This window comes from Nesterenkonia lutea, from assembly GCF_014873955.1.
GTDB classification, from domain to species: Bacteria; Actinomycetota; Actinomycetes; order Actinomycetales; family Micrococcaceae; genus Nesterenkonia; species Nesterenkonia lutea.
On the sequence record NZ_JADBED010000001.1, the window covers coordinates 800563 to 1261935 of the forward strand.

Genomic DNA, 461373 nt, shown 5'->3' on the forward strand with positions numbered 1-461373 from the left:
GCGGGTATCGGTGACTCGCACGCCGGTGCCGGCCACTGCCGCGACATGGTCACTGGTCAGCGTGGCCACCCCGGAGAGTCGCTGGATCAGGTTCAGTGCCACGCGTTCGGCGCCGAGGATCGCCCGGGCGGGGCCCTGCACGCGGGCCAGGACATCTCCGGAACGGAATCGGGCGCCGTCGTCGGTCTGGAGCCTGACGACGACGTCGGCATCCAGTGCCGCGAAGGTGCGGGCGAAGATCTCGCCCCCGGCCAGGACTCCGGGCTCTCGGGCCACCAGCTGAGCCTGAGCCGTGGCCTGGGCCGGCACGAAGGCCAGGCTGGTCAGGTCGCCGAAGGGGATGTCCTCGGCGAGCGCCAAGGTGATGACCGCGTCGATCTCGCGGGAGGAGAGTTGTGCGTCCACAGGGTCCTCTCAGGCTTTCGGCTTGGCGGCGAGCATCCGGTCCAGGGCGATCTTGGCGTGCTCGGCGACGCCGGATTCCACGCTGATCTGGTTGTTCACGCGGCCCTGGACCAGCTCTTCCAGCACCCAGGCGAGATAGCCCGGGTGGACGCGGTACATGGTGGAGCAGGGGCAGATCACCGGGTCCAGGCAGAAGATGGTCCGGTCCGGGTGCTGCGCGGCGAGCCGGTTGACCATGTTGATCTCGGTCCCGATCCCGATGGTGTCGCCCGGGGAGGAGGCGGCGATGAACTTCTGGATCGCATCAGTGGAGCCGGCCGCGTCGGCGGCGTCCACGACCTCCATCGGGCATTCGGGGTGCACGATGATCTTCACCTCCGGGTTCTTCGCACGGGCCTGGGTGATCTGGTCCACGGTGAAACGCTTGTGCACGGAGCAGAAGCCGTGCCAGAGCAGGACCTTGGCGTCGCGAAGCTGTTCGGCGGTGCTCCCGCCCAGTGCCTGGCGGGGGTTCCAGAGCGGCATCTGTTCCAGGGGCACCCCCATCGCCTTGGCCGTGTTGCGCCCCAGGTGCTGGTCGGGGAAGAACAGCACGCGGTGGGCGCGCTCGAAGGCCCATTCCAGCACGGTGGAGGCGTTCGAGGAGGTGCAGACGATCCCGCCGTGGCGTCCGCAGAAGGCCTTCAGTGCGGCGGAGGAGTTCATGTAGGTCACCGGAATGATGGGCAGCCTGCCCTCGGTATCTTCGGTGACGTTCTCCGGGTCCACGCCATAGGTCTCGCAGATCTCCTCCCAGGCGGTCTCCACCGAGGACTCGTCCGCCATGTCCGCCATGGAGCAGCCGGCGGCGAGGTTGGGCAGGATGACGGCCTGTTCCGGGGTGGAGAGGATGTCCGCGGTCTCCGCCATGAAATGGACGCCGCAGAACACGATGGTCTTCGCCTCCGGTCTGCTCAGTGCCGCCTTGGCCAGCTGGAAGGAATCACCGACGAAGTCCGCGTACTGCACCACCTCGTCGCGCTGGTAGAAGTGGCCCAGGATGACCAGTTCCTCGCCGAGTGTCGCCTTGGCCGCGACGATCCGCTCGTGCAGCTCGGTGTCACTCATCAGCTGATAGCGCTCGGGAAGCTGGCCCGGCCGGGAGACCGGGTCCGGGACTCGATCTGTCTGGGAGGAGCCGGGACCGTAGCCGGGGGCCGTGTCGAAGTCCCAGGGACCGGCGGCCAGCTCGGTGTTGCAGGAATCCTTGGGGGTCAGCGTGATCAGGTCATGGACCGAGGCCGTCATGGCGTCTCCTGGATGGTGAGGGTGTAACGGGTGCGGTGCGGATTGGAGCGGTAGAGCCGCGGGGGGCGGTGTGCGGTCCCGGTCATGCGCTCGCCGGTGTCCTCGACCGTGCCCTGGGCGAGGATCTGGCGACGGAAGTTCGAGGGGTCCAGCGCCCGGTTCAGGATGGCCTCATAGACCCGGCGCAGCTCCGCCAGCGGGAACTGCTCGGGGAGGAAGGCGTGGGCGATGGGGGAGTAGGTGACCTTCGCGCGCAGCCGGTCCAGGGCGTAGGCCAGAATCACACCGTGATCGAAGGCGAGGACCCCGGCCTCCTCGGTGATGTCATCGGCGGGAAACCACTCGAGGTTCTCCCCCTCCACGGCGGCGGCATCCTCATCGGCGCGGACCAGCGCCCAGTAGATGATGGAGACGACCCGGGTGCTGGCCGGGGAGCGGTCCACGTCTCCGAAGGCGTAGAGCTGCTCCAGGTGGCGCGGGGCGAGGCCCGTGGTGTCCAACAGTGTGGCGCGGGCGGAGCTGACCAGGTCCTGTTCGGGTTCCAGCGGGCCGCCGGGCAGGGCCCACTGACCGAGGAAGGGTTCCCGGATGCGGCGCACCAGGGGCAGCCAGAGGGTGAGCTCGCCCGACTCGGGGTGGGGGCGCAGCGCGAACACGACGGTGCTGACGGCGAGCTCGATCTGCAGGTTCGACGGCGCGGTCATGGGTCAGACTCCTTAAGGTGACAGTGACACTATGGTGCAGCGCATAAGGTCACGTCAACCTGAAGGTGTGGGGATTGCTCCCCCAGGCTTCGCCTCATCGTTCGAAAAGCCCGGGTCCGGCCCTAACGCTTGGTGACGTAGACGTTCGAAGAGACCTGCACGGCCTCGCTCGGAGGCGCGTGGTCATCCGGGCGCACGTGGTAATCCCAGGCACCGCCCCGATTCAGGCTCAACACCGCGCCGTCGGTGCAGCCGACGACCCAACGCTCGGGATCCGGGTACAGCAGAAGGCACACCCCTCGGCTGTCCGCGGCAGTGCCCAGCCACAGCTCGCTGCCCTCATGCTCACCGATCCAGCGGATGGATTCGGCATCGAAATTCCCCCGCGCGGAGTCAGGGATCGCGTCGGGAACGCTCTTCTCGCCGTCCGCCGCCTGAGTCAGGTCTGAGTAACTCTCAGCCTGCCCGGTGCATCCCGACATGCCGAGGAGAGCGGTCACAGCAATCGCCAGCGCCGGCACCCGGTATTGAATATCCATCGTTCAACTATCACATATATGAAAGGTGATTCGTCAGGTCGCTAGCCACTCGATGCATCCCGATCTTCTCGGTGGTTGACCCGCCCGCGCCGGTTCTTGCGGATATGGCAAGACGGTCTGCTGATAGCGCTCATGAGTTCTACGGTAGGTCTATGGATCACCACACTCACGCCCAGCCTGCCGATCATGACCTTCCCCGTGTCCTGGACCTGGATGCCGAAGTCTTCGGCGCGGGACTGGCCTCGGCGCTGGACCTCTCCGGCCTGATTTCCGCACGCGTCGTCGTCGACCTGGGGGCCGGTACCGGCACCGGGAGCAGGCTGCTGCGCGACAGGTTCCCCGAGGCCACCATCACCGCCGTCGACAATGACCCACGGATGCTTCAGCGGCTGCGGGACGAGGGCTTCACCGCCGTGGCGGCCGACCTCGATGAGGGTTTCCCCGAGCTGAGTTCGGGCCGGATCGACCTGGTCTGGGCCTCCTCGTCCCTGCACCATGTCGCCGACCCGGGTCAGCTCCTCTCAGATGCACGAAAGGCGCTGGCGACGGGCGGGACCCTCGTCGTCGTCGAACTTGCGAGTCTTCCGAGCTTCCTGAGCGAGCCGAGACAGGCGCTGCTTGAGCAGCGGTGCCACGCGGCCGCGGACGCCGAGGGGTGGAATCGGCACCGCGACTGGACCACGACCCTCGAGGACGCGGGGTTCGTCGTCACGAAGACCCAGCTGAGGACCACCGCCCCGGTGACCCTCGCCGCTTGGGAGAATGCGCGGCAGTGGCTCAGGCGTTTTCAGCATCTGGAGACCCTGGCGGGAGTAGATCGCGCCGCCCTGGAAGACCTGGTGACTGCACCAGCTGCGGACCTGGAGCTGGAACCCCAGGCCCACCGCACAGTCTGGGTGTGCACTGCGAGCCGTTGAGCGGCACACAGCCTCAGTTGTGGTGGCGACCTATGGGCAGCATCAGCGGTTTGTGTGAGATCGGATCGATGATGATCTGGCTCTCCAGCTTGAACACCTCGCGCACCATCTCCGTGGTGAGCACATCCTCGGGCGTGCCCAGCGCGTAGAGGTTCTTCTCCACCAGCGCGGCGATGTGGTCCGCGTAGCGAGCGGCCAGATTGAGATCATGCAGCACCATGACGATGGTGGTTCCCCGCGTCCGATTCAGATCTGTGAGCAGATCGAGCACCTCGATCTGATGGCTGACATCGAGGAACGTCGTCGGCTCGTCGAGGAGCAGCACATCCGTCTGCTGGGCCAGCGCCATGGCGATCCAGACGCGTTGACGCTGTCCGCCGGAGAGCTCGTCCACGGAGCGTTCGGCCAGGTCTGCGGTCTGTGTGGCGTTCAGTGCCTCCGCGACGGCTGCGTCGTCCTCCTGGGACCAGCGAGAGAAGAAGCCCTGGTGCGGGTGGCGTCCACGACCGACAAGGTCAGCGACAGTGATGCCGTCCGGCGCGATGGGGGACTGGGGCAGCAGCCCCATCGTGCGGGCAAGTTCCCGGGCGGGCGTATGGTGCACCTGCTTGCCGTCAAGAAGAACCTGCCCGGCCGTGGGGCGGAGCAGCCTTGCGACGGAGCGCAGCAGCGTGGATTTGCCGCAGGCATTGGCGCCCACCACGGCCGTGATCCTGCCGGGCAGGACACTCAGGTCGAGATCCTCGATGACTGTGTGATCCCCGTACCCCAGCGTGAGGGAGTGCACTGAGAGGGTATGGGCGGCGGTCATATGGAGCCTCCGGAGCGATTTGCGCGAACGATGAGATAGACCAGATAGGGCGCGCCGAGCACTCCGGTGACGACGCCGACCGGGTAGCGGGTGCCGAAGAGGTACTGGCCGGTGAAATCGGCCACGAGGACCAGCAGCGTGCCCACCAGGGCGGAGGGCAGCAGCAGGGACCCGTTGGGTCCGATCAGCCGGGCAGCGATGGGACCCGAGAGGAAGGCGACGAAGGCGATCGGGCCCGCTGCGGCGGTGGCGAAGGCGATCAGCCCCACGGCGCAGAGGATGAGTGAGAGCCGAGTCCGCTCCACCCTCACGCCCAAGGCGGAGGCGGTGTCATCACCGAGCTGGAGCGCTCCGATGTTCTTGGCCTGGCCGAGCAGGATCGGCCCGAGCACCAGCAGCGCCAGGGCGACGGGGATGGTCGCCTCCCAGCTCGCGCCGTTGAGACTTCCGGCGAGCCATCGCATCGCCGCCTGCAGGTCCCATTCCGCGGCCTGGGACAGCGCGTAGGCGATGAGGCTCTCCAGCATCGCGGTGATGCCGATGCCGATCAGGATCAGACGTGTCCCCGAGACCCCGTCGCGGTAGGCCAGAAGGTAGATGAGCAGCGCGACGGCCAGGCCTGCGCTGATGGCGACCAGGGAGACCGTGGCTCCGCTGGCGGAGAAGAAGATGATGGCGATCGCGGCTGCGGCGCTGGCCCCTGAGCTGATGCCGATGATGTCGGGGCTCGCCAGCGGGTTGCGCAGCATCGTCTGGAAGGTGACTCCGGCCAGACCGAAGCAGAACCCGACGAGGACCGCCAGTGTGGCCCGCGGCAGGCGGATCGTGCCGATGGTGAAGTTCGCGCCCTCGACGTCGGCACCCAGCGCCACCTGGATCACGTCAGTCAGCGGGTAGAAGGTGCGGCCCACTGTGAGGGAGAGCAGATACACCGTCAGGGCCAGGAGGCTGAGCACGAGGATCACCGTCAGGCGGCGCCGGGAGCGCACGCGCCTCGACGCGGCGATGGCCCGCGCACTGGTGGTCTGTGCACTAATGGTCTGTGCACTGGCGTGCGCAGCGCCGAGGCGCGCGGAGCTGAGGTCTGCAGGGAGGTGGTTCACAGCTCGCGGACCCTGTGCTTTCGGACGATGTAGATGAAGAACGGACCGCCGATCAGCGCGGTGATGATCCCGACGTCGATCTCGGCAGGGCGGGCGGCGACCCGCCCGAGGATGTCTGCGGCACTGAGCAGCGCTGCACCGCCCAGCGCGGAGAACGGCATCATCCAGCGGTGATCCACGCCGACCATCAGTCGGACGACGTGCGGTATGACCAGCCCGACGAATCCGATGGGCCCCGCCATCGCGGTGGCGGCACCGCAGAGGATGACCGCCCCGGCCGAGGCCGCCGCGCGCGTGAGGATGACGTGTTCGCCCAGTCCGGCTGCGAGGTCGTCCCCCAGAGCCAGCGAGTTGAGTCCACGGGCCGAGGCCCAGCACAGGACAGTTCCCGCCAGGAAGAAGGGCAGGAACGTGAGCACGTTGTCCGTCGTCGCGCCGGAGACGTTGCCGATCTGCCAGGAGCGGACCCCGTCGGCGATGTCGTTGCGGGGCAGCACGACAGCGCTGATGAATGAGGAAAACGCGACAGTGGTCGCCGCGCCGGCGAGCGCCAGCTTCAACGGCGTGGCACCGCCGCGGCCGAGGGAGCCGACCACGTAGACGAACACCGCGGCCATGCCGGCCCCGAGGATCCCCACCCAGACGAAGCTCCCGGGTCGGTACATGCCGAACCAGGCGATGCCGATCACCACGGCCAGCGCCGCTCCCATGTTCACCCCGAGAATGCCGGGGTCGGCCAGAGGGTTGCGGGTGACACCCTGCATCACGGTCCCCGCAACCCCCAGCGCCGCACCGAGCAGGATCGCCAGCACGGTCCTGACGATCCGCTTGTCGATGACCGCCTGCTCCAGGTCCTCTGCCGATCCCTGGATTCCTGCGAGCACCTCGTTCAGCGGGATGGTCCTGACGCCGACTGCGATCGACGCTGTGGCAAGCACCAGAAGCAGTCCAGTGATCGCAAGAAGATAGGAGATCCGCTTGCGACGGGCGTGCTCGTAGGTGGTGCGGCGAGTGCCGACCGCGGTCAGTGCGCTCACTCGGAGTGCGCTGCTGCTTCGTCCAGCAGGTCGAGGTAATCATCGAGCACCCAGGAGATGGCCAGCGGGGTGGGGTTTGACGCCGTGCCGATGGGACCGTCACTGGGCAGGGGAACGATCGCCCCGTTGGCCACCGCCGGCATCTGCGAGAGAAGCTCGTCGGATTCGAGGATGTCGACGAGCTCCTCGTCCCCGTAGGTGACGATGATGTCCACGTCGGAGAACGTGTCGACCTCTTCAGCGCTGACGGTTCCGGAGAACTGACCGGTCTCGGCCGAGGCTTCCTCGATGCTCGCCGGCATCGTCATGCCGAGGTCCTCGAAGAACGCCGTCCGGGTGTCATGGGAGGTGTAGAAGTTGACCTCGCTGAGGTTGGTGGTGTCCACGTGGGTCAGGAACATGGTCGACTTGCCCTCGAGGTTGGGGTGTTCGGCGACGGCCTCGTCGATCTCGGTCTCCAGATCTGCGATCAGCTCCTCACCGGCTGCGGACATGCCCAGCCCCTGGGCGCCCAGGGAGATGACGTCGCGCCATTCGGTGGCCCAGGCCGATTCGGGGAAGGCCACCACGGGCGCGATCTCGGAGAGGGTGTCGTAGTCCTCCTGGGTCAGACCGGAATACGGGGCAAGGATCACATCCGGGTCCGTGTCTGCCACTGCTTCAAAGTCAATGCCATCGGTCTCATCGAAGAGCACCGGAGTCTCGGCGTCGAGCTCGTCCAGCCGCTCCTCCACCCAGGGCAGAACGCCATCACCGTTGTCGTCGCCGAAGTTCGCCTCGGCCATGCCGACCGGAACGATGCCCAGGGCCAGCGGAACCTCGTGGTTGGCCCAGGCGACGGTCGCCACGCGTTCCGGGGCCTCGGTGATCTCGGTCTCGCCGAAGGCATGCTCCACGGTGATCGGGAACTCGTCCGTGGCCTCGGAGGCGGCCGGCTCGGCCTCCGACTGGGCGGCCGTGGAATCCCCGCCGCACCCGGTGAGGACGAGGGCACTCGTCGCGGACAGTGCCAGAAGCCGAGTGAAACCTGAGGTGCGCACGAACGATCTCCTTCAGAAGTGGGTCACGAGGGCTGTACCCCGGCGCAGGAAGAGCCCCGGGTCACCATCTCGAGCAAGGGTGTCCTTGCAGAAATAACCTATACAAACGTCACCTAAATACCTAATGTGTCCTCGGGACGCGTCCGGACTGCGGCACGAGCTGAGCTGGGATGTCTCTGAAGATGCGGTCCATCACACGCAAGAGGGCGGCACCCCACGCACTGTGGAATGCCGCCCTCGGTGAACCGCTCTAGAAGGTGATGATCGGCTTCAGCGTGGTTCCTGCGGCGGAATCCGCGAAGGCCCTGTTGATCTCAGCGAAGGGATAGGTCTTCGTGAGCCTGTCGAAGGGGAATCTCCCATCCTGATGCAGCGCGATCAGACGCGGGATGAACTCCTTGGGCACTGCGTCTCCTTCGATCACCAGCGTGATGGTGATGCCGGAGACCAGCAGGGTGCCGATGTCGAAGGGTGCCTCGGTGCCGAGCTTCGCTGCGCCGACCAGGGCCCCATGTCCCCGCACCCCCAGTGACTTCGTCATCTGCGAGAAGACCTGGGGGACGCCGGTGGTGTCCAGGGCGTACTCGGCGCCTCCTCCGGTGATCTCCTTGACCGCCTCGACCGGGTCGGTCTCTTTGGAGTTGACGGTGTGGGTCGCGCCCAGCTCTCTGGCGAACTCAAGACGCTCGGGGACGATGTCGACCATGATGATGGTGGACGCGCCGGCGGCCTTGGCGGCCAGCATTCCGGCCATGCCCACGGCGCCGGTGCCGAAGATGATGATCGACGAGCCCGGCTTGGGCTTGAGCACGTTCAACACGGCGCCCGAGCCGGTCATGATGCCGCAGCCCAGCGGGCCGAGAAGCTCCAGGGGGGCGTCCTCTGGAACCTTGACGGCGCCATGCGCGGGAACGTTGGTGTACTCGGCGAAGGAGGACTGGCCGAAGAAGTGTGACCCCACGGACTCTCCGTCTTCTGTGCTGAAGGCCGTTGAGCCGTCGCCGCGCTGCACGCCGAAGTTCCGCTCGTAGAAGATCTCGCAGTACATCGGGTGACCCGAGAGGCACTGTTTGCATGCGCTGCAGAATGACGGTCCGATCACGACCTTGTCGCCCACCTCGAATCCGGAGACTGCAGAGCCGACCTCCTGCACGATGCCTGCGCCCTCGTGGCCGAGGACCACCGGCTGCGGCACCGGGTACCACTGGTCGCGGATGATGGCGTCGGTGTGACACACCCCCGAGGCGATCATCTTCACGCGGAGCTCATCTGGACGCGGCTCGTCGAGATTCAGCTCTTGGATCTCGAGATCGGTCTCCGGTGCGACGGCGACAGCTGCTCTGGTCTTCATGGTGCGTCCTTTCGAGGTGGGGTCAGAACGGTGACTGTTGATCGAAAGTTCTGGGTCCTGTCACCGGCTGTGGGGACGGGACCGTGTTCCACCTTCCACGCTACCGCCCCTGCCGGTCGCTCACCGTCCTGATGTCGTGTCCCTGGGCCCGCCCCGTGGTTGTCTGCGTCCAGGGGCGCCGGACATGGTGGGAGACATGCCACCGAGCGCGAGCTGAGGGCCTCCCCGCATTCAGGCGCCCGCCCTGGCCTTGGGGGCGTCCTCCGGATCCCGCGGATCCTTCACGAGCAGACCGGCCACCAGGACAGCGAGCGGAATGACGCTCAGGACCATGATCGGCAGCACGAAGCCGCCGGCCAGCTCCGCGCCGAACGCCAGCGCGTAGGGGCCGAATGCGGAGGCCGCAAGACTCAGGGACACGGACAGTCCACGGATGGAACCGATGTGCAGCACTCCGAAGTAGCGCACCATGGAAGCGGCCTCCATGCCGCGCTGGGACCCCTGGGCACAGCCCAGCAGCAGTCCGTAGAGGATCGCCATCACTCCCGGAGCGGCCAGGGGTATGAACAGCATCGACGCCGCCAGGAACGCCATCGAGGCGACGAGCCAGATCCGCGGATTGGTGCGGTCGATCAGCGCCCCAACCAGCAGCGTGCTCAGCAGCGCCGTGACGGTCTGCGGCAGGAAGTTCGCCGCGGCCTCCAGGGGCGAGAGGCCCTGATCACCCAGGACGGCGATCTGGTGGAAGACCAGGGCGGTGCTCAGCATCGAGGTGGAAGATGTGGCCGCGCAGATCACCCAGAACATGCCGGTGCGGCGCGCCTGGGCCCTAGTCCACCCCGTCGCGGCCACGGGCACGGTTCCGGGCGCTTCGCGCCGGTGGGCAGACTTCACCAGCATTGCGGCGGGCAGCACCAGCAGAAGCACCGCCAGGGCCTCCCATCGCCAGGCCGCGTGGACGCCAACCGCAGAGATGAGCCGCTCCAGGACGATGGGCGCCAGCGAGATGCCTGCCGAGCCGATGGCTGCGGAGATCCCCAGAGCGAGGCCCCGGCGCTCGGTCACGGCTCGGGCCACGGCGGTGGTGGCCGCCAGGCTCAGCGCTCCCTGGCCCGCCATGCGGACACCTATGAACCCGACGGTCAGGCCCAGGGTCTCGGTGACGAAGCTGATCAGGAAGAGGATCAGAGCGAACCCGGCGCCGATGCACATGATCACCGCGCGCGCATCCCAGCGATCCAGCGCCCGGCCGACCAGCGGCTGCGCCGAGGCGCCGATCAGGGTGCCCACGAGGTAGCTCAGCGAGATCGCTGTCCGGTCGATGTCCAGTTCGGCGATCAGCGGGTCGGTGAAGACCGAGAGTCCGGCGGTCTGACCAGGAAACGTCATCGCGGAGAGCAGCCCGGCCGCCAGCACCGCCGACCACCACAGGAGCGAGCGTTTCATCGGGATGCGGCGGGAACTGATGGCTGGCTCCTGGAACGGTGGTCGACGAGACGGTGGTCTGTGACGGTGCCCTCACAGCACGCCGCGGATTCAACTCTCCCCCTGCGTCAGCGTAGAGTCTGAGGTGTGATGGAAGCAGACACCAAGCAGATCTTAGAGGAGGCCTTGTCTCGCCGCACCATCGCGGTGATCTCGCATCCCGATGCGGGCAAGTCCACGTTGAGTGAGGCCCTGCTGCTGCACTCGGACGCGATCACCGAGGCCGGTGCCGTCCACGGCAAAGCAGGACGCCGGGGCACCGTCTCGGACTGGATGGACATGGAGAAGGCCCGCGGGATCTCCGTGAGCTCGGCCGTCCTGCAGTTCAAGGTGGGCGAGGCCGTCGTGAATCTGGTGGACACCCCTGGTCACGCCGACTTCTCCGAAGACACCTTCCGCGTGCTGGCCGCCGTGGACGCCGTGATCATGCTGATCGATGCCGCCAAGGGCATGGAGGCGCAGACCATGAAGCTCTTCGAGGTCTGCCGCGCCCGGTCCCTGCCGGTCATCACCGTGATCAACAAATGGGACCGCCCGGGACAGACCGCTCTGGAGCTGGTGGATGAGATCCTCACCCGCACCGGCATGCGGTCGATGCCGCGCAACTGGCCCGTCGGCGACTCCGGACACATGCTCGGGCTGCTCCACCCCGACGCGATGAGCATGAACCGCTACGTCCGCGCCCCCGGCGGCGCCAAGAAGGTCCTCGCCGAGCCGCTCTCCGCCGAGATCGCCGAGACCGAGTACCCCGTGGAATGGCAGACCGCCGTGGAGGAGTCCTCGCTGCTGGAGGTCGACGGCAGCTTCTATGACCGAGATGCGTTCCTCTCTCAGGAGGCCACTCCGCTGTTCTTCGCCTCTGCGGTGCAGAACATCGGCGTCGAGGAGCTGCTGCGCTTCCTCATGGAGGAGGGCCCGCACCCCCAGGACCGTCCCGACGAGGAAGGGTCGCCGCACCCGATCACCTCCGACTTCAGCGGCTATGTCTTCAAGGTCCAGACGGGGATGGACAAGGCCCACCGCGACCGCATCGCGTTCATGCGCATCTGCTCCGGGGTCTTCGAGCGTGGGATGGTCGCCACTCACGCCCAGTCCGAGAAGCCCTTCCCCACCAAGTACTCCCAGCAGGTCTTCGGCCGCGACCGCACCACGGTGGACACCGCCTGGCCCGGCGACGTCGTCGGTCTGGTCAACGCGTCCTCGCTGCGGCCCGGGGACACTCTCTACGCGGGCCAGCGCGTGATGTTCCCGCCGTTCAAGCCCTTCGCCCCGGAGCACTTCCGGGTGGGCAAGACCGGCGACGCCAGCAAGCACAAGCAGTTCCGCAAGGGCATCGAACAGCTGGATCGCGAAGGCGTCATCCAGGTCTTCTTCTCTGAGCGGCGAGGCCAGCAGCGGCCGGTGCTGGGCGCCGTGGGTCCGATGCAGTTCGAAGTCGTCTCGGCCCGGATGGAATCAGACTTCGGGGCCTCGGTGTCCTTCGAGCCGCTGGAGTACTCCGTGGCACGAGACATCGACGAGCAGGCCGCCGAGATCCTGCGTGAACGGCAGGACTGTGAAGTGCTCTATCGCAGCGACGGGACCCCCGTGGCGCTGTTCAGAGACCCGTGGAGGCTGCGCACCGTTCAGCGCGACCATCCGCATCTTCTCCCGGACCCCCCGGGCAGCAGAACAAGCGGTTCGGCCACAGCACGGATGTGACCGATCGCCGAGGGCTGCGGGAACCCCATGCAGAACCCTCTTGGAAGGAACACCATGCACGTTGTCACACGAGTTGAACTCGTCGAAGCGGTCAGGACCGCATTCGACCACACCGCCACACCCACACTCCCGAAGGACCTGGTGATCGCCGCCAACGCTGCGGGCGCACGCCCAGCGCTGGTCCAGGAGCTGGAGCAGCTTCAGGACGATCTCCCGTTCCGGAAGATGCGCGACCTCTGGGAACACTTCCCGAACATGCCGGTTGACGGGTCCTCGCCGACCCGCTGAGCGCCGACCGAGGAGTGCCCGGACCCGCTGAGCGCCAGCGCAGCAGGTCCTGCTCCAGGGGTGCTGACCCTGTCCGACGCCGATCCCGCGGCGTAGGCTCGAGGGATGGTGAGGAAACACAGCACCGCCGCGATTGAGCGCGCGACCAGACGGTCCTGGGCGCAGTGGGTGCAGATCCTCGACGACGCCGGGGCGCGCGCGCTGCCGCACCGCGAGATCGTCGGGATCGTCTATGACCAGATGCACTCCGGCATCGACAATCCCGGCTGGTGGGCCCAGAGCGTGGCGGTGGCCTATGAGCAGCATCGTGGGCTGCGCCGGCCCGGGGAGTCCCGCACCGGGGAGTTCCAGGCGTCGCTCTCCAAGATCTGTCCGGGAGACATGGATGCGGTCCTGGATGCCTGGGTCCAGCTGGTGGCCGGCCGGGACGCCTTCGGCGGCGTACCGGTCCAGGGGGAGCCCGTCACCTCCTCGACCCCGCGCTGGCGGTACTGGCGAGCCGCGCTGGCCGACGGCTCCCGAGTGGCGGTGACCATCTCGGAGAAGCCCGGCGGACGATCCTCCGTGGCGGTGGGGCACACGAAGCTCGGCTCCCCCGAAGAGGTGGACCGTTGGAAGATGGTCTGGCGGGAGATGCTCAGCGCCCTGGCATCGCAGACGGACCCACCCGGTCGCATCTAGACAGGACTCTCTGGCCAGCCCCAGCAGACGTCGGCCGCAGCGCCAGTTGAACCGCTAAACCGTGGACCCTGCCTGGTAGCGGCCCAGCACGGCGTCGCGGAACTCATAGAAGCGGCCCTGTTCGATGCTGGCCCTGATGTCATCGACGAGCTTGATCGTGTAGTGCTCGTTGTGAATGGTGCACAGGGTGTTGTAGAGCATCTCCTTGGCCTTGAAGAGGTGATGCAGGTACGCACGCGTGTAATTGATGCACGTGTAGCAGCTGCACTCCTCATCGATGGGGGAGAAGTCCTTCTTGAACCGCGCCTGCGGAATGTTGAACCTTCCGTCGGGGTGGTATACCCGACCGGTGCGCGCCACCCGGGAGGGGGAGACGCAGTCAAAGGTGTCCGCACCGTTCTCGATCGCGGTGAACATGTCCTCCGGCTCGGAGATGCCCAGAAGGTGCCGCGGCTTGTTCTCCGGCAGCTCCTCAGACATCCAGCCCACGATGACCCCGAGGTTCTCCTTGTCCAGCGCGCCGCCGATGCCGAACCCGTCGAAGCTCTGCCCTTCGATCTCCATCGAGCCCAGGTCTTGGGCCGCCTTGCGGCGCAGGTCCTCATACTGTGCTCCCTGCAGGACGCCGAAGAGCGCCTGATAGGGGCGGTGGCTGCGCTCCTCGGTGAGGCCGCGGTGGGCGGCCAGGCAGCGTTCGGCCCAGAGTCGAGTCCGCTCCAGAGAGGTCTCCTGGTAGTCGCGGGTGTTGAACAACGTGGTCAGCTCGTCGAACGCGAAGATGATGTCGGCGCCGATCTCGTGCTGCAGCTTCATCGAGATCTCCGGGGTGAACCGGTGGGTGGTGCCGTCGATATGGGACTTGAAGGTGACGCCGTCGTCGTCGACCAGAGCCAGCCGCTCCTTGTTCGGGGCGACTGCGGCGTCGTCGGGAACCACCGAGGCGTCCATGGTGATGACCTTCTTGAATCCCGCGCCCAGGCTCATCACCTGAAACCCGCCGGAGTCGGTGAACGTGGGCCTGGGCCAGTTCATGAACCTGCCGAGTCCGCCCGCGGCATCCAGCACATCCGTGCCCGGCTGCAGGTTCAGGTGATACGCGTTCGCCAGTGTCGCCTGGGCGCCGACCTCGAGGATCTCCTCCGGCCGGACCGATTTGATGGTGGCCTTGGTGGCAACGGGGATGAACGCCGGAGTGCGGATATCTCCGTGGGGTGTGCGGATCGTGCCGGTGCGTCCCAGCGCCCCGTCGATCCGGGCCTCCACGCTGAACCCGAAGGATTCCCGATTCGCCAGCGGGTGCGGGGAGGATTCCTGTGCGGCGGGGGACAGAGGGCGATCGTTCGGGTGATTCGGCACCCGATCAGTGTAGGGCAGGCGGGTCCTATGCTTGTCCGGTGCCCTCTCTGCAGACCCTGACCGCGACCCTCCTCTCGAGGCTGGCCCGACTCTGGCGCCGCACGGCCGAGATCCTCCCGGGCGCCGCCCTCGCGCTGATCATCGCCATCGCCGCACACCGGATCATCGCCGAGCTCACCCCGGTCGTCTCGGGACTGCTGGTGGCCGTGATCGCCGGCATTGCGCTGCGCAGCCTGGGATGGGTTCCCTGGTGGGCTGAGGACGGCTTCGGCTGGGCGGGGAAGAAGCTGCTGCGGGCCGGGATCGTGCTGCTCGGACTTCAGCTGGCGCTGGGGGACCTGTGGGGGCTGGGCTGGGAGGTGCTGGTCATCGTGGTGATCACGGTGGCGGTGACCTTCTTCGGCATGCTCGGGATGGGCCGGCTGTTCGGGGCTTCGCGCGGGACCACCATGCTCCTGGCCACCGGCACGGCGATCTGCGGAGCCTCCGCAGTGGCGGCTGCGGCAGCCGCGATCGATCGAGGCGACGGCAGGGACGACGACGGCGCCCCGGTGCAGTCCGCGGCCGCGGCCGCCGTCGCAGTGGTCACCCTCTACGGCACAGCGGCGATGCTGGCCCTGCCCGCCCTGGGCGGTCTGCTCGGTCTCGGTCAGCAGCAGATGGGCGTCTGGATCGGCGCCAGTGTCCACGAGGTGGGCCAGGTCGTGGCCGCCGGGGGAGTGGTCGGCGCGGTGGCATTGGCGACGGCGACGCTCGTCAAGCTTGCCCGGGTGGTGCTGCTGGCCCCGGTGGTCGCAGGGATCAGTCTCGCCGGAAGGCGCCGCCGCACGGCCGAGCCTGCCGGTGTTCGGAAGTCACCGCCGCTGATTCCGCTGTTCGTGCTCGGGTTCCTGGCGATGATGATCCTGCGCTCGGTCACGGACGTCTCGGAATCCACCGTGGACTTCACCGCAGATGTGACCACGATGCTGCTGACCACCGCCATGGTGGGTGTGGGTGCGGCCGTGGACCTGCGCCGTCTGTTGCGCCAGGGCGGGCCCGCGCTTCTGCTGGGCGCGGCCGGCACTGTGCTGGCGATCGGAACGGGGCTGTTGGGCGTGCTGCTCCTGGGCTGAGACGGAGCCCGGCCCCGGGCGCAGGAACACCTCGGCGCGCCAGCCTCGACACTCATTCGAAACTATGTTCGAATAGCCGCATGAGATGGCAGGGACAGGCAGTGCAGGAGAGCGACGGCGCAGCGCTCATTCCGCTCAAGGGGCTGATGCGCTCCGTGCGCACCCCCGAGTTCGAGGGCGTGACCTTCCACGAGGTGGCGGCGAAGACCGCGCTGAACAAGGTGCCAGGCCAGTCCAATATGCCCTTCTCCTGGACGGTGAACCCTACCCGTGGGTGCCTCCACCAGTGTGTGTACTGCCTGAGTCCTGACACGCTGATCCTGATGGGCGATGGCAGGCAGAGGCTGCTGCGAGACGTGACCGTGGGCGATCGGGTCGTTGGAACCGAATTCGACGGCAAGTACCGCCGTTTCGTGGAGTCTGAGGTTCAGGCGAAGTGGGGAACCGAGAAGCCTGCCTTCCGGGTGACTCTGCGCGACGGCACCGAGATCGTGGCGAGCGGGGACCACCGCTTCCTGACCGAGCGCGGGTGGAAGTACGTGTGGAAGCCTGACGGAGGTGGGCAGCGCCCTTGTCTGACGGAGAACAACAGGCTGATGGGGTTCGGCCTCGGAATGGCTCCCGAGGACTACGAGGCGCCGCGTGAGACGGAACAATACCGCGGCCGGGCCGCTCATGGGCGCACTTTTCATAGCGTGGCCCCGAGCATCGACCGCACGCTGAATATTCTCGGTCGCGCTCTGAAGACCTCGAATGATCTGCGAATTGCGAGCATCCAACCGCTCGGCGGCATGAAGAAGCTGATCGACATCACGACCAGTACCGGCGACTTCATCGCCAATGGTGTGGTGAGTCATAACTGCTTCGCGCGCAAGACCCACGAGTATCTGGACCTGGACTCCGGTCGGGACTTCGACACCCAGATCATCGTGAAGACCAATGTGGCCGAGGTGCTCCGGGCCGAGCTGAACCGCCCCTCGTGGAAGCGGGAGCACGTGGCGCTGGGGACCAACACGGATCCGTACCAGCGTGCTGAAGGCCGGTACCAGCTGATGCCCGGGATCATCCGGGCGCTCGCGGATTCCGGAACCCCGTTCTCGATCCTCACCAAGGGGCCCCTGCTGAAGCGGGACCTGCCGCTGCTCCAGGAGGCGGCCCGGCAGGTGCCGGTCTCCGTCGCGGTCTCCCTGGCCGTGATGGACCCGGAGCTGCAGCAGAAGGTCGAGCCCGGGACACCGGATCCGCGTGCTCGGCTGAACCTGATCCGGTCGATCACGGACGCCGGACTGGAGTGCTCGGTGCTGGCGATGCCGATCCTGCCCTGGCTCACCGATGGCGACGAGCGGATCGACACCCTCCACGCCGCACTGGCCGAGGCGGGAGCGAGCTATGTCACCACCGGTGCCCTGCATCTGCGCCCCGGCGCTCGCGAATGGTTCATGCAGTGGCTGGCACGCGAGTACCCGGGGCTGGTGGGCAAGTACCGGCGCATCTACGACGGTGGCTCGTACGCGTCCAAGGAGTACCGGCAGTGGCTGGCTGCATCGGCGAGGGCCGCGCGTCGTCGCCACGGGTTCGACAAGCCCGCAGATCTGATGTGGCGCGAGCGCAATGATCCGAACTCACCACTGAGCTCGCAGGGAACGATGGCCGCAGCCTCAGCCCCTGCGCAGCCGGCGCTCTTCTGATCAGGGCCACGGACCCCCCGAGGTTTGAGATGATGTGTCCATGAGCATCATCAAGATCAACGCCATCACTGTCCCTGAGAACTCCGGTGACGAGCTCGGGAAGCGCTTCGCCGCGCGCCGCGACTCCATGGAGGGCACCTCAGGCTTCGAAGGGTTCGAGCTGCTGAAGCCCACTGACGAGCGGACCACCTGGCTGGTCATCACGCGCTGGGCGACGGAGGCGGACTTCGAGAACTGGCGCACCTCCCAGGACTTCCAGAAGTCTCATGGCACCGGTGATTCCGCCTCCGAGGAACAGCCGAAGAAGCCGGTCGGCATGTCCGCGGAGCTCTGGAGTTACACAGTCTCAGTGACTGGCTAGGTGGCTGGCTAGGTGGAACAGGCGCCGTGCTGGTAATCTGAATCGGTCAGTTGCTCGAGGAACCTGGTTCCTTGAATTGCACAGCTGGCGGGCCTCCGTAGCTCAGGGGATAGAGCGTTGGTTTCCGGTACCAAAAGTCGTGGGTTCGATTCCCGCCGGGGGCACAGAAAGAGAAAAGGCCCGCATGCCTATAGGGATGCGGGCCTTTTCCGTGCCTGATGGCAGAGCCCTCAGAACTACTTCCTATTCTGGGGCTGTTTCGCCAGCCGTTTCATATAATCGGACCTGAAGCGCGATCAATGAACGATAAGTTCAGCGGGACTCGTCGGGCACCGGCTCCCCGCACCTGAGCCGGGTCTACGTTCGCCAGACGTCCTCGAAGGCGTCACCCCTCCGTCTCATCCACGGGCGGCTCGAAGGACTCCTCCTCGGGGCTGACGTCCGGAACAGTCTGCGTCGGCTCCGGCGTCTCTGGCGGGGCCGTGGTCTGCTCCGTGGCGTCCTCCTGACTGTCAACGACGGCCGAAAACTGAACACTCAGCGACGGGTAAAAACTGAACGCCGTGTTTTCCTTACGGGGTTCTAGAGGTAGTGGTCTCGATGAGCTCGCGGCGGCTCCGTGTGCGGTAGGACTCTCCATCGAGGGTGAGGACCTCCGCGTGATGGACCAGCCGATCGATCATCGCCGCCGCGACGGTGTCATCGCTGAAGATCTCACCCCACCTGCCGAAGGAGAGGTTGCTCGTGATCAGCAAAGACCCCTGTTCATAGCGGGCAGCGACCAGTTGGAAGAACAGATTCGCCGCATCAGCATCGAAGGGCAGATAGCCGAGCTCATCAATGATCAACAGCCGGTACCTGCGAAGCCTTTTGAGCTCCTGATCCAGACCACCGTGGCGCTGATGCGCGTCGCTGAGCCGGTTGACCCACCCCGCAGCAGTGTCGAAGAGCGCCGGGTACCCGGCCTGGCAGGCCTTGATTCCTAGCCCGATGCCCAGATGAGTCTTACCCACCCCTGGGGGTCCCAGCAGGATGACGTTCTCTGCCTTGGGCACGAAGCTCGTGTTCTGCAGATGAGCCAGCACGTCACGGCGCAGGCCGGGCTGATAGTCGGTGTTGAAGTCCTCGAGGGTCTTGATCGCGGGGAACTTCGCGGTCTGGATCCGCAGAGCGGTGCCGTTGGCCTCTCGATCAGCGACTTGGCGCTCCAAGACAGCAGCGAGGTATTCCTCGTGGGACCAGCCCTGCTCCCGGGCAATCTCGGCGAGGTCTTCCCAGACCCTGCCGATCGTGGGAGTCTTCATCACCTTCACCAGATGCGCCAGGGTCGAGCCGATCTTCTCACCACTGGTGGCACTCATGCGGCACTCCTGTGATCATCAGCCGGCACCGTGGTGTGGGTGAGTCCGAAAAGCTCGTCATAGACGCTCAGCGGCCGGTAGGCCACCTCAGTGTCCTTGGTCCCGCGCACCTGGTGGCGCACGGTGTCGTTGTAATGAGCCCGCATGGCCTTCGCGGTGCCCACATGAGCCGGGTCTGTGATCACCTGGGCTCGGGCCCAGCACCGCCGGTGATCAGCAGCGATCTCACCGTCACACACGGCCACCACCCGGTCCAAGGTCGCGGTGACCTGGACCAACCGACCGATGAACCGCGGATCCACCGAGTAGTCATTCGCATCGATCCGCAGATAGTAGTCCCGGGCCAGACGCACCTGGTGCGAGAAACCTGTCGAAGGTGGGGAGGGCGGTAGCGCGGTCATCGCCGCCAGATCTCGGCCCAGGACGTTGACCGGTCTGTCCCCGAGGCTGCGGATCATGCGCTGATTGGCCCGGCCAGTGATCCACGTGCTGATCTGGGTGTTGAAATCTTGCGGTGAAGCGAAGGATCGGCCGGGCAGGAAGCTGGTCTCGAAGTACCCGTTGTTGCGCTCGGTCATGCCCTTGAACTCCGGGTCCCTGGGTGGAGCGATCACCATCTTCGTCGCGGTGGTCCCCGCGAAGGCCTGCAACGGCGGCAGCGGTCTGCCCTTGGGGGCGATCGCAGCTTCACGGTCCCAGATCAAGGACTTCGAGACCGCTCCGACTCCGCTGATCAGCTGCCACATCCCGGCCAGCAGGTCGCCGGACTGCCGCGAGGGCAGCATCGTGGCGGTCAGGAATCTCGAGAACGTCAGGGTCATCACCAGCACCGGCAAGGTGCGGGTCTGTCCGAAACCGACCGGGATCTGAGGTTCGGGGAACCATAGATCAAACTGAGCGGCTTCCCCAGGGCGGTGGACCAATCGGTCAGCCGGATCGACCCCGGTGTAGAGGGGGCGCAGTTCCCGGACCTTGTCTTTGAGCACCGTCATCGAGTGTTCCCACCCGATCCGTTCAGCGATCACCGTCGCTGGCATCCGGGGAGTGTCTTTGAGCAGCTTGTGGATCTCTGGGACGTACTCGTCGGCGATCGAGCCCTTAGGTTCGCGCTGGTACTTCGGAGGTCCACTGGATTCCAAGGCCTTATAGACAGTGGTTCGGGAGACCCCGAGCTTCTCAGCGATCTGCTTCTTCGGCATGGACTCGGCAAAATGTAGCCGACGGATTTCAGCCCAATCTTCCACAGTGATCATGTCTCCTAGCATGGTCCGGGTGTCCAGAATTCACCCGTCGCTAAGTGACCAGTATTCACGCGTCGTCGACACTGACCATCCGTCGTATCGTCGCTGCCCTCGCACCCAGTGAGCACCAACAGCGCCGCCAGGCCGGCTCCTGTGATGGTGGTTATTCTCATGACGCCCTCCGTAGGTATGCGTGGTGCTCCTAGTGTGTCGCCTGCTGGTGTTGAGCATAGATGTTGACCACCTCTGGGAGCACGCCCATTTCGGCAGCCACGCGGCGCCTCCGGAATCAGTCTTGGGGGACGACCACGGTCAGTTCATGGTCGTTGCGCAGCGTCTCGACAAAATCGGGCATGCTCTGAGCAAGGACGTCTTCATCCACGTCAGAAGCGTTGTAGACGAAGTTCACCTGGGAGGCGTCATTGACGATCGCGGAGCGAACAAGCCCCGACTTTTCCTGCTGAAACCTCAGCGTGAAGACCTCCCCGTTCGACATGGCCTCGCGCAGTGCGCCTTCCAGCGCTGCAACCGTCGTGGCGACCAACGTCGCGAAGACGCCTTCCCCTGTGCCGATCTCGACTGAGCCCATCTCTGCTGTCTTTTCCAAGACTTCCTCCTCGGTAGGTGTGCCATGGCACACTCTCACCCTATCGGGAACGTGCAGAACCCCGGGGGTCATCTGATGCGGAGAAACGTCATCCCGCCGAGGGCACAGAACGAGAAAAGGCCCGCATTCCTGTCGTCACAGGGATGCGGGCCTTTTCGTGTCCAACCGGGCCTCTGGCTGAGAGTCACATCCGAGCCCAGTGCTGTGATGGCATGCCGTTTCCGACCGTCAGTGCAGGGGCCGGACGTTGAGGCACTGGCCGACAGGTCTTCAGGTAAGTCAGTACGCCACGGCGAAGCGTGCATTCCGGTGCTGCGGCTCCTCCACCTCATCCACGAATGCGATCCCGAGGTCCGCTCCGGAGAGATCAGACTTGCCGTCGTCGTCGCTGATCAGGATGTCCCCACCAGTCCGATAGGTACCTTTGCGCTCCCCGGGGTTGTATCCGCCGAAGCCCGCTGCGGGGCTGATGTAGAACCATTGAAGCGAGTCCTCGGCAGCACGAAGGTCCTCCAGGACCTCGATCATCTCGGTGGACTCGGGCTTGAACTCCGCAGGGAAGGCGTCTGTGTCGATCAGCCGCGGTCCGTCTTCGGAGACCTTCAGCGACCCGGCCCCGCCGAGCACTCCGAGTCGCACGCCGTGCTGGGCGGCGAGCGGGATCAGCTTCCGGGCCACCTGGACCACCTTGCCGAGCATGTCCCCGCGCGGAGCGAGCGTGAAGATGACCACTTCGGTCTTGGACACGAGGTCCGCCAGGAAGTCCTGGTTCGTGGCATCTCCGGTCACGCAGCTGACTCCATCGAGCTGGTTCTCCGGGGCGCGGCGGGCCACCACGACCACGTCATGACCCCGGGAAACCGCCTCGGCAGCGATGTGACGGCCTGCATAACCAGTTCCACCCAGGATGGTGATGTGCGACATGTGACGCTCCTTCGATCAGTCTTCCGTGGCGCCGGGCATCCTGCCCGTGCCTCCGATCACTGACAACACCGAGCGTCTCGCATCACTTCCCGGTGGACATGACGTCCATCCGCTGGGAGGTGCCGGACAGATAGGTGCATCCCTCAGGTGCGCGGGGAGGCGGTCAACACCTCCTCCAGCCTCGCGTAGCTGGTCTCCATGCCCTCGGTCATTCCGGTGCCCAGGACGATGTCGCGCACCTCGGCGCTGGGGTAGGTGATCACCAGGGTGAGCAGCGTGCCGCCGGCGACCGGTGTCAGCGTCTGTTCGTTGAGGGTGGGTTCCCCGGGAATGCCCTCCATGGACTCAGTGGTGACCTCCCGGTAGGGCTCGTCCAGCTCCTTGAGCTCGCCGTAGAGCGCGAATCCCTCCGAACCGTCCTCCTCCTTCTCCCAGGCGAAGCGGTAGGGATCACCGACCTGTTGCGCCACCTGGCACTCAGACATCCGCCAACCTTCCGGACCCAGGAGCCATCGTCGCAGCAGGTCCGGATCGCGGTGGGCCTGTCGCACCTGCTCGGGGGTGCCTCGGATGACGCGCGTGATGCGTACCTGAACGTCGCTCAGCACCTGAGTCTGGACCCCCTTGCCCGCCGCGAACGAGGAGAGGTCCTCCAGCACGGCGTCGATCTGTCCCATGGCCGCGGCCATGCCTTCTTCCATGCCCATCTCGATCAGCTGGTGGTAATCGGCAGTGGAGTTGAACCAGGTGGTGGTGGTCAGCCGTGAGCCTTCGGCTGTCTCGTCGAATTCCAGTCGCATGCGCATGCTCGGCATCTCTGGGCTTGGACTCCAGTGCTCATCCGCGAATCCGTCAGTGACCTCGAAAGAGCGGCCTGGGTCCACCGCGAGAAACTCCCAATACCCGGCCGAGCGCGTGCCGTCCGGGCCGGTCATCCAATAGTGGGACCGTCCTCCGGGAAACAGGTCGTGCCGGGTGAACGTGGCGGGCCACTCCGGGGGGCCCCAGAACTGCTCGAGCTGGCGCGGGTCCGCGTAGGCCTCCCACAGCCGCTCGACTGTGGCGTGAAATTCGGCGACCACGGTCATGGTCAGCGCATCGGCGTCCTTGGTGACTGAGGTGATGGGCATGTCTCGCCTTCTTCGTATCGGTGCTGCTCAATGCTGGGGATCACCTGGGCTCCTCCTCCAAGAGGGTGTCCAGGCGGGAGATGCGGCCCTGCCAGATGAGCTCGAAGTCATCCAGCAGCGTCTGGGCTGCTCGAATGGTGTCGGGGTTTCCGCGGACCAGTCGTTCGCGCCCCTGTTGGCGCTTGGTGATCAGATCTGCGGCTTCAAGGACGCTGACGTGTTTCTGCACGGCGGCGAAGGACATCTCATAGAGCGCGGCGAGGGCGGAGACAGTTGCTTCTTCTCCCAGCGTGCGCCTGACGATGTCCCTTCGAGTGGCGTCGGCAAGGGCTCGGAAGATCCGGTCCACCTGGTCGTCACTGAAGGTCGGCGACTTCTCGAAATGTGTAACCATGTGGTTGTACATTAAGTCCGCGCTTGCTGCGGGTCAAGGGTTGGTGATCGCCAGACCCGGCTGACCGCCAGACCCGGCTGACCGCCAGGTCCGGCTGATCCGCCAGGTCCGGCTGATCCGATCTATTCCGCCGGTTCCGCGGATTCAGCACGGAGGATCTCCAGGGCTGCGGCCACCAGCGGGTCTGCCGCGCGATCCTGCTTCACATGTGCCACTATCCGACGCCGCACTGTGGGGTTGCGCAGCGGGCGCAGCACGGTGCCGGGAGGGAGGCTGCGCAGCGCCAGATGTGGAAGCACCGTGACCCCCAGGCCCGCGGCCACCAGCGCCAGCGCCGCATTGTGGTCATCCAGCCGAGCTGCGAACTGGGGCACGAATCCAGCAGCCTGGCAGGCGGTGTGGATCATCCGAGAGTTGGGACTGTCCTTGATGTCGGGATCCACCCACATCTGGTCAGCGAGCTGGTGAACCTCGACGACGTCGGCTTCGGCCAGATCGTGCCCGGCGGGAAGGACGACGGCGAAGTCCTCGTCCCGGAGCCGCTGGCGCAGGTAGCCCGTGAAATGCTCCTCGGGCTCCAGCGGGGATTCATTGCGGATGTCGATGTCCACCGCGGTGCCGGCCTTCTCCGCGTATGGCTCGTTCAAGCTGATCTGAACCGTCAGCTCCGGCTCCGTGGCCCGAAGCGTCGCGACCACGCGGGGCAGCCACTCCTTGGCGGCGGAGGTGAAGCTGGCGATCACGAGGTGTCGCGACCGCCCGTGACGCATGCTCTCCACGAGGCGGTCCAGCTCGTCGAGTCCCTGCAGCGCTGCTGTGCTGCCCTGTGCCAGCGACAGTCCAGCCTGGGTCGGAAGGAGTCCCCGGCCGCTGCGTTCGAAGAGCGTCAGTCCGGTCTCCTGGCTGAGGGTGTTCATGTGCTGACTCACGGTGGCGGGGGAGTAGTGCAGACTCCGGGCGGCGCCCTGGATCGAGCCGGTGGCAATGACCGACTGGAGCACGCGAAGACGATGCGGATTCAACATGTGACCAGTATGGCCTCAGTTCGGCAAAACCGAACAGAGGTCAATGTTTATCTGCTTGTCCTGATCTTTCCACGCCCTCAGGATGGATGGGTGACACTCTCCAGCTACCTCGGTCTGCTCGCCGTCTCCGCCATCCTTGCGATCACGCCCGGCCAGGACACCATGCTCGCGCTGCGCAACGCGCTGCTCTCTCGCCGAGCGGGCCTCGGGGCGGCCACCGGATCCTCCGTGGCGGCTCTGATCTGGGCCGCTCTCGCGGCCACCGGTCTGGCGGCACTGTTCCAGGCCTCCCCGGTGGCCTATGAGCTGCTGAGCCTGGTCGGCGGGCTCTATGTCATCTTCCTCGGAGTCCGGGCCATGCGCAGCGCCCGGATCATGCTGAGATCACCTTCGCGGACCGCCGTCGTCCCCGCTCTCGTCGGTGCCCCGCATGACGCGCAGGCTCCTGAGACCGCCCGGGACACTTCAGATTTCACTGCGGATGAATCCTCCGCCGGGGGAGCACGTCCCCGGCGTGGTGCAACGACGTTCCGCGCCACCTTCGTCGTCGGGCTAGCGAGCTGCATGACCAACCCGAAGGTGGGCCTGTTCTTCCTGGCGCTCTTCCCGCAGTTCACGCCGGTGGGCGCCTCCCCGGTCTTCGCCATCGGGGTGCTGGGTGGGACTGTGGCCGCAAGCATGTGGCTCTACCTGATCGGCGTCGTCCTGCTGGTCGATGCGGCGAACACCTGGCTCTCGAACCCGCGGGTCACCGGACGCATCGAGATGGGCAGCGGACTGACCCTGGCTGGACTGGGGATCTATCTCAGCGTCACCGGAGTGCTGGGGCTGCTCGGCTGAGTTCCTCCATCTGTTGGGCGCGATACGTCGCTATCGAGGCCCTGGGCGGCCGTTATACCACCGCATCTCGCCCGACAGATGTCCGGCGGCGGGCGCGAACGGAGAATGAGGCTGATGGACGTACCCCGTAGACTGTTCCGGTGACTCCTGAAGAACTCTCCGCCGTTGTCAAGAGCGTGCTCGCCCAAGCTGTCGAAGCCGGTGAGCTGACCGTCGAGCTCCCCGAGACCGTCGTCGTCGAGCGCCCCAAGAATCGTGAGCATGGTGATTGGTCCACTGCGATCGCCCTGCAGCTGGCCAAGAAGGCCGGCATGGCCCCGCGCCAGTTCGCCGAGATCCTCGGCGACCGACTTCAGCAGGTGCCCGGGGTGGAGCGCATCGAGATCGCCGGCCCCGGGTTCATCAACATCACGGTGGAGGCCGCCGCCGCCGGGCTTCTGGCGCGGACCATCGTGGAGGCCGGGGACACCTTCGGGCACAACGAGGCGCTGGCCGGGCGCACGGTCAACGTCGAATTCGTCTCCGCGAACCCGACCGGTCCGCTGCACATCGGACATACCCGCTGGGCCGCGCTGGGCGACGCCATCGGCCGGCTGCTGCGCGCCTCCGGAGCCGAGGTCGCCAACGAGTACTACGTCAACGACGCCGGAAACCAGATGAACGTCTTCGGCCACTCGGTGCTCTCCCGCATCCACGGTGAGGACGTCCCGTCCGGCGGCTATCCGGGCGCCTACGTGATCGAGCTCGCCGAGGAGATCCTCACCGCCCGCCCGGACGTGAAGGACATGCCCCGGGACGAGGCGCTGCCGATCGTGCGCGAGCTGGGATACCAGGCGCAGATGGGCCAGATCAAGGACACTCTGGAGGCCTTCGGCGTCCACTTCGACGTCTTCTTCTCCGAACAGGCCCTGCACTCCGAGGGCAAGGTCGCGGCCGCGATCGAGACCCTGCGCGAGCAGGGCCACGTCGAGGATCGTGACGGCGCCGTCTGGCTGCGCACCACCGACTTCGGTGATGACAAGGACCGGGTGCTGTTCAAGGCCGACGGCGAACCCACCTACTTCGCCGCAGACGCCGCCTACTACCTCTCCAAGCGCGAGCGTGGCTTCACCGAGAAGATCTACCTGCTCGGCGCCGACCACCACGGTTACGTCTCGCGGCTGCGGGCCATCGCCGCCTGCGCCGGTGACGACCCGCAGCACAACATCGAGGTGCTGATCGGGCAGCTGATGTCCATCAAGGGCGCCAAGCTCTCCAAGCGCGCGGGCAACATCATCGAGCTCAAGGACCTGATCGAGTGGCTGGGCACCGATGCGCTGCGCTATACGCTGGCCCGCTTCCCGGCAGACTCGCCCATCGACGTGGACCCGGAGCTGCTGCAGTCCAGGACCAACGACAATCCGGTGTTCTACGTCCAGTACGCACACGCCCGCTCCCGCAACGCCGCCCGCAACGCCGAGGCCGCCGGAGTGCACCGCGAGTCCTTCGAAGCGGGACTGCTCACCCACGAGACCGAGGAGGAGCTGCTCTCCCAGCTGGGACGCTTCACCTCGGTGGTGGCCTCGGCCGCGGAGCTGCGCGAACCCCATCGGGTGGCGCGCTATCTCGAGTCCCTGGCCAGCGCCTACCACGGCTGGTACGCCGTATGCCGGGTCGCCCCCAGCATCAGCCCCGACGGCGTGCAGGACCCGGTGACCGATCTGAACCGCACCCGGCTCTGGCTCAACGATGCCACGGCACAGGTGCTGCGCAACGGGCTGGCACTGCTGGGCGTCACCGCGCCCGAAAGGATGTGAGCCGCCATCACTGCTGATCAGAGCGCGACTGCCGACCCCAGTCCCGCAACGCCCCCCGCCACACCGTCTGGCACGTCCACCGGCACGTCCACCGCCACACCCTCCCCAGCGCACCCGCTGGCCCCGGCCTGGCTCACCCCGCCCCGCGACACCGACGACCTCGAGGCAGCGCTGCTCCCCGCCGACGCACACCGCGACGACGTCGGCCGCCTGGTCCTCGGAGGTGTGGACGTCGAGACCCTCGCCGAAGAGTACGGGACTCCGCTCTATGTGCTCTCCGAGGCTGACTTCCGCGCCCGGGCGCGGAGCTTCCGGGAAGCCTTCACGGCAGCCTTCGCCCCCGAGGCCGACGTGGACGTGTTCTATGCCGGCAAGGCCTTCCTGAGCACCCATGTCGCCCGCTGGGCCGCCGAGGAGGGGCTGGGTGTGGACACGGCCTCCGGGGGCGAGCTCGCGCTCGCGCTGGCCGGCGGCGTGCCGGCCGAGCGCATCGGACTGCACGGGAACAACAAGTCCGACGCCGAGATCCAGCGCGCACTCGATGCCGGGATCGGACGGATCATCGCCGACTCTCTCGACGAGCTCGAGCGCATCTCCGTCCTGGCTGTGGCAGCCGGCACCCGCGCACCGGTGATGCTGCGGCTGACCCCCGGGGTGCATGCCTCCACCCACGAGTACATCGCCACCGCACATGAGGACCAGAAGTTCGGCCTCTCGCTCACCCCGGCCACCGCGATGCCCGGCGGAGCCGAGGCCGCAGCGGAGGTGCCCGGCGGAGCCGAGGCCGCGGCACAGGTCTCAGCGGAGGCCGACGCGTCCGGTGCGGTGACAGAGACCAACCCCTACCTGGGCTCCCCGGCATGGACCGCCGCGTCCCGAGCACTCGAGCTGCCCGGCATCGAACTCCGCGGCCTGCATGCCCACATCGGCTCGCAGATCTTCGAACCGACCGGATTCGAGCTCGCGGCAACCAAGCTCATCAGCTTCCTGGCCAGCCTGCGCGCTGCCCACGGCGTCGAACTGGCCGAGCTGGACCTGGGCGGGGGCCACGGCATCGCCTATACCGAGGCAGATGCGCCGCGACATCCCGAAGCCATCGCCCAGACTCTGGCCGCCACGGTGAAACAGGCCTGCGCCGCGCACCGACTGCGCGTCCCGCGGATCTCGATCGAGCCTGGCCGGGCGATCGTCGGACCCGCCGGAGTGACCCTCTACCGGGTCGGCGTGCAGAAGAACGTGCAGGTCGAGGCCCCCGACGGCTCGACCACCTCGCGCCGCTATGTGGCAGTGGACGGCGGCATGAGCGACAACGCCCGCGGGGTGCTCTACGACGCCGAGTACTCCGCCGTGCTGGCCTCGCGCCGGATCACCGGGGAGCATGCCCTGTCTCGCATCGTGGGCAAACACTGCGAGTCCGGCGACATCGTCGTGCGAAACGTATACTTGCCGACGGCGACGGCCCGGGATGATCTCCTTGCCGTTCCCGCCACCGGAGCGTACTGCCACTCGCTGTCGAGCAACTACAACTACCTGACTCGCCCAGCGGTGGTCGCCGTCAAAGACGGCGTCTCCCAGGTGCTCATCCGCCGGGAGACCGAGCAGGGCATGCTCGGACGCGACACCGGCTTCGCCGCGGACTGAGACACAGCACGCGCACATCGCCGGGAACCGTGCAGGTACAAGAGATTGAGGTCAGGATGTCCAACGCGACGGCCAGCGGCGAGCCGCTGAAGATCGGTCTGCTCGGCGCAGGCAATGTCGGTGCGCAGGTTGCTCGCACCTTGGTCGAAGAGCGTGAGCTCATCTCCTCCCGTGTGGGCGCCCCGATCAAGCTGATCGGCATCGCCGTCCGCGACGTGCAGGCCCCGCGGGACTGGAAGATCCCCGGCGAGCTGCTGACCACCGACGCCGAGGCTCTGGTGGACCAGGCAGATCTCATCATCGAGCTCATGGGCGGCCTCGAGCCCGCCGGGGCCCTGATCGAACGCGCCCTGCGCTCGGGCACCGCGGTGGTCACCGGCAACAAGGCGCTGCTCGCGGTCCGCGGGGGAGAGCTGAGCAGCTTCGCCGCCGAATCCGGAGCGCTGCTGCGCTTCGAGGCCTCCGTCGGCGGAGCCATCCCCATCCTGCGTCCGATCCAGGAGTCGCTCTCCGGCGATCGCATCACCAAGGTGATGGGCATCGTCAACGGCACGACCAACTACATCCTGGATCAGATGGACTCCACCGGCGCCGCCTTCGACGACGCCCTGGCCGAGGCCCAGCGCCTGGGCTATGCCGAGTCAGATCCGACGGCCGACGTCGAGGGCCATGACGCCGCGGCCAAGGCCGCCATCCTCGGGGCACTGGCCTTCCACGCGCCCTTCAGCATCGACGACGTCTACTGCGAGGGGATCACCGCCGTCTCGGCAGCCGATATCGAGGCCGCCGCCGCCTCCGGCTATGTGATCAAGCTGCTCGCCATCGTGGAGAAGAACGACGACGGCGCGATCCTGCGCGTGCATCCCACCCTGCTGCCGCGCACTCATCCGCTGGCGAGCGTCCGAGGGGCCTTCAACGCGGTCTTCGTGGTCGCCGAGAACGCCGGAGAGCTCATGTTCTACGGTCAGGGCGCCGGTGGGCTGCCCACCTCCTCGGCGATCCTGGGCGATGTGGTCTCCGTGGCCCGCCGGCTGCACGGCGATTCCGCGCATCCAGTATCCGCCGACACCAATGGCAAGTGGGAGAGCGTGCGGGCGCTGCCGGTGGATGAGGCCCGCACGCAGTACTACATCGATATGGAGGTCGCGGATCGGGAAGGCGTGATCGCAGAGGTGGCACAGGTCCTGGCGGACCATCACGTCTCCATCGAATCCATGCGCCAGCCCGGCAGCGTCTCGATCGACGGCGAGGTTGACACCGAGGCCGCGCGCGTTCGTGGCGCCGTCGTCCAGATCGTCACGCACCTGGCTCGCGAGAAGGACCTGCACGACACCGTGGTCACGCTCAAGGGACTCGACGTGGTCCGCGCCGTGAACTCGGTGCTTCGCGTCGAGGTCGAACAGTAGTCCAGCCCGTCCCAGACCAGGTCTTCCTCAGCCCTGGCGCGCACAGAGCACCTGATCCGACACGAGCAGCATGAAGACGAAGGAGCATCCCACGTGGCGCACCAATGGCGCGGAGTCATCCGCGAGTATGCAGACCGACTCCCAGTGGATGACTCCACGCAGGTCATCACCCTGGGGGAGGGCGGCACACCGCTGGTCCACGCACCGGCGCTGTCTGAACTGGTCTCCGGAACGGTCTACCTCAAGGTCGAGGGGATGAATCCCACCGGGTCCTTCAAGGATCGCGGGATGACCATGGCGATGACCGCAGCGGTGGCCGAGGGCGCCAAGGCTGTGGTCTGCGCATCGACCGGAAACACCTCGGCCTCGGCGGCCGCCTATGCCACCCAGGCAGGACTGACCTGCGCGGTGCTCGTGCCGGCCGGGAAGATCGCCATGGGCAAACTCTCCCAGGCGGTGGCCCACGGTGCGGAGCTGATCCAGGTGGACGGCAACTTTGACGGCTGCCTCGACATCGCCCGCAAACTCTCTGAGAACTACCCGGTGTTCCTGGTCAACTCGGTGAATCCCGCCCGCATCGAAGGGCAGAAGACCGGTGCCTTCGAGGTGGTGGATGCGCTCGGCGACGCTCCCGACTATCACCTGCTCCCGGTGGGCAACGCCGGCAACATCACCGCGTACTGGAAGGGCTACCAGGAGTACTCCCGGCCCTGGACCAATCCCTATGACGGAGGGTCCGGCGAGGAGCTGGCCCCGGTCTCCAGCCGCACGCCGATCATGTGGGGCTTCCAGGCCGCGGGTGCAGCTCCGATCGTCAACGGACACCCCATCACGGAGCCGGAGACGGTCGCCACGGCTATCCGCATCGGGAACCCCGCGTCCTGGGAGAAGGCCGAGGCGGCACGTGACGAGTCCAGCGGCGTCATCGAGGCGGTCACCGATGAGGAGATCCTCGACGCACACCGCTGGCTCTCCTCCAAGGAGGGCGTCTTCGTGGAGCCGGCCTCCGCCGCGGGGGTCGCCGGGCTGATCAAGAAGCACTCCGCCGGCGAGGTCCCCGCCGAGAAGACCATCGTGATCACCGTGACCGGCCATGGGCTCAAGGATCCCGACTGGGCGCTGAAGAACGCCGACGGATCCGATGTCACCCCGACCATGGTCCCGCAGGACGTGGAGACCGTGGCCCGGCAGCTGGGGCTCTGATCCGGTGAGCGGACAGGATCCCATGACCGGCGCGGGCTCGACGACGGGCCCTGGCTCGGGGACCGGCCGGCAGAGCCTGGACAGGCTCGGTCAGGGGCTGGCGCCGGAGGAGGCCCTGATCGGCGAGGAAGCTGAGGAGTCGGAGCGGCGAGCGAGCCAGGGCGGGCTCCTGGATCCGCTGTCTGCGCCGGTGATGTTTCACCTGCGCGTGCCCGCCACCTCCGCGAATCTCGGCCCCGGCTACGACACCATGGGCCTGGCGCTGGGCCTGTACGACGAGATCACCGTCGAGGCCTCGCCGCGCCGCGCGGCCGAGGCGAACATCGAGATCAGCGTCGAGGGAGAAGGGGCGGCGACCCTGCCCCGTGATGCTTCGCACCTGGTGGTGACCCTGGTCGAGAAGATCCTCACCGCCAAGGGCTACAGCCTGCCAGATCTTCGGGTCAGGGCGCAGAACAACATCCCGCACAGCCGAGGGCTCGGATCCTCGGCCTCGGCCGTGGCATCCGCGGTGATGACCGCCGATGCGCTGCTGCCCGAGGGGCTGACCGAGGACGAGAAGCTGCAGATCGGCTCGCGGATCGAAGGCCACCCGGACAACTATGTGCCGGCTCTGCGCGGCGGGGTCGCGATCTCCTGGCAGCAGATGCCGGGTGTGTTGAGCGCGGGAGGCGAGGGTGACGCCGCAGGGGCCTCGGCAGGAGATGCCCGCGCCGCACCCGCTCCCGGGGTCTTCAAGACGGCCCGCCTCGCCCCGCATCCTCTGCTGCGCACTGTGGTCGCGGTCCCAAACTTCGAACAGTCCACCCAGGTGGCCCGTGATCTGCTGCCGGCCCAGGTGGAGCATGCCCTCGCCGCCCGCAACTCTGCCCGCGCGGCGCTGCTCGTGCATGCCCTGACCAGCGCTCCGGAGCTGCTGCTGGAGGCCACCGAGGACTCCCTTCACCAGGAACAGCGCCGACCGGCGTTCCCCGGATCGATGGCGCTGGTGGACTCTCTGCGCGCCGCCGGGTTCCCGGCGGTGATCTCTGGAGCTGGACCTTCGGTCCTGGTGCTGGCCGCCGGCGACGAACAGGCCCGGGCCGCAGCTGAGCACATCGCTGTGCTCGGTGGACCCGACTCGCGGGGCCACGTGTTCACCCCCACGATCCTGCCGATCGCAGAGTCAGGTGCTACAGTGGAGGCACATCAGCGATGAGGTGTGCTTCGCATACTGTCCTATAGGACCACCATGATGGCTCCGCAGGAATCACCGCGATGTTCTTTCGCGCGAGTTGCGCTTTTTCCTGAGCGCGCTGGCCGCTGCCTTCTCACCGAGAGGGATCCACCGGCCCCGCGATGATCTCACTCCCCGACGGGGACGAGGACCATGCAAGAAAACTCCCCAACTGTTGTATGCGTGAAAGAAACAGACATCATCCAACGGACTTCTGACGCTCCGTTGACGACACCGCAGGACGGCGCATCCGCCGGGCCTGCCTGACGAGGGGGAAGGAACCTTCGTGACAGAAACCACCGCTGAGACCACTCAGACTCAGGACGCCGAGAAGGCCGAGTCTGCTGCACCCGAGGCCAAGAGCTCCGGGCTTGCCGGTCTGAAGCTCGCCCAGCTGCAGGCACTCGCCTCCCAGCTGGGCATCACCGGAAGCTCCCGGATGCGCAAATCTGCTCTGGTGGAGGCCATCTCCTCCCACCAGCGCGGTGGCGCCGTCGCCGAGCGCGACAAGAAGCAGGACCAGTCGGCCGCAGAGGGCCGTGACGGCCAGTCCACCAAGGGTGGAAAGCCCGAAGAGCAGGGCGGGGCCGAACAGCCCGCCGCGCCGAAGCGCAACCGGCGCCGGTCCAAGGCCGAGCCCGCTGCGCAGGACGCCCAGCCGAGCGAACCTGTCCAGAACGGCACCAGCGTCGACAACGCTGAGAAGGCCGAAGACGCTGGGAACGCCCAGAACACGCCAGACTCCCAGAACCCGCGCTCCGAGAACGGGCGAGCCCAGAACGGCCGCGGTGACGATGTCGCCGAGAATCGCAGTGCCGATCAGCAGGGTGGCGACAGCAACGGAGCCGAGGATTCCAGCGAGGGTCAGCCCCGCGGACGCAATCGCAACCGGCGCAATCGCAATCGCGAAGACAACGCCGCACAGCAGCAGGCACAGCAGCAGAACGCCCAGCAGCCCGACGCCCAGCAGTCCAGCAGCACGGACCAGGACAACGACGGCGAGGGCCGCGGCCGCCGCAGCCGCAATGACGGCAGCAACCGGAACAGCCGCAACGACGACGGCGGACGTGACAACAGCCGCAGCGACGACGGCGGGCGTGACAACAGCCGCAACGACGAAGGCGGACGTGACAACAACCGCAACGACGGCGGCGGTCGCAACAACCGCAACGACGACGGCGGGCGTGACAACAACCGCAACGACGGCGGCGGTCGCAACAACCGCAACGACGACGGCGGGCGGAACAACCGCGGTGACGATGGCGGGCGCAACCGCGCTGACGGCGGCCGGGATGAAGAACGCCGCAACCGCCGCAACCGGAACCGCAACGATCGCAATGACCGGGGCGATCGCAATGACCGCAACGATCGCAACGACCGCAATGATCGCAGCGACCGCAACAGCCGTCGGCGCGGACGCGATCCCGAGATCGACGACACCGAGGTCACCGAGGACGACGTCCTGGTGCCGGTGGCAGGCATCCTGGACGTGCTGGACAACTACGCATTCGTGCGCACCTCGGGCTACCTGCCGGGGCCGAACGACGTCTATGTCTCGCTGGCCCAGGTCAAGCGGCACAACCTGCGCAAGGGCGACGCGGTCCACGGCCACATCCGGGCCCCGCGCGAGGGTGAGAACCCGAACAAGCGTCCCAAGTTCAACGCGCTGGTGAAGCTGGATGCAGTCAACGGACGTCCCTCAGAGGCCAACGAAGACCGCGTCGAGTTCAGCAAGCTCGTCCCGCTCTATCCTCAGGACCGTCTGCGTCTGGAAGGGGACCCGAAGAACATCGCGCCCCGCGTGATCGATCTGGTCGCCCCCATCGGCAAGGGTCAGCGCGGTCTGATCGTCTCCCCGCCCAAGGCGGGCAAGACGATCATCCTGCAGGCCCTGGCCAGCTCGATCAAGATCAACAATCCTGAGGTTCACCTCATGATGGTCCTGGTCGACGAGCGCCCTGAAGAGGTCACCGACATGCAGCGCACGGTCGACGGCGAAGTCATCGCCTCGACCTTCGACCGCCCCGCTGACGACCACACCACAGTGGCCGAGCTGGCCATCGAACGCGCGAAGCGTCTGGTCGAGCTGGGCAAGGACGTCGTCGTGCTGCTGGATTCGATGACGCGTCTGGGTCGTGCCTACAACACCGCGGCTCCGGCCTCAGGCCGAATCCTCTCCGGCGGTGTGGATGCCAACGCGCTCTACCCGCCGAAGCGATTCTTCGGTGCGGCCCGCAACATCGAGAACGGCGGCTCGCTGACCATTCTCGCGACCGCGCTCGTGGAGACCGGGTCCAAGATGGACGAGGTCATCTTCGAGGAGTTCAAGGGCACCGGCAACATGGAGCTGCGTCTGTCCCGCCGTCTGGCGGACAAGCGCATCTTCCCGGCGGTCAACGTCAACGAGTCCTCCACCCGTCGCGAGGAGAATCTCCTCTCGACGGAGGAGGTCAAGATCATGTGGAAGCTGCGCCGCGTCCTCTCCGGACTCGAGCAGGAGCAGGGTCTTGAGCTGCTGATCAACAAGCTCAAGGAGACCCAGTCAAATGCTGAGTTCCTGATGCTCGCGTCCAAGACCGCGCTCGGAGACAAGGGCAACTAGCCGCCTGAACAGCTGAAGCCCGGGGAGAGCGTGAGCTCGCCCCGGGCTTCGCCTGTACCGTCCCGGTCCGCAACCGCCCGCGTCGTCGCGGCGTCACGGAAGTAGAGAGAACCCGCCATGAGCGCAGAGATCAACGCCCGGATGTTCGACTCCGTCTCCACGCTGCTCGCCGAGCATGCGGAGCTCCAGGAGAAGCTCGCTGACCCCGAGGTGCACGCCGATCAGTCCCTGGCGCGCCGTCTGGGCCGAAGGTATGCCCAGCTCAACGGGGTTGCCGAGGCTCATCGGAACTGGAAGCGGCTCAGCGAGGACCTGGCGACCACTCAGGAGCTCGCCGAGGAGGACTCTGATTTCGCCGCAGAGATCCCGGCCCTGACCCAGCAGCTGGAGGCCGCTGCGGCCAAGCTGCTGCGCATGCTGATACCCCGCGATGAGAACGACGTCCGCAATGTCATCATCGAGGTCAAGGGTGGCGCTGGAGGCGACGAGGCGGCGCTCTTCGCAGGAGACCTGCTCAGGATGTACACCCGCTATGCCGAATCCAAGGGGTGGAAGACCGAGATCCTCTCCTCCACCACATCGGACGCCGGCGGGTACAAGGATGTGCAGATGGCGATCAAGTCCTCCACCAATGATCCGGCCCAGGGCGTCTACGCCCACCTGAAGTTCGAAGGCGGGGTGCACCGGGTCCAGCGCGTTCCCGAGACGGAGTCTCAGGGACGCATCCACACCTCGGCCGCCGGCGTGCTGGTGCTGCCGGAGGTGGACGAGCCCGAGGAGATCGAACTCGCACAGAACGATCTCAAGATCGACGTCTACCGCTCCTCCGGGCCCGGCGGACAGAGCGTGAACACCACCGACTCCGCCGTGCGCATCACCCACCTTCCGACCGGGATCGTGGTGGCCATGCAGAATGAGAAGTCGCAGCTGCAGAACAAGGAGGCGGCGATGCGTGTGCTGCGCTCCCGCATCCTCGCTCATCAGCAGGAGCAGATCGACGCGGACAATGCCCAGGTGCGCAAGTCTCAGGTCCGCACCATGGACCGCTCGGAGCGGATCCGCACCTATAACTACCCGGAGAACCGGATCGCCGATCATCGCACCGGTTATAAGGCCTACAACCTCGACACCGTGATCAACGGGGACCTCGAAGCCGTGATCCAGTCCTGCGTCGAGCTCGACGAGCAGGAGCGGCTCGCCGCGCTGAACAACACCGAGGATTGAGCGAGATGGTCCAGCAGGAGTCCGGAGCTCATTCCTCTCCAGAGATCAAGCACCGCCCGGGAGGGCAGCACGCCGACGTGCTGCTGAAGACGGGTGCCGATCGCCTCACCGAGGCGGGAGTGCCCAGTCCGCGGACGGATGCCGAGATCCTCGCCGCCCACGTGCTGGGCGTGCCGCGGGGAAGACTCGCGGCGATGGCCATCGCCGGCAGCGACGTCTCGTCCGGGGATGCCTCTCGCTACCTCGACCTGGTGGAGGAGCGCGCCAGCCGCGTTCCGCTGCAGCACCTGACCGGACTGGCTCCGTTCCGTCATCTGGAGCTCCGCGTGGGACCGGGGGTCTTCATACCCCGCCCAGAGACCGAGCAGGTCGCCCAGGCGGCTCTCGATCAGCTGGCCCGGGTGGCGCAGAGCCGCCCTGCACAGTGGCGGCCGCGCGTGATCGACCTCGGCACCGGTTCCGGTGCGCTCGCCGCGGCCATCGCCTCGGAGCATCCGGGCGCTGAGGTCCACGCAGTGGAGCTCTCGGCGCAGGCCGCGGCCTGGGCCGAGATGAATCTGCGCCCGCTGGGAGTGACCTTGCATCAGCGTGACCTGCGTGAGGTGCCCGCAGACTGGGAGTCGAGCTTCGACGTCGTCGTGTCCAATCCCCCCTACATTCCCGCCGGCATGGTCCCGCGGGAGGAGGAGGTGCGCGTCCACGACCCCGAACTGGCGCTCTACGGCGGCGGAGCGGACGGGCTGAGCATGCCCCACGCCGTGATCGCCGCCGCCAAGCGGCTGCTCGTGCCGGGAGGCTGGTTCATCCTGGAGCATGCCGAGGTGCAGGCGCCTGTGCTCGCGGAGCACTGCCGCGCGGACGCAGCGCTGGAGCGGGTCGCCACCCACCAGGACCTCGCCGGGAGGGACCGGGCGACAAGCGCGCACCTTGGCGAGGAACCGGCACCGAGCGTGGAAGAATGGCGCGCGTGAGCCGAACAGTCGACTGCATGGACCCCGCATCCCGCGCACAGGGAATCGCCCAGGCCCAGGACGCGCTCTCCCGCGGGGAGGTCGTGGTCCTGCCCACCGACACCGTGTACGGCATCGGCGCCGATGCGTTCTCCCCACAGGCGGTGGCGGTGCTGCTCGCGGCCAAGGGACGCAGCCGCACGATGCCGCCGCCGGTGCTGATCGGACGTGCCGAGGTCATGGACGCGCTGGCCATCGACGTGCCGGATCATGCGCGCAGGCTCGCCGAAGCGTTCTGGCCCGGCGCGATGACACTCATCCTGCAGGCTCAGCCGTCTCTGCACTGGGACCTGGGGGAGACCCACGGGACCGTCGCGCTGCGCATGCCCGCGGATGAGCTGGCCCTGGACCTGCTCAACGCCACCGGACCACTGGCGGTGTCCTCGGCGAACCGCACCGGCATGGACGCCGCGACCACCATCCACCAGGCTCAGCAGATGCTGGCCGAGTCGGTCTCTGTCTACCTCGACGACGGCGAACGAAGCGCCAGCGCCGCATCGACGATCATCGACGCCACGGTGACTCCGCCCCGTGTGGTGCGCGCGGGTGCGCTCCCGCTGGCTGAGATCCAGGCCATCGAGCCCAGCGTCCTCTCCGACGCAGAGGCGTCCGACTCACCCTCATGATCTATTTCCTGGCCGTCCTCGCCGTCTCCATGGTGGTCACCTATCTGCTGACCCCGCTGGTCCGCACGGTCGCCATGAAGCTGGGCATCTACACGCAGATCCGCGACCGTGATGTGCACAGTCAGATCAAGCCACGCTGGGGCGGTGTGGCGATGTTCCTCGGCATGGTGGTGGGACTCGCGGCCGCCTCCACCATTCCCTATCTCGGGGGCATCTTCGCCGATCTGACCCCGGTGCGCGGCATCCTGGCGGCGATGGTGCTGATCCTCGTGGTCGGCATGGCCGACGACGCCTGGGACATCCCCTGGATGGTCAAGCTCGCCGGGCAGGTGGGCTCGGCAGTGATCCTGGTGCTGCATGGGATCCAGCTCGAGGTCATGCCGGTGGGCTGGCTGGGCGTCGGGGGACCCTGGGTGCAGGCCTTCCTCACCGTGTTCGTGGTGGTGCTGACCATCAATGCCTTCAACTTCATCGACGGCCTGGACGGCCTGGCCGCAGGCGTCGCCGCCCTGGGCGGTGCCGCGTTCTTCATCTACAGCTATCTGCTCACGCTTTCGATCAATGCCTTCGACGCCTCCAACCTGGTGACCCTGCTGATGGCCGTGCTCCTCGGGTCATGCCTGGGCTTCCTGCCGCATAATTTCTACCCCTCGAAGATCATCATGGGCGACACCGGGGCGATGCTGCTGGGACTGGTCATGGCGGCCGGGGCCCTCGCGGTGACGGCCGACGTCGGGCAGCTGGGTGAGGGCTTCCGCTTCCGCAACGTCCCCGCGTACATGCCGATCCTGCTGCCGCTGGCGGTGACCCTGCTGCCGCTGCTGGACCTGGCCCTGGCCGTGGCCCGCCGGACCGCACGCGGCGCCTCGCCCTTCAGCCCCGACCGCGGACATCTGCACCACAAGCTGGTCGACGGCGGCTACTCCCACCCGCAGGCAGTGCTGCTGCTCTATCTCTGGTCCGGTCTCTTCGCCTTCGGCGCGGTCTCCTTCAACTTCATCGACTGGTGGATCGTCACGCTGGGCATGGTGCTCAGCCTCGGCGCCGCGGTGGTGCTGACCCTGGGTCCATGGCTGCGCCGGCGAGCCCTGCGAGTCAATCGGGCGGCGGCCCAGCAGGTCCTGCGCGAGCGGGTCACACGTTCTGCCTCACGGCGTCGAGACTAGATCCGCGACTGTTGCGCCGGGGTCCCGTGCGCGGTGACGGACCCCGTAATTCTGATAGGCTCTTGGGGACTTACCACCGAGTTCTGTGTCCTTTGACACCTGCGGTGGAAAGTTGCCTGTGAACGGTCGTTCGGGAGTCTCTCGATAGGCTGGCGGTTCACTTCAAGGCGAGACGGAGTTGATCCGGCTCCCGATGCCCGGGGCACCAGCCCACTGACGGACACCGCAGAGAGGACCAGCGTTGCATTCGCTTGCGCTCATGGCCACCAATGAAGGTGGCTTCCAGCCGCCCACGATCTCCGAGACGCACCTCCCAGAGATCTTCCCCTGGATGGCGGAGTGGGGGACCGGCTTCGGCAAGAACATGCTGATGGTCATTCTTTCGGTCATCGTCATCTCCTGGTTCTTCATGTGGGCGATCCGGAAGCAGTCCATCGTCCCCTCACGCGCACAGTACATCGCAGAAGCCGGATACGGGTTCGTGCGGCACACACTCGGTCGCGACATCCTCGGCGAGAAGCACTTCCGCCAGTGGATTCCTCTGCTCTTCGCCGTCTTCTTCTTCGTGCTGGTGAACAACATCTTCGGAGCCGTCCCGGGGCTCCAGCTGCCCACGTTCTCGCACGCCGGTCCGGCCTATGCGCTGGCCGTCATCATCTGGGCGACCTGGATCGTGCTCGGGTTCAAGACCCACGGCCCGAAGTTCATCAAGCTCATGACGGTGCCCTCGGGCGTGCCGAAGTGGCTGCTCCCGCTGCTCGTGGTCCTGGAGTTCCTCTCGAACTTCATCATCCGGCCGCTCACGCACTCGCTGCGTCTGATGGCCGTGATGCTCGCCGGGCACATCATCGTGATGCTCGCCGGCAGCGGAGTGGAGTTCCTGGTCGCCCAGCAGGGCGGTCTGGCTGACTACGGGCTCGGCGGGCTGATCCTGATCGGCTCCATCCCGCTGTACTTCCTGGAGCTCGTGATGATGGTCCTGCAGGCCTTCGTCTTCGCCCTGCTGACCGCGATCTACATCCAGGGCTCGATCGAGGCAGACGCCCACTGATCAGATTTCCTCAAGGCGGCTCGATGTCTCCCCGGAGATCTCGAGCGGCAGCGGCGGACCGGCACATGCCGGAAAGCCTGACACTGAACCGTCCGCGTGACACGCACGCCGGACTCAGACAGAAAGTGAGCAACACATATGGACGGCACACTGAACATGGTCGGCATGGGTCTCGCAGGCTTCGGCGCTGCACTGGCCATCGGCATGATCTTCTCGGCCTACCTCAACGGTGTGGCACGGCAGCCAGAGGCGCAGCGCGTCCTGCAGCCGATCGCGATCCTCGGCTTCGCACTCGCAGAGGCGGTCTTCATCCTTGCCATCGTCTTCGCCTTCGTGCTCTGACGCTGGTCCGATTCTTCTGGGACGGGCTCGGTGCTCCGAGCTCTCTGAGATCGTCTGACTACTGAAAAAAGGGTGAACACATGATCAGTGCATCTCTGATCCAGGCAGCAGAAGGCGACGCCAACCCATTGCTTCCCAATCCCTGGGAAGCACTGGTCGTGGGACTGGGCTTCCTGGTGCTGCTGGGCGTCGTCAAGAAATGGATTGCGCCCGCGTTCGAGAAGGCTTATCAGGCCCGCATCCACGCCATCGAAGGTGGCTTGAACGAGGCAGAGAAGGCCAAGGCTGAGGCCGAGGCCATGAAGGCCGAGTACGAGAAGAACCTGGGCGAGGCACGTGCCGAGGCGAGCCGCCTCCGCGAGGAGGCCCGCGCCGAAGGTGCCGAGATCGTCGCCGAGCACAAGGAGAAGGCAGCCGCCGAGGCGGCCCGCATCACCGAGCAGGCTCAGCAGCAGATCGCCGCCGAGCGCGCCTCGGCCGCGAACTCGCTCAAGGCTGAGGTCGGCACGCTGGCCACGCAGCTGGCGAGCCGGATCGTGGGCGAGGCACTCGAGGACGACAACCGCTCCCAGCGCGTGGTGGATCGCTTCCTGGCCGATCTCGATGCTGATCAGTCAGCACAGGCCGGCCAGACAGGAGCAGCACAGTAATGGCAGCGGTGACCACCGAATCCCTCGCAGCAGTGCAGCGGGAGCTCGCGGAGTCAGTGGCTCAGGCCGATCTCGAGGTCGCCGAGGAGCTCTTCGCCGCATTGGACGTTCTCGACTCCTCGGCGGGGCTGCGTCGCAGCCTCACCGATCCGTCGCGCAGGCCGGAAGACCGGGCCGCCATGGTCCGCCGTCTCTTCGGCAGCCAGGTCAAGAGCACGACGGCGTCGGTCCTTGAGGCGCTCGTGACTCGGCGCTGGAGCCGCGAACGGGACCTGGGAGACGCCGTCGAGATCATGGCGGTGATCGTGGTGGCGGGCCAGGCCGAGCGCGAGGGACTCCGCGGACTGGAGGATCTCGAGTCTGCACTTCTGGACTTCCGTCGGACCGTGGCCTCCTCGCACGAGGTGCAGCGCGCCCTGACCGATTCCCAGGCCGGTGCAGACTCGAAGCAGCAGCTCGCTGCACGACTCACTCCCGGAGTCAGCGCACAGGCTCGGCTGCTCATCGATCGTGCTGTGACGAAACCGCGCGGGCTCCGTCCCACGCAGCTCGTCGAGCGGTTCACCGAACAGATCGCAGAACGCCAGCAGCGCTGGATCGCGCAGGTCACCGTCGCCAAAGAGCTCGACCCGGCCTATGTGCAGCGACTCGGGGCCAGCCTCGACCGTTACTTCGGCCGGGAGCTGAAACTCGACGTCGTCGTCGACCCTGCTGTGGTCGGCGGAATCCGCGTACAGGTGGGCGACGAGGTGGTCGACAGCACTGTCGCCGCCAAGCTCAATGATCTGCACCGGAAGCTGGCCAGCTAGTCTTCACAGAAGACCTAGCTCACATATACGTGAATCTTTGAACCACCCGGCCGCACACCGCGGCCATGACTGAGGAGAGCAGGGACTGCAGATGGCCGACTTGACCATCAACGCCGACGACGTCCGCAACGCCTTGAACGAGTTCGCCGCGTCCTACGACCCCGGAAGCGCCGAGCGCGTCGAGGTCGGACGTGTGATCTCCGCGGCTGACGGCATCGCTCGAGTCGAGGGACTTCCCTCGACCATGGCTAACGAACTTCTTCGCTTTGAAGACGGCACCCTGGGCCTGGCCCAGAACCTCGACACCCGAGAGATCGGCGTCGTGATCCTCGGTGAGTTCTCCGGCATCGAAGAGGGCCAGGAAGTCACGGGCACCGGCGAGGTGCTCTCCGTGCCCGTGGGTGACGAATTCCTGGGTCGCGTGGTCGACCCGCTGGGCAAGCCCATCGACGACAAGGGCGAGATCACTCCGGAGGGGCGCCGTCCGATGGAGCTTCAGGCTCCCTCAGTGGTGCAGCGCAAGTCTGTGCATGAGCCGCTGCAGACCGGCATCAAGGCGATCGACGCCATGATCCCGATCGGCCGCGGTCAGCGTCAGCTGATCATCGGGGACCGCCAGACCGGCAAGACCGCCATCGCGATCGACGCCATCCTGAACCAGAAGGCGAACTGGGAGTCCGGCGACGTCGCCAAGCAGGTCCGCTGCGTCTACGTGGCAGTGGGCCAGAAGGCGTCCACCATCGCCGCGGTGCGGCAGACCCTCGAAGAGCGCGGCGCGCTGGAGTACACCACGATCGTGGCCTCCCCGGCGTCTGATCCCGCCGGCTACAAGTACTTGGCACCGTTCGCCGGTTCGGCCATCGGCCAGCACTGGATGTACGGCGGCAAGCACGTGCTGATCGTCTTTGATGATCTCTCCAAGCAGGCCGAGGCCTACCGCGCGGTCTCGCTGCTGCTGCGTCGGCCACCGGGACGCGAAGCGTTCCCCGGCGACGTGTTCTACCTCCACTCCCGTCTGCTCGAGCGCTGTGCCAAGCTCTCCGATGAGCTCGGCGCGGGATCGATGACCGGGCTCCCGCTCATCGAGACCAAGGCGAACGACGTCTCGGCGTACATTCCGACCAACGTCATCTCCATCACCGACGGGCAGATCTTCCTGCAGTCGGACCTCTTCAACGCCAACCAGCGTCCGGCAGTCGACGTGGGCATCTCGGTGTCCCGCGTGGGTGGCGCGGCGCAGGTCAAGGCCATGAAGAAGGTCTCCGGCACGCTGAAGCTGGACCTCGCGCAGTACCGCGACATGCAGGCCTTCGCGATGTTCGCCTCGGACCTGGATCCCGCCACCCGCCAGCAGCTGGTGCGCGGCGAGCGGCAGACCGAGCTGCTCAAGCAGGCCCAGTACACGCCGTACCCGATCGAGGATCAGGTCGCCTCGATCTGGACCGGCTCCCAGGGCCACCTGGACGATGTCGAGACCGCAGACATCAAGCGCTTCGAGACGGACTGGTTGGACTACCTGCGACGCAAGACCAACGTGCTGACCAACATCGCCGCCTCGGGCAAGCTCGAGGACGACACGGTCAGCGCACTGAAGGAGGCGATGGCGGCTTTCAAGAAGGAGTTCCACGCCGAAGGTGCAGAGTCCCTCGTGGGCAGCGAGCAGACCGAAGCGATGTCCGCCGACGAGATCAGCCAGGAAGAGATTCCTGCACGAAGCTGAGGTCACCTCAGCTGAGCGGAATCACTTGCTGGACGACATCAGGGAAGGACAAGCATGGGAGCCCAGATCCGGGTCTACCGTCAGAAGATCGCATCGACTTCGTCGATGAAGAAGATCTTCAAGGCGATGGAGCTGATCGCGACCTCGCGCATCGGCAAGGCACGCAGCCGTGCGCGTGCGGCCTCGCCATACGCGGACGCCATCACTCGCGCGGTCTCCGCCGTGGCCTCGCAGAACGACATCGATCATGTGCTGACCACGAAGGTGGAGAACCCCACCCGCGCGGCAGTGCTGATCCTCACCAGCGACCGCGGTCTTGCCGGCGCCTACTCCACGAACGTGCTCAAGCGGGGCGAAGCCCTGACCAAGCGTCTGCGTGAAGATGGCAAGGAAGTCCGTCCCTACCTCTATGGACGCAAGGCTCAGGCGTTCTACGACTTCCGCGAGCGGGAGTATGACCAGGTATGGACAGGGAACACGGACGCCCCCGAGGTGGAACGAGCGCAGGAGATCGGCCGCACGCTGGTTGATCGCTTCCTGCAGCCCACTGAGGAGGACGGCGTGGATGAGCTCTACCTCGTCTACACCGAGTTCCAGTCCATGGTGAAGCAGGAGCCCGTGGCGCGACGTCTGCTGCCACTGGCCTTCGTGGAGCAGGACGATGAGGCGGCACATGAGCCCACTGCGCTCTACGACTTCGAGCCGAACCCCGAGGAGGTGCTCGATGCGCTGCTCCCGCGGTACATCGAGTCCAAGATCTTCGCGGCGATGCTCGAAGCCTCGGCCTCCGAGCTCGCGGCACGTCAGCGGGCGATGAAGTCTGCGGCCGACAACGCCGACGACCTCATCAAGAAGTACACCCTGTTGCGCAACAACGCTCGCCAGGCAGAGATCACCCAGGAGCTCAGTGAGCTCATCGCGGGTGCCGATGCCTTGGCGGCGAGCTAGCCCACGGGTGTACTCCCGCAGGCCAATAGACGTTTTGACATCATCCAAGATCAAGTGAAGTGAGAGAGATGACTGCCACTACCACAGAGCAGAGCTCCGGAGGAACCGGTCAGCCGGGTGCGACTGGTCGCATCGCCCGGGTGATCGGTCCGGTCGTGGACATCGAGTTCCCCGCCGACTCCATCCCATCGATGTACAACGCGCTCACCACCGAGGTCACCCTCGGCGGTCAGACGCGCAAGATCACGTTCGAGACCGCCGCACACCTGGGCGACAACCTCATCCGTGCGATCTCCCTGCAGGCCACTGACGGCCTGGTGCGCGGGACCCCGGTCCAGGACACCGGCTCCGCGATCTCGGTGCCCGTGGGTGAGTCCGTGAAGGGCCACATCTTCAACGTCCTGGGCGAGACCCTGGACATGCCGATCTCCGAGCTCGAGGTCAAGGATCGCTGGCCGATCCACCGTCCGGCTCCGAACTTCGCGACCCTGGAGGGCTCCACCGAGATGTTGGAGACCGGGATCAAGGTCATCGACCTGCTGACCCCGTACATCTCCGGCGGAAAGATCGGGCTCTTCGGCGGTGCCGGCGTGGGCAAGACCGTGCTCATCCAGGAGATGATCACCCGTGTGGCGCGCAACTTCGGCGGCACCTCGGTCTTCGCCGGTGTCGGTGAGCGCACCCGTGAGGGCAACGACCTCTGGGTGGAGATGGAAGAGGCAGGAGTCCTCAAGGACACCGCGCTCGTGTTCGGCCAGATGGATGAGCCGCCGGGCACGCGTCTGCGCGTGGCGCTGAGCGCGCTGACCATGGCGGAGTACTTCCGCGATGTGCAGAATCAGGACGTGCTGCTGTTCATCGACAACATCTTCCGCTTCTCCCAGGCAGGCTCCGAGGTGTCCACGCTGCTGGGCCGCATGCCCTCGGCCGTGGGCTACCAGCCGAACCTCGCCGATGAGATGGGTGTGCTCCAGGAGCGCATCACCTCGACTCGCGGTCACTCGATCACCTCGATGCAGGCTGTCTACGTTCCTGCCGATGACTACACGGACCCGGCGCCGGCGAACGTGTTCGCCCACCTGGACGCGACCACGGAGCTCTCCCGTGCGATCGCTTCGCGTGGTCTGTACCCGGCCGTGGATCCGCTGACCTCGACCTCGCGCATCCTTGACCCGCAGTATGTGGGCCAGGAGCACTATGACACGGCGACGCGAGTCAAGCAGATCCTGCAGAAGAACAAGGAGCTCCAGGACATCATCGCGATCCTCGGCATCGATGAGCTCGGCGAAGAGGACAAGATCGTCGTCTCCCGTGCCCGTCGCATCGAGCAGTTCCTGTCCCAGAACACCTACACGGCCAAGCAGTTCACCGGTGTGGACGGCTCCACCGTGGGGATCAAGGACACGATCGAGGGCTTCAACGCCATCGCCAACGGCGATCTCGACCACGTCCCCGAGCAGGCGTTCTACAACGTCGGCGGACTGGATGATGTCGAGCGCCTCTACGCCGAGATCCAGAAGAGGTCCTGATCATGGCTGAACTCGACGTCCAGGTGGTCGCCAGCGACCACGCGGTCTGGTCCGGCGCCGCCAAGTCAGTGCGCGGGCGCACGGTGGAGGGCGACATGGGAATCCTTCCAGGTCACACTCCGGTGCTCTCGCTGCTGGCGGAGGGGGAGCTGCTCATCGATCCCGTCGAGGGCGCTCCCATCAGGGCCAGGGTCAACGGCGGGTTCTTCTCCGTGGACTCGGACCGGGTGACGATCGTCGCCGATGATGCCGAGCTCGTCGAGGACTGAGCCGAGGCTCTGACGAGCTGACGACACATGCGAGCGGGCCCCGATCTCCATCATGGAGGGCGGGGCCCGCTCGTGTCTGCAACAGGCGACGGTGTCGGGTTCTGGGGCTCTCTAGAAGAGCCGGGAGTCGGCGTCGTCGACGCCGCGCATCGCGTCATAGTCCAGAACCAGGCAGCGAATGCCACGGTCCTCCGCGAGGGTGCGCGCCTGCGGCTTGATCTGCTGGGCGGCGAACACTCCCTGCACCGGTGTCAGCAGGGGGTCACGGTTCAGCAGCTCCAGATAGCGGGTGAGCTGCTCCACGCCATCGATGTCGCCACGGCGCTTGAGCTCCACGGCGACATGGCCCTGGGGCCCGCGCGCGAGAAGGTCCACCGGGCCGATGGGAGTGGGATGCTCTCGGCGGATGAGTCGGTGGCCGGCGCCGAGAAGCTCGATCTGCTCCGCGAGGAGGCGCTGCAGATCGGATTCCACGCCGTCCTTGACGAGCCCGGGATCCACGCCGAGGTCGTGGGAGACCTCTTCATGGACCTCGCTGATCAGGATGCTCAGCGTGTCATCGGTCTTGGTGGCGGAGACTGTCCAGACCTCGATGATGCCGGCTTCGCGCTGCTCGGGATCCGGGTCGGTCACGCGCAGGGTGGCCGGCGGGGACATCCAGTTCAGCGGTTTATAGGACCCGCCGTCTGAGTGGATGAGCACGCCGCCGTCGGCCTTGACCATCAGCAGGCGCGTCGCCTGGGCCAGATGGGCGTTGAGCCGGCCGGAATATGACACTGAACAGGTCGCAATCACCAATCGCACGGTGCCTGATCCTACCCGTTCCATGGACTGGGGAGCGCATCGTGCCCGCGTCGGCGGCGATCACCTGGAACAATGGACCCATGGCGAAGTCAGCGAAGGGGCCCGGCAGGCGCGGGTCGAAGTGGCAGCGCGAGCACAGGCCGCTCTCCGCAGGGGTCTTCGGTCCGGGTGCCTTCGCCACGGGGACTGTGCGCCGCAGAGACGGGGAGTACCACGTCCGGCACATCTCCGCCTCGGCCGCACAGAAGCAGTACACCTGTCCGGGGTGTCACCTGCCCGTCTCCGCCGGCACCGCGCATGTGGTGGCCTGGCGGGCCGACTCCATCTTCGGCGATGAGCACGCCGCCGCCGAGCGCCGCCACTGGCACAGCCACTGCTGGCGGATAGGCTGAACTCATGTCTGCTGACCGCTTTGAGTACACCGAAGTCCAGGATGAAGAGCTCGGGCCCAAGTCCGTGCTGCCCGCCCGGCGTGAGGAGATCACGCTGGAGACCGAGGACGGACTCAGCCTCCTCGGCGAGCTGGCGCTGCCCCTGCATGTCAGACCCGAGGCCACTCTGGTGACGTTTCACCCGCTGCCCACCCATGGCGGCTTCATGGATTCGCACCTCTACAAGAAGGCCGCCTACCGGCTCCCCGCCCTGGCGGACATCGCCGTGCTGCGCTTCAACACCCGCGGCACCAGCTCACCGCGCGGAACCTCGGAGGGCGAGTTCTCCGACGGGATCGATGAGCGTCATGACGTCGCCGCAGCGGTGCGCTTCGCCGTTGAGCGCGAGCTGCCCAACCGCTGGATGCTGGGGTGGTCCTTCGGCACCGAACTGGTGCTCAGACACGGCACCGAAGAGCCGGCGCGCTCGGGCACCCAGGGCGGCATCCTGCTCTCCCCGCCGCTGCACCGCGCTTCGGAGGAGGACCTGCGGGCCTGGAACGAGGATGGCCGGCCGCTGCGGGTGCTCGTGCCGGAGCACGACGACTTTCTCAAGCCTGACGAGGCCCGGCAGCGGTTCGCGCCGGTGTCCCAGGCGCAGCTGCGAGCAGTCGAAGGTGCCAAGCACCTCTGGGTGGGGGAGCGCTACTCCAGACTTGTGCTGGAGGACATCGCCTCCACGGTGCTCGGGGTCACTGCGGACCTGCCCACCACGTGGACAGGGCCGATGGCCTCGGAGTGACCGAGGACTCGCGGCCGGGACTGCGGGCCGCCGTCGGCATCACGGCCCGCGGCCGGGACTGCGGGCCGAACCGGCTGGGACCGGGCTAGCGCGCGTCCTGGCGTCGAATGAGGACCTCTCGGGTCAGCAGCATCACTGCGGCGGCGGTGGGTATCGCCATGAGGGCGCCCAGCACGCCCAGCAGAGTGCCCCCAGCGATCACCGAGATCACCACGACGGCGGCCGGGATCCGGACGGCACGAGCCATGATGCGCGGCGAGACCAGGTAGGCCTCCACCTGCAGGTAGACGAAGTAGATCGCGGCGAAGGTCGCGGCCGTCTGCCAGTCCACGGTCAGTCCCACGAGGGTCACCAGCGTGCCGCCGGTGACCGGACCCACCAGCGGGATGAACGCCAGCACGCCAGCCACCACGGCGAAGAGCACGCCGAAGGGCACGCCGGCGATGCTGATGGCGATGAAGGCCACGATGCCGTTGAGCACGGCGACGAAGGCCTGGCCCATCACGTAGTGGCCCACCCCGTCCAGGATGCGGTCGCCCAGGTGCTGGACCCGCTCACGGCTGGAGCGGGGGACCAGCCGGTAGCCCCAGGCTGTCATGACGGGCAGCGAGGCCAGGAAGTAGATCGCCAGCACGAAGACCACCAGGGCGCCGAGTCCGGTGGTCAGGATCGCGGTTCCCACGCCGTACAGTCCGCCCAAGGCGTTGGTGAGGTTCCCCGGATCCGAGAGGAAGCGGTTGACCTCAGTGTTGATGATCTCCTGGACCTCGAAGTCGTCCTCGACGCGTTCGAACCACTCAGACCCCAGGATGTCGTCGACCAGGCCGGGCAGCGAGCCCAGGAAGGTGCTGGTCTGCTCAGCCACCATGGGCGCGAGATCGGCGATCACCGTCGCGACGAGACCGAGGAAGACCGTGAGCGTGATCAGGACCCCGGCGGGGCGCGGGACGCCGGCGCGTTCGAGGCTGCGCACCACAGGATCCAGCCCGATGGCGATGAACAGTGCCGCTGCGATCCACACCAGCAGCTGCGCATTCGCCTGCGCCACATAGAAGACGAGCAGCGCCAGCCCGACTCCCAGTGCCAGCATGAAGCCCGTGTAGATCGGACGGGAGGCATAGGAGGCGGCCTTCTCCATGGTTCCGGTCGCGACAGGTGGAAGTCCGTACTGATCCAGCTCAGGGGCGGGGCGGCGTGGAGCGCGGCGTGCGGGTCGCCCGGAGGTGCGGCCCAGACGCGGCAGCCGGTAGCGGCGCACCAGACCCCGAAGACGTGCTCTCGGCTGAGGGTCCTGCTCGGAGTCTCTCACGCTGTCAGCCTATCCATCCCTGTCCCATCCCGGTGTCTGGGAACGCGCACACGACGGTCCTCGCCGTTCAGCGGACGCCCAGACTGTGATCTTATCGTTATCTTCGGTATTCTAGACTGCTGAACCCTCGCCTCCTCGATCAAGGACTTCTCACCCGTGCGTTTTCCCGCTTCCATCATCGCCTTCATCCTCGGTCTGCTCCTCGCAGGCCTCGGTGTCGGCCTGCTCACCGTCTGGTCCTCCGACGAGGTCCCCACCGCGCAGAGCCAGGAGGTGGACGAGGCGCCGCTGACTGTGATCAGCGACGATCTGATCGACGTCGAGGCGGGGCGTGAAGAGTTCACCGTCGACGCAGAGGGTGAGTTCACCATCGCCCTTGCCCGCACCCAGGACATCGAGGCCTGGGTCGGGGACGCCGCACATGTGCGGATCGGCCAGGTCCAGGAGGGCCAGGACGATGCTGAGGCCACCATCGAGACGGAGTTCATCGAGGGAGAGGCCACTGTGCCGGACCCCGCCGATTCGGACCTGTGGGTCGCGAGTGAGACCACGGAGGGGGACCTCCGCTACGGCTGGAGTGCTCCGGATGACAGCGGCGACTGGAGCCTGCTGATGTTCCGGGACGGCGAGGAGCCTGCACCGAGCAGCGTCAGCGTCGAGCTCGAGGAGGACCCCGATACTGTGCTGGGAACTGTGCTGATCGTCCTCGGTGCGCTGATCATCCTTCTGGGCGTCTTCCTGCTGCTCCGCTCGCGGAAGACCGCTCGTCATGAGCAGGCCGAGCCGACCAGGCGGAGGGCCGCAGCACCCGTCTCCTCAGCAGCCGCATCGGCGACCGCGTCCGCCGGAACCGTCGGCGCCGCGCAGGATTCCAGCGAGCATCGCGCCCAGGAGCGGGGGGCCGCCGGTCACAACAGGCCTGAGCATGGTGCCACCGTGGTGAACAGCACCGACGCGGACTTGACCCACGGTCAGGACGCGCATTCCCAGGCAGACCTCACGGAGGACGAGATGACCGCGGATCAGCGTTCCGAAGACCCGGCCGATGACGAGCTGACCGGAGTCCTGGGCTCGATCTCGAGCACCGAGAGCACCTACACCCCGGAGGCGCTCGAGGACGAAGACCCCGAGTCCACCGGCACCATCGAGCCGGTCGATCCCGAGGCGTCCGACACTTCCGAGACCCCTGACTCAGACGACACCGGAGATGCCGACGGGCAGCAGCGCAGCTGGCGCAGCCGCTCGGTGGCCACCGCCGCGGCCCTCGCTGTGGCGTTGAGCCCTGCCGTGGTCCTCGCCGACGCGCAGGAGGAGCCCGACGCTGAGGAGAGCTCGCAGTCGGATCCGGCTGAGGGTGACGCGGCAGAAGGAGATGACGCCGCAGGCGATGAGACTGAGGGTGACGAGGTGGAGGCAGAGGAGGTCGACCCGGAAGAGGGCGCCGATTCCGGATATTCGGTGCTGCTGGAGTCCCAGCTGCAGAGCATCATCGATGACATCGCAGAGCGGACGGAGGAAGCTGACGCCGAGTTCGACGCCGAGCTTCTCGCTCCCCGCGTCTCCGGCAACGCCGAGACGGTCCGCGAGCTGACCTACCGCAACCACGAGCTCGATGAGGACGTCATGCCCGACCCCATCGGGACGGAGATCCTCAGCGCGGCGGTCACCTCGGGGACCGAGTTCCCTCGCCAGGCCGTGGTCATCACCCAGGAGGCCGAGGCGGAGATTCCTCAGGTGCTGGTCATCGAGCAGGCGTCGGCCCGCGAGAACTATGAGCTCACCCAGGCCGTGCTGATGGTCCCCGGCACCGAGTTCCCCGCCATCTCGGCGGAGGACGGCGGCGTCGAGTCGATCGAGCCCACTGATGATGAGGCGCTCTTCGCGGCGAACCACGCCATGGAGCGCGTGGCGGTCTTCCTGAACAACAGCGAGTACTACTTCGGCATGCATGTGGAGGAGAACGCGTATATCGAGGACCTTCAGTCCTATCAGGACGAGCTGCGCGAGAGCGCGGAGGACCTGGAGATCTCCTACACCCGCCCGCTCATCGGTGAGGGTTCCACCGCGATGCGGCTTCCCGACGGCTCGGTGCTGGCCGTGGGCAGCTTCGACTCGACCACTCAGCTGCGTCCGGAGGACGGGGCCTCGATCAACCTCTCCGGGGTCAGTGCTGAGCTGGCAGAGACCGAGTCCACCACGGCCGACACTGACATCATCAACCGTGAATCGATGATCCTGCACATCCCCGCCGAGGAGGGTGAGCAGGTCGTGGTGCTCGGAGTCCACGATATTGTGAACGAGGTCAACATCCTCGACTGATCCCCGTTGTGGGAGATCGGTCCCGAGGACCGCAACGAAGGACGCCGACGCGCAAGGAGAGAGCTGCAGTGACAGATTCCGCCCAGGAGCCCCAGTCTCGACGAGTCGACACCAGGGGAGCGGTTGATCTCTCTGCCCTCGCCTCCAACCCCGCCTCGGGACAGGCTCAGTCCGGGCAGACCTCGCAGGCGGCGCCCGCCGGCGGGAACGCAGCCGACAGCTGGGCCGTGGCCGTGCAGCCACAGCAGCTCCAGCAGGTCGTGGAGCTGTCCGCGCAGGCACCTGTGATCGTGCTGATCTTCGGCGCCGACGCGGCCTCCGCCACGATGAAGACCACCCTGGAAGACCTCGTCGATGCCCAGCAGGGACGCGTCCTGCTGGCCGAGATCGATTCCTCCGCACACCCTGAGCTCGCACAGAGCGCGGATCAGGTGCCAGTGGCCACCGCCTTCATCGGCGGACGTCCGGTCGGTGAGTTCGACTCCTCGGTGCCCACGGAGCAGCTCGGACAGCTGGTGACCCAGATGGTGCAGATGGCCACGCAGAACGGGATGACGCAGAAGCTGCCCGCGCAGTCCTCCCGCGCAGCACGGGATGGCGCGACGGCCGAGGCCCCCGCAGAGCCGGAGCTTCCCCCGCTGCACCAGGAGGCTCAGGACGCGCTCGAGACCGGCGACTACGAACGCGCCGCCGGAGCATATGAGCGCGCGATCAAGGAGAAGCCCGACGACGAGGAGGCCAAGCTGGGTCTCGCTCAGGTCAAGCTGCTGCAGCGCACCTCAGGGGTCGACGTGGCACACGTTCGCCAGGCGGCGGCTGACCATCCCGATGACGTCTCGGCACAGATCGCTGTCGCGGACGTGGACATCCTCGGTGGTCACGTCGAGGACGGCCTGTCCAGGCTGGTCCGCTTCATCCAGACCCACTTCGGCGATGACCGGGAGACGGCCCGCGCCCACCTCGTGGAGCTCTACTCGATCGTCGGTGACAGCGATCCCCGCGTCTCGACCTCACGCAGACAGCTGGCCCGCGCCCTGTTCTGAGCCCGCGGTCTTCGGTCCCGGAGCGGAAGTACGCCTCTGGGCTGACGTGGGGCGTTGATGCCGCTGTGTAGGCTCAGCTGCATGGATTCAACAAGCTCGGACGTCCCGGCCCTGCGGCTGCGGGGGCTGGCGAAACGATTCGGCCAGACCCCGGCCGTCGAGAACCTCCATCTTGACGTGCCGCGGGGCTCCTTCTACGGCTTCGTCGGTCCCAATGGAGCTGGCAAGACCACCACGTTGTCCATGGCCACCGGGCTGATGCGCCCCGACGCGGGCATCGCCGAGGTGGTCGGCGTCGACGTCTGGGCGCACCCGCGCGAAGCCAAACGCCGGATGGGCGTGCTCGCCGACGGGGTCATGCTGTTCCACAAGCTCACCGGGGCCCAGCTGGTCAGCTACGCAGGACTGCTGCGCGGCATGGACCGCGAGACCGTCCAGACACGCACCGCCGATCTCCTGCGAGTTCTGGGCCTGGAGGAGGCCGCGGGAAAGCTCGTGCAGGACTACTCGGCGGGCATGACCAAGAAGATCGCCCTGGCCTCGGCCATGGTGCATGCGCCCGAGCTGCTGGTGCTGGATGAACCCTTCGAGGCCGTCGACCCGGTCTCCGCGCGCACGATCCGGGGTCTGTTGGAGTCCTATGTCGCCTCCGGCGGGACGGTGATCCTCTCCAGCCACGTGATGGATCTGGTCCAGCGCATGTGCTCTCACGTCGGCATCATCTCGGAGGGCCGCCTGCTGGATTCGGGCACGCTGCGCGAGGTGCAGGGCGAGGTGGACCTGGAGACGAGGTTCGTGGAGCTTGTCGGACTTGACGGTGGAGACCAGGAGCTCTCGTGGTTGCATCTCTGATCCGGCTCAAGAAGGACCTCACGCTCAACGCGTTCAACCAGTCGGCCTGGCACATCCTCGGCACCATCTTCGCGGGACTCTATGGCCTGGGCATCGTCGGGATGCTCTTTGTGCTCCAGGTCACCGAGGGTGCCGCCGAGAGCGCCGATCCGGAGACGGTCAGGATCGCCAGCGTGCTGATGGGCACCGCCGTGTTCCTGCTGTGGCTGATCTTCCCGCTCTTCATCTCGGGCAGCGACTCCGCGATGAACCCGCGCCAGTTCATCACCTACGGGATCCCGCGGTCTGCGCTGATCCTGGGCACGGCACTGACCGGACTGATCTCCATCGGAGCCGTGCTCACGCTGGTCTGGCTGATCGGTCAGGTCGTGCATTGGCGCTGGGACCCTGCCGCGGCGGTCACGGCCGCGCTCACGCTTCCGCTGCTGCTGATCACCTTCAGCCTGGTCTCGCAGGCGGTGACGACCTCGATCAGCGCGTGGCTGAGCGGACGGAGGGCTCGTGACTTCCTCGCCGTGCTGGCGCTGACCGTGATGGTGCTGGTCTATCCCATCGTGATCGGAATCGAGAACGCCTTCTCCTCCCTGGCGGAGGCCCTTCCCACCGTCGTCGACATCCTCGCCCTGACCCCGCTCGGGGCCGGAGCGGCGCTGCCGGCAGATGTGGCAGCGGGGGACTGGGGCGCGTTCGGACTGCGTCTGGTCATTCTCGCGGCCACCGTGGGGGCGGCGGTGCTCATCATCCGCGCGGGGCTGGTGAGGATCACCGAGCGGCCCGGCGCGCAGCGCTCGAGCGGAGCTCGTCCGGCCCAGGGGCTGGGTCTGTTCGACCGCTTCCCGGCCACGCCGTGGGGCGCCGTCGCAGCAAGAGCCAGCATCTACTGGTTCAAGGACACCCGGTACGGGGGCACACTGGTGATCCTTCCCGCTCTGGTGGTCCTGGCGATCGTCATGTACTCCCAGTTCGACCACCCCTGGGTCCTGCTGGCGCTGGGACCCTTCTTCGGCTTCACCCTGGGCTTCGCGATCTCGGCGGACATCTCCTACGACAACTCAGCCTTCGCGCTGCATGTGACCACCGGTGTCAGCGGCGTGGCAGATCGACTGGGACGCCTCGCGGGTCTGATGACCTTCGCGCTGCCGGCCACGGCGCTCACCGCTCTGGTGCCGGCTGTGATGTTCACCGGACCGGCCACGACCGCCGTGCTGGTCGGTGTGAGCCTGGGCATGCTCTTCAGCGCCGCCGGACTCTCCTGTCTCATCTCTGCGCGATTCACCTATCCGGTCCCCAAGCCGGGAGACGGTCCGCTGAGTCAGCCCTCCGGGTCCAGCGGACGACTCATGATGGTGCAGCTGGGCACCATGGTCGCCTCGCTGCTGCTGATGCTGCCTGAGATCGTCCTGGTCGCGATCTGGCTCTTGGCGGAGCTGTCCTGGCTGGCCTGGGTGCCGGCGGTGATCTCTGTGATCAAGGGGCTGGTGCTGTGCTGGCTCGGGGTCGTCCTGGGCGGGCGGGTCTATGAGCGCTCCCAGCCGGAGCTCTTCCAGCAGGTCACGCAGTACTGACCCCGCCGGGCCGAGTGCGCTGACCTCGCCGGCCGGGCCGAGTGCGTGCGGTGGATGATGTGCTCGCTCAGGCTCGCTAGAATGGAGACCATGATGGCCAATGACGACGGATTCCAGCCCGCTGATTCTCGCTTCGACGCGCATGACCCCCGCCAGGGTCGGACCTTCGGCATGCACACCGCCGATCCGTCCTCAGCCCCTGCACCCGGCGGCGCGGCCACCATCGAGCGCGAGCACCAGGAACAGCTCTCCGAGCCCGGGGACCACGAGCGCTTCGCCCACTACGTGAACAAGAACCGGATCATGGAGTCAGCCCTGGAGGGAGGCGCCGTGGTCGCATTGTGCGGCAAGGTCTGGACCCCCTCGCGTGATCCCAAGAAGTTCCCCGTCTGCCCCGAGTGCAAAGAGATCTACGAAGAGATGCAGGGCGGCGGCGACGGTGACGGCGACGGCAAGTCCGGGGGAGACTCCGGCGGCAAGCGTGGCTTCTTCGGCTTCGGCCGCAGCTGATCTCTGCCGACCTTCAATACTGTGGAGCAGTCTGAGACGCTTTTCGACGTCGGCACCGATGTCGGCAGATCCCTACCCCCGGTCTATCCGCACCGTGCAGCCCACGGCACCGCCGGGACGCTGCGCCATTGGCAGCAGGAGGCCCTGGACCTCTATATCCAGAAGCGGCCGAAGGATTTCCTCGCCGTGGCCACCCCGGGCGCCGGCAAGACGACCTTCGCCCTGCGCGTGGCCAAGCTGCTCGTCGAGTCCGGCGAGGTCAACCGGATCTACGTGGTCGCCCCCACTGAGCATCTGAAGCGGCAGTGGGCCGACGCTGCAGGCCGCGTGGGCCTGGCCCTGGATCCCAACTTCAAGAACTCCGACGGTCGTCACGGGCGCCAGTACATCGGTGTGGTGGTGACCTACGCCCAGGTGGCGAACAAGCCTGCGCTGCACCGGAACAAGACCGAGGCCGCCCGCACGCTGGTGATCTTCGACGAGATCCACCATGCCGGCGACGCACTGTCCTGGGGCGATGGCGTGCGTGAAGCCTTCGATCCCGCCGTGCGTCGACTGGCGCTGACCGGCACCCCGTTCCGCTCCGACACTTCTCCGATTCCCTTTGTGGAGTACGTGGAGGATGGTGCCGGGGTGCGCCGGTCCAAGGCGGACTACGCCTACAACTACGGTCCGGCGCTGAAGGACCGGGTGGTCCGCCCGGTGGTCTTCATGGCCTATTCCGGGAACATGCGCTGGCGCACCTCCAGCGGCGAGGAGATGGAGGCCCAGCTTGGAGCCGCCGCCACCAAGGACATCACCAACCACGCCTGGCGCACCGCGCTGAACCCGGAAGGCGAGTGGATCCCCTCGGTGCTCAAGGCTGCGCACCAGCGCCTGCTCAAGGTTCGGGACAAGATCGACGACGCCGGCGGGCTGGTCATCGCCACCGATCACGAGGCTGCACGCGCCTATGCCGCCCAGCTCGATGAGCTCACCGGGCAGAAGACCACTGTGGTGCTCTCCGATGACAAGGGAGCCTCGAATCAGATCGAGAAGTTCTCCGACGATCCCTCGAAGCTGTGGATGGTCGCTGTCAGGATGGTCTCCGAGGGGGTCGACGTGCCGCGGCTCTGTGTGGGCGTCTATGCGACCTCCACCTCGACCCCGCTGTTCTTCGCCCAGGCGGTGGGCCGCTTCGTGCGGCTTCGCAAGAAGGCGGAGGTGGCCTCGGTCTTCCTCCCCTCGGTGCCGGTGCTCACCGACCTGGCCAATGAGATGGAGCAGGAACGTGATCACGCGCTCGAAGTTCCCCGCTCAGCGGCCGAGGACGCGGAGGAGAACCTCGACGATGATCTGCTCGAGGAGGCGAACCGGGAGGAGCGCGGCTCCGAGGCGATGGACCGCGGCGAGTTCGCGGCGCTGCACTCGAATGCCGCCTTCGACAAGGTGCTCTTCGACGGCAGCGAGTTCGGCCTGGGTGGAGCGATGGGCTCCGAGGAGGAGATGGACTTCCTCGGCATTCCGGGTCTGCTCGAACCTGAGCAGGTCTCCACGCTGCTGCGCCAGCACCAGGCGGACCAGCTGCGCCGCAGGCCCCAGGACAGCACACCTGCCGAGCCGGTGGTGGACCACCGTCAGCTCAAGACCCTGCGCGCGACGCTGAACAAGTCCGTCTCGGCCTATGCGGCGAAGACGGGCACGCATCAGGGGAGCATCCACACCCGGCTGCGCGAGGTCTGTGGCGGACCTGCGGTGGGGCAGGCCACGCAGGCCCAGCTCGAGGAGCGGCTGAAGAAGATCCAGATGTGGTTCGTGGGACGCAGATAGTCCCCTGACTCAGCGGCGAAGAGAGGTCACAGGTCCTCGAGGCTGAGGACCTCCACGTCTGCGGCGTCGAACTCGCGGTAGGCCTCCGTCACGGAGTCCTCACTGACTCCCACTGTGAGTTCACGGATGACCCGAACGCGGTAGTCGTTCTCCACCGCATCCATGATGGTGGCGCGCACACAGTGATCGGTGGCGATGCCCACGATGGTCACCGCGTCGATGTCCCTGGCATCGAGCCAGGCATGCAGGTCCAGCGAGGTCTCTGACACGGCTGCCGCCGGTTCCACCTTCGTCCCGTTCTCACCTTCGAGGCTGCCGACCTTCTCCGGGGTGCCCTGGAGGCCCTCGAACCCTGAATAGCCGTCGGAGTAGAGGCCCTTGAGGAAGTGCGCATCCACGTGCTCGGTGTCCAGATTCGGATGGAGCTCCGCACCGGGCGTGCCGGCCACACAGTGCACCGGCCAGCTGGTGGAGAAGTCGGGGGTCTCCGAGAAATGCCCGCCGGGCTCGATGTGCCAGTCCTGCGTGGTGAGGACCGCGTCATACTCCGGGTAGCTGTCCTCGAGGAACTCGCTGATCTCACTTGCCACGCGGGCACCGCCCTCCACTGCCAGGGCGCCGCCCTCGCAGAAGTCCTGCTGCACATCGACGATGATCAGTGCCTGGGCCACTATGTCCTCCTGATCGGGCGGTTCGCGGTCTGCCTGCGCGGCTCACGAGGCTCGCTGCCGCACAGGCTCCAGGCTACTTGTTCTGCCCCGCCACAGCGAGATCGAAGTCCTCGCTGACCAGGGTCGCGTTCGCGGCGGCGCCGGCGAAGCTTCCCATGCTCATGGAGGTCGGCACGGTTGCCATGGGGCTCGCGACATTGCCGGCAGCCCAGATGCGTTCATGTGAGGTCTGGCCGGTGGCATCGACCTTCAAGAAGCTCCCCACCGGAGTGTCCTCGCGGTCCAGGCCCAGACTCGCGAGATAGTGATCGCGCGGCAGCAGCCGGCCGGCGGCGAAGATGGCGTCCACCGACACGCGACGGCCGTCCTCCAGCACCAGTGCCTGGACAGCGCCCCCGTCTCCGGTGACCTCCACCACCGGAGTGGGCTCGACGACGACGTCGCGGGCCCGCAGGCGTTCGATGGTCTCCTGCGAGAGCTCCCCGGCACCGGCGCTGAAGAACGTGAGACGATCGCTCCACTGGCGGAGCAGCTGTGCCTGGTGAACCTGCATGGGCGTGCTCGCGAGCACTGCCAGGCACTGTCCGCGAAACTCCCAGCCGTGGCAGTAGGGGCAGTGCAGCACGCTGCTTCCCCAGCGTTGCGCCAGTCCGGGCACCTCCGGCAGCTCGTCGGTCAGCCCGGAGGCGGCGATGACGCTGCGGGCGAAGAGCTGGACCCCGGAGTCCAGGGTGACCACGAGCTCCCTGGGCCCGGAGTCGCGTGTTGACTCGCTGACCCGGTGCACGCCCGCCTCCGCGCGCTCCACCCCGTATCGGGCGGCCTCCTTGAGTCCTGCGTCGAGGAGTTCGCGGGGGGCGACGCCGTCGTGACCGAGTACGTTGTGCATCTGTGCGGCGAAGCGATTGCGCGGCGCCCCGGTGTCGAGGATGAGGGTTCGGCGCAGTGCGCGTCCCAGAGACTGGGCGGCGCTGAGGCCGGCGGCACCGGAACCGATGATGATCGCGTCATAGACTTCTGCTTCTGCTGTGCTGTTCATGGTTCCAGCATGCGCGTCTCCGGGGGGTGCTGAAAGATCGTTTGCTGAAATGGCAAGAACTTGTCAGACTGTGCCCATGGAAGAACTCGCCCAGCTGGGTCTGCGTCTGCGAGCCGCGCGCAGCGCCCGGGGCTGGACCCTGGACCGTCTGGCGCGCAGCGCTGGAATATCGCCGAGCACGCTGTCCCGCCTGGAATCGGGGAAGCGGCAGGCGAGCCTGGAGCTGCTGCTGCCGCTGACCCGCAGCCTCGGGATCACTGTGGATGAGCTGCTGGTCAGCGCCAGTCCCGATCCGCGAGTCCAGCGCGACGCCTGGGAGCACAACGGCATGCTCGTCCAGCCGCTGTCCCCCGAGTCCTCTCCGGTGCACACATACAAGGTCAGCTACGTCCCGCGTCCGGCGATCACCGAGCTCGGCAGCCACGACGGCTATGAGTGGCTCTACGTGCTCTCCGGACGGCTCAGGCTCCAGCTCGGCGAGGAGGAGATCCACCTCGGCGCCGATGAGGCGGCCGAGTTCGACACGCTGACCCCGCACGGGCTCAGCGCGCTGGGGCCGGAGAACGCGGTGGTGATCTGCATCCTCAACGAGGCCGCCGTGCACCGGCACACTGAGGAGCACGGCACCGGCCACACCGGCAGGGCGGCTGCGGAACTCAGCTGAAGATCGTGGGGAGCACCGGCTCGCCCTCCTGCAGCCGCTTCGCCGCAGCGGGCAGCTCCGCCAGCGAGGCGGCATGTCGGCGTCGGGCCCGCACGACTCCTTCTTCACCGATGTGCTGCGCCTGGACCTCACCGCCGAGGACCAGCGGCACCATGAGCTCTCGGGTGGGCGCTCCCTCGGTCTCGGGCGCCGAACCGACCCCGATGAGCTCGGCCTCAGCGCGTGCATCCTCACCGAAGCTGCGCAGCGGATGCTTGACCCCGCCGACGCTCTTCTTCCCTGCGGCATTCTTCGCCACGGCGACCGGGGCGCCGTCGTCGTCGGTGCGCTCGACGAGCTTATAGACCATCGCTGCAGTGGGAGAGCCGGCGCCGGTGACCACCTTGGTGCCCACGCCGTAGGAATCCACCGGAGCAGCCTGCAGCCGGGCGATGGCATGCTCATCCAGGTCCGAGGACACGATGATCTTCGTGCCGGTGTTGCCCAGCGAGTCGAGCAGGGCCCGGACCTCCCCGGCCTGCTCGACGAGGTCCCCGGAGTCCAGCCGCACGGCACCCAGCTCGGGCCCGGCGATCTCTGCGGCGCGGCGCACCGCGGTGAAGACGTCGTAGGTGTCCACCAGCAGCGTGGTCCCGGGCCCGAAGGCCTTCACCTGGGCCTCGAACGCCTCCTGCTCCGAGTCATGGAGCAGCGTGAAGGAGTGGGCCGCGGTGCCGATCGTGGGCAGGCCCCAGCGCCGTCCCGCCTCCAGGTTGGACGTCGCGGTGAACCCGGCGACGGCGGCCGCCCGGGCAGAGGCCACGGCGCTGAACTCCTGCGTGCGGCGAGAGCCCATCTCCACGCAGGGCCGGTCCCCGGCGGCGACGGTCATCCGGGAGGCCGCGGAGGCGATGGCGGAATCGTGGTTGAGCACCGAGAGCACATAGGTCTCGAGCAGGCAGGCCTCGGCGAAGCTCGCCTCCACGCGCAGCACCGGGGAGTGGGGCATGAACACCTCTCCTTCGGCATAGCCGTGGATGTCCCCGGAGAAGCGGTAGTCGGCGAGGAACTCGAGCGTGGGCCCGTCGACGATGCCGCGATCATCGAGCCAGTCGATCTCGGCGGGCCCGAACCTGAACTCGGTGAGTCCCTCGAGCATCCGTCCGGTCCCGGCCACCACGCCGTAGCGTCGTCCCGGCGGCAGATGGCGGGTGAAGACCTCGAAGACGCAGCGGCGGTGCGCGGCCCCGGACGCGAGGGCGGCCTCCACCATGGTCAGCTCGTACTGATCAGTGAGCAGAGCGGTGGACTGGGCAGGTGCAGGTTCACGGGTCACGGTCCCAGCGTAGAATACGCAGCATGAGTTCAGCGCAAGGATCCACGCTCAGCCGCGAGGAGACTGACCTCGATTCCGAGTTCTCCCAGCTCCTCTCCGCCCAGCGCCCCTATCAGGTGGTGGTCTGGAATGACCCGGTGAACCTGATGACCTATGTCAGCTGGGTCTTCCGCAGCTACTTCGGCCACTCCAAGGCCCGGGCCGAGGAGCTCATGCTCCAGGTCCACCATGAAGGTCGCGCCGTCGTCTCACACGGCCCTCGCGAGAAGGCCGAGCAGGATGTGACCGCCATGCATCAGTACGGCCTTCAGGCCACCCTGGAAGAGGCCGAGTAGTCCGTGGCCACTGCGTTTCGAGCCACGACCAGGGGATACCGGGCAGATCTGGAGCAGCACGAGCGTCGGCTGCTCAGCTCGCTGTGCGCGGATGTGATCGCCCTGCTTCAGACTCGTCAGGAGGAGTCCGCCGCGGATGCCGCGCCGATCGACGATGATCCCGCCCTGACCCATTTCCGCGCCGAGCTCGCCGGACTGGGCGGGGATGAGCCGCTCGCCGCTCCGGAGGACGCCGTGCTGCGCCGGCTGCTCCCCGATGCCTTCGCCGACGAGGAGGAGGCCGGGCACTTCCGCCGCCTGAGCGAGAACTCCCTGCGCGGTGCCAAGATCGCGGATCTCCGCACTGCACGGATGCTGCTGGAGAGTTCACCGATCAACATGGAGGAGGAGCTCGCCCCCGTGTTCGGACGCGCGCTCAATGATCTGCGCCTGACCCTGGCGTCTCGGCTGGACCTGGAGACCGAGGAGGACGCCCAGCGCGTGCATGAACTGGCCGTCGCCTCGGGCACCAAGGACTCCGAGTCCTTCATGGCGGAGATCTACACCTTCATCACCTGGCTCCAGGAGTCGCTGTTCAGCGCCATGATGGAGTTCCTCCCCGAGGAGGGCGAGGGTGACCGCGACGGCGCGAGCCCCGGCTCCGCATGAATGCCTCCGCTCCGGTGGGCATCTTCGATTCCGGAGTCGGCGGGCTGACCGTCGCGCGTGCAGTCCTCGACCAGCTGCCGGGGGAGTCCATCACCTATCTCGGGGACACCGCCCACGGTCCCTACGGTCCGCTTCCCATCGCGACGGTCCGCGCCCACGCGCTCAGGGTCATGGACGAGCTTGTCGACGCGGGAGTCAAGGCCCTGGTCATCGCCTGCAACTCGGCCTCGGCGGCGGTGCTGCGCGATGCGCGCGAGCGCTACACCGACCGGCACGGGATTCCGGTGATCGAAGTCATCCAGCCGGCCGTGCGGCGTGCCGTCGCCGCCACCCGCAACGGCCGCATCGGCGTGATCGGCACATCGGCGACGGTCAGCTCGGGCGCCTACGCGGACACCTTCGCCGCGGCGCCGCAGCTCCAGGTCACCACGGTCGCCTGTCCGCGGTTCGTGGAGTTCGTGGAGCGCGGCGTCACCGCCGGGGCCGAGCTGCTCGAGGCCGCCGAGGAGTACCTCGCCCCGCTGAAGGCCGCTGGAGTCGACACGCTGGTGCTGGGATGCACGCATTACCCGCTGCTCACCGGGGCCATCTCCTACGTCATGGGGGAGGAGGTCACGCTGGTCTCCTCAGCGGAGGAGACCGCCAAGGATCTCTACCGTGCACTCATCCGGCACGGACTCCAGCGGGAGGGTGACCTGCAGGGCGGGTCCGGGGCCGTCTCGGCGCACACGTTCCTCTCCACCGGAGATGCGACGGCGTTCCAGCTGCTGGCGAGGCGATTCCTCGGCCCTGAGGTGCTGGCGGTGCACCAGGTCGACCACGTGCGCGAGGCCCCTGCGACCGGTGTGATTCCCCGGATCACTCCCGCTATGCTGGCCGGAGCGCAGGATGACTGAACGGGAGCCACGCACCATATGAAACTCACCATCATCGGGTGCAGCGGGTCGTTCCCGGGCCCGGAGTCCCCGGCCTCGTGCTACCTGCTCACCGCCGACTATCAGGGCCGCACCTGGCGGGTGGTCGTGGATCTCGGCAACGGAGCACTGGGCAAGCTGCAGCAGCACCTGGCGCTGGAAGACATCGACGCCGTCTGTCTGTCCCACCTGCACCCGGATCACTACATGGACCTCTGTGGACTCCATGTCGCCATCCGCTGGCGTCCCGGCGGCTGGCCGGGCAAGCACGTGCCGGTCTACGGACCCTCCACCACGGACCAGCGGATCGCCAGCGCCTACGGGATGGATCCGAACCCCGGGATGCACCCGGACTTCGACTTCCGCACCTGGCAGCCCCGGCAGGCGGAGACAGTCGGTCCCTTCACCATCACTCCGGTCCCTGTGCGCCACCCCATCGATGAGGCCTATGCGCTGCGCATCGACGTGGCGCCGGAGGCTTCAGCAGACGGCCGGCCGCACACCCTGACCTACTCGGGTGACACCGACGCGTGTGATGGTCTGGTGGAGGCGGCCCGCGGAGCCGATGTCTTCCTCTGCGAGGCCGCCTTCGAGGACGGACGCGACGATCACATCGAGGGAGTCCACCTCAATGGTCATCGCGCCGGCGTGAGCGCACGCGAAGCCGCCGTCGGACGTCTGCTGCTGACCCACATCCCCGTCTGGACCTCCCAGCGCGTGCTTCTGGCGCGCGCCAGGGAACAGTACAGCGGCGACCTCGCCGTCGCCGTCGCAGGTGTCACCTATGAGATCGGTGGCATCAGGAACAAACCCCACGAAGAGAGTGAGCAGTGACCATCACTAATCTGCGGACCGACGGACGGGCAGCCGACGAGCTGCGTCCGGTCACCATCACCCGCCATTGGAGCGCCCATGCCGAGGGCTCGGCACTGATCGAGTTCGGCGGCACCCGGGTGCTGTGCACGGCCTCCTTCGAATCGAACGTGCCGCGCTGGCTCAGGGGCCAGGGCGCAGGCTGGGTCACGGCCGAGTACTCGATGCTGCCGCGCGCGACGAACACCCGCTCCGCCCGTGAAGCGGTCAAGGGCAAGATCGGTGGACGCACCCATGAGATCTCTCGCCTGATCGGACGCTCGCTGCGCGCCGTGGTCGACACCAAGGCGCTGGGGGAGAACATGATCACGCTGGACTGCGACGTGCTCCAGGCCGACGGCGGGACCCGCACCGCCGCCATCACCGGTGCCTTCGTGGCCCTGGCCGACGCCGTGGAGTGGGCACGCACCGAGGGACATGTGTCCAAGCGGGCCGAGGTCCTCAAAGACTCCGTCTCGGCCATCTCCGTGGGTGTGCTGCCCGGCGGCGCGGCCGTGCTGGACCTGCCCTACGCCGAGGACTCCACTGCTGACACGGACATGAACGTGGTGGTCACCGGCTCCGGAGACTTCGTCGAGGTCCAGGGCACCGCCGAGGGATCGCCCTTCAACCGCGCCGAGCTGGACAGTCTGCTGGACCTCGCGCTGACCGGCACCCGGAGCCTGGCCGCGCTGCAGCGGGAGGCGCTCGCGCAGTGAACGCACGGATCGTCCTGGCCACCCGCAACGCCGGCAAGCTCCGGGAGTTCCGGGCGCTGCTCGCCTCCAGCCCTGGACTCTCAGGAGTCGATCTCGAAGGCGCAGTCATCGATGCGGGCTCGGCCGGGTGCGCGGAGATCCCCGAGACCGGCCTCAGCTTCGAGGAGAACTCGCTGATCAAGGCCCGGGCGGTCGCGGAGCAGACAGGTCTTCCCGCAGTGGCGGATGACTCGGGGCTCTCCGTGGACGTCCTCGGCGGCGCCCCCGGGATCTTCTCCGCCCGCTGGGCCGGGGCGAGTGCCTCCGACGAGAGCAATCTCCGGCTCCTTCTGGAACAGCTCGCCGACATCGCCCCTGAACACCGCGGAGCCGCCTTCGTCTGTGTGGCCTCGCTGGTGGTCCCTGACGCCCACGGGGGTCCGGCACAGGAGTTCACCACCACCGGACGTCTGGAGGGGCGGCTGCTGCTTCAGCCCCAGGGTCTCGGCGGATTCGGCTACGACCCGATCCTGCAGCCCAGCGGCGAGACGCGCAGCACCGCCGAACTCTCCATGGAGGAGAAGAACGCCATCTCACATCGCGGCCAGGCCTTCGCAGCCCTGCGGGAGCACGTGGTGGAGGCGCTGACCCCGTGAAGGGCCTCGACTTCACCGCGGTGGACTTCGAGACCGCCAACGGCTTCCGCGGATCTCCCTGCGCGATCGGCATGGTCAGGATCCGCGACGGCCGGGAGGTCGACACCTTCTATTCCACAATGCGTCCGCCGGAGGGCTTTGACCGCTTCGACCCGCACAACGTGGCCATCCATGGCATCACCGCCGACCAGGTGGCCCACGCACCTCGCTTCGGGGAGCTCTTCGAGGCCATCAACGCCTTCATCGACGGCGATGTCCTGGTGGCGCACAATGCGGCGTTCGACATCGAGGTCTTCGAATCGGCGCTCGAGGTCAGCGGACTGGACTCGCCGGGGCTGAGCTGTCTCTGCTCGGTGCGACTCTCCCGAGCGAACTACCAGCTTCCCTCCCATGCCCTGCCCAAGGCCGCCGCGGAGGCCGGCTACGAGCTCACGGCCCATCACTATGCGCTGGAAGACGCACGCGCCTCGGCGGCGGTGGTCTGCGACATCGCTGAGCGACGAGCCGTGGGACAGACCCACCGTCTCTTTCGCGACTCCGGCGTGCAGCTGCGCTCGATGGAGTCCTGGCGGGCTCCGCGGAGCCGGGAGTCCCGGGCGACCCGTCAGGTGCGCACGATGGCCCACCTCTTCGACGCGAGAGTGCCCGCACCCGAGCCCCGGCATATGCCTGACCTCATGCGCTGGCAGGACGAGGGCAGGAACCTGCCTCCCTCCACTCTCGCCGATCCCGCGCACGCCTTGTTCGGTGCGCAGCTGACCTTCACCGGGAATCTGTCCATCCCGCGCGCTGAGGCCAAAGAGATCGTGGCGCGGCTGGGAGCAGGCACGTCCTCGCGGGTCACCGCGGGCACGTCCCTGCTGGTCGTCGGCGACGGGTTCGAGCCCTGGGAGCTGGCCGCACCGGACGAGTCCTTCCCGCTGCGCAGCAGCAAGGCCCGCGATGCGCTGCGTCGGCAGGCCGAGGGCCAGGCCATCCGAGTGCTCTGCGAGGAGGAGTTCCGTGAGGCGCTGGGCGATGCCTGGCCGATTCCAGGGCTGGCCGAGGGCACAGGGGTGGTCCGGTGAGGGCCGCCAGCGGAGCCCAAGGCGCGCCACGGGTCACCGGGGTCGGGTGACCTCCTCCCACTGCTGGGCGAGGAGATCGATCACCTCGGCGAGGCGGTGACCGCCGGAGCTCTCCGGTGCGGGCTGTCCGGGGTCCGTCGCGGCGTCGAGCTGCCGCTGAAGGATCTCGCGGATCTCAGCATCATCGACCCACTCGAGGATGTCGCGCCGGGACTGGGCCGTGCGGTCGGCGAGCGAGGTGGTCTCTTCGGCGCTGGCCAGCTCATGGACGAGCATCGCCAGCTCCTCCGCTCGACGCAGCAGCTCAGGGTGGCCGTGGGTGAGCGCCACGGTCTGGCGCGCCCACGCACGTCGCATGGGCTCGTCGATATAGGGCACAAGCCCGACGGGAACGGCGCGCAGCAGTGCCCGCGCGTCCGCTGACTCCGGCTGTGCGGGGGCGCTGGGATAGGCCATCTCTCCCGCGGAGAGCCCCGCCAGGCCGCCGCTGGCTGAGTCGGACCGCAGCGGCAGCTTCTCCTCCCGGCGCATCCGGAGCAGCTCTTCGTCGACCACGCGGGTCGGCGGCTGCGGGGCGCTTGCGGGGCAGGAGCCGGTGATCACGCGGTACCAGCGCAGCGAGCCCAGCCACATGCAGGCCAGCGGATCGGCGCCGAGGCCCTGGCGGGTCCAGTCCAGCAGCTCCAGGAGACCGTCGGCGGTGCACAGCTGATGCAGCAGTTCCGCATGCTCAGCGGGCGCGTCGTCCCGAGACGACGCCGGGGAGGCTCCTGCGCGCAGCACCGGACGGAAGCGGCTGATCAGTTTCTCGGCGGAGTCCACGCCCCCAGAATAGTCTGCCCCGGGGTGGTGCTCCGGCCATGTCCGTGCCAGCCGATAGCGTGGGGCCATGCGCTGGCTACACACCTCCGACTGGCACCTGGGCCGAGGCTTCCACGGACACTCCCTGCGCGAGGAGCAGGAACAGATGCTCGAGACCATCAGCTCCGCCGTGACCGAGCATGCGGTGGACGTGGTGCTGATCGCCGGGGATGTCTACGACCGGGCGCTGCCACCGGAATGGGCGGTGGCGTCCCTGGAGGCCTGCCTGCAAAGGCTGGTCGACGCCGGCACGCAGGTCATCATCACCCCGGGCAATCACGATTCCGCCGCCCGACTGGGCTTCGGGCGCGGGCTCATGCGCAGCTCCGGCGTGCACATCCGGAGTTCGCTCGAGGATGCCTGGACTCCGGTTCAGGTGTCCGAGTCCGACGGCGGCAGCACCCTGGTCTATGGGGTGCCGTATCTGGAGCCGCAGCTGTTCGCGCCCGCACTGGGCCTGGACCGAGCCCACCACACCGGTGTCGCCGCCGAAGTCATCAGGCGCATCTGGGAGGATGTCCAGCGGCGCCGCAGCCACAACGGATCCGCCGGCGAGGACTCCCCGGTGAAGGTGATCCTCATGGCGCACCTGTTCGCCGCGCAGGGAGCCGCCTCGGATTCAGAGCGGAACATCGGTCTCGACGTCGCCGCGGGAGAGAGGCCCACGCATCATGAGGACACCATCGGTGGACTCACCGTGGTGCCGCTGGAGCTCTTCGAGGGCTTCGACTACGTCGCGCTGGGACATCTCCACGGTCGCCAGCGACTCTCCGAGACTGTGCGCTACAGCGGATCTCCGCTGCGGTACTCTTTCTCGGAGACGCAGCAGGCCAAGGGTGCCTGGCTCTGGGACTCCCGCTCTCCAGACCCTGCCCAGGCGCTGAACTGGGACATCGGGCGACCGTTGGCTCAGCTGGAAGGGACGCTGGCGGAGCTGCTCAGCCCCGAGAGCGTGGCTGCGCACCAGGACTCCTATGTCCAGGTGAAGCTCACCGACCCGATCCGGCCAGAACGCGCGTTCCACCGAGTGCAGGAGGCCTATCCGCATCTGGCCACCTTCACTCATGCGGGGCGACTCGACGTGCTGCGGCGGAGCTACTCCGCCAAAGTGGAGCAGGCGCGGACCGACACCGAGGTCATCGAGGGCTTCCTCGAGCATGTCCGCGGCGGTCGCGGGCCCAGTGCCGAGGAGCAGCACCTTATCGATCAGGGTCTGGAGGCGGTGCGTCCATGAAGCTGCACCAGCTGACCCTACATGCCTTCGGTCCGTTCGGCGGCACCGAGCAGATCGATTTCGACCGGCTCGGGGCCGATGGACTCTTCCTCCTGCGCGGACGCACCGGAGCCGGAAAGACCTCCATCCTCGACGCGGTGACCTTCGCGCTCTACGGCGATGTGCCGGGCCAGCGTGAGAAGACGCGATTGAAGAGCAGCCATGCCTCGCCCGAGAGTGAGCCATTCGTCGAGCTGGAGTTCACCCAGGCCGGCCGGCGCTGCCGGATCTGGCGGTCCCCGCATCATGGACGTCCGCAGAAGCGTGACCCCAGCAGGATCCGCGAGGTGGGCCAGCGGGTGGTCCTGCATACTCAGCATGCGGGGGAATGGCAGCCCTATACGTCGGGAATCCAGGCCGCCAATGATGAGATCACGCGCATGCTCGGTCTGGACCTGCACCAGTTCACCAAGGTGATCCTGCTGCCTCAGGGATCCTTCGCCGAGTTCCTCCACGCCAGCAGCAGGGACAAGCAGGAGCTGCTGGAACGTCTCTTCGACACCGAGCGGTTCACGCTGCTCGAACGGCACCTGCGCGAACTCGCACGGGACTCCGAGCAGCAGCTCCGGGAGACCAGCGCACGAATCCAGATGCATGCCGAGAGTCTCCGCCACGCCGCGCAGGCCATGCTCCCTGAAGTCGAGGAGACCATCGAGACCGAGGCGGAGGGACAGGTCGAAGCGGAGGGTCAGACTGAGGGGCTGGGACTGGTTGGGGCGCAGGGTCAGGCTGAGGCGCTGGCGCAGGTCGATGAGGCTGACCTGGTGGACCGCGTGGATGGGCTCGTCGGGGACCGCCGCCGCCAGCTGCAGGGCGTCGCTGAATCTGCGGCGGCCGCCGCCCGGCAGGCGCGCGAGCAGCGTGAAGAGCTCCTGCAGCGCGACGTCGCGCTGCGTCGTCATGCCGAACATGCTGAGCGGGCCTCAGCACACCAGGCCCAGTCGGCGGAGGTCGCGGCCAAGCGCGACGCCCTGCGCCGGCATGAGTCGGCGGAGCTGGTGGGGGAATGGTTTGCGGCGGCGCAGAAGGCGGCGGACCAGCATGTCCAGGCAGCAGAGGCAGCAGCCACGGAAGCTCGACGTGCAGCAGCCGAACTGGGTCGGTTCGCGGCGCTGCAGCCGGAGGAGATCACCGCGCGCGACCTCGTCGATGCTCACGGGGCGCCGAGTCTGGAGCAGGTGCAGGCGGCCGCAGAAGAGCTGATCAGCCTGCGCGCCCGGCTCACCGGTGCCGAGGCTGCAGAGCACGAGCGCCGCCATCGGCTGCTGCTCGAGCAGTGCGTCCAGGCTGAGCGTGCCGCCGAACAGGCCCAGGTGGAGGCTGATCGCTGCGCCGAAGAGCTTGAACGTCTCAGCAGGGCCTGTGAAGATGCCAGGGCGCGGCTTGTCGATCCTGAGTCCCTGGAGGCCGCCCGCGACGAGGCGAGGACCGCCGCTGAGGCGCTTCTCGCGCGCATCGAGGTCCAGCGCAGCAGGGACCGGCTTCAGGCACAGTCTGACCGCTGGAGCGCGATGGTCGCCGAACGTGAGAACACCTGCGAGCAGCTGCAGGAGCGGCATCGGCAGCGGCTGCAGAGCTATCTGCAGAACGTGGCCGCGCAGCTCGCCGGGGAGCTGGAGGAGGGACAGCCCTGTCTCGTGTGTGGCTCGGCCGAACATCCTCTCCCCGCGGCGGACGCGGGGGTCGTGGTCACTCGGGACGAGGTCGAGGCCATCAAAGAGGAGGTTCAGACCGCCAGAGATGCACTCAGCGAGGCGCGGGTCGAGCACCGAAGCGTCCTGGAACAGCGGGACGAGATCATGGCGGGACTGGGTGAGCACGCCGAGGCCCTCGTGGCGCAGACCGAGGCCGATCTCGAGCGGGCCCGGGGCGAGCTCCAGCATGTCGAGGAGCAGCGCGCCGGTCAGCGAGACCTTCGCGAACAGCTGGCGCAGGACACCGAGCGCGAGCAGCGGCTCGTACAACAGCACACGCAGGCGGTGCACAGCGCCGAGCGTCGCCGCGAAGCGGCTGGCCAGCAGGCTGCCGAGATGGCTGAGCTGGAGGCGGCCCTGGACGCGCTGCGCGGCAGCTATGAGTCGCTTCCGCGCCGTCTCGAAGAGCTTCATCGAGTGCAGACGAGCCTGAGGAGCGCCCGGCGCCAGATCGAGGATGCACAGCTTCAGCATTCCCATCTGGAACGTGCCCGGCGCACCGCCGAGGATCAGCTGCGCGCCTCGACCTTCAGCGATGCGCAGGACATGACCTCGGCCCGGCTGACGCTGGAGACGGCCCAGGAGCACAGCGTGGCCGTGGACGCGTGGGAGGAGCTGCGTCGGCAGCTTGACTACGAGGGCGCACAGGAGATCATCCAGGCTGGCGAGGCGCGTCACCGCGCCGGTGAGCTGCGGCCTCGTGCGGAGGAGCTCACCGCGGCGGAGGCATCAGCGCAGACCACCTCGGCGCGGGCCCAGGACGCCGACACGGCGCTGGTGCGCTTCGGCGCCCAGCACGAGGCGGTGCGGGATCACACCGCCAAGCTGGAACAGGCTCGGCACCACCGTGACACGGCGCTGGCCGAGCAGCGACGGCGCGCCGAGCTGGCCGCGACCATCAATGGGACGGGTTCGGAGAATACGCTGAAGATGACCCTCACGACCTATGTGCTGGCGGCGCGGCTGGAGCGAGTGGCGGAGGCCGCCACTCGTCACCTGGCGACCATGTCGGAACAGCGCTACCGGCTGCTGCACAGTGACGACGCCACCGGACGAGGACTCCAGGGCCTGGATCTGAAGGTCCATGATGAACACAGCGACGTGGAGCGCTCCACCTCATCCCTCTCCGGAGGGGAGACCTTCATGGCTTCCCTGGCCATGGCGCTGGGTCTCGCCGAGGTGGTCCAGTCGGAATCAGGCGGCATCGGCATGGAGTCCCTCTTCATCGATGAAGGATTCGGTTCGCTGGACGAGGACAGCCTGGAACATGTGATGAGTGCACTTCACCGGCTGCAGGGCGAAGGCCGACGGGTCGGCCTGGTCAGTCATGTCAGCGAGATGCACCGCGCCATCCCCACCCAGCTGCGAGTTCTGCGTCACCGCAACGGCTCGACCACCGAGATGGTGACCCCATGAACCGTCTGGATGCCTATGGGCTGGGGGTGTCGGTGGCCGCGCGGCTGCCCGGCCCGCTGCTGCCTGTGGGCGTGCTGGCCGCCGCCGCGGCCAGCACCGGGTCCATGTTCACCACGGCGACCCTCGTGGCGGCCGCACTGGTGGGGATGTCCATCTCAGCGCCGGCGGCCGCCGCCCTGGCGGAGCGCGTCGGTCCGCGCAATGTGCAGCTGGTCAGCGCCATCGTCCACGTGCTGATGCTGGTGCTGATGGTGACCAGCATCGAGCGCCTTACGCGTCAGGACACCATCACCTCCAATGCCGTCATCTATGTGCTGCTGCTCCTCTTCACGGTCCTCGCGGGCCTGAGCACACCGGCCACCGCCACCTTCAGCCGTGCCCGCCGGTGGACCCGCGAGCCCGGTCCGGCGACACCGAGCCGGTCGGTGCGCTCGGGTCTCCGAGCAGAGGCTGCACTGGATGACGGGGTGCTGGTCGCGGCGCCCCTGCTGGTCGCTGCACTGAGCTTCGGCTTCGGCCCCACAGCAGGCCTGTTGTGCTCCGCCGTGCTGACCGCTGTCGCGGTGCCGCTCTACGCTGTGGCTCATGCCGATCCCACGCCTGCCCCGGCAGAGGCCACCCGATCGGCGCTGGGGGGAGTCGAACACGCCCAGCAGGTGCTGCTCGAACACCGCGGCCTGGCCCCGGATCGACCTCCCGGAGAGGCAGCGTTCCCCGACGCGTTCGAGCTGCCGGCAGCTGAAGGTGCTGCCTCCACGGGCGGGGTGCGGGGGATGGCTGCGGGCATCCTCCTGGCTGCGGGCCTGGGCGCCGTGCTCGGTGGACTGTGGATCACGGTGCTGGACTCCGCCCAGGCGCTGGCCCGGCCCAGTCTGTTCACGCTCACCTTTGGGCTGATCGCGGCAGCCGCGGTGCTCGCAGCCCGGGCACGCTCGCAGGCGTTCCCCAGTCCGCTGCTGCTGCGCCGACGGCGGCTGCATGCCGCTGCGCTGCTGACGCTGAGCGTGATGCTGCTGGCGACGGTGGCGCTGCCGTCGGGTCTGACGGGATTTCTGCTGCTGAGCACGCACTCGGTGCTCACCGCTGCCGTGCTGGGCCGTCTGAGCATCGGCCTCTACGCGGGCATGGCCGTCGCGGTCTCGGCTGATCGCCTGCCGATCGCCCTCTCCGCGGCCTCTGGCGGGGTTCTGCTGGGGCTGGCGCTGGGAGTGACCCTGGCCGGGATCGCCGCTGAGGAGCTCGGCCTCGGCTTCTCCGCACTCGTGTGCGTCGCGGGAGGCCTGCTCGCCGCCGTCGTGGTCCTGGGCGGTCAGCTCTGGGGGAGTCCGCGGGCCTCGGGCGCTCGCCCGGCGCGCACGCCGTTCGGCTGAGGCCGAACCAGAATCCGGGTCCGGAGCAGAGCCGGAGCCTGACGAGGCGCGGGTGCCCCGTTCAGGCCGTCTGCAGGAAGTCGACCACAGCTGTCTTGTAGTCACGCGAGGTCACTGCATTGATGTGATCGCGATCCGGGATCTCCACGTAGGTTCCGAGCGCCCCCTGCTCCGTGATGAGCGGCACCAGGGTCTCCGCGTCCACGGCGATCTCATCGCGGGACCCGGCCACCACGAGGGTGGGAGCCTGGGGCACGGCCGCCGCAGGATCATAGGGATCCACGGAGAGGCTCAGCAGCAGCTCGACCACATGGGGGACGTTCGCCCCGGGCAGCGCTCCGGCCAGAGTGACCACGTTGCGCGTCAGCTCGTCGACGGGCCGGACACCCTCCTGGACCCAGAGTCGGGCCTGCTTGGGCTCCAGCGCACCCAGACGGTCATCGGTGGGTGCTCCGCCCATGACCAGGTGCGTGACCATCTCCGGGTGCGCCGCGCTGAACTCCCAGGCCAGTCGTGAGCCGAGGGAATAGCCGTGGACGGCCACGGCCTGGTGTCCCTGCTCCTGCAGATGAGCGTTGAGATCACGGAGGATGTCTCGGACACGGACGCTCACCGGGTTCATGTCCTGGGAGGCCCCATGACCGGGAAGATCGACCGCGATGATGCTGCGACCGGTCGCAGCCAGCGGGTCGAGCCAGCCGGTCTTGACCCAGTTGTAGAGCGTGCTGCTCGCAAAGCCGTGGATGAGCAGGACCGGAGGACCCGCCGGGTCAGGGTGTGACCAGGTGTGCAGGGTCAGCCCGGCCGGTGTGCGCACAGACTCGGGGGCTGGGAACTCCAGGCGGGCCATGGGTCAGGGCTCGAGCTGGAGGGTCTTGGAGGTCTCGGCGGTGACCTCGGACAGCAGCCTCGGGTTGTCGTTGAGCGACTGGCCGAAGGAGGGCACCATCTGCTCCAGCTTGGGACGCCATCGGTCCATCTGGGCGCCGAAGCAGCGTTCCATCAGCGTGAACATGATCGAGGGCGCTGTGGAAGCGCCCGGGGAGGCGCCCAGCAGGCCGGCGATCGAACCGTCCCCTGCGGAGATCAGCTCGGTGCCGAACTGCAGGACGCCCTTGCCCTTCTCATTCTTCTTCATCACCTGCACGCGCTGGCCGGCCGTGATCATCTCCCAGGCGTCGGAGCCGGCATCCGGGAAGAAGTGGTGCAGCTCCTCGAACTTGGCGCTGGAGGACTTGGTGACCTCCTTGATCAGGTAGGTCACGAGATCCGTGTTGTCCTTGCCGACCTGCAGCATCGGAATCAGGTTGTGCGGACGGACCGAGAGCGGCAGATCCATGAAGGACCCGCTCTTGAGGAAATTTGTGGAGAAGCCCGCGTAGGGGCCGAACATCAGGGTGCGTCGTCCCTCCACGAACCGCGTGTCCAGGTGAGGCACCGACATCGGCGGGGCGCCCACTGAGGCCAATCCGTAGACCTTGGCGTGGTGGCGCTCGGCCACGGCGGGGTCGGTGCTGCGCAGGAACTTCCCGGATACCGGGAAGCCTCCGAAGCCCTTGATCTCGTCGATGCCGGCTCCCTGCAGCAGGCCCAGGGCACCGCCGCCGGCGCCGACGAACACGAAGCGTGCGCTGGCGGTGCTGCGGTCTCCGGTGGCCTTGTCCTTGACCTTGATGTCCCAGCGGCCGTCGGAGCCCCGTCTGACCGACTGCACCTCGTGGCCGTAGTTCACCTCCACGCCGCTGGCATCGAGGTGCGTGGCCAGCTGTCGGGTCAGCGAGCCATAGTCCACGTCGGTGCCGGTGTCGAACTTCGAGGCGGCGATGCGCTGGGAGGGATCGCGACCCTCGATCAGCAGCGGGGCCCATTCCGCGATCTCCGCGTGGTCTTCAGTGTGCACGATGTCGGAGAAGAGCGGCTGGGCCTTCATCGCCTCATAGCGCTCCTGCAGGTACTGGGCGTTCTTGTCCCCCCAGACGAAGCTGATGTGCGGCAGACCGTTGATGAACGTGCGAGGGGAACCGAGAGTGCCCTGCTTGACCCAGTGGGAGTACAGCTGTTTGGACACGGTGAACTGCTCATTGATCCCCTGGGCCTTGGCCGTGGAGACCTTGCCGTCGGCGCCGCGCGGGGTGTAGTTCAGCTCGCACAGGGCTGCGTGACCCGTACCGGCGTTGTTCCAGGGATCGGAGGACTCCTGGCCCGCCTGGTCAAGCGACTCGAACATGGCGATGGACCAGTCCGGCTCCAGCTCCTTGAGCAGCGAGCCCAGAGTGGTGGACATGATTCCGGCGCCGATGAGCACGACGTCGAACTTCTGCCCTGCGCTGGACGGCTGAGCGCCTGTCGACGATGACTTGGCCACAGAATTCTCCTTGAGTGTTCCCCCTGATGAGACCCGGGGGTGGTGCGGGGTATCCGAGCGCCGACTCTACCCGCGCTCAGCCGAGCGGATGAAATTGTTTACGCCGGAGCCCGCTGCGCGGGTGTTCCCAGCACGCGGGCGCTCGGCTCATTCAGCGGGGATGATGTCCTTGAACAGTTCATGGAGCACCGGGGACATGGGGTAGTCGGTGACGCCCTGACCCAGGGCGACGCCGGAGATGGGGTGGACCAGCGGCAGCGCCGGAAGATCCTCCGCCACCAGGTCAGAGACCTCTCGGTAGATCTCATTGCGCCGCTGCTCATCGGATTCGCTGCGAGCCGAGCTGATGAGTCCACGGACCTCCTCCGAATCGTAGTTGAACTCGCGCGTGCGCTGGGAGAACAGCGGACCGAAGAAGGAGTGGGGGGATCGGTAGCCGCCGTTGCGGCCCAGCAGATGCATGGCACGGTCATCGTCTTCCAGGAGCGCCTCCACATAGCCCCCGTCCCAGGACACCGGGCGCGGCTCGATGGTGAAACCCACCGCGGTCAGGTCCCGGGCGACCGAGGCGAACACCGCCTCGGGGCGGGGAAAATAGCTGCGCGTGGCGTTCATCGGGTAATACAGGCGCAGCGGCTCGCCGTCGTAGCCGGTGTCCTCCAGCAGCGCCTGGGCCTCCTCGACGTTGTAGCTGTAGCGCGCGGCCTCGTCGGACTGCACGCCCAGCGCAGCGGGAGTGAAGTGGTATGCGGGGCGGGTGCCCTCGAGGAAGTAGGACTCGACCAGGGCGTTGAGGTTGATGGCGCGGGCGGCCGCCTCACGCACATCCACGTCCCCCATCACCGGATGGTTCAGGTTGAAGCCGAGGTAGAGCACGGAGAAGGGGTCGCGCTGAAGGATGAGTCGGCCGGCCTGCACCAGGGAGCGGAGGTTGTCGGCCGTGATGTAGTCGTAGACGTCGATCTTGCCCCGCTGGAGCTCCCGCAGCCGATCGAAGGAGCGCGGCAGCGTCCGCACCACCACGCGCTCTGCCGGCGCAGCGCCCTCCCAATAGTCTTCGAAGGCCTCGAGGACCACTTCGTCATCCTCAACGCTGATCGCGCGGTAGGCTCCGGTGCCCATCGGTTCCCGGGCCAGAAGGCCCGGGTCGGAGTCGGAGAGCACCTCTGCGGAGGCGATCCCGAAGGCGGGCATCGCCAGAGCCTGCGGCAGAAAGACCAGCGGCTCCTTCAGAGTGAGCTCCACAGTGAGGTCATCCGTGGCTGTCACAGATTCCAGCAGGCAGGCTTCATCGTCCATGAAACCACCGAACAGTGATTCGAAGGCCAGGGTGGTGCGTTCCGGACCGTCGGCGGGCAGGAGCTCGTTCATCCGACCCCAGCGCCGGAAGTTCGCGAGGACGACGTCGGCTGTGAGCTCCGTGCCGTCGTGGAAGGTCACCTCCGGGCGAAGGGAGAAGGTGCAGCGCAGCCCGTTGCGGCTGACCTCCCAGTCAGTGGCCAGCAGGGGAGCGGTGGCGCCGGTCTCGTCGTCGATGCCCACCAGCGTCTCGAACACCTGGCGGGATATCCGCTCGGTCTCCGTGTCCACTGCCAGCGCAGGGTCCATCGAGACCACCGAGGAGACCGCGGAGAGCACGATGCCGCGCGGCTCGGTGCTCGCAGGAGACTCGGCGGGGGAGCTCAGGGTCGGGGAGGACCCGGTGAGCGCGACGGTGGGCCGCGGCAACACAGACGCGGCACCGGCCACACCGAAGGCCCCGAGGAAACGGCGTCGTTCGATGGGGGAGCGCATGTCTCGTCCTTAGGTTCGGCTGCGTCGCGTCGTCGTCACGCTGGAGATCTGACACCGTCTTCGACGGAGTCGAACTGGTGCGGGCGGGGGGACTCGAACCCCCACGTCTAAGACACTGGAACCTAAATCCAGCGCGTCTACCAATTCCGCCACGCCCGCTTGGGTCGCTGCAAGGCCCGGTGGGCGGTCTCCAGCGATGCCTAAGTCTACAGACGCGAACCCTGGGGCTGTCCCAACAGGTACTCGCTCGCCAGGAGTACATAGATCTGTCGACAATCGACCGATCCCCAAAAGTGTAGAGCTGACTAGAAACAAGCGTTCTTCAGTGCGACAGGGGACCGCACATCCTTGTCAGAGTTTGGCGGGACGGGATGATTCACACACCGGCAATGACTACCTCAACTGAAGCGCTCCGGAGTGCCTGTCGAAGTTCGGGCGGCGGTTCTGCGTCGGTGACCAGTATGTCGAGGACATCCAGTTCGGCAAGCAGAATCGCCTTGCGCCGGCCCCATTTGGTGTGGTCGGCGGCGAGGATTACGAGGTCGCTGTTCTGAATGAGCTCCTTGCGCGCCTCCGTTTCGGGTATGTCAAAGTGACTGACACCTTCCTCGGATATACCGCCACAACCGATTACGACTTTATCCAGATGGATGGTCCCGTTCTCACGACCCCAACTGCCGTTCACCAGCGCAAATTCGGAGGTCATGACGCCGCCAAGGACAAGCAGTGAGCTGCGAGAGCGCTGAAACTCAATAGCGGCCTGAAGCGAGTTCGTCACTGCGAGGATGTCGTCTCTGGTCGCCAGTTCCCTGGCGACCGCCCGGCAAGTCGTGCCGACCTCGATTCCCACTGTGTCTCCGTTCGCTATGAGGCCGTTGACGGCCCTGGCGATCCGGAATTTCTCTACGCTTGCAATCTCAGCGCGCAGGGGGAATGGAGAGCGCCTCGCGACGGCGCCTCCGTGGACGCGCTGGACTCTCCCTTCCTTGTCCAGCTCCGCCAGGTCTCTTCGAATCGTCATGGCGGAGACATCGAAGGCTTCTGCGACGCCGTTGACTTCCACGCGTTCTTGGTCCCGCAGAAGGCTGACGATGTACTCCTTGCGGTCCGTCCCCGGCTCCGGCAGCGGGACTTGGGTTCGATCGTGCGGTTGTTCCAGAGTGTTCTCCATCGGGCAGCCCTTATGTTCGCTCAAACTCACGTGGGATCGTTCGCACGCGGTGTTTTTGAAATTGTACAGTCAAAACGTGATTGACGTCACGAAAAACCCCTGATAGCGTTCCGTCTACGTTCGTTCGAACATGTTTGGGGGCCAGGTTCTTCCGGGTCAGGCATGCCGAAGCTATTCCGACAGTTAGGAAAATGACGTGAAGACTAATGGATGGATTGCCATGGGGGTCGCCGGAGTTGTGGCCTTGTCGATGACCGGCTGCGGTGAGCGTGGTGCCGGCGTCGAGGAAGACTCTGCGGCTGAGGGAGAGAGTTACACCCTCTCGATCGGTCATTCTCAGAAGGACACGACACCGATGAACCTCGGAGCGGAACGATTCGCCGAGACAGTCAGTGAAGAGTCCGACGGGCGTATCACCGTCGAGGTGTATCCGGCCGAACAGATCGGCAGCGAGCCGGAGATGATGGAGGGCCTGGCGATGAATTCAGTCAACATTGCCATCGTCGCCACGGCCGTGCTGGCTGATGTATGTGAAGAATTCGGGGCTTTTGCGCTGCCATACGCAATCGAAGGCGAGACTGACCGCGATCAGTATGAGAGTCTCCGCAACCTGGCCGGATCCGACTGGAACCAGCAGACCATTGACGAATGTGCCGAAAGCAGCGGCAACAGAGTTGTGGACAATTCGTGGTGGTACGGGAACCGCAACCTGACTACCGGCAGCACTGAGGTCAGCTCTCCCGAGGACATGGAAGGGCTCGCCATCCGGACGCCCCCGGCCGACCTGCACACCATGGCCATCCAAGATTTCGGCGCGGATGCACAGCCGATGCCATTCAGTGAGGTGTACACAGCTCTGGACACGGGTGTCATTGATGGCCAGGAGAACCCGATCAGCACGATTTACCAGAACTCCCTGTTCGAGGTCCAGGACAACCTCTCGCTGACGAAGCACATGACGCAGAACCAGGCAGTGGTCATGGATGACGAGTTTTTCAGCGGCCTCAGCGACGAGGATCAAGAGATCATCCTCCAAGCCATCGACGATGCAGGCCAGTATCAGTCCGACCTGCAGCTGACTTCCAATGAGGAAGAGCTGGAACTCCTGCGTGATGAAGGTATGACGGTTACTGAGCCGGACCTCGAGGCGTTCCGGGCAGCGACTGAGGACAGCGTCAGGACTCACCTGGAGGATCTTGGAATCAGCCCTGAGGAACTCTCGGAGATGCAACAGTAGATTCCCAGTTTGAAAACCGTTCGATCGACAAGTGATTAGGAGGGTTGCCATGAATGCCGAGTCGCTCACGAAGTACTCGCGTCGGCTTCTCGAAGCGTTGGCAGTCGCACTGATTGCCAGCTTGGTGATCGTAGTTGGCGGCAGCGTCATATTGAGAATGTTCGGGTTCGTCCCGGCCGGCTCAACAGAATTGGCGACCCTCCTTTTCATCTGGACGATCTATATCGGAGTTTTCCTCGCCTTCTTGGAGGGCGGCCATTTGGCGATCACTGCGTTCGTCAACAGACTGCGGGGACGCACTTTGACCTCGGTGCTGATCGTCTCGGACTTGTTGCTCTTGGTCTTCACGGTGGCGGTCACGTTCGAGAGCTTCAACTATGTGCAGTTGGCGATGGACAGCGTTCGGCTGACTCCTAGCCTGCATATCTCGCCCGCCTGGGGATACTCTGCGGTGCTCGTTGGCATGCTGCTGTCAAGCGTGTACGTGTTGGCTGGAGTCTGGACAAACGTTGTCCGGTTGGTGAAGGGCCAAGAGCCGCCACCACAGCACGCGGGTTCAGAACTTCCCACTGAGTCAGGGGCATAGGGCAATGGGAATCACGTTCTTAATCGTCTCGTTTATTGTGTTCCTGCTCCTGCGGGTACCCATCGCATTTGCGCTGGGTCTGTCGTCGCTTGGATACATCTATTGGTTCATGCCCGCCAGTATTCCGCTGACCGTGGTGCCCCAGCTCATGACGTCCGGACCGGGATCGTTTCCGCTCCTGGCCATTCCGTTCTTTGTTATGGTCGGCGAACTGATGAATGCAAGCGGTATCTCGCAGCGTCTGGTCGACCTGGCCAAAGCAGCAGTGGGCCATGTCGTGGGAGGCATGGGCATGGTTTCGCTAGTTTCCAGCACACTCATGTCGTCGTTCTCAGGTTCCTCCGTAGCCAACGCTGTCGGGACAGGTTCCATCACCATCCCGGCCATGAAGAAGCAGGGCTACCCTCCGCAGGTGGCCGCCGCAATTGAGACGTCCTCCAGCAGTCTCGGCACCGTGATTCCGCCGAGCATCTCCATGGTCGTCTACGGTTCACTCACCGGTGTCTCCATCGGAGGCCTCTTCGTCGGAGGGTACGTGCCCGGCATCGTGATTATTTTGGGGCTGGCGCTGGTTATCCGCTGGGTAGCGCGGCGACACAACGTTCCGGTCACCGACCGACAGCCGCTGCGGTCAGTGGGCAAGGCTCTGATCAATGCCTTGGGCGCGATTGCTATCCCGGTCATCATCATGGGCGGAATCCTGCTCGGTTTCATGACGCCCACCGAGGCTGGCGCGGTGGGGGTGGGATACACCTTTCTTATCGCTGTCCTCTTCTACCGGAGTCTCTCCCTGCGCGCAATATTCCATGTCTTCCGGCGCACGGCGGTGACCACTGGAGTCATCCTCGCGGTGATCGCGACTGCCTCGGTCTTCGGGTACATCTTGACCTACGAGCGCATTCCTGCCATGGCTGCGGACGCACTTCTGGCCAATCTCTCTTCTGGCTGGGCGATCATGCTGGTCCTCGTGCTGCTGTTGATCGTGATCGGGAGTTTCATGGAGACTAACGCCGCTATTGCGATCATCGCCCCGGTCATCGTGGGCGTGACAGCCGGTTCGGGGCTGGACCCCCTCTTCGTCGGAGTCATAGTCGTGCTGTCGCTCTCCATCGGCGTGGCGACCCCACCGGTGGGCGTCTGTCTGTTCGTCACCTCGAAGCTCGCGGGGACCACGATCGAAAAGACGTCGGTGGCAGTTCTGCCGTTCGTCGGTGTTGTGGTCTTGTTGACCCTGCTTCTGGCGCTCTTCCCGCAACTGGTGTTGTTCCTGCCCAACCTGCTCGGCTACTAGCCGGTGCCTCCCGCTGTGGAACGCTGCGGCCAGCGCACCACCCTGGACAAGAAGGTCTCATCGTGATTGATACGCCCCGCCCCCAGCCAAGCCTCGCGGCTCTCGTCGCAGATACGAACCGTATGTCTGGACGACGCATAGCGGTGCTCGACGACGACCCCACCGGTTCACAGTGCGTCCATGACGTAGCAGTGGCGACCGTGCTCGAAACCGAGCAGCTCGCCGCTGGACTTGCAAACGCCGGCGACACGTGTTTTCTGTTGACCAATACGCGGGGGATGCAAGAGGACGAGGCCGTAGTACTGACGCGAGAGACGCTGCACAAATTGTTCTCGCTGGATCTGCCCGGACCGCTCGACATCGTGTCCCGTAGCGATTCGACCCTTAGAGGACACGTTGTCGCTGAGGTGGAGGCCATAGCCGACGAATACAACAAGGTGACCGGAAATGGCGTCGACGGGGTGATTTTCTGCCCCGCCATGATCGAGGCGGGCCGCACGACAATTGACGATGTGCACTACGCCCGCATCGGAGACGGAGTTGTTCCGGTGGGGGAGTCCGAGTTCGCTCAGGACGCCACTTTCGGCTACAGGTCATCGAACCTGCGGGATTTCCTTCGCGAAAAGGGCGCCACCACCGGTATCACCTCTCTCTCGCTCGACGTCATCCGGCATGGGGGCCCCTCGGCTGTAGCGGAAATCCTGGGACGAGTGACTCAGCTGGAATGGGTCATAGCGAATGCCGCTACATACAGCGATCTGGAGATCGTCGTACTTGGACTTAGACAGGCGCAGCAGGAGGGTAAAAACTTCATATACCGCACCGGCCCCTCCTTCGTCCGTCCGTTGGCCGGTCTGGAATCCGCAGAGCCGCTCAACCCCGCAACGATTCCCATCGATGCGGATCGCGGGGAGCATGGTCTGGTGGTCGTGGGTTCGCATGTTGGCCAGACGACCCGGCAGGTACGAGCAGCTCAGGCGCAAGGAGCCCTGGCCGAGGTTGAGCTGGAGGTCACGGAAGTCCTTGGTGAGCACCGGGACGAATACCTGGCGGAGGCAGTCGGCCGCGTCGCCGGTGCGCTTCGTGAGACTGATGTGCTGGTGTACACCAGTCGTGAGCTGGTTACTGGAGACAGTGCTGAGAGTTCGCTCCAGCTGTCGATGCGTGTTTCTGCAGCGCTGGTGCAGGTCGTTTCTGAAGCCCGGAAGGCGAAGCCTGCCTGGGTGATTGCCAAGGGGGGGATCACGTCACACGAGGTCGCTGTGAAGGGACTGGGGATCCGCCGCGCGACCGTGGCGGGTCAGTTCCTGCCAGGCCAGATCTCCCTCTTCATCCCTGAAGAAGCCCCAGACGAGGTCATGGGATGTCCCTACGTGGTGTTCCCGGGAAATGTCGGCGGGGAGGGAGATCTCGCAGCGGTCATCTCTACATTGCGAGACGCGGTGGGCCGTTCGCGTTCTGGCCTCGAGCGTTGACGCGAAGTGTTCACACCAACCATCAAAAGAGGAGGCACATACTATGGACGATGAGATCCGATGGGTCTTGAACCTGAGTCTGCTGTTCAACGAGCACGAGCTGCTCCACCGGCCCGGTGCGGCCAAAGCGGCGGGGTTTGATGAGGTCGAGTTCTGGTGGCCCTTCGGGACAACTGGTCGCCCATCACGCACCGAGATCGAGTCTTTCGTGGACTCCATCAACAACGCAGGAGTTCACTTGACCGCCATGAATCTCTTCGCCGGCGACATGCCGGCGGGGGAGCGCGGCGTGCTGTCCTATCCTGAGCGAAGTGACGAGTTCCGTGACAGCGTTGCCATCGCCATGGAGGTCGGAGAGCGGCTTGGCACGCAGCTCTTCAACGCTCCATATAGCCACCGCCGGGATGGACTTGGTCATGCCGAACAGGACAGGCTGGCTGACGAGAATCTCGCTTTCGCGGCGCGTGCCGCAACAGAGATCGGTGGGACCGTCCTGCTAGAACCGGTCAGCAAGATGCCGCGCTATCCGATAAAGACATCTGCTGATGCGGTGGGAATAATCGATCGTGTGCAGAAGGCGACCGGTGTGACAAACCTCGGGTTCCTCTTGGACCAGTATCACGTGGGTATGAGTGGTGAAGACGTCATCGAGGTGATAGAAGAACACTCGGCACGCATAAAGCACGTGCAGTTGGCTGACATCCCGGGACGTGGTCAGCCTGGTAGCGGCGAGGCGAACATTCGCGGCGCGGTGGAGTTGCTCATGAGCAAGGGATACGAAGGGGCGTTTGCGCTCGAGTACATTCCTCAGGGGACGACCGCAGAATCACTCACAGACTGGCAGCGTGAGCAGAAAAAATGGTCGTGAAACCTGTTGTTGCCCATACGGCTGGACGGTTCATGCGGGAGATGGTGCAACGCGCAGTGGCACGGGACTCCGCCGTGCCGGCCTTCGCCGTATATGACTTCGGCACTGCCCAGGCGATCGTCGAGGCTTCCGAGAAGGTGGGGTCCGCCGTCATTCTGCTGGTGCCGCCCAAGGTCGCCGGCGGCATCGGAGGTCTCCGATTCATTCAGGCTCTCAGGTGTCTGGCCGACGATATCTCCACTGCCGTCTCAGTGCAGCTGGACCACGCGACCGACCTTTCGCTCATCGATTCCGCTGTGCGCGCCGGCGCCGACGCTGTGCTCGCTGACGGGTCACGTTTGTCTATGGAGGCCAACGCGGAGTTTGTGGCTCAAACTCGCGAGATCGTGGGCAATGCGGTGACCCTGGAGGCAGAACTGGGCAACATCGCTGGCGATGAGGACATCGCCCTGCAATCCAGAGCATCACCTTTCACGGATGCTGGGGAAGTGGCGGACTTTCTGAGGCTGAGTGGCGCAGACCTCCTGGCTGTCTCCGTCGGGAACGTGCACGGCCAGTACTCTGGGGAACCGAAACTCGGATGGGGCCGAATAGCGGAACTGAAGGTTGCCGCCGCAAACGTCCCTTTGGTGCTGCATGGGGCTTCTGGCCTGTCCGAACAGGACCTCGCCGCTGCGCCCGCGGCAGGGATAGGGAAGATCAATTTCAACACCGAGCTGCGCGTTGCTCTGTTCGACATGTTGCGGAGCGAAATAGACGGACATATCGACCGCGGGTTTGACATGGTCGGTCTCCAACGCGATTGGCATGACAAGGCCTCCGGGTTCGCCCTGGCGACCTTGCGGCGGTTGAGCCCGTAGGTACCAACTGGCTCAGCAAGCTTCCAATGTATTGTCGCCCATGAAAAACCGCCCATGCGTGCTGCCTACGTGACCAGAGTCAGGCTGCGAGCTTCTCGCGAAGCCGGGCGACATGGCCGGTGGCCTTGACGTTGTACTGGGCCAGCGTGACCGTCCCTGCCTCATCGAGCACGATGGTGGAACGGATCAGGCCCTCAACCACACGACCATAGTTCTTCTTCTCGCCCCACGCGCCGAAAGACTCGGCCACCGCGTGGTCCTCGTCTGAGAGAAGGGGGAAGCTCAGGGCCTGCTCGGCGGAGAACTTCTCCAGGTCCGACACGGGGTCAGGGGAGATGCCCAGCACGGTGTATCCCGTCGCGGCCAGGGAGTCGAGCGAGTCCCGGAAATCGCAGGCCTGGGTGGTGCACCCTGGGGTGGAGGCCTTGGGATAGAAGTAGAGGATGACCTTCTGGCCCTGCAGCTGCTCGAGGCTCACGGCCTCCCCGCCGGCAGCGGGAAGGGTGAAGTTCGGTGCCGCGTCGCCGGGCTCTAGTCGGATGCTCATCGAGGTCCTTTCAACGGATATGGCTGGTGCGCAGTTTTCAGCCTATCCGTAGAATGAGCACATCAGGCCCCTGCGGAAGTCGAGGCACCCATGGTCATCACCACCGAGCGAAGCCGACCGGAACAGCACCTCGTCGATGCTCTGCGTGCCAGTTTCGACGCCTCGGTGATGAACTTCGGCGCATACAACATCCTCTGCACCATGGACCTGGAGGAGACTCCGGATGCGGCCGAGCCCGTTGCGGACCCCGCCGCGTACCCCGGGGAGCGGCCCGGGCCGCTGCTGCTCGTGGGCTATCGCCGCGAACCGGTGGAGATCGTGCTCTGCCCGGTGGACCTGGAGGAGGCGCTGGAGCGGGTTGCGGCCCTGCAGCGGGGTGAGACGCCGGCGGCCGCGACCCCTCTGATCCCCAAGCTGGTGAACCTCACCAATCTGGCGGGCATGGCCACCCAGGACAACATCGTGGAGCTGGCCCTCTCCACTGGCAGACGGGTGAAGCTGGACCTGCACGGGCAGGTGCGATTCGAACAGTTCCCCGACATCGTGCTGCACCAGCGCAAGGACGTGGAGCACTTCTACGAGTTCATCGACTACTTCATGGACACGGTGGAGGACATGGACGCGGCCTGAGGCGCCGCAGGCGAGGCTGCAGGCGAGGCCTGGCGCAGGGCCGCGACGATTCGCATGAGAGTCCGCGCCGCGGCATGAAAAAGGCCGCCGGACCACGAGTGAACTCGTGATCCGGCGGCCAGATTCAGATGCAGCGCCTGCTCGTGAAGAGTGGGCCCCTCGGGACTTGAACCCGAAACCTGCAGATTAAGAGTCTGATGCTCTACCAATTGAGCTAGAGGCCCTTGATCGCAGACGCTGCCATCATCATGCTGCCCGCATACTCAGCAGGGCAACGACATAGAACTCTAGCACCCGGTCAGCGGGCACGCCAATCGATATCCGGTGATCGTGGTCGCATACCTGATCGCATCCGTGGTCAGGTGGACAGCAGGGTCTCCTCGACGCCCAGGCGGGACCTGCGGGGCGCGGTGCCGGCCCGGATTCGTCGCCCAGGACCGCAGCACGGTACTGTATAGCGGTCCGCCATTGTCCCTGCAGACGTGTGCCGTGAGAACGGCAGGCCGAGGCAGGAACGGTCGGGAGTTCGGGGTGTAGCTCAGCTTGGTAGAGCGCGCGCTTTGGGAGCGTGAGGCCGCAGGTTCAAATCCTGTCACCCCGACGGCAAACGATTCATCAGTCAGCTATCAGGAGCCCCACACGTGGTCAAGAGCACCGTAGAAAATCTGAACCCGACCCGCGTCAAGCTCACCGTCGAGGTGACTTCCGAGGAGCTTGAACCCAAGATCAAGGCCGCCTATAAGAGCATCGCCGAGCAGGTTCAGGTCCCCGGCTTCCGCAAGGGCAAGGTGCCGGCTCCGATCATCGACCAGCGCGTCGGTCGGGAGTACGTCGTCCAGCAGGCCATCAATGACGGCCTGAACGACTTCTACCAGCAGGGTCTGGCCGAGGCCGAGCTCTCCCCGCTGTCCCGCCCCGAGGTGGAGATCGACGAGATCCCCGACGTCAAGACCAATGAGGGCGTCCTGAAGTTCTCCGGCGAGCTGGACATCAAGCCGGTCATCGAGCTGCCGGACTACTCTGGCCTCGAGGTCGAGGTGGAGCCCCGTTCCGCCGACGACGCCGCCGTGCAGGAACAGCTCGACGAGCTGCGCAGCCGCTTCGGCACCCTCAAGGACGTCGAGCGGCCCGCGGCCACCGACGACTTCGTCACGATCGACCTGATCGCCAAGGTCGGAGACGAAGAGGTGGACACCGCCTCCGGTCTGTCCTACCAGGTCGGCGCGGGCACCATGCTGGAGGGCATCGATGAGGCCCTCGAGGGTCTCTCTGCCGGCGAGGATGCCACCTTTGAGACCACGCTGGCCGGCGGCGAGCACTCCGGCGAGACGGCTTCGGTCAAGGTGACGCTGCAGGCGGTCAAGGAGCGCGAGCTTCCCGAGGCCGACGACGAGTTCGCACAGCTGGCCTCCGAGTTCGACACCATCGAGGAGCTGCGCGCCGACCTGACCTCCAAGGCCGAGGAGAACCTCGTCGTGGAGCAGGGTGTCGAAGCCCGGGACAAGGTGCTCGAGAAGCTCATGGAGCTCATCGAGGTCCCGGTGCCCGAGTCCGTGGTGGCCGAGCAGGTCGAGCAGCACTTCACCTCGCAGAACCACGAGGCCGGTGACGATCACGACACCGAGGAGCACCGCGAGGAGATCTCCAAGCAGACCGCCGACGCCTTCCGCAACGAGCTCGTCCTGGACGAGATCGCGCAGAAGGAAGAGATCGGTGTCGAGCAGAGCGAGGTCATCGAGTACATTGTCTCCACCGCCTCGCAGTACGGCATGGAGCCGAACCAGTTCGCCCAGATGCTGGACCAGGCCGGCCAGGTTCCCATGATCATGGGCGAGGTTCGCCGTCGGAAGGCTCTGGCCAAGGTGCTGGAGCTCGCCGTCGTCAAGGACACCGAGGGCAACACCGTCGACCTGACCGACTTCGTGACCCCTGCCGGGGATGAGGACGAGGCTGAGGCCGCCGAGCCGGTCGCGTCGGAGAGTCCCGAGGTCGACGAGTCGGAGAGTGCCGAGGTCGAGGAGACGCAGGACACCAAGCAGAACTGACGCCCGCGCGTCCCGGGAGAAGGGCCTCACCGTCAGGTGGGGCCCTTCTTGCGCATGCTGACGTTCCCTTCAGGTTCAAACCGTGTGCCAACAGCGAACGTCCCGCGCCAGGGGCTCGCGCCCCACAGCACAACCAGTAATGTTCTCGACGAAGGCACTGCCAGTGCCGACCCAGCTTGACCCACCAGTGGAGGATGAGTCCATGACCCAGAACCTGCCGAGCATGTCCACCGTGGACCCCGCGTCCCGCGATGACTACATCTACAACCGCCTGCTCAAAGAACGGATCATCTGGCTCGGTTCAGAGGTCCGCGACGACAACGCCAACACCATCTGCTCCCAGATGCTCCTGCTCTCCGCCGAGGACCCCGAGCGGGACATCACTCTCTACATCAACTCACCGGGCGGATCCGTCACCGCCGGCATGGCCATCTACGACACGATGAAGTTCATTCCGAACGACGTCGTCACCGTGGCCACCGGTCTGGCCGCCTCGATGGGACAGTTCCTGCTGTCCTCAGGCACCCCCGGCAAGCGCTTCGCGACCCCCCACGCCCGCATCCTGATGCATCAGCCCTCAGGAGGCATCGGCGGCACCGAGTCAGACGTCCGGATCCAGGCCCAGCTGATCCAGCACATGAAGCAGGTCATGGCGGAGCTGACCGCTGAACAGACCGGTCAGAGCCTCGAGACCATCCTTCGGGACAACGCCCGTGACAAGTGGTTCACAGCGGAGGACGGACTCGAATACGGCTTCTTCGACAAGATCGCCAAGCGGTCTTCCACCGTCTCCGGCGGCGGAGGCATCTGATCCCAGCGTGGGAGAAGACCACCGTCTGCCAGCGTTTCGCACCAGGACCACAGGAGCACATCTGACATGAACCCCTTTGACAATTCGGCACCCGCCCTCCCGGCTGCACGGCCCAGCGCGCCCAGCATGCCGGACTCCCGATACATCCTGCCCTCCTTCGAGGAGCGCACCCCTTACGGATTCAAGCGCCAGGACCCCTATGCGAAGCTCTTCGAGGATCGCATCGTCTTCCTGGGAAGCCAGGTGGACGACGCCTCGGCCGATGACATCATGGCGCAGCTGCTGGTGCTGGAGTCCATGGACTCGGAGCGGGACATCACCCTCTACATCAACTCCCCGGGCGGCTCCTTCACCGCGATGACCGCCATCTACGACACGATGCAGTTCATCCGTCCGCATGTGCAGACGGTCTGCCTGGGCCAGGCGGCCTCCGCCGCCGCGGTCCTGCTCGCCGCCGGCACCCCGGGCAAGCGTCTGGCGCTGCCGAACGCGCGCGTGCTGATCCACCAGCCCGCCGTGGGCGGCACGCAGGGCACCGCCACCGACCTGCAGATCCAGGCCGACGAGGTGCGCCGCATCCGCACCTGGATGGAAGAGGTGCTTGCGGATCTCACCAAGAAGTCCAAGGACGAGATCGCCGAGGACATCGACCGGGACAAGTTCCTCTCCGCCGCAGGTGCTAAGGACTACGGACTGGTGGACGAGGTTCTCGCCTCCCGCAAGCTTCCGGTCTGACCCGGCTGGGCCGGGGGAGGACTCCGGTCCACTGCGTCCCAGCCAGAGATGGCAGCTCCAGCGACGCGCAGCAACGACATATATGACTCGCTCGGGGACGTTCTTCACGGACGTCCCCGACCGTGTCATTGGCCTGACGTACCCTTGGTACGAACCGCCAACCAGTTCTTGAGGGGATTGCACATTCATGGCACGCATAGGTGAGAGCGCAGATCTGCTCAAGTGCTCGTTCTGCGGCAAGAGCCAGAAACAGGTCCGGTACAAGCTGATCGCCGGACCCGGCGTCTACATCTGCGACGAATGCATCGAGCTGTGCAACGAGATCATCGAGGAGTACCTCAACGAGGTGCAGGAGCCCGACGATTTCGAGCTGCCCAAGCCGCGGGAGATCTACGCCTTCCTCGACGAGTACGTGATCGGCCAGGACAAGGCGAAGCGCACCCTCTCGGTGGCGGTGCACAATCACTATAAGCGCATCCAGGCCACCGGATCCGCGAAGAAGACCACCTCCCTGGAGAAGGGTCCGCTGGACGACGTCGAGATCGGCAAGTCCAACATCATGATGGTCGGGCCCACAGGCTCCGGGAAGACCTACCTGGCGCAGTCCCTGGCCCGGAAACTGCAGGTCCCCTTCATCGTCGCTGACGCGACCAGCCTCACCGAGGCCGGATATGTCGGCGAAGACGTGGAGAACATCCTGCTCAAGCTCATCCAGGCTGCCGACGGTGACGTCAAGAAGGCTGAACAGGGCATCATCTACATCGATGAGATCGACAAGATCTCACGCAAGTCCGAGAACCCCTCGATCACGCGCGACGTCTCGGGTGAGGGCGTCCAGCAGGCCCTGCTGAAGATCCTCGAGGGCACCGTGGCCTCGGTGGCTCCGCAGGGCGGGCGCAAGCATCCCCAGCAGGAGTTCATCCAGATCGACACCTCGAACATCTTGTTCATCGTGGCAGGAGCCTTCGCCGGCCTGGAGGAGCTCATCGAATCCCGCGCAGGTCGTAAGGGGATCGGTTTCGGCGCCCCGCTGTCGACGATCACCAAGAGCGAGGCCAGCTACGCTGACGTCGAACCGGAGGACCTGCACAAGTTCGGGCTCATTCCCGAGCTCATCGGTCGCCTCCCGGTGATCGCGACGGTCGAGCAGCTCGACGCCGCCGCGCTCACCGACATCCTCACCAAGCCCCGCAACGCGCTGGTGAAGCAGTACCAGAAGATCTTCGCCATCGACGGGATCGAGCTGGAGTTCACCCCCGAATCCCTCGGAGCCGTGGTGGAGCAGGCCGAGCTGCGCGGCACAGGGGCGCGCGGTCTGCGCTCGATCCTGGAGAACGTGCTCGCGCCGGTGATGTTCGAACTGCCCTCACGCGATGACATCGCCACGGTGACCGTCACCGAGGCCGTGGTGCGCGAAGGTGCCGAAGCTGAGCTGATCACCCTCTCCGAGGCGAAGAAGTTCCGCAAGAAGTCCGCCTGACCCACCCAACCCTTTAACAGCCTGTCTATTTCCTGGACGCGACCTCGGGTGTAGTCTCAGTCACACGTAGTGGCTCAGGCCACATCCAGTGACCGGGCTTCACGCCGGGTGGCGAGAGGTGGAAGTTTCATGGGCGGTTCCCAAGGCACCCCGCGCAGGGGACGGCCGGCACGAGCAGCGGGCGCCGCACTCGCGGCCGCCATCCTGCTGAGCGGTTGTTCGGACGGTGAGGACGTTCCCGTCCTGACCTGGTACATCAATCCGGACGACGGCGGACAGGCGAACCTCGCGCAGCTCTGCACCGAGGAGTCCGAGGGCGCCTACGAGATACAGACCTCGTTGCTTCCTGCCGACGCTCCTTCCCAGCGGGAGCAGCTCGCGCGCCGTCTGGCCGCGAACGACGACTCGCTGGACATCATGTCGTTGGACCCGCCCTTCATCCCTGAGCTGGCGGAGCCGGGATTCCTTGCACCCGTCCCGGAGGACGTCGGCGAACGCACCACCGAGGACACCCTCGAGGGTGCCCTTGCCGGTGCCATGTGGGATGACGAGCTCGTGGCGGTTCCGTTCTGGGCCAACACGCAGCTGCTCTGGTACCGCGAGTCCGTGGTCGAGGAGGCGGGTCTTGATATGGACGAGCCGGTCACCTGGGACCAGGTCATCGAGACCGCTCTGGAGCAGGACAAGCTCCTCGGAGTCCAGGGCACTCGGGCCGAGTCCATGACGGTCTGGCTCAATGCGCTGGTCGAGTCCCAGGACCAGTCGATCCTGGAGAACCCCGAGGCGCCCGCTGCGGAGCTGGAGACCAATCTGGACACCGAGCCTGGAGTGCGGGCCTCGGAGATCATCTCGGAGATCGGGTCCGAGGGCCTTGCGGGGCCGGGCGTCGCCTCGATGGACGAGAACCAATCGATGCTGCTCTTCCAGCGGGACGAGGGCTCCTTCATGGTGAACTGGCCCTTCGTCTGGGCGGCGACGAAGGCCGCCGCGGACGAGGGTGCGGTGGATGAGGAGCTCGTGGATGACATCGGCTGGGCCCAGTACCCCCGGGTCGATGAGGACACCCCCTCAGCGCCGCCGCTGGGCGGCATCAACCTCGCCGTGGGCGCCGATTCCGAGAATCAGGAGCTGGCCTTCGAGGCCATCGAGTGCATCGTGCAGCCGGAGAACCAGACCGAGTACTTCATCACCAACGGCAACCCTCCGTCCTCGGAGGCCGCCTATGACGATCCGACGCTCGAAGACGAGTATCCGATGGCCGACGCCATCCGTGAGGCGCTGGAGAACGCGGCCCCGCGGCCGCAGACGCCCTTCTACAACGAGATCTCCATCGCGATTCAGCAGGAGTACACACCCATCGCGGGGGTCAGCGCCGAGCGGACTCCCACGCAGACCGATTCCTTCATCGTTGAAGTGCTCAGAGGGGAGCGCCTCCTGTGACAACCGCACCAGAAACCCCGCGGCGGCAGAAGCGCGAAGCCGCAGGATCCTCAGCCGCCAGGCCCGCCAGCCGCAAGAACGGCAACGGCGGGAAGCGGACCAACCGAGCGAAGTCAGAAGCGCGGCTGGGGTGGCTCATCGCGGGACCTGCGTTCTTCATCATGCTCGCGGTCACCGCATATCCCATCGCTCAGGCCATCTACGACTCCCTGTTCTCCTTCCGCCTGACGGCCCCGGATGAGCGTTCCTTCGTATTCCTGCAGAACTACATGACGATCCTCTCCGACACGGAGGTGTTCTGGCGGGCGCTGCTGGTGACCTTGCTGGTCACCGTGGTCACCGTCGCCGTCGAGCTGGTCCTCGGCTTCGGGCTCGCGCTGGTGATGCACAAGGCGCTGAAGCGGATCCGTGGCGCGCTGCGCACCGCGATCCTGGTTCCCTACGGCATCATCACCGTGGTCTCCGCCTTTGCCTGGTACTACATGTTCGACATCAACTCGGGCTTCGTGAACGGCTGGTTCGGCTGGGTTCCCGGCATCGACAGCGACCTTGACTGGTTCGCCAACTTCGGCACAGCGATCACCATCATCATGGCCTCCGAGATCTGGAAGACCACCCCCTTCATCGCCCTGCTGCTGCTGGCGGGCCTGGCCCAGGTCCCCGATGAGCTCGTGGAAGCCTCCAAGGTCGACGGTGCCCGCTGGCGCCAGCAGATGACCCGGGTGATCCTGCCCAATATGAAGGCTGCGATCATGGTCGCGGTGCTCTTCCGAGCACTGGACGCCTTCCGAATATTCGACAACGTCTTCATCATGACCAATGGCGCCGCGGGCACGGAAGTGCTCTCGCTGCTGGCCTATCGAACCTCCATCGGACGGTTGGAGATCGGACTGGGCTCCGCGGTCTCGGTCATCCTCTTCATCTGCGTGCTGCTGATCTGTGTCATCGCGATCAAGGGGTTCAAGGTCGATCTCGCCAGCGGCACCGACTCCAAGGGAGGTAAGTAGAGATGGCCTCCAACGGCAAGCTCACTGGAAAGCAGCGCCTGGGATGGACGGTGCTGACGATCGTCGTCCTGGTCTATGCACTCTTCCCGGTGGCCGCGATCCTGGCCACCAGCTTCAAGACCCCGGCGGACCTCGGCAACGCCTCCTTCCTGCCGGGCAGCCCCACCTGGGAGAACTACGAGATGATCCTGTTCGGGGATGCTCAGGGACTGTTCCTCACCGCCCTGCGCAACTCCATCGGCATCACCTTGATCGCCACATTCATCGCCGTGGTGCTTGCCACTCTGTGTGCCTACGCCATCGCGCGGCTGGACTTTCCGGGCAAGAAGATCATCCTCGGATCCGCGCTGGCGGTGTCGGTCTTCCCGGTGATCTCGGTGGTCATCCCGCTGTTCAACCTGTGGCGCAACATCGGACTCTATGACACCTGGCTCGGTCTGATCATCCCGTATCTGTCACTGACCCTGCCGATCTCCATCTGGACGCTCGCCGCGTTCTTCCGGCAGATCCCCTGGGATCTCGAACAGGCGGCACAGGTAGACGGGGCCACCCAGTGGCAGGCCTTCCGCCGGGCGATCGTGCCGCTGGCCATGCCTGGTGTCTTCACCACCGCGATCATCGCGTTCTTCATCGCCTGGAACGACTTCGTCTATGGGATATCCCTGACCTCCACCGAAGCGGCCAGACCCGTCCCCGCGGCGCTGGCCTTCTTCACCGGTGCCTCCCAGTTCGAGGAACCTACCGGCGCAATCTCCGCGGCTGCCATCGTCGTGACCATCCCCGTCGTCGTCCTGGTGCTGCTCTTCCAGCGCCAGATCGTCTCCGGACTGACCCAGGGCGCCGTCAAGGGCTGAGTAGATAAGGACTCCACTGAAATGTCATCCATCACGCTTCAGAATCTCGTCAAGAAATACGATGACGGCTTCCCCGCCGTCAACGACATCTCCATCGACATCGAGGACGGCGAGTTCGTCATCCTGGTCGGGCCCTCCGGCTGCGGCAAGTCCACGTTGCTGCGGATGATCGTGGGTCTCGAGGACATCACCGAGGGCGATCTGCTGATCGGCGGGGAGCGCGTCAATGAGAAGGCACCGCGCGAACGCAACCTTGCCATGGTGTTCCAGAGCTACGCGCTGTACCCGCACCTGACGGTCTACGAGAACATCGCGTTCCCGATGCGGCTGACCAAGGGACAGTTCACCAAGGCGCAGATCGATGAGAAGGTTCAGCATGCTGCGACCATGCTCGAGCTGACCGAGCACCTGGATCGCAAGCCTGCGAACCTCTCGGGTGGTCAGCGACAGCGCGTGGCCATGGGCCGCGCGATCGTCCGCGACGCTGACGCATTCCTCTTCGATGAGCCGCTCTCGAACCTCGACGCCAAGCTGCGCGGACAGATGCGCGCCGAGATCGCGCGCCTCCAGCGTGAACTCAACACCACCAGCGTCTATGTCACCCACGACCAGACCGAGGCCATGACTCTGGGGGACCGCGTGGCCGTGCTGAAGAAGGGGGTGCTGCAACAGATCGCCTCCCCGCGAGAGCTCTACGAACAGCCGGCCAATCTCTTCGTCGCCGGATTCATCGGCTCACCGTCGATGAACTTCCTGCCCGGCACGGTGGAGGGCAACGTGTTCTCCACACCGCTGGGGAAGATCGAGATCCCGGACCGGGCCGCCAAGGCCGGCGCCGGCCGGGAAATCGTGCTCGCCGGCATCCGCCCGGAGTTCTTCGAGGACGCGACTCAGCTCAGTGAGGTCCAGCTGTCCAAGGGGACCACCTTCACCGCAGAGATCAGTCACAGCGAGTGGATGGGCAATGAGCAGTACGCCTATGTCTCCTACGAGACGGACGAACGGGTGCAGGAGACGCTGCGAAACCTGGCTGAGGAGATGGACGCCGACGAACTGCGCACCCAGCTGGTGGTAGAAGTCGATGCGACCTCGCGGTTCCGCAGCGGCGACACGGCCGAGCTCTGGCTCGACACCCGCCGGATGCACCTCTTCGACCCCGGCACGGGCGAGAACCTCACCCGGGACGAGGAAGCTGGGGCCGAGCTGACTCGAGAGGCGCGCGAGGATCGACGCCGCGACGCGGAGCACTTCGCCGCGGTCAAGGAGTCCTAGCCTTCGCGCCGACGACAAAAGACCCAGGCTCCGCCGCCCGTTGTCCGGTCCGGCATCTCAGACTGATGACTGAAGACCATATCGCCGGCCGAGCCCGGGGTGCTAAGTTGTTCGCAGACAAACCAACTGGTCAGAGGGCATCGGCGACGTCGTCGGCTGCCCTCTGCCCCGCGACCGTGAGGTCAAGAGTGGAGCTGAGACTATGAGCACCGTCCCCGAAGAGCTTCAGTACAGTGCAGACCACGAGTGGATCGCGACCACCGCGGACCCGAGCGTGGTCCGTGTCGGCATCACAGATTTCGCCCAGGATGCCCTCGGCGAGGTGGTCTACGTGGAGCACGCGGAGGTGGGCGCCACCGTCGCCTCCGGCGATGTGGTCGGCGAGGTCGAGTCCACCAAGTCGGTCTCCGACATCTACGCCCCGGTGGCAGGCGAGATCACAGCCGTGAACACCGATCTCGATGCGAACCCCGGGGCGGTGAACTCCGAGCCCTATGCTTCGGGCTGGCTGTTCGAGGTCAGGCTGGCCGAGAGCTCAGGCCTCGACTCCCTGCTCTCTGCCGAGGACTATAAAAACCAAGTAGGCTGAAGGCCGCCAGCAGACGGGCCGGCGAGAGGAGGCGACGTGGAGACTACTCGTGAGAATGACAACGTTCACAGTGCAGCGGAGACGACGAGTATCTCGCTGCCTCCAGTGGAGGCACAGGCGGGGGAGCCCCAGCTCTCCGAGGATGATCAGCAGGCCATCGCCGCGCTGCCTCGCAACTCTGCGCTGCTGATCGCGCACACCGGGGCGAACCAGGGTGCGCGGTTCCTCCTGGATCAGGACCTGACACGTGTGGGTCGGCACCCGGAGGCGGACATCTTTCTGGATGACGTGACCGTCTCGCGGCGCCACGTCGAGCTCCACCGGGAGGGGAAGGGGTTCCAGGTCAAGGATCTGGGCAGCCTCAACGGCACCTACGTCAATCATGACCGTGTCGACCAGTATCGGCTCAGAGCCGGCGACGAGGTCCAGATCGGCAAGTTCCGGCTGACCTTCTACTCCGGGTCCAGAGATTCCGACTGACCGGTGAACCAAAATGCCAGGGCGCAGAGCACGGGCACGTTATCCTGAGGCTGATTTCGATCCTTCCCCGATGCCCGAAAGAGGATACGCAGTGAGTGCTTCCCCAGCGCCGAGGCCGAAACCGGCCGCGACCTCACCGGAACCTGCCACCACGCATGTGTTCACGATCTCCGAGGTGCTGCGCGAGCTGCAGAAGGAGTTCCCGGACCTGACGGCCTCCAAGCTGCGCTTCCTGGAGGAGCGGGACCTGGTGGAGCCGGCCCGCACCGCCTCGGGGTATCGCAAGTACTGCGCCGCGGACGTCGAGCGGCTGCGCTTCATCCTCGCGCTGCAGCGGGACCGGTACATGCCGCTGGACGTCATCAAGCAGACCATGGACGCCATCGACTCCGGCGAGACCCCGGAGGCACTGCCGCAGGCGGCCCCGGTCGGGCCCCGCGAGGTCACCGATGAGATGGCCGCGCAGATCACCGGGCGGATCCGTCCCATGTCCCGCAAGGAGCTCCGCGCGCATTCCGGCGCAACCCGCGGGATGCTCGACACCTTGGAGAAGTTCCGCATCATCGCAGCCGACGCCGAGGGCAACTACAGCCACCACGACCTCAAGGCGGTCAGGGCCGTCCGTGTGCTCGCGCGCTATGGACTCGAGCCCAAACACCTGGCGAACATTCGCCGCTCCGCGGACAATGAGCTGGACCTGATCGCGCGAGCCATGGCCCCGCACGCTGCACGCAAAGACACTGCGGCCCGGGCGCGGGTCGCGGAGTCCTCCAAAGAGATGCTGCAGTGCCTCAAGGACCTCCGCGCCTCGATCATGGACACCTCGGTGGAACAGCTGGACAAGAACTGACTTAGACTTGGACCATGGAGAGCCAGCTGGTCCCGCTGGATGTCGTGGGGGTTCGTATCGAACTCCCATCGAAACAGCCTGTGGTCGTGCTTCGCGGCGCTGAACCCGGACTGGAGAACCTCCATGTCGCGGTCCTGGTGGGGCCTGCCGAGGCCAACGCCGTGGCCATGGCCATGGAGAAGAAGGTGCCCCCGCGGCCGATGACCCATGATCTGCTCGCCGAGGTGATGACCCGCCTGGGCTCGGGCGTGAGGTCCGTGGAGATCAGCATGCTGGACTCCTCCACCTATCGGGGAACCATCACCCTGGGCAGCGGGCGCAGCTTCGACGCCCGGGCCTCCGATGCCATCGCGGTGGCGGTGCGAGTCCAGTGTCTGGTCACCATGGAACGAGAAATGCTGACCCGCGTGGGAATCACCCCGCGGACCGAGGCCACCGGACAGCGGCCCATCTCCGAGGATGAGATCAAGGAGTTCCGGCGCTTCCTGGAGGACGCCGAGCCGGAGGACTTCCAGTGAGATCCAGGCGGCTGACTAGTGGAATCTCACGACACGCCGTAGAGTAAATTCGAATGTCTTTGACCCCTGGCGGCTGCGGCAATACCGTCAAGGGACAAGGTTTCCGCATGCATGGCCCGGGTCGCTCAATGGACTCAGGGACGCGCGTTCCCCGCGGAGTCCAGCACCTCAGGAGGGTACCAGGTGGGTCCAGAATCGCACGCGGACGCTGAGCGCATCCGGCCCGGGCAGGCTGCTGCCCAGCAGCCGCTGTTCAGCGACGGCCTGCCCGAGCTGGACGAGGAGCTCGGCTACCGCGGACCGGTGGCCTGCGCCGCCGCCGGGATCACCTATCGTCAGCTCGACTATTGGGCCAGGACCAAGCTGGTGCAGCCCTCCATGCGCAATGCCTCCGGATCCGGTTCCGCGCGGCTCTATTCCTTCCGCGACGTGCTGGTGCTCAAGGTCGTCAAGCGGCTCCTCGACACCGGCGTCTCGCTGCAGCAGATCCGCACCGCCATCGAACACCTGCGTGAGCGCGGCGTGGATGACCTGGCGCAGATCACCCTGATGTCCGACGGCGCCTCGGTCTACGAATGCACCTCCGCCGACGAGGTCATTGACCTGGTCCAGGGCGGACAGGGCGTCTTCGGGATCGCCGTGGGCCGCGTCTGGCGCGAGGTCGAGGGAAGCCTGGCAGAGCTTCCCCGCGAGCGGACCGAGCCCGAGCCGTCCCCGCTGAATCCCGAGCTCGAGGCAGCCCCGGACGAGCTCGCGCAGCTGCGCGCGCGGCGTCGCTCCCAAGCCTCCTAGACGCTTCCACTGCACGTTGAGGGGCGGGTTCTCCGAGCAGCTGAGGCCGCAAAAGCCCCTGACCACTCGGAAGATCCGCCCCTCAACGGCGCAGGGTGGGGTCAGAGCAGCTGTTTGAGCAGCTGATCGAAGGACTTCGCCAGGTCCCTGACCTGGTCACCGGGCCAGTGGTGCACCGGATAGGCAGCCCCCTGGATCTGCTGCCAGAAGGGATTCTCCTCCAGCACCGGGAGCATCAGCTTGTCCTTGTAGAGCCGCTCCATCTCGAGCAGGCGGTACTCATGCTCGGTGGAGTCGGCACGGGCACGGTTGACCACGACGCCGGCGGACTTCAGCTGCGGCGCGTACTCGTTGGAGAACATCCTGATGGCTCGCATCGTGCGTTCAGTGCCGGCCACCGAGAACAGGCTCGGCTCGGCGACCAGAAGCACACCGTTCGACGCCGCCCAGCCGATCCGGGTCAGTCCCGCCAGGGAGGGCGGGCAGTCCACGAGGACCAGGTCATAGCCGGACACCCGCTCGAGGAGGGTGCGCAGTCGGCGCATGTCTCGAGGACGGATGTCGGGCCGGTCAAAGGTAGCGGAGAGGGCGGACCCCACGATCACATCAAGCTTCGCGGTGGACTGCTGCTCCTCGGGGAGCAGGTCCACCCACCCGGAGCGCACGACATGCTCGCTGAGCGTGGCGCGCTTGGCGTCGCGCAGCAGCGCCCCGGCTTCGGTGCCGCTGCCGCGTTTCACCGCCAGCCCCGTGGTGGAATCAGCATGGGGATCCAGGTCGACGACGAGGGTCCGCACCCCCTGCTGGAGGGCGGCCGAAGCCAGACCCATGGTGACCGAGGTCTTACCGACCCCGCCTTTCAGGCTGGAAACGCTCAAGATCTGCACGGTACCCATCATAGGGATGATCGGGACTGTTGCTCACCCCGGCGCTCCGCGCGGCGAGGTTCAGCCGATCTTCATCTCGCCCATCTCGTCCCATCCCTGGCCCTCGACCTGGCGGGAGATGATCTTCGGAGTGGAGACCAGCGCCTGGGCCATGGCGCCATCAGAGCTCACGGCCCGCTGGAAGTGTGCGGACTCCACGTGCGGGCCCGCGGCGTCGTCGTCGAAGGCTTCGATCAGCACGTATTCATCGGGGTCCTCGATGCTGCGTGACCAGTCGAACCACTTGTTGCCCGGCTCTGCCCGGGTCGCTTCGGTGAACTCGCGAGTGATGTCGGGCCACTGGTCGGCGAGCTCGGGCTTGACCTGAAATTTCACGACGATGAGGATCATGTTCTCTCCTGGGGGATGGGTGGGGGGTGCTTGCGGGATGTGTCTGGGGAGCTGGCCCGTAGGATTGCCCCATGGCCAATTATGACCTCTCCATCATCGGTTCCGGCTCCGGGAACTCCCTGATCACATCCTTCTGGGATGACAAGCGCGTCGTGCTGGCGGACAAGGGCTCCGGCGGGACGGGAGCATTCGGAGGGACCTGCCTGAACGTGGGGTGCATCCCCACGAAGATGTTCGTGCGGCCCGCGGCGGTGGCCCGTGGCCCTGAAGAGGCGGCTCGGCTCAACGTCACCCAGCAGACCACTGCGGTGGACTGGCCTGCCATGCGGGACCGCATCTTCTCCCGCATCGACGCGATCTCCTCAGGAGGCCGGCAGTATCGCGAGGAGCTCGAGCATGTGGACCTCGTGGCCGAGAAGGTCGCGCTCACCGGGGACTTCAGTGAGGCGCCCTTCGCCTTCGTCTCCGAATCGGGCGTCCGAGCCGAGGCGGACCGCATGGTGATCGCGGCCGGATCGCGCCCGCAGCTGCCCCAGGTGCCCGGCATGGACCTTCCTGGAGTGCACACCTCGGACACCATCATGCGGATCGAGGAGCGGCCGGAGAGGATCCTGGTCCTGGGCGGTGGCTATATCGCCTGCGAGTTCGCCGGCGTCTTCTCGGCCTTCGGCACCGAAGTCATCCAGGTCAACCGCAGCCAGGGGCTGATGAGTGCTCTGGACGCGGACATCTCAGCAGCCTATTCGGTCCAGGCCGAGCAGAACTGGACCGTGCACTATGAGCGCACGGTCACCAGCGTCACCGAGCGCGAGGGCGGGCTGCGCGTGGAGCTGGTCACCTCCGACGGTCGGGTCGAGGATCATGACGTGGACCTGGTCCTGGTCGCCATCGGACGCACTCCGAACACCGATCTCGTCGGGGCAGCCGAGGTGGGCCTCGACCTGCACCCCGACGGACGCCTGGCAGTGGACGAATATCAGCGGGTCCTGAGGCAGGGGCAGCCCGTTGAGGGCCTCTACGCCCTCGGGGACATCAGCTCCCCGGCCATGCTCAAGCATGTGGCCAATCAGGAGGCCCGCGTGGTCGCCCACAACCTGGAGCACCCGGATCGGATGCGCCCTTCCCGGCACGAGGCGATCCCCTCGGCCATCTTCTCCTTCCCGGAGATTGCTCAGGTGGGACTCACCCAGGCGCAGGCCGCCGACGCTGTGGGTGCGGAGAACCTGACCACGAAGATCCAGAAGTACGGGGACACCGCCTATGGCTGGGCGATGGAGGACGGACACGGCATCTTCAAGGTCATCGCCGATCGCCGCAGCGGCCGGATCCTCGGCGCCCATGTCCTGGGGTATCAGGCGTCGAACCTCATCCAGCCGGTCATCCAGGCGATGAGCTTCGGGGTGGATGCCTATACCGCGGCGCGCGGCCAGTATTGGATCCATCCGGCGCTGATGGAGGTCACCGAGAACGCCCTGCTGGGCCTTGAGGTTCCCATCCCTGAGGACGCCCCGATCTGATCCTCTCCGCTCCGCACGAGCACCTCCAGGAATGGAATCCCGGTGCCGCCAGTTGGCACGGATGAAGCACGATCGACAGCACGCGATATGACCGATCCGTCCGCAGGGGCATGCCGCCCCTGCATCGAAAGGAGCCCGATATGGCTGAACGCGTAGATTTCTGGTTCGACCCGCTGTGCCCCTTCGCGTGGGTGACCTCCCGGTGGATCCTCGAGGTGGAGCAGGTCCGCGATGTCGAGGTGCACTGGAACGTGATGAGCCTGGGCGTGCTCAATGAGGACAAGAATCCCTCTCCGGCAGAGGACCCCGAGCAGCTCGCCCGGTGGATCCCCGCCCGCACCGCAACGGCCGTCGCGCTGAAGCACGGCGAGGACAAGGTCGGTGAGTTCTACACGGCCGTGGGCACGGAAGTCCACAACAACGGCAACCGGGACTTCGAGTCGGCCACGCTCAACGCGCTGCGCGCGGTGGGGCTGGAGGAGGAGCTCCTGGCCGATGCCAAGACCGACAAGAACGACGCCGAGATGCGCGCCTCCCATGGTCGGGGCATCGCCATGGTGGGTCAGGATGTCGGCACCCCGATCGTCGCCTTCCAGGGCACCGCGTTCTTCGGGCCCGTGCTCACCCGCATCCCCCGCGGCGAGGAGGCCGGAAAGGTCTTCGACGGCGCCGTTGCGCTGGCGGAGTACCCCTACTTCTTCGAGCTCAAGCGCTCACGGACGGAATCCCCGGTCTTCGACTGATCGGCGACCTCGACTCCAGGCGCACTTGTGAGAACGCCGGTGAAGGCACGGCCTTCACCGGCGTTCTGCTGCGCGCGGGACTCCGGGGTTCGCTGTCCCGTGGCTCAGCAGCACCTCAGCAGCAGCTCAGCAGCAGCTCAGGAGCGGCTCGGGCGAGGAACAGGAACCTTGGGGCGGCCGGTCTACTCCTCGCGGATGACCTTGTGCTGAGCGGCCTGCGCCACGGGCCGGACGACCACCTGATCCAGGTTCACATGGTGGGGGAGCGTGACGGCGGAGGCGATGACCTCAGCGATGTCCTCGGCCACCAGCGGGTTCTTCACCCCGCGGTAGACAGCCTCTGCGGCCGCGGCGTCCCCGCGGAGCCGCTTCGCGCTGAACTCTTCGGTGTGCACCATGCCCGGCAGCACCTCGATGACCCGGATGTTGTGCTCGGCCTCCTCCAGGCGCAGCGCGCCGGTCAGCGCGTGCTCGCCGAACTTCGCCGCGTTGTAACCGCCGCCGCCCTCGTAGGGGTCGAGCGCCGCGGTGGAGGTGACATTGAGGATCGTCCCCTCCCCGTGGGCGCGCAGCATCGGAATGAAGGCGCGGATCATGTTCAGCGGGCCCAGCACATTGACCTCGTACATCCAGCGCCAGTCCTCCGCGTGCCCCTCCGCCACCGTGTCCATCCCCAGGGCGCCGCCGGCGTTGTTGATCAGCGTGTCGATCCCGCCGGCCGCCGTGACCTCGGCCAGGGCGGCGCTGACCTGCTCCGGGTCAGTCACATCACAGATGAGCGGAATGATCCCCTCCTGCTCGGCGAGACTCTCCAGCTTCTCGGCCCTGCGGGCGACGGCGAAAACCCGCCACCCCTCGGTGGTCAGCCGGTGCGCCGTGGCCGCGCCGATGCCGGAGGAGGCGCCTGTCACCAGCGCGCTGCGAGGAGATACATCAGTCTGAATCATGAGGACAGCCTAGTGAGGCCAGGGCGGAGGCACCACGTCCGGGTCGAATGGTGAGACGAGGATGCTCAGGTCCTGGGGGAGCGACCGGGCAGACCCAGACGGTCCAGGACCAGCTGGCGGGTCGGTCCCATATCGCGGGGATCCCAGACGCTGTGGCGGGCGCCGCGCCCCCACAGCACCGTCTCCCGGAGATCCTGGGACAGGTTCTCGCGGCGCTCCACCAGGGCGCGGCGGACGTCTCCCGCGCCCCAGACGTACCGATGTCCCTCCGGCGCGTCCTCGAGTCTGGCAGCGGGCTCTCCCAAGGTGCGCAGCGCCCAGGTGTGGGCGAGTCCGGGCCGTGCGGCATCGGCGAGGGCCATCGAGCCGTAGAACCGTCCGTTGAGGTCGATCAGATGTGGCGTGCCATGCTCATCGAGCAGGAACTGCAGCTCCACAAGGCCCTCCCATCCGATGTCGCTGAGCAGAGCTTCGGCACGGCTGGCCAGCGCTGAGTCCACGGGCACGGTGTGGGCGCGCGTGGAGACCCCGTTGGGAGTGGGGTAGACCCGTGAACTGACCTGCTGCACCCGCCCGTCCAGGCGCCCGCGGTGGAACAGGCCCACCAGGGCGCTCAGGGATCCGTCGATGGGCTTCTGCAGGACGGCGCGGGCACCGCTGGCGGTGATGCGGTCCAGCTGCCCGAGAGCCTCCTGGGGTCGATCGAAGCGCTGCGCCTCGATCCGGTGCGGCCGGGTCTGCCCGGGGCTCCAGTGCTCTCTGCATTTCACGACCACCGGTCCGATCCAGAAGCGCAGGGCCTCAGGCGTGCCCGCGACCGTGCGCGGTGCTGCCAGTCCTGCCCGCGCCGCCGCTTCGGCCAGCTCCAGCTTGTCCAGCGCCGTGCGGACCGCGCTCGCACGGGGATGGGCGACCGGAGCCGGGATCTGGTCGCGGAACTCCGCGAGGGCGGCCATCCAATCGTCTCCGGCGCCGAAGACGATGTCATAGCGGCCGCTGCGCACGGCCTCCTGCACTCCGGACACGAAGGCGGAACCATCACCACGGGGGCGGGCGACCACGTGGCGGTGCGCGCAGGCGTTCGAGGCGGTGACCATTCCGGCACCGTCGGGAGTGCCCACACCGACTGTCCACCCTGCGCTGTTCAGGGCCCGGACGGCCGCCAGCGCGCCCCGGTCACGGGCCGTGCTGACGATGAGTGCGCGGCGATCCTCCACGTCTTCGACTCTACCAATCGTTCACCTCCCGTTCACCGAGGCGACGCGGGTTAGGCTTTGACGCGCCAGACACCACAGCACAGAACACACGAGGGATGATCATGTTCGGGCGAACGCGATGAGCCGACGCGGAGGCGGGGCAGACGGCGCAGGGAGATCGGGAGGCTGGAGCGTCTCGCGCGCCGCGCTGGTCGTGACCGCGCTGACCGCCGCCTCCACCCTGCTGGGTCTGCTGCGCGACGTCGTCATCGCGGCGGTCTATGGCGCCGGCGCGCAGCTCGACGCGTATCTCGTCGCCCAGGGGCTGATGAGCATCGTGCTGGGGCTGGTGGCCGATGCGGTCTCCCGCTCCGCGACCCCCCGTGTCGCGCGTGAGGCCGCGGGGGAGACCGGCCAGTGCCGCGGCCACCGCGGGTTCGACGTGGCGCTGACGGTGACGCTGGTGGTGCTGGGACTCGCCGCGGTGATCGTGGGTCTGCTGGCGGGCCCGGTGACCTCGCTCATCGCCCCCGGCTTCAGCGCGGAGCAGTCAGACGTCGCGGCCTCGCTGACCCGGGTCATGCTCCTGGCCACAGTGCTGGTCGCGGGCACGGACATGATCGCCTCCCTGGTGCAGGCGCACGGCCGGTTCGCCTGGTCCTCCCTGGAGGGCGTGCCCTTCAACATCATCATGATCCTCGCCGCCTCGCTCTTCGGACCCGAGCACGGGGTCCTCGCGCTCGCGGTCGGATTCGTGGTCGGTTCAGCCGCGCGGCTGGGCATGCAGCTGCCGCCCGTGCGTCGGCTGCGCATCCCGCTGCGTGCGCGGGTCAGTCTGCGCGACCCCGGTTTCCTCGAGATCGCCCGGTTGGTCCCGCCCATGCTCGTCGGCACCGCAGTGGTCAACGTGAACACCCTGGTGGACCGCGCCGTGGGCTCGACCCTCCAGGACGGAGCCATCACGGCGCTCTCCTTCGGGTGGCGACTGATCCACCTGCCCGAGACGCTGGTCATCACCGCACTGCTGGTGCCGCTCTATCCTGCGATCAGCGCGGCCGCCGCCGACCGGGGCGAGGTGCGCCGCCTGGTCCGGCAGGGGATGTCGGTCATGGTCACGGTGCTCACTCCGCTGGCCGTGGTGCTCGTGCTCGCCGCGCGGCCGGTGGTCGATCTGGCCTTCGGGCACGGCGTCTTCGATGCGGACGCGGTCACCGACACCGCGATCGCCGTCTCCTGGTACGCCCCGGCGCTCCTCGCCCTGGGTTGTCGGCAGATCGTGGTGCGAGCCTCCTACGCCGTCGGCGACTCCGTCTCTCCCGTGGTGGTGGCGGTCCTGGCCATGGTGGTCAACGTCGTCGGAGACATCCTGCTGGCCCCGGTCATGGGGATCGCGGGGATCGCAGCGGCCACCACGGCCTCCCTGGTGCTGGCGGCGGTGCTGAACATGTGGCTGCTGCACGCCAGGCACCGGGGGATCGACCTGCGGGCCGCCTCCGGCCTGCTGGGCCGAGCCGTCCTGCTGGGCTTCCTCGCGCTCGGCGCGGGCTATGCGCTCTCCACGGCGCACTGGATGCCGGGCAATCTGATGCCCGTCGGGGCTGGACCGGGCGCCACCGCGTCCTCGGCGGCTCTCGGCGCAGTGCTCATCGCCGCCGTGGTGGCAGGGGTCTACGTGCTCGGGCTCCTCCTGCTGCGTGCCCCAGAGCGGTGGGTCCTGACCCGCGCCGTCAACCTGCTGCGTCGCAGCCGCTGAGCCTCCGCGCTCGCAGAGACTCGGGTCATCGGGTGCGGGCCGCAGTCGCCTTCGTGAAAGAATGGCCCAATGGCTGAACAGATCACGGGCACAGACGCGCCCGTCATGACCCCCGACGTGCCCGAGAAGCCGGCCCTGGAGGGCCTGGAGGAGAAGCTCCACGCCGCCTGGCAGGCGGAGGAGATCTACCACTTCAACGAGGACACCGAGCGCGCCCAGGTGTACTCCATCGACACGCCGCCGCCCACCGCCTCAGGCTCGCTGCATGTGGGACATATGTTCTCCTACACCCAGACTGACGTCATGGCCCGCTTCATGCGCATGTCCGGCAAGAACGTGTTCTACCCGCTGGGCTGGGACGACAACGGGCTGCCCACCGAGCGACGGGTGCAGAACTACTACGGCGTGCGCTGTGATCCCGCGCAGCCCTACGACCCGGACTACACCCCGCCGGAGAAGCCCGCAAAGAATCAGCGGGACTGGGACGCGATCAGCCGGGCCAACTTCATCGAGCTGTGCGAGACCCTCACCGTGGAGGACGAGAAGATCTTCGAGGATCTCTTCTCCCGCCTCGGCCTCTCCGTGGACTGGCGCCAGACCTACCGCACCATCGACGACGACTCGCGCGCCGCCTCCCAGCGTGCCTTCCTGCGCGACGTCCGCGCGGGCAACGCCTACACCGCGCAGGCCCCCACCCTGTGGGACATCACCTTCCGCACGGCAGTGGCCCAGGCCGAGCTCGAGGCCAAGGACCACCCCGGCGCCTATCACCGCTACCCCTTCACCGTGAAGGACACCGGCGAGGAGGTCTTCATCGAGACCACCCGCCCCGAGCTGCTGCCCTCCTGCGTGGCGCTGGTCGCCCATCCTGAGGACGAGCGCTACCAGCACCTCTTCGGCAAGACTGTGGTCTCCCCGCTCTTCGGCGTGGAGGTCGAGGTCAAGGCGCATCGCCTGGCCCAGCCTGACAAGGGCTCCGGCGTGGCGATGATCTGCACCTTCGGGGATATGACCGACGTGACCTGGTGGCGTGAGCTGCAGCTGCCCACCCGCGCGCTGATCGGCCGCGATGGCCGCTTCTCCCGCGAGGCCCCGGAATGGATCACCTCCGAGGCCGGGGTCCAGCGCTACGAGCAGCTGGCCGGCAAGACCGTGCACTCCGCCAAGGAGGCCGTGGTGGAGCTGCTCAAGGCGGAGGATCTGCTCGACGGCGAGCCCAAGAAGATCACCCACGCCGTGCACTTCTACGAGAAGGGTGACAAGCCGCTCGAGGTCGTCACCTCCCGCCAGTGGTACATCCGCAACGGCGGCCGAGACGCCGCCCGGCGCGAGAAGATGCTCGCCCGCGGCAAGGAGATCTCCTGGCATCCGGCGTTCATGCGCTCCCGCTATGAGAACTGGGTGGAGGGACTCAACGGCGACTGGCTGGTCTCCCGGCAGCGCTTCTTCGGCGTGCCGATCCCCGTCTGGTACCCGTTGAACGCTGACGCCGAGCCCGACTATGAGAGCCCGCTGCTCCCCGAGGAGTCGCTGCTTCCGGTAGACCCGACCTCGCAGGTTCCGGCCGGCTATGCGGAGTCCCAGCGCGGCGTCGCGGGCGGGTTCATCGGCGAAGCCGATGTGCTGGACACCTGGGCGACCTCGGCCATCACCCCGCACATCGCGGGCCGCTGGGAGAAGGACAACGACTTCTTCAACAAGGTCTTCCCGTTCGACCTGCGTCCGCAGGGCCACGACATCATCCGCACCTGGCTCTTCGCCTCTGCGGTCCGCGCAAACTCGCTCAACGATTCCGTGCCGTGGACCAATGCTGCGATCTCGGGCTGGATCCTGGACCCGGACCGCAAGAAGATGTCCAAGTCCAAGGGCAACGTGGTGGTCCCTACCGAGCCGCTGGAGCAGTTCGGCTCCGACGCGGTGCGCTACTGGGCGGCCTCGGCGAAGCTGGGTGCAGACACCGCCTATGAGGTGGCGCAGATGAAGATCGGGCGCCGACTCTCGATCAAGCTGCTCAACGCCTCGAAGTTCGCGCTGAACCTCGGCGTCACCGAAGGCCACGTGATCACCGACGACGCCGAAGCCTCAGTTCTCACCGAGGCCCTGGACCGTGCCCTGGTCGCCGAGCTGCGCACCGTGGTGGAACAGGCGACCAAACACTTCAACGACTACGACTATGCCCGCGCGCTGCAGCTGGTGGAGTCCTTCTTCTGGTCCTTCACCGACGACTATGTGGAGCTGGTCAAAGACCGCGCCTATGGTTCACGCGGTGAGCAGGCGCAGGCCTCCGTGCTGGCCGCGCTGGCGACCACGCTGGATTCGCTGCTGCGACTCTTCGCACCGATCCTGCCCTTCGTCACAGATGAGGTCTGGCGCTGGTGGCGCCGGGGATCGGTCCACTCCACGCAGTGGCCCACCGCTGCCGGACTGGAGTCAGTGCAGGGTTCCGCAGGAATGCTGGACTCGGTGGCACAGGTCCTCTCCGGGCTGCGCAAGGTGAAGTCCGAGGCCAAGGTCAAGCAGCGCACCGAGGTGATCAGCGCTCGGGTGACCGCGCCGAAGCACACGCTCTCGCACATCGAGGCGGCCCTTGGCGACGTCCAGGCCGCCACGCGATCCCGGTCCCTGGAGCTCGTCGCACAGACCGAAGCCGTGCAGCACGTCGTGGTCACCGAGGTCCAGCTGGTTGAGGAGGAGCAGCCCTCCCAGGTCTGAGCTCAGTGCACCCGCTGGGCGCGCCGCATCTTCCGCATGGTTCACAGCTCGCATGGCCGCCGAGCGAAGCGTCCACGCCTCAGGAACGTGCGCTCAGTCGTTCTCCTCGTTGACGGTCCGGATCTCCAGCACGCCGTCAAGCTCGTGCAGGGCCTGAAACAGCTCCTCGCGGCCGACGTTCTGGGTGCGCGTGAACGTCATCGTGGCATCGACAGAGGCCGGCTCGGTCTCCTCGATCCGGCGGGTTCGCACCAGCCTGGTCTCGTAGCCCAGTTCAGAGGCTGCGCCCAGGATCTCACGCAGGATGCCGCGCCCATCGGTGTAGCGCACGACGTACCGCAGCGAATGGTCACCCTGGGGGAGCCGGCGCACCAGATTGGTCACCAGGGTGACGGCGAACAGGTACAGCACCACGGTCAGCGTTGCGATGACGGGCATCCCTGCGCCGCAGGCCATGCCGACGGCGGCCGTCACCCAGATCGATGCCGCGGTGGTCAGTCCCGAGACGGCGTTCTGCCGCACGAAGATGACCCCTGCACCGATGAAGCCGATGCCGCTGACGATCTGTGCCGCGATGCGCGAGGGGTCCAGGAGGATGTCACCGCCGAGCAGGTGCGAGAACCCGTAGGCGGAGACCAGCGTGAACAGGGCGGAACCCATGCCGACGAGGATGTGGGTCCGTGCGCCTGCCGACTTCTGCCGGACCTCGCGCTCGATGCCGATGGCCGCAGAGAGGATGAACGCGCTGAGCAGCAGCACCGCCTGGGTCGGGGCCGATTCCGGCCACAGCTCAATGTTCACGTTCGCTCCTCTGCCGCGTCCACCTCACCCTAGCGTGAGGGTCCCCCTGCGCCCAGGCTCAGATGATGTCCTCGCCGGCCTCACGGGCCTTCTTCCAGTCTGAGAAGAAGGCATGGCCGATCACGATCATGACGCCGAGAACGATCGCGGGCCACATCAGGAAATAGATGCTCAGGGAAAGGATGCTCATCGTCGGTCTCCTACTGGGTTCGGTTCGGGTGCGGTGGGTGTCGTGTCGTCTGTCTCGGCGGACGGGGTCGCGGCGTGGTCGTCGTCGAAGTCGCCGGTCCGCTGCGCGATCAGTGCGAAGTCGAACTCCGCGCTGCCGCGCACTGACATGGCCCAGCAGACGACGGTGCTGACCGCATAGGCGACAAGCGAGGCGCTGAGCGTGGCGTAGTCATGCAGGAACCCGATCACGAAGGGCGCTGAGACGACGGCGGCCACCACCGCGACCACCTTGGCCACCTTCACGCCGAAGAAGCCGAAGGACATCAGCCCCAGGATCACCGCGATCCCGATCACCGAGAGCACATCGACGAAGAGCCCGACCACCCCGGAGAGCGGGATCCATTCGAAGCGCACCGGCACGAAGCAGGCCAGCGCGGCGAGCACCGAGACGGTGAACGCCTTGTTGGTGACCTTCTTCCAGTAGAAGCTGGCCAGGACCGGGAAGACGAGCGCGCCCCAGAGCGCGCCGACGAACACCAGCAGATCGAGGATGCTCAGCTCCAGGCTGGCGAGGCTCACCGCCGCAGCGGTGGCGAGGAGCATGGTGACCCGCCCCACGACCAGCATCGTCTTCGGGCTGGCCTTCCCCTTGCCCGCCACGTTCTGGCCATACACGTCGGCCATCATGATCGAGGACATCGCGGCCAGATCCGAGTCGGCGGTGGAGGAGAGTGCTCCGATGATCATCACGAAGAAGACTGCCAGCAGCACCGCCGGCAGGTAGCTCGCGGCCATCTCCGGGATGATGTTGTTGAGGTCGCCGCCGGTGGGTTCGAATCCCAGATAGAGGGCCATCACGCCGAACATGCCCACACCGATGACCATTGCGCCGTAGCCGATGGTCGCGGTGATGAAGGTGGGCTTGATCAGATCCTGGCGCACGGCGAAGAGTCGCTGGGCGATGGTCTGGTTGCCGATCGCGTAGGCCAGCACCGCCGCGATGTACGGTGCTCCCTGATTCAGGAACGCCTCGCTGGAGAAGAAGCTCTGCTGCTGCGAGGAGAGGTTCTGTGTTCCCGTTTCGAAGGCGGACGGGAAGTCTGCGGCGATGAAGATGAACGGAATGATCACGGCGACGGCCCCGAACATCGCCATGACCTGGATGAAGTCGGTCAGCACCGAGGCACGGAAGCCGGACCACAGCGTGTAGAGCAGCACCCCGGCCGCCACGGTCAGCACGCCCTGGATGAAGGTGAAGGGAGAGAGCATCGCGATGAGCACGCCCCCGGCGATGAAGTTGGACATCAGCGAGATCAGGCTGCCCACCACATTGGATCCGGCGAGCATCAGCTGGCTCGAGCGTCCATGCCGGGCGTACATGACCTCGGCGATGCTGTGAGCCTTCGGGGCGACCTCGCGGATGCGTTTTCCGAAGGGGTAGATGAACAGGATCATCAGCGCGCCCCACAGGCCATAGTGGATGGGTCCGGAGATGCCATAGGTGTAGCCGGCCTCGGCCGAGGCATACATGGAGGAGGCCCAGATCCAGGTGGCGGTCATGCTCGCAGCCGAGATCCCGAAGCCGATCTTGTTGCCCGCGGTCATGTACTCGTCGGCGTTCTCCTTCTTCTTCCTGATCCGGTGTGAGATCAGGTATGTCCCTCCGTAGAAGGCCACCAGCAGCAGGACCACTGTCACCGCACCGAACTGCACCGCAGTCGCTTCATTCACGTCGTATTGTCCCCTCGTTGTGTATATGTCTCGGTCGTCTCACAGCGTGCTCTCACATGCCGGTGTCGCGGCGTGCAGACGCGCGCGGACCTCGTGGGCCGGGCTCAGCGTCTTCATGCGTGGGGACTCCGTGGCCGCGCTCGGGGCTCGTGACGCGGGCTGTGCTTCAGCCTCGGCGGAGCAGGTGCTGGCGGCGCGGGACGGTGTCCCCTCAGTGTGGGCTCCGGGCTCCACTCCGGACGAATCCAGGGTGAACCAGGCCACAAGCAGTCGACCGTAACACACCCCGAATTTTCACCGACCTCCGCCATGGCGGGCCGATGGCCTTCCGGTGAGTCCCCGAGACCTCCCTCTCGGCACAGTGCGGAGGGGTCAGCGTGGCCCGGCGGCCACTGACCCAGTAGACTGGTCTCAGCAGCTTCGACCCGGCCATCACCGGCGAGCTTCCGGCAGAACAGGCACCTCGGCATCGCGCCGCACGGACCTCAGTAGAACCGGACGGGTAAGCCCGTCACAGCAGTCATGGAGAGGCCCGACGACGGCGCATCCCAGCTCCTCCCAGGAGTCAAGGGTGAAGAGTCGGCGGGCAAGCAAGGTGGTACCGCGCCCGACAGGCGTCCTTGTGAGCGTGTCAGACCATCAGCTCAGCACCACAGCAGGACGGACCTCCATGACTGAGAACAGCTCTCCCGTGTATCCACGCGCCTCTGCCCCCTCCGGCGGGCAGCGCAGGGTCCCAGCCTCCCCGCGGTTCCCCAAGATCGAAGAGGGAATCCTCGCGGAGTGGGAGCAGGACGGCACGTTCCAGGCCTCCATCGAGAACCGGCCCCCCGAGGACTCCACGGGGGAGCCGAACGAGTTCGTCTTCTATGACGGTCCCCCCTTCGCCAACGGACTGCCGCACTACGGGCATCTGCTGACCGGGTATGTCAAAGACCTCGTGGCCCGCTACCAGACTCAGCGGGGCCGCCGCGTGGAACGTCGCTTCGGCTGGGACACCCACGGGCTGCCTGCCGAGCTGACAGCCATGAAGGAACTCGGCATGACCGACAAGGCTGAGATCGAGGCGCTGGGCGTGGACAGGTTCAACGATGCCTGCCGTGCCTCAGTGCTGAAGTACACCGGGGAGTGGGAGTCCTACGTCAACCGTCAGGCCCGCTGGGTGGACTTCGAGAATGACTACAAGACCCTCAACGTCGACTACATGGAATCGGTCATCTGGGCCTTCAAGACGCTGCATGAGAAGGGCCTGACCTACCAGGGGTTCCGCGTGCTGCCGTACTGCTGGAAGGACGAGACCCCGCTGTCCAACCATGAGCTGCGCATGGACGACGACGTCTACAAGGAACGCCAGGATCCCTCGGTCACGGTCGCCTTCCCGATCACCGGCGGGGGGAGGCACGGGGATGCACTGGTCGGGGTCAATCTGCTGGCCTGGACCACCACCCCGTGGACCCTGCCCACCAACTTCTCAGTGGCCGTGGGACCGGAGGTCCAGTACGTGGTGGTCGAAGCCCCGGCCGATTCACCGCTGCCGGGTCGACATATGCTCGCCGCCGAGCTGCTCGGCGCCTATGCCAAGGACCTCGGCTTCACCGACGCCGAGCCCGGCGACGCGACCCAGACCACCGCGGCGGAAGACGCGGCCGCAGCCGTCGTCGCCCGCTATCCGGGCACGGACCTGGCGGACCTCGAGTACACCCCGCTGTGGGACTACTACACGGACACCGAGGCCTGGGGCACCCAGCACGCGTTCCGGGTGCTCGTGGAGGACTACGTCACGACCACCGATGGCACCGGTCTGGTCCACCAGGCCTCCGCGTACGGTGAGGAGGATCAGCGCTCCTCCGAGGAGGCCGGGATCCCGGTGATCCTCTCGGTGGACGAGGGCGCCCGGTTCCTGCCGATGTTCGCCCAGCCCACCGCCTCCGGCGGCACCGCGCTGGCGGAGATCGCCGGCGTTCAGGTCTTCGAGGCCAACCGCATCATCATCAATGAGCTTAAGGCCTCGGGCCGCCTGGTCCGCGAGGCGTCCTATGTGCACTCCTACCCGCACTGCTGGCGCTGCCGCAACCCGCTGATCTACAAGGCCGTGACGTCCTGGTACGTGGCGGTGACCCAGGTCAAGGAGCGGATGCTCGAGCTCAACGAACAGATCAACTGGATCCCGGGCAACGTCAAGCACGGTCAGTTCGGCAAGTGGCTGGAGAACGCACGGGACTGGTCCATCTCCCGCAACCGCTACTGGGGCAGCCCGCTGCCGGTCTGGGTCTCGGACGACCCCGAGCACCCGCGCACCGAGGTCTACGGTTCTCTGGAGGAGCTCAAAGAGGCCTTCGGCGACTATCCGCGCAACGCCGAGGGCGAACCGGATCTGCACCGTCCCTGGATCGATGAGCTCACCCGGCCGAACCCCGACGACCCGACCGGGCGCTCCACGATGCGCCGCGTGGAGGATGTCCTCGACGTCTGGTTCGACTCCGGGTCCATGCAGTTCGCCCAGGTGCACTACCCGTTCGAGAACTCCGAGTGGTTCGCCGAGCACCACCCGGCGGATTTCATCGTCGAATACATCGGCCAGACCCGCGGCTGGTTCTACACCATGCACGTCCTCGCCACCGCGCTCTTCGACCGCCCCGCCTTCACCAATGTGATCAGCCACGGGATCGTGCTGGGCTCCGACGGGCAGAAGATGTCCAAATCCCTGCAGAACTATCCGGACGTCTCCGAGGTCCTGGACCGCGACGGCTCCGACGCCATGCGCTGGTTCCTGATGGCCAGTCCGATCCTGCGCGGCGGCAATCTCGTGGTCACTGAGGAGGGCATCCGGGAGAGCGTCCGCCAGGTGCTGCTGCCGATGTGGAACGCGTGGCACTTCTTCGCGCTCTACGCCAACACTGCTGATGGCGGTGCCGGTTACCAGGCGAAACCAGTGGGAGCCGAGGACGTCGCCAGCCCGCTTGACCGCTATATCCTGGCCGCCACCGGCGACCTGGTCCGCGAAGTCACCGCCTCGCTGGACGCCTACGACGTCTCGAGCGCCTGTGAGTCGCTGCGCCGGTTCTCCGACACGCTGACCAACTGGTACATCCGCCGCTCGCGCTCGCGCTTCTACGCCGAGGACTTCGCCGCATATGACGTGCTCTACACGGTGCTGGAGACCTTCGCTCGGGTGGCCGCCCCGCTCCTGCCGCTGATCAGCGAGGAGATCTGGCGCGGTCTGACCGGAGGCCGCTCGGTCCACCTGGCCGACTGGCCTGACCCGGAGGACTACCTGCGCGACGAGCGCGCAGTGGAGCTGATGGAGCTGACCCGCACGGTGAGCTCCGCCGGCTCCTCGCTGCGGAAGCAGGCCAACCTCCGGGTGCGCCAGCCGCTGGCCAAGCTCAGCGTCGTGGTGCCGCAGGCCGAGGCGCTGGAGGGCACCTATCAGCAGATCATCGCCGACGAGCTCAATCTCAAAGCGGTGGAGCTGCTCGACGCCACCTCCACGAATCCCTCGGACTGGGGGATCGGCCAGCAGCTGGTGGTCAATGCCCGCGCCGTCGGACCTCGCCTGGGCAAACAGGTGCAGCAGGCCATCAAGGGGGCGAAGTCCGGGGACTGGTCAGTGGAGTCCGGAACGGTCACCGCAGGCGGTCTCGAACTCTTCGAGGGCGAATACACCCTGAGCACCACGGTCTCCGAGCAGCTGGGGGAGAGCGCCGTCACCGTCCTGGACGGGATCGGCGGCTTCCTGGTCCTGGACACGGCGCTGACCGAGGAGCTGATCGCCGAGGGCACGGCGCGTGACCTGATCCGCAGCATCCAGCAGGCCCGCAAGGACGCTGATCTGCAGGTCTCGGACCGGATCGAGACCACCGTCACCGCCGCGCCGGCTGTCGTGGCGGCGCTGCAGGCACACCAGCAGCTCGTCCGTGAGGAGACCCTCACGGTGGATCTGCACCCCGTTGCCTGCGAGACTGCAGCAGAGCCCAAGATTCATGTGTCCGTCGTCGAAGGAGCCCGGTAGTGGCAGAGGAACTCGATCAGTTCTCAGTGGCCAGCGTCTACGCTGAGCTGCTCTCCCGCGCGCCGGAGAACAAGATGGAACCGCGCATGGAGCCGATGTTCGAGGCGATGGACCTGCTGGGGGAGCCCAACAGGTCAGCCCCGGTCATCCACATCACCGGCACCAATGGCAAGACCTCCACGGCTCGGATGATCGAGGCTGGTCTGTTGGCCCACGACATCCGCGTGGGCCGCTACACCTCCCCGCATCTGTCCTCGGTGACAGAACGCATCTGCCTCGATGGACAGCCCGTGGATGACGAGACCTTCGTGCGGATCTGGGATGAGGTGCGCCCCTTCATCAGCATGGTCGATGAGTCGCTCAGCGGCCGCGGGGAGGTCCCGCTGACCTATTTCGAATGCGTGACCATCCTGGCCTTCGCCGTCTTCGCCGACGCGCCGGTCGATGTCATGGTGCTGGAGGTGGGCCTCGGCGGCATCACCGACGCGACCAATGTGGCCGACGGATCGGTCAGCGTGATCACTCCGATCAGCCTGGACCACACCGAGCTGCTGGGTGACGATGAGCGCGACATCGCGCTGGAGAAGGCCGGCATCATCAAGGAGCACGGCTTCCTCATCTCCGCCGCGCAGGTCCCCGCCGCCGCCGATGTGCTGCTTGCGCAGGCCCGGGAGAAGGCCGTGCCCTATCGCTTCGAAGGCGTCGAGTTCGGTGTGGAGTCCCGGGTCCCCGGAGTGGGCGGCCAGCAGCTGAGCGTCTCCGGCCTCGCCGGGCGCTACCCGGACATCCTGCTGCCGCTGCACGGCGCGCATCAGGCGGAGAACTTCGCTGTGGCCGTCGCCGCGCTGGAGGCGTTCATCGGCGGGGGCACTCAGGAGCTCAACATCGAGCACCTGCGGCTCGCCGCAGAGAACGTCACGGCCCCGGGACGCCTGGAGACCCTGCGGACAGGTCCCAGCATCATCATCGATGCCGCCCACAACCCGGCGGGGATCGAGGCCAGCGCGCAGGCGCTGAAGGAGAGCTTCGGCCTGTCCCGGCTGGTGCTGGTGGTGGGGATCCTGCAGGACAAGGACGCACGCGAGATGCTCACCTCGCTCTACAAGGAGTATGAAGGGCTGGTCGAGGACATCTGCTTCACACAGTCCACGTCGCCGCGGGCCATACCCGCCGGGCAGCTCGGCTCCCTCGCACTGGATGTGGGCTACGCAGAAGAAGACATCTACGTCACCGAACGGCTGGACGACGCCATCGACTGGGCGGTCGGACGCGCGGACCAGGCCGACCCCGGGCTGGTCGGGGGAGTGCTGATCACCGGATCTGTCACCGTGGTCGGTGAGGCGCGCACGCTGCTGGGCGCACCCGAGCCGACATGAGCGGGCCGGTGGACGAGTCGAAGAACGAGCCGGGGGGCGAACAGGGAGGAAAGAGGCAGGAGCGGAGCATGCCCAGACAGACCCGTGCACAGCGCGAATGGCGCCCTGGGCAGGTCAAGGCCCCACGATCGGTGAAGACGCTGTTCGCCTCCACTGTGCTGTGCCTGGAGGGGGTGCTGATGTTCTTCTTCAGCCTCGCGGCCTGGGGGCTGAACCAGAATGAGTGGTATGCCTGGTGGCTGCTGGGCGGATCGCTGCTTCTGGGGCTGGTCCTGATCCTGACCTGCGCCGTGCTGCAGCGTCCCGGCGGCTTCGTGCTCGGCTGGGTGCTGCAGTTCGTGATGCTCTTCGGCTTCATCGCCGTGGCGCTGGTGACCAGCACCGGTCTGATCGTCCCGCTCGCGGCGCTTCCCGGCGTGGCCTTCATGGTCTGCTGGTGGTACGCCGTGAACAAGGGCGAGCAGCTGGATGACGAGAAGATGGAGAGATTCCGGGCGGAAGAAGCCCTGGCACAAGAAGGCACTAGTGAGGAGAACAAAGATGACTGAACGTACCCTGATCCTGGTCAAGCCTGACGGCGTGGGCCGAGGCCTGACCGGCGAGATCCTGCGCCGGGTGGAGGCCAAGGGCTACCGAATCACCGCGCTGCAGCAGCTTGACGCCAGCACGGAGCAGCTGGCTCAGCACTACGCCGAACACGAGGGCAAGCCCTTCTACCAGCCGCTCGTGGACTTCATGCTCTCCGGGCCTGTGGTCGCCGCGGTCCTCGAAGGCGATCGGGTCATCGAGGGCTTCCGCTCCCTGGCCGGAAGCACTGAGCCGACGACGGCGGCGCCGGGCACCATTCGCGGTGACCTCGGCCGGGACTGGGGCGAGAAGGTGCAGAAGAACCTGGTCCACGGCTCGGACTCGGTGGAGTCTGCCGAGCGTGAGATCGGCATCTGGTTCAGCTGAGCCGCATCAGCATCTAGAGAGTGCATGAGGCTTCCAGAGAGTGCATGACTGAGGCCCGAGCCCGCCTGACGGGGCCCGGGCCTCAGTCATGTCTGTAGTCTGGGTCGCCTCCGGTCAGCGGATGCTGCTGGTCCCGGCCTTCTTGGGTCGCGTCCCATCGGTGAAATCCACCTTGATGGGGTTCAGCTGCAGGCGGGTGCGTTCGTAGACCACCTTCGCTGAGCGCATGCGGTCATTTGACTTGTGCGCGGTGTACTCCTCGTACTGCTGGCAGACCCACTGGGGGTCGCCGTCGGCGAGCATCTCGCCCTGTTCGATCCAGATGACACGGGTGCACATCTGCTTGATGGTCCCCAGCGAATGGGAGACCAGGAACACGCAGCCGGCCTTCGCCCGGACCTCGTCCAGGCGTTTCTTGGTGCGGGCGCGGAACTGGGCATCGCCGGTGTTCAGCGCCTCGTCGATCAGCAGGATGTCCGGGTCCACGGAGGTGGCGATGGCGAACTGGAGCCGTGATGCCATGCCGGAGGAGTATGTCTTCAACGGCATGTCCAGGGCATCGGAGAGCCCCGAGATCTCCACGATCTGATCGTACTTCGCGTCGGCCTGCTCGGGGGAGAGTCCCATGGCCAGACAGCCCAGGCGGATGTTCTCCTTGCCGGAGATGTCTTTGACCAGGGCGGCGTTGACGCCGAGCATCACGGGGGTGGAACTGGCATAGACCTCCCCGCTGGTGGGCCGGACCTTGCCGGTGAGCAGCTTGATCAGGGTGGACTTGCCGGAGCCATTGGTGCCGATCACGCCGATGGACTCGCCGCGGTTGACGATGAAGCTCAGGTTGGACAGGGCGGGGACCTCAGTCCAGCCTGCGCCGGTGACCTTCTTGACGGCGCGGGTGAACCGGCCCTGCGAGTGCTTGTACTCGGTGGAGGAGCGCACCCGGTAGGTCATCGAGGCGTCGTCGACGACCAGGCAGACATTCTTCGGGTCCACGGTCTGGACCACGGGAGTCTGCCGGGTGAACGGGTGGTCGTCCCAGCCGCCGTCTTCGGCCATGTCGTCGTCATCGAACTCGATGGCGAGGTCTTGGGCGATCAGGTCGGCGTCGGAGCTCCGATTCATCCTGCGCGGAACATACCGTGTCGAAGTGCTCATCGTTCCTTCCCGTAGCTCTCTTCACCCTGCCAGAAGATCAGGAATCCGATGATCACGGAGCCCACGGCCCAGGAGGCCAGGACGATCCAGCGGGCGGGATCGGCGAAGCCGTCATAGAGCCAGGCGTGCCGGATGATGTCGAGCACGCAGTACAGGGGGTTCAGGTTCATCACCGTGACGAGCCAGTCCGCGCCGATGTTCGACCAGCGGTCGGGGGAGAAGAAGACGGCCGAGGTGTAGAACAGGATCCGGGTGCCGAAGCTGATCAGGTGTTTGACGTCGGTGTGGGCGTTGACCGCGCGTGCAAGTGCCAGCGACCAGCCCAGCATGACCATCAGGGCAAGCGCGATGCAGGGGAAGAACAGCAGCCAGTGCCAGCTCAGCGCGACCGGGATCGAAGCAGCGCCGTCGAGCTTGATGTCTCCGATGGTCAGGACCAGCAGCCCCATGACGAAGAACATCGGCACGCTGGAGAAGAGCTCCCGGACCGTGGTGGAGATGACCAGGCAGGCCCGCGGGAAGTTGAAGGCCTGGACCACCTTCTGGTTCCCCGCGATGGCGTTCGCTCCGCCGGAGACCGCAGTGGTGAAGAAGCGGAAGGTGAAGACACCGATGATCAGGTATCCGATGAAGTTGTCGATGCCGCGGCCGGTGTTCAGCAGCAGGCCGAAGACGAAGAAGTAGGCGCAGCCCATCAGGATCGGGTTGAGGATCATCCATGAGCGGCCCAGCGAATCGGTGCTGTTCGCGGTGGAGACGCGTGAGTGGGAGTCGTAGTACAGGAAGTGGCGGAATGACCAGATCTCGCGGATGTAGCGGAAGAGGCCGGGGCGGGCGCCGACGCGGATGAGGCTGGTGCCATCGAGCTGGGCGATCCGTCGAGAGTCGTAGAAGTCCTCGGACTCCTCGGCGCGCTCAGTGGTCGGTGCGGCCATGGACGTTTTCCTTCCCTCTTGCCTCGATCCGGCGGGTATGCCGTCTCGCGCTCTGCGCCATTGCGCCTCGTCGTGCTGTCCCACGGAGTCCCCGGAGTCGAGGCTCAGGACCGGCTGAGCGCCTGCCAGTCTATCAGCGCCCGCCATCTGCGGGGTCAGCTGGCCTGGGATCCGAACAGCTGTGGAACAGATTCCTGCAGCTTTCGCTCCAGATGCGGGACCATCGTCTCCACGTATTCGTTGGTCAGATGATGACTATCACGGTAGACCAGAACGTTGCCGATGACTGCTGAGCACTGCTGCTGGGGACAGAAGTGGTCTGTGAGGTCCACGGTATAGGTGTTCTCCGGAAGCGTCAGCTCCGTGAGTGGGTCGGTGGACGCGAACTTCTCGAAGTCCGGTGCGCATTCGACCGCGTCCCCGCCCTCTGCCAGGCAGTCCGGGACGTTCTCCTCGGTGCGCGGGGTTCCGCGGAGCAGCAGCAGATCGGTCCCGGTGGCGGTGATCTCTTCCCAGCGGTCCGGCGCGCCGTCGTGGATCTCCTCGGTTCCGGGTTCTCTGGGGACAGCTGTGCCGGGGGTGACGACGAGATCTGGTTCGCGCTCGGCAAGGACCTCCGGGAACTCGTCGTTCCACTGATCGCAGGTCGATGGTTCCTCGGGGTCGTTGGCGCGGAAGACGCAGCCGCCCTTTGTGGAGACCAGCACCTCCCAGTTGTGCTTCTCTGCCAGCATGATCCATGCGTTGTGCCAGTGGCCCGCGTGGGAGCCGCCGGCCAGCATGATGGTCTTGGCGGGGTTCGTGGGCTGTGCGGAGTCCTCGCAGACCAGCACCTCGCCGGAGCCGGGGTCGTCCCCGGTGGGCTGGTGACAATCGGTGCGCGCGTATTCAGGCACGCGCCGGGAGATGCCGCCCAGCTCCGGGTAGAACTCCACATCCCGTGCCGAATCATCTGCGCTGATGATGTCCGCACCCGGATAGAGGATCCGGTCCACACCGGCCATGGCGAGCCCATCCTCTTCGGGAGCTGTGGTCAGCTGCACGTAGGTGGTCGTCGCGGCGGCTCCGATCAGCAGAGTGCCTGCCGCCAGTGCCACTGTCATGCGTCCGGCGGACCGGTGTCCTGCGCTCGAGTCTCGCCGGGGTCTGCGGGCGAGGGGCTGCTCGATGAACCTCTGCGTCAGCCAGCCCAGCAGGAGCGAGACGCCCAGCACCAGGATCGTGTCCGCTGCGCTCAGCGCCTCGTCTCCGCGGAGTTCCAGCATGAAGATCACCAGGGGCCAGTGCCAGAGGTAGAGGCCATAGGCGATGTCGCCGAGACGGCTGAAGGGCGCCGTGGAGAGCAGGCCCTGCGCTGTCGTCAGAGTCCGCTGGCGGTCTCCGCCGGGGCCGGCGGAGGCCATCACGAGCGCAAGACCCGCCAACGGCCAGAGCGCCCACGGACCCGGGAACATCGAGGCTCCGTCGAGCAGGAACCCACAGCTGATGATCAGCGCGAGCCCGGTCCAACCGGCAGCGGTCCGGAGCCGCTCCGGGACCATGAGTCGGGCCCCGAGCAGGGCGAGCAGTCCACCGAACCCGAGCTCCCAGATCCGCGTCTGTGTCAGCAGATAGGCCTCTGCCTGGCTCTGCTGGTGCATATACAGCGCAAAGCCGAAGGATGAGGCCATCAGCATGACGACGAGGCCAGTCATCGCGGTGGTGGGGGAGAAGCGGGAACGCCGTGCCATCCAGACGGCGAGCAGCGCCACGAGGGGCCAGATCAGGTAGAACTGTCCCTGGACGGAGAGGGACCAGAAATGTTGGAAAGGACTGGTCTCTGCGCCGGCGGCCTCGTAGGAGAGCTGGGAACGGATGAGTTCGAAGTTCTCGAAATAGAGCAGGGAGGCACGCGCCTCGGTCACGAGCTGCCCGTGCCGCGTGAGCGGCAGCAGGAGCAGACCGACAAACGTGGTGACGAGGATGACCAGCGCGGCGGGCGCCAGGATGCGCCGGGCCAGCCGACCGAAATAGCGCAGGAAGTCGACCCGGCCTGTGGTCCCGGCCTCACGCAGGAGCATGGCGGTGAAGAGGAAGCCCGAGATCGCGAGGAAGATGTCGATGCCCCCGGAGACCCGGCCTGCTCCGAAGAGGTGGAACAGCACGACGCCGGCAATGGCGAGACCGCGCAGGCCATGCAGCTCAGGGCGGTAGCGGCGCTCGGGCAGACCGTCCCGGACCCGTTCCGGATTCATGGGCGCGCGCGGAGACCGGGCGAGTGTGGGAGGGAACATCGTATTCCAGGGTATATGAAGCCACCCCTGAGGCCTGCCCGGCCGCCCGGGCCGGACAGGCGGTCAAACCTTGGATGCGATGAGCATCTGATTGATGATGTGGGCGGCCGGGGCGTGCCAGCTGCCGAAAGCGGGATAGCGATGCAGGGCCATGTCCGCGGCGTCGTTGATATCTGTGACCACGGCCTCCGCACCATGCGTCAGGTCCGCGACTCGAAGGTCGACCCCTCCGGCCCGGAGCCCCGGCAGCGCCCAGAGTGCATCTACGGCAAGCTGTCGGAGAGACCGTCCCAGCTTCGCAGTGACATCGAGCGTCATGCCTCCGGCAGCCGGGTCTGAGGTGCCACTGATGTCGTGAATGTCGCCAGCCGCGAGTACTTCGCCCGCGTCGAGGCCGAGCTCCGAGAGGGACTCGGCGGAGACGTCAGGCGGTGTCTGTGCGAGATAGCTGTTTCGACTGCGCCCATCAACTGCAGCGCCAGCGAGGACGCCCACGGTGGAGCTTCCGTCGCCCACGATGAACAGCGGCAGTTGGGCGAGAGCGCTGATCACCGTCTCTCCCACGACGTATACGCGGATGTCGAGGCCGGGCTCGCGCTGTTCGAGGTGGATACCAGGTGAATGCGCGGTCTTGAGCTTGTGCTCCGTCTGCGCAAACTCCCAGGCGGGATAGAGAGCTGACTCCTCCTCTATTCCCTCGGAGACACCGCCTCCACGTGGTCCCACTGACGGAGTGACCGTGACGGGTCCCGAGAGTCCCCGAAAGAATCGTGCGCCTGCTTCAGTCTCCTCAGGTGCGAAGGTGCGGCCGACAGGCGTGGGGAGACCCATCGCTTCGAGATGTGCCTTGACCAGCGGTCGCGAGGCCATCGCCGACTTGGCGAGGTCGCTCGTCAGTGAGGTGGTGAGCTGATGAAAGCCCCCGATGACGGCACCGTTCTGTGTGAAGGTGCGGTACCCGTTGTAGACCTCCCGCTTGATGACCTTGTTCTTCCTGGCGGCGTCGAGGAGAAGACGGTTGTGAGTTCGGAACGTCGGAAACTCCTGGGGGGCGTTCCAATCGATCGTGCTGTACTTCTCCAACAGACGGCGTGCTGGAGCGGTCGCTGTTCGGAACCGTTCCGCGTGGCGGGCGCGTTCGAGCCGCCGACCCGTGTCCGATAAGGAGGTCGTGTCCATTTCACTGCCCATGGCCGAGACTCTCCTGGTCGGTGCTTGCTGGAATAGGTTCGGAACTATTCTAAGGTGCTGGGCCTCGGAGGAGTTCCCGGGCACGTGCTCGCCGATGCGGATAGGCTTGTGGAGTCGAGGTGGAGCAGGCGTCAGCCGCTGCACGCGTTTAGCCGCAGAATCCGTCTCACCTGGGCGGTACCAGCGAAAGAGGAACTCACGTCATGAAGAGAATCATGCCCATCTATGGGACCCGGCCCGAGGCCATCAAGATGGCCCCGATAGTCAAGGCCCTGCAGGCCAGTGATCTGTTCGAGTGCGAGGTGACTGTCACCGGGCAGCACCGCGAGATGCTGGACCAGGTCAATGACCTCTTCGGCATCACCCCGGACCACGACCTCAACATCATCCAGCCGAGACAGACCCTCAATGGGGTGCTGACCCGGACCGTCACCGGCCTGGACGCGCTCTTCGCGCAGAACAAGCCGGACGCCGTCGTCGTCCAGGGTGATACCACCACCACGACCGCCGGGGCGATGGCCGCGTTCTACTCCGGGATCCCGGTGATCCATGCCGAGGCGGGGCTGCGATCGTTCAACCTCTATTCCCCGTTCCCTGAAGAGGCGAACCGGAAGATGACCAGCCAGATCACCGCGCTGCACCTGGCTCCCACCTCACAGTCCCGGGACAACCTGCTGCGCGAGAACCTGCCTGCCGAGGACATCGTGGTCACCGGCAACACTGTCATCGACGCCCTCCTGGAGGTCGCGCAGAAGCATGTCCCCTTCGTAGACGCTCAGTTGGAGGAGGCGGCGGCCTCAGGCCGTGAGGTGCTGCTGGTCACCACACACCGGCGGGAGAACCAGGGTTCCGCGATGGAAGGGGTCGGCCGAGCGCTGGCACGTCTGGCCAACCGGTACCCCGAGAAGCTGATCGTGCTCCCGGCGCACCGCAACCCCGTGGTGCGCGAGGCTATCCTGCCTGCACTGGCCGGCCACGAGAACGTGATCGTCACCGAGCCGCTGCCCTATGGGGAGTTCACCCGGCTGATGAACCTGGCCACCGTGGTGCTGACCGACTCGGGCGGGGTCCAGGAGGAGGCGCCCTCACTGGGCAAGCCGGTGCTGGTGATGCGAGAGAACACTGAGCGTCCCGAGGCGGTGGACGCGGGAACTGTGCGGCTCATCGGCACCTCAGAGGAGCGCGTGGTGGAAGAGGTCGCGGCCCTCTTCGACGACCCAGCGGCCTATGCGGCCATGGCGAATGCGGTCAACCCCTATGGTGATGGCCAGGCGGCAAGTCGCACGGTCGCCGCGATCGCATCGATGTTCGGTCTCGGTGACCGGCTCCAGGACTTCCACCCGCAGGAGAGCTCCGCCGCGGCCACCCGCTCCGAGCAGGTGTGAGCACGCAGCCGTGCACCTGAAGACCCTGACCGTCCGCGGCTTCAAGTCCTTCGCCTCGGCCACGACCTTCGAGTTCGAACCCGGGGTCACCGCTGTGGTCGGCCCCAACGGTTCGGGCAAGTCCAACGTGGTCGACGCGCTGGCCTGGGTCATGGGAGAGCAGGGCGCCAAATCCCTGCGCGGGGGCACCATGGAGGACGTGATCTTTGCGGGCACCACCGACAGGCAGCCCCTGGGTCGCGCTTCGGTCTCGCTGACCATCGACAACTCCGACGGCGCGCTGCCGATCGAATACTCCGAGGTCACCATCTCCCGGACGATGTTCCGTGCCGGAGGCAGCGACTACACGATCAATGGCGCCAAATGCCGCCTGCTCGACATCCAGGAGCTGCTCTCGGACTCTGGCCTGGGGCGGGAGATGCACGTGATCGTGGGCCAGGGGCAGCTGGACCAGATCCTGCAGGCCACTCCGGAGCAGCGCCGCGGGTTCATCGAAGAGGCTGCCGGGGTGCTCAAGCACCGCCGGCGCAGGGAACGCAGCGTGCGCAAGCTGGAATCCATGGGCACGAACCTGTCCCGCCTCGAAGACCTGATCAGCGAGATATCGCGTCAGCTGGCTCCCCTGGGCAGGCAGGCGCGAGTTGCTCGGCGTGCCCAGCAGATCCAGCATGACCTGCGCGATTCGCTCTCCCGGCTGATCGCCGACGACCTCGTCCACGCGGCCACGGCGCTGCAGGAGTCCAGCCAGGGTGAACACCAGGATCGAGAACGCGCCGAACAGCTCAGAGCAGTTCTGGAGTCCAAGGACGCGGAGCTGAGCAGGCTGGAAGGTCTCTCGGCAGCCCAGCGCCAGCACAGCGAGAAGCTCCTGGCGGGGCAGCACCGACTCGAGCAGGTCCAGGAGCGTCTCCGCTCGGTCGGATCCCTGGCCCAGGAGCGCGCGCGCAGCCTTCGTGCCTCCGCAGTCGTGCCGGAGAACGGCAGAGATCCCGAGCAGCTGAGAGCGCAGGCGGACAGCGTCACCGAACAGGCCGAAGCACTGCACCGCGACGTGGCGACCGCCCGCGAGCGGCTTGAGTCATGCTCCGCCGAACGTGCTCGTGCAGAGGTGGCCCTCAAGGCCGAGGAGACGCGGCTGACCGAGCAGCTGCGAGCCGTGGCCGACCGCCGCGCGGGGCTCGCAACGCTGCGCGGGCGGATGGACACCGCACAGGGCCGGATCGACGCCGCACAGGCCCGCCGCCAGCGCGCACAGCAGCAGCGCCACGACGCACGCCGCGCTCGCGACCATGCGAACGGTGAGTTCGCAGAGCTCGAACAGCGCATCGCCGGAGTCGAGACCGGCGAGGAGGACCTCGACGCAGCCTACGAGGCGGCCCATCAGCGCCTCGAGGCGCTGCGCGCGAGCTACGACGAGCAGCTCTCCGAGCAGCAGCGGCTCACCGGGGCGATCGGTGAATACCGTGCGCGTCTCTCCGGACTCTCTGCGGCGCTGACGCCCCGCGACGGTGCCGCAGAGCTTGTTCGCGCGCGTCCCGAGGACGTCGACGCGCCGCTGGCGCAGCGACTGGGCATCACCCGCGGCTGGGAGATCGCGATCGCCGCCTGCCTCGGCAGCCTGGACTCGGCGCTGGTCACCCGCGACGCACAGACTGCCGCTGCCGCATTGGCCTGGCTCGCCGGCCAGGACGCCGGGCGGGCCCACCTGGTGTATCCGCCGTCGGCCCCGGAGCTCGCGGCGGAGGACCCGGCCAGTACTCCTGTCACGGAGGCCGCGCTGCCCGCTGGTGCCCGCTGGGCCCTCGATGCTGTCACTGCCCCGGCAGATCTGACGGGTGTTCTGGGCGCCGCGCTTGTCGGCGTCGTCCTCTGCGCCGATCTGGAACAGGCGGAGGGACTGCTGGTTCGCGAAGAGGTCACCACTGCCGTCACCGTCTCAGGCGAGATCCTGCGCGCGGGGGAGCGCATCGGCGGCACCGCGCTGGCGAACTCTGATGTCGCGATCACCGCACAGATCAATGAACTGACGAAGACCCTGCAGGAGTCCGAGGCCGAGCTCGCGCGTCGCGCCGCGCGGACGGCCGACGACGAGGCAGAGGTCAGCGCGGCCGAGCTCAAGGTCGAGGAGACCCTGCAGGCCCTGCACGCCAATGACGCCGAGCTCCACGCCACCACGGAACAGCTCGGACGGCTCAACGCTGAGCTCCAGCGGGCGGCCGAGCGGATCACCAGCGCCGAGCAGGAGATCCACGCGGCCGAGGAAGCCGGGGCTGAGGCGCAGCAGCAGTGGGACGAGGCCTCCGCCCGGCTCGAGGCCGCGCAGGGCGAGGATGTCGAGGAGGACCCCTCCACTGAGGAGCGGGACCGGCGCGCAGAGTCTGCCTCCGCACAGCGCCGCGAGGAGGTGGACGCCCGCCTGGAGCTGCGCGCCGCGGAGGAGCAGCACAAGCAGATGCTCGAGCGGGCAGCCGCACTGCGCCGCAGCGCCGCGGCGGAGGAGTCACGCCGCAAAGAGGCCCGCAGGATCGCGCAGACGCGCAACGAGCGCGCGGTCCAGGCCGAAACCATCCATGGCGAGGCCGCAGAGGCGGTGGAGTCGCTCGAGGCGGTGCTTCAGCGCACCCAGGCCGCACGCAGCTGCGCAGATGAGGCCGCACAGGAGACCGCAGAGGGCACCCGCGAGCTGCGCGCCACGCGCAGGCTTCAGGCACAGGAGCTGGAGAGCGTCACCGGACGGCTCCACCAGGCGGAGCTTCGCCGCACGGAGCTGAGGCTTGCTCTGGAGGCCGCAGAGGCGCGCGGGCTCGAAGAGCTCAGCCTCACCCCGGAATACCTGATCGAGCACTACGGACCCGATCAGGCCGTGCCCGAGGCGGACGCCGAGCGACCCTTCGTGCGGGGCGAGCAGGAGACGCGGCTCGCGCAGGCTCGCCGGGACCTCAAGGCGCTGGGCAAGGTCAATCCGCTTGCGCTGGAGGAACACTCGGCTCTGGAAGAACGACACACCTACCTGCAGGAGCAGCTGGCGGACCTGAAGAAGTCCCGCCAGGACCTGCTGGACATGATCGCCGACGTGGATGCCACCGTGGAGCAGGTCTTCACCGAGGCCTGGCTGGACACGAAGGTGCAGTTCGAGCGGGTCTTCGGACGGCTCTTTCCCGGGGGCGAGGGCCGGCTCGAGCTGACCAACCCGGAGGACATGCTCAACACCGGCATCGAGGTCCAGGCCCGGCCCCCCGGCAAACGGATCCGCCGGCTCTCCCTGCTCTCCGGCGGGGAACGCTCGCTGACCGCCGTCGCTCTCCTGGTGGCGATCTTCAAGGCACGTCCGAGTCCCTTCTATGTGATGGACGAGGTGGAGGCCGCCCTCGATGACACCAACCTCTCCCGACTGCTGGTGATCTTCGAGGAGCTCAGGGAGTCCTCGCAGCTGATCATCATCACGCACCAGAAGCGCACGATGGAGATCGCGGACGCGCTCTACGGTGTGTCCATGCGTCAGGACGGCTCCACCCGGGTGGTGTCCCAGCGGCTGACTGCGGCCGAGCAGGTCACGGCGCCGTAGCGTCCCCACCGTCTCTGGCGCGCTGGGTGAAGGTGCCCGCCGTCAGGGTCCGGCAGGAGGACGTGATGATCGCCTCGAGCCCCTTCAGATCCACCTGATCGAGGCTCGGCAGATAGATGCACCCGACTCCGGTGCTGTGCGGACCCAGCGTCGCAAGCGCCTCGGCATGGGCTCCGACCCCGTCCGGCAGGTACACGACTGTGGACGTTCGGCGGGGAGCGAATGCCGCCGCAGGTGCATTCCCCTCACGGGCCCGAGGCATATCGGTAGTGGTAGGACCCGAACCCGATGATGCGCCCCCAGAGCACCGGGGTGTGGCCCGTGGCCTTCTGCATCAGCGGCACAAGCCTGAGGGCGTCGCGCTGCCGGGCCGCGGGCACCACTGAGGAGATGAAATCGTCCACGCTGCCGCCGGAGGGTTCCATGGGAGTCCTTTCGCCGTCAATCCAGTATGCGCGCGGGGAATGCCGATCCCTACTGTTGGGTTGAGCAACAAGGATCATTGATGGGTTGAACAAGGAGCGGCTGGATGACACGCGAGACGAAGACTGCGATCCCTTCTGAGCTGAAGGTCATGATCCTCGCGGCCTTCGTGATCGCGATCGGGTTCGGGATCGTGGCGCCGATCCTGCCGCAGTATGCCTCGGACTTCGGTGTCTCCGCGATGGCCGTCTCCGCCGTCGTCTCGGCCTTCGGGCTGTTCAGGCTGCTGTTCGCCCCCGCCTCGGGCAAGCTCACCCAGTGGCTGGGGGAGACCCCCGTGTACGTGATCGGCCTGCTGATCGTCGCCGCCTCCATGATCGCCACCGCGTTCGCCCCCAGCTATGAGCTGCTGCTGATCTTCCGTGCGCTGGGCGGCATCGGCTCGACGTTCTTCACGGTCTCGGCCATGACCTTCATCGCCAGGAAATCCCCTCCCACGATCCGCGGCCGGGTCTCCGGGGCGTACGCCTCGGCGTTTCTGATCGGCAGCGTGGCCGGGCCCCTGGTCGGTTCCGGGCTGCTGGTCTTCGGACAGCGGGTCCCGTTCCTGGTCTATGGCGGCGCGCTGGTGATCGCGGCGATGATCGTGTTCTTCATGCTGCGGCAGTCGCGGCTGGAGGACCGTGGCCGGAAGGAGGACCGGGAGAAGGCCACCCTGGCGGAGGCCTGGCAGAACCGCGGCTACCGCGCCGCGCTGACTGCAGGCTTCGCCAACGGCTGGGCGACCTTCGGGCTGCGCAACTCCGTCGTGCCGCTCTTCGCGGCCTCCGCCTTCGTGGGGTCGGGGTGGTTCCTCGATTCCAGCCAGCTGGCGGGAGTCGCGCTGGCCACCTTCGCCGCAGGCAATGTGGCCGCCGTGCTGGTGTTCTCCCGGCGATCCGATCGTCATGGACGACGGCGGCCCATCATCATCGGGCTGATGATCTCCGCGGTCGCCACGGGCTTTCTCGGGCTGGCGCCGAGCCCGCTGTGGCTCCTGCTGCTGAGCGTGATCGCCGGGGTCGGGACCGGGCTGATGAACCCCGCACAGCAGGCAGCCATCGCAGACATCGTCGGTTCCGGACGCAATGGCGGGTCTGTGGTCTCCACGTTCCAGATGACCCAGGACCTCGGTTCGATCATCGGTCCGCTGCTGGCAGGGTTCCTGGTGGATCAGCTGGGGTATTCGTGGGCCTTCGGCGTGACGGGAGTGATCCTGATGATCGGCGCGCTGGCCTGGTCCCGGGCCCCGGAGACGCTGGAACCTTCCACCGAACACTGAGCCTGGCCCAGGAGGCCGAGCTAGGAGCTCGGCGGCTGGTGCACAGAAACAGAGGCCGGTCCGGCGAGCGAGACGCTCACCGAACCGGCCCCTGTCATTCTGCGGAGAGGACCCGGGGTCAGTGTTACTCCGGGGGTGCTCCGGCAGTGGTCCTGCGGGGGGTGCTGTCAGTCTCGAAGATGTAGGCATCCTCGTCGTGCTCTGAGCGGTCGATGCCCATGGTCTCGACCTCGGAGGTGACACGGAAACCGATGGTGGCGTGGATGGCGTAGGCGATGATCGCGGTCATCACCACGGTGAAGACCAGTGTCACCAGCACCGCCACGATCTGTGAGCCCATGAGGCCCAGACCGCCGCCGTAGAAGAGTCCGCCGCGTTCACCATCGATGAGCTCGGCGCGGCCCAGCAGGCCGATCGCCACAGTGCCCCAGAGGCCGGCGACGAAGTGCAGGCCGACCACGTCGAGCGTGTCATCGAAGCCGAGCTTGTACTTCAGGCCCACCGCCAGGTAGCAGGCGAACCCGGAGACGGCACCGATGGTGATGGCGCCCACAGGGTCGACGTGAGCACAGGCGGGAGTGATGGCGACAAGACCGGCGACGATGCCCGAGGCTGCGCCGAGGGCGGTCGGCTTCTCTCCACGGACTCGCTGGGTGACCAGCCAGACGACCAGGGCAGCGGCCGGTGCAAGCAGGGTGTTGACCCAGATGAGACCAGCTTCGCCGGCCTCGGCAGCAGCGCCGCCGTTGAAGCCGAACCAGCCGAACCAGAGCAGCGAGGCGCCCAGCAGCACGAACGGCGTGTTGTGGGGACGATGTGATTCACGCTGGGTGAAGTTGCGACGCTTGCCCAGAATGAGTGCAAGAACCAGAGCGGCGAGACCGGCGCACATGTGGACGACCAGACCGCCGGCATAGTCGACTGCCTCACCGACGGCGTCGCCGACGGCGCCGCCCTCGCCGAGGAGTCCACCGTCGCCCCAGACCATGAAGGCCAGCGGGCAGTAGACCAGGGTGACCCAGATGGGCACGAAGACCATCCAGGCGGAGAACTTGGCGCGGTCAGCGATCGCGCCGGAGATGAGTGCGGTGGTGATGATGGCGAAGGTGGCGCCGAAGCCGATGCCGATGAGGCCCTCAGGCGCGTCGTTCAGCGTGTTGTAGAGGCCGAAGTCGGTGGTCGGGTTGCCGAAGAGGCCGCCGACCGATTCGCCGCCGGCGATGGCCGAGCCCCAGAGGGCCCAGACCACGGCCACGAGGCCCATGGCCCCGAAGCTCATCATCATCATGTTGATGGCGGACTTGGCCTGAGACAGACCGCCGTAGAAGAAGGCCAGGCCGGGTGTCATGAGCAGAACGAGTCCGCTTGCCACAAGCACCCAGACGTCTAGTGATCCAAGTTCCATGTGTCCCTCCAGGAAACATCAGGTCACCGGTGTATCTCACCGATGCGAGCTGATGTCCATCGTTCCTGGCTCGTGTTTCACCGGGCGGGCCGTGATGTTTCGCTGAGGTAAAAACTTTCCCCGGGCGGGCAGCCGGCGCGCTCTCACGCCGGCGCGCGGGGCTCAGCGGTCTTCGAGGAGGGCTGTCACGAACTCTTCGGCGTCAAAGGGCGCAAGGTCATCGGGGCCCTCGCCCAGTCCGATGAGCTTCACCGGAACCCCCAGCTGCCGCTGGATGGCGACGACGATTCCGCCGCGTGCGGTGCCGTCGAGCTTGGTGAGGACGATGCCGGTGACGTTGACGACCTCGGCGAAGACCTTCGCCTGATTCAATCCGTTCTGCCCGACGGTGGCGTCCAGGACGAGAAGGACCTCGTCCACGGGAGACTTCTTCTCGACTACGCGCTTGACCTTGCCGAGCTCGTTCATCAGGTCGGCCTTGTTCTGCAGGCGACCGGCGGTGTCGATCATGACGACATCAGTCTCGAGCTCAATGCCCTTGTCCACTGCCGCGTAGGCCACGGAGGCGGGGTCTGCACCTTCGACGTCGGACTTCACGGTGGGGACCCCCACGCGGTGGCCCCAGGTGCTGAGCTGTTCGGCCGCCGCGGCGCGGAATGTGTCGGCGGCGCCGAGCAGGACGTCCTTGTCCTCGGCGACGAGCATGCGGGCGAGTTTGCCGATCGTGGTGGTCTTTCCGACGCCGTTGACGCCGACCACCATGATCACGGCGGGGCGGCCTTCAGCTGTCACGGTCAGGCGACGATCGAGGCTGGGATCCACCAGAGCGGTCAGCTCCTCGGTGAGCATCGCCTTGACCTGCCCGGTGTCCTGGGTGCCTTCGACCTTCACCCGTTCGCGCAGCCGGTCCACCAGCTCCAGCGCAGGCTCGGTGCCGACGTCGGCCATGAGCAGGATCTCTTCGATCTCTTCCCAGACGTCCTCGTCGATCTCGTCTCGGGACAGCAGCGCCAGCAGGGACCGGCCAAAGATGTTGTTGGACTTGACCAGCCGGGCACGGAGCCTGGCGAGCCTGCCGGCCACGGGTTCCGGGGTCTCCAGAGTCGGTTCGAGGACCGTGGTCCCCTGCGCACCTCCGGCAGCGTCACCGAACTCCGGCTCATCAGCAGCAGGACGCTCCTCGGGCGGCGCCTCGAGCGTGTCGACGCCGCCGGACGGGAGGTCATCGGGGTCGCGCTGGGACAGGTACTGCTCACGCTTGTCCCTCGGAAGGATCTTTCCGCCCTGCACCAGGAAGAATCCCAGGGTGCCGAGCAGGATCACAGCAAGAACGATGAAGAGAATAAGAACGTCGAAATCCACGAGTTCAGTCTGTCACAGACCGGCGGCTTCTCAGGCAGGGGCTGCGGTCCGCGAACTGCTGAGAAGGAAAGCGAACTTCGTTGACCCCGCGTCGGATGTCATGGTCGCGCCTCATGGCGTTCTCCTGCCTGAAGGTACAGTTGGATGGCTCGGGACCTTGGTGTCCGCGAAAATCCAGGACCAGGGAAACAAGAGTAGCTATGGCAACGAATCATTCGGCCCAGGCCGTCCCCTCTGATCGTTCGGAGCAGCGCAGAGACGGCGCGCAGAGGCACTTTCAGCCGGAGGTTCAGGGACTTCGAGCCCTGGCCGTCGCCGCCGTCGTCATCTATCACTTCTGGCCCGAAGAACTCAGCGGCGGCTACGTCGGTGTCGATGTGTTCTTCGTCATCTCTGGATACCTGATCACCGCGCATCTCTTCAGGGAGGCGGTCAAGACAGGTTCTCTGCAGTTAGGTCGCTTCTGGGCCCGTCGGATCAGGCGCCTTCTTCCGTCGAGCCTGCTGGTCCTCTTCGCAACCTCCGTCGCGTCCGTCCTGATTCTTCCTAGCACTGCGTGGCAAGGAACTCTCAGGCAGATCATCGCGTCCACGTTGTACGTCCAGAACTGGGTCCTGGCCGGAGACGCAGTGGCATATTCAAAGGCCGACGAACGCGCCACGGCTGTGCAGCACTTCTGGACCCTTTCGGTCGAGGAGCAGTTCTACGTGCTCTGGCCCGTTCTGCTTGCGGCCACTCTCGGCGTCCTGGCGTTCCGCACGCGCAATAGTGGACGGGGCCTGAAGCGCACTGAACTCAGAAGAGCGTTTCTCTGGGTAGTCGGATTGCTGGGGCTTCTGTCTTTCTCGTTCTCGGTGTACTACACCGCGATGGCACCGGCTCAGGCCTATTTCGTGACTCCGACCAGGATATGGGAGTTCACCTTAGGTGCGATCGCGGCCCTGGTGCTGGGTTCGTCGCAGTTCACCGGCAGATGGGGCAACGTCCTGGGCTGGACGGGTATTGCCATGATCGTCAGTTCCGCTTTCTTCTACAGCGATGTCACACCCTTCCCGGGGTGGACGGCGTTGCTGCCGACAGTAGGCACAGTCCTGGTTCTGGCCTACGGCGGCAAGAGTGCCGGTCACGGCATCCACTGGTGGCTCTCGCGCAGGCCGGCCATTGCCATAGGCGACTGGTCCTACGCCATCTACCTATGGCACTGGCCTGTGGTGATCTTCTCGCCATACGTGAGCGAGGAGGCCGAGAACTGGTATATCAAGGTGTTGCTCATTCTCGGTGTGTTCATCATTTCCGCGCTGAGCACTCGCTTCTTCGAGACGCCCATCCGACGCGCAAGGATCCTGATTCCGACTTGGAGGACGATGGCAGCGGCGGCAACAGGCATGGCGTTCGTCATCGGCTCAGGAACCCTCGCAGTGTCCGGGATGGAGACAAGATCAACGGACGTCGCTCTGACGCAGGAACACCCGTGTTACGGATATCGCGCCTTTTCGAACCCAGCCACGTGCGGCGATTCCTTTGAGGGTGAGTTGGGTCTCTGGCCCTCACCGGCAGAGGTCGTTGAACAGAATCAAGAAGAGGTCTACCCGGACTGCCAGGCGGACATCGACGAAGAAGGCGTCAGCCAGTGCTTGCTTGGCGCTGAAGAGTCTGAAGCGGATGGCACGATCGCGGTGTTTGGGGATTCACACGCCACTATGTGGCTCCCGGCGCTGGATGACGTAGCCGAGGAAGAGGGAAAACGGCTGCTGGCGTTGACGCGATCAGCCTGTAGCCCGCGAGGCGGGGAGACGACCGATGAGTCGAGCGAATGTCAGAAGGGGAATGAAGCGATCATTGAGCGGATCGTGAATGACCCACAGATCGAGACAGTCATCATCGCAGGCAGCCAGATGCACAATGCATTTGCAGCACCGAGGCGCGAGCTGGGTCTGGGTCGAAGCGGGGACGAGCTCCCGGGTACCGCGCTAGCCATGTATGAACCGATTGACAGGTTGCTGGATGCGGATAAGGAGGTCGCCGTCTTTGGAGAGATCCCGCGGATGAATTACGAAACCCGTGACAAGGAGACACTGCCCGAGTGCGTGGCCCTCAACGAGGAGGACCTCTCGGCCTGTAATGACCAGATTGAAGACACACGAGTGAGAGACCGCTGGCTGACTCGTTCAGAAGAGGTTTTTGCGGACGAGGACGGCTACCACTTCGTTCCCACTGAGGATCTTGTATGTCGTGGGGGAACTTGCTACGCCGTGCTGGGTGGCGCCATTACGTACTCTGACAACAGTCACTTATCCCAGACGTTCGTCCGGTCCATGAGTGAGGAACTCCGGGAACGTCTGACAACCGCCATCAGGGGCTAGCTGCTGTGCTCTCTATATTCAGACTCGCTCCGGGGGATCCGTAGGCGAGGGCGTGTACCAGCGTTCGGCATCGACGACTCGTCGCGGCCAGGAGGACGGATGTGACTCCTCACCTGACTCGGAATACCACCATGTATAGGGGTCTGGTCCGTAGAGCGTTCCAGGGGGGCGGCCGAGGGCGATGTCGCGCTCAAGGCGCACCTCGGCTCGGTTCCACGCGGCGCCCAACATGGCGTCGTGCTGGAGCCGATACTGCTGTTTCCCCCCCGGAGTTGATGTCAGCTCGCCGAGCACGGGGCCGCGGGACGTTGCGTAGAGGTCGACCCGCAGGAATGGCAGTCCGGAGGCGATGGAAAGCCCTTTTGCGGCGGAGAGAAGCTCGTCCCAGTGGTTCGGCAGCGGAATGTCGGGGTCGTAGACCGCGCCCGGCAGGATCATGCCGAGGTCGTTGCCGTCGGCGTCGAAGTATTTGCGGGAGAAAGTCTGGCGGTTCACGACCTGCTTGCCCTCGGTCTGCATGACCAGAACTTGGAGAATGTGGCCGTAGGCCGTGTAGACCTTGATGTCCTGCGGAATGGTGGACTCGCCGTCGCTCTCGAGGAACTCCTCTGCGAAGTATGGTCCTCGGCCCTTAATCAAGCGCTTCAACATGCGGTCCGAGGGACGCCCCTCGGTGAGCTGCTCCTTTCCGGTCAGTGTCTGCCATCCCGAGTCGTTCCGGATCAGCGGTATCACCGCAATCCCACTGTGACCACCGTCCGCCTTGAGTACGAACTTCTCCTCATCGAGGTCACTGAACTCAATGCTCTCCGGAGAATTCCAGACGCCCAGTATCTTGGGCGTATCCACCCCGAGACTCTCGGCCAGAGAATAACTGCGCAGCTTGTAGTTCATCTGTGCGATCGCGTTGGTGGCGTGCCAGCCGTTCGCCCGAGCAACGTCAGTGGCGCCGAGATAGTTGGACATCTTCGCCTTGAAGGACGACCGGGTGAAGCGCTCATGTTCAGAAGAAGCCGTCTCGTACAGCTCCCTCAAGACCTCCATATCGCTCCGGAGGGTCTCGATCTCGGCCATCTGTGCCCTGGTCTGGGAGTTGTTTCTGGCCCGTTCCTCGTGGAGCGTCGAGGTGATGCTCTCAAGGTTCTCGGTCAGTGAGCTGCGGGACGCGAGGAGCTGATCGACGCGGGTCTCCAGGAACGAGATCTTGCGATCTCGCCACCCGATACCAGGTATGTTGCGGTGCACTGCTCTCGGTATCCGCGGCATGCGGCTCCTTCTATGTATATCGCTGGTGCAGAGGTCCGATACCTCGTTCACATTCAGCGGTGAGCGTTGGACTTACCGTCGTGACCAGTCCGAACTCGCTGGTTGGATTCCTCCCGAAGCTTGACACGTCGGGATCGGGCCCTCCTCAGATCATCCCAGAAGTCTATTGCGGTGGGCTGCGTCCAGCGGTAGGGGCCGTAGCAGTTGAGAAGCTCAGCGAGATTCTCAGCAGCTTCGTACCATTCGTCTTCCTGGACGCGGCGCAGCTTGGGCAACAGCCAGGAGACCAGGAACGGCTCCAGGCGCTCTTTTTTGTAGGCGTCCAGGAGATCGACCTCTGCGAGCCATTGCGCGCGGGCTCTGTCCAGCGGCAGGTACTTCTTGAAGTAGTTCGGGTTGAGCGTATTCACGGTCGAATTGCTGACAACCATGTAGTAGGTATGAACCCCGACGTCGACGGTTCTCACCGAAGTGGCGTAGTGCAGCATCTGCTGGAAGAAGTAGGAATCCTGCCCGACGGCACCTACGGGCTGAGTCAGACCCAGTGATTTCAACCAGTCCGTCCGTGCGATGACGGTCTGGATGCCCATGGGTCTGAACCGAAGCGCCTCCAGCGCGCGGGGAGGTACTGCTATGTTGCCCTCGGCGTCGAGATGATCCGCGAAGAGGCTCTGCAGCACCTCTGCGTAAGGCAACATGGTTCTGCGCTTGGCCCACTGGGACATGTTTCCAAGCACGAAATCGACACGGGGGTGCTCTTGGATCTGCTCGTAGAGCCGCGCGTATCCATTGTCGATCGCTTCGTTGTCCGGATCGAGATACGTGACATAGGGCGTCTGGGCCAGATCCAGGCCGGTGTTTCGCGGACGCGAGGCCGAGCCGGAGCCGCCGCGTGCGTGGTGAAAGGACGAGACGTTGGGGTAGTCATCGACCAGATCCTCGATGGTGTCGAGGGTGACCGGGTCGGTGGATCCGTCACTGACCAGCAGCACATGCATCTCCTCGAAGGCGCTTGACCGAAGAAGAGACGCGAAGGCCTTGTGTCGAAGATGGGGCCCGTTGTTATAGATTGGAACCACTACGGTCAACTGCAGGTTCAGGTTCTGGGCCGTGCGTCGGATCGCCATTGACACCTCGTCAATGTCATCACCGGTTCCCAGCAGGTGCAGTGTGCGGCGCGAGCGACCCACGATGCGCTCACGGTGCCCGAAGCCATCGGCTACGTACACCCGTGTCTCGGAAAGTCGCTTCTGCATCGACTCAACGCCGGTGGCCACTGAGTCCTCAGGTCGCCACCAGGCAGTCAGCGCAAGGGAGCCCGTGTGTGCCTGGCTGTGAACGTGCCCCGGTTCGATCGGGTCGGCGTGCTTGGTGACCACAGGTGCTGACTGGTAGCTCAGGGCGGCGAGGTGGTCCGCGACGTAGGTCGGGGAGTAGTGGTGCTCAGCTGAGACGGGAATGAGCACGTCGTACTGACCATGCCTTTCGGACGCTTCGCGCCATGTCACTGTCTCTACGGCTCCCGCGGTCTGGGCGGCCATCTCCGCGAGCAGCGTGTCATCCTGCTCCTCGACGACAGCAAGTACCCTGTCGGGACTCCAGCTCGCGGACACTCCGGCGCGTTCCAGCATGCTGCGCAGGACATCGGAGGCGTGGTGGTCGTTGAAGACCTGTCGGATGCCGTCACTCTGGTTGCGTCTCAGGTCCTTGATCTCCAGGCTGTCCAGCATCGTGGCGACGTCTTCAGCCGAGTTGGCGACATGGATCTGAGGGTAGTAGGAGTTGATCCCCTGGTTGTACGTGGAGAGCACCATGGTTCCAGAAGCCTGCAGAGCTACCGCGCGAGGGTTGAATGCTGTTTGCGATCCGCTGATGCCATGGGCGACGACACCGATGTCGCTGAGTCGGTCAAGCTCTGCTCTGCGGAAGGCCGCCCATTCCTGCACGTAGGGCCACTGGCGGATCTGGAGGGGACGGTCGGGCCGGTGTCCCGGGCTGATCAGCAGGCCCGCACCCGACCCCGCGACTCCATCAAGGATCCATTCGAGGCTCTCTGCGACGTCGACCCCAAGCTTCGCGCCTCCGTCCTGAAAGTACGTGACGAGCGGATCCGTCATTCTCTGCGACCCTAGGGGTGAGCGATTCAGCGGGCTGATCGGCGAGGGAATCAGATTGATGTTGATGCTCCGCGGGGCGGCGCTCCGGTAGCGTTCCGCATTCTCCTCGGAGACGACGAAGATGTGGTCGCATCGTCCGGCGAGGGTCAGCTGTTCGGCACGTGGGGTGTCGGTGCCCAGATCCGCGAAGACCAGCGGGACTGAAAGCTCACGCGCCGCGTTGATGACCCTGCCACGAGCCTTGTGTGACCGTACGCTGCGTGGGCCGAGCATGATGGCATGAGCATTCTGGACGCCAGGCGCCCAGTCAAACGGGTCGATCTCAGTGAGGACCGCGCTGCCTCGAAAAGAATGGATGAGCGAGCTGTCGCCGAACACTCCAACTGTCAGAGGAAGGGCCGGTTTGGAAACGCCGGGCTCGAGCGCAGGCAGAGCATCCAGTGCGCCGGCGAGTTCGGTCTCGAGGTTTGCCGCGCGAAGCCGACCACCGCGGAATGGTGAGGAGGCAGGAACTCCGAGGGCTCCCAGGGTGGGGTGATTGCGAAGAGTCTTGAGCGGGTCTGGTGTGGTGAGCAGCGAGTCCACCAGTTGACGCCCTGCAGCGATCTGTGAGCGCCGGTCGAATGGCGCACTGGGTCGACTTCCCCTCACGTCGAACGGCCTGCCTCGGGAGCTGAATCACTCGGCTGACCGCGAAGCCGCCGCTCCGCGAGTCTCAGAGCCTTTCGTGGGTTGCGAACGGTGAACTCCACACGTTTCCGGGTGCCGGCGAACCAACTCGTCGACGGAGAGCCGTCTTCACTTGCAGGAAGCGCGCGACCTTTGCCGCTCTTGGCGAGCCGATACTCCAGCTGACTCAGCCGTGACCGGATTTCGGCGAGGTCTGATTCCTGAGAGCGTTCGAGCTGGTTGTAGGCCCAGCTCAATTCCGCGAGAAGGGCCTTCTGCTGACGAAGCAACGCCGTGACGACTTCCTCAGGACGCAGTTCCGGGTCTGAGACCGGGCTGCTGGAGTGCTCCGGACTGACGTCGGAACGTCCGTTTTCTGAGTCGGTGGTCATCAGGCTCCTCGAGGGTCTTATTGGAGTGTTCTCGCTTCGGGCTCGTCGGCCGAGTCCGGGTCGGAGGCTATCAGCTCGAATTTCTCCTCCGACGAGTTCTTGCTCGTTCAGCGCCAGATGCCCCGGGTGTCGATGATCGTTGCGTCCCCGAGCTGCGTTGACGGTACTGCTTTGAACACGTCGTGGTCCACCAGCAGCACGATGACGTCGGCGGTCTCCAGGGCCTGGTCCAAGGCTGACAGGCTGAGATTGCTGAAGTCCCGCAACGCGGGGGGAAGCTCATCGACGTGGGGCTCGACGGCCAGAATCTTCGCCTGTGGCGCCCTAGCGGCGAGCTTCTGCGCGATGCGCAACGAGGGCGATTCACGCAGATCGTCGATATTTGCCTTGAACGCAAGCCCCAGCAGGGCAACGGTCGGTGAATCACCCGCGGCCTCCATCGCCTGCTCGATGCGGCCCAGCACCCATTCGGGCTTGGCGTCGTTGGTCTGCCGGGCGGTGCGGATCAGGTTGGCCTGCTCCGGGGCGGCGTCGACGATGAACCAGGGATCCACCGCGATGCAGTGTCCGCCCACGCCGGGACCGGGCTGGAGGATGTTCACCCGCGGGTGGTGATTGGCCAGCTCGATGAGCTCCCAGACGTTGATGCCCAGGCGGTCGCTGATGATGGAGAGCTCGTTGGCGAAGGCGATGTTCACGTCGCGGAAGCTGTTCTCGGTGAGCTTGGCCATTTCCGCGGTCCTGGCATCGGTGAGCAGAAACTCGCCCTTGCAGAACGCTGAATAGAGGTCCCGAGCTGCTTCGGCTGCTTCGCGGGTCAGTCCACCGATGATCCGGTCATTGGTGATCATCTCTTCCATGATCTTGCCCGGCAGCACCCGTTCGGGGCAGTGTGCGACCAGCAGGTCCTCTGTTGCGAGGTCCGGGCGCGCGGCGAGGATACGGGCGGCCATGTGTTCGGTGGCCCCGGGAGGAGAGGTGGACTCCAGGATGATCAGTTCTCCGCCGGTGAGCTTGGCGGCGATGCCGTCTGCGGCGGCCTCGATGTAGGAGAGGTCGGCGGAATGGGTGTCGGTGAAAGGCGTCGGGACGGCGACGATATACGCGTCCGCCACCGGGGTCTCGGTGGTGGCGGTGAGTGTTCCGGTGTTGACTGCGCGTTCCAGGACTTCGCGCAGTCCTGGTTCCACGAACGGGACCTCACCCTTGTTGACGGCGGAGACGTTGCGCTCGGAGACGTCCATGCCGATCGTCGTCACACCGTGATCTGCCAGTATGGCTGCGGTGGGCAGACCGATGTAGCCGAGCCCGATGACTGCGACTGTTGAAGATTTGCTGATCACGGCTGTTCGCTTTCTACGACGGCGAAGGGGTCTGTCAGCTGGCGAGTCTATCCCAGCGGGAATCCTGGGAGGCGACACCAGGACCCGCGCGCCGGATATGCGAAGTAGATGGCGGTACCCTGAGGGCTGTTGTCAGCTCAAAGTGGCCGTCCCCGATGCGTCTCCATGCGCAGGAAGTGATTCGCAAGTGATCACTTGAATCTCGGGACAGGTTGCACCCCGGCGTCCAAGGAATATTCGCACCTCCTATGTCCACACGCATCGAAACACCGCAGGCCATGCCCGCTTCAGCGCCCTCAGTTCCGGATACGGGCATTCGCGCCAACCGCAGCGGGCGATTCCAGCCCGAGATCCAGGGCCTGCGCGCGCTGGCTGTCTTGTTGGTGGTGATGTATCACTTCTGGCCAGATCATCTTTCCGGCGGGTATATCGGCGTCGATGTGTTCTTCGTGATCTCGGGGTACTTGATCACGGCCCACCTGTTCAAGGAGGCCAACAGGACCGGCCGCATTCGGCTTGGCCAGTTCTGGGCGCGACGGATCCGGCGCCTGCTGCCGCTGAGCCTTCTGGTGCTCGGTCTGACGGCTGTGGCAGCCGTGATGGTACTGCCCAGCACTGAGTGGCAGGGAACCCGCAGACAGGTCATGGCGTCGGCGCTGTACGTGCAGAACTGGATCCTCGCCGGTGACGCTATCGACTATTCCAAAGCGGATGAACAGGCCACAGCGGTGCAGCACTTTTGGTCCCTCTCTGTGGAGGAGCAGTTCTATGTGCTGTGGCCCGTCCTTCTGGCGGTTGCGCTGGCAGCTGCTTTGTCTGCTCACCGTCGCCGTGGACGCATCGGTGCGAGTGTCGAACCTCGGGTCCGGGTGCGTGCGATCTTCCTCTGGGTGATCGGGGTGCTTGGCGTTGCGTCCCTGGGTTTCTCGATCTATTACACTGCGAATTCAGCCGCCCAGGCCTATTTCGTGACCCCGACACGCATCTGGGAGTTCGCACTCGGCGCGGTTCTGGCGCTGCTCCTGGGGGACAGCCAATTCTCAGGGAGATGGGGCAATGTCTTGGGGTGGGTAGGTTTCGCGATGATCCTCGGTTCGGCCTACCTCTACAGCGACCTGACGCCCTTCCCTGGTTGGACTGCGCTGGTTCCCACGGTCGGTGCGACCCTGTTGATGGCCTGCGGAGGCAAAGGGCCGGGGACGGGGATCCATTGGTGGCTGTCGCAGCGTCCCGCCACGGCGATCGGGGACTGGTCCTATGCGATCTACCTCTGGCACTGGCCGGTGGTGATCTTCTCGCCCTATATCAGTGATGCTGCGCGTGACTGGTACATCAAGGTGCTGTTGATCCTCGGCGTCGTCCTGCTGTCGGCGCTGACCACTCGGTTCTTCGAGACTCCGATCAGGCGTGCGAAGATCTTGGCACCGACCTGGCGCACCATGGTGGCGGCGGCCACCGGCATGGCGCTGGTTGTGGGAGTCGCGTACTACTCGGTGGAATATGCGGAACAGGAGTTCGTGGCCTCAGACCTCTCTGAGGACCATCCCTGCTACGGCTACCGTGCCCTTGCCAATCCCGACCAGTGCGGAGACCCGTTCGAAGGTACACAAGGTCTCATGCCCTCTGCGGCGGACGTTTCGGCGCAGTCGCAGAACTTGCCTTATCCCGACTGCCAGGCCGAGGCTGAGGATGAGGAGGTCGGGGAATGCTGGCTTGGGGCCGACCAGGCTCAGGCGGACGGGACCATCGCCGTGTTCGGCGATTCCCACGCGACCATGTGGCTGACCGCATTCGACGAGATCGCGCAGGACAACGGCAAGCGACTGCTCGTGATGACCAGGTCTGGCTGCACCCCTCACGCGAGCACTTCCGAGGATTCGGAGGACCTCTGCGGCGAGGCCAACTTGGAGATCCTTGAACGGGTGGCAGAGGACGACGACATCGAGACTGTCATCATCGCCGGCAGCCAGAAGATCGGTGGATTGAGCGCACCCGAGATTGAGGTAGACCTCCCAGAGTCTGATCTGGAGCTCGATGACACTGCCCGCAGCATGCTGACGCCTATTCAGTTCTGGTTGGAGGCTGAGAAAGAAGTGGTCGTCCTCGGTGAGACCCCGCGATTGAACGAGGAGAGCAACGAGGAGGAGACCCTCCCGGAATGCGTGGCGCTCAACGAAGATGACCTCTCCGCCTGCAACGACGATCTTGAGGACACCAGAGTCGGTCCACGCTGGCTCACGGAATCGGCAGAGGTCTTCGAGGGGGCCGAGGATTATCACTTCGTCCCAACGGAGGACCTTCTCTGCGAGGAGGACACCTGCTACGCCGTGCTCGGCGGTGCCATCACATATCGGGACAACAGTCACGTCTCGCTCAATTTCGTGCGTTCCGTGACGCCTGAGCTGGAGGATCGCATGGAAGATGCCATCCTCAACTGAGTGAGAACGAGCTGCGGGAGGTTGCTCTGCAGCGTCCACATCAGTCTCAGCGTGCGCGGAACACGGATCTCGCAGGAGATCGGTGAGAGCCTCGACGGGTGTAGAGATCTTCCCGACCGTGAATCAGGGAGCAACCCCCTCGGCCTCCAGGATCGCAGAGGACAACAGCGCGACCGCGGATCAAAGCCAGACGGCCGCGGGGCAGTCTGGGATGTCGTTCTCGCTCACGAATCTGTCGGGAGGTCTCTCAGTGGATCCCAGCGGCGACCTTCGGCTGCTGCGTCCGCCGAATCCCACCGGGGAGGTTCAGGACGCCGAGCAGAGCCACACTCAGGAAGGGTCCTGGCCTCCAGCTGAAGCATCGCCCGGCCAGCTGGGCGTCAGGCGGGCTGGAGCGTGCGTGGGTCCGGGTTGCTCGTGAAGAACGCCCGGGCGCGCGGGCTCGACCATTCGTACGGACCATAGGCATCGGCGATCTGGTGCAGAATCTCTGCAGCCTCCGCGCGCTGATGAGGGTGGACCTTGTCGAACTTGTCCAGGTACCAGGACACGAAGAATGCCTCGAAACGCTGCTCCATGTAGTCATCGAGGAGCCCGACCTCGCGCAGCCAGTCGGCTCTGGCCGTCTCCAGGATCAGATATTTTCGGAAGTAGTTCGGCGAGACGACGTTCACTATCGATGTGTCAACCGCTCCGTAGTAGGTGTACACGGGTCGGTAGACCGGCACGTAGGCCGTGGCGTAGTACATGAGCTGTTGGAAGAAGTACGTGTCCTGCCCGACCGCACCTACCGGTTGGACGAGGCCGAGGCCCTTCAGCCAGCCTGTCCGCGCCACGAGCGCTTCGATCGAAGCCGGACGAAAATTCACCGTCCGCAGCGTCTGTGGGTGGGGCCAGTTGAGTCCGTCCCTGTGTTCCACACCGGCGAGGAACCACGCGTGATAGTCAAAGACGGTGTAGCGATGTGTCCAGACCGCCATGTTGCCAAGGGCGAAGTCCGCGCGCGGCTGCGTCCGGAGCGCTTCGAGCAGCTCGAGGTACCCGTCGTCGAGCTCCTCGTCGTCAGGGTCCAGATAGGTCACGAACTCGGTGAAGCTCAGCTCCAGGCCCGTGTTGCGTGGCCTCGAGGCGGAGCCGGATCCTCCGGCGGCGTGGTGGAAGGCTGAGACATTCGGGTGGCTGTGGGTCAGTTCCTCTATCGTGTCGAGGGTGGACGCGTCCGACGAACCATCGTTGATGAGCAGCACGTGCATGCGATCAAACATCTCTGAACGACGCAGCGAAGCGAACGCCTTATGCCGGAGGTGATCCCCATTGTTGAAGATGGGCACGACGACGGCGAGCTCGAGTCCCAGCGACTCGGCCGTGCTGCGGAATTCACGCTTCGACTCCTCAAAGTCCGAACCCGCCAAGGCATCAACGGTCCGTCGAGCTGTCACGGGACGATGACCGAGGTGGTCGATGGCGTAGACGGGGCTGCTTAGCAGCGTGTCCCGCAGGGCCTCAGGAGACTGCGTGGCTTCGGGACCTGGCTGCCACCAGGCGGTCAGCTCGGGCTCCTGGATCCCTGAGCTGTGCTGATGGGCCAACTCGTCCGTCTCGGTGAGCGGGCCCGTGAGCTTCGTGGTGATTGCGATCCCCTGGTAGCGGAAGGCGGCCACGTGGTCTTCTGCGTAGAACGGGGAATAGCGCCGGGCAGCGCTCATCGGCATGAGGATGTCGTAGTCACCGGGGGCGCTGGAGCTGGCAGGCTGCCAATCATTCAGCTGGGACCAGGACGTGCTGGCCACCACAGGGTGTGTCTGTTCTTTGATGTCCGAGGCCAGCTCGGCAGTGAGTTCATCCGTCACCACGAGGACTCGCTCCTGCGCCGCCGGAACGCTCACTCCGACCGTGCGGCAGATGCGGGTCAGCACATCTGTGCCGTGGTGATCCCGAAAGACCCTGCGGATCCCATCGCCCTGGACCCTGCGGAGCTCTTCAGTGGTCATGTACTGCAGTGCCTTGGCGACATCCTCGGCGGAGTTCGCAATATGGACATTCGGGTAATACGAGTTCACGCCCTGGTTGTATGTCGAGAGCACCATGGTTCCCGATGCCTGCAGCTGAAGCACCTGAGAGTCGACGAGCGTCTGTGAGCCGAGCACAGCATTGACGGCCATGCCTGCGTCTACGCCTCGCTGCAGGCGCGCCAGTTCTTCTGCGCTGGTCAGCTCCGGCATCTCGCGCTGCGACAGCGTCCATGGAGCGTACTCCGTCGGGACTGCCCACTGGGCACGGTGGGTACCTTGGGCCCCGCCTGGCTGCAGGAATGCGGCGGACCTGCCAGAGGCGAGAACACCGTCGAAGAGGGGCGTGGTCGATTCCTCGGGGGAGAGCTGACGCGAGCTGGGGGACTGGTCTACTCCGAAGAGCGCGACCAGGTCTGTGCGTCCGGGGCGAGTTCCCACGGGAGTGTGAAGCAGGGGACTGATCGGTAGCCGAACAGTCTCGACGGTGCCGGGGTTCCGACGCAGCTGCCGATACCTCTGCATCGCCTGCTGATCCACGGCGAAGACCCAGTCACAGGCCTCAGCCAGACCCAGGGTGGCGTCGACGTCGTCACCGGAAGCGGTGGAGAAGAAGACAGTGGGAATGGTCCGTTCCTGGCAGGCTGGGATGACGGCGTCTTCCAAAACCTCGGGGGACTCAGAAGTCTCCGAACCCACGATCAGCAGGTCAATCTCTTCCAGGTTCTCCGCCCAGTCTTCGGACGTCAGGCTCAGGATGTCGGCAGCGCCGAGAAAACCCGATTCGAGACGAGGACCTGCGAGCAGACCGACCCGCACCGGCAGGCGGGGCCGTGACACTCCTGTTTCGCCGGAGGGCAGTCCAGCGGTCGCATCGAGCGCCTGTTCCACTATGCGACGGGGCGACGGCAGAGACTCTGGGCCGAGTTCGTCTTCTGCAGCGACTGCCCTGATGCTCTCGCGCGTGACCGGCACGCCACTCTGCGAACTCACGGTGCCGTTCCGTTCAAGGAGCTGTGACTTCTGTCGGTACGAGTCGGCGCGTGCCAGGTGGGCGGCGCCAGCCCTGTTGCGCAGCGTGGCCGCGCGGGTGGCTGTGTCGGTGGACTCCCAGGCCCGTGCCGCGGCGCGATGGGCGTCTTCCGTGGCACGCAACGCCGTCCGATGCATGGCGAAGGCCGCCCCGAGCACATCTGCGTCACGGGGGCGCTCCGTGGGATCGGTTTCGCCGAAGTCGGAGGAGCTGGCACTGGGGTGAAGGTCTATCCATCGCACATTGATACTCTAGAGCCTCGGTACATCCACTGCGCAGCGGTGCACTCAGCTCCGTGCTGCGCAGACACCATCAACGAATCAAGGGACATACCTGACGTGTTCAACTCCCTCTCCGACCGCCTGAGCGCCACCTTCAAGAATCTCCGCGGCAAAGGGCGGCTGTCCGAGGCCGATATCGACGGCACCGCCCGGGAGATCCGGCGCGCCCTGCTCGACGCCGACGTCGCAGTGCCCGTGGTCCGCGAGTTCATCGCCAAGGTCAAGGCGCGCGCCCTCGGCGCCGAGGTCGCACAGGCGCTGAATCCGGGCCAGCAGGTCGTCAAGATCGTCAACGAAGAGCTCGTCGGCATCCTCGGCGGGAAGACGCGTGAGCTCGCGCTGGCCAAGCAGCCGCCGACGGTGATCATGCTGGCCGGGCTCCAGGGCGCGGGCAAGACGACCCTGGCCGGCAAGCTCGCCCACCACCTGAAGAGCCAGGGCCACACGCCGATGCTGGTGGCCTGTGACCTCCAGCGGCCCAACGCCGTCAAACAGCTCCAGGTCGGCGGCCAGCGAGCCGGGGTTCCCGTGTTCGCCCCGCACCCCGGCGTCTCCTCCGAGACCGAGTCGGCCACCGGCGATCCGGTGAAGGTGGCCACCGAGGGTCTGGCCGAGGCACGCGCCAAGCTTCACGACGTGCTGATCATCGACACCGCCGGCCGGCTCGGCGTGGACGCCGAGCTGATGCGTCAGGCGGCGGACATCAAGGCCGCCGTCGGGGCCCACGAGACGCTCTTCGTGATCGACTCGATGATCGGCCAGGACGCCGTCAACACGGCACAGGCCTTCAACGAAGGCGTGGACTTCACCGGCGTGGTGCTGACCAAGCTCGACGGCGACGCCCGCGGCGGTGCGGCGCTGTCCGTAGCCTCGATCACCGGCAAGCCCGTGATGTACGCCTCCACCGGCGAGGGCCTCAAGGACTTTGAGATCTTCCACCCGGACCGCATGGCGCGACGGATCCTGGACATGGGAGACATCCTCTCCCTCGTCGAACAGGCCGAGGCGAACTGGGACCGCGGCGAGGCCGAGAAGATGGCCAAGAAGTTCGCCGACCAGGAGGACTTCACCCTGGACGACTTCCTCGGACAGATGCAGCAGCTGAAGAAGATGGGTTCGATGAAGAAGCTGCTGGGCATGATGCCCGGCGCGCAGGGGATGCGTCAACAGCTCGATCAGTTCGACGAGTCCTCCATCGGTCGTGTCGAAGCGATCATCTATTCGATGACTCCCTACGAGCGCAACGTCCCCAAGGTGATCAACGGTTCACGCCGCGCCCGCATCGCCAAGGGTTCCGGCGTCCACGTCTCCGAGATCAACCAGCTGCTGGAGCGGTTCACACAGGCGCAGAAGATGATGAAGAAGATGGCCTCCGGAGGCGGAATGCCTTCGATGCCCAGCGGTGGCGGCGGGATGCCGTCCATGGGCGGCATGCCCGGCATGGGTGCCGGCGGCGGAGCCTCCAAGAAGCGCAAGCAGCAGGCCAAGCCGAAGAAGAAGTCAGGAAACCCGGCCAAGGCCGCACAGGAGGCACGCGAGGCGGAGCTCAAGCGGCAGGAGGGAGCGGCCAAGCGCATGGACGGCTCCAGCTTCGGCGCCGGCTCCAAGGATCTCAGCCCCGAAGACCTCAGCCTGCCCAAGGGATTCGAGAAGTACCTGCGCTGAGCCGCCCGCCGCGCGGGTCAGATCGCGTGTTTCACCGATCTCTGGCACAATGAGCAGGTACTTTGTTCGGTGGCGGGCACCCTCTACACCCGCCGCAGGGACAATGTTCTGAAGTGGTCGCATCGACTGTGCAGCACGTCCCCACGCAGCCTGATGCCTGACCGCGCCCCTGAAACAAGAAACAGGAGTGGACCACTCAAGTGGCTGTAAAAATTCGTCTGAAGCGCATGGGCAAGATCCGTGCACCGTTCTACCGTGTTGTCGTCGCCGACTCCCGCACCAAGCGTGACGGCGCCGCCATCGAGCAGATCGGCAAATACAACCCCATCGAAGAGCCTTCGCTCATCGAGATCGATTCCGAGCGTGCCCAGTACTGGCTCTCCGTGGGCGCTCAGCCCACCGAGCAGGTGCAGGCGCTGCTCAAGATCACCGGTGACTGGCAGAAGTTCAAGGGCCTCGAAGGCGCTGAAGGAACTCTGCGGACCAAGGCTCCGAAGGAGGAGTTCGTCGCTCCTTCCAAGGGCTCGGTCATCCAGGAGAAGTCCAAGGCTCCGGCCGCGGCTCCTGCAGAAGAGTCAGCTGAGGCTCCGGCCGAGTCTGCTCCGCAGGAGAACGCAGAGTAATCATGGGAGATGCAGTGCTGAGTGACGCGCTCGAACACCTGGTCCGCGGAATCGTGGACGCGCCCGACGACGTCGATGTCCGCCGCAAGGGCGGGCGTCGCTACGACGTCCTGCAGGTTCGCGTTCATCCGGATGATCTCGGCCGAGTGATCGGCCGGGCCGGGCGCACCGCGAAGGCACTGCGCACTGTGGTCTCCGCCCTTCCCGGCGGTGGCGATGTCCGCGTGGACGTGGTCGACACCGACCGCAGCCGCTGACGGATACGAGGATCACTGAATGACTGCTGGCGCTGAAGGCCAGAAGGCATCTGGGACCGACCCGCAGGCTCTGCCAGATTCGGCAGAACGCCTGCGGGTCGCTCGCATTGGAAAGCCCCACGGGATCCGCGGGGAGGTCACCGCCCAGCTCTTCACCGATGAGCCCGAGGCGCGGCTGGCCCCGGGCGCGGTCCTCATCCGGATTCCCGGAGACGAGACCTCCGACCGGACCACCACCCTGCTCACCGTGACCCGCCAGCGGTGGAACAAGAGCGTCTGCCTCCTGGACTTCCGCGAGGTCACCGATCGCAACGGCGCCGAGGCGCTGCGCGGCTCCACCCTCTACGTCGAGGCCCCCTGGCAGGAGGATCCCGAGGAGGAGGGCTGGTACAGCCACGAACTCGTCGGATTCACCTGCCTGGACACCGCGGGCCTGCAGCTGGGCACGCTCAAGGAGCTCATCACCGGAGCTGCCCAGGACCTGCTCGTGATCACCTCGGTATCCGGCGAAGAGGTCATGGTGCCCTTCGTCGAGGAGATCGTCCCCGAGGTCGACGTGGAGAACAGGCGCATCCTGCTGGATCCGCCGGCCGGTCTCTTCTGAGAGCCCCCGGCGCCATGCGGATCGACCTCGTCTCGATATTTCCAGAGTTCTTCGACGTCCTCGACCTGTCCCTGATCGGCAAGGCCCAGCGCGAGTCTCTGCTGAGTCTGCATCGACACCAGCTCCGGGATTTCAGCTTCGACAAGCACCGCAGCGTGGACGACACGCCCACCGGCGGCGGTGCGGGCATGGTGATGAAGCCGGAGCCCTGGGCCCTCGCCCTCGAACATGTCCTGGCGCAGCGTCCCGCAGCTGAGATCGCGACCGCCGAGGCGCCGCGACCCATACTGATCGTGCCCACCCCGGCGGGAGAGCTCTTCACGCAGCGCACCGCCGAGGATCTCGCGACTGCGGAGCATCTCGTCTTCGCGCCCGCCCGCTTCGAGGGGATCGACCACCGGCTCCTGGACTGGGCGCAGGAGGACTTCGACCTTCGGCCCATGTCCATCGGCGACTATGTGCTCAACGGAGGCGAGGCCGCCGTCGTCGTGATGGTCGAGGCGATCACTCGGCTGATCCCTGGGGTGATCGGAAACCCCGAGTCCCTGGCGGAGGAGTCGCACGCCGACGGGCTGCTGGAGTACCCCGTCTACACCAAGCCGGCACGCTGGCGCGGTCGCGACGTCCCGGAGATCCTGCTCTCCGGAGACCACGCCAGGATCCGCGACTGGCGGGCCGAGCAGCAGGACGTGCGCACTCGCCGGATCCGTCCCGATCTGTGGGCCAAGCACGTGGTCGCACAGGAGCAGAAACTGACATAGAATTGACCACCGTGCCTGCTGGGCGGCTTCATCTGCCATAGGGGATGACCGTCAACAGACAGGCCGCCGGAGGGGGAATCGTCTCCATCCGGTAGCTCACGCTTTGACCTGCGCCGGACTCCGGCGTGCTCGGCGCCTCGTGCGCTGACCGTTCAAGAGGTCGCAACCCGGGCGAGTGACCTGTGGCAGTCGTCCTAGGAGAAACACATGCATAAGCTCGATTCCGTCGATTCAGCAAGCCTGCGCAAAGACGTCCCCGACTTCGGTCCCGGTGACACCGTCAGCGTGCACGTGAACATCATCGAGGGCAAGAACACCCGTGTCCAGGTCTTCAAGGGCTACGTCCTTGGTCGCCAGGGTCACGGCGTCGGCGAGACCTTCACCGTCCGCAAGGTCTCCTTCGGCGTCGGCGTGGAGCGCACCTTCCCGGTGCACTCCCCGGTGACCGAGAAGATCGAGGTCTCCGCCCGCGGTGACGTGCGTCGCGCGAAGCTGTACTACATGCGTGATCGCCACGGCAAGGCTGCACGCATCAAGGAGAAGCGCGAGTCCACCATCGCCCGCCAGCAGGGCGAAAAGGTCGAGGAAGTCACTGAGGCCTGATCTGCGGATCAGCTTCGGCGCTCAGCGCTGACGGCCCGCACGGCATATGAACACTGCAGAGAACCCCGCGCACGGCGAGCATGACTCGTCGGCTCGGGGTTCTCGGCGTCTCAGGCTCTGGATGGCCGTAGTGGCCGCCGCGGTGATCGCCGTGGTGCTCGCAACCGGGCTGCGCATCGCGGTCATCGATGTCTACACCGTCTCCCAGGTCTCGATGGCGCCCACACTGGCTGACTCCGAGCGGATCCTGGTGGAGAAGGACTATCCGGGGGAGCGCGACGTCCAGCCCGGGGATGTGATCGTCTTCGACGGCGAGGGTTCATTCACCCCCTACGAGGGAAGCAGCTCGACCCTGGCCCAGCTCGGCTCACGCATCGGTCACTGGTTCGGTCTCACCGCGCCGCCGGCCACGTACGTGAAGCGGGTGTTGGGCACCGGTGGAGACGTGATCGCCTGCTGCGATGACTCGGGGAGGCTCAGCCTCAACGGGGAGCCGCTTGCGGAGCCGTACCTGGGCCGCGAGGTGACCGCCACGGCACCTGCCTCGGAGCAGAGCTTCGAGGCCGAGGTGCCGCAGGGCAGGGTGTGGGTGATGGGGGACAACCGTGAGGAGTCCATCGACTCCCGAGCGCTGCTGGGCGCCCCCGGCGGAGGTATGATCAGCGAAGACCGCATTCTGGGCCGCGTATCCGGTGTCTTCTGGCCCTGGAGCGAGCGACGAGATCTCCAGGAGGCCGGCTATCAGCAGCAGTGAGAACTCCTCTGTTCCAGTTCCCGAGCGTCGGCGAGATCGACGACGACGGCGACCGGTGCGCAACCCGGCCGCGGCGTTCCTGATCGAGATCGTCACGATCCTCGTCATCGCCCTGGTCATCTCCTTCGTGGTGAAGACCTTCCTGTTCAGGGCCTTCTACATCCCCTCAGAGTCGATGGAGCCCACACTGCAGGTCGATGACCGGATCATCGTGAACCTGCTTGCTCCCGGGGTCATGGAGGTGGAACGCGGCGACGTGGTCGTGTTCGAGGACACCCGTCAGTGGTGGGGCGCTGCCAGCACCGTGGAGACCAACGTGTTTCAGGACGCGATGATCTTCGTGGGGCTGCTGCCGGACACCTCCTCGCACTACGTGGTCAAACGCGTGGTGGGCCTCGGCGGTGACGAGGTGGAATGCTGCGATGATCAGGGTCGGATCATGGTCAACGGCGAACCCATCGAGGAGCCGTATGTGTTCCCCGGAGACTCGCCCAGCGAGGTGGAGTTCTCTGTGACCGTGCCCGAGGACCATATGTGGGTCATGGGGGACCACCGCAGCAACTCGGCGGACTCACGCTCCCACCTGGACGAATCAGATACAGGGGCTGTGCCTCTGGAGGATGTCATCGGACGCTCCGCTGCAGTGATCTGGCCCTTCGAGAACTTCGGCGGCGGCGGGTCCGCGCGAGACCCGTTCGACTCCGTTCCCGCGCCGTGAACGGCGCGAGATCCATGAGCGCGGTGACTGAGATGACTGCCATGACCGACATGACTGTCATAACCGACATGGCCGACATGACTGCCATGGGCGGCGTGGCCCGCCTGGATGCCGGAGGGGAGGCCCGTGCCTGAGAACGCCACCCTGCTGCCGGAGCTGGCCATCGCCGCCCGTCGCGGGGTCCGCTACATCGCGGGGGTCGACGAGGTCGGCCGCGGAGCGCTGGCGGGTCCGGTGAGCATCGGCGTGGTGGTGCTTGATCTGGCCCACCCGGTCTTCGCCCAGACGCCAGAGTCCACCGGCGTCTGCACACAGCTCGACGGCGTGCGCGATTCCAAGCTGCTGACCCCTGCCGCGCGCGGACGCTGGCACCCGCGGATCTGCGAACATGCCGCCGCCTACAGCGTGCAGCACCGTCAGCCCCGCGAGATCGATGCGCTGGGGATCAACGGCGCTCTGCGGGCCGCAGGACTGGCCGGGCTCAACGCCGTGGAGGTGCAGCTCGGCAGGTCCCTGGACGCCGTGATCCTCGACGGTTCCCATGACTGGCTCACCCACGGGGCCTCCGCGCGGATCCAGACCATGGTCAAGGCAGACATCAAGGCGCTCTCGGTGGCCTGCGCCTCGGTGCTGGCGAAGGTGGAACGAGATCGACTCATGGAGCACCTCGCCGTGGATCACCCCGGCTACGGGTGGAACTCCAACCGCGGCTACGGCTCGCAGGGTCACCGGACCGCACTGGCTGAGCTCGGTGTCACTGACCAGCACCGCCTGAGCTGGAACCTCGGCGTCTGAGCCGCCCACGGGTTCGCCTGGCTCCGAGTTTTCCCCAGCCGGCCCGGCGCCCTCCTCCCTGCGCTTCCCATGCACAGACGCAGTGCGCGCGACGCGGCTTGCCACAGCGGTGAGGATGCTGGTGCTCCAGGAGAGGAGCGCCGATGCGAGCCAAGGACGTCACCGGTCGGGTGGGCGAGGAGATCGCCGCCGAGTATCTCAGCGAGCAGGGCCATGTGATTCTTCAGCGCCGCTGGCGGACCGCGCGCGGTGAGATCGATCTGATCACCCGCGACGGCGAGCAGCTGGTGGCGGTGGAGGTCAAGACTCGTCGGGGAACCGGCTACGGCCACCCCTTCGAAGCGGTGGATCCGCGCAAACTCGGGAGGCTGCACCGGCTCCTGCTGGAGTACTGCGCCGCGGAACGCTGCCTGCACGCCCCTCGGCGGGTGGACGTGGTCGCGGTGCTGCTGAGCAGCGCCGGAGCGCCGCACGCGCACCAACACCTCGTGCGCGGACTGGAGCACCTCAAGGACGTGCGCTGATGGGGATGGGCAGGTCTCGGGGCGTGGTCCTGGTCGGCATGGACGGACGCCTGATCGACGTGGAGGCCGACATCGGCCAGTCTCTGCCGGCCTTCATCCTGCTGGGTCTGCCGGACGCCTCGCTGCGGGAGAGCCAGGACCGCATCCGGTCTGCAGCCAAGAACAGCGGAATCGAGCTGCCAGCGCGTCGGCTCACCGTCAACCTGTTGCCGGCATCGCTGCCCAAATCCGGGTCCGTGCTGGATCTCGCCATTCTGATGAGCGCCTGGGCCGCCGACGGCAAGGTGTCGGGCACCGAGAAGGTCGTCTTCCTCGCGGAACTGGGCCTGGACGGCAGACTCCGCCCGGTGCGCGGGGTGCTGCCCGCCGTGGCCGCCGTGCACGCCGCCGGAGCAGAGACTGTGGTCGTGGCCGAGCAGAACGCCCAGGAGGCCGCGCTGGTGCCGGGCATGACGGTCCTCTCTGCGAGACACGTGACCCAGGTGGCGGCCGCCTATGCGATCGGGGACCTGCAGACGAAGATGCGCGAGGCGCCCGGCCTCGACCGCTGGTCCATGGCCGCGGACAGCACGAGTCCTGCCTCCGCGGCAGATCCCCGGGACGAGGGCTCGCGCGATTCCGGCGGCGGGGCTCCAGACCTCGCGGAGGTGCGCGGTCAGCAGGAGGCGAGGTTCGCACTGGAGCTGGCCGCTGCGGGTGGACATCATCTGCTGCTGATCGGGGCGCCTGGAGCGGGCAAGACCATGCTCGCGGAGCGGATGGCGGGCATCCTGCCCCCGTTGGACGACCAGGCGGCGATGGAGGCCACCGCCATCGAGTCCATCTCTGCGGAGCCCCGGGCGGTGACCCGCCTGCGCCGGACCCCGCCGTTCCAGGCGCCGCATCACAGTGCGTCGATGGCGGCCATCGTCGGGGGAGGAGCGCGGATCGCTCGCCCGGGTGCGGCCACACGTGCCCATCAGGGGGTGCTGTTCCTCGATGAGGCTCCCGAGTTCCCGCGGCACGCGCTGGACGCCCTGCGCCAGCCGCTGGAGACCGGGCAGATCTCTCTGCACCGCGCGGCGGGCAGTGTCACCTACCCTGCGCGCTTCCAGCTGGTGCTGGCAGCGAACCCCTGTCCCTGCGGGCTGAACGTCGGGTCGGGGAGCCGCTGTCGATGCTCGGTGGCTCAGCGGCGCAGCTACATGGCCCGGCTCTCGGGACCGCTGCTGGACCGGATCGATCTGCAGATCCAGGTGGATCGCCCGCGTTCTGCCGCAGACGCGCTGGGACCTCCCGGGGAGTCATCCGCCCAGGTGCGCTCACGGGTGCTCGCGGCCCGCGAGGTTCAGGGACAGCGTCTGGCGCCCTGGGGGCTCAGCACCAACTCACAGGCATCGATGCAGCTGCTCACCGGTGAGCTGCGCCTGTCCGGACGTGCCACGGCCCATATCGATGCGGCACTGGACCGGGCGGCCATCTCACTGCGCGGCTACGTGCGGGTCCTCCGCCTCGCCTGGACCATCGCCGATGTCTTGACCTCCGCGGAGCCCGGCCCGGACGAGGTCGACGTCGCGCTGCAGCTCCGGCAGAACGCAGACCGGCGCTGAACCGCCGGCGCCGAATCCGGATGTCACACCCAGATGAACCGAGGAGACCCATGACGCAGAAGGACAGCATTCCCCGGGCTGCACAGGCCGTGCCCGAGCTTCGAAGGATTCGCGCTGAGCTCTCCCGGCTCATCGAGCCCGGTGACCTGCTGGCCGGCGTCGCTGTCGAGCTCCTGGGCGCAGAGGTGCTGCATGACCTGATCACCTCGGATCGCGTGCTCTCCCGGCGGCAGGGCGCCGAACTGGCCGCATCTGCGGCATCGGCCGGCCTGGGGCCGCGGCAGCAGTCTCTGGCGGCCGGGCTTCAGCGGTGGCGGACCAGGCGGGACCAGCTGCACGGCCAGCGGGACATCGACGCCATGGCGAGATTCTCCGGAGGCATCCTGATCCCCGAGGACCCGGACTGGCCGGCCCAGCTTCGGGACCTCGGGCCCGCCTCGCCCGTCGCCCTGTGGTTCCGGGCCGGGGAGGGACTCTCCGATCGGGAGCGCCTCGACCGGCTGCCGACGTTCACCCGTGCCGCGGCCATCGTCGGCTCGCGGGAGATCACCGACTATGGCATCCGCATCACGGCCGAACTCACCGAGGAGCTGGTGCAGGCGGGCCTGTGTCTGATCTCGGGAGGCGCCTATGGGGTCGATGCGGCGGCACATCGGGCGGCCCTGCGGAGCGCCGCAGAACGCCGTGCGGAGTCAAGTGGCGGTCATGCGCTCAGTCAGCCCCACAGGCCGACGCCCACGATCGCGGTGCTTGCCGGTGGACTGGACCGGCTCTACCCGGCGGGCAACGAGGGTCTGCTCCAGGAGGTCTCTGCCGCCGGCATGCTGCTCAGTGAGATGGCACCCGGTTCGGCCCCCACCCGGCACCGGTTCCTCCAGCGCAATCGCCTGATCGCGGCCCTGGGCATGATCACCGTGGTCACCGAGGCGCGCTGGCGCAGCGGGGCACAGTCCACCGCGCACCACGCGCTGACGCTCGGCCGGCCGGTCGGAGTGGTCCCAGGCAGCGTGTTCTCAGCCTCCTCCTCGGGCTGCCACCGCCTGCTGAAGGAGACGCCGGCGCAGGTCGTGACAGATGCGGCCGATGTCCTGGCACTCGCGGGGGGCCTGGCCTCCGTGGAGCCGGCGGCTCACCCCGTGCTTCCGATGGACGTCGCGAAGGCGCCGGGGAGAGGCCACCCGCAGGACGGACTCACCGAGGCGCAGCGGCTGCTCTATGACGCCCTTCCCGTGCACGGGCTGAGCAGTCCGGCCAAGCTCTCCGGAGTGGCCGGGCTGCCGCTGCCCAAAGTCCTGGCCGAACTCAGCAGGCTCCAGCGCTCCGGCCGGGCCCGCACCGTCAACGGGCAGTGGGGACGGGCACCAGCGGCGCGGAGCCGCCCGGGCCTGCCGACTCCGTCGTAGACTGCGGCCATGGAGATTCCGCCTGAGGACGTCGCGAGCACCGAGAAGGCGGCGCCGCCGCCGGCGGAGCCGATCCTGATCACCTCCTTCCTCGCGCACCTGCGGCATGAGCGCGGTCTCTCCGCGCAGACCATTCGGGCTTATCGCAGCGACCTCCGCCAGCTCGACCAGCAGCGCGGACCGCTGGAGCACATCACGCTGACGGGGATACGGACCTGGCTGGGGGAGCTCCATCAGGCCGGCCTCTCCCGCAGCACCTTGAACCGCAAGACGGCCTCGGTGCGTGCCTTCACCGCTTGGGCGCACCGCCGTGGACATCTGAGCGAGGACCCGTCCGTCCGGCTGCGGACCGCAAGACGCAGCACGCACCTGCCCGATGTCCTGCAGCATCAGCACGTGGACCAGCTGACCGCCAGCCTGGCCCAGCAGGCCCGGGACTCGGCGCAGACCGAGGACCAGGATCCAGCGACGCATGCGCTGCGGCTGCGAGACGCCGCCATGGTGGAGCTGCTCTACGCGACCGGGATGCGGGTATCGGAGCTCGCCGGCCTGGACCTGGCCTCCTTCGAGACGGGACGACGCATGGTCAGGCTGCTCGGCAAGGGCAACAAGGAGCGCATCGTGCCCTATGGAGTCCCCGCAGAGACTGCCCTGCGCCAGTGGTTGGAGCAGGGGCGGCCCCGCCTGGTCTCCGTACAGACCGGCCCCGCGTGCTTCCTGGGGCGCAGGGGGGCGCGGATCGACGTCAGGACCGTCCGCCGCGTCGTCGACCAGCAGCTGAGCCGCATGGGGACCACGGCGGCCAGAGGCCCGCATGCGCTGAGACACACCGCGGCCACGCACCTGCTGGAAGGTGGGGCTGATCTGCGCACGGTCCAGGAGCTGCTGGGACATGCCTCGCTGAGCACCACACAGCTCTACACACATGTCACCATCGACACGCTCCGCGACGCATACGGACAGGCCCATCCCCGCGCCTGAGCGTCGGAATCGCCGCGGATCTGTTAACCTCGGTATTGTTGGACTTCGCACGGGACTGTTAACCTTGTGCAGAGATTCATCACCATCAGCCATCTGGCTGCTGTCTGGTCGTAGGGGAAGACGTACCAACAGCACAGTGGAGGATGGATATGTCTGAAATTACGGCCCGAGGTGTGCTTCACATCCATTCGGCGCCTGCTGCGCTCTGCCCGCACGTCGAATGGGCGGTGTCCTCGGCAGTCGATTCCCGCGTGGACTTCACATGGCACCCTCAGCCCGCCGCGCCCGGGGACTTCCGCGCCGAGCTCTCCTGGGAGGGCCCCGCCGGACTGGGCGCAACCCTTGCCTCGGCGCTGCGCGCCGTGAGCCACCTTCGTTTCGAGGTCACCGAGGACCCCTCACCCGGCTGTGACGGTGGGCGCTGGTCCCACACGCCTGAGCTCGGCATCTTCCACGCCACCACCGATGTCCACGGCAACATCGTCGTCTCCGAAGACCGCATCCGATACGCCTATGAGATGGGCGCCGGGGACCCTTCAGTGGTCTACCAGGAGCTGTCTCTGGCCCTGGGCGAGGCCTGGGACGAGGAGCTCGAATCCTTCCGCCACGCAGCCGAGGGCGCCCCGGTGCGCTGGCTCCATCAGGTGGTCGGCTGACGCCGGTGCTGACGAGCAGGCGGCGACCTCCATCGCACCCTGGCGCGTCACCCTGAGCCGACACAAGACTTGCCGCACAGAGCCCTGAGTCAGGGCCATCGCTTCCCAGCCGCGGCAGCTTCCTCGTGAAGCAGAGAAGACCCCCGCGGGGGATCCGTCCAGGATCCTCCACGGGGGTCTTCTCGTCTCTGTCCCGCTCAGTAGCTGCGGAAAGCGGCCACGGCGTTGTGGCCGCCGAAGCCGAAGGAGTTGCACAGCGCGACCTGCTGCTCGTCACCGAGATCACGGGGCGTGCCCGTGACCACATCCAGCGGCATCTCCGGATCCTGGTTGTCCAGGTTGATGGTCACCGGGGCGCGGCGCTCGTGCAGCGCCTTGACGGTGAACACCGATTCCACCGCGCCGGCGGCGCCGAGCAGGTGTCCGGTCTGGGACTTCGTCGCGGAGATGCAGATGTTCTCGAGGTGATCGCCGAAGACTGACTTCAAGGCGTAGTACTCGGGCTTGTCACCGACGGGAGTGGACGTGGCATGGGCATTGACATGGGTCACCTCGCTCAGCTCCGCCCCGGCGGAGTCCAGCGCCCGGCGCAGGGCCCTGGAGGCTCCCAGGGCCTCCGGATCCGGAGCGGTGATGTGGTGGGCATCGGAGGTGACGGCTGAGCCCGCGAGCTCGGCATAGATCGTTGCTCCGCGGGCCTTGGCGTGCTCCTCGGTCTCCACGACCAGGGCACCGGCACCCTCGCCCATGACGAAGCCGTCGCGGTCTCGGTCATAGGGACGTGAGGCTGCGGCTGGATCGTCATTGCGCTTGGAGAGCGCCTGCAGAGAGCTGAAGGCGGCCATGGGGAGCGGGTGGATGGCGGCCTCGGTTCCACCGGCGAGGACGACGTCGACGTCCCCCTTGCGCAGCATCTCCAGAGCCAGATCGAGTGCTTCCACTCCCGAGGCGCACGCCGAGACGACCGTGCGCGCCCCGCCTTGGGCGCCGAGGTCAAGACTGATGGCGCCCGCTGCGCCGTTGGGCATGAGCATGGGCACCGTCATCGGCATCACTCGGCGAGGCCCGCGCTCGCGCAGGGTGTCCCAGCTGTCCAGCAGGGTCCATACGCCGCCGATTCCGGTGGCGAAGGACACGGCGACGCGCTCTGGGTCCAGGTCATAGTCCTCATCCCCGGGGCGCGAGAGGCCCGCGTCGGCCCAGGCCTGCCGCGCGGCGACCATGCCCAGCTGGGTGGATCGATCCATCCGCCGGGTCTCGGGCTTGGACAGCACCTCGGCGGGCTCGACCGAGACCTCCCCGGCGAAGGTCACCGGCAACTGGTACTTCTCGACCCAGTCGTGTTCCAAGGTCTTGGCTCCGGCGGTGCCGGCGAGGGCGTTCGTCCACGAGGTCTGCACGTCGCCGCCAATGGGAGTGGTGGCGCCGAGACCGGTGATGACAAGACGACGGGTCATGGATCTACCTCAATGAGAGTGGGAGAGCAGGATATCGGGGGAATGAAAGCGGGGGAGGGGTGCATGCCGTGCGGCCGCGGAGAGGGCTGTATGGACGGGAGGGCCGCGGCGAGGCGCCGAGACCCTCCCGTCCAGTCAGGACTGGATCAGCCCTGCGCGTTGGCGATGAAGTCGACGGCGTCGCCCACCGTGGCGAGGTTCTTGACCTCTTCGTCGGGGATCTTCACGTCGAACTTCTCTTCAGCGTTGACCACGATGGTCATCATCGAGATCGAGTCGATGTCCAGGTCCTCGGTGAAGGACTTGTCCGACTGGACCTCTTCCACCTCGAGTCCGGTCTCTTCGTTCACGATCTCTGCCAGGCCTGCGAGGATCTCGTTCTTGTCAGCCATATCAGCGGCTCCTTTTCATTGGGTTGATCTGCGTGCAGCGGGTCATGCTGAGCTCCTCGTGCGGATCTCAGGTTCAGCGGGGTCCTCAGGTGTGGCGTTCGGCTATGGCAGCCGGATGACCTGCGTGCCATAGACGAGCCCGGCTCCGAAGCCGATCTGCAGAGCAAGACCGCCGGAGAGTTCGGGGTTCTCCTTGAGCAGGCGGTGCATGGCGAGCGGGATCGACGCAGCGGAGGTGTTCCCCGCGTCGACGATGTCGCGACCGACCATCACATGTTCAGGAAGCTTGAGCTGTTTGACCATCTCGTCGATGATACGGATGTTCGCCTGATGAGGGACGAAGGCGACGAGGTCATCCGCGGTGATGCCTGCGGCATCCAGGGCCTGCTGTGCGACCCGGGCCATCTCCCAGACCGCCCACCGGAACACCGTGGGTCCGTCCTGGCGCAGCGTGGGCCAGTAGCGGTTCTCGACGTCGAGCAGCTCGGTGGGATCCTGCGTGTCCCGCGCACGGGCGAGGGCATCACGGAAGTTCAGCAGTGAGCTGTCCATCGCCACCGCCTCCCACTTCTCGCCGTTCGATCCCAGGATCGAGGGCGAGATGCCCGGAACCTCGGAGGGACCGATGATGGCGGCTCCTGCGCCGTCGCCGAGCAGGAAGGAGATGGTGCGCTCGTGGTTGTCGATGTAGTCGGAGAGCTTCTCCACGCCCACGACCAGCACATAGGGGGCCAGCCCGGAACGGACCATGGCATCAGCCTGGCCGATTCCGTAGCAATAGCCTGCGCAGGCGGCTGAGATGTCGAATGCTGCGGCAGGGGTCGCACCGAGGCGATGAGCGAGGTCGGCCGCCGCTGAGGGAGTCGCGTAGGGGTGGGTCACCGTCGCGACGATCACGCCGCCCAGCTGGTCTCCGGAGATCCCGGCGTGCTCCAGCGCCTCTCGGGCCGCACCTTCGGCCATGTCGACCACGGAGACGCCTTCGGGCGCCCGGTGCCGAGTCTTGATGCCCGTGCGCTGCTGGATCCACTCATCGGAGGAGTCGATCCACTGGCAGATCTGCTCGTTGTCGACCACGATCTCGGGGCGGTGGGCGCCGAGACCCATGACACGGGTGCCCGCAATGGCTGCGGGTTGGTTCAGTGCGACTGTCACGTCAGGAGCGTCCTTTGATGATCAATGGGTGTCTGTGCTGGGGGAGCCTGGATACAGCGTATCGGGCACATCGGCTCAACCAGCGTGTTCGACGATGAATTCCTGCGCGGCGGGAACATCCTCAGGGGTCTTGATCGCCAGAGACTTCACGCCCTTCAGTCCGCGCTTCGCGAGCCCCGTCAGGGTGCCTCCGGGCAGCAGCTCCAGGATTCCGGTGACCCCGGCGGCGGCCATGGACTCCATGCAGAGGTCCCAGCGGACCGGGCGCGTGACCTGGTCGACCAGTCGCTGCAGCGTCTCGGTGCCGCTGTCCAGGTGCGTGCCGTCGAAGTTGGAGAGCAGCCGCGCGGTCGGGTCTGTGACCTCGAAGTCCGCCACGGCTGTGCTCAGCTGCTGCTGAGCCGGGGCCATGAACTGGGTGTGGAACGCCCCCGCGACCTTGAGTGGGATGACCCTTGCGCGCGCCGGGGGTGCAGTCTCGAGTGCGGCGATCCTGTCCACCTCTCCGGCGGCGACGATCTGTCCGGGTCCGTTGACGTTGGCCGCCGTGAGCCCGGCCGCCGCGATGGCCTCTCGGACCTCGTCTTCGACGCCGCCGATGACTGCGGCCATGGACGTCGGAACCTCGGCGGCGGCGACCGCCATCGCCTGGGCGCGGACCTTGATCAGCCGCATCGCCTGGGTCTCGGTCAGCACACCCGAGAGCACGGCCGCGGGAACCTCTCCCACGGAGTGTCCTGCATAGATCACGCGCTCGGGATCCAGTGAGTCCAGGTCCAGTGCACGGGCGCTCAGCAGGGAGGAGGCCACGATCAGCGGCTGGGCCACGGCGGTGTCTCGGATGGTGTCCTCGTCAGAGGACGTGCCATGGGTGAGCAGATCGGTCTCGCAGGCCTCGGCATAGGCGTTCAGCGTGGCGCGGGAGGCCTCGTCACTGATCCACTCCGTGAGGAAGCCTCGGGTCTGGGACCCCTGTCCGGGGCATACGATCGCAAGCACTAGTCCAACTTCCCATATCGAAGCGCATTTACACGGGGCACAGGCGCACCAAGCCTCGCGACCACCTTTGTGGATACCCTACAACGCGGGCTCACAGCCGGCCGACGGCCAGGGCCGTCTGCAGCACGTAGGCATCCCGAGGCACCACGGGGTCCCATCCGGTGATGTCGGTGACCCGGCGCAGCCGGTAGCGCACAGTGTTGGTGTGGACGAAGAGCTCCCTGGCCGTGGCCTCCAGCGAGTGCCCCGCTTCGAGATACGCGGTGACGGTCTCCAGCAGGCCGTTGCCCGAGGCTTCCAGCACGTCGAAGATCACGGTCTTGAGCACGCTCTTGGCCGTCTCGTCCCCGCAGAGCGCGCGCTCCGGGAGGAGATCCTCTGCGGCCACGGGGCGCGGAGCCGAGGTCCAGGCCTGCGAGGCGGTGAAGCCGGTGAAGGCCGCCAGAGCGCTCTTATGGGCCTGGCTGATCGAGCCTTCGAAGCTGGAGAACACGACCTGGCCGGGCCCGAAGCGGGGCAGGATCCGCTCCAGGCCCGCGGCCAGATCCGTGGTGCCGCCCAGCAGCAGCATCAGCCGGTCGCCCTGCACGCCGACCACTGCGTCCGCGGCGAAGCGCACGCACTGGCGCCTGAGCTGAGACATGAACACCGCATCCGCCTGGTCCGGAGCCTCCCCGACGACGACCACCACGCCCTGATGGCTGCGCCACCCGACTGCGGCCGCCCGGGAGGCGATCTGCTCCGCAGGCTCCCCGCGCAGCACCGCATCCACCAGCAGAGCCTCCAGGCGCGAGTCCCAGGCTCCGCGGGACTCCGCTGCCCGCGCGTAGACATCGGCGATGGCGAACGCCACCTCTCGGGAGTAGCGCAGGACCGCCTCGAGCATGAGCTGCTGGTCCTTGAGGGGCATCAGCCCGGGGAGTCGCTGCTCCACAGCCTCAACGATGCTGCGGATCAGCTGCAGCGCCCGCTGCAGCGAGATGGTGCGCATGAGGTCCGTGGGGGCGTGTCCCAGCAGTTCGTTGACCAGCGGCAGGGACCTCGAGCTGGGATTCTCCAGCCACGTGACCAGACCGCCGATGCCGCGCTGGGCGATGAGTCGCAGGGAGGCTCGCTCGTCCGTGCTGAGGTGGCGGTACCAGGTGAGGGTCTCCTCCAGGTGGCCGTTGACCTCATTGGTGAGGTTTCCGGCGTCGGAGCGCAGTATCTCCAGCGCCTCCCAGGAGACCGGCACAGGGCCCGGCGCGATCGGAGCAGATGCAGTCATGTCCTGGAGCCTAGAGCGTGTCAGGTCCCCTCGCCAGTTGTGTGATCCCTACAAACGCCGCACCGGTGAGAGATCACCCGAGTCTGGCGCGCGAGGAGGGCCGCACAGCAGCAGAGGTCCGGAGCGTGCTGCTCCGGACCTCTGCTGATTCAGCTGTCTCGCCGCCCCCAGCGGAGCGGGCGATCACTCATCCGTCTTCAGCCACCCCGGAGGTGCCGGCGTTGACGTTGCCCAGGTCATACTTCTTCATCGCGTCCACCGGGGCGGAGGCATCCACCGAGCCCTCGTCGGCGAGCATCTGCAGGGCGCGCACCACCATGGAATGGGCGTCGATCTTGAAATGCCGCCGTGCTGCGGCGCGGGTGTCCGAGAAGCCGAAGTTGTCGGCTCCCAGGGTGGCGAAGCGGTTGGGCAGGAACTGCCGGATCTGGTCCGGGACCTGTGTGGCGAAGTCCGTGGTGGCGATGATCGGTCCCTCCGCCGACTCCATCTGCTGGGTCACGAAGGGCACCTCGGGCTCCCGCTCGGGATCCAACATTGCGGACTGCTCCACATGCAGGGCCTGGCGGCGCAGCTGGTTCCAGGAGGTCACCGACCAGACATCGGCCGAGACGCCCCACTCGTCGCCGAGGATCTGGGCGGCCTCCTTGGCCCATGGAACGGCCACGCCGGAGCCGAGGAGCTGGACCTTCGGTCCGTCCTGCTCGGAGGTGGAAAGCCTGTAGATCCCGCGCTTGACGCCCTCGATGTCCAGGCCCTCGGGCTCGGGAAGGTGCTGGACCGGCTCGTTGTACACGGTGATGTAGTACATGACGTTGTGATCGCCGTCGTGATCGCCGTACATCTCATGCAGACCGTTCTCCATGATGTGCGCGATCTCGTAGCCGAAGGCAGGATCGAAGTGCTTCACCGCGGGGTTGGTCGCGGCGAGCAGCGGCGAATGTCCGTCGAGGTGCTGCAGACCTTCGCCGACCAGCGTGGTGCGCCCGGCAGTGGCGCCGATGATGAAGCCGCGCGTCAGCTGATCTGCGGCGGCCCAGAAGGAGTCGCCGGTGCGCTGGAACCCGAACATCGAGTAGAAGATGTAGAACGGGATCATGGTCTCGCCGTGGGTGGCGTAAGAGGTGCCGGCAGCGGTGAACGCCGCTGTGGCTCCTGCCTCGTTGATGCCGGGGTGCAGCATCTGACCCTGTGGCGACTCCTTGTAGGCGAGCATCAGCTCGCGGTCCACGGAGATGTAGTTCTGACCCTTGGGATTGTAGATCTTTGCGGTCGGGAAGAACGAGTCCATGCCGAAGGTGCGGGCCTCATCCGGGACGATGGGCACGATGCGATGACCGATGTTCTTGTCGCGCATGAGGTCCTTGAGCAGTCGGACCAGCGCCATGGTGGTGGCGGCCTTCTGCTTGCCGGAGCCCTTCTTGGCCTGAGCGTAGGTCTTGGCCTCGGGCAGGATGAGTCCCTCCCCGGCGACCTTGCGCCTGGGCACCGGTCCGCCCAGTTCGTTGCGGCGCTCGAGCAGGTACTTGACCTCTTCGGAGTCCTCACCGGGGTGGTAGTACGGGACGTTGTACGGGTCTTCTTCGATCTGTTCGTCGGTGACCGGAATGCGCAGGGTGTCGCGGAAGCGCTTGAGGTCGTCCACGGTGAGCTTCTTCATCTGATGGGTCGCGTTGCGACCCTCGAAGCTGGGTCCCAGCCCGTATCCCTTGACGGTCTGAGCCAGGATCACCGTGGGCTTGCCCGTGGACTCTGCCGCGGCCTTATAGGCGGAGTAGACCTTCTTATAGTCGTGTCCGCCGCGCTTGAGGTTCCAGATCTCGTCATCGGACATCTCCGCGACGAGCTCCTTGGTCTTGGCCGAGCGGCCGAAGAAGTGCTCCCGGACGAAGGCCCCGGATTCGGCCTTATAGGTCTGGTAGTCACCGTCGAGGGTCTCGTTCATAACTCGGACGAGCTCGCCCTCGTCGTCCTGGTCCAGCAGCTCGTCCCACTCGCGGCCCCAGAGGACCTTGATGACGTTCCAGCCGGCGCCGCGGAAGAAGGCCTCCAGCTCCTGGACGATCTTGCCGTTGCCGCGGACGGGTCCGTCCAGGCGCTGCAGATTGCAGTTGATGACGAAGTTCAGGTTGTCGAGCTTCTCGTTCGCCGCGAGCTGGAGCAGGCCGCGGGACTCAGGCTCGTCCATCTCCCCGTCGCCCAGGAACGCCCAGACCTGCTGCTCCGAGGTGTCCTTGATGCCGCGGTTCTGCAGATAGCGGTTGAACTGGGCCTGGTAGATGGCGTTCATCGGGCCGATGCCCATGGACACGGTCGGGAACTGCCAGAACTCGGGCATCAGGCGCGGGTGAGGGTAGGAGCTCAGGCCGTCGGGCGCCTTGGACATCTCCTGGCGGAAGCCGTCGAGCTGCTTCTCGGTGAGGCGGCCCTCGAGATGGGCGCGAGCATAGTTGCCGGGGGAGGAGTGGCCCTGGAAGAAGATCTGGTCGCCGCCGCCGGGATGGTCGGTGCCGCGGAAGAAGTGGTTGAGGCCCACCTCATAGAGCGTGGCCACGCCGGCGTAGGAGGAGATGTGACCGCCCACGGAGATGTCGCTGCGCTGGGCCCGGTGGACCATCATGGCGGCGTTCCAGCGGAGGATGCGGCGCACGCGGCGCTCCATCTCCTCGTCGCCGGGGAAGTCGGGCTCCTGGTCCACCGGGATCGTGTTCACGTAGTCGGTGGTGGTGACCATGGGCACTTCGATGGACTTAGCCCCGGCCCGCTGCAGCAGCGTGCGAATGATGTATTCGGCTCGCTCGGTGCCGTGGAACTCCACGAGCTGGTCGAAGGACTCCAGCCATTCCTGGGTCTCCTCCGGATCACCGTCCGGGAGTTGGTTGGTCAGTCCACTGCGGATATGGGAGTTCTCTTCACCAGCGCTCACGGGTCACCTCTCAAAGGTAAGTGTCTGGGTCATGCGTTCCGTGGCCAGGGATGTGCCACGGGCGGGACCCACGAGGTCGTCTGCCACCATGGTCCGGCGGCCGATTTTCAGCTCAACTCTACCCGTTCGGGTGGTGTCGTACTTCCCCAACGGATGGGGATCCGCGTAACGTTGCTGGTGGCAGCCCCGTTCTCGGGTGGGCGCTGCGATTCAGACATAGATGAAACAGGAAGGGAACCTCAGGTGAGTCAGGCTTCTGCAGCCGAGGATCCGTCGGGCATTTCGACGGACCACAAGAACGACGCCGGAACCAATGTTGTCTCGGTAGGCGACCTGCTCCAGGAGCTTGGGCTCAAGCCCGATTCGCTGGTTCAAGAGATCGGCGTGGACGACGACGTCGACGATGACTTCCGCGACCGGCTGGAAGACCTGCTGGATGAGGAACTGATCGATGAAGACGTCCAAGAGGTGGTCGACGCCGTGCTGGTGTGGTTCCGAGACGGCGATGATGATCTCACCGACGCTCTTGTGGACGCGCTGGCGACCCTCGACGAGGGCGGAGTGCTCTGGCTCCTGACCCCGCGTTCCGGGCGCGACGGCTATGTGCCTCCTGTGGAGATCCAGGACGCGGCGCCCAATGCGGGGCTCCACGTCACGTCGTCGGCCGGCGTGAGCACGCACTGGGCGGCGACACGCCTGATGGGGCGCAAGAAGCAGTGACCCCTGGGCCGCCTGGCCCTGGGCCGGCTGTGACTCAGGACCGGCTGTGACCCGGGCGCCGCTCCCGGTGGTCGGCGAGCGTGCCCCCGACTTCCTCGGGCGCAGCCATCACGGTGAGACCGTCACGCTGGAGAGTCTCGCCGGTGCTCCGGCGCTGCTCATGTTCTACCCCTTCGCCTTCAGCAGCGTCTGTGGCTCCGAGCTGCGCGCGCTGGCGGCGAGGGGCGGACAGCTCGGAGAGACGGGCGCCACCGCGCTGGCCATCAGCTGTGACCCGGTGCACAGTCTCCGCGCCTACGCAGAGTCCCTGCGGCCTGACGATGCGGAGCTGCCCTTCAGCCTGCTCAGCGATTTCTGGCCCCATGGCGAGATCGCCGGCCGCTACGGAGCCTTCGATCCCGTGCAGGGCGCGGCGCAGCGGAAGAGCGTTCTGCTGGACTCCGAGCTCCGGGTGGCCCATCTCCAGTCCGTGCCGGCGGGGCAGGCCCGGGATCTAGACGAGACGCTCCGCGTCCTGGCGCGTCTGCACCGCTGATCCGCCCAGTCCGCGCATGACGTAGCGGGATCGATAGCTGTCGAAGACCGCTGTGGCAGCGACCACCAGCAGTGCCGCGCCGAGCATGTGCAGCCCCACCAGAATGACCGGCAGGCCGGTGAAGTGCTGGGCGTAGCCGATGCCCCCCTGGGCGAGGATCACCGCGAAGAGCCACCAGGCGCTGCGCCGCTGGGCCGGTGCGGAGGCGGTCAGGTGCTGGCGCACCAGCAGTGCGACGGCGGCGAAGCACAGCACATACACCGGAACCACATGCATCCGGGTGACGAGGTCGGGCTCGAAGAGGTGGCGGGGCGAGCCGGGGTCCCCGGCGTGGGGCCCGGTGCCGGTGACCACGGTGCCCAGGAAGACCGAGACCCAGGTCGCCCCGAGGATCACCGGCACCATGGCTGTGGCGACCGTGTCGGGGGCGCCTTCGCGCAGCGGAACTCCGAGGACTCCCGCGGGGGCATCCCGCTCGCGGGCGGTCCGCAGCTCGAATCGGACCCGGTTCAGCAGCAGGGTGGAGATCATCACCAGCGCTGCCGAGAGCAGGAAGTGCAGCGCCACGATCCAGGGATTGAGGTTCGTCCACACCGTGATGCCGCCGATCACCGCCTGCAGCGGGATGCCGGCGAGGATCGCCACGCTCATGCGGAACAGCGGGCGGTGGCTGGTGCGCAGGCGAAGCAGCGCAAAGAACATCAGCGCGCAGATCAGCACGAGCACATAGGTCAGGAGCCGGTTGCCGAACTCGATCACTCCGTGCAGGCCCATCTCCTGGGTCGCGACCCAGGACTCGGGGGTGCAGCGCGGCCATTCCGGGCAGCCCAGCCCGGACGCCGTGAGCCTCACGGCGCCGCCGGTGACGATGATGCCGATGTTGCTGACCAGCGTCGCCCAGGCCAGCGCCTTGGTGACGCCGGTGATCCGCGTTGGAAGGTTCGATCTGAACGCTTCGAGAATGTTCATGGGGAACTTCATCGCCACTTGAACCACCTTCGTGCGGCCAGAACTGCCAGGACGGCCCATCCTGCGAGTATCAGGGCTTCCAGCACAGGAAAGTTCCCCTGCAGGGACGCCGTGCGGAGACCCTCGCCCAGGGCGGCCGAGGGGAGAAGCAGCAGCAGCGCTCCGGCGTCGTCGTGGTCCAGCGGGAACACCGAACCCCCGGCTGCTCCCAGCAGCACCCAGATCACGTTCGTCAGGGCCAGAGTGGCCTCGGCGCGCACGGTCCCGGCCAGGAGCAGGCCCAGCGCGGTGAATGCAGTGGCCCCGAGCACCACGACGACGGCCAGCCACAGCAGTCCCAGCGGCTTCGGGTCCCAGCCGAGCACCAGACCTGCGCAGCCGATCACCACAACCTGCACGGCGACAACTGCCAGCACGGCGATCGCCTTGCCCATGATCAGGCCTGTGGGTCCCAGGGGAGTGGTGGAGAGGTACGCCAGCACTCCGTACTGGCGTTCGAAGCCGGTGGCGATGCCCTGACCGGTGAAGGCCGACGCCATGACGGCCAGCGCCAGCACGCCAGGGGTGATCATGTCGATGCTCGGGGTGGCGGAGGAGGTGATGAGCTCCAGACGATGCGCTCCGAAGAGCACCAGGAGCGGAAGGATCAGCGAGACCAGCAGCTGTTCCCCATTGCGGAGCACATTGCCTGTCTCGTAGAGCCCATGGGAGAGGATTCGTCGTGCCGCCGGACGCGGCGCGGGCGACAGCGGAGCGTGGAGGGTGCTCATGAGACGGAGACCTCCCAGAAGACGTCCTCGAGGGTGCGGGCTTCCATTCGAACCTCCACCGGCATCATGTCGATCTGTTCCCACCAGGCGGCGAGTTCGCGCAGCTGTCCCGGCCCGGAGAGTCCCGGGGTCATCCACGCGGCCCCGGGCCCGTTGCCGACACCGCCGTCGAGCTCGATGGCCACCGGTGCGCCGGCGATCTCGTCGCGGGTCAACGTCCTGGAGGCGGTGAAGACCATGCGGCGGCTGGGGTCGGCGGAGACCCCGGGGCCGTCTGCGGCGGTGCGGGTCAGCTCGGCCACGGTGCCGTGCCGGACGATCGCGCCGTCCTTGAGGATGAAGACCGAGTCGGCGAGCTTCTGCGCCTCTTCGAGCAGGTGGGTGGTCAGGATGATGCCCATGCCCATCTCGCGGAGTTCGCCGATGAGCTCGAAGACCGTCTGTCGGGACTGCGGATCCAGACCGGCCGTCGGCTCGTCGAGGAACACGACCTCCGGCCTGCCCAGCAGGCTGGCAGCCAGGGCCACACGCTGCTTCTGGCCGCCGGAGAGTCGACGGATCGAGGTGTTCAGGAAGCTCTCCATGTCCAGACGCTGCGCGAGATCGCTCAGCGGCCAGGGGCTCCGATGAAGCGATGCCACGTGCTTGAGCAGTGCGCGCGGGCTCACGGACTGCGGGAGCCCGCCCTCCTGGAGCATCACCCCGACGCGGGCGCGCAGGTCCGCTCCCGCGCGGAAGGGGTCTTGGCCCAGGAGCTGCACGGTTCCCTGAGAAGGATGCAGCAGGCCTTGGGCGCAGCTGAGCGTGGTGGTCTTGCCCGCTCCGTTGGGGCCCAGCAGCACCGTCACCTCGCCAGACCGGGCGGTCAGATCAACGCCCCGGAGGATCTCTGTGAGCCCTCGGGAGCTGCGGGCTGAGCCGACGGCATAGCGCACGTGGCGCAGGGTCAGACAGGGCGGTTGCTGGGGCACCCCACCAGTCTACATTTCTACGCCGCGTAGAAGATCGCAGGACAGACGCGGCGGTCCCCGGCTGCCCGCCGGTCGATCGCCGGTCGATAATAAGCCCGCCGTCAGGTCTGTCGCGGAGGTCGCTGTGTGGAAGGTCTCGGCGCACTTAGGCTCCCCTTGCTGGCGGCATTGTTCTGAATAGGTCAGAATAGAGTCATGTATTCCACCGCCTCCGCCTCTGCTGTTGCAGCTGCCGAGCACCGTGGCGCGGATGCTCCCGAGGGCCCCGCGGCGGGGTCGGCCGAGTCTTTCCCTGAGGCCGAGAGCACCACGCGGCAGCGCGTGCTCCAGCTGGTGGTCGAAGAAGGTCCCATCAGCGCCGCGGCACTGGGCCGCGAGCTGGAGCTCACCGCCGCCGCCGTGCGGCGCCACCTCGACGCGATGACGGAGCAGGGCATCCTCGAGGTCAAGAACGTCACCACCGCCCGCCGCGGCGCCGGCAGGCCCTCCCGGCGCTACGTGGTCTCGGAACGGGGGCAGCGCTCCCTCGGCGATGACTACCTCGGCCTGGTGAAGACCGCGCTGTCGCTGCTGGAGTCGAGCGGCCCGCCCGCGACCGAGGCGCCCAGAACCAGCTCGACCAGGCCCGACGCGCCCACGGTCGGCTCCACCCAGGACGCGGCCCGGGGCCTGGCGCGCGAGTACTTCGCGGGCTTCGAGCAGCGATGGGCGCGTCAGCTGAATGAGCTGGACGATCTTGATGCGCGCACCGACAAGTTGTCCCAGCTGTTCGCCGAGGATGGATTCGCCGGATTCACCCGGCTGGTCGGCCGGGACAACCCGCTGCTGGCCATGCAGTCCACCCAGCTGTGCCAGGGACACTGCCCGATCCGGGAAATAGCTGCGGCCCATCCGGTGTTCTGTGAAGAGGAGACCGATATGATCTCCCGTCTGCTCGACGTCGATGTCAGGCGTCTCTCCACCCAGGCGGCCGGTGCCCACGTCTGCACCACTCACGTTCCTGTGGGTCGCGAGAAGCTCGCCGCGGAGCAGCGGGCACGCGCTGAAGCCAGCGCCGAGGAAGAACTACAGATCAGCGCCGAAGCCGGTGCGACGAACGAGTCGCGCACGGCTACCGGTGGACGACGACGAATCGTCATCTCCCCCCGTCAACAAGAGAGGTTGTCATGACCGAACAGATCCAGCGCGAACAGGACTCCGGGGCCATCTCCGATATTCTCGAGCGGAACCCTGAGCTCCAGGGAATCGGCTCCTACGAATACGGATGGTCCGACTCCGACAGCGCCGGCGCCAACGCCAAGCGTGGCATCGACGAAGCGGTCGTGGAGGACATCTCCGCCAAGAAGAGCGAGCCCGAATGGATGCTCAAGCTGCGCAAGAAGGGCCTGAAGTACTTCCAGCGCAAGCCGATGCCCATGTGGGGCGCCGACCTCTCCGGCATCCATTTCGACAACATCAAGTACTTCGTCCGCTCCACCGAGAAGCAGGCGAAGACCTGGGAAGACCTTCCCGAGGACATCCGCAACACCTATGAGCGGCTCGGCATCCCCGAGGCCGAGCGTGAGCGCCTGGTCTCCGGTGTCGCGGCCCAGTACGAGTCCGAGGTGGTCTACCACCAGATCCGCGAGGACCTCGAGGAGCAGGGTGTCATCTTCATGGACACCGACACTGCGCTGAAGGAGCACCCCGAGTTCTTCGAGGAGTACTTCGGCTCGGTCATCCCGGTGGGCGACAACAAGTTCGCCGCCCTGAACACCTCAGTGTGGTCCGGCGGCTCCTTCGTCTACGTCCCCAAGGGCGTCCACGTGGAGATCCCGCTGCAGGCGTACTTCCGCATCAACACCGAGAACATGGGTCAGTTCGAGCGCACCCTGATCATCGCCGATGAGGACTCCTACGTGCACTACATCGAGGGCTGCACGGCTCCGATCTATGACTCCGACTCGCTGCACTCCGCAGTGGTGGAGATCGTGGTGAAGAAGAACGCCCGCGTGCGCTATACGACCATCCAGAACTGGTCCACCAACGTCTACAACCTTGTGACCAAGCGCGCTGTGGTCGACGCCGGCGGAACCATGGAGTGGATCGATGGCAACATCGGCTCCAAGGTCACCATGAAGTACCCCGCCGTCTACCTCACCGGTGAGCACGCCAAGGGCGAGACGCTCTCGGTGGCCTTCGCCGGCGAGGGACAGCACCAGGACACCGGGTCGAAGATGGTGCACATGGCGCCGAACACCTCCTCGACGATCGTGTCCAAGTCGGTGGCCCGCAACGGCGGCCGAGCCGCTTACCGCGGTCTGGTCCAGATCAACGAGGGGGCGAAGAACTCGGCGAACTCGGTGGTCTGTGACGCCCTGCTGGTGGACACGATCTCTCGTTCCGACACCTACCCCTACATCGACATCCGCGAGGACGATGTGACCCTGGGGCACGAGGCCACGGTCTCGAAGGTCTCCGAGGATCAGCTGTTCTATCTGATGGCCCGCGGCCTCGCCGAAGACGAGGCCATGGCGATGATCGTGCGTGGCTTCATCGAGCCGATCGCCCGTGAGCTGCCGATGGAGTATGCGCTGGAGCTCAACCGCCTGATCGAGCTGCAGATGGAAGGATCGGTCGGCTGACCGAGTCCCTCTGATGCAGCACCCCATCCGCCCGGTGCCAGAAGCTCCGGGCGGGTGGGCGGTGCTGCTCGATGAACCGCGCCTCCAGTGAACCCCCCATCAGAACCAAGGGAAGAGAAACACATGACGAAATCCGCGTCCGCCGAGCAGGCGGAACAGGTCGAAGGTGTCGAGGTCGGCGAAGCCCGCATCACGATCCCCGGCATGGGTGAGGAGGGCGAGAAACTCGCCACCGCCCACGTCGAGACTGAGCACACCCATGGCGGGCTCGGCGAGTCCACGACGAAGTCCAAATCCGGCGGGTCCCGGGCTGATCGCACCACCAGCCTGTCCGTGGCCGATTTCCCCATGCCCACCGGGCGTGAGGAGGAGTGGCGCTTCTCGCCGCTGAAGAAGCTCGGCCGCGTCCTCTCCGACGCCGCCACCCAGACCCCCGTGTCGCTGAAGCTGCGCAGCTCGGCGGACGGCGTGACCCACGGCGCGCTCGCCCTGGCGCAGTCGCCCCGGGGGACCGTGTTCTCCGCCGCCGACCGCGCCGCCGTCGTCGGTTACAGCCAGACCGCTCAGGCCGATCACATCAGGGTCGCCGCCGACACCGAGCTGACCGAGCCGCTGTTCATCGACATCACCGGTGAGGCCGCGGGACACCGCGCCAACGCACACATCGTGCTCGAGGCCGAGGCCCATTCCAAGGTGGTCTTCGTGATGGAGCACCGCGGCTCCGCCGACGCGAACCTCAACGTGGAGGTCATCGTGCGCGACGGCGCCGATGTCACCGTGGTCTCGCTGCAGCGCTGGGCCGAGGACGCCGTCCACGTGGGGCAGCAGGATGCCGAGATCGGGCGCGATGCCAAGTACAAGCACGTCTCGGTGACCCTGGGCGGAGACGTCGTCAGGCTGAACTCCAACGTGCGCTACGCCGCCGAGGGCGGGGAGGCCTCCATGTACGGCCTCTACTTCGCCGACGCCGGTCAGCACCTGGAGCACCGCAGCTTCGTGGACCACAACTCCCCGCGGAACAGCTCCAACGTGCTGTACAAGGGCGCGCTGCAGGGCCAGGACGCACGCACGGTCTGGGTGGGCGATGTGCTCATCCGCAAGGCCGCCGAGGGCACCGACTCCTATGAGAAGAACCAGAACCTCATCCTGACCGACGGCGCGCGCGCCGACTCGATCCCGAACCTGGAGATCGAGACCGGGCTGATCGAAGGCGCCGGCCACGCGTCCTCCACCGGCCGCTTCGACGAGAATCACCTGTTCTACCTGATGGCACGCGGCATCCCGGAGAAGGAGGCCCGCCAGCTCGTGGTGCGCGGCTTCCTCAACGAGATCGTCCAGGCCATCGGCGTGTCGTCCATCGAGGACACCATCCACCAGGACCTGGAGAACGAGCTCGAGATCGCCGGCTTCTGAGGCGCCCCGCCCGCAGCCACCGCTGACGAGCAGCACCTCGCTCCACCTTCAGCACTTTTCACGAACCAAGCAAAGGACACGCAAAGAATGTCTACTCTCGAGATCAAGGACCTGCACGTCTCCATCGAGACCGAGCAGGGCGTCAAAGAGATCCTCAAGGGCGTCACCCTGACCATCAAGTCCGGTGAGATCCACGCCATCATGGGCCCCAACGGCTCCGGGAAGTCCACCCTGGCCTCCACCATCGCCGGACATCCCCGCTACACCGTGACCTCCGGCACGATCACCATGGACGGCGAGAACGTGCTGGACATGGCCGTGGACGAGCGCGCCCGCGCCGGACTGTTCCTGGCCATGCAGTACCCCGTGGAGGTTCCCGGAGTCACCATGACCAACTTCCTGCGCACCGCGAAGACCGCCATCGACGGCGAGGCGCCCAAGCTGCGGACCTGGGCCAAGGATGTCCGCGCGGCCATGGAGAAGCTCAAGATCGACGCTGACTTCGCCAACCGCAACGTCAACGAGGGCTTCTCCGGCGGTGAGAAGAAGCGCGTGGAGATCCTCCAGCTCGAGCTCTTCAAGCCCAAGTTCGCCGTGCTGGACGAGACCGACTCCGGTCTGGACATCGATGCGCTGCGCGTGGTCTCCGACGGCGTCAACCGCGCCCAGGAGTCCAATGACATGGGCACCCTGCTGATCACCCACTACACGCGGATCCTGAACTACATCAAGCCCGATTTCGTCCACGTGTTCGTGGACGGCCGGGTGGCGGAGCAGGGTGGTCCCGAGCTGGCGGACGAGCTCGAGGCCAACGGCTACGATCGCTTCCTCGCGCCCCTCAAGGCCTGAGCGAATCATGCTGATCCCAGAGACCATCAGGGCTGACTTCCCGCTGCTGGGCCGCACGGTCCGCGGCGGGAAGCCGCTGGTGTACCTGGATTCCGGCGCCACCGCGCAGAAGCCGCAGCAGGTGATCGATGCCGAGCTGCAGTTCTACGCGCAGACCAACGCGGCGGTGCACCGCGGTGCACATCAGATCGCCGAGGAGGCCACGGAGGCCTACGAGGACGCCCGGGCCGTGGTGGCGGAGTTCGTCGGCGCCGCCGAGGACGAGATCGTGTGGACCAAGAACGCCACCGAGGCGCTGAACCTGGTGGCCTACGGGTTCCTCAGTGCCAGCCTCGCCGCCGCCGCGACGCCCGGGAGCGCCGCCGCCGAAGTGGTGGACGCCGCGGGGCGTGAACGGTACGCGCTCGGCGTCGGGGACGAGATCGTGGTCAGCGAGGCAGAGCACCACGCCAATCTCGTGCCCTGGCAGCAGCTCGCCGCCAAGACCGGTGCCACGCTGCGCTGGATCGGCCTCGGCGAGGACGGTCGGCTGGATCCCGCGACGTACTCTGTGATCGGAGACCGCACCAGAATCCTTGCCATCACCCATGCCTCGAACGTCACGGGCGCCATCACCGACCTGGACGAACTCGTGGGACGGGCGCGCCGGGTCGGGGCCTGCGTCGTCCTCGACGCCTGCCAGACCGCAGCCCATATGCCGCTGGACCTCAGCGCGCTCGACGTCGACTTCGCAGCCTTCTCCGCGCACAAGATGGTCGGTCCCACCGGCGTCGGCGCGCTCTTCGGCAAGCGGGAGATGCTCGAAGACCTGCCGCCCTTTCTGACCGGGGGCTCCATGGTGGAGGTCGTGACCATGGAATCCACCAGCTTCATGCCGCCCCCGCAGCGCTTCGAGGCCGGCACGCAGATGGTGGCCCAGGTGGTGGGCTTCCGTGCGGCGGTGGAGTACCTCCTGGACCTGGGCATGGATCAGGTCGCCGCGCACGAGCGGGCGATGACCGAGCTGCTGCTCGACGGCATCGCCGAGGTGCCGGGAGTGCGCGTGCTCGGACCCCAGGATGCATACGATCGGCTCGCCGTCGTCGCCTTCGAGGTCGAGGGCATCCATCCTCATGATGTCGGTCAGGTCCTGGACAGCACCGGGGTCGCGGTGCGCGTGGGTCACCACTGTGCACAGCCGATCCACCGCCGGTTCGGAGTCCATGCCTCCGCGCGGGCCTCCGCCGGGGTCTACACCACTGCAGCTGACGTGGAGGCCTTCATCGCCGGTCTGCACGAGGTGCGCCGATTCTTCGGCCGCAGCGACCAGGACGACGCCGTGATCGCGGAGGCACTGTGATGGCAGATGCCATGGAGCAGCTCTACCAGCAGGTCATCCTCGACCACGCGCGCACGCGCCAGGGCGAGGGGGAGCTCGCCGAGTACGGCGGCGAGTCCTTCCAGATCAATCCCACCTGCGGGGACCAGGTGACGCTGCGCGTGCGCCTCGACGCCGCAGGCGAGATCATCGAAGCCCTGGGCTGGACCGGGCAGGGGTGCTCGATCTCCCAGGCCTCGCTCTCGGTCATGCATGAACTCGTGAGCGGGGGCACCGTGGTTCGGGCAGGGGAGCTGGGTGAGCACTTCCGTGAGCTGATGGCCGCCAGGGGCCGAGAGCTGGAGCCGAGTCGACTCGAGGCCCTGGAGGATGCCTCGGCCTTCACCGGGGTGGCACGGTATCCTGCACGTATCAAATGCGCCCTGCTCGGGTGGATGGCGCTGCGCGATGCGCTGGCCCAGGCCCAGGCCAGGGCATAGAGATCGGTCCTGCGGCGTTGCACGGTAGACGCGAGGCAGAGACCACCGGTGCACAGAGGACCGTGCCCAGAAGACCAGAGACATGCCAGAGAAGAACGAAGCACCAGCTATGGAAGGGAGAGCGCCATGAGTGACGCTGTCACTGCGGCCCAGACGCCGCTCGAGGACGTCGAGGAAGCGCTCAAAGAGGTCATCGACCCGGAGCTCGGCATCAACGTCGTCGATCTCGGTCTGCTCTACGGACTGAACTACGCCGAGGACGGGGCGCTGATCATCGACATGACCCTGACCACCGCGGCATGCCCGCTGACCGACGTGCTGGAGGAGCAGGTGGGCCAGCATGTCGGCACGATGGTGGATGAGTGGCGACTCAACTGGGTCTGGATGCCGCCATGGGGTCCTGAGAAGATCACCGACGACGGTCGTGAACAGATGCGCGCCCTGGGATTCAATATTTAAATTTGAACAAATCTGTTCCGGGCTATTCACCTGGGAAAAACCATGACATAAGCTGTGGCGAACAGGTGGGCTCCATGTCTGGACCCTGAACCAGACAGGACGCCTCCTGTCCCAGGGAGCTGTCATGTCATCGTTGAACAGATTTCTGGGCCGACATTCAGAGCTTGACGTCATCGCGGCAGCGGCGGAGGCCGTTCTCACCTCCTCCACTCCGCGGTTTCTGCTGATTGAAGGTCCACCAGGCGTGGGAAAGACCTCGTTGCTCAACGAGGCAGTGTCCCGTCTGCCCGGGTGGAGCCGGGCCAATGTCTATCTGGATCCGTCTGACCGACACGTTCCGGGGTACGCCGCCGCGCACCTGCTGAGAAAGCCGCAGCGATACCACGCCCCTGCCGACGCCGAGGGGCTCGGCGCGCTGGTGCAGGAACAGGCCGATGGGATCACCGAACCCGTGGTCCTGGTGATCGAAGACATGCAGTGGGTGGATGCGCTGTCCTCCGACGTCATCTTCCGGACCGTGCGCGAGACCGAAGACATCCCGATGCTCACTCTGGTGACCGCTCGGCCCACCACCCGGCCGGAGATGCAGCGCCTCACCCGCTTCACCGAGACCGCCGGCGAGGCGCTGCGCATCGTCATCGAGCCCTTCACCCGGGCAGAGGTCCGCGAACTCCTCGAGGAACACACCGGACTGCCGATCAGCGCCAATGTGGCCGCCCGGGTCCGTGATGCCACCGGCGGATTCCCCGCCTTCCTCGACTATGTGGTCGACCGACTCACCTCCGACGAGGAGGCCATCACCTCCGATGCTCTCCAGGGCGCCCTGCGGGAGCTCGAGCAGGGTGAGGGCCCCGCCGAAGCGCAGCGGCTGCTGATCAAGCAGGTCTTCGAGGAGACCCCGGAGGATGTCCAGCAGATGCTGGCCCTGCTCGCGCTGGCGCGCTACCCCCTCTCCATCCACGAGATCGGCAAGCTTCTCGGGACGGGCTCCGTCGACGTGGAAGCGCTCCGGGGATCGAGCCTGGTCCAGGAGGCCATGAAGTCCGGACGCTTCTCCATGAAGCACAGGGTGTCTGCGCGCTGCCTGGTGGCGGATCTGAGTCGAGAGGTGCGAGTCGACCTGCAGATGCGACTTGCCGGCGTGGAAGGGGGGCTCGCCTCAGTGCGTCACCGTGCCGAGGCGACTCTGCTGGACCCGGCGGTGGAAGAGCCCTCCGCCATGGTCGAAGTGCTCGCCGATGCTGCGCGGACCGCCAGCCGGTCCGGTGACACCGCCCAGACGCTGGAGCTGACCCGGCTCGCCTTCGAGGTGGAACGCTCGAGCCACACGCTCGAATGCCTGACCTTCGCCGCGATGCGGGCCGGCACCAAGGTCGACGCCGAGGCCACGGTGACCTGGGCGCAGAGTCACGAGGTGCACCCGGTGCTGCGCCGCGGACTCCTCGCCCGCGAGGCGCTGGTCCGCGGAGACCTCGAGGGCACCCTCGGCTTCCTCGCCGGGGGAGTGGACATCGATGCGGCCACCCCGAAGGCCCTGCTCTGCTATGCAGACACGGTGCTTCAGGCCTCCCGCACCCCCGGGCTCCGAGGATCGTACTGGCATCTGCTCAACGTCGCGGAGCGCACAGTTCGGGCACTGCTCACCCTCGAGGAACAGATCGGCGCAGATGACCCGGCGGTTCGGACGAGGATCGCGACGCCGGAGCAGCTCCTCGCGGAGACTCGTGGACTGCGCGTGAGTCTGCAGCTGTGGCAGGCCCTGGAGGGCATCGAGAGCGTCCCGCCGCAGGCCTTCTCCGCACGGGTCCAGCAGCTGCTGGATGAGCTGCGGATGGTGCCGGGCACAGAATCCGCCCAGGCCACGCTGCTGGTCGCCCGCGGTGCGGTGCTCCGCACCGCGGGGCACCCGGCGGAGGCCTACCGGGATCTGATCGCGGCCATCGAGAACTGGCCGGGCCGGAACCGCCGGGCACTCGCCCATGCGCAGGTGCACATGACCTATCTGCTCTTCGAGGCCGGACTCTGGAGCGAGGCGCAGCTTCTCTCCGAGTCAGCGGCCTCCGAGGTGCTCGACATCAATGAGGACAACGTGGCGCCGTTGGCGTACAACGCGGTCCACCTGGTGCCCTCGGCCCGAGGTCATCGGGAGTCACAGAGCTGGTCCTTCGGCCTCCGTGCGCATGTCACGCGAGCCAGCGACGCCAGCGTGAGCCGTGCCGGGCGCGGATATGTGGATGCCTGGGCCGCCGCGGCCGCGCAGAACCACGAGAAGGTGGTCGACAGCATCCTCGCGATGCAGGTCGAGCTCAGCATCTGGTCCCGCGCGGTCACCTCCGCGGTGCTCCTGGGTCGCTCCCTGCTCCACAGCGGAAGGGCTCAGGCGCTGCCCGCGCTGATCACGAAGGTCGGCGCGGATGAGCACTCCTCTGTGGTCCATCGCGACTACGTGCTGCGACACCTTCGCGGACTCTCCGCTCTGGGCTCCGGCAAGTTCGCATCAACCCACGAACACCTCAGCGCAGCCATGTCCGCCATCACGGCGGTGCCGAGCCTGAAGACGGGCCACGTGCCGGGTGACGGCGGTTCTCTGATGATCTACCGCGGACTGTTGGCGCTGGACCTCGGTCACTGCGTGATCGATGGGGTCGACACCCTGCAGGACAAAGCCGATGAGACGGCGGAGCTGGTGCTGTGGGCCGCGTCGATGTTCCAGGGCTGTGGCTCCGAGGGACTCTTCCACGAGGCAGACGAGACCTTCCGCACGCTGCGCAAGGTGACGGCGGGCCAGAGTGCCCCGGAGCGGCCCCGGCTGATCGATCTGCCGGAGGGCCTCAGCTCCAAGGCACGGTTCGCGCTGACCGCCCTGACCACGCGGGAGCGTGAGATCGCGCTGATGGTGGGTCAGGGCCTCTCGAACAAGGAAGTCGCCGAGGAGCTGGTGATCTCGGTGCGCACAGTGGAGTACCACGTGGCGAACGCGCTGGGGAAGCTGGGCCTGGACTCTCGGCATGCATTGCGGCGCATGCTGCAGATCGAGGACGAAGGCGATCTGCGCCGCGCATAGGTGCTGGTGAGTGGCGCGGCTCACATTCACCGGTTCCCCACCACGGGGAATCACGGGGGTTCCCCCGTAGTCCCTGCGGGGGTTCCTCCGCCCCCGTGATGCGATGCACTCTCTCCGGCCTAGCGTGGGTCTCACACCGTGATGGAGGTCCCACCGTCCCAGGGGCGTCCTACCCGGTGACTTCTGACCAAGCACCGGGAAAGTTGTCACACATGAATATGCATGATTATCTGCGCATCTGCCGACGGCGATGGGCCACCATCCTCCTGACCCTGATCGTCGCGGTGATCGCGGCGGCCGCCACCTATCCGTTCCAACCGATCACCTACGCCTCCACGACCAAGGTCTTCGTGTCCGCCTCCAGCGGCACCGATCTGGTGCAGCTGCAGCAGGGCAGTTCATTCGCGGAACAGCGCGCTGCCACCTACGCCGACCTGGTGGACACGCCGGCGGTCCTGGGTCCCGTCGTCCGCAGCCTCTCGCTGGAGAGCTCAGCCGCACAGCTCGCTGAGGACGTCGAGGCAGAGGGTCTGCCCGAGACGACGCTGCTGGAGATCACGGCCACTGCCGGTTCGGCTCAGCAGGCCGCTGATGTGGCCGACGCCGTGGTCACAAGCCTGCAGGACGTGGTCGATGAGATAGAGACCTCGGTGGAAGGGACCCCTGTCGGGGATCCCGGGATCATGGATCTGGCCGTGGTGCAGGCAGCGGAGGTGCCGGTGCAGCCGCAGAGCCCGCGCCTGGACGTCACTCTCGGCGCCGGCCTGGTCATCGGTCTCATACTCGGAGTCGGCCTGGCGTTCCTGCGCGAAACGCTCGACACCACCATCCGGCGCCCGGAGGACTTCGCCCCGCTCACGGTGGCTCCGCTGCTGGGGGTGACCAGGCGAGAGGGAGGCGGTCGGGAGGCACGGCGGCGCAAGGGTCGCGGAACCGCTGACTCGGCCGCGGCATTCCGTGAGATGCGGATGCGGCTTCGCTTCGGCGAGTCGTTCAGCTCCCCCAGCTCCTATGTCATCACCAGCTCGGTGGAGGGGGAGGGGAGGACGACTGTCGCGGTCAATCTTGCTCGGTCCCTCGCTGAGGGAGGTCGCAAGACGCTGCTCATCGGCGCTGACTTCGAGAACCCCGATCTGGCCGAATGGCTCGACATGGGGGATCAGAGCGGCGAGGCCGGCGGGCTTCGGGACGTCCTGGGGGGACGCGTCTACCTGGAGGATGTCATCATCTCCGGCGTCGAGGAGGGACTCGACGTCATTCTGCCCGGAGCGCTCGAGGACCAGAGCATGGAGCCCTCCAGCGTGGACCAGGTGCAGGTGCTGCTGGAGGCCTGTGCCGAGAACTATGACGTGACCATCATCGACACGCCCGCGCTGCTCTCAGTCTCCGATGCGGCGCTCCTGGCCCAGATCACCACCGGGGTCATCGTGGTGACGCGCTACGGCACCGCCACACGAGCCCAGCTGGCCACCAGCTTCGAGCTTCTCGCCCGCGCCCGGGCCCGTGTCGTGGGTCTGGTGCTCGCCGGGGTGCCGATGCGTGGACCGGACAGCCTGCAGGAGAGACGGCAGCGACCTTCCCGGCGATCCCGCGGCGAGCTCGAGCCGGGGGGCGTACCGCCGATCTCAGCCGCAGAGCGCTCCCATGCCGGTCCACGGCGACTGTCCGAGACAGACGCGAGCGCCTCCGTCGATTCCCGACGGGACCGGGTCGTCGCACTGCCGCAGGACCGGGGGTGATCCGGGCGCATGCCGAGGTACTGGCAGACCGCTCCCGTGCGCCCCGCGACCCCTCCGGAGCTGCACACCAGAGCCGTCGATCTCCCGGAGTGGCTGCAGCGCCTGCTCTATCTCCTGCTGCTCGGCAGTGCTCTGATCAGCGTCGTCTATGTCGGCGAGTTCTCGCCCCTGCCGATGACCGGGCTCCTCGACGCCTGGGTGCTGCTGGTGGCCGGATGGATCCTCCTCCGAGGGCGGATCATCGCGCCTCTGACGCTGATCGTCCTGGCTGCCTACATCGGCACCCGCATTCTCGGGGCCCTCTTCGAACAGCCTCCGCTGGAGGACCTGCTGCAGGCGCACCGCTGGCTCGTCTATCTCGTGGTCTTCGCCATGGCGCGCGGTCATCGCTGGAGTCGCACCGATCTGCTGCACCGGCTGGCCTGGTGGCTGATAGGACTTGCGACCGTCAAGTCCCTGCTCACCGCAGTCTTCGTCGGTCCGGATCAGCGACCTGGGCTCTTCCTGGAGAACAACTTCGAGCTCGCGCTGTTCACGGCACTGGCAGCAGTGGTCCACCGGCAGAATGCCCCTCATCGAATCCTGCTGGTCGTGCTCCTCGGCGTGCTGACGGTGCTCTCCGGTTCCCGCAGCGGCGCACTGACCTACCTGGTGCTCGTGGTCTACACGCTGTGGAGCAGCCGGACGACGGATGTCTTCCTGAAGTATCTCGCCGGACTGGTCCCGGTGGCCGCTGCGGCCATACCGTGGCTCATCTTCCAGGCGCGGTCAGCTGAGTCTCAGGTCATCGACCGGGTCCACTTCTTCGAGGTGCTGCAGAAGGAGACGGCCAACTGGGGCTGGACCGAGCGACTCTATGGGACCCCGCCGATCACACCTCTCTCCGCCGGCGCCTGTGAAGAGCTGGCCTACTACGAGCGACTGTTCTCCACCGCGGGCGACGGCCGGTGCTATTCGGTGATCCTGCACTCCTTCGCCATGCGGCTCTACTACGACGGCGGGGTCCTGGCTCTGCTGCTGGCCGTGATCGTGCCCATCGTCGTCATGCACATGTCACGGGTCTCCTGGGCGCTGATCATCGCACTGATGGCCATCGCGACGATCAACAGCCTCTCGGTCAGCGGACTGAACAACCCCTATGTCGCGCTGCCGATCCTTCTGGCAGTGCTCACGGCACCTGGTCTCGAGAAGGTCTCACCGCAGCTGGAGGCATCACGAAGACCTCCCATACAACCCTACGTCCCGCATGAAGGAGCCTTCCGATGACCACGATCGCTAAAGTGAAGGTGCCGCTGCTGGGTGTGCGCGTCTCCCCGCTGCGGCGAGATGAGCTGCTGCGGCACATCCAGGAGGCCGTCCTCGGGGACCGCCGCTTGATCGTGGCCGGCCACAACCTCCATTCGGTCTACCTCTGGCACCAGCTCCCCGAGCTCCGGGACTTCTACCACCGTGCCGGCGCTGTGATCATCGACGGCATGCCGGTGCTGGCGCTGCTGCGGTTCGCCCCCTCGGTCCGGACCGGCGGCGTGGGCCGCGCCGCTGGGGCGAGCCGATGGAGCACAGAGCACCGGCTCGGCTCCACCGACTGGGTCGACGGACTCGTCGAGCTGGACGCGGTCACCAGGGTCACCACACTGGGCGGGACTCCCGAGGCCGCAGATGCGGCGCTGAAGCACTTCAGCTCGCTGAGCCGCCGCGTCGTCTGGCAGACCATCCCTGCTGACCCCTGGCAGGCTGCAGAGCTCGACGCCGTCTGCGACCGCATCCGTCGCCATGCCCCGCAGATCCTGCTGATCGGGATGGGCATGCCGCTGCAGGAGCGGCTCGCGGTCGAACTGTCCCAGCGCCTGGACGTCCCGGTCATCGCCACTGTCGGCGGCGCGCTGGACCAGCTCGGCGGCGTCCAGTCGCTGGCCCCGCGGTGGCTGGGGTCCTGGGGTCTGGAATGGGCGTGGCGGCTGGCCTCAGACCCCCGGCGTCTCGCCGGACGATATCTGCTCGAGCCGCCCAAGCTGGCTGCACTGCTTCTCAGGAGAGACCGATGAACGCGACCCCGCTTCCGCTGACCAGTTCCCTCGCGGATTCCCCGACGCTGAACTACAGGACGCTGAGCCACAGGACGCTGACCAATGCTGCGCGCCCGGCGGACACACTCACGGCCATCATCCCTTCAGTGGGACGAGTGACGCTGAAGCGAGCGGTCCGCTCCGTGCTCCGGCAGTCCCGCAAGACCACCGCGCTGGTGGTGCTCGATCGACCGGACGCGGCGGAGAACGTGGAGCGGCTCCTGGCCGGCCTGCCCCATGTCCTGGTGCTGACTCGCGGAGGCGTGGGAGCTGCGGCGGCACGCAACCTCGGGGTGCAGACCGCCCGGACGAGCCATGTCGCGTTCCTCGACGACGACGATGAATGGGTCTCTGAGAAGTCCGCCATGCAGCTGGCCGTGGCGGGCGCGGACAGACTGGTCAGTTCACGCTCGCTGCTGATTGGGGCCACGAGCCGGGTCGTCCCGGAACAGCTGTATCAGCCTGCCGGCAGTCCCAGGGCGTCTGTGGTGGACTACGTGTTCGACCGTTCCACCCTGCGGCTGCGGCGACACTTCATGCAGACCTCCTCGTTGCTGTGCAGTCGCGAGATCGCTCTGCAGGTGCCGTGGGACGAGGAGCTGCCCCGGCACCAGGACTGGGACTGGGTGGGTCGCATGGAGCGCGCGGGCCACCGGCTGCAGATGCTCCCCGAGGTTCTGGTTCGAGTTCACCAGGGGACCCAGGGATCGATCTCGCGCAGCCCTGACTGGCGGGCCAGCGCGGCATGGGTCGAGTCGCTGGGCGCGGGCATCGACGACCATGCTCGGGCCGACTTCCTGACCTCGGTGGTCGCCCGGGACGCCTTCGCGTCCCGAGCGTGGTGGGCAGGAGCGCGTCACCTGGCAGAAGGCCTCAGAGCAGGACCGCACCCGGCCGCCGTCGTCGTGGGCCTCTCCGGTGTGGTGCGGGCGGTAAGCCGTGGAGTCTGAACCACGCCTCGCGTCTGAAACTCTCGCCGAGTCCGACCACCGGAGATCTGCAACAGGTGATTCCGCGCGCCCCGCTGAACCGGCGAAGCAGCGAAGCTGGACGGCCATGCTGCTGCGCACCGCCGGCATGCGTGCCGCCGTGCTTCCGATCAGCGGCATCTGCGCCCTGACGAGCGCGGGTCTCACCGTGCAGTACGCAGGAGTCCTCGCCTTCGGCTTCATCATCATGATCGCCCAGCTGCAGATCGCCCTGCCTTTCGCCGACCTGGGGCTGGGAGCTGCGGTGGCACGGGCCGTGGCGCGGGCCGGCAAGGGTCACCAATCAGTGGCCGAGGTGCGGATCCTGATCCGACGGACGGCCCTGGTCCTTGGTGCGGTGGGCATCAGCGGAGCGACGGCGGCGACACTGGCAGGCGTCTTCGGGCTGTGGTCGTCATTCTTCAGGGTCCCAGATGGACTGGGTCCACAGGTGGACCTGGTCATGAGCCTCGTGCTCTGCATCTTCTTCCTCGGACTCCCGATGGGGCTGGCGGCCCGAGTGCTGGTGGGACGAGACCGTTCCGACCTGCTCGTCCTGCTCGGACTCATTCCCCCGGTCGGAAACCTCCTGGCAGTCCTGATCCTCATCGAAGTCGGAGTCGCTCCCATCTGGCTCGCGGTCGGCCTGCCGGTGAGCACGGTGACCTATGTGGCGATATGCGCCTCCCTCGCGTTCCTGCACCCGCGGATCGGGGTCAGAGGCCTGTATGCCGACCAAGCCGGGGGTCAACCCCCGAGAAGCGCCGAGCCGGACGAGAGATTCCTCATCGCCGTGCGACTGATCCTGATCGGGGGTCTCCCGGTGTTGCTGTCGATGGCAGGACGAGCGCTCTCGGAGCAGCACGGAAGACTCGTGCTCGCGCGAGTGGCGACGGCGGCAGACGTGAGCGAGTACGCGATGGCTCTGCAGCTGTACATGCCGATCTACTCCGTGCTCTTCATGTCTGCCATGGTGCTCTGGCCACGATTCGCGGTGAAACCCGATGTTGCACTCTGGCGGCGGGCCAATGCGATCTTCCTCGGACTCGGCCTCTCTGCCGCCCTGGGTTTCGCGCTTCTGGCCCGCCCCGTGTCGGACCTCGTCACCGGGGGTGATCTCGTGCCTTCGTGGGGCGTCGTCCTGGGCATGGCTGCGGCTCTGGTCGCTCAATCCATCCATCTGACCCAGACCAACCTGTTCACCGACCGGCGCGGCTTCTGGCTCCAGGCCGCCATGTCTTCGACCTTGCTCGCCCTGGTGATCCCCGGGACGATCCTCGGGGTCCAGCTCGGCCTGGGCGCCGCGGCTCCGGGCATCTCATTGGCCGCAGGCGTGATCGTCGCTCAGGCGATTCCAGGTCTGATCATGGCCCACCGACTGGTCAGCAGACCACCCCAAGATGCTGTGCCTCCCAACGCTGAGTCTGCACCGACTCAGCGGCCACCCGTTCCAGCGAAAGGCGACCACCGTGAATCCCCCGTTCTTCAACCAGCCAGATCACGTTCCTGACCCGATCCGAACAGGGACCCCGTCTCTCGCGGTCTCAGAGGCTGCCGAGGCCCTGTCATGACGACTCAGACGGCTTCTGTGACCACGCCGAGGCGAGGCACCTCGACTGACTGGATGACTGCGCCCTCCGGACCGGCCTCCGCGAGGGAATGGCACAGCGGCTATGGGCTGCGACTGTTCATCACTGACCTGATCATCATCGCGGGTGTGCTCGCGGCGGTGCACGGCATCCTGCTGACGGAGCGGCACCCGCTGGCGTCCACGCTCGGTCTCGGTGTGCTGTGGATCGCCGTGCTGAGTCTCGGCAGGTCTCGAGACTGGAAACAGATCGGCTCCGGCTTCACGGAGTATCGACGTGTGCTGGTCGCGACCTTCATGACCTTCGGGGTGTTCTTCGTCGCCGTCGTCATCTTCGACCTGGATGTGCCTCGGGAGCACATCCTGGTCTCGCTGCCGGTGGGAGGGGCCGGACTGGTCCTGGGTCGGCACCTGTGGCGACGCCATCTCCTGGACCGATGGAAGCACGGGGAGTGGACACATCGCGTGGTCGTCGTCGGAGACCAGCGCAAGGTTCGTCGCGTGGTCTCGGCGGTGGAGGGATCCAAGACCTCCACCGGTGCCGCGGTCGCGGCGACCTACACGGAGGGCCTCGCCAGACAGGACGGAGGGGTCCCTGACCCCGGTCGCACGGTCGCGAAGATCACCGATGTGGTGACCCGCAGTGCGGCAGACCTCGTGATGCTCACCGAGACGGACTTCCTTCCCCCGGAGTCGGTCAGAGAGCTCGGCTGGGCGCTGGAGGCCCTGGACGTGAATCTCGTGGTAGTGCCCTCCCTCTCCGAGGTCGCCGGCTCGCGGATCCAATCACATATGGTCGGCGGCGTCCCGATGTTCCATGTGGCCTACCCGCGGATGACCGGCATGGCACGGGTGACCAAGCGCGCCTTCGACATCGTGGTCTCTGCCACGGCCCTGCTCATGCTGGCGCCTGCGCTGCTGGTGATCGGAATCTGGGTGCGGCTGGACAGCCCGGGTCCGGTGATCTTCAAGCAGGAGCGGGTGGGCATCGACCATTCCCGGTTCAAGATGCTGAAGTTCCGTTCGATGGTGGTGGACGCCGAGAAGCATCTGTCCATGCTCCAGGAGCTCTCTGAGGGGAATGGAGTGCTGTTCAAGATGCGCAGAGATCCTCGCGTCACTCGAGTCGGTGCGGTGCTGCGACGGCTGAGCTTCGACGAGCTGCCGCAGTTCTACAACGTGCTCCGTGGTGAGATGTCGGTCGTGGGCCCTCGACCTCCGCTGCCCCAGGAGGTGGAGGCCTATGACGACATGGCCCACCGGCGCCTGAGGGTCAAGCCCGGCATCACCGGACTGTGGCAGGTTGCGGGCCGCTCCGACCTCAGCTGGGAGGAGAGCGTGCGCCTGGATCTGTACTACGTGGAGAACTGGACCCTGACCGGAGACATCGTGATCGTGCTCCGCACCGCCCAGGCGGTCTTCGGAGGATCTGGCGCCTACTGACCTGTGGGAAGACGCCGTGCAGACGGGGGAGGGGGAAGCTGCCCGGCGCCGGTCAGCCGGCACCGGAGAGATCGCGATAATGCGGGATCGCCGTGGCGGGAGGACCGTCCTGGACCAGCCGGCCATGGTCGAAGACGAGCACCCGTTCAGCCATCGCGGCCAGGGCCAGATCGTGGGTCGCCACGACCATGGGGGCCGCGAGCCCCATCAGCAGCTCGGTGAACTCCACCGTGCTGCGCAGGTCCAGCAGAGTGGTGGGTTCGTCGGCGAGCACCAGCTCCGGTTCGGCGGCCAGGACTCCGGCCAGCGCCACCTTCTGCCGCTCGCCGGAGGAGAGCTCGTAGATGCTGGAGTCTTCGCGATCACCGAGCCCCATGGTGTCCAAGATCTCACGGCTGCGCCGGCGCCGCTGCGCCGCCGAGCCGATGCTCCGGCGCAGCGAGAACGCTATGTCCTCACCGACCACGGGCATGATCAGCTGTGCCTGCGGATTCGCGAAGATGAAGCCGGGCCGGACTCCCGACGGGCTGAGCTGGAGCGATCCGGAGGTCGGGGCGACGAGCCCGGCGATCAGCCGCAGCAGCGTGGACTTCCCTGAGCCGTTGGCGCCGATCACCGCCACGCGATGTTCGGAGAGGCTCAGGGTCAGCGGATGCAGGATCCTGCGTCGCCCGCCGTCGGAGGTGTCGACGTCGAATGCGACCGCATCCAGAGTCGTCGTTACACTGGAAGGGTTGTCCACTGAACCCACCTATTCAAAGTTGTCAGGCTGGCGCGCACTGCTCGGCCCGAAGGGAAACTGCACCGTTGATCAGCGTATCTAATCTTGAACTCCGCGCCGGAGCGCGCCTGCTGATGGACGAGGTCAACTTCCGCATCGACTCAGGAGACAAGGTCGGCCTCGTCGGGCGCAACGGCGCGGGCAAGACCACCATGACCAAGGTCCTCGCCGGGCTGACCCAGCCTGCTGCCGGACATGTGGAGCGTCGAGGCAGCATCGGCTACCTCCCGCAGGATCCCAAGATCGATGACATGGAGCAGCTCTCCCGCGACCGGATCCTCTCCGCCCGCGAGCTCGACGTCATCACGGCCAAGCTGCGTCAGGCCGAGCAGGACATGATGAGCACCGAGGACGCGGTGCGGGACAAGGCCATGACCCAGTACGGGAAGCTCCAGACCCGGTTCGACGCCGCCGGAGGCTACTCCGCCGAGGCCGAGGCCGCGATGATCTGCAACAACCTGGACCTGCCCGAACGGATCCTCACCCAGCCGCTGAAGACGCTCTCCGGTGGCCAGCGGCGCCGCGTGGAGCTCGCGCGGATCCTCTTCTCGGACGCCGACACGCTGCTGCTGGACGAGCCCACCAACCACCTCGACGCCGATTCCATCGTCTGGCTGCGCGATCACCTGCAGCAGTACGCCGGAGGCGTGCTGATGATCTCCCACGACGTGGAGCTCATCGAATCCACCGTGAACAAGGTCTTCTACCTCGACGGCAACCGCACCACGCTCGACGTCTACAACATGGGGTGGAAGAAGTACCTCGTCCAGCGTGATCAGGATGCAGCCCGGCGCAAGCGCGAGTACGCCAACGCGGAGAAGAAGGCCAGTACGCTGCGCTTCCAGGCTGAGAAGATGCGCGCCAAGGCCACCAAGGCCGTGGCGGCGCAGTCCATGCTCAAGCGCGCGGACCGGATGATGGCCGGACTCGAGGGTGAGCGCCAGGCTGAACGCGTGGCGAACATCCGTTTCCCGGCACCCGCCTCCTGCGGAAAGACCCCGCTCATGGCAGAGGGGCTCTCCAAGTCCTATGGGTCGCTGGAGATCTTCACCGGCCTCGACCTCGCGATCGACCGCGGCTCACGCGTGGTCATCCTGGGTTACAACGGTGCGGGCAAGACCACGCTGCTGCGCCTTCTGGCCGGCGCCGCCGATGCGGACTCGGGCCGGGTGATCTCGGGACACGGACTCAAGCTCGGCTACTTCGCCCAGGAGCACGACACTCTGGACACGGAGAGCTCGGTGCTGGAGAACATGAAGACTGCGGCGCCCTTCCTCAACGACACGGATCAGCGCAAGATCCTCGGCTCCTTCCTCTTCTCCGGCGATGACGTGAGCAAGCCCGCCTCGGTGCTCTCCGGCGGCGAGAAGACTCGGCTGGCACTTGCCTCGCTCGTCGCGTCCAGCGCCAACGTGCTGCTGCTCGACGAGCCCACGAACAACCTGGACCCGGCCAGCCGTGAGGAGATCCTCGCCGCCCTGCGGACCTATGAGGGCGCCGTCGTCCTGGTCAGCCACGATCCAGGTGCGGTGGAGGCGCTGAGCCCGGACCGGGTGCTGCTGCTTCCCGATGGTGAGGAAGACATCTACACCAAGGACTACGAGGACCTCATCACCCTGGCCTGAGCCGGTGCATGCCGGGTGGCTCATGCCGCACCGGCAGCTCGACGAGGACTCCCTGCACTGGCGACAGGTCGCCTCCTGTGCCGGAGACGAACTCCCACCGGCGGGCTGATGCTCAGCGGTGCAGCTGCTGGTCCACCCAGGCGTCTTCAAGGTCTTCGTCGGAGAGCCGGCCGGTCCGCAGCCGGTGGCGCCGACTGGCCTCGCGGGCTCTGTCCTGGGCGGGGGCCGATGAGGCGGCATGGACCGGGCCGCCGTCGTCGGTCGTGGCCTGCGGGGCCTCCTCGGTCATTGCGGCCTCGGCCTCGTCGAAGTCCCGGTTCCGGGCGTGGATCCGGGCGGCATAGCCCCAGCCGATGAAGCCGAGCAGACCGAAGGTGATCCACTGCATCGAGTAGGACAGGTGCGGGCCCTCCTCCAGCGAGGGCCGGGTCAGCTGGCGGGGCGCGGTCTCTGGGGCGGGGGACTCCTCAGCCATCAATCCATAGCCCCCGGTGAGCAGACCGTAGCCGAGCTCATCCTGGTACTGCGCCAGATCGATCGAGGCGAGCTGTCCCTCGGGAGCCTCGCGATTGATCGCTGGCTCCGCTGGACGGATCCTGACGATGACGTCCACCTGGCCCTCCGGAGGTGCAGGCCGGGACTCTGGCCGGGAGCCGTCGGTGCTGTCGGTCGGTAGCCACCCGCGGTCGATGATCACGACCTCCTCCGTGCCGGCCACGGCGAAGGGCACGAGAACCTCATAGCCCACGGAACCTCGATGGGCCCGATTCCGGACCAGGAGAGAATCCTCCTGACGGTACTCCCCGGTCAGTTCCACCACGGTCCACTCATCCTCGGCCTCGGCCGAGTCGAAGAGCTCGCGCGCCTCGGCGTAGGGCACCGGGTCCTCGTCATAGTTGGCGACGATGCGGTTGATCTCCTCCAACGAGGCCTCGCGCCGGTCGATCTGCCACTGGCCCAGGAACACGCAGGCCACGGCGAAGAGCGTGCAGAGGGCGAACCAGCCGATCCAGGTCGGGCTCAGCAGGAAGCGGTAGCGGTTCACACATCACCCCGGTCTTCTCCGACCGAGGGTTCCGCCGACGAACCCATCGGCTCGGTGCTGCGCCAGAAGAGCCGCTGGGCGAGGAAGTTCTCCAGCCACGCGCGGTGCTCGTCGCAGGCCAGCCAGATCTTGCGCCGTTCGGGGTCATGGATCTTGGGGTTGTTCCACAGCACCTCCCAGCCAGCAGGGCTGCGGCATCCCTTGCGCGAACATTCGGGGGTCTGTGAACCGGGCTGAGCGCCTTCGGCGCCCAGGCTGTTGAGAAGATCCATCAGCGGAGCTCGTCCTCCACGCGGGGGTCCTGATCCTCCGGGATCGGCTGATCCTCCGGGATCGGCTGGTCGTGCCCGGCATCCTCCGGGTCCACGAGCTCCCCGGAGATGATCTCCGGCGCGGTCGAGTAGCCGTCGGCTTCGGTCTCCAGAACCTCGTCCTGGTCCTCCCACCACTGACGGTCGGGCCCGGGAGCGGCCTCCTCGTGAGCCGTGCCCAGCAGCGAGGGGGCGTCGAGGTCCTCGGACTCGCTGCGCCGCATATACCGATCACCGCCGACATTGGCGGTGGTGACAGCGACATACGGCAGGACCACTGCCAGGGCGAGCAGAACCCAGGTCATCCAGTTCTGCAGGATCACGGCCAGGATGAAGCACACCATGCGGATGCCCATGGACACCGCATAGCGGACCATTCTCCCGTGCTGCTCGTCACTGTGCTTCTGGGGGGCATCAGTGATCGAGTGGACCTGATCGCTCACCCGGACATTCTAGATGTCCAACCTGGAGGCGGGACGGCGATGTGACGCGACGGTCACATCAGAGCTGGCATAGGCTGGCCCCAGACGATGATCCGCGCCAGCGGTGGGTGAGATGACCGAGCGGCGGCGGATGAAGCCCGTAACGAGGAGACTTATGAGCGCACGCAGCGTACTGATCACCGGCGGAAACCGCGGCATCGGCCGGGCCATCGCCGAGGCATTCATCGCCAACGGTGACAAGGTCGCCGTGACCACGCGCAACGGGGACGCCCCGGAGGGCGCCCTGGGCGTGGCCGCCGATGTGACCGACTCCGCCTCGGTGGACGCCGCGTTCACTGAGGTCGAAGAGGCCCATGGCCCCGTGGAGATCCTCGTGGCCAACGCAGGGATCACCCGCGACACGCTGCTGATGCGGATGAGCGAGGAGGACTTCACCGATGTCCTGGACACGAACCTCACCGGCGCCTTCCGCGTGCTCAAGCGGGCGTCGAAGGGGATGATCCGGATGAAGAGGGGCCGAGTCGTGCTGATCTCCTCCGTGGTGGGCCTCTATGGATCACCGGGGCAGATCAACTACGCCTCTTCGAAGTCCGGACTCATCGGCATGGCCCGTTCCCTGACCCGTGAGCTCGGCGGGCGCGGCATCACCGCAAACGTGGTCGCCCCCGGATTCGTCCGTTCCGACATGACCGACGCACTGGACGAGATCACCCAGGGCAAATACCTGCAGAACATCCCGGCCGGGCGCTTCGCCGAGGTCGAGGAGGTCGCATCCGTGGTGCGCTGGCTCGCCTCGGCCGAGGCCGCGTACATCTCCGGGGCGGTCATCCCGGTCGACGGCGGCCTCGGCATGGGCCACTGACCGCCGCACCGGCCACTGACCGCCATACCGGCCACTGACCGCCATACCGGCCACTGACCGCCGCACCGCCGCCGCGGCGGAGCAGCCACGCCAGACCGCATTCCACACGACGCAGAACTGAGGACAACCCCATGACACAGCAGGACCTCGCCGGCACCGGCGCCATCATCACCGGATCCTCCCGCGGCATCGGCGCCGCGACCGCCGCGCTGATCGGAGCGCGCGGGGCGGGTGTGGTGGTCAACTACCGGCAGAAGGCTCCCCGGGCGAAGAAGGTGGTGGCAGAGATCGAGGCCGCCGGCGGACGCGCTGTGGCGGTGGGCGCGGACCTGACCGAGGCGGCCGGAGCTCAGGCGCTGGTGGACGCCGCCGTGGAGAACTTCGGTTCGCTGGACCTGCTGGTGCTCAATGCCTCCGGAGGCATGGAGTCCGGACGCGGAGGGGACTACGCGCTCAAGCTCAACCGCGATGCGCAGGTGCAGATGGCGCGCACCGCCATCGAGGTCATGCCCGAGGGCGCGCAGATCGTGTTCGTGACCAGCCACCAGGCGCACTTCATCAAGCAGACCGCCACGATGGACTCCTATGAGCCGGTCGCCCGGTCCAAGCGCGCCGGTGAGGACGCCCTGCTGGAGCTGGTTCCTGAGCTGGACGCGAAGGGGATCACGCTGACCGTGGTCTCCGGAGACATGATCGAAGGCACGATCACCGCCACGCTGCTGGAGCGCGCGGAGCCCGGGGCCATCGCTTCTCGTCGCGAGGCCGCCGGGAAGCTCTACAGCGTCGAGGAGTTCGCCGCGGAGATCGCCTCCCTGGTGGGCCGCGATGACCTCGAGCAGGGCCACACCGAGCTCGTCGGCGGCGCGGAGGACTTCCTCGCGGCCAACGGCTGAGGTGCGTCGGAGTCCTCTGCGCTCGCGCGCTAGGAACCGAGGAGCAGGGCGGCCAGGGGCACCAGCACAAGAGCCGCCACCACCGCGAGGGTGCCGGCCAGCGCCGGCCTTCCCAGCGGCTCCGGCGGGATCAGCAGCCGACTCAGCCGCGCCGTCGTGATTAGCGCGGTCTCCGGCGCTGCGCCGGCGACCGAGGCATCCCTGGCCGGCGCGCCAGTCTCTGGAGGTGTGCCTCCACGGGTTCTCTGAGGACGCTCGGCGCTGCGGAGCACATCCTGGTGGTCCCGGCCCGCCGAGCTCAGCGCGAGGGCGCGCAGCAGGTCCTGACGAGAGTGCGCGCGCAGGGCGCCGTCGTCGGCCAGCATCTCGGTCAGCTCGGTGACGGCCGCACGTCCGTGCCGTGTGGTGGGCAGCCAGGGCAGCGCCCGATACCAGGCCTCGAAGGCCATGGTGAGGAAATGGTGGCGCTGCTGCAGATGCGTCTTCTCATGGGCGACGACGGCGCCCAGCTCGGCCGCGGAGAGCTGATCGAGCAGTCCGCGGGAGAGCACGGTCACCGAGCCGGCGTGGGTGCGCCCGGGCAGACAGTATGCCAGCGGCGCCTCGTGCTCGAGCACGTGGGCGTCCACGAGGTCCCCGGAGAGGTTGAGGTGACGCCCGAGGGCGGATGCCTGGTTTCCGTCCACCGGGGTGGAGAGCAGGCGCACCACGTCGCGGTGGCGGCGACGCTGACCCAGGACCCGGACATAGGTGAGCAGCAGGGTCAGCAGCAGGTGTCCGCCCAGCAGAACTGAGAGACAGAGGGCGAAGATGTGGCCCGGGTGCACGCCGAGGTCTGTCAGTGCCGCGAAATCTGCCTCCGCCATGAGTCGCAGCACATGCGCGGCGGCGGCGGGCGCGGAATCACCGAAGGGACCGAGTCCATAGAGCATCGGCGCGCCCACCATGGAGAGGCCCCCGGCCAGCGCGATCGCCTGCCACAGGAGCATGGCGGCCCAGGGGGAGCGGGAGCGGAACTTCGCCTCTCTGAGGAGCCGCGGGACGGAGATCGCCAGCACCAGGGCCAGTGCGGCGAGGCAGGCGGCGAGGATGGTCACCGGCCCAGCTTAGTGGGGACCGAGGCCGCCGCTATTCCTGGAGCAGGCGTCGCAGCGCCGCAGCCTCGGAATCCGGCATCGTGCCGATGAATCGGGCCAGCACGGCCTCGCGGTCACCGACGGTGCCGAGGACCTCGTTGAGCATCTCCACCGTGTGCTCCTCCCGGGAGGCTGTGGAGGTGTAGCGGTGCGGCCTGGTGGAGCGCTCCCTGCGGACCATCCCCTTGCGCTCCAGACGGGAGAGCACGGTCAGCACAGTGGTCACGGCGAGGTCCTCGCCCAGCCGGTCGCGCACGTCGTTGGCGCTGAGCGATTCGGCGCTGTCCCAGAGCAGGCTCATGACCGAGCGCTCGAGTCCTCCGAGAGTGGCCATCTTCAGGTGCTCCTTATCGGGGTGTCACTGCAGGGATATCACTGCAATGGTGCACCTGGGACGGGGGTGCGGGTGCACCTGTGCCCAGGTAAGGCACCACGATACTCCTGCTTCGCCTCCGATTTCTACACGCTGTAGTAAGGGAGTGTCACGATCGCTGCGCAGGGTTCAGGTTCAGAGTCTCCGGGCTCGGCGCCACCGCGTCCACGGCGCGCTCCAGCGGGATCCCCGAGGCGTCACGCTGCGCCATCTCCGAAGGCAGGTTCCGGGCCGTGCCGTTCCTCGCCGCGCCGAGAGCGGGGCCGATGCCCGCCCAGCCCAGGCGCAGACGGTCTTCTCCGCGCATGAACCGATGGGAGCGCACCCCGGCGGTGCCGCGCCCCTTGGCGGGGAACTCTGCGAAGTCGGTGAGCTTGATGCTGCCCGACTCGAAGCCCTCAAGAGGCGTGTCCCCGGCGGCGAGGGTGACCACCAGCGCCTGCGAGACGTCGTGCTGGTCCCTGCCGTCGGCGTCCGCACCCTGAGCTGCGCCCTCGGGTGCGTCCTGACCTGCGACGGCCCTGGCGGGAACCACGGAGAAGCCGACCACGGTGTCGCCCTCGGCGAGCTTGATGCCCAGCATGCCGGCGGCAGTGCGTCCCTGCGCCCGGACCAGCCCCGCCGGGAAGTGCAGCAGCTGGGCGCCGGCGGTGATGAAGCAGAGGTGATCCTCGTCTCCGGCCACGGCGACATTGACCACGCGGTCCTGGGCGCGACCCTCGCCCTTGAGCGCGACGACCTCCCAGTCGTCACGGTTGAGCGGATACTCCGGATTGACCCGCTTGACCCGGCCCTGAGCGGTGCCCAGCGCGATCACGGCATCCAGCGGGACGAACGCGAGGAGCTCCTCGTTCTTCTCCAGATGCAGGAACTCGCGGGCCTTGACCCCGTGAGTGAGGTTGACCCCGCCGGAGGACATCTCCACGGCGGGCATGTCCACCACAGGCACCCGGATCATCCGGCCGCTGGAGGTCACTGCACCGATCTCGCCCCGGGCCGTGGTGGCCACGGCGGAGGTCAGCGCATCATGCCGGGAGCGGCGGGTGGGATGGACCAGGGCTCCGCGCTCGGTGGTCCGGGCCAGCTGACCTGAGCTGGAGAGCACCGCCCAGCAGGGGGCGTCAGGGATCTGCAGGCTCGTGGAGCCCGCGGCAGGGCCGGACGGCGAGGGTGCCGTGGCGGCGGCCGGAGCGGCTTCGGCATCGAGCAGCTCGGTGCGACGGTCATCGCCATATTTCGCGGCCACCTCGTCGAGCTCATCGGCGACCAGACCGCGCAGCCGCTGCTCGGAGCCCAGAATGGCTTCGAGCTCCGCGATCTCCTCTTCGAGTCGCTGCTTCTCCTGCTCAAGTTCCAGCGCCGAGTACCGGGTGAGCTGACGCAGTCGCAGTTCCAGGATGTGGTCGGCCTGGAGCTGGCTCAGATCGAAGATCGCGATGAGTCGCTCGCGCGCCGAGGCAGTGTCCTCAGCGGCGCGGATGACCTGGATGACCTCGTCGATGTCCAGGATCGCGACCAGCAGACCTTCGACCAGGTGCAGTCGAGCCTGACGCTTCCGCAGCCGGTACGCACTGCGCCGTCGGACCACGTTCAGCCGGTGGTCCACATAGACCTGGAGCATCTCCAGCAGTCCCAGGGTGCGCGGCTGGCCCTGCACCAGCGCCACATTGTTGATGCCGAAGGAGTCTTCCAGCGGGGTCTGCCTGTAGAGCTGGGCCAGCACCGCCTGCGGGTTGAACCCCGCCTTGAGCTCGATGATCATGCGCAGGCCGTGCTTGCGGTCGGTCAGGTCGAGGACGTCGGAGATGCCGGTGAGCTTCTTCGCCTGGACGGCGTCCTTGATCTTCTCGATGACCTTCTCCGGGCCGACCATGTAGGGCAGCTGGGTCACCACGATCCCGGTCTTGCGCGCGGAGACCTGCTCGATGGAGACCTTCGCGCGGGTCTTGAAGGAGCCGCGGCCGGTGCGGTACGCGTCCCTGATGCCGTCCAGTCCCACGATGCGCCCGCCGGAGGGCAGGTCGGGGCCGGGAATGTGGACCATCAGGTCCTCCACCGTGGCCTCAGGGTTCAGGATCAGATGCTTGGCTCCGTTGATGACCTCGCGCATGTTGTGCGGGGCCATGTTCGTGGCCATGCCCACGGCGATGCCTGAAGCGCCGTTGACCAGCAGGTTCGGGAAGGCGCTGGGGAGCACGCCCGGCTGGGTGAGCTGGTTGTCATAGTTCGGCTCGAAGTCGACGACGTCCTCGTCGAGATCAGCGGTCATCGAGAGCGCCGCGGCGGTCATCCGGGCCTCGGTGTAGCGGGGGGCGGCCGGCCCGTCGTCGAGCGAGCCGAAGTTGCCGTGCCCGTCCACCAGCGGCAGTCGCAGAGCGAAGGACTGGGCCATCCGGACCAGCGCGTCATAGATCGCGGCATCGCCGTGGGGATGCAGCTTGCCCATGACCTCGCCCACCACGCGCGCGGACTTGACGTGGCCCTTCTCCGGACGCAGCCCCATGTCCGCCATCATGTAGAGGATTCTGCGCTGCACCGGCTTGAGCCCATCGCGCGCATCGGGAAGCGCGCGCGAATAGATCACCGAATACGCGTACTCCAGGAAGGAGGTCTCCATCTCCGCGGAGACGTCGATGTCGATGATGTTCTCTTCCGGGGTCACCGGTGGAATCTCGGCGCTCTTGGAACGGCGGGCCATAGCGTGTGGGGCGGTCCTGTGTCTGTCGGGGGCAGAAGACTGCTGAGTCGCGGCGTCTGCTGCGGGGCAGTATCTATTGCGGGCAGGTGATGGTTAGTCTTGATCCTATGGGTCAGGCACCTCGAACCGGCGGATATCCGGCGCACTGGGAAGCAGATGTCGTCCTGCGTGACGGGGCCGCGGCCCATCTGCGACCGATCAGTCCCCAGGACGCGGAGCGGCTGCAGCGGATGCACTCCTCCCAGTCCGACTCCTCAATCTACCTACGATACTTCACCTTCAAGTCAGCGCTGACGGAGAAGGAGCTCATCCGCTTCACCCAGGTGGACCATATGGACCGGGTGGCCATGGTGATCCTGCTCGATGAGGAGATCATCGGAGTGGGCGGCTTCGACCGGATCGAGGGCACCCGTGAGGCCGAGGTCTCCTTCAACATCTCGGACAGACATCAGGGCCGCGGTCTCGGCTCGGTGCTGCTGGAGCACCTGGCCGCCGCAGGGCGCGAACGGGGACTCGAACGGTTCTCCGCGGAGGTGCTGCCGGAGAACCGCAAGATGCTGACGGTGTTCTCCGAGGCCGGCTATGAGACCCAGCGGCGCTTCGAGGACGGCGTGGTCATGCTCGAGTTCCCCATCGACCCGACGGAGAAGTCCCGGGCGGTCATGGAGGCCCGCGAGCACCGCGCCGAGTCACGAAGCGTGGCGGAGCTGCTCGCCCCGGAGCAGGTGGCCGTCATCGGGGCTTCGCGGGAATACGGCTCGGTGGGGTATCACCTCGTGCAGAACCTGGTCGAGGGGCATTTCACCGGCGGCGTGCACTCGGTGAACCCCGAAGCCTTCGAGGTCGGGGGAGTGGAGGCATCCGCCTCGCTGGCACACATCAAGCAGCAGATCGATCTCGCGGTGGTGGCCGTGCCCACGGAGCACCTGACCGAGGTGGTGGCCGACTGTGGTCGCAACGGGGTCAAAGGGATCCTGGTGGTGACTGCCCCGGGGCTGGGCGGGCAGACCGGCAATGATGAGGATCACCCGCCCTTCGATCAGCGCGAGCTGGTGCAGCTGGCCCGTCGCTGGGGAATGCGCGTCATCGGCCCCGCCTCCGTGGGCCTGATGAACACCGATCCGGATGTCTCGCTGAACGCCTCGCTCTCGCCGACCATGCCGCTGCGCGGGGGCGTGGGGCTGTTCAGCCAGTCGGCGTCGATCGGTGTCTCGCTCTTCGCCCAGGCCAACCGCCGTGAGCTGGGGCTCTCCTCGGTGATCTCCGCCGGCAACCGCGCGGACCTCTCCGGCAATGACGCGATGCAGTACTTCGAGGACGATGACTCCACCCGCGCCGTCGGCGTCTATCTGGAGAGCTTCGGCAACCCGCGCAAGTTCTCCCGGATCGCCCGCAGACTCTCGCGGACCAAGCCGGTGGTGGTCGCGAAATCCGATGTGATGGGTCGCAGCCTGCCCCCGGGGCACGAGGTCCGCACCACCCGGGCCCCGATGGGCGCAGTAGATTCCATGTTGGAACACTCCGGGGTGATCCAGGTGGGCAACCATGATTCGCTCATGGACGTGCTGCAGGTGCTCGCCACTCAGCCGCTGCCCGGCGGCGGCAGACTCGGGATCCTCTCGAACTCGCCCTCCATGGGCAGGATCCTCGCCGACACCGCCGGCACCCTGGGACTGACCGCGGCCCGCGTCGTCGGGGATCTGGACCTCGACCTTCCCCGCGCCCAGTCCGACGCGGTCCTGGCCGGCGCCCTGGAGGAGCTGTTCACCGCGGACGACGTCGATGCTGTGGCGCTGTGCCTGCAGCCTTCGGTGACCGGGGAGCACTATGACCACAGCCGGCTCATCTCGCAGACCGCCCGGCAGCACACGAAGCCCATGGTGGCCTCCTGGATCGGGGTGCTCGATTCCAGCGTGCCGCTGAACCATATCGGCAATGCCGCCCCGGTGATCGAGGAGGGATCCCTGCAGCAGGGCTTCCCGGTCTTCTCCTCGCCCGAGCGGTCCCTGGTGGCGCTGGCCAAGATCGTGCGGTACCAGCGCTGGCGCTCCGAGGGGATCGGGGAGGCCTACGTGCCGGCCGGCCTCGAGGGATCAGCAGTCTCCCGGCGCGGCGACGAGCTCCTGGACGGCTGGCTGGACGGCGTCTCCGGTGCGGCGCTGGAGCCGCTGGACGCGGACCGGTGTGCCGAGCTGCTGGAGGTCTACGGGATGTCGGTGCTGCGCTCCGTGGCGTTCTCCAGGGAGGAGGAGGCCCTCGCGGCTGCCGAACAGCTGGGCTACCCGGTGGCGGTGAAGTCAACGAACACGTATCTGCGCCACCGCCTGGACCTGGGCGGGGTGCAGCTGAACATCGAGGATGCCGAGGGCCTGCGCCGCGCGATAGCCGAGATGCGCCACGTGCTGGCCGACTATGGCGCCGCCGGGCTGGAGCTGCAGTCCATGGCCCCGGCCGGCCAGGGCTGCGTGGTCCGTGCGATCGAGGACCCGCTGATGGGTCCGGTGGTCTCCTTCGGCCTCTCCGGCGACGCCGTGGAGCTGCTCGATGACTGGGCGCATGCGGTGCCCCCGCTCACCGACCAGGACCTGCGCGGCCTGGTGCGCCGTCCGCGCGCCGCCAAGCGGCTCTTCGGGTACAAGGGAGTCCCAGCGGTGGACATCCCCGGACTGCAGGACACGCTCCAGCGGGTGGCCATGCTCAAGGACAACCATCCCCAGGTGGCGTCCCTGGAGCTGACCCCGGTGCTGGCCTCGCCCGAGGGCGTGCAGGTGCTGCATGCGGCGATCGAGATCGCTAACCCGGAGCAGCGCACAGATTCCGCCCGCCGCGCGATCAGCCGCTACTGACCACCTGCCCTGTGTGGTTGAGTCTTCCGGTGGGCACGTCGCAACCGGAAGACTCAACCACCCAGGAAGAGTGGTGCTTCCGGACGGGCGCGGGGTGCGCCTCGGGGCACGCCTGCCTGGAGCAGCCGCTTCGTCAGCGCCTCGGGCTGGTTGAGCTCGGCCCAGCCCCAGCGCACCATCCCGCGCCCGGTCCGGCGCAGCGCATCCTCGCGCAGCTTCTCCGCATAGTGCACCTGCCCTGGGCTGCGACCGTCGAGCAGGGCCGCGTCGAAGTATTTGCCGCGCCCGTCGAACTCGCCCACGATGTGGCGCGGGGCGGCCCCGGCGCGGCTCGCCAGCACCCATTCGAAGTCCACCCGCTGTTCGCCGAGTTCGGTGGTGATGATGACCTGCAGCGCCGGGGGAGCGAAGCCGAGCTCATGGATCAGCGCCCGCGAGACGGACTCTCCGGGAGACTCGGACTCGGCGTCGGCGAAGGTCAGGGCAGCCTTGTAGCGCGCAGCCAGCCGTCGGGAGAGGAATTCCTCGCCCCAGCCGGCGGGCTCAGATTCGATGCCGCCCGCGCCGTGGGCGTGCTGCGCGAGAAGCGCGTCGAGGACCACCACTGCCTCGGCGAAGGGCATGCGCGAGACGGTGTCCGGCACGGCGAGCTCCACCGGCTCCAGCCGATATCCCCCGGCGGGCCCGGTGACCCTTGTCAGAGCCGCAGCAGGAACCCGAACCTGGTGCGGAGTGCTCGCCCCGCCGCGCTGCGTCTGGCGGAGACTGCTGCGCGTCATGCCGTGCGGCAGGACGGGCTCGATGCGTCGGGTGGGGAGGTTCAGCAGCGCCGTCGCCGTCGCGCCGTCCTCGGGGTGTCTGGAGTGATAGCTCGCGAGCCAGCTCTGCGCGCGAGTCGTGCCGGTCATCGGTTCGCGGCGACTGATCCCGACGAGACCGGGGTCGGTGGTCCGCAGCGTGACATGAGGCGGCGTCCTGGCAAGCGGAAGCCCGTGGAGCAGGAGCGCGGATTCGCGACAGAAGAGCGATTCCGGCAGGCGCGTCGCCATGGCGGCGATCGCGATCTCCGCACGGACCCACGGCGGGGAGCGGATCCAGTCGCTGGCCGCAACGTAGACTCCGCGTCGCACGCGCAGGCAGTGTCCGGACGCGACGAGCGCCGAGAGCCGCGTGGCGCTGTGCAGATCATTGGGCTGCCAGCAGGAGCGGATGAGCTGGATCGGAGCGGGGTCGGCAGGCATGGTCCCAGCCTGCCGCACCGCCCACAGACCGACCTGGCGACGTCTGGAGCTGTGGAGTGCTCGGCTCATCCGGGGCGGTTGAGCATTCCTGTGGAGACGTATCCGCCGGAGAACTCAACCACCCAGGAAGGGTGGGGGGACAGAGGGTCAGCGGGACAGCGGGTCAGCGGACCGCGCCGGTGCGGAGGATGTGCTCGCGCAGCCTCTCCAACCCTTCGTCGACGCTGATCTGTGGGGCCCAGTCCAGTGCCCGCTGGGTCGCCCGCTGATCGAACCAGTGCGCGGTGGAGAGCTGTTCCGCGAGGAACCTGGTCATCGGCGGCTCGTCGGCCCGCGGTCCGGCGAGCTTCTCGCTGAGCGCCCAGAGGCGTTCGACGACGGCGCCGGCGCCTTTGGCGAGTCCGGGGGCCAGGCGCAGCCGCGGTGCGGGCGCACCACCTGCGGCGGCGATCCCCGTGATCAGCTCACCGATCGGGCGGGGCTCCGCATTGGTGAGGACCAGTCGCTGCCCGGCGATCTGCGGCAGTCGGCGCAGCCCGGCGATGAAGGCGTCCACCGCGTTGTCGATGTAGAGCGTATCCACCAGAGCGGCCCCGGAGCCCAGGATCGGCATCCGGCCCGAGCGGGCCCGGTCGATGATCCGGCTGGTCAGCTGCCCGTCCCCGGGCCCCCAGACCAGGTGCGGACGCACGATCAGCACATTCAGCCCGGAACCGCCCCGCGCCTGCGCGATCAGCTCCGCCTCGGCCTTTGTCTGCGCGTAGCTGCCCACGGCATGGCGCGGGTCTGCCGGCCCCGCCCCGGCTCCGATCAGCGAGGCGCCCGCGTGGGCCACCGAGGGGGAGGAGACGTGGAGGAAGTCGGTGACCCCGGCTGCCTGGGCCGCGTCGAGCAGCCGCTGGGTGCCGCGGACATTGACCTCCACGAAGTCCTCGTGCCGCCCCGAGACGGAGACCTTCGCCGCCATATGGATCACCGCGTGCTGACCCTGCACCGCGCGGGAGATCGCGGCCGGGTCGGTGAGCGACCCGCGCACCTCCTGGACGCCATCGAGGTCCGAGGCGCCGCGCTGGAGCACAGTGACCAGGTAGCCCTCACGAGTGAGGCGCTGGGCCACGCTGCGGCCCAGCAGGCCGGAGGCACCGGTGACCAGGACTCGGGCGCCGGGTTCGATCACCCGGCTCACGGCGCGCGGACCCTGCCCCCGGCGAGCACCTGCTCGGCCCAGGCGGCCAGCCGGGTGCGGTCGATCTTGGAGTTGTGCCGGACATCGGTGGGCAGCTCCTCGAGCACGAGCACCGCGGAGACCGACACCTCGGGCACGGCGGTGCGCACTCGTCGCGCGAAGGAGGCCTCCGCCAGGGGAGAGCGGCCGCTGCGCAGGTTCGCCCGGCCCGGAGCCGGCTCCACGATCACCACGACTGCCTGGGTGCCCGCGGGTCCCACCGGCACGGCGGCGCTGCGCGCGACCTCGGGCAGGGCGTCCACGGGAGTCTCCACAGCGCCGGGACCGAGGGGTCCCTGCGCGGTGGCGAGCACGTGCTGCAGGCGTCCTTCGATCCAGAGCCGCGACTCCGCGTCGAAATGGCCGATGTCATTGGTGCGGTGCCAGATCAGCCCGTCGCGGACGTCACGCTGAGACTGCCGATCGGTGAACCAGAGCCGGTCATAGCCGGCCTTCAGGTGGGCCGCCGAGACCACGATCTCACCCAGCACGCCCACGGCATCGCCCGCCTCGCGCAGCTCCTCGGCGGGACGACCGAGCGCGTCGAGCGGGGCGAGCGCGAACCGCACTCCGTCCACCGCTGTGCCCACACAGACCCCGGACTGCCCGGTGGCCGCGGCGTCGATCACTCCCTGGCGCTCGATGTCAGCCAGCAGCAGGCCCTCGGTCATGCCATAGGGGGTGTGGATCTGCGCGGCGGGGAAGATGGTCTGGACCGCGTCCAGCAGCTCCGGGTGCACCGGGGCCCCTGCGGAGAGCACGAGCCGGATCTCCCCGAGTGCACGGTGCTGCAGGGCGGAGAGCTCCTCGGCGGTCGCCACGACGTTGCGCAGCGCCGCCGGCGAGCCGAAGAACATGGTGGCGTCCCCGGCCAGGGCGGCATCGGCCACAGCCTGGGCGGTCAGCGTGGCGGGCCTGGTCACGGACATGTCTGGGGTCACCGAGGTGGCGCCGATGGCGGGTCCCAGCAGGGCGAAGGGTGCGAACCCGGCGATCAGGGAGGCTCCGGGCCGGATGTCGAACTGCTCCACCAGCAGCGCCGCGAGCGCGCCGAGCCGCGCATGGGTGTACATGACGCCTTTGGCGGGCCCGGTGGAGCCTGAGGTGAACAGGATCGCCGCGGGGTCCGCCGGATCCGGGTGGGGCTGGTCATCGGGGGACTGTCCCTCATGGCGGGCCAGCAGCGTCTCCACGTCGGCCACGGTGCCCAGCGCCCGCTGCCTGCGCGGGGACAGCGCATCCAGGCTGATCCGCTGTCCCGGCCAGCCCAGGCTGCGGGCGAGGCCGAGTCCGGGCAGCGCTCCGAGGACCCAGTCGGGTCGTGCACTGCGCACCGCGCGGGTCATGCCGCGCACGCCCAGTCCGGCATCGGCGACCACGCCCACCGCGCCGATGCGCAGGCAGGCGTAGAGGACCACGGTCAGCGAGTTCCCCGGAGGCACCAGCAGCGAGACGCGGTCCCCGCGCCGCACGCCGGTGCTGCGCAGGCCCACGGCCAGCGCGTCCACCTGTGCCGAGAGCTGGTCCCAGCTCAGCGCCCGTGCGTCGTTCGCGGCGTCCTCGGCGGTGCTCCAGGCCGAGGGCTCTGCGGTCATGTCGACCACGGCGGCGGTGTCCCGGCGCGCCGACCTGGTCATCGCGCGCAGCTGCTCGTGCAGTCCGAGGACCTCACCGGCCGGCTCGGGGGAGCGCAGCTCGTCTCGGGAGGGGCCCGGCCCGAAGTGATCGTCCAGCCAGGTGAACAGCGGAGCAGCGATGTCCCGGTCTTCGACGAGCATATGACCGGCACCCTCGAACCGGTGCAGGTCCGCGTGGGGCACGCGCTCCTGCAGGTCCGCGAGGTAGCGGTCCTGGAACACGGGGTCCTTGGGACCCCAGAGCAGGAGCGTGGGCTTCTCCCATGCGCGCAGACCCGCGGAGATCTCGTCCAGGGCGGCGCGGGAGACATGGGAGCTCTCCGCCGGGATGTCGGCGACGAAGCCGCCGATCCCGCCGCGGCCGCGCCGTGAGGCGTAGGGAGCACGGTAGGCGTCGCGAACCTCTGCCGTCAGCGTCTCTTCGGTCAGGCCCAGGGTGACCCGCAGGAAGCCTTCGCTGGAGACTGTGGTGGCCGGAAGCACGGCCGGTGCCATCGCGGCCCGGAGCGCGGCCGGGACCGACTCGCCGACGGGGTGGTCAACTGCGGTGTTCAGCGTGATCGCGGCGTCCACCTGGCCGCGCTGCCGGACGGCCCAGCCCAGCGAGATGACGCCGCCCCAGTCATGGCCGAGGGTCACCAGGGTGGAGGTGTCCACGTCGAGGGCGTCCATCAGCGCGTCCAGGTCGCCCAGGCGCGTCTGCAGCCGGCGGTAGCTGACCGCGTCGGCGGCGGGCGGCACCGGGTGGGAGAGCCGATCGGAGAATCCCATGTCCAGCTGATCAGGGGCGATCACGCGCCAGGCGGCGCCCTCGGTGGCGCGTTCCAGCGCGCCGGCGAGCACCGAGCGCCAGAGATAGGACCAGGTGGGGTTGCCATGCACAGCCAGGATCGTGCCGGTGGGCCGGATCCCGCGGGCGGCGAGCGCGGGCCCGGTGTCCAGCACGTGGAAGGTGCGGGCGCCGTCGTCGGTCTTGGCCGTGACCAGCCGGGACCACGCCGGGTCCAGCCCGGGGAAGGCGGAGGCGCCGCCGGGGGCATGGTCAGCGGGCAGTCGTGCCGCGGCTGCCGGGATGGGTGTGAAGCGGGGAGTCAGGTTCACCACTGGATCTCCAGCATCGCGGTGTTCAGTCCGGAGCCCACGCCCATGCACAGCACCCGGTCTCCGCGCTGCAGCCGCTCGGCCTCCCGCGCGAGCGTGATCGGCAGGGAGGCAGGTCCGACGTTGCCGAGCTCGGGGTAGGTCACCGGGACCCGCTTCTTGTCCAGCTTGGCCGCCTTGACGATGGAAGAGGTGTGCAGCTGGGAGACCTGGTGCGTGATGTAGGAATCCATGGTGTCCCAGTCGAAGTGCTCGCGCGCATCGTTGAAGGCATCCATGACGAGCTCGAGGCCGCCGTCGAGCAGGCCGCGGGCATCGGTGAACATGCCGCGGTGGTCCCCGACGCAGAGCGCGTGATGCTGGGTGGCCGCCCGGGTGACGCCGCCGATGACCCGGTGGCCCTCCGGGTGCTGATCGGCGGGACCGATCACCGCCGCGGCGGCCCCGCACCCCAGGGTCAGCGAGGCGAACTCCGCCATGAAGTCATCCCGAGAGACCATCTTCTCGAGCGAATTGATCCGCTCAACGGTGGCGTCCTGGACCTTCTTGGCGTCCTCGCCGTTGACGATCAGGACGTATCTGGCCTGCCCGGCGTCGATCATCGAGCTGGCCAGGGTGATGGCGTTGACGAATCCCAGGCAGGCATTGGTGATGTCGAAGTTCATCGCGGAGGTGGGCAGGCCCAGATCGTGGTGGATGCCGACGGCCACGGAGGGCTCCAGGTGCTCGCGGGTCACCGAGGTGTTGATCATCATCGAGACGTCCTCCGGGGCGATCCCGGCGGCGGCCAGAGCCCTGCGTCCGGCTTCCACCGTGCCGGCCCGCACATCACCGGGGCGCGACCAGTTGCGCCGCGCCTTCACCCCGGCGACCCGGTGGAGCAGGCCCGTCGGAAGCCGCAGGCGCTTGAGCGCATCCGCCAAGCGCCTGTCGAGATCCTTGGACGTCAGGACCTCGGGCGCTTGAACCTCCGTCACGGAGAGGAGGGAAGCGTTGCGGTGATGAAAAGTCGCGTTTCCTGGCACCGCACCAGTATCTCGTATGTGGGGCGCGCCCGCGAATCCCTGCACCGGATAGCATGTATCCCATGACTTTCAGCCAGCACGGGTCCGGAGAGAAGCACCGCACGGCCGCCTCCACCTTCTCTCTGAAGGAAGCCATCGAGCGCGGCGGCTTCTATCCAGCACTGGTGCACCACACGGTCACCGAGGCGCTCGACGGCCGCGAGGCCACCCATCAGATCGTGCATGTGGACACCCACTTCGACATGGAGGAGGTCCACCGTCACATCACCGTGGTGGCGCTGGCCGAGGACGTCGTCGTCGTCGCGCACCTCGATGACCACGATCTGGAGGCCGAGGACGGTCCCGCCTTCGACCATGGAGATTCCCCGCACCCGCCGCGTGCGGACACCGTGGCGCGGATCTCCACCGAAGTGGTTCCGGTGAGCCGGATCCGGTCGCTGATCCTCTCCGAGGTGCACAAGCATCCGGAGCACTTCACTCCTGACCGCTCATTGGCCGAGGTCTCGTTGAACCTGACCTGGACCGGCGGGGCACGCTTCGACACCTATCCGGCAGACTGCGGGAACCCCGAGTGCGTCGCCGATCACGGGGACACCGGCAGCTGGGTGCCCGAGGACATCACGCTGCGCATCGCCGCCACCGCCGAGGGTGACACTGCCGTGGACGAGGCACGCAGCTTCGTCCGCGCCCTGCGCCGAGCCTGCGTCAAGCACGCCCGCTGAGCAGCCTCTGCGTCTCGATGAGCCTTCCGCTGCCACCGCCCCCGGACTACGACGGCGCCCACCTGCGTCACGTGATGACCTCTGCCGCCGGAACCCTGGGGCTGAAGGGCTTCGAGAACCGGCTGGATCTGCCGGAGGCGGACATCACTGTGGTGCTGATGGTCGACGGGCTCGGCGACGCGCTGCTGGCGCGCTGCTCCGGTCATGCCCGATTCATCGCCTCGGCCTGGCGGCAGAGCGCCCGCTCCGCGATCCTTGACGTCGGGGTCCCGACGACGACGGCGGCCTCCCTGGCCTCGCTGGGGACCGGTGCCGCTCCCGGTGAGCACGGTCTGGTGGGCTATGACGTCCTGGCCCCCGAGCTCGATCGAGTGGTGAACATGCTCGGCGGCTGGGACCCGGACGTCGATCCCGCCCAGTGGCAGCCGCTGCCGTCCGTGCTGCGGCGAGCCGCGGCCGCCGGCGCGACGGTGCTCACCGCGTCCCGGCCGAAGTTCGCACAGTCCCAGCTCACCCAGGCCGTGCTCGCCGGCGGAGAGTTCCTCGGCGCGGACCGCATGGATGCCCGTTTCCGGCGCACCGCCGAGTGGATCGGCGCGCAGCGGCGCGGCCCGGGTGTGGTCCGGCAGGGCCCGGCCCCGAAGCAGCTCGTCTATCTCTACGTGGACGAGCTGGACAAGACCGGTCATCGCCACGGCGTGGATTCTCCCCAGTGGCTGACCATGCTCGAGACGCTCGACGCGGAGGCAGAGCGCTTCACCACAGAGCTCGCCCGCCGCTGGGGGAGTGCGGTCTCGGTCGTGCTCACCGCGGACCACGGCATGGTCGACGTCGCAGCGGAGAATCGCATCGACTTCTCCGGGCGGCAGGATCTGCTCGAGGGCGTGCGCCATACCGGAGGGGAACCGAGACTGGTGCAGCTCTACGCCGAGTCCGGTGCTGCGGCCGAGGACATCCGCTCTGCCTGGGCCGAGGAATACGGGGAGCGCGCCTGGATCCTCACCCGGGAGCAGGCGCTGAAAGCCGGGTGGTTCGGGCCGGTGGCAGATCGGGTCGCAGGTCGCATCGGTGACGTGCTGGTGGCCGTGCATGCCGATATCGCCCTGTACCACTGTGACCGCGTGGGCCAGGCTCCGCTGTCGATGGTGGGCCAGCATGGCTCGCTCACCGAGGCTGAACGCCGCGTGCCGCTGGTGCAGCTCAGCGGGGCATGACCGCGCCTCCGAGGCGCAGTCAGTCGTTCCTGCGGTCAGTCGTTCTTGGAGCCGAAGAGGATGTCGTCCCATTTCGGCATGCTCGCCCGTCGAGCAGGAGCCTTCCGGCGCGGCCTCGCTGTGGCCCCAGACTGTTCTGTTTCTGGCCCTGTCTCGTCGTCTCGACTCGAGGCGGGGAGAGCTCCCCGCGTCTCGGCTGACCCCCGGTCGGTCCTGCCCGCAGACTCGGGATCTGCGGGTGTCTCCTCATAGGCGAAGCCCCAGGCGTCGACCGCTGCGTCCCCTGCCTCGGCACCGGCTCCTGCGGAACTGTCATCCTGGGCGCCGAGCGCTGACCGCTGTGACTCCCCGGAAGGCCGCCGCTGACCGGTCAGCGTCTGGCCGGGCGTGCGCTGGTCCGGGTTGCGCTGGCCGGGCCTCTGTTGGTCCGCGTGCACCTGGTGGTCCGGGTGCGTGTGACCCGCCTCGGTGTGCTCTGCCTCCGCACCGTCCGACGCCTCGCCTTCGGAGTCCGGCTGGTCCTGCGGCGTCTCGCGGGGGCTCCGGCTGGGCCCGTGGTCTGTGACCGGGCGCAGCCGAGCAAGCGGAATCGTGGAGTGCTCGTCCTCAGAGTCCCGCGCAGAGTCCCGAGCCTCGTCGGGTTCGCCGGCACCCTCGCTGCTGCCTGCTGGCGCGCCATGCCCAGGCTCACCGGAGTCGTCGCTGGGGAATCTGGGGGGATCCTGGCGATTGAGCATCAGTGCGAGGCGGTCGTCAGCTTCCGCATCGGCACCGAGTCGCTGACCCCGGCGCGCGCGCAGCACCTCCAGCAGGTCCTCGTGCTCCCGCCCTTCACCGCGGGGTGCGGATTCCCCGCCGCGCCGCGAGGCGCCGGCGAAGCGTCCGTCGGAGAAATGGGCGGTGCGGTCCTGCCCGGTGCCCCCGGCCGGGGAGGAGCGATCAGCTGACGTCGCCGACGCACCCGAGGGAGCATCAGCGCCCGTGCCAGAGGCGCTGGGTGGACCCGAACGGCCGCCCGGCACCGACGCAGACCTGAGACCTGCGGTGCGGCTGGAGTCCTCCACGTTGAACGGAGTGTCCACCGCAGAGAGTCGGCGCACCCCCGGGCGGTCAGAATCGGCCGAGGAGGCCTGCGCGGAGGGAGCCAGAACGCTGAGCGATTCGGCCCAGCGGTTCGCGGCCCGCAGATGTCGGGTCTCGGCCTGGAAGACCCATTCAGCCGGGGGCTTGAGTCCGATGCCCGGGCCGTGAGTCGCCGAGGAGTCCACGTCGAAGAGGCAGGTGATCTGCCAGAGTCCGTCCTCGCGGCGCCAGGCATCCCAGTTCACGGTGGAGAGGTCCACGTCCATCGCACGGAGGCGGACCTTGACCATGGCCTCCAGCGTGGCCGGGGCGTCGCCGAAGGCCACACGGTGAGACTCAGCCGCGGAGGCGGCGGCGATCTGTGTGGTCCGCGCCCGCTGGGCCATATAGGCACGTTCGGCCTGCACCGGGCCCGCGTAGCGCTGGACATGTGCCATGGTGAGACCAGAGGCGGCGACCACCTGGTCCACAGTGGCGCCGGAGCGCAGCCGGGACTGGATCTCGCGCGGGGTCAGGGGGTTCGTGGAGGCGTCGGTCCCGGACGGTCGGACAGAGGGTCTCGCCGCAGCCTGACGAAGAGCCTCGTCCACTGGCAGCGCGAACTCGTGACCAGAGTCGTCGGAGAGGATCAGCTGCGGCTCGCCGTCCCCTTCGTCGACCCCGACGATGCGCAGGTGCTGCATTTGGGCTTCCTCCGAAGAACGAGCTGGTGGCTGTTCGGGCCACTGTATCGCGGGGAGGATCAAAACCTGCCGCACTGCTCAACCACTCCTGGAAGGATTATTGCCCAGCGGCGGTTCTCATGACATTGTGTGGTTCCTGCTCGGAGCGCCCATGCGCCGGGGAGTGTCAGCCCAGGGCTCAACCGATGGACAGGATTTGGTCCTGCGATCCGGATGGGACACAATCTGTCCGACCAGAATTTCCCACGTGTTCTGTGGAGCGGGCGTGAGCTCGAGCCGACAGGGGCCACGCCACAGGGAAATCGCGCTCAATCAGCTTCACCAGAAGCCGTTCGTCGAGCGCTTCGACCACGAGAAACCGGAGTGTGGAGCACCTCTTATGGCAACTGACTACGACGCGCCGCGGAAGAATGACGACGAGACCAGTGAAGACTCCATCGAGGAGCTGAAGAACCGGAACACCTCGCGGCAGTCCTCTGTGGTGGACGAGGATGAGACGGAGGCGGCGGAAGGGTTCGAGCTTCCCGGAGCCGATCTCTCCGATGAGGAGCTGCAGGTCCGCGTGCTGCCCGCGCAGTCTGATGAGTTCACCTGCTCATCCTGCTTCCTGGTGCGGCACCGCTCCCAGGTGGCCCGTGAAGAGAACGGGATGTTCTTCTGCAAGGACTGCGAGGGCTGATCCGCGCCGGCCGCGGCGGCTGACCCCGCCTGGTCCTTGACGTGTGGACATGAGACCGGTCCCAGCCGGCCGGGCTCACTCGAAACTGACGCCGTGCTCCTGCACGGGCTCTTCGGAGCCCAGTGCTGAGAGCACGGCGTTCGGCTTTCTGGTGGAGAAGATCCAGTAGGGAGTCGCGTCCCGGGGGTCGAGGATCTGCACGGTCACCACAGAGTCGGTCCAGCCCCGGATGCACTGGTAGGAACTCGCGTCGAAGCCCGGTCCCAGCTGTTCACGCGCGGCATCGCCGCTGTGCGCGACGATCCGGCCCAGGTGGATCCGCTGAATCCGGGCCCGCCCCACGCGCAGCCACTCGGGGGTGACCTCGATGGTGGGGGTGGTGATGACCAGTCCGAAGACCACGAGCGCAATACCGATGATCGCGGTGAGCAGCCCGAACGTGATGCTGATCGGGAAGAAGATCAGCGAGATCGAGGCTCCCAGCAGGATTCCCGCCACCCAGAGCCACCAGGCGGGCCACAGCTTCTCGGTGTAGACCGGCACCTGCTCCGTCTGGGAAGAGGAAGCATCGGCACTCATACCACTCGTGTCACTCATGACACCATCGTCGCATGTCCGGCGGAGCAGTCCAGTCGAGCCCAGCGGTAGACTCGGGGCTGTGAATCGCATCTCAGTGCCCGTCAGACAGCTGGATCCCGGACTCAGCCTGCCCCACTACGCTCATGCCGGTGATGCCGGCGCAGATCTGCTCAGTGCAGAGCAGTTCACCCTGGAACCCGGCGAGCGTCGCCTGATCGGCACCGGCGTCGCCCTCGCGCTGCCGGTCGGCTGGGTCGGTCTGGTCCATCCGCGCAGCGGACTGGCGGCCCGCCACGGCGTCACGGTGCTCAACGCCCCGGGAACGGTGGATGCTGGGTATCGTGGAGAACTCAAGGTATGCCTGCTCAACACGGACCGGGATGAGGCGGTGCACTTCGAACGCGGAGACCGGATCGCGCAGCTGATCCTGCAGCGAGTGGACCAGGCCGAGTTCATCCCCGTCGAGGAGCTGGACGCCAGTGACCGCGGTGCCGACGGCTTCGGCTCCACCGGGCGCTAGACCAGCCGAGAACCTACCAGGAGGACAGGCATGCTCTTCGGCAAGAAGAAGACAGCAGCAAAACAGGCGGCCCCCGAGTCGACCGCGTCAACGACAACGGTCCCGAGCCCCGCATCGGAGCCCCCCTCGGTCGCGTCCCCAGCCTCGGCCGGGACCGATTCCCCGACCACTGGATCGGTGACTTCGAGCGCCGACTCCGGCGCGGCGACGCCCCAACCAGTGCTGCACGGACCCCGTGACTTCAGCGAGCTGGAGTCGAAAAAGGGGTACCTCGACTTCGGTGCGCTGCTGATCCCGGCGGCGAAGAATCAACAGGTGCGCCTGGACATCGATCAGAAGACCAAGCGCGTGGTGGCGCTGACCATCATGGTCGAGCAGGCCAGCATCCAGGTCCAGCCCTTCTCGGCGCCCAAGTCCGGCGGCACCTGGAACGAGGTGCTCGAACAGATCAAAGACTCCGTGATCAAGCAGAACGGCAAGGTCAAGGAGGTCGACGGACGCTTCGGGAAGGAGCTGGCGGCGAGGGTGCCGACCGTGCTCAAAGATGGCCGCAAGGGCTGGCGCGTGGCCCGATTCATCGGATTCGAGGGGCCCCGCTGGTTCCTGCGCGGCGTGGTGGGTGGCCGCGGAGCCATCGACGCCTCGGCGGCCCGAGCCGTGGAGGAGCTGTTCTCCAAGATCGTCGTCGTCCGCGGCGATGACCCGCTGCCGCCTCGGGAGCTGCTGCGGCTGCAGCCCCCGGAAGGTGCCAAGCGGGTGGTGGTCCCGCGCAACCGCGCAGAGCGCCGCGACGACTCTCCCAGCCCCAACCCAGCGGCAGCACCGGTCAGCGATGACACCTGAGCCGGACGGAGCTCGCCGAGCACCCCAGACCTCCCGGGACGAGGAGATGCAGCTGAGGAGCGCCGCCGGTTCCAGGGTGAAGACCAGCTCCGACGGCTCACTGGATGTGCTGGCATCTGTCGGCGGAGTGCGCGGTCTCGTGGAGAGCTCGCTGCCCGCCGTGGTGTTCCTGGTGGCGTTCCTGATCACCGAGGAGCTCGTGCCCTCGCTGATCGGCTCGGTGGCGGTCGGGCTGGCGTTCGCCCTCGCCCGACTCGTGCAGAAGGGCTCCCTGGTGCAGTCCCTGGCGGGACTGGCGGGCATCCTGATCTGCGCGCTGGTCGCGTACCGCTCCGGGGACGCCCGTGACTTCTACGCCTGGGGCTTCTTGATCAACGCCGGCTATCTGCTGGCTTTCATCGTCTCGATCCTGGTCAGGTGGCCGTTCCTCGGTCTGCTCTTCGGGATCGTGCGCGGCGAGGGACTTGATTGGCGCAAGGATCCGGTGCGCCGTCGAAGGTACGCCCTCGCCACCTGGATCCTGGTCGCCGTGCCGGGGGCGCGCCTTCTGGTGCAGGCCCCGCTCTACCTCGCCGACGACGTCGCGGGGCTGGGCACCGCCCGGCTGGTCATGGGCATCCCCCTCTACGCGCTGGCGCTGTGGGTGGGATGGATGATCACACGTCCTGCGGCGGCGCCCGCAGTCGGACCACTGGAGACCGAGAGGAATCGCTGAGGCCGTCATGACGCAGACACTGACCCTTGACATCGGACCCATGGCCCACGGAGGCCACTGCGTGGCACGGCACGAGGGCAGAGTCGTCTTCGTCCGTCACGCCATACCCGGCGAGACCGTGCGCGCACGAGTGACCGAGGGCGGACCGGGGGCGAAGTACTGGCGGGCCGATGTCGTCGAAGTGGTCAGTTCCTCGGACTACCGTCGCAGGCACATCTGGAAGCTCGCGGACTCTCTGCGCGCACACGAGAACGATCGTCTTCCGGTGGGAGGCGCGGAGTTCGGTCACATCACCGACCAGCATCAGCGTCGGCTGAAGGCGCAGGTCTTCCGCGACACCATGCAGCGCATCGGTGGATTCTCCATCCATGATCAGCACCTCCCGCTGGCCACCGGCGACGGAGAGGTGCATGTGGAGGACGTGCTCTCCGACGGGCCGTATCACGGTCTGCACTGGCGCACCCGGGTCAGCTTCGCTGTGGGCACCGAGGGGGCGCTGAGCATGAAGCCGCACCGCAGCCACGAGCTGATCGAGCTTCGCGGCATGCCGCTGGCCGTGGCGTCGATCCATGAGAGTGGGATCTTCGGCTGGTGCTTCCAGGGCGCCGAGCGGGTGGACGCGGTGGCCGCCGCGGCGGGGTCCGAGGTCACGCTGGTGGTCCATGCTCGTGAAGACCTCCAGGAGCTGCAGCGCCAGGAGCTCGGTGAACGGCTGGCGGATCTGCACCGGGCCGAGCCGTCGATCGCCAACATCGTGCTGGCGACCCCCGAGCCGACGCCTGCCCCGGCGCGGACCGCCGGCAGGGCCGGCGCGGGCAAGGGTCGCAGGAGCCGCGGACGCCGCCCGCAGGGCTCTGCCTCCGCCGCTGCCGGATCCGGGGCGACGAGCGCCGCCGCGCCGCGCAGGTTCAGCTACTCCGTCGTCGCAGGCTCCAGAATGATCACCGAACCGCTGCCGCTGGCTGGTCCTGACGGAACCAGCGGCTCGGTCCAGATCCAGCCCGAGGACTTCTGGCAGATCCATCGCAACGCCCCCTCCAGCCTGGTGGCGGCGGTCGATGCCCTGGCGCAGGTGCCGGCCGGATCCCGTGTCGCGGACCTCTACGCCGGGGCCGGTCTGTTCACCGCCTGGGCCGCGCAGCGTGCCGGTGCCTCGGGCTCCGTGCTCAGCGTGGAGGGCGCCCCCGGGTCCAGCCGCAGCGCGCAGGCTCTCTTCTCCGAGTCACCGCAGGTGGAGGTCCTGCGATCCTCCGTGGAGCGGGTCTTTGATCGTCTCAGCGACCGTGAGCTCATCGTCCTCGATCCTCCGCGCGCAGGAGCCGGCGAACGGGTGATCAGCGCGCTGGACGCGACGCAGGCACAGCAGATCGTGTACGTCTCCTGTGAGCCGTCCTCCTTCGCCCGCGATGCCAAGTCGCTGCTCTCCCGTGGTTGGGAGCTGCGCGACCTGCGGGTCTTCGATCTGTACCCCAACACCCACCACATGGAATCCGTGGCCCTGTTCACGCGGTCCCGGCGCAGGTGAACGGCACGACTGACCTGACACGACGGCGGTCTCAGAAATCTGAAAGAGTAGACTGTGACCCGATTCATCGGCCTGGATATTGACCTGTCCGGGCTGGCACGACTGGCAACTACAGAGGAGTCCCGAGTGAAAAATGCGGACAGCTATGGGGCCAAAGGCGTTCTCAACGTCGGCGGCACCGACTACGAAATCTTCCGACTCAGCGCTGTGGAGGGTCATGACACCCTTCCCTACAGCCTGAAGATCCTGCTGGAGAATCTCCTCCGCACCGAAGATGGTGCGAATGTGACCGAGGAGCACATCAACGCCCTCGGGCAGTGGGACGAGAACGCCCAGCCGGACACCGAGATCCAGTTCACCCCGGGCCGGGTCCTGATGCAGGACTTCACCGGTGTCCCCTGCGTGGTGGACCTCGCCACCATGCGTGAGGCCGTCAAGGAGCTCGGTGGTCAGCCGGAGCAGATCAACCCGCTGGCCCCCGCGGAGATGGTGATCGACCACTCGGTCCAGATCGACTCCTTCGGCAACTCCGATGCGATCGAGCGCAACATGGACATGGAGTACCAGCGCAACGGCGAGCGGTACCAGTTCCTGCGCTGGGGCCAGACGGCCTTCGATGACTTCAAGGTCGTGCCCCCCGGGATGGGTATCGTCCACCAGGTCAACATCGAGAACCTGGCCCGCACGGTGATGACCCGCGAGGTCGAGGGCACGCTGCGCGCCTACCCCGACACCTGTGTGGGCACTGACTCACACACCACGATGGAGAACGGACTCGGGGTCCTCGGCTGGGGCGTCGGCGGCATCGAGGCCGAGGCCGCCATGCTCGGGCAGCCCATCTCCATGCTCATTCCACGCGTGGTCGGCTTCAAGCTCAGCGGATCCATCCCCGCGGGCGCCACCGCCACCGACGTGGTGCTGACCATCACCCAGATGCTGCGTGAGCACGGAGTGGTGGGCAAGTTCGTGGAGTTCTACGGCGAAGGGGTCGCGGCGGTGCCGCTGGCCAACCGCGCCACGATCGGCAACATGTCCCCGGAGTTCGGCTCCACCGCGGCGATGTTCCCGATCGACCAGGTCACCATGGATTACCTGCGCCTGACCGGGCGCACCGATGAGCAGCTGGCCCTGGTCGAGGCCTACGCCAAGGAACAGGGACTCTGGCACGATCCCTCCCGCGAGCTTCGGTTCTCCGAGTTCCTGGAGCTCGACCTCTCCACCGTGGTGCCCTCGATCGCCGGACCCAAGCGTCCCCAGGACCGGATCGCGCTCACCGACTCCAAGGAACAGTTCCGCAAGGACATCCACAACTACGCCAAGCAGGCGGCGGAGGCCGACGGCACCGCCGATGAGGCCGCCGCCGAGTCCTTCCCGGCCTCGGACGCGCCGTCACACTCGGCCACGGAGGAACAGTCCCCCTCGGACAAGCCGCGGGACACCTCGGGTGCGCCCGTGGAGGGACGTCCGTCGAACCCGACACCGGTGTCGATGCCCGACGGCCGCAGGTTCGACCTGGACCACGGCGCAGTCTCGATCGCCTCGATCACCTCCTGCACGAACACCTCCAACCCGAACGTGATGCTCGCGGCCGGCGTGCTGGCACGCAATGCCGTGGAGAAGGGCCTGACCAACAAGCCGTGGGTCAAGACCTCCATCGCGCCGGGCTCCAAGGTGGTCACGGACTACTACGAGAAGTCCGGGCTGATCGAGTACCTCGAGAAGGTGGGCTTCTATGTGGTGGGCTACGGCTGCACCACCTGCATCGGCAACTCCGGCCCGCTGGAGGAGGAGATCGCGCAGAAGATCCAGGAGCAGGACCTCGCGGTCACCTCAGTGCTCTCCGGAAACCGCAACTTCGAGGGACGCATCAACCCCGATGTGAAGATGAACTACCTGGCCTCTCCGCCGCTGGTGGTGGCCTACGCCCTCGCCGGGACCATGGACTTCGACTTCGAGAACGAGGCCCTGGGCCAGGACGGGGACGGCAAGGACATCTACCTCGCCGACATCTGGCCGGATCCCATGGAGGTCGAGAAGATCATCGAGGAGTCCATCGACACTGAGATGTTCACCTCCAAGTACGCCACGGTCTTCGACGGGGACCACCGCTGGCAGGAGCTGGAGACCCCGGAGGGCTCCACCTTTGCCTGGGACGAGAATTCCACCTATGTCCGGAAGCCCCCCTACTTCGACGGGATGACGCTCGAGCCCGATGCGGTCCAGGACATCGAAGGCGCCCGGGTGCTGCTCAAGCTCGGCGACTCGGTGACCACCGACCACATCTCGCCCGCAGGCGCCTTCAAGTCGGACACCCCGGCAGGGCGCTACCTGCTGGAGCACGGTGTGGACCGCAAGGACTTCAACTCCTACGGCTCCCGACGCGGCAACCACGAGGTCATGATCCGCGGCACCTTCGCCAACATCCGGATCAAGAACGAGCTGCTCGACGGGGTGGAGGGCGGCTACACCCGCGACTTCACCCTTGAGGGTGCTCCGCAGGCCGCCGTCTACGACGCGGCCGTGAACTACCAGGCGCAGGGCACCCCGCTGGTGGTCCTCGGCGGCAAGGAATACGGCTCGGGCTCCTCCCGCGACTGGGCGGCCAAGGGCACCAGCCTGCTGGGCGTCCGCGCCGTGATCACCCAGTCGTTCGAGCGCATCCACCGGTCGAACCTCATCGGCATGGGCGTGCTGCCCCTGCAGTTCCCCGCGGGTGAGTCGGCCGAGACGCTGGGCCTGGACGGCTTCGAGACCTACTCGATCACCGGCGTGACCGAGCTCAACGACGGCAACACCCCGAAGACCGTCAAGGTCACCGCGGTCAGGGAGAACGGTGAGGAGGTCAACTTCGACGCCGACCTGCGCATCGACACTCCCGGTGAGGCCGACTACTACCGCAACGGCGGCATCCTGCAGTACGTGCTGCGTCAGCTTGTGAAGTGATCAGCCGACTGTGACGGTGCGACCGGACGCCTGAGGCGTTCAGCGCAGCCAGGGGCGCTCCGACCACCAGGTCGGGGCGCCCCTGGTCGTCTCCGCCGTCGTCACGCCGGCGTCACCACGGATGCCATGCCGGCGTCATCACTGGCGTCATCACTGGCGCCTCGGCCGGCGTCCCGCTCCCGCATCCGGGCGCTGGAGTCACCTGCGCAGTCACGGAGCCGCAGGCCCGACCGAGGTAGACTGCCCCCATGAGTATTCTGCAGACCATCACGTCTCCGCAGGAGCTGTCCAAGCTCAGCGACGAGCAGATGGTGAGGCTCTCCGCAGAGATTCGGCAGTTCCTCATCGCGAATGTCTCCAAGACCGGCGGGCACATGGGGCCGAATCTCGGCGTGGTCGAACTGACGCTGGCCATTCACCGCGTGTTCGACTCGCCGCGGGACTCCATCATCTTTGACACGGGTCATCAGTCCTACGTGCACAAGCTCGTCACGGGGCGTCAGGACTTCTCCACGCTGCGCCAGGAGGGCGGCATCGCCGGCTACCCCGAGCGTGCCGAGTCGGTGCATGACATCGTCGAGTCCTCCCACGCCTCATCCTCGCTCTCCTGGGCCGACGGCATCTCCAAGGCCCGCGTGCTGGCAGGGGAGAGCGAACGCTGCGTGATCCCGGTGATCGGCGACGGCGCCCTCACCGGAGGCATGGCCTGGGAGGCGCTGAACAACATCGCCGCAGACAAGAACCGGCGCGTGGTCATCGTGGTCAACGACAACGGCCGCTCCTACGCCCCGACGGTCGGAGGCCTCGCCAATCAGCTCGGTCGGCTGCGACGTGGGTTCCTCGACAAGGTCCGCACCCACCGCACCTACGAGACGGTGCTGGACACCACCAAGCGCAAGCTGCAGAACGGCGGACCGGCCAGCCAGATGGTCTACCGCAGCCTGCATGCCGCGAAGAAGGGTGCCAAGGACTTCTGGTCGCCCCAGGGGCTGTTCGAGGACCTCGGGATGAAGTACATCGGACCCGTGGACGGCCATGACCAGAACGCCCTGGAGGCGGCGCTCAGCGACGCGAAGAACTACGGCGGCCCGGTCATCGTGCACGCGCTCACGGAGAAGGGCAAGGGCTACGCTCCCGCCCGGGCCGATGAGAACGACCAGTTCCACGCTGTTGGCGTCATCGATCCGGAGACCGGCGAGCCGGTGCACCGTGGCGGTGCCCGGTCCTGGACCTCCGTCTTCGAGGAGGAGATCACCGCCATCGGCGACGAGCGCGAGGACATCGTTGCGCTGACCGGGGCCATGACGATCCCCGTGGGACTTCGGAGCTTCGCCCAGAAGCACCCGGACCGGGTCTTCGACGTGGGCATCGCCGAGCAGCATGCCCTCACCTCCGCCGCCGGGCTGGCCTTCGGGGGACTCCACCCTGTGGTGGCGATCTATGCCACCTTCCTCAACCGCGCCTTCGACCAGCTGCTCATGGACGTCGCCCTGCACCGAGCAGGCGTCACCGTGGTCCTCGACCGCGCAGGCGTGACCGGCCCCGACGGTCCCAGCCACCATGGAATGTGGGACCTCTCGCTGCTGCAGATCGTCCCCGGTCTGCAGATCGCGGCCCCACGTGACTCCACGCGCCTGCGCGAGGAGCTGCGCGAGGCGGTGGCGGTGGACGACGCCCCGACCGTCCTGCGCTTCTCCAAGGGCTCTGTGAACGGCGAGATCGACGCCCTCGAACGGCTCGAAGACGGCGTGGACGTGCTGTGGCGATCCTCCGGGGGCGAAGAGACCAAGCGGGACTACTCCCACGACGTGCTCATCGTCTCGGTGGGCACGATGGCCGAGCTCTCCCTGGACGTGGCTCAGCGGCTCTCGGATCAGGGCATCAGCGCCACCGTGGTGGATCCGCGCTGGGTGCTCCCCGTCCCAGAGTCAGTGGTCTCGCTGGCTGCTCGGCATCGGATCGTCATCTGCATCGAAGACGGTGTCAAGGCCGGAGGGGTGGGCTCCCGCATCCGCCAGAGCATGCGCGAGGCCGGTGTGGACACCGGCCTGAACGAGGTCGGGCTGCCGGTGGAGTTCCTCAGACACGGCAGTCGCAGCGAGGTCCTGGCCCGGGTCGGGCTCACCGCCCAGCAGATCACCCAGGACGCCGTCGGGCAGGTCCTCGGGACCAAGGTCCCCTATGCACGACCGCTGCCCGGCGAGGCGCTCCCCACCGGTCAGATTCCCAGTCTCCGCACTCGAAAGGCCCGACCTTGATCACCCTGTACCGCCGAGAAGACCAAGCCTGGACCTACCGAGAGGCGTGGTACGACGACGACGCCCAGGAGCTGGTCATCCACCGCGGCACCCTGGGGGCGAACGGAAAGATCGCCACCGAGAAGGCCGCCCCGGAGGAGTCAGAACAGCTTCTGCAGAGCTTTCTGGCCCAGTGTGAGCAGGACGGCTACCACGAGGCACCGACGGAGTCCCTCACCGAGCTGCGCCTGGTCTATCCGCTGAAGGCGGAGCAGCCCAGCTCCTCGGAGGAGCGCAACATCAACACCGTGCACCGCGACGTGCTGGGCGTTCTCGCCTGGCGCGGACTGGGCGCATTGGGCGAACCCGAGGTCGAGTCCGACGGGAACGGTCACGCCAGCGTGATGCGGGTCAAGACGCTGCACCAGGGCAAGGCCCGGGAGGCTGTGAAGTCCGCTGTGCGCGGCGGCGACGTGCCGGCGTCGAAGGTGGAGCTGCGCGTCGGCTAGCTGGCCGCCGCTCCGCGGTCCTGGGGACCTGCCGCTCCGCGGTCTTGGGGAACTGCCACTCCGCGGTCCTGGGGACCTGCCACTACGCCTGGACGCGCACCGCGTCGGCGCTGATCTCCGCCGGACGGCGGGGGAGCGGGTCCTCCGCAGGACCTGCCTCCACGGCACCTGTCTCCAGGTTGAACATCGAACCGTGGCAGGGACAGGCGAAACGTCCCTCTTCTGCGGCCACAGCGCACCCTTGATGGGTGCACACGGCCGAGAACGCATGTACTTCGGTCTCCGAGCTGCGATGGAGCAGCAGCTCCGTCTCTCCCACCGAGACCGCGCGGCTGGATCCCACGGGAAGCTCCGCGGAGGGCATCACCTCGGTCCACGGCGCATCCGGGGGCGGGGAGGGATCTGCTTCCTCCGATCCGGTGGAGCCGCATCCGCTGAGCGCCACCGCCCCCGCACCTGCCGCCGTGCTCAGCGCGGCAGCGTGCAGGAATCGGCGGCGTGCCCAGCAGGTCCGGCTCATGCGCCGAAGGTCCTTCCGTTCACCCGCTGGCTCGCTCCGACCTGATCGAGGTAGGGGGTGATGCCGCCTCGGTGCAGGGGCCATCCGGCGCCGAGGATCATGCACAGATCCACGTCCTGGTGCGAGGCGACGACGTCCTCGGCGAGCATCATTCCGATCTCCTGAGCCAGCGCGTCCTGCACGGTGCGCAGCAGGTCCGCGGAGCTGCGCGGGGTGCTGCCGAAGCTCATCAGCTCGAGCGTGCTGTCCTTGATGTATGCCTGGCCGGCGTCGTCGGTGCTCCAAATCTCGGTGACTCCGGCGTCGATGAGACGCTGAAGATTCGCCGAGACGTGGAACCGGTCTCCGAAGCTGCTGTGCAGAGACTCCGTGACATGCTGTGCCACCGGGATGCCGACCATCGCGAGCAGGGTGAAGGGGCTCATCGGAAGTCCCATGGGCTTGAGCGCCGCATCGGCGGTCGCGGCATCGGTGCCCTCGTCAAACGCTCGCTGCACCTCGGACATCAGGCGCAGCAGCACCCGGTTGACCACGAAGGCGGTGGAGTCGCTGGTCAGCACCGGGGTCTTGCGCAGGCCCGCGGCGAGCTGGAATGCCGTGGCGATGGGCACGTCCGCGGTCTGCGGGGCGCGGGCGATCTCCACCAGCGGCATTGCGGCGACAGGGTTGAAGAAATGGAAGCCGATGACCCGCTCCGGATGGTCCAGGTCTGCGGCCATCTCGGTCACGGACAGCGAAGAGGTGTTGGTGGCCAGGATGGTCTCGGCCGGCACGATCTGCTCAAGCTCGGCGAAGACCTGCTTCTTGACGCCGATCTCTTCGAACACCGCCTCGATCACGAAGTCGGCATCGGCATAGACGGACTTGTCCGTGGATCCGGTGATCAGTCCCTGCACCGCAGCGGCCTGTTCGGCGTTCAGCCGACCCTTCTGCCGGAGCTTGCCGATCTGCGACTCGATATGCGCCAGGCCCTTGTCCACTCGGGACTGGTCGACGTCGGTGAGGACCACGGGAACCTTCAGCTGCTGCGCGAAGACCATGGCCAGCTGGCACGCCATGAGCCCGGCACCCACCACACCGACCTTGGCGATGCTGCGCGGAGCTGCCTCGGGCACCCCGGCGGGGCGCTTGGCCCGCTTCTGCAGCAGCCCCAGGAAGGCGTAGACGGTGTTTCTGAACTCGTCGGTGAGCATGAGCTCGCCCAGCGCCGCGCACTCGGCCTGCCTGCTCTCTTCGCGGCTACGCCCAGGCGCCTCGCGGAAGAGCTCGAGAGCGCGCAACGGCGCCGGGGCGGTGTCGCCCAGCTTGGCAGCCACCGTCCGCTCTGCTCCGGCGATGGCGCGGGTCCAGGCCTCTGGAGATCCGTCGTGGGAACGATGTGCGCTGAGCTCTTCGATCGCGGCGGGTTCGCCGGCGACGATCCGCGCGGCGTAGGCGACGCTCTCAGCCTCGAAATCCTCGGCCGCGAGGAGCTGATCCGCGATGCCCAGGGAATAGACCTTCTTGCCGTCCAGGGTCCGGTTGCTGCTCAGCGCATTGGAGAAGATGACCTCGGCCGCCGCCTCCGGGCCGATCAGTTGCGGCAGCCGGTAGATGCCGCCCCAGCCGGGAACGAGTCCCAGGAAGGCCTCGGGCAGCCCGATGCCCCTGGCCTCAGTGGAGACGGTGCGGTGCTGGGCGGCGAGTGCGAGCTCCAGGCCTCCACCGAGTGCGGTGCCGTTGATGAAGACGAAGCTGGGCACCGGGAAGTCCTCCAGCAGGCGATAGGCGTGGTGGCCGAGATCCCCCATGGCGTGAGAGTGATCAGTCGAATCCACGCGCTCTGCGGCGCCGAGGTCAGCACCGGCGGCGAGGACCCCCGGTTTGCCGATCACGCCCAGGCCGACGATCTCTCCTGCCTGAGCCCGTGGGAGCTGCGCTGCCAGGGTCTGGCCGAATTCGATCAGGCTGCTGGGCCCGAGTGTGGAGGGTCGCTTCGGCTGGTCGTTGTCCAGCCGGATGAGCACGAGGGTTCCTGCGCCGTCGGGCAGCTGCACGTCCTCGGTGCGGCTGTGCGTGACCACCTCGTCGCTGAAGGCCTTCGCGAGATCGGTGAAGGCGGAGAAGTCCAGTGCCTCGGCCGGGATGTCGTTGGCGTTCGCTGCTGTCATGTCAGGTCCTCCATAGGTGGGTCAGCGCGGGGATGGCGGCTCAGCGCGGTCGCTGTGGGACCGGAATGAGTCTCAGCTCACAGCCTACCCGTGAGTAACCGGGGACGGAACCGGTCGAACCTGGGCGTCGTCCGCGGACGACGCGCGCCGCAGGGGCGCTCAGACAAGGGTGCCGAGACTCGAGCGCCCGGACAAGCGTGGCGAGACACGAGCGCCGATGGCGCGAGCTCAGAAGTTCTCCAGCGGCTCCGGATCGAGCATGGCCACGGTGATGATCGCGGCACATTGGGAGATCTGCCACTCGCGGGCTCCGAGGTCGCGCAGGGCGGCACCGATGCTCTCCAGGTCGATGACCTCCGGAGGAGCCCAGCACAGCTGCTTGAGCACGGCAGGGGTCAGCAGAGTCTCCGGCATCAGCTCCAGCTCATCGGCGTGCTGGGTGAGCCAGTCCCGCGCAGTGCGGTAGCGCCTGAAGGCGAGCGGATTGCGGTCCTTCCAGGCGCGGGGCGGAGGCGGTCCGGAGGCGCGGCGCTGGGCTGCGGGCGCGTCCTGGTCCCTGCCCCCGGCCTCGATCGCACGAAGCCACTTCGGCGCCTCGCGCTTGGCGGCACGGCCATGGAAGCCCCTGACGCCGAGCAGCTGCGGGACCGTGCGCGGCATGGCGTCGGCGGCGGCGACCAGTGCTGAGTCCGGCAGAATATGGCTCGGGGAGACGTCCTTGGTCTCTGCCATGCTCTCCCGCGCGGCCCAGAGTTCCCGCAGGACCGCCAGCTTGCGCGGCGATTTCAGCTTGTTCACTCCGGAGGCCTTGCGCCAGCGGTCGATGCGGGGCATGGTCACCGGCCGGTGGGTGCGCAGATGCTCGAACTCCTCGCGTGCCCAGTCCAGCTTTCCCTGTTCGCGGAGCAGCTCCAGCAGGCTCGTTCGCAGCGGGATGAGCAGATCGACGTCCAGCGCGGCGTAGCGCAGCCAGTCATGCGGCAGCGGACGCTTGGACCAGTCGGCGGCGGAGTGTTCCTTGGCCAGACGCACCCCGAGCAGGGATTCGACCACGGCGCCCAGACTGACCCGGGGGAGTCCGCTGAGGCGGGCCGCGAGCTCCGTGTCGAAGAGGCTGTGCGGGTGCATGCCCAGCTCCGCCAGGCAGGGCAGGTCCTGGGTGGCCGCGTGCAGGATCCATTCCACGTCCTCGAGCGCCGTCTGCACCGGGGCCAGCGTGGTGAAGGGTTCGGGGTCGATCAGCCAGAGCCCGGAGCCCTCGCGCTTGAGCTGCACCAGGAACGCGCGCTGCCCGTAGCGGAAGCCTGAGGCACGTTCGGCATCCACGGCGACAGGCCCGGTGCCGGCGGCCAGCGCATCGGCGCAGCGCTGCAGTCCCCGTTCGGTGTCGATGACGAATGGAACGCCGTCCTCGGGCTCGGTCAGCAGAGGCGGCGGCCCCGCGTCGGGGGCGTCCATCGAGGTGTCCGACACTTCGTCAGCTCCTCCTGATATGTGGCAGGGCGATCACTCCATCGGGCAGCGGCGGCAGTCCGGCGAAGGAGCAGACCATGTCTGCCCAGGCCTGCAGGTGGGATCCGAACCTCAGCCCGGTGGGGCTCCAGGAGGCGCGGAGCTCAACGTCGTTGCTGGGCTGCCGGTTCTCCATGGAGCCGAAGCTCTCGGAGAGTATGCGGGTCGCCGTGCCGCCCGCATGACTGTACTCCACCCCGTGCTGGGCCAGGGAATCGCAGAGCCAGGTCCAGGCCACCGAGCCCAGCAGCGGATCGTTGCCCATCTCGACATCGAGTTCGGCACGGATGTAGATGACCACTCTGAAGGTGCCACCCCAGGCCTGCTGGCCGGCGGGATCGTGGAGCAGGATGAAGCGGCCTGTGGCCAGGATCTCCGGGTCCTCCGGCTGGGCTCGAAGCCGACTCACCGGATGTGCTCCCAGCGGTGAGATGCTCGGGGACTGGACCTCGGCGCGCAGGGCCACCGCGTACGGGGCCAGCCGGGACGGGGCCGGGACCTCCGACACGTGGGCCTGAGCCCGCGGCGAGGCGGCGCGCAGCCCTGACAGGGCCTGCAGAAACGTCTCAGGGAGCCCTTCGATGCCCGCAGCTCCTAGCGGGGAGCTCGGGTCCGTGCTGGGCACGCCGTGCTGGTCGGGTCCTCCCATGGGACCGAATGCTGTCACGCACCAAGACTAGAAACCGGGATCCGTCTGACGAGCTAGGCGCGCCGCGCGCAGTCCACCAGAGCCTCGATCTCCGCGTCACCGGTGTGCCAGGAACACATGAGCCGGAGCACCGGGCGACCGCTGGACGCAGTGTCCCAGACATGGACCAGGTAATGCTCACGGATCGCGGCGGCGACTTCGAGCGGGACCTCCGGGAAGGTCGCATTGACCTCTGTGGGCCGGGACAGGGTCACACCTTCGAGCTCGCTGAGCGCCTGTCCCAGCTTGGCGGCCTGCGCGTTCGCGTGGGAGGCGTTGCGCCGCCACAGATCGGTGCCGAAGAGCTCCAGCAGCTGGGCCGAGATGTAGCGCTGCTTGCTGGCCAGCTGCATCGAGAACTTGCGGATGTAGTCCGCACCGCCGAGGCGGTCTGGATCGAGGATCACCACCGCCTCCGCGGCCATGGCTCCGTTCTTGGTCCCGCCGAGGCTGAGCACATCGACACCGGCCTCGGTGGTGATCTCACCGAGCGTGCAGCCCAGGGCGGCGGCGGCATTGGAGATGCGGGCTCCGTCCATATGCACCCCCACGCCGTGGGAGTGCGCGGCGGCGGCGACCTCCGAGATCTCGGCCGGTGAATAGACCGTTCCCAGCTCGGTGGACTGGGTCAGCGTCACGGCCAGCGGCTGGGCGGCGTGCACGAAGCCGAGATTCTTCATCTCCGCCTCCACGTCTGCGGCGCTGAGCTTTCCGGTCAGCGTCGGGCGGGGGAGAAGCTTCAGCGAACCCACACGCTCGGGAGCTGCCCCTTCATCATTGTTCACATGGGCCTGCGTCGAACAGATCGCGGCACCCCAGCGGGGCAGCAGCGCCTGCAGGGAGACGACGTTCGCGCCTGTTCCGTTGAACACCGGCAGGATCTCGGCGGCCGGGCCGAAGGTCTCCTTGACCACCTCGCGGAGCTCGGAGGTCACCGGATCGGACCCGTAGGGCAGGGCCGAGTCCGGGTTGACCCGAGCCAGCGCGTCCAGGATCTCGGGGGAGACCCCGGCGACGTTGTCGGAGGCGAAGGAGGGGTCGAGCAACCGGGTCTGGGCACGGGTCATCGTCACTGCTCGGCGCTCCCCGCCTGGTGGAAGTCCATGGAGATCGAGTTGATGCAGTACCGCTGGTCGGTGGGGGTGTCGAAGCCCTCTCCGGTGAAGAGATGCCCAAGGTGGGAATCACAGGAGCCGCAGCGCACCTCGACGCGTTCCATGCCCATGGAGACATCGCGCAGGTAGCGGATGTTCGCGTCGGCGGCCGGCTCGAAGAAGCTCGGCCATCCGCAGCGGGAGTCGAACTTCTCGGCCGAGGTGAACAGTGCTGCGCCGCAGGCACGGCAGGAATAGGTGCCGGCCTCCTTGTTGTCCCAGTACTCTCCGGCATAGGCGCGCTCGGTGCCGCCCTCGCGAAGCACCTGGAACTCCTGCGGAGTGAGCTTCTCCCGCCACGCCTCGGCGGACTGTTCCGAATTCTGGTTCGCACTCATGTCTCCATCTCATCACGATCCGGCTCTCCGCGTAAGCTGGCCCCCATGAAGTTCAGGCTGAATGAGCGCCGTCCCGTGGCCACGCAGTCCCGGCCTCCCGCCCGCCGGGGCCTCCCGTGGTGGACACGGCCCAGGCAGGGCCCCAAGACACCGAGCGACACGCACACCCCCTGGGTCCGCGCGGTGACCCTGGGTGCGGGCACCGGACTCGCCACGGGCATGACCTTGGCGGCGCTCGGCTCCGGACTGGCCGGCTATTTCGCGCGCGCCGTGGTGACCCCGGTGCGTGAACGGGCCGAGGATCTCGAGATCCTCGCGGTCACCCGCGGACCCGAGGGAGACGAGGTCATCCTGCCCATCACTGCGGAGACCGTGGTGGACGGCACCTATGGCCTGTTCTTCCAGGGCGGCCGTTCTCTGGCCCGGATCGGAAGGATCTCGGCGCTCGAGCCCAAAGGAGGAACGGTGACCCGCCCGGTGGAGAAGGTCTACGGCGGGGATCTGCGGACCGCCGTGCGCGGCTGGTGGACCTCGGTGGTGTATCTGCACCCGAGCCATGCGGGCTTCGAGAGTGAAGAAGTGGTCATCACCCTGCCCGGCGGGCCGTCTCCGGCATGGCACGTGAAGCCACAGCCGCGCGCCGCCGGACTGTCCGAGGACCATGATGCGCCGCTGGCCGGACGCAACGTCTGGGCCATCGGCGTGCACGGCCGCGGCAGCAATCGGACCGAGGGCATCCGGGCGCTGGCGGCCACCTCCGCGCTGGGCGTGGACACCCTGCTGATCTCCTACCGCAACGACGGCGAGGCCCCGGCCGCCTCAGATGGCCGCTATGGCCTCGGCGTCACCGAGTGGGAGGACGTGGAGGCCGCCATCGAGTACGCGCTGGCCCGTGGTGCCGAGGACATCATCCTGATGGGGTGGTCCATGGGCGGAGCGATCAGCCTGCAGACGGCCGATCGTTCACGCTTCGCCGCGCACATCCGTGCGCTGGTCCTGACCGGACCGGTGATCGACTGGATGGACGTGCTGGCCCACCAGGCCCGGGCGAACCGGATCCCGCACGCTGTGGGCCGATTGGGCCAGTGGTTCATCTCCAACCCGGGCGGACGCTGGGTCACCGGACTGGCGGCACCGGTGGACCTGCAGACGATGAACTGGATCGACCGCGCGGAGCAGCTGCGCCACCATGTGCTGATCATGCACAGTGTGGACGACAACATCGTGCCCTACGGGCCTTCCCGAGACCTTGCCCGGAAGAACTCCAAGGTCAGCTATGTGTCATTCACCCAGGCCCGTCACGTCAAGGAATGGAACCACGATCCGCGGCGCTGGGACTCCACCGTCGTGGAATGGCTGACGGACCTGTTCAGCCGGCCTGCGCCGGGTCAGTCTCGGCCAGGTGAGCCCGGATATTACGTTTGATCCGACCCAGCATCGCGGTCATGCCGCGCAGCCGCAGGGGAGTGATCGCCCGTGCCAGCCCCAGTCGCTCCGAGAGGTCCTCCGGCACGGCGAGGATCTGCTCGAAGCTCAGGCCGCTGAGGCCCTCATGCAGGATCGCCGCGAAGCCGCGCGTGGTGGGTGCCTCGGGGGGCGCGGCGAAGAACAGCTGGGCCGTCCCGGCGTCGTCGTCGTACTCCACCGTCAGAAACAGCGGGGTCTGGCACTCCACCACTTCCTCCATCTGGCCGTAGCCGCCGGTGTAGCGCGCGGGCAGCTCGGGCAGCTCCCGGGAGAACTCCAGGAGCAGCTCCAGCTTCTGCCGCTCCTCGAGCTCGGCGAACTCTTCGACGACCTCGGCGAGCTGGGCGGGGAGCTCGGTGCTTGAGGAACCACTCTCCGCGGTGTGAGCCGATCCGGTTCCCGGGGCGGTCTGGGCGTCCTGATCGCTCATCGAGCGGGCACCTCGCCGGGCTGCTCACCGGTGGCGATCGGAAGCCGCACAGCGTTGCCCCACTCGGTCCAGGAACCGTCGTAGTTGCGGACGTTGTCGTAGCCCAGCAGATGCTGGAGCACGAACCAGGTGTGGGAGGAGCGTTCCCCGATCCGGCAGTAGGCGATGACCTCGTCGGCCTGCCCCAGTCCAGCCTGTTCGGTGTAGATCTGTTCCAGCTCGGCCCGGGAGCGGAAGGTTCCGTCCTCGTTGGCGGCCTTGGCCCATGGCACGGAGGCGGCGGAGGGGATGTGTCCCCCGCGCATCGCGCCCTCCTGCTCGTAGCCCTCCATGTGCGTGCGCTCACCTGAGTACTCCAGCGGGGAGCGCACGTCCACCAGGGGCTTGCCGAGGTGGGCGAGGACATCTTCGCGGAATGCGCGGAAGGTGGAGTCGTCGCGGCTGGCGGGGGCCGGGTACTCGGCGGGCTGCGCGGGCGAGGTCTCGGTGGTGAGCTCGCGGCCCTCGGCGGCCCACTTGAGTCGGCCGCCGTCCATCAGCCGCAGGTCCTGATGGCCGAAGAGGGTGAAGACCCAGAGGGCGTAGGCCGCCCACCAGTTCGACTTGTCGCCATAGAAGACCACCGTGGTCTCCGGCGTGATCCCCTTGGAGGCGGCGAACTCCGCGAACTGCTGCGGGCCCAGGAAATCCCGGGTGACCGGGTCATTGAGGTCGGTGTGCCAGTCGATCTTCTGGGCCCCGGGGATGTGGCCCGTCTCAAAGAGGAGGACATCCTCGTTGGACTCCAGCAGCACCACCGACGGATCATCCTTGTGCTGCGCCACCCAGTCGGTGGAGACCAGGGCGTCAGGGTTGGCGTACTGGGAGAAGTCTTTCTCAGTGGTCGTCATGCGCAGGACCTTCCTTCAGATGTTCGTCGCAGCGGGCAGGTGTGCCGGACGCGCCGACTCAGCAGAGCCTTCCGGCGCGGCACTGCATGGGTCAACCTCCAGGATAGGGAATCCACCGGTGAAAAGAAGAGTCGTGGGTAGAGTGGTGGCATGCCCTCCTACGTCACGCCGCTGAGCCAGCGGACCCCTCAGCTCGGAGTCGGTCAGCTGCTCGAGGGCCTGGAGCCCTCCTTCCGCTTCGCAGAGGTCTCCTTCGACTCCTACATCCCGGATCCGGCTCACCCCTCCCAGGAGAAGGCGGTCACGGCGCTGCGCGAATTCTCCGACACCGTCGGTCGCCGGCCCGCCTCGGGGGGATTCCTCGACAGGCTCTTCGGCCGCCAGGCATCCGCTGCGCAGGCACCGGCCGGCATCTACCTCGACGGCGGCTTCGGCGTGGGCAAGACCCACCTGCTCGCCTCGCTGTACCACTCGGTGGAGGGCCAGCGCGCCTTCGGCACCTTCGTCGAATACACCAACCTGGTCGGGGCCCTGTCCTTCCGCCGCACCGTCGACGTGCTCAGCGAGTACAAGCTGGTCTGCATCGACGAGTTCGAGCTCGACGACCCGGGGGACACCGTGCTGATGTCCCGGCTGATGCGCGAGCTGGCCGATGCCGGGGTCAAGCTCGCGGCGACGTCGAACACGCTGCCCGGCTCCCTGGGGGAGGGCCGCTTCGCGGCGGTGGACTTCCAGCGTGAGATCCAGGTGCTGTCCGACCAGTTCACCGTCATCAAGGTCGACGGCGAGGACTACCGTCACCGTGGACTGCCCGAGGCACCTGCTCCGCTGAGCTCGGCGGAGGTCGAGGAGTTCGCGGCCGAGCAGCATCCCGAGGCGGCGATCGCCGTGGATGACTTCGATGCGCTCTGTGAGCGGATGACCAGCGTGCACCCGAGCCGTTATCGTCAGCTCGTCAGCGAGGTCGATGTTCTGGTCCTCAAAGGTGTGGAGACGATCGAGGCCCAGGCGCTGGCGCTGCGCTTCGTGGTCCTCGCGGACCGGCTCTATGACCAGGACGTGTCCATCGTGGCCTCGGGCGTGCCCTTCGACCAGCTCTTCACGGACGAGATGATGTCCGGGGGGTATATGAAGAAGTACCACCGCACAGTCTCGCGTCTGACAGCGCTGGCCCGGGCCGGTCAGATGGGTGAGGAGACGGTCTAGAAGCTTCTGACTTCCAGTCAGCGTCCAGGTCCGCCCAGAAGAGTAGACGCGCCGGTTAACAGAGTGTTCACCCACCTCTGATTGGCTGGGACGAGCCGAATCCCAAGAAAGGCTGTTCTCATGAATGACCCGATCTTCCAGGTCGACGGCACGGCGCGCAAGAATCTCCGCGAGTTCATCGACGAGCTCCGCGACGGCGGATACACGGTGCAGGATGGTCACACTCCTGACCCCGACCTCATCGATCCGCAGGGGCGCGCCGTCGAGACCTGGCACGAGAACTATCCCTACGAGGAGCGACTCGGCAGAGACGTCTACGAGATCGAGAAGTACCACCTCCAGGTGGAGCTGCTGAAGTTCCAGTACTGGGCGGAGGACTACGGGCTCAAGCACGTGCTCGTCTTCGAGGGCCGCGACGCGGCCGGCAAGGGCGGCACGATCAAGCGCTTCACCGAGCACCTGAACCCCCGTACCGCGCGGGTGGTGGCCCTGAACCGGCCCTCCGACCGCGAGCTGGGACAGTGGTACTTCCAGCGCTACGTGGATCACCTGCCCACCGCCGGGGAGATGGTGCTCTTTGACCGTTCCTGGTACAACCGGGCCGGTGTCGAGCGGGTGATGGGCTTCTGCTCGGAGCAGGAGTACGAGGTCTTCATGCGGCAGGCCCCTCAGTTCGAGCAGATGCTCGTGGACGCGGGGATCCATCTGACCAAGTTCTGGTTCTCCGTGACCCAGCAGGAGCAGCGGACCCGGTTCGCGATACGCCAGATCGACCCTGTCCGTCAGTGGAAGCTCTCACCGATGGACCTGGAGTCCCTGGACCTGTGGGAGGACTACACCGAGGCCAAGGAGGAGATGTTTCGACGCACCGACACCGATCACGCTCCCTGGATGACGATCAAGTCCAATGACAAGAAGCGGGCACGGCTCAATGCGATGCGGTGCTTCCTGGCCCAGTTCGAGTACGAGGGCAAGGACCATGAGATCGTGGGCGAGCCGGATCCGCTGATCGTGCGTCGCGGCCGCGACGCGGTGGGCGATTGATCTCGTTCGAGCGCGGCCGGGCCCGTCTGATGGACGAAGCGGTAGAGTGACAGTGCTCGCCACGCGGACATCGAGGTCTGCGAGGGCGGGATCCCCTGTCAGGACGCGAGTTCACCGCGCTGTTGACGCGCGGACGGGACCGGTGCAGATCCCGGACCGCCCGCAGAATGTGACCACGGGATGACACTGTCTAGATGACCTCGACGAAGGAGAATGCATGAGTGCCCATATCGGAGTGACCGGCCTAGCTGTGATGGGAGCGAACCTGGCTCGCAACCTGGCCCGGAACGGCTACACAGTAGCGCTGCACAACCGCTCCGTCGCCCGCACGGATGCCCTTCTTCAGGCCCACGGCACTGAAGGCGACTTCATCCGCACGGAGACGCTGGCCGAGCTGGTCGAGTCCCTCGAGACTCCCCGCCGCGTGCTGATCATGGTCCAGGCCGGCGGCCCCGTCGATTCCGTGATCAATGACCTCGTGCCGCTGCTCGACGAGGGCGACATCATCATCGACGGCGGAAACTCCTTCTTCGAGGAGACCCGCCGCCGCGAGGAGGCGCTGCGCGCCAAAGGCCTGCACTTCGTCGGCGTCGGCGTCTCCGGCGGCGAAGAGGGGGCCCTGAACGGCCCGTCGATCATGCCCGGCGGCTCACGCGAGTCCTACGACTCACTGGGACCGATGCTGGAGACGATCTCCGCCAAGTACAACGGCGAGCCCTGCTGCACCTGGATCGACACCGACGGCGCCGGACACTACGTCAAGATGGTGCACAACGGCATCGAATACGCCGATATGCAGGTCATCGGCGAGGCCTTCGACCTGATGCGCTCCCTCGCCGGCATCGAGCCGCGCGAGCAGGCCGGGGTGTTCCGGGAATGGAACACCACTGACCTCGCCTCCTATCTGATCGAGATCACCGCCGAGGTCCTCGAGCAGGAGGACGAGACCACCGGGCATCCGCTGGTCGACGTGGTCGTCGACTCCGCGGGGCAGAAGGGCACCGGGCGCTGGACGGCGATCTCGGGCCTCGAGGTCGGTTCACCGGTGACCGCGATCGCCGAGTCCGTCTTCGCCCGGTCCATCTCCTCCCAGCGCGATCTGCGTGCAGTCACCAACGCCACCTTCAGCGCAGGGGTCGACGAGACCCTCTCCGCCCAGGAGAAGTACGGCAGCGCCGAGGACCGTCAGGACTTCGTCGAGGATGTGCGCCGGGCACTCTATGCCTCCAAGCTCGTCGCCTATGCCCAGGGCCTGGACATGCTCGTCGCCGCCGGCGAAGAGTTCGGCTGGGACCTGGACCTGAAATCCATCGCCTCGCTCTGGCGTGCGGGCTGCATCATCCGGGCCGACCTGCTGGACACCATCATGCAGGCCTATGACGCACCGCGCGAGGCCCAGCCCAAGAACCTGCTGCTGGCACCGGAGTTCAACGAGGCCATCAACGAGTGCCTCCCGGCCTGGCGCCGAGTCGTGGCCGCCGCCGCCACCTACGGCGTTCCCGCTCCGGTGTTCTCCTCCTCGCTGGCTTATTACGACAGCCTCCGCCGGGACCGGTTGCCGGCTGCGCTGACCCAGGGCCTGCGTGACTACTTCGGCGCCCACACGTATCAGCGTGTGGACATGGAAGGCACCTTCCACACCCAGTGGTCCGGAGACCGCAGCGAGATCGAAGCCTGATCCCGCGCTGAGCCTGTGACCGCTCTCGCCTCGGGTCTGCTGGCTGATCTGGGCGCCACCGCTGCACTGGTGGCCGCTCCGATGGCCGGCGGCCCGAGCCGGCCCGAGCTGGTGATCGCAGCCTCCCGCGCCGGAGCCCACGGGTTCCTCGCCGGCGGGTACAAGACCGCCGCAGAGCTGGCCGAGCAGATCAGCGCCGTGCAGGAGGAGACCCCGCGCCTGGGGGTGAACCTCTTCGTGCCGAATCCGGTTCCGCTGGACGCGCAGGACCGGGTGCGTTATGAGGCCGCCCTGCGCAGATGGACCACGGAGCAGGCCGCTGCGCGATCCGCAGACCGGCGCAACCGCGATCCCGCATGGCCCGCCGCAGTGACCCTGCCGACCGGGCTCCCGGAGCACGCCGACGACGCCTGGGCCGAGAAGCTCGCGCTGCTCGAGGCGCAGCCGGTCCCGGTGATCAGCCTGACCTTCGGCCTGCCCTCCAGAGCCGACGTCCGTCGGCTCCAGGCCACAGGTGCCAAGGTCCTCCTCACGGTCACCAGCGCAGCAGAAGCCGCCCAGGCCGAGGCCGCAGGGGTCGACGGACTGATCGTGCAGTCCTCCTCCGCCGGAGGGCACTCCGGAACCTGGACCCCCGTTCGAAAGCCTCGTCAGATCGAGCTGGATGAGCTGCTCCCGGCGGTGCGTGCACAGACCGGCCTCCCGCTGTGGGCGGCCGGAGGGCTCGCCACACCCGAGGCGGTCAGCGCCGTGCTGACCGCCGGAGCAGAGGCCGTCGCAGTCGGGACGGTGCTGCTGCGCTGCGTCGAGAGCGGGGCGCACCCCGTGCACAAGCAGGCACTGGCTGATGCCCGCGAGGCAGGCCAGACCGTGGTCACCACGGCCTTCTCCGGGCGTCCGGCGCGCGCGCTGCGCAACTGTTTCGCCGCCGAGCTCACCGAACAGGCGCCGCTGGGGTTCCCCGCGCTGCACCACATGACGTCCTCGCTGCGACGGGCGTCCGCCGCCGCCGGGGATCCCGAAGGTCTGAACCTCTGGGCCGGCACCGGATTCGCGCGGGCCAGCGACGAGCCCGCCGAGGTGATCCTCCGCCGCCTGGCGGGGTTCTGATCCCGCTGGGGGACGGGACTCAGATGAACAGGGCCGGGTCCAGCGCGTACTCGGCCGGATCCACATGCGGCTTCTGCTCGGCGACTCCGCGCTGCCGGGCCTTCGCCGGGATCCCGGTGAGGATCGAATTCGGCGGCGAGGACTTCACGACCACGGCGTTGGCGCCGACGGCGGAGCCGGCGCCGATCTCCACCGGACCGATGACCTTGGCACCGGCCCCCACGACCACCCCGTCGCGCAGCGTCGGGTGACGCTTGGTCTGCTCCAGTGACCGACCTCCCAGCGTCACTCCCTGATAGAGCATGCAGTCGTCGCCGATCTCCGCGGTCTCACCGATGACCACGCCCATTCCATGGTCGATGAAGAAGCGGCGGCCGATCTGCGCCCCCGGGTGGATCTCGATGCCCGTGACGTTGCGGGTCAGCTGGGAGAGCATGCGCGCGGGGGTCTTCAGCGCGGACCGGCGCCACATGCGGTGCGCCACCCGGTGGGACCACACGGCATGGAGTCCTGAATAGACCAGCACGACCTCTGCCGAGCTGCGCGCGGCGGGGTCGTGCTCACGCGCAGCTCTGATGTCCTCGCGCAGACGATTCAATGGGCCCAATGGGGAGCAGCCTTTCGGAGTCGATCAGGTGGTGTGGGCACCGGCGCTGGGCGCCGGCGGGCCGGGGGAGGCGTCGGTGCGGCTCAGCCGCGGATGTCCTCATAGAGCAGCGTGGAGATGTAGCGCTCCCCGAAGTCGCAGGCGATCGTGACGATGAGCTTGTCGCGATTCTCCTCGCGGGAAGCGAGCTCCAGCGCTGCGGCGATGTTCGCTCCGGTGGAGATGCCGCCGAGGATGCCCTCCTGCATGCCCAGGTCGCGCGCCATGGCGACGGACTTCTGCAGGTTCGCCTGGTAGACCTCGTCGTAGATCTCCTGGTCCAGGATGTCCGGGATGAAGTTCGGACCGATGCCCTGGATCTTGTGCGGGCCGGCTTTTCCGCCGGAGAGGATGGGTGAGTCCTCGGGCTCCACGGCGACGAGGTGGATGTCTGACTTGTACTCCTTGAGCCGACGTCCAGCCCCGGTGATCGTGCCGCCCGTGCCGATGCCGGCGATGAAGATGTCGACTTCCCCGTCGGTGTCGCGCCAGATCTCCTCACCGGTGGTGCGGTAGTGCGCCGCCGGGTTCGCCTCATTGGCGAACTGGCGGGCCCAGATCGAGTTCTCGGTCTCGTCCACGATGGACTTGGCCTTCTCCACTGCGCCACGCATGCCCTCGGCACCTGGGGTCAGCACGATCTCTGCCCCATAGGCGCGCAGCATCACGCGACGCTCGGTGGACATCGTCTCCGGCATGGTCAGCACGACGCGGTATCCGCGGGCCGCCCCGACCATGGCGAGCGCGATGCCGGTGTTGCCCGAGGTGCCCTCGACGATGGTTCCGCCCGGCTTGAGCATCCCTGAGGCCTCGGCGGCGTCGACGATGGCGGCACCGATGCGGTCCTTGATGGAGTTCGCGGGGGAGTAGAACTCGAGCTTGACCGCGATGTTGCCGGGAAGATCCGCCCCCAGCCGGTTGAGTCGCACGAGCGGGGTGTTGCCGACGGCCTGCGTGATGTCGTCAAGAATCTTGGCCATTATCGAGTGGACCTTTCTTCCTCGGGTTTCAACCATGAAGCATAGTCTCTGCGGAGCTTGGCGACCTTGGGGTCGATGATGACCTGACAGTATCCGACTTCCGGGCGCTGCGAATGGAAGTCCTGGTGGATCTCCTCAGCCTCGTGCACCGGGCCCAGCGGCTCCAGCGTGGTCACGATGGGACGGTCGAAGGAGCCCTGCGCCCGCTGGATCGCAGCGGCGAACTCCTCGTGCTGATCCTCGCCGGAGTAGAACATCGCGGACCGGTACTGCGTGCCGATGTCGTAGCCCTGACGGTTCAGCGTGGTCGGGTCGTGACTGGAGAAGAACACGTCGTAGAGCACCTGATCGGGCAGGACGGACGGGTCATAGGTGATCTGGACGGCCTCCGCGTGGCCGGTGCCCCCGGAGGCCACGGCCTCGTAGACGGCGGGGCCGGTGCCGCCGGTGTAGACGCTGCGCACGGCGAGGACGCCGTTGAGTCTGCGTGCCACTGAATCCAGGCACCAGAAGCAGCCAGCAGCGAGCACCACGGTCTTGTATGAGTTCTCCATGCCCTGCACAACCGTCCGTGTCCCACGCTGTATTCCTGAGCGGTTGCCTGTAGAAAAGAGGCATGTCCTCCAGCTCTGCTCAGCCTCCGGTCCACACACCAGCGGGCGGCCCCGTGCCGCTGCTCCAGGAGGTGCTGGCCACGGCGGAGGAGCTCTGGCCCCGTACGCTGGCTGAGTCCTGGGACGCAGTCGGTCTGGTGACCGGCCGACGCGACCGGCCGGTGCGACGCATCCACCTCGCAGTGGACCCCGTGGAGGCAGTGATCGCGGAGGCCTGCAGCGGCGGAGCCGACCTGCTGATCACTCACCACCCGCTGCTGCTGCGCGGTGTGCATTCAGTGGAGGCGGGACATTTCAAGGGCGGGCTGGTCCACGAGCTCATCGAGGCCGGGTGTGCGCTGATGACCGCGCACACCAATGCGGACTCGGCCATCGGGGGAGTCAACGATGTCCTGACCGGTCTGCTGGGGGTGCAGGACGCCGAGCCGCTCCAGTCGGCCGAGCAGGGGCTCGCGGCGGAGGGCCTGGGGCGCATCGGGACGCTGGCGGAGCCGGTGACCCTGGGCGACTTCGCCTCCACCGTGTTCTCGGTCCTTCCCGCCGTGGCCGGGGGCGTGCGCGTCGCCGGGGACCGGCACGGCCTCATCCAGCGGGTCGCGCTGTGCGCAGGCGCAGGAGACTCGCTGCTCGGCGCTGCCGCCGCCGCGGAGGCTGATGTCTTCCTCACCGCCGATCTGCGCCATCATCCAGCCTCCGAGGCGCGCGAAGCCGCCGGCGGTCAGCGGCCCTATCTCATCGATGTCTCGCACTTCGCCTCGGAGTGGCTGTGGCTGCCCGCCGCCGCCCAGGCGCTGGACCATGCGCTGAGCGATCGCGGCTACGATGTGGAGGTCGTCGTCAGCGGCATCAACACCGACCCGTGGGATTTCGTGCTCACTCCAGGCCGCTGACCACCAGGTCGGGCCCCAGGACACCGGGCCCCGAGACCCCCCAGATCAAGTTCTGCAGTCCAGTAAGGTGCGTGACCGAATGACCACCCTGTTCGTCGAGGCCGACGGCGGAAGCCGCGGCAACCCTGGAATCGCCGGCTCCGGCGCTCTGGTGCGCAATGAGAAGGGACAGATCCTGGCCACGCGAGCGACTCCGCTGGGGAAGGCCAGCAACAACGTCGCCGAGTACACAGGACTCATCGACGGCCTTCGGCTGGCTCGGGAGCTTGACCCCGACGCGCTCGTGGAGGTCCGGCTGGACTCGAAGCTCGTGGTCGAGCAGATGAGCGGTCGCTGGAAGATCAAGCACGAGGACATGAAGCGGCTGGCCGCCGAGGCCGCCACCATCCTGGACCCGAGGCAGGTGCGCTACACCTGGATTCCGCGGAAGGACAATGGCGACGCCGACGCACTCAGCAATGAGGCCATGGACGCCTGCGCCGCGGGAACCGCGTGGGACCCGGCCGCCAGCCGGATCCGTCCCGCCCGCTGAGACCCGTCAGTCTCGACTCACGTCGCCGGCGCGAGGTTCGAGCCGGGGTTCGACCCGGGGGTACTTCACCGGCGCGCTGCCGGTCATGTGCTCCAGCACCCTGACCACCTGCGCCGAGTAGCCGAACTCGTTGTCATACCAGACATAGAGGATCGCCTGGCGGCCGTTGACGATGGTCGCCAGGCCATCCACGATGCCGGCGGCCCGGGTGCCCACGAAGTCTGTGGAGACCACCTCCGCGGAGTCGATGTAGTCCACCTGCTTGTGCAGGGCCCCCTCCAGGGACTCTCTGCGCAGGAACCTGTTGAGCTCCTCCTTGGAGGTCTCCCGGTTAAGCTCCAGATTCAGGATGGCCATGGAGACATCAGGGGTCGGCACCCTGATGGCATTGCCGGAGAGCTTTCCGGAGAGCTGCGGCAGCGCCTTGGCCACTGCCTTCGCGGCTCCGGTCTCGGAGATCACCATGTTCAGCGCCGCCGAGCGTCCCCGGCGTTCTCCCGGGTGGAAGTTGTCGATCAGGTTCTGATCATTGGTGTAGGAGTGCACGGTCTCCACGTGCCCGTGGTCGATGCCGTAGGCCTCGTCCATGAGCTTGGCCACCGGGGTGATCGCGTTGGTGGTGCAGGAGGCGGCCGAGACGATGCGGTCTTCGGGGGTGATCTGCTGGTGGTTGACCCCGAAGACGATGTTCTTCAGGTCGCCCTTGCCCGGGGCGGTCAGCAGCACCTGGGAGATGCCCTCGGCCTGCAGATGCTGGCTGAGTCCCTCCTCATCGCGCCACCTGCCGGTGTTGTCCACGAGGACCGCGTCGGAGATCCCGTGGGCGGTGTAGTCCACGGCGGCCGGGTCTGAGGCATAGATGACTTTGATGAACGTCCCATTGGCGATGATCGCCTGGTTCTCCTCGTCGACTCTGATCGAACCTTCGAACGGTCCGTGGACCGAGTCCCGGCGCAGCAGCGAGGCGCGCTTGGCGAGATCATCGCCCGCCCCCTGGCGCACCACGATCGCGCGCAGGCGCAGTCCGGAGGCGGACGAGGCGTTGCCGACGATGATCCGGGCCAGCAGCCGACCGATCCGCCCGAATCCGTAGAGCACGACGTCGCGGGGCTCGGCGAGTCCTTCGCCGCCGCGTCCCACCACCTCGGCGAGCTCCTCGCGGAGGAAGGAATCCATGTCCCCTGAGGCGGCATGTCGGGAGGTCCGATAGCGGGAGTTCAGACGTGCGATGTCGATGCTGGCGGCACCGAGATCCAGCTCGGTCAGCGCCTGGACCAGCGGCAGGGTCTGCGCCACCGGGAGCTCGGTCTCATCGACCTGGCGGGCGAAGCGGTGGGCCTTGAGTATCTCGATCGCGGAGCGGTTGACCAGCCGGCGTCCATAGATCCCGGTGACCACGTTGTTCTCCCGATAGAGTCGCCCCAGCAGCGGGATCATGGCCTCGGCCTGGGACTCTCGGTCGATCCAGCTGCGCAGCTGCTGATCTGCTTCGGTGGGCATTGTTGGAGTTGTCCTCACTCGTCTAGACGTCATTGTCTACGTGGACCCACCGGGTGGCTCCGCGGCATCCGTGGCATGACGGGACCCGGGCGAGCACGTCGGTGTGTCCGTGAGCGAGTGTAGCCGACCGTGAGGCGGACGGAGCGTGGCTGCGCTGGTGTGCGCTGCGGCTCGCCGGGGAGGGACGGGTCGGTCGGTAAGCCGGGTTCTGTGCGGTCAGCGTGATTGCTCAGCTGCCGTGACCATCATCCATCTGGGTCACGTGTTGCCACGGACCTCGAGCGATCAACCCGGATGCTCAGGCGGGCAGCCTTCAAGCACATCCTGTTCGATCTTGCACCGGATGGGGTTTGCCGAGCCACCTCAGTCACCTGAGGTGCTGGTGGTCTCTTACACCACCGTTTCACCCTTACCTGCAGCAGCCTGTGCTGCGGGCGGTCTCTTTTCTGTGGCACTGGCCTGCGGGTCACCCCGAGTGGGCGTTACCCACCATCCTGCCCTGTGGAGCCCGGACTTTCCTCGGCGCTCAGACAGTTATCCGCCGTCTCCGGCGGGCCGCAGTCTGGGCCGCGATGGTCTGACCGACCCGTCCCGGCTCATCATCCTACGGGATCGGAGCGGATCCTCCGCGGCGCTGAGCTCGACCGACAGGGATCACCGGGCCGGGTTGCTAGCCTTGCCCGGTGCTGATCTTCCTGCCGCCTTCAGAAGGCAAGACGCCCCCGCAGGACGCCGGGGCACCACCGATGGATCTGGGGAGCCTCCTTCTCCCCGGGCTGAGCGCCCAGCGGCTGCAGGTCATGCGAGCACTGATCCGGGTCAGCGGCGAAGATCAGGCGCAGGAGGTCCTCGGAGTGGGGAACCGGGTGATGCCCGATGTCCGCGCCAACGCCGAGCTGCTCAGCGCACCCGCCGCGCCGGCGCATGAGATCTACACGGGAGTGCTCTTCGAGGCGCTGGACCCCGCTTCGTTGGATCAGCGGCAGCTCCAGCGAGCCGGTGAGAGCGTCCTGGTCTTCTCGGGACTCTTCGGGGTGACCTCGCTGACCGACCGCATCCCTGCCTACCGGCTCTCCATGGGAGTGACCCTGCATGGATCAGCGGGGGGAGAGGGTCCGGGGGCCGCACCGGCGAAGGCTCCGCCAGGCCGACTCAGCAGCTTCTGGAAGGCGTCGCTGGAGCGCCCGGTCGATGCCCTCGTCGGAGATCAGCTCGTGGTCGACTGTCGCTCGAGCTCCTACGCCCAGGCATACCGGTCGGCCCCAGAACAGACCCTGGTGGTGAACAGCTTCACCGAACACGACGGCCGCCGGAGGGTCGTCACGCATTTCGCCAAGCGAGCCCGGGGACTCCTCGCCGGCATGCTGCTCAGGGCCGAGGAGTCCCCGGGCGCACCGCGGAGCGCCGAGGATGTCGCTGAGCTGGCCTCCCAGCACTGGAGGGTCGAACTGCACCGAAGCTCGGGACGAAGCCCGCATCAGCTCCAACTCATCGACTGACGTCCCCGACCGGCTCCCTCGGCTGACCTCCCGAGCTGAACTTCTGAACTTCCGGGAAGAACCGGCGGCGCGCGCGCAGGACCCATTAGCAGATTGTCGACCCTGCCGACTAGCCTGGGGAGCATGGCAGAGTTTATTTACACCATGGTCAGTGCCCGCAAGAAGGTGGGCGACAAGGTCATCCTCGACGACGTCACCATGTCCTTCTACCCCGGGGCAAAGATCGGCGTCCTGGGGCCCAACGGTGCAGGCAAGTCGACGATCCTGAAGATCATGGCTGGTCTCGACGAGCCCTCCAACGGTGAGGCGCGGCTCTCCCCGGGCTACTCCGTGGGCATCCTCATGCAGGAGCCTGCGCTCAATGAGGACAAGAGCGTGCTCGGCAACGTCCAGGAGGGCGTGGGCGAGATCTACGAGAAGCTGCAGCGGTTCAACCAGATCTCTGAGGAGATGGCGAACCCCGACGCGGACTTCGACGCGCTCATGAGCGAGATGGGCAAGCTTCAGGAGGCGATCGACGCCGCCAATGCCTGGGACCTGGACTCCCAGCTCGAACAGGCGATGGACGCCCTGCGCTGCCCACCCCCGGAGTCTGACGTCAGCGTGCTCTCCGGCGGTGAGCGACGCCGCGTGGCTCTGTGCAAGCTGCTCCTGTCGAAACCAGACCTGCTGCTCCTCGACGAGCCCACCAACCACCTGGACGCCGAATCCGTGCTGTGGCTCGAGCAGCACCTCGCCGCCTACGAGGGCGCCGTCCTCGCCGTGACCCACGATCGGTACTTCCTGGACCACGTGGCGGAGTGGATCTGTGAAGTCGACCGCGGCCGCCTCTACCCCTATGAGGGCAACTACTCCACCTACCTGGAGAAGAAGCAGGCCCGCCTGAAGGTTCAGGGCAAGAAAGACGTCAAGATGGCCAAGCGGCTCTCCGATGAGCTGGAGTGGGTGCGCTCCAACGCCAAGGGTCGCCAGACCAAGTCAAAGGCCCGCCTGAACCGCTACGAGGAGATGGCCGCTGAGGCCGAGCGCACCAAGAAGCTCGACTTCGATGAGATTCAGATCCCACCCGGCCCACGCCTGGGCACCCAGGTCATCGAGGCCGAGAACCTGCAGAAGGGCTTCGGAGATCGTCAGCTCATCGAGGGGCTGTCCTTCTCGCTGCCGCGCAACGGCATCGTCGGCGTCATCGGACCCAACGGCGTCGGCAAGTCCACGCTGTTCAAGACCATCGTGGGCATGGAGGAACTCGACGGCGGCAAGCTGGCCGTGGGCGATTCGGTCAAGCTCTCCTATGTCGATCAGTCCCGTGCCGGGATCGACTCCGAGAAGACCCTCTGGGAGGTCGTCTCGGATGGACTCGACTTCATCCACGTCGGTGCTGTGGAGATGTCTTCACGGGCCTACGTCTCGGCGTTCGGCTTCAAGGGACCGGACCAGCAGAAGAAGGCAGGGGTGCTCTCCGGCGGTGAGCGCAACCGGCTGAACCTCGCCCTCACGCTCAAGCAGGGCGGCAACCTCCTGCTCCTCGACGAGCCCACCAACGACCTCGACGTCGAGACCCTGGGCTCCCTGGAGAACGCGCTGCTGGAGTTCCCCGGCTGTGCGGTGGTCATCTCCCACGATCGGTGGTTCCTCGACCGCGTGGCGACGCACATCCTCGCCTGGGAGGGATCCGACGAGGACCCGGCCAGCTGGTACTGGTTCGAGGGCAACTTCGAGTCCTACGAGACCAACAAGGTCGAACGTCTCGGAGCCGACGCGGCGCGTCCCCACCGGGTGACGCACCGCAAGCTCACGCGCGACTGATCTTCGCCGACGCGGAAGATTCGGCCCGCCTGTCGTCCATGGGATGCAGGCGGGCCCTTCTGTCTCGCGTGCTGTCCGGCGCGTGCCGTCCCGCGCGGGCTCGGCGCCGGTCAGAAGGGAGCCGGCTGCGCCGCCTCCTGAGACTCCTGCCCCAAGTCCTCCGTTCCTGAGGGCCCTTCCGGCTCCGATCCGGGACCGGTGGTCTCGCTCTCTGCCGGAGCGCGGGTGCTCTCGGTCCCCACCTGTGATGTGCCCAGCCGGGTGAAGGAACCGGTGCCGAAGGTCAGGTCATAGCCCACTGACTCTGCGTCGATCTCCACTGACGTGCCCCGCTGGCCCTTGTCGTTCTCCCACTGACGGACCCGCAGACGGCCGGTGACGACCACCGGATCTCCCTTGGACAGGCTGCTCTTCACGTTCTGCGCGAGCTGCCGGAAGGCCGAGACGGTGTACCAGTTGGTGTCACCGTTGACCCACCGCTCGGAGCGGCGGTCGTACCGTCGGGGCGTGCAGCCGAGTCTGAAGTTGGAGATCGGCAGACCCTGGGGCGTGGTGAAGTCCTCCACCTCACCGCCGAGGAAGCCTCGTACTGTGATCGTCTCGCTCATCATGCTCCTCCGTCTCTCCACGGCGCATCGAGGTCCTGGTGTCTGACCCGCCCACCTCGAGGGCCGTGGCTCTCGGTGGCAGGGTGTCTCCAGTGTGGTCGGCCTGCGCAGCGTCGACGGGGGGCATCGCGGACATGTGGACTGCAGCAGATGAGGAGATTCACCAGCCGGTGCTGGGGAAAACCGGTCCGCGGTGGAGCAGGTAGACTCTCTGCCTGGACCTGCGCGGGATGCAGATCTCTGCGTGTCCACGCCTCGGTAGCTCAGGGGATAGAGCAGCGGCCTTCTAATCCGCTGGTCGGGGGTTCGAATCCCCCCCGGGGCACTTGTCCAGATCACAGAGACTCCAGCTGGCCGCCGTCATGACGGTGGCCGCTCTGCTGTACCTGGCACATTCGCTGCTTCGGTTCCGCAGCTTCGAGGCCAAGGGATATGACCTGGGCATCTTCGATCAGGCGGTGCGCCAGTACAGCCTGTTCAAGGCACCGATCGTGCCCATCAAGGGCGAGGACTTCCACCTCCTGGGTGACCACTTCCACCCGATCATCGCGGCCCTGGCACCGCTGTACTGGCTCTGGGACGACCCCAGGATGCTCAACATCGCCATGATCGGGCTTCTGGTCTCGACCGCCGTCCCGGTCTACCTTGTCGTGCGCGGATGGTTCAGCCACCTTCCGGCGCTGCTGGCCGCCGTCGCCCTGCTGCTGTTCTGGCCCTTTCAGGCCCTGGTGAACTGGGACTTCCACGAGGTCGCCTTCGGCGTGCCGATCATCGCCTGGGTCATCTGGGCCATCGAGCGGGGCCGGATGTGGCTCGCCGTCGGTCTGGGAGCCCTGCTCCTCCTGGTCCGCGAGGACATGGGCGTCACGCTCATCGCCCTGGCCATGGTGCTCGCGCTGAAGCGTGCCTGGACCCCAGCCCTGGTCACCGCAGTCCTGGGGGTCCTCGGATACTGGTTCGCCGTGGAAGTGGTGATCCCGCACTTCTCCGCCGCAGGGGAGTTCGGGTACTGGGAGTTCACCGCGCTGGGCCCCGGCGCCGGAGCGGCAGTGCTGTTTCTGCTGACCCAGCCCTGGAACGCGATCGGTCTGCTCTTCGACCATCCGGTGAAGCTCGGACTCTGGGCCCTGCATTTCCTTCCGCTGCTCCTGCTGCCCTTCGCCTCGCCCTACGTGATCCTGGGCGCTCCGATCCTGCTCTCTCGACTGTTCAACGACCGTCAGAACGTCTGGGAGGTCATCTACCAGTACGACGCGATCCTCGCCCCGATCTTCCTGCTCGCAGGTTTCGACGTGGCGCGGAGACTTCACCGGCGATGGCCTCGGCTGCGTGCGCTGGCGGTCATCCTGCCGGCATCGGTCATCGCGGTAGGACTGGTGGGCACGCTGGCATTCCCCGGAGTCTTTCCGCTCCAGCGCACGATCACGGCGGAGAACTGGTCCATGGACGAACGGGCCCAGGCTCATCAGCGCGCCGTGGACGCCGTCCCCGATGGTGTCTGCGTGGAAGCCGCCGACACCGCGGTCCCGCATCTGGTGGACCGCACCTCGGTCGGGCTCAACGGCACCACCGACGATACGAAGCTGAGCTGGATCATCATCGATGAACAGGTCGAGGAGCTGGGCGGCTCCGCCCCGCTCTCACCCGAAGCAGCCTTTGCTCGCGCAGAGCGCCTGGGCTTCGACCCGGTCATCGAGGACGATGCCGGGCTCTGGGTGCTGCACCGCGAGCTGGACCCCGCCGAGACGAGCGAGGACTCCACCCAGAACGACTGCGCGGAATATCTGCGGCGATGACCGCGCTGTAGCATGAGCACCGAACCACCACACCCTCAGCCGTTTCGAGTCCTCACACGGCGTCATGGAGAGCCACATGTCCACCGACTGCGTCCCTGCGACGGTCAGCTCAGACCTGCAGACCGCTCAGGCCTCGGCACGTGTGGTGATGATCAGCCTGCACACCTCACCGCTGGCGCAGGCAGGCAGCCGTGACGCAGGTGGTCTGAACGTCTATGTCAACCAGCTCAGCCGTGCGCTGGTGCAGGCCGGCATCACCGTGGACATCATCACCAGCGACGCCGACGCCGAGAAGCCGCTGCGCGCTGACCGGTGCCGCGTGCTCGACGATGGACGGCGGCTTCACACGCTTGCCGTCGGACCCCGGGCGCGCACTGAGAGATCTGCGCTGCTCGAACAGCTCGACTCCCTCGCGGACCGGGCCCTGGACAGCCTGCGGTCCGCAGACCCGCGTCCGGTGACGACGGTGCACTCCCACTACTGGATCTCCGGACTTGCGGGGATCACGGTGGCCCGTGCACTGGCAGCACCGCTGGTGCACACGATGCACACCATCGCCGCAGTCAAGCGGGAACGCGATCCGGACACGCAGGAGGATCCGCAGCGCAGCCTCGCTGAGGCCGACATCGCCGGCACAGCCGATCTGGTCACCGCGAACACCGAACGAGAGATCGCAGACCTCAAGCGGCTCTTCGTGCTCGATGCTGCCCGCATCGCGCTGATCAGGCCGGGTGTGGACCTCGGGGTGTTCCACCCTCCGGTCGGTGAGGATCCGCGCGGCGGAGCGCTCGAGGGCCGTGCACTCCGGCTGGCCTTCGCCGGCCGGCTGCAGCCGCACAAGGGACCCCAGGTCGCCGTGGAGGCGCTCGGGGAGCTGCGCAGAATGATGCCGGAGGTCCCGGTGGAGCTGGTCGTCGCCGGGAGCCAGAGCGGAGAAGACGTGCTGGACCTGCGGGCCCTGGCAGAACGCGCAGGGGTCGCGGATTCGCTGCGTGCGCTGCCTCCGCTGCCGCATCGCAGGCTGGCCGAGCTCTTTCGCAGCAGCGATGCGGTGCTGATGCCCTCCTACAGCGAATCCTTCGGACTCGTGGCGCTCGAGGCCATGGCCTGCGGCACGCCGGTGCTCGCCCACGATGTGGGTGGCCTCTCAGCGCTGGTCCAGCATCGCCGCACCGGCCGCCTGATCCCCAGCCTGGAGCCGGGGGAGTGGGCGGAGCAGCTGCGCTGGCTGGTGCTGCACCGGCGGGCCTGGTCGCGGTACAGCAGCACGGCCGCGGCCCTGGCGAGCTCGTACTCCTGGGAGGCGACCGCTGCGGCCACCCGCGAGGCCTACCGCAGCGTCGCTCTGGTGACCAGCAGCTGAACACGCTCGCCGAGCACCCTGGACGACCCCAGACAAAGCTCCTGGGGCGATCGTCAGCCAGTCGCGTCTATGACAGGCAGCGGCATGTATCAGCTGTCCAGGTAGCGCGAGGACCAGGTCTCCGAGTACTTCTTGTTGACCTGTCGGGTGGCCCGTGAGCTGTGCACCAGTGTCTGCTGCATCTTCTCGGAGAGCTTCGGGCGAAGCCCCTCCGGGGGTCGCACCATCCCTTCCTGGGCGACCGATGCGACGAGTGCCCCTTCTCGGCTGTAGATCCAGCCCTGTGCCAGGCCGCGGGCGTTCTGCGCGCTGGGACTCTGCTGGACATAGAGCAGCCACTCGTCGGCGCGCGCATCGCGGTGCCACCACATCGCGTGGTCCAGGGAGGCCACCTTCATCTCAGGCTTGGCCCAGTAGAGGCCGTGCCGGCGCAGGATCGGCTCCAGCAGCGTGTAGTCAGAGGCATACAGGATGGCCGCCCGGTGGATGTCGGGATCATCTGGCAGCGGCGCCTTGGTCCTGAGCCAGACCGCACTGGTCGCATGAGGGTCCTGATCGGCCTCCAGGTAGATGGGCCGATCCACGTGGCGGATGTCGAAGGGCCGGCCGTGCGCCCATTCGTGGACGATCGGATGCTTGACATGGCCGACCAGCTCCTGCGGCGGCGCAAGATCCTCCGGATCCGGGACGTTCTGGGGCATTCTGCGCTGATGCGCCACTCCGGGGGAGGGCCGCTGGAAAGAGGCGATCATGGACAGGATGGGCGTCCCGTCCTGATAGGCCTGGCTGCGCCGGGCCGAGAAGGAGCCCCCGTCGCGGAGGCGATCGACGGAGACCTGGATGGGCTTGGTCGCATCACCCGGACGCAGGAAGTAGCCGTGCACGGAGTGGATCAGGCGGTCCGGCTCCACCGTCTGCATCGCCGCGGTGGCCGACTGCGCCAGGACCTGGCCTCCGAAGACCCGCCAGTAGGCCTGCTTGAACACCGGGCCGAGGAAATGGTCCTCGGCGCTGGGGCCGGCCCCAGCGGCGTCGTTCGGGTCCAGGTGCTTGAGCTGGAGCATGTCGACCAGCTGCTGCACGGACTCTGCAGCAGTGGGCACGCTGTACCGAGGATCAGGCATGCGATGTCCTTCCAGGCGTGGACAGGGTCAGATGCCCCTACTCTAACGGCCCGGCGCCGGGCCCGGCCTGGTCAGACCGGACCCGGCGCCGGGGTCACAGGAGAGCGGTGCCGCAGTGGTCGCCGCCGTGGGTCAGATCAGCGAGGCGACTCCGAAGAGCGCCCAGGCCAGGAGGAAGGCCATGACGCCGATCAACGTCTCCAGCACCGTCCAGGTCTTCAGCGTGGTCTTGACATCCATGTCGAAGAACCTGGAGATCAACCAGAAGCCGGAGTCGTTGACATGGGAGGCGATGACCGAGCCGGCGGCCACGGAGATGACCATCGCGGCCAGCTGCAGCTCGTTGAAGTCTGCCGCTGCCACGCCCGAGGCGAGCAGTCCTGCCGCCGTGGTCAGCGCCACCGTGGCGGAGCCCTGCGCGATGCGCAGAACACCGGCGATCACGAATCCAGCGAGGATCAGCGGGATTCCGACGCCGGAGAGCGAGTCGGAGAGCGCCTCGCCGATCCCGGATTCGCGCAGGACGCCGCCGAACATGCCGCCGGCACCGGTGATCAGGATGACTGCACAGACCGGAGCCAGAGCCTTGTCCATGACGTCCTGTGCTCCGCTCATGCCGCGACCGCCCCGGGTGCCCACGGCGGCGACGGCGACCAGCAGCGTGATGATCAGCGCCACCGGTGTCGCGCCCAGTGTGGTCAGCAGGCCGTACCAGAAGGACTCGGTCTGCTCAGCGGAGATCGCGCCTGCGGTGGAGAGCGTGTCCAGCCCGGTGTTCAGGAAGATCAGCAGCATGGGCAGCAGCAGGATCATCACCACAGTGGAGAACTTCGGGGGGTTCTTCTCTGCGGCCTCATCCGCCTGTCCCAGGATCATGGGGATGGGGAGCTCGAAGCGGCGACCGGCCCACATGCCGAAGAGATAGCAGGTCACGTACCAGGTGAGGATCGCGATGGGCAGGGCGGCGATCAGCAGGATGCCGACGTTCGCCTCGAAGAACTCGCTGGCGGCGACAGGTCCCGGGTGCGGCGGCACGAACACGTGCATGACCGAGAAGGCACCTGCCACGGGCAGGCCGTAGAGCAGCACCGAGCCGCCGAGGCGACGTCCCACGGCGAAGACCACGGGCAGCATCACCACCAGGCCGGCGTCGAAGAAGATCGGAAACCCGAAGAGCAGCGAGGCCACGCCGAGCGCGAAGGGGGCACGCTTCTCGCCGAAGCGGGTCACGAGTGCGTCTGCCAGCACCTTGGCGCCGCCGGAGACCTCCACGATGCGCCCGAGCATGGCGCCCAGTCCCACGAGAAGCGCGACAGAGGCCAGCGTGGAGCCGAATCCGGAGGTCAGCACCGGGACGATCTCCGCAGTGGGGATCCCCGCTGCGGCTGCGGTGAGCAGCGAGACGAGGATCAGGGCGACGAAGGCGTGGACCTTGAAGCGGATGATGAGCAGCAGGAGCACCGCGATCGAGCCGGCGGCGATGCCGAGCAGCGGTGCGGTGCCGAGGGACTGTTCCCAGCCTTCGAGTGTCATGAGCGGTTCCAATCATTGCGGTTGTCTGCAGCAGTTGCCGCCTGCGCGGCGGGGGTGCCCTCACGGGCCTGGCGGAGCCAGCTGCGAGCTGTCTCAAGAAGGTCGTCGACGTCGGCATCATTGCTCAGCCGCACGCCGTCCTCCTCCGGCCCCAGGGGTTCAAGCGTCTTCAGCTGCGACTCGAGCAGCTCAGGAGGCATGAAGTGCCCGCTGCGGTGCGCGAGCCGGGTGCTCAGGCGAGGGATGTCCACATCCACATGCAGGAAGATCACTCGTCCCGCCGCGCCCCGGAGCAGATCTCGATAGCTGCGCCGCAGGGCGGAGCAGGTGATGATGCTGCCTGTCGCGGCCTGACTGGTCATCCAGTCGCGCAGCGCCTCGAGCCAGGGCCATCGATCTTCATCGGTGAGCGGCGTCTGGGACGCCATCTTCGCGATGTTGGCGGCGGGGTGAAACTCATCAGCCTCGGCCATGGGCAGGCGAAGTTCTTCCGCCAGGGCCGCGGCCAGGGTGGACTTCCCCGAGCCGGAGACTCCCATCACTACCAGGTGACAGGGGGGAGGGCCTGCGCTCGGGCTAGGCTTGGTGGGGGGATTCGTCATCGAATTCCTTAGTGCTGAGGGTCAGGTGCTGGGTTCCCTGTGACGGGGACCACGTGCCAGCTAAGATAGCACCTTTACATGAAAAGGTGTGATGTTTGCACCGCCATCGAGCAGAGAGCAGTGTCGTGCCGCAGAATTCCGCCGTCGCCCGCGTGGGTCGTGACGCGATCTCCGAGACGCTCGGCCGCGAGATCGTAGATGGAGGGCTCATCCCCGGAACGGTGCTGACGCTAGAGTCTCTGCAGCAGCGCTTCAAGGTCTCCCGCACTGTGGCCCGGGACAGCGTCAAGGTGCTCGAGTCCCACGGTCTGCTCTACTCCAAGCGGCGCATCGGCCTCGTGGTCACCGCCGCCGAACAGTGGAGCGTCTTCTCACCGGCAGTGATCGCGTGGCGACTCGCCTCCAGCCATGCCCGGGAAGCCTTCATCGAGCTGACTCAGCTGCGCATCGCCGTGGAGACCGAAGCTGCTGCCATGGCGGCGCTCCGGCGCAGCGAGGACCAGGCCCGCAGGCTGCTGGACCTCGCCGCCGCCATGCGCCGGCTGGGCGAGGCCGAGCAGCTCGAGGAGTTCATGCTGGCCGACGTCGCCTACCACCGGCTGCTGCTCGAGGCCGGGGCCAATTCGATGTTCGCGGCCCTGGCCGACGTCGTGGCGGAGGTCCTCACCGGGCGCACTCAGCACGGTCTCATGCCGACACGTCCCATGCCGGAGGCGCTCGACGCCCACGAGCGTGTGGCCCGGGCGATCGCCGAACAGGACTCGAAGGCGGCCCGGGGGCAGATGGAGATCCTGGTCGGTGAGGTCCGCTCCGCTCTGGAACAATGAGGACCATGACTGAATCGCTGCGATTCGCCGAGGCCGTCTCGCTTCAGGACCTCTCCACCTTCATCAAGCGTGCCCGACGGATCCAGGAGCAGGGCATCCGGCTCCAGGCCGTGGGCCGCGTGCTGGCCGCCTGGGTACCGGTGATGACCCCCAGCTCGCTGACCGGGGAGCTGCCTGCGGTGCTGGGACTGCGCACCGTGGCGCTGGCGGAGGAGTCTCAAGCAGATGTGACCGCGGAGCTCAGCTCGATCAGCGAACGCATTGCTCGGATGAACCCTGCGGAGACCACGCTGGCCCTGCCGCCGAGCCGACTCACGGTTCCCTGGGCGGCAGTGACCCCTCCACGCTCCGGCTGGGAGCCGCTGGGGAGCCTCGATGACGGCGAGCTTCGGAGCCAGGCGGAGGCCGGCATCGAGGAGATCGCTCAGGCCGTTCCCGTCTCCGCGGGCGCGGCCGTGGTCGAACAGGTGCGTGAGCGCGTCTGGGGCCGGTCGCTGTCCGCCGTCCCGGACTCTGCGGCACGTCAGATTCCGGCAGGCGCGGCCTTCGGAGCGCATGCGCTGAACTTCCTGGCCGGAGAGTCGGTCGGGGGCGTCACCGCCGTCCATCGCAGGGGCCGCTGGGTCCGGCTCAGCTCACAGGGCGGATTCATCCTCTGCCGCGCCACCAAGGAGCAGCCCAGCTGATTCGCGGCGACCGCGGCGGCCGGGGACCAGCGGTGAGGACCTCAGCTGTTGACCATCGAATGGGCCGCGCGCTCGAGGTAGTCCCACAGGATCTGGTCATGCAGCGGTGAGAGCTCGGCAGCGTCCACGCCGGCCCGCATGAAGCTCAGCCACTTGTCCCGGGCCTCGGCGTCCACGGTGAAGGGCATGTGCCGCATCCGCAGCCGGGGATGCCCGCGCTGCTCCTGGTAGGTCCGCGGCCCGCCCCAGTACTGCTCAAGGAAGGTCAGCAGCCTCTCCTTGGCGGGGGCGAGATCCTGCTCCGGGTACATCGCCCGGAAGTCCTCATCCGCGGCGACATGGTCGTAGAAGACATCGACGATCCGCTGAAAGGTCTTCCTTCCGCCGATGGCCTCGTAGAAGCTCTGCTGCTCGGGTCCTGGCTGCTCGGCTTCTGGCTGCTCGGCTTCTGGCTGCGCCGGACCGGGCTGGCGCGAGGGCAGTCCGGAGACCTGCGAGGGTGGCCGCCCGACAGGTCTCACCGTGGCGATCGGAGCCCCCAGGCGGTTGGAGAACTCGGGAAGCTCCCGGGCGGGCTGTGGCTCTTCGGCTGACATGTTCCTCCTGGACGCGCTTCGTCTTCGACCTGTGGGCTCGACCTTCGTGCTCGACCGTGCTCGACGCTGTGCAGGGTGCAACGATACTCGGTGCAGGACTGTTCCTCTGCGGAACGTAGGATTGTTCCGGCGCCCCGACACGCACATCCTCCCTGAAAGGCTCCTCCAGAGATCATGGAAGACAGCATGGAATCCAACATGGAAGGCAACATGGAAGTCCACATCGCCACCGACCACGCCGGCATGGAGCTCTCCGCCCACCTGGTCAGCCATCTGCGCGGACTCGGCTATGAGCTCGAGGACCATGGGCCCCGGGAGTACGACGCGCTTGATGACTACCCGGCGTTCTGCATCCGGGCCGCTGAGGCCGTGGTCGCGGCGCGCACCGCGGGACGCAGCGCGCTGGGCATCGTGCTGGGAGGCTCTGGCAACGGCGAACAGATGGCCGCGAACAAGGTGACCGGGGCCCGCGCCGCGCTGGCGTGGAACGTGGACACCGCCGTGCTGGCCCGTGAGCACAATGACGCCAACCTGGTGGCTCTCGGCGGACGTCAGCACAGCCTCGAGGAGGCCACCACGATCGTCGAGGCGTTCCTGCGGGCAGAGTTCAGCGGGGATGAGCGTCACGCCCGCCGCATCGGGAAGATCGCCCACTACGAGCTGACCGGCGAGATCCTCGACTGATCGATGCCTGAGGGTCACACGCTGCACCGGCTGGCCGCCCAGGTCAACGCCGTCTTCAGCGGCTCCCCGTGGCGGGTCAGCTCGCCTCAGGGGCGCTTCGCCGCGGGTGCCCTGCGTCTTGACGCTGAGGTCCCGCGGCACGCCGAGGCGTGGGGCAAACACCTCTTCGTCCACCTGGACACGCGGATCTGGCATGTGCACCTGGGACTTTACGGGGCGTTCAGCTTCCGCGGCGACAGCAGCTTCGCGGCGCCGCCCTCGATCGGGGCGCCCCGCGCGTGGACGGCCGAGCTGAGACCCCGGTACGACGACGACGGCTGGCTGATCCCCGAACCGCCGCAGGGGGCCGTGCGGGCCCGTGTCCAGGCGAGGCACGGCTGGGCGGATCTCCGGGGCCCGGCCACCTGCGCGGTGCTCGAACCGGGCGAACATGCGCTGATCCTCGCCAGGCTCGGGCCAGACCCGCTGCGGCAGGCCCCTGACACCTCGGCCACCGCCGAGCGGGAACGTTTCCTGGAGAACCTCGCGCGCCGCCGGATGAGCATCGCCGCGGCTCTGATGGAGCAGGCGGTGATCGCCGGGGTGGGGAACATCTACCGCGCCGAGTCGCTCTTCCTCGAGAGCATCGCTCCCGAGACGCCGAGCAACGAGCTCAGCGCTTCTCGGGCGGCGGCGCTGTGGGACCGACTGTCCCAACAGCTGCGCACAGGAGTCCGTGAAGGCCTCATCCGCACGCTGCGCACCGAGGGGGACCGTCGGCACTGGGTGTACCAGCACCAGGGCACGGCGTGTCTGCGCTGCGGGGAGCTCATCGCGGCCCGAGAGCTGCAGGGACGCCGTCTGTACTGGTGTCCCGGCTGCCAGCTGCGCTGACCCGGCGCATCCAGGTGTTCCGGGAACAGCCTCCAGCCGGTCAGGACGCTGCGCCGGGGTTCCCGTAGAATCGCCTGGTCCGCAGAACATCCGTGAGGAGTACACCCCAAGTGTCCGAGAACGAAGCGTCGGAAGCCCCGTCCCAGCCAGTACAGCCGGCTGAGTCCATCAGCATCACCCGCGACGGAGAAGAGACGAGCATCGCCTCCGGCACCACCGGCACCACGTTGTTCGCAGCGGACAAGACCACAGTGGTCATGCGGATCGACGGAGAGCTCTGGGACCTGTCCCGGGAGATTCCGGCCGGGGCCGTCGTGGAGGCTGTGGACATCTCCAGCCAGGACGGGCTCAATGTGCTGCGCCACTCGACTGCTCATGTGATGGCCCAGGCGGTCCAGCAGCTCTACCCCGAGGCCAAGCTGGGCATCGGTCCGTACATCACGGATGGGTTCTACTTCGACTTCGACGTGGAGGATCCCTTCACCCCGGAGGACCTGAAGAAGATCGAGAAGGCCATGCAGAAGCTGATCAACCAGACCCAGCACTTCGAGCGCGAGGTGGTCACCGAGGAGCAGGCCAAGGCCGCCATGGCCCAGGAGCCCTATAAGCTCGAGCTGCTCGGTGTGGCCAGCGATGCCGATGGTGCCGCTGAGGCAGCCGAGGGCGCCAGCATCGAGGTCGGCGGAGGCGAGATCACGATCTACCACAACGTCGATCGCCACGGGGAGCGGGTCTGGTCCGACCTCTGCCGGGGCCCGCACCTGCCGAACACCAAACTCATCGCCAACGCCTATGCGGTGATGCGCTCAGCCGCCGCCTACTGGCGCGGCAAGGAGTCCAACCCACAGCTGCAGCGCCTCTACGGCACCGCATGGCCCACCAAGGAAGACCTGAAGGCCTATAAGGAGCGCCTGGCAGAGGCCGAGCGCCGGGATCACCGCCGACTGGGCTCCGAGCTCGATCTGTTCAGCTTCCCCGACGAGCTGGGCTCCGGACTGCCGCTGTTCCACCCCAAGGGCGGCATCATCAAGCGGGAGATGGAGGACTACGTCCGGACCCGCCACATCGAGGCCGGCTTCCAGTACGTGGGCACCCCGCACATCTCCAAGGACGGGCTGTTCCACACCTCGGGACACCTGCCCTACTATGCGGACACCATGTTCCCTCCGCTGCATGTCGACGAGGAGCGCGACGCCGAGGGCAACATCACCAAACAGGGTCAGGACTACCGGCTCAAGGCGATGAACTGCCCGATGCACAATCTGATCTATCGCTCCCGCGGACGTTCCTACCGGGAGCTGCCGATGCGGCTCTTCGAGTTCGGCTCGGTCTACCGCTACGAGAAGTCAGGAGTCATCCACGGACTCACCCGCGTCCGCGGCTTCGCCCAGGACGACTCGCACTCCTATGTGACGAAGGAACAGGCACCCGATGAGGTGCGCCACCTGCTCACATTCGTGCTCTCCCTGCTGCGTGACTTCGGGCTCGATGACTTCTACCTGGAGCTCTCCACGCGCGACGAGGACTCGGAGAAGTTCATCGGCAGCGCCGAGCAGTGGGCCGAGGCCACAGCGGTGCTCGAGGAGGTCGCCCAGGAGACCGGACTGGAACTCGTCCCCGATCCCGGCGGCGCCGCCTACTACGGACCCAAGATCTCGGTGCAGGCACGCGACGCCATCGGCCGCACCTGGCAGATGTCCACCGTGCAGTACGACTTCAACCAGCCTGCTCGCTTTGGACTTGAATACCAGGCCGCCGACGGCAGCCGTCAGGAGCCGGTGATGATCCACGCGGCGAAGTTCGGCTCCATCGAACGCTTCCTCGGCGTGCTGACCGAGCACTACGCCGGGGCCTTCCCGGTCTGGCTCTCCCCGGTCCAGGTGCGGGCGGTGCCCGTGGCCGAACCGTTCAACGACTACCTCGCCGGGGTCGTGGCGAAGCTGCGGGCCGCGGGAGTGCGCGCCGAGCTCGAGGACAGCAGCGACCGCTTCCCGAAGAAGATCCGCACAGCCTCCAAGGACAAGATTCCCTTCGTGCTCATCGCGGGGGGTGACGACGTCGACGCCGGCGCCGTCTCCTTCCGTCTGCGCGACGGAAGTCAGGACAACCAGGTCCCGGTGGACGAGGCCGTGGCCCGGATCCTCGCCGCGATCGAATCCAAGGAAGGCTGAGCCGCTGTGGGGTCTGCCGACGAATTCGAACTGGCCGGCGTCCCTGACGCCTTCCAGCGGCTGTGGACCCCGCACCGCGCGGCCTATCAGCAGCGGGGTCAGGACCAGGTGAGCGGTTCCGCGGACTGCCCGTTCTGTCAGGGCCCGGGGCGCACCGATGAAGCGTCGCTGATCGTGCATCGAGGCCGGAGCTGCTTCGTGCTGCTGAACCTCTACCCCTACAATCCTGGACACCTGATGGTGTGCCCCTACCGCCACGTGCCGGATCTGACGGATCTGGACGCCGAGGAGTCCCAGGAGTTCATCGCGCTGACCCAGCAGGCCATGACGGTGCTGCGTCGCGCGGCGAACCCCGGGGGATTCAACCTGGGCATCAACCAGGGAAAGGTCGGAGGGGCCGGGATCGCGGCCCATCTGCACCAGCACGTGATCCCACGCTGGAGCGGGGACACGAACTTCATGCCGATCATCGCGCAGACCAAGAACCTCTCACAGACACTTGCAGAGACCCGCGACGTGGTCGCAGCGGCCTGGGACGAGTCGAGCTGATGCTCAACCGCCACGCCCGCGCCTTCTTCAGTGCGCTGTTCACCCCCATCGCCAAGGTCCTGCTGGGGATCGGGATGACGCCCAACATGGTGACCGTCATCGGGACGGTCGGGGTGTCTCTGGGCGCCCTGGTCCTCTACCCGATGGGGGAGCTGTTCTGGGGCACGGTGTTCATCACGATCTTCGTCTTCTCCGACCTCATCGACGGGCTCATGGCGCGGCTGAGCGGACAGGGCTCCCCGCTCGGCGGATTCCTGGACTCCTGTCTGGACCGGGTGCAGGACGGGGCGGTGTTCCTGGGGCTGCTCATCTGGTTCTTCACCGGCGGAGAGGACGTCTGGCTGGGCATCGCCGCCGGGCTCTGCCTGCTCACCGGCAATCTGGTCTCCTATGTCCGGGCCAAGGCAGAGTCGCTGGGGTACCGCGCCGATGTCGGGATCGCTGAACGCTCGGAAAGGATGGTGCTGACCCTGGTGTTCACCGGGTTCACCGGGCTGGGGCTGCACCCCGGCGTGCTCCTGGTGGTGCTGGTGCTGCTGGCGCTGGCCTCCGTGGTCACCATCGTCCAGCGTTTCCGCACAGTGATCTCCCAGGCCGCGACCTCCGCCGATTAGGTCCTGCCTCTCCGATAGGCTGGAGGCAAGACCCCAGGGGGCTGCATCCTGCAGTCGCTCCCTGCGACCGAGCTGACGTCATTCCCGAGGAGAACCATGGCCGGCCATTCCAAATGGGCCAACACGAAGCACCGCAAGGCTGCTGTGGACGCCAAGCGCGCCAAGCTCAACGCCCGCTACATCAAGCAGATCGAGGTGGCCGCGCGCAACGGCGGCCCCGACATGGCGGGCAACCCCGGCCTGGATCTCGCCGTGTCCAAGGCGAAGAAGAACTCAGTGCCCAACGACAACATCGACCGCGCGATCAAGCGCGGCGCTGGTCTCACCGGAGACTCGGTGGAGTACGAGGAGATCACCTATGAGGTGCGCGGCCCCCAGGGCTCGGCGCTTCTGGTGGAGTGCCTCACTGACAACCGCAACCGGGCCGCGGCCGAGGTGCGCACCGCAGTGACCCGAGCTGGCGGAACCGTGGCGGACCCCGGCTCGGTGGCGTACATGTTTCAGCGCAAGGGCGCCGTGATGCTCAGCAGCGACGAGCTGGCGGAGGACGATGTGCTGGCCGCCGTGCTGGAGGCCGGGGTCGAAGACGTCATCGAGCACGAGGCCAGCTTCGAGGTGCGCTGCGAGCCGCAGGATCTCCACGCAGTGACCAGGGGACTGGAGGAGGCGGGCATCGAGTACGACAGTGACGAGGTGGAGTTCGTCTCCGAGGTCACCGTGGACCTCGACGTCGACGCCGCCAAGAAGTTCTTCAGGCTCGCTGACGCGCTCGAGGACCTCGAGGATGTGCAGAGCGTGCACAGCAACGCCGATCTCAGCGCCGAGACGCTGGCCGCGCTGGAGGAGGAAGACTGATGCGGGTGGCCCCTTGATCGCCAAGAGCAGGGACAGGTGAGCACGCCCTGATGACTCAGCCCTCTGTGGTCGCCGGCACTGCGGGGACCTCCCGCACCGCGCAGCGCATCCTCGGGGTGGACCCGGGACTGACCCGCTGCGGGTTCGCCGTCGTGGAGATGAACCTCAACCGCACCGGAGAATCGCTGCACGTGGAGGTCACCGGCACCAAGGCGACCCAGGACCTGGCCGAAAGGATCCTGAGCATCCAGCGCGCCGCTGAGGCGCTGCTGGACCGGTTCGCGCCGGACGTGCTGGCCATCGAACGCGTGTTCGCCTCGAACAACGCTCCGACCGTGGTCGCCACCGCGCAGGCCTCCGGAGTCATCATCGCGGCTGCGGCCGCCCGCGGCATTCCCGTGGCCTGGCACACCCCTTCCGAGGTCAAGGCCGCCGTCACCGATGACGGAAACGCCGACAAGCAGGCCGTGGCCCGGATGGTCCAGCGGATCCTGAAGCTTCCCGGGCTGCCGAAGCCGGTGGATGCCACCGACGCCTATGCCGTGGCCATCTGCCACGGCTGGCGCTCCGGGATCGGTGCCCGGTTCAACATGTCGGCGGGCACGCAGACTCACCAGGGCGCCAGCACGGCGCTGCAGCGCGCCCAGCAGGCCGCCGCGGCCAAGGGCGTGGGACGGGGTTCGGGCTCCCGGGGCCTCGGCGGCACGGGCTCCGACCAGCTGACCCCTGCCCAGCGCGCCTGGATGGCCGCAGACAAGCGGGCGCGCTAAAGTGTTCGAATACATGTTCTAATCAGACCAGGGGATCGACCCCCTGGACTGCAACCAGTCGCCGCGCGCGACGGTGAGGTGAGCCATGATCTCTTCCATCCGGGGCGACGTGCTCCACGTCGGCACCGACCACGCCGTCGTCGAGGTCTCCGGGTTCGGACTGCATGTCTCCGCGACCCCGCGCACCCTCGCCGAACTGCACCACGGCACCGAGGCGCGGCTGCACACGAGCTTCGTGCCCAGGCAGGATGACGCCCCGCTGCTCTTCGGCTTCTCCGAACGTGCAGAACGGGTCATCTTCACGACGCTGGTCTCCATCTCCGGGATCGGCCCACGCATGGCCCTCGCCGTCCTCGCCGTGCACACCCCCACAGAGGTGCATCAGGCCATCGCGGACTCGGACACCGCTGCCTTCACCAGGGTGCCCGGCATCGGCAAGAAGACCGCACAGCGGATCCTGCTCGAGCTCGCGGGCAAGCTGGTCATCGATCAGCCGACGGCGGCGGAGTCAGCCGTGACTCCCGTCGCCGAGCCGGAGGTCGCCGTCCAGGTCCGCGAGGCGCTGATCTCACTGGGGTGGATCGAGAGGGATGCCAGGGCCGCCGTCGAGAAGCTTCTCGTCGCCGAGCCCGAGCTGGTCCAGGCCGATGTCTCCACCGTGCTGCGCCAGGCGCTGCGCAGCCTCGGAGGGGCCCGATGAGCGCAGAAGGCCCCCGGGAGCTTCTCGGCAGCTCCTCGATGACCGAGGAGCGCGCCATGGAGGCTGCGCTGCGTCCCAAGGCGCTCAGTGACTTCGTGGGGCAGCAGACGGTGCGCCGGCAGCTCTCACTGGTGCTCGAGTCCTCACGCATGCGCGGCACGACCTCCGACCACGTGCTGCTCTCCGGGCCCCCGGGCCTGGGCAAGACCACGCTGGCGATGATCATCGCCGCCGAGATGAGCGCCGCGCTGCGGATCAGCTCTGGCCCGGCGATCCAGCATGCCGGGGATCTGGCCGCGATCCTGTCCTCCCTGACCGAGGGAGAGGTGCTCTTCGTCGATGAGATCCACCGGATGTCACGTCCTGCGGAGGAGCTGCTCTACATGGCCATGGAGGACTTCCGGGTCGACGTGATCGTGGGCAAGGGCGCCGGAGCAACCTCCATCCCGCTGGAGCTGCCACCCTTCACCCTGGTGGGTGCGACCACCAGGGCTGGACTGCTTCCGGGGCCGCTGCGGGACCGCTTCGGCTTCACCGGTCATCTTGAGTTCTACAGCGAGGCGGAGCTCGAGCTGGTGCTCCGCAGATCCTCGATGATGCTGGACATGAATGTGGCCTCCGCCGGCTTCGCCGAGATCGCCTCGCGCTCCCGCGGGACCCCGCGCATCGCCAACCGGCTGCTGCGCCGGGTTCGGGACTGGGCGCTGGTCCACGGGGTGCACGAGGTCGATCGTTCCACCGCCGCGGCGGCCCTGGAGATGTATGAGGTCGATGAACGCGGCCTGGACCGACTGGACCGGTCCGTGCTGGAGGCGCTGTGCCTGAAGTTCAAGGGCGGCCCGGTGGGCCTCTCCACCCTGGCCGTGCTCGTGGGGGAGGAGACCGAGACGGTGGAGACGGTCGCGGAGCCCTACCTGGTGCGCGAGGGCCTGCTCGCGCGCACCCCGCGCGGACGCGTGGCCACCGATGATGCCTGGCGGCACCTGGGACTCACTCCGCCCGAGCGTCACCCTGATAGTCTGTCGGGTTGAATGACCGGCCAGGTTACGCAGCTTCTGCCTCGTAGACCTGGTGAGACCATCCCGCGACGAGAGATTGGCCCGATCCGTGAACGCTTCCCCCCAAGACGCCCAGGTCCTCGCAGCCGAAGGTGGCGGCGCCACCGCGGGCTTTGATCCGTTCCTGCTGATCATGATCGCGATCCTGGTGATCTTCATGTTCCTGACCTTCCGCCGCGGCAAGAAGCTCCGCGACGAGCAGTCGAAGGCGCGCGGCGGCGCCGTGGTCGGTGCCCAGGTCGTCACCGCAGGAGGAATGGTCGGCACCGTGGTCTCTCGTGATGAGGAGGCCCAGCGGGTCACACTGGAGTTCAGCTCCGGGGACCGGGTGGACTTCCTGGTCGGCGCGATCCAGCAGGTGGTTGAACCCGCCGCCAGCACCGAGGACTGATCCGCACTCGATGGCGACACGCACCCCCGCCGCGCATGCTCGCGGCGTTCTGATCGGCCTGCTCGTGCTGCTCCTGGGCATGGGCGGGCTTCTGGCCTATGCGGTCCAGGACGGACGCGCCCAATGGGCTCCGCTGTTGGCGCTGGACCTCGAAGGCGGCACGCAGATGGTCCTCTCCCCGCAGGTCGACGGGGAGGAGGAGATCGACTCCGAGCAGCTGGAACAGGCCGTGGAGGTCATCCGTCAGCGCGTGGACGGCTCAGGCGTGACGGAGTCCGAGATCGCCACCCAGGGCGCGGAGAACGTGGTCGTCGGCATGCCCGGCGTTCCCGACGCCGAGACCCGCGAGCTGATCCAGGCCTCCGCCGATATGGAGTTCCGTCCGGTCATCCAGGTGGAGCAGGACATGGAGTTCATGGAGAGCCTGCTCGCCGAGGCGGAGGACCTCTCCGAGGAGGACGCCGAAGCGCTCGAGGAAGAGCTCGGCGCGACCGAGGACGAGGAGCCCGCAGAGCCCGAGGACTTCGAGGAGCCCACAGCGGAGCCCGAGAACGGCTCTGATCCCAACTGGGTGACCCCGGAGCTCGCCGCTGAGTTCGCGAACTTTGAATGCAGCCGCGAGATCAGCTTCGAAGATCGCGCCGCGAACTCCGGGGATGAGCCGCTGATCTCCTGCGACCCCGAGACCGGCATGAAGTACCTGCTCGGACCGGTGGAGGTCCCCGGCACGAACATCTCCGACTCCAGCTTCGGGATGGAACAGTCTCCCGGAGGCCAGTCCACCGGACGCTGGGCCGTGACCATCAACTTCGATGCCGAAGGCACTGCGGCCTTCAGCGACACCACCAGTCGGCTGCTGAATCTGGAGGCTCCGCGCAACCAGTTCGCCATCATGCTCGACGGTCAGGTCATCTCGGCCCCGACCACGCAGGCCGCGATCGTGGATGGCCGTCCGCAGATCACCGGTGACTTCACCGAGGAGGAGGCCCGCGGACTCTCCGAACAGCTGCGCTATGGCTCCTTGCCGATCAGCTTCGAGATCGAGTCCGAGCAGCAGATCTCAGCCACCCTGGGCGATGAACAGCTGCGCCTGGGTCTCCTGGCAGGGATCATCGGCCTGGTGCTCGTGGCCGGATACGCGCTCTTCCAGTACCGCGCGCTGGGCCTGGTCACCATAACCTCCCTGGTGGTGGCCGGAGTCATGACCTGGTGGGCCATCGCGCTGCTCGGCTGGAGCGACGGGTATCGCCTGTCTCTGGCCGGCATCGCCGGGCTGATCGTGTCCATCGGCCTCACAGCAGACTCCTTCATCGTGTATTTCGAGCGAGTCAAGGACGAGCTGCGGGAGGGCCGTTCCCTGCCCGGCGCCGTCGAAGCCGGCTGGGCCCGTGCCCGACGCACCATTCTGGCCTCCAAGGCGGTGAACGTGATCGCCGCCGTCGTGCTCTACCTGGTGGCTGTGGGCAACGTGCGCGGCTTCGCGTTCACGCTGGGCCTGACCGCCGTCATCGACGTGATCCTGGTCTTCCTGTTCACGCATCCGCTCATGCAGCTGATCGCCCGGAAGAGGTTCTTCGCCGCAGGCAGGCCGTTCTCCGGGCTCTCGGAGAAGGAGCTCGGCGTCGACGTCCTCTACCGCGGCTCGAGACGGTACGCGCGCCCCACGCCGGGCACAGAGCAGGACGGCGAGGTCGAGTCACAGTCTCCAGCCGGCGCAGCGCCCGTGGGCAGCGCCTCCTCGAGCACTCCGACCAGTTCTCCGCTGCGCCGCTCCGCATGGACTCCTGAGGACGCCCGTGAAGATCGGGTCCGGGACGTTCCGGAGATCTCGGATCAGGAGTGGGCCCAGATGACCATCGCCGAACGCCGCAGAGCGCGCGCAGCCGCGACCACGCACCGGCCTGACGCCGGTGAGATCGAGGAGGAGCGCTGATGGCGGCAAACTTCGCCAAAGCAGGCAACCAGCTCTACACCGGTGAGCGGTCCTACCCGTTCATCCAGAAGTCCAATCTCTGGTTCATCCTCGCCGGGATCCTGGTGCTCGCCTCGATCGCGGTGCCGTTCTTCCGAGGTGGCTTCAACCTGGGCATCGAGTTCACCGGCGGCTCGGAGTTCACCATCTCGCAGACCGAGAACACCGACATCGGCATCGGCCAGGACGCCGTGGAGGAGGTCTCCGGCCAGGACGCGATCGTCACCAATGTCGCGCCCAACACCGTGCGCGTGCAGACCGAGGAGCTCAGCGACACCGAGACCCTCGAGGTCGCAGACGCCCTCGAACAGGGCTACGGCGTGGCGGGCGAGCAGGTCAGCTCCACCTTCATCGGCCCCGTCTGGGGCGAGCAGATCTCCCAGCAGATGCTGCTGGGGCTGGTGATCTTCGTCGTCCTGGTGGCGCTGTACATGGCCTTCTACTTCCGAACCTGGACCATGTCGCTCGCCGCGATGCTGGGCCTGGGCTTTGTGGTCATCACCACTGTCGGGATCTACGCCGCCACCGGGTTCGAAGTGACCCCCAGCGCGATCATCGGCTTCCTGACCATCCTCTCCTACGCGCTCTACGACACCATGGTCGTCTTCGACAAGATCCGCGAGAACGTGGACGGACTGCGCGGACAGAAGGATCAGACGTTCACCGAACGGGTGAACCTGGCCGTCAACCAGACCCTGGTGCGCTCGATCAACACCTCGGTGGTGGGCATCCTGCCGGTGGGATCGATCCTGTTCATCGGTTCGCTGCTGCTCGGCGCGGGCACGCTGCGAGACATCTCGCTCTCGCTGTTCGTCGGCATCATCGTGGGCACGCTGGCCACCGTCTTCATCCAGGCGCCGCTGTACGCGCGGATGCGACGCAATGATGCAGACATCAGGGCCCACACTGCGGAGGTGCTCTCCCTGCGCGAGCAGCGCGGTGTCCACGCCGTCACCGCCTCTGGGACAGCGCTGGATGCGGCCGGGCGACCCGCCGCCTTTCCGCCGCTTCCCGAGGAGGAGTCCGAGGAGGACCTCGACCAGGAGGAGGACTACCAGGTCATCATCCAGGCCCCTCACGAGCACTGAGTCTCGGCGGGACCTGGAATGGGGCTAGAATTGCCGACACGCCGTCTTCGGCATCCCGACTCCGCTCTAGGGAAAGCAGGTCCGCACTGGTGAACGAGGATCGCCCGGCTCCAGAGGGCACCACGCAGCTCGCGGCAGCGAGTGCAGCCTCACCGCCCGTGGTCAGAAGAGCGCGCGCCGTCGGCGTGGTCAGTGACGAGACGTCCTCCTCGCCGCTGCTCGAGCCGCTGCTGCGCGCCATGCGGGCCAACGACTCCCAGCAGGACTTCCCCCTGGTGGAGCGCGCCTTCGCGGCCGCCAATCATCACCACAGGGACCAGAAGCGCAAGAGCGGCGATCCCTACATCACGCATCCGGTGGCGGTGGCCACCATTCTGGCCGAACTGGGACTGACTGGCTCCACCCTGGCTGCGGCGCTGCTGCATGACACGGTGGAGGACACCTCCTACTCCCTGGAGCAGCTCACCGAGGAGTTCGGCGACGAGATCGCGCTGCTGGTCGACGGAGTCACGAAGCTGGACAAGCTCAAGTTCGGAGACGCCGCCCAGGCAGAGACCGTGCGCAAGATGGTGCTGGCGATGGCCAAGGACATCCGCGTGCTGATGATCAAGCTGGCAGACCGGCTCCACAATGCGCGCACCTGGCGCTATGTCGCGGCCGAGTCGAGCGCGCGCAAGGCCAAGGAGACGCTGGAGATCTTCTCCCCGCTGGCCCACCGGCTCGGGATGAACACGATCAAATGGGAGCTGGAGGACCTCTCCTTCGCAGCGCTCTATCCCAAGGTCTACGAGGAGATCGTGCGCCTGGTGGGGGATCGGACCCCGCAGCGGGAGAAGTTCCTCTCCCAGGTCCGGGAGACCATCGCCGATGACCTCAACGAGGCCAGCATCTCCGCGACCATCACCGGCAGGCCCAAGCACTACTACTCGATCTACCAGAAGATGATCGTGCGCGGGAAAGAGTTCGACGACATCCACGACCTCATGGGCGTGCGGGTCCTGGTGGACACGATCCGCGACTGCTACGCGGTGCTGGGGGCCCTGCACGCGCGGTGGAATCCGCTGCCCGGGCGGTTCAAGGACTACATCGCCATGCCGAAATACAACATGTACCAGTCGCTGCACACGACCGTGCTCGGGCCTGCGGGCAAGCCGGTGGAGATCCAGATCCGCACCCATGAGATGCACCGGCGAGCCGAGTATGGCGTCGCCGCGCACTGGAAGTACAAGCAGGACATCTCCGTGCCGCATGCCGCCTCCGAGCCTCCGGTCGGCGGTTCGCTGGCTGGAACCGCCACCCAGCAGTCCCAGGCCACCGAGGACATCGGCTGGCTGCGCTCTCTGGTGGACTGGCAGTCCGAGACGAAGGATCCGGACGAGTTCCTGGATTCGCTTCGGTATGAGATCAATGCCAAAGAGGTCTTCGTCTACACGCCCAAGGGCGAGGTCATGTCGCTGCCGGCAGGCTCCACCCCGGTGGACTTCGCCTACGCCATCCACACCGATGTCGGGCACAAGACGATCGGCGCCCGGGTCAACGGCAAGCTGGTGCCGCTGAACTCGGAGCTCCAGCACGGTGACTGGGTGGAGATCTTCACCTCCAAGTCGGAGACGGCGGGGCCGAGCAACGACTGGCTCCAGTTCATCAAGAGCGCCCGGGCGCGGAACAAGATCCGGCACTGGTTCTCCAAGGAGCGTCGCGAGGAGTCCATCGAGCGCGGCAAGGAGAGCCTGACCAAGGCCATCCGGAAGTCCCAGCTTCCGCTGCAGAAGGTGATGAACCCCGAGGTCCTCGACACGGTGGCCAAGCAGCTGCACTACACCGAGGTTGCGGGCCTCTACGCCGGAGTGGGCGAGGACCATGTCTCCACCCAGAACGTGATCGAGCATCTCATCGCCCTCTTCGAGCCGGAGGAGGAGGAGTCCGAGGAGCATGACACGACTCCGATCACCTCCCCGGTGACCCCGGCGAATCAGTACTCCGACGCCGGAGTGATCGTCAAGGGCGCCGGCAACGTGCTGGTGAAGCTCGCCCGCTGCTGCACGCCGGTGCCGCCCGATGAGATCGAAGGCTTTGTCACCCGCGGGCAGGGCGTCTCGGTCCACCGCGGTGACTGCCGCAATGTCGAACAGCTCCGTGACCAGCCCGGACGACTGGTGGAGGTGGAATGGGCGCCGACGAAGTCCTCGGTGTTCCTCGTCGAGATCCAGGTGGAGGCGCTGGACCGCAAGTCGCTGCTCTCCGACGTGACACGGATCCTGGCGGAATCCCAGGTGAACATCCTCTCAGCGAGCGTGCAGACCTCCCGTGATCGGGTGGCGCTCTCCCGGTTCTCCTTCGAGATGGGCGATCCGCGGTACCTGAACCACGTGCTGAACTCGGTGCGCCGCATCGATGGGGTCTACGACGTCTACCGCACCGTGGGAAAGCGCCGCGAGCACTGATCCGACACCGGCACTGACCTCCAACCGGCACTGACCTCCAACCAGCACTGACGTCCGACCAGCACTGCCCGGCGGCTCAGCCTTCGGCGCCGAAGACGCGGGCCTGCAGCAGAGCCGCGATGCGCGTCCCCCGGGCCTGCATGGAGCTGCGGCTGCGCAGCTGGGAGCAGATCTGCGCGCGCAGCGCCTCGGGCTCGATCGCTCCGGGACTCGCCGCGGCGAGCCGACGGATCAGCTCCCAGCGGTGGGCAGAGTCGGTGAAGGCCGGCTCGCAGTGCGACTGCCCCGGGTGCTCCGGTGCGGGCTGGCCGGGCTCGGGCGGCGCAGGCGGCAGGTCCAGGGGTCGCCTGCTGCCCGCCGTGCCCAGGCCCAGGAAGATGTCGGCCGCGGTGCGCAGCTCGGCCGTGACGGGCACCTCATGGAACCGGATCACCTCGGAGGGCTGAAGCTGGACCTGGTGAACCTGCCAGCTGGTTGCCGCCGCCGTCGTGCGTCTGAAGATGTCTTCCGTGATGACGGTGATCTTCCCCGGCCTGACCGAACCGCCCAGATGGACCCAGGCGGCTGTCTCCCCGCAGAGCACCGCCTGGGCGCGCAGCCCTTCGGAGAGCAGCTCCCGGCATCCCAGGGCACGCAGTCCGGGCGAGTCGGGAAGGTTCACACAGGCGTAGACATCGCCGATCACCGCACGCACCACAGCCTCGTGCACGAGCACCTGCAGCTCGGCCGCGGTGAACTGCGGGCCGGGGCGGTAGAGTCCCTCCGGCAGCGTCCGCCCGGCTGATGTTCCCATGAGAGAAGCATCTCCGGTCCGAGGCCGCGGCGCCTCCGCGAGGAAGCGGCTGTGGACAGGAGAGCGTCCCGAGGATCATCAGTCGGCGGCTGTGGAGAGCTCGCGTGAGCCGAGGGGCTGGTGAGCCGGTGGACGGGCCGGTGGAGGAGGCGGTCAGGTCAGGCGGGGGAGACCGGGGCCCCGGGTTCACGGCCCCAGGCCTGCCGCAGGTCCAGGGCGTGGGCGAGGATCTCCACAGCGGCGGCCTGGTCTATACGATCGCGCTGGTCGCGGGAGGCGACTCCGGAGGCTCGCATCTTCTCGGCGGCGGACACGGTCGAGAGCCGCTCGTCGACGAGGTAGATCTCTGCGGCGAGCTGCTCCTCGTCCAGCATCTGGGCCAGCTTCCGGGCATAGTCCCGTGCCTTCTGCGTGGAGAGCGTCTCGGCACCCGAGAGGGACAGCGGCAGTCCCACGTAGAGCGCGCGGACGTCTCGGTCGCGCACGATCTTGAGCAGCATCTTCAGATCTGAGGCCCGGTTGTGGTCACGACGCAGCGTCATCACCGGGGTCGCGATCAGGGCATCCGGGTCCGAGGCCGCCAGTCCGACCCTTGCCTCTCCGACGTCGACCCCGAGCCGCACGCCTGCCCGCGGTGCCGGGGTGCGGAGGTGCTCCGTGGACGTGGCGGCAGGGTCGGGGGCGCGTTCAGACGGCTGCTCAGCCACGCTGGGTGACCGCCGTGACGACGTCGTCCAGTGCGGTCGCGATCTTGGTCGCGTCCGCTCCGCCGCCCTGAGCGAGATCCGGCTTGCCGCCTCCGCCTCCGCCGAGCACGCTGCAGGCGAGCTTGACCAGCTCCCCGGCAGAGACGTGCTGCGCGCGGGCGGACTCGGTGGTTGCCACCACGATGACGGGACGTCCTTTGGCGACGCCGGCCACAGCAGCCACAGCCGGGCGCGAGCCGAACCGCCCCCGAAGATCCAGGGCCAGCGCACGGAGGTCATCGGCACCGGTCACGGTCCCGGCATCATGGGCGAGGACATCGATCCCGCCTGCGTCGACCGTCTGCGAGAGCAGCTCTGAAGCCTTCGCTCGGAGCTGGGCGCTGCGGAGCTTCTCAAGCTCCCGCTCGGTGTCCTTGAGCTTGGCCAGCGTGGCGGCGATGCGGTCTGGGACCTGGTCGGCGGGGACCTTGAGCATCTCGGTGAGCTGATTCACCAGGGTGCGCTCCGCGGCGAAGTGGTTGAAGGCATCGAGACCGACCAGGGCCTCGACGCGGCGATTCCCCGAACCCACCGAGGCCTCCGACATGAGGGCCAGTGTGCCGATCTCCGCCGTGGCATCGACATGCGTGCCCCCACAGAGCTCGCGGGACCAGGCGCCGTTGATCTCCACCATGCGGACCTCCTCGCCGTACTTCTCGCCGAAGAGCATCATGGCGCCCAGGGCCTGCGCCTCCTCGAGGCTGGTCACCCTGGTCAGCACCTCGTAGTTGTCCCGTATCGCGAGGTTCGCGGCCTCCTCCAGCTCCTGGCGGGCCCCGGTGCTCATGGCCTCCTCGGCGGTGAAGTCGAAGCGAAGGTAGCCCTCCTTGTTGAAGGAGCCGGCCTGAACCGCCTCGGGGCCCAGAACGTCGTGCAGCGCCGCGTGGATGAGATGGGTGCCGGAATGGGCCTTCTGGGCGTCGAGACGGCGGCGCACATCGATGGCGCCCAGCGCCGGTGCACCCGCAGGAACCTCGCCGGCGAGGACGCGGGCACGGTGCACCGAGAGTCCCTTGATGGGGGACTGGACGTCGAGCACCTCGAGCTCGAAGCCGTCACCGGTGATGCGTCCGGTGTCCGGCGCCTGCCCCCCGGCCTCGGCGTAGAAGGGCGTGGCGTCGAGGACCAGCTCGACGTCCTCGCCGACGGCGGCGCTGCGCCGTGACTCGCCGTTGACCAACAGTCCGCGGATCCGTGACTCAGTGGTGTGTTCGGTGTACCCGGTGAAGCGGGTGGGGGAGTCTGCGCGGAGCTCCTGGTAGAGCTGGGTGTCGGCATGCCCGGACTTCTTGCCCTTGGCATCCGCACGGGCTCGTTCGCGCTGCTCGGTCATGAGTTCACGGAAGCTCGCCTCGTCCACGCGGACGCCGGCCTCGGCGGCCATCTCCAGGGTCAGGTCGATCGGGAAGCCATAGGTGTCGTGCAGCGCGAAGGCGTCGGCGCCGGTGACGGCGGCCCCCGCCGTCTGCGCCGAGGACACTGCGGAGGTCAGCTTGGCGGTGCCGGCGGAGATGGTCCGCAGGAAGGCCTGCTCCTCCTTGACCGCTGTGTCGTGGATCTTGCTGTAGTTTGTCTCGACCTCGGGGTAGACGCCCTTCATCGCGTTCTTGGACACGGTGACCAGCTCACCGAAGACCGGCTCCTCGACGCCCATCAGGCGCATGGCCAGGATGACTCGGCGGATGAGCCGGCGCAGCACGAAGCCGCCGCCCTCGTTGGAAGGACGAACTCCGTCGGAGATGAGCATCAGCGAGCTGCGCACATGGTCAGCGATCATGCGAAGGCGCACGTCATTGGCATGGCGGGGGTCGGCAGGATCCTCGGTGGAGGTGTAGCTGATCCCGGCAAGGGTCGCTGCGCGGTCCAGCACCGGGCGGACCTGGTCGGTCTCGTACATGTTCTCCACGCCCTGGAGGACCATGGCGAGCCGTTCGAGTCCCAGGCCGGTGTCGATGTTCTTGCTCTGCAGCGGGCCGGCGACTTCAAACTCCGTCTTGGAGTGCACGGCGGAGAGCCGGTACTGCATGAAGACCAGATTCCAGATCTCCACGTACCGCGTCTCGTCAGCGGCCGGGCCGCCCTCGATCCCGTAGGCGGGACCGCGGTCGTAGTAGATCTCTGAGCAGGGACCGCCGGGGCCGGGCTGACCGGTGTTCCAGTAGTTGTCCTCGGGGCCGAACCGCTGGATCCGCGTCTCGGGGATGCCCACCTGGTCGCGCCAGATGGCGTAGGCCTCGTCGTCGTCCTGATACACGGTGACCCAGAGCCGCTCAGGATCCAGCCCATAGCCGCGCAGGCCCGTCTGGGCGTCGCCCTGGACGGGGTTCGTCAGCAGCTCCCAGGCCATGGGGATGGCCGTCTCCTTGAAGTAGTCGCCGAAGGAGAAGTTGCCGCACATCTGGAAGAACGTCCCGTGGCGGGCCGTCTTGCCGACCTCTTCGATGTCTGCGGTGCGGATGCACTTCTGCACCGAGACGGCGCGGGAGTACGGCGGGTTCTCGGTGCCCATGAAGTACGGGATGAACGGCACCATCCCGGCGATGGTGAACAGCACCGAGGGGTCCGGTGAGATCAGCGATGCTGAAGGGACGCGCTCATGTCCCTTGGCGGCGAAGTAGTCGTACCACGTCCGGGCGATGTCCTCGGTCTTCATGAGTTTCTGAGATCCTCCTGCTGATGGTCGCTGCGAGTCGGCCGCCCTGGTGTCGTGACCTGGGTGGATCTGCGCCGGGACCAGCTTAGTTGAAACACAGAGCCCGCTGCGGTCTCCGATGTGGAGGGCAGCGGGCTCTGGGGTTTCAGAACGTGATGTTCTGAGTGATCAGCGGACGATCAGCGTGCGTAGTACTCGACCACGAGCTGCTCTTCACAGGTGATCGGAACCTCTTCACGCTTGGGCTTGCGGGACAGAGTCGCCTGCAGCTTCTCGATCTCGACGGTGAGGTAGCCGGGAACCGTGGGGAGCGCGTCCTGGTGGGTGCCTGCGGCGGCCACCTGGAAAGGCTCGAAGCCCTCGGAACGCTCATGCACCTGGATCATCTGGCCGGGCTTCACGCGGAAGGACGGACGGTCCACGCGCTTGCCGTTGACCATGATGTGGCGGTGCACGACGAACTGGCGGGCCTGGGCGATGGTGCGGGCGAAGCCCGAGCGCAGAACCAGGGCGTCCAGGCGGGACTCGAGGAGCTCGATGAGGTTCTCACCGGTCAGGCCCTCGTGCATGCGCTTGGCCTCTTCGTAGTAGCGCGTCATCTGCGCCTCACGGATGCCGTACTGGGCGCGGAGACGCTGCTTCTCCTTCAGGCGCACCGCGTAGTCGGAATCCTGGCGACGGCGCGTACGGCCGTGCTGGCCGGGGCCGTAGGGGCGGCGATCCAGGTACTTCTGGGCCTTGGGGGTCAGCGCGATGCCAAGGGCCCGCGAGGCCTTCACAGTACGACGACTGCGCAATGGTGATGTGGGCATTGAATGCCTTCCTGTCTTGTCGGCGATTGATGTTTAACCCTGATCGCGACAGACGATCAGGCACCTGGCCTCCGGGATCCCAGAACCGGAGAGCGTGAGCTGCCGAGAACTCACTTCACTGCGACGTCGCGCCGGCACACAGCTGCCCCACCGATGTTCTGGAGGGGGCCGAGTGCAGGATCTTGGCTTGATGCGCGATGCCTGCCAGACAGCACAACAGCCTAGCATCGGGGACGACAGAACCCCAATCATCGCGGGGACGATCGGGGTTCTGGAGTGCGACGCGGTGCGGCCGGTTCAGCCGCGCAGGGCCTTGCGATCCGGGCGCGTGCGGTAGGGATCCACACCCTTGGGGATCGGTGGGCGAGAGATCGGCAGGGCGGCGAGGCGCTGCTCCACTGCACTGACCTCGTGCTTGTTCAGCTTCTTGTCCAGCTTCTTGATCGCCTTGCTCAGCTTCTGCAGAGGCACCTGCTGCTCTCCCCGTCCGGCCTGGATGACGTGGATCGGCACGCCGGTGTCGCGCAGGATCGGGCTGAAGCGCTTGCGCGTCTTCTGCACAAGCTTGCTCACGCGCTGCGAGGGCCCTTCGGTGACCAGGATCAGTCCCGGCCTGCCGACGACGCGGAAGATCGCGTCCTGGGTCTTGGGATCCATCGCCACGGGCTCTTCGGTGACGATCCACCCGCGCTTGAGCGTGCTCAGGGCTGCGGCCGCCGCGCCGGGACGTCCCTCGATCCGGGAGAAGGCGGCCTTCTCCGCGCGCCGGTTCATCACGATCATGGCGGCCAGCAGAGCCAGCGGCAGCCCGATGAGCAGGCCGGTGATCCAGTTCAGCAGGAGGCCGAAGATTGCGAAGGCGACACCGAGGGTGACGAAGAAGGCCAGGGCCATCCACCACCCGATGTTCGGGTCGTAGGAGCGGGTCATCGTGAAGACCTGCTTGATCCTGGCGAAGAAGCCGTCCTGCTTATTGGCCTTCTTGCGCGCCTTGCGGTCGCGCTGCTCGGCCTTCTGCTGGGCCTTCAGGTTCTTGAGCGCGGTCTTGGCCTCTGCCTTGGAGGAGACCGGGGGAGGAGTGGTGTCAGCTGGTGCCATAGTGAGGCAAGTCTACCGCAGGCTCAGAAGCCGGCAGCGACGAGCGTGGAGGCCTCCTGCTTGGTCGCGCCCGACGGTTCGATGTGCGCCAGGGCGGCGGGGATCTCCCAGCCCTTCCGCTGCATCGCCTTCGCCCAGAGCGAGCCGGCGCGGTAGGAGGAGCGGACCAGCGGACCCGACATCACGCCGAGGAACCCGATCTCCTCTGCCTCCTGGGAGATGTCCAGGAACTCCTGTGGCTTGACCCAGCGATCCACGGGCAGGTGCCGCGGAGTCGGGCGGAGGTACTGAGTGATCGTGAGCAGGTCACAGCCGGCGTCATGCAGGTCGCGCAGCGCCTCGGAGACCTCCTCGCGGGTCTCACCCATGCCGAGGATGAGATTGGACTTGGTGATCATGCCGTGAGCACGGCCCTGGGTGAGCACGTCCAGTGATCTCTCGTATCTGAATGCCGGGCGGATGCGCCGGAAGATGCGGGGCACCGTTTCGACGTTGTGCGCGAAGACCTCGGGTGCGGCCGCACAGATTCCGGCGATGTTCTCCTCGCGTCCAGAGAAATCTGGGATGAGGATCTCCACACCGGTGCCGGGATTGAGCTCATGGATCTTGCGGATGGTCTCGGCGTAGAGCCACACTCCCTCATCGGGCAGATCATCGCGGGCCACGCCGGTGACCGTGGCGTAGCGCAGCTGCATCTCCTGCACCGACTGCGCGACCTGCAGAGGCTCCGACTCGTCGACGGCGGGCGGCCGCCCGGTGTCGATCTCACAGAAGTCACAGCGGCGGGTGCAGGCGGATCCGCCGATGAGGAACGTGGCCTCCCGGTCCTCCCAGCACTCGAAGATGTTGGGGCAGCCAGCCTCCTCGCAGACCGTGTGCAGGCCCTTCTCTCCGACCCGCTTCTTCATCTCGGCGAACTCGGCACCCATCTTGACCTTGGTGCGCATCCACTCAGGCTTGCGCTCCACGGGAATGGAGGCGTTGCGTGCTTCGACGCGCAGCATGCGTCGACCTTCAGGTGCCACAGTCACTGTGGAGCTCCTTCTGTTGTTCGGGGGATGTCGCAGGCGCGCCGAAGGTCACCGGAGTCGGCGGATTCGGGCAGGTCGTCGTCTCTTCTGATCAGCGGCGGAAGCACCCGTTCGAGCCGCGAGGCCACCTGTTCGGAGACCTCTTCCGGAGTGACCCGGCGCCCGATCTCGGCGCTGATGCTGGTGGTGCCGGCGTCGTCGATGCCGCAGGGGATGATGTTCGTGAAGGGAGTGAGGTCGTTGGAGCAGTTCAGCGCGAATCCATGCATGGTGACGGAGCGGTGCACGCGGAGCCCGATGGCCGCGATCTTCCGGTCCCGTCCCTCGTCGGTCAGCCAGACTCCGGAGCGTCCCTCCACCTGAACCGCCCTGATGCCGTAGTCCTCTGCCAGCAGGCTGATCAGCATCTTCTCCAGGACGCAGACATAGTCCCGGACCAGCGAGGGGTCGCGCAGGTGGAGGATCGGATAGCCGACCAGCTGTCCGCGTCCGTGCCAGGTGATCTTGCCGCCGCGGTCGACGTCGAGCACTTCGGTGCCGTCCCTGGGCCGGTCCTGGGGCTCGGTCCGCCGTCCCGCGGTGTAGACGTCGGCATGCTCCAGCAGCAGCACGGTCGAGGGCTCCGAGCCCTCCAGCACCGCGGCGTGCAGCCGGCGCTGGACGGCGTAGGTCTCGGCGTAGTCGAGAAGCTGGGGATCGAACCCCAGCCGCGTGAATGCGAGCTCCATGGCACCAGCCTAGACCCTGGACTGCGGACGGGGTGGACTGCGTCGGCTCTGCGTCTGTGGATAACTTCTGGAAGGTCCCGGTGGGTCGGTCACAATGGCTCCCATGCAGGGCGATGCGACGACGGTGACGGAACTCGATGATCCCGGTGATGATCCCGGTGATGACCGCGGTGGTGATCGCGATGAGGCGCTGATCGTGGGGCGTCGTTCCCAGAGCCCCCGGGCCTCTGGCATCAGGATCGAACGGCTGCTCGGGGTGGGCGGCACGTGTGCCGTGTGGCTGGGCACTCGCACCGGCGCCGAGGAACCGGACTGGGACCTCGTGGACGTTCCTCCGCCCGGCGAGTTCGCCCTGAAGATCCCGCTCGCCTCCGCTGACCGGTCGCACTGTGCGGACGCGGCAGCGGCGGAGCTGCAGGCGCTGCATGCGCTGCGCCACGAGCACCTGGTGCGAGCCTACGGAACAGTTCAGACCTCCCACGGTCTCGCGCTTCTCCTCGAGCCCTGCTGCGGCGGTTCCCTGGGATCGGTGCTCAGCCGCGCCGGTCGGCTGGAGATCGGAGAGGTCATCACTGTGCTCACACCGATCGCCACCGCGCTGAGCAGCCTGCACAGGCAGGGTGTCGTCCACGGCGATGTCTCGCCGGGCAACATCCTGCTCGGCCCTGATGGACGGTCTGCGCTGGGCGATCTGGCCGATGCCCAGGCGCTGGGCACAGCCGGCCCCGGCGTCGGAACACCCGGGTTCGCGGCCCCCGAGGCAGCGGACCGGCGCTGGAGGACTCCAGACGGAGGAACGGGCAGGCTGCGGCAGGGCCCGGATGTCCTGGCTCCCGCAGCAGATGTGTATTCCCTGGCAGCTGTTGCCTGGTTCGCGCTCTGCGGCTCGCTGCCGGCTCGTGGGGATCGCAGGGCGCCCCTGCCCAGCCTTCGCCCAGAGACCCCGGACGCGATGGTCCTGCTGCTGGAGTCTGCGCTGCAGGAGGATCCCGCTCTGCGTCCCAGCGCTGAGGACTTCGCCGTGCGGCTCTTCGCCTGTGCCGCCGCGGCGCCCCTGGACCTGACCCCGTACGTGGACGAAGAGGTGGTGCCTGAGCTTCCCACCGCACGAGGCCAGGTGCCGCGCGGTGGACGCCGGATGAGGGCGGGACTCGCGGCGGCGCTGGCGGGGGTGCTGGTGCTTGCGGGCTTCGGCGGGTGGGTCCTCGCCATGGGGCCGGAGAAGGAGGGCGCGGAATCGACGCGCGCCGCGCGGTCCCTGGACGCCGATGATTCCGCGGATCGGACTGAGACGAGTTCTGCGGACCCGCGCGATCTGCTGCGGCTGCGCGACCCGGCCATGGCCGTGCAGGGAATCGCCGAGCTGAGAACCCGCGCACTTACCCATGCTGAGCGCGACCTGGTGCAGCACTACACCGTGGAGGGCTCTCCTGCGGCGGCGGCCGATGAGGCGCTGGTCGGCCGGTTCCGCGACCAGGGGATGCGCTACGCGGGCGAGGCGCTGCAGATCACGGTCCACAGCGCCGACCCCGAACCGGGGTCAGCGCCGTCACAATCCCCTCGCGTCGAGCTGGAGGTCACCGTGCGGGCCACCCCTGCGGGGTCGGCGGCAGCGGACTCTGATGCTGCGGACTCTGATGCTGCGGACTCTGAGGATGCGGAGTCTCAGCAGGTGGTGCTGGCGCTGCAGCGCAGCCGAGGGCAGTGGCTGCTGCACAGCGTGGAGGAGTCTGGGTGACCCCGCCGGGGCCCGGACGCAGAACAGGGCCCGTCCGTCCGGACGAGCCCTGTTCTGCAGAGTCAGCCTCGACTCACCGGAGCGTCATCAGCTCCAGCAGCGCGAATCAGCCTTCAAGGCCCAGCTGGGCCTCGAAGCTGCCGCCTTCGAGGCGAGCCTTCAGCGTCTGCATGAAGCGTCCGGCGTCCGCCCCGTCCACCAGTCGGTGGTCGTAGGTCAAGGACAGGTACATCATGTGTCGGATGCCGATGCTCTCGTTGCCGTCGGAGTCCTCGACGACCATCGGCCGCTTGACGATCGCCCCGGTGCCCAGGATCGCGACCTGAGGCTGGTTGATGATCGGGGTGTCGAACAAGGCCCCCACCGAGCCGAAGTTCGTGATCGTGAACGTGCCGCCGGAGAGCTCTCCGGGACCGATCTTGGACTTTCGCGTCCGGTCGGCCACGTCGACGATCTTCTTGGCCAGTCCGGCCATGCTGAGGTCACCTGCGTCGTTGATGACGGGGACGAGCAGACCCTTGTCGGTGTCCACCGCAAAAGCGAGGTGCTCGCTGGAGTGGTAGGTGATCTCCTGGTTGGTCTCGTCATACTCGGCGTTCAGCTTGGGGTGCTGCTTGAGCGCCTCCGTGACCGCAGTGCCGATGAAGGGCAGGTAGGTGAGATTGACGCCGTTCTGCTCGCGGAACGTGGCCTTGGCCCTGGCGCGCAGGTTCACGATGCGGGTCATGTCGATCTCGTGGACCTGCGTCAGCTGCGCAGAGATGTCGAGGGACTCGTTCATCCGCTGTGCGATGACCTGGCGGATCCGGGGCGCCTTCTCGGTGGAGCCGCGCTTGGTGGTGTCCACCTCGACCTTCGGCGCAGACTTCGCCGCACCGCCCGAGGCAGGCTCCTCGGCGGAGGACTTGGACTTCTGCGCTTCGGCGGCGTCGACCACATCCTGCTTGCGGATGCGACCGCCCACGCCAGTGCCCTTCACGTCTGAGATGTCGACGCCCTCGTTCTTGGCAAGCCGACGCACCAGGGGAGTCACATAACCCTCGGCCGAGGAATCGGAGGAGTCAGACTTCGTTGTCGAAGAGCCGGAATCACTGGACTTCTCGGACTTCGCAGAGGCCTCGGACTTCTCGGACTTCGACGAGGAAGCCTCGGTCCGCTCTTCGGGAGCGGGCTCCTCGGCAGGCTCCGACTTCTCCTCGGCAGCCTGCTGTGACTCAGCGGACTCGTCCTCAGAGGATCCCTCATCGGAGGAACCTTCGTCGCTGGAGGATTCGGCATCCTGCTCGGGTTCGCTCTGCTTCGGCGCGGAGGATCCGCCGCTGCCGGAGCCGACGAGGGCGAGGACCGCCCCGACCTCGACGGTCTCGTCCTCGGAGACCTTGATCTCCTGGATGGTTCCTGCCACGGGGGAAGGCACTTCGGTGTCGACCTTGTCGGTGGAGACCTCGAGCAGGGGCTGGTCGACCTCGACGGTGTCGCCGACCTCGACGAGCCAGCGGGTCACCGTGCCTTCTGTCACTGATTCACCCAGCTGCGGGAGGGTCACCTCCTGAGATTCGCCCTCAGAGCCACCGCCCTCGTCCTGCTGGGGCGCCTTCTCCTCGGCGGCCTGCTCGGTGGCCTCTGGCTGCTCAGCCTCGGTGGCGGCATCCTCGGCCTTTTCAGGATCAGCCTCGGAAGCCTGTTCATCCTGGGCCTGATCCTCACCGGAGTCGCCCTCGCCGTCATCGCTGTCTGCGGATGCCTCGGCCTCGCCGTTCTCCTCAGCGGATTCATCTGAGGAGTCATCGCCCGAGCCGGAGCCGTCGCCGATCTTGACCAACGGCGCACCGACCTCCACGGTCTCGTCCTCGGCCACGAGGAGCTCCTCGATGGTGCCAGCGGCGGGGGAGGGCACCTCGGTGTCCACCTTGTCGGTGGAGACCTCCAGCAGGGGCTGGTCGACCTCGACGGTGTCACCGACCTCTACGAGCCAGCGGGTCACGGTGCCTTCGGTGACTGATTCACCAAGGGCTGGAAGGTTCACGGTTTCAGACATGGTGTCCGACTCCTACTCTCAAAGTTCGACGCAGCCTCACGGCTGGAGCATTATCTCAACGGGCGGTACTGGAAGGGCCCCGGCGGTCCGGGAGGTGTGGGTCAGCCGTGCAGCGGGTGACCGAAGAGCGCCATCGCGGCCTCACCCATGGCTTCGTTCTGCGTGGGGTGTGCATGGACCAACGAGGCCACGTCCTCGGGGTAGGCCTCCCAGTTCACGATCAGCTGAGCCTCGCCGACCTGCTCGCTGATGCGGGTGCCGATGCCGTGGACTCCCACGATCGGACCGCCCTTGACGCCCACCATCTTGATCAGGCCGCCGGTGCCCAGGATGGAGGACTTGCCGTTGCCCGCGAGGTTGTACTCGGTGATCTCGACCTGATCCTTGCCGTACTTCTCCTCAGCCGCGGGCTGGGTGTAGCCCACGGACATGATCTCGGGGTCGCAGTAGGTGACCTTGGGGATGTTGATGTCCTCGACGATCATCGGGTTGTTTCCCGCGATCTCCTCGGCGACGAAGATTCCCTGCTGGTACCCGCGATGGGCCAGCTGCAGACCCGGGACGATGTCCCCGATGGCGTAGATGTTTCCGACGCCGGTGTGCAGCCGCTCGTCAGTGATCACGAAGCCGCGATCGAGCGTGATTCCTGCGTCTTCGAAGCCGAAGCCCTCAGTGACGGGACCGCGCCCGACGGCGACCAGGCAGATCTCGGCCTCGAAGGTCTTGCCGTCCTCGAGGGTGACCTTGACGCCGTCGTCGGTCTCTTTGACCTCGTTGAAGAAGGTGCCGGTGTTGAAGGTGATGCCGCGCTTCTTGAAGGTGCGCTCAAGCTGCTTCACGATGGACGGATCCTCATTGGGCACCAGTGAGGGCAGGCCCTCGATGATGGTGACCTCGGTGCCGTAGGAGGTCCAGGCCGAGGCGAATTCGCAGCCGATGACGCCGCCGCCGAGCACGATCGCCGACTTCGGAGTGGAGTCCATCTCCAGCGCCTCGGTGGAAGTGATGATCTTCTTGCTCAGCGGCAGGCCGAAGGTCTTCGAGGTGGAGCCGGTGGCAAGCACGATGTTCTTGCCGGTGTACCGTGTGCCGTCCACCTCGATCTCGTTCTCCGACACGAGCTTTCCCTCGCCGGAGACGACCGTGACCTTTCGCATCTTCAGCAGGCCCGTGAGGCCCTTGTACTTCCCGGCGACGATGCCGTCCTTGTACTCGCGGACCTTGGCCATGTCCACGCCCTCGAAAGTGGTCTTGACGCCGTACTTCTCTGAGGTGCGCGCCTCGTCGGCGAGCTCAGCGGCATGCAGGTAGGCCTTGGTGGGGATGCAGCCCCAGTGCAGACAGGTGCCGCCGAGCTTGTCCTTCTCGATGAGGCCCACGGTGAGGCCGTGCTGGACCGAGCGCAGCGCGGCAGCATAGCCTGCGCTGCCTCCGCCGAGAACGAGTACGTCGAATTCCTGAGGCTGGTCGGCCACTGTCATTGCTCCCTTGCATCGAGTGAGACGTGAAGTTCATTGATTTCGCCTGTGGCGCGCTTCGCGTGGGACGTTCGACCCGTTCGAAGCGCGCCACAGGTGTTCGTTGCGTTCAGCCTATCGCTTGTGCGCAGGCATCAGCCACTGAATCAGCGACTGATGCCCTCGAGGTAGCTGATCAGCGTGCGCACCATCACGCCGGTGCCCGATTTGGGGGTGTAGCCGTAGGCGCTCTTCTCGTTGAACGCCGGCCCGGCGATGTCCAGGTGGGCCCAGGGGATCCGCGTGGACTCGGGATCCAGAGCGTCCGTGGCGGCTCCCGCGCGGTCTCCGACGAACTCGCGCAGGAAGGCAGCGGCGTTGAGCATGCCGCCGAACCGGTCGCCGAGGTTGGTCAGGTCAGCGACCTCGGAGTCGAAGCCGGCGCGCGCCTCTTCGGGGATGGGCATGGGCCACAGGCTCTCGCCGGCCTCCTGAGAGGCCACCACGAGCGCCTCGCGCAGGTCCTCGTTGCCCATCACCCCGGTGGTCCGCACGCCGAGCGCGATCATCTGCGCGCCGGTGAGCGTGGCCACGTCGATGATCGCATCGGGCTGCTCGGCCGAGGCCGCGACCAGGCCGTCGGCGAGGACCAGCCGGCCCTCGGCGTCGGTGTTTAGCACCTCCACGGTCTTGCCGCCGTGGATGGTGATGACGTCCTCGGGGCGCTGGGCGGTGTCTGAGGGCATGTTCTCGGCCAGGCACAGCCAGCCGGTGACCTTGACCGGCAGGTTCAGGTCAGCTGCGGCCCGGACGACGGCGGCCACAGTGGCCGCGCCGCCCATGTCCAGCTTCATGGTGGTCATGGAGGCGGCGGGCTTCAGCGACAGTCCTCCGGAGTCGAAGGTGATGCCCTTGCCGACCAGCGCGATGTGGGCCACGGGCTTGGCGGGGGAGTGTTCCATCCGGACCATCCGCGGTTTCCGGGAGGAGCCGGCTCCCACGCCGAGGATTCCGCCGAAGCCGTCCCTGGCGAGCTCCTTCTCGGCCCAGACCTTGGTCTTGACCTTCGCGGCACGAGCAGACCCGCCTGCACAGGCCGGGGCCTTGGTGCGATCTGCTAGCTCCGTGACGATGTCGGCGAAGCTCTCCGGGAAGAGGTGGCTCGGGGGCGTGTTCACCAGATCGCGGGTCGCACGCACGGCCGAGCCGACGACGGCGGCGCGGTCCAGTGCGGCGCGGGTCTGCTTGTCCTTGAGCTCCGTCAGGATCTGGATGTCACGCACGGGCGAGGCCGTCCGTGCCTCCTCCGAGCTGCGGAAGTGGTTGAAGGAGTACGCGCCGATCGCGGCACCCTCGGCGATGGCGCCGACCTGCTCCACCGACGAGGCGGGCAGCGCCAGGGCCACAGACTCGATGCTGCCGAGCTGGCGGACCGTGGAGCCCGCGGCGCGTCGCAGCGCTTCCAGCGAGATCCCTCCGGTGGGCTCACCGGTCAGCGGGCCCACGCCGATGAGGACCAGGGTCTCGGAGTTGAAGCCGTCCATGCCCGGAAGGCGCAGGAGCTGATCGGCGGCGCCCGTGGCCCCCAGCGCCTTCAGCGAGTCCGCCACGCCCTTCGCGGCGGCATCGGCGAGCGGGTTCGGGAGAAGGATGGGACCCTGCGGGCCCTTCGCGACACCGAGCACGAGCGCGTCAGTCGCGGTCTTCTCGATCGAGGTGGATACAGCGGAGAGGCTGGGCTGGAAATCGTTGATCACATCTGTCCCGTCTGATTCCAAGGGTGGTGGAATCGCAAAGTCGTCATGGTGGTTCTCGACAATCGATCCTAACCACAATCCGCGCGGGAATGCCTGCAGGTGGCATCCTGTTGTACAGACGACTCTCTGGGCCGGCTGCGCCGCACGATGCGGTGGATGACGTCCCAGTCCCCATACCGAAGAGGAGCCCTCAGGTGAAGGACCCCCTGGATCTGCTGCATGTGCACCCGGCAGCCGATGGAAGCGACGAGTCGGACTCCTTCGTGAACCTCGGCAGCCAGAACACCCCCGAGTCCACCGTCAGCGCAGAGGCTGGTGCCCTGGTGCTGCGCGAGGACCAGGGACCGGCTGAGAGGCTGAGCCTGCTGGTCTCCTGGTCCGGCCATACAGACGCCGGAAGCCTCAGCGAACAGCTCTCCGACTCTCTGCTCGGCACCCTGCCCCACCATCGGCTCGCCAGCTTCGACGTCGACGAGCTCTTCGACTACCGCTCGCGGCGTCCGCAGATCACCTTCACCGACAACCAGTTCAGTGATTTCAAGAGCCCCTCCCTGGAGCTCTATGAGGTTCGTGATGCACTGGGGCAGCCCTTCCTCTTCCTCGCCGGAGACGAGCCCGACTACCAGTGGGACCGCGTCTCCAGTGCCGTGCTGCAGCTGGTGGAGCGCCTGAATGTGAAGCTGGTGGTGCTCGTGGACGCGCTGGGCCTGCCCACTCCGCACACCCGCCCGATCGGGGTCACCGCGCACGGGAACCGGCCGGATCTCATCGAGGGGATCTCCACCTGGGGCCCCACCGCGCAGATAGAGGCCGGACTCAGCCAGTTCCTGGAGCTGCGACTGACGCAGGCGCAGCGCGAGGTCGTCGGCTACACGCTTCACGTGCCCCACTATCTGGCGGCGGGGAAGTTCCCGCATGTCGCCGTGGCCGCGCTGGAGTACGCCGGAGCGGCGCTGGAGCTCATGCTGCCCACCGAGGAGCTGCGTGAGGCATCGCGTGTGGTGGACCAGGACGTCTCCCGGCAGGTCCAGCAGAACTCGGAGATCCAGGGCATGGTCGAACGCCTGGAGCGGAACTTCGATGAGTACGCGACCCCGCAGCAGCGGTCCCTCCTGGTCAAGGACGATGAGGCGGTCCCCGACGCCGAGGAGCTCGGTGCGGCCGTGGAGGCGTACCTGCGTCACCATGACCCGGCTGAGGACGCCGTCCCGGAGGCGCCGGCGGACCGGGAGATCGCGGCGGATCCCGAGTCCGAGACTGGTCACACCTCCCAGGAGGACACCGGGGTTGAAGATGATGCCCCTTCCAAGGATGAGCACCCCACCGACCCGGAGCGCTGACCGGGCGCTGACCCTGACCCCCAGCGCTGACCGGAAGGCTGTTCTTCCCCAGGGCAGGTGCGGCGGACGGCTGCGGCAGCGCCATCCACAGCGCATTGACACCGCCTGCGGGAGATGTCCATGACGAGCAGGCTTCAGGCATGGACGCACTCTCCCATGACGACCAGCCCCGCCGCGGAACCCCGGAGGCGCGGCACACCTCACCAGACTCGCCTCCCGTTCAGCCGAGGTTGGACATCCAGAGCCCGGCCGACTGCCTGCAGCTGGTGCGGCACACCTTCGGCGGGATCCCTGCCGAGTCCCTGATCGTGATCGGGCTGCGGGATGGTCACACCGGGGGACATATGCGTGTCGATCTGCGACCGGCGCTGGTGGACCCCTACGTCTCGGTCCGCCTGATCGCCGAATGCCTGGCCGGCGAGGGAGCCGAACCCGTCCCGGAGGCGGCGCTGGTCATGCTCATCGGAGCCGAGCCGGACGGCGACTCCCAGCAGTCCTCCTGGCAGGCCTGCCTCGCGGCGCTGGGTCTGCTGCTGGAGTCTGAGTACTGCGTGCGCATGGTCCAGGTGTGGTTCGTCGCGGGCGACACCATCCGTGATCCACGCGGCGCCGAGGAGGGTGGGCGCACTCCTGCACCGCACTCGGTCTCGGACCTGATGGCAGACGCCGCGCACCCCGACGGGGTGCTCTCCGCCGACCGGAGGGCACGCCCTCTCGAACGCGCGGCCGCGCTCTTCCTGAGTCAGGCTCCCGCCCCGGATGCGGAGATCCGGAACGCCGTCGAACAGGAGCGTCGCCAGCGCGCGGAGCGGCTCAGTCCGCTGCAGGCTCAGCGGCTGCTGCTCCGCTGGGACGCTGCGCTCGAGGAAGTCTCGCCGGAGGCACCGAGCTTCACCGCCGAGGTCGTCACCCGCCTCCTGGAGCAGCTCAGGAGCGGACCCTGCCGTGATCTGCTGATTCCACTGGCCACGCTGGGACTGCCCGCCGCGATGCTGGGGCTGCGCGTCCATAGCTCCCCGGGGGCCAGCTGGACGGATCCGGATCAGCATCGACTGCTCGAGGACTATGCCGCATCATTCCTCGGAGAGACGGGCCGTCGTCCGGACTGGGAGCGGGTGGACTCGCTCGAGCTGGTGCTGCAGCGGCTTGTGCCCTACGCCGAAGGGGCGGAGCGGGAGAATCTGCTCTGCCTGATGGCCTGGATCGAATGGTCGCGAGGACGCGGTACAGCAGCAGGTGCCTTCATCGATCAATGCCTCCAGGAGTTTCCGCAGAACCAGTTCAGCGCGCTGATCGAACGGCTCATGCAGCTCAAAGGCGTCTGCGCCTGGGCGCGGGTGAAGAAGCACAGCTGGTCCTGGACGCGCAGCCAGGCGGAGTCGAAGAGCTGAGAAAAATATCCCCGGATTGGGAATGCCAGCGGAACAAGCTATGTTGTCAACTGCTGAGACCCTGCAACCATTGTGGGATCGCGCCGCCGCAGGAGCTGTTGACAGCTCCTCAGCGAGTGCGACTTCAATAATGGCCTTGACAGGGTCATAGGTGTGTTGACCATCAAGTTCAGCGCATCTGCTTCATATGTCCAAGTCGGAAGGTCAACGTGCCCACTACTGCGTCCAAGTCCACTGAAGAGAACGCGGCCGCTGCCGAGGCGGAGAAGAAGACGCCCGCCAAGAAGAGTGCCGCCACGCGCAGCACTGCCAGCGGCAAGTCCACGGCGACGAAGAAGAGCACCGCCGGCACCGCGGCGAAGAAGGCTCCTGCATCGAAGGCCGCCCCAGCCAAGAAGGCGGCTGCGACGAAGGCCGCCCCCGCCACGGCAGCGTCTGCCGCGGCGACCAAGGCGCCCGCCAAGAAGACCGGTGGCCGGAAGAAGGCCGCAGACCCGGTCGACGAGGTGCTGGCCGAGGTGGATGCCGAGGAGCAGGCTGCTCCGACAGCGGCTCTGGAGAAGGCAGTCGCCAAGGCGGTCGCCGACGGCGAAGATCCCGAGGTCATCGCCGAAGACGGTCAGAAGCCCAAGGACAGCGACGAGGAGGAGTCCAAGGGCCGCGGATTCGTCATCTCCAACGCTGACGAGGACGACGCCCCTGCCATCCAGGTGGTCTCCGCGGGCGCCACCGCCGACCCGGTCAAGGACTACCTCAAGCAGATCGGCAAGGTCGCGCTGCTGAACGCCGAGCAGGAGGTCGATCTCGCTCTGCGCATCGAGGCTGGCCTCTTCGCAGATCACAAGCTTGCCCGCGAGGACATCAAGGACAAGCGGCTCCGCCGTGATCTGGAACTTGTGGTCGCCGACGGCAAGCGGGCGAAGAACCACCTGCTCGAAGCCAACCTTCGACTCGTCGTCTCGCTGGCCAAGCGCTACACCGGACGCGGCATGCTCTTCCTGGACCTGATCCAGGAGGGAAATCTCGGACTCATCCGTGCCGTGGAGAAGTTCGACTACACCAAGGGCTTCAAGTTCTCGACCTATGCCACGTGGTGGATCCGGCAGGCCATCACCCGTGCCATGGCGGACCAGGCGCGCACCATCCGCATCCCGGTGCACATGGTCGAGGTCATCAACAAGCTGGCCCGCGTCCAGCGGCAGATGCTCCAGGACCTGGGCCGGGAGCCCACTCCGGAGGAGCTCGCCCAGGAACTCGACATGACGCCTGAGAAGGTCGTCGAGGTGCAGAAGTATGGCCGTGAGCCCATCTCGCTGCACACCCCGCTCGGCGAAGACGGAGACTCCGAGTTCGGTGACCTGATCGAGGATTCAGAGGCGGTCGTGCCTTCGGACGCGGTCAGCTTCACCCTGCTTCAGGAACAGCTGCATTCGGTGCTGGACACGCTCGCCGAGCGTGAAGCCGGCGTCGTGGCCATGCGCTTCGGACTCACCGACGGCCAGCCCAAGACCCTGGACGAGATCGGCAAGGTCTACGGAGTCACGCGCGAGCGGATCCGGCAGATAGAGTCCAAGACCATGTCCAAGCTGCGCCATCCCAGCCGCTCTCAGGTCCTGCGGGATTACCTGGACTGAGCCCGGTGCTCAGACGAAAGGGTGCGGCCCGGATCTCTCCGGGCCGCACCCTTTCGTCATGCTGGGCCGCCGTGGCCCTCGCGCGGTCTGTGTTCCCGCGTCGCCGAGGACTCCGGTGCTATCTCGCGGTCACCAGGCGGTCTGATTCATCGATCCACTCGACGGTCTTGGGTCGCAGCGAATCCTCGACCTGCCGTGCGTGGTGATTGCAGAAGAGCAGAACGCCGGATGGCAGGGCCGCTCGCACATAGGCCTGTGCCCCGCAGCGGTCGCAACGATCAAGGGCAGTCAGGGTTGTCGGCTGATTTTCCAGGGTGCCAGTGGTACCGGTCATGCTCTTCGCCTCCTCAGCGTCAATACTCCAGAGCTCCTCTGAACGGGATGTCCCGGGCAGGATCTCTTGGTGTTCCATAGAACCACGAAGCTCTGGATTTCATTCGCTTCAACAGGCCTGGACCGGGCCCCTTTCGCTGTGCGCGTAGCGCCTGCGGCGCTTCTGCGGCTCTGCGCCCCGCTGCGCAACTACGATGTGAGAGATTCACCCCCACCACAGGAGGACACGGCTTGGCCAAGCGCTCTGAATACGACGCCCGGCACCTATCGGTGCTGGAAGGCCTCGAGGCTGTCCGCAAGCGTCCCGGCATGTACATCGGCTCCACGGACTCCCGCGGGCTCATGCACTGTCTCTGGGAGATCATCGACAACTCCGTGGACGAGGCGCTGGCAGGCCACGCCTCCACGATCTCGATCACCCTGCACCCCGACGACTCGGTCGAGGTCAGCGACGACGGCCGCGGCATCCCGGTCGACATCGAACCGCGGACCGGACTCTCCGGACTGGAGGTCGTCTTCACCAAGCTGCACGCCGGGGGAAAGTTCGGCGGCGGCTCGTACAACGCCGTCGGCGGTCTGCACGGTGTCGGCGCCTCAGTGGTCAACGCGCTCTCGGCGCGCCTGGACGCTCAGGTCAGCCGTGGCGGCAAGGTCCACCAGCTCTCCTTCCGTCGTGGCGAGCCCGGGGTCTTCGCGGGGGCCCGCCCGGACCCCGACGCTGAATTCACCCCCGCGGCAGAAGGTTCCCCGCTGGCAGTGGTCGGCAAGGCCAAGCGCGGAGTCACCGGGACCACCATCCGCTACTGGTCAGACCGACAGATCTTCACCTCGGACGCGGGCTTCGATGACATCGAGATCGCCAATCGCGCCCGTCAGACAGCGTTCCTCGTCCCAGGGCTGCGCATCACCGTGCGCGACGAGCGCGGGGCCGAACCCCTTGAAGAGGTCTTCCAGTACGACGGTGGCATCAGTGAGTTCACCGAGCACCTCTCCAGCGACGCCTCGGTCACCGATATCTGGCGCATCCAGGGTCATGGGAAGTTCACCGAGCGGATCCCGGTGCTCGCTGCGGACGGACGCAGCCATATGCAGGACGTCGAGCGCGACTGCGAGGTCGACATCGCGCTGCGCTGGGGGATCGGCTACGAGACCACGGTGCGCAGCTTCGTGAACATCATCGCCACCCCCAAGGGCGGCACGCACCTGATGGGCTTCGAGCAGGCCCTGCTGAAGAGCCTGCGCAAGACGGTGGACGCCAATGCCCGCCGACTCAAGGCTGGCAGCGACAAGCTGGAGAAGGACGATGTGCTCGCAGGGCTCACCGCCGTGGTGACCGTGCGGATCGCCGAACCCCAGTTCGAGGGGCAGACGAAGGAGATCCTCGGCACCCCTGCGGCTCGGCAGATCGTCTCGCGCGTGGTCAGCAAGGAGCTCGAAGCCCGTCTGACCTCTACCAGACGAGGGGAGAAGCAGCAGGCGAACGCGGTCCTTGAAAAGGTCGTCGCGGAGATGAAGTCACGCATCTCAGCCCGGATGCACAAGGAGACACAGCGCCGGAAGAACGCCCTGGAGACCTCGTCGATGCCCGCGAAGCTGGTGGAGTGCCGCTCCAAGGGGGTCGCGGAGACCGAGCTGTTCATCGTGGAGGGGGATTCGGCACTGGGCACCGCAAAGCTCGCCCGCTCCTCAGACTTCCAGGCGCTGCTTCCCATCCGCGGCAAGATCCTCAATGTCCAGAAGGCCTCCGTGGCCGACATGCTCTCGAACACCGAATGCGCCGCGCTGCTGCAGGTCATCGGGGCAGGCTCGGGACGGACCTTCGACATCGACGCCGCCCGCTACGGCAAGGTCGTGCTGATGACCGATGCAGACGTCGACGGCGCGCATATCCGCACGCTGCTGCTGACCCTCTTCTTCCGTTATATGCGACCGATGATCGAGGCCGGGAGGGTCTTCGCCGCGGTGCCGCCGCTGCACAGGGTCGAGGTGATCCATCCGGGCCGAAAGGCCAACGAGGTGAAGTACACCTACTCCGAGGCGGAGCTGAACCGTCTCCTGGCCGAGCTCGAGCAGCAGAATCTCAACTACAAGGAACCCATCCAGCGCTATAAGGGCCTTGGAGAGATGGACGCCGATCAGCTCTCGGAGACCACCATGGATCCGGAGCACCGGGCGCTGCGTCGGATCCGTGTTCAGGACGCCGAGGCCGCCGAGCGGGTCTTCGACCTGCTGATGGGGTCTGTGGTCGCCCCGCGCAAGGACTTCATCATCGAAGGTTCCCAGGCGCTGGACCGAGAACGGATCGACGCCTGATCCCGGTGGTCCCACCGCTCAGTCACCAGGAGGAGCATCGGCGGCCGCATCGAAGCCGATATTTCTACCGCGTGTAGAAATAATTCCGGGATCGGCCCGATTCACCCTGATGGCACCCTGCGCGACCGGTACACTGAACAACGACGATGAGTGCACCTTGACCCCCAATGTGAGCTGAAACGTGACCCAACAGACTTCTGTCGCCTCGACCGGCGATGCCGCCGCCGCAGCCTCTGGCGCGGACGCCGCACAGCCTCAGTGGCGACGCAAGGTGGCCGCATACTGGTCGCTGACCAAACCGCGCGTCATCGAGCTCCTCCTGGTCACCACTCTGCCCACGATGTTCTTCGCCCAGCAGGGCGTGCCGAACTTCTGGCTGGCTCTGGCGACTCTGGTGGGCGGAGCGATGGCGGCCGGTTCCGCCGGGGCCTTCAACTGCTATATCGATCGCGATATGGACAAGTTGATGAATCGCACGAAGAAACGACCGCTGGTCACGGGCGAGCTCAGCCCCCGGGAGGCGCTCATCTTCGCCTCGCTGCTCGGACTGGCCGCGATCGGCGTGCTCTGGTTCGGCACCAATCCACTGGCCGCCGGACTCGGTGCCGCTGCCATCTTCTTCTACGTCGTCGTCTACACGATGATCCTGAAGCGTCGCACCGAGCAGAACATCATCTGGGGCGGCATCGCGGGATGCTTCCCCGTGGTGATTGCCTGGGCGGCCGTGCGGGAAACCCTGGAATGGCCCGCAGTGGTCCTCTTCGTGGTGATCTTCCTGTGGACCCCGCCGCACTACTGGCCGCTGTCGATGAAGTATCGGACGGACTACCAGACCGCACATGTTCCGATGCTCGGTGCCGTGGCCACGGCGCAGACGGTCTCAGTCCAGGTCGTGCTCTATGCCTGGGCCACCGTGATGTGTTCTCTGCTGCTGATCCCGATGGGCTGGGCCGGCATCACCTATACGGCCTTCGCGCTGGCCTCCGGCGCCTGGTTCATCTACGAGGCCCATGTGCTGCACCGCCAGGCGCTGACCGGCACGCTCACCGACAAGAAGGCCATGAAGGTCTTCCATCTCTCGATCCTCTATCTCACCCTGCTCTTCATCGGGCTCTGGGTGGATCCCTTCATCGGCTCCCCGCTGATGGGCTGAGCCTCGGCTCTCCAGGCGCTGATGGCTTCCGGAAAGAGGATCCCTGCGGGCTCGTCCTGGTCCAGGACGAGCAGGGGCCGCTTCGGGTCATGAGCTGAATTCACGAGCAGCTCCCGGATCGACATGCGGCGCTGCACCGGCTGATCGCTCTGGCGCACCAGACAGGCGCACCGCTTCTTGGACCAGCCCTGAGGGTCCTGATCCTGCACCGCGGCGAGATCGGCGCGTGTGATCAGGCCGATCGGGCGGTAGGAGAGGTTCAGCACCACTGCCGCATCGGAGTGCTCCAGGAGACGCTGTGCATCGGCCAGGGAGCGTGTGCCCAGGATGGTGGCGTCCAGCGGTGCCATGATCTGCCCGATGTCGGCCATGACCGCACTCCTCCGTGGATAGTGGCGTGCCTGCTCTGCGCCCGGTGCGCCTGCCGAGCTGAGAGTGTCCGGAGTGGTGGCCGCGATGCCGCGCTGTGCATGAAGCAGTGGTCGAGTCATATCTTCTCCTGAGAGCGATGATGCGAGCCCACTGCTGAACTCAGTTCTCAGTCTAACGACTTGTGCTGTGCGGGTGAAGCGGTCGGCACTTCGGAGATCCCTCCAGAGACCCCTCGGGGGGTCCCTTCGGGCGTGCCCACGCGGCCCGCTGTCGAGTAAGCTCATACCGTCGCGCTGGGCAGGTCCCGCGCCCCGAGCGGAGCGGAGTTCACCATGAGCACGGAGTCCAAGCTGAGCGAGGACATGCTTGACACGGACACGATGGATGACGCCGTCCTCGACGCAGTCGCCACCGAAGCATCGGAGCTCGACGTCTCGGCGGACCTCCAGCTGCTCATCCAGCAGGACGGCGACATCGCCAGCTTCCTGGAGGGCCTCGCCGAGGCCGCTGCGGAGAGATTCAGCGGCACCCAGCCGGTGCTCTGCGGGATCATTCTCGACAGGGCCAAGCGGAACGTCGTCGCGGCAGCCAGCAGCCCAGAGGCGAAGCAGCTCGACGAGGTGCAGGCAGGATTCGACGAGGGCCCCTGTCTGGAGGCCCAGCGCACGAACACGGTGATCAGCGTCGCGGATGTCCGCACTGAGCGCCGCTGGCCGGGGTATATGGCAGCCGTGCGCGAGTTCGGGATGCGCAGCGTGCTGGCCATGCCCCTGACACTGCATTCCGAGGCCCAGGCCGCGATGAACCTCTACACGAGCACCCCTGAGGCCTTCGGCCCCGCAGAGATCGCGGCCGCCCGCCGGTACGCAGACCTCGCATCCCAGGTAGGGCTGATCGCACTGCGCCTGGCCGCCCGGTCCGAGAATGTGGAGCACCTGCAGGCCGCCATGGAGTCCCGGACGGCGATCGACATCGCCGTCGGGGTGGTGATGGCGCAGAACCGGTGCACCCAGGAGGAGGCCTTCGGCATTCTCCGCGAGGCCTCCAGCCACCGGAACATCAAGCTGCGAGTGTTGGCAGAGGAGCTTGTGGCCTCTGTCGGTCGGCAGACGCCGGCGACCGTCTTCGACACGTAGCACCGGCCGCGTGGCGCCTGGCCGGCCCGGTGCCGAGTGCGGTGATGCCGCTTCAGCGCTGACCGGTGGGCAGATCCAGCCAGTGCCGCCCGGCCTCGGTGGGGGAGACCCCGCCGGTGCTCAGACTGGAGATCCGTCCGATCAGTTCAGCGATCTGCGCCTGGCTGTCGAGGACCGAGACCTGGATCCGGGCCTGAGACCCGTCCTGGCTGTAGTCCGTGCTCCACACCTGGACTCCGGCGGCGCGCAGCTCGTTCTCCCACCGCCCGGCCTCCGCCGTGGGTGCGTGAACGTCGTAGCGCCGCATCCGCACCCTGGGCACGAGGTCCGCCTGGTCCCTGGACCTGCGCAGGGCCTGGAGGACCGAGTCCGAGTACGCGCTCACCAGCCCGCCCGATCCCAGCAGAGTTCCACCGAACCAGCGAAGCACCACGGCGAGGACATCGCTGAGGTCCTGCTCACCGTCGGGCATGTCCGATCTGAGCAGCGCGGCAAGGATCGGCGCGCCCGCAGTGCCGGAGGGTTCACCATCGTCATGCGAACGCTGCAGGGACCGGTGCGGTCCGATGACCCAGGCGCTGCAGAGGTGCCGAGCCGTGGGATTGGCCTGACGCAGCTCCTTGAGCACCCGCTGCGCATCCTCCTCGCTCTCAGCACGGCACAACACTGTGCGGAAGCGCGAGCGACTGCGCTCGAGCTCGGTGCGGACCTGGATCCCGGGCCTCAGCACGGTGTAGGACTCGGCGCGCTCGGACATGCCCGGAAGTCTACGACCTCGGGGAGTTTTCACTCCCGGCCACCAGGGCCGCCCGCTCCGGGGCGCCCGGCGGAAGCAGCTTCAGCGCGACTCTGATCGCCTGCTGATCCTGCGAGGCTTCTGGAAGCTGGAGGTAGCGGAAGACCTCGTCGGCGGAGCCGTCGGAGAGGATGGACTCTCGCAGCAGCGCGGAGAGTTCGCGCCGCACCCGCAGGATTCCTGGTGCTTCACTGCCGGGCAGCAGCTCTCCGCGATAGATCTCAAGGGCGCTGTGCCGGTCTCCAACGGTCAGGGCAGCCTTGACCTCTCGAGCGTCGAGCTGCACCGGTGCGCTGAGTCGGTAGGGCCGAGACAGCAGCTCGTTCTCCGGCGAAGAGCGACTGCGCAGGAGTCTGCGGAGCCTCACCAGTTCCGCGCGGACCGCGACCTCATGAGCGGGCTCGCCATAGAGGAGCTCAGCCAGCTCCCCGGCGGAGAGGCCCTGCTGTGGACCATGCGGCGGGCCGTACCAGCTGAGCAGGAACAGGATCTCGGCATGCCGAGCGCCCAGCCGGTGCAGCTGCTGACCCCAGCTGACCGACGCAGGTCTGCGCCCCAGCGTGGTCAGACGTGCCGGAGACGGCAGCGCGGGGAGGAAGCGCAGGTGCTCCTCGGCAGCTGAGATCGCTGCCCGGATCAGCGGCAGAGAATGGACCGCCACCGCCTGATCTCCTCCCGTCAGGTCCACCACCCCGAGCACCGCGCCGGTGAGCGGATGACGGATGGGGGCGGCCGAACAGGAGAATCGGTGTGCGGCATAGGAGAAGTGCTGCTCACGGTGCACCTGCACGCCGCGCCCCGTGGCGAGAGCGAGGCCGGGAGCGGAGGTGCCGATCGCCTGCTCGGACCAGTTCGCCCCCGGCTGGAATCCCGAGCGTTCCGCCAGCCGCAGCGTCTCGCGTGCTCCGTCCACCCACAGCAGGCGTCCGCGGACGTCCGCGGTGGCCACGATGAGCCCTGCATCTGCCGCCGGATGGACCAGGAGCCGGCGCAGAACCGGCAGCACCAGACGAAGCGGATGATCCTCTCGGCAGCTGGAGAGCTCTGCACCATCGAGCTCGATCGGCGGAAGCGCTCGCTCTGGATCGCTGATCCGCGCCGCAGAGCGGCGCCAGGATTCACGCAGCACGGCCGGCAGGCTGGCCCAGGTTGCCGGCTCCGTGGACAGAGCCTCCATGGTCCCTCCTTGTCTCCGCTAGCGTGGTGTAGATCACAGTCTAGTCCTGCAACCACGGTGCAACCCCAGGAGTCCTAGGCTGAGAGAGATGTGACCCAGCTCACCATGCGGGCGGGTCTGAGTCCGTGCAAGGGAAGGGAACACCCGTGACGATCTATGCGCAGCCCGGGACCGAAGGCGGTCTCCTCAGCTTCAAGCCGCGGTATGAGAACTACATCGGCGGCGAATGGGTACCCCCGGTGAAAGGACAGTACTTCGAGAACCCCACACCGGTGACCGGAAGGACCTTCACCGAGGTCGCGCGCTCCACGGCCGAGGACATCGAGCTCGCACTCGACGCCGCCCACCGCGCGGCTCCGGCGTGGGGACGCACCTCGGTGGCCGAGCGGGACGTGGTGCTGAACAAGATCGCCGATCGCATCGAGTCCAACCTCGAGATGCTCGCCGTCGCCGAGACCTGGGAGAACGGCAAGCCGGTGCGGGAGACCCTCGCCGCAGACCTTCCGCTGGCGGCAGACCACTTCCGCTACTTCGCCGGCGCCATCAGGGCCCAGGAGGGTGGCATCAGCGAGATCGACGCGGACACGGTGGCCTACCACTTCCATGAGCCGCTGGGCGTCGTCGGACAGATCATCCCGTGGAACTTCCCCATCCTCATGGCAGCCTGGAAGCTCGCCCCGGCGCTCTCGGCGGGCAACGCCGTCGTGCTCAAGCCCGCTGAACAGACGCCCACGTCCATCCTGGTGCTCATGGAGCTCATCGGTGATCTGCTTCCCGCCGGCGTGCTCAACGTGGTCAACGGCTTCGGGGCTGAAGCAGGGGCCCCGCTGGCGTCGAGTCCGCGCATCCGGAAGATCGCCTTCACCGGGGAGACCACCACCGGGCGCCTGATCATGCAGTACGCCTCACAGAACCTGATTCCGATGACGCTGGAGCTCGGCGGCAAGAGCCCCAACCTCTTCTTCGCCGACGTGGCGCGGGAAGACGACGCCTTCTACGACAAGGCGCTGGAGGGATTCACCATGTTCGCCTTCAACCAGGGCGAAGTCTGCACCTGTCCCTCACGTGCGCTGATCCAGTCCAGCATCTACGACCAGTTCCTCGGTGATGCGGTGGAGCGCACGAAGCAGGTCAAGCAGGGCAATCCGCTGGACACCGAGACCCAGGTGGGCGCACAGGCGAGCAACGATCAGCTGGAGAAGATCCTGAGCTACTTCGACATCGGTCAGCAGGAAGGCGCCGAGGTGCTCACCGGCGGCCATCGGGCCGAGCTCGCGGGAGATCTCTCCGGGGGGTACTACGTGGAGCCGACCATCTTCAAGGGCTCCAACTCCATGCGCATCTTCCAGGAGGAGATCTTCGGACCTGTCGTCTCGGTCACCGAGTTCAAGGACTACGCCGAGGGCATCCAGATCGCCAATGACACGCTGTATGGACTGGGAGCCGGAGTCTGGTCCCGGGAGGCGAACATCGCCTACCGAGCGGGACGTGACATCCAGGCGGGCCGGGTCTGGACCAACTGCTTCCACGCCTACCCGGCCCACGCGGCCTTCGGCGGGTACAAGAACTCCGGGATCGGTCGCGAGAACCACCTGATGATGCTCGCCCATTACCAGCAGACGAAGAACATGCTGGTCAGCTACAGCGAGGACAAGCAGGGCTTCTTCTAGAGGAGAGACGATGAGTGTTGCACGGATCGCCGTCACAGATGATGCCGCCGAGCTGCTTCGCGAGCTTCGGGAACGTCACGGCCAGCCCCTGATGTTTCATCAGTCAGGTGGCTGCTGTGACGGCTCGGCTCCGATGTGCTTCACCCAGGGGACGTTCCTGACCGGCCCGGCAGACGTGCTGCTGGGCCGGCTGGACCCGGGGACTCCTGAGCCGGTGCCGGTGTGGATCTCCAGGGCGCAGTTCCAGTACTGGTCCCACACCCATATCACCATCGATGTCGCGCCCGGCCGGGGTGCCGGCTTCAGCATCGAGAGCCCCACCGGCAGGCGCTTCATCATCCGGTCGCGGCTGTTCAGCGATGCGGAGTCACAGCAGCTGGAGCCCGTGTCTTACGGGTGATCAGATCACGCCCTGAGCGATCATGGCGTCTGCCACCCGGGTGAACCCGGCGATGTTGGCTCCCGAGACATAGTCTCCCGGGATCCCGTACTCCTCGGCCGTCTCGGCGCAGCGGGTATGAATGCCCTCCATGATCTCGGCCAGGCGGGCTTCGGTGTACTCGAAGCTCCAGGAGTCCCGAATCGCATTCTGCTGCATCTCCAGCGCCGAGGTGGCCACGCCGCCGGCATTGGCGGCCTTGCCGGGTCCGAAGAGCACGCCGGCCTCGCGCAGCCTGTCGATGGCGATCGGGGTGGTGGGCATGTTCGCGCCCTCCACCACGGCGGTGACCCCCGCCTTGATCAGGGTGGCGGCGTCGGACTCATCGAGTTCGTTCTGGGTGGCGCAGGGCAGCGCCACATCCACATCGTGCTTCTCTGCCACGGCCCATACCGACCTGCCCTCGATGAACTCGGCACTTCCGCGCTGTGCGGCATAGTCTGTGATGCGCCCACGCTGGACCTCTTTGATCTCGCGCATCAGATCCAGATCGATGCCCTCAGGATCATGGACCGAGCCCGAGGAGTCGGAGGCGCCGACCACCAGACCGCCCAGGGACTGGATCTTCTCGATGGCGTAGATGGCCACATTGCCGGAGCCGGAGACGAGCACCCGGGTGCCGTCCAAGGAGCGACCGGTGGCCGCGAGCATGTGCTCGGTGAAGAAGACGACGCCGTACCCGGTGGCCTCGGTGCGCACCAGCGACCCGCCCCAGCTCGTTCCCTTGCCGGTGATGACCCCGGCCTCATAGCGGTTCGCGATGCGCTTGTACTGGCCGAACAGATATCCGATCTCGCGTCGGCCCACTCCCATGTCCCCGGCCGGGACGTCGACCATGGAACCGATGTGTCGGTAGGCCTCGGTCATGAAGGACTGGCAGAACCGCATGATCTCGGCATCACTGCGACCCTTCGGGTCGAAGTCGCTGCCTCCCTTGCCGCCGCCGATGGGCAGACCCGTCAGCGCGTTCTTGAAGATCTGCTCGAAGCCGAGGAACTTCACCGTGCCGAGCATCACCTCCGGATCGAAGCGCAGCCCACCCTTATAGGGACCCAGGGCGGAGTTGAACTGCACGCGGAAGCCACGATTGATGTGCACGCTGCCGGCGTCGTCGGTCCACGGGACGCGGAAGATGATCTGCCGCTCGGGCTCGCAGATCCGCTCCAGGATGGATTCATCCACGTACTCGGGGAACTTCCTCAGCACCCGGTGCAGGGACTCGAAGACCTCACTGACGGCCTGGTGGAACTCGTGCTCCCCGGGGTTGCGGGCGACCACCTGGTTGTACACGGCATCTATGCGCTGGCTGCTGGGACTCATGGGTCTCAGCTTAGTTGAACTGAACCTGCCTGCGCCTGCCCTGCCTGCGCACGTCCTGCCTGCGCACCTCCTGCAGCACCGTCCGGCCGGGGGCCCATGACGGGGCACGCCTCATTTGACGCTCCCCGCCACCAGGCCCGAGACGATGTAGCGCTGCAGGGCCAGGAACAGCACCACCGGGATGATCGCGGCGAGCACCGCTCCGGCCGCGAAGACGGACCAGTTCTGTGAGGTCTCCTGGGAGATGAACTGGTAGAGCCCCACCGCCAGGGTCTGCTTCTCAGGGTCACGGAGCAGGACTGAGGCGATGACGAACTCGCTGAGCGTGGCCACCAGGGACAGCAGCGCCACCACTGCGAGGATCGGTGAGACCAGCGGCAGGATGATCGTGAAGAAGATCCGGGCGTGACCGGCGCCGTCGATCCTCGCGGCCTCGTCGATCGAGGTCGGGATGGTGTTGAAGAAGCCATACATCAGATACGTGTTCACCCCCAGCGCGCCGCCCAGGTAGACCATGATGAGGCCGATCTGGCTGTTCAACCCGATGGCGGGGAAGATCTCGCCGATCGAGAGCATCAGCAGGAAGATCGCCACCATCGCCAGGAGCTGGGGGAACATCTGCACCAGCACGATGCCGATCAGGCCGAGGCGTCGTCCGGTGAAGCGCATCCGCGAGAACGCGTAGGCGGCGAGGGCGCCGAGCAGAACGCTGCCGGCGGAGGCGGTGAATCCGATGAACAGCGTATTGAGGTACCAGGCCGCGAAGGGCTGCTGCGGCCGATTGAACAGGTCCACATAGCTCTGCAGACTCAGGTTCCCGAAGAGCGTGTTGGCAGTGATCAGAGTGCCGCCGGGATTCAGCGAGGCGGAGAACACATAGACCAGGGGAAAGGCGGCGAAGACGACCACGGCGAGGCCGACCAGGTGCCGCCACCCGATCTGCACGAACCAGCGTCGGAACGATCTCCCGCTCATGGACGTGCGCTGCGGCTGGGACTCGCCCATCTCAGTTCAGCTCCTCAAGTGCTCGGGTGCGTCGGAACGCGATCACGGAGATCGTGCCCACGATGAAGAAGATCAGGATCGAGAAGGCGCTGGCCAGTCCATAGTCGCTCTGTGCTCCGACGAATGCCACCTTGTAGACCATCGAGATCAGGATGTCGGTGGAGCCCACGTTGATGCCGGCCTCGATGTCTCGGGGACCTCCGCCGGTGAGCATGTAGACGAGATTGAAATTGTTGAAGTTGAACGCGAAGGAGGAGATCAGCAGCGGCGCGATCGAGACCAGCAGCAGCGGAAACTTGATCTGGCGGAAGGCCTGGAAGGGTCTGGCCCCGTCCATCTGGGCCGCCTCGGTGAGCTCCTCCGGTATCGACTGCAGCGCTCCGGTGCAGACCAGGAACATGTAGGGGAAGCCCAGCCAGAGATTCACGATCAGGATGCTCAGCTTCGCCAACCAGGGGTCACTGAGCCAGGGGATCGCGGCTCCGCCGAAGAGGACGCTGTTGATGAAGCCGAACTCCTGGTTCATCATCCCGGCCCAGACCAGAGCGGAGAGGAACCCGGGAAAGGCGTAGGGCAGGATCATCACCAGCCGGTAGTACCGGCGGGACCTCATCCGCGGATCGTTGAAGACGATGGCGAGGAACAGACCCAGGACGAAGGTGCTCGCCACGGAGAGGAATGCGAAGGCGAAGGTCCAGGCCGTGACATAGAGCAGGGGACCGCGGATGGACTCCTCGGTGATGGCACGCACGAAGTTGTCCAGACCCACGTTGACCCGCCAGCCCGGCATCAGCTGCTCGCCGGACTCCGTGACGAATGCGCCCTCGCCTCCGTCTGTATAGGTCTCGCCGGATTCCGTGTTGGTCATGGTGTCGGAGGACTCGTCATAGACGAACCGCGAGGTGTAGACATAGGCGCGCTGCCCGTCCTGCGTGCGCAGTGCTCCGGCGTTGGGGTCCTCGTCAAGCGGGACCGCCAGCGTGCTCAGCTCCTGCTGACGCTCCATGAGCTCGGTGAAGCTCAGCACCGTGTGGCCAGGCACGTCCACGATTCGTCCCTCTTCGACGAGGGCGCCGTCGATCGCTTCCAGCGGTGCATCGGCCGAGCCGACGAGGACCTCTCCCTCCTGCGCGGTGACCGCGAAGGCCAGCTCCCCGGACCGTTCCACGACGGTGAGCGGATACGTGGGTGAATCCGGCACGCGATCCTGGGTCTGCAGCATGATCGCGTGGATCGCGTGCTCTTTGGTGCTGTTGTGCCCGGTGCCGTAGTTGGTGAAGGCCACGTATCCCGAGTAGAGGATAACGAAGACCTGGAAGATCAGGAGGAACGTCACCCCCGGGGCCAGGTACTTGGCGGGGAGGGCACCCCGCTGGAAGTAGATCCAGGTGATCAGGGCACCGGTGACCACCACCAGAGTGCCGATGAGCCACCTCTCGTTGAAGAAGAGCACCATCGCCGCGTAGACGGAGGCCGCGTTGAGCAGCCCCAGGACGGTGATCTTCAGCAGCAGAAGCTTCCATCCGAGGCTCGCGGTCTCGGCGGTGCGCCGTGCGCGTCTGCCGTCGAGGGCGCGAGCATCGGCTCTGGTGGTGGTCGATGTCAGCATGGATCAGTCGATCGCTGCGGCGATGTCCTCAGACATCTTCTGCCAGAGTTCCACGGGATCACCGTCGCCCTTGATGATGGCCGCCTGACTTGCTCCCCAATCGTCCCAGACCGCGCCCATCTCCGGGATGGCGGGCATGGGGACGGCCTCTGCCCCGACTTCGCCGAAGCCGGCCACGATCTCGTCCTCGCCGAGCGCCTCTTCGAACGACTCGCTCAGCGCCGGGGCGCGTCCACCCGTCTCATACAGCGCGGTCTGGACCTCAGCGGTGCCGACGTAGTTGACCAGGAAGTTGCTCGCGGCCAGGACATTCTCGCTCTGAGAGGAGAGGAAGAAGCCCTGGACCCCGGCGAAGGGCTGAGCCGGCTGGTCACCGGCAGCCGGGATCGGATCCACGGCGACGTCGATGCCGGCCTCCTGCGCGGCGGTCACGTTCCACGGTCCCGTCAGGAAGAAGGGCGCACTGCCGTCGTTGAAGCTCTCCTGCGCGAGATCTCCGTCGATGTTGAGGTTCAGCACGCCGGCTTCACCCTGCTCCGCCAGCCACGCGGCGAAATCCTCCCCACCGGCGTCGCCCATGGCCAGTTCCGTGGAGTCATAGCTTCCGTCATCGGCGGTGCCGAAGACCGGAGCCCCGAAGGAGGTCTGGAAGGGGTAGAGGTGATACGGATCGCTCTCATTCGGGTCCAGGCCGACCAGGAACGGATATTCAGTGCCGGCCTCCTCGCCCATCTCGATCATCTCTTCAAAGTCGGCCGGCGCCTCGGGGGCGAGCTCCGTGTTGCGCAGCAGCGCGATGTTCTCGATGGAATAGGGCAGGCCATAGGTCTGGCCTTCATAGGTCCACGCGTCCACGGCGATCTGCTCGAAATCCTCTGCGGCGTCACCCAGCTCCACCGGCGCCACGACCCCGTTGTCGACCAGCACACCCAGCCAGTCATGGGCTCCCACGGCGATGTCCGGCCCTTCACCGGTGGGGACCTGGGAGACGAACTGGTCCCTGATCTCCTCGAAGTCCTGCTGCACGATCTCCACCGCGATGCCGGTGTCGGCCTCGAAGTCGGTGGCGACATCCGCGAGCACCTCCGCGCGGTTGGCATCTGCCCAGACGGTGAGACTTCCTGAGGCCTCAGCGTCTGCGGTCTGGGCAGCGTCTGCGGTCTCGGTCGGTTCGGCAGAGGCCGCGCCGGGGGATTCGCCCCCGGAGCCGCATGCGGTCAGCGCCAACGCCCCCGCGCCCAGGAATGCAGTCATCGCCGTGAATCGTCTGGTGTTCACCGTCATCGGTGTCCCTCTCTGTGAAGAAGCGGAGTCAGTCACGCCGCCATCCGGAGTGCAAGCGCTTCCAGTATGGGTACAGAATGTGATCTACGCAACTCTCTTCTGCTGTCGCTCGAATCCTAAGCGAACCAGGTCCTGAGGTGCATTTATGACTCACGATGGGGCTTATGTGGACATGACACAGCCTGGCCTGTCTGCCTGCAAGCGGTTGTAGCGTCCCTTGATGCGGTTGGAAGCGCTTGCATATACTCTGGGGCCATGACTGTTCATCATGACCTGCGCACTCCGGACGCCCCCGCCCTCCGTCCCGATGAGAAGGAGCTCGGGCAGGAGCCCCGCCACTGGTGGCGCAGCGCGGTGATCTACCAGATCTACCCGCGCTCCTTCAGCGATTCCAGCGGGGACGGAGTGGGGGATCTCCCCGGGATCACGGCTCGACTCGGTGAGCTGCGCGAGCTTGGTGTGGACGCGGTCTGGCTCAGCCCTTTCATGACCTCCCCACAGAAGGACGCGGGCTACGACGTCGCCGACTACTGCGACGTGGACCCGATCTTCGGCACCCTGGCGGATTTCGACGCCCTGCTGGCCCAGGCCCATGAGCTCGGCCTCCGCGTGATCGTGGACCTGGTGCCGAACCATTCGTCGGATCGGCACGAGTGGTTCCAGCGCGCGCTGACCTCCCCGGTGGGAAGCCCCGAGCGTGCTCGCTACATCTTCCGCGACGGCAGGGGAGCGCAGGGGGACGAGCCGCCGAACAACTGGCAGTCCATCTTCGGCGGTCCCGCATGGACCCGCATCACGGAGCCAGACGGGGCACCCGGGCAGTGGTACCTGCATCTCTTCGACGCCAGCCAGCCAGACTTCGACTGGTCCCAGGAAGAGGTCAAGGCGGAGTTCCGGCGCATTCTGCGCTTCTGGCTCGATCGCGGCGTGGACGGGTTCCGTGTGGATGTCGCCCACGGACTGGTCAAGGATCAGGAGTTCCCGGACTACACCCCGGACCCCGAGGCGGCCTCCATGGGCGGGGAGGAGACCCCGGCGCCGTATTTCGAGCAGGCTGAAGTGCATGAGGTATATCGCGACTGGCGCAAGGTCCTCGAGGAGTACGAGGGTGATCGCGCCCTCTGTGGGGAAGCATGGGTGTCCTCCGTCGAGAAGGCCGCGCTGTGGGTGCGTCCCGACGAGATGCACCAGACGTTCAACTTCCAGTACCTGGAGACACCTTGGGAGGCAGGCCGGCTGCGTCGGGTCATCAATGACTCGCTGAGCGCCTTCAGCGCTGTCGGTGCGCCGAGCACCTGGGTCCTGTCGAACCACGATGTGGTGCGCCACGCGACGAGACTCTCCCTCACCGGTGAGAATCCTCAGGGCTCCGGCATCGGACCGGATCATCCCGGTCTGCCCGATCGGGAGACGGGACTGAAGCGCGCCACCGCGGCGACGGCACTGATGCTCGCTCTGCCGGGATCCTCGTATCTGTATCAGGGGGAGGAGCTCGGACTTGACGAGGTCCATGACCTGCCTGACGACGCCCGCCAGGATCCTACCTGGTTCCGCACCGCAGGACAGCGCTACGGCAGGGACGGGTGCCGTGTCCCGCTGCCCTGGGTCGCCGACGCACCGGCCTTCGGGTTCAGCGCGGGGGAGAGTCCATGGCTGCCCCAGCCAGATCGTTGGAACATGCTGGCGCGCGATGTGCAGCGAGCAGACCCGGAATCCACGCTGAACCTCTACCGGCGCATGCTGGAACTGCGTGCAGAGCGCCGGCTGGGCACCGGGAACCTCCACTGGCAGCACAGCGAGGATGAGGCGGTGCTGATCTTCACCAATCGCGACGTGCTCGTCCTGGCCAACACCGGCACGCAGTCGGTGTCGCTGCCAGCAGGACATGAGGTCCTTCTCGCCAGCTCGCCGCTGCAGGGTGCACAGGTGCCTGCGGACTGCACAGTATGGTTGCATCGACCCGAAGACTGAACAGTGGGGACCGGGTACCGCCCGCATTCACCGGCCCCCAGCCGCAGCCTCAGCCGCAGCACCCAGAAGCAGGAGAGAGCCGCGCGTGACAAGCCTCGATGATGTAGCCAGAGCCGCGGGCGTCTCCGCGGCCACGGTCTCCCGCGCCCTGAGCGGCCGCGGAAACGTCTCGAGGTCCACGCGGGCCAAGATCGAGACAGTGGCGGGAGAGCTCGGCTATGTCGCGTCCTCGGCCGCCTCCAGCCTGGCATCCGGGCGGATGCGCAATCTCGGCGTGATCATGCCCGAGCTGCACCGGTGGTTCTTCAACACGGTGCTCACCGGGATATCCGATGAAGCCACACGCTCCGGCTATGACGTGACCCTCTACAACGTCACCGAGGATCCCGAGGTGCGCCGGGAGATCTTCAGCGCCTTCCTCCGGCGGCGGCGCGTGGACGCCGTCGTGGTCGTGGCGCTCGAGCTCAGCCAGTGGGAGGAGCAGGAGCTTCAGCGCCTCGGCATCCCGGTCGTGATCATCGGAGGCACCTCCGGGAACCTGCCCGGGGTCTCCATCGACGATCTGGCGATCACCGAACTGGCGGCGGCACATCTGCTCGAGCTCGGTCACGAGGTGCTGGGATTCATCGGCGGCGCCGAACGCTTCGACGCCGACTACAAGGTCCCCAGCCAGCGCCGAGAAGGCTTCTGTCGGGCACTCCAGCAACGAGGACTCTCCCTCGACCCAGGACTCCTGGGAGAGGCGGACTTCACGATTCCCGGCGGATTCCACGCCGCGAGACAGCTGCTGGGGGTGCCGGGGAGCGGCATGACCGGTCTGGTCGCAGCCTCAGACGAGATGGCCATCGGTGCGATCCTCGCAGCACGGGAGCTGGGGGTCAGAGTCCCGGAGGACCTCTCGGTCGTGGGCGTCGACGGCCACGAGCTCGGAGCGCTGTTCGAGCTCACCACCGTTGATCAGCATCCACAGCGACAGGGGGCCCTGGCCGCCACGCTGATCCTCGCCACTGTCGAGGGCGGCGACGCCCAGCCGTCAAAGGTGGACCTGCCCTTTGACCTGTTGGTCCGGCGCAGCAGCATGAGGCGCCCTCCGCTGCCCGAGGCCTGACCACGGCGCGCTGCAGGATGCTCCTCGCCCGCGGGCATGGCGCAGGCCCGAGACATCACTGAAGACCGGCCCTGCGGCGGGTGCGCCGACTGGCGTGCACCGAGTATCGGGGAAGCCAGCGCAGCAGGGCCGCGCTTGCCAGCGGGCCCATGAGGGACGCGGCCCAGATGCCGCCCGCGAGCGTGCCGAGCGCGGCCCCGGCGGCCAGGGTGAGCGGTCCAGCGGCGATGCCGAAGTCCTGAAGCAGCCGCCAGGCACCCAGAAACTGTGGTCGGTCCTGAGGTGGGGCGATGTCCGAGGCGATGGTCATCATCACGCCCGAACCCAGGCCGTTGCTGATCCCCAGCAGGACCGCCACCCCGGCCAGGCCAGCCGCCGAGCCGGTCAGGGGAACCACGGCCATGGCCACTCCCAGGCCCACCATGGAGGGCACGCCGATCCAGAGCCGACCGAGGTGGTCCATCACCTTGCCCGCCGGGTAGAAGAGCAGCATGTCGATCCCGCCTGCCAGGCCATAGATCAGTGAGATCGCAGTGGGATCCAGACCGAGATGCTCGCCCCAGAGCGGAATGACCTGCTGCCGCGCCCCGCGGATCGCGCCCACGAGCATCGAGGCGGCCCCCAGCGTCATCAGCAGCTCCCGGTGCTCGATGATCACGGCTCGGAAGCCGGTCCGCGGGGCGCCGGAGGTGCGGGCGGAGCGGGTGTCGATCTCGGGCGCCAGCACCACCGTGACCCCGGCGGCCACGGCTGTGAGCAGGGCGAGCAGGAACACCGCGCGCATGTCCCCGAGGGCGATCACCCCGGCACCGAGGAAGGGGCCGACGAACTGTCCGATCCGATGCACCCCGCCCAGCGTGGAGAGCACCCTGGCGCGCTGATGCACCGGGGTCACCTCGGTCAGGTACGAGTGGCGGGCGAGCTGGAACACGGCGTTGGCGGCGCCCACCAGCAGGATCGCCGCTCCCAGGGTGATGAGCGATGGTGACAGTCCGGCGGCGAGGAATCCCACGGCGGCGGCGCCGGAGGCGAGCAGCATCGCCCGGCGGTCACCGACCCGAGCGGCCAGCGCACCTGCCGGCAGGTCCGCCAGGATCTGCCCCACGGGCAGCATTGCGGCGATGATCCCGGCCACGGCCAGGGTGGCTCCGCGCTCCACGGCGAACGGGGCCAGCACGGGGATCATGGCGCCTGCACCCAGGCTGAAGATGAAGGCCGGCAGCAGCGCACCCAGAATGATCTGCCGCCGGGGGGAGTCAGCACTGTGCATCGCTGCAGTCTAGCGATCCGTGGCAGCGGTCCCGTCCTCTCGTCACATCCCGGTGCCCCGCGCCGGCGCCGATGTCATAGGCTGGAGGCATGAGTTCACCGGCCGAGCGCTATGCAGAGTCACGTCGACGAGCAGCAGAGGCCAAGAGTCAGCTCGGCGCGTTCCGCCAGGCCCAGGCCTTCGACCTGGATGACTTCCAGCTCGAGGCATGTCGACACCTGGAGGCTGGACGTGCGGTTCTCGTCGCCGCTCCGACCGGCGCCGGCAAGACCATCGTGGGGGAGTTCGCCGTCCACCTGGGCCTCGCCAACGGCACCAAGACCTTCTACACGACCCCGATCAAGGCGCTGTCGAACCAGAAGTACCAGGAGCTGGTGGAGGACCACGGGTCCGACCGGGTCGGGCTGCTCACCGGCGACACCTCGATCAACTCTGAGGCGCAGATCGCGGTGATGACCACCGAGGTGCTGCGCAACATGCTCTACCAGGATTCAGACACGCTGCGAGACCTCGGCTATGTCGTGATGGACGAGGTCCACTATCTCGCGGACAGGTTCCGCGGGGCCGTCTGGGAAGAGGTGATCATCCACCTCCCGGAGCACGTCCAGGTCGCTGCGCTCTCTGCCACGGTCTCCAACGCCGAGGAGTTCGGGGCCTGGCTGGACACAGTGCGCGGGGAGACCTCGGTGGTCGTCTCTGAGCATCGCCCGGTCCCGCTGACCCAGCACATGCTGGTCGATCACCAGCTTCATGACCTCTTCATCTCCGAGGACGACGGCGCCCCGGGCACGCTGGTCAACCCCGAGCTTCAGCGCCTGGCCCACCACAACCAGGCGCCGATGTCTCGTCGCAGCGGCGGCAACCGGTCGCGCGGAAACGGCCGCGGCCCGGTGCGAGGCCGTGGCCGTGGTGCGCGCGGCGGCTCAGGAAAGGACGGTCCCCGTCAGGAGACCCGCAGCAGTCCCGCGGCCAGGAGCGGGGGAGGCGAGGTCTCCGGGATCTCCGGCTCGGCGGCTGGACGGCCTCGATTGAATCGTCCCAAGATGATCCGCACTCTGGATCGCGAGGGACTGCTGCCCTGCATCGGGTTCATCTTCTCCCGCGTGGGCTGCGAGGCGGCCGTCGAACAGTGCCTCAACGCCGGGATCGTGCTGACCACCCGGGAGGAGGCCGCTGAGATCACCTCTCGGGTGGAACAGATGGGCTGGGAGCTTCCTGCGGAGGACCTCTCGATCCTGGGCTTCGACAGCTTCCGCGAGGCGCTGATCAACGGCGTGGCGGCGCACCATGCCGGAATGCTGCCTCCCTTCAAGGAGCTGGTGGAGCAGATGTACGCGGAAGGACTGCTCAAGGTGGTCTTCGCCACCGAGACGCTGGCGCTGGGGATCAACATGCCCGCGCGCACAGTGGTGCTGGAGAAGCTGGACAAGTTCAACGGGGAATCGCATGTGGACATCACTCCGGGCGAGTACACCCAGCTGACCGGCCGGGCGGGACGCCGTGGGATCGACGTGGAGGGCCACGCCGTCGTCGTCTGGCAGCCCGGCATGGACCCGCGGCAGGTCGCAGGACTCGCCTCTAAGCGCACCTATCCGTTGAACTCCAGCTTCAAGCCCTCCTACAACATGGCGGTGAACCTCACCGCGCAGTTCGGACGCCGACGGGCACGCACGATCCTGGAGTCCTCCTTCGCCCAGTTCCAGGCCGACCGCTCGGTGGTGGGCATCGCCAGGGACGTCGCCAAGCGCGAATCCTCGCTGGCCGGCTACGAGGAGGCGATGGCCTGTCATCTCGGGGATTTCCGCGAGTATGCGGCGCTGCGCAGGCGCCTGGGCGAGGTCGAGAAGGACCAGGCCAAGGCCCGTCAGCGGCAGCGCCGACGGGAGATCATCCGCGTCCTCGCCGCGCTTCAGCCCGGGGACGTCATAGAGGTGGGTGGCAAGCGGGGATTCGGCGAGTCCCTGGTGGTACACAGCGCACCCGAGCATGATCCACGACCTGGCGTCATCACCAGTGACGGGAAGTTCCGCAATGTCACTGTGGAGGACTTCGGCCAGCCCCCCGAAGTCGTCTCCAGCATCAGGCTGCCGCGCAAGCCGCAGGTCAAGGTCCCCAAGATCCGCCGCGACCTCGCCTCCTCGATGCGGGCCGCCCTGCATGAGCGGGTGCCGCCCCGCGGCAGCGCGCCCAGCCCGGGCTTCGGATTCGTCGATGCGGGCGAGGACGCGGAGTCCCTCGAGGAGCTGTCTGCGCAGCTGCGCCGCCACCCCTGTCATGGCTGCAACGAGCGGGAGGACCATGCTCGGTGGGCCGAGCGCGGGTGGAAGCTTCAGCGTGAGATCGATCAGCTCAAGCTCAAGATCGATCGGCGAACTGGTTCCATCGCCAAGATCTTCGACCGTGTCTGCGGGGTCCTGCATGAGCTCGGGCATATGGAGGTCGTGGATCCGGAGCTGATGCCACAGGCGGGTCCGGCGGATCCGGTCCAGGCCGTTCCCGACGCAGGCGTGTCGCAGGCGCCGGGAGCTGGAATGGACGAATGGCACGATGCGGAGTTCGCCGTCACCGACCGAGGTCAGCAGCTGCGTCGCATCTACGGAGAGCGGGATCTCTTCACCGGTCTGCTCATGGAGCGCGGGGTGCTCTCGGCCCTCTCGGCCCAGGAGCTCGCCGCCTTCGTCACTGTGCTGGTGTATCAGGCCAAGCGTGAGGATGAGGGGGCGATGCCGATCATGCCCACCAAGCGGCTGGGCCAGGCGGCCCAGACCGGGATTGAAGTTCACGCTGAACTTGAGACCCTCGAGAAGCGACATCACCTGGAGCCCACCGGCGCGCCGGAGTTGGGGCTGGTGCTGCCCATGTACGCCTGGGCCGGAGGTCAGAGCCTTCGCAATGCGCTCAACGACTCCCCGCTGGCCGCGGGGGACTTCGTGCGGTGGACCAAGCAGTGCATCGACACCCTGGACCAGCTGGCCAAGATTCCGCACACTCCGGCCAAGCTCGCGGCGCGCTGCCATGAAGCCGTGGCGCTGATCGGCAGGGGAGTGGTGGCATACTCCTCGGTGGCGTATCAGAACCTGGAGGAACCGATTGATGAATGACACCGGTGCCGGTCACCCGGCGCGGCTGCTGACCAATGGCACGATCCACTCGCCTTCCGAGCCCTACGCGGACGCGATGGTGGTCGAGGAGGGGCTGATCGCCTGGGTCGGTTCGTCCGAGACCGCGGAGAAGCTCAACGTGGGGTCCATGGTGGTCCAGAACCTTGACCGCGCGCTGGTCGCCCCGGCGTTCGTGGGATGGGTCGACATCGGTGTGGAAGACGCGTCTGACCTGGCCGTCCAGACCACGCAGACCCTGGAGGCCGCCGCAGGCCGGGGCTTCGGAGCCGTTCGGCTGAACCTCGAGCTTGCGCCCGATCGGTTGGCGCAGGCCTCCGCCGAAAGCATGCTCGAGACCGTCTTCTCCGCCGCCGCAGCCCACGCCGTGCGGGTCTATCCCGTGCTCACCGTCTCAGGGTTGGGCAGCCTCGAGAGCAGTCAGCGGCTGCCGGCCATCGAGAAGGCATTGGCGCTGCTCGGCCCGGTGGACAGCATCTTGGGGCGTCCGGTCGCCATCCAGCTCGACCTCGCCACCGTGCTCGATCAGCTCGTGGAGGTCCGCGCAGGCGCGGCCCTGGCCAGGCGACAGCTCATCCTGCGCACCGTCGCGCCGGGAAGACCTGCGAGCCAGGGCGCGGCCGGTGAGGATCTCGCGCCGGCGGAGCTGGTCGCGGCCCTGGTCGACTCCACCTCCCGGCTTCGGGAGCAGCGCCGGAGCCCGGCCGGCTCGCTGCCCACGGTGCTCGCCGGCTTCGACTCCGCCGCACGTGAGGACTGGGAGGCGCTGCTGAACACCGGCATCCAGGTCCTGATCCGCGGCGCAGGTCATCTGGCCACCGCCTTGAGCGTGGGAGTGCCGGTCAGCGCCGTCGGAGAGCCGGGGGAGAACCCCTGGTCCGTGGTGACCCGTCATGTCCACCATCCCCAGGACCCGGTCTCGGTCCGCGCGGGGTTCAACGCTCAGACCCGCGGCGCCTACCGCTCGCTGCCCGAGGCCAGCGGCACTCCAGCCTCCTCGGCCCAGCTCGACGCGGGCTCGCGGGCGACCTACGGGGTGTGGGACGTCGATTCGCTGGCTGTTCAGACCCCCGACTCCCGCACCGCCGCCTGGAGCACGGACGTCCGGGCGCGCACCCCGCTGCTGCCCTACCTCGACGGCGAGACGCTTCCCACGCTCGTCTCCACGGTGATCGACGGCAGGGAAGTCCATCCGCCCGCCGGTGCCGCCCTTCCATGAGACCCGCTCCGGACAGTCACCGACCAGCCCCAGCCACCCCGAAGAGGACCCGAGGTCACTCGTGAAGATCCTGACGATCATCCCCACCTATGACGAGATCGATGCGCTGCCAGGCACCGTGGAGCGCCTCCGCGCAGCGGTTCCGGACTCCGACGTGCTCATCGTCGATGACAACAGTCCCGACGGCACCGGGAGGTTCGCCGACGAGCTGAGCCGCCAGGATGCGCAGATCCACGTGCTGCACCGCACGTCCAAGAACGGCCTCGGCGGCGCGTACATCGCCGGCTTCGGCTGGGGCCTGAGGGAGGGCTACGACATCCTGGTCGAGCTGGATGCGGATGGGTCCCACCAGCCGGAGCAGCTGCCGAGCCTGTTGGCGAAGATCGACGAGGCGGACCTGGTCATCGGTTCCCGCTGGGTCCCCGGAGGGTCGGTGGTGAACTGGCCCCTGCACCGGGTTGCGATCTCCCGAGCGGGCAGCCTGTACTCCCGCACCATGCTGGGACTGAAGGTCCGAGACATCACTGCGGGGTTCCGCGTGTTCCGCCGGTCCGTGCTGGAGGACATCGACCTCAGCAGCATCGAATCCGTGGGATACGGGTTCCAGGTCGACATGACCTTCCGAGTGGCGAAGATGGGCAGGACCATCGCGGAGGTCCCGATCACCTTCGTGGAGCGCACCCAGGGTGTCTCCAAGATGAGCTCGGACATCGTGGTCGAGGCGATGCTCAATGTCACCCGCTGGGGACTCGCGGCCCGAGCACGCACGCTGAAGGAACGGATCACCGGCAGCTGAGGCTGCCGCAGAGAACAGACAGCGACGGCGTCCACCCGATGATCGGGGTGGACGCCGTCGCTGTCTTAACCGAGGCCGCGGAAGGGTCAGGCAGCTTCGCCGCGACGCTCCCGGAGCAGCTTCAGCCGATCCTCGAGAATCACCTCGAGGTCGTCGGTGGAGCGGCGTTCCAGCAGCATGTCCCAGTGGGTGCGGACGTGCTTCTCGGGCTCGGCATCGGGACGGTCGACGTCCACACGCAGACCCTCTTTCCCCGTGGGGGAGACCCAGGTGGCGGGGACCTCCGCCTCGGCGGAGAACATCACCCGCATCCTCTCGCCGTCCTCGGTGCGATACTCGATCTCTTGGCGAGGGGCGGGCTCGACGCCCTGCTCGGTTTCCATGGACTGTGCGCCGAGGCGCATTCCACGCAGACTGCGATCGCTCATCGGTAATCCTCCAGTGTGATGGGCAGACGAATTCTCAAGCTACAACTCTAGAGCACCGCCGAGATATTCCCGGCGCCGTCGTCGTCCCGTGCTCAGCTCAGCGCTGTTCCCCCATCGGCTCCGGGTCCTGCTGCTGGAAGACCGGCTGCGATTCGACCTCTGAACCTGTCTGTGCGGCGGCTTCGGACCGCTGCTCCGCTGTCGCTGCATTGCCCACCTGCGCCTTCCTCGCCTCACGCTCGAGGTCCTCGCGGCTGGTGTAGTGGGGATTCTCGTCGGTGACGGAGGTGCTCCGTGCGGATTCGGCGAGATCCGCGATGGCGGAGGAGATGGCCGGCTTGCCCTTGTTCTGCTTGGCCTCCTGCTCCTTCTCCGCCCGACGCTGCTTCAGCCGCTCGGACCGGGCTGCGCGCTCGGCTTCACGGTCCTCCAGGCTCATGCCCGGCTGTGCGGCCTCAGGGCCGCCGAAGGCTCCGGCGAGGTTCTTCAGCGCATCTCCGAACTCGCCCGGGATCATCCACATGGTGTTGGACTCCGACTTGGCGATCTCGGGAAGGATCTGCAGGTACTGGTAGGAGAGAAGCTCGGGGCCGGGCTCGGAATCATGGACCGCATTGAACACGGTCTCGATGGCCTGAGCCTCGGCGTTTGCGCCCAGGATGCGCGCCTGTGCGTCACCCTCCGCGGCGAGGATGGAGGCCTGACGCTCACCTTCTGCGGTGAGGATCGCAGCCTGCTTGGTGCCTTCTGCGGTGAGGATCGCGGCGCGGCGTTCGCGCTCTGCGCGCATCTGCTTCTCCATGGAGTCCTGGATGGAGTGTGGCGGCTCGATCGCCTTGAGCTCCACACGTGCCACGCGGATGCCCCAGCGTCCGGTGACCTTGTCCAGCTCTCCGCGGAGCTGACCGTTGATGCGGTCACGGGAGGTGAGCGCCTCCTCGAGGTTGAGTCCGCCCACCACGTTGCGCAGGGTGGTCGTGGTCAGCTGTTCCACGGCGATGATGTAGTTCTGGATCTCGTAGGTCGCGGCCTTGGGATCAGTGATCTGGAAGTAGACGACGGTATCGATGGAGACCACCAGGTTGTCCTCGGTGATCACCGGCTGGGGCGGGAAGGAGACGACCTGCTCGCGCATGTCCAGCATCGGCAGCAGACGATCGATGAAAGGGACGAGCAGGGTCAGCCCCGGTCCCTGGGTGCGCTGATACTTGCCGAGGCGCTCGATCAGCCCGGCTCGGGCCTGGGGGACGATGCGCACGCTGCGCGCGATGATGATCACCACCAGGGCGACGAGGACCAGGAGGACTACAAGTGCAGTGACTTCCATGACGTTCCGTTCTACTATGTGGGGCGCCGAAGATCTCTCAGGCGCCTTCCGGTCGGGGACTGTTCGGACCGAGGGTGTCGGGCCGCGTCTCGTCCCATTCGATCTGCCGGGTGGGGCGAAGGTACACCGTGGCGCCGTCCACGTTCTCCACGACGGCGCCCATGCCGGGTTCGATCCTGTAGTCGCCTGCCGCGCGAGCGGTCCAGGTGTCGCCGTCGACCTCGGCCAGTCCGGCGTCGGCGGTGATGGCTTCCAGGGGACGGGCGTCCATGCCCGCCATCCTGTCGATGTTGGTGAGCTGGTTCTCCGGGCCCTTCTTCAGGTGTTTCAGCGCCACCGGGCGAACCGCTCCGAGCATGAGCAGCGCAGTGGCGCAGCCGACGATGACCTGCAGCCAGGGTTCGCCGCCTGCCAGAGCCACGGTGGCGGCTGCACCTGCTCCGACGGCGAGCATCAGGAAGAGGAGATCCAGGGTGATGGCCTCCAGGACGAGAAGCCCCAGTGCCAGGGCCAGCCAGGGCGCCCAGAGGTTATCGCCGAACCACTCGATCATCTCAGCTCCTCGTCAGCCCTTGTTCCGTGCTCTCAGCCTATCTGCGCCACAGGCTCACGTCGAGGTCGACGGTGACTTGTGACACGCCGCGCCGCTGAGCCTCCTCGCAGAGCTCCTCCCGGCGTCGGTGATGTCCCGCGGGGCCCATGAAGACCAGGTCAGCGGCGAGTTCTGGGTTCACGGTGACATCGGAGGTGATCCGGTCGATGGACTCCGGTGATCCCAGAGCGGGGGCGATCTGATCCAGCAGCTGGTTCAGCTTCTCGCTGCGCATGCCCAGCAGCCCGGCTTCCCGCAGCTCGGTGAGGTGCCCTGGCCGGGGGGTGACGACCGCGGCCAGTCCACCTGGTCTGAGCACCCGGGCGTATTCGTTCACGTTGCGCGGGGCGAACACGTCCAGCAGCAGGTCCGCGCTGTGATCGCGCAGGGGGAGTGGCTGCCACAGGTCCCAGGTGAGAGCCAGCGTGCGCCGGTGCCGCGCTGCTCGCTTGAGGCCCGGCGTCGAGAGGTCCACCGCGATGCCTCGTGCCGTCGGCGCGGCATCGAGCAGCTGATGGAGATAGTGTCCGGTGCCGGCTCCGCAGTCCAGGATCAGCGGAGACTGATCGGGGTCCACCGCGAGCGGGGCGGGGAGCCGGTCGAGGACGGGCCCGCGCAGGTGTGCGCTCAGCGGCGCGAAGATGCCGGCCTCCTGGACTCGTTCGCGCGCCATGATCATCGGAGCGCTGTCGGCGATGAACCGCGTGCCCCGCCCCGAGAGCAGGTTGACATAACCCTGGCGCGCAGCATCGAAGCGGTGGCCTTCGGCGCAGGCGAGCCCCCGGAAGCTGGTGAGGCTTCTGGCCGCAGCGGCGCCGTCCGCGCAGGGTTCCCGCAAGGGTCCGGGGATCTCCTGGGAGCCACCGCCATGACCGGCCTCGACAGAGATCGCATCCAATGGCGCAGTGCAGACCGGACAGCTCAGCGGCCAAGAGGTGTTCATCATGCCTACGGTATCGCTCCAGCGTCGTAGGCGGGCGTTCATCGTTCCAGGCAGACGGACGGCGAGCCGCCGTGCCGGTCAGGAGGACTGCGCACAGGAGGACTCCGCACAGCAAGGATTCACACAGCAAGGATTCACACAGAGGAATCCAGGCGCCATCGCCCCCGGAAGCTTCGCCTGTTCCTAAAGCGCCGATAATCTACATTATGTCAGGTTGCGTTGGGCGGACCCCGCTCCAGCATCCCTGTGTGTTCACAGTGCAGCGGGCTCAGTCGACTGACAACTGGTGCGCGCTACGGTTGGTCAATGAGCACGCCCTTCTTCACGATCGGTCATTCCAACCGCACGCTCGTCGAATTCCTCGAGCTGCTCCGAGAATCCCGCGTCGAACTGGTCGTGGATGTCCGAAGGCTCCCGGGTTCCACCCGGTATCCCCAGTTCGACGAGGATGCACTCGCCGCATCCCTGGATGAGTTAGGAATCGGGTTCCGACGTGCGACTGGACTGACCGGACGCCGGCCGGTCAGTCATGACGTCCCCTTCGCCGTGAACGCCTGGTGGACGAACCGAAGCTTCCACAACTACGCCGACCACGCGCTCACGGCCGAGTTCGGCCAGGCCCTGGCCGAACTGCGTGAGGCAGGAGGCGCCGGTCGCACCGCGGTGATGTGTTCCGAGGCGGTGTGGTGGCGCTGCCACCGGAGGATCATCGCTGATCACCTCCTCGCACATGAGGACGATGTCATGCATATCCTCGGCCCGGGCCGCGTCGACGACGCGCAGCCGAGCCCCGGCGCGGAGATCGGTCCAGACCGCGTGGTCAGATATCCGGCTTCCGAAGACCCGGACACTCAGCGGTAGCCTGGTGTGATGGTCCAGGCTCCACGATCCTCCTCCGCCGGTGCCGAGACCGATGGTGCAGCCATCCGGTCTGCGGGATCCGCGCGTCGCCCCCTTCCGTGGCTGCTGCTGCTCGTGGATGGCCTGCTGGTGCTCGGCTTCGCCGCCATGGGCAACCGCAACCACGAGACGGGCCTGGCCGTCGTCGATGTGCTGCAGACCGCCACACCGTTCCTCCTCGGACTCCTGGCCAGCTCGCTCGTCGTGCGCTTCTGGCGCAGCCCGTCCCGACTCTGGCCGGACGGCGTCGTGGTGATCCTCGGCACTGTCGCACTGGGCATGGTCCTGAGGGTCCTCAGTGAGACCGGAGGGGCGCAGGCGTCGTTCATCCTGGTGACTCTGGGCGTGCTGGGCGCCCTGCTCGCCGGAAGGCGAGTGCTCAGCGGACTGGTGCTCGAATCGCGAGGAAATGCGGTTGCGGGCTAACCCTGTGGTCCCGTCCAGGCAATGCCAAGGTGCACGTCGATAACGTGGAGTCTGTAAGGGTGAGCGCGGGAGTGATGCATGACTCTCCCCCGCTCTGACGTCAACAGAGCCAAGGAGACGCACCGTGAAAGCAGTGACATGGCAGGGCCACCGCAAGGTCAGCGTAGAGACCGTCCCGGATCCCGTGATCCAGCAGTCCAATGACGCGATCATCGAAGTCACCTCCACCGCGATCTGCGGCTCGGATCTGCATCTCTATGAAGTGCTCGGCCCGTTCATGACTGCCGGGGACATCATCGGCCACGAACCTATGGGGCGGGTCGTCGAGGCTGGCTCCCAGTCGAATCTGACGGCCGGTGACCGCGTGGTCATCCCTTTCCAGATCGCCTGCGGCAGCTGCTACATGTGCCAGCGCGGACTCCAGACCCAGTGCGAGACCACTCAGGTCCGCGATCAGGGCATGGGTGCCCCGCTCTTCGGGTACTCCCAGCTCTACGGCGCGGTCCCGGGCGGACAGGCCGAGTACCTGCGGGTGCCGCATGCGGACTACAACCCGATCAAGGTCGGCAGTGAGCTGCCTGACCACCGGTACCTCTTCCTCTCGGATGTGCTGCCCACTGCCTGGCAGGCGGTCGCGTACACGGGGCTGCAGCGCGGCGACAGCGTCGCCGTCGTCGGACTCGGCCCGATCGGGCAGTTCTCGGCCCGCATCGCCAAGCATCTGGGGATGAAGGTCTACGCCATCGACCCCGTCGCTGAGCGGCGCGAGATGGCCGCTCGCCATGGCGTGATGGTCTTCGACACCGGCGAGGAGTCCATCGGGCAGATCCGTGAAGCCACCGAGGGGCGCGGCCCCGACGGCGTCGTCGACGCGGTGGGAATGGAAGCCCACGGCTCCCCCATCGCCAAGGCGGCCCAGCTTTCAGCGCAGTTCCTGCCCGATGCAGCCGGCAAGGCCATGATGCAGAATGTCGGCGTCGACCGGCTGGCGGCGCTCTACTCTGCGATCGAACTGGTCCGCCGCGGCGGCACGATCTCGCTGAGCGGAGTCTATGGCGGCTCCGCCAGCCCGCTGCCGCTGCTCACGCTCTTCGACAAGCAGCTGACCGTCAAGATGGGGCAGGCCAACGTCAAGAACTGGGTCGACAAGATCCTCCCGCTGGTCGAGGATCCCGCCGACCCGCTGGGCGTGGACGACTTCATCACCCACACCCTCCCACTCGGCGACGCCCCCGGAGCCTATGAGATGTTCCAGAAGAAGCAGGACGGCTGCATCAAGGTCGTGCTGGACCCCACGCTCTCCCCGGCCTGAACAGCGTGCACGGCCTGAACAGCCTGAACATGCGAACATCTGAACACGACCCTCCGTGGGCTGAGCCCACACTGACGAGTCTCGAAGGGATACAGATATGAGCACTGATCCGAATTCCATGCAGGACCCCCGCACCAAACACCGGCACAGCGACCTCCCCGAGCAGGAGCAGACAGACCAGCCGGGCCATACCGGCCCGACGGGCCCGACCCCTGACCACGGTGAGCAGAGCTGGACCGGGCACGGACGTCTCCAGGGGAGAAAGACGCTGATCACCGGAGGCGACTCCGGGATCGGACGCGCCACCGCGATCGCCTTCGCTCGTGAAGGGTCCGACGTGGCCATCGCCTACCTCCCCGAGGAGGAGGAAGATGCGCAGGTGACGGCATCTCACGTGCGCGAAGCCGGGCGCACCTGCCTCACCTACCCGGTGGACATCACCGAGGAGTCCAATGCGGTCGAGATCGTTCGGCGCACTGTGGAGGACCTCGGCGGAATAGACGTGCTGATCCTCAACGCCGCCTATCAGCGTGCCCGCGACGGCATCGACTCCGTCCCCACCGCTGAGGTGCGGAAGGTCTTCGAGACGAACCTCGTGGCGCACATCGTCATCACCCGGGAGGCCGTGCCGCATCTGAACCCCGGCGCCTCGATCATCGTGACGACCTCCATCCAGGCGGCGGAGCCCAAGCCCCCGCTCTTCGACTACGCGATGACCAAGGCGGCACAGGTCGCGTTCATCGAGGCGATGGCGTCCGAGCTCGGCGAGAAGGGCATCCGGGTCAACGGCGTGGCCCCCGGCCCGATCTGGACCCCGCTCATCCCGGCGACAGGCTTCGACGGGGTCGCCCAGTTCGGACAGGACACCCCCCTGGGGCGCCCGGGACAGCCCTCCGAACTTGCCGGAGCCTATGTCTACCTCGCCAGCGAAGAAGCCTCGTTCGTCTCCGGCTCGGTGATTCCGGTCACCGGCGGCAAGGGCTTCTGACCCAGGTCTCCAGAGATGCCCGCAGGACCGACGAGAAAGGAGTCTCCGATGGCAGGATCCCCGATCAAGGACGAAGAACTCTACGAACGTCTCCGTGAAGAAGGCAATTCCAAGGAGAAGTCCGCCCGCATCGCCAACGCGGCGGCGAAGGAAGGTCGCAGCCGCGAAGGTGAGAAGGGCGGTGAAGCCGCCAACTACGAGGACCGCACTGTCGCGGAGCTTCGCGACAGGGCCAAGGAGCTCGACATCACCGGCTACTCAGACATGAAGAAGGATGAACTGGTCAAGGCACTGCGCGACCACTGAGTCGGCTGGAACACACAGCAATGGCCGGGACCCATGTCAGGGCCCCGGCCATTGCTGTGCTCAGACGCTGAGCTCAGCGGTCACTCGCTGTAGGTGAGGCTTCCCAGCTTGCCGGAGAGCACGTCTTCGGCGGAGACCTGGTGGTTGACCACGGACGAGGTCCAGGTGCCCCACTGCTCGGGGTCGATGGTGTCCCCGTTGTTGCCGAGGTTGGCCAGGCGCTGCTTCTCCTCCTCGGTGAAGTCCTGCACGGCCAGCGGCCCGAGGTGCTTCACATCATCGACGGTGAGGCCGATGTTCTTCGCGATCCGCTGACCGTAGTCATCGTGGATCATGAAGAAGTGCCAGACGATGCGCTCCTGCACGTCGCGCTCGGACTGCTCCAGCATGCCGGTGAGCACATTGATGAGCTCGTCACGCTCCCAGTCCATCATGGTGTTGTAGCGGCCCCGGGCGTGGAGGTAGTCGTTGCGACGATCAAGGTTCGCCTGGACGACCTGTCCGCCCACTGCCGGCGCCTCATTGGGCTGCGGCTCCGGTGACTCGTGGAGTCCGTTGTGGATGGAGGGCTCGTAGTTCACGTGCGGGTTCTGCTCGGGGTGCACATCATTGCCGTAGGACATGAGTCCCCCGCGCTGGTTCGTGTAGACCTTGCCGTTGCGGCCCTTGGGCTGGTTGACCGGCAGCTGCAGGTAGTTCGGTCCCACGCGGTAGCGCTGGGTGTCCGAGTAGGAGAACGTGCGGCCCACGAGCATCTTGTCATCGGAGAACTCCAGGCCGTCCACGAGCACGCCGGTGCCCATGGCGATCTGCTCGTTCTCGTTGTGGAAGTCATCGACGTTGCGGTTCAGCGTCATGACACCGATCTCGCGCAGCGGGAACTGATCCTCCGGCCAGATCTTGGTGTCATCCAGCGGGTCCCAGTCGAGCTCGGGATGCTCGTGATCCTCCATGATCTGGACGTAGACATCCCACTGGGGGAAGTCTCCGCGTTCGATGGCCTCGTAGAGGTCCTTCGATGCGTGCCCGAGATCCTGTCCCTGCACCTTGGCGGCCTCAGCCTCGGTCATCGAGGCGACGCCGGCGCGCGGGTGGAAGTGGTACTTCACCAGGACGGTCTGGCCCTCGGCGTTGACCATCTTGTAGGTGTTGACGCCGAAGCCCTCCATGTGGCGGTAGGTCGCCGGGATGCCGCGGGGGCTGAAGAGGTGAGTCAGCATGTGCATCGACTCAGGCGTCTGACCCATGAAGTCGAGGATGCGGTTGGGCTCCTGGCGGAAGGTGATCGGATCCGGCTTCAGCGAGTGGATCACGTCGGGGAACTTGATCGCGTCGCGGATGAAGAACACGGAGAGGTTGTTGCCCACCAGGTCCCAGTTGCCGTCCTCGGTGTAGAACTTCACCGCGAAGCCGCGCGGGTCACGGGCGGCCTCGGAGGAGTCGCGTCCTCCGATGACGGTGGAGAACCGGATGGCCAGGTCGGTCTTCTTGCCGGCCTCCTGGAAGAGCTTGGCGCGGGTGTACTTCGACGCCGGCTCATCACCGATCATGCCGGTGGCCTCGAACTCGCCGTAGGCCACGAAGCCGCGGGCGTGGACCACGCGCTCCGGAATGCGCTCCCGGTCGAAGTGGCTGATCTTCTCGAGGAACTGGTAGTTCTCGAGCGTGGCGGGACCGCGGCTGCCGACGGTGCGCTGGTTCTGGTTGTTGGTGACAGGGTGGCCCTGCCGAGTGGTCAGGATCGGATCGGTCTGTGCCAATTCGTTCTCCTCTTCGCTGCGGTCCGGCGCTGGAATCACGGAGACTCACAGGTGCGCGGACTGGTCCGACGCATGTCGGACAGGCTGATGGGGTGGACTCTCCGAGCTTAGCAAGATCACCTTGTTATTACGAGTAGTTCAGAACTGCGAGGTCACCGTGTCTTGTCGAAGGTGTCCCGAGCCGGACGGAACGCCCGGTGCCTGGCATAGCGGTGAACTGTCTCCAGCTGTTCTCGCTGGACCTCTGCGTCGTCGATGAGCGCCTGGAACACCCCGGGGTCGACGCCGAGGGCTTCAGCGTGATCCTTCATCGTGGACCAGCCATGAAGCTTGCCGGTGACGGCCGAGAGCATGATCTCAGCCTCCAGAACCAGCGTGGAGGGAGAGCGGTCCAGGGGCAGGCGTCCATTGGGCTTGAGCCGTCCGGCTCGCTCCCCCGCCCAGGCCACTGCCGCTGAGCCGATGGCTCGGGGGAACCCTTGACGCTTCATCAGCTCGATGAGGAAGCCGCGCTCACGCCGGATCGCCTCGGCAGCCTCCGAAATCTCGGGGAAGACGGGGGTGTCCACATAGTCGGCCGCCATCCGCTTGATCCGATTGACTCCGGCGGTGGCTCCGGCAAGGTGATCGGCCATGTAGTGGCGCAGCAGCACTGGATCCACCTGCTCACCCACCAGGTGATCCGTGGGCGGAAGCTCGGACCTGTCCTGAACCTGCAGATCGCGTGGGCGCAGCGGCAGTGACGGGTGCCCTTCCCCCGCCGCCAGGCCTTCGATGAGCTCCTCGAGGGCCTGGGCCGCGGTGTGCCGCGGGGACCAGTCGAGCTGCTCCCTGGCCCTGCCCGAGTCCATCACGGGAACGTGGCGTGCAAGATCCAGCCAGCCCTCATCCATGGGCAGCACCCGGGCCCGGTGTGCCGCCTTGATCAGCCCGCGCACCACTGAGGCGGGAAGCGGCACCTGCACGGCAGCTGGGCTTCGTCCGGAGATGACGTCCGCGAGGCCTTTTCCGTCCAGGAGATCATCTGCGCAGATGTTGAACGCACCGTGGGCGCCCAGCAGCGCCGCCTGGGCATAGGCGGCAGCGAGGTCATCGGCGTGGACGGCCTGGGCCCGGACCCCGCTGGGCAGCGGGAGCACCGGTGGACGGAAGATCTGCAGCAGCTGGACCGGTGCGATGCTGCCGATGAAATACCGTTGGATCTCGGATCCTGCACCGCGCTGGAACACGAGTGCGGGCCGGAGCCGTGCGATCGAGAAGTCGGGGTGCTGCTGCTCGAACTCGTCCAGGACCCGTTCCTGGGCGACCTTGTCCTCGCTGTAGTGGGAACCGGGAACGCCCTCGGTGGACCAGGTCTCGTCGCGAGGGGTGGCGTCCTCGACCGGGGAATAGACCCCGACCGACGAGGCGACCACAGCCTGCCTGATGCCCGCGCGCGCCGCCGCCTCCAGCACGTGACGAGTTCCGTCGACGTTGACCCGCCGCAGCAGGCTGCGCTCACTGTTCGGCTGGATCAGCCAGGCCAGGTGGATCACGACGTCGTATCCCCGGAGCGCGTCAGCCAGCTCGGGGATGACATCGCTGGACTGGATGTCGGCCTGGTGCCACTGGGCACTGCCATAGGGCTCGACGGAGGTGTCCGGAAGTCGGCGGGCGATGCCGAGCACAGCGTCCACTTCTGCGCGTCCGCTGAGATGTCGGAGCACCGCGGTTCCGACGTTTCCTGTTGCTCCTACCACCGCGATGCGCATGCGTCCTCCTGTGGGTTGAAAGTTCCCGGCCCGGGCAGGTCAGCGCCCGCGCCCAGCCTTCATCGAGAGCCTGGTGCCACGCTCAACAGTGCCTCACCACGAGCAGTGGATCACCAAACGGCACTGATCCGCCCAGCGGCACTGATTCACCAGCGATCGTGCACTGTCGGCGCGATGCGGGCGCTGTAGAGCTCCCTGACCGCCTGCTGGAAGGATTCGGAGAGGGGCGCGGCCGCGCCGGCCTCGGCATTCTGGCGCGCCTGCTCGGCGTTGCGTGCGCCGGGGATGACAGTGCTCAGACCCGGGCACTGGGTGACCCAGGCGAGCGCCGCCGTCGTCGGCTTGAGACCTTCGCGCTCGGCGAGCTCGGAGAATTCGGCGGCTGCCTCCACGCCGGTGGCGAAGTCCACTCCGGAGAACGTCTCTCCGATGTCGAAGGCCTCGCCAGATCGGTTGTAGCTGCGGTGGTCGGACGCCGCGAAGGTGGTCTCTCTGGTGTAGCGCCCGCTGAGCAGTCCGCTGGCCAGCGGGACGCGGGCGATGATGCCCACCCCGGCCTCCTGTGCGGCTGGCAGCACACGCTCCAGGGGCTTCTGACGGAAGGCGTTGAGGATGATCTGGACCGAGGCGACGTGCGGGCGGGCGATGGCGCTCAGTGCCTGATCGGTGGTCTCCACGCTGACGCCGTAGTGGGCGATGGCGCCTGATTCGACGAGCGCGTCCAGGCGGTCGAAGACGGCATCGGAGCTGAAGACATCATCGCTTGGGCAGTGCAGCTGAACCAGGTCAAGGGTGTCGACCCCGAGGTTCCGTCGGGAGCGGTCCACCCAGGACTGGAAGTTCTCCGCTGTGGCGTGCGCGAGGCTGGGCTCGGGGGCGCGGCGGATCATCTTGGTCGCGACCAGACCAGACCAGGAGGGGTTCTGCGTCAGCCACTTCCCGATCAGCTCCTCGCTGCGCCCGTCGCCGTAGACATCGGCCGTGTCGAAGATGGTGACCCCCGCCTCGGCCGCCGCATCCATCGCGCCGAACGCATCGGCCTCGGCGACCTCGCCGAAGTCTCCCCCGAACTGCCAGGTGCCGAGACCGATCGTGGACACTTCGCGGCCGGTGCGGCCCAGGACACGGTGCTGCATAGAGGAACCTCCGAGGTTGACTGTGACGTTGAGCTCCACCTTACCCCTGGTCCTAGGCGGTCACGAGGGTCAACGGGGTGCATCGCACAGGGCGCGTCGCGGTCAGAAGGTGCAGCCGTCAGAAGGTGCAGAGACGAGTGAGGCCCGAAGTCCGGTGTGGACTTCGGGCCTCAGCTCTGATGGTGGAGGTAAGGGGATTCGAACCCCTGACCTTCCGCATGCCATGCGGACGCGCTACCAGCTGCGCCATACCCCCATGCTTCTGGTCATCGCCTGACCCGAATCAGCATCCGGGCCGCGGCAACTCCCCTACTGTACTGTGTACCTGAAGTGCTGTGCAAATCGAGGTGGCGCGCTCGGAAACGACCGTCGCTCCGGCGCTGACCTGGGGCTTAGCGCAGGATCTACTCCGTGGCGGGAAGCTGGAGGTCGACCTGGTCGACGTCTGCGTAGAGCCGGTCGAGTCCATAGACCGCGCGCTCTTCCTCGTGCTGGACGTGGATGACCATGTGGCCGTAGTCCAGGAGCACCCAGGTTCCGGTGCCGCGTCCCTCGCGGCGCAGCGGCGCGGAGCCGTGGACCTCTTTGAGCTGGCGTTCGACCTCGTCGACGATCGCGCCGATCTGGCGTTCTGAGGGCGCGGAACAGACGAGGAAGGCGTCCGTGATGCCCAGCCGCTCCCCCACATCCAGTCCTACGATGTTCGTGGCGAGTTTGTCCGCGGCCGCGGCGGCGGCGGTGCGGAGTTCGGTGAGCACAAGTTCGGTGATAGCCATAGACGTCCAAGCTTAGAGCATGAATGAGAGAACGACACCGACGGCGATGACCAGCAGCACCGCGAGGATGATCACAAGCCAGCCCATCATGGACTGGCGCGCCCCCTGGCGGGTGCTGTGTTCGACCATCGCGTCGATCTCGAGTCCGTGGGCCCCGCGCGCCTGGATCGGCTCGATCGATCCGGTGGCATAGTCGGTGTTTTCGGCGGCCTCATCCGACTCCATGTGGGCGCGGAGGGCTTTGCGCGTGATCACGTCCGATTCCGGACGCAGCCGACGACGACGCATGCGTTCGTCCTGTTCGGCCTCGACCTGCTCCTGGCGGCGACGCTCCTGATTGGCCTGCATGGCTCGAGCCGCGAGGGCCTGCTGCTTCTTCAGCAGCTCGGGATCTACGCGGTTGGGATCGTCGGCGGCGATCACCGCACGGTTGAGCTCATTGAGCTCGGCCAGCTTCTCCTCCGAGAGGACGGACATGGTCTCGGTCAGGCGCAGTCCGCGCCGCGACTTCCGCGAGGCGGGCACCGGCGCCTCGTCCTGGTCGTCGGCCTCGGTGCCGGGCAGATCCTGCGGGCGCAGCGGCGCGGCGCCGGACTGCCCTTCGGTCCGCGGCGGCTCGGGAAGGCTGAGCGCTCCGGCCGGCGCGGACTCAGTGGAGAGCTCGTCAGCACCAGCATCGGCGTCCGCGTCCACATCCGAATCGCCATCCGCGTCCACATCCGCATCGGCGTCGCGGTTAGCAGCGTCCAGACCGGACTCTGCCTCGTCCCGGTCTTCCTCAAGGTCGTCGATGTCTTCCTCGGAGGCTTCGTCCGAGCCTTCCTCATCCGTGATGCCGGAAGTCTCCTCCTCGGCACCCGCATCGAGGTGCGCGGTCCTCGAGACGGCGGCCTGCGCCTCCTGGTCTCCTCCAGCCTCGGCGGCGTCCTCTGCCTCGAACTCTGCTCGGTCCTCCGGCAGGCCCGCGTCTTCAGCCCCGGAGAGATCGTCCAGCTCCGACTCGAGATCCGCGGCAGCTTCGTCTCGGCCTTCGTCAGCGGAGGAGTCCGCAGCGCCATCTGGAGCTTCAGAAGACTCCGGGTGCGGCACGGTGAAGCCCCACGGCTCGGCGAAGCCCCAGGGTTCCGCGGCGACGGCGCTCGGTGCGGCACCGGGGGACGTCTCTTCCTCCTCGGCGGTGGCCGCATCCTCTTCGGCGGCGGCCGCATCCTCATCGGCGGCGGCCGCATCCTCATCGGCGGCGGCCGCATCCTCCTCGACACCTCCGGGCGTCTCAGCGGATTCGGCGCCCTGCGGTGTGCCGGCGACGCCCGCGCGGTCCTCGGACTCTTCGTCTGCGGGCACCCCGGCGACGGGCTTCTGGGCGGCGCGCTCTTCCGCCAGTTCTGCCTCACGACGCCGACGCAGCTCTTTGCGGGAGACCGGGAGATACCTGGCGCGCAGGTCATCGCCGCCCGAGGCGTCACTCGACTCGGTGTTCTCTGCGGTCATCGTCCAGCCTCCTGAAGGCTCTGGTCAGACTGTGCTGCCCGAGCCAGAGCATTGCCTGCGAATTGATCGGTCTCATCGATGGAGCACCGGATTCCATCGTATGCCGGGGCGCAGCCGCACGGCATGGTCAACGCGCGGAGTCGGCGGAATCCGGTTGATACAGCCGATGCTTGGCGATGTACTGCACGACTCCGTCGGGAACCAGGTACCAGACGGGCTTTCCCTCCCGCACCCTCCCCCGACAGTCCGTGGAGGAGATCGCCATCGCCGGGATCTCCATCAGTGAGATCTCCTTGGTCCGTCCGAAGTCCTCTGAGGTGTAGCCCGGTCGCGTGACGGAGACGAAGTGGGCAAGCTCCCACAGCTCCTCGACGTTCTTCCAGGACATGATCTGGGCCATCGCATCGGCGCCGGTGATGAAGAACAGCTCCGCATCGGGGTACATGTCACGAAAGTCGCGCAGCGTGTCGATCGTGTAAGTGGCTCCCCCACGATCGATGTCGACGCGGGAGACCGTGAAGCGGGGATTCGCGGCCGTGGCGACCACAGTGAGGAGGTAGCGGTGCTCTGCCTCAGCCACTTTGCGGCCGGCCTTCTGCCACGGCTGTCCTGTGGGGACGAAGATGACCTCATCGAGGGCGAACTCGGTGGCCACCTCGCTGGCTGCCACGAGGTGCCCATGGTGGATCGGGTCGAAGGTTCCGCCCATGATGCCCAGGCGCAGTGGACCCGGGGCCCGCTCAGCGGTGGCGGCGACCCGCGGGTGACGGTTGACCAAGGGTGTCAGTGATCGCTGTGTGCCTGAGCAGGCAGCTCGCGGCCCTTGTTGGCGAAACCGAGGGTCACCAGCAGGAGCAGGAGCAGAAGGGCGAACATGATGATGCCGAACCAGTGCGCCTCGATGGGCAGCGCGCTGTGTTCTTCAGTCTCGGCCGCCAGGACGGTGGCGAGCACGTGCAGGTTGAGCATGCTTCTCCCTCACTTGGGACGAACGACAGGACGAACGATGGGATGACGACGAATTCTCGGTCTTCAGTCTACGGGAATCACGGACGGACCTGGCCCTCGCCGCGCACGACCCACTTTGTGGTGGTCAGCTCAGCCATGCCCATCGGACCTCGCGCGTGCATCTTCTGCGTGGAGATCCCGACCTCGGCCCCCAGGCCGAACTGCCCGCCGTCGGTGAACCGGGTGGAGGCGTTGACGATGACCGCAGCGGCATCGATCTCCGTCACGAAGCGGTCCGCGTTCGCCACAGAATCCGTGACGATGGCCTCGGTGTGCCCGGTGGTCCACCGACCGATGTGACTGATCGCCTCGTCCAGGGACTCCACGATCCCGACCGCCATCTCGAGATCGTTGAACTCGGTGGCGAAGTCCTCGTCGCTGACGTCGGTGACCGTGCCGAAGGGCGCGCGGTCCTGGGCGAGATCGGCCGGCTCCTCGGCGGGCAGCCATTCGCGCGCCCGGGGGTCCACGTGCAGGTGCACCCCGGAGCGCAACAGGGCACGCAGCACTTCTCGGCCGGCGTCCTCAGCCTCGGAGTGCAGCAGCAGCGTCTCGGCGGCGTTGCACACGCTCGGGCGTGAGATCTTCGAGTTGACCACGATGCTGCGCGCGGTCTCGGGATCGGCGTTGGCGTCGATGAAGATGTGGACATTGCCCTCGCCGGTCTCGATGACCGGCACGCGGGAGTTCTGCACCACGTGCTGGATGAGTTCGCGTCCTCCCCGAGGGATGAGCACGTCCACGGAGCCTCGCTGGGTCATAAGAGCGGTCGCCCCGGCACGGCCGTAGCTGTCGATGGACTGTACGGCGTCCACTGGGACCGAGGTGGTCCGCAGAGCCTCGCGGATGATGGCCAGCAGCATCTCGTTGGTCTTCTGCGCTGCGGAACCGCCACGCAGGATGACCGCGTTGCCCGACTTCAGTCCGAGCGCGGCGATGTCCACGGTCACATTGGGACGCGCTTCGTAGATCACGCCCATCACGCCCAGCGGAACACTGACCTGGGTCAGCCGCAGGCCGTTGGGCAGAGTGCGTCCCTGCAGCACCCGCCCCACCGGATCGCTGAGCCCCATGACCTCTTCCACGGACGCGGCGAGGGCCTCGATGCGGTCCTCGCTCAGCGCGAGACGATCCAGCAGGGACCTGCTGAGACCTGCCTCACGGCCGCGCTCGAGGTCCTCATCGTTGGCCCGGGTCAGCGAGACCACGGATTCACGCAGTCCGAAGGCCACCGCGGACAGGGTCCGGTCCTTGTGCTCGCGGTCCAGCGCGTTGAGGCCGCGCGAGGCGGTCCGGGCCCTTGCGGTGACCTCGCGGATCCCGGATTCGACCTGCTCCTGATCGCTGCTCTCGTCGGAGGTCTGCTCGGTGGTGTGCTTCTGCTGTTCCTCTGCCATGTTCACAGCCTAGTCTCGATGCGGACGATGTCATCTGCATGAATCACTGCTCGTTCATATTCTGGACCCAGCTCCGCGCTCAGCTCCGCGGTGGAGCGGCCAAGCATCTGCGGCAGCTCTGTGGAGGAGTAGCCGACCAGTCCCCTGGCCCGCACGGTGCCTGCCCGGTCGGTGATCTCCACCGGATCCGAGGCTTCGAAGTCTCCGCTCAGGGAGACGATCCCAGCGGACAGCAGAGAGCTGCGTCCCTCGACGACGGCGACGATCGCCCCATCGTCGATGATCAGCCGACCCTTGGGGTGTGCCAGGTGAGCGATCCAGGCCGAGCGCGCCCCGCGGCGTCGACCGCGGGCGCCGAAGAAGGTTCCCACAGCCTCTCCTGCGAAGAGCCGGCGGGCGTTCGACGCGGAGGTCAGCAGCGCCGGGATGCCGTTGGAGGCGGCGATCTGCGCGGCCTCGACCTTGGTGACCATGCCGCCGGTGCCGACTCCGGCCTTGCCGCGACGGCCCAGCGTCACCCCGCGCAGGTCCTCAGGGCCCGACACGTGGGGCACTGGCTCCCCGCCCTTCTCCGGGGGCCCGTCGTAGAGGGCATCTACATCGGAGAGCAGGATCAGCGCGTCGGCGCGGAGCAGGTTTGCCGTCAGCGCGGCGAGCCTGTCATTGTCACCGAACCGGATCTCGTGGGTGGCCACGGCGTCGTTCTCATTGACCACGGGCACGGCACCGAGGCTCAGCAGCTTCTCCAGCGTGCGCAGCGCATTGGTGTACTGCGTGCGCCGCATCAGGTCCTCCACGGTGAGCAGCACCTGCGAGACGGTGGTCTGGTACTGGGCGAAGGCACGTGTGTAGTGGGCCAGCAGCAGGCCCTGGCCCACGGCGGCCGCCGCCTGCTGGGTGGCCAGGTCGGCAGGTCGGGCGCCCAGCCCCAGCGGTGCGAGACCGGCGGCGATGGCACCGGAGGACACCAGCACGACCTCGGTCCCCCGGTCCCGCAGCACCTGGAGGTCGGCGACCAGGCGGTTCAGCGCATCCACCGAGATGCCTCCATCGAGGGTGGTGAGCGAGGATGAACCGATCTTGACCACCACCCGCCTGGCTTTGCGCAGATCCGCCCGCGAGGCGACCAGAGACTCCGTCAGGCGGGGGGTGCTCATGTGTTGTCGGCCTTGGCCTCATCCGTGCCGAAGCCCTCGTCCTGAAGGTCATCGGGATTGCCGTGCGGGTAGAAGATCTCCACGCCGTCCTCGTCCGTGACGCTGGTGGGTGCACCGTCATCACGACGCTTCGTGGGAGCGCCCTCCTGGGTGCGATACTCCACGTCCATCTCGGCGCGAGTGGAGACCTTGGCGGCCCGACGATCCGCCTGCTCCTGCTTCTTCTCAGCACGAGTCGGTCTGGCATGATCATCCAGCCGCAGGTCGGTGCCGCGCGGACCGCCCAGGTGCTCCGCACCTGCGGCCATGGTCGGCTCCCAGTCAAAGACGACGCCGTCCTCCGCGGACCCGATCACCACGGCTTCGCCAGGCTTGGCCCCCTGCTTGAAGAGCTCGTCCTCGATGCCCACCGCGACCAGGCGGTCAGCCAGGTAGCCGACGGCTTCGTCATTGCCGAAATCAGTCTGCACGATCCAGCGCTCGGGCTTGTCGCCGCGCACACGCCACAGCGGCTCCCCGCCCTTGGACTCCTCCGTGACGGTGAACTGTTTGCGGTTCACGGCACGGGGGCGCACGGTCACCGGCACCGGTGCGGGCTCGATCTTGCGCTGTGCGCGTGCCTCGAGCACCAGTTCGGCCATGGCGAAGCCCAGATCGCGCAGTCCGTCGCGGTTGAGCGCGGAGACGTCAAAGACCCGGTATCCGCGGGCGGTCAGATCCGCACGCACCAGTTCGGCCATGGCGGCCCCGTCGGGCAGGTCGGTCTTGTTCAGCGCCACCAGACGCGGTCGCTCATTCAGGGGGACAGCGTTGGAAGACGCGTCTTCGGTGCCGCCGGCGCCCTCAACCTTGTCCGGGGCGTAGGCCGCGAGCTCGGCTTCGATCGCGCGGAGATCGCCCAGCGGATCCCGGTCGGTCTCCAGCGAGGCGCAGTCCAGAACATGCACCAGTGCGGCGCAGCGCTCCACATGGCGCAGGAACTCGTGTCCCAGGCCCTTGCCCTCCGCGGCACCGGGAATGAGTCCGGGAACATCCGCCACGGTGAATCGCGTCTCCCCAGCTTCGACGACGCCGAGGTTGGGCACCAGCGTGGTGAAGGGATAATCAGCGATCTTGGGACGTGCGGCGCTCATCGCGGCGATCAGGCTTGACTTGCCGGCGGAGGGGAAGCCGACCAGGGCGATGTCCGCGACGGACTTCAGCTCCAGGACGACATCATTCGCGTCACCGGGAGTGCCGAGCAGCGCGAAGCCTGGGGCCTTGCGCTTCTTCGATGAGAGCGAGGCATTGCCGAGCCCGCCCTGGCCACCCTCGGAGACGGTGTAGCGGGCGCCGGGCTCGACCAGGTCGGCAAGCACTCGACCGTCTCGGTCCTTGACCACCGTGCCCTCGGGCACCGGGAGCTCCAGGACTGGACCTCTCGTTCCATGCCTGAGGTCCCCCTGTCCGACTCCCCCGTCCTCGCCGTGGCGGTGGGGCCGGTGGTGGTACTCCAGCAGCGTGGTGGTTTGGGGGTCGACCACCAGGACCACAGAGCCGCCGTCGCCGCCGTTGCCGCCGTCGGGTCCGCCCAGGGGCTTGAACTTCTCGCGGTGCACGGAGACGCAGCCGTGGCCACCGTTACCGCCTGTGGTGTGGAGGACCACTCGGTCGACGAAATGTGCCATGGCTGGAGACTCCTTGAAGAAAATTCTGGTGAAGACAGGTCGAGGGTGGGCCCATCAAGTGGGCCCACCCTCGACTGTACGTGCGGAACGTCTGTGCTGGCCTGGATCAGGCTGCTGGGACGATGTTGACGACCTTCCGACCGCGACGGCTGCCGAACTCGACAGCTCCGTTCGACAGTGCGAAGAGGGTGTCGTCGCCACCGCGTCCGACATTGATGCCGGGGTGGAACTTGGTGCCGCGCTGGCGGATCAGGATCTCACCAGCGTTGACGGTCTGACCGCCGAAGCGCTTCACACCCAGATACTGGGCGTTGGAATCGCGGCCGTTGCGAGTAGAGCTCGCGCCTTTTTTATGTGCCATTGGGCTGCCTGCCTCTCAGGGAAGAACGGGGGATCTGCGAACCTTGATCGCCTCAGGCGATCGAGGTCACCTTGATGCGGGTGAGTTCTGAACGGTGACCCTGGCGCTTGCGGTAGCCGGTCTTGTTCTTGAACTTCTCAATGACGATCTTCTTACCGCGGATGTTCTCCAGGACCTCGGCCTCGACCGACACCTTGGAGAGCTCATCAGCTGCGGTAGTGACCTTGTCCCCGTCCACCAGCATCACTGCCGGCAGCTTAATGGTGCTGCCTGCCGCGGCCGGGACGCGGTCAACGGTCACGAGGTCTCCGACGGAAACCTTTTCCTGGCGGCCGCCAGCGCGGACAATCGCGTACACCACTTGGGACTCACTTCTCTCGATGATCATTCGGACTGAACCAATCGTGCACATCACCGGCGGGATCCCTTGACGAGATTCCTGCTGCTGATCTGCACGGAAGACATGCTGGTGCCTATGACACCAGGGATCTACTTTACGCCAACAGTGAGGTGACAGCAAGTCGACCGAGCCCGAGTGAACGGGCCCGGTCGAGTGCTCACTCGGGCCGTGCGATCTCTTCGGCCTTGACCCCGACGCCGAGCATGACGGGCTCGCTGGCGGGGGCCTTCGGCTGAGCCTTCTCGCTCGGCTTCTCCGCCGCCGCGGAGGAGAAGGACGTGCTCGTCGGCTTCTCGGGGGCCGCGATCTGCTGGACCTCTCCTGACGCGCCCTGGACAGACCCCGCCGCACGACGACGGCGCCTGGCGGGCTTCGCCGGAGTGCGTGGCTCGCGGGAGTCCAGCGCCTGACCCAGGGTGTCCAGAGACACCTGCTTGGCCTCGGCAGCCTCGGCCTTCGGCTGGGCGTCGGCTGCCTCGTTCTTCTCAGCGCGAGGCAGCGGCACCTCTTCGCCACCGATCCTCAGCACTTCTGCCGTGGAGTGCTCGCCGGTCGCCTGGCCGGTGCCGCCTGCGGGCTGGCTGGCGCTGCGTCGACCCCTGCGTGACCCGCGGGACTGCTGCGGCGCGCTCTCGGCGGGGGAACTCTGTTCCTCCTCCTCGGCGTGCTTGCTCGCTGTGGCGGCGGCGACCTGGGCCAGAGCCTGTCGCGCCTTCTCCTGCTTCTCCTTCTCCTGCGGGTCCACCTCGGGGGTCGACTGCTGGGAGTCGGGCTCGTCGTCACGACGGCTTCTGCCCTTACGCCGCTTCTTGGCGGGCTTGGAGTTCTGCTGCTCACCGTGGGAGGTGTAGGCGCCGCGGTGCTCCACGGGCTCTGACTGGGTGACCACCCCGCGACCGGCGCAGTGCTGGCAGTCCTCAGAGAAGACCTCCAGCAGCCCTGTGCCCATCCGTTTGCGGGTCATCTGAACCAGGCCCAGCGAGGTGACCTCGGCGACCTGATGCTTCGTCCGGTCACGTCCCAGGCACTCGACCATGCGACGCAGCACCAGGTCACGGTTGGCCTCGAGGACCATGTCGATGAAGTCGATCACGATGATGCCGCCGATGTCGCGCAGCCGCAGCTGGCGGACGAGCTCCTCAGCCGCCTCGAGGTTGTTCTTCGTGACGGTCTCTTCGAGGTTGCCGCCGGAGCCGGTGAACTTGCCGGTGTTGACGTCCACCACTGTCATCGCCTCGGTGCGGTCGAAGACCAGCGAACCGCCGGAGGGGAGATTCACCTTCCGCTCGAGCGCCTTGTTCAGCTGCTCGTCGATGCGGTGCTCGGCGAAGATGTCATCGGAGTTGTGCTCTTCGGGCAGCCACTGCTTCAGCCTGTCGAGCAGGTGGGGAGCCACGTAGGTCACATACGCCTCGATGTTGTCCCAGGTCTCCTCCCCCTGAACCTCCATGGAGGAGAAGTCCTCATTGAAGACGTCCCGGACCACCTTGATGGTCAGATCGGGCTCGGCGTAGAACAGCTCGGGTGCGAGCACCTTCTTGTCCCCGGTCTGGCTCTGGATCTGCTCCCAGAGCGCCCGCAGACGGTTGATGTCATTGGTGAGCTCCTCCTCGGAAGCGCCTTCGGCCGCGGTGCGCACGATGACCCCGGCGTTGTCGGGCATGTGGTCCTTGAGGACCTTCTTCAGCCGCGCGCGCTCGGTGTCGGGAAGCTTGCGGGAGATCCCGGTCATGGAGCCGCCCGGCACGAACACCAGGTAGCGGCCCGGAAGCGAGATCTGGCTCGTCAGTCGGGCACCCTTGTGTCCGACCGGGTCCTTGGTGACCTGGACCAGGACGGAGTCCCCGGACTTCAGCGCATTCTCGATCTTGCGGGGGCCCCCGCCCAGGCGGGAGGCGGCCCAGTCGACTTCGCCGGCGTAGAGCACAGCGTTGCGCCCGCGTCCGATGTCGACGAACGCGGCCTCCATGGAGGGCAGCACGTTCTGGACCTTGCCCAGGTATACGTTGCCGATCAGTGAATCCTGCGTGGTGTGCGAGACATAGTGCTCGGCGAGCACCCCGTCTTCGAGCACACCGATCTGGATCCGCTCCCCGCGCTGGCGCACGATCATCTTGCGGTCCACTGATTCCCGGCGCGCGAGGAACTCCGCCTCGGTGATCACCTGACGGCGCCGACCGGTGTCGCGGGAGGACCTGCGGCGCTGCCGCTTGGCCTCCAGCCGGGTCGAGCCCTTGAGCCCGGTGACCTTGTTCGACGCCGGAGCTTCGGCGGCCTCGCGGGGCGCGCGCACCCGGGTGACGGTGTGCGCATCGTCCTCGTTGGACTCGACTTCCAGGTCTGCGGACCCGCGGCGACGACGACGACGCTTGCGTATCACCGGCCCCTCGTCATCGCTGGCGCTGGACTCGCGGTCATCGGCGTCATGGGGCTCGCCGGCGTCGCCCGAGGCGTCGGCCTGCTTGGAGCTCTTGGAGGCGGACCCGCGGCGGGAGCCCTCCTCGCCGGAGTTCTGCTCGGTCGTCCGCGCAGAGGACTGCCCGGTGTTCTCCTCGGCCGAATCACTGTCGGACTCGGTGGAATCGGAGTCGGAGCCGCGGTTCTTGTTCCGTCCGCCGCGGCGACGCTTGCGGCGGGACCGGCGACCCGATCCGTCTTCATCCTCGGTGTCGCTGCCCTGCGGGTCCCGGTCCTGCGAGTCACGGTCCTCAGGGTCGCGGTTCTCAGGGTCGCGGTTCTGGCGGTCACGGTCCTCAGAGTCGCGGTTCTGCGAGCCGCTCCTGCGGGCGTCGTCCTGAGCCTCGTCAGCGGAGTCGCGGTTCGCGGAGTCTGATCGTGACTCAGCATCCTTGCCGGCGCGGCGACTCGTCCTGGGCTGTGCCGTGGCCAGATCAGGTGCCTGGAACAAGACGTTGATCGGGTCGGCCACCGGGGCATCCGGAGACTTCGAGGATTCCGGCGCGGGCTCTGATGAGGACTCGGGTCCGCTCTTCGGCGCTGGAGGAGGGCTGAAGGGGTTGAAGATGTCGTTGTTGCCCGCTGTGTCATCTGCGGGGGTCTCGGTGTGGGCCATTATGGAATTGCTCCTGACCGCTCCCACGGTGCCACACTCACCGCGTCCGCGGCTCTGCTTAGGTGGATCCAGCCGGTCGCGTTGCCCCTGGTTCTCACGACGGGTGCGACCTGCTCAGTCCACGTATTTATGTTGTCTCAAACCTATGTTCTAGCTCCACTGGCGTTCCGGGCGCTGCTCCTGATGATTTGCGGAGCGCGCTCTGCGCGGCCTTCCAGCGGCTACGCACCACTCCTGAGCATCTGCTGTGAGTTCTGATACACAGCGACAATTCGATGATCCCGGGGCGGTGGCGTGCAAGCCTTCTCGGTCTGCGGGTGTGGTCCGCTCGCCGATGCCATTCAGTATCGCATACCCCTTCAGCATTCCTGCGTAGAATCCCCGCATGGCCGTTCACCCCGCAGATCAGCGCACCCAGCCCCGCATCGCTTCACCTCGAGGCGTCGGGGTGTGGCTGCTGCTGACCGCGGCGGTCGGCGCGGTGGCCAGCATGCTGCTGATGCGCGAACGCATCGAGCTCTGGCGCGACACCGACTACACCACGGCATGTGACATCAATCCCTGGGTCTCCTGCGGTCTGGTGATGGACTCCTGGCAGGCCTCCACCTTCGGCTTTCCGAACATCTTCCTCGGGGTGGTGGGCTTCCCGCTGGCCATGCTCGTGGCGGTGACCATCCTGGGACGGGTGCAGCTGCCCCGCTGGTACTGGTTGGGACTTCAGGCGGGAGTGACCTTCGCCCTGGCGTTCTGCATCTGGCTGTGGTCCCAGGCCGTGTACTCCATCGGGGTCCTGTGCCCGTACTGCATGGTCGTGTGGGCCGCCGTGATTCCGATGTTCGTCGTCGTCACCGCCGGCAACATCGCCAACGGCGCGATTCCTGCAGGTCCGGGCCTGCGGAGGATCTCTGCCGACTGGTGGTGGGTCATCATCGTGCTGATCTATCTGGTGGTGGCAGCCAGCATCATCGTGGCGTTCCCGAACGCCTTCATCGGCTGAGGACCGCCCGCGCGGCCCTGGGATATCGTGGAATCAGGCAAGCAAACCCCGCTTCACCTGAGACCTGCTGATATGGAGGGCTGACTATGTCCCAGACCGTGAACGCCGTCGTCGTCAAAGAGAAGAACGGCCCTGCCGTTCTCGAGCAGATCATCGTGCCGGATCCCGGCGTCGGCGAGGTCGTCGTCGATGTGCTGACCTGTGGCGTGTGCCAGACGGACCAGCACTACCAGCAGGGCGAGGTGGGCGACAACTTCCCCTATCTTCTGGGCCATGAGGCCACTGGTCGCGTCTCGCTGATCGGGGAGGGTGTCACCAGCGTCAAGGTCGGAGACACCGTCATCCTGAACTGGCGCGCCGTCTGCGGCGAATGCCGGGCGTGTCGCAAGGGCCAGCCGCAGTACTGCTTCGACACCCACAATGCCGAGCAGAAGATGACGCTCACCGACGGCACCGAGCTCGAGGCGGCGCTGGGAATCGGCGCCTTCGCCGAGAAGACCCTGGTGGCGGCCGGACAGTGCACCGTCGTCCAGGACCTCCCCGCAGAGTCCAACGCCGCCGTCGGACTGCTGGGCTGCGGCATCATGGCCGGCATCGGCGCTGCGATCAATACCGGTGAGGTCAAGCGCGGCGAGTCCGTCGCGGTCATCGGCGTCGGAGGTGTCGGCACCGCCGCCGTGCTCGGCGCGAAGCTGGCCGGCGCGACCACCATCATCGCGGTGGACCTGGATGAGCGGAAGCTCGCCAAGGCCGCAGAGCTGGGCGCAACCCACACGGTGAACCCCGGCGAGGCCGATGTCGTGGAACGCATCCGTGAACTCACCGGCGGCTTCGGTGCCGACCTGGTGATCGACGCAGTGGGTCGCCCCGAGACCTATCGGCAGGCCTTCTACGCGCGGGACCTCGCGGGTCGAGTGGTCCTGGTGGGTGTGCCCGATCCCTCGCACACCCTCGAGCTGCCCCTGGCCGATGTGTTCGGACGCGGCGGATCGCTGAAGTCCTCGTGGTACGGCGACTGCCTGCCCTCGCGGGACTTCCCGATGCTGGTCAGCCACTACCGCAGCGGAAATCTCGACCTGGACGCGTTCGTCACCGAACGTGTGGCACTGGACCAGGTCCAGGAGGCGTTCGAGACCATGAACCGCGGCGAAGTGCTGCGCTCCGTGGTCGAGCTTCAGTCCCCCACGACGAATTGAGGACCCATGAGCACCAGCTTTGAGAACCTTGTCACCTCCGGAACGTTCTCCCTCGACGGCGGCACCTGGGAGGTGGACAACAACGTCTGGATCATCGGTGACGAGAACGAGGTCATCGTGATCGACCCCGCCCATGACACCGACGCGGTGGTGGGCGCCGTGGGCGAACGAGCCGTCAGCGCCATCCTGCTCACCCATGGACATGATGATCACATCAGCCAGGCGCTTGAGGTGCAGAAGCGGATCGGTGGACGGATCCACCTGAACCCTGAGGATCACATGCTCTGGGACGCGGTCCATGAGGGCACTGTTCCGGATGTGGAGGTCAGCGACGGCGACGTCTTCACAGTGGGCGACGTGCAGCTGATCGCGATCCATACTCCCGGGCACTCCCCCGGCTCCACGTGCTTCTACGCGTCCTCCCTCGCGGGGCCCGACGGCGCGGTCCAGCCGGTGCTGTTCTCCGGGGACACGCTCTTCTCCGGTGGTCCAGGAGCGACGGGACGATCCTTCTCGAGCTTTGAGACGATCATCGAATCGATCAGGACGCGGTTGTTCCAGGAGCTTCCCACGGAGACCCTGGTGAACACCGGGCACGGCCCATCGACCACGATCGGCGCGGAGGCGCCCCACCTGCAGGAGTGGATCGACCGCGGAGAATGATCAGCGGCAAGTGAGCAGTCAGCCGCGCGGGGCAGTGACGCTGGGAGCGATCGGCGAAGGTTCGCCGATCTCTTCCAGCGTCCAATGTCGGCGGTAGACATCGAGCACGGCCTCTTCGACCTGGTCCACCGTGACCTCGACGCCGAGCTCGCTCGCCGAACCCGCGGTCAGCGGATCCCAGGCAAGCCCGAGCGCCGCGTACGCCTCGGAGAGCACCCGACGAATCGAGGCTCCGTCCTCCACGATGATCGAGGAGGAGAACAGCCATCCGGAGCCGATCACGCGCTGTGCGGTGCCGATGAGCTTGATCCGTCGATCGGGGTCCGTCAGTGAGATGCCGTGCACCGAGTGCGCGCCCGGGCAGTACTCCCCCGGGATCGCCCCCAGTCGCGCAGCGATGCCCACCTCCTGCAGCGCGTCCCGCAGAAGCTCCCCGAAGGCCGTGAAGCGCGCCTGGGACTCACGGATCGGGTCGGCGTCCGGTTCGATGTGGTCGACGACCAGGGATCCCCGGTGATAGGCCGCCGCGCGACCCCCGGCGCGGCGCACCAGCGGGGTGAACCCCGAGCGGCGGCACGCCTCCGCCGCGTCGTCGAACCCTTCCAGCCGCTGGTCGCGCTGGCCGAACGCCACAGTGGGTTCAGGACGATAGAGCCTGAGCAGCGGCGATGTCCCTGCGGATTCTGAGCCGGTCCGGGCCCGGGTCCGCTGCAACAGCGCAACGGCCAGCTCCAGATCCGCCTGAGCACCACCGCTGGTGGGCTGCCGGTAGACCTGGAGCCGGCCCGTGTACGTCATCTCTTCGTCTCTGCTCGACTCAGAAGTCCCAGTCGTCGTCCTCGGTCTCCTCGGCCTTGCCGATCACGTAGGAGGAGCCTGAGCCGGAGAAGAAGTCGTGATTCTCATCGGCGTTGGGGCTCAGCGCGGAGAGGATCGCCGGGTTCACGTCGCTGATCTCTTTGGGGAACATCGCCTCGTAGCCCAGGTTCATCAGGGCCTTGTTGGCGTTGTAGTGCAGGAACTTCTTGACGTCCTCGCTGAGACCCACCCCGTCGTAGAGGTCGTGGGTGTACTGCAGCTCGTTCTCGTAGAGCTCGTACATCAGCTCGTAGGTGTAGTCCTTGAGCTCCTGCTGGCGCTCCGGAGTCTCGCGCTCCAGGGCGCGCTGGTACTTGTAGCCGATGTAGTAGCCGTGCACGGCCTCGTCCCGGATGATCAGCCGGATGATGTCGGCGGTGTTGGTCAGCTTCGCACGCGAGGACCAGTGCATCGGCAGGTAGAACCCGGAGTAGAAGAGGAAGGACTCCAGGATGGTGGAGGCCACCCGCTTCTTGAGTCCGTCATCACCGTGGTAGTAGTCCATGACGATCTGCGCCTTGCGCTGCAGGTTCGCGTTCTCCCTGGACCAGCGGAAGGCCTCGTCGATCTCCTTGGTGGAACACAGGGTGGAGAAGATCTGCGAGTAGGACTTGGCGTGGACCGACTCCATGAAGGAGATGTTGGTCATCACCGCCTCCTCATGCTGGGTCAGCGCATGGGGGATCAGCGCGACGGCGCCGACGGTTCCCTGGATGGTGTCCAGCAGCGTCAGTCCGGTGAAGACCCGCATGGTGAGGGTCTTCTCCTCCTGGGTCAGCGTTGCCCAGGACTGGACGTCGTTGGAGAGCGGGATCTTCTCCGGCAGCCAGAAGTTGTTGACCAGCCGGTTCCAGACCTCGCTGTCCTTCTCGTCCTCGAGGCGGTTCCAGTTGATCGCCTCGACGTGCTCGAGGAGCGCTTTAGATGGTGTCAACGTCAGGAGTCTCTTTCTAGAAGAAGCGTGTGGTGCCGGGTCTGGCCAGATGATCCGTGCAGCGGGTCAAGACCGCGGCGGATCACAGCATGCAGGAGACGCAGCCGTCGACCTCGGTGCCTTCGAGCGCGAGCTGGCGCAGGCGGATGTAGTAGAGGGTCTTGATGCCCTTGCGCCATGCGTAGATCTGGGCCTTGTTGATGTCGCGGGTGCTGGCGGTGTCCTTGAAGAACAGCGTCAGTGACAGGCCCTGGTCCACGTGCTGGGTGGCAGCGGCGTAGGTGTCGATGATCTTCTCGTACCCGATCTCATAGGCATCCTGGTAGTACTCCAGGTTGTCGTTGGTGAGATAGGGCGCCGGGTAATAGACGCGCCCGAGCTTGCCCTCCTTGCGGATCTCGATCTTCGAAGCCACTGGGTGGATCGAGGAGGTCGAGTTGTTGATGTAGGAGATCGAACCGGTGGGCGGAACCGCCTGCAGGTTCTGGTTGTAGATGCCGTGGGCCATGACGGAGGCCTTGAGCTCCATCCAGTCGGCCTGGGTGGGGATGCTCACGTGGTCGAAGAGCTCGCGGACCTTCTCGGTCGACGGCGCCCACACCTGATCGGTGTACTTCTCGAAGAACTTGCCGGTGGCGTACTGCGAGTTCTCGAAGCCGTCGAAGCGCTCTCCGGTCTCGATCGAGAGCTTGTTCGAGGAGCGCAGCGCGTGGTACAGCACCGTGTAGAAGTAGATGTTGGTGAAGTCGATGCCCTCTTCGGAGCCGTAGTGGACCCGCTCCCGCGCCAGGTAGCCGTGCAGGTTCATCTGCCCCAGACCGATCGCGTGGGAACGCCGGTTGCCTTCAGCGATGGAGGGCACCGAGTTGATGTAGGACATGTCTGAGACCGCGGTCAGCGTGCGGATCGCCGTCTCGATGGTCTGTCCGAAGTCCGGGGAGTCCATCGCCTTGGCGATGTTCATCGAGCCCAGGTTGCAGGAGATGTCCTTGCCGATCTCGGAGTAGCTCAGATCGTCGGCGTACTTGCTGGGCTCCGAGACCTGCAGGATCTCTGAGCACAGGTTGGACATGGAGATCCGGCCGGCGATCGGGTTCGCGCGGTTGACCGTGTCTTCGAACATCACATACGGGTAGCCGGACTCGAACTGGATCTCGGCCAGGGTCTGGAAGAACTCGCGGGCGTTGATCTTGGTCTTGCGGATCCGCGCGTCGTCGACCATCTCGTGGTACTTCTCGGTCACCGAGATCTCGCTGAACGCCTTGCCGTAGACGCGCTCCACGTCATAGGGGCTGAACAGGTACATCGGTTCGTTCTTCTTGGCCAGCTCGAAGGTGATGTCGGGGACGACCACGCCCAGCGAGAGCGTCTTGATCCGGATCTTCTCGTCTGCGTTCTCCCGCTTGGTGTCGAGGAAGCGGAAGATGTCCGGGTGGTGAGCGTTGAGGTAGACCGCGCCGGCGCCCTGGCGTGCGCCGAGCTGGTTGGCGTAGGAGAAGGAGTCTTCCAGCAGCTTCATCACCGGGATGACCCCGGAGGACTGGTTCTGGATGTGCTTGATCGGGGCGCCGTTCTCCCGGATGTTGGTCAGTGACAGCGCCACGCCTCCCCCGCGCTTGGAGAGCTGCAGGGAGGAGTTGATGGCACGCGCAATGGACTCCATGTTGTCCTCGATGCGCAGCAGGAAGCAGGAGACCAGCTCGCCGCGCTGCTTCTTCCCGGAGTTCAAGAAGGTCGGAGTGGCGGGCTGGAATCGCCCGGAGATCATCTCATCGACCATCCGGCACGCCAGCTGCTCGTCGCCGCGGGCCAGATGCAGCGCGACCATGGTGACACGGTCCTCGTAGCGCTCCAGGTAGCGGTCGCCGTCGAAGGTCTTCAGCGCGTAGGAGGTGTAGAACTTGAAGGCACCCAGGAAGGTGGGGAAGCGGAACTTCGCGGCATAGGCCCGATCGAAGATGGACCGGATGAACTCCTGGGAATACTGCTCGAGGGTCTCTGGCTCGTAGTACTCGTTCTCGACCAGGTAGCCCAGCTTCTCCTCAAGATTGTGGAAGAAGACGGTGTTGGTGTTCACGTGGTCCAAGAAGTACTGACGGGCCGCGAGCTGGTCCGCCTCGAACTGGATCTCGCCCTCGCTGCCGTAGAGGTTCAGCATGGCGTTGAGCTCGTGATAGCTCAGGCCCTGCCACTGGGCGGGCATCACTTTGGCCAGCGGAGCATCCCGGTGGTCCGTGCCGCGCGGAGCCTGTGCTGTGCTGGCGTCGTTCAGAGGCTTGACTGCTGTTTCCAAAACTCTTCCAATCCCTTGTTCACCGTGGAGACGTCTTCGCGTGTGCCCATCAGTTCAAATCTGTACAGATGAGGGACCCCGCACTTGGCGGCGACGATGTCCCCGGCGATGCAGTAACTCTCATGAAAATTCGTGTTTCCGGCGCCGATCACGCCGCGCAGCAGGTTCCTGTTGGTCTCGACGTTGAGGAACTTGATGACCTGTTTGGGAACCGAACCCGCTCCCGCATCTGCCCCATAGGACGGCAGGACCAGAACGAAGGGCTCCTCCGCGGACAGGGTCTCGTCCTTGGTGCGCAGCGGAAGTCTCGCGACCTCCCAGCCGGAGCCCTTCAGCTTCTCCACGAATCGGTGGGTGTTGTTCGACACCGAGGAGAAGTAGATCAGCTTGGCTGAGGTGTTCACGGCTGCATCAGGCGACCGAGCTGATCGCAGCGTGCCGGCCGGCCAGCTCGGAGATCTTGTCGGGGCGGAAGCCGGACCAGTGGTCGGCCTCGGTGATCACCACGGGAGCCTGCATGTATCCGAGCGCCCGAAGCCGCTCGAGCGCCTCGGCGTCCTGGGTGATGTCGACGGTCTCATAGGTCACGCCGTTCTTGTCCAGGGCGCGATACGTCGCGTTGCACTGGACGCAGGCGGGCTTGGTGTAGACAGTGACAGACATGTGGCTCCCCGATGTTTTCCGTGGTGTTCTAACGATGCTCCAATACTACATCTTGGGTCGGGAGATATCACTGGCCACTAGATGCTGTACTCACACCCGTGTAGTTCTCCACCGGCGGTCCACAGGACCTGTGGATCATGACTTCGTTGATATGGCGCGGAACCAGCCGGGTGCGCCCGCTCTCCTCCACAGCTGTGGAGCCCCGTACTCCCGAGGAGAAGTTTCTCGGCCGCCCGCGTGTCTCGGCGTGTCTCGACACGAATGCCGCAGATGTTGAGGCTATGTGGTCACTGCATCACTAGATGTTGTGGTCTGGGTCTCGGATTCGATCCAGTCGAAGGACCGCGTGACCGCCTTGCGCCACTGCTTCATCCGCCGGGTGCGCTCCTGCTGGTCCCAGGTGGGGACCCAGCGCCTGTCCTCGCTCCAGTTCGCGACCACGTCTTCGGTGCCGTCCCAGAACCCCACTGCGATTCCAGCGGCGTAGGCGGCGCCCAGCGCCGTGGTCTCGATGACCTTGGGTCTGACCACATCGACGCCGAGGATGTCCGCCTGCAGCTGCATCAGCGTCTCGTTGACCACCATGCCGCCATCGACCTTCAGCTCTTCGAGCTCCGCGGCGGCGGAGGCGTTCATGGACTCGACCACCTCCCCGGACTGGAAGGCCACAGCCTCCAGAGCTGCGCGGCAGATGTGATCCGCGTTGACATAGCGGGTCAGGCCCACGAAGACTCCGCGCGCCTCGGGCCGCCAGTAAGGGGCAAAGAGCCCGGAGAAGGCGGGGACGATGAAGCACCCGCCGGTGTCCTGGACCCGCTTCGCGCGGGTCTCGGATTCAGCGGCGTCGGAGATGATCCCCAGGTTGTCGCGCAGCCATTGGATCAGCGAACCGGTGACGGCGATCGAACCCTCCAGTGCGTAGACCGGGTCTGCTCCCCCCAGCTGGTAGGCCACCGTGGTCAGCAGCCCACGCTCATCGCGGACGATGTCTGCCCCGGTGTTCATCAGCATGAAATTTCCGGTGCCGTAGGTGTTCTTGCCCTGACCCGGCTCGAAGCAGGCCTGGCCGAAGGTCGCGGCATGCTGGTCCCCCAGGATGCCGGCCAGCGGCACGTCCATCACCAGCGACCGTGAGTCGCCATGGCCGTAGACCTCGGAGGAGCTGCGGATCTGCGGAAGCATCGGCACCGGGATCCCGATCTCGGCGCAGATCTCCTCATTCCAGTCCAGGGTGTCGATGTTCATCAGCAGCGTCCGTGAGGCATTGGTGACGTCGGTGAGGTGGATCCCGGTGTCCTTTCCGCCGGTCAGATTCCACAGCAGCCAGGTGTCCATGGTCCCGAAGAGAAGCTCCCCCGCCTCGGCGCGCTCGCGTGCGCCGTCGACGTGGTCCAGGATCCAACGGATCTTGGGTCCGGCGAAATAGGTGGTCAGCGGCAGTCCGGTGCGGTCCTTGAACCGGTCATAGTCTGCCGCTCCAGCCTCTCCAGACGCTCCAGCCTCTCCGGACTCCCCCGCCTCAGCAGCGCCGGCGCGGGCGAGCTCGTCGCAGATCCCCTGGGTGCGGATGTCCTGCCAGACGATCGCGCGGTGCACGGGACGCCCGGTGGCCCGGTCCCAGACCACGGTGGTCTCCCGCTGGTTGGTGAGCCCCACGGCGGCCAGCTGGTGCTTGCTGATATCAGCATCGGCCAGGGCACGCCCGATCACCTCCCGGGTGTTCCTCCAGATCTCCATCGCATCGTGCTCCACCCAGCCGGCCTGGGGAAAGTGCTGTTCATGCTCTTTCTGACTGCTGCCCACGGACTCCGCGGCATGGTTGAAGATCACCGCGCGGGTGGAGGTGGTCCCCTGATCCACGGACAGGACGAACTGTTCCATCTAGATCCCTTCCTTCTGCAGGTGCGGCTGCTGAGCCGAGGCGTGACCGGCTCGCCGGGACGGCTGCGGCGCCCACGTGGGCTGGGACTGTGCCTGCTGGAGCAGGGCCGCCGCGGAGGCGTCGTCCTCAGACTCCTCGGCCGCACGCTGGGCGCGGACCAGCAGCTCGTAGCTGTGCCGCTCGGCGGCGATCCGTTCGGCGTTCCAGCCGAGCAGCCCCGCGGCCAGGTCCAGCACCTCATCCAGGGCACCGAGGCCGCGATCGGCGGTCTCCTGGAAGAGCCGGGTTCGGCGGGAGAGCAGGTCATCCACGTGCAGCGCGCCCTCGTGGAGCACGGCATAGGCGATCTCGGCGCGCAGATGCTCGGGAGCCTTCGCCAGCGGCCGAACCAGGGAGGGATCGGCGTCGATGAGCTCGAGCAGCTCACCGAGCAGGCTGCCATAGCGGTTCAGCAGCCGGTCCACCCGGTCACGGCTGAAGCCGTGGCTGAAGACGAGCTCGGCGGTGCGGTTCTTCCAGTCTGAGTAGCCCTGGGCGCCGAGCAGCGGGATCGACTCGGTCAGGCTGCGCCGATCCGTGAAAGTCCCGCGGCAGGCGAAGTCGATGACGTCCTGGGCCATCACCCGGTAGGTGGTGAGCTTGCCGCCGGCGACGCCGGTGAGGCCCTCTGCCAGCTGCATCACGGTGTGCTCCCGGGACACCTTCGCCGAGGAGGTCTCCTCGGCCGCGACGGGCTGGACCAGCGGGCGCAGACCTGCCCAGGTTCCCAGCACGTCGCTCTCCTGGAGATTCTCGCCGAGGACCGCATTGGCATGGTCGAGGATGTAGCGGATGTCCTGCCGGGTGGGGGCCGGGGCGTCCACCGGCTGGCGCCATGCGGTGTCTGTGGTGCCGATGGCCCAGACGTCTCGCATGGGGATGATGAACAGCACGGACTTCTCCGTCTGCGAGATGACTCCGACATCGCCCACGGCGGCGATGGCCCGGCGCGGAACCGTGATGTGGATGCCCTTGGAGGCGCGCACCTGCAGCCCCGTCCCCGTTCCTGCGGCCTCCTGCTGGGCCCCGGTCCAGACCCCGGTGGCCAGGATCGTCTCCCTGGCGTGGACATCAGCCTCCTGCCCGGTCTCGAGATCACGCAGCCGGGCACCGATCACACGGCCCGTGTCATCGCGGAGGTAGTCCACGGCTTCGGTCCGACTGGCCAGCTGCGCGCCCAGGCTGTGCGCCGAGCGTGCGAGTGTCAGCACCAGCCGAGCGTCGTCGACCTGCGCGTCGAAGTATTCCAGCGCGCCGATGAACCGTTCCTCATCGAGGCCGGGAAAGCGATGGCGCAGCTTCGTGCGGCTCAGGTGCCGGTGGAAGGGCACCGCACGCCGTGACCACCATCCGCGCGAGGAGCCGGGCGTGCGCCGGCCGGCCGAGCGCAGCTGCAGCGCGTCGTAGAGCGTCACCCCGGAGCCGATGAAGGCACGCTCGATCACGCGCTTCTCGAAGGGGAAGATGAACGGCAGCGCGCGCACCAGATGCGGCGCGGTGTGGGTGAGCAGCAGGTCGCGCTCCCGCAGCGCCTCGGCCACCAGCTTGAAGTCCAGCATCTGCAGATAGCGCAGTCCGCCGTGCACCAGACGCGAGGACCGGGAGGAGGTGCCCTCACCGAAATCGCGGGCCTCCACCAGAGCGACGTCCAGGCCTCGGGTGGCGGCGTCGAAGGCCGCCGCGGCGCCGACCACTCCCCCTCCGACGATGAGGATGTCCAGGGGATTCTCCGGGCTCGTCCGGGCCATGGAATTCCAGGCCTGGACGCGCGCCTTCTGATCCAGTGGGGTGGATTTCACTGATCGCCTCCTTGATCGCTGTGCATCCAGACTATCCGTCGGCCTCGATCCGTCGCTCGGACAGAAACCGTCGGGGGACTTCACAGACTGGGCACCTAGGGTCGAGAATCGAACCACCGGTCCCATGATCGGAGTCGCGCAGCGTCGCGTTGACGAGTTCCTGACCCTCGAGGAGATCCTTCCCCATGTCCCCTGGACGCGCTCCGGCCCCTGACAGTCAGTTTCTCCCGTCCGAGGGGGTTTCGGGCGCGGCCTCCCTGCACGGCGAGGGGCGCAAGCGCGGCGGCAGAGATCTCACCCGGCATCGGCCCGCCGCGCGGGACCGGCAGGGCAGCACCAGAGAGACCGGCAGCAGGTCCGCGGAGGACGGCCGGGACGTCGGGGGCAACGTATATCAGCAGCTGGTCTCCCAGCTTCACAGCAGCTCGGGGAACACGGGCGAGGATGTGGCCGTGCGGATGGCCGACATCAGGCGTCAGCTCACCGAGTTCCAGCTGCACTACAAGTTCGGCATGGACGAGGTCCTGACCAAGATCAACGTGCTGCGCGAGGAGTTCGAGCACACGCGCGACTACTCACCGATCGAACATGTGAACTACCGGCTCAAGTCCCTGGACCGGATCCTCGACAAGGTCCAGCGCTACGGGTGTGAACCCACGCTGGAGAGCATCCGGCACTCCATCCGGGATATCGCCGGGATCCGGATCACCTGCTCCTTCGTCTCCGACGCCTACTGGGTCGCGGAGATGCTGTGCAGCCAGCCGGATCTGCGCGTGGTGGAGGTCAAGGACTACATCAGCAAGCCCAAGGTGAACGGGTATCAGAGCCTGCACGTTATCGTCCAGGTGCCCGTCTTCCTCTCCAACCGCACCGAGTTCGTCTACGTCGAGGTGCAGATCCGCACGGTGGCCATGGACTTCTGGGCCTCCCTGGAACACAAGATCTACTACACCTACGACGGCGAGGTCCCCGGTGACATCCTGGACGAGCTGCGTGACGCCGCGGTCCAGGCGGCGGCGCTGGATGCGCAGATGGCCTCGATCAGGGACCGCGTGACCGCGCTGAAGGACCAGGCTCCGGTCTCCGGTCAGGGCGCCACGGGACCGACTCCCAGCGATCGTGCGACCGCGGGGCCCTGGTTCCCCTCGGATGACCCCATGGGCACCACCTGGAAATGGGAGGACATCGCCAGGCACGCAGGCGGATCCGACGAGGCCCCGCAGAACTAGCCCGGACCGCGGGGGTTCCGGCTCAGCGCCACAGCTCGGCGAAGTGCTGGATGGGGCCGTGTCCGTGGCCCACGTCCAGGCTCCGGGACTCCTCCAGCGCGGCGGTCATCCAGTCCTTCACCACGGGCAGGGCCTCGGTCCAGTCGAGTCCGCGAGCGGCCAGGGCGGCCAGCGCCGCTGAGACGGAGCATCCGGTGCCGTGGGTGTTCTTCGTGTGGATCCGCGGCGAGGTGAACTGCTCCTCGCTCGGTCGCGCACCCTCGTCGGCGGGGAAGACCAGCGTGTCCACGACGAGCTCCTGCGCAGAGGCGTCGTCCAGGTGTCCGCCCTTGGCCAGCACCACCACCCGGTGCAGGTCTGCCACCCTGCGTGCCTGAGTGATGAGCTCCTCGGGATCCCTCGCCGCTTCCCCGTCGGCGAGCAGCGCCAGCTCCGGGACATTGGGCGTGATCAGATCCGCCCGGTGCAGAAAATCGATGAGCGCCGATTCGGCGGCGCTGTCCAGCAGCCGGTCGCCGGAGGTGGCGACCATGACGGGATCCAGGACGAGCAGCGGCGGGGCCGAGGTGCCGTCCCAGGTGGCGTCGAGCCAGTCCCCCACGGCGGTGATGACCTCCGCGGTGCCGAGCATGCCGATCTTGATCGCATCGATGGCGACATCGTCGGAGACTGCGTCGAGCTGGGCGCGCAGAAAGCTCACCGGCGGCAGATGGATCTCCCGCACGCCCTGGGTGTTCTGCGCGACCAGGGCCGTCACGACGCACATCCCGTAGCCGCGATGGGCTGCGAAGCTCTTCAGATCGGCCTGTATCCCGGCACCGCCGGTGGGGTCGGTTCCGGCGATGGACAGGAGGTTCGGAACGCTGCGCGGCGACGTGGTGCTCATGGCCCCATGCTAATCGCCCGGAACCCGACTCCAGCCCCGTCCACTCCGGTCCAGTCCGGTCCAGCCGCCTTCAGTCCAGCACCGAGTAGGCGCCGACCCTGCGGTCATCGACGGCGCCGGTGATCTCTCCGGTGTCATAGTCCACCTCCAGCGCCTGGACCGAGCCGAATCCGCCCCACTCGTCGGGCCAGACCTGGAGCTCCCAGCCGAGATCCTCGAGCTCCTGCCTGGTCTGTGCGGCGGGCTCGTCATCCACGAAGAGCGTGCTGGTCTGGTCGTCGAGACGGAAGCGGAGCCCGTCGAAGGACTCCTGCAGCGAGGCGCCATGGAGTCCCCACTGGGTGAGGACCGTGCCCATGATGTTCAGGATCTGATTGCCGCCAGGAGTGCCGATGCCGAGCACCGGGCGCTGCTGATCGTCGACGATGATCGTCGGCATCGACCAGGTGACCGACCGGCGTCCCGGTTCGGGACGGTTCGCCGGGGAGTCCACGGCCTCGAAACGGCTGAGCTGGTTGTTCAGGAAGAAGCCGTTCGTGGTCTCACCCGCTCCCCAGAAGTTCGTGAGGGTGTTGGTCATCGAGACCATGATGCCGTCGTCGTCCACCACCGAGATGTGGGTGGTGTTGGCATCGATCGGGGCGCGGCCTGCCGCCGTCGTCTGTCGCTCCTGCTGCTCTTGTTCCTGCTGCTGGTCTTGCGCGTCCTGCTCGGCGGGCAGGGAGGAGAGGTCGATCTGCGCGTTGGCCTCCGGATCGGTGATCTCCTCGGTCGGGACCTCCACAAAGGCGGGATCGCCGAGCTGGGTGAGCACGGTCGCCTCCGCCACCAGCCAGGCATCCGAGAGCGTCTCGATGTACTCAGCGGAATCGGGCTCCATCTCAGCGATGCCCTGGGCCTCCGCCACCTGCAGCAGCTGCACGAGGGCCACACCAGGCAGCGCGGGTGCGGCCGCGAGCACGCCGTAGTCTCCGAACTCGCCGGAGACCGGGTCCGAGAGCGTGACCTCGTACTGTGCGAGGGTCTGCTCATCGATGCCTTCGACCTGGGTCAGCTCCTGCACCAGGCTGCCGGTGTAGAAGGCCTCCCAGCCCTCCCCGGCCAGGGTCTCGAGAGTGGAGGCCAGCTCGGTCTGCACGAGCTGCTCTCCGGCCGCCAGCGGCTCGCCGTCGGCCTCGAAGGGCTCGACCCCTTCGATGGCCTCGGGCCCGAGGTCCTCGGTCATGCGGGTCGCCAGGAAGTCGTAGACCTCGAAGCCCTCTGCCGCCAGCTGCTGGGCCGGCTCGAGGAGCTGATCCCAGTCCAGGCTTCCGTGCTCCTCGTGGAGTCGTCCCATGCCGGCGACGAATCCGGGCACCCCAACCCCGGTCTCTGGGATCTCCCCGTCCACGCCCACCTCTTCGCGATAGTCGTAGAACAAGGGGTCCCCTTCCTGACCGGCGATGACCACCGAGCCGCCCCCGCCCAGACCGGAGGCGTAGGGCTCCACCACGCCCATGGCGAAGGCGGTGGCGATCGCGGCGTCCACGGAGTTTCCACCCTCGGCCAGCACGTCCTCCCCGACCTGGACCGCCAGCTCATTGCCGGCGCTGACGCCCTGCTGAGACAGGACCTCCTCCGCAGGTTCGGGGGCACTGGTCGGCTCGGCGGGCTCCTCGCTCGGCGCCGGGGGCGGGGGCGGCTCCTCTTCTGCGGCACAGGAGACGAGCAGGCCCAGCGTGGCGAGAAGGGCCGCACCGCGTCCGACGCGGCTGAATCTCGGAGCACTGAACCCGCCGAGGCCGGGGCCCTGTCGCCTGGGTCCGGGACGCCTGTCTCCGGGCCGGCCGGCGTCATCGGTGTGCGGATGGAAGTTCTGTGGCTGCATGTCTCGTCTCCCTCAGGAAGGCGTCGGCTTCTGCTCCATGGATGTTCCGGGCTTGGCCCGCCGCGGATAGGGGCGGGCGTACTGCCTTCGGCGGTGGCGTTCCGGCAGTCGGTAGTGCACACGCAGGAACCCCGGAGCTTTGCGCAGCAAAGCTTCCAGCGGTCCGTAGCGCAGGTTGGCGATCCATACGACGGCGAAGAGGATCAGTGCCAGCATGATCGCACAGCTGATCAGCAGCCCCTCCACGGGCTCCTGCGGACCCGGGTGGATGAGCAGAGCGATGATCACCAGGTGGGTGGTATAGGCGGTGAGCGGCATCTGACCCACCGCGACCAGCAGGCGGATCCGTTGGTTGAAGTGCGGCACCACGAGAAGCAGAATGCCGAGCACCATCACAGCTGTCCCGCTGGCACTGATCAGCCACAGCGGCATCTGCGAATGTCCCACCGCGGAGATCAGCCGGTCGAAGTCAACATCGCTGGTATCGGGCTGACCCAGCACGCCGATGAGCACCTGCGAGGCCCCAAACGCACCGAATCCGGCGATCGCCCCGATGTAGACGAGTCTCCACTGGATCTTGGCGCTGCCCAGGGGCTGGCGCCCGAGCCATACCCCGAGGAAGAAGGGAGCGATCCATACGACCAACGGATAGGGGCCCGAGATGACGATGGCGGAGGCTATCTCGAACGGTGAATCGCCAAGCTGGGCGGGGTCGATATGGAAGTCCGTGGACTGTCTGGTCAGGATCCAGAGCACCGGGCCCAGCAACGCCGAAGCCGTGGCCGACCAGAACAACCACCGGGTGGGCATCTTGACCATGAACGCTGCGAGAAAGAACAGCGCGGCATAGGTCGGGAGGATCACATTGACGCCATGGTCCAGGGCCTGCAGTCCCAGTCCCAGCGCCAGCAGCAGCAATCCGCGCCACAGCAGGGTGCTGCGTCGAGTGATGCCCTTGGTGAGTGCGCGGCGGGCCAGAAAGCTGACTCCGATGCCGGCGAGCACCACGAACAGTATGGACGCCCGCCCGTTCAGTGCGCGGACGATCCATGAGGCCCAGCCGTCAGTGTTGTAGGGACCCACATTGACGATGATCATGCCGAAGATGGCCGCAGCACGGGCGACATCGAGAGCATACAGACGACTCAGTCCGCGAGCTTGGGGGCTCAGCATGCGGCAGGGTCCTCCTAGCCCGGACGGTCAGGTACCTCAAAACTGTACCCCCTCTCCAGGAGGTCCGCGGCGGGGGTGCCCGGCCAGACACAGCTGCCCAGCGGCTGGCGCCGCTCAGGGCATGGGCCCGGTCACAGAAGGACCCAGCCGATGAGTCCAGCCGCGACCACCACGGCCCAGGCAGGGACGCGCCAGCTGTTCAGCGCCAGGAACGCCCCTATCGCGAGCACCAGGGACCCGATGCCCACCTGGAGCACCCCGGTGGTGAACACCGGGGTGTACAGCGCGGCGGCCAGGATGCCCACCACCCCCGCATTGACACCCAGAAGGACCTTCTGTGCACGGCTGTCGCTGCGCAGACGCTCCCAGAACGGCACGGCGGCCAGGACCAGCAGCCCAGCGGGGAGGAAGATCGCCAGCACCGCGACGACGGCGCCCGCGAGCCCGCCCGAGCTGGAGGCGCCGAGGAAGCCGGCGAAGGTGAACAGCGGACCGGGCACCGCCTGTGCGGCCCCGTAGCCGGCCAGGAAGACCTCAGCGTCGACTATCTGCGGCACGGTCTCGGACTGCAGCAGCGGCAGGACCACATGACCGCCGCCGAAGACCAGCGCACCCGCGCGGTAGAAGGAGTCGGTGAGGGACATCCAGACGCCGCCGCTGATCGCGGCGAGCACCGGCAGAGCGGCGAGCAGCACCAGGAAGAGGCTCAGCGAGAGGATCGAGACCTGGCGCGAGACCCGCACGGTGAAGGCATCGGCCTGGCCGTGCCCGGATTCGCGGGGACGCAGCCAGAGCAGTCCCGCGAGTCCGGCGGCGAGAATCGCAGCCACCTGGATGAAGGGGTTGGGGACCAGCAGGACGATGATCATCGCCCCGACAGCGATGCTCGCCCGTGGTGCGTCCGGAGTCAGCGAGCGAGCCATGCCGAACACGGCATGCGCGACCACCGCCACGGCGGCCGCCTTGAGCCCGTGGATCCAGCCGGCGTCGCTGAGGTCGCCGACCTGCTGGACCCCGTGGGCGAAGGCGACCAGAAGCACCACGGAGGGCATCGTGAAGGCGAACCAGGCGGCCGCCATGCCCGCATAGCCGGCTCGCTGGAGCCCGAGCGCCATCCCGACCTGGCTGGAGGCGGGACCGGGCAGGAACTGGCACAGGGCGACCAGGTCCGCGTACGCCTTCTCGCTGAGCCAGTGACGGCGCGTGACGAAGGCCTCGCGGAAATAGGCCAGATGAGCCACCGGTCCCCCGAAGGAGGTCAGGCCGAGGCGCAGGAAGATCAGGAAGACCTCGGTCACCGTCCCTGGGTGGCGAGCCCCGGGGGCCCCGGGATCGTCGGCGGGTGTCTGCGGAGGCTGAGTCATCAGCGCACACACTGGACCAGAAAGATGAACGGCAGCTGAACTCGTGTACGGCACGAGGGCAGCCGGGCGGGGTCGCCGGGTCTTGGTGCTCTCCCGCGGCCCGTGGACGGCGTCTGCGGGATCGACGAGGAGCGGCTCAGAGCAGCAGCCCGGCCAGCAGCGGGAGCGTGAGCAGGCAGGCCAGCGTGCTGGTCACCAGGATCGACGCCGCCAGTCGGCCGTCTCCCTCGTACTGCTGGGTGAACACGTAGACCGTGGTGGAGGAGGGCATCGCGGCGATGATGATCAGCGTGCCCGCCCAGATCGGTCCCAGCTGGGCGGCGAAGGGCAGCACCGCGAGCCAGGTGAGCAGCGGCAGCAGCAGGATCTTGCCCACGGTGCCCAGCGCGATGGACCGCTTGGGGACGCCTCCGCTGCGGATCCCCTCGATCGCCGGGTGAAGAGCCAGTCCCACGCAGAACAGCGCCAGCGGCACGGCGGTCTGCCCCAGCAGCCCCGCTGACTCATCGACGGCGGCTGGCAGCCGCAGCGGGCCGAAGACCACCAGCAGAGCGAGTGCCATGGCGATGAAGACCGGGTTCAACAGCAGCGCCCGCTTCAGGATCGGCACTATCTGGGTGCGCAGCAGATTGCTGATGCCGCTGCGCTCCGAGTTGCCTGTCCTGTCGCGGGACTGGGCGATCGTTCGCACCAGCGGATAGCCGTTGAGGTAGATCAGATTGTGCAGCATGTGCACGATGCCCGCGGCGAGGCCCGCCTCAGGTCCGAGCACGCTGATCGCCACCGGGATCCCGAAATACCCGACGTTGCCGAAGCTGCCGGCCAGAGACGTGGCCGCCGCGCCCTCGCGGGCCCGTGGTCCGAGCAGAAAACTGGCGTAGTACAGCCCGATGGAGACCAGCGGTGTCACGACGGCGACGATCACCACTGACGCGACGGGAAAGCCCGCGGTCGGCGGGGCAGTGACCATCGCGGTGTAGAGGAAGGTGGGGAGCGCGAAGTAGAAGAGGAAGCCGTTGAGGTGGTCCTGTCCGGCACGGAATCTGGGGATGAACCCTGCGGCGAAGCCCACGGCGATCACCAGGAACATGGGGCCGATGACCCCGAGCATCTCAAGCACCGCGCCCCCGGCGAGAGAGCATCCTGCTGCGCAGGCGTCTCCGGCGTCTCCGGTTTCCCGAGCGCGGCGGACTGAGCGGGGCTGCAGTCACCAGCGCAGCTTCACGGAGGTCGATCGGCCGAGCCCGGGCAGGGAGAAGGCGTCGCCGTGACCTCGCGTGACTCCTGCCAGCGGATCGCTGGCGCTGTCGCCCTGGGGCCCCGCCGACGCCGGGTCGGCACGGACGATGTCCCGCGCGGGGTCCAGGATCTCGCGGACCACCTGCACCATCAGGTAGATCAGCGTGGCCATATGGGCCAGGATGCCCAGGTGGTACGCCCAGTCGATGAGCTCGGTTCCCCCGGCGAACTCGCCGCCGGAGGTGATCTTCGCGCTCATCATCCAGACGGCGACCCAGTGGAAGACCTCTGCCGTCTGCCAGAGGAGGTATCCGCGCACCCTCGGCCGGGCGAGCACCAGCAGCGGGATCAGCCACATCACGAACTGCGGCGAATAGACCTTGCCCAGCAGCAGGAAGCTGGCCACGATGAGGAAGCAGATCTGGGCCAGCCTCGGGCGTGTGGGCGCGGCCCAGGTGAGATAGGCGATGCCCAGGCAGCACAGCAGGAAGAGTCCGTTGGAGAGCAGCGAGAAACCGGCCCCGTCCAGCGGAAGCCAGCCGAAGAACAGCCACATCGAGGAGAAGCTGACATCGCGCTCGGAGGAGAAGCGGTAGAAGGTCGACCACTGCTCGAACTGCAGGATCATGAACGGAACATTGACCGCCAGCCAGGTCACCACAGCGGCCAGCGTCGTCGCGACGAAGGAGCGCAGCCGTCCGCTGCGCACGCACAGCACCAGGATGGCCCCCAGGAAGAAGAGCGGGTAGAGCTTCATCGCCGCCCCGAGGCCGATCAGCACGCCCGCCCAGACCGGGTGGGAACGCCCCCAGAGCAGCAGCGCCAGTCCGCCGAGGAACACCGCCCACATGTCCCAGTTGATGGACAGCGAGAGGATGATGCCGGGGGCCAGCGCCACCATGAGCGCATCGTGGCGTCGCCATCCAGCCGTGGAGTATGCGGTGGCGACGACCACGCCGATCCAGCAGAGGATCACCGCCACATGGTTGAGGTCATAGAAGGCCAGGATGCGGGCATCGCTGATGCCCTCGCCCGGGACCAGCAGTGCGAGCACCCCGGCCACCATGGTGAGCAGCACCGGATACTCCATGACCTTCTCTGCCGGGACGTCATCGACGAAGGGGAAGAGCCCCTCGGCGAGGCCGCGCTGGCTGAAGAGCAGCGAGAAGTCCGAGTAGCACATGTGGATGTGCTGCTCGGGGTCGGTCCAGCCGTTGATGCGACACCATTGCACCGCCAGCACGGAGAGCGCCGCGCCCATCACGGTGGCCGCGAGGAGCAGCCAGAGCAGTCGTGAGCCGGGGATCTTCACCTGGTGTCCTTCTCATAGATGTCCTCGGCCGCCCAGGGTGTGCGCGGCGGGGTCAATTCTCGCAGGCGCTGCCAGCCGCTCCCGGCATTCCAGCGCTGTGAGCGGCGTCTCATGTCGAAGAACTCGGTGGTGTTCGGGTCGAGGAAGACCACGTAGATCAGGTACACGGTGACCACTGCGATTGCGATCGTGTGGATCACCGCGGCGTCGATCCACTGCGCCACGGAGAGCTGGCCCACCATGGAGAGCAGCACCATCACCGTGATCACCGTGGTGACCAGCACCAGGATCCGGCCGCGGTAGACGTGGACCACGGCGTAGAAGGGAAGCAGCCAGAGCAGGTACCAGGGCTGGATGATCGACGAGGTCAGCACCACGATGGTCAGCCCGTAGGCCGCCCAGAGCACCGGATTGCCCACGTTGCGGCGCAGCAGCAGCACTGCGAGCACGACTCCGGCGGCGAGTCTGGCCAGGGCATAGACGACCTCGGTCACCAGACTGGCGTCCACGCCGCTGAGCACCCCGATCGCCGCGCCCAGTCCGATGCCCAGCAACCCCACGGGAGCGGCCTGGAGCACCGCGGCGCCTGCTCCCAGTGCCGCTGAGATCCAGCCCAGGCCTATCCCCAGGGCCGCTCCCCCGCTGACCAGGAGCACGGCGGCGGCGGCACCCCCGATCACCCATTCGCGCATCCGTCGCCAGAGCGCGGAGGTGTCCTTCAGCGGCAGCAGCAGGATGAAGGGCAGCACCACCATGGCGATGGGTTTGACCGCGATGGCCGCGACCAGGAGCAGAATCCCCAGCGCCCTGCGTCTTCGCAGTGCGGCCAGAGTCCCGGCGAGCATGAGTCCGATCATCAGCGCGTCATTGTGCCCTGCGGACACGAAGACCAGCAGAGTCATCGGGTTCAGCAGACACAGCCACAGCGCCCAGGACGGTTCGGAGCCGAAGGCACGGGCGAGTCGCGGGACGCAGTAGAGCATCAGCGCCATCCCGAGCAGGGAGAGGCACCGGAACAGCAGGATGGCGATCTCCGGCACCCCGCCGGAGATGAACCAGATGATCTGCGCGAGCACCAGGAACAGCGGGCCATAGGGCGAGGGGGATTCGGCCCACAGTCCGTCCGCACCCTCCATGAACCACCCGGGCAGCTCTGAGACCCCGTCCTCATAGGGATTGAGCCCGGCATGCAGCACCCGACCCTGGGCCAGGTAGGAGTACACATCGCGGGAGAAGATCGGCAGGCTGAACATCAGCGGGGTGGCCCACATGATCAGCGTGCGGCGCATCACCGGGGTCACCCGGGCAGACCAGGAGCCCACGCGCTGAGAGAGCCGCAGCCAGGAGCGCAGCAGCAGCAGGGCACCCAGGACCAGCAGCACCGTACAGACGACGACGCCGGTCGTCGTCGTCCGCAGGGGCAGGAGCACGGGGTTCAGCGCCAGCAGGGACTGCGGGGTCATGGCCAGCCAGCCGACGCCCCAGGACCCGACCATGATCATCAGCGAGGCCAGCAGCCCCTGCCGAGCGGTGTGCGAGGCCGCTGCCTCTTCGCCGCCGATGAGCCAGGCTGTGGGAGGCCACTGGCCCAGGAATGCGCGCATGCGCAGCGCATTGCGAGAGACCGGATTAGTGCGCACCATCAGCACGCTCCGCTTCCGGACCCTGTGGCTGCGGCACGACCGGCCGTCCGCGCCGTCGCAGGCGGGGCCGCTCCCAGCTGAAGCTGGGCAGACCCCATCCGTCCCAGACGACCCAGCGGGTCTGCCGGTCCACCAGCGTCAGCCAGACGATGGAGATCCAGGAGATGGTGATGGACAGGGCGATCATCTGCTGGTCCAGCTGCAGGAACTGATAGATGGAGAGCTGGTCGGAGGCGCCGAAGGTCAGGAAGAACATGATCGTGAACACGACCCACTTGAACTGCCAGTCCTTGCGGATCCCGGTGATGGCGAAGAGCGGGAGCAGCCACAGCAGGTACCAGGGCTGAATGATCGGTGAGAGGACCACCAGCGCGGTGAACGCCCAGACCATCCGCTGGACGATGAACCTGTCGCTGCCCCGGAACATGAGCCACAGCACCACGACCACCGAGAGGATCCGTCCGCCGATCTTGAACACCTCCAGGGTCCAGCCGCTGTCCAGGCCGAAGGCACGCAGCAGCGTCCCGAGCCAGCCGTCAGCGATGCCGATCGGGGACCAGAACACGCTGCCGGTGCCCGTGCCGGCGAGGACCGCGAGCCACCCGAAGCCGAAGCCCTGCACCAGGCCGATGCCGATCATCGCCGCGGCGGCCAGTGCCGCGGTGAAGAACCAGTAGGCGAACTTCCGTCGCCAGGAAGCCCCCGCCCCGGCCCAGAGCAGCCCGATGAAGGGCAGCAGCACGATGGTGATCGGTTTGATCCCGATGGAGACGACCACGAGCAGGGTGGCGAGGACTCCCCTTCCCCGCGCCGCGGCATAGACCCCGGCGAGGGCGAAGCCGACCATGATGGCGTCATTGTGGGCGCTGGAGATGAAGCTGATGATCAGCAGCGGGTTGGCCAGCGTGATCCATTGTGCGCGTGCGGGGTCCACCCCGTGGAGCCGAGCAAGCTTGGGCACGAAGATCATCATCATGATCACACCGCCCACGCAGGCGAGCCGGAACAGGAACAGTGCAAGATCCGGACTCTCGGCCGCCCAGCTCATCACAGCGGCCTCGATCCAGAGGAAGAGCGGGCCATAGGGGGTCTCCGACTCGGCCCAGAGGATGTCGGTGCCCAGCTGGAACCAGTTGTCCAGCGTGGAGACGCCCGTGGTGTAAGGATCCTGTCCGGCGAGGACGAGCCGGCCCTGGTTCAGGTAGGCGAAGACATCCCGGGAGAAGATCGGGATCGCGATCAGCTGCGGGAGCGACCAGAGCACCGTCGCCGCGTTGACGACCCGCAGCGATCCCGGCGGCCAGTGCTGCTGTTGATCGGGGTCCTCCAAGACGCGGCCCAGCCGCAGCCACGCCCGCAGCATGATCCAGCAGCCCAGGGTCAGCGCGAGGGTCGAGACGACGACGCCGGCAGGTTCGGTGCGCAGCAGGATGATCCAGGCGTGACGGGAGAGTGGAGAGACGCTGACCAGCCAGCCGACGCCCAGGGAGCCCAGGAGCACGAGCAGGGACCCGAGCAGACCTTCGACCATCGGCGACCAGACGTGCTTCGGACGGGTGGAGGATCTCAAGACGTGCAGCCACAGGTCCCTCCTGCGCGCTCGAGCCTGGCTGCTGGGGCTTTCCGGGCCGCGCGAGTCGGACGGGGCTGCAACCTCGGAGTGGGTCTTGGCGAGCCCTGTGGAGCCCTCGGCACCTCGGGGTGCGGGACTGTTCTCGGCGGCTCCAGCCTCAGCGCTCATCGCCCCTGAATTTATCACCCCCCACACCCGCCCCCTCCGGCCTGACCACGCCCGTCGGTAGAGTATGCAGGGTGAGTGCCGATATGACTGAGACCAATGACTCCTCCCCCTCCGACGCACCGGTCCGCCCAGGCGGTTCCTGGGCCGGGCGCATGGTGTGGATCGACTGCGAGATGACCGGGTTGAACCCCGACCACGATGTGCTGGTGGAGATCGCCGCGCTGGTCACCGACGCCGAGCTGAACGTCCTCGGCGAAGGGGTGCAGGTGGTGATCGCCCCCGATCCGGCCGAGCGGCTGAAGACCATGGCCCCGGTCGTGCAGAAGATGCACACGGCCTCGGGCCTGCTTGAGGATCTCAAGGACGGAGTCTCGGTGCGAGTCGCCGAGCAGCGAGTCCTGGAGTATGTGCAGCGGTGGATCCCCGAGGCCGGGGTCGCCCCGCTGGCGGGAAACTCGATCCATGCGGACAAGGCCTTCCTGCGCCTGGCCATGCCGGAGCTGATGAAGCACCTGCACTATCGGCTCATCGATGTCTCCACGATCAAGGAGCTCTCCGCCAGGTGGTATCCGGAGGCGAAGAAGTCTGCTCCGGCCAAGACCGGCAATCACCGCGCGCTGGGTGACATCCGAGATTCCATCGAGGAGCTCAGGCACTACCGGCGCACGGTGTTCAGGCAGAGCTGAGCTGATTTTCGGAATGCACCGATAGCTGTGTAGACTGACCTGCGTTGCTTTTCAGCCCTTTGGGACTGAGTCGCAGACGATTGTGGAGCCGCTCTCGGCTTCACGCATGGTGGGCGTAGCTCAGCTGGTAGAGCATCGCGTTGTGGTCGCGAGGGTCGCGGGTTCAAGCCCCGTCGCTCACCCCATGGAACGGTCCTGGTCATTCGACCAGGACCGTTTTTCGTCGGCCCCGGCCTTCGTGCCGCCGCTGCCCGGCGCCGCCCGGTCCGCAGCGCGGGCATCCAGCCTGGTCTCTGCGCCGGGACGCCTCGCCAGGCAGCGCGGACACGGACCTGTAGCCTGTACGAAGCCTGATAGCCAGCAGAGAGATTCGCCTATGTCCCGCCTGACCAGTCGTTTCGCCAATGTGGTGCCGCCGATCCAACGCCGCCAGGAGCGCATCGGCGAACTCGAGCGTCAGCTTGCGGAGAAGGATGCTGAGCTCACGGTGCGGGAAGCCGAATACGCGGCCAGTCTGCAGCGCTCACGTGCTGAGGCGGCGAAGTGGCGCGGCTTCACCCGAAGCAAGGCTGAACAGCTCGACGCGGCGCAGAGCCGAGTGCGAGCCATCCAGCGCGAGCGCACGACATTCAGCACACAGTTGGCGAACTACAAGGCCACCTACTCGGCGATGGCGAAACTCAGAGATCCTGCGCACCTAGTCATGCGGCAGATCCCCTATAAGCTGCGCAACTACTCGTTCGCCCAGAGTCATGGCGTGGGTGTCCCCGAGGTGTCTGCGGTCTGGTCTGATCCCGCCGAGATTGACCTGTCAGTGATCGCCGCCGAGAGGATCGTGTTGAAGGCGGACAGCGAGGCGAGCGGCCGCGCGGTCTGGCCGCTCGTCCGGGAAGGTGACTCCTGGGTGAAGCTGGGCAGTGAACTCCGGCTGCCGAACGGTCGGCTTCCTGCATCCATGGTCGAGACGATGAGCGCGATGCGTGGCCCGTTCTTTGCTGAAGAGTTCCTGGTCGGCACTGGCGAATCAAGCCTTCCGGAGGACATCAAGTTCTATATGTCCTATGGCGAGGTGCTGCAGGTCTTGGTCATGCAGCAGGGCAAGCAGGGAACCACCGACCGCCAGCTCTTCTCGCGGGCCTACTTCAGCGAGTCCGGCCGCACACTGGGTCGCGTGCTGGGTGGGGCGCGGTATGCAGACATCATGCCTCCCGTGCTCCTGCCGGAGCTCGTCGAGGTGGCCAAGCGGCTCTCCAGACTCGTCGGCGTCCCATTCATCCGGGTTGACCTCTACCAGACCCCTCGCGGGCCTGTGCTGGGTGAACTCACCCTGCTGCCCGGCGGTCACCATGAGTACACGCCGAAGCATGACCGAAGGATGGGCAAGAAGTGGACCGCGGGCCGGGCGCGTCTGGAACGCGACCTCGGCGCCGGCCGCCCACCTGGGATGCTCTTCGGGGCGAACGACTACGCGTGGCACTACCCGCCGCACGAAGGCAGAGCTGGAGAGCCCAACGCGTGGTCCCGGGTTCCCGCGCCCCTGGCGCCCTAGCCACATGTCCGCCAGCGCCTGCATCCCGCACACCTGATCGACGCGCAAGAAGCCGCCCCGCCCTCCCGTGCGGATGGGGCGGCTGTGCATGGGAGACCGGCCTATGTGGCGACCCGGGCGTCCTCCGGCACACAGTGTTCGCAGCAGTAGACCGAGCTGCCGGCCCTGGTGCCGTGGCCCAGAACCCGCACGCCGCAGTGCGCGCAGGTCGGCGCCATGAGGTGGGCCGCACACTCGAAGCTGTCGAAGGTATGAGTCTCACCATGTTGGGTGACGGTCATGGGGGTGTCATAGTCGTTCCCGCAGGTGTCGCATGCTGCCATGATCTGCCTCCTTGGGTCTCAACCTCTGCCCGGTGTCGGGGTCCCGCATGAGAAATGGGATGACCGGGGTACGGTTCCACCTTTCTCCTCGCTGACCGGGTACGTCAAGAGCCTGCCAGGGACACGAGCGCCCGGCCCTGCCGGTGTGAAGACAAGAAGAGACAGCACTGCCTAGGAGGAAGCGTGGTGGTGAGCCCACCAGCTCGAAGCTGGCTACGGCCACCGTCGGATAGGCACCAGCTCGAGCCAGACCGATACATGGCACGATGCGCGATAGCGCACTCCACCGCGACCCGTAATGAGTTGCCTGGTATGGCCCCAGAGCTGCAGGTCCTCCCCGTCACGTCGCACTGAGGAGTTGCTAGGGCTGAACCGAGACCCCAGAGCCCAGGAATAGGGACTGGGAAGTCACAGTCAATAGTGTCACTGCGGACCCAGACGAACAGATCCTCCGCGCAAACCAGTTCAACCACCGGCTCCCGATGGTACGACCTACGCGCTTATCAATGTAGGCAATTGGCTGGTGCGTCCCGGACGCCCACGCTCGGGACTGACATCTCGTATGTCTCTGGAACCAGAGAAACGATCAGCGCCTTCGATCAGATCGTTATGGCGCCCGACGCGCTCGACTCAATGAGGAAGCTCTGCAACGGGGCACCGAACAGGGCAACGTCGCGATTGCTACCCCCATCGACGATGAGGCGGGGCGGTTCGAGTTTGACTCGGTTTCGTCATCACCGAGGATGACTTCTTCAGGACCGAATAGTACATGAGTACAGCGTCGGGAGGGTTCGTATTCTTGTCGGAGAAGCTCATGTCCGTGCCTGCCTTTACGGTTCTCTTGAGAGGAATTCGGTGCTGGCATGAAACCTAAGGCGCAAACGGCGCTTGTCTTCGAAACGCTCGTAGGGGCGAGTAGCGGGCAACAGCCTTCGTTCGCAGCACTGATCCTCCCTGCAAAAAGTCGACGCCATCTGACCAACCCCGCAGGACAGCGCTAGGTACCTACCTGGAGCTTCCTTGCGCCGGACGTTTGGTACGACACCCTGAAATAGGACAGAATCACCCATGAATCACTCAAATCCGGGAGGAACAAATGTCTGCACCCACACACGAGTATCCGAATAATGGCGCACAGCCACCGCACACGGCGCCGAAGACGGGTCTTGGTATTGCGGCGATGGTGATCGGCATCGTCGCCATCGTACTGAGTTTCATCCCAGTTGTGGGCTTCTTGAGTTTCGTTCTCGGCCCCGTGGCGGTGATCCTCGGGATCGTGGCCCTCGTCAAGAAAAGGGGCAAAGGCCAGGCCATCGCGGGCATCATCACTGGCGCACTCGGATTTTTAATCGTGACCATAGGCACGTTGCTTTTCGGCGCGGCTGTGAGCTCATTCGATGACGAAATGCAGGACCAAGACGGAACTGAAGAAACAGCCGAGGAAACTCCTGAGGCCACCGAAGAAGGGAACGCCGAAGAAACCTCTGAGGCGGCGGGCGAAGAGGGCGACGAGGCGACCGACGACAGCGACGCCGGAACGCGAGACAACCCGTTGCCTATCGGTGAGACCTTCGAGTCCGGAGATTGGGCAGTGACCATCAACGACGTCACTCTGAACGCCGACGACGAGATCGCTTCGGCAAACCCCGTCAACGAGCCAGCTGCGGATGGCGCTTCCTACACTTTGGTCAACGCCACCGTGGTTTACAACGGTGAGGACTCCGAGATGATCATGATGGGCACAGATATCGCCTACGTCACCTCGTCCGGGGAGACCGTCTCCACCTGGGACAACATCGTCGTTGCGCCCGAACCCCTCGACGGGTCTCAGGAGCTCTACAACGGAGGAACCGAGACCGGCAACGTCGTGGTGGCAGTCCCCGACGAAGGTGAGGGAGCAATCCGCGTGCGTCTCGGACTATTCGACACTGACGACGCATTCTTCTCCATGCAGTAACGAGCTTTGGGCGATGGCCCCGTCCGGCACTCGCTGGGCGGGGCACCCCCCCCTGTCCTACTCACCGGGCGGGGTCGCCCACAAGCAAAGCGTGCCTCCCCTCTGAAAGTCGCGTACGACACAAGCCCAGTTGGGTACGGAGCCGTACGCCAGTATTGAAGTTCGAATCACCCACGCCATATGAAGGGCATCACCCATGAGCACGCCATCGCATGGCCCCACCGGTCCCGAATACCCCCGCGCCCAGTACGGCGGAGAGCAGTACCCACAGCACCCGCAATACCCACAGCCCCAGTACGGCGCTCCGCAATACCAGCCGTACCCCTATTCCATGGCCCCGATGCCCGTAAAGTCCCATGCGGCTGCAATCCTGCTGTCATTCTTCTTCGGCATTCTTGGCGTGGACCGCTTCTATCTGGGGCACGTCGGCATGGGCTTCGCGAAGCTTCTGGTGGGGTGGATGACCTTCGGCATCTGGCCGTTGATTGATTTCATCCTGATCATCATGAAGGGCACCCAGGGACTTAAGCGGATCCAGTGGACGTGATTCCAGGTGACCGGACCGCAAGCTGTCGACGACGCGTGAATACTGGTCACTTAGCGACGGGTGAATTCTGGACACCCGGACCATGCTAGGAGACATGATCACTGTGGAAGATTGGGCTGAAATCCGTCGGCTACATTTTGCCGAGTCCATGCCGAAGAAGCAGATCGCTGAGAAGCTCGGGGTCTCCCGAACCACTGTCTATAAGGCCTTGGAATCCAGTGGACCTCCGAAGTACCAGCGCGAACCTAAGGGCTCGATCGCCGACGAGTACGTCCCAGAGATCCACAAGCTGCTCAAAGACACTCCCCGGATGCCAGCGACGGTGATCGCTGAACGGATCGGGTGGGAACACTCGATGACGGTGCTCAAAGACAAGGTCCGGGAACTGCGCCCCCTCTACACCGGGGTCGATCCGGCTGACCGATTGGTCCACCGCCCTGGGGAAGCCGCTCAGTTTGATCTATGGTTCCCCGAACCTCAGATCCCGGTCGGTTTCGGACAGACCCGCACCTTGCCGGTGCTGGTGATGACCCTGACGTTCTCGAGATTCCTGACCGCCACGATGCTGCCCTCGCGGCAGTCCGGCGACCTGCTGGCCGGGATGTGGCAGCTGATCAGCGGAGTCGGAGCGGTCTCGAAGTCCTTGATCTGGGACCGTGAAGCTGCGATCGCCCCCAAGGGCAGACCGCTGCCGCCGTTGCAGGCCTTCGCGGGGACCACCGCGACGAAGATGGTGATCGCTCCACCCAGGGACCCGGAGTTCAAGGGCATGACCGAGCGCAACAACGGGTACTTCGAGACCAGCTTCCTGCCCGGCCGATCCTTCGCTTCACCGCAAGATTTCAACACCCAGATCAGCACGTGGATCACTGGCCGGGCCAATCAGCGCATGATCCGCAGCCTCGGGGACAGACCGGTCAACGTCCTGGGCCGAGATCTGGCGGCGATGACCGCGCTACCGCCCTCCCCACCTTCGACAGGTTTCTCGCACCAGGTGCGTCTGGCCCGGGACTACTATCTGCGGATCGATGCGAATGACTACTCGGTGGATCCGCGGTTCATCGGTCGGTTGGTCCAGGTCACCGCGACCTTGGACCGGGTGGTGGCCGTGTGTGACGGTGAGATCGCTGCTGATCACCGGCGGTGCTGGGCCCGAGCCCAGGTGATCACAGACCCGGCTCATGTGGGCACCGCGAAGGCCATGCGGGCTCATTACAACGACACCGTGCGCCACCAGGTGCGCGGGACCAAGGACACTGAGGTGGCCTACCGGCCGCTGAGCGTCTATGACGAGCTTTTCGGACTCACCCACACCACGGTGCCGGCTGATGATCACAGGAGTGCCGCATGAGTGCCACCAGTGGTGAGAAGATCGGCTCGACCCTGGCGCATCTGGTGAAGGTGATGAAGACTCCCACGATCGGCAGGGTCTGGGAAGACCTCGCCGAGATTGCCCGGGAGCAGGGCTGGTCCCACGAGGAATACCTCGCTGCTGTCTTGGAGCGCCAAGTCGCTGATCGAGAGGCCAACGGCACCGCTCTGCGGATCCAGACCGCGAAGTTCCCCGCGATCAAGACCCTCGAGGACTTCAACACCGACTATCAGCCCGGCCTGCGCCGTGACGTGCTGGCTCATCTGCAGAACACGAGCTTCGTGCCCAAGGCAGAGAACGTCATCCTGCTGGGACCCCCAGGGGTGGGTAAGACTCATCTGGGCATCGGGCTAGGAATCAAGGCCTGCCAGGCCGGGTACCCGGCGCTCTTCGACACTGCTGCGGGGTGGGTCAACCGGCTCAGCGACGCGCATCAGCGCCACGGTGGTCTGGATCAGGAGCTCAAAAGGCTTCGCAGGTACCGGCTGTTGATCATTGATGAGCTCGGCTATCTGCCCTTCGATGCTGATGCGGCGAATCTGTTCTTCCAACTGGTCGCTGCCCGCTATGAACAGGAGTCTTTGCTGATCACGAGCAACCTCTCCTTCGGCAGGTGGGGTGAGATCTTCAGCGATGACACCGTCGCGGCGGCGATGATCGATCGGCTGGTCCATCACGCGGAGGTCCTCACCCTCGATGGAGAGTCCTACCGCACACGGAGCCGCCGCGAGCTCATCGAGACCACTACCTCTAGAACCCCGTAAGGAAAACACGGCGTTCAGTTTTTACCCGTCGCTGAGTGTTCAGTTTTCGGCCGTCGTTGACACAAGCAGCGCTGCGGAAGCCAATGCACTACCTGCCACGTGAACCCCGGTGACGAGCTGCCCCTGAAGCTGCAGGCTCGTCAGGCGGCATATTGTCTACCCGTCCGGACGGTAAGCATGTTGCCGCAGGCAACGGGCATCTCACAAGGCATGAACTTGACTGGCTGAATATGCGTGGGGCACCGCACTATCAGGACGACCGCGTACGAGTAATGCTCCGACCGGCATGGCAGAGGCATGCGACAAGGTGGGCTGCGCGGCAGGTCTCGGCGCGGAGATGATCGCTGCTCACAGCCTGACCGCGGAACGTGCGGGCGGAACCGGGCCCGCAGTTGCGTAGGCTTGGGGGCATGGATGCCCTCACAGCCGATACGCTCGCCTTCTGGACCATTGCGGGCCTGGCGGTGGCAGCCGTCATCTCCGCGGTCATCCGCGGTCACCTCCGAGCGAAGAATGCCATCACCGCGGAGCACCAGCCCGAGCGCATCATCTTGACCGCCGGCGGCCGGATCGAGGTGCTCGACATCCTCAACGAGGGTGACAGCCTGGAGGAGTCGCTGCGGCGGCACCCGGTCGATCTGCCCCTCGTCCTTGCACCAGATGAGCCCTTCACGCTCGCCTACCTCGAGTTTCCGGACACGCCGCGTCCGCAGAAGGTCGTCCTGCGCCTGAAGGACGACAGCATCAGGCACGTCGACCTCCCCTCGCTATAGGCCTGTTGCGCAGGCCCGCGATTCAGCTGCGAAGGTTCGTCTCGATGATTCGCGCGCTGGCCGCAGCCCCGTTCTCCAGGGAGTGTTCGCGCCGGACCGCCTCGGCGGCGTCTCGAAAAGAGTCCTCGCTCAACAGGCGGCGCACCGCCTGGGAAAGTGCATCCGTTCCAGCCTGACGCGGGGCGAGCGCGATCGCGTTGCCGCGGGCCGAGCAGCCCCCGACGTTCCATGTCTGTTCAGGCTGCAGACCCAGTCCGACGAACGGGACACCGGTGGCGCAGGCAGTCTGAACGGTCCCTTGTCCGCCATGCAGCACGGCCGCGTCCACCAGGCCCTCGAGTCGATGGGCGGGCAGCAGCTCCGTGACGTGCACGTTCTCTGGCACGGTGTCGTCCGCCCGCAGATAATGACCGATAGGAGCGACGACGTTCACGGGCAGCCTGCCCAGCTGCGCCGCCGCCGCGAGAGCCATCCTGCGGTTCGCGGAGGAGCCGAGACCGAGGTACACGAGCGGCTCCTCACGGGAACCGAGCTCGTGGATGATCTCCGGCACCGGAACATCCAGATGCGCGAAGATCGGTCCGACCCGCTGGTAACCCTGGGGAAGGCTGTAGCCCCGCAGTTCATCGGGCATCACGGTGAGCAGGTTGTGGTCCGCCTCCAACAAAGACGAGATCGTCCTCAGCGGGAACACACCGTTGTCCCTCGCGACGCGGGCGAAGGCGGCAGGGGCGACCGGCGCGCGGTCATAGACCCACCGGAAGGCCCGGGTGGCCGCCCCATCGAGCGCTCGGGACCAGGACCCGGCGCCAGGGACGAGGCCGAGCCTGCGTGTCTGTTCCACGTGGGGGCGGGTCAGGGCGAACGGCACCGCCTACGACAGCGGAACATCTTCCGCCCGCGCAGAGATCATCGACGTCACGTTGGTCCCGATCACCACAGCCTGCGCACCGGTGTCGCGGATCAGCTCACGCTCTGCCGCCACGCGGGCCGAGACAAGTTCCGTGGAGAAGGGAGTGCGCAATGTCTTCCCCTGGTCGAACCGCAGCGCCTGCCGCCGCTGCGCTGCGGACCATGGCGGCCCCAGCGTGTGATGGTCGAAGCCGGCCTCCAGCACCAGGTGCCGGTACTGGTCCTCGTGGCCGAAGAAGGAGGCGGTGTGAGCGGGATCAAGTGCACGCGCAATCTCGACCATGCGCGTGACCTCAGCGAGGTTGAACATGACCGCGCCGAAGAGAACATGTGCCATATCAGCTCCCCCGGACCGGTGCTCGGAGTTCAGGACCCCGTGACACCGGGACCCTCCGGCGACCCGGGGTCCACGTCCTCTTCGTCCTGGCCATCGTCTTGCTGTGCATCCATGGCCGCACCGATGACGAGGCCGAACAGCATCCCGAGCGCCATGCCGAGTCCGAGATTGTCCAGGAACACCAGTCCCAGCGGGACTCCGAAGGCCGGCCCCAGCGCGATGCCCAGTGCCAGGTAGTTGGTGGGAGTCTCCTCTTCATCCGCCATGTCAGCAGTGTAGGTGTCTGCCGCGCAGTTCTCAGCCGCTCACACCTGCGCGCCGCAGGACGATATTCTTCTCTAGGCAGGAACCGTCGACGGTCCCGACGGCATCAACAGCCGCAGAACGCGTCACCCGACCAGGAGGACATCCTTGCAGGACACCGCGACACCGGCGCTCATCGATGTGCCCGCCCAGATGAACATCACCGATCTTCTCGAGCAGCAGCGCAGCGGGGACCCTGACAACGTGATCTTCACCCGTCGCGGCGCCTCGGGTGAGTGGGAGGACGTCTCCGCCGCGGAGTTCCACGCCGATGTCCAGGCTCTGGCCAAGGGACTCATCAGTCGCGGAATCACCCCCGGCGCACGAGTGGGGATCATGTCAGCCACCCGCTTCGAATGGAGCCTGCTGGACTTCGCGCTCTGGTATGCGGGGGCCGTCTCGGTTCCGATCTATGAGACCTCCTCCGCCTCGCAGATCGCGTGGATCGCGGAAGACTCCGAGCTCAGTCTCGTCTTCGCCGAAACGGCTCAGCACGCGCAGACCGTTCGCGAGGGACTCGAGGGATCGGGAATCGGCTCCACTCCCCCGGTGCTGCTGATCGAGGGCAATGACATCCGCGAACTTCGGGAGTCTGGACGCGACATCGACGATGACGAGGTCGAGGTGCGCCGCGCCGCGGCGAACACCGATGACCTCGCCACGATCATCTACACCTCCGGGGTCACCGGTCGGCCCAAGGGCTGCGAGCTGACTCACGGGAACTTCGTCCACCATTCCCTGCAGACCATCGCCGACCTGGACGGGGTCATCAGCAAGACCTCCTCCACCGTGCTTTTCCTGCCCATGGCGCATGTCTTCGCCCGCTTCGTCTCGGTGATCTTCATCGCCGCGGGCGGTCGGGTCGCCCATACCCCAGACATCAAGCAGCTCATCGATGATCTCGGGGACATCCGGCCGACCTTCCTGCTCGGCGTGCCCCGTGTGTTCGAGAAGATCTACAACTCCGCGGCGCTGAAGGCCGAGGGCGACGGCCGGAGACGCATCTTCCAGGCGGCCGTGGACACGGCGGTGGCATGGTCCCAGGCCACGACCGACGGCACGGTTCCCTGGACCCTGCGCCTCAGGCACGCCGTGTTCAGCAGACTCGTCTATTCCAAGCTGCGTGCCCGAATGGGCGGACTGGTCACCCATGCCTTCTCCGGAGGCTCCCCCCTCGGGGATCGCCTGGCGCACTTCTTCAACGGAGTGGGCATCCAGATCATCGAAGGCTACGGGCTCACAGAGACCACGGCGCCGGTCACCGGGAATCTCCCCGCCCACTATCGGATCGGCACTGTCGGGCGCCCGCTGCCGGGCAACGCGGTGCGCCTGGCCGAGGACGGGGAGGTCCTGGTCAGAGGCACGTGTCTCTTCCGCGGCTACCGCAACAGGCCCGATCTCAATGCGGAGTCCTTCACTGCGGACGGCTGGTTCTACACCGGAGATCTGGGCAGGCTCGATGAGGAGGGCCGACTCATCATCACCGGTCGCAAGAAGGAGATTCTGGTCACCGCAGGAGGCAAGAACGTGGCGCCGGCTCAGCTGGAGGACGCCATCCGCTCAGATCTGCTGGTGTCTCAGGCCGTGGTGGTCGGGGACGGCAGACCCTTCATCAGCGCGATGATCACCCTGGACGGGGACGTTGCGCCGAGCTGGCTGCGCAGTCAAGGTCTGGACCCGCGGACCCCCATGAAGGAGCTCACCGAGCATCCGCAGGTCCTTGCGCACCTGCAGAAGGTCATCGACTCCACGAACTCCACCGTCTCCAAGGCGGAGTCCATCCGCAGCTTCACGGTCCTGGAGGACGACTTCACGATCGGATCGGGGCATCTGACACCTTCGCTGAAGATCAAGCGCGCCGAGGTCATGCGTGACTTCCAGCGCGTGGTGGAGAATCTCTACGACAAGGCCGCCCACCGCGCCAGGCGCCGGTGAGCCGCGCCTGCCCTCCGCCGCGGCGGAGCGGCTCCTGCCGTTCGCGAAGAGATGAGCATCAGCGCTGGAGGGCGGCTCACCGCGTGAAGTCCGGCTGATCGGAGAGCCTGTCGTCCTTCAGGTTCGGCACCACCATGACGGGGCCCGCAGCCTTGTGCAGAACACCGCGGGACACCGAGCCGAGCAGCGTGCTGGTGAGACCGCCGCGTCCGCGCGTGCCGATCACCGTCAGCTGGACCTCTCCGGTCTGTTTCGCCAGCAGGGCGGTGGGATCCCCCGGCTTGACGGCCGCGGTGACGCGCAGTGAGGGATGGTGCTTCCTGACCCACGCCACCTCATCTTCCAGGGACTTCTCCAGCTCAGACTTGCGCCGATCTGTGACGCCCTCGTCCTGCGGGTCCAGCTCTGGATACCACTCCAGCCATCCCTCCAGGGAGGGCAGGGCCAGCAGCATGTGGAGGTCCGTCCCGCGATTCTCTGCGGCCTGGGCGGCCTGGAGCACCGCGATGCGACTGTGCGGGGAACCGTCGATGCCCACGAGGACGGGCCGCTGATCCCCTCCCGGCTCGAAGCGCGCGGCGCCTTCCTTCACACCGACCTGATAGTGCCGGGGCACCACCACGGTCGGGCAGTGCGCATGCGCGGGCAGCGCTGAAGAGACAGAGCCCAGGACTCGTCCCAGGAAGCCTCCCCGGCCGCGCGCTCCGACCACTGCAAGTTCAGCCACGCTGGAGAGATCCACCAGCACCCCCGCCGCGTCTCCACGCTCCGCGCGATAGATGACCTTTCCGGGGTAGTCATGCAGGTACTTGCGTGCTTCCTCGAGGACCTTCTTGGCGCTGGCGAGCCGGTCCTCAGCCTCGGACTGTTCAGGGAGCGCCGCCATCGTCGTGTACAGGGGCGTCGGAACGGTGAAGGCCGTGACCACTGTCAGCACCCGCCCGCTGCGACGCGCAGCGCGAGCGGCATAGTGCAGCGCGAGAAACCCCTGCTTGGACCCGTCGAAGCCTGCAAGGACGCCGAGCTCCCGCCTCGCGGCTTCGAAGGGTATCGGTCTGCTGGTGAGACTGTCATGGCTCATGAGGACACTCCCGCGGGGGCCTCGTGGCAGCTGACACGGGCGGCGCCCCCGCAATGGGATCCACCCTTGTCACCTGCCACTCTACCCATTCCGAGGGTCATTCTGCCCGGTCCGAGCAGACCTTCAGGGAACGACGACGGCGCGGCCGCGCAGCTCTCCGTCGTGCAGCTTCCGGTAGGCCTCAGGGCCCTGGTCCAGGCTGAACTGCTCGGTCTCCACGTCGAGCTGACCCGTGCGTGCCAGCTCCACGACCTCGATCAGCTCGGGCCGCGCACCCCAGTAGGGAGCCCGGATCCGCGAGCCGAAAGGCTGTCCGAGCAGGCCGACGCTGGTCTCCACGGATCCCGCGCCGACCAGCACCAGGTCCGTCCGGGGACCGCTGAGGGAACGGATGATCTTCAGCACGGGCTCGTTGGTGACGAAGTCGAACACCGCGGTGACCGGGCCTGCCCCGACCGCCTCCGCGATCTTGGACGCGGCGTCGCCGTCGGAGAGGAAGGCATGATGGGCTCCCACCTCGCGGGCAAAGTCGAGCTTGTCCTCATTGATGTCCAGGGCGATGACCGTGGCTGCGGTCAGGCTGCGCAGCAGCTGCACCGCGATGTGGCCCAGACCGCCCACGCCGATCACCACGGCGACGCTGCCCGGCACCAGCAGCTCCAGCGATCCCTTGATCGCGTGGTAGGGGGTGAGCCCGGCGTCGGTCAGGGCCACGCTCTTGACCGGATCCAGCTCCCCGATCGGGACCAGCAGCCGCGGATCGCTGACGATCAGGTACTCCGCCATGGCGCCGTCGCTGCCCAGTCCCGGGGGTGTGATGCCCATGCCGGCCGCATGGGGGCAGTAGTTCTCGAAGCCCTGGGCGCAGGAGTGACAGCGTCCGCAGCCGCGCGGCCCGTAGACCGCCACGGCGTCGCCGACCTGCACCCCGGTGGCGCCCTCCCCCAGGGAGTCGACCACACCGACCCCCTCGTGTCCGAGCGTCATGGGCAGCGGGTATCCGAACGCCGCGTATTCCTCTTCGCTCAGACCCATCACGAAGCTGTCGGAGTGACAGGCGCCGGCGGCGGTGATGCGCAGCCGCACCTCGCCGGGGCCGGGTTCCGGAGTAGGCACCTCTCGCACCTCGGGCGGCTGGCCGATGGAGACGTACTGGAGTGCTTTCATCGTGATCCTCCTGGGAAGTCTGGTGGTGGTGCCCACATCGTGTCACCGACGCGCACCTGGTTCCAGCGCCGGCGAACACCGGCTGGGGTCTCGCGAGACCGGGAGGGAATGGTCCGAGTGCCGTCGCAGCTGCTCCTCAGGCGGTGAGGCCCTGGCGCAGACCCCAGATCGCGGCCTGCAGCCGGTCCCGGCTCTGCGTCTTCATCAGGATGGACTGCACGTGATACTTCACCGTGGTGACCTCGACGAACAGCGACTGTGCGATCTCGGCGTTGGAGAGTCCCTGGGTGATCAGGCGCAGCACCTCGGTCTCTCGCGGGGTCAGCGTCGAGAGCTCCGGCGCGGCGCCGCCGTGGCCCGAGCCGCGCCGGTGCGCGAACTCGGTGATGACCTTGTGCGTGATGCGCTGGTCCAGGGTCCCGGCGCCGGCGGCCACGGAGCGGATGGCATCGGCGATCACGGATTCCTCAGCGCCCTTGAGCAGGAACCCGGCGGCCCCCGCCTCCAGCGCGGCGAAGACGTCCTCATCGATGTCGAACGTGGTCAGGATCAGCACCTTCGCACCGCTGCCGGATCCGGTGATCTCGCGCGTGGCGGTGATCCCGTCCATGCCCGGCATCCGCACGTCCATGCAGACCACGTCAGGCTGACGCTGTGCGGTGAGCCGGACCGCTTCTGCGCCGTCGGCGGCCTGGCCCAGGACCTGCAGGTCCGGTTCCGCGTCGAGCACCACGGCAAGGCCGGCACGGACCACGGGCTGGTCATCGACGATGAGCACTGTGATCATCCGGGTTCTCCTTCAGCAGCAGTCTGAGCTCGATGCGCGGCTTCGGTTCGCTGCGCAGGTTCGGCAGGTCCAACAGGTTCAGCTTCTCCAGGAGGCACAGCGGCGTCCCCGGTCCCCCGGAGGTCAGCGGCAGCGCCTGCCTCGGTGTGCTCGCGGGGAATGCTGAACGCCGTGCGCCAACCGGTGGCAGTCGGGGCCGCGCTGAGCCGACCGTGGACCAGGGCGAGTCGTTCGCTGAGTCCGGTGAGCCCGTACCCGCTGGCGGGCAGGCTGGGCCAGGAGCTGGGGCTGGCGGCGCCGTCGTCCTGCACTTCGACGCTGAGCCGGTCTGCTTCCCAGTCCACGGTGAGCACTGCGTCGGCACCCGGGGCGTGCTTGGCGATGTTCGCCACCGCCTCCTGGATGCCGCGGATGACGACGACGCCGGCCACCGGTCCCAGCGGCCAGGGCTCTCCCTGCTCGCGCAGCTGAAGCGGAACCCCCCGCGCTGCGGCCTCTCGGATGACCTGCGGCAGGTCAGCCATGGAGGGGGCCGGGAGCGCCTCCGCACCTTCCTCACCGCGGAGCAGGCCCACTGTGCGGCGCAGGTTCTCCAGAGCCGAGCGAGCATCGCGCTGAACAGCGCTGAGATAGCCGCGCTGGGCCTGCGGATCACGCTGCGCGAGGGCGCTGGCGGCCTGGGCGCTGACGATGATCCCGGTCAGGTGGTGGGCGGCGATGTCATGCAGCTCCCTTGCTATCATCGTGCGCTGCTGATGCACGGCCTGCTGCGCGACCAGCTCCTGCTCCCGCTCGGCGATCTCGGCGCGCTCGATCAGCGCCTGGATCAGCTGGCTCCGCCCGATCACGATCTCGGCGACCACCCAGCCCAGCCCGTAGAGCACGAATCCACGGGCGATGGCCAGCGGGATCCCCCCGAACTGGGCGATCTCTGCGGGGGCCCCTGTGCTGGCTGCGATCACCACGCTGATCACGGCCCACGGGATGATCCGCCGAGCAGCCCGGCGCCTCGACAACAGGCGCCGGGCGAAATAGGCGGCGAACAGCACGGCGATCCCGGCACTGGTGTTTCCGTGATCCAGAGCGAACAGCACGCAGTCGCCGATCGCCACCGCGGCCAGGACCGTCCCTGGGAATCGCTGGCTGCCCAGGAGCAGCACCGCCTGCACCACCAGGGTCGCCACCGTGAGAGGCACGCTTGGGCCCGAGCTGGTGAACTCCGGCACGGCGAAGAGCAGCGGGATGATGGCCAGCACGATCAGCGACGGAGCGATGGTCCAGGTCCGCGAGGTGATCGGCGGTCTCGCATGCGCCAGCGAGTTCTCCATGGGCCTTCTCCTGTCACCGGTCCGGGTGGTGGTCTCAGAGGTCCCGACGGCGAAGCGTCACCCACGCCGCGCCCGCTGCCGCCAGCGCCATCATAGTCAAGATCCCCAGCGCCAGTCCGGCGCCGAGACCTCCGCCCGGCCCGCTCGCGGTCGAGACCAGCGCCAGCGGTGTATAGCTGGACAGTTCTGCGGTGGCCGGGATGACGGAGAGGATCGCTCCCAGCGTCACGTCTGCGACGGCCGCTCCGATGAGCACCAGGAAGGTGGCGCTCTGGCTGCGGATCAGGATGCCCGCGGCCAGTCCGAGGATGCCCAGCGGAATCAGGGTCAGCACACCGCGGCCGAGCACATCCGCGACCTCCCACCAGGAGGCGGCGATTCCACCGGCACCGATGGTGCTGGGGGCCACTGCCACGAGGAATCCCTGGACGAGGGCGTAGCCGAGCCCGGTGAGGAGCACGGCCAGCGCGGTCGCAGCGACTTTGGCTCCGACGATCCGGCCGCGCCGTGGGGCGGCCAGTGCTGTGGTCACGATGCCGCCGTGCTTGAAGTCGGAGGTGGCCAGCAGCGCGCCGAGCAGCAGGATCGCGACGAGCCCGATGCTGACAGACCCGCTCGACATCGACCCCCCGCCGAGGACGTTCATGGCGAGCAGCTGACTCTCAGCCGTAGAGGTGGACATCTCCGCCACGCTGGCGTCGAGGTCCGGATCCAGGTGACTGATGGCGGGCAGCAGCCATCCGGCGGCCAGCTGAGTGGCGGCGACACCCAGGATGCCGACGGCGGCGGCGATCTTCGGTGCCCGAGTGCTGGTGAGTTTGAGCAGTTCAGCGCGGATCATCGCAGTGTCTCCTGATCGATGGTGGTGTCGTCGAGGGTGGGGGTGGTCGAGGTGGAGGTCATGGACAGGTAGAGCTGTTCCAGGTCCCGGTCCGTGGTGAGCTGGTCCAACGCCCCCGAGAGGAGGCTTCGACCGCGGTCGATGATCACGACGTCATCTGCCACGAGGGCGGCCTCGCTCAGCACATGGGTGGAGATCAGCACGGTGCCGCCCCGGGCGGCGAAGCCTCTCAGATGTTGGCGCAGCCAGCGGATCCCGGCGGGGTCCAATCCGTTCGCGGGCTCGTCCAGGACGAGGATCGTGGGCTCCCCGAGAAGCGCGTTCGCCAGAGCGAGGCGTTGGCGCATGCCCAGGGAGTATCCGCGCACGGCCCGGTCGGCGGCCTCGGCGAGCCCGACCTCCTGCAGCATCTGGCTGACCCGCTCCGGGGTGGCCCCGATCATGGCCGCGGTGATCGCCAGATGCTGGCGCGCCGTGCGGTCGGGGTGCAGTCCCCCGGCGTCCAGCACCGCGCCGATGCGGCCTGCCGGATTATGGATCTCTGCGTAGCTGAGACCCTCGATGAGTGCGTGTCCGCTGTCGGGTCTGACCAGTCCGAGGAGCATCCGCATCGTCGTGGTCTTGCCGGCCCCATTGGGGCCGAGCAGGGCCAGCACCCGGCCGGGTTCAGCGCTGAAGCTGACCTCGGCCACGGCCTGGGTGGACCCGAAGGATCTGGCGAGGCTGCTGATCTGTATAGCTGGTGAGGTGGTCATGAGTGTCCGTCCCGGCGCTGCTGCGCCTGTCCTGAAGTTCGGTGACTCCAGTCCATCGCAGCGGCGCCGGATGCGCCCCCTCCCAGGGGACAGACCTCTCCCCCTCCTTCAGGAGGGGCTCGTCCTGAACAGAACCGTTACAGCAGGACCCCCGGGGCCGGATCCTCGACCAGCCGGGCGGTGCCGGAGACGAAGAAGGTCCTGCGGAGCTGACTGCTCCGCAGGACCTCTTCTCGCTCTGTGGCCGGGTTCCCTCAGCCGGTGGGGTCCAGGAAGATCGGCTCGAAGAAGTCGGCCAGCCCTGCCGTGTCGGACAGCGGCAGGACGTGCGCCACGTACTGATCCGGACGCACGACGACGACACAGCCGTCTCGGCTGATTCCCCGCTCGGTGAAGATGTCGCGCTCGGGGTGGGTGCCGAACACGCGGTCCCGGGCGGTGAGACCGAAGGGGCCGACTGTGGGCAGGAAGGCCCGCGGCGCGTCGTTGACCTCCATCTCGGTGTGGGGCTGCTGGTAGATCACCTTGATGTCGAAGAGCGTGTCCTCATCGCTGCCGGTCGGGGTGCAGCGCCGCACCGGAGAGTGTGGATCCTCGTGCAGCCACCTCGCCCAGCTGCTCAGCTGTGAGTCCTCCCCGGCCGCCGGGGAGTCGGCGAAGGCGTAGATCCTCCACCGTCCGTCAGCTGTGGCCAGGTGTCCCAGGTGCAGCGGGTTGCCGTCGCTGACCCGGCAGACCAGCTCGGACTTGAACCGCTTCCCCAGGGGGAAACCGGTGGCAAGCTCCTGATGCTCCGCGGCCGCGGTGATCGCCGACGGGGAATATTCGGTCATGAAGCCTGCCGGGAACTCGATGGTCTTGACGTAGAAGTCCTCCAGCGCAGAGGCGTCCTCCATCTCCTCCGGCTTCTGGGCCATGAGCGAGGACCACTCCTTGTCGAAGTCAATCAGGTTCTGGGCGATGACCTGACGCTCGGCGGAGTAGGTGCTCAGCAGCGACTCCGGACTGCGTCCCTCGAGCACATGTCCCAGCTTCCAGGCGAGGTTGAACCCGTCCTGCATGGACACGTTCATGCCCTGCCCGGCCTTGGCGCTGTGCGTGTGGCAGGCGTCTCCGGCGATGAACACCCGAGGAGAGCGCTCACCGGTCAGCTCTGCCGGCACGTCGTCGAACTTGTCCGTGACGCGGTGCCCGACCTCGTAGACGCTGTGCCAGGCCACATGCTTCACCTCCACGGTGTAGGGGTGCATGATCCGATTGGCGTTGCCGATGATCTCTTCGATCGTGGTCTGCCGGACCTTGGCGCCCTCGCCGGGCTGGACCTCTCCGAGGTCCACATACATGCGGAACAGGTGACCGCCCTCGCGAGGGATCAGCAGGATGCTGCCGCCGGAACGAGACTGGATGGCGCATTTGCGGCGGATGTCGGGGAAGTCGGTCTGCGCCAGCACGTCCATCACGCCCCAGGCATGGTTGGCCTTGTCGCCTTCCAGGCTGCGTCCGATCGCGGCGCGCACTCCGCTGCGTGCGCCGTCGGCGCCGAGCACGTACTTCGCCCAGACCGTGCGCTGCCGCCCCGCCTCCGGGCCCACCGCTCGGCGCAGCGTGACCTCCACAGGGTGTTCGCCCTGCTCGTGGACGGTGAGGTCCACGAACTCCCAGCCATAGTCGGGAACCATGCGCGAGGGGGAATCGGCCATCGACTCGGCGAAGTAGTCCAGCACCCGTGCCTGGTTGACGATCAGGTGCGGAAACTCACTGATCCCGTGCGGGTCATCGGCCGGGCGCGCCGTGCGCACGATGTTCTCCGGCTCCTCGGGATTCGGCTTCCAGAACGCCATCTCGGTGATGTGGTAGGCCTCGTTGGAGATCTCGTCGGCGAATCCGAAGGCGTTGAAGGTCTCCACGCTGCGTGCCTGGATGCCGTCGGCCTGGCCGACCTTGAGACGGCCGTCGCGCTTCTCGATGATGCGCGTGTGCACCTCGGGGAACTGAGCGAGCTGGGCGGCGGCGATCATTCCAGCCGGGCCGGTGCCCACGATGAGCACATCCATGTGCTCGGGCAGCTGCTCCGGGCGGTTCAGGCCGATCCCTGCCGGTGCCTGGACCCGCGGATTCTGTGAGACGTAGCCGTGGTGGTGAAACTGCATGATTGACTCCTCAGTGAGCGGAACGTGGGATGAAGTCCGCGGCGAGCTTCTCCGAGCCGCGCGCCACCAGCGAGACATCGGCGCCCACGAGGACCCACTCCGCACCGGCGCTGAGGTAGTCGCGGGCGGCGGCGGGATCGAAGGCGTTGGTGCCGGCGGTCTTGCCGGCTGCACGGGCTCCGGCGAAGGTGCTCTTGACGGCGTCGACGACCTCGGGATGTGTCTGCTGGCCGATCAGCCCCATGGAGGCCGAGAGGTCGCTGGGCCCGGCGAAGAGTCCATCAATGCCCTCGACGGCGGCGATCGACTCGGCGTTGTCCACGCCCTGGGTCGTCTCGATCTGGACGTAGACGCTCACGTGCCCCGATGCGTCGTCCAGGTAGTTCTGCACCCGGTTCCAGCGTCCGGAACGGGCCAGCGCATTGCCGATGCCCCTGCGTCCGACCGGCGGGTACTGCATGGAGGCTGCGACGTCGCGGGCCTCTTCGGCCGTGGAGATCATCGGCACCAGCAGGTTCTGCACGCCCAGGTCCAGGACCTGTTTGATGATGACCGGATCCGCCGAGGGCACCCGGACGATGGGAGTGACCGGGTATCCGGAGAGCGCGTGCAGCTGAGCGAGCACCGACTGCAGGGTGTTGGGCGCGTGCTCCATGTCGATGAGCACCACATCCAGTCCGGAGCCGGCCATGATCTCGGCCATCACCGGTGAACCGGAGCAGACCCAGCCCCCGATGAGCGCGCGGTCGGAGGTCGCGAGGTCTTCGCGCAGCGTGGGCTTCAGTTGAAGCGGCATGTCAGTGTTCCCAACTCTCCGTAGTCACAGGTCACGGTGTCCCCCGCTTCGACCCACATGGGGCGGGTGAACGATCCTGCGAGGATCAGCTCGCCGGCCTGCAGGCTGTCTCCGTGCTCGGCGAGCTTGTTCGCCAGCCAGACCACTCCCATGGCGGGGTGGTTGAGCACGGCGGCGGCCACGCCGGATTCCTCGATGGTCTCGTTGCGGTAGAGCAGCGCGGAGACCCAGCGCAGGTCCACGGCATCCGGGGCAACCGGGTTGCCGCCGTAGACCATCGCTCCCATGGCAGCGTTGTCGCTGATCGTGTCCACGATCGTGCGGCCGGTCATCTCGATCCGGCTGGAGAGGATCTCCAGCGCGGGCACCACATAATCGGTGGCATCCAGGACGTCGAAGAGGGTGATCCCCGGCCCGGTCAGCGGCTTGCCGAGCTTGAAGGCGAGCTCCACCTCGATCCGGACATTGGAGAACCGGCTGTGCTCGATCACCGAGCCGTTCTCGTAGACCATGTCATCGAAGATGGCCCCGTAGTCGGGTTCGGTGATCCCGGTGGCCACCTGCATGACCTTCGAGGTCAGGCCGATCTTCCGGCCCACCATCCGGCGTCCCGAGTCGACCGCGCGGCGGCGCCATTCGTTCTGCACCGCGTAGGAGTCTTCGATGGTCATCTCCGGGTGACGCGCGGTCAGCAGCGGGATCATTCCACGCTGCGCCTCGGCCTCGGCGAGCTCATCGGCGATCGCGGTGATCTGTTCCTTCTCAAGCATGATGTGTCTCCCGACTGCTCAGAGCTGGTGGCCCAGCTTGTACTCGCCCTGTTTCCAGGAGGGCATGGACTCCTCATCCTGCTTGCGCGTGTAGGAGAACCCGTCAGCGCCGATGGTCACATCCATCTCCGAGGCGTCGGTGCGCTCCAGTGCAGGGACCGGGCGTCCGTGGAGATCGAGCACGGTGGAGGCCTCGGTGTACCAGGAAGGAACCACCGGGTTGCCCCACCAGTCGCGGCGCTGATTGTCGTGGACGTCCCAGGTCACCACCGGATTGTCCGGATCACCGGTGTAGTAGTCCTGGGTGTAGATCTCGATCCGGTGCCCGTCGGGGTCGCGGATGTAGAGGTAGAAGGCGTTGGAGACGCCGTGACGACCGGGGCCGCGCTCGATGTGGTCGGAGAGCCGCAGCGCGCCGAGCTTGTCGCAGATCGCCAGCACATTGTGCTTCTCGTGGGTGGCAAAGGCGACGTGGTGCATCCGTGGGCCCGCGCCGCCGGTCATGGCAGTGTCGTGCACCGTGGGCTTGCGGCGCATCCAGGCCGCGTAGGTGGTCCCGTGCTCATCCTGGATGTCCTCGGTGACGCGGAATCCCAGGTCCTCCATATAGGCCACGGCCTTGGGCACATCCGGGGTCACCTGGTTGAAGTGGTCCAGACGGACCAGAGCCCCGGGGGTGTAGAGGTCGTAGCGCCACGCGAGTCGCTCCACGTGCTCGACGTCATGGAAGAACTCATACGGGAAGCCCAGCGGGTCCTGCACCCGGACCGAATCACCGATGCCCTTGGTGAAGCCCTCTCTGCGGCGGATGACCTCGCAGCCGAGCTCCGCGTAGAAGGCCTCGGCCCTGTCGAGGTCCTCCGGGCTGCGCACCCGGTAGGAGAAGGCGGCGACGGCGGCCTGCTCCCCGCGGCGCAGCACCAGGTTGTGGTGGATGAACTCCTCCATGGAGCGCAGGTAGATCGCGTCCTCGTCCTCGGCCGTGACGGTGAGGTCCAGCACGTCGACGTAGAAGTCCCGCGACCTTTTCAGGTCGGTGACGATGAGTTCCATATAGGCGCAGCGGAGGATGTCCGGGGCCGGGACGGAGGGAGTGGGGAAGCGCTGAGAGGTGGTCGTGTCTGTCATCTGAAGCGTCCTTGCTCGATGTGGAGAGGGATGGAGTCGACCGGCCCGAGCCGCTCGGTGCTGCTCGATGGGCCGGCCAGGTTCGGGCCGGGTCAGTCGGCCTTGCCGAAGACCGGGTTGTGGACTTCGCCGAGGTTGATGTGCACTGCCTGCTGGTCGGTGTAGAAGTCCAGCGAGCGGTAGCCGCCCTCGTGGCCCAGGCCGGAGGCCTTGACGCCGCCGAAGGGTGTGCGCAGGTCACGCACGTTGTTCGAGTTCAGCCAGACCATGCCCGCCTGCACCGACTGCGCGAAGTTGTGCGAGCGCTTGAGGTCATTGGTCCAGATGTAGGCGGCCAGCCCATACTTGGTGTCATTGGCCAGTTCCAGCGCCTCCTCGTCGGTGTCGAACGGCGTGATGGCAACCACCGGACCGAAGATCTCCTCCTGGAAGATCCGGGCGTCGCTGGGCACGTCGGCGAACACGGTGGGGGCGATGAAGTTCCCTGTGGGGAAGTTCTCCGGCCGACCGCCGCCGGCGACCAGCCGGGCCTCCTGCTTGCCGATCTCGATGTAGCTCATCACCTTCTCGAAGTGCTCGGGGTGCACCAGCGACCCGATCTCGGTGCCCGGCTCGTGGGGGAACCCGATCTTGACCCGCTTGGCCTGCGCCGCGTAGCGCTCGATGAACTCCTCGTACACGCTGCGCTCCACCAGGATGCGGCTGCCAGCCGTGCAGCGCTCGCCGTTCAGGGAGAAGACGCCGAAGATGGTAGCGTTGACGGCGGCCTCGAGATCCGCATCGGCGAAGACCACGGCGGGAGACTTTCCGCCCAGCTCCATGGAGAGGCCCTTCAGCGCCGGTGCCGCATTGGCGAAGATGGTCTGTCCGGTGGTGGATTCCCCGGTGAAGGAGATCAGCGGCACATCGGGATGTTTGACCAGGGCGTCACCGGCCTGCTCTCCCAGGCCGTTGACCAGGTTGAACACGCCTCTGGGAAGTCCTGCCTCTTCGAAGATCCCGGCCCATAGACCCGCGGAGAGCGGAGTGAACTCCGCGGGCTTGAGCACCACGGAGTTGCCGGCGGCCAGGGCCGGGGCGAGCTTCCAGCTCTCCAGCATGAAGGGAGTGTTCCACGGAGTGATCAGTCCGGCCACACCGATCGGCTTGCGGCTGACGTAGTTGATCTGACGACCCGGGACCTTATAGACGTCATCGGCCTGTGCGACGACCAGGTCCGCGAAGAAGCGGAAGTTCTCTGCGGCTCGTCGGGCCTGGCCCAGCGCCTGTGTGATGGGCAGCCCGGAGTCGAAGGACTCCAGCTCGGCCAGACGGTCTCCCCGGTCCTCGACCAGATCCGCGACGCGATGGAGCACGCGGGAGCGTTCCCGCGGGAGCATCTCCGGCCAGGGCCCGGTCTCGAAGGCCCTGCGGGCGGCCTGCACTGCCAGGTCCACGTCCGCCATGGTGCCGGCAGCGGCATGGATATAGGTCTCGTTGGTCACGGGGTTGAGCACCTCGAAGGTGCCCCCCTCCGCGGAGTCCACGAACTTGCCGTCGATGTAGTGCTGGATCCGCTCGGGCAGATCGGCGGGGACAGGTGTCTGATAGTCGCTCATCGGGGTTCTTCTCCTTCTAGCGCGGGACGCACTGGGGTCAGCGGTGTCGGTGAGAGGTCAGTGTGCAGTCAGCAAGGTCAGCAAAGTCAGCAAGGGGTCAGGGTGCGGTGACAGCGGCGTGGTGGCCCTGTTCGCGGTAGGCCTCGACAGTGCGCCATTTGTGCCGGCGCACCGCCATCTCGATCTCCAGCGGTTCAGCCCGCGCCCGGATCAGCTGCAGGATCTCGTCGTGCTCCTGCACCGAGCGGGGTGCGCGGTCCGGCACGAAGCTGAAGGTGGAGCTGCGCAGTCCAGCCATCCGGTTCCATCCGCGGTCGGCGAGCTCAGCGATATGCGGGTTCGGACAGCGCTGGAAGAGCGCCCGGTGGAACTTCTCGTTCAGCGAGGTGAACACGACCGGGTCGAAGTTCTCCAGCATGGCGCGCATCTGGTCGTTGATCGATTGCGCCTGCGCGAGGTCCGCCTCGGACATCTGCGGCAGCGCCAGCGCCGTGGCGGCTCCTTCGAGGACGCCGAGGGTCTGCATCGTGTCGATGTACTCGACGCGGTTGACCATGGCGACCCGGGCACCGACATTGCGCTCGAACTCCACCAGACCTTCGGCCTCGAGTCGGCGGACGGCCTCACGCACGGGCACCACGCTGATGCCGAGCTCCTTGGCGATCGCGCCCAGGACCAGCCGGTATCCGGGGTTGAACTCACGGCCGATGATCCGCTCCCGGATCCAGTCGTAGGTCCGTTCGGATTTGCTGATGCGCTCGTCGATGCGGATCACGGGCCCTCACCTGCGGTGTCCGGGGCCTCGACGATGGTCTCCCCCTGCGCCGATCCCTGAGAGGCTCCCTGTCCCTGGGCCTCGTCGTAGCGGGCGCGCCAGGTGGAGTTCATCGGGAACAGTCCGTCCACGGGATGTCCGGCCTTGACCTGCTCCGCGATCCAGGCGTCCTCGATCTCCTTGGTCAGCGCCGCATCGGCCACGTCCTCCGCGATCCCGGGCGGCAGGATGATGACGCCGTCGTCGTCGCCGACGATGATGTCGCCGGGCTGCACCGTGGCACCGCCGCAGGCGATGGTCAGATCGGCGTCCCAGGGCACGTGCCTGCGACCCAGGACGGCGGGGTGGGCACCCTGGCTGAAGACCGGCAGGTCAATCTCGGCCACTGTGGAGTAGTCACGGACACCGCCGTCGGTGACGACTCCTGCGGCTCCGCGCTGCGCCGCACGCAGCGCGAGGATGTCCCCGAGGGTCCCCGAGCCGCGCTCGCCGCGCGCCTCGATCACGATGACCTCGCCCTCGGACACAGAGTCGAAGACCTGCTTCTGGGCGTTGAACCCGCCGCCGTGGGTGGCGAAGAGATCCTCGCGATTGGGGACGAAGCGCAGCGTGCGCGCGGTGCCGATCAGCTTGGTGCCCGGGCGGGTGGCACGCACGCCGTCGATGGTGACGTTGTTGTAACCGCGCTTGCGCATCTCCTGTGACAGCCCTGCCACGGGTGCCGCCTCGAGCTTGGCGCGCAGCCGCTCATCCACACCGGGGGCCGGCTTCTGCTCCTGCGGCAGTCCGGCGGCCGCGCGGGAGCCCCAGGCCTCTTCACGCTGTGTGTCGTCCACGCGGGGCAGGCTGCCCAGGGACGAGTCGAAGTCTCCGCGGCCTTCGGCCACGGGGCTGATCAGCCGACCGCTGCTGAGTCCGCCGGGGGTGTCCACCTGGACCTCGACGACGTCGCCCGGTTCAGCCACCGATGCGCCTGCCGGTGTGCCGGTGAGAATGATGTCTCCGGCTTCAAGGGTCAGATGCTGGGAGAGATCGGCGATCAGCTGGGTCAGCGGGAAGATCATCGTGCCTGTGGTGTCCTCCTGGACCAGCTGGCCGTTCTTCCAGGTGCGCAGGCGCAGGGACTCGGGGTCCACCCCGGCGGCGGGGATCAGGTCTGGTCCCAGGGGGGTGTAGCGGTCGCGACCCTTGTTGCGGACGTTGGAGCCCTTGTCTGCGGCGCGCAGATCGTAGAGTCCCCAATCGTTGGCAGCGGTGACGGCGCCGACGTGCGCCCAGGCATCCTCCGGGCCGATATGGCGTCCTGTGCTGCCGATCACCAGGGCGATCTCGCCCTCGAAGGCCAGCAGCTCGGTGCCCGCGGGGCGTTCCACGGTGTCTCCCGAGGCGGCCATGGAGCTGACCGGCTTGAAGAAGTAGGAGGGGGCGTCAGGGCGGCGACCACGTTCTGCGGCGCGGGACTCGTAGCTGATGTGCACGGCGATGATCTTGCCGGGGGTGCCCAGTTTCTGTGCAGTCATGTGTCTCCTCGACGAGCCGGTCCGGAAGCATCCGGCGGATGATATTCCAGATCGTATACGTTGTGTGATCGGTCGCACAACCCCCGAGACATCCCTTCGATGGTCGGAGGGCCCGCACGTGGTCGGCGCGCGGTCGGCGCGGCAGGATTCCTGCCGCGCCGACCGTGGTGCTGTGGATATCGGGATGCTCAGCCTCTCTGCGGTCCAGCCGTTCAGCTGTGCAGCCGTTCAGCCGCTCTGCGGTCCAGCCGTTCAGCCGATGTTCGCTCTGCGGACGCCGGCGTAGATCTCAGGACGCGACTTCTTGAGGTAGTGGCCCCAGATCACGCCCACCACCCCGGCGGCCACGATCATTCCGGGCAGGATGACCACCAGCGGGGAGAAGCCCTCCGCGTCGATCATCGCGTCGAAGTTGAACATGATGAGCAGCGCGATGGCGCCGAGGCCGATGGCGGCGAGCAGCGGTGCGATGGTGCGGACGAACAAGGGGTGCCGCTCGGGCTCGCGGTTGAAGTAGCGCAGCGCCGCCACCGACGTGATGCAGAGCAGCAGGACGAGACCGAAGCCGGCCGCGTTGGTCAGCCAGGGGAAGAACGTCAGCACGGGGAACAGCGGGCCGAGCTCGGATCCTGCTCCTGCGATCGCGAACACGATGATGACGACCAGCGCGATCCCGCTCTGGGTCAGGGACCCGGCCACCGGAGCGCCGCTGACCCTGCCGGTGCGTCCCAGCACTGCTGGCAGCACGCGGGCGCGTCCCATGGAGAAGAAGTACCGCGCCGCGGCATTGTGGAATGCCACCAGGGCAGCCATGATGCTGGTCAGGAAGAGCACCGCGGCGAGATTGACCAGCATCGCTGGCAGCTTGCCGTCCAGGAAGACGAAGACCAGGTCTGGGCCCCACTCCTGGGCCTGCGCCACGATCTGCGACGGGCCGATGCCGGCCGCAAGCGCCCAGGAGGACGCCGCGTAGAACACCGAGATGATGGCGACGGCGATATAGGTCGCGCGGGCCACCGAACGTTCTGGATCCTTCGCCTCTTCGGCGTAGATCGCTCCTGACTCGAACCCCATGAAGGCGGCCATGCCGAAGGCGAGCAGCGCGCCGAGGCTTCCGTTAAGCCAGTTCTCCGGAAGCAGCGTCTCTGCCGTCACGCCCTCGGGAGCAACGGAGACCGAGACCAGGCTGACGACGATCACGACGAGGAACTCGAGCAGCACGATGACTGCAAGGAGCTTCGCTGAGAGGTCGATACGGTTCACCCCCAGCACTGCGACCAGCAGCCACCCCGCCAGAGCACAGATCCACCAGGAGATCGTGACGCCGAAGAGGTCATTGATGATCGAGGATGCGGTGAAGCCGAAGACGCCGTAGATGCCGACCTGCATGGCGTTATAGGTCATCAGCGCCAGGAACGAGGTGCCGATTCCCGGACGGACGCCGAGACCTGCGGCCACGTAGGCATAGAACGCGCCCGCGTTCTGCACGTAGGTGCTCATCCGTCCATACCCGACCGCGAAGAGACCGAGGATCACTCCCAGCAGCAGATACCCCACGGGAACGCCGGTCTCCCCCGTGATGGCGAAGCTGGTGGTCGCGCCGCCGGCGAGCACGGTCAGCGGGGCGGAGGCAGCGATGATCAGAAACACCAGGGCGGGGACCCCCAGGGTGCGTCGCGCCAGTGCCGTGGCCTCAGCCGTCGGGGGTCGTGCGGGAGCCGTTTGCTCAGCCATGTCTGTACTCCATCGTCTCGGGGCGGGTGCAGCGTGTCTCTCGTGGATCTGGGCGGCGTCTCCCCCGCCCGTTGCCGAGAAGTATCCCCAGCCGATGGCTGCTGAGTCTTGCATCACGGTGCACCTGAGTTGTCCATCCAGGTGCTATTCAGGAATGCGTGGTCGCGGCGCAGTGCTTTACAAGGCGCTGTGAGGGGTGTCACACTCAGCGTGCACCAAGGTTTTACAGACCTGAAACTCCTCCGCCATCTATATTGAGCGATTGCTCAATAACATGGGAGGAACCCATTCGCAGGAGGGACCATGCGTACCGAGCACATCGGCAGCCTCACAGCCGAATACTCCCGCCCCGCGGTCGACCTGGACACCTGGCGCCAGGCGATCGCCGCCGCCGTCGTGCCCCTGGAGATCCGCGAGAAGCCGGGAACTCCGTTCCAGGGCCGGCTGCGGCACACCGCCTTCGACGGCGTGAGCGTCTTCGAACTCGCCACCACGGCCCATACGGTCCGGCGAACACCTGCACTGATCTCCAGGGAGGACTCGCGGTTCTACAAGCTCAGCCTGCAGCTCTCCGGGCATGCAGTGCTGGATCAGGATGGACGACGTGCAGTGCTGGGACCGGGGGATCTCGCCATCTATGACACCCACCGTCCCTATACCCTGCACTTCCCGGAATCCAGCCGCGCCATGGTCATGGTGATCCCCCAGGAGCCGGTGGACCTGAGCCCGGAGCAGATCTCCCGGGTCACCGCCACATGCTTCTCCCCCGATCAGGGGTTCGGACGTCTGATCAACCCGTTCTTCGTGGAGCTCTGCAACAGCATCGAGCAGCTTCCCGAGGCCTATGGCAGCCGGCTGGTCCACTCGGCGCTCGATCTCATGGTCACCATGCTCGCCCATGAGCTTGATTCCCGTCACGAGGGTCCGGCCCACGCCGCGGGAAGCCTGGGACGCGAGGTGCGGGAGTACATCCTGGCGAACCTCGGTGACGAGACGATGACCCCGGCCTCGATCGCGGCCGCCCATTTCGTCTCAGTCCGATACCTCTACACGATCTTCGCCGAGGAGAGTCAGACCATCGCCGCCTGGATCCGAGCACGGCGGCTCGAGCATATTCGCCGCGATCTCAGCGACCCGATCCATGCACAGCGTCCCGTGTCCTGGGTGGCCGGACGGTGGGGCCTCCACGACGCCGCCCACTTCTCCCGGCTCTTCCGAGCCGAATACGGAGAATCCCCGAGCGCCTACCGGCGCAAGCGCCTGGGACAGGAGTGCCTGGCTGCGGCGTCATGAGTCTGGCGGTCCTGACATGAGGAAGAATCGTTCCCATGCCGAAGAAGATTGACCGCGAAGCCCGCCGCCAGCAGATCGTCCGCACCTATCTGAAGATCGCTGCCCGCGATGGACTGGAGACCACCACCTCCCGGGCCGTGGCCGCTGAGCTGGGCGTCTCCACAGGGTCCCTCTGGCACTATTTCTCCGGCTTCGACGAGGTCGTCCTGCGCGCATTCCAGCTCATCTTTGACCGGACCAACGCGCGGATCTCCGAGGGCGTGGCGCAGCACACCGGCCTGCACGCGCTGATGGAGATGCTTGAGGAGACGCTTCCAGTGGGTCCAGAGACCCAGCGCGAGGCCTTCGTCGTCGTCAACTTCTGGGGCCGGGCCTCCTCCAGACCCGATCTGGCGCAGTTCCAGACCCAGGTCGCCGCCCAGTGGCGTCGGCAGATCCTGACCCATCTCGGCGAGGCCGCGGATCAGGGCGAGCTCAGCGCGGGGGCGCCTGTGGAGTCGGTCGCCGACGTGCTGATGGTCCTGATCACCGGATTCCAGGTCGAGTGCGCCCTGCAGACCACTCTGGCCTCGGCACAGAGGCAGTGGCAGACCGTCCACCACTGCCTCTCCGCCTGGCTCACCGATGCCGGGCAGGAGACGATCCAGCTCGCCTCCGCAGACAGTCCGAGCTCAGCTGACCGCTAGTGTGCCGAGCTCAGTGACAGCCGCAGCCATCGGCTGAGGCGCCCTTCTCTGCCGTCGCCGCATCCGAGGCGCAGTGCCCCGTGCTCTCCGGGGGGACGTCCAGGGTGGGATTGCGATCGAAGAACCCGTCCGGGGTCAGCTTGAACCCGGCATAGTCCACCGGCATGATCGGCCAGTCCTCTGTGCGTGGGAAATGGGTGAGGCCGAAGGTGTGCCACAGCACCAGGTCCTCCCCCTCCAGGGAGCGATCCTGGGTGATGTAGGCGGGCAGGCCTCCCGAGCCGGGGTTCAGGTTCACGTTGTCCCCGGCAGGGAAGCGCTCGTCCCGGTCGTGCTGCGTCACCCACAGGTGGTGTCCCGCGAAGGCGGCGCGCCTGCGGATGGAGGAGTCCTCCGCGGCGAGCAGCGTGGGGCTCTCCTCGGGGTGCAGCACATAGGAGGTCGCCGCACCGAGTCGGTTGGTCCGCTCGGCGCTGCTGATCCGCCAGACCCTTCCCACGGACCCCTTCGCGTCGCGCACCGCGTTCTGCTCCGAGGTCAGCCGGGTGATGTCTCGGGTGAACGCATTGCCCCAGGGGTTCTCGGCGCTGCTGGGCACCCGGGCGGCGTCGATCTCGTCCACTGAATTGCGGGTCCCGTCCACGGTCATGTCCAGCCGCGCGCAGAACAGATGCTGGTGCACCGGACCGCCGAGGCCGGGCGCGAGCTCCGTGGCATAGGGGTAGTCCGCTGAGGGAAGCCCGGAGGTGAACACGATTCCGGTGGCCTTGGACTCCAGCTCGATCTTGCCATCCAGGTAGAGGTACCAGTAGAAGCCGTAGTCGTAGTTGCCCACGGTCACGAAGAAGGAGATCACCAGGCGGCGCTGACGGCGGACCTCACTGGTTCCGGAGAAGTCATCACTGTGCTTCCACAGAATCCCGAAGTCCTCCTCATGGATGCAGATCGCATTGCGCAGGGTCTTGGGCTGACCAAGGTCATCCACCACGACGGCGTCCACGTAGGTGATCTCGCCCTTGCAGTCACAGCCGAGCTCGAGCGCATTGGCGAGTCGCCCGAACTGATACTCCCCGACGTCGAAATAGTTCTGCCAGGCGTGGGAGGGGCTGGGGTCCCCGTAGTTGACCACCATCTCGGCGATGGATCCGCGGTAGAGGATCGGGCGGTCCTCGCCCTGGTCGTGGAAGCTGAGCTGGTGCAGGGTGAGCCCCTCGCGGCCATTGAAGCCGACCCTGACCTTCCAGTTCTCCCAGGCGAGCACGCCGTCCTCCAGCGAGAAGCTGACACCCTCGGGCTGGGTGATCGAGATCGGCTTCAGGGACGTGCGGTACTCACCGCGAACGGCCGGGTCCAGATAGTCCCCCGATTCTTCGGGGACATGCATGACCTCGGTCTCGACGACGCGCAGCACCTTCTCATTGGTCAGGTCCACATGGGCGACGACGCCGTCGATCGGATGCGCCCAGACCGAGTCGGTCGGGTAGTCCTGCCGGAAGGCCAGCGCGCGCACCACGCGGACGCCCACCTCATCCTCATAGCCGAACACGCCGGCGGAGAGTCCCACCACGACGACCTTGTCCAGGTCTGTCACGCCGCGCTTGGCGATGGCGTCCACCCAGCGCTGATCGGCCTTCACGATGGGGTCCGCCCCGGCGAGATCCTCGTCGAAGCTCGGGGCGGAGCCTTCTGTGACCGCGTCCACGTCTCGACGCTCGACGATCTCGCCCTGGTCGAGGTCGATCACGAGGCTGCTCAGCCGCAGCGTGGAGAGGTCGGTCAGCAGCAGCGAGACCTCGCGGGGAAGCCGCTGCCCCGGAGCCCAGCTGAGCACGGCCTCCTTCTCAGGTTCACGCAGCGTCACGTAGGAGACGCGGGTGGCCTCGGTCAGCAGGCCTGCACCCTCGAGCACATGGCGCATGGACTCGATCTCTTCGACGGACAGCGGCGTGAGGGGGTGGCGGGGCTGCTGGGTTGACGTCTTGTCAGCCATGGTGGTCCTCCTTATAGTTGAGCGCACGCTCAAGAATAAATATGACACATTTCACACGTATTTCGGAAGGGTCTCATGGACCTCATCACGCTGATCCGCAGGACGGCGGCCGCCGGTGCCGGAGCCTCCGGCATCCTGCACCTGCTGATGCTGGGCCACGGAGACCACCTGGGCTGGAGCATGTTCATGGTCGCCATGGCCATCGTGTGCCTGCCCTGCGCAGGGCACCTCTGGCGCACGGCTAGCTCCCGATCCTGGATGCTGATCGGGCTGATGAACGCCGGCATGCTCGCGGTGCACATGTGGCTGCTGGGATCCACGCCACCCGGGCCGGCGGAGCCCGCCCTGCCGAATGCAGACCTGAACCCGGCGCACAGTCATGGCGAGACCGCCCTTGGCCTCGCCGGCACACACGAGCTGCTCCTTCCCCTGGCCTCCGCCGCGGCGATCCTCGAGATCCTCCTGGCGGGAGTCGGCCTGCACCTGCTCCACCGTCTCCACCGCGTGAGCCGGACCACAACGGTGCAGGCGCAGCACAGCCTCCTGCAGGGGGAATCAAGCCCATGAACCTCCCGGACCTTCATCCTGAACTCAGATCACCCTGCTGAACCCCTGACAGAGGAGTCACGACGATGGACACACAGACCGCCAGCACGCTGCTTGAACAGATCCAGTCCCCCCAGGGCCGAGAGATCCTCGACCCCGCCACCGGCGAACTCGTCGGCCGCACCCCGCAGACCTCCCCGGCAGAACTCAACGACGCCGTGGCCCGCGCCCACACCGCCCAGACCACCTGGGCCGCCCAGAGCCATGACCAGCGCAGCCAGACCCTGCACGCCGCCGCCGACGCCATCGAAGCCCACGCCGAGGAACTCGCCGTGCTGCTCTCCCGAGAACAGGGCAAACCCCTGAACGGACCCAACGCCCGCTTCGAAGTCGGCGCCTGCGCCGCCTGGCTGCGCACCGCCGCCTCGATCCCCGTGGAACCCGAAGTCCTCCTCGATGATGAGACCGGCCACGCCGAGCTGCACTACCGCCCCCTGGGCGTGGTCGGCGCCATCGGACCCTGGAACTGGCCCATGATGATCTCCATCTGGCAGATCGCCCCAAGCCTGCGCATGGGCAACACCGTGGTGATCAAACCCTCCGAATACACCCCGCTGAGCGTGCTCGCCCTGGTCCACGTGCTCAACACCGCCCTGCCCGCCGACGTGCTCATCGCGGTCCCCGGCGACGGGTCCCTGGGCAAGGCGCTCACCGAGCACCCCGACATCGCCAAGATCATGTTCACCGGCTCGGTCACCACCGGCAAGGCCATCATCAAGACCGCCGCCGACACCATGAAGCGCATGACCATGGAGCTCGGCGGCAATGACGCCGGGATCGTGCTCGATGACGCTGACCCCAAGGCCATCGCAGAAGATCTCTTCTGGGGCGCGTTCATCAACACCGGACAGACCTGCGCGGCGCTGAAGCGGCTCTACGTGCCAGACTCGATCTATGACGAGGTCTGCCAGGCGCTGACCGAGGTCGCCGCGAAGATGCCCATGGGGATCGGGCTCGAGGAGCACAACGTGCTCGGGCCGCTGCAGAACGCGAAGCAGCGCGAGATCGTCGCGCGCCTGGTCGACGCGGCCACCGACTCCGGGGCCCGGGTGCTCATCGGAGCAGATCCCGATGATGCCGCTCCGGGCTTCTTCTATCCCACGACCCTGGTCGCTGACATTGATCCGCAGAACCCGCTGGTCACTGAGGAACAGTTCGGCCCGGCGCTGCCGATCATCCGTTACACCAGCCTGGATCAGGCCATCGCCTGGGCCAATGGTCTCGAGGTCGGGCTGGGCTCCTCGGTCTGGTCCTCTGATCCGAAGCGCGCCGCAGAAGTGGCCGCGAGGATGGAGGCCGGGACGACGTGGATCAATAAGCACGGGGCCATCGATCCACGGGTGCCCTTCGGGGGTGCGAAGCAGTCAGGCTTCGGTCTGGAGTTCGGGCTGCAGGGACTCAAAGAGGTCGCCCAGCCACACGTGATCAGCAGCTGAGCGCCGTCCGCAGAGGGCGCCGGCACCCGACTGGTTGATCACAACCAGTCTCACTTCCTCGCGGTGCCCGGGTGCTGGTCGAGCTCCTCCAGCTCGGCCAGCACCTGCTTCGCCGCCGCGATGCGTTCGGCCTCGGGCCGGTCCCACCAGTAGGGGCCCCGCTCCCCCAGCCCAGTCTTTGCCAGGCCCACCCGCCGCCGCGCAGCAGCGATGCGTTCGGCGTCCTCGGCCTTCTCCCCGGCGCCCACGCCCGACCTGCCGCGGCCCAGATGTGACTTCAGCTGCGCCACGAGCTCAGCCGGAAGGGCAGGGTCGGTGCGCCGCCAGCGCCGGCCCTTGATCACCAGCCAGCGTTCGGACTCCTCGGCAGACTCCTTGGCAGACTCCGCTTCCTCGGACATCGACATCTCCTTCGCCGGGACAGTTCGTGAACGTGTGCTCCTGCTACTGTGCCAGCCAGGACGGCCGCACATGCGGCGAGCTTCGCTGAAAGGCATTCATGACCCGCACGCTGGTCTGGTTCCGGGACGATCTGCGCACCGCAGACCATGAAGCGCTGCTCCAGGCCTGTGAACGTGCGGAGAATCCGGGCGACGTCGTCGGTCTCTATGTGCTGGACGAGGTCAGCCCCGGGGTGCGCCCGCTCGGCGGCGCGGCCAGGTGGTGGCTGCACCATGCGCTGGAATCCCTGCAGCAGAACCTCGCCGCACTGGGGATCGTGCTGCTGCTGCGCCGCGGGGACCCGGCTGAGCTTCTCCTCGGCCTGGCCCAGGAGCTCGGTGCCGAGCGGGTGCACTGGTCCCGGCGCTACGGCGGCGGCGAGCGTGCGGTGGACGCAGGGATCAAGGCGGCGCTGCCCGAGCATGGCATCGCCGTGGAGAGCTTCAACGCCTCGCTGCTGCATGAGCCCTGGACCGTGCAGACCAACACCGGTGGCCCCTATAAGGTCTACACCCCCTTCTGGCGCCAGATCAGCGCCCGCGAGCCAGGTCTCCCCCGTCCACGACCCGTCCCGCTGGGCCCGGTGGAGGCCGCGCACCGCCGCCTCCCCGAGCTGAGCCAGGGCCCCGGCGAGCTCGAGGACTGGCAGCTGCTCCCCACCAGCCCGGACTGGGCCGGCGGCCTGCGCAGGAACTGGACCCCCACTGAGGCTGGGGGCCACGCCCGGCTCAAGGAGTTCCTGGCGACCCAGGTCCAGGACTACGACGACGCCCGGGACGTCCCCGCCGATGATGACACCTCGCGGCTCTCTCCCTACCTGCGATTCGGTCAGCTCAGTCCGCGCCAGGTGTGGGAGGCCGCCCAGCAGCAGAGCCCGGAGTCGGTGGGCACCTTCCTCTCCGAGATCGGCTGGCGGGAGTTCTGCTGGCACCTGCTCTTCCACTTCCCTCAGCTGCCGCACACGAATCTGCGACCCCAGTTCGACGCCTACCCCTGGCGGTCGCGGGACGACTCGCCCGAGGAGTTCATGGCGTGGGCCCAGGGCCGGACCGGATTCCCGTGGGTGGACGCCGGACAGCGTCAGCTCTGGGAGACGGGACATATGCACAACCGGGTGCGCATGGCCTCGGCCAGTCTGCTGATCAAGAACCTCGGCATCGACTGGCGCGAAGGTGAGGCCTGGTTCTGGGACACCCTGGTCGACGCCGACGCCGCCTCCAATCCCGCCAACTGGCAGTGGGTGGCCGGCTGCGGGATGGACGCCGCCCCGTACTTCAGGATCTTCAACCCGCAGCGTCAGCGGGAACGCTTCGACCCCGAGAGCCGGTACGTCAGCACCTGGATACCGGAGCTGAACACCGGGGAGTATCCCGCCCCGATCATCGACCTGAAGACCACCCGGGAGGAGGCTCTGGCGCACTACAGCCAGATCAGCGGCAGGGGCTGAGGTCACGGACGCGGCGATGAGCAGGTATAGTGGAGTTTCTGGTGCCCACCTCGTGTGGTTGCCTGCGTCGTAAGAACGCCTTGATCAACGGGGCCGTGCCGTCTACACCGGCCCACGTTTCAGCAGTGATTTTCTCGCGGCGACCGAGTGCATCAACCGATGCCTTCGCCCTATGCCAGACCAGTTCCCGGCGGGTACCCCCTGCCTTCTCTGCGTCTGGCGCTTTCTGAAAGGCTCCCGCCATTTCTGAGACCCAGACCTTCGCCGATCTCAACGTCCCCGCACCGCTGGTGCGCGCGCTCGCTGCGGACGGCAAGATTGACGCTTTCGCCATCCAGCAGCAGACCCTGGCCGACACGCTGAACGGACGCGATGTCCTCGGCCGCGGCAAGACCGGCTCCGGCAAGACGCTTGCGTTCTCCATCCCCATGGTCGCGCGCCTCGGCGAGAAGGACGCGGCCAAGCGCCGTCGTCCCGGCCGGCCGCTCGGCCTGGTGCTGGCACCGACCCGTGAACTCGCCACGCAGATCAATGCCGTGCTCGAACCGCTGGCGGCCTCGTACAACCTGAAGACCACCACGATCTTCGGCGGCGTCACCGCCTCGCGCCAGATCAACGCGCTGAAGTCGGGCGTGGACATCGTGGTGGCCTGCCCCGGCCGCCTCGAGGACCTGATCAACCAGCGCGCGCTGAGCCTGGAATCGGTGGAGATCACCGTGCTCGATGAGGCCGATCACATGGCCGACCTCGGGTTCCTTCCCGTGGTGACCCGCCTGCTGGAACAGACCGGCTCCAAGGGTCAGCGCCTCTTCTTCTCCGCCACTCTGGACAATGGTGTGGACAAGCTGGTGAAGCGCTTCCTCAACGATCAGGTCATGCACTCCGTGGACGAGGCCACCTCTCACGTCTCCGCCATGACCCACCACGTCTTCGAGGTGAACAACGACGACAAGCGGGACCTGGTCAAGCAGCTCGCCTCGGGCACCGGTCGTCGCATCCTGTTCACCCGCACCAAGCACCAGGCCAAGAAGCTGGCCAAGCAGCTCACCGAACAGGGCACCCCCGCGGTGGACCTGCACGGCAACCTCTCCCAGTCCCAGCGTGATCGCAACCTCGCCGCCTTCGGCGAGGGCGACATCAAGGTCCTGGTCGCCACCGACGTGGCCGCTCGCGGTGTCCATGTGGACTCCGTGGAACTCGTGGTCCACGTGGATCCGCCGGCCGAGCACAAGGCATACCTGCACCGCTCAGGCCGCACCGCACGCGCCGGCAGCGCCGGTGACGTGGTCACGGTCATGCTCCCCGAACAGCGCCGCGACACCCAGGCGCTGCTGCGCAAGGCAGCCATCGCCGTGCACCCGATCCGGGTCAACAGCGAGTCCGATGCTGTGAGCGACCTGGTCGGCGAGACCGCCGCGTTCGTCAAGCCTGCTCCTCGCCCTCCTGTCCAGCAGCAGCAGCCTCGCCGTCGTCCCTCCGGCGCCCCGTCCTCCCGCGGGGCCGGTCCGGCTCGCGGCGGCCGCGGCGGCTCGGGCGGACCCTCTCGCGGGGGCTCTGCAGGACCTTCCCGCGGCGGGCGCAGCGGCGCTCCGCGCGGCGGATCCAGCTCTGCCGGACGATCGCAGCGCGCCGCTCGCTGATCTCACGCGCAAGCGGCCGGGCTTCTTGAGCCTGGGACGCGCACGCTGAATCCCGCCTCTGTGGCCCTCATCCCTTCGGGGATGGGGGCCACATTGCATCGGCGGCATCACCGCGCCGCAGCAGGTTCTGCTTGACCGATCCGGTGACAGCCACACAGGATTGAGTCAACCTCGAGCTGAGTCCCACCGAACGGAGTCTGCGCAGATGATCACCTTCGACGTCGCCCCCGGCATCCATATGGTCTCCCAGGCCCATGTGAACTGTTATGTCATCGAGGATCAGGCGGGCGTCACGCTCGTCGATGCCGGGCTGCCCCGGATGTGGGAGGAGGTCATGGAGATCCTGAAGGTTCGTAGGCGCATGCCCCATGAGGTGCAGGCGCTGGTGTTGACCCACGCGCACTTCGACCACATGGGCTTCGCGCTGCGCGCCCAGCAGAGCCTCGGCGTGCCGGTGATCGTGCATCATCAGGATGCCTGGCTGGCGGCCCACCCCTACAGCTACAGCCCTGAACGGAACAGGTTCCTCTACCCCCTGGGACACCCGAGGTCACTGCCGCTGCTGGGGAAGATGGCGGTGTCCGGGGCGCTCAACGTCAAGGGAGTACACGGCGTCCAGCTCATGCCGGACGGCGTCATGCTCGAGATCCCCGGGAACCCGGTGCCGGTGCACACACCCGGGCACACCGACGGGCACTGCATCCTGCACCTGCCTGAGCGCGGCGCCGTGTTCACCGGGGACGCGCTCGTCACCCTTGACCCCTACACCGCCGAGACCGGCCCGCAGACCGTGGCCGCAGCGGCGACCAAGAACACCGCTGAGGCGATGGACTCGCTGAAGCCCATCGCGCTGACCGAGGCCGAGCACCTGCTCCCCGGGCACGGCGAGGTCTGGCACGAGGGCGCGGAGGCGGCGGTGGAGGCAGCCCGCAAGGTGGGTCGGCACTGAGCTAGTTCGAGAAGTACTTCCACTTCGTCATCTGCTCGCGCAGGTCATGGAGCTCCCCGTTGGTGGAGAAGGTCCCGTTGCCGCGGTGATGGAACTCCGCGGTGAGATCCGCATCGGGCCGGACCCAGGCGGCAGTGGTGCGCAGCAGCCACAGCGAATACTCCTCCACCAGCGAATCGTCCTCGACCTTGCACTCGATGTTCGCCATGCACTCTCCGATCAGCGGAGCCGCCACGTTGACCCCCGGCACCCGAGTCAGTCCGAAGTGCTCCCATTTGTCCAGGTCATCGCCTGAACAGTTGCCCACCTGAACCGTGGTGCGCATCAGCTCCGGACCGGGTATGCCGATCACGCACTGTCGGCTGGCCTGCAGAGTGGCGAAGCTGGCGTCCCACGTGCCCACCACCACAGCCAGGATGCCGTCGTGGCGGACAGGCATGTTGAAGGCATTGGTCATGAGGTTGTCGCGGGTTCCGTCGGAGGTCGAGATCAGGACCGTGGGGCCGGGCTCGATCAGTCGGAAGGTGTCGCGGACGGGGTAGGGCACGAATCCATTCATGATGCTTCTCCCAGGCAGACTGATATGCGGCTTCGCCTGCAGTCTCGGCGTCCTCCCTGCAGATCCCTGCGCGGCGTCTCGTCACCCAGCGTAGCGCTGGAACGGTGGAGCGCAGCAGGTTCGCCGTTCGCCTAGGCTGGGGTGAATGAGCGCTGCTGCGAGTCGAATCACCTGCCCCGTGCTGAGCACCAGGGTCACCAGCGCCGCGGATGCGGCCACCCATATCAACGACGGCGACCGAGTCGGCATGAGCGGATTCACCGGCGCCGGCTATCCCAAGGCGGTGCCCGCGGCCCTGGCGGAACGTGTCAAGGACGCCCACGGGCGCGGCGAGGACTTCGGCATCGACCTCTGGACCGGGGCCTCCACCGCGCCGGAGCTGGACGGCGTCCTGGCCGAGGCCGGCGCCGTGCGCACACGGCTTCCTTTCCAGTCCGATCCCACCATGCGCGAAGCCATCAACACCGGCGAGACCGAATACGTGGACACTCACCTGAGCCATTCGGCGCAGCAGGCCTGGTTCGGCTTCTACGGCAAGCTCGACGTGGCCGTCGTCGAAGTCGCCGCGATCCTGCCCAACGGGCTGCTGGTCCCGGGCAGCTCGGTGGGCAACAACAAGACCTGGCTGCAGCTGGCGGACAAGGTGATCCTCGAGGTCAATGACTGGCACCCGCGCGCCTATGAAGGTTTCCACGACATCTACTACGGCACGAAGCTGCCTCCCGAGCGCCAGCCCATCCAGCTGACCCACCCGCTGCAGCGCATCGGCGATCCCTATCTGTGGGTCGACCCGGAGAAGGTCGTCGCCGTGGTCAAGACCGATGCTCCTGACCGGAATCTGGCCTTCAAGCCCGCCGATGAGCATTCCAAGGCCATGGCCTCCCATGTGGTGGACTTCCTGCGCCACGAGATCAGCCACGACCGGCTCCCGACCAATCTGCTCCCGCTGCAGTCAGGCATCGGCAATGTGGCCAACGCCGTGATGGCCGAGCTGGCGCACAGCGAGTTCGAGGACCTGCTGGCCTACACCGAGGTCATCCAGGACGGCATGCTCGACCTGATCGACACGGGCAAGCTCACTGCGGTCTCGGCAACCTCCTTCTCCCTCTCCGCCGAGCGGGCCGAGCTGTTCAACGCTCGCGCCGAGGAGTACAAGGGCCGGATCCTGCTGCGCACCCAGGAGGTCTCCAACCACCCGGAGGCCATCCGCCGGCTCGGCGTGATCTCCATCAACGGCATGGTGGAGGCCGACATCTACGGCAACGTGAACTCCACCCATGTCATGGGCAGCTCGATCATCAACGGGATCGGCGGGTCCGGCGACTTCGCGCGCAACGCGTACCTGAACTTCTTCGTCTCCGGCTCCGTGGCCAAGCAGGGGGCGATCTCCTCCATCGTGCCCTTCGCCAGCCACATCGACCACACCGAGCATGACACTCAGATCCTGGTCACCGAACAGGGTCTGGCCGATCTGCGCGGCCTCTCCCCTGCGGCGCGGGCGCGCAGCATCATCCGCAGCTGCGCCCACCCGGATTACCAGGAGCTCCTCCAGGACTACTTCGACCGCGCGCTGGCGGCGAACCCCCGTGGACGGCATACTCCTCATCTCCTCGGCGAGGCGCTGAGCTGGCACGGCAACTACCAGCGAACAGGCAGCATGACCCCGTGATCCCAGAAGAGATCCACGCCCTGCCCGCCATGGAGCTCGCCGACGGAGAGCGGCGCAGCTCGCTGAACACCGCCGTGATCGCCGGGGTCAAGACCGTGACCACGAGCCTGCACCGGTCCTACCTGGCCGAGTCTGAGCCGCTGCCCGTCCCGGGGCTCCAGCGTCTCGTGGGCCCCGGGGAGGAAAGCCTCGGCGTCGTCGAGGTGCTGGAGGTGACACTGGTGCCGCTGGGTGAGGTCACCCAGGAGATAGCTCGCGGTGAGGGTGAGGGCTTCGACTCTGTGCAGGCCTGGCGCGAGGCTCATGAGAGCTTCTGGCGCAGCGCCGGCGAACTCAGCGAGGAGCGTCTGGACGAGCAGGAGATCATCGTCGTCGAACGCTTCCGCTGGGTCACCGAGCATGCGCAGGTCCTGGTGCCGCAGCCGCGCTGGGTCGGGATCGTGGTCACCGATGACTATTCGATGGCCCCGGACCGGGACACAGATCCGCTGATCGCGCAGCTGCAGCTGCTCGGCATCGCCGCAGAACCGGTCATCTGGCACCACTGGGCCCCGGCCCGGGAATATGACCTGCTGGTGATTCGCACGCCCTGGAACTATTCCTCCCGGGCCGAGGAGTTCCTGGGCTGGCTCGAACAGGCGCAGAGCCTCCTGCCGGTGCTCAACAGTCCGGAGCTGATCCGCTGGAACCTGGACAAGGTCTACCTGCGTGAGCTTGAGGACCAGGGGCTCGCCACGGTGCCCACCGCCTGGGCCGACGACGCCGCCCAGCTGCGCCGCGGCCTGAATGCCCACGGGAGCGAATGGGTGGTGATCAAGCCGACGATCTCCGCGGGCTCCTCCGACACCGGGCTGCTGCGCGCGGACTCCGCGTCCGCGCTCGCCCTGGGTGAGCGGATCCTCGCCCGGGACCTGACGGTCATGATCCAGCCCGAGATCCCGGAGCTGAGCGAGGGCCGGGAGAAGGCGCTCTACTTCATCGACGGGCACCACACGCACTCGATCGCCAAGGGCGCCCTGCTGGCGCGCGGCGGCGGACTGCGCGGGGGAAGCTATCAGGAGGATGCGCAGCTGGTGGAGGCCACCCAGGCCGAGGTGGCCTTCGGAGAGAGCGTGCTCGCAGCCGCAGGGCGGCGCACCGGGACGCCGATGCCGCTCTACGGCCGGGTCGATCTGGTCGATTCCGCTGAGTTCGGCACGGTCCTTCTGGAGGCCGAGCTCTTCGAGCCGGCGCTGAATCTGCACCTGGCTCCCTCGGCGGCGCTCGCGCTGGCCCGCAGCATCGAGTCTCGGCTTTCCGAGCACCAGGCCGCGGACGTCATGGTCGGCTGACGCCTGAACTGATCACGAGGGTCGTCACAGGTGCGGGTCAGCTGATCGCGACGACCACTGCCACCCCGATGAGTCCGACCGCTCCGGCCCAGATGTAGCTTGCCAGGGTGCCGATGATGAAACGTTCGGTGGCCTTTGCGCGGTGTTCCGCCTTCCAGGCGCGCAGCTCGGGGTAACGCCCGAGCCCCTTGATCGCGAGCACCACCGCGATGGCCTCTGGGTAGCCGGCGAACACGGCACCGGTGATCGCGAGCCGTTCCAGTATGCCGATCCAGGTTCCGCCGCGAAGGATGCCCGGGCCATAACCCTCAGGCTCCACCCGGCGCAGCAGCAGACCCACCACGGCCGCACCGAGCAGAGCTGAGACGCCCAGTGCCAGCAGCACCACTGCGGTGATCCAGAGCCATGTCATGATCTCAGTCCTCCTTCTCCAGCAGAGGCGTGACGCTCCACCCGGGCTCCCCCGCGGCGGCGGTGACCAGAGCGTGGGCCACCGGGCGGGCGCGTCGTTCCTCCTCGAGCATGGCAGAACGGGCGCGCTGGCTGACGGCAGACACGGTGATGCCCAGCGCTGCGGCGATCTCAGCACGGGTGCTGCCTGCCGCGGTGAGGTCCGCGACCTCCCATCCGGTCTCCGTGCGACGGCGCAGGACTCCGCCGAGCAGCTGGAGCACGGCGGTGGCGGCCACGGCGGCGTCCGCGTCCTCGCCCTGGACGACCAGAGGCACCGGTTCGGTGCGTCCACGAGCTCGCTCCACGGCGTAGCGCGCTTCGATGAAGGCGGCACCGGAGCTGGCTCGGGCGCTGGAGCCCAGCGGGTCATCCACCGGTCCGGCCCCGATGCCCACGGCCCACTCCTCGGTGCGGCACAGCGTCAGCGCCAGGTCCACCGCTGCTTCGGCGCTGTCCAGGAGGACCTGGACCTCATCGCCCACGGTGCGCTCCAGCGGGAGCACGATCTCTCGGGACCAGCGTTCGCTCCAGGGAGCCAGCTCACCCAGGAGCTCATCCACGCGCTCCCCGGACTCGGTGCTGCGATGCTGGTCAGCGGTCAGGACGAACATGCATGTAGGTTACAACCTTCAATACAGAGATTCAAGGTTCCAGCCTGAAAAGTCCCGTTTCCAGGCCTCCGCCTGTGGCACCCTTCGCTGAGCGCGGCACCCCTGGAGGCTCAGCGGCCGCGCACCCTCGGACGGGACCCGCCGCCCAGGGTCAGCGCGTTGCTGAGCACGACCAGCACGATCCCCAACCAGGCCACGACGGGCAGCAGCTGGTGCAGGAAGAGCGCGCCGATGAGCGCTGCGAAGAGTGGATGCAGGGACATGCCGAGCCCGAAGACCACGGGACTGATGTGCCGCAGCACGATCAGATCCAGGGAATAGGGCACGGCCGAGGCCAGGACTCCCGCCACGGCCGCGAAAAGGAAGGCCTCCACCGGAGGCTGCAGGTGCCAGACGATGACCGCGGCGATGGGGACCAGGCCCAGTGCGGAGATCGCGGTGCCCATGGCGACCCCCTGAACCCCGTCCAGACGCTGACCCACCACCCGGTTGGTCAGGATGTACCCGGCCCAGCATCCCGCCGCCAGGACGGCGAAGCCCAGTCCCACCAGGTCGCTGGTGGGTCCAGGCCGGGTCAGCAGCACCACTCCGGTCAGCGCCATCAGGGCACAGAGGCCGTCGCGCGGTCGGCGCGAGGCCAGCACAGCCACGGCGAGGGGACCGAGGAACTCGATGGTGACCGCCGTGCCCAGACCCACACGTTCCAGAGCGGCGTAGAGCGCAGTGTTCATCCCCGCGAAGAACAGCGCCAGCAGCAGCACCGGGGACCACTGGCTTCGCGTGAAGCGCCAGAAGCGTGGCCGCGCCAGGGCCAGCAGCACTGTCGCGGCGACCACCTGGCGCGCCGCGACCACGCCCACGGGGGTCAGGCTGCTGAACGCCAGAGAGCCGACGGCGGCGCCGGACTGGGTGCTCAGCGCGCTCGCACAGATCACCGCCAGCCCGCGGCCCGGTCGACCCGCGAGTCGACTCACCTGTGCTGTCCTCGCGGGTCTCACATCCGCAGCTGGACGGTGCCAGCGGCCCGGTCATGGACGCCACGGCCGTCGGAGCCGATGATGATGGGCGGAAGGATCAGCATCAGGAGCAGCGTGCGCACTGCGGCCCACAGCGGACCGGGGATGTTCCGACCGCGGACCACCTGGATGCGCATGAGCCGTTTGCCCACGGTGACGCCGAGCAGGCCGATCAGGATGATCTCGCCGGCCGCGAAGATGCCCAGGGTCGCCAGCTCATAGCCCTCGAACCAGGTCACCGAGATCAGCACAGCGATCCCCCAGTCGATGAACAGGGCGATGATGCGCCGACTCCAGGGGGCCATGCTGCCTGGTCCGGTCTCCGGCAGGCCCAGCTGATCGCCGGCCCATCGCGGCCCCTCCGGGTCCGCGCCGGCTCCAGGTGGGCGCGCGCCGTCGTTCTTCGCCACAGATCTCCTTGTGCATGGAATATGAGAAGCTGATGTAGAGCATGTGGCCGTGCAGAGGCGGCCCCGGTCAGTCTATTCCTCCGACTGCGGGCCCCCTGTCACAGGCCCATGAGCAACTTAAGTTACATGACGGAAACATTTGCGTGATGGCCGGGAAATGCCCGGCCCATAGCGTGGAGCAGAGCGTTCACCACTGTTGCACGCGCAAGCCCAGACACCTGACGAGGAGCACGGACGTATGTTCACAAGCCCTGATGAAGTTCTGAAGTTCATCGAAACGGAGGACATCGTATTCGTCGATGTCCGCTTCACCGACCTTCCCGGTCTTCAGCACCACTTCAATGTCCCGGCCAAGACCGTCGACCTCGACTTCTTCGAGAACGGACAGCTCTTCGACGGCTCCTCCATCCGCGGATTCCAGGGCATCGCCGAGTCTGACATGCAGCTCATCCCCGACGTGGCCACCGCCTACGTCGATGAGTACCGCGTGGAGAAGACCCTGGTGATGACCTTCTCGATCGTCAACCCCCGCACCGGCGAGCCCTACGCCCGCGATCCCCGCGGCGTGGCCCAGAAGGCCGAGGAGTACCTCGAGGCCTCCGGCATCGCGGACACCGCGTTCTTCGCCCCCGAGGCCGAGTTCTTCCTCTTCGACGATGTGAAGTGGCAGTCCAGCCCGGACGCCTCCTTCTACTCCCTCGATTCCGATGAGGCATCGTGGCAGTCTGCCGAAGAGATCCCCGGTGGCAACCTCGGTCACAAGATGGCCACCAAGGGCGGCTACTTCCCGGTGAGCCCGCAGGACAAGAGCGCGGATCTGCGCGACGCCATCTGCGTGGCGCTGGACGCGGTCGGCCTGGAGGTCGAGCGCTCCCACCACGAGGTCGGCGGTCCCGGCCAGCAGGAGATCAACTACCGCTTCAACACGCTGACCCACGCCGCTGATGACCTGATGAAGTTCAAGTACATCGTGAAGAACACGGCGGATCAGTTCGGCAAGTCCGCCACCTTCATGCCCAAGCCGATCTTCGGCGAGAACGGCTCCGGCATGCACTGCCACCAGTCGCTGTGGACCGACGGCGAGCCGCTGTTCTTCGATGAGAAGGGCTACGCGAACCTCTCGGACACCGCTCGCTGGTACATCGGCGGTCTGCTCAAGCACGCCTCGGCAGTGCTGGCCTTCACCAACCCGACGGTCAACTCGTATAAGCGTCTGGTCAAGGGCTACGAGGCTCCGATCAACATGGTCTACTCGCAGGGCAACCGCTCCGCGGCGATCCGCATCCCGATCACCGGCTCGAACCCCAAGGCCAAGCGCCTTGAGTTCCGCGCACCGGACCCCTCCTCGAACCCGTACCTGGCGTTCGCCGCTCAGCTGATGGCTGGCCTGGACGGCATCCGCAACCGGATCGAGCCTGCTGATCCGATCGACAAGGACCTCTACGAGCTGCCCGCCGAAGAGGCCGCCGGCATCCAGAAGGCTCCCGGCTCGCTGGAGGAGGCACTGGAAGCGCTCGAGCAGGACCACGAGTTCCTGCTCGAAGGCGGGGTCTTCACCGAGGACCTGGTCAAGGCCTGGGTCGAATACAAGCGCGAGGAAGAGATCGTGCCGCTGAGCCTGCGGCTGAACCCCTACGAGTTTGAGCTGTACTACTCGGTCTGATCCACCCCGGCTCGCTCGGCAGCGGACCCGGAGTCGGCTGAGCCGCTTCGAGAATCCATGCACTGACAGAGGCACCACAGGCAGCGAAGAGTCCTCGGACTTCTGCCTGGGGTGCCTCTGTCGTTTCATGGATCTTCGTGACGGTGCCAGCTACACTGAGTCCACTTTTCACCGCACGACGCGAGGAGGACTCTGTGCCGAGGTCCGTTGCTGATCAGTCCACAGCTGAACTTGGTGGACGTCTGAGCGTGCTTGTCCGACAGAAGAAGGACCATGTTGAGCTCGACAGGCTGCTCCGGCGTCTGCGCGAGGCGCGTGGCGAGGAACAGGATGAGGTTCTGCTGAGCATCTATCGCCTGGTCTTTCCGCATGCCTTCGCCGAGGAGGCGGTCCTGTGGCCTGTCATGCGCAGGGTTCTCACCGATGGCCAGGACCTGACGCTCGAGGTCGAGCAGGAACATCAGGAGGTCAACGAGCTGGTCAGTCAGCTCGATCGCCTGGACCGCAGTGATGCCCAGCGGGAACCCCTCCTTGACCGGCTGACCGAGGTGCTCCGCGAGGACGTGCGGGACGAGGAGGACGAACTGTTCCCGCGCCTGCAGGAGGCCCTCACGCTTCGGCAGCTGCGCTGGCTGGGAGTGATGTGGGAGGTGCTCCGCCGCACCGCCCCGACCCGGGCCCACCCCGTCGTCGCTCGTCGCCCGCCGGGCAACGTGGTGGCAGCAGTGCCGCTGACGGTCATCGATCGAACTCGAGACCTGGCGGACTATGCGGCAAGGCTCAGCTCCTCAGACACGACAACCTCAGCGCTTCGCTCGGTCAGCGCCGCTCTGGGCCGGGGCGCCGAGCGGATCGAGCACCTGCCCCTCATGCGACAGGGCGAGCATCCTTCCACCCGAGTGCCCAGCCCGGCGGAATGAGATCGAGGCTCCGTGATGTTGCAAGAGGTATGTCACCCACTGCATCGCGTCCGCTGTCTCTGCTGGACCTCGCCTTCGTCCGTTCCCCCGAGACCGTCGCCGACGGGATCGCCCGCAGCGTGAGGCTGGCGAAGACCGCTGACAGCCTCGGATACTCCCGCATCTGGTTCGCCGAGCACCACAACATGCCCAACATCGCCTCCAGTGCCACGGCGCTGCTGATCCAGCACGTGGCGGCTCAGACCTCGAACGTCCGCGTGGGCTCGGGCGGCATCATGCTCCCCAACCATGCTCCGCTGATGATCGCCGAGCAGTTCGGCACTCTGGAGACGCTCTACCCCGGGCGCATCGATCTGGGCCTGGGTCGCGCCCCCGGCACTGACGGGCCCACGATGCGTGCGCTGCGCCGCGACGGCACGGAGGCCGACCGGTTCCAGTCCGATGTCATGGAGCTCAGCGGATACCTCTCCGGCTACAGCCGCATCCCAGGCGTCAACGCGTACCCGGGATCGGGCACCGACGTCCCGCTCTACATCCTGGGCTCCTCGCTCTTCGGCGCGCAGCTGGCGGCGAAGCTGGGACTGCCCTACGCGTTCGCCTCCCACTTCGCCCCGCAGATGCTCAACGAGGCCGCATACACCTACCGGACCACCTTCGATGCGGCCAATTCCCTGGCCGGGCCCCACGCGAAGCCGCACTTCATCGCCGCCGCCAATGTGATCGCCCATGATGATGCGTCCCTCGCCCAGGACCAGAAGACCCTGGCAGAGAACGCATGGATCAAGAATCATCTGGGCCGCAACCGGCAGATCACCGATGATGACGTGCACATGCTGCGCGATCACCCCGCCGGTCGTCAGGTGCTGAGCATGCTCTCCCGCGCTGCGGTGGGCACTCAGCAGGAGGTCGTGTCCTGGTTGGACTCCTTTGCGCAGGAGGTCCAGGCCGATGAGCTCATGCTGGTGAACCTGGCTCCCGATGAAGCGGTCCAGCACCGGACCCTGGAGCTGCTCGCCCCGCGGCCAGCCGTTGCGGCCAGCGCAGACACTCCGGAGTCATGGACCGCAGAGTTCAAGCGGGCTCAGGCCTCGTAGAACAGCCGCTCGTAGACCTGCCGGCAGCGTCGGGTCGTGCGCAGATAGTGCTCTTCGAAATCGGCGCTGCCGCCGGCCTCGAACCCGCACCAGCGGGCGACCGCGTCCAGGTCGCGCCGTGCCGAGGGCAGCACGTCTGAGGTCTTGCCGCTCCACACCGTGCTGGCTGAACGCACGCGCGTGCACAGCGTCCACGCCTCGGTCAGCTGTTCGGCCTCCAGGGGGCTGATCAGCTCCTCATCGACCAGCACGTCCAGCGCGGTGAGCGTCGAGGTGGTGCGCAGTCGCGGCTTGCTGTGGGCGTGTTCGAGCTGAAAGAGCTGCACCAGCCATTCCACATCGCTGAGCCCGCCGCGGCCGAGCTTCACATGGCGCGAGGGATCGGCGCCGCGCGGAAGCCGCTCAGACTCCACCCGGGCCTTGATCCGGCGGATCTCACGGACCTGGGAGGCGCTCGGCGGCGCACCGTAGCGCACCGAGTCGGCCAGTTCCATGAAGTCCTCCAGGAGCCGGTCGTCTCCCGCGATGGGCCTGGCCCGCAGCAGCGCCTGGCGCTCCCAGACATCCATCCAGCGACGGTAGTACTCGCCGTAGGAGTCCAGCGACCGGGACAGCGGCCCGTTCTTGCCCTCCGGGCGCAGGTCTGCGTCCAGCTTCAGCGGGAACTCGCCACGGACTGCAGGCTTCAGCGGCTTGGAGAGCAGCGCGCTGACCCGTGCGGCCAGCTTCTGCGCCTGCTTGTCCGACAGCGCGGGGTCTCCCCCCTCGGCAACGGTGTGCACGAAGAGGGCATCCATGTCGGAGCTGTATCCGATCTCGCGTCCGCCCTGACGGCCCATCGCGATCACGGCGAGGTCCGCATGCCGGCCCTCCACGTCCCAGATCTCACGTTCGGCCACGCGCAGCGCACCGAGCGTCGCGGCCCGGTCCACATCTGAGAGCGCGGTGCCCACCTCGGAGACGTCCAGCAGTCCCACGGCGTCGGCGATGGCCACCCGCAGGGTCTCGCGCTTGCGCACCAGCCGGGCCAGCCGCATCCCGGTCTCCAGGTCGTCCTTGTGCCGAGTGATCTTGTTGCTGATCTCGCGCCACAGGGTCTCGAACCTGCGCGGGGCCAGCGCGGAGTTGTCGCCCAGCCATTTGGTGGACTCCGGCGAGTGCTCGAGCATGTCGGAGATGAACCGAGACCCGGCCAGGATCAGCGAGAGCCGCTCGGCCGCCACGGAGGAGTCACGCAGCATGGTCAGGTACCAGGGGCTCTGCCCCAGAGACTCGCTGAGCCGACGGAAGGCGAGCAGCCCGCCGTCGGGATCCACGCCCTCGCCGAACCAGCCCAGCATCATCGGAAGGATCCGGCGCTGCAGCTTCGAGCGCCGGGTCAGCCCGGAGGTCAGCGCAGAGATGTGGCGCATGGCGCCGGCCGCATCGTGGTAGCCCAGCGCGGCGAGGCGGTCCTGGGCGGCCTTCTCGGTGAGCCGGACGTCTTCGTCGGAGAGCACGGCGGTGGTCGAGAGCAGCGGCCGGTAGAAGATCCGCTCATGGAAGCTGGCCACCTCCCGGGCGATCTCGCGCCACTGGCTGAGCACCTCCTCCCCAGCAGGACGACGACGCCGGTTCGGCGGGCGCACGGCGTGAGCCAGCGCGCGGACCTCATCGGCCTTCACCGGCATCAGGTGCGTCCGGCGCATGTTGCTCATCTGGATCCGGTGCTCATAGAGGCGCAGCATCCGGTAGCAGCGCGACATGGCGTCACGGTCGGCCCGGGCCACGTACTCCCCTGATTCGAGCAGCTCGATGGCGGCCAGCGAATCCCGGACGCGGAGGGACTCGTCCACCCGTCCGTGGACCAGCTGCAGCAGCTGCACGGTGAACTCGATGTCCCGCAGCCCGCCGCGACCGAGCTTGATCTCCCGGTCCACCTCCTCGGCGGGGATGTTCTCGAAGACCCGGCGACGCATGCGCTGGACGTTCTCCACGAAGTTCTCCTGCGCGGAGGAGGTCCAGACCTGGGGCCAGATCGCGTCGATGTAGGCTGCGCCGAGGCTGCGGCTGCCGGCGATGGGCCGGGCTTTGAGCAGCGCCTGGAACTCCCAGCCGTGGGCCCAGCGCCTGTAGTACTCCAGGTGGGACTCCAGCGTGCGGGAGAGGTCGCCTTCGCGGCCCTCCGGGCGCAGGTTCGCGTCCACCTCCCAGAGTCCTGGCTCGGGGCCGGGGCCGTTGATGACCTTGGAGATGCCCGCGGCCATGGCCACCGCCGTGTTGCGCGCGGCGGCGGAGTCGATCTCCTCGGCGGCGCGGTGCACGAAGATCACGTCCACATCGGAGATGTAGTTCAGCTCGCGGGCTCCGCATTTGCCCATCCCGATGACGGCCAGCTCCACCATCTCGGCGGTGCGGCCGTTGCGGTCGGTGAGCTCGGCGCGACTGACGGCCAGGGCGGCGTCGATGGCTGCCGCCGCCAGATCCGCGAGCTGGCGCGAGACCATCGGCTGGTACCCGGCGGGATCGGCGGCACTGAGATCGGTTAAGGCCAGCGCGGTGAGCTCCCGGCGGTAGGCCCGGCGCAGCGCGACGCCGGCGTCCTTGGCGGTGAAGTCCTCGGCCAGCTGCGCCGTGGGGGACTCGGCGGAAGGACCGGCGTGCACGGATTCCAGCAGCCGGGTGCGCAGCACCTCGGGTTCGAGAACCCTCGGGTGGGCGAGGGCCGCGGCGTCGTCGGGGGCGTGGTGGTGCTGGTGCTCGTCCCGGTCAGCCTCCAGGGTGTCGGCGATGCTGAAGAGCAGATCGCAGTTCTCCGGGCGGCGCACCAGAAACTCGCCCAGCGCCTGGGAGGCTCCGAGCAGCCGGATCAGCGGCACCGCGCGCAGGTAGACGCCCGCAGTGACATCGGTGAACAGATCACAGACGTTCCCCGCGCGCTCCACAAGTCGGATCAGCAGCAGCAGCGCCTGGTCCGGGTTCGGCGCGTAGTGCAGGGTGCTCAGCAGCACCGCCGGGTCCAGGCCGCTGAGGTGCTCGTCAGCGAGGAACCCGGAGGCGCGCTCGAGCTCCTGGAAGCCGGCGGCGATCAGATCGCGGTGGGTCGGCGCGGAGACAGCCACGGTCAGATCAGGCCGAGATACCGCTTGGTCTCGAACGGAGAGACGTTCACGCGGTACTCGTCCCATTCCTGCTGCTTGTTGCGCAGGAAGTTCTCGAAGACCTGCTCGCCCAGGATCTCGGCCATGAGCTCGGACTCCTCCATCTGGCGCAGCGCCTCATGCAGAGTGCCCGGGAGCGGCTTGATCCCCAGGGCCTTGCGCTCGGCGGTGGTCAGCGACCACACGTCCTCGCCCACCGGGTCCACGAGCTCGTAGCCTTCGCGGATGCCCTTGAGCCCGGCGCCCAGCACGGCCGCGTACCCGAGGTAGGGGTTCGCGCCGGAGTCGATGCCGCGGAACTCGACCCGCGCGGAGCCGCCCTTGGTGGGCTTGTACAGCGGGACCCGGACCAGCGCGGAGCGGTTGTTGTGGCCCCAGGAGACGTGCGAGGGGGCCTCGCCGCCGCCCCAGAGACGCTTATAGGAGTTCACGAACTGATTGGTGATCGCGGTGAACTCCGGCGCGTGGCGTAGCACTCCGGCGATGAACTGCCGAGCGGTCGTCGAGAGGTTGTACTCGGTGTTCGGGGCGAAGAACGCGTTGGTGTCGCCCTCGAAGAGCCCGAAGTGGGTGTGCATGCCGGAACCGGGGTGTTCGGTGAAGGGCTTGGGCATGAAGCTGGCATATTTGCCCTGCATGATCGCGACCTCTTTGATCACGGTGCGGAAGGTCATGATGTTGTCCGCAGTGGTCAGCGCGTCGGCGTAGCGCAGGTCGATCTCGTTCTGGCCGGGTCCTGCCTCGTGATGGCTGAACTCCACGGAGATGCCCACGGCCTCCAGCATGTTGACCGTGTGGCGGCGGAAGTCCTGGCTGACGCTGCCGGTGACGTGGTCGAAGTAGCCGGCCCGGTCCACGGGGACGGGGCTGCCGTCCTGGTCCATCTCCTGGGACTCGAGCACGTAGAACTCGATCTCCGGGTGGGTGTAGCAGGTGAAGCCCATCTCCCCGGCCACGTCCAGCTGTCGGCGCAGCACGTTGCGCGGATCCCCGGCCGCAGGTTCCTGATCCGGGGTGAGGATGTCGCAGAACATCCGCGAGGTGGGCTCCTCCTCCCCGCGCCAGGGCAGGATCTGGAAAGAGGATGGGTCCGGCTTGAGCAGCATGTCGGACTCGAACACGCGGGAAAGGCCCTCGATCGAGGAGCCGTCGAAGCCCAGGCCCTCGTTGAAGACGCCCTCGACCTCGGCCGGAGCCAGCGCGACGGACTTCAGCGAGCCCACCACGTCGGTGAACCAGAGGCGCACAAAGCGGACGTCTCGCTCCTCGATGGTGCGCAGTACGAATTCCTGCTGTCGATCCATGCGGTGCCGCCTCCTGAAATGCCGTGGGTGTCGCCGGGACCACTCTACCCAACTGAACCTCGACGCACGGGTGGGCCGGTGCAGAGTTCGGTAGCCTGGTCCCATGTCCGAGCAGATCAGCCCCAAGCGGGTACGCACCGTCCATCTTCAGCAGTTCAAGGATGCCGGCCAGAAGTTCTCCATGTTGACCGCCTACGACGCGCAGATCGCCTCGATCTTCGACGAGGCCGGGATCGAGCTGCTGCTGGTGGGAGACTCCGCCGCGAACATGATGATGGGGCACAGCTCCACGCTGCCGATCACCGTGGAGGAGATGCTCGTCTTCACCAAGTCTGTGGTCAACGGCGCCTCCCGCGCACTGGTCGTGGCCGACCTGCCCTTCGGCAGCTATGAGGCCTCCCCCGCACAGGCGGTGGCCACCGCGGTGCGGTTCATGAAGGAGGCCGGGGCCCAGGCGGTGAAGATCGAGGGCACAGCGGCGATGGCCGATCATGTCCGCGCCCTGGTCGCGGCCGGGATCCCGGTGATCGCGCACATCGGTTTCACCCCGCAGTCCGAGCACGCCCTCGGGGGCTACCGGGTGCAGGGACGCGGAGAGGCTGCTCAGGCGCTGAGCGAGGATGCACTGGCGCTGGAGGCTGCGGGCGCGTTCTGTGTGCTCATGGAGATGGTGCCGGCGAGTCTCGCCGCCGAGGTGGACGGGCAGCTGCGTGTGCCCACCATCGGGATCGGCGCAGGCAGCGGCACCACGGGTCAGGTGCTGGTCTGGCAGGACATGCTGGGCCTGGGCACCGGGCGGGTGCCGAAGTTCGTCAAGCAGTACGTGAACCTGCGCGAGGTGGTGTCCCGCGCCGCGGGCCAGTATCGCAAGGACGTCAGCGAGGGGAGCTTCCCCGCAGAGGAGCACAGCTTCGAACGCTGAGTTTCCTGGGCTCGTCGAAGCGCCCAGAGCTGCTGACGCTGTGGCGGCGACTCAGCTCGGGGGTTCAGCGTCCTTGGCGTCGTCCCAGATCTGGAACTCCTCGTCCTCCTCATCCCAGGCCTCGTTGTTGGCCTCGACGCGCTTGAGCGCCTCGGCGGCCTCCTCGCGGGTGGAATAGGGACCCAGCAGATGTTTCCAGGAAGACTGAGCGCCCTCCTCGACTTCCCGGGTGCGCACGTTGAACCAGTATTCGGTACTCATGCGCCCAGGATACGCCGCTTGTAAACCCCCGCGGTGAGCGCTCTAGCCGCGTCGTCGTGTCAGACTTCTAGCCATGCACGCAAGCTCCCCCTCCGACACGTCGCCAGCAGCACCGCCGACGCCGCCAGCCACCCCTCGACGACGCCGCAGCGCACCTTCCCTGCGGCGGAGTCGGCTGGCCTCCATGGCCGCCTTCGCCACCAACGGTGCCCTGCCGGCCTCGCTGCTGGCCCGCTACGCCGAGGTCAAGGACACGCTGGGACTGAGTCCGGCGCTCTTCGGCCTGATGGTCGTGGGCTTCGGGCTCGGCGGCGCGCTGGCGCTGCACCTTCCGGGCGTCATCGCCCGCAGGATCGGTGTGGCGCGCACCGCGAGCTTCACCACCGCTGCGATCGGGGCGGGACTGATCCTGGCGGCCGGCGGGGTGGCGCTGGGCAGCCCGTGGGTGGTGCTCGCAGGGCTGCTGGTCGCCGGGGCCGGGGACGCCGTGGTCGATGTGGCGCAGAATTCTCAGGGTCTGCGCGTCCAGGCCGCCTATGGACGGTCGCTGTTGAACTCGATGCATGCCGGGTGGAGCATCGGCGCGGCGATCGGTGGTGCGGTGGGGACACTGGCCGCAGTGCTGGGAGTGCCCCTGCTGGTGCATATGAGTGTGTGGGCCGTGGTCTGTGTTCTCGCGATGACGCTGTCCTCCCGGGCGTTCATGCCTGAACCGGTGGCCGCAGAGGACGCCGAGGAGGTGCCCGCCAGGCCGTCGGGCTGGTCCACGGTGAAGATCCTGCTGCCGCTGACGCTGATCGGACTGGCCGGAATGTCCGTGGAGGACATCGGCAACAACTGGTCCGCCGTCCTGCTCTCCACCGAACGCGGCATGGACCCCGCCGCAGCCGGGATCGGGCTCAGCGTGCTGCTGGGCGCCCAGTTCATCGGGCGGATGCTCGGCGACCGGGTCATCGACCGGCTCGGTGAACGCGCCTCGCTGATCCTGAGCCTGACCGCGGTGATCATCGGACTGCTCGGAGCTGCCTGGGCACCCGGCGTCGCGCTGTCCCTGGTCAGTCTGGCGATCGCGGGCTTCGGCTGCGCGGTGACCGTGCCGCTGGCGTTCGCCCGGGCGGACCGGGTCCCGGGACTGCCCGCGCACAGCGGGGTGACCTGGATCAGCTGGGCCATGCGTGCTGTGGTGCTGATGCTCTCCCCTGCTGTCGGGGTGATGACCCAGGGGTCCACACTGCCCGTGGCGATCAGCGTGATCGTGACGATCGCGGTGGTGGCCCTGGTTCTGCAGCTGCGCCCGCGCCGACCAGCCGAGCCGCTCGACGGCTGACCGATAGAATGGCTCCCATGGCTACCCAGCAGTCCACTCCCCTGTCCTCCCGTGCCCCGGTGGGCACTCTGACCAAGGGCACCGTCTCTGCCGAGCGGCCGGTCCCGCCGCATATCGAGCGGCCCGACTACGTGGGCCTGGAGGCGCCGCCGGAGTACACCGGCGAGGACGTCTACGACGCCGCCACCGTGCAGCGGATCCGCCGTGCCTCCCAGCTGGCGGCAGACGCCATGGTCGCCACCGGGAATCTCATCCGACCCGGGATCACCACCGAGGAGCTGGACGCCTACGCGCACCAGTACCTGACCGAGCGTGGGGCGTACCCTTCTTGCCTGTCCTATCGCGGGTTTCCGAAGGCGATCTGCACCTCGGTGAACGAGGTCATCTGTCACGGCATCCCGGACACCACGGTGCTCGCCGAAGGTGACATCGTGAACCTGGACATCACCGCGTACATCGACGGAGTGCACGGGGACCACAACTACACGTTCCTGGTGGGCGAGGTCGATGAGGAGTCTCGGCTGCTGGTGGAACGCACTCAGGAAGCCATGATGCGCGCGATCCGGGCGGTCAAGCCCGGGCGGCCCATCAACGTGATCGGCCGCGCCATCGAGTCCTATGCGAAGCGTTTCGGCTATGGTGTCGTACGCGAGTTCATCGGCCACGGCGTGGGGAAGGCGTTCCACACGGGCCTGGTGATCCCGCACTTCGATGCGGCACCGGACCACGCGCGCCTGATGGAACCGGGAATGGTGTTCACCATCGAACCGATGCTCACCCTGGGCACGCGCCACTGGGACATGTGGGAGGACGGCTGGACAGCCGTGACCCGCGACCGGAAGCGCACCGCGCAGTTCGAGCACACTCTGGTCGTCACCGATGACGGCGCCGAAATCCTCACGGTGCCTTCAGGCGCCTGAGTCCGGTCCCCTCCCCCACAGCACGGAGATACTGCATCACTATGAGCTCTTCTCACGAGCAGCCGCTGGCTGCCCAGGCCATCGCCCCCGCCAGCCAGACCGTGTCTGACCTGCCCAAGCGGGCCATCGGCATCGATGTGGGCGGCACCGGGATCAAAGGCGGGATCGTCAACCTGCACAAGGGCACCCTCACCGGCGACCGGTTCCGCATCCCCACTCCGAAGCCTGCGACCCCGGAAGCAGTGGCCGAGGTCATCGGCCAGATCCTGGACGAGCTGCTGGGCCGGGAGAAGGCGCCTGCTGAGTCAGAGCTTTCCGTGGGCGTGCTCTTCCCCGCGATCGTGGACAAGAACATCGTGCTCTCGGCCGCGAACATCGACGAGTCCTGGATCAACACCGACGCGGCGGCTCTGCTGAGGCATCTGCCCGGTGAGATCCACACCCTGAACGACGCCGACGGCGCAGGTCTCGCCGAAGCGCGCTACGGCGCGGGCAAAGGTCACGACGGAACCGTCATGACCATCACCCTGGGCACCGGGATCGGTTCAGCCCTGGTGCACGACGGCGTGCTGGTCCCCAACAGCGAGCTGGGCCATCTGGAGTTCGAGGGTGAGGTCGCGGAGAAGAAGGCCTCTGCCGCGGCGCGGGAACGGGCAGATATGCCCTGGGACGAGTACGGCAGGCTGCTCAACCGCTACCTGGTGCACGTGGAGCGGCTGCAGTCCCCGGAGATGTTCATCATCGGCGGCGGGATCTCCAAGCGCAGCGAAGACTTCCTGCCCTACGTCACGGATCTGCGGGCAGAGGTCGAGTGTGCAGCATTGCAGAACAACGCTGGGATCGTCGGCGCGGCGCTCTATGCGGCCGAGCAGACCCGGCTGAACCAGTCCCGCGGACGGTCCTGAGCCGCACATCGGGGTTGTTAGACTTCTTGCTGCGGCAGATCGCTCCTGATTGGTGGGATCTGCGTCCGGGCCTTTAGCTCAGCTGGTAGAGCACCGCGTTTACACCGCGGTTGTCGTCGGTTCGATCCCGACAGGGCCCACGTTTTCGCTTCCAGAGGGAAAGCACCTGATCCAGCCCGTACGGGCGGTGCCGACGCTAGTCTGATGCCATGTCTTCCTTTGCACGCACCACCGGCCGAATCATCCTCGGATCAGCTCTGACCTTCGCCGGAATCTCCCACCTGGCCTGGGCCCGTGAGGAGTTCCGCGCGCAGGTCCCCGAGTCCCTTCCGCTGGACCCCGACACGACTGTCCTGGCCTCCGGCGTGGCCGAGATCGGGCTGGGCACCGCGCTTCTCTTCTCCCGCAAGCGCCGCCCGCTCGTGGGAAAGACTGCGGGACTCTTCTTCGCCGCGGTGTTCCCGGGGAACATCGCCCAGTACGTCCATGGGCGTGACGGGTTCGGTCTCGACACGGACCGCAAGCGCCTGGTGCGGCTCTTCTTCCAGCCGGCGCTGATCGGTCTCGCGGTGTGGTCCACGCGCCGCCCGTCCTGACTGGCGTCCACCCCTCAGGTGCACACAGATGCGGAAGCGGTCCGCAACACCAGTCAGCACCACCTCCCCTATGCTGCAAATCACCGTGACCTTAACGTGACATTCGTTATCGGTCTGTTATACCGTTGTAGTCGTGCTCGCGACTGCAGTTCAATGTCGGAGCTCCTCGGGTCAGATCTTCTCCTGCCGCTGACCGGAGCCGTTCGTAAAACTACCGCTAGGCAGGGTGTGGGGCATCGCGGTCGATCCAGACCTGAAGCGGGTGAGCTTCCCGGCTCGCACTTCAGCAAGCGGCCCCGCAACAACAGGGAGAGGTTTCCACCAGATGACTGAGAACATGACTTTCGCACCACGCCGTGACCGGCGACGCCAGACCAAGCCTTCCCTCGCACATGCCGTGGCTTCTCACGCCGGGGCGTTCGGGCGGGGCACGGCGGCCGCCGTCGCCGCCTCCGGCCTGGTGATCTCCTCCGGAGTCGCCGCCAGCGCGAGCACCGACGTCGAGACCCCTGAGGTGACCACCCTGGACGCGGCGGCCTCGGGGCTCGGCGGGGAGCGCGCCAGCAACACCTCCTCCGTGGCGGTGACCGCCTCCCACGAGGCGGAGCTCTCCTTCGACCGCCCGGTCGTCGAGTCGACTCCGGCCCCAGAGCCCGCACCGGAGCCAGTGCCTGAGCCGACCCCCGAACCAGCCCCTGAGCCTCAGCCGGAACCAGAGCCAGCCCCCGAGCCTGATCCGGCGCCTGAGCCAGCGCCGGCCCCGGAACCAGAACCGCAGCCGGAGCCGGAATCAGAGACGCCCACGCAGCAGACGCAGGAAGCTCCACAGCAGACCCAGCAGGGTGACACCGACCAGCAGGCGCAGGGCAACACCCAGGTCGCCTCCTCCGAGCCGGCGCAGGAAGAGGCCCCGGCCTCCAGCGGCGGCAACGGCTCCATCGTTGGCGCCGCCTACGCAGGTCTGGGCAACCCCTACTCCTACGGCGGCTCCTCGACCAGCGGCTGGGACTGCTCCGGCTTCATCAACTGGGCCTACTCCCAGGCCGGCGTCTCCGTGCCGCGCAGCACCTACGCCATGATGAGCTCCATGCGCCAGGTCTCCTCACCCTCACCGGGCGACATCGTGATCCAGAACGGTGGCAGCCACGCAGCCATCTACGTGGGCAACGGCCAGCTCATCGGCGCGAACAACCCCCGCGTCGGCACCGTGCAGTACTCGCTGAACTCCCCGTACTGGTCCAACACCATGTACCTCAGCGCCAACTGACGCTTCAGCACTGAAGAAACCTCGGCCGCAGGGCGCGATCCCACCAGGGATCGCGCCCTGCGGCTTTCCCACGTCTTGGGCCGCTCAGCTGACCATCGCAGAGGCCACCGGCGGCAAGGGCCTCACGCAAGGGGTCCTCGTCTTTATCTCAGCGAGAGGAGCATCGTGTCCGAGCTCCCATTGCGTCCTACGACGTTGAAGCCTGCGCGCTCGTAGATGCGCCGTGCGCCGTTGCCGTCCTCCACACTGAGACTGATGTCGGTGAGGCCACGGTGGCGAGCCTGGTGAATGAGCTCGGCTAGCAGAGCACTGCCGATGCCGTGGCCGCGAAAATCGGTGAAGGTCGTGATGCTCAGCTCGGGCGTGTCTGCGTCCACGAATCCATATCCGGGGTCCTCGTCCGGAAGGAACACCAACCAGGCCACGGCTCTGACGACGTCTCCGTCCTGATGAGCGAGCCCGAAGTCACTGCCAGAGGGGAAGCTTGTGAAGTAGTGCGAGAGCTCTTGGGCCGCATCGATGTCATCGAACGTGAAGCTCGGTCCGTCCCAGTTCATGTTGGCGAGCGTCGCTTCCCGGAGCAGCGGGCGGTCCGACGAGGAGAGCAGTCGAATCGTCATGGCCGACAAGCTGATGATCACCGAACGTCCCCTGCGGCCGGAACCAGGTGAGGTGCAAGCACCCGTTCCGTGCCCTGCTGCGAGACGACGCAGGTGATCCCTCCCGTTGGTCACCAGTAGTGACGCCTCCCTCCGACAGCGCGGCCGACAGAGCCCAGGATCCAGAGGATGGCACCAACCACAATCAGGATGATGCCGATCGTCCAGAGGATGGAGACCTCGAGGAGGGCTCCAAGAATAAGCAGGATGACGCCAAGAATAATCATGAGGGATATCCCTTCTGTGGGGCGCGGAATGCACCCCTCTTCCGTTGAGGCTACCGCTGGAGAACAAGCGTAGGAAGAGCCAATATCAAAGGTCTGCTCCTCGTGGGGCTGGCGAATGCTCCAGGCAACACCAAAACGATCAGTTGCCGCCCTGTTGGACCACGATCGCCGTGATGATGCCGGTAAGTCCAGTGACGGCCTCTTCGGACGGGAGGGACCGGCGTGCTGCGGCTTGGGACAGAGCCTCCGCAGCGCCGATGATCGCGATCATGGATGCGGTTGGGACTGTGCTCATTGCCGCAAAAGGGTTCAGTGCGCGTCGGCACAATTCGATGTAGGCGGCCTCGGCATCGCGTTTGAGCTGTTCAAGGTCGGGAGACCCCTCGAGCGCGCCGAGGACACCAGACAGTTCACGTCCGTGCGCCACGACGCAGTCCACGTGGGACTGAGCGATCGCCGCTGCCTGGGCGCCAAGAGTGAACTCCGCATCCGCTAGGGACCGTCGAAGCTTCTGTGTCTGCTGAACATCGAACTCACGGTATAGAGCCACCAGCAGCGCAGGTCGGGACGGGAAATGGTCATACACGACGGGCTTGGAGATGCCGGCCCGCTCAGCCAGGCGGCCCAAGGTCAGAGAGTCGGCGCCTTCGGCGTCAAGAATCGACCAGGCGACCGCCAGCAGCTGCTCCCGACGTTCATCTCTGCGCAACTTCACCGATGCCACTCCCTCCCCTACTCGATCGATTGGAATCTATTCATAGTAACCTACCCCTGGTAGCCAACTATTAGTAGGTTAGTTTCGCAGTCCTTTCACTTGCCACCAGGAGATGTTGTGTCCAGAGCACTGATCGTCATCGCCCATCCGGACCAGAGATCATTGACCCACTTTGTGGCGGCGGAACTGGAGACTGCCTTCGCTTCTCAGGGAATCTCCAGTGAGGTGGCGGATCTCGCAGCTGAAGACTTCGATCCGCGGTTCACCCGGGATGACCGCTCGTCCTATCAGGGGTTGAGGGCCATCCCAGATGATGTGACGGCCGAACAAGAGCGCATTGATCGGGCTGACCACCTCATCCTGGTCTTCCCGGTCTACTGGTGGTCGATGCCTGCGCTGCTCAAAGGCTGGGTCGATCGCGTGTTCGTCAACGGGTGGGCGTTCGAGCTGACCGAAGGAGGCTCGGTGGCACCGAAGTTGGCGGGGTTGACCATTCACCTTGTTCCCCTGGCGGGAAGCGACGCCAGCGCCTACGACCGGCACGGCTACCGAGCCTCCATCAAGGCACAGATTGAACACGGGGTCATAGATTTCTGCGGAGCCAGGCGTGGATCTATGAGGTACCTCTATGATTCCGAGACGAAGCCCCAGGCGGTCATCACAGATGAGGTGAGCCTGCTCGCTCGGGACATCGCTGAGGGAGCGAGAGAATCGCTGAGTGAGGCAACCGCAGCGAAGCTCTGAGGGTCAGCTCTGCGGAGACAGAGGCACTTCTGCTCTCGACCCTGTGGTTGAGGAACATCTCTTCGATCACAACCAATCTCTTGAGCGCGCGTAGCGTGCGGCTTCGCGCCGGTTACGGGTCTGCGTCTTCTGCATGGCATTGGAGAGGTAGTTACGCACCGTGCCCTCCGCCAGGTAGAGATGAGCAGCGGTCTCACCCACCGAATATCCCTCCAAGGTCTCGCGGAGCACATCGAGCTCTCGATCCGTGAGCGGAGAGTCATCCACCACCGCCAGGGCGGAGATGTCCGGATCGACCCAGCGCTTGCCGGCGTGGAGGGCCTCGATGACCTCGGCGATCAGCGCCGGATGAGCTGATTTGCTCACGAATCCCCGCACCCCCAGCTTCAGCGCTCTGCGAAGAACCCCGGGCCGTGCGTGTCGGGTCAGCATGAGGATCACCTGCTCAGGTCTGCTCCGGCGAATGGTCTCCACAGCGGAAAGGCCGTCGACCCCTGGCATCTCAAGATCGATGACCAGGACATCGGGCTTGTGCTTCATGACGACGTCAACGGCAGCGGCCCCATCAGCAGCTTCTGCCACGACCACGATGTCGGCTTTCAGCGGCAGCAGTGATGCCAGGGCGGAGCGCAGCAGTGCCTCGTCATCGGCAAGCACGACACTGATCAATGCAGACTCCGTTCGATCGTCTTGGCCGGGACCCCAGTAGAGAAACGGGCCTCAGTCTGGAATTCGCCCTTCGACTGCCGCACAGCGAGAGAGCCACCACCGTTCGCCACCCGTGCACGCAGAGTCTCGAGCCCGCGCAGGGCAGGAAGTGCGCGGGGGCGTCTCGAGGCAGGTGCTCAAGACGCGACCCCGGCACCCCTAGCGTCCGCCGCTGAGTTTGCGGTGGCGCTGCTGGATGCCTGCAGCACCGTAGGGGTAGTCCTCCATCTCCGGCTCGCTGGCGGAGGTGAGCCGGTCGAGCTGTTCAGTGCTCAGCGCGAGGGAATCCGCGGCCATGTTGTCCTGAAGCTGATCGAGATTGCGAGCGCCCAGGATGACGGACGTGACGCCGGGCTGGGCAGCCAACCATGCCAGCGACACCTGGGACGGGGTGGCTCCGTGCTCGTCGGCCACAGCCGCGACCGCGTCGATGACCCGCCAGGTGCGTTCGTCGCCATTGCGCTTCTCCCAGGCCTCCATGCCGCGCTTCGGATTCTCCCCGAGACGCGTCGAGCCCGTCGGTGGTTCATCCCGGCGGTACTTCCCGCTCAGCCACCCGCCGCCCAGCGGAGACCACGGCAACAACCCAATACCAGCGTCAATCGCTGCCGGGACGATCTCGTGCTCGATTCCGCGGACGAGGAGATTGTACTGAGGCTGCAGGGTCACAGGCAGCGACCAGCCGTGCCGGTCAGCCACGTGCACGGCCTTGGTGAGCTGCCACCCGGTGAAGTTCGAGAATCCGTGATAGCCGATCTTTCCGGCCGTGACGGCATCGTCGAGAAAGCGCAGCGTCTCGTCCAGCGGGCTGAGGGCATCCCAGGCATGCAGCTGATACAGATCGATGTGGTCCACGCCAAGCCGGCGCAGGGAAGCATCGAGCGCGTGACGGAGGTGCCGGCGCGACGTCCCGAGATCATTGGGTCCCTGGCCCATCGGGAAGCGCCCCTTCGTCGCGAGGACAACTTGGCGCGCCTCGGTCGGGTGAGAGGCCAGCCACCGGCCGATGATCTCTTCACTGGCGCCTGCACTGTAGACGTCGGCCGTGTCGATGAAATTGCCTCCCGCTGCGACGTAGGCATCCAGAAGAGCATGCGAGGTCGGCTCGTCCGCCTCCGCCCCAAAGGTCATCGTGCCAAGTGCCTGGGCAGAGACGACTGCGCCGCTGCGTCCCAGCGTTCGGTAAGTCATGGAAGTCTGAGTCATGTCACGGCCTTCTTCGATAGTTCGTCACGACGATCGGATGGGACACCCGAGCAGGTCAGCTGTGGGTCCGGTCTTCCCGCCCCATGGCCCCTCTGACTGCAACAGCCCTCCCCTGACAGAGACCTGCTATTGGCTGAACAGCACCTGGAAGTCTGTTCTGCACCTCATAGTCGCACCCTGCCCCCTTCATAGCTGAGTCATAGCAAACCGAAGTTCTCTGAGAGAGTCACGAACCCCCGACTCCCAGGAGCTCCCCATGACCAGTCTCATGCTCATCGCAGTTGACCTAGCCGCCGTCGTCGTCCTCGCCTATGCCCTGTACTTCCGCCGTCACCGGCGCCGCGACCTGGTCACGGCCTTCGTGGTGGTCAACATCGGCGTCCTCGCCGTCACCAAGGTGCTGGCCAGTGCAGAGATCGGAATGGGCGTAGGCCTCGGTCTCTTCGGGGTGCTCTCGATCATCCGGCTGCGCTCATCGGAGATCTCCCAGCACGAGGTCGCCTACTATTTCGCCTCGCTGGCCATCGGACTGATCGCCGGTTTCGACACCCTGCAGCCGCTGCTGAGCGTCAGTCTGATCGCGCTGATCCTCGCCATGATCGCGATCGTGGACTCCCCCCTGCTGCTCTCCCGCTCCCGGCAGCAGTCGCTGCGTCTGGACCGGGCCTTCACGGATGAGTCCGCGATGCGCGCCCATGTGGAGCAGCTGCTCGGCGGCACCGTGAAGGTCATGGAGGTGACCGAGCTGGACATGGTCAACGACACCACCACGGTGGATGTCCGCTGGCACCGCCCCGACCACAGCACCCGCGTCTACGCTCCGCAGGCCGAGGACCAGGGCAACTACGCCCAGTTCCAGACCGCCATCCGGAACCAGGAACGTCAGGAGGCGAGGTCCTCGCGATGACACTGCCCTGGGTCGACGACCTCTCCCCCATCACTCTGGAACACATCAACACGCAGGCCGAACTGCAGACCCGAGTGGACCGCAAGTATCTGGTCCCGCGGAAGGTGCCGGAACTCTTGGACACCTGGCTGGACCCACGCACCCGGATCCTGCAGATCGGCACCCGGCGCAGCTTCAGCTACGAGTCCGCGTACTTCGACACCCCCGACCTGGTCTCCTACCACCGGGCGGCCCAAGGCCGGCGCCGCCGCTTCAAGCTCCGCACCCGGGCCTACGTGGACTCCGGGATCGCGTTTCTCGAGGCCAAGACCAAAGGCTCCCGAGGCACCACCGTCAAGGACCGGATCCCCCACGATCTCCGCGCGATGAGCAGCCTCGATCCTGAGGCTCGCACCTATGCGGGAGAGGTCCTCGCCAGTGTGGGTCTGCCCGCAGACCTCGCCCGATCCCTGTCCCCCACTCTGGGCACCAGCTACGACCGCACCACCCTGGTGCTCCCCCACGGATCCTCAGGCACCGTCGCCCGGCTGACCATCGACACCGACCTGCGCTGGGCGCTGCACCCGCGCTCCGCGTTCAACCCCGGACTGGACCGTCCCGATCTGGCCATCATCGAGACCAAATCCGCCAGCAGAGCCAGCGCCTTCGACCGTCTGCTGTGGTCCCACGGGATCCGCCCGGTCTCCATCTCGAAATACTCCACCGGACTCGCCGCCCTGCGCCCGGACCTCCCCGCCAATAAATGGAGCCGCGTGCTCAGCCAGACGCTGCGCTCCGCACAACTCGAAGGAACCCGATGAACACCTCAGCTTCACGCCCCCGCGGCACCCGCATCTTCATGGCCACCGCCGCCACGGTGAGCACTCTCTCTCTGCTGGTCGGCTGCGCCCAGCCCACCACCGAGAGCGCGGAATCCGGCTCCTCGACCACGCTGGAGGAGACCACCCCGGCCTCCACCACCGAGGACAGCTCGGCCGCCCAGAACGTGGAGGCTGCCATGGCAGAGAACCACGATTACTGGACCGCCGATGACCCAGCCGATCCCGAGGCTGAGGAGCAGGCCCTCACACTGGACGGGGACGATGCCGCCGCGGAGAGCGAGGCGGTGAGGATCGAGGACAGCACCGTGACGATCACGCAGGCCGGCACCTATCGAATCTCCGGCAGCCTGGACGGCCAGCTCATCGTGGACGCCGCGGCGGAGGACCAGGTCACCCTGATCCTCGACGACGCGACCCTCACCAACGACGCCGGCCCGGCCATCCTGCTCGCCAGCGCCGACGGGGTGAGGATCGAGCTCGCCGATGGCTCGATCAACTCCGTGACCGATGCCGAGTCCTATGCCGAGGGCGCCGAGGAGGACGCCGCGATCTTCGCCGACACCGATCTGCAGATCACCGGCAGCGGAGCTCTCGAGGTCACCGGCCGAGGCGCGGACGGCATCGCCACCAAGAAGGACCTGGTGATCGACTCCGGAGAGATTACGATCAGCGCAGCGGGTCATGGACTGCGCGGAAAGGACGCGCTCGTCGTCAACGGCGGCACGCTCACCGTGGACGCCGGCGGTGACGCGCTGCGGTCCAATGATGCGGACGACGCCGACCGCGGCTACGTGCTCATCACCGCCGGCACCCTGAACCTGACAGCGGAGCAGGACGGCATCGATGCAGCCTCGGATCTGTTGATCAGCGGAGGCACCCTCACCACCGTCTCCGGCGGCGGTGCCTCTGTGGCTGCGGTGGAGGACATCTCGTCCAAGGGGCTCAAGGCCGGCGCGCTGCTGGTGGTCGATGGCGGCGAGGCCACCGTTGACTCCGCCGACGACGCGCTGCACTCCGATGGCTCGATCCAGCTCAGCGCCGGCACCATCACCGCAGCCACCGGTGATGACGGTGTCCACGCCGAGCACACGCTGACCATCGACGGCGCGACCGTCACCGTCAGCGAGTCCTACGAGGGTCTCGAGGCCAGTTACCTGTTCATCGAGGACGGCGAAATCGACGTCACCTCCAGCGATGACGGACTCAACGCCTCCTTCAACGCAGAATCAGAAGCCGCCGATGATGCCGAGACTGCTGAGAGTGGCGAGACCACCGACATGACTCAGCAGGACCAGCCTGAGATGGGCGCGGGAATGGGTGGCGACATGGGCGACGATGGCTCGGAGCTGATCATCAGCGGAGGCACCCTGACAGTGGATGCCGAAGGCGACGGTGTGGACTCCAACGGTCTGCTGCAGTTCACCGGCGGCACCACCGCGGTCTTCGGCACCACGCGCGGTGGAAACGGCGCGTTCGACGCCAACGGCGAGTTCAGCATCGACGGAGGCACGGTGGTGGGAACCTCGGTGGGCAGCATGGAACAGACCCCGGCCTCGGGCGAGCAGGGCTGGTTCGCGGCCACCGCCACGGGCACCGCCGGGGAAGCAGCCTCGGTGATCGACGCCTCCGCGGAGGAGCTGGGAAGCATCACCCCGACCAAGGACTACGGCTACGTCTTCTACAGCGATGTATCAGTCACCTCCGGAGACACCTACAGCGTGGACACTGCTCAGGGCACGACCGAGGCCATCGCCGGTGAGGCCCCGGCGGGCGGCATGGGCGCAGGCATGGGCGGTGGCATGCCCGGGGGGACAACCGGAGGCCCCGAAGCCATCGCGCCCGGTGAGACCGGGTTCGAGCAGTAGATTGTGGATATGGATCCGCACACCCCGACGCACCCGGATGGCACCCCCATCCGGGTGCTGGTCGTCGACGACGCACCGATGCTCAGCGAGCTGCTCGCCATGGCTGCGAAGTCCGAGGGTTGGGAGCCGCACACTGCCGGTGATGGGCAGGAGGGCCTGAAGGCCGTCCGTGAGGTGCGTCCCGACGTCGTCGTCCTGGATGTGATGATGCCAGGGGTCGACGGGATCGAAATGGTGACCCGGCTGCGCACGCAGGGCAACCAGGTCCCGGTGCTGTTCCTGACCGCCAAGGACGACGTCTCGGACCGGATCGCGGGGCTCAGCGCCGGAGGAGACGACTACGTCACCAAACCGTTCAGTCTGGAAGAGGTGATCGTCCGGCTGCGCGGGATGATCCGCCGCCATGTGCTCACCACGGGCCCGGCGGACCCGGTCATGGTGGTCGGTGACCTGGCGCTCAATGAGGAGACCTACGAGGTCTCCCGCGCCGGCGCGCCCATCGAGCTCACCGCCACCGAGTTCTCGCTGCTGCGCTATCTGATGGAGAACCCGCGGACCGTGCTGAGCAAGTCTCAGATCCTGGACCGGGTCTGGGAGTACGATTTCGGCGGCCGGGCGAGCGTGGTGGAGCTCTACATCTCCTATCTGCGCAAGAAGATCGACGTGCTGGGCCCGCCCATGATCCACACCTTCCGCGGGGTCGGCTATTCCATCCGGGCAGCTGATGAGTGAGCGACTGAGCACGCTGATCCGGGTGAGCGAATGGCCGCTGCGCCGACAGCTGGCCGCCAGCATCGTAGTCCTGCTGATCCTGGCAGTGGTGATCATCGGCAGTGTCAGCGTGAGCATGCAGCGGCAGAGCCTGCTGGATCGCCTGGACGATCAGCTGCGCGTCTCGCTGGACATCTCCACGAACAATCTCGGTGAGGCCCAGTCTCAGGGGGTCTTCGGTGGACCCGAGCAGGGACCCGGGCCCCAGGGACCACCGGAGGAACCGGAAGGGTTCTCCCCCGATGACCTCGGCCCCGGACCTCAGCGCGGCACCGTCACCCTGGTGATCCTCGACGAGGAGGCCCAGGTCGCTCAGCTCGTGGAAGAAGGCAGCGGCGCAGTCGTCGAACTGTCTCCGGAACAGATCAGCGCCCTCGACGCTGCGGGCGGCACCGCCGAGGATCCGGTGGAGGTGGACCTGGAGGAACAGGGTTCCTACCGGGTGGCCACCGAACAGGTCCTCACCGACGGCGCCGAGGCCACCGTCATCGTCGGAGAGTCGCTCGCCGAGGTGCATCAGACAGTCAGGGATCAGGTCCTGATCTTTTCGCTGGTCGCCCTGGCCACCATCGCCCTGGCTCTGGTGGGCGCGCTGATGCTGATCCGGCTGGGGCTGCGCCCGCTGGACCGGCTGGCCAGTGCCGCGACCAGGGTGGCGCAGACGCCGCTGTCCTCCGGGACGGTCCAGCTGAGCGAGCGGCTCCCCGCCGCCGACACCCGCGCGCATACCGAGACCGGGCAGGTCGGTGCGGCTTTCAACACCATGCTCGATCATGTGGAGAGTTCGCTCCACGTCCGGCAGGAGGGCGAAGAGCGGCTCCGCCGGTTCGTCGCCGATGCCAGCCACGAGCTGCGGACTCCGCTGGCCTCAGTCAGCGGCTACGCGGAGCTCGCCTCCCGGGTCAGGCAGCCGCTGCCAGAAACGGTCGAGCGTTCTCTGCAGCGCATCGGGTCCGAATCAGCACGGATGGCCGTCATGGTGGAGGACCTGCTGCTGCTGGCCCGGCTGGACTCCGGTGCCCCGCTGCGCCGAGAGACCGTGGCGCTGGCCGGGGTGGTCGTCGACGCCTGTGCGGACGCTCAGGTCATCGGTCCCGATCACCGATGGGTGATGGAGCTGGAGGAGGATGCCGCAGAGATCCTGGTGGACGGGGACGGGCACCGGCTGCACCAGGTGATGACCAATCTGCTGACCAACGCGCGCACCCATACGTCTGCCGGGACCACGGTGACGGTCAGACTCGGCACCTCCGGCGATGCTCATGCTGTGATCCAGGTGGAGGACGACGGACCAGGAATCCCGGAACAGCTGCAGGAACGGCTCTTCGATCGATTCGTCCGCGGTGACGGTTCCCGCTCCCGAACAGCGGGCAGCACCGGGCTGGGGATGTCTATCGTGCAGGCGATCGTCGAGGCCCATTCCGGGCGGGTGGATGTGGACAGCGTTCCAGGGCGGACCCTGTTCACGGTCAAGATTCCGCTGCGAAACGAACCCTCGCCACGCTGAGAAGACCATCCCCGAAGGTCTAGTGTTGATCCTGTGAAGGGACCGACGCACACGAGGCTGGACCGGCGCACCGTGATCTCCGGTGTGCTCTTCGGCTCCGGGATCGCCGCCTCCATCATCGACCTGTTCATCTTTCACCTGGCCCTGCAGTGGCACCACTTCTATGACCTCCTCACCACTGAGGTGGCGCTGACCGCCGACGGCTTCTTTCATGCCTTCGGCTGGTTCATCACCGTCTGGGGCCTGTTCCTGCTCGCGGACATCCGCCGCCGCACCGAGGTGCCATGGACGCGCTGGAGCGGCGCGGTCATCACCGGAGTGGGCTTCTTCCAGCTGCTCGACGGGGTGGTCAGCCACAAGATCCTAGGCATCCACCAGATCCGGTACGGGGTGGATCTGCTGCTCTACGACGTGGTCTGGATCGGCTCGGCTGTTCTGCTTCTGCTGATCGGGGTCCTCATGCTGCACCGCACACGTCCAGCGCGCGTGCCTGCCTGAGCTGGGCCCGCGTGGATCATCGAGAGGGCCATCACCACACCGGCGAGGGCGCTCTGCCGGCGGAGGAGATGCTGGGGTGGGCGGTCTTCGACGTCGTCGTGCTGCTGGTTCTGCTGGCCGGCGCGCTCGGCTACGTGCTGGCCCTCTGGGCCGCCCGGGAACGCAGCCCCTGGGCGCGTCACCGCACCTTCTTCTGGCACCTCGGTCTCGCCTGCGCCGCCGCCGGGCTTCTCGGTCCCGTCGCGACTGCCGCGCACTCCAGCTTCACCGCCCATATGCTCGGGCACCTGCTGCTGGGCATGCTCGCTCCCCTGCTGCTGGTGCTCGGGGCACCGGTCACCCTGGCGCTGCGCGCGCTGCCCCCTGCAGCCGCACGCAGGCTGAGCCGGGTTCTGCGCAGTCCAGTCGTTCGCGTGCTCACCCACCCGGTGATCGCGGCGGCCGTGAACGCCGGGGGGCTCTGGCTGCTCTACACCACCGAGCTCTATCCGCTCATGCATTCCTCCGCTGTGGTCCATGCGCTGGTGCACGGGCACATCCTTCTGACGGGGTACATCTTCACTGCCTCGATCATCGGCGTCGATCCCGATCCACACCGTGCGTCGATGAAGCTGCGTTCAGTGATGCTGATCCTGTTCATCGCAGCGCATTCAATCCTGGCCAAATGGCTCTACGCGCACCCGCCGCAGGGCGTCGAGGTCGGTGACGGACAGTCAGGAGCGCAGCTGATGTACTACGGCGGGGACGCCGTGGACATCGTGCTGATAGTCCTGCTCTTCGCCGGGTGGTATTCCGCCACCCGCCCTCGGGGACTGGATGCTGCGGGTGTCAGAGGGCGATGATGTTCATCAGACGAGAGGGGACTCACCGTGACTGACCCGAATCCGAAGGACTTCTGGGAGAACCGCTACGCCGGTGCGGAGCGAGTGTGGTCTGGCCGGGTCAATGCCACACTGAGTTCGCTGGTCGCCGATCTCCCTGCCGGTCGGTCACTGGATCTGGGCTGTGGCGAAGGCGGCGATGTCCTGTGGCTGGCGGGCCGCGGGTGGGAGGCCCTGGGGGTCGACATCTCCGCGACCGCCGTGGCCCGAGCACGCTCCCACGCGGAGGTGGAGGACTTCGCCCCCGGCAGCGCGGAGTTCCTCGTCGGGGAGCTTCCCGAGGGCATGCCCGCAGGACCGTTCGATCTGATCACGGCTTCCTTCCTGCAGTCACCGGTGGCGCTGGATCGAACGGAGATCCTGCGCGCCGCAGCGCAGCGTGTGTCGATCGGCGGTCGTCTGCTGGTGGTCTCGCACGCGACGGCACCGCCGTGGTCCGAGCACAAGCATGGTCCCGAGGAGATGCCCACGCTTGACGGCGATCTTCAGGCGCTGCATCCCCGCGCTGAATGGGAGCTGGAGGTCGGAGAGCTGCGGGAGCGATCCGCCGTCGGACCTGACGGCCAGGAGGCGAGTCTGGAGGACCTGGTCATCCTTGCCAGGAGGTTGCACTGACCGAATAGTGTGGTGCCACCAGTCGCAGACCGAACGGAGCAGCTCAGATGGTCGGAGTCATGATTCTCGGAATCATCCTGATCTCCGCGGGAGTGCTGACCGTGGCCCTGGGCATCGCCTGCCGAGATGGGCGCCTGCCGATGAACGGGTTCGTCGGCATCCGCATCCCCTCCACGATGAGCGACGACGAGACCTGGACCCGATCTCACCAGGCGGCCTGGCGCTGGATCGCCATCGCCGGGGCAGGGCCCGGAGTCTCGGGGATCGCCGTGCTCGCCCTGGGTGACGAGAGCGGCGTATGGGCGATGGCTGGAACGGTGTGGCTGCTGGTCTTCATCATCGGAGCCTCCGTGGTGGCCTCCCGCGTGGCCAGGACCAGGAGTTCAGACCTCTGAACCCGCTAGGCTCGACGTCGGCAGGGTGAGGATGTCAGCGCCCTCCTCGGTGATCGCGATCGTGTGCTCGCTGTGCGCTGTCCGGCACCCGGTCGCGCTCTTGAGCGTCCACCCGTCTTCCGCCGTGACGAGTTCGTCCGTGTCCGCCATGATCCAGGGCTCCAGGGCGAGCAGCAGCCCGGGTTGGAGCCGGTATCCGCGCCCCGGGCGCCCGGTGTTCACGATGTGCGGGTCCTGGTGCATGGTCGAACCCAGGCCGTGACCACCGAACTCGGTGTTGATCGGGTAGCCCGCCTCACTGAGCACGGCGCCTATCGCATGCGAGAGGTCCCCGATGCGAGCACCCGGCCCCGCGGCGGCGATCCCGGCAGCCAGAGCACGCTCCGTGGCGTCGATCATGGCCTCGCTCTCCGGCTGTGCGGATTCCCCCACGAGGAAGCTGATCGCCGAATCCGCGACGACCCCGTTCAGCGAGACCGCGAGATCCAGGGTGAGCAGGTCGCCGTCGCCGAGGGTGTAGTCGTGCGGTCTGCCGTGGAGCACAGCGTCATTGACCGAGGTGCAGATGTAGTGCCCGAAGGGTCCGCGTCCGAAAGAGGGCTCATAGCCCACATAGCAGGAGGTGGCGCGGGCTTCGAGGATCATCTCCTTGGTCCACTGGTCGATCTCCAGCAGGTTGGTGCCCACGGTGGCGCGCCGCTTCATGGTCTGCAGGATGTCGGCGACCAGCGTGCCGGTGGTCTGCGCCCGGGCGAGCCCGGAGGCGTTCAGGATTTCGATCATGCGGTGCCTTTCTCAAGCGGCCATAACTATACCGCGCAGCGACTGGGCTCCCTGAGCGCGGATCATCCGGAGCGGGTCCCCTCCTCGGCAGCCGCCACCCGCCGGTTGTGCAGCAGATTGCGGATCAGTCCGGGAAGAGCTCCCAGCACGATGACGATCGGGCCCGTCGCCCCACCGTAGGTTTCACTGAACAGCCAGCCGGTCACGAGGAGGCAGACGAACGCCAGAAGCCGCACCACGGAGACCTGCGGTGGATTGATCGGCGGTCTGCCGAAGAAGAACGGCAACCGTGAATCGGGATTGACCCGCCGCAGCATGTCGAAGGATGCAGTGAACAGCACTGCGGCAAGAACCCAGAGGACGATCGCGAGTAGCTCCATCGCCCCATTCCATCTGTTGAACGTTGCCGCGGTCAACAATCCCCCCGGCGAGGACGCTTCACACTGGGACCATGCTCGTAGAGTGGGCACAGCGAACCCGTCCCCATCGCCCCCGGAGGTCCCCCGACCGTGAGCAGCGCACCGAAGCCCGCACCGGGCGATCAGGTTGAGAGAGTCGAGGCGGCGGAGGCCCTCGCCGGCAGACTGGACAGACCCATGGGCCTGCTCGGCGTGCTCTTCCTCTTCGTGTTCCTCGGCCAGCTTCTGGTGACCGAACCGGGGTGGAGCCGCGCACTGACCATCGCGGGGTGGGGGTTCTGGGCGGTCTTCGTCGCGGAGTTCATCCTCCGCGCCTATATTGCGGGGTTCCAGGCGGCGTTCTGGAAGCGCAACTGGTGGCAGGTGATCTTCCTGCTGGTTCCCTTCCTGCGGTTCGTGCGCGCCCTGCAGGCCGTACGAGTGCTGCGCGTGGCCCGGGTCGCGCGAGTGGGTGGCATACTCTCCGCGGGCGTTCGCGGTTCACGCTCAGCGGGACGGCTGCTCTCGAGCCGGATCGGCTGGCTGGCCGCAGTGACCGTCGTCGTCATCCTGGCGTCGAGCCAGCTGCTGTACGCCTTCGAATCCCAGCCCGAGTACGGCACGGCCCTCTATGAAGCCGCCATGGCGACGGTCACCGGTGCCGGCATCACCACGGAGGATCCCTTCTCAAAGGCGGTGCAGCTGGTGCTGGCGGTGTATTCCGTGGGGGTCTTTGCCACCCTCGCCGGATCACTGGGCGCCTTCTACCTCCGCGGGGATCAGCCGACGGCGGCGCCCGATGGGAACGAACCCTGATCGGCAAGCCCACAAATGCTCAAGACACCGCCGTCCGAGTCAGAAGTCACGCGATTGGTCATGCGCGGCGTGTCCGGGGACGATCGACGCGCCTCAGGGTTGCTGCTGCCTCGCCGAGTCTTGTAGCCGGACTAGCTGTACTCAGCCACGAGCTTGTTGACAGCGAGTGATGGGCGGATGACCTCCGAGGGCGCTGTGTCGGCGCAGGTGGTTATAGAAGTCTAACCACGGCCCCAGAGCCGCCGTCCGATCAGCTGTCGAGGTGTAGCGGCACCGATAGGCCCACCCCTCCTGCAAGGTCCGGTTGAACCGCTCCGCCTTTCCGTTCTGCCACGGATGCCTCGGCTTGGTCCGCAGATGCTTCGCTCCGAGCCGCCCCAGCACTGACTGGAATGCTCGGGACCGGGTATAGGCCATCGCGTTATCGGTCATCACTCGTTTCACCGGGGCCCCGTGAGCGGCCATGAACACCGCCGCCCGGGCCAGGAAGTCGGCACAGGTCTGCCCTGTCTCATCGGGCAGCGCCTCGGCGTAGGCGAGCCGGGAGTGATCATCGACGGCCACGTGGATGTAGTCGAAACCCACCCGCTGTCGCCCGGTGTTGTGGACTTCGCGCGTCTGGCCTGGGTCTGCTCGCCATCCGCCACCGTCGGGGATGCGTCCGATCTTCTTCACATCCACATGCAGCAGATCCCCAGGGCCGGCATGTTCGTAGCGGCGTTCGGTGGCTCGACCTGCTCGGATCCTGGCGCCGGTGATCGGGTCCAGCTCCCAGAGCCGGGGCCACCCGGCGCGGGCGATGATTCGCGAGATCGTGCGGGCCGGTACCCCTGTGCGCACGGAGAGGTCTGCGGGGCCTTCCCGGTGGTGCTGGCGTGCGTGGAGCACCTGCTGAACCCTCTGCGGTGTGGTGGCGCCGGGGCTGCGTCGTGGTCGAGAAGACCGGTCGACCAGGCCGGTGGGGCCCTCTTCGCGGTAGCGGCGCAGCCACCGGTAGGCCGCAGTGCGCGAGATGCCGAGTTCCTTCGCGACGTGGGCTGCTGGCTGGCCATCAGCGACACGTTGGACCAGCAGAAATCGGCCATGCGGGGTCAGCCGGGAGTTGTGGTTCAGCGCAGGGCGGCGGGCGGTACGGTGAGACAAGGAGACCTCTTAGATCAGTTGGCTGCGTGTGGTAACCACCAACCTAAGAGGTCTCCGCCCTCTTCACATGTCAACAACGTCGTGGCCGAGTACAACTAGCCCACTGGCATCATCGGTTCTATGTCCCCGGTCACGATTGTTCACGACACCGTCCAAGTATCCCGCTCAATACGAATCCCCCTCGATAAGGCGTGGGCGGCCTACCAAGACACCGCACGACGAGCTGAATGGGGGGTCCCGGCCGGTGAGCAGATGGTCTACTCCCGCGACCAACTGACACGCGGTGGCCTCACAGAGTACCGGTGTGGGACTCCTGGCGAACTCCAGTACCACGTCCGAGGGGAATACCTCGTGGTCGAGCCAGAGTCCTTGGTGGTACATACGGAAACCGTCACGACCGGCGATGAACTACTCTCTAGCAGTCTCGTCACCTGGGAGTTCAGGGAGAATCTTGATGGTTCACTAGTCTCGATCACCAACCAGGTCACGTCGTTCGTCGGCCAAGAAATGATAGATGGCACTCGGAATGGTCACTCGATTGCTCTGAACCAGCTCGCGACGCTGCTCGAGAACTAAACGGCGAGCACGGCGATCTTTCGCCCGGGGTGCGGCAAGCCGAGTCTCGTCAACTGGGAGGCGCGCCGCTGAGGTCCTGATAGGCCGTCGCCCGCAGGGACTGACCCTCGGCGGTCAGCGTCTCTGCGCCGGGCACCCGGTCGGTGTTCTGCGCACTGACGGCCAGCCAGGCGCCGTCGTCGTTCTCGGATGTGGGCGGCTGCTGCGTGACGGTGAAACTGATGATGCCCTGCCGTGTTCCAGCGGAGGTCTCGGCGCTCTCGTCCGGCGCGGGCGACTGACCCTCCAAAGTCCAGCGCGCGTGGACGACGGCGACGCCCTCCCCCAGCTCGCGGACCCGCACTTCCTCGAGGCTCATCTGGGAACCGGCGAAGATCCGGCGGAAACCGTACTCGTGGGCGGCCCGGATCCGTCCCCGGCTCTTCCACCACAGTCCCACCACGTTGACGAAGTCTGCGTCCTCGACGAACAGCGCCGCGAGGGCATCGGCGTCGCCAGCGTTCCATGCTGCGGCGAAACCCTCAGCAATTCCCTCGGGACGGAAGCCGGTCCTGCCACTGGGGTCCTCCGCGATCATGTTTCGCTCCTGAGCTGCTGGATCAGTCTGATGACGCCGAGACGAGCGAGCTGGGTCATTCCGGCCTCACTCCCAGAGCGTTGGTGCCGGCGTGAGGAGTTCCGGACCGTTGTTCCGCACGTTGCCGACGTCGGGGTCGACCTCGTAGATCTCCCAGTCCGCGGCGACCGTGAGGATGTCACCGCGAAGCTGCTCGATCATGACGTCCAGCTCATCGGGGCTCTTCTCCCCTGGGTGGATCCACTGCGCGGCGAACTCTGGAGTCATGGCCAGCGGGATGCGGTCGTGGAGCTCCGCGAGTTCACTGAGGACGCCGTCGGCCGCCTGTCCCGTCTCGGGTGAGGGGCCGGTGAGGATGGTGCAGGACAGGATCCACGGATCTGGCTCTCCCCGGGCCTCGGCTTCATTGTCCTTCCACCATTCGTAGAGTCCGGCGAAGACCAGGGGGAAACCGTCCGCCGAGTGGATCGCGTGGGGTCGCTTCTTGGCTCCCCCGGCCTTCCATTCGTAGTAGGCCTCGGCGGGAACCGCGCATCGGCGTGCCTTCGCGGCCGAGCGGAAACTGGGCTTGGAGGCGACTGTCTCGGAGCGCGCGTTGAAGGTCCGCGAGCTGAATGTCATGTCCTTGGCCCAGACCGGGAGGAGTCCCCAGCGGGCCGGGTGCAGCTCACGTCGGAGGGTTCCGTCCTGGTCATAGCGCTCCACCAGGATGGCCACCGTGGAGGTGGGCGCGATGTTCCAGTTGGGCGCCAGTTCGAACGCCGGAGGCTGGACGGGCCCGAGGTGCGCACGGTTCAGCTCGTCGGCGAGGTCCCCGGTGTCCTTGGCCATGACATAGCGTCCACACATGCCCTGAGCTTGGCAGAAGCCGGAGTGTGGGGCAATCGCTGTCGGTGGTGCTGGGATCCCCCGCACAGCCCCCGTTAGCTTCTAAGGACACCGTTTCTCCGGCAGGATAAGTGGTGTTGACCGGTCCGGTCTCTGGGCATGATCGTTTGCCCCCAGTCACCCCATGATCCGGGGGGTGCTGTCACCCAGGGACTGGTCGCGGCGGAGCATGGATCGCTGATAGAGGCACGACGCCCCAGCGCCGAGAGGCCGTGGAGGGCTTGTTTTCTAACGTGGATGCCGAGCATGACCCGCCCACCGACGGCCCAGGACGGTTCTGGGTTCGGACTGGATGACTGACTGCCGCAGGCGCCCTGCCCGCAGCGGTGACCAGCTTCGAAGACATGACGGGAGAAGCTCGTGGCCTGGGAACATCAGGACTTCGCGCTATTCATCGGACTCGACGTGGGCAAGTCAGAACACCACGCCACCGCCCTCACTCACACCGGGGAGAAGGTCTACGACAAGCCCCTGCCCAACGACGAGACCCGACTCAGGGAACTCTTCACCGCCCTGACCAGTGATCATGGCCCAGCGCTGGTCGTGGTGGATCAACCAGCCACCATCGGGGCCCTGCCCGTGGCAGTCGCCCAGGCCACCGACGCGATCGAGGTCGCCTATCTGCCCGGGCTCACGATGCGCCGGATGGCAGATCTGCACGCCGGATCAGCCAAGACTGATGCCCGGGACGCGTTCATCATCGCCGAGACCGCCCGCACGATGCCCGCGGCATTGCGCTCGATCGCAGTCTCTGATGAACAGGTCGCCGAACTCGCCGTGCTGGCCGGTTTCGATGATGACCTGCTGGGCCAGATGACCGCGACCAGGAACCGGCTGCGTGGACTGCTCACCCAGATCCACCCAGCCCTGGAACGAGCAGTAGGCCCGCATCTGCACCAGATCGGGGTCCTCGACGCCCTGGTCACCTGGCCGACCCCGCAACGATTGAAGACCGCCGGTCGGGGGCATGTGCGCAACCGGATCAAGAAGCACAACCCACGATTGGCCGAGCGAGTCACCGAGGATATCTTCTCTGCTCTGGATGCCCAGACCGTGGTGGTCGCCGGCACCGAAGCGGCAGCGACGATCGTGCCGATCCTCGCCCAACAGCTCCAAGACCTCACCCGGCAGCGGGCCGGAGTTCTGGCCCAGGTCGAGGCTCTCGTGGAGGCCCACCCTCTTCACCGGGTCCTGACTTCGATGCCCGAAATCGGAGTCAGGACCGCAGCCAGAATCCTCACCGAAGTGGTGGGCAAAGACTTCAAAACCGCAGGCCACCTGGCCTCTTACGCCGGCATTGCGCCCACGACCAGGCGTTCCGGGACTTCCATCCGTGGAGAGTTCGCCAACCGCGGCGGCAACAAGCGACTGAAATCGAGCCTGTATAACTCAGCGTTCGCAGCCCTGCAGCACCCGCCCTCGAGGGCGTACTACGACCGGAAGATCGCCGAGGGAAAGCGGCACAAGCAGGCCATCATCGCGCTGGCCCGGCGCCGGCTGGACACCCTCTACGCGATGCTGCGAGACGGGACCCTCTACCAAGACCCCGCCGCACCAACCGCATCAGAGCATTCTCTGGCCGCTTGACGAAAACCATAGAGGCACCCCCCCTACATTGACTCAGCGAGACGATCAGTCATCGACCTCTGCAGACCAGCGCACCGCGGTCTCGCAGGACGCTGTCCTCGCAGCGCGCGGATGCTCGCATGCCGCATCCACGAGTTCCCGGTCACCGATAGGCTCTCCGACAACCACGTCCATGTCCACGACATCATTGCCGAGACAGTTGTACGCCGAACCGTGCAGGGGCTCGACACTGACGCGGACGGCGATCTGGTCCTCTCCCGGGTCGACGTCGACCTCGGCGACCTCGCCGGTTTCACCGCTGGCGCAGCCGAGCCGGGTGACCCCGATTTCGAGAGTGACATCTTCGAGGTCGTCCGCGTCCGGTTCGCTCAGCTGCCACGTCGCCAGGCTCTCCTCGATCACTTCTTCATCAGACAGCGACCGGGATGGACCATGAGGGCCAGGCGCACCCTCGCCTGCGCACCCGATCAGGACAAGTGCCGGGACGATGAACCAGGAGCCGGCGATGAAGGGCCGCATAGGAATCTTCCGGTGGGGGTCGCGTGGTGGGACTTCTCAATCCACGATAGGCCGGGTTGTGGCGCTGGAGACAGGAAGAGGCTCCCGCGTCGTAGCAGCGCGCCAGGGGCATGGGTGCAGCGTCTTGAGAACACCTACGGGCCGTCCGCGATGGCCTTCAAGGCAGCCAGGTGTCCTTCCAGAGCGCCTCTCCCCTCTTCGGTCAGGGCGACCCAGGTGAGGCGACGAGAATCCGCTCGGGCCAGTGAGCGTTCCTTTCGCACGGTCACCAGGCCGGCTTCGCTGAGCACCCGCAGGTTCTTGGACAGGTTCGCGTCCGTGAGCTCCAGAGTCTCGCGAATGACCGCGAACTCGAGCTCCGGGACGCGGCGCAGCAGTCCGCAGATGCGCAGGCGCACCGGCGAATGGACGGTGTTGTTGAAGGCCGGACCCAGCGCGGGAGTCATGGGTTCCCAGAACCGCCTCCCGCGATCTCACGACGCAGAGCGACATCGTATCGGCGGCTGAGCAAGACGGTCGCGAGGAATGCCACCAGAGCCGCCACCAGCGACCACGACGGCGAGACGCCGCTGATCTTGATCACCACAGTGGCGAGCATCGCGGCGAGGAGCACGCCCACGCTCATGAGCAGCAGCCTTCTGCTTCGCGGGCCCGCAGGCTCGCTGAGTGAGAAGCCATAGCGCCGGGCATAGGTGGTCACCACCAGTGGAAGCGCGACGACGCCAAGCACCACGCAGGCGCTGGCTGCCGCTGCAGGCAACGCTTGGGAGCCGACGAAGAGGGCCACTGTTCCGCCCAGCGCCAGGTGGTACCACCACGGCGTGGCGACGCGCTGAGCCAAGGTCGCACTGTCGGCGTCGAGGGTCGAGAGGGCGAGCCGAGCCTCGGCGGCCGAGGAGGAACCCTCCGGGGTCTGGTGCCGTGCGGAGTCACTTTCCATATAAGCAACTATAGAGGTGACTTGCGAAATTGGAAACTGACACCGGAACTGAGCATCATTCGCCAGGTGACGACCACCGGGCCCTCAGGGTCTCCGGGCAACCGATGAAGAGCTACGGTTGAGCTATGGACAATGAGTCGCCCTTCCTCAGATTCGTGACGGCGGAGTACCGCAGGCGCGGAACCCAGCAGCGTCGGGATCTTTCGAACAAGACCTACGTCCACAGCCTGCTCAAGGACAAGACACTGGGCGGCACGCGAATCGGGCTGCCCCAGCAGCACGCCGTTCTCACCTCCACAGACGAGATCACCGCGGAGGTGCTGGGCGACCGGGTGGCGCTGAAGTTCGCCCATGGCTGGTCTGCCAAGGGCGTCATGCTCCTCGAGCGGATCGATCAGGAACGCTATTTCGACCACCTGGCCCTGCGCGAATGGACGCTCGAGCAGATCCGTGAGAAGCAGAACGCCGTGGCCGCCAAGTTCACGCGGAAAGAGCCGGCCTGGATCGTGGAGGAGCTGCTCCGCGGGGCGCAGCCCGGAGCAGTGCCCTTTGACTACAAGTTCTATATGTTCCAGGGGCAGATCGGCATGGTGGCGCAGATCGACAGGAACTCTTCACCGCCTCGCATGGTCAAGCTCGACGGGAATCTGAAGCCGTTCCTCGTCGGACGGGACTACCACGTCAGGCTCAAAGACATCCAGCCCGGGCTGCCGGTGGTGCCGCGCTCTGCGGTCATGCTCTCCCGGTGGGCCATCGAGCTCGCAGAGATGACCGATGCGCCCTTCGTGCGCGTGGATCTCTACGACACCGAGAATGGACCTTACTTCGGGGAGTTCACGTTCTCCTCCGGAGCAGAGGTCAGAGGAACCGTCACCTACAGCGAAAGGCTCCTCACCAGGTTCGACCAGCTGTTCGCAGAAGCCCAGAAGACGCTGGACGGCGAGCCCGCCGAACCTGAGCCCAGCTGGAGCACGCTGCTGCGGGGCACAGATGCCGGGGTGCTGGCTGCTCATCCGGTGATCGATCTGGAGGCATACCGGCGCTTCGCCTATTTCCTCTACAACCAGGGCGGCCTGGGCGGCTTCCGGCTGGCGGAGGCCCAGAACGCCTTGCTTGAAAGCGGTGGTGACCGCGCCGTGACCGAGTACCTGTCCGAAGCGCACAGGGCAGCAGGCCGACGAGCGAAGCCGAGACGCCGAGCAGCCTCGGCAGCGCTCTGGAAGGCGGCCCGAAAGGTCTACAGAAGGATCCTCCAGTAGCGATGTCCGCCTGAAGCACCTTCCCGCTGAACATCAGCGCCGACCAGGAACCGTCTCCATGCTCCCCTACCTGATGATGGTCATGGTCGTGATCTTCTACGCGGGCAACATTCTGGTGGGCGAGGCGCTCAATGACCTTCCTCCCCTCACGATCGCGTTCTTCCGAGTCGTCATCGCCTTCCTCTGCATCGCGCCTCTCGCCGGCAGAGCCGCCTGGCGGGACAGAACGCTGTTCCGCGCCCATTGGAAGCCTCTGCTGCTGCTCACCCTCACCGGAGTGGCGTTCTTCAACACGTTCATCTACGCGGCGCTCCAGTTCACCTCCTCCACGAACGTCTCCGTCCTGGAGACCCTGATTCCTGCGCTGACCCTGGCGCTGAGCACCCTGCTGCTGCGGGAACGACTGCATCAGGCCCAGTGGTGGGGACTGGCACTGTCCATCTCAGGAGCACTCTGGGTCATCACCGACGGCGAGCTCTTCGCGCTGACCCGGCTGGAGGTCAACGTCGGTGACGGCATCATGATGGCAGCCATCGGCTCCTGGGCCGTCTACTCCATCGCGGTCACGCGCTGGCTGCATCTGTTTCCGAGGTACAGCGTCCTTCTCGTCATGACCGGACTCGCCGTCCTGATCCTGGCTCCCCTGGTCATCCTTGAATGGGTCACACTGGGTGTGCCGAGCTTCACCGCCGCCGAACACCTGCCAGGGCTGCTCTACCTGGGAATCTTCCCCAGCCTGGTCGCTCTGCTGCTCTACAACCACGCGGTGCAGAAGCTCGGCGCCTCCCGCGCGTCGGCCTTTCTGAACTTCCTTCCGGTCGCGACCATGGCCGGGGCGGTGCTGTGGCTGGACGCCCAGCTGACCGCTGCGAAGGTCATCGGCGCGGTGGTGGTCATCCTCGGAGTTCTCCTCGCCACCCGCAGCGGCAGGAACCCGGCCGAGAAGCTCTGAGCAAGAGCTGCCGACGTGCAGCGAAGGGCTGCTGAAGCCGCAGACGGACGCGTCTGGTTCCCGACTGTGGCATCGTGGAACTCGAATCGGGATCAGTTCCTGTTGACATCGTCGTCTCCGTCCGCTGCTTTGGGAGAAGCTATGAACACCGTCACCGTCTCTGCTGGCGAACTGGTGATCACGCCCCGTGGCCTGAACAAGATCTGGGGGTTCCGGCGCGAGCTGCGTGTGCCTCTGTCCCATGTCACCCGTGCGACTGCCGACACGAGCATCGGGGCGGATCCTCCGGCGCTTCGGCTCTTGGGGCTCTCGCTGCCCGGAAAGCACGTCGGGACGTTCTTCCGCCATGGCGAACACAGCTACTGGAACATCAGCGACCGGGTGCACAACGTCGTCGTCGAGTTCGTCCACGAGGGGTTCGCTCGTGCCGTCTTGACCGTGGAGGAGCCCACCGACACTGCCCGGGCCATCACCGCGGCCATCCAGTAGTCCCGCGTCATCGAGACGTGCCGGCTGCCTCCGCTAGCGCTGCTCTCCACGCGCGGCATCCGGGTCCTCCGGCGACGCCTGGCGTCGTCTCTGAACCAGCTCCTTCGTGCGAACGAGCCTGAGCACGGTCACCAGCCCCACGCCTCCGAGAACGTTGAACAGCAGCGTGTAGCTGAACCAGCTGAACCAATCGAGGAAGGTGATGCCGGCGCCGGTCTGGATCGCACCGAAGATCAGCAGTGAGTCCAAGACGGAGTGGAAGAGCTGGAGTCCCGCGAGCAGGAAACCTCCGACGACGGCGGCGATGATCCTCGCGGGATCCGAGTCGGTGCCTTGCTGCATCCGCGTCATCAGCGTGATGGTGCTCCCGGCGAGTACTGCCAGGCAGATCGTCTGCAGCGAAAAAGGAGCATCCACGAAATGGTCGGCGACTTCCCGCACGGTTGATTCCCACTCTGGGAACGCCTGCATCACCAGCCACATGAAGACCCAGCCGCCGGCGAGATTCGCCACCAGAGTGCCGCCCCAGAGTTTGCCCAGCTGGGTGATGCTGGCTTCGCGCGAGACGACCGCCGCGATCGGCATCAGGAAGTCCTCAGTGAACAGCTCACTGTGTGCGAGCAGGATGGCGATCAGTCCCACGCTGAAGGCCAGGCCTGCCAACAGGTGGTCGTCTGTCTCATGCAGCACAGCCAGGTAGGCCATCACTCCGAGGCCGACCTCCATGCCGCCGAAGAACCCGGTGATGAGCATGGCACGGAAGGTGCGCTGCAGCCGTTCGGCGCCCTCGCCCACCGTGTTGTCGAAGGAATTCTGAAGCTCTTCCTCGACGGGGGCGTCGTTGTCGCCGAGTTCCCTGCGCCGTTCCTCGCTCATGTGCTTCCACTCCTGGATGCGTAGGTTCCTGCGGCTGATGACGGTGATTCTACTGATTTCACGCTCCGCAGATCGCAGGCACGGAAGTCTGCTCAAAGGTCATGTCCGATTCCCGCTGGCTTTACACCCGTGCGAGCTGTGGGATGGAGCATATGGAGCACAACGAAGACTTCGACAGGCGCTATCGGGCGGTGCAGTCGCGGGATCGTCGCTTCGACGGGCAGTTCTACACCGCCGTCTCCACCACGGGGATCTATTGCCGTCCGTCCTGCCCCGCGCAGACCCCCAAGCCGGAGAATGTCACGTTCTTCTCGACCTCTGCGGCCGCCCATGAGCATGGATTTCGCGCCTGCAAGCGGTGTCTGCCCGACGCGACCCCGGGCACACCCGAGTGGAACATCCGCCAGGACCTCGCGGGGCGCGCCATGCGTCTGATCCGAGAAGGCGTGATGAACAACGGCGGCGTCGAGCGTCTCAGCGCGCAGCTCGGGTACACCAGCCGCCATGTGCACAGGACTTTGGCTGCGGAGCTGGGAGCGGGTCCGCTCGCACTCGCCAGAGCGCACCGGATGCACCTGGCCCGCACCCTGCTGGTCAGCACCTCATTATCGATCACCGATATCGCGTTCGCCTCTGGCTTCTCCTCCGTCAGGCAGTTCAACGAGACCGCCGCGAAGCTCTTCGCGGCCACTCCGCGCGAGATCCGCCGACGGGCCCAGTCGCGGCCGGAGCGGTCCGGGCAGGACTCCGGACAGGTTCCGGGACAGGACCCCAAAGCTGACGCACCGGTCGCAGAGCTGAATTCGCGGCTGCCGATCCGGCTCGCCCTGCCGGTGCGCGATCCCTTCAACGCCGTCGAGATCTTCACCTTTCTGGCCCAGCGCGCGATCCCAGGGGTGGAGACCGCGCAGCTCGACGGCGAGAGGCTGGTCTACGCGCGGACACTTCGCCTGGCCCACGGTCCCGCCGCCATCGAAGTGACAGCCACCCCGATCCCGGGCGACCCTGTGACGTCCTCAGGCGCCTGGCGGCTCAGTCTGGAATGTGAACTGGGCTCCTTCTCGGACATCCCGGCAGCCGTCGCCGCAGCGCGTCGGATCTTTGATCTCGACGCCGACCCGCTGGCGGTGGCTGCCGCACTCTCGGCGGATCCCGCCCTGGCAGACCTGGTGGCTGACTCCCCCGGACTCCGCCTCCCGGGCACCGCGGACGGTCCGGAGTATCTGACCCGCGCCATCGTGGGCCAGCAGATCTCGGTGGCCGCGGCACGCACGCAGCTGACCCGGCTGGTGGACGCGCTGGGCACCGCGCACATGTCCTCCTTCGCCGGGCTGTCCCGGCTGTTCCCGACACCCGAAGAGATCTGCGCGGGGGTCCCCGCGCCGCCCTCGCCCACTGATTCAGGACCGAAAGCGCACCTCGACCCTGAGCGGCCGCTGCGACTTCCCGCCCGCTCCATTGCCACAGTGCGCGGCGCCGCACGGGCTCTGGCCGCCGGGGAGCTCAGCCTGCACCAGGGGGCAGACACCCGGGTTCTGCACGATCAGCTCACCGCCATGCCCGGGATCGGACGATGGACAGCCTCGTATCTGATGCTTCGGGTGCTCGGGGATCCTGATGTCTGGATGACCGGCGACGTCGCCCTGCTCACCGGGGCCGAGAAGCTGGGACTCCTGGACCCGGGCCTGAAGAGGACAGCGGCGCACCGAGCACTGCAGGAGCACGCCGAGCGCTGGTCACCGTGGCGCTCCTACGCCGCCATGCACCTGTGGAAGGCCGCCGCGCAGAGCAGACCAGGTCAGCCCCGAAAGGACGCACAATCATGACACTTCTGAAGAAGTACCTGCACCACATGACACTCGCCACACCTGATGGTCCCTTCAGCGTGATCGCGGATCAGGACCACGTGCTCGCCTCGGGGTGGACGCCGGACATCTCGGCGCTGATCGAGCTCATCCACCCCGCACTGCGGCAGGGCTCTGCGGCGAAGACGGAGATGGGCGACATCGGCGGGCATCGAGTGCTCGCCCAGGCGAAGCAGTCCGTCGAGGCCTATTACACCGGTGACACCGCCGCAGTGGACAGCGTGCCGGTGCATCAGCGCTCCGGGCCCTTCCGTGAGCATGCCTGGGCGGTGCTGCGGGAGATCGAGGCAGGTCAGTCGCTCAGCTATGCCGAGTATGCCCGGCGCGCGGGCAGCCCGGCAGCGATCCGCGCCGCGGCGGGAGCCTGCGCGAAGAACGCGGCCGCGCTGTTCGTGCCCTGTCACCGGATCATCCGCACCGACGGCGGGCTCGGCGGCTTCCGCTACGGGCTGGAGATCAAACAGAGCCTGCTGCAGCGGGAAGCTGCCCCGGCACCGTCTCTCCGCGCAGATCCCAGGCTCGCGTCGCCTGCACGGTGACCGCCCGAGGGCCGGTGCGCCGGATGGTGCCCTCGGCCATGAGCATCTTCGCCGCGAAGAGACATTCCCCGGTGTTGTACTGGGCCTCTTCGAAGAAGCTCAGATCCACGCATCCGGTGCCGTCATCGAGCGTGATGAACACCACCCGTTTGCCCGAGGACATCGGCGGGGTCTGGGTGGCCACCCGGATGCCCGCCACCCGCACGGTGGCACCGTTGCGCAGCGAGAGCAGCTGCTCGGCGAAGGTGGCCCCTGCGGCCTCCAGGACCGGCCGGTGGACCTCCATGACGTGGCCGCTGGTGTCCAGCGAGGTCAGGTCCAGCTCGGTGGTGATGATCTCGCGGGCCTGAAGCTCCCCCGCGCCGGTGGGCATATTGGCGATCTCCACATCCCCGAGGGGCAGGGACAGCTGGCCCTGAACCTGGCGGGTCGGGGGCTTTCTGCCGTACTCGAGGTTGGTGGACTCCACCCACTGGATCAGGTCCTTGCGCCCCTTGCGCCCCTCGGGCAGCAGACAGTCCAGGGCGCCGACCTTGACCAGGTCCCGCAGCGTGGAGCGCTTCAGTCGGGACCGGTCCCGCAGATCCGCCAGCGAGGAGAAGGGCTGCTCCGCCTCGATGCGGCGCAGCTCGGTCTTGGAGATCCCCTTCAGCCCGTTCAGCGACATCCGGATGCCCCACACCGGCAGTCCCGCCACGGAGGTGGCCTCCACGTGATAGCTGCTGGTGGAGCGGTTGACGTCCATCGGCAGCAGCGGGATGCCCAGCCGGCGCGCCTCGGAGACCAGCAGGCGCAGCGGGTACATGCCCGGGTCATGTTCGAAGAGCCCGCACAAGAAGTGCGCGGGGTGATGGGTCTTCAGCCACGCGGACTGATAGGTGGGCACGGCGAAGGCGGCTCCGTGGGCCTTGCAGAAGCCGAAGCTGCCGAAGCTGAGCAGGATCTCCCAGACCCGGTCGATCACTGCCGCGGAGTAGCCGCGCTTGGCCGTCTCCTCGCGGAAGAAGACCTCCACCGGGCCAGACTTGTCCTTGCTCATCGCGCGGCGCAGTTCATCGGCCACGTCCAGTCCGCAGTCGGTCATCGTGTCGAAGATCCGCAGCACCTGTTCGTGGAAGACCACCACTCCGTAGGTCTCATCGAGGATCTCGGCCAGATGAGGGTGCGGGTAGCTCACATCCTCATAGCCGTGACGGCGTTCCAGGTACGGCTTGACCATGCCTGAGCCCATGGGCCCGGGGCGGAACAGCGAGATGTCCACCACCAGGTCGTTGAGGGTCTCGGGCACCAGCTTGCCGATCAGCTCGCGCTGGCCGGGGCTCTCGATCTGGAAGCAGCCCAGCGTATGGGTGGACTGGATCATCGCGAAGGTCGCGGGGTCGGCATAGTCCACGTCTTTGACCATGTCGATCACCTCCCCGGTGGTGCGTTCAAGCTCGGCCAGCGCATAGGCGATCGCGGACTGCATGCGCACCCCGAGGATGTCGAGCTTGATGAACCCCATGGGGTCCATGTCGTCCTTGTCGAACTGGCTCATCGGCAGGCCGTTGACCCCCGAGCGTTCCACCGGGGTGAGTGTGAGCAGGTCGTTGTTGCCGAGGATCACGCCGCAGGGGTGGGTGGAGATGTGCCGGGGCAGCCGGTCCAGGCGTTCGGAGAGGTCCACCAGCAGGTCCAGCTGCTGGCGCCCGGAGCTGCGTTCGGTCTCGATCCGCTCCGCCAGGCTGCGCAGCTCGGGCTTCTCCTGGAGGGCGCGGCGGAACTCCCGGGCGGGGAAGCGCCACATGATCTCCGCCAGCTGATCGATCTCCTCCTCGGGAAGCCCCAGCGCGAGACCGGCATCCCGGACCGCGCCGCGGATCCGGTAGGCGTTCTGCATGCTCATCAGGGTGACCCGCTGGGAGCCGAAGCGCTTGAACACCGCCCGGTAGATCCGGTGCCGCTCGGCCGATTCCACGTCGATGTCGATATCGGGCAGGGTGGAGCGGCGGCGGGAGAGGAAGCGCTCGAAGATCAGCCCGTGCTGCAGCGGGTCGATGGGGCTGATCCCCAGGGCGTGGACCACCAGGGAGGAGACCGCCGAGCCGCGAGCCGCAGCCCGCACACCCATCTCGCGGATGAGCCGGGCCACCTCGGCCACGGTCAGGAAATAAGGGGCGAAGCCGAGGTCGGCGATGATGCTGAGCTCATGTTCCAGCCGAACCCGTGCCGGAGCGGCGCTGCCCTGCTCTTCCCCGGGCCCCCGGTCGGAGGATCCGTGAGCCTGCTCCTCGGCGTCCAGCATCTCGGCCAGGCCTTCTTCACAGCGGGCGCGCAGCTCCTCATCGGGATCGCCTTCGATCCCGATCACAGTGGCCTCGGGTACCTTGGGCTGACCCCAGTTCATGTCCCTGATCGGGTCCAGCTCGCATTGGCGCGCCAGCCGCGCGGTGTTCTCCAGCAGCTCCTCCGCCGCGATGGGGGTGGTGCTGGCCGTGCAGATCTCCGCGGCCAGGGCCTGCATCTGCGCGGCCGGCTTCAGCCAGCCCTGATCGGTGGGCTGCAGCGCGGAGGTGTGGTGCAGGTCCGAGAGCACCCGCACGGCGTCGAGCACATCGGCGGTGGCGGCCTCATCGGTGCTCAACAGCCGCACCGCATTGGTCAGCACCGGAGTGACCCGGCTGACCTGGGCGGCACTGAGCATCCGCACCGCATGGGCGGTGGAGAGCGCCTCACCGGGAGGCGCCAGATGTGAGACCACCTCCACGCGCAGGGCCTCCCCCAGCACCTCGCGCCACTGGCGCAGCAGCGCCCGGGTGCTGCGGTAGTCCCGGGAGGCCGCGGCTGCACCGATCTCGCTCTCTGGTCCGGCGAGGACGAACAGCCGACGCCGGACCTCCCCTGTGGTGGGGGCGGCGAACTCCGCAAGATCCTGCAGACTCACCCGCGCGGATTCACCCTGCGGACGTTCGTGGGCGCGCGAGATCAGCTGGCACAGCGCGGCATATCCTCCGGCGGCCCCGCTGGCGAGGACCACGGCCCGTCCGCGCTCCTCCACCGCGAGGCTGACGCCGAGGATAGGAGCGATGCCGAGATCCACGCAGGCACCGATGTGCTTGACGGCTCCGTAGAGCCCGTCCCGGTCGGTGATCGCCAGCGCTCGCATCCCATCGGCGGCGGCAGCGGCCACCAGTTCCTGGGGGCGATTGGTGCCGTAGTGGCTGCTGAAGGAGCTGGCCACGTTCAGGTGGGTGAAGCTCAATGGACCCTCACCACGCGCCAGCGCCCAGAGGCCAGATGGCGGCTGACATCGATGGTGCGGACTTCGACGGTCTCTGTGCGGGAGACGGCTTCAGGCTCGACCTGCAGACGCCACATCTCATGGGCCACCAGACCGGGGCGGCCGCGTTCGGCCCGAGGCTCTTCGAGCCACCAGCTGCGCCGCTGGAACCAGCGGATGGGTGTTTCAACCACGAGGTGCCTCCGCTCTTTCCAGATCACCCGGTGGGGCAGCGACTGTTCATCGCATTCAACATCGATGGATTCGGTGAACGTCACCGCTCCGCGACGGGGTGCTCGATCAGCTTCGGGACGAATAACAGTGGACATGGGCAGGCTCCTCTTTCATGTCTCCAAGAGGTATGACGAAGCCGATGGGAAGCCCGGGAGCCTCATCGTATTCGAACATACTTTCGATAGCAACAGAGGTGAGCCTAGGAGCCAGCACTGACACGTATGGGTGCAGACTGGGGTCATGGACGAGCCAGATTCCGCAATATCCGACCGCGATATGGAGAGCGCGATACTCAGGCTGCTCGCGAAGCGTGCCGAATCGGCGACGATCTGCCCCTCCGATGCCGCTCGTGCCCTCGGCGGTGAAAAATGGCGGGACCAGATGGATGCCGCCCGGGCGGCGGCGCGACGCCTCGAGGCCGTCGGCGTCGTAGACATCACGCAAGGCGGTGAAGTGGTCGATCCCGCAACCGCACGGGGCCCCATCCGCATCCGTCGCCGACCTGTCGTTGTCCGGGAGGTGCGGTCAAACTCACGCTTCGGTAGCGTCGACATATGACTCTCTCCCTCGACGAACTCTGGACCATCGAGCACGACGGATGGACATCGCTGTGTCAAGGGCGCGGGGGCACGTTCTACGGCGAGCTTATGACCAATGACGCGATCATGATCCTCGTCAACGGCACGGTCATGGATCGGAAGACGATCGCTGCAACGCTCGACGGTGCTCCGGAATGGGCATCATTCACACTCGACGATGCTCGGCTGGTGAAGACCGGGAGCGACTCCGCCGCCCTCGTATACCGCGCTCGCGCCGACCGAGGCACTCACGAGACCGCGTTCGAGGCGACCATGACGAGCGTCTATCGCGTCATCGCGGGGGCACCGCGTCTGACCCTCTACCAACAGACGACGACTACGCACTGAGCGGCCGGGACAGTGCTCAGCGTGGCGCTCCTGCAACGCTGCTGGGCGCCTCCTCAGCCGGAGTCAGCCGACCCCGAGGGCGTTCTGGATGGGTCCGGAGATGAAGTAGAGCACGAACAGCGCCGCGGTGACGTACATCAGCGGGTGGACCTCGGCCCATTTGCCGCGGAAGATCTTGATCGCCACATAGCTGATGAAGCCTGCCCCGATGCCGTTGGTGATCGAGTAGGAGAAGGGCATGACCACGATGGTCATGAAGGCGGGGATCGCCATCTCGACATCGGTCCAGTCGATGCGCACGATCTGCTGCATCATCAGGAAGCCGACCAGCACCAGAGTGGCCGAGGCGGCCTCCGTGGGAATCACCGCGGCCAGCGGGGCCAGCACGATGGTGGCCAGGAAGAGCACGCCGGTGACCACATTCGCCAGGCCGGTCCGGGCGCCGTCGCCCACACCCACGGTGGACTCGATGAAGCCGGAGTTCACCGAGGTGGAGCCCACTCCGCCGCCGATGGTGCCCACGGCGTCGGCCACCATGATGCGGCGGGAATGCGGGATGTCTCCCTCGGCATCCTTGATCCCGCCTGCGTTGGAGACGCCCACCATGGTGCCCAGCAGGTCGAAGAAGTTGGCCAGCAGCAAGGTGAAGATCGCGAGCGTGGCCGCGACCACGCCGATGCTCTGCCAGGAGCCGAGCAGGTTGAAGTCACCGATCAGGCTCAGGTCAGGCACGGTCAGCCAGTCCTGGTTCAGCGTCGGCACGGTCAGGCCCCAGCCATAGGCGTTCTCGGTGCCGTCCTCGGCGGTCTGCGGCCCGATCTTGAACACTGCTTCCAAGGTGATCGCCAGGACCGTGGCACCCACGATCGAGTACAGGATCGCGCCGCGGACCTTGGCGGCCCACATGGCGAAGAGGGCGAACATCGCGATGAGGAAGATGAGGATGGGCCAGCCATACAGGGAGCCGCCGACGCCGAGCTCCAGTCCGGTGCTCCCGTTGTTCTGGATGAATCCGGCGTTGACCATGCCGATCAGCGCGATGAACAGTCCGATGCCCACACTGATGGCGGTCTTCAGCGCGCCGGGAACGGCGTTGAAGATCGCGGAGCGGAACCCGGTGAGCACCAGGATCAGCAGGATGAAGCCTTCGATGACCACCAGACCCATGGCATCGGCCCAGGTCATCCCGGGCAGCACTACGATGCCGTAGGTGATGAAGGCCGAGAGTCCCAGGGAGGAGGACACCGCCATCGGGAACTTGCCGATCACACCCATCAGGATGGTCATCAGTCCCGAGATCAGCGAGGTCGCGGCGGCGACGACGGGCAGGTTCGGCTCCGATCCCCCGCCGAGGAAATTCCCGGTGGAGTCGGCGGAGGCACCGATGATCAGGGGGTTGAGCACGATGATGTAGGACATCGCAAAGAACGTCGCCAGGCCGCCGCGCACCTCCCTGCCGATGCTCGAGCCGCGCGCGGTGATGTGGAAGTACCGATCAAGGGTCCCGTGGGGCTTCGGCGCAGAAGACTGGGAGGCAGGGGTCTGAGTGCTCACGGGGCACTACCCTATGGCCCCGCAGGGGCTTCCGCCCAGCGGAACCCGCCTGGCGAGACCGGCGTCACGCTGAGTCTCCGGCTCATAGGGGCAGCCATCTCCGGGGAATGTCAGAGATTCAGCCATCTGGCCGAAGCGGGAAGGCATGCCGCCTGCCTAATCTCGGGACATGAAGAGCGCACAAGAGAAGCCCACCCGCGAGTGGATGATCGCCGCCGGCCTGCTTCTGCTGGCCCTTGTACCTTCCCTCGCCGGTGGCGTCCGTCTGGGAGAGATCGCCGCCGGAGGCCCGGAGACGCCAGCCAACAGCCGCTTCATGCAGTTTCCCCTGCCGGTGGCCCTGCACATCATGGCTGCACTGATCTATTCGATCCTCGGTGCGTTCCAGTTTCTACCTTCCCTTCGCCGGCGCCGCCTCAGGTGGCACATGTTCGCGGGCAGGTTCCTGGTGCTGCCCTCTGGCGTGATCGTGGCAGTCACCGGGTTGTGGATGACCGCGATCTACCGGATGCCACCTGTCGACGGACCCGCATTGGCAGCCTCACGCTGCGTCGTCGGGCTCGCGATGCTTGCATTCCTGGGGATGGCTGTCACAGCGGTCGCGCGTCGCGACTATCGGACCCATGGGGAATGGATGATCCGAGCCTATGCGTTGGCGCTCGGGGCCGGCACACAGGTCCTGACCTCCGCACCGTTCATGATTGCTTTCGGTCCACCGGACGAGCTTGCCCGGCTGATTCAGATGGATGCCGGCTGGCTGCTCAACGCCCTGGCCGCGGAGCTGATCATTCGCCGGCGCCGTTCACGAGCAGCGACGACCAGCCCTGCCCTTAGGCTGAGCTCATGACGACGGCGAGCCGCACGCCGCTGGGCGACCTATGGCGAAAGGCTGCAGGGCCGACCAGTGGACCGCGAGCGCTTGATGCCCTGTGGACGGGGGTCTTCATCGCTCTGGCGGTCTTTGAAGCCGTGCTCCGTTCAGATCTGGACTGGCCCGGGACGATTGCTGCCGTGACCATTGGGCTCCTGGCTCTCCTTCCATGGCGCCGTACACACCCATTCGCTGGCGTCGCCACGATCTTTCTCACGACCACCATCTTCCAGGTCATTCAACGTCTTGAGAACGTCGGTCCGGACACTCTGGCTTCCACCCTTCCGCTGCTCGCCTTCCCCTACTCCTTGTTTCGTTGGGGGTCGGGCCGCGCGCGTGCCGCTGGAGCACCGCTGCTGGCGTTGGGCGTCCTGCTCTCGACTGTGTTCTCCTCCGAGTCGGAGACGGTGGCAGCTGGCCTGGCCGGTACTTCGATCGTTGGGGCGCTGGCGGCCCTTGGGGCCTTGAACCGCGAACGGGCAGCGGCTCGGGTCCGAGAGATCGAGCGTACTCGGGCCAGAGAAAGGGAATCCCTGGCCCGCGACCTGCACGACACGGTCTCCCACCATTTCTCGGCCATCGCCATTCGTGCCCAAGTCGCCGGTCTTCAGGATGCAGATGCCCCGACAGCGGCGAGCCTGCGGATGATCGAGCGTGAGGCGCAAGAGGCATTGAGACAGATGCGTGAGCTGGTCAGTGTGCTGCGCGTCCCGGTCGAATTCACGCCGACATCCCTCGAGTCGATCGCCGCTCTCGAGGATTCCGGGCCCCCTGCGGTGATCGTGAGGATCGACGCTGCCGGGCTGCCCGCGACAGTCACCAGCACCTTGTATCGGATTGCGCAGGAAGGGGTCGCGAACGCGCGTCGTCATGCGGTCGAGGTGAGCAGCGTAGTTGTGGACCTGGCAGTGGTCGAGAACACCGCAGTGCTGACGGTGGGCGACGACGGCCGGGGCACGCGAGCTTCTGGCGGTGAACCCCGATACGGGCTCATCGGAGTCGCCGAACGTGTCACCCTGTTGGGCGGCACCTTCACAGCAGGTCCGAGCAGCCAGGGGTGGACTCTGCGGGCCGAGATCCCTCTGCCCGCTGCGCACGCAACACGGAAAGACGGCGTGTCGTCGTGATCACCGTACTGATCGCCGAGGACCAGCCGAGTGTGCGTGAAGGCCTGGCGATGCTTGTGGACACAGCCTCAGACCTTCGCGTCATCGGTCAGGCCGCTGACGGAACCGAAGCGGTCCGGCTGGCCCGTCAGCTCCGGCCTGATGTGGTGCTGATGGACATCCGCATGCCCGGCTTGGATGGGCTCGGGGCCACCCGCCAGCTTGCCGGACCCGAGCAGTCCACGCCGCTCGCCGTGGTCATCGTCACCACCTTCGACCTGGACGAGTACGTGCATGAAGCGCTGCGGTCCGGTGCACGGGGCTTCCTGCTCAAGGACGCAGGCCCCGTCTTGATCGGTGAGGCCATCCGCGCAGCCGCCGCTGGAGACGCATTGATCTCGCCCCGCATCACCACACGACTGCTTGAGACGTTCGCCCGACCCAGCCGACGACGACCGGCACAGCACCTGACCTCGCGTGAGGAGGAGGTGCTTCACCTGGTGGCGACCGGGATGACCAACACAGAGATCGGCGCTGAACTTCACCTCTCACTGGGGACCGTCAAGACCCATATCGGTGGCGTCCTGACGAAGCTGGGGCTGCGCAACCGCGTCGAGGCGGCGATGTGGGCCTACGAGACGGGACGCGTTCAGCGCTGATCGAAGGTGACGGGATCACTCGTCAAAGGTGAAGCCCGCCGCCGGCTCGAGACCGAAGCGAACTCCCGTGAGCTTCTCCGAGGTCTCCCACAGCCGCCGCGCGAGCACAGGGTCTGCGGCCCTGTCGGAGCGTCCGACCATTGTGGGGTGGCCCTGTAGTTCCCAGCGTCCGTCCGGACCGATATAGCTTCCGCCGGGGAGATCCTGCGTTGCGGCAAACAGCGTCGGCAGCGCCCCTTGCGCACTCGTCTGCGCGAAGAGCCGTCCCGCGAGGTTCACAGCGCTGACCAGGGGCTTGCCGCGGCCCTGGGTTCCGAGGCTGGTGGCAGAGTATCCCGGATGTGCGGCCAGGGACTGCACGCTCGAACCGGCCTGCTCCAGTCGATGCTGCAGTTCCAGGGTGAACAGCAGATTTGCCAGTTTGGACTGCCCATAGGCCTGCGGGAGGGAGTACCTGCGCCTGCGCAGGTCCAGGTCGTCAAAATGGATCTCGCCCGCTCTGTGCGCCCCGGAGGACAGCGTCACGACGCGATCGGTGATCTGCGGCAGGAGCAGATTCGTCAGGGCGAAGTGGCCCAGATGGTTGGTCCCGAACTGCATGTCGAAGCCGTCTGTGGTGAAGGTTCCACGACCCCCTGCGACCCCTGCATTGTTGACCAGGATGTCTAGCGCACCAGTCCAGGATTGCGCAAAGGACCGCACCGAGGACAGGTCTGCCAGGTCGAGCTGCCGAACCTCGGTGCGCCCGACCATCGTCTGGGCGGCTTCTCGTCCGCGATGCACGTCGCGCACTGCGAGAACGACGTGTGCCCCGGCCTGAGCGAGAGCGGTCGCGGTCGCGCGCCCCACTCCGCTGTTCGCGCCGGTGACGATGACCGTGCGGCCGTCCAGGGAGGGCAGATCAGCTGCGGTCCAAGGTTGTTGGTTCATCACCTGAGACTACTGACCGGTCTCCGCGGAGAAAACTCCTCCGGTGATCGTGCACGCCCTCGTGGGGCAGGCGCGTTCTCGTGTGCCGGATCAAAGAACCGGTCGGTCCCGATACCTCGGACTTCATCGGCCCACTCCGTGGACAGCGGTGTCTTGATTTATACCCCCCTGGGGTATATAGATGGAGGATGACCCACGACTCTGCGACTGCGCATCACGAAGCTCCCACCCGCCCCGAGCACCACGGAGGGCACGGCGGGCACGAGCACCACGGCGGGCACGGCGACCATGTCGGGCAGTTCCGTCGCCTCTTCTGGATCATGCTTGTCCTGGCCGTGCCCGTGGTGGGGTTCAATGACATGTTCGCCGAGCTTCTCGGCTACAGCCTTCCTGATGCCGTCTGGGTCTGGTGGGTCTCACCCGTGCTGGGCACGATCGTCTATCTCTGGGGCGGCCGACCCTTCCTCACCGCAGGTCTGGGTGAGGCCCGGACTCGCCAGCCTGGCATGATGCTGCTGATCGCTCTGGCGATCACCGTCGCGTTCATCGCCTCCTGGGGCGCCACCCTGCGGGTTCTGGATCATGAGCTGAACTTCTGGTGGGAGCTGGCTCTGCTGGTGGTCATCATGCTGCTGGGCCACTGGATCGAGATGCGCTCCCTGGCTCAGACCACTTCGGCCCTCGATTCGCTCGCCGCTCTGCTGCCTGATGAGGCCGAGAAGCTCGACGGCGCGGAGATCGTCGCAGTCGCGCCGGATGAGCTGAAGGTGGGCGACGTCGTGATCGTCCGCCCAGGCTCCTCGGTGCCCGCCGACGGCAGGATCACCGAAGGCTCGGCGAGCATGGACGAGTCCATGATCACCGGTGAATCGCAGCCTGTGCGGCGTGAGATCGGCGAGCAGGTCGTCGCCGGGACCATCGCCACAGACTCTGGGCTGCGCGTCGAGGTCACCGCCACCGGGGAGGACACCTCGCTGGCCGGGATCCAGAAACTGGTCAGCGACGCCCAGGGGTCCTCTTCGCGCGCTCAGCGCCTCGCCGACAAGGCCGCCGCGTGGCTGTTCTGGTTCGCCCTCGGCGCCGCGGTCATCACCGCGATCCTCTGGTCGCTGGCGGGCCTCCCCGACGCCGCCGTGATCCGCACGATCACCGTCCTGGTGATCGCCTGTCCCCATGCGCTGGGCCTGGCCATCCCGCTGGTCGTCTCCATCGCCACCGAGCGCGCCGCCCGCGGAGGGGTGCTCGTCAAAGACCGTCTCGCCCTGGAGTCCATGCGCACTGTGGACACGGTCGTGTTCGACAAGACCGGAACCCTCACCAAGGGCGAACCCACTGTCACCGCCGTCGAGCCGCACGACGGGCGCACCGAGGAGGACGTGCTGGCGCTGGCCGCGGCTGCCGAGTCTGGCAGCGAACACCCGCTCGCCCGGGCCATCCTCGGCGCGGTGCAGAATCGCCAGATCCAAGTGCCCACGGCCCACGACTTCTCCTCCTCCCCCGCGGTCGGGGTCCGGGCCGAGGTGAACGGCTCGGTCATCGAAGTCGGCGGACCGCACCTTCTCGCGCAGCACGAGGTCGATGAACTTGCGGTCGCGCGGACCTGGCGCGAAGAAGGCGCCATCATTCTCCACATCCTCGCGGAGGGTGAGGTCATCGGCGCGCTGCGACTGGCTGACGAGGTCCGGTCAGAGTCCCGGGACGCGGTGGACGCCCTTCACGCGAGAGCGATCCAGGTGGTCATGATCACCGGTGACGCCCGTGCGGTCGCAGAGACCGTGGCGGCGGAGCTCGACATCGACCGCGTCTTCGCGGGCGTGAGACCCGAGGACAAGGCCAGGAAGGTCGCGGAGCTCCAGCAGGAGGGCCGCAGAGTCGCCATGGTCGGTGACGGCGTCAACGATGCCCCCGCGCTGGCCCAGGCCGATGTCGGCATCGCGATCGGGGCCGGCACCGACGTCGCCATCGGCTCCGCGGGCGTCATCCTCGCCTCCTCTGATCCTCGCTCGGTGCTCTCCGTGATCGACCTCTCTCGGGCCACGTACCGGAAGATGAAGCAGAACCTGTGGTGGGCCGCCGGCTACAACCTGATCTCTGTGCCGCTGGCGGCAGGTATGCTCGCGCCCATCGGGTTCGTGCTCCCGATGAGCGTCGGCGCGCTGCTGATGTCGGCCTCCACGGTGGTCGTCGCGCTCAACGCACAGACGCTGAGGCGGCTGGACCTCTCCCCCGGGGGCCGCTCATGACCCGGGGGTGAGCACGGTCTTCAGCCAGCCCTCGTCTCGACGGTCGAAGCTCAGGTAGGCATCGACCGCATCGGTCAGCGGCTCCTGCTGGGTGATGAACGGGGTCGTGTCGAACAGCCCGCCGGCCACGAGATCCAGCAACGGAGGCGTCACCGATCGGTGGTCGCAGTTTCCGGCGCGAAGCGTGAGGTTCTTGTTCGTCGCCTGCCCGATCGGGAACGAGGTCAGATCCGGGGAGAACACCCCGATCATGCCGATCCGCCCGTATTTCGCCACCGACTCCACCGCCCACTGCGCGGAGAGCGAGGGCGCGTCGCCGGGCACCCAGTTCTCTCCCTGGACGTTCGTCTCAGGGGCGGTCTGGGCCACCTCGGCGTCGAACTTCTCGGCCTGCGCCGCGTACTTCTCTGCGGCTGGGCCGCTGCTGGGCCGCTGGGCATCGACGCCCACCGCCTCGATCACGGCGTCGACGCCCACTCCCATCGTGGCGTCCATGAGCGCCTCCACCGGGTCCTCGCGATTGAAGTCGATGACTTCGGCCTTCTGCTCCGCCGCCTTGACCAGACGCGTCTCGACCCCGTCGACGGCCCAGACCCGTCCCGCGCCCTGGCGGTAGGCCGAGGCGATCGCAAGCTGTCCGACGATTCCCGCCCCGTAGACAGCGACGGTGTCCCCTCGTGTGATGCCGGCCAGCTGAGCGCCGAACCAGGCAGTGGCAAAGATGTCCGAGAGCAGTATCGCTTCGTCGTCGGAGACCTTGTCCGGCAGCGGGATCAGCGTGTTGGCCGCCCAGGGGATGCGTGCATACTCGGCCTGGAGGCCGTCCACGGAGCCGGTGGGAGCCGGGCCGCCGAAGAAGCAGGTGCCTGCTTGAGGACCATTGGGGTTCGCGACGTCGCACTGTGCGGTCTGGCCCATCCGACAGTAGCGGCAGACTCCACAGGACATCGTGGAGCAGACGATCACGCGGTCACCGGGCGTCAGTCCGCGCACGGCGGCGCCCACTTCCTCGACCACCCCCACGGCCTCGTGGCCCAGAATGGTGCCCTCCCGCATGCCCGCCATGGTGCCGCGGATGAAATGGAGATCGGTTCCGCAGATCGCACTGCGCGTGATGCGCACGATCGCGTCGTTGGGGTCCTGGATCGCGGGATCGGCCACGTTGTCGAGACGGATGTCGCCTTCGCCGTGCCATACAAGTGCCTTCATGGATGAACTCCTTCGCGGGTTTTCGACAGGTCCTCCGCGCGGCCAGCAGGCCCCTGCGCAGAGGGGAGAAGCCCGTGGCTTGAGCTGCCTTCAAGCTACCCGCCGCTGCCGTCGGGGTAAAGACATGAACAGCGTCAAAACACGTGCTAAGGCCTCGGTCGACGCGGGGTTCCCTGCCGGATGTCGAACCGACCGTGGAGCAGCCAGTAGACGACCATGGCGGCGAGAATGAGTCCGGCGCAGGCTCCGTACATGAAGCGATAGCCCCCCGCCTCTGCCAGCGGGCCCAGCAGCAACGGTGACAGTCCGACGCCGCTGTCCATGAAGATGAAGAACGTGGACAGTCCGATGCTGACCCGGTGCGCCGGCACCGCCGAGGCGATGGTGGCCTGGAGCACCGGCATCAGGGATCCGTGCCCGAATCCTGCCAGCACCGCCGAGCCGAGCACGACTGCCTCATTGGGGGACCAGGACAGCAGCACCATCGCACCGAAGAACATCACCACCGTCGGATAGATCACCGCGTTGTCGCCGTATCGATCGTGGAGCCTTCCCACGAAGAGGCGGGTGATCAGCACGACGGTCGCGAAGATCACGAAATAGAGGCTGCCCACGTTGGTCATCTGCTCACCGCGCGTGAAGCTGTCCAGGAATGTGATCACAGAGGCGAAGCCCACGGAGAGCATCATCCCGACCAGCGCCACAGGGATCGCTCGACGCTCGATGACGTCCCTCGGTCGGAGCATCAGCCGCTGCCGCAGACTCTGCGCCGGGGGCCGCGCTTCGGGAAGCCGGATCCCCAGGGCGAGCAGCAGGGCCAGCACGGCGAGGATCGAGGCGGAGACGAACAGCGCCCCGAACCCGAAGGTCTGACTGATCTGGATTCCCACCAGCGGGCCCAGGGCCTGGGGCAGAGAATTCGCCACCAGGTAGTACCCGGCACCCTCGCCGCGTCGTGCAGGCGGGATCAGCGAGAAGACCCCTGCATTGAGTGCGGTCTGGCCGAAGCCGAAGGCGGCTCCCTGCAGCATCCGAACGAGGATCAACACCTCGTAGCTGTCCACCACGAGATATGCCACGGAGGCCAGCACATAGACCACCAGGGTGACCAGCACCGTGCGACGCCGGCCGAGGAAGTCCACATACTTCCCGGCAAAGATGCGGGCAAGCAGCGCACCGACCACGAAGGCGGAGGCCGCGAACCCGGCGGCGGTCTGGCCGATGGAGAACTCCGCGGCGGCATAGACGGCCATGCCGGTGACCAGCATGAAGAAGACCATCCCGAAGCACAGGTTGATCCCGATGGCCAGCAGAAAGCTGCGGCTGAAGAGGTTCGACGAGCCGTCTTCGCCCTCCCCGGCGCCCTCGGGGCCGGGTGGGGGTGTATGGCGACTCACCCGGTGATTCTGTCATGGTTCGCCGGCACAACAGATGGTGATGCCACCTTGGCATCGTCAGTCGCCGGCGCCCCCGGAGAGTTCAGTGGGCAGGTGTCGGTCCTGCTCGAGCTCCAGATAGCGCTGCATCAGGGCGGCAGGGCGCTCGCCCCCATCAGACTCGGCGGCCATGGCCTCCTTCATCCCTGACGTCTTGGGCAGCGAATACGGCACCGGAGGCAGCACCGGCGCATCGGCATCCGTGTGGACATCGATCACCACGGGGCGATCCGCCGTGAAGGCCTCCCGGTACGCCTGGGCCAGCTGTTCCGGGGAGTTCACCGTGATGCCGCGGAGGCCGTTGAGCTCTGCGTACTGCGCGTAGTCGAACTCCGGCAGAGCCTGACTGGCAGGAAACCGCGGTTCGCTCTCCTTCTCCCGCTGTTCCCAGCTGACCTCGCCGAGGTCTCCGTTGTTCAGGACGACCACCACGAAGCGGGGGTCCTCCCACTGTCGCCAGATGCGTGCCACGCTGATCAGCTCATTGACGCCGAGCATCTGCATGGCTCCGTCACCGCTGAGCACCACCACCGGCTGGTTCGAGGCGGTGTTCTTTGCAGCGATGCCGTAGGGAATGGAGCACCCCATGCTCGCCAGGGTGCTGGAGAGGTGGGCCGTGCCGTTCGGAGGGACCTGCATCTGCCGGACGTACCAGTAGACGCTGCTGCCCACGTCAATCGCCAGCAGGGCATCATCCGGCAGATGCTGACTCAGCTGGCGAGCCGCTGACTCCGGATTGACACCTGACATGGGCACCTCGGAACGGCGTGCGGCGATCTCAGCCTCCTCGGTGACGAGCCGACGCACGAGGCTGGACCAGTCCGACCCTGACCGCGGTTCCACCAGGGCGCTGAGCCTGCCCACCGTGGCCGCGGCGTCACCGACTATGCCGACATCGATCGGGTAGTGATTGCCCAGCTTCGCCGGGTCGTTGTCGATCTGGACCGTCCTGCATGACCCCGGGACGGGGTAGTACTCCGTCCAGGGGTCGTTGGAGCCGATGATGACCAGCGTGTCGCAGCTGAGCAGGACCTGTGCGCTGGCCGTGGTGCCCAGGTGACCCATGGTTCCGGCCACCAGAGGGTGATCCTCTTCGACGTGGGGCTTGCCCAACAGGCTCGTGGTCACCCCCGCGCCAAGCTTCTCCGCAAACTCGAGAACCTGCGGGCCGCAGCCACGCGCCCCCTGCCCCACGAGAAAGGCGACCTTCTCCCCGGCGCCGAGGATCTCTGCCGCGTCCTTCAGGTCTGACTCGGCAGGCATCACCGTCGGCGAACGCCACACGGGCGTGGTCTGGACATATCCATGTTCATGCGGAATCTCAGGAGCGGCGGAGGACTGGACGTCCTGAGGAACGATCACCACCGACGGACCTGAGGAACTCAAGGCCCGACGAAATGCCTTGTCGAGTGCCAGGGGGAGCTGTTCTGCGGAGGAGACCTGCAGAGTGAAGCTCGCCACATCCTGGAAGAGGGTATGCAGGTCGGCCTCCTGCTGATCCCCTGAACCGAGCGTCGTCGTCGGCTGCTGACCGATGAGCGCCACCACCGGGACACTGTCAAGCTTCGCGTCATAGAGGCCGTTGAGCAGGTGGATTGCGCCCGGGCCCTGGGTCGCCGTCACGACACCGACCTGTCCTGAGTACTTCGCGTGCCCGACGGCCATGAACGCGGCCGCCTCCTCATGCCGAGCCTGCGTGAAGTCGACTCGGTCCTTCCCCTGCTGGGAGCGTCTCATGGCCCCGACCAGCGCGTTGTTGCCGTCGCCCGGGTAGCCATAGACGCGGTCGACCCCCCATCGGAGCAGACGGGACACTATGAAATCGGCACCATTGGGCTGCTGCTCAGTCATCTGCGTCTCCTCCCGTTCCTGCGCCGCGCGGCAGCCGCCTGACACAGGGTCTGGGCTCGATATGGACCTTCTGCTGGAACGTGTTCGAGCCTACGACTGATGCTCTGCCCTCGCCACTGAAAGTTCACCGCTGATCCTGCATCTCGGCCCAGTCAGGGCACGTGGACGTTCCTGCCCGCGAAGACGCCCACCACCGCCATCACAAGCACAGCGCCGACGACGATCCAGAGCACCGGTGACCAGGTTCCGGTCAGCTCGAAGAGGCTTCCGGCCAGCAGCGGCCCGATCGCGGCAAGAAGGTATCCCACCCCCTGTGCCATGCCGGAGAGCCGACTGGCATCCCCCGCAGTGCGGGCGCGCATGCTGATCAGCGTGAGTCCGACCAGCAGGTTGCCGCCAGAGGCGAAGCCGACGATCAGCGCCCAGGCGGGCATCGCGGCGGGGAGCGCGATGATGCCGAGCACGCCGCAGAGCATGATCGCCGCCAGCGCCAGCAGCGGGAGCCTCTGGTCTCCCG

410 protein-coding genes, 8 tRNA genes and 1 other RNA gene (2 of these 419 cut by a window edge) are annotated in these 461373 nt (G+C 66.8%); 226 read left to right on the forward strand and 193 right to left on the reverse strand.

The features are described 5' to 3' along the window. The 4 genes from nadC to H4W27_RS03700 form a co-directional block, all read right to left on the reverse strand. A protein-coding gene (gene nadC, locus H4W27_RS03685) for a carboxylating nicotinate-nucleotide diphosphorylase (protein ID WP_192594736.1) crosses the window boundary here: on the reverse strand, nucleotides 1–405 show its 5' portion. The gene continues 567 nt to the left of window position 1, outside the view; only the first 405 of its 972 coding nucleotides appear in the window; its start codon is at nucleotides 403–405; its stop codon lies off the left edge, out of view. A gap of 9 nt (nucleotides 406–414) precedes the next feature. Beyond that, entirely contained in the window at nucleotides 415–1692 is a 1278-nt protein-coding gene (gene nadA, locus H4W27_RS03690; protein WP_192594737.1) for a quinolinate synthase NadA, read from the reverse strand. Next, a complete protein-coding gene (locus H4W27_RS03695) occupies nucleotides 1689–2396 on the reverse strand; it encodes an NUDIX hydrolase (RefSeq protein ID WP_192594738.1) in 708 nt (235 codons plus the stop codon). The genes nadA and H4W27_RS03695 overlap by 4 nt, the downstream gene beginning before the upstream one ends. A gap of 122 nt (nucleotides 2397–2518) precedes the next feature. Beyond that, nucleotides 2519–2935, reverse strand: a complete 417-nt coding sequence (locus H4W27_RS03700) for a hypothetical protein (RefSeq protein WP_192594739.1) — start codon at nucleotides 2933–2935, stop codon at nucleotides 2519–2521. A gap of 104 nt (nucleotides 2936–3039) precedes the next feature. Between H4W27_RS03700 and H4W27_RS03705 the strand changes: the two genes are divergently transcribed. Continuing rightward, a complete protein-coding gene (locus tag H4W27_RS03705) occupies nucleotides 3040–3852 on the forward strand; it encodes a class I SAM-dependent methyltransferase (protein WP_225938990.1) in 813 nt (270 codons plus the stop codon). A 13-nt stretch (nucleotides 3853–3865) separates the two neighbouring features. Here the strand turns inward: H4W27_RS03705 and H4W27_RS03710 are convergent, their stop codons facing one another. The 6 genes from H4W27_RS03710 to H4W27_RS03735 all read right to left on the reverse strand — a co-directional run bounded on the left by H4W27_RS03710 (nucleotide 3866) and on the right by H4W27_RS03735 (nucleotide 10640). Continuing rightward, on the reverse strand, nucleotides 3866–4663 hold the full coding sequence (locus tag H4W27_RS03710; RefSeq protein WP_192594741.1) for an ABC transporter ATP-binding protein: 798 nt from the start codon (nucleotides 4661–4663) through the stop codon (nucleotides 3866–3868). Beyond that, nucleotides 4660–5766: a FecCD family ABC transporter permease gene (locus tag H4W27_RS03715; RefSeq protein ID WP_404821842.1), complete on the reverse strand. Its 1107-nt coding sequence runs from the start codon at nucleotides 5764–5766 to the stop codon at nucleotides 4660–4662. The genes H4W27_RS03710 and H4W27_RS03715 overlap by 4 nt, the downstream gene beginning before the upstream one ends. Beyond that, the gene (locus tag H4W27_RS03720; RefSeq protein ID WP_225939243.1) at nucleotides 5763–6794 is read right to left on the reverse strand and encodes a FecCD family ABC transporter permease; all 1032 of its coding nucleotides are present in this window, start codon (nucleotides 6792–6794) and stop codon (nucleotides 5763–5765) included. Before H4W27_RS03720 ends, H4W27_RS03715 begins: the two co-directional genes overlap by 4 nt. A 5-nt stretch (nucleotides 6795–6799) precedes the next feature. After that, complete coding sequence (locus tag H4W27_RS03725; RefSeq protein ID WP_318782121.1) at nucleotides 6800–7843, reverse strand: iron-siderophore ABC transporter substrate-binding protein; 1044 nt, start codon at nucleotides 7841–7843, stop codon at nucleotides 6800–6802. Nucleotides 7844–8093: 250 nt separating this feature from the next. Beyond that, nucleotides 8094–9194: an NAD(P)-dependent alcohol dehydrogenase gene (locus tag H4W27_RS03730; RefSeq protein ID WP_192594743.1), complete on the reverse strand. Its 1101-nt coding sequence runs from the start codon at nucleotides 9192–9194 to the stop codon at nucleotides 8094–8096. Between the two features lie 231 nt (nucleotides 9195–9425). Then, entirely contained in the window at nucleotides 9426–10640 is a 1215-nt protein-coding gene (locus tag H4W27_RS03735; protein WP_225938991.1) for an MFS transporter, read from the reverse strand. Between the two features lie 129 nt (nucleotides 10641–10769). Here H4W27_RS03735 and H4W27_RS03740 point away from each other — a divergent pair, with 129 nt between their 5' ends. The 3 genes from H4W27_RS03740 (at nucleotide 10770) to H4W27_RS03750 (ending at nucleotide 13349) form a co-directional block, all read left to right on the forward strand. Beyond that, nucleotides 10770–12380, forward strand: coding sequence for a peptide chain release factor 3 (locus H4W27_RS03740; protein WP_192594744.1), 1611 nt, complete (start codon nucleotides 10770–10772; stop codon nucleotides 12378–12380). A gap of 54 nt (nucleotides 12381–12434) precedes the next feature. Next, complete coding sequence (locus H4W27_RS03745; protein ID WP_192594745.1) at nucleotides 12435–12668, forward strand: hypothetical protein; 234 nt, start codon at nucleotides 12435–12437, stop codon at nucleotides 12666–12668. A 105-nt stretch (nucleotides 12669–12773) separates the two neighbouring features. After that, the gene (locus H4W27_RS03750; protein WP_192594746.1) at nucleotides 12774–13349 is read left to right on the forward strand and encodes a hypothetical protein; all 576 of its coding nucleotides are present in this window, start codon (nucleotides 12774–12776) and stop codon (nucleotides 13347–13349) included. 54 nt (nucleotides 13350–13403) lie between these two features. Here H4W27_RS03750 and tgt read toward each other — a convergent pair whose 3' ends face one another. Then, complete coding sequence (gene tgt, locus H4W27_RS03755; protein WP_404821843.1) at nucleotides 13404–14705, reverse strand: tRNA guanosine(34) transglycosylase Tgt; 1302 nt, start codon at nucleotides 14703–14705, stop codon at nucleotides 13404–13406. A 38-nt stretch (nucleotides 14706–14743) separates the two neighbouring features. Between tgt and H4W27_RS03760 the strand changes: the two genes are divergently transcribed. The 4 genes from H4W27_RS03760 (at nucleotide 14744) to H4W27_RS03775 (ending at nucleotide 18033) form a co-directional block, all read left to right on the forward strand. Beyond that, nucleotides 14744–15820, forward strand: coding sequence for a YeiH family protein (locus tag H4W27_RS03760; RefSeq protein ID WP_318782122.1), 1077 nt, complete (start codon nucleotides 14744–14746; stop codon nucleotides 15818–15820). Between the two features lie 80 nt (nucleotides 15821–15900). Continuing rightward, nucleotides 15901–17508, forward strand: coding sequence for an Rv2578c family radical SAM protein (locus H4W27_RS03765; protein WP_192594747.1), 1608 nt, complete (start codon nucleotides 15901–15903; stop codon nucleotides 17506–17508). Between the two features lie 40 nt (nucleotides 17509–17548). Then, nucleotides 17549–17869, forward strand: a complete 321-nt coding sequence (locus H4W27_RS03770) for an antibiotic biosynthesis monooxygenase family protein (protein WP_192594748.1) — start codon at nucleotides 17549–17551, stop codon at nucleotides 17867–17869. A 91-nt stretch (nucleotides 17870–17960) separates the two neighbouring features. After that, nucleotides 17961–18033 (forward strand) — tRNA-Arg (locus tag H4W27_RS03775). A gap of 408 nt (nucleotides 18034–18441) precedes the next feature. Here the strand turns inward: H4W27_RS03775 and istB (H4W27_RS03780) are convergent. The 7 genes from istB (H4W27_RS03780) to H4W27_RS03810 all read right to left on the reverse strand — a co-directional run bounded on the left by istB (H4W27_RS03780) (nucleotide 18442) and on the right by H4W27_RS03810 (nucleotide 24551). Beyond that, the gene (gene istB, locus H4W27_RS03780; protein ID WP_449867018.1) at nucleotides 18442–19173 is read right to left on the reverse strand and encodes an IS21-like element helper ATPase IstB; all 732 of its coding nucleotides are present in this window, start codon (nucleotides 19171–19173) and stop codon (nucleotides 18442–18444) included. 53 nt (nucleotides 19174–19226) lie between these two features. Continuing rightward, nucleotides 19227–20483 (reverse strand): IS21 family transposase, encoded by a 1257-nt coding sequence (gene istA / locus H4W27_RS03785; protein ID WP_192594411.1) that lies wholly within the window; start codon nucleotides 20481–20483, stop codon nucleotides 19227–19229. 277 nt (nucleotides 20484–20760) lie between these two features. Then, a complete protein-coding gene (locus H4W27_RS03790; protein WP_192594749.1) occupies nucleotides 20761–21078 on the reverse strand; it encodes a hypothetical protein in 318 nt (105 codons plus the stop codon). A 279-nt stretch (nucleotides 21079–21357) separates the two neighbouring features. Then, the gene (locus H4W27_RS03795) at nucleotides 21358–22002 is read right to left on the reverse strand and encodes an NAD(P)-dependent oxidoreductase (RefSeq protein WP_192594750.1); all 645 of its coding nucleotides are present in this window, start codon (nucleotides 22000–22002) and stop codon (nucleotides 21358–21360) included. A gap of 143 nt (nucleotides 22003–22145) precedes the next feature. Next, nucleotides 22146–23132 (reverse strand): SRPBCC family protein, encoded by a 987-nt coding sequence (locus tag H4W27_RS03800; protein ID WP_192594751.1) that lies wholly within the window; start codon nucleotides 23130–23132, stop codon nucleotides 22146–22148. 40 nt (nucleotides 23133–23172) lie between these two features. Then, on the reverse strand, nucleotides 23173–23526 hold the full coding sequence (locus H4W27_RS03805; RefSeq protein ID WP_192594752.1) for an ArsR/SmtB family transcription factor: 354 nt from the start codon (nucleotides 23524–23526) through the stop codon (nucleotides 23173–23175). A gap of 122 nt (nucleotides 23527–23648) precedes the next feature. Next, a complete protein-coding gene (locus H4W27_RS03810; RefSeq protein ID WP_192594753.1) occupies nucleotides 23649–24551 on the reverse strand; it encodes a LysR family transcriptional regulator in 903 nt (300 codons plus the stop codon). Between the two features lie 90 nt (nucleotides 24552–24641). Between H4W27_RS03810 and H4W27_RS03815 the strand changes: the two genes are divergently transcribed. From H4W27_RS03815 to H4W27_RS03905, 19 genes are all read left to right on the forward strand, one after another. After that, nucleotides 24642–25391 (forward strand): LysE family translocator, encoded by a 750-nt coding sequence (locus H4W27_RS03815; protein ID WP_192594754.1) that lies wholly within the window; start codon nucleotides 24642–24644, stop codon nucleotides 25389–25391. A 140-nt stretch (nucleotides 25392–25531) separates the two neighbouring features. Then, a complete protein-coding gene (argS, locus tag H4W27_RS03820) occupies nucleotides 25532–27187 on the forward strand; it encodes an arginine--tRNA ligase (RefSeq protein ID WP_192594755.1) in 1656 nt (551 codons plus the stop codon). Nucleotides 27188–27304: 117 nt separating this feature from the next. Further along, nucleotides 27305–28828: a diaminopimelate decarboxylase family protein gene (locus H4W27_RS03825; protein ID WP_225939245.1), complete on the forward strand. Its 1524-nt coding sequence runs from the start codon at nucleotides 27305–27307 to the stop codon at nucleotides 28826–28828. A gap of 56 nt (nucleotides 28829–28884) precedes the next feature. Next, the gene (locus H4W27_RS03830; protein WP_192594756.1) at nucleotides 28885–30234 is read left to right on the forward strand and encodes a homoserine dehydrogenase; all 1350 of its coding nucleotides are present in this window, start codon (nucleotides 28885–28887) and stop codon (nucleotides 30232–30234) included. Between the two features lie 93 nt (nucleotides 30235–30327). Further along, entirely contained in the window at nucleotides 30328–31437 is a 1110-nt protein-coding gene (gene thrC / locus H4W27_RS03835; RefSeq protein ID WP_192594757.1) for a threonine synthase, read from the forward strand. 22 nt (nucleotides 31438–31459) lie between these two features. Then, entirely contained in the window at nucleotides 31460–32635 is a 1176-nt protein-coding gene (gene thrB / locus H4W27_RS03840) for a homoserine kinase (RefSeq protein WP_225938993.1), read from the forward strand. Nucleotides 32636–32939: 304 nt separating this feature from the next. Beyond that, complete coding sequence (rho, locus tag H4W27_RS03845; RefSeq protein WP_192594758.1) at nucleotides 32940–35255, forward strand: transcription termination factor Rho; 2316 nt, start codon at nucleotides 32940–32942, stop codon at nucleotides 35253–35255. Between the two features lie 141 nt (nucleotides 35256–35396). Further along, nucleotides 35397–36479 (forward strand): peptide chain release factor 1, encoded by a 1083-nt coding sequence (gene prfA, locus H4W27_RS03850; protein ID WP_192596411.1) that lies wholly within the window; start codon nucleotides 35397–35399, stop codon nucleotides 36477–36479. A gap of 5 nt (nucleotides 36480–36484) precedes the next feature. Further along, entirely contained in the window at nucleotides 36485–37450 is a 966-nt protein-coding gene (gene prmC, locus H4W27_RS03855; protein ID WP_192594759.1) for a peptide chain release factor N(5)-glutamine methyltransferase, read from the forward strand. Then, nucleotides 37438–38115: an L-threonylcarbamoyladenylate synthase gene (locus tag H4W27_RS03860; protein WP_192594760.1), complete on the forward strand. Its 678-nt coding sequence runs from the start codon at nucleotides 37438–37440 to the stop codon at nucleotides 38113–38115. Before prmC ends, H4W27_RS03860 begins: the two co-directional genes overlap by 13 nt. Further along, nucleotides 38112–39281 carry an MraY family glycosyltransferase gene (locus H4W27_RS03865; protein ID WP_192594761.1) on the forward strand — a complete coding sequence of 390 codons (1170 nt, stop codon included), beginning with the start codon at nucleotides 38112–38114 and terminating at the stop codon, nucleotides 39279–39281. The genes H4W27_RS03860 and H4W27_RS03865 overlap by 4 nt, the downstream gene beginning before the upstream one ends. A gap of 259 nt (nucleotides 39282–39540) precedes the next feature. Further along, on the forward strand, nucleotides 39541–40332 hold the full coding sequence (gene atpB, locus H4W27_RS03870; RefSeq protein WP_192594762.1) for a F0F1 ATP synthase subunit A: 792 nt from the start codon (nucleotides 39541–39543) through the stop codon (nucleotides 40330–40332). A gap of 138 nt (nucleotides 40333–40470) precedes the next feature. Then, complete coding sequence (locus H4W27_RS03875) at nucleotides 40471–40674, forward strand: ATP synthase F0 subunit C (protein WP_036476452.1); 204 nt, start codon at nucleotides 40471–40473, stop codon at nucleotides 40672–40674. 80 nt (nucleotides 40675–40754) lie between these two features. Further along, nucleotides 40755–41324 (forward strand): F0F1 ATP synthase subunit B, encoded by a 570-nt coding sequence (locus tag H4W27_RS03880; RefSeq protein ID WP_192594763.1) that lies wholly within the window; start codon nucleotides 40755–40757, stop codon nucleotides 41322–41324. Beyond that, nucleotides 41324–42133, forward strand: coding sequence for a F0F1 ATP synthase subunit delta (locus H4W27_RS03885; protein ID WP_192594764.1), 810 nt, complete (start codon nucleotides 41324–41326; stop codon nucleotides 42131–42133). The genes H4W27_RS03880 and H4W27_RS03885 overlap by 1 nt, the downstream gene beginning before the upstream one ends. A 91-nt stretch (nucleotides 42134–42224) precedes the next feature. Then, a complete protein-coding gene (gene atpA, locus H4W27_RS03890; protein WP_192594765.1) occupies nucleotides 42225–43853 on the forward strand; it encodes a F0F1 ATP synthase subunit alpha in 1629 nt (542 codons plus the stop codon). Nucleotides 43854–43907: 54 nt separating this feature from the next. Then, entirely contained in the window at nucleotides 43908–44801 is an 894-nt protein-coding gene (locus tag H4W27_RS03895; RefSeq protein WP_192594766.1) for a F0F1 ATP synthase subunit gamma, read from the forward strand. 68 nt (nucleotides 44802–44869) lie between these two features. Next, nucleotides 44870–46330, forward strand: a complete 1461-nt coding sequence (gene atpD, locus H4W27_RS03900; RefSeq protein WP_192594767.1) for a F0F1 ATP synthase subunit beta — start codon at nucleotides 44870–44872, stop codon at nucleotides 46328–46330. A 2-nt stretch (nucleotides 46331–46332) separates the two neighbouring features. Continuing rightward, a complete protein-coding gene (locus H4W27_RS03905) occupies nucleotides 46333–46599 on the forward strand; it encodes a F0F1 ATP synthase subunit epsilon (RefSeq protein WP_192594768.1) in 267 nt (88 codons plus the stop codon). A gap of 111 nt (nucleotides 46600–46710) precedes the next feature. Here H4W27_RS03905 and nucS read toward each other — a convergent pair whose 3' ends face one another. Continuing rightward, a complete protein-coding gene (gene nucS / locus H4W27_RS03910; RefSeq protein WP_192594769.1) occupies nucleotides 46711–47403 on the reverse strand; it encodes an endonuclease NucS in 693 nt (230 codons plus the stop codon). 80 nt (nucleotides 47404–47483) lie between these two features. On the opposite strand from nucS, the gene H4W27_RS03915 reads away from it, so the two are divergent. Both H4W27_RS03915 and H4W27_RS03920 read left to right on the forward strand, forming a co-directional pair. Beyond that, the gene (locus H4W27_RS03915; protein ID WP_192594770.1) at nucleotides 47484–47795 is read left to right on the forward strand and encodes a hypothetical protein; all 312 of its coding nucleotides are present in this window, start codon (nucleotides 47484–47486) and stop codon (nucleotides 47793–47795) included. A gap of 4 nt (nucleotides 47796–47799) precedes the next feature. Next, nucleotides 47800–48576 (forward strand): alpha/beta hydrolase, encoded by a 777-nt coding sequence (locus tag H4W27_RS03920; protein ID WP_192594771.1) that lies wholly within the window; start codon nucleotides 47800–47802, stop codon nucleotides 48574–48576. An 85-nt stretch (nucleotides 48577–48661) separates the two neighbouring features. Here the strand turns inward: H4W27_RS03920 and H4W27_RS03925 are convergent, their stop codons facing one another. Further along, nucleotides 48662–49885 (reverse strand): AI-2E family transporter, encoded by a 1224-nt coding sequence (locus H4W27_RS03925; RefSeq protein ID WP_318782126.1) that lies wholly within the window; start codon nucleotides 49883–49885, stop codon nucleotides 48662–48664. Nucleotides 49886–50041: 156 nt separating this feature from the next. Between H4W27_RS03925 and H4W27_RS03930 the strand changes: the two genes are divergently transcribed. The 6 genes from H4W27_RS03930 to H4W27_RS03955 all read left to right on the forward strand — a co-directional run bounded on the left by H4W27_RS03930 (nucleotide 50042) and on the right by H4W27_RS03955 (nucleotide 57983). Continuing rightward, complete coding sequence (locus H4W27_RS03930) at nucleotides 50042–52204, forward strand: ICP22 family protein (protein WP_192594772.1); 2163 nt, start codon at nucleotides 50042–50044, stop codon at nucleotides 52202–52204. Between the two features lie 68 nt (nucleotides 52205–52272). Then, on the forward strand, nucleotides 52273–53247 hold the full coding sequence (locus tag H4W27_RS13800; protein WP_192594773.1) for a tetratricopeptide repeat protein: 975 nt from the start codon (nucleotides 52273–52275) through the stop codon (nucleotides 53245–53247). Nucleotides 53248–53328: 81 nt separating this feature from the next. Beyond that, nucleotides 53329–54099: an ABC transporter ATP-binding protein gene (locus H4W27_RS03940; RefSeq protein ID WP_225938995.1), complete on the forward strand. Its 771-nt coding sequence runs from the start codon at nucleotides 53329–53331 to the stop codon at nucleotides 54097–54099. Then, on the forward strand, nucleotides 54084–55664 hold the full coding sequence (locus tag H4W27_RS03945) for a transporter (RefSeq protein ID WP_192594775.1): 1581 nt from the start codon (nucleotides 54084–54086) through the stop codon (nucleotides 55662–55664). The genes H4W27_RS03940 and H4W27_RS03945 overlap by 16 nt, the downstream gene beginning before the upstream one ends. 171 nt (nucleotides 55665–55835) lie before the next feature. Then, nucleotides 55836–56174 carry a DUF3039 domain-containing protein gene (locus H4W27_RS03950; RefSeq protein WP_192596413.1) on the forward strand — a complete coding sequence of 113 codons (339 nt, stop codon included), beginning with the start codon at nucleotides 55836–55838 and terminating at the stop codon, nucleotides 56172–56174. Nucleotides 56175–56195: 21 nt separating this feature from the next. Further along, on the forward strand, nucleotides 56196–57983 hold the full coding sequence (locus tag H4W27_RS03955; RefSeq protein WP_192594776.1) for a DEAD/DEAH box helicase: 1788 nt from the start codon (nucleotides 56196–56198) through the stop codon (nucleotides 57981–57983). A 26-nt stretch (nucleotides 57984–58009) separates the two neighbouring features. Here H4W27_RS03955 and H4W27_RS03960 read toward each other — a convergent pair whose 3' ends face one another. Beyond that, on the reverse strand, nucleotides 58010–58654 hold the full coding sequence (locus H4W27_RS03960; protein WP_192594777.1) for an isochorismatase family protein: 645 nt from the start codon (nucleotides 58652–58654) through the stop codon (nucleotides 58010–58012). 73 nt (nucleotides 58655–58727) lie between these two features. After that, entirely contained in the window at nucleotides 58728–59693 is a 966-nt protein-coding gene (locus H4W27_RS03965; protein ID WP_192594778.1) for an NAD(P)/FAD-dependent oxidoreductase, read from the reverse strand. Nucleotides 59694–59769: 76 nt separating this feature from the next. On the opposite strand from H4W27_RS03965, the gene H4W27_RS03970 reads away from it, so the two are divergent. Then, nucleotides 59770–60357, forward strand: coding sequence for a helix-turn-helix domain-containing protein (locus H4W27_RS03970; protein ID WP_192594779.1), 588 nt, complete (start codon nucleotides 59770–59772; stop codon nucleotides 60355–60357). Here the strand turns inward: H4W27_RS03970 and H4W27_RS03975 are convergent. Beyond that, a complete protein-coding gene (locus tag H4W27_RS03975; protein WP_318782127.1) occupies nucleotides 60350–61672 on the reverse strand; it encodes a nicotinate phosphoribosyltransferase in 1323 nt (440 codons plus the stop codon). The two genes, H4W27_RS03970 and H4W27_RS03975, sit on opposite strands and share 8 nt — an antisense overlap. A gap of 23 nt (nucleotides 61673–61695) precedes the next feature. Here H4W27_RS03975 and clpS point away from each other — a divergent pair, with 23 nt between their 5' ends. From clpS to H4W27_RS04010, 7 genes are read left to right on the forward strand one after another with little or no spacing between them, the layout of a single operon-like run. Beyond that, nucleotides 61696–62007, forward strand: a complete 312-nt coding sequence (gene clpS, locus H4W27_RS03980; protein ID WP_192594780.1) for an ATP-dependent Clp protease adapter ClpS — start codon at nucleotides 61696–61698, stop codon at nucleotides 62005–62007. A 3-nt stretch (nucleotides 62008–62010) separates the two neighbouring features. Next, nucleotides 62011–62655 carry a DUF2017 family protein gene (locus tag H4W27_RS03985; protein ID WP_192594781.1) on the forward strand — a complete coding sequence of 215 codons (645 nt, stop codon included), beginning with the start codon at nucleotides 62011–62013 and terminating at the stop codon, nucleotides 62653–62655. Beyond that, nucleotides 62652–63551, forward strand: a complete 900-nt coding sequence (gene murI / locus H4W27_RS03990; RefSeq protein WP_192594782.1) for a glutamate racemase — start codon at nucleotides 62652–62654, stop codon at nucleotides 63549–63551. The genes H4W27_RS03985 and murI overlap by 4 nt, the downstream gene beginning before the upstream one ends. Before the next feature lie 18 nt (nucleotides 63552–63569). Then, nucleotides 63570–64403: an MBL fold metallo-hydrolase gene (locus tag H4W27_RS03995; protein ID WP_192594783.1), complete on the forward strand. Its 834-nt coding sequence runs from the start codon at nucleotides 63570–63572 to the stop codon at nucleotides 64401–64403. Next, nucleotides 64400–65140, forward strand: coding sequence for a ribonuclease PH (rph, locus tag H4W27_RS04000; protein ID WP_404821844.1), 741 nt, complete (start codon nucleotides 64400–64402; stop codon nucleotides 65138–65140). The genes H4W27_RS03995 and rph overlap by 4 nt, the downstream gene beginning before the upstream one ends. Continuing rightward, complete coding sequence (gene rdgB, locus H4W27_RS04005) at nucleotides 65137–65775, forward strand: RdgB/HAM1 family non-canonical purine NTP pyrophosphatase (protein WP_192594784.1); 639 nt, start codon at nucleotides 65137–65139, stop codon at nucleotides 65773–65775. The genes rph and rdgB overlap by 4 nt, the downstream gene beginning before the upstream one ends. After that, the gene (locus H4W27_RS04010; protein WP_192594785.1) at nucleotides 65772–66842 is read left to right on the forward strand and encodes an exonuclease domain-containing protein; all 1071 of its coding nucleotides are present in this window, start codon (nucleotides 65772–65774) and stop codon (nucleotides 66840–66842) included. The genes rdgB and H4W27_RS04010 overlap by 4 nt, the downstream gene beginning before the upstream one ends. 33 nt (nucleotides 66843–66875) lie before the next feature. On the opposite strand, the gene H4W27_RS13805 is transcribed toward H4W27_RS04010, so the two are convergent. Further along, nucleotides 66876–67664 carry an ADP-ribosylglycohydrolase family protein gene (locus tag H4W27_RS13805; protein WP_192594786.1) on the reverse strand — a complete coding sequence of 263 codons (789 nt, stop codon included), beginning with the start codon at nucleotides 67662–67664 and terminating at the stop codon, nucleotides 66876–66878. A gap of 67 nt (nucleotides 67665–67731) precedes the next feature. Here H4W27_RS13805 and H4W27_RS04020 point away from each other — a divergent pair, with 67 nt between their 5' ends. The 3 genes from H4W27_RS04020 to H4W27_RS04030 are packed head-to-tail and all read left to right on the forward strand — an operon-like array spanning nucleotide 67732 to nucleotide 73456. Next, complete coding sequence (locus tag H4W27_RS04020) at nucleotides 67732–68937, forward strand: exonuclease SbcCD subunit D (RefSeq protein ID WP_192594787.1); 1206 nt, start codon at nucleotides 67732–67734, stop codon at nucleotides 68935–68937. Beyond that, a complete protein-coding gene (locus H4W27_RS04025; RefSeq protein WP_192594788.1) occupies nucleotides 68934–72086 on the forward strand; it encodes an AAA family ATPase in 3153 nt (1050 codons plus the stop codon). The genes H4W27_RS04020 and H4W27_RS04025 overlap by 4 nt, the downstream gene beginning before the upstream one ends. After that, the gene (locus H4W27_RS04030) at nucleotides 72083–73456 is read left to right on the forward strand and encodes a hypothetical protein (protein ID WP_192594789.1); all 1374 of its coding nucleotides are present in this window, start codon (nucleotides 72083–72085) and stop codon (nucleotides 73454–73456) included. The genes H4W27_RS04025 and H4W27_RS04030 overlap by 4 nt, the downstream gene beginning before the upstream one ends. A 61-nt stretch (nucleotides 73457–73517) precedes the next feature. On the opposite strand, the gene H4W27_RS04035 is transcribed toward H4W27_RS04030, so the two are convergent. The 5 genes from H4W27_RS04035 to H4W27_RS04055 form a co-directional block, all read right to left on the reverse strand. Further along, nucleotides 73518–74306 carry an alpha/beta fold hydrolase gene (locus H4W27_RS04035; protein ID WP_192594790.1) on the reverse strand — a complete coding sequence of 263 codons (789 nt, stop codon included), beginning with the start codon at nucleotides 74304–74306 and terminating at the stop codon, nucleotides 73518–73520. A 3-nt stretch (nucleotides 74307–74309) separates the two neighbouring features. Then, on the reverse strand, nucleotides 74310–75821 hold the full coding sequence (locus H4W27_RS04040; protein WP_192594791.1) for a malate:quinone oxidoreductase: 1512 nt from the start codon (nucleotides 75819–75821) through the stop codon (nucleotides 74310–74312). A gap of 147 nt (nucleotides 75822–75968) precedes the next feature. Next, nucleotides 75969–77615 carry an ABC transporter substrate-binding protein gene (locus H4W27_RS04045; RefSeq protein WP_192594792.1) on the reverse strand — a complete coding sequence of 549 codons (1647 nt, stop codon included), beginning with the start codon at nucleotides 77613–77615 and terminating at the stop codon, nucleotides 75969–75971. A 75-nt stretch (nucleotides 77616–77690) separates the two neighbouring features. Further along, nucleotides 77691–77774, reverse strand: a tRNA-Leu gene (locus H4W27_RS04050). A gap of 217 nt (nucleotides 77775–77991) precedes the next feature. After that, on the reverse strand, nucleotides 77992–78786 hold the full coding sequence (locus H4W27_RS04055; protein WP_192594793.1) for a DeoR/GlpR family DNA-binding transcription regulator: 795 nt from the start codon (nucleotides 78784–78786) through the stop codon (nucleotides 77992–77994). A 196-nt stretch (nucleotides 78787–78982) separates the two neighbouring features. Between H4W27_RS04055 and H4W27_RS04060 the strand changes: the two genes are divergently transcribed. The 6 genes from H4W27_RS04060 (at nucleotide 78983) to H4W27_RS04085 (ending at nucleotide 85103) form a co-directional block, all read left to right on the forward strand. Further along, the gene (locus tag H4W27_RS04060; RefSeq protein WP_192594794.1) at nucleotides 78983–80023 is read left to right on the forward strand and encodes a TRAP transporter substrate-binding protein; all 1041 of its coding nucleotides are present in this window, start codon (nucleotides 78983–78985) and stop codon (nucleotides 80021–80023) included. A 49-nt stretch (nucleotides 80024–80072) separates the two neighbouring features. Further along, nucleotides 80073–80609 (forward strand): TRAP transporter small permease, encoded by a 537-nt coding sequence (locus H4W27_RS04065; protein ID WP_192594795.1) that lies wholly within the window; start codon nucleotides 80073–80075, stop codon nucleotides 80607–80609. A 4-nt stretch (nucleotides 80610–80613) separates the two neighbouring features. Next, on the forward strand, nucleotides 80614–81900 hold the full coding sequence (locus H4W27_RS04070; RefSeq protein ID WP_192594796.1) for a TRAP transporter large permease: 1287 nt from the start codon (nucleotides 80614–80616) through the stop codon (nucleotides 81898–81900). A 62-nt stretch (nucleotides 81901–81962) separates the two neighbouring features. Beyond that, complete coding sequence (locus tag H4W27_RS04075) at nucleotides 81963–83375, forward strand: four-carbon acid sugar kinase family protein (RefSeq protein ID WP_318782129.1); 1413 nt, start codon at nucleotides 81963–81965, stop codon at nucleotides 83373–83375. Between the two features lie 43 nt (nucleotides 83376–83418). Next, nucleotides 83419–84243, forward strand: coding sequence for a hydroxypyruvate isomerase family protein (locus tag H4W27_RS04080; protein ID WP_192594797.1), 825 nt, complete (start codon nucleotides 83419–83421; stop codon nucleotides 84241–84243). Continuing rightward, nucleotides 84234–85103 (forward strand): class II fructose-bisphosphate aldolase, encoded by an 870-nt coding sequence (locus tag H4W27_RS04085; RefSeq protein WP_225938996.1) that lies wholly within the window; start codon nucleotides 84234–84236, stop codon nucleotides 85101–85103. Before H4W27_RS04080 ends, H4W27_RS04085 begins: the two co-directional genes overlap by 10 nt. 79 nt (nucleotides 85104–85182) lie before the next feature. Here H4W27_RS04085 and bcp read toward each other — a convergent pair whose 3' ends face one another. Then, nucleotides 85183–85650: a thioredoxin-dependent thiol peroxidase gene (gene bcp, locus H4W27_RS04090; protein ID WP_192594798.1), complete on the reverse strand. Its 468-nt coding sequence runs from the start codon at nucleotides 85648–85650 to the stop codon at nucleotides 85183–85185. Between the two features lie 90 nt (nucleotides 85651–85740). On the opposite strand from bcp, the gene H4W27_RS04095 reads away from it, so the two are divergent. Next, nucleotides 85741–86280 carry a hypothetical protein gene (locus H4W27_RS04095; RefSeq protein ID WP_192594799.1) on the forward strand — a complete coding sequence of 180 codons (540 nt, stop codon included), beginning with the start codon at nucleotides 85741–85743 and terminating at the stop codon, nucleotides 86278–86280. A 151-nt stretch (nucleotides 86281–86431) separates the two neighbouring features. Here H4W27_RS04095 and H4W27_RS04100 read toward each other — a convergent pair. Further along, a tRNA-Lys gene (locus tag H4W27_RS04100) sits at nucleotides 86432–86504 on the reverse strand. 303 nt (nucleotides 86505–86807) lie between these two features. Between H4W27_RS04100 and H4W27_RS04105 the strand changes: the two genes are divergently transcribed. The 14 genes from H4W27_RS04105 (at nucleotide 86808) to H4W27_RS04170 (ending at nucleotide 99153) form a co-directional block, all read left to right on the forward strand. After that, a tRNA-Pro gene (locus H4W27_RS04105) sits at nucleotides 86808–86881 on the forward strand. 40 nt (nucleotides 86882–86921) lie between these two features. Continuing rightward, a complete protein-coding gene (gene tig, locus H4W27_RS04110) occupies nucleotides 86922–88325 on the forward strand; it encodes a trigger factor (protein ID WP_192594800.1) in 1404 nt (467 codons plus the stop codon). 202 nt (nucleotides 88326–88527) lie between these two features. Next, on the forward strand, nucleotides 88528–89136 hold the full coding sequence (locus H4W27_RS04115) for a ClpP family protease (RefSeq protein WP_192594801.1): 609 nt from the start codon (nucleotides 88528–88530) through the stop codon (nucleotides 89134–89136). Nucleotides 89137–89202: 66 nt separating this feature from the next. Continuing rightward, entirely contained in the window at nucleotides 89203–89871 is a 669-nt protein-coding gene (locus tag H4W27_RS04120; protein ID WP_318782131.1) for an ATP-dependent Clp protease proteolytic subunit, read from the forward strand. A 187-nt stretch (nucleotides 89872–90058) separates the two neighbouring features. Beyond that, nucleotides 90059–91351, forward strand: a complete 1293-nt coding sequence (clpX, locus tag H4W27_RS04125; protein WP_192594802.1) for an ATP-dependent Clp protease ATP-binding subunit ClpX — start codon at nucleotides 90059–90061, stop codon at nucleotides 91349–91351. 129 nt (nucleotides 91352–91480) lie between these two features. After that, a complete protein-coding gene (locus H4W27_RS04130) occupies nucleotides 91481–92791 on the forward strand; it encodes an extracellular solute-binding protein (RefSeq protein ID WP_192594803.1) in 1311 nt (436 codons plus the stop codon). After that, a complete protein-coding gene (locus tag H4W27_RS04135; RefSeq protein WP_192594804.1) occupies nucleotides 92788–93798 on the forward strand; it encodes a carbohydrate ABC transporter permease in 1011 nt (336 codons plus the stop codon). Before H4W27_RS04130 ends, H4W27_RS04135 begins: the two co-directional genes overlap by 4 nt. Nucleotides 93799–93800: 2 nt before the next feature. Beyond that, nucleotides 93801–94652, forward strand: a complete 852-nt coding sequence (locus H4W27_RS04140) for a carbohydrate ABC transporter permease (RefSeq protein ID WP_192594805.1) — start codon at nucleotides 93801–93803, stop codon at nucleotides 94650–94652. A gap of 21 nt (nucleotides 94653–94673) precedes the next feature. Then, nucleotides 94674–95924: an ABC transporter ATP-binding protein gene (locus H4W27_RS04145; RefSeq protein WP_192594806.1), complete on the forward strand. Its 1251-nt coding sequence runs from the start codon at nucleotides 94674–94676 to the stop codon at nucleotides 95922–95924. Nucleotides 95925–96126: 202 nt separating this feature from the next. Further along, entirely contained in the window at nucleotides 96127–96513 is a 387-nt protein-coding gene (gene gcvH / locus H4W27_RS04150) for a glycine cleavage system protein GcvH (protein ID WP_192594807.1), read from the forward strand. 36 nt (nucleotides 96514–96549) lie between these two features. Then, a complete protein-coding gene (locus tag H4W27_RS04155; RefSeq protein ID WP_192594808.1) occupies nucleotides 96550–96993 on the forward strand; it encodes an FHA domain-containing protein in 444 nt (147 codons plus the stop codon). 91 nt (nucleotides 96994–97084) lie between these two features. Then, nucleotides 97085–97843: a transcriptional regulator FtsR gene (ftsR, locus tag H4W27_RS04160; protein WP_318782134.1), complete on the forward strand. Its 759-nt coding sequence runs from the start codon at nucleotides 97085–97087 to the stop codon at nucleotides 97841–97843. Between the two features lie 14 nt (nucleotides 97844–97857). After that, on the forward strand, nucleotides 97858–98361 hold the full coding sequence (locus H4W27_RS04165; protein WP_192594810.1) for a bifunctional nuclease family protein: 504 nt from the start codon (nucleotides 97858–97860) through the stop codon (nucleotides 98359–98361). A 111-nt stretch (nucleotides 98362–98472) separates the two neighbouring features. After that, nucleotides 98473–99153, forward strand: a complete 681-nt coding sequence (locus H4W27_RS04170; protein ID WP_192594811.1) for a MerR family transcriptional regulator — start codon at nucleotides 98473–98475, stop codon at nucleotides 99151–99153. A gap of 101 nt (nucleotides 99154–99254) precedes the next feature. Here H4W27_RS04170 and H4W27_RS04175 read toward each other — a convergent pair whose 3' ends face one another. Further along, nucleotides 99255–100040 (reverse strand): ParA family protein, encoded by a 786-nt coding sequence (locus H4W27_RS04175; RefSeq protein ID WP_192594812.1) that lies wholly within the window; start codon nucleotides 100038–100040, stop codon nucleotides 99255–99257. A gap of 60 nt (nucleotides 100041–100100) precedes the next feature. Further along, nucleotides 100101–100430 (reverse strand): putative quinol monooxygenase, encoded by a 330-nt coding sequence (locus tag H4W27_RS04180; RefSeq protein ID WP_192594813.1) that lies wholly within the window; start codon nucleotides 100428–100430, stop codon nucleotides 100101–100103. 71 nt (nucleotides 100431–100501) lie between these two features. On the opposite strand from H4W27_RS04180, the gene H4W27_RS04185 reads away from it, so the two are divergent. Further along, nucleotides 100502–101947 (forward strand): mycothione reductase, encoded by a 1446-nt coding sequence (locus H4W27_RS04185; protein ID WP_192594814.1) that lies wholly within the window; start codon nucleotides 100502–100504, stop codon nucleotides 101945–101947. Nucleotides 101948–102087: 140 nt separating this feature from the next. Further along, entirely contained in the window at nucleotides 102088–102690 is a 603-nt protein-coding gene (locus H4W27_RS04190) for a mycothiol-dependent nitroreductase Rv2466c family protein (protein WP_192594815.1), read from the forward strand. A gap of 182 nt (nucleotides 102691–102872) precedes the next feature. On the opposite strand, the gene H4W27_RS04195 is transcribed toward H4W27_RS04190, so the two are convergent. Continuing rightward, nucleotides 102873–103637, reverse strand: a complete 765-nt coding sequence (locus tag H4W27_RS04195; RefSeq protein ID WP_192594816.1) for an SDR family oxidoreductase — start codon at nucleotides 103635–103637, stop codon at nucleotides 102873–102875. Between the two features lie 65 nt (nucleotides 103638–103702). Then, on the reverse strand, nucleotides 103703–104854 hold the full coding sequence (locus H4W27_RS04200; RefSeq protein ID WP_192594817.1) for an ATP-grasp domain-containing protein: 1152 nt from the start codon (nucleotides 104852–104854) through the stop codon (nucleotides 103703–103705). 118 nt (nucleotides 104855–104972) lie between these two features. On the opposite strand from H4W27_RS04200, the gene murJ reads away from it, so the two are divergent. Both murJ and valS read left to right on the forward strand, forming a co-directional pair. Next, nucleotides 104973–106586 (forward strand): murein biosynthesis integral membrane protein MurJ, encoded by a 1614-nt coding sequence (gene murJ / locus H4W27_RS04205; protein WP_192594818.1) that lies wholly within the window; start codon nucleotides 104973–104975, stop codon nucleotides 106584–106586. A 69-nt stretch (nucleotides 106587–106655) separates the two neighbouring features. Next, entirely contained in the window at nucleotides 106656–109298 is a 2643-nt protein-coding gene (valS, locus tag H4W27_RS04210; RefSeq protein ID WP_192594819.1) for a valine--tRNA ligase, read from the forward strand. A gap of 93 nt (nucleotides 109299–109391) precedes the next feature. Here valS and H4W27_RS04215 read toward each other — a convergent pair whose 3' ends face one another. The 3 genes from H4W27_RS04215 to H4W27_RS04220 are packed head-to-tail and all read right to left on the reverse strand — an operon-like array spanning nucleotide 109392 to nucleotide 112001. Then, complete coding sequence (locus tag H4W27_RS04215; protein ID WP_192594820.1) at nucleotides 109392–110099, reverse strand: MgtC/SapB family protein; 708 nt, start codon at nucleotides 110097–110099, stop codon at nucleotides 109392–109394. A gap of 58 nt (nucleotides 110100–110157) precedes the next feature. Further along, complete coding sequence (locus H4W27_RS13540; protein WP_225938998.1) at nucleotides 110158–110289, reverse strand: putative transporter small subunit; 132 nt, start codon at nucleotides 110287–110289, stop codon at nucleotides 110158–110160. Further along, nucleotides 110286–112001 (reverse strand): sodium:solute symporter family protein, encoded by a 1716-nt coding sequence (locus tag H4W27_RS04220; RefSeq protein WP_192594821.1) that lies wholly within the window; start codon nucleotides 111999–112001, stop codon nucleotides 110286–110288. Before H4W27_RS04220 ends, H4W27_RS13540 begins: the two co-directional genes overlap by 4 nt. A 670-nt stretch (nucleotides 112002–112671) precedes the next feature. Between H4W27_RS04220 and ileS the strand changes: the two genes are divergently transcribed. The 4 genes from ileS to ndk all read left to right on the forward strand — a co-directional run bounded on the left by ileS (nucleotide 112672) and on the right by ndk (nucleotide 118343). Continuing rightward, nucleotides 112672–116013 carry an isoleucine--tRNA ligase gene (ileS, locus tag H4W27_RS04230; RefSeq protein WP_192594823.1) on the forward strand — a complete coding sequence of 1114 codons (3342 nt, stop codon included), beginning with the start codon at nucleotides 112672–112674 and terminating at the stop codon, nucleotides 116011–116013. Beyond that, complete coding sequence (locus H4W27_RS04235) at nucleotides 116013–117389, forward strand: bifunctional folylpolyglutamate synthase/dihydrofolate synthase (protein ID WP_318782135.1); 1377 nt, start codon at nucleotides 116013–116015, stop codon at nucleotides 117387–117389. Before ileS ends, H4W27_RS04235 begins: the two co-directional genes overlap by 1 nt. 68 nt (nucleotides 117390–117457) lie before the next feature. Continuing rightward, entirely contained in the window at nucleotides 117458–117937 is a 480-nt protein-coding gene (locus H4W27_RS04240; RefSeq protein WP_192594824.1) for a DUF4233 domain-containing protein, read from the forward strand. After that, nucleotides 117930–118343 carry a nucleoside-diphosphate kinase gene (gene ndk / locus H4W27_RS04245; protein WP_192594825.1) on the forward strand — a complete coding sequence of 138 codons (414 nt, stop codon included), beginning with the start codon at nucleotides 117930–117932 and terminating at the stop codon, nucleotides 118341–118343. Before H4W27_RS04240 ends, ndk begins: the two co-directional genes overlap by 8 nt. 114 nt (nucleotides 118344–118457) lie before the next feature. On the opposite strand, the gene H4W27_RS04250 is transcribed toward ndk, so the two are convergent. The 4 genes from H4W27_RS04250 to H4W27_RS04265 form a co-directional block, all read right to left on the reverse strand. Then, nucleotides 118458–119498 (reverse strand): ABC transporter ATP-binding protein, encoded by a 1041-nt coding sequence (locus H4W27_RS04250; protein ID WP_225938999.1) that lies wholly within the window; start codon nucleotides 119496–119498, stop codon nucleotides 118458–118460. Further along, nucleotides 119495–120433 (reverse strand): ABC transporter permease, encoded by a 939-nt coding sequence (locus H4W27_RS04255; protein WP_192594826.1) that lies wholly within the window; start codon nucleotides 120431–120433, stop codon nucleotides 119495–119497. The genes H4W27_RS04250 and H4W27_RS04255 overlap by 4 nt, the downstream gene beginning before the upstream one ends. A gap of 155 nt (nucleotides 120434–120588) precedes the next feature. Next, nucleotides 120589–122706: an acyltransferase family protein gene (locus H4W27_RS04260; protein WP_192594827.1), complete on the reverse strand. Its 2118-nt coding sequence runs from the start codon at nucleotides 122704–122706 to the stop codon at nucleotides 120589–120591. Nucleotides 122707–122769: 63 nt separating this feature from the next. Further along, nucleotides 122770–123897 (reverse strand): hypothetical protein, encoded by a 1128-nt coding sequence (locus H4W27_RS04265; protein WP_192594828.1) that lies wholly within the window; start codon nucleotides 123895–123897, stop codon nucleotides 122770–122772. Nucleotides 123898–124100: 203 nt separating this feature from the next. Between H4W27_RS04265 and wecB the strand changes: the two genes are divergently transcribed. Together wecB and smc are read left to right on the forward strand one after the other, a co-directional pair. After that, entirely contained in the window at nucleotides 124101–125282 is a 1182-nt protein-coding gene (wecB, locus tag H4W27_RS04270; RefSeq protein WP_192594829.1) for a non-hydrolyzing UDP-N-acetylglucosamine 2-epimerase, read from the forward strand. 10 nt (nucleotides 125283–125292) lie between these two features. Continuing rightward, nucleotides 125293–128847 carry a chromosome segregation protein SMC gene (gene smc / locus H4W27_RS04275; RefSeq protein ID WP_192594830.1) on the forward strand — a complete coding sequence of 1185 codons (3555 nt, stop codon included), beginning with the start codon at nucleotides 125293–125295 and terminating at the stop codon, nucleotides 128845–128847. Here smc and H4W27_RS13545 read toward each other — a convergent pair. Further along, nucleotides 128834–129043, reverse strand: coding sequence for a DUF1801 domain-containing protein (locus tag H4W27_RS13545; RefSeq protein ID WP_225939000.1), 210 nt, complete (start codon nucleotides 129041–129043; stop codon nucleotides 128834–128836). The two genes, smc and H4W27_RS13545, sit on opposite strands and share 14 nt — an antisense overlap. A gap of 49 nt (nucleotides 129044–129092) precedes the next feature. Next, nucleotides 129093–129272, reverse strand: coding sequence for a hypothetical protein (locus tag H4W27_RS13550; protein ID WP_225939001.1), 180 nt, complete (start codon nucleotides 129270–129272; stop codon nucleotides 129093–129095). A 104-nt stretch (nucleotides 129273–129376) separates the two neighbouring features. Here H4W27_RS13550 and H4W27_RS04285 point away from each other — a divergent pair, with 104 nt between their 5' ends. Beyond that, complete coding sequence (locus H4W27_RS04285) at nucleotides 129377–130591, forward strand: MFS transporter (RefSeq protein ID WP_192594831.1); 1215 nt, start codon at nucleotides 129377–129379, stop codon at nucleotides 130589–130591. Between the two features lie 124 nt (nucleotides 130592–130715). On the opposite strand, the gene H4W27_RS04290 is transcribed toward H4W27_RS04285, so the two are convergent. After that, nucleotides 130716–131996, reverse strand: a complete 1281-nt coding sequence (locus H4W27_RS04290; RefSeq protein ID WP_192594832.1) for an ammonium transporter — start codon at nucleotides 131994–131996, stop codon at nucleotides 130716–130718. 162 nt (nucleotides 131997–132158) lie between these two features. Then, on the reverse strand, nucleotides 132159–133358 hold the full coding sequence (gene ftsY / locus H4W27_RS04295) for a signal recognition particle-docking protein FtsY (RefSeq protein ID WP_192594833.1): 1200 nt from the start codon (nucleotides 133356–133358) through the stop codon (nucleotides 132159–132161). A 200-nt stretch (nucleotides 133359–133558) separates the two neighbouring features. On the opposite strand from ftsY, the gene H4W27_RS04300 reads away from it, so the two are divergent. Then, nucleotides 133559–135721 carry an acyltransferase family protein gene (locus H4W27_RS04300; protein ID WP_192594834.1) on the forward strand — a complete coding sequence of 721 codons (2163 nt, stop codon included), beginning with the start codon at nucleotides 133559–133561 and terminating at the stop codon, nucleotides 135719–135721. Nucleotides 135722–135739: 18 nt separating this feature from the next. Here H4W27_RS04300 and H4W27_RS04305 read toward each other — a convergent pair whose 3' ends face one another. The 4 genes from H4W27_RS04305 to wecC all read right to left on the reverse strand — a co-directional run bounded on the left by H4W27_RS04305 (nucleotide 135740) and on the right by wecC (nucleotide 141505). Continuing rightward, on the reverse strand, nucleotides 135740–136987 hold the full coding sequence (locus H4W27_RS04305) for an ATP-grasp fold amidoligase family protein (protein ID WP_192594835.1): 1248 nt from the start codon (nucleotides 136985–136987) through the stop codon (nucleotides 135740–135742). Nucleotides 136988–137040: 53 nt separating this feature from the next. Then, nucleotides 137041–139377: a glycosyltransferase family 2 protein gene (locus H4W27_RS04310; RefSeq protein ID WP_192594836.1), complete on the reverse strand. Its 2337-nt coding sequence runs from the start codon at nucleotides 139375–139377 to the stop codon at nucleotides 137041–137043. Nucleotides 139378–139751: 374 nt separating this feature from the next. After that, a complete protein-coding gene (locus H4W27_RS04315; protein WP_192594837.1) occupies nucleotides 139752–140165 on the reverse strand; it encodes a hypothetical protein in 414 nt (137 codons plus the stop codon). 107 nt (nucleotides 140166–140272) lie between these two features. Further along, nucleotides 140273–141505: a UDP-N-acetyl-D-mannosamine dehydrogenase gene (gene wecC, locus H4W27_RS04320; RefSeq protein ID WP_192596421.1), complete on the reverse strand. Its 1233-nt coding sequence runs from the start codon at nucleotides 141503–141505 to the stop codon at nucleotides 140273–140275. A gap of 251 nt (nucleotides 141506–141756) precedes the next feature. Between wecC and H4W27_RS04325 the strand changes: the two genes are divergently transcribed. Beyond that, complete coding sequence (locus tag H4W27_RS04325) at nucleotides 141757–143946, forward strand: acyltransferase family protein (protein WP_192594838.1); 2190 nt, start codon at nucleotides 141757–141759, stop codon at nucleotides 143944–143946. A 380-nt stretch (nucleotides 143947–144326) separates the two neighbouring features. Here H4W27_RS04325 and H4W27_RS13810 read toward each other — a convergent pair whose 3' ends face one another. Further along, the gene (locus H4W27_RS13810) at nucleotides 144327–147230 is read right to left on the reverse strand and encodes a glycosyltransferase (protein ID WP_192594839.1); all 2904 of its coding nucleotides are present in this window, start codon (nucleotides 147228–147230) and stop codon (nucleotides 144327–144329) included. A gap of 96 nt (nucleotides 147231–147326) precedes the next feature. Here H4W27_RS13810 and ffh point away from each other — a divergent pair, with 96 nt between their 5' ends. From ffh to H4W27_RS04400, 14 genes are all read left to right on the forward strand, one after another. After that, entirely contained in the window at nucleotides 147327–148934 is a 1608-nt protein-coding gene (gene ffh / locus H4W27_RS04335) for a signal recognition particle protein (protein ID WP_192594840.1), read from the forward strand. Nucleotides 148935–149134: 200 nt separating this feature from the next. Then, nucleotides 149135–149557, forward strand: coding sequence for a 30S ribosomal protein S16 (gene rpsP, locus H4W27_RS04340; protein ID WP_192594841.1), 423 nt, complete (start codon nucleotides 149135–149137; stop codon nucleotides 149555–149557). Between the two features lie 14 nt (nucleotides 149558–149571). Further along, nucleotides 149572–149814, forward strand: a complete 243-nt coding sequence (locus H4W27_RS04345; protein WP_036476533.1) for an RNA-binding protein — start codon at nucleotides 149572–149574, stop codon at nucleotides 149812–149814. 19 nt (nucleotides 149815–149833) lie between these two features. Continuing rightward, nucleotides 149834–150418 carry a ribosome maturation factor RimM gene (gene rimM, locus H4W27_RS04350; protein ID WP_192594842.1) on the forward strand — a complete coding sequence of 195 codons (585 nt, stop codon included), beginning with the start codon at nucleotides 149834–149836 and terminating at the stop codon, nucleotides 150416–150418. 14 nt (nucleotides 150419–150432) lie between these two features. Further along, nucleotides 150433–151179 carry a tRNA (guanosine(37)-N1)-methyltransferase TrmD gene (trmD, locus tag H4W27_RS04355; RefSeq protein WP_192594843.1) on the forward strand — a complete coding sequence of 249 codons (747 nt, stop codon included), beginning with the start codon at nucleotides 150433–150435 and terminating at the stop codon, nucleotides 151177–151179. A 207-nt stretch (nucleotides 151180–151386) separates the two neighbouring features. Then, nucleotides 151387–151782 (forward strand): 50S ribosomal protein L19, encoded by a 396-nt coding sequence (rplS, locus tag H4W27_RS04360; protein WP_192594844.1) that lies wholly within the window; start codon nucleotides 151387–151389, stop codon nucleotides 151780–151782. A gap of 121 nt (nucleotides 151783–151903) precedes the next feature. After that, the gene (gene lepB / locus H4W27_RS04365; RefSeq protein ID WP_192594845.1) at nucleotides 151904–152536 is read left to right on the forward strand and encodes a signal peptidase I; all 633 of its coding nucleotides are present in this window, start codon (nucleotides 151904–151906) and stop codon (nucleotides 152534–152536) included. A gap of 55 nt (nucleotides 152537–152591) precedes the next feature. Then, nucleotides 152592–153254 carry a signal peptidase I gene (gene lepB, locus H4W27_RS04370; RefSeq protein WP_318782139.1) on the forward strand — a complete coding sequence of 221 codons (663 nt, stop codon included), beginning with the start codon at nucleotides 152592–152594 and terminating at the stop codon, nucleotides 153252–153254. Nucleotides 153255–153380: 126 nt separating this feature from the next. Next, nucleotides 153381–154049: a ribonuclease HII gene (locus H4W27_RS04375; protein ID WP_318782140.1), complete on the forward strand. Its 669-nt coding sequence runs from the start codon at nucleotides 153381–153383 to the stop codon at nucleotides 154047–154049. A gap of 143 nt (nucleotides 154050–154192) precedes the next feature. Further along, nucleotides 154193–154573 carry a YraN family protein gene (locus tag H4W27_RS04380; RefSeq protein WP_192594848.1) on the forward strand — a complete coding sequence of 127 codons (381 nt, stop codon included), beginning with the start codon at nucleotides 154193–154195 and terminating at the stop codon, nucleotides 154571–154573. Nucleotides 154574–154578: 5 nt separating this feature from the next. Next, nucleotides 154579–156162, forward strand: a complete 1584-nt coding sequence (locus H4W27_RS04385; RefSeq protein WP_318782142.1) for a YifB family Mg chelatase-like AAA ATPase — start codon at nucleotides 154579–154581, stop codon at nucleotides 156160–156162. Nucleotides 156163–156212: 50 nt separating this feature from the next. After that, nucleotides 156213–157565 (forward strand): DNA-processing protein DprA, encoded by a 1353-nt coding sequence (locus H4W27_RS04390; protein WP_192594850.1) that lies wholly within the window; start codon nucleotides 156213–156215, stop codon nucleotides 157563–157565. Between the two features lie 9 nt (nucleotides 157566–157574). Further along, nucleotides 157575–158546 (forward strand): tyrosine recombinase XerC, encoded by a 972-nt coding sequence (locus H4W27_RS04395; protein WP_192594851.1) that lies wholly within the window; start codon nucleotides 157575–157577, stop codon nucleotides 158544–158546. 149 nt (nucleotides 158547–158695) lie between these two features. Continuing rightward, nucleotides 158696–159202, forward strand: a complete 507-nt coding sequence (locus H4W27_RS04400; protein WP_192594852.1) for a DUF3145 domain-containing protein — start codon at nucleotides 158696–158698, stop codon at nucleotides 159200–159202. A 197-nt stretch (nucleotides 159203–159399) separates the two neighbouring features. Here the strand turns inward: H4W27_RS04400 and fabF are convergent, their stop codons facing one another. The 6 genes from fabF to aceE all read right to left on the reverse strand — a co-directional run bounded on the left by fabF (nucleotide 159400) and on the right by aceE (nucleotide 167398). Then, a complete protein-coding gene (gene fabF / locus H4W27_RS04405) occupies nucleotides 159400–160659 on the reverse strand; it encodes a beta-ketoacyl-ACP synthase II (protein WP_192594853.1) in 1260 nt (419 codons plus the stop codon). Nucleotides 160660–160805: 146 nt separating this feature from the next. Continuing rightward, complete coding sequence (locus tag H4W27_RS04410; RefSeq protein ID WP_192594854.1) at nucleotides 160806–161051, reverse strand: acyl carrier protein; 246 nt, start codon at nucleotides 161049–161051, stop codon at nucleotides 160806–160808. Nucleotides 161052–161153: 102 nt separating this feature from the next. Beyond that, nucleotides 161154–162158 (reverse strand): beta-ketoacyl-ACP synthase III, encoded by a 1005-nt coding sequence (locus tag H4W27_RS04415; RefSeq protein WP_192596422.1) that lies wholly within the window; start codon nucleotides 162156–162158, stop codon nucleotides 161154–161156. A 123-nt stretch (nucleotides 162159–162281) separates the two neighbouring features. Beyond that, nucleotides 162282–163205, reverse strand: a complete 924-nt coding sequence (locus H4W27_RS04420; RefSeq protein ID WP_192594855.1) for an ACP S-malonyltransferase — start codon at nucleotides 163203–163205, stop codon at nucleotides 162282–162284. 91 nt (nucleotides 163206–163296) lie between these two features. Further along, nucleotides 163297–164472, reverse strand: coding sequence for a PucR family transcriptional regulator (locus tag H4W27_RS04425; protein ID WP_192594856.1), 1176 nt, complete (start codon nucleotides 164470–164472; stop codon nucleotides 163297–163299). A 187-nt stretch (nucleotides 164473–164659) separates the two neighbouring features. Then, a complete protein-coding gene (aceE, locus tag H4W27_RS04430) occupies nucleotides 164660–167398 on the reverse strand; it encodes a pyruvate dehydrogenase (acetyl-transferring), homodimeric type (protein ID WP_192594857.1) in 2739 nt (912 codons plus the stop codon). A gap of 243 nt (nucleotides 167399–167641) precedes the next feature. Here aceE and H4W27_RS04435 point away from each other — a divergent pair, with 243 nt between their 5' ends. Together H4W27_RS04435 and H4W27_RS04440 are read left to right on the forward strand one after the other, a co-directional pair. Next, nucleotides 167642–168118 carry a DUF3052 domain-containing protein gene (locus H4W27_RS04435; RefSeq protein WP_318782143.1) on the forward strand — a complete coding sequence of 159 codons (477 nt, stop codon included), beginning with the start codon at nucleotides 167642–167644 and terminating at the stop codon, nucleotides 168116–168118. Between the two features lie 46 nt (nucleotides 168119–168164). Then, nucleotides 168165–168653, forward strand: a complete 489-nt coding sequence (locus tag H4W27_RS04440) for a redoxin domain-containing protein (protein WP_192594858.1) — start codon at nucleotides 168165–168167, stop codon at nucleotides 168651–168653. Here H4W27_RS04440 and H4W27_RS04445 read toward each other — a convergent pair. From H4W27_RS04445 to H4W27_RS04455, 3 genes are read right to left on the reverse strand one after another with little or no spacing between them, the layout of a single operon-like run. After that, nucleotides 168612–169622 (reverse strand): COX15/CtaA family protein, encoded by a 1011-nt coding sequence (locus tag H4W27_RS04445; RefSeq protein ID WP_192594859.1) that lies wholly within the window; start codon nucleotides 169620–169622, stop codon nucleotides 168612–168614. The genes H4W27_RS04440 and H4W27_RS04445 overlap by 42 nt on opposite strands. A gap of 8 nt (nucleotides 169623–169630) precedes the next feature. Continuing rightward, nucleotides 169631–170392 (reverse strand): ABC transporter permease, encoded by a 762-nt coding sequence (locus tag H4W27_RS04450; RefSeq protein ID WP_192594860.1) that lies wholly within the window; start codon nucleotides 170390–170392, stop codon nucleotides 169631–169633. Beyond that, complete coding sequence (locus H4W27_RS04455) at nucleotides 170389–171363, reverse strand: ABC transporter ATP-binding protein (RefSeq protein WP_318782144.1); 975 nt, start codon at nucleotides 171361–171363, stop codon at nucleotides 170389–170391. The genes H4W27_RS04450 and H4W27_RS04455 overlap by 4 nt, the downstream gene beginning before the upstream one ends. A 195-nt stretch (nucleotides 171364–171558) precedes the next feature. On the opposite strand from H4W27_RS04455, the gene H4W27_RS04460 reads away from it, so the two are divergent. The 14 genes from H4W27_RS04460 to H4W27_RS04525 all read left to right on the forward strand — a co-directional run bounded on the left by H4W27_RS04460 (nucleotide 171559) and on the right by H4W27_RS04525 (nucleotide 189373). After that, nucleotides 171559–172533, forward strand: coding sequence for a helix-turn-helix transcriptional regulator (locus H4W27_RS04460; protein ID WP_192594861.1), 975 nt, complete (start codon nucleotides 171559–171561; stop codon nucleotides 172531–172533). Then, nucleotides 172530–173987 (forward strand): Fe-S cluster assembly protein SufB, encoded by a 1458-nt coding sequence (sufB, locus tag H4W27_RS04465; RefSeq protein WP_192594862.1) that lies wholly within the window; start codon nucleotides 172530–172532, stop codon nucleotides 173985–173987. Before H4W27_RS04460 ends, sufB begins: the two co-directional genes overlap by 4 nt. A 123-nt stretch (nucleotides 173988–174110) precedes the next feature. Continuing rightward, nucleotides 174111–175400 (forward strand): Fe-S cluster assembly protein SufD, encoded by a 1290-nt coding sequence (sufD, locus tag H4W27_RS04470; RefSeq protein ID WP_192594863.1) that lies wholly within the window; start codon nucleotides 174111–174113, stop codon nucleotides 175398–175400. An 87-nt stretch (nucleotides 175401–175487) separates the two neighbouring features. Beyond that, nucleotides 175488–176249 carry a Fe-S cluster assembly ATPase SufC gene (sufC, locus tag H4W27_RS04475; RefSeq protein WP_192594864.1) on the forward strand — a complete coding sequence of 254 codons (762 nt, stop codon included), beginning with the start codon at nucleotides 175488–175490 and terminating at the stop codon, nucleotides 176247–176249. 7 nt (nucleotides 176250–176256) lie between these two features. Further along, nucleotides 176257–177588, forward strand: coding sequence for a SufS family cysteine desulfurase (locus H4W27_RS04480; protein WP_192594865.1), 1332 nt, complete (start codon nucleotides 176257–176259; stop codon nucleotides 177586–177588). After that, on the forward strand, nucleotides 177588–178046 hold the full coding sequence (sufU, locus tag H4W27_RS04485) for a Fe-S cluster assembly sulfur transfer protein SufU (protein ID WP_192594866.1): 459 nt from the start codon (nucleotides 177588–177590) through the stop codon (nucleotides 178044–178046). Before H4W27_RS04480 ends, sufU begins: the two co-directional genes overlap by 1 nt. 126 nt (nucleotides 178047–178172) lie before the next feature. Beyond that, entirely contained in the window at nucleotides 178173–178505 is a 333-nt protein-coding gene (locus H4W27_RS04490) for a metal-sulfur cluster assembly factor (RefSeq protein ID WP_192594867.1), read from the forward strand. A gap of 124 nt (nucleotides 178506–178629) precedes the next feature. Next, nucleotides 178630–181569 carry a helix-turn-helix transcriptional regulator gene (locus tag H4W27_RS04495; protein ID WP_192594868.1) on the forward strand — a complete coding sequence of 980 codons (2940 nt, stop codon included), beginning with the start codon at nucleotides 178630–178632 and terminating at the stop codon, nucleotides 181567–181569. Nucleotides 181570–181781: 212 nt separating this feature from the next. After that, a complete protein-coding gene (locus H4W27_RS04500) occupies nucleotides 181782–183308 on the forward strand; it encodes a polysaccharide biosynthesis tyrosine autokinase (RefSeq protein WP_192594869.1) in 1527 nt (508 codons plus the stop codon). Between the two features lie 36 nt (nucleotides 183309–183344). Next, nucleotides 183345–184574, forward strand: coding sequence for a hypothetical protein (locus H4W27_RS04505; protein ID WP_192594870.1), 1230 nt, complete (start codon nucleotides 183345–183347; stop codon nucleotides 184572–184574). After that, complete coding sequence (locus tag H4W27_RS04510) at nucleotides 184571–185353, forward strand: WecB/TagA/CpsF family glycosyltransferase (RefSeq protein ID WP_192594871.1); 783 nt, start codon at nucleotides 184571–184573, stop codon at nucleotides 185351–185353. The genes H4W27_RS04505 and H4W27_RS04510 overlap by 4 nt, the downstream gene beginning before the upstream one ends. Then, complete coding sequence (locus H4W27_RS04515) at nucleotides 185350–186324, forward strand: glycosyltransferase family 2 protein (protein WP_192594872.1); 975 nt, start codon at nucleotides 185350–185352, stop codon at nucleotides 186322–186324. Before H4W27_RS04510 ends, H4W27_RS04515 begins: the two co-directional genes overlap by 4 nt. Nucleotides 186325–186430: 106 nt before the next feature. Further along, nucleotides 186431–187852 carry a lipopolysaccharide biosynthesis protein gene (locus tag H4W27_RS04520; protein WP_192594873.1) on the forward strand — a complete coding sequence of 474 codons (1422 nt, stop codon included), beginning with the start codon at nucleotides 186431–186433 and terminating at the stop codon, nucleotides 187850–187852. 114 nt (nucleotides 187853–187966) lie between these two features. After that, nucleotides 187967–189373, forward strand: coding sequence for a sugar transferase (locus H4W27_RS04525; RefSeq protein WP_192594874.1), 1407 nt, complete (start codon nucleotides 187967–187969; stop codon nucleotides 189371–189373). A gap of 52 nt (nucleotides 189374–189425) precedes the next feature. Here H4W27_RS04525 and H4W27_RS04530 read toward each other — a convergent pair whose 3' ends face one another. Beyond that, nucleotides 189426–190115, reverse strand: coding sequence for an energy-coupling factor ABC transporter ATP-binding protein (locus H4W27_RS04530; RefSeq protein ID WP_318782145.1), 690 nt, complete (start codon nucleotides 190113–190115; stop codon nucleotides 189426–189428). Nucleotides 190116–190180: 65 nt separating this feature from the next. Here H4W27_RS04530 and H4W27_RS04535 point away from each other — a divergent pair, with 65 nt between their 5' ends. Continuing rightward, on the forward strand, nucleotides 190181–191779 hold the full coding sequence (locus tag H4W27_RS04535) for an ABC-F family ATP-binding cassette domain-containing protein (protein WP_192594875.1): 1599 nt from the start codon (nucleotides 190181–190183) through the stop codon (nucleotides 191777–191779). 112 nt (nucleotides 191780–191891) lie between these two features. On the opposite strand, the gene H4W27_RS04540 is transcribed toward H4W27_RS04535, so the two are convergent. From H4W27_RS04540 to H4W27_RS04550, 3 genes are read right to left on the reverse strand one after another with little or no spacing between them, the layout of a single operon-like run. After that, on the reverse strand, nucleotides 191892–192824 hold the full coding sequence (locus tag H4W27_RS04540; protein ID WP_192594876.1) for an SURF1 family cytochrome oxidase biogenesis protein: 933 nt from the start codon (nucleotides 192822–192824) through the stop codon (nucleotides 191892–191894). Next, complete coding sequence (locus H4W27_RS04545; RefSeq protein ID WP_192594877.1) at nucleotides 192821–193096, reverse strand: acetone carboxylase; 276 nt, start codon at nucleotides 193094–193096, stop codon at nucleotides 192821–192823. The genes H4W27_RS04540 and H4W27_RS04545 overlap by 4 nt, the downstream gene beginning before the upstream one ends. Further along, nucleotides 193096–193578: a DUF3099 domain-containing protein gene (locus tag H4W27_RS04550; protein WP_192594878.1), complete on the reverse strand. Its 483-nt coding sequence runs from the start codon at nucleotides 193576–193578 to the stop codon at nucleotides 193096–193098. The genes H4W27_RS04545 and H4W27_RS04550 overlap by 1 nt, the downstream gene beginning before the upstream one ends. Nucleotides 193579–193732: 154 nt before the next feature. Here H4W27_RS04550 and fabG point away from each other — a divergent pair, with 154 nt between their 5' ends. Further along, a complete protein-coding gene (fabG, locus tag H4W27_RS04555) occupies nucleotides 193733–194440 on the forward strand; it encodes a 3-oxoacyl-ACP reductase FabG (RefSeq protein WP_225939003.1) in 708 nt (235 codons plus the stop codon). 131 nt (nucleotides 194441–194571) lie between these two features. Next, complete coding sequence (locus H4W27_RS04560) at nucleotides 194572–195333, forward strand: SDR family oxidoreductase (RefSeq protein WP_192594879.1); 762 nt, start codon at nucleotides 194572–194574, stop codon at nucleotides 195331–195333. A 29-nt stretch (nucleotides 195334–195362) separates the two neighbouring features. Here H4W27_RS04560 and H4W27_RS04565 read toward each other — a convergent pair whose 3' ends face one another. From H4W27_RS04565 to H4W27_RS04575, 3 genes are all read right to left on the reverse strand, one after another. Beyond that, a complete protein-coding gene (locus H4W27_RS04565; RefSeq protein ID WP_318782148.1) occupies nucleotides 195363–196430 on the reverse strand; it encodes a M56 family metallopeptidase in 1068 nt (355 codons plus the stop codon). Nucleotides 196431–196461: 31 nt separating this feature from the next. After that, nucleotides 196462–196803 carry a BlaI/MecI/CopY family transcriptional regulator gene (locus H4W27_RS04570; RefSeq protein WP_192594880.1) on the reverse strand — a complete coding sequence of 114 codons (342 nt, stop codon included), beginning with the start codon at nucleotides 196801–196803 and terminating at the stop codon, nucleotides 196462–196464. A gap of 148 nt (nucleotides 196804–196951) precedes the next feature. Further along, entirely contained in the window at nucleotides 196952–199540 is a 2589-nt protein-coding gene (locus H4W27_RS04575; protein WP_192594881.1) for a DNA gyrase/topoisomerase IV subunit A, read from the reverse strand. Between the two features lie 107 nt (nucleotides 199541–199647). Between H4W27_RS04575 and H4W27_RS04580 the strand changes: the two genes are divergently transcribed. Further along, the gene (locus tag H4W27_RS04580) at nucleotides 199648–202386 is read left to right on the forward strand and encodes a bifunctional acetate--CoA ligase family protein/GNAT family N-acetyltransferase (RefSeq protein WP_192594882.1); all 2739 of its coding nucleotides are present in this window, start codon (nucleotides 199648–199650) and stop codon (nucleotides 202384–202386) included. 53 nt (nucleotides 202387–202439) lie between these two features. Here H4W27_RS04580 and H4W27_RS04585 read toward each other — a convergent pair whose 3' ends face one another. The 4 genes from H4W27_RS04585 to H4W27_RS04600 all read right to left on the reverse strand — a co-directional run bounded on the left by H4W27_RS04585 (nucleotide 202440) and on the right by H4W27_RS04600 (nucleotide 208615). Continuing rightward, nucleotides 202440–203627 carry a hypothetical protein gene (locus tag H4W27_RS04585; RefSeq protein WP_192594883.1) on the reverse strand — a complete coding sequence of 396 codons (1188 nt, stop codon included), beginning with the start codon at nucleotides 203625–203627 and terminating at the stop codon, nucleotides 202440–202442. A 163-nt stretch (nucleotides 203628–203790) separates the two neighbouring features. Next, entirely contained in the window at nucleotides 203791–204813 is a 1023-nt protein-coding gene (locus tag H4W27_RS04590) for an NAD-dependent epimerase/dehydratase family protein (RefSeq protein ID WP_318782149.1), read from the reverse strand. Beyond that, nucleotides 204810–207590, reverse strand: coding sequence for an alpha/beta fold hydrolase (locus tag H4W27_RS04595; protein WP_318782150.1), 2781 nt, complete (start codon nucleotides 207588–207590; stop codon nucleotides 204810–204812). Before H4W27_RS04595 ends, H4W27_RS04590 begins: the two co-directional genes overlap by 4 nt. After that, nucleotides 207587–208615, reverse strand: coding sequence for a 3-oxoacyl-ACP synthase III (locus H4W27_RS04600; protein ID WP_192594884.1), 1029 nt, complete (start codon nucleotides 208613–208615; stop codon nucleotides 207587–207589). The genes H4W27_RS04595 and H4W27_RS04600 overlap by 4 nt, the downstream gene beginning before the upstream one ends. Before the next feature lie 62 nt (nucleotides 208616–208677). Between H4W27_RS04600 and H4W27_RS04605 the strand changes: the two genes are divergently transcribed. Then, nucleotides 208678–209337 carry a DUF5998 family protein gene (locus H4W27_RS04605; protein WP_192594885.1) on the forward strand — a complete coding sequence of 220 codons (660 nt, stop codon included), beginning with the start codon at nucleotides 208678–208680 and terminating at the stop codon, nucleotides 209335–209337. A 17-nt stretch (nucleotides 209338–209354) separates the two neighbouring features. Then, nucleotides 209355–210551 (forward strand): alkaline phosphatase family protein, encoded by a 1197-nt coding sequence (locus tag H4W27_RS04610; RefSeq protein ID WP_192594886.1) that lies wholly within the window; start codon nucleotides 209355–209357, stop codon nucleotides 210549–210551. A gap of 35 nt (nucleotides 210552–210586) precedes the next feature. On the opposite strand, the gene sepH is transcribed toward H4W27_RS04610, so the two are convergent. Then, the gene (gene sepH, locus H4W27_RS04615) at nucleotides 210587–212317 is read right to left on the reverse strand and encodes a septation protein SepH (RefSeq protein ID WP_192594887.1); all 1731 of its coding nucleotides are present in this window, start codon (nucleotides 212315–212317) and stop codon (nucleotides 210587–210589) included. Between the two features lie 379 nt (nucleotides 212318–212696). Between sepH and H4W27_RS04620 the strand changes: the two genes are divergently transcribed. Further along, nucleotides 212697–212996: a DUF4193 domain-containing protein gene (locus H4W27_RS04620; RefSeq protein WP_036475539.1), complete on the forward strand. Its 300-nt coding sequence runs from the start codon at nucleotides 212697–212699 to the stop codon at nucleotides 212994–212996. 75 nt (nucleotides 212997–213071) lie between these two features. On the opposite strand, the gene H4W27_RS04625 is transcribed toward H4W27_RS04620, so the two are convergent. Beyond that, nucleotides 213072–213593 (reverse strand): DUF3093 domain-containing protein, encoded by a 522-nt coding sequence (locus H4W27_RS04625; RefSeq protein WP_225939004.1) that lies wholly within the window; start codon nucleotides 213591–213593, stop codon nucleotides 213072–213074. Nucleotides 213594–213654: 61 nt separating this feature from the next. On the opposite strand from H4W27_RS04625, the gene dut reads away from it, so the two are divergent. From dut to H4W27_RS04660, 7 genes are all read left to right on the forward strand, one after another. Beyond that, complete coding sequence (gene dut / locus H4W27_RS04630) at nucleotides 213655–214095, forward strand: dUTP diphosphatase (protein ID WP_318782151.1); 441 nt, start codon at nucleotides 213655–213657, stop codon at nucleotides 214093–214095. Nucleotides 214096–214272: 177 nt separating this feature from the next. Continuing rightward, nucleotides 214273–214938 carry a DUF3710 domain-containing protein gene (locus H4W27_RS04635; RefSeq protein WP_192594889.1) on the forward strand — a complete coding sequence of 222 codons (666 nt, stop codon included), beginning with the start codon at nucleotides 214273–214275 and terminating at the stop codon, nucleotides 214936–214938. Between the two features lie 46 nt (nucleotides 214939–214984). Continuing rightward, nucleotides 214985–215653, forward strand: coding sequence for a DUF3159 domain-containing protein (locus H4W27_RS04640; RefSeq protein ID WP_225939006.1), 669 nt, complete (start codon nucleotides 214985–214987; stop codon nucleotides 215651–215653). A gap of 7 nt (nucleotides 215654–215660) precedes the next feature. Continuing rightward, nucleotides 215661–217178 (forward strand): class I SAM-dependent RNA methyltransferase, encoded by a 1518-nt coding sequence (locus H4W27_RS04645; protein WP_192594891.1) that lies wholly within the window; start codon nucleotides 215661–215663, stop codon nucleotides 217176–217178. Between the two features lie 126 nt (nucleotides 217179–217304). Next, complete coding sequence (locus tag H4W27_RS04650) at nucleotides 217305–220121, forward strand: aconitate hydratase (protein ID WP_192594892.1); 2817 nt, start codon at nucleotides 217305–217307, stop codon at nucleotides 220119–220121. 248 nt (nucleotides 220122–220369) lie between these two features. Then, nucleotides 220370–222379, forward strand: a complete 2010-nt coding sequence (gene dxs, locus H4W27_RS04655) for a 1-deoxy-D-xylulose-5-phosphate synthase (RefSeq protein ID WP_192594893.1) — start codon at nucleotides 220370–220372, stop codon at nucleotides 222377–222379. Continuing rightward, entirely contained in the window at nucleotides 222376–222867 is a 492-nt protein-coding gene (locus H4W27_RS04660) for a hypothetical protein (RefSeq protein WP_192594894.1), read from the forward strand. The genes dxs and H4W27_RS04660 overlap by 4 nt, the downstream gene beginning before the upstream one ends. A gap of 82 nt (nucleotides 222868–222949) precedes the next feature. On the opposite strand, the gene H4W27_RS04665 is transcribed toward H4W27_RS04660, so the two are convergent. From H4W27_RS04665 to msrB, 6 genes are all read right to left on the reverse strand, one after another. Continuing rightward, the gene (locus H4W27_RS04665) at nucleotides 222950–223387 is read right to left on the reverse strand and encodes a Rieske (2Fe-2S) protein (protein ID WP_192594895.1); all 438 of its coding nucleotides are present in this window, start codon (nucleotides 223385–223387) and stop codon (nucleotides 222950–222952) included. Continuing rightward, the gene (locus tag H4W27_RS04670; protein WP_192594896.1) at nucleotides 223384–225537 is read right to left on the reverse strand and encodes a 3-hydroxyacyl-CoA dehydrogenase NAD-binding domain-containing protein; all 2154 of its coding nucleotides are present in this window, start codon (nucleotides 225535–225537) and stop codon (nucleotides 223384–223386) included. Before H4W27_RS04670 ends, H4W27_RS04665 begins: the two co-directional genes overlap by 4 nt. A gap of 228 nt (nucleotides 225538–225765) precedes the next feature. Beyond that, complete coding sequence (locus H4W27_RS04675) at nucleotides 225766–226995, reverse strand: ribonuclease D (RefSeq protein ID WP_192596431.1); 1230 nt, start codon at nucleotides 226993–226995, stop codon at nucleotides 225766–225768. Nucleotides 226996–227014: 19 nt separating this feature from the next. Further along, nucleotides 227015–227716 carry a DUF3000 domain-containing protein gene (locus H4W27_RS04680; protein WP_318782153.1) on the reverse strand — a complete coding sequence of 234 codons (702 nt, stop codon included), beginning with the start codon at nucleotides 227714–227716 and terminating at the stop codon, nucleotides 227015–227017. Nucleotides 227717–227751: 35 nt separating this feature from the next. Then, nucleotides 227752–228804 carry a threonine aldolase family protein gene (locus H4W27_RS04685; protein WP_192594897.1) on the reverse strand — a complete coding sequence of 351 codons (1053 nt, stop codon included), beginning with the start codon at nucleotides 228802–228804 and terminating at the stop codon, nucleotides 227752–227754. Between the two features lie 2 nt (nucleotides 228805–228806). After that, nucleotides 228807–229229, reverse strand: a complete 423-nt coding sequence (gene msrB, locus H4W27_RS04690; RefSeq protein ID WP_192594898.1) for a peptide-methionine (R)-S-oxide reductase MsrB — start codon at nucleotides 229227–229229, stop codon at nucleotides 228807–228809. Nucleotides 229230–229274: 45 nt separating this feature from the next. On the opposite strand from msrB, the gene H4W27_RS04695 reads away from it, so the two are divergent. After that, nucleotides 229275–230654, forward strand: a complete 1380-nt coding sequence (locus tag H4W27_RS04695; protein WP_192594899.1) for an alpha/beta hydrolase family protein — start codon at nucleotides 229275–229277, stop codon at nucleotides 230652–230654. Here H4W27_RS04695 and H4W27_RS04700 read toward each other — a convergent pair. Together H4W27_RS04700 and H4W27_RS04705 are read right to left on the reverse strand one after the other, a co-directional pair. Next, nucleotides 230599–231126: a SufE family protein gene (locus tag H4W27_RS04700; RefSeq protein WP_192594900.1), complete on the reverse strand. Its 528-nt coding sequence runs from the start codon at nucleotides 231124–231126 to the stop codon at nucleotides 230599–230601. The genes H4W27_RS04695 and H4W27_RS04700 overlap by 56 nt on opposite strands. Next, nucleotides 231123–232016, reverse strand: a complete 894-nt coding sequence (locus H4W27_RS04705) for a sulfurtransferase (protein WP_192594901.1) — start codon at nucleotides 232014–232016, stop codon at nucleotides 231123–231125. The genes H4W27_RS04700 and H4W27_RS04705 overlap by 4 nt, the downstream gene beginning before the upstream one ends. Nucleotides 232017–232166: 150 nt before the next feature. On the opposite strand from H4W27_RS04705, the gene zapE reads away from it, so the two are divergent. From zapE to H4W27_RS04725, 4 genes are all read left to right on the forward strand, one after another. Beyond that, nucleotides 232167–233222, forward strand: a complete 1056-nt coding sequence (gene zapE, locus H4W27_RS04710) for a cell division protein ZapE (protein ID WP_192594902.1) — start codon at nucleotides 232167–232169, stop codon at nucleotides 233220–233222. A 120-nt stretch (nucleotides 233223–233342) separates the two neighbouring features. Continuing rightward, nucleotides 233343–234266 carry a polyphosphate kinase 2 gene (gene ppk2, locus H4W27_RS04715; protein ID WP_192594903.1) on the forward strand — a complete coding sequence of 308 codons (924 nt, stop codon included), beginning with the start codon at nucleotides 233343–233345 and terminating at the stop codon, nucleotides 234264–234266. Nucleotides 234267–234483: 217 nt separating this feature from the next. Beyond that, on the forward strand, nucleotides 234484–235944 hold the full coding sequence (gene gndA, locus H4W27_RS04720) for an NADP-dependent phosphogluconate dehydrogenase (protein ID WP_192594904.1): 1461 nt from the start codon (nucleotides 234484–234486) through the stop codon (nucleotides 235942–235944). A 15-nt stretch (nucleotides 235945–235959) separates the two neighbouring features. Further along, complete coding sequence (locus tag H4W27_RS04725) at nucleotides 235960–237054, forward strand: NAD(P)H-dependent flavin oxidoreductase (protein ID WP_318782155.1); 1095 nt, start codon at nucleotides 235960–235962, stop codon at nucleotides 237052–237054. 19 nt (nucleotides 237055–237073) lie between these two features. On the opposite strand, the gene epsC is transcribed toward H4W27_RS04725, so the two are convergent. From epsC to msrA, 3 genes are all read right to left on the reverse strand, one after another. Continuing rightward, complete coding sequence (gene epsC, locus H4W27_RS04730; protein ID WP_192594905.1) at nucleotides 237074–237661, reverse strand: serine O-acetyltransferase EpsC; 588 nt, start codon at nucleotides 237659–237661, stop codon at nucleotides 237074–237076. Between the two features lie 83 nt (nucleotides 237662–237744). Further along, entirely contained in the window at nucleotides 237745–238680 is a 936-nt protein-coding gene (gene cysK / locus H4W27_RS04735; protein WP_192594906.1) for a cysteine synthase A, read from the reverse strand. Then, entirely contained in the window at nucleotides 238680–239234 is a 555-nt protein-coding gene (gene msrA, locus H4W27_RS04740) for a peptide-methionine (S)-S-oxide reductase MsrA (RefSeq protein ID WP_192594907.1), read from the reverse strand. Before msrA ends, cysK begins: the two co-directional genes overlap by 1 nt. Before the next feature lie 62 nt (nucleotides 239235–239296). Between msrA and H4W27_RS04745 the strand changes: the two genes are divergently transcribed. Both H4W27_RS04745 and H4W27_RS04750 read left to right on the forward strand, forming a co-directional pair. Continuing rightward, entirely contained in the window at nucleotides 239297–240184 is an 888-nt protein-coding gene (locus H4W27_RS04745) for a Nif3-like dinuclear metal center hexameric protein (protein ID WP_192594908.1), read from the forward strand. Between the two features lie 79 nt (nucleotides 240185–240263). After that, on the forward strand, nucleotides 240264–240716 hold the full coding sequence (locus H4W27_RS04750; RefSeq protein WP_225939007.1) for a reverse transcriptase-like protein: 453 nt from the start codon (nucleotides 240264–240266) through the stop codon (nucleotides 240714–240716). Nucleotides 240717–240722: 6 nt separating this feature from the next. On the opposite strand, the gene H4W27_RS04755 is transcribed toward H4W27_RS04750, so the two are convergent. Both H4W27_RS04755 and rnpB read right to left on the reverse strand, forming a co-directional pair. Beyond that, nucleotides 240723–242216, reverse strand: coding sequence for a glyceraldehyde-3-phosphate dehydrogenase (locus tag H4W27_RS04755; RefSeq protein ID WP_192594909.1), 1494 nt, complete (start codon nucleotides 242214–242216; stop codon nucleotides 240723–240725). A gap of 181 nt (nucleotides 242217–242397) precedes the next feature. Further along, nucleotides 242398–242805, reverse strand: an RNA gene (gene rnpB, locus H4W27_RS04760) — RNase P RNA component class A. A gap of 94 nt (nucleotides 242806–242899) precedes the next feature. Between rnpB and H4W27_RS04765 the strand changes: the two genes are divergently transcribed. Continuing rightward, nucleotides 242900–243715, forward strand: a complete 816-nt coding sequence (locus H4W27_RS04765; RefSeq protein WP_192594910.1) for a YaaA family protein — start codon at nucleotides 242900–242902, stop codon at nucleotides 243713–243715. 123 nt (nucleotides 243716–243838) lie between these two features. Beyond that, nucleotides 243839–245521: an energy-dependent translational throttle protein EttA gene (gene ettA / locus H4W27_RS04770; RefSeq protein WP_192594911.1), complete on the forward strand. Its 1683-nt coding sequence runs from the start codon at nucleotides 243839–243841 to the stop codon at nucleotides 245519–245521. A 110-nt stretch (nucleotides 245522–245631) separates the two neighbouring features. Here the strand turns inward: ettA and H4W27_RS04775 are convergent, their stop codons facing one another. Beyond that, a complete protein-coding gene (locus H4W27_RS04775; protein WP_192594912.1) occupies nucleotides 245632–246129 on the reverse strand; it encodes a single-stranded DNA-binding protein in 498 nt (165 codons plus the stop codon). 252 nt (nucleotides 246130–246381) lie between these two features. On the opposite strand from H4W27_RS04775, the gene H4W27_RS04780 reads away from it, so the two are divergent. From H4W27_RS04780 to H4W27_RS04790, 3 genes are all read left to right on the forward strand, one after another. Then, nucleotides 246382–246454, forward strand: a tRNA-Arg gene (locus tag H4W27_RS04780). Between the two features lies 1 nt (nucleotide 246455). Then, nucleotides 246456–247925, forward strand: a complete 1470-nt coding sequence (locus H4W27_RS04785) for a DUF2079 domain-containing protein (RefSeq protein WP_225939008.1) — start codon at nucleotides 246456–246458, stop codon at nucleotides 247923–247925. A 76-nt stretch (nucleotides 247926–248001) separates the two neighbouring features. Continuing rightward, nucleotides 248002–249288, forward strand: coding sequence for a glycosyltransferase (locus H4W27_RS04790; protein WP_192594913.1), 1287 nt, complete (start codon nucleotides 248002–248004; stop codon nucleotides 249286–249288). A gap of 89 nt (nucleotides 249289–249377) precedes the next feature. Here the strand turns inward: H4W27_RS04790 and H4W27_RS04795 are convergent, their stop codons facing one another. The 3 genes from H4W27_RS04795 to H4W27_RS04805 form a co-directional block, all read right to left on the reverse strand. After that, the gene (locus H4W27_RS04795; protein ID WP_192594914.1) at nucleotides 249378–250412 is read right to left on the reverse strand and encodes an acyl-CoA thioesterase; all 1035 of its coding nucleotides are present in this window, start codon (nucleotides 250410–250412) and stop codon (nucleotides 249378–249380) included. A 132-nt stretch (nucleotides 250413–250544) separates the two neighbouring features. Further along, nucleotides 250545–251945 (reverse strand): GntP family permease, encoded by a 1401-nt coding sequence (locus tag H4W27_RS04800; protein WP_192594915.1) that lies wholly within the window; start codon nucleotides 251943–251945, stop codon nucleotides 250545–250547. Continuing rightward, a complete protein-coding gene (locus H4W27_RS04805; protein ID WP_264080979.1) occupies nucleotides 251942–252484 on the reverse strand; it encodes a gluconokinase in 543 nt (180 codons plus the stop codon). Before H4W27_RS04805 ends, H4W27_RS04800 begins: the two co-directional genes overlap by 4 nt. 188 nt (nucleotides 252485–252672) lie before the next feature. On the opposite strand from H4W27_RS04805, the gene H4W27_RS04810 reads away from it, so the two are divergent. Next, complete coding sequence (locus H4W27_RS04810) at nucleotides 252673–253374, forward strand: FadR/GntR family transcriptional regulator (protein ID WP_318782158.1); 702 nt, start codon at nucleotides 252673–252675, stop codon at nucleotides 253372–253374. Nucleotides 253375–253379: 5 nt separating this feature from the next. Continuing rightward, nucleotides 253380–254060 carry a hypothetical protein gene (locus H4W27_RS04815; protein ID WP_192594917.1) on the forward strand — a complete coding sequence of 227 codons (681 nt, stop codon included), beginning with the start codon at nucleotides 253380–253382 and terminating at the stop codon, nucleotides 254058–254060. 41 nt (nucleotides 254061–254101) lie between these two features. Here H4W27_RS04815 and H4W27_RS04820 read toward each other — a convergent pair whose 3' ends face one another. After that, complete coding sequence (locus H4W27_RS04820) at nucleotides 254102–254542, reverse strand: globin (RefSeq protein WP_404821861.1); 441 nt, start codon at nucleotides 254540–254542, stop codon at nucleotides 254102–254104. 324 nt (nucleotides 254543–254866) lie between these two features. Between H4W27_RS04820 and H4W27_RS04825 the strand changes: the two genes are divergently transcribed. From H4W27_RS04825 to H4W27_RS04885, 13 genes are all read left to right on the forward strand, one after another. Then, nucleotides 254867–255340 carry a ribose-5-phosphate isomerase gene (locus H4W27_RS04825; protein WP_192596437.1) on the forward strand — a complete coding sequence of 158 codons (474 nt, stop codon included), beginning with the start codon at nucleotides 254867–254869 and terminating at the stop codon, nucleotides 255338–255340. 3 nt (nucleotides 255341–255343) lie between these two features. Beyond that, nucleotides 255344–256213: an Fpg/Nei family DNA glycosylase gene (locus tag H4W27_RS04830; RefSeq protein WP_192594919.1), complete on the forward strand. Its 870-nt coding sequence runs from the start codon at nucleotides 255344–255346 to the stop codon at nucleotides 256211–256213. Between the two features lie 167 nt (nucleotides 256214–256380). After that, nucleotides 256381–258384 (forward strand): threonine--tRNA ligase, encoded by a 2004-nt coding sequence (gene thrS / locus H4W27_RS04835; protein ID WP_404821862.1) that lies wholly within the window; start codon nucleotides 256381–256383, stop codon nucleotides 258382–258384. Between the two features lie 6 nt (nucleotides 258385–258390). Then, nucleotides 258391–258933, forward strand: a complete 543-nt coding sequence (locus tag H4W27_RS04840) for an HIT family protein (RefSeq protein WP_192594921.1) — start codon at nucleotides 258391–258393, stop codon at nucleotides 258931–258933. After that, the gene (pgsA, locus tag H4W27_RS04845) at nucleotides 258933–259547 is read left to right on the forward strand and encodes a phosphatidylinositol phosphate synthase (RefSeq protein WP_192594922.1); all 615 of its coding nucleotides are present in this window, start codon (nucleotides 258933–258935) and stop codon (nucleotides 259545–259547) included. The genes H4W27_RS04840 and pgsA overlap by 1 nt, the downstream gene beginning before the upstream one ends. A gap of 96 nt (nucleotides 259548–259643) precedes the next feature. After that, a complete protein-coding gene (locus H4W27_RS04850; RefSeq protein ID WP_192594923.1) occupies nucleotides 259644–260402 on the forward strand; it encodes a YebC/PmpR family DNA-binding transcriptional regulator in 759 nt (252 codons plus the stop codon). A 50-nt stretch (nucleotides 260403–260452) separates the two neighbouring features. Next, nucleotides 260453–261172, forward strand: coding sequence for a crossover junction endodeoxyribonuclease RuvC (ruvC, locus tag H4W27_RS04855; RefSeq protein WP_192594924.1), 720 nt, complete (start codon nucleotides 260453–260455; stop codon nucleotides 261170–261172). 85 nt (nucleotides 261173–261257) lie between these two features. Then, complete coding sequence (ruvA, locus tag H4W27_RS04860) at nucleotides 261258–261872, forward strand: Holliday junction branch migration protein RuvA (protein ID WP_192594925.1); 615 nt, start codon at nucleotides 261258–261260, stop codon at nucleotides 261870–261872. A 38-nt stretch (nucleotides 261873–261910) separates the two neighbouring features. Then, nucleotides 261911–262903 (forward strand): Holliday junction branch migration DNA helicase RuvB, encoded by a 993-nt coding sequence (gene ruvB / locus H4W27_RS04865; protein ID WP_192596438.1) that lies wholly within the window; start codon nucleotides 261911–261913, stop codon nucleotides 262901–262903. Between the two features lie 76 nt (nucleotides 262904–262979). Next, on the forward strand, nucleotides 262980–263321 hold the full coding sequence (yajC, locus tag H4W27_RS04870) for a preprotein translocase subunit YajC (RefSeq protein ID WP_192594926.1): 342 nt from the start codon (nucleotides 262980–262982) through the stop codon (nucleotides 263319–263321). A gap of 10 nt (nucleotides 263322–263331) precedes the next feature. Continuing rightward, complete coding sequence (gene secD / locus H4W27_RS04875; protein ID WP_192594927.1) at nucleotides 263332–265254, forward strand: protein translocase subunit SecD; 1923 nt, start codon at nucleotides 263332–263334, stop codon at nucleotides 265252–265254. After that, complete coding sequence (gene secF, locus H4W27_RS04880; RefSeq protein ID WP_192594928.1) at nucleotides 265254–266381, forward strand: protein translocase subunit SecF; 1128 nt, start codon at nucleotides 265254–265256, stop codon at nucleotides 266379–266381. The genes secD and secF overlap by 1 nt, the downstream gene beginning before the upstream one ends. A 158-nt stretch (nucleotides 266382–266539) precedes the next feature. After that, on the forward strand, nucleotides 266540–268825 hold the full coding sequence (locus tag H4W27_RS04885; RefSeq protein ID WP_318782384.1) for a RelA/SpoT family protein: 2286 nt from the start codon (nucleotides 266540–266542) through the stop codon (nucleotides 268823–268825). A 76-nt stretch (nucleotides 268826–268901) separates the two neighbouring features. Here H4W27_RS04885 and H4W27_RS04890 read toward each other — a convergent pair whose 3' ends face one another. The 7 genes from H4W27_RS04890 to lipB form a co-directional block, all read right to left on the reverse strand. Continuing rightward, nucleotides 268902–269618, reverse strand: coding sequence for a hypothetical protein (locus H4W27_RS04890; protein WP_192594930.1), 717 nt, complete (start codon nucleotides 269616–269618; stop codon nucleotides 268902–268904). 158 nt (nucleotides 269619–269776) lie between these two features. Then, entirely contained in the window at nucleotides 269777–270325 is a 549-nt protein-coding gene (ruvX, locus tag H4W27_RS04895; RefSeq protein WP_192594931.1) for a Holliday junction resolvase RuvX, read from the reverse strand. Continuing rightward, nucleotides 270318–273017 (reverse strand): alanine--tRNA ligase, encoded by a 2700-nt coding sequence (gene alaS, locus H4W27_RS04900; protein WP_192594932.1) that lies wholly within the window; start codon nucleotides 273015–273017, stop codon nucleotides 270318–270320. The genes ruvX and alaS overlap by 8 nt, the downstream gene beginning before the upstream one ends. Before the next feature lie 179 nt (nucleotides 273018–273196). Continuing rightward, nucleotides 273197–273829, reverse strand: a complete 633-nt coding sequence (gene rpsD / locus H4W27_RS04905) for a 30S ribosomal protein S4 (RefSeq protein ID WP_192594933.1) — start codon at nucleotides 273827–273829, stop codon at nucleotides 273197–273199. Nucleotides 273830–274126: 297 nt separating this feature from the next. Further along, nucleotides 274127–274927, reverse strand: coding sequence for a DUF4191 domain-containing protein (locus H4W27_RS04910; RefSeq protein ID WP_192594934.1), 801 nt, complete (start codon nucleotides 274925–274927; stop codon nucleotides 274127–274129). 23 nt (nucleotides 274928–274950) lie between these two features. Then, nucleotides 274951–275958, reverse strand: a complete 1008-nt coding sequence (gene lipA / locus H4W27_RS04915) for a lipoyl synthase (RefSeq protein WP_192594935.1) — start codon at nucleotides 275956–275958, stop codon at nucleotides 274951–274953. Further along, the gene (gene lipB / locus H4W27_RS04920; protein ID WP_192594936.1) at nucleotides 275955–276686 is read right to left on the reverse strand and encodes a lipoyl(octanoyl) transferase LipB; all 732 of its coding nucleotides are present in this window, start codon (nucleotides 276684–276686) and stop codon (nucleotides 275955–275957) included. Before lipB ends, lipA begins: the two co-directional genes overlap by 4 nt. Nucleotides 276687–276789: 103 nt before the next feature. On the opposite strand from lipB, the gene H4W27_RS04925 reads away from it, so the two are divergent. Beyond that, on the forward strand, nucleotides 276790–278424 hold the full coding sequence (locus H4W27_RS04925; RefSeq protein WP_192594937.1) for a protein kinase domain-containing protein: 1635 nt from the start codon (nucleotides 276790–276792) through the stop codon (nucleotides 278422–278424). Nucleotides 278425–278530: 106 nt separating this feature from the next. Here the strand turns inward: H4W27_RS04925 and sucB are convergent, their stop codons facing one another. The 3 genes from sucB to H4W27_RS04940 all read right to left on the reverse strand — a co-directional run bounded on the left by sucB (nucleotide 278531) and on the right by H4W27_RS04940 (nucleotide 283676). After that, complete coding sequence (sucB, locus tag H4W27_RS04930; RefSeq protein WP_192594938.1) at nucleotides 278531–280462, reverse strand: 2-oxoglutarate dehydrogenase, E2 component, dihydrolipoamide succinyltransferase; 1932 nt, start codon at nucleotides 280460–280462, stop codon at nucleotides 278531–278533. A gap of 101 nt (nucleotides 280463–280563) precedes the next feature. Continuing rightward, nucleotides 280564–281943: a dihydrolipoyl dehydrogenase gene (gene lpdA / locus H4W27_RS04935; protein ID WP_225939010.1), complete on the reverse strand. Its 1380-nt coding sequence runs from the start codon at nucleotides 281941–281943 to the stop codon at nucleotides 280564–280566. A 143-nt stretch (nucleotides 281944–282086) separates the two neighbouring features. Beyond that, nucleotides 282087–283676, reverse strand: coding sequence for a leucyl aminopeptidase (locus tag H4W27_RS04940; RefSeq protein WP_192594939.1), 1590 nt, complete (start codon nucleotides 283674–283676; stop codon nucleotides 282087–282089). Nucleotides 283677–283870: 194 nt separating this feature from the next. Between H4W27_RS04940 and H4W27_RS04945 the strand changes: the two genes are divergently transcribed. From H4W27_RS04945 to H4W27_RS04955, 3 genes are all read left to right on the forward strand, one after another. Then, on the forward strand, nucleotides 283871–285016 hold the full coding sequence (locus H4W27_RS04945; RefSeq protein WP_318782160.1) for a PAC2 family protein: 1146 nt from the start codon (nucleotides 283871–283873) through the stop codon (nucleotides 285014–285016). A 140-nt stretch (nucleotides 285017–285156) separates the two neighbouring features. Continuing rightward, the gene (locus H4W27_RS04950) at nucleotides 285157–286407 is read left to right on the forward strand and encodes a DUF4192 family protein (protein WP_192594941.1); all 1251 of its coding nucleotides are present in this window, start codon (nucleotides 285157–285159) and stop codon (nucleotides 286405–286407) included. 209 nt (nucleotides 286408–286616) lie between these two features. Further along, nucleotides 286617–288041, forward strand: a complete 1425-nt coding sequence (locus H4W27_RS04955) for an RNA polymerase sigma factor (RefSeq protein WP_192594942.1) — start codon at nucleotides 286617–286619, stop codon at nucleotides 288039–288041. 118 nt (nucleotides 288042–288159) lie between these two features. On the opposite strand, the gene H4W27_RS04960 is transcribed toward H4W27_RS04955, so the two are convergent. Next, a complete protein-coding gene (locus tag H4W27_RS04960; protein WP_192594943.1) occupies nucleotides 288160–288375 on the reverse strand; it encodes a DUF7455 domain-containing protein in 216 nt (71 codons plus the stop codon). Nucleotides 288376–288605: 230 nt separating this feature from the next. On the opposite strand from H4W27_RS04960, the gene H4W27_RS04965 reads away from it, so the two are divergent. Next, on the forward strand, nucleotides 288606–290687 hold the full coding sequence (locus tag H4W27_RS04965) for a DNA gyrase/topoisomerase IV subunit B (protein ID WP_192594944.1): 2082 nt from the start codon (nucleotides 288606–288608) through the stop codon (nucleotides 290685–290687). A gap of 181 nt (nucleotides 290688–290868) precedes the next feature. Next, nucleotides 290869–291840, forward strand: coding sequence for a heme o synthase (locus H4W27_RS04970; RefSeq protein WP_192594945.1), 972 nt, complete (start codon nucleotides 290869–290871; stop codon nucleotides 291838–291840). On the opposite strand, the gene H4W27_RS04975 is transcribed toward H4W27_RS04970, so the two are convergent. Then, nucleotides 291774–292331, reverse strand: a complete 558-nt coding sequence (locus tag H4W27_RS04975) for a CBS domain-containing protein (protein WP_192594946.1) — start codon at nucleotides 292329–292331, stop codon at nucleotides 291774–291776. The two genes, H4W27_RS04970 and H4W27_RS04975, sit on opposite strands and share 67 nt — an antisense overlap. Before the next feature lie 213 nt (nucleotides 292332–292544). Between H4W27_RS04975 and H4W27_RS04980 the strand changes: the two genes are divergently transcribed. Next, nucleotides 292545–293348, forward strand: coding sequence for a GAF and ANTAR domain-containing protein (locus H4W27_RS04980; protein WP_192594947.1), 804 nt, complete (start codon nucleotides 292545–292547; stop codon nucleotides 293346–293348). 52 nt (nucleotides 293349–293400) lie between these two features. Here H4W27_RS04980 and H4W27_RS04985 read toward each other — a convergent pair whose 3' ends face one another. Both H4W27_RS04985 and H4W27_RS04990 read right to left on the reverse strand, forming a co-directional pair. Further along, nucleotides 293401–294105, reverse strand: coding sequence for an IMPACT family protein (locus tag H4W27_RS04985; RefSeq protein WP_192594948.1), 705 nt, complete (start codon nucleotides 294103–294105; stop codon nucleotides 293401–293403). A gap of 10 nt (nucleotides 294106–294115) precedes the next feature. Further along, nucleotides 294116–295321, reverse strand: coding sequence for a sigma-54-dependent transcriptional regulator family protein (locus H4W27_RS04990; protein WP_192594949.1), 1206 nt, complete (start codon nucleotides 295319–295321; stop codon nucleotides 294116–294118). Nucleotides 295322–295467: 146 nt separating this feature from the next. On the opposite strand from H4W27_RS04990, the gene adh reads away from it, so the two are divergent. Beyond that, on the forward strand, nucleotides 295468–296991 hold the full coding sequence (gene adh, locus H4W27_RS04995; protein ID WP_192594950.1) for an aldehyde dehydrogenase: 1524 nt from the start codon (nucleotides 295468–295470) through the stop codon (nucleotides 296989–296991). 10 nt (nucleotides 296992–297001) lie between these two features. After that, the gene (locus tag H4W27_RS05000; protein WP_192594951.1) at nucleotides 297002–297391 is read left to right on the forward strand and encodes a DUF779 domain-containing protein; all 390 of its coding nucleotides are present in this window, start codon (nucleotides 297002–297004) and stop codon (nucleotides 297389–297391) included. Here H4W27_RS05000 and gdhA read toward each other — a convergent pair whose 3' ends face one another. The 4 genes from gdhA to H4W27_RS05020 form a co-directional block, all read right to left on the reverse strand. Further along, the gene (gene gdhA / locus H4W27_RS05005) at nucleotides 297392–298750 is read right to left on the reverse strand and encodes an NADP-specific glutamate dehydrogenase (RefSeq protein WP_192594952.1); all 1359 of its coding nucleotides are present in this window, start codon (nucleotides 298748–298750) and stop codon (nucleotides 297392–297394) included. 111 nt (nucleotides 298751–298861) lie between these two features. Then, entirely contained in the window at nucleotides 298862–299755 is an 894-nt protein-coding gene (locus tag H4W27_RS05010; RefSeq protein ID WP_192594953.1) for a sugar ABC transporter permease, read from the reverse strand. Between the two features lies 1 nt (nucleotide 299756). Further along, the gene (locus H4W27_RS05015) at nucleotides 299757–301364 is read right to left on the reverse strand and encodes an ABC transporter permease subunit (protein ID WP_192594954.1); all 1608 of its coding nucleotides are present in this window, start codon (nucleotides 301362–301364) and stop codon (nucleotides 299757–299759) included. A 3-nt stretch (nucleotides 301365–301367) separates the two neighbouring features. Further along, entirely contained in the window at nucleotides 301368–302648 is a 1281-nt protein-coding gene (locus H4W27_RS05020) for a sugar ABC transporter substrate-binding protein (RefSeq protein ID WP_192594955.1), read from the reverse strand. Nucleotides 302649–302903: 255 nt separating this feature from the next. On the opposite strand from H4W27_RS05020, the gene H4W27_RS05025 reads away from it, so the two are divergent. Next, nucleotides 302904–304619, forward strand: a complete 1716-nt coding sequence (locus H4W27_RS05025; protein ID WP_192594956.1) for a glycoside hydrolase family 13 protein — start codon at nucleotides 302904–302906, stop codon at nucleotides 304617–304619. 85 nt (nucleotides 304620–304704) lie between these two features. Next, the gene (locus H4W27_RS05030) at nucleotides 304705–305727 is read left to right on the forward strand and encodes a LacI family DNA-binding transcriptional regulator (RefSeq protein WP_192594957.1); all 1023 of its coding nucleotides are present in this window, start codon (nucleotides 304705–304707) and stop codon (nucleotides 305725–305727) included. Between the two features lie 55 nt (nucleotides 305728–305782). Here H4W27_RS05030 and H4W27_RS05035 read toward each other — a convergent pair whose 3' ends face one another. Beyond that, entirely contained in the window at nucleotides 305783–306997 is a 1215-nt protein-coding gene (locus H4W27_RS05035) for an MFS transporter (RefSeq protein WP_192594958.1), read from the reverse strand. Nucleotides 306998–307086: 89 nt separating this feature from the next. Here H4W27_RS05035 and H4W27_RS05040 point away from each other — a divergent pair, with 89 nt between their 5' ends. The 3 genes from H4W27_RS05040 to H4W27_RS05050 all read left to right on the forward strand — a co-directional run bounded on the left by H4W27_RS05040 (nucleotide 307087) and on the right by H4W27_RS05050 (nucleotide 312131). After that, a complete protein-coding gene (locus H4W27_RS05040; RefSeq protein WP_192594959.1) occupies nucleotides 307087–310098 on the forward strand; it encodes a DEAD/DEAH box helicase in 3012 nt (1003 codons plus the stop codon). Continuing rightward, nucleotides 310091–311335 carry a hypothetical protein gene (locus H4W27_RS05045; protein ID WP_192594960.1) on the forward strand — a complete coding sequence of 415 codons (1245 nt, stop codon included), beginning with the start codon at nucleotides 310091–310093 and terminating at the stop codon, nucleotides 311333–311335. The genes H4W27_RS05040 and H4W27_RS05045 overlap by 8 nt, the downstream gene beginning before the upstream one ends. A gap of 61 nt (nucleotides 311336–311396) precedes the next feature. Continuing rightward, nucleotides 311397–312131 (forward strand): polyprenol monophosphomannose synthase, encoded by a 735-nt coding sequence (locus H4W27_RS05050; protein WP_192594961.1) that lies wholly within the window; start codon nucleotides 311397–311399, stop codon nucleotides 312129–312131. A gap of 86 nt (nucleotides 312132–312217) precedes the next feature. On the opposite strand, the gene H4W27_RS05055 is transcribed toward H4W27_RS05050, so the two are convergent. From H4W27_RS05055 to H4W27_RS05070, 4 genes are all read right to left on the reverse strand, one after another. Beyond that, on the reverse strand, nucleotides 312218–312559 hold the full coding sequence (locus H4W27_RS05055) for an RNA polymerase-binding protein RbpA (RefSeq protein ID WP_192594962.1): 342 nt from the start codon (nucleotides 312557–312559) through the stop codon (nucleotides 312218–312220). A 97-nt stretch (nucleotides 312560–312656) separates the two neighbouring features. Then, nucleotides 312657–313886 carry an SPFH domain-containing protein gene (locus H4W27_RS05060; protein ID WP_192594963.1) on the reverse strand — a complete coding sequence of 410 codons (1230 nt, stop codon included), beginning with the start codon at nucleotides 313884–313886 and terminating at the stop codon, nucleotides 312657–312659. A 37-nt stretch (nucleotides 313887–313923) separates the two neighbouring features. Further along, nucleotides 313924–314439: an NfeD family protein gene (locus tag H4W27_RS05065; RefSeq protein ID WP_192594964.1), complete on the reverse strand. Its 516-nt coding sequence runs from the start codon at nucleotides 314437–314439 to the stop codon at nucleotides 313924–313926. Nucleotides 314440–314476: 37 nt separating this feature from the next. Then, nucleotides 314477–315421, reverse strand: coding sequence for a putative RNA methyltransferase (locus H4W27_RS05070; protein ID WP_192594965.1), 945 nt, complete (start codon nucleotides 315419–315421; stop codon nucleotides 314477–314479). A gap of 306 nt (nucleotides 315422–315727) precedes the next feature. On the opposite strand from H4W27_RS05070, the gene H4W27_RS05075 reads away from it, so the two are divergent. From H4W27_RS05075 to H4W27_RS05095, 5 genes are all read left to right on the forward strand, one after another. Continuing rightward, nucleotides 315728–316282 carry a DUF488 domain-containing protein gene (locus tag H4W27_RS05075; RefSeq protein WP_192594966.1) on the forward strand — a complete coding sequence of 185 codons (555 nt, stop codon included), beginning with the start codon at nucleotides 315728–315730 and terminating at the stop codon, nucleotides 316280–316282. Nucleotides 316283–316291: 9 nt separating this feature from the next. Continuing rightward, nucleotides 316292–316747: a DUF3054 domain-containing protein gene (locus H4W27_RS05080; protein WP_192594967.1), complete on the forward strand. Its 456-nt coding sequence runs from the start codon at nucleotides 316292–316294 to the stop codon at nucleotides 316745–316747. A 124-nt stretch (nucleotides 316748–316871) separates the two neighbouring features. Further along, nucleotides 316872–318059 (forward strand): alcohol dehydrogenase catalytic domain-containing protein, encoded by a 1188-nt coding sequence (locus H4W27_RS05085; protein WP_192594968.1) that lies wholly within the window; start codon nucleotides 316872–316874, stop codon nucleotides 318057–318059. A 97-nt stretch (nucleotides 318060–318156) separates the two neighbouring features. Then, nucleotides 318157–319047, forward strand: coding sequence for an SDR family oxidoreductase (locus H4W27_RS05090; RefSeq protein ID WP_192594969.1), 891 nt, complete (start codon nucleotides 318157–318159; stop codon nucleotides 319045–319047). Between the two features lie 48 nt (nucleotides 319048–319095). Beyond that, the gene (locus tag H4W27_RS05095; protein WP_225939012.1) at nucleotides 319096–319353 is read left to right on the forward strand and encodes a DUF7218 family protein; all 258 of its coding nucleotides are present in this window, start codon (nucleotides 319096–319098) and stop codon (nucleotides 319351–319353) included. An 80-nt stretch (nucleotides 319354–319433) separates the two neighbouring features. Here the strand turns inward: H4W27_RS05095 and H4W27_RS05100 are convergent, their stop codons facing one another. The 14 genes from H4W27_RS05100 to H4W27_RS05165 all read right to left on the reverse strand — a co-directional run bounded on the left by H4W27_RS05100 (nucleotide 319434) and on the right by H4W27_RS05165 (nucleotide 335330). Further along, the gene (locus tag H4W27_RS05100; protein ID WP_192594971.1) at nucleotides 319434–321113 is read right to left on the reverse strand and encodes a catalase; all 1680 of its coding nucleotides are present in this window, start codon (nucleotides 321111–321113) and stop codon (nucleotides 319434–319436) included. A 152-nt stretch (nucleotides 321114–321265) separates the two neighbouring features. Then, nucleotides 321266–322864 (reverse strand): NAD-dependent epimerase/dehydratase family protein, encoded by a 1599-nt coding sequence (locus H4W27_RS05105; protein ID WP_192594972.1) that lies wholly within the window; start codon nucleotides 322862–322864, stop codon nucleotides 321266–321268. Nucleotides 322865–323010: 146 nt separating this feature from the next. Beyond that, complete coding sequence (locus H4W27_RS05110) at nucleotides 323011–324000, reverse strand: aldo/keto reductase (protein WP_192594973.1); 990 nt, start codon at nucleotides 323998–324000, stop codon at nucleotides 323011–323013. A 180-nt stretch (nucleotides 324001–324180) separates the two neighbouring features. Continuing rightward, nucleotides 324181–324256 (reverse strand) — tRNA-Ala (locus H4W27_RS05115). Nucleotides 324257–324404: 148 nt separating this feature from the next. Then, nucleotides 324405–324776 carry a ribosome silencing factor gene (gene rsfS / locus H4W27_RS05120; protein ID WP_192594974.1) on the reverse strand — a complete coding sequence of 124 codons (372 nt, stop codon included), beginning with the start codon at nucleotides 324774–324776 and terminating at the stop codon, nucleotides 324405–324407. 12 nt (nucleotides 324777–324788) lie between these two features. Beyond that, nucleotides 324789–326267, reverse strand: a complete 1479-nt coding sequence (locus H4W27_RS05125) for a hypothetical protein (protein WP_192594975.1) — start codon at nucleotides 326265–326267, stop codon at nucleotides 324789–324791. A gap of 127 nt (nucleotides 326268–326394) precedes the next feature. After that, nucleotides 326395–327045: a nicotinate-nucleotide adenylyltransferase gene (gene nadD, locus H4W27_RS05130; RefSeq protein ID WP_264080980.1), complete on the reverse strand. Its 651-nt coding sequence runs from the start codon at nucleotides 327043–327045 to the stop codon at nucleotides 326395–326397. Nucleotides 327046–327050: 5 nt separating this feature from the next. Next, complete coding sequence (locus H4W27_RS05135; protein ID WP_192594976.1) at nucleotides 327051–327236, reverse strand: hypothetical protein; 186 nt, start codon at nucleotides 327234–327236, stop codon at nucleotides 327051–327053. A 77-nt stretch (nucleotides 327237–327313) separates the two neighbouring features. After that, nucleotides 327314–328672: a glutamate-5-semialdehyde dehydrogenase gene (locus H4W27_RS05140; RefSeq protein WP_192594977.1), complete on the reverse strand. Its 1359-nt coding sequence runs from the start codon at nucleotides 328670–328672 to the stop codon at nucleotides 327314–327316. Between the two features lie 2 nt (nucleotides 328673–328674). Beyond that, nucleotides 328675–329829: a glutamate 5-kinase gene (proB, locus tag H4W27_RS05145; RefSeq protein WP_192594978.1), complete on the reverse strand. Its 1155-nt coding sequence runs from the start codon at nucleotides 329827–329829 to the stop codon at nucleotides 328675–328677. Continuing rightward, entirely contained in the window at nucleotides 329826–331496 is a 1671-nt protein-coding gene (gene obgE, locus H4W27_RS05150) for a GTPase ObgE (protein WP_192594979.1), read from the reverse strand. Before obgE ends, proB begins: the two co-directional genes overlap by 4 nt. Nucleotides 331497–331602: 106 nt before the next feature. After that, nucleotides 331603–331857: a 50S ribosomal protein L27 gene (gene rpmA / locus H4W27_RS05155; RefSeq protein ID WP_192594980.1), complete on the reverse strand. Its 255-nt coding sequence runs from the start codon at nucleotides 331855–331857 to the stop codon at nucleotides 331603–331605. Nucleotides 331858–331909: 52 nt separating this feature from the next. Continuing rightward, nucleotides 331910–332218, reverse strand: a complete 309-nt coding sequence (rplU, locus tag H4W27_RS05160) for a 50S ribosomal protein L21 (RefSeq protein WP_192596441.1) — start codon at nucleotides 332216–332218, stop codon at nucleotides 331910–331912. 196 nt (nucleotides 332219–332414) lie between these two features. Further along, on the reverse strand, nucleotides 332415–335330 hold the full coding sequence (locus H4W27_RS05165) for an Rne/Rng family ribonuclease (RefSeq protein WP_192594981.1): 2916 nt from the start codon (nucleotides 335328–335330) through the stop codon (nucleotides 332415–332417). A 385-nt stretch (nucleotides 335331–335715) separates the two neighbouring features. Here H4W27_RS05165 and H4W27_RS05170 point away from each other — a divergent pair, with 385 nt between their 5' ends. From H4W27_RS05170 to H4W27_RS05180, 3 genes are all read left to right on the forward strand, one after another. After that, nucleotides 335716–336327 (forward strand): vitamin K epoxide reductase family protein, encoded by a 612-nt coding sequence (locus tag H4W27_RS05170; protein WP_192594982.1) that lies wholly within the window; start codon nucleotides 335716–335718, stop codon nucleotides 336325–336327. An 86-nt stretch (nucleotides 336328–336413) separates the two neighbouring features. After that, the gene (locus H4W27_RS05175) at nucleotides 336414–337523 is read left to right on the forward strand and encodes an S-(hydroxymethyl)mycothiol dehydrogenase (protein ID WP_192594983.1); all 1110 of its coding nucleotides are present in this window, start codon (nucleotides 336414–336416) and stop codon (nucleotides 337521–337523) included. 6 nt (nucleotides 337524–337529) lie between these two features. Next, nucleotides 337530–338186: an MBL fold metallo-hydrolase gene (locus tag H4W27_RS05180; RefSeq protein ID WP_192594984.1), complete on the forward strand. Its 657-nt coding sequence runs from the start codon at nucleotides 337530–337532 to the stop codon at nucleotides 338184–338186. Between the two features lie 18 nt (nucleotides 338187–338204). On the opposite strand, the gene H4W27_RS05185 is transcribed toward H4W27_RS05180, so the two are convergent. From H4W27_RS05185 to H4W27_RS05215, 7 genes are all read right to left on the reverse strand, one after another. Then, nucleotides 338205–338984 carry a lipoate--protein ligase family protein gene (locus H4W27_RS05185; RefSeq protein WP_192594985.1) on the reverse strand — a complete coding sequence of 260 codons (780 nt, stop codon included), beginning with the start codon at nucleotides 338982–338984 and terminating at the stop codon, nucleotides 338205–338207. Between the two features lie 19 nt (nucleotides 338985–339003). Then, nucleotides 339004–339978 carry a class 1b ribonucleoside-diphosphate reductase subunit beta gene (nrdF, locus tag H4W27_RS05190; protein WP_192594986.1) on the reverse strand — a complete coding sequence of 325 codons (975 nt, stop codon included), beginning with the start codon at nucleotides 339976–339978 and terminating at the stop codon, nucleotides 339004–339006. A gap of 82 nt (nucleotides 339979–340060) precedes the next feature. Beyond that, entirely contained in the window at nucleotides 340061–342181 is a 2121-nt protein-coding gene (gene nrdE / locus H4W27_RS05195; protein WP_192596442.1) for a class 1b ribonucleoside-diphosphate reductase subunit alpha, read from the reverse strand. A gap of 65 nt (nucleotides 342182–342246) precedes the next feature. Beyond that, nucleotides 342247–342675 carry a class Ib ribonucleoside-diphosphate reductase assembly flavoprotein NrdI gene (gene nrdI / locus H4W27_RS05200; protein ID WP_318782165.1) on the reverse strand — a complete coding sequence of 143 codons (429 nt, stop codon included), beginning with the start codon at nucleotides 342673–342675 and terminating at the stop codon, nucleotides 342247–342249. A 7-nt stretch (nucleotides 342676–342682) separates the two neighbouring features. Further along, on the reverse strand, nucleotides 342683–342934 hold the full coding sequence (nrdH, locus tag H4W27_RS05205; protein WP_192594987.1) for a glutaredoxin-like protein NrdH: 252 nt from the start codon (nucleotides 342932–342934) through the stop codon (nucleotides 342683–342685). Between the two features lie 279 nt (nucleotides 342935–343213). Beyond that, a complete protein-coding gene (gene glpK / locus H4W27_RS05210; protein ID WP_192594988.1) occupies nucleotides 343214–344815 on the reverse strand; it encodes a glycerol kinase GlpK in 1602 nt (533 codons plus the stop codon). Beyond that, nucleotides 344816–346603: a glycerol-3-phosphate dehydrogenase/oxidase gene (locus H4W27_RS05215; RefSeq protein WP_192596444.1), complete on the reverse strand. Its 1788-nt coding sequence runs from the start codon at nucleotides 346601–346603 to the stop codon at nucleotides 344816–344818. It abuts the gene before it with no gap. A 236-nt stretch (nucleotides 346604–346839) separates the two neighbouring features. Here H4W27_RS05215 and H4W27_RS05220 point away from each other — a divergent pair, with 236 nt between their 5' ends. Beyond that, nucleotides 346840–347883 carry a GTP pyrophosphokinase gene (locus tag H4W27_RS05220; RefSeq protein ID WP_225939014.1) on the forward strand — a complete coding sequence of 348 codons (1044 nt, stop codon included), beginning with the start codon at nucleotides 346840–346842 and terminating at the stop codon, nucleotides 347881–347883. A 22-nt stretch (nucleotides 347884–347905) separates the two neighbouring features. Here H4W27_RS05220 and thiD read toward each other — a convergent pair whose 3' ends face one another. From thiD to mptB (H4W27_RS05260), 8 genes are all read right to left on the reverse strand, one after another. Then, nucleotides 347906–348769, reverse strand: coding sequence for a bifunctional hydroxymethylpyrimidine kinase/phosphomethylpyrimidine kinase (gene thiD, locus H4W27_RS05225; protein ID WP_192594989.1), 864 nt, complete (start codon nucleotides 348767–348769; stop codon nucleotides 347906–347908). Between the two features lie 70 nt (nucleotides 348770–348839). Then, a complete protein-coding gene (locus H4W27_RS05230; protein WP_192594990.1) occupies nucleotides 348840–350636 on the reverse strand; it encodes a gamma-glutamyltransferase family protein in 1797 nt (598 codons plus the stop codon). Nucleotides 350637–350648: 12 nt separating this feature from the next. Continuing rightward, nucleotides 350649–351809, reverse strand: a complete 1161-nt coding sequence (locus H4W27_RS05235) for a DUF418 domain-containing protein (RefSeq protein WP_192594991.1) — start codon at nucleotides 351807–351809, stop codon at nucleotides 350649–350651. 131 nt (nucleotides 351810–351940) lie between these two features. Continuing rightward, nucleotides 351941–353173 (reverse strand): chromate efflux transporter, encoded by a 1233-nt coding sequence (gene chrA / locus H4W27_RS05240; protein WP_192594992.1) that lies wholly within the window; start codon nucleotides 353171–353173, stop codon nucleotides 351941–351943. A 136-nt stretch (nucleotides 353174–353309) separates the two neighbouring features. Next, nucleotides 353310–354284 (reverse strand): AEC family transporter, encoded by a 975-nt coding sequence (locus H4W27_RS05245; protein ID WP_225939292.1) that lies wholly within the window; start codon nucleotides 354282–354284, stop codon nucleotides 353310–353312. Nucleotides 354285–354380: 96 nt separating this feature from the next. Further along, nucleotides 354381–355724, reverse strand: coding sequence for a glycosyltransferase family 87 protein (locus H4W27_RS05250; protein WP_318782168.1), 1344 nt, complete (start codon nucleotides 355722–355724; stop codon nucleotides 354381–354383). Beyond that, nucleotides 355721–357367, reverse strand: coding sequence for a polyprenol phosphomannose-dependent alpha 1,6 mannosyltransferase MptB (mptB, locus tag H4W27_RS05255; RefSeq protein ID WP_192594994.1), 1647 nt, complete (start codon nucleotides 357365–357367; stop codon nucleotides 355721–355723). Before mptB (H4W27_RS05255) ends, H4W27_RS05250 begins: the two co-directional genes overlap by 4 nt. Then, nucleotides 357354–359108: a polyprenol phosphomannose-dependent alpha 1,6 mannosyltransferase MptB gene (mptB, locus tag H4W27_RS05260; protein ID WP_225939015.1), complete on the reverse strand. Its 1755-nt coding sequence runs from the start codon at nucleotides 359106–359108 to the stop codon at nucleotides 357354–357356. The genes mptB (H4W27_RS05255) and mptB (H4W27_RS05260) overlap by 14 nt, the downstream gene beginning before the upstream one ends. Nucleotides 359109–359191: 83 nt before the next feature. Between mptB (H4W27_RS05260) and orn the strand changes: the two genes are divergently transcribed. From orn to H4W27_RS05275, 3 genes are all read left to right on the forward strand, one after another. Continuing rightward, nucleotides 359192–359794 carry an oligoribonuclease gene (orn, locus tag H4W27_RS05265; protein WP_192594995.1) on the forward strand — a complete coding sequence of 201 codons (603 nt, stop codon included), beginning with the start codon at nucleotides 359192–359194 and terminating at the stop codon, nucleotides 359792–359794. A 109-nt stretch (nucleotides 359795–359903) separates the two neighbouring features. Then, nucleotides 359904–359979 (forward strand) — tRNA-His (locus H4W27_RS05270). A 191-nt stretch (nucleotides 359980–360170) separates the two neighbouring features. Further along, nucleotides 360171–361343 (forward strand): ATP-grasp fold amidoligase family protein, encoded by a 1173-nt coding sequence (locus H4W27_RS05275; RefSeq protein WP_192594996.1) that lies wholly within the window; start codon nucleotides 360171–360173, stop codon nucleotides 361341–361343. A gap of 101 nt (nucleotides 361344–361444) precedes the next feature. Here H4W27_RS05275 and H4W27_RS05280 read toward each other — a convergent pair whose 3' ends face one another. After that, a complete protein-coding gene (locus tag H4W27_RS05280; RefSeq protein ID WP_192594997.1) occupies nucleotides 361445–361666 on the reverse strand; it encodes a hypothetical protein in 222 nt (73 codons plus the stop codon). 1096 nt (nucleotides 361667–362762) lie between these two features. Between H4W27_RS05280 and H4W27_RS05285 the strand changes: the two genes are divergently transcribed. The 5 genes from H4W27_RS05285 to H4W27_RS05305 all read left to right on the forward strand — a co-directional run bounded on the left by H4W27_RS05285 (nucleotide 362763) and on the right by H4W27_RS05305 (nucleotide 367079). After that, a complete protein-coding gene (locus H4W27_RS05285; RefSeq protein ID WP_192594998.1) occupies nucleotides 362763–363623 on the forward strand; it encodes a DUF4190 domain-containing protein in 861 nt (286 codons plus the stop codon). A 196-nt stretch (nucleotides 363624–363819) separates the two neighbouring features. Further along, nucleotides 363820–364170 carry a TM2 domain-containing protein gene (locus tag H4W27_RS05290; RefSeq protein WP_192594999.1) on the forward strand — a complete coding sequence of 117 codons (351 nt, stop codon included), beginning with the start codon at nucleotides 363820–363822 and terminating at the stop codon, nucleotides 364168–364170. 94 nt (nucleotides 364171–364264) lie between these two features. Next, a complete protein-coding gene (gene istA, locus H4W27_RS05295; RefSeq protein ID WP_192594411.1) occupies nucleotides 364265–365521 on the forward strand; it encodes an IS21 family transposase in 1257 nt (418 codons plus the stop codon). A 53-nt stretch (nucleotides 365522–365574) separates the two neighbouring features. Next, entirely contained in the window at nucleotides 365575–366306 is a 732-nt protein-coding gene (gene istB / locus H4W27_RS05300; RefSeq protein ID WP_449867020.1) for an IS21-like element helper ATPase IstB, read from the forward strand. A gap of 410 nt (nucleotides 366307–366716) precedes the next feature. Then, on the forward strand, nucleotides 366717–367079 hold the full coding sequence (locus H4W27_RS05305) for a hypothetical protein (protein ID WP_192595001.1): 363 nt from the start codon (nucleotides 366717–366719) through the stop codon (nucleotides 367077–367079). 22 nt (nucleotides 367080–367101) lie between these two features. Here the strand turns inward: H4W27_RS05305 and H4W27_RS05310 are convergent, their stop codons facing one another. Genes H4W27_RS05310 through H4W27_RS05320 form a run of 3 tightly spaced genes read right to left on the reverse strand, consistent with a single transcriptional unit; the run spans nucleotide 367102 to nucleotide 368594 of the window. Further along, nucleotides 367102–367950, reverse strand: a complete 849-nt coding sequence (locus H4W27_RS05310) for a glycosyltransferase (protein WP_192595002.1) — start codon at nucleotides 367948–367950, stop codon at nucleotides 367102–367104. A 3-nt stretch (nucleotides 367951–367953) separates the two neighbouring features. Further along, nucleotides 367954–368328: a hypothetical protein gene (locus H4W27_RS05315; protein WP_192595003.1), complete on the reverse strand. Its 375-nt coding sequence runs from the start codon at nucleotides 368326–368328 to the stop codon at nucleotides 367954–367956. 29 nt (nucleotides 368329–368357) lie between these two features. Continuing rightward, nucleotides 368358–368594 (reverse strand): glycine zipper family protein, encoded by a 237-nt coding sequence (locus tag H4W27_RS05320; protein ID WP_192595004.1) that lies wholly within the window; start codon nucleotides 368592–368594, stop codon nucleotides 368358–368360. Between the two features lie 145 nt (nucleotides 368595–368739). On the opposite strand from H4W27_RS05320, the gene H4W27_RS05325 reads away from it, so the two are divergent. Next, nucleotides 368740–370566, forward strand: a complete 1827-nt coding sequence (locus H4W27_RS05325) for an AMP-dependent synthetase/ligase (RefSeq protein WP_192595005.1) — start codon at nucleotides 368740–368742, stop codon at nucleotides 370564–370566. Nucleotides 370567–370642: 76 nt separating this feature from the next. Here the strand turns inward: H4W27_RS05325 and H4W27_RS05330 are convergent, their stop codons facing one another. The 14 genes from H4W27_RS05330 to H4W27_RS05395 form a co-directional block, all read right to left on the reverse strand. Beyond that, on the reverse strand, nucleotides 370643–371647 hold the full coding sequence (locus H4W27_RS05330; RefSeq protein WP_192595006.1) for a universal stress protein: 1005 nt from the start codon (nucleotides 371645–371647) through the stop codon (nucleotides 370643–370645). A gap of 123 nt (nucleotides 371648–371770) precedes the next feature. After that, nucleotides 371771–372814: an NAD(P)-dependent alcohol dehydrogenase gene (locus H4W27_RS05335; RefSeq protein WP_192595007.1), complete on the reverse strand. Its 1044-nt coding sequence runs from the start codon at nucleotides 372812–372814 to the stop codon at nucleotides 371771–371773. A 136-nt stretch (nucleotides 372815–372950) separates the two neighbouring features. Continuing rightward, nucleotides 372951–373601 (reverse strand): response regulator, encoded by a 651-nt coding sequence (locus H4W27_RS05340; RefSeq protein ID WP_192595008.1) that lies wholly within the window; start codon nucleotides 373599–373601, stop codon nucleotides 372951–372953. Further along, nucleotides 373598–374929: a sensor histidine kinase gene (locus H4W27_RS05345; protein WP_192595009.1), complete on the reverse strand. Its 1332-nt coding sequence runs from the start codon at nucleotides 374927–374929 to the stop codon at nucleotides 373598–373600. Before H4W27_RS05345 ends, H4W27_RS05340 begins: the two co-directional genes overlap by 4 nt. A gap of 34 nt (nucleotides 374930–374963) precedes the next feature. Then, on the reverse strand, nucleotides 374964–375770 hold the full coding sequence (locus H4W27_RS05350) for a hypothetical protein (protein ID WP_192595010.1): 807 nt from the start codon (nucleotides 375768–375770) through the stop codon (nucleotides 374964–374966). Beyond that, on the reverse strand, nucleotides 375767–376525 hold the full coding sequence (locus H4W27_RS05355; RefSeq protein ID WP_192595011.1) for an ABC transporter ATP-binding protein: 759 nt from the start codon (nucleotides 376523–376525) through the stop codon (nucleotides 375767–375769). The genes H4W27_RS05350 and H4W27_RS05355 overlap by 4 nt, the downstream gene beginning before the upstream one ends. Nucleotides 376526–376779: 254 nt before the next feature. Beyond that, complete coding sequence (locus H4W27_RS05360) at nucleotides 376780–378675, reverse strand: FAD-binding monooxygenase (RefSeq protein WP_192595012.1); 1896 nt, start codon at nucleotides 378673–378675, stop codon at nucleotides 376780–376782. Between the two features lie 10 nt (nucleotides 378676–378685). Next, nucleotides 378686–379471, reverse strand: a complete 786-nt coding sequence (locus tag H4W27_RS05365; protein ID WP_192595013.1) for an HpcH/HpaI aldolase family protein — start codon at nucleotides 379469–379471, stop codon at nucleotides 378686–378688. Then, nucleotides 379456–380241 carry a 2-oxo-hept-4-ene-1,7-dioate hydratase gene (gene hpaH, locus H4W27_RS05370; protein WP_192595014.1) on the reverse strand — a complete coding sequence of 262 codons (786 nt, stop codon included), beginning with the start codon at nucleotides 380239–380241 and terminating at the stop codon, nucleotides 379456–379458. Before hpaH ends, H4W27_RS05365 begins: the two co-directional genes overlap by 16 nt. Nucleotides 380242–380259: 18 nt before the next feature. Next, complete coding sequence (hpaD, locus tag H4W27_RS05375; RefSeq protein WP_192595015.1) at nucleotides 380260–381369, reverse strand: 3,4-dihydroxyphenylacetate 2,3-dioxygenase; 1110 nt, start codon at nucleotides 381367–381369, stop codon at nucleotides 380260–380262. 92 nt (nucleotides 381370–381461) lie between these two features. Next, nucleotides 381462–382967 carry a 5-carboxymethyl-2-hydroxymuconate semialdehyde dehydrogenase gene (gene hpaE, locus H4W27_RS05380; protein ID WP_192595016.1) on the reverse strand — a complete coding sequence of 502 codons (1506 nt, stop codon included), beginning with the start codon at nucleotides 382965–382967 and terminating at the stop codon, nucleotides 381462–381464. Nucleotides 382968–383064: 97 nt separating this feature from the next. Next, the gene (locus H4W27_RS05385) at nucleotides 383065–383742 is read right to left on the reverse strand and encodes a GntR family transcriptional regulator (protein WP_318782169.1); all 678 of its coding nucleotides are present in this window, start codon (nucleotides 383740–383742) and stop codon (nucleotides 383065–383067) included. Further along, nucleotides 383739–385307 (reverse strand): fumarylacetoacetate hydrolase family protein, encoded by a 1569-nt coding sequence (locus tag H4W27_RS05390; protein WP_318782387.1) that lies wholly within the window; start codon nucleotides 385305–385307, stop codon nucleotides 383739–383741. Before H4W27_RS05390 ends, H4W27_RS05385 begins: the two co-directional genes overlap by 4 nt. A 207-nt stretch (nucleotides 385308–385514) precedes the next feature. Next, the gene (locus tag H4W27_RS05395) at nucleotides 385515–386996 is read right to left on the reverse strand and encodes an APC family permease (RefSeq protein WP_192595018.1); all 1482 of its coding nucleotides are present in this window, start codon (nucleotides 386994–386996) and stop codon (nucleotides 385515–385517) included. Nucleotides 386997–387299: 303 nt separating this feature from the next. Between H4W27_RS05395 and H4W27_RS05400 the strand changes: the two genes are divergently transcribed. Continuing rightward, a complete protein-coding gene (locus H4W27_RS05400; RefSeq protein ID WP_192595019.1) occupies nucleotides 387300–388289 on the forward strand; it encodes an AraC-like ligand-binding domain-containing protein in 990 nt (329 codons plus the stop codon). A 35-nt stretch (nucleotides 388290–388324) separates the two neighbouring features. Further along, nucleotides 388325–388975: a TetR/AcrR family transcriptional regulator gene (locus H4W27_RS05405; RefSeq protein ID WP_192595020.1), complete on the forward strand. Its 651-nt coding sequence runs from the start codon at nucleotides 388325–388327 to the stop codon at nucleotides 388973–388975. Between the two features lie 10 nt (nucleotides 388976–388985). Here H4W27_RS05405 and H4W27_RS05410 read toward each other — a convergent pair whose 3' ends face one another. After that, nucleotides 388986–390965, reverse strand: coding sequence for a primary-amine oxidase (locus tag H4W27_RS05410; protein WP_192595021.1), 1980 nt, complete (start codon nucleotides 390963–390965; stop codon nucleotides 388986–388988). Between the two features lie 75 nt (nucleotides 390966–391040). Here H4W27_RS05410 and H4W27_RS05415 point away from each other — a divergent pair, with 75 nt between their 5' ends. Both H4W27_RS05415 and H4W27_RS05420 read left to right on the forward strand, forming a co-directional pair. Next, nucleotides 391041–391532, forward strand: a complete 492-nt coding sequence (locus H4W27_RS05415) for a hypothetical protein (protein WP_192595022.1) — start codon at nucleotides 391041–391043, stop codon at nucleotides 391530–391532. A 65-nt stretch (nucleotides 391533–391597) separates the two neighbouring features. Next, entirely contained in the window at nucleotides 391598–393007 is a 1410-nt protein-coding gene (locus H4W27_RS05420; protein ID WP_192595023.1) for an aldehyde dehydrogenase family protein, read from the forward strand. Nucleotides 393008–393057: 50 nt separating this feature from the next. On the opposite strand, the gene H4W27_RS05425 is transcribed toward H4W27_RS05420, so the two are convergent. After that, nucleotides 393058–393408, reverse strand: a complete 351-nt coding sequence (locus tag H4W27_RS05425) for a biopolymer transporter Tol (protein WP_192595024.1) — start codon at nucleotides 393406–393408, stop codon at nucleotides 393058–393060. A 98-nt stretch (nucleotides 393409–393506) separates the two neighbouring features. Between H4W27_RS05425 and H4W27_RS05430 the strand changes: the two genes are divergently transcribed. The 3 genes from H4W27_RS05430 to H4W27_RS05440 all read left to right on the forward strand — a co-directional run bounded on the left by H4W27_RS05430 (nucleotide 393507) and on the right by H4W27_RS05440 (nucleotide 397484). Next, the gene (locus H4W27_RS05430; RefSeq protein WP_192595025.1) at nucleotides 393507–394895 is read left to right on the forward strand and encodes a cryptochrome/photolyase family protein; all 1389 of its coding nucleotides are present in this window, start codon (nucleotides 393507–393509) and stop codon (nucleotides 394893–394895) included. Between the two features lie 290 nt (nucleotides 394896–395185). Continuing rightward, nucleotides 395186–396535 carry a DEAD/DEAH box helicase gene (locus H4W27_RS05435; RefSeq protein WP_318782172.1) on the forward strand — a complete coding sequence of 450 codons (1350 nt, stop codon included), beginning with the start codon at nucleotides 395186–395188 and terminating at the stop codon, nucleotides 396533–396535. 205 nt (nucleotides 396536–396740) lie between these two features. Beyond that, complete coding sequence (locus H4W27_RS05440; protein ID WP_192595026.1) at nucleotides 396741–397484, forward strand: MBL fold metallo-hydrolase; 744 nt, start codon at nucleotides 396741–396743, stop codon at nucleotides 397482–397484. A 1-nt stretch (nucleotide 397485) separates the two neighbouring features. On the opposite strand, the gene H4W27_RS05445 is transcribed toward H4W27_RS05440, so the two are convergent. Continuing rightward, nucleotides 397486–398043 (reverse strand): flavin reductase family protein, encoded by a 558-nt coding sequence (locus tag H4W27_RS05445; protein ID WP_192595027.1) that lies wholly within the window; start codon nucleotides 398041–398043, stop codon nucleotides 397486–397488. A gap of 145 nt (nucleotides 398044–398188) precedes the next feature. On the opposite strand from H4W27_RS05445, the gene H4W27_RS05450 reads away from it, so the two are divergent. Beyond that, nucleotides 398189–399712, forward strand: a complete 1524-nt coding sequence (locus H4W27_RS05450) for an acetyl-CoA hydrolase/transferase family protein (RefSeq protein ID WP_192595028.1) — start codon at nucleotides 398189–398191, stop codon at nucleotides 399710–399712. Continuing rightward, nucleotides 399709–401043, forward strand: coding sequence for an ASCH domain-containing protein (locus tag H4W27_RS05455; RefSeq protein WP_192595029.1), 1335 nt, complete (start codon nucleotides 399709–399711; stop codon nucleotides 401041–401043). Before H4W27_RS05450 ends, H4W27_RS05455 begins: the two co-directional genes overlap by 4 nt. A 37-nt stretch (nucleotides 401044–401080) precedes the next feature. On the opposite strand, the gene H4W27_RS05460 is transcribed toward H4W27_RS05455, so the two are convergent. From H4W27_RS05460 to H4W27_RS05475, 4 genes are all read right to left on the reverse strand, one after another. After that, a complete protein-coding gene (locus H4W27_RS05460; RefSeq protein ID WP_192595030.1) occupies nucleotides 401081–401455 on the reverse strand; it encodes a hypothetical protein in 375 nt (124 codons plus the stop codon). Nucleotides 401456–401459: 4 nt separating this feature from the next. Further along, nucleotides 401460–402107: a hypothetical protein gene (locus H4W27_RS05465; RefSeq protein ID WP_192595031.1), complete on the reverse strand. Its 648-nt coding sequence runs from the start codon at nucleotides 402105–402107 to the stop codon at nucleotides 401460–401462. Nucleotides 402108–402217: 110 nt separating this feature from the next. Then, nucleotides 402218–403081: an EamA family transporter gene (locus H4W27_RS05470; protein ID WP_318782175.1), complete on the reverse strand. Its 864-nt coding sequence runs from the start codon at nucleotides 403079–403081 to the stop codon at nucleotides 402218–402220. A 20-nt stretch (nucleotides 403082–403101) separates the two neighbouring features. Next, the gene (locus H4W27_RS05475; protein ID WP_192595032.1) at nucleotides 403102–403533 is read right to left on the reverse strand and encodes an RDD family protein; all 432 of its coding nucleotides are present in this window, start codon (nucleotides 403531–403533) and stop codon (nucleotides 403102–403104) included. 238 nt (nucleotides 403534–403771) lie between these two features. On the opposite strand from H4W27_RS05475, the gene glnA (H4W27_RS05480) reads away from it, so the two are divergent. The 3 genes from glnA (H4W27_RS05480) (at nucleotide 403772) to H4W27_RS05490 (ending at nucleotide 407210) form a co-directional block, all read left to right on the forward strand. Further along, nucleotides 403772–405196 (forward strand): type I glutamate--ammonia ligase, encoded by a 1425-nt coding sequence (gene glnA, locus H4W27_RS05480; RefSeq protein WP_192595033.1) that lies wholly within the window; start codon nucleotides 403772–403774, stop codon nucleotides 405194–405196. A 194-nt stretch (nucleotides 405197–405390) separates the two neighbouring features. Then, complete coding sequence (locus H4W27_RS05485) at nucleotides 405391–406116, forward strand: hemerythrin domain-containing protein (protein ID WP_192595034.1); 726 nt, start codon at nucleotides 405391–405393, stop codon at nucleotides 406114–406116. Between the two features lie 29 nt (nucleotides 406117–406145). Next, the gene (locus tag H4W27_RS05490) at nucleotides 406146–407210 is read left to right on the forward strand and encodes an LLM class flavin-dependent oxidoreductase (RefSeq protein WP_192595035.1); all 1065 of its coding nucleotides are present in this window, start codon (nucleotides 406146–406148) and stop codon (nucleotides 407208–407210) included. Here H4W27_RS05490 and H4W27_RS05495 read toward each other — a convergent pair. Together H4W27_RS05495 and glnA (H4W27_RS05500) are read right to left on the reverse strand one after the other, a co-directional pair. Further along, a complete protein-coding gene (locus H4W27_RS05495; protein ID WP_318782176.1) occupies nucleotides 407198–410311 on the reverse strand; it encodes a bifunctional [glutamine synthetase] adenylyltransferase/[glutamine synthetase]-adenylyl-L-tyrosine phosphorylase in 3114 nt (1037 codons plus the stop codon). The two genes, H4W27_RS05490 and H4W27_RS05495, sit on opposite strands and share 13 nt — an antisense overlap. Nucleotides 410312–410313: 2 nt before the next feature. Next, nucleotides 410314–411654: a type I glutamate--ammonia ligase gene (gene glnA / locus H4W27_RS05500; RefSeq protein ID WP_192595037.1), complete on the reverse strand. Its 1341-nt coding sequence runs from the start codon at nucleotides 411652–411654 to the stop codon at nucleotides 410314–410316. Between the two features lie 103 nt (nucleotides 411655–411757). Between glnA (H4W27_RS05500) and panB the strand changes: the two genes are divergently transcribed. Beyond that, a complete protein-coding gene (gene panB / locus H4W27_RS05505; protein ID WP_192595038.1) occupies nucleotides 411758–412576 on the forward strand; it encodes a 3-methyl-2-oxobutanoate hydroxymethyltransferase in 819 nt (272 codons plus the stop codon). A 51-nt stretch (nucleotides 412577–412627) separates the two neighbouring features. Here the strand turns inward: panB and H4W27_RS05510 are convergent, their stop codons facing one another. After that, on the reverse strand, nucleotides 412628–412837 hold the full coding sequence (locus H4W27_RS05510) for an SPOR domain-containing protein (protein WP_192595039.1): 210 nt from the start codon (nucleotides 412835–412837) through the stop codon (nucleotides 412628–412630). A gap of 73 nt (nucleotides 412838–412910) precedes the next feature. Here H4W27_RS05510 and H4W27_RS05515 point away from each other — a divergent pair, with 73 nt between their 5' ends. The 6 genes from H4W27_RS05515 to H4W27_RS05540 all read left to right on the forward strand — a co-directional run bounded on the left by H4W27_RS05515 (nucleotide 412911) and on the right by H4W27_RS05540 (nucleotide 417852). After that, on the forward strand, nucleotides 412911–414164 hold the full coding sequence (locus H4W27_RS05515; protein WP_192595040.1) for an MFS transporter: 1254 nt from the start codon (nucleotides 412911–412913) through the stop codon (nucleotides 414162–414164). A gap of 17 nt (nucleotides 414165–414181) precedes the next feature. After that, nucleotides 414182–415084 (forward strand): type I methionyl aminopeptidase, encoded by a 903-nt coding sequence (gene map, locus H4W27_RS05520; protein WP_192595041.1) that lies wholly within the window; start codon nucleotides 414182–414184, stop codon nucleotides 415082–415084. 41 nt (nucleotides 415085–415125) lie between these two features. Then, nucleotides 415126–415989 (forward strand): polyphosphate--glucose phosphotransferase, encoded by an 864-nt coding sequence (gene ppgK / locus H4W27_RS05525; protein WP_192595042.1) that lies wholly within the window; start codon nucleotides 415126–415128, stop codon nucleotides 415987–415989. 67 nt (nucleotides 415990–416056) lie between these two features. Then, nucleotides 416057–416129 (forward strand) — tRNA-Val (locus H4W27_RS05530). A 69-nt stretch (nucleotides 416130–416198) separates the two neighbouring features. Next, nucleotides 416199–416585 (forward strand): DoxX family protein, encoded by a 387-nt coding sequence (locus H4W27_RS05535; protein ID WP_192595043.1) that lies wholly within the window; start codon nucleotides 416199–416201, stop codon nucleotides 416583–416585. A gap of 337 nt (nucleotides 416586–416922) precedes the next feature. Further along, nucleotides 416923–417852 (forward strand): C40 family peptidase, encoded by a 930-nt coding sequence (locus H4W27_RS05540; RefSeq protein ID WP_192595044.1) that lies wholly within the window; start codon nucleotides 416923–416925, stop codon nucleotides 417850–417852. Between the two features lie 143 nt (nucleotides 417853–417995). Here the strand turns inward: H4W27_RS05540 and H4W27_RS05545 are convergent, their stop codons facing one another. The 3 genes from H4W27_RS05545 to H4W27_RS05555 form a co-directional block, all read right to left on the reverse strand. Next, nucleotides 417996–418472, reverse strand: coding sequence for a GNAT family N-acetyltransferase (locus tag H4W27_RS05545; protein ID WP_225939016.1), 477 nt, complete (start codon nucleotides 418470–418472; stop codon nucleotides 417996–417998). A gap of 110 nt (nucleotides 418473–418582) precedes the next feature. Then, entirely contained in the window at nucleotides 418583–418738 is a 156-nt protein-coding gene (locus tag H4W27_RS05550; protein ID WP_192595045.1) for a DUF6131 family protein, read from the reverse strand. Between the two features lie 139 nt (nucleotides 418739–418877). Further along, nucleotides 418878–419453 (reverse strand): TetR/AcrR family transcriptional regulator, encoded by a 576-nt coding sequence (locus H4W27_RS05555; RefSeq protein WP_318782178.1) that lies wholly within the window; start codon nucleotides 419451–419453, stop codon nucleotides 418878–418880. A gap of 117 nt (nucleotides 419454–419570) precedes the next feature. Here H4W27_RS05555 and H4W27_RS05560 point away from each other — a divergent pair, with 117 nt between their 5' ends. Continuing rightward, nucleotides 419571–420197 (forward strand): NAD(P)H-dependent oxidoreductase, encoded by a 627-nt coding sequence (locus H4W27_RS05560; RefSeq protein ID WP_192595047.1) that lies wholly within the window; start codon nucleotides 419571–419573, stop codon nucleotides 420195–420197. Between the two features lie 66 nt (nucleotides 420198–420263). Here the strand turns inward: H4W27_RS05560 and H4W27_RS05565 are convergent, their stop codons facing one another. Both H4W27_RS05565 and H4W27_RS05570 read right to left on the reverse strand, forming a co-directional pair. Next, nucleotides 420264–420866: a response regulator transcription factor gene (locus tag H4W27_RS05565; protein ID WP_192595048.1), complete on the reverse strand. Its 603-nt coding sequence runs from the start codon at nucleotides 420864–420866 to the stop codon at nucleotides 420264–420266. 198 nt (nucleotides 420867–421064) lie between these two features. Further along, nucleotides 421065–422096 (reverse strand): aldo/keto reductase, encoded by a 1032-nt coding sequence (locus H4W27_RS05570; protein WP_192595049.1) that lies wholly within the window; start codon nucleotides 422094–422096, stop codon nucleotides 421065–421067. 271 nt (nucleotides 422097–422367) lie between these two features. Between H4W27_RS05570 and H4W27_RS05575 the strand changes: the two genes are divergently transcribed. The 9 genes from H4W27_RS05575 to H4W27_RS05615 are packed head-to-tail and all read left to right on the forward strand — an operon-like array spanning nucleotide 422368 to nucleotide 430371. Next, nucleotides 422368–423018, forward strand: coding sequence for a DUF4956 domain-containing protein (locus H4W27_RS05575; protein ID WP_192595050.1), 651 nt, complete (start codon nucleotides 422368–422370; stop codon nucleotides 423016–423018). Then, nucleotides 423015–423818: a polyphosphate polymerase domain-containing protein gene (locus H4W27_RS05580; protein WP_192595051.1), complete on the forward strand. Its 804-nt coding sequence runs from the start codon at nucleotides 423015–423017 to the stop codon at nucleotides 423816–423818. The genes H4W27_RS05575 and H4W27_RS05580 overlap by 4 nt, the downstream gene beginning before the upstream one ends. Continuing rightward, on the forward strand, nucleotides 423815–425704 hold the full coding sequence (locus H4W27_RS05585; RefSeq protein WP_192595052.1) for a carbohydrate-binding domain-containing protein: 1890 nt from the start codon (nucleotides 423815–423817) through the stop codon (nucleotides 425702–425704). The genes H4W27_RS05580 and H4W27_RS05585 overlap by 4 nt, the downstream gene beginning before the upstream one ends. A gap of 9 nt (nucleotides 425705–425713) precedes the next feature. Then, complete coding sequence (locus H4W27_RS05590) at nucleotides 425714–426436, forward strand: response regulator transcription factor (protein ID WP_192595053.1); 723 nt, start codon at nucleotides 425714–425716, stop codon at nucleotides 426434–426436. After that, the gene (locus H4W27_RS05595; RefSeq protein ID WP_192595054.1) at nucleotides 426429–427982 is read left to right on the forward strand and encodes a sensor histidine kinase; all 1554 of its coding nucleotides are present in this window, start codon (nucleotides 426429–426431) and stop codon (nucleotides 427980–427982) included. Before H4W27_RS05590 ends, H4W27_RS05595 begins: the two co-directional genes overlap by 8 nt. Before the next feature lie 33 nt (nucleotides 427983–428015). Then, nucleotides 428016–428480: a DUF2243 domain-containing protein gene (locus H4W27_RS05600; protein WP_192595055.1), complete on the forward strand. Its 465-nt coding sequence runs from the start codon at nucleotides 428016–428018 to the stop codon at nucleotides 428478–428480. A gap of 11 nt (nucleotides 428481–428491) precedes the next feature. Further along, on the forward strand, nucleotides 428492–429322 hold the full coding sequence (locus H4W27_RS05605; RefSeq protein WP_318782181.1) for a cytochrome c oxidase assembly protein: 831 nt from the start codon (nucleotides 428492–428494) through the stop codon (nucleotides 429320–429322). A 27-nt stretch (nucleotides 429323–429349) separates the two neighbouring features. Further along, nucleotides 429350–429976, forward strand: coding sequence for a class I SAM-dependent methyltransferase (locus H4W27_RS05610; RefSeq protein WP_192595056.1), 627 nt, complete (start codon nucleotides 429350–429352; stop codon nucleotides 429974–429976). Between the two features lie 59 nt (nucleotides 429977–430035). Next, a complete protein-coding gene (locus H4W27_RS05615) occupies nucleotides 430036–430371 on the forward strand; it encodes an SdpI family protein (RefSeq protein ID WP_192595057.1) in 336 nt (111 codons plus the stop codon). On the opposite strand, the gene map (H4W27_RS05620) is transcribed toward H4W27_RS05615, so the two are convergent. Further along, complete coding sequence (map, locus tag H4W27_RS05620; RefSeq protein ID WP_192595058.1) at nucleotides 430360–431154, reverse strand: type I methionyl aminopeptidase; 795 nt, start codon at nucleotides 431152–431154, stop codon at nucleotides 430360–430362. The genes H4W27_RS05615 and map (H4W27_RS05620) overlap by 12 nt on opposite strands. Before the next feature lie 62 nt (nucleotides 431155–431216). Continuing rightward, entirely contained in the window at nucleotides 431217–431570 is a 354-nt protein-coding gene (locus H4W27_RS05625) for a hypothetical protein (protein ID WP_192595059.1), read from the reverse strand. Nucleotides 431571–431663: 93 nt separating this feature from the next. Here H4W27_RS05625 and H4W27_RS05630 point away from each other — a divergent pair, with 93 nt between their 5' ends. Next, nucleotides 431664–432368: a hypothetical protein gene (locus H4W27_RS05630; protein WP_318782183.1), complete on the forward strand. Its 705-nt coding sequence runs from the start codon at nucleotides 431664–431666 to the stop codon at nucleotides 432366–432368. Nucleotides 432369–432509: 141 nt separating this feature from the next. On the opposite strand, the gene H4W27_RS05635 is transcribed toward H4W27_RS05630, so the two are convergent. Beyond that, on the reverse strand, nucleotides 432510–433481 hold the full coding sequence (locus tag H4W27_RS05635; protein ID WP_192596454.1) for an IS481 family transposase: 972 nt from the start codon (nucleotides 433479–433481) through the stop codon (nucleotides 432510–432512). 150 nt (nucleotides 433482–433631) lie between these two features. Between H4W27_RS05635 and H4W27_RS05640 the strand changes: the two genes are divergently transcribed. Further along, nucleotides 433632–434087: an SRPBCC domain-containing protein gene (locus H4W27_RS05640; RefSeq protein WP_192595060.1), complete on the forward strand. Its 456-nt coding sequence runs from the start codon at nucleotides 433632–433634 to the stop codon at nucleotides 434085–434087. 49 nt (nucleotides 434088–434136) lie between these two features. On the opposite strand, the gene H4W27_RS05645 is transcribed toward H4W27_RS05640, so the two are convergent. After that, nucleotides 434137–434664, reverse strand: coding sequence for an SgcJ/EcaC family oxidoreductase (locus H4W27_RS05645; protein ID WP_192595061.1), 528 nt, complete (start codon nucleotides 434662–434664; stop codon nucleotides 434137–434139). Between the two features lie 66 nt (nucleotides 434665–434730). After that, complete coding sequence (locus tag H4W27_RS05650) at nucleotides 434731–435513, reverse strand: SOS response-associated peptidase (RefSeq protein WP_192595062.1); 783 nt, start codon at nucleotides 435511–435513, stop codon at nucleotides 434731–434733. 399 nt (nucleotides 435514–435912) lie between these two features. Here H4W27_RS05650 and H4W27_RS05655 point away from each other — a divergent pair, with 399 nt between their 5' ends. Continuing rightward, nucleotides 435913–437139, forward strand: a complete 1227-nt coding sequence (locus H4W27_RS05655) for an IS110 family RNA-guided transposase (protein ID WP_192595063.1) — start codon at nucleotides 435913–435915, stop codon at nucleotides 437137–437139. A 45-nt stretch (nucleotides 437140–437184) separates the two neighbouring features. Here the strand turns inward: H4W27_RS05655 and H4W27_RS05660 are convergent, their stop codons facing one another. From H4W27_RS05660 to H4W27_RS05670, 3 genes are all read right to left on the reverse strand, one after another. Continuing rightward, on the reverse strand, nucleotides 437185–437541 hold the full coding sequence (locus H4W27_RS05660) for a hypothetical protein (protein ID WP_192595064.1): 357 nt from the start codon (nucleotides 437539–437541) through the stop codon (nucleotides 437185–437187). Between the two features lie 251 nt (nucleotides 437542–437792). Further along, entirely contained in the window at nucleotides 437793–438104 is a 312-nt protein-coding gene (locus H4W27_RS05665) for a transcriptional regulator (protein ID WP_192595065.1), read from the reverse strand. Continuing rightward, the gene (locus H4W27_RS05670) at nucleotides 438101–438598 is read right to left on the reverse strand and encodes a hypothetical protein (RefSeq protein ID WP_192595066.1); all 498 of its coding nucleotides are present in this window, start codon (nucleotides 438596–438598) and stop codon (nucleotides 438101–438103) included. The genes H4W27_RS05665 and H4W27_RS05670 overlap by 4 nt, the downstream gene beginning before the upstream one ends. A gap of 125 nt (nucleotides 438599–438723) precedes the next feature. Here H4W27_RS05670 and H4W27_RS05675 point away from each other — a divergent pair, with 125 nt between their 5' ends. The 3 genes from H4W27_RS05675 to H4W27_RS05685 all read left to right on the forward strand — a co-directional run bounded on the left by H4W27_RS05675 (nucleotide 438724) and on the right by H4W27_RS05685 (nucleotide 441298). Further along, nucleotides 438724–439857 (forward strand): ATP-grasp fold amidoligase family protein, encoded by a 1134-nt coding sequence (locus tag H4W27_RS05675; RefSeq protein WP_192595067.1) that lies wholly within the window; start codon nucleotides 438724–438726, stop codon nucleotides 439855–439857. Between the two features lie 58 nt (nucleotides 439858–439915). After that, nucleotides 439916–440809: a DMT family transporter gene (locus H4W27_RS05680; RefSeq protein WP_192595068.1), complete on the forward strand. Its 894-nt coding sequence runs from the start codon at nucleotides 439916–439918 to the stop codon at nucleotides 440807–440809. A gap of 141 nt (nucleotides 440810–440950) precedes the next feature. Beyond that, the gene (locus tag H4W27_RS05685; protein WP_192595069.1) at nucleotides 440951–441298 is read left to right on the forward strand and encodes a hypothetical protein; all 348 of its coding nucleotides are present in this window, start codon (nucleotides 440951–440953) and stop codon (nucleotides 441296–441298) included. Between the two features lie 33 nt (nucleotides 441299–441331). On the opposite strand, the gene H4W27_RS05690 is transcribed toward H4W27_RS05685, so the two are convergent. Beyond that, the gene (locus H4W27_RS05690; RefSeq protein WP_192595070.1) at nucleotides 441332–442174 is read right to left on the reverse strand and encodes a formate/nitrite transporter family protein; all 843 of its coding nucleotides are present in this window, start codon (nucleotides 442172–442174) and stop codon (nucleotides 441332–441334) included. Nucleotides 442175–442326: 152 nt separating this feature from the next. Between H4W27_RS05690 and H4W27_RS05695 the strand changes: the two genes are divergently transcribed. Both H4W27_RS05695 and H4W27_RS05700 read left to right on the forward strand, forming a co-directional pair. Continuing rightward, the gene (locus tag H4W27_RS05695) at nucleotides 442327–444000 is read left to right on the forward strand and encodes a DNA-3-methyladenine glycosylase 2 family protein (protein WP_192595071.1); all 1674 of its coding nucleotides are present in this window, start codon (nucleotides 442327–442329) and stop codon (nucleotides 443998–444000) included. Then, complete coding sequence (locus H4W27_RS05700) at nucleotides 443997–444578, forward strand: methylated-DNA--[protein]-cysteine S-methyltransferase (protein ID WP_192595072.1); 582 nt, start codon at nucleotides 443997–443999, stop codon at nucleotides 444576–444578. Before H4W27_RS05695 ends, H4W27_RS05700 begins: the two co-directional genes overlap by 4 nt. Here the strand turns inward: H4W27_RS05700 and H4W27_RS05705 are convergent. Both H4W27_RS05705 and H4W27_RS05710 read right to left on the reverse strand, forming a co-directional pair. Further along, nucleotides 444496–447819 (reverse strand): DNA polymerase III subunit alpha, encoded by a 3324-nt coding sequence (locus H4W27_RS05705; protein ID WP_192595073.1) that lies wholly within the window; start codon nucleotides 447817–447819, stop codon nucleotides 444496–444498. The genes H4W27_RS05700 and H4W27_RS05705 overlap by 83 nt on opposite strands. Continuing rightward, the gene (locus H4W27_RS05710) at nucleotides 447816–448166 is read right to left on the reverse strand and encodes a hypothetical protein (protein ID WP_225939017.1); all 351 of its coding nucleotides are present in this window, start codon (nucleotides 448164–448166) and stop codon (nucleotides 447816–447818) included. The genes H4W27_RS05705 and H4W27_RS05710 overlap by 4 nt, the downstream gene beginning before the upstream one ends. 145 nt (nucleotides 448167–448311) lie before the next feature. Between H4W27_RS05710 and H4W27_RS05715 the strand changes: the two genes are divergently transcribed. After that, a complete protein-coding gene (locus H4W27_RS05715; RefSeq protein ID WP_192595074.1) occupies nucleotides 448312–448629 on the forward strand; it encodes a DUF3253 domain-containing protein in 318 nt (105 codons plus the stop codon). Then, on the forward strand, nucleotides 448626–448997 hold the full coding sequence (locus H4W27_RS05720) for a DUF4440 domain-containing protein (RefSeq protein WP_192595075.1): 372 nt from the start codon (nucleotides 448626–448628) through the stop codon (nucleotides 448995–448997). Before H4W27_RS05715 ends, H4W27_RS05720 begins: the two co-directional genes overlap by 4 nt. 63 nt (nucleotides 448998–449060) lie before the next feature. Here the strand turns inward: H4W27_RS05720 and H4W27_RS05725 are convergent, their stop codons facing one another. Beyond that, nucleotides 449061–450551, reverse strand: coding sequence for an NCS2 family permease (locus tag H4W27_RS05725; RefSeq protein WP_192595076.1), 1491 nt, complete (start codon nucleotides 450549–450551; stop codon nucleotides 449061–449063). A 169-nt stretch (nucleotides 450552–450720) separates the two neighbouring features. On the opposite strand from H4W27_RS05725, the gene H4W27_RS05730 reads away from it, so the two are divergent. From H4W27_RS05730 to H4W27_RS05740, 3 genes are read left to right on the forward strand one after another with little or no spacing between them, the layout of a single operon-like run. Then, entirely contained in the window at nucleotides 450721–451398 is a 678-nt protein-coding gene (locus H4W27_RS05730) for a DUF2306 domain-containing protein (RefSeq protein ID WP_192595077.1), read from the forward strand. Further along, nucleotides 451395–452549: a sensor histidine kinase gene (locus H4W27_RS05735; RefSeq protein WP_192595078.1), complete on the forward strand. Its 1155-nt coding sequence runs from the start codon at nucleotides 451395–451397 to the stop codon at nucleotides 452547–452549. Before H4W27_RS05730 ends, H4W27_RS05735 begins: the two co-directional genes overlap by 4 nt. Next, nucleotides 452546–453187, forward strand: a complete 642-nt coding sequence (locus H4W27_RS05740) for a response regulator transcription factor (RefSeq protein ID WP_318782185.1) — start codon at nucleotides 452546–452548, stop codon at nucleotides 453185–453187. Before H4W27_RS05735 ends, H4W27_RS05740 begins: the two co-directional genes overlap by 4 nt. Before the next feature lie 15 nt (nucleotides 453188–453202). Here H4W27_RS05740 and H4W27_RS05745 read toward each other — a convergent pair whose 3' ends face one another. Next, complete coding sequence (locus H4W27_RS05745; protein WP_192595079.1) at nucleotides 453203–454117, reverse strand: oxidoreductase; 915 nt, start codon at nucleotides 454115–454117, stop codon at nucleotides 453203–453205. Between the two features lie 188 nt (nucleotides 454118–454305). Between H4W27_RS05745 and H4W27_RS05750 the strand changes: the two genes are divergently transcribed. Then, nucleotides 454306–456360 carry a heavy metal translocating P-type ATPase gene (locus tag H4W27_RS05750; RefSeq protein ID WP_192595080.1) on the forward strand — a complete coding sequence of 685 codons (2055 nt, stop codon included), beginning with the start codon at nucleotides 454306–454308 and terminating at the stop codon, nucleotides 456358–456360. Here H4W27_RS05750 and H4W27_RS05755 read toward each other — a convergent pair. The 4 genes from H4W27_RS05755 to H4W27_RS05770 all read right to left on the reverse strand — a co-directional run. Continuing rightward, the gene (locus tag H4W27_RS05755; protein ID WP_192595081.1) at nucleotides 456355–457569 is read right to left on the reverse strand and encodes an alcohol dehydrogenase catalytic domain-containing protein; all 1215 of its coding nucleotides are present in this window, start codon (nucleotides 457567–457569) and stop codon (nucleotides 456355–456357) included. The genes H4W27_RS05750 and H4W27_RS05755 overlap by 6 nt on opposite strands. 146 nt (nucleotides 457570–457715) lie before the next feature. After that, nucleotides 457716–458966: an MFS transporter gene (locus tag H4W27_RS05760; protein WP_192595082.1), complete on the reverse strand. Its 1251-nt coding sequence runs from the start codon at nucleotides 458964–458966 to the stop codon at nucleotides 457716–457718. Between the two features lie 57 nt (nucleotides 458967–459023). After that, nucleotides 459024–460856, reverse strand: coding sequence for a thiamine pyrophosphate-requiring protein (locus tag H4W27_RS05765; protein ID WP_192595083.1), 1833 nt, complete (start codon nucleotides 460854–460856; stop codon nucleotides 459024–459026). A gap of 152 nt (nucleotides 460857–461008) precedes the next feature. After that, on the reverse strand, nucleotides 461009–461373 hold the final stretch of the coding sequence (locus tag H4W27_RS05770; RefSeq protein ID WP_192595084.1) for an MFS transporter. It continues 838 nt past the right edge of the window; the window shows 365 of its 1203 coding nt (coding positions 839–1203); its start codon lies off the right edge, out of view — the gene reads right to left on this strand; it ends in the stop codon at nucleotides 461009–461011.

Excerpts from the sequence above, each read along its gene's own strand:
- H4W27_RS03915 (WP_192594770.1), top strand. The coding sequence starts at position 47,484 with ATGGCGAAGTCAGCGAAGGGGCCCGGCAGGCGCGGGTCGAAGTGGCAG.
- H4W27_RS04645 (WP_192594891.1), top strand. The coding sequence starts at position 215,661 with ATGACGCAGACACTGACCCTTGACATCGGACCCATGGCCCACGGAGGC.
- H4W27_RS05755 (WP_192595081.1), bottom strand. The coding sequence starts at position 457,569 with ATGAAGGCACTTGTATGGCACGGCGAAGGCGACATCCGTCTCGACAAC.
- H4W27_RS04825 (WP_192596437.1), top strand. The coding sequence starts at position 254,867 with ATGGAAGTCCACATCGCCACCGACCACGCCGGCATGGAGCTCTCCGCC.
- H4W27_RS03735 (WP_225938991.1), bottom strand. The coding sequence starts at position 10,640 with ATGAAACGCTCGCTCCTGTGGTGGTCGGCGGTGCTGGCGGCCGGGCTG.
- rpsD (WP_192594933.1), bottom strand. The coding sequence starts at position 273,829 with ATGCCCACATCACCATTGCGCAGTCGTCGTACTGTGAAGGCCTCGCGG.
- H4W27_RS04525 (WP_192594874.1), top strand. The coding sequence starts at position 187,967 with ATGACTGCGCCCTCCGGACCGGCCTCCGCGAGGGAATGGCACAGCGGC.
- H4W27_RS05000 (WP_192594951.1), top strand. The coding sequence starts at position 297,002 with ATGAGTGTTGCACGGATCGCCGTCACAGATGATGCCGCCGAGCTGCTT.
- H4W27_RS03730 (WP_192594743.1), bottom strand. The coding sequence starts at position 9,194 with ATGAAGACCAGAGCAGCTGTCGCCGTCGCACCGGAGACCGATCTCGAG.
- H4W27_RS03710 (WP_192594741.1), bottom strand. The coding sequence starts at position 4,663 with ATGACCGCCGCCCATACCCTCTCAGTGCACTCCCTCACGCTGGGGTAC.
- H4W27_RS05135 (WP_192594976.1), bottom strand. The coding sequence starts at position 327,236 with ATGCTCAACCTGCACGTGCTCGCCACCGTCCTGGCGGCCGAGACTGAA.
- H4W27_RS05140 (WP_192594977.1), bottom strand. The coding sequence starts at position 328,672 with ATGGCAGAGGAACAGCAGAAGCACACCACCGAGCAGACCTCCGACGAG.
- H4W27_RS04020 (WP_192594787.1), top strand. The coding sequence starts at position 67,732 with ATGCGCTGGCTACACACCTCCGACTGGCACCTGGGCCGAGGCTTCCAC.
- H4W27_RS04460 (WP_192594861.1), top strand. The coding sequence starts at position 171,559 with ATGTATTCCACCGCCTCCGCCTCTGCTGTTGCAGCTGCCGAGCACCGT.
- trmD (WP_192594843.1), top strand. The coding sequence starts at position 150,433 with ATGCGGATCGACCTCGTCTCGATATTTCCAGAGTTCTTCGACGTCCTC.
- H4W27_RS03705 (WP_225938990.1), top strand. The coding sequence starts at position 3,040 with ATGGCAAGACGGTCTGCTGATAGCGCTCATGAGTTCTACGGTAGGTCT.
- sufU (WP_192594866.1), top strand. The coding sequence starts at position 177,588 with ATGGCAGATGCCATGGAGCAGCTCTACCAGCAGGTCATCCTCGACCAC.
- H4W27_RS05305 (WP_192595001.1), top strand. The coding sequence starts at position 366,717 with ATGGATGCCCTCACAGCCGATACGCTCGCCTTCTGGACCATTGCGGGC.
- atpB (WP_192594762.1), top strand. The coding sequence starts at position 39,541 with ATGGCCACCAATGAAGGTGGCTTCCAGCCGCCCACGATCTCCGAGACG.
- H4W27_RS04130 (WP_192594803.1), top strand. The coding sequence starts at position 91,481 with ATGGGCGGTTCCCAAGGCACCCCGCGCAGGGGACGGCCGGCACGAGCA.
- H4W27_RS03880 (WP_192594763.1), top strand. The coding sequence starts at position 40,755 with ATGATCAGTGCATCTCTGATCCAGGCAGCAGAAGGCGACGCCAACCCA.
- ruvA (WP_192594925.1), top strand. The coding sequence starts at position 261,258 with ATGATCTCTTCCATCCGGGGCGACGTGCTCCACGTCGGCACCGACCAC.
- ppk2 (WP_192594903.1), top strand. The coding sequence starts at position 233,343 with ATGAATGACCCGATCTTCCAGGTCGACGGCACGGCGCGCAAGAATCTC.
- H4W27_RS04790 (WP_192594913.1), top strand. The coding sequence starts at position 248,002 with ATGTCCACCGACTGCGTCCCTGCGACGGTCAGCTCAGACCTGCAGACC.
- H4W27_RS05670 (WP_192595066.1), bottom strand. The coding sequence starts at position 438,598 with ATGGAAAGTGACTCCGCACGGCACCAGACCCCGGAGGGTTCCTCCTCG.
- H4W27_RS05035 (WP_192594958.1), bottom strand. The coding sequence starts at position 306,997 with ATGCACAGTGCTGACTCCCCCCGGCGGCAGATCATTCTGGGTGCGCTG.
- H4W27_RS05510 (WP_192595039.1), bottom strand. The coding sequence starts at position 412,837 with ATGAGTACCGAATACTGGTTCAACGTGCGCACCCGGGAAGTCGAGGAG.
- H4W27_RS05365 (WP_192595013.1), bottom strand. The coding sequence starts at position 379,471 with ATGCCGCTTCAACTGAAGCCCACGCTGCGCGAAGACCTCGCGACCTCC.
- nadA (WP_192594737.1), bottom strand. The coding sequence starts at position 1,692 with ATGACGGCCTCGGTCCATGACCTGATCACGCTGACCCCCAAGGATTCC.
- H4W27_RS05730 (WP_192595077.1), top strand. The coding sequence starts at position 450,721 with ATGAAGAGCGCACAAGAGAAGCCCACCCGCGAGTGGATGATCGCCGCC.
- H4W27_RS05395 (WP_192595018.1), bottom strand. The coding sequence starts at position 386,996 with ATGGCTGAGCAAACGGCTCCCGCACGACCCCCGACGGCTGAGGCCACG.
- H4W27_RS05645 (WP_192595061.1), bottom strand. The coding sequence starts at position 434,664 with ATGATCGCGGAGGACCCCAGTGGCAGGACCGGCTTCCGTCCCGAGGGA.
- H4W27_RS03950 (WP_192596413.1), top strand. The coding sequence starts at position 55,836 with ATGCACACCGCCGATCCGTCCTCAGCCCCTGCACCCGGCGGCGCGGCC.
- H4W27_RS05545 (WP_225939016.1), bottom strand. The coding sequence starts at position 418,472 with ATGACGATTCGACTGCTCTCCTCGTCGGACCGCCCGCTGCTCCGGGAA.
- sucB (WP_192594938.1), bottom strand. The coding sequence starts at position 280,462 with ATGTCTGAAACCGTGAACCTTCCAGCCCTTGGTGAATCAGTCACCGAA.
- cysK (WP_192594906.1), bottom strand. The coding sequence starts at position 238,680 with ATGGCCAAGATTCTTGACGACATCACGCAGGCCGTCGGCAACACCCCG.
- H4W27_RS05165 (WP_192594981.1), bottom strand. The coding sequence starts at position 335,330 with ATGGCCCACACCGAGACCCCCGCAGATGACACAGCGGGCAACAACGAC.
- H4W27_RS05420 (WP_192595023.1), top strand. The coding sequence starts at position 391,598 with ATGGACACACAGACCGCCAGCACGCTGCTTGAACAGATCCAGTCCCCC.
- H4W27_RS04575 (WP_192594881.1), bottom strand. The coding sequence starts at position 199,540 with ATGGCCCGCCGTTCCAAGAGCGCCGAGATTCCACCGGTGACCCCGGAA.
- H4W27_RS04990 (WP_192594949.1), bottom strand. The coding sequence starts at position 295,321 with ATGGAGGCTCTGTCCACGGAGCCGGCAACCTGGGCCAGCCTGCCGGCC.
- H4W27_RS04035 (WP_192594790.1), bottom strand. The coding sequence starts at position 74,306 with ATGGCCCGCCTGGAGTTCCCAGCCCCCGAGTCTGTGCGCACACCGGCC.
- H4W27_RS05405 (WP_192595020.1), top strand. The coding sequence starts at position 388,325 with ATGCCGAAGAAGATTGACCGCGAAGCCCGCCGCCAGCAGATCGTCCGC.
- H4W27_RS03795 (WP_192594750.1), bottom strand. The coding sequence starts at position 22,002 with ATGTCGCACATCACCATCCTGGGTGGAACTGGTTATGCAGGCCGTCAC.
- H4W27_RS03700 (WP_192594739.1), bottom strand. The coding sequence starts at position 2,935 with ATGGATATTCAATACCGGGTGCCGGCGCTGGCGATTGCTGTGACCGCT.
- H4W27_RS05055 (WP_192594962.1), bottom strand. The coding sequence starts at position 312,559 with ATGAGCGATCGCAGTCTGCGTGGAATGCGCCTCGGCGCACAGTCCATG.
- H4W27_RS04400 (WP_192594852.1), top strand. The coding sequence starts at position 158,696 with ATGTCTGAAATTACGGCCCGAGGTGTGCTTCACATCCATTCGGCGCCT.
- H4W27_RS05105 (WP_192594972.1), bottom strand. The coding sequence starts at position 322,864 with ATGCGCATCGCGGTGGTAGGAGCAACAGGAAACGTCGGAACCGCGGTG.
- H4W27_RS04980 (WP_192594947.1), top strand. The coding sequence starts at position 292,545 with ATGAGCACGGAGTCCAAGCTGAGCGAGGACATGCTTGACACGGACACG.
- H4W27_RS05445 (WP_192595027.1), bottom strand. The coding sequence starts at position 398,043 with ATGAATGGATTCGTGCCCTACCCCGTCCGCGACACCTTCCGACTGATC.
- H4W27_RS04750 (WP_225939007.1), top strand. The coding sequence starts at position 240,264 with ATGACCACCCTGTTCGTCGAGGCCGACGGCGGAAGCCGCGGCAACCCT.
- pgsA (WP_192594922.1), top strand. The coding sequence starts at position 258,933 with ATGCTCAACCGCCACGCCCGCGCCTTCTTCAGTGCGCTGTTCACCCCC.
- zapE (WP_192594902.1), top strand. The coding sequence starts at position 232,167 with ATGCCCTCCTACGTCACGCCGCTGAGCCAGCGGACCCCTCAGCTCGGA.
- hpaH (WP_192595014.1), bottom strand. The coding sequence starts at position 380,241 with ATGCTTGAGAAGGAACAGATCACCGCGATCGCCGATGAGCTCGCCGAG.
- H4W27_RS04700 (WP_192594900.1), bottom strand. The coding sequence starts at position 231,126 with ATGAGCGATCAGGACGCCCAGACCGCCCCGGGAACCGGATCGGCTCAC.
- H4W27_RS04830 (WP_192594919.1), top strand. The coding sequence starts at position 255,344 with ATGCCTGAGGGTCACACGCTGCACCGGCTGGCCGCCCAGGTCAACGCC.
- H4W27_RS05700 (WP_192595072.1), top strand. The coding sequence starts at position 443,997 with ATGACACTTCTGAAGAAGTACCTGCACCACATGACACTCGCCACACCT.
- H4W27_RS04815 (WP_192594917.1), top strand. The coding sequence starts at position 253,380 with ATGACTGAATCGCTGCGATTCGCCGAGGCCGTCTCGCTTCAGGACCTC.
- H4W27_RS04240 (WP_192594824.1), top strand. The coding sequence starts at position 117,458 with ATGCCCAGACAGACCCGTGCACAGCGCGAATGGCGCCCTGGGCAGGTC.
- H4W27_RS04390 (WP_192594850.1), top strand. The coding sequence starts at position 156,213 with ATGACGCAGAAGGACAGCATTCCCCGGGCTGCACAGGCCGTGCCCGAG.
- H4W27_RS05535 (WP_192595043.1), top strand. The coding sequence starts at position 416,199 with ATGTCTTCCTTTGCACGCACCACCGGCCGAATCATCCTCGGATCAGCT.
- H4W27_RS03830 (WP_192594756.1), top strand. The coding sequence starts at position 28,885 with ATGTCCAACGCGACGGCCAGCGGCGAGCCGCTGAAGATCGGTCTGCTC.
- H4W27_RS04580 (WP_192594882.1), top strand. The coding sequence starts at position 199,648 with ATGGGTCAGGCACCTCGAACCGGCGGATATCCGGCGCACTGGGAAGCA.
- H4W27_RS05490 (WP_192595035.1), top strand. The coding sequence starts at position 406,146 with ATGTCACCCACTGCATCGCGTCCGCTGTCTCTGCTGGACCTCGCCTTC.
- H4W27_RS05110 (WP_192594973.1), bottom strand. The coding sequence starts at position 324,000 with ATGCAGCACCGTGTCCTGGGCCGCACCGGCCGCGAAGTGTCCACGATC.
- H4W27_RS04065 (WP_192594795.1), top strand. The coding sequence starts at position 80,073 with ATGAATGCCGAGTCGCTCACGAAGTACTCGCGTCGGCTTCTCGAAGCG.
- H4W27_RS05170 (WP_192594982.1), top strand. The coding sequence starts at position 335,716 with ATGGCCGTTCACCCCGCAGATCAGCGCACCCAGCCCCGCATCGCTTCA.
- map (WP_192595041.1), top strand. The coding sequence starts at position 414,182 with ATGGCTACCCAGCAGTCCACTCCCCTGTCCTCCCGTGCCCCGGTGGGC.
- H4W27_RS05580 (WP_192595051.1), top strand. The coding sequence starts at position 423,015 with ATGACACTGCCCTGGGTCGACGACCTCTCCCCCATCACTCTGGAACAC.
- H4W27_RS03740 (WP_192594744.1), top strand. The coding sequence starts at position 10,770 with ATGGAAGCAGACACCAAGCAGATCTTAGAGGAGGCCTTGTCTCGCCGC.
- H4W27_RS04560 (WP_192594879.1), top strand. The coding sequence starts at position 194,572 with ATGACACAGCAGGACCTCGCCGGCACCGGCGCCATCATCACCGGATCC.
- chrA (WP_192594992.1), bottom strand. The coding sequence starts at position 353,173 with ATGACTCAGCCTCCGCAGACACCCGCCGACGATCCCGGGGCCCCCGGG.
- H4W27_RS04610 (WP_192594886.1), top strand. The coding sequence starts at position 209,355 with ATGAGCCTTCCGCTGCCACCGCCCCCGGACTACGACGGCGCCCACCTG.
- ileS (WP_192594823.1), top strand. The coding sequence starts at position 112,672 with ATGACTGAGAACAGCTCTCCCGTGTATCCACGCGCCTCTGCCCCCTCC.
- H4W27_RS03810 (WP_192594753.1), bottom strand. The coding sequence starts at position 24,551 with ATGTTGAATCCGCATCGTCTTCGCGTGCTCCAGTCGGTCATTGCCACC.
- H4W27_RS04055 (WP_192594793.1), bottom strand. The coding sequence starts at position 78,786 with ATGGAGAACACTCTGGAACAACCGCACGATCGAACCCAAGTCCCGCTG.
- nrdH (WP_192594987.1), bottom strand. The coding sequence starts at position 342,934 with ATGTCTGTCACTGTCTACACCAAGCCCGCCTGCGTCCAGTGCAACGCG.
- H4W27_RS04675 (WP_192596431.1), bottom strand. The coding sequence starts at position 226,995 with ATGGACGCCCCCGACGCGGGGCCGCCGCCTCTGCTGACCGAGCCCGAG.
- H4W27_RS04925 (WP_192594937.1), top strand. The coding sequence starts at position 276,790 with ATGCAGGGCGATGCGACGACGGTGACGGAACTCGATGATCCCGGTGAT.
- murI (WP_192594782.1), top strand. The coding sequence starts at position 62,652 with ATGAATGCCTCCGCTCCGGTGGGCATCTTCGATTCCGGAGTCGGCGGG.
- H4W27_RS05290 (WP_192594999.1), top strand. The coding sequence starts at position 363,820 with ATGAGCACGCCATCGCATGGCCCCACCGGTCCCGAATACCCCCGCGCC.
- murJ (WP_192594818.1), top strand. The coding sequence starts at position 104,973 with ATGAGCCGACGCGGAGGCGGGGCAGACGGCGCAGGGAGATCGGGAGGC.
- orn (WP_192594995.1), top strand. The coding sequence starts at position 359,192 with ATGACTGAGACCAATGACTCCTCCCCCTCCGACGCACCGGTCCGCCCA.
- H4W27_RS04480 (WP_192594865.1), top strand. The coding sequence starts at position 176,257 with ATGCTGATCCCAGAGACCATCAGGGCTGACTTCCCGCTGCTGGGCCGC.
- thrB (WP_225938993.1), top strand. The coding sequence starts at position 31,460 with ATGACCGGCGCGGGCTCGACGACGGGCCCTGGCTCGGGGACCGGCCGG.
- H4W27_RS05350 (WP_192595010.1), bottom strand. The coding sequence starts at position 375,770 with ATGATCCGCGCTGAACTGCTCAAACTCACCAGCACTCGGGCACCGAAG.
- H4W27_RS05340 (WP_192595008.1), bottom strand. The coding sequence starts at position 373,601 with ATGATCACAGTGCTCATCGTCGATGACCAGCCCGTGGTCCGTGCCGGC.
- H4W27_RS05575 (WP_192595050.1), top strand. The coding sequence starts at position 422,368 with ATGACCAGTCTCATGCTCATCGCAGTTGACCTAGCCGCCGTCGTCGTC.
- H4W27_RS04495 (WP_192594868.1), top strand. The coding sequence starts at position 178,630 with ATGTCATCGTTGAACAGATTTCTGGGCCGACATTCAGAGCTTGACGTC.
- H4W27_RS04960 (WP_192594943.1), bottom strand. The coding sequence starts at position 288,375 with ATGACCGGTACCACTGGCACCCTGGAAAATCAGCCGACAACCCTGACT.
- H4W27_RS05185 (WP_192594985.1), bottom strand. The coding sequence starts at position 338,984 with ATGACGTACACGGGCCGGCTCCAGGTCTACCGGCAGCCCACCAGCGGT.
- dxs (WP_192594893.1), top strand. The coding sequence starts at position 220,370 with ATGAGTATTCTGCAGACCATCACGTCTCCGCAGGAGCTGTCCAAGCTC.
- H4W27_RS04890 (WP_192594930.1), bottom strand. The coding sequence starts at position 269,618 with ATGGGAACATCAGCCGGGCGGACGCTGCCGGAGGGACTCTACCGCCCC.
- sufD (WP_192594863.1), top strand. The coding sequence starts at position 174,111 with ATGACGAAATCCGCGTCCGCCGAGCAGGCGGAACAGGTCGAAGGTGTC.
- H4W27_RS04290 (WP_192594832.1), bottom strand. The coding sequence starts at position 131,996 with ATGGAACTTGGATCACTAGACGTCTGGGTGCTTGTGGCAAGCGGACTC.
- hpaE (WP_192595016.1), bottom strand. The coding sequence starts at position 382,967 with ATGAGCGACTATCAGACACCTGTCCCCGCCGATCTGCCCGAGCGGATC.
- H4W27_RS04325 (WP_192594838.1), top strand. The coding sequence starts at position 141,757 with ATGTCCACACGCATCGAAACACCGCAGGCCATGCCCGCTTCAGCGCCC.
- secF (WP_192594928.1), top strand. The coding sequence starts at position 265,254 with ATGGCGGCAAACTTCGCCAAAGCAGGCAACCAGCTCTACACCGGTGAG.
- H4W27_RS04025 (WP_192594788.1), top strand. The coding sequence starts at position 68,934 with ATGAAGCTGCACCAGCTGACCCTACATGCCTTCGGTCCGTTCGGCGGC.
- H4W27_RS05745 (WP_192595079.1), bottom strand. The coding sequence starts at position 454,117 with ATGAACCAACAACCTTGGACCGCAGCTGATCTGCCCTCCCTGGACGGC.
- H4W27_RS13550 (WP_225939001.1), bottom strand. The coding sequence starts at position 129,272 with ATGGAACCCTCCGGCGGCAGCGTGGACGATTTCATCTCCTCAGTGGTG.
- istA (WP_192594411.1), bottom strand. The coding sequence starts at position 20,483 with ATGATCACTGTGGAAGATTGGGCTGAAATCCGTCGGCTACATTTTGCC.
- H4W27_RS04670 (WP_192594896.1), bottom strand. The coding sequence starts at position 225,537 with ATGACAGCAGCGAACGCCAACGACATCCCGGCCGAGGCACTGGACTTC.
- H4W27_RS05765 (WP_192595083.1), bottom strand. The coding sequence starts at position 460,856 with ATGACTGAGCAGCAGCCCAATGGTGCCGATTTCATAGTGTCCCGTCTG.
- H4W27_RS04070 (WP_192594796.1), top strand. The coding sequence starts at position 80,614 with ATGGGAATCACGTTCTTAATCGTCTCGTTTATTGTGTTCCTGCTCCTG.
- H4W27_RS04425 (WP_192594856.1), bottom strand. The coding sequence starts at position 164,472 with ATGACTGCATCTGCTCCGATCGCGCCGGGCCCTGTGCCGGTCTCCTGG.
- H4W27_RS05360 (WP_192595012.1), bottom strand. The coding sequence starts at position 378,675 with ATGCAGTTTCACCACCACGGCTACGTCTCACAGAATCCGCGGGTCCAG.
- fabF (WP_192594853.1), bottom strand. The coding sequence starts at position 160,659 with ATGACCCGTCGTCTTGTCATCACCGGTCTCGGCGCCACCACTCCCATT.
- map (WP_192595058.1), bottom strand. The coding sequence starts at position 431,154 with ATGATCGAAATCCTGAACGCCTCCGGGCTCGCCCGGGCGCAGACCACC.
- H4W27_RS05065 (WP_192594964.1), bottom strand. The coding sequence starts at position 314,439 with ATGATCGAGTGGTTCGGCGATAACCTCTGGGCGCCCTGGCTGGCCCTG.
- H4W27_RS04665 (WP_192594895.1), bottom strand. The coding sequence starts at position 223,387 with ATGAGCCGGACCTGCTGGGCACGCCGCCGATTCCTGCACGCTGCCGCG.
- msrA (WP_192594907.1), bottom strand. The coding sequence starts at position 239,234 with ATGGAGAACTCATACAAGACCGTGGTGCTCGCTGCTGGCTGCTTCTGG.
- H4W27_RS04260 (WP_192594827.1), bottom strand. The coding sequence starts at position 122,706 with ATGTTCCCTCCCACACTCGCCCGGTCTCCGCGCGCGCCCATGAATCCG.
- H4W27_RS05680 (WP_192595068.1), top strand. The coding sequence starts at position 439,916 with ATGCTCCCCTACCTGATGATGGTCATGGTCGTGATCTTCTACGCGGGC.
- H4W27_RS05595 (WP_192595054.1), top strand. The coding sequence starts at position 426,429 with ATGAGTGAGCGACTGAGCACGCTGATCCGGGTGAGCGAATGGCCGCTG.
- H4W27_RS04185 (WP_192594814.1), top strand. The coding sequence starts at position 100,502 with ATGGCCAATTATGACCTCTCCATCATCGGTTCCGGCTCCGGGAACTCC.
- H4W27_RS04310 (WP_192594836.1), bottom strand. The coding sequence starts at position 139,377 with ATGCTCGGCCCACGCAGCGTACGGTCACACAAGGCTCGTGGCAGGGTC.
- sufB (WP_192594862.1), top strand. The coding sequence starts at position 172,530 with ATGACCGAACAGATCCAGCGCGAACAGGACTCCGGGGCCATCTCCGAT.
- atpA (WP_192594765.1), top strand. The coding sequence starts at position 42,225 with ATGGCCGACTTGACCATCAACGCCGACGACGTCCGCAACGCCTTGAAC.
- panB (WP_192595038.1), top strand. The coding sequence starts at position 411,758 with ATGTCCGAGCAGATCAGCCCCAAGCGGGTACGCACCGTCCATCTTCAG.
- H4W27_RS04250 (WP_225938999.1), bottom strand. The coding sequence starts at position 119,498 with ATGAGCACTTCGACACGGTATGTTCCGCGCAGGATGAATCGGAGCTCC.
- H4W27_RS05025 (WP_192594956.1), top strand. The coding sequence starts at position 302,904 with ATGACTGTTCATCATGACCTGCGCACTCCGGACGCCCCCGCCCTCCGT.
- thiD (WP_192594989.1), bottom strand. The coding sequence starts at position 348,769 with ATGAGCACCACGTCGCCGCGCAGCGTTCCGAACCTCCTGTCCATCGCC.
- gdhA (WP_192594952.1), bottom strand. The coding sequence starts at position 298,750 with ATGAGTCCCAGCAGCCAGCGCATAGATGCCGTGTACAACCAGGTGGTC.
- H4W27_RS05020 (WP_192594955.1), bottom strand. The coding sequence starts at position 302,648 with ATGACGGTGAACACCAGACGATTCACGGCGATGACTGCATTCCTGGGC.
- H4W27_RS05345 (WP_192595009.1), bottom strand. The coding sequence starts at position 374,929 with ATGGAGAACTCGCTGGCGCATGCGAGACCGCCGATCACCTCGCGGACC.
- H4W27_RS04415 (WP_192596422.1), bottom strand. The coding sequence starts at position 162,158 with ATGGGTCTCGGCGCCCACCGCCCCGAGATCGTGGTCGACAACGAGCAG.
- H4W27_RS04515 (WP_192594872.1), top strand. The coding sequence starts at position 185,350 with ATGAACGCGACCCCGCTTCCGCTGACCAGTTCCCTCGCGGATTCCCCG.
- H4W27_RS05045 (WP_192594960.1), top strand. The coding sequence starts at position 310,091 with ATGAATGACACCGGTGCCGGTCACCCGGCGCGGCTGCTGACCAATGGC.
- H4W27_RS05015 (WP_192594954.1), bottom strand. The coding sequence starts at position 301,364 with ATGCTGACATCGACCACCACCAGAGCCGATGCTCGCGCCCTCGACGGC.
- H4W27_RS04080 (WP_192594797.1), top strand. The coding sequence starts at position 83,419 with ATGGACGATGAGATCCGATGGGTCTTGAACCTGAGTCTGCTGTTCAAC.
- H4W27_RS04975 (WP_192594946.1), bottom strand. The coding sequence starts at position 292,331 with ATGACTCGACCACTGCTTCATGCACAGCGCGGCATCGCGGCCACCACT.
- H4W27_RS05615 (WP_192595057.1), top strand. The coding sequence starts at position 430,036 with ATGATTCTCGGAATCATCCTGATCTCCGCGGGAGTGCTGACCGTGGCC.
- H4W27_RS05695 (WP_192595071.1), top strand. The coding sequence starts at position 442,327 with ATGGAGCACAACGAAGACTTCGACAGGCGCTATCGGGCGGTGCAGTCG.
- H4W27_RS05440 (WP_192595026.1), top strand. The coding sequence starts at position 396,741 with ATGATCACCTTCGACGTCGCCCCCGGCATCCATATGGTCTCCCAGGCC.
- H4W27_RS05460 (WP_192595030.1), bottom strand. The coding sequence starts at position 401,455 with ATGACATGGCTCTGGATCACCGCAGTGGTGCTGCTGGCACTGGGCGTC.
- H4W27_RS05060 (WP_192594963.1), bottom strand. The coding sequence starts at position 313,886 with ATGGAAGTCACTGCACTTGTAGTCCTCCTGGTCCTCGTCGCCCTGGTG.
- H4W27_RS04910 (WP_192594934.1), bottom strand. The coding sequence starts at position 274,927 with ATGGCACCAGCTGACACCACTCCTCCCCCGGTCTCCTCCAAGGCAGAG.
- H4W27_RS04300 (WP_192594834.1), top strand. The coding sequence starts at position 133,559 with ATGGCAACGAATCATTCGGCCCAGGCCGTCCCCTCTGATCGTTCGGAG.
- proB (WP_192594978.1), bottom strand. The coding sequence starts at position 329,829 with ATGAGCACCCCCCGCCTGACGGAGTCTCTGGTCGCCTCGCGGGCGGAT.
- H4W27_RS04395 (WP_192594851.1), top strand. The coding sequence starts at position 157,575 with ATGGAGATTCCGCCTGAGGACGTCGCGAGCACCGAGAAGGCGGCGCCG.
- H4W27_RS04950 (WP_192594941.1), top strand. The coding sequence starts at position 285,157 with ATGGACGCACTCTCCCATGACGACCAGCCCCGCCGCGGAACCCCGGAG.
- H4W27_RS05665 (WP_192595065.1), bottom strand. The coding sequence starts at position 438,104 with ATGACTCCCGCGCTGGGTCCGGCCTTCAACAACACCGTCCATTCGCCG.
- H4W27_RS04085 (WP_225938996.1), top strand. The coding sequence starts at position 84,234 with ATGGTCGTGAAACCTGTTGTTGCCCATACGGCTGGACGGTTCATGCGG.
- H4W27_RS04620 (WP_036475539.1), top strand. The coding sequence starts at position 212,697 with ATGGCAACTGACTACGACGCGCCGCGGAAGAATGACGACGAGACCAGT.
- alaS (WP_192594932.1), bottom strand. The coding sequence starts at position 273,017 with ATGAAGACCGAGGACATCGCCCGGACGTGGTACGACTACTTCGCCGCC.
- rpmA (WP_192594980.1), bottom strand. The coding sequence starts at position 331,857 with ATGGCACATAAAAAAGGCGCGAGCTCTACTCGCAACGGCCGCGATTCC.
- H4W27_RS05425 (WP_192595024.1), bottom strand. The coding sequence starts at position 393,408 with ATGTCCGAGGAAGCGGAGTCTGCCAAGGAGTCTGCCGAGGAGTCCGAA.
- H4W27_RS04285 (WP_192594831.1), top strand. The coding sequence starts at position 129,377 with ATGACACGCGAGACGAAGACTGCGATCCCTTCTGAGCTGAAGGTCATG.
- istA (WP_192594411.1), top strand. The coding sequence starts at position 364,265 with ATGATCACTGTGGAAGATTGGGCTGAAATCCGTCGGCTACATTTTGCC.
- H4W27_RS05570 (WP_192595049.1), bottom strand. The coding sequence starts at position 422,096 with ATGACTTACCGAACGCTGGGACGCAGCGGCGCAGTCGTCTCTGCCCAG.
- gcvH (WP_192594807.1), top strand. The coding sequence starts at position 96,127 with ATGAGCACCGTCCCCGAAGAGCTTCAGTACAGTGCAGACCACGAGTGG.
- H4W27_RS03765 (WP_192594747.1), top strand. The coding sequence starts at position 15,901 with ATGAGATGGCAGGGACAGGCAGTGCAGGAGAGCGACGGCGCAGCGCTC.
- H4W27_RS04695 (WP_192594899.1), top strand. The coding sequence starts at position 229,275 with ATGAAGTTCAGGCTGAATGAGCGCCGTCCCGTGGCCACGCAGTCCCGG.
- H4W27_RS04985 (WP_192594948.1), bottom strand. The coding sequence starts at position 294,105 with ATGTCCGAGCGCGCCGAGTCCTACACCGTGCTGAGGCCCGGGATCCAG.
- H4W27_RS03895 (WP_192594766.1), top strand. The coding sequence starts at position 43,908 with ATGGGAGCCCAGATCCGGGTCTACCGTCAGAAGATCGCATCGACTTCG.
- H4W27_RS13540 (WP_225938998.1), bottom strand. The coding sequence starts at position 110,289 with ATGAGCATCCTTTCCCTGAGCATCTATTTCCTGATGTGGCCCGCGATC.
- H4W27_RS04490 (WP_192594867.1), top strand. The coding sequence starts at position 178,173 with ATGAGTGACGCTGTCACTGCGGCCCAGACGCCGCTCGAGGACGTCGAG.
- H4W27_RS05465 (WP_192595031.1), bottom strand. The coding sequence starts at position 402,107 with ATGTTCGTCCTGACCGCTGACCAGCATCGCAGCACCGAGTCCGGGGAG.
- H4W27_RS04755 (WP_192594909.1), bottom strand. The coding sequence starts at position 242,216 with ATGCCCACCGAAGCAGATCAGCAGCTGCGCAGCTGGATCGACCGAGAG.
- ndk (WP_192594825.1), top strand. The coding sequence starts at position 117,930 with ATGACTGAACGTACCCTGATCCTGGTCAAGCCTGACGGCGTGGGCCGA.
- H4W27_RS04255 (WP_192594826.1), bottom strand. The coding sequence starts at position 120,433 with ATGGCCGCACCGACCACTGAGCGCGCCGAGGAGTCCGAGGACTTCTAC.
- H4W27_RS04705 (WP_192594901.1), bottom strand. The coding sequence starts at position 232,016 with ATGACGACCACTGAGAAAGACTTCTCCCAGTACGCCAACCCTGACGCC.
- H4W27_RS04140 (WP_192594805.1), top strand. The coding sequence starts at position 93,801 with ATGGCCTCCAACGGCAAGCTCACTGGAAAGCAGCGCCTGGGATGGACG.
- rplS (WP_192594844.1), top strand. The coding sequence starts at position 151,387 with ATGCATAAGCTCGATTCCGTCGATTCAGCAAGCCTGCGCAAAGACGTC.
- H4W27_RS05675 (WP_192595067.1), top strand. The coding sequence starts at position 438,724 with ATGGACAATGAGTCGCCCTTCCTCAGATTCGTGACGGCGGAGTACCGC.
- H4W27_RS05515 (WP_192595040.1), top strand. The coding sequence starts at position 412,911 with ATGCACGCAAGCTCCCCCTCCGACACGTCGCCAGCAGCACCGCCGACG.
- H4W27_RS05320 (WP_192595004.1), bottom strand. The coding sequence starts at position 368,594 with ATGGCGGATGAAGAGGAGACTCCCACCAACTACCTGGCACTGGGCATC.
- H4W27_RS03970 (WP_192594779.1), top strand. The coding sequence starts at position 59,770 with ATGGAAGAACTCGCCCAGCTGGGTCTGCGTCTGCGAGCCGCGCGCAGC.
- H4W27_RS05685 (WP_192595069.1), top strand. The coding sequence starts at position 440,951 with ATGAACACCGTCACCGTCTCTGCTGGCGAACTGGTGATCACGCCCCGT.
- H4W27_RS04500 (WP_192594869.1), top strand. The coding sequence starts at position 181,782 with ATGAATATGCATGATTATCTGCGCATCTGCCGACGGCGATGGGCCACC.
- secD (WP_192594927.1), top strand. The coding sequence starts at position 263,332 with ATGGCGACACGCACCCCCGCCGCGCATGCTCGCGGCGTTCTGATCGGC.
- H4W27_RS05650 (WP_192595062.1), bottom strand. The coding sequence starts at position 435,513 with ATGTGTGGACGCTATGTCATGGCCAAGGACACCGGGGACCTCGCCGAC.
- H4W27_RS03940 (WP_225938995.1), top strand. The coding sequence starts at position 53,329 with ATGGATTCAACAAGCTCGGACGTCCCGGCCCTGCGGCTGCGGGGGCTG.
- H4W27_RS05355 (WP_192595011.1), bottom strand. The coding sequence starts at position 376,525 with ATGACCACCTCACCAGCTATACAGATCAGCAGCCTCGCCAGATCCTTC.
- hpaD (WP_192595015.1), bottom strand. The coding sequence starts at position 381,369 with ATGACAGACACGACCACCTCTCAGCGCTTCCCCACTCCCTCCGTCCCG.
- H4W27_RS05080 (WP_192594967.1), top strand. The coding sequence starts at position 316,292 with ATGGTCCAGGCTCCACGATCCTCCTCCGCCGGTGCCGAGACCGATGGT.
- H4W27_RS04380 (WP_192594848.1), top strand. The coding sequence starts at position 154,193 with ATGCGAGCCAAGGACGTCACCGGTCGGGTGGGCGAGGAGATCGCCGCC.
- H4W27_RS04180 (WP_192594813.1), bottom strand. The coding sequence starts at position 100,430 with ATGATCCTCATCGTCGTGAAATTTCAGGTCAAGCCCGAGCTCGCCGAC.
- H4W27_RS03885 (WP_192594764.1), top strand. The coding sequence starts at position 41,324 with ATGGCAGCGGTGACCACCGAATCCCTCGCAGCAGTGCAGCGGGAGCTC.
- H4W27_RS04585 (WP_192594883.1), bottom strand. The coding sequence starts at position 203,627 with ATGCCTGCCGACCCCGCTCCGATCCAGCTCATCCGCTCCTGCTGGCAG.
- H4W27_RS04120 (WP_318782131.1), top strand. The coding sequence starts at position 89,203 with ATGAACCCCTTTGACAATTCGGCACCCGCCCTCCCGGCTGCACGGCCC.
- H4W27_RS03905 (WP_192594768.1), top strand. The coding sequence starts at position 46,333 with ATGGCTGAACTCGACGTCCAGGTGGTCGCCAGCGACCACGCGGTCTGG.
- sufC (WP_192594864.1), top strand. The coding sequence starts at position 175,488 with ATGTCTACTCTCGAGATCAAGGACCTGCACGTCTCCATCGAGACCGAG.
- H4W27_RS05125 (WP_192594975.1), bottom strand. The coding sequence starts at position 326,267 with ATGACCGCAGAGAACACCGAGTCGAGTGACGCCTCGGGCGGCGATGAC.
- H4W27_RS05400 (WP_192595019.1), top strand. The coding sequence starts at position 387,300 with ATGCGTACCGAGCACATCGGCAGCCTCACAGCCGAATACTCCCGCCCC.
- H4W27_RS04795 (WP_192594914.1), bottom strand. The coding sequence starts at position 250,412 with ATGCCTGATCCTCGGTACAGCGTGCCCACTGCTGCAGAGTCCGTGCAG.
- sepH (WP_192594887.1), bottom strand. The coding sequence starts at position 212,317 with ATGCAGCACCTGCGCATCGTCGGGGTCGACGAAGGGGACGGCGAGCCG.
- H4W27_RS04745 (WP_192594908.1), top strand. The coding sequence starts at position 239,297 with ATGTCCTCCAGCTCTGCTCAGCCTCCGGTCCACACACCAGCGGGCGGC.
- H4W27_RS04045 (WP_192594792.1), bottom strand. The coding sequence starts at position 77,615 with ATGCGCTCCCCCATCGAACGACGCCGTTTCCTCGGGGCCTTCGGTGTG.
- prfA (WP_192596411.1), top strand. The coding sequence starts at position 35,397 with ATGTTCGACTCCGTCTCCACGCTGCTCGCCGAGCATGCGGAGCTCCAG.
- H4W27_RS04145 (WP_192594806.1), top strand. The coding sequence starts at position 94,674 with ATGTCATCCATCACGCTTCAGAATCTCGTCAAGAAATACGATGACGGC.
- wecB (WP_192594829.1), top strand. The coding sequence starts at position 124,101 with ATGAAGAGAATCATGCCCATCTATGGGACCCGGCCCGAGGCCATCAAG.
- fabG (WP_225939003.1), top strand. The coding sequence starts at position 193,733 with ATGAGCGCACGCAGCGTACTGATCACCGGCGGAAACCGCGGCATCGGC.
- H4W27_RS03920 (WP_192594771.1), top strand. The coding sequence starts at position 47,800 with ATGTCTGCTGACCGCTTTGAGTACACCGAAGTCCAGGATGAAGAGCTC.
- ruvB (WP_192596438.1), top strand. The coding sequence starts at position 261,911 with ATGACCGAGGAGCGCGCCATGGAGGCTGCGCTGCGTCCCAAGGCGCTC.
- clpX (WP_192594802.1), top strand. The coding sequence starts at position 90,059 with ATGGCACGCATAGGTGAGAGCGCAGATCTGCTCAAGTGCTCGTTCTGC.
- H4W27_RS05450 (WP_192595028.1), top strand. The coding sequence starts at position 398,189 with ATGAGCGCTGCTGCGAGTCGAATCACCTGCCCCGTGCTGAGCACCAGG.
- H4W27_RS04190 (WP_192594815.1), top strand. The coding sequence starts at position 102,088 with ATGGCTGAACGCGTAGATTTCTGGTTCGACCCGCTGTGCCCCTTCGCG.
- H4W27_RS05430 (WP_192595025.1), top strand. The coding sequence starts at position 393,507 with ATGACCCGCACGCTGGTCTGGTTCCGGGACGATCTGCGCACCGCAGAC.
- H4W27_RS05590 (WP_192595053.1), top strand. The coding sequence starts at position 425,714 with ATGGATCCGCACACCCCGACGCACCCGGATGGCACCCCCATCCGGGTG.
- H4W27_RS04170 (WP_192594811.1), top strand. The coding sequence starts at position 98,473 with ATGGCCCGGGTCGCTCAATGGACTCAGGGACGCGCGTTCCCCGCGGAG.
- H4W27_RS05215 (WP_192596444.1), bottom strand. The coding sequence starts at position 346,603 with ATGGCCCGGACGAGCCCGGAGAATCCCCTGGACATCCTCATCGTCGGA.
- H4W27_RS04545 (WP_192594877.1), bottom strand. The coding sequence starts at position 193,096 with ATGGATCTTCTCAACAGCCTGGGCGCCGAAGGCGCTCAGCCCGGTTCA.
- H4W27_RS05070 (WP_192594965.1), bottom strand. The coding sequence starts at position 315,421 with ATGAACACCTCTTGGCCGCTGAGCTGTCCGGTCTGCACTGCGCCATTG.
- H4W27_RS05720 (WP_192595075.1), top strand. The coding sequence starts at position 448,626 with ATGACTCTCTCCCTCGACGAACTCTGGACCATCGAGCACGACGGATGG.
- H4W27_RS04195 (WP_192594816.1), bottom strand. The coding sequence starts at position 103,637 with ATGATTCAGACTGATGTATCTCCTCGCAGCGCGCTGGTGACAGGCGCC.
- H4W27_RS05275 (WP_192594996.1), top strand. The coding sequence starts at position 360,171 with ATGTCCCGCCTGACCAGTCGTTTCGCCAATGTGGTGCCGCCGATCCAA.
- H4W27_RS05220 (WP_225939014.1), top strand. The coding sequence starts at position 346,840 with ATGTCCCCTGGACGCGCTCCGGCCCCTGACAGTCAGTTTCTCCCGTCC.
- istB (WP_449867020.1), top strand. The coding sequence starts at position 365,575 with ATGAAGACTCCCACGATCGGCAGGGTCTGGGAAGACCTCGCCGAGATT.
- lpdA (WP_225939010.1), bottom strand. The coding sequence starts at position 281,943 with ATGACAGTGGCCGACCAGCCTCAGGAATTCGACGTACTCGTTCTCGGC.
- H4W27_RS04165 (WP_192594810.1), top strand. The coding sequence starts at position 97,858 with ATGGAGAGCCAGCTGGTCCCGCTGGATGTCGTGGGGGTTCGTATCGAA.
- H4W27_RS04685 (WP_192594897.1), bottom strand. The coding sequence starts at position 228,804 with ATGACCCGTGCCCAGACCCGGTTGCTCGACCCCTCCTTCGCCTCCGAC.
- H4W27_RS03695 (WP_192594738.1), bottom strand. The coding sequence starts at position 2,396 with ATGACCGCGCCGTCGAACCTGCAGATCGAGCTCGCCGTCAGCACCGTC.
- H4W27_RS05040 (WP_192594959.1), top strand. The coding sequence starts at position 307,087 with ATGAGTTCACCGGCCGAGCGCTATGCAGAGTCACGTCGACGAGCAGCA.
- H4W27_RS05315 (WP_192595003.1), bottom strand. The coding sequence starts at position 368,328 with ATGGCACATGTTCTCTTCGGCGCGGTCATGTTCAACCTCGCTGAGGTC.
- H4W27_RS04305 (WP_192594835.1), bottom strand. The coding sequence starts at position 136,987 with ATGCCGCGGATACCGAGAGCAGTGCACCGCAACATACCTGGTATCGGG.
- H4W27_RS05230 (WP_192594990.1), bottom strand. The coding sequence starts at position 350,636 with ATGCAGCCACAGAACTTCCATCCGCACACCGATGACGCCGGCCGGCCC.
- glpK (WP_192594988.1), bottom strand. The coding sequence starts at position 344,815 with ATGGAACAGTTCGTCCTGTCCGTGGATCAGGGGACCACCTCCACCCGC.
- H4W27_RS05690 (WP_192595070.1), bottom strand. The coding sequence starts at position 442,174 with ATGAGCGAGGAACGGCGCAGGGAACTCGGCGACAACGACGCCCCCGTC.
- glnA (WP_192595033.1), top strand. The coding sequence starts at position 403,772 with ATGTTCACAAGCCCTGATGAAGTTCTGAAGTTCATCGAAACGGAGGAC.
- H4W27_RS03860 (WP_192594760.1), top strand. The coding sequence starts at position 37,438 with ATGGCGCGCGTGAGCCGAACAGTCGACTGCATGGACCCCGCATCCCGC.
- gndA (WP_192594904.1), top strand. The coding sequence starts at position 234,484 with ATGAGTGCCCATATCGGAGTGACCGGCCTAGCTGTGATGGGAGCGAAC.
- H4W27_RS04315 (WP_192594837.1), bottom strand. The coding sequence starts at position 140,165 with ATGACCACCGACTCAGAAAACGGACGTTCCGACGTCAGTCCGGAGCAC.
- H4W27_RS04520 (WP_192594873.1), top strand. The coding sequence starts at position 186,431 with ATGCTGCTGCGCACCGCCGGCATGCGTGCCGCCGTGCTTCCGATCAGC.
- H4W27_RS04385 (WP_318782142.1), top strand. The coding sequence starts at position 154,579 with ATGGGCAGGTCTCGGGGCGTGGTCCTGGTCGGCATGGACGGACGCCTG.
- H4W27_RS05410 (WP_192595021.1), bottom strand. The coding sequence starts at position 390,965 with ATGGCTGACAAGACGTCAACCCAGCAGCCCCGCCACCCCCTCACGCCG.
- H4W27_RS04445 (WP_192594859.1), bottom strand. The coding sequence starts at position 169,622 with ATGAACATTCTCGAAGCGTTCAGATCGAACCTTCCAACGCGGATCACC.
- H4W27_RS03995 (WP_192594783.1), top strand. The coding sequence starts at position 63,570 with ATGAAACTCACCATCATCGGGTGCAGCGGGTCGTTCCCGGGCCCGGAG.
- istB (WP_449867018.1), bottom strand. The coding sequence starts at position 19,173 with ATGAAGACTCCCACGATCGGCAGGGTCTGGGAAGACCTCGCCGAGATT.
- H4W27_RS03965 (WP_192594778.1), bottom strand. The coding sequence starts at position 59,693 with ATGAACAGCACAGCAGAAGCAGAAGTCTATGACGCGATCATCATCGGT.
- H4W27_RS05175 (WP_192594983.1), top strand. The coding sequence starts at position 336,414 with ATGTCCCAGACCGTGAACGCCGTCGTCGTCAAAGAGAAGAACGGCCCT.
- H4W27_RS04115 (WP_192594801.1), top strand. The coding sequence starts at position 88,528 with ATGACCCAGAACCTGCCGAGCATGTCCACCGTGGACCCCGCGTCCCGC.
- glnA (WP_192595037.1), bottom strand. The coding sequence starts at position 411,654 with ATGGATCGACAGCAGGAATTCGTACTGCGCACCATCGAGGAGCGAGAC.
- H4W27_RS05550 (WP_192595045.1), bottom strand. The coding sequence starts at position 418,738 with ATGATTATTCTTGGCGTCATCCTGCTTATTCTTGGAGCCCTCCTCGAG.
- lepB (WP_192594845.1), top strand. The coding sequence starts at position 151,904 with ATGGCCGTAGTGGCCGCCGCGGTGATCGCCGTGGTGCTCGCAACCGGG.
- H4W27_RS05280 (WP_192594997.1), bottom strand. The coding sequence starts at position 361,666 with ATGGCAGCATGCGACACCTGCGGGAACGACTATGACACCCCCATGACC.
- ruvC (WP_192594924.1), top strand. The coding sequence starts at position 260,453 with ATGACTCAGCCCTCTGTGGTCGCCGGCACTGCGGGGACCTCCCGCACC.
- atpD (WP_192594767.1), top strand. The coding sequence starts at position 44,870 with ATGACTGCCACTACCACAGAGCAGAGCTCCGGAGGAACCGGTCAGCCG.
- H4W27_RS04625 (WP_225939004.1), bottom strand. The coding sequence starts at position 213,593 with ATGAGTGACACGAGTGGTATGAGTGCCGATGCTTCCTCTTCCCAGACG.
- H4W27_RS05075 (WP_192594966.1), top strand. The coding sequence starts at position 315,728 with ATGAGCACGCCCTTCTTCACGATCGGTCATTCCAACCGCACGCTCGTC.
- H4W27_RS05335 (WP_192595007.1), bottom strand. The coding sequence starts at position 372,814 with ATGAAAGCACTCCAGTACGTCTCCATCGGCCAGCCGCCCGAGGTGCGA.
- H4W27_RS05090 (WP_192594969.1), top strand. The coding sequence starts at position 318,157 with ATGAGCACTGATCCGAATTCCATGCAGGACCCCCGCACCAAACACCGG.
- H4W27_RS05095 (WP_225939012.1), top strand. The coding sequence starts at position 319,096 with ATGGCAGGATCCCCGATCAAGGACGAAGAACTCTACGAACGTCTCCGT.
- H4W27_RS05540 (WP_192595044.1), top strand. The coding sequence starts at position 416,923 with ATGACTTTCGCACCACGCCGTGACCGGCGACGCCAGACCAAGCCTTCC.
- H4W27_RS04030 (WP_192594789.1), top strand. The coding sequence starts at position 72,083 with ATGAACCGTCTGGATGCCTATGGGCTGGGGGTGTCGGTGGCCGCGCGG.
- H4W27_RS04095 (WP_192594799.1), top strand. The coding sequence starts at position 85,741 with ATGGTCATCACCACCGAGCGAAGCCGACCGGAACAGCACCTCGTCGAT.
- ppgK (WP_192595042.1), top strand. The coding sequence starts at position 415,126 with ATGAGCTCTTCTCACGAGCAGCCGCTGGCTGCCCAGGCCATCGCCCCC.
- rimM (WP_192594842.1), top strand. The coding sequence starts at position 149,834 with ATGACTGCTGGCGCTGAAGGCCAGAAGGCATCTGGGACCGACCCGCAG.
- prmC (WP_192594759.1), top strand. The coding sequence starts at position 36,485 with ATGGTCCAGCAGGAGTCCGGAGCTCATTCCTCTCCAGAGATCAAGCAC.
- H4W27_RS05180 (WP_192594984.1), top strand. The coding sequence starts at position 337,530 with ATGAGCACCAGCTTTGAGAACCTTGTCACCTCCGGAACGTTCTCCCTC.
- H4W27_RS05235 (WP_192594991.1), bottom strand. The coding sequence starts at position 351,809 with ATGCTGAGCCCCCAAGCTCGCGGACTGAGTCGTCTGTATGCTCTCGAT.
- H4W27_RS04510 (WP_192594871.1), top strand. The coding sequence starts at position 184,571 with ATGACCACGATCGCTAAAGTGAAGGTGCCGCTGCTGGGTGTGCGCGTC.
- H4W27_RS05710 (WP_225939017.1), bottom strand. The coding sequence starts at position 448,166 with ATGTCCACTGTTATTCGTCCCGAAGCTGATCGAGCACCCCGTCGCGGA.
- H4W27_RS04450 (WP_192594860.1), bottom strand. The coding sequence starts at position 170,392 with ATGAGCACCCTCCACGCTCCGCTGTCGCCCGCGCCGCGTCCGGCGGCA.
- H4W27_RS04605 (WP_192594885.1), top strand. The coding sequence starts at position 208,678 with ATGACTTTCAGCCAGCACGGGTCCGGAGAGAAGCACCGCACGGCCGCC.
- H4W27_RS05750 (WP_192595080.1), top strand. The coding sequence starts at position 454,306 with ATGACCCACGACTCTGCGACTGCGCATCACGAAGCTCCCACCCGCCCC.
- H4W27_RS05010 (WP_192594953.1), bottom strand. The coding sequence starts at position 299,755 with ATGGGCGAGTCCCAGCCGCAGCGCACGTCCATGAGCGGGAGATCGTTC.
- H4W27_RS04850 (WP_192594923.1), top strand. The coding sequence starts at position 259,644 with ATGGCCGGCCATTCCAAATGGGCCAACACGAAGCACCGCAAGGCTGCT.
- H4W27_RS03805 (WP_192594752.1), bottom strand. The coding sequence starts at position 23,526 with ATGGTTACACATTTCGAGAAGTCGCCGACCTTCAGTGACGACCAGGTG.
- H4W27_RS03875 (WP_036476452.1), top strand. The coding sequence starts at position 40,471 with ATGGACGGCACACTGAACATGGTCGGCATGGGTCTCGCAGGCTTCGGC.
- nrdE (WP_192596442.1), bottom strand. The coding sequence starts at position 342,181 with ATGCCCGCCCAGTGGCAGGGCCTGAGCTATCACGAGCTCAACGCCATG.
- H4W27_RS04800 (WP_192594915.1), bottom strand. The coding sequence starts at position 251,945 with ATGACACTCGAAGGCTGGGAACAGTCCCTCGGCACCGCACCGCTGCTC.
- msrB (WP_192594898.1), bottom strand. The coding sequence starts at position 229,229 with ATGAGTGCGAACCAGAATTCGGAACAGTCCGCCGAGGCGTGGCGGGAG.
- H4W27_RS05735 (WP_192595078.1), top strand. The coding sequence starts at position 451,395 with ATGACGACGGCGAGCCGCACGCCGCTGGGCGACCTATGGCGAAAGGCT.
- H4W27_RS05415 (WP_192595022.1), top strand. The coding sequence starts at position 391,041 with ATGGACCTCATCACGCTGATCCGCAGGACGGCGGCCGCCGGTGCCGGA.
- H4W27_RS05285 (WP_192594998.1), top strand. The coding sequence starts at position 362,763 with ATGTCTGCACCCACACACGAGTATCCGAATAATGGCGCACAGCCACCG.
- rsfS (WP_192594974.1), bottom strand. The coding sequence starts at position 324,776 with ATGGCTATCACCGAACTTGTGCTCACCGAACTCCGCACCGCCGCCGCC.
- mptB (WP_192594994.1), bottom strand. The coding sequence starts at position 357,367 with ATGGTGCGCACTAATCCGGTCTCTCGCAATGCGCTGCGCATGCGCGCA.
- H4W27_RS03770 (WP_192594748.1), top strand. The coding sequence starts at position 17,549 with ATGAGCATCATCAAGATCAACGCCATCACTGTCCCTGAGAACTCCGGT.
- H4W27_RS04640 (WP_225939006.1), top strand. The coding sequence starts at position 214,985 with ATGCAGCTGAGGAGCGCCGCCGGTTCCAGGGTGAAGACCAGCTCCGAC.
- H4W27_RS03865 (WP_192594761.1), top strand. The coding sequence starts at position 38,112 with ATGATCTATTTCCTGGCCGTCCTCGCCGTCTCCATGGTGGTCACCTAT.
- H4W27_RS04775 (WP_192594912.1), bottom strand. The coding sequence starts at position 246,129 with ATGAGCGAGACGATCACAGTACGAGGCTTCCTCGGCGGTGAGGTGGAG.
- mptB (WP_225939015.1), bottom strand. The coding sequence starts at position 359,108 with ATGAGCGCTGAGGCTGGAGCCGCCGAGAACAGTCCCGCACCCCGAGGT.
- H4W27_RS03750 (WP_192594746.1), top strand. The coding sequence starts at position 12,774 with ATGGTGAGGAAACACAGCACCGCCGCGATTGAGCGCGCGACCAGACGG.
- H4W27_RS04570 (WP_192594880.1), bottom strand. The coding sequence starts at position 196,803 with ATGGCCACTCTCGGAGGACTCGAGCGCTCGGTCATGAGCCTGCTCTGG.
- H4W27_RS04410 (WP_192594854.1), bottom strand. The coding sequence starts at position 161,051 with ATGGCTGACAAGAACGAGATCCTCGCAGGCCTGGCAGAGATCGTGAAC.
- bcp (WP_192594798.1), bottom strand. The coding sequence starts at position 85,650 with ATGAGCATCCGACTAGAGCCCGGCGACGCGGCACCGAACTTCACCCTT.
- clpS (WP_192594780.1), top strand. The coding sequence starts at position 61,696 with ATGAGTTCAGCGCAAGGATCCACGCTCAGCCGCGAGGAGACTGACCTC.
- H4W27_RS03800 (WP_192594751.1), bottom strand. The coding sequence starts at position 23,132 with ATGCCCATCACCTCAGTCACCAAGGACGCCGATGCGCTGACCATGACC.
- obgE (WP_192594979.1), bottom strand. The coding sequence starts at position 331,496 with ATGGCACATTTCGTCGACCGAGTGGTCCTCCACACCACAGGCGGTAAC.
- H4W27_RS03745 (WP_192594745.1), top strand. The coding sequence starts at position 12,435 with ATGCACGTTGTCACACGAGTTGAACTCGTCGAAGCGGTCAGGACCGCA.
- H4W27_RS05585 (WP_192595052.1), top strand. The coding sequence starts at position 423,815 with ATGAACACCTCAGCTTCACGCCCCCGCGGCACCCGCATCTTCATGGCC.
- lipB (WP_192594936.1), bottom strand. The coding sequence starts at position 276,686 with ATGGAGCTCGCATTCACGCGGCTGGGGTTCGATCCCCAGCTTCTCGAC.
- H4W27_RS05715 (WP_192595074.1), top strand. The coding sequence starts at position 448,312 with ATGGACGAGCCAGATTCCGCAATATCCGACCGCGATATGGAGAGCGCG.
- ettA (WP_192594911.1), top strand. The coding sequence starts at position 243,839 with ATGGCAGAGTTTATTTACACCATGGTCAGTGCCCGCAAGAAGGTGGGC.
- H4W27_RS04805 (WP_264080979.1), bottom strand. The coding sequence starts at position 252,484 with ATGGGAGTCTCCGGCTCGGGGAAGTCCACCCTGGCCGCGGCCCTGGCG.
- valS (WP_192594819.1), top strand. The coding sequence starts at position 106,656 with ATGGCTGAACAGATCACGGGCACAGACGCGCCCGTCATGACCCCCGAC.
- H4W27_RS04265 (WP_192594828.1), bottom strand. The coding sequence starts at position 123,897 with ATGGGCAGTGAAATGGACACGACCTCCTTATCGGACACGGGTCGGCGG.
- H4W27_RS05330 (WP_192595006.1), bottom strand. The coding sequence starts at position 371,647 with ATGAGCCATGACAGTCTCACCAGCAGACCGATACCCTTCGAAGCCGCG.
- H4W27_RS05640 (WP_192595060.1), top strand. The coding sequence starts at position 433,632 with ATGTCCCCGGTCACGATTGTTCACGACACCGTCCAAGTATCCCGCTCA.
- H4W27_RS05245 (WP_225939292.1), bottom strand. The coding sequence starts at position 354,284 with ATGCTCGGGGTCATCGGCCCCATGTTCCTGGTGATCGCCGTGGGCTTC.